Here is a 461,373-nt window from a genome sequence, read left to right as displayed (position 1 = left end):
TGCGCCGAAAATGTCCGGGGCTGAAACACGACACCGAAGCTGAGGAATCCTGAAAAGGATTGGTAGAGGAGCATTGCATAAGGGAAGAAGCAGTACCGGAAGGAGCTGTGGACTTTATGGAAGAGAGAATGCCGGAATGAGTAGCGAGATAGAGGTGGGAATCCTCTAGGCCGAATATCTAAGGTTTCCAGGGTAAAGCTGATCTGCCCTGGGTAAGTCGGGACCTAAGGCGAGGTCGAAAGACGTAGCCGATGGACAACAGGTTGAGATTCCTGTACTACGATATGACAGAACTGTGGGGACACGTGTGGAAAGCACAACCCGGGAATGGAAGCCCGGGGCAAGCGGGGTAGGAGTCACATAGGAAAAACCGTGTGGCAATCTGAAGACGTGAAGCGGACCGAAAAGAAGTAGGGAAGTGTGTGAGCCATGCGTCGAGAAAAGCCGCTATTGTTTATATCGTACCCGTACCGTAAACCGACACAGGTGGATGAGGAGAGAATCCTAAGGCCGGCGGAAGAAGCATTGTTAAGGAACTCGGCAAAATGACCCCGTAACTTCGGGAGAAGGGGTGCCACAGAGATGTGGCCGCAGAGAATAGGCTCAAGCAACTGTTTAGCAAAAACACAGGTCTATGCAAAACCGAAAGGTGAGGTATATGGGCTGACGCCTGCCCGGTGCTGGAAGGTTAAGAGGAGAGGTTAGCGCAAGCGAAGCTTTGAATTTAAGCCCCAGTAAACGGCGGCCGTAACTATAACGGTCCTAAGGTAGCGAAATTCCTTGTCGGGTAAGTTCCGACCCGCACGAAAGGCGTAATGATTTGAGCGCTGTCTCAACAATGCATCCGGTGAAATTGAAATACCAGTGAAGATGCTGGTTACCTGCGCCAGGACGGAAAGACCCCATGGAGCTTTACTCCAGTTTGGTACTGGGACTCGGTATTGCATGTACAGGATAGGTGGGAGGCTGAGAACACATAACGCCAGTTGTGTGGGAGCCGCTGTTGGGATACCACCCTTGCAGTATTGGGTTTCTAACCAGCCGCCGTGAACCGGCGGTGGGACAATGCCAGGCGGGGAGTTTGACTGGGGCGGTCGCCTCCGAAAGGGTATCGGAGGCGCCCAAAGGTTCCCTCAGAATGGTCGGAAACCATTCGAAGAGTGCAAAGGCAGAAGGGAGCTTGACTGCGACACCGACGGGTGGAGCAGGTACGAAAGTAGGGCTTAGTGATCCGGTGGTATTAAGTGGGAATGCCATCGCTCAACGGATAAAAGCTACCCTGGGGATAACAGGCTTATCACTCCCAAGAGTTCACATCGACGGAGTGGTTTGGCACCTCGATGTCGGCTCATCGCATCCTGGGGCTGTAGTAGGTCCCAAGGGTTGGGCTGTTCGCCCATTAAAGCGGTACGCGAGCTGGGTTCAGAACGTCGTGAGACAGTTCGGTCCCTATTCCGGCGTGGGCGTAGGATATTTGAGAGGAGCTGCCCTTAGTACGAGAGGACCGGGGTGGACGGACCGCTGGTGTACCGGTTGTTCTGCCAAGAGCATGGCCGGGTAGCCAAGTCTGGAAGGGATAAACGCTGAAGGCATCTAAGCGTGAAGCCCCCCTCAAGATGAGATATCCCATTCGAAAGAAGTAAGACCCCTTGAAGACGACGAGGTAGATAGGACAGAGGTGGAAGTACAGCAATGTATGGAGCTGACTGTTACTAATCGGTCGAGGGCTTGACCTGATAGTGGAGAAAGCGGCGAAGGTGAAACTGGAACGGAGAGGAATGTTTACATTCCGAAACGTGGAAGTGGCACCGGAGTCATTTGCGAAGCAAAGGACATGAGTAAATGCGGAGCATTTAGGAATGACCGCTTCGGAACGGAAGAAGCCGAAGACTCCATAAAACGGTAAGTTGGAAATGGTTTGGTTTTGTGTATGCGGTTTTGAAGATATATATGAAAAACAGTATAAATATAGGGGATTAGTTCAATGGTAGAGCACCGGTCTCCAAAACCGTCGATGGGGGGTTCGAATCCCTCATCCCCTGCTAAAAAGTTCAGTATTGGCTGGACTTTTTTTGTTTTATGGGAAGATGTGTCCTTAGAAAATAAAAGGTTGACAAGCCCTGTCATTTAGTTGTTTAATGGACTTAGGTGTAAAGTAAAACGTTTAAGTAAAAACAAAAAATGAAAAAGGGGAAAGTATTTTATATGGCAACTATAAAAGAGATTGCGAAAGCATGTAATGTGTCTATTGCAACTGTATCCAACATTCTGAATGGGAAGCCGGGGGCAAGTGAGGCTACTCGAAGTTTGGTGCTGAAAACAGTAGAGAAAATGGATTATACGCCAAATTATGTGGCAAAGAATCTAAAAATGCGGAACACCAGAAGCATTGGAGTGATTGCAGAGGATATGACAATTTTCAGTATTCCTGATATTATCGACGGGATTACAGAATACTGCCAGGAAATCGATTACCAGATTTTGCTTACCAATATGCGTCTGTTTAAGAAATATAATGATGTATATTATAACAGGGAAGACTATTTCGGGCTTGTGAAGCAGGAAATCCGAAAGCTTATGGCAAAGCAGGTAGAGGGCATTATTTATGTAACAGCGCATGAAAGAATTATGCACTGCATTCCAGATAATTTACCCATACCTGCAGTTATGGCATATGGCTATACACAGAGCGGAAAGGTTCCCTCTGTAGTAGTAGATGACGAACATGGCGCTTATGAGGCAGTTCAGTATTTGATAGAGCGGGGACATAAGCAGATTGGGGTTATTACAGGAAAGAATGACAGTATTCACATGCAGGCGCGTCTTGTGGGATATCAGAAGGCGCTGCGGGATAATGGTTTGATGTATAATCCAGAGTTTATCTATTATGGGGATTGGAATAGAGAGGCCGGTTACAACGGAACAGAAAAGCTTTTAGACAGAGGTGTTACAGCCATTTTTTGTATGAATGATATTATGGCAGGTGGCGTATATGACAGAGCAGATGAATTGGGACTGAGAATTCCGGAGGATATTTCTGTGGTAGGATATGATAACAGAGAATTATCCAGCTACTACAAGCCTCCTTTAACAACCATCACCCTTCCTTTGCATGATATTGGCTATCGAGCAGCAGAGGTTATGATAGATTTGCTGGACAAAAAAATTATGCCGCAAAAGGAAGAATTGGTGTACCTGATGCCTTGTCACAGACTTGTACGGAAATCTGTAAAAGAGCAAATCAGGCAGTAAAATAGTGGTACAAGTTAAGATAAGAGGATACAAGTAAGAAAAAAATGACAGCTTTTTGGAACTGGAAAAAAAGTTTCAAAGGGCTGTTTTTTTGTTAAAAATTCACAAAGTGAAAAAGGAAATTAGGGCTGAAAATAAGGGGAAGAAAAAGAAATTATTGGTAAAAATGCACACGGTTAAACGATTTATAAACGATATATGTTGTATGAAAAATAAAAAACAAAGAAATGATTAGTATAATAGAGAAAATAAGAGATAATATGGTTATTAATCGTTATAATTATGAATATTTCGACTTTATTTAAGAAGGATGGTATGGTATAAATAAGAAAAATCAATAAGAGCTTTATATAAAACGTTTTATAACCCTGAAAAATAACCAATTCTTTCAAAATATATAGAAAAGATATAAGGTCTGAGAGAAGAGATAGAAAAAATAAGATATAAGGTGTTAAACGTTTAATAAAACAAGCAGGTGGAGATATATGGAAAAAGTAAGATTGAAAAGTGTTCCGTTAAAGTCTGTACATATTCACGATGGCTTTTGGGATAAGTACATCAGACTGGTAAAGGACGTGATATTGCCTTATCAGTGGGATACGCTGAATGACAGAGTAGAAGATGCAGAGCCAAGTCACTGTATTCAAAATTTCCGAATTGCGGCTGGTGAGGAAAGCGGAACCTTTCAGGGAGCAGTATTTCAGGATACTGATGTGGCAAAATGGTTAGAAGCCGTTGCTTTCACTCTGGCTTCATCAGGAAGAGATGAGAAGCTGGAAAGGTTGGCTGATGAAACCATTGCATTGATTGGAAGAGCACAGTGTGAAGATGGTTATCTCAATACTTATTATACCATTCAGGAGCCGGACAGAAGATGGACAAATCTGAAAGAAGGACATGAGCTATATACTGCAGGACACATGATAGAAGCAGCAGTAGCCTATTACGAGGCAACCGGAAAAAAAGAATTTTTAAACATTGTATCCCGGTTTGCAGATGTGATTTGCGAGAAGTTCGGCAAAGAAGAAAAACAGTGTCATGGATACCCTGGACACCCGGAGATTGAGCTGGCTCTGGTAAAGCTTTACCGGATAACCGGAAACAGGAAATATCTGGATACTGCAAAGTTTTTTGTAGATGCCAGAGGGCAGGGAACGAATTACTTTGAACTGGAAGAAAAAGGAGAAAGATACAAACCGATTTTTCCGGAGTTTGCAGGATATCAGCCAGAGTATTCTCAGTCACATCTTCCGGTACGGCAGCAGAAAACAGCAGAGGGTCATGCCGTGAGGGCGGTTTATCTCTACAGTGCTATGGCAGATTTGGCTTATGAGTATCAGGACGAGGAATTGGAAAAGGCCTGTGAAACGCTTTGGAACAACATGGTACAAAAGCGAATGTATATTACAGGAGGCATTGGTTCCTCCGGACTTTTGGAAAGATTCACTACAGATTATGATTTACCCAATGACAGAAATTACTCAGAGTCCTGCGCTTCCATTGGACTGGCCATGTTTGGTAAGCGTATGGGGGATATGACAAGAGATGCAGCCTATGCGGATATTGTAGAAAAAGCGCTTTACAATACAGTTCTGGCGGGAATTGCCATGGACGGAAAAAGCTTTTTCTATGTGAATCCTCTGGAGGTATGGCCGGACAACTGTATGGAGAGAACCTCTCTGGAGCATGTAAAGCCGGTAAGACAGAAATGGTTTGGCGTGGCGTGTTGTCCACCTAATATTGCAAGAACCCTGGCATCTTTAGGACAATACATTTACAGTCAGAATCAAGAATCCCTTTACCTGAATCTCTATGTATCCAATGAAACAGAGGTTGTATTAAAGGGAAAGACGTACAGGATTAAAGTAAACAGTAGTTTCCTTACAGACGGAAGCGTGAACATTCTGGCAGAAGGTGAAAAGGGGTCAGAAATACAAGAAGGTGCAGGCGGAAATCTGGCTCTGAGGATTCCCGGATATGTAAGAGAATTTAAAATCTATCGAAATAAAAAACAGACAGAAAATCCAGTTTTGCAGAAAGGATATCTGATACTGGAAAATTTGGGTGACAGAGAAGAAATTACTATAGAATTTCAGATAAAAAGCCATTTTGTATGGGCAAATCCACAGGTAAGGGCAGACGAAGGAAAAGTCGCCTTAATGAGAGGTCCTTTGGTCTATTGCCTGGAGGAAACAGACAACGGCAGTAATCTTTCTTCCCTTTATGTGGATACAGAGGCAGAGCCCGAAGAGCAATATGAGCCTGAGCTTTTAGGTGGTGTGGTAAGTGTTAAGCTGAGAGGAAAGCGGATTACCATGAAGGGCTGGGAAGACGGCAGCCTTTACAATGAGGCAAAGCCAGTGCTTGAGGATACGGTATTAAAGGCTGTTCCTTATTGCAACTGGGGCAACAGAAGGACAGGAGAAATGACTGTCTGGATAAAAGAACTGATAAATCATTAAAAGCCATTATGAAAAGGTATCATACAGAAACAGAGGGTTTCTGATATTGATAAAAAAAGGATTAGGGAGGACACTGAATATGAAGAAAAAAGTGTTGGCAGCAGTATTATGTGCAGCAATGGCAGGAAGTATGTTAGCAGGCTGCGGAGGAAGTGCAAAAGATGACGGTGAGAAAAAGGAAACCGGAAAAAGAGAAATGGACGTGGAAGGAGAAGATGTCACAACCTTAAATGTATGGACATTTATCGAAAATCACCAGGATTTCTACACAAAAATGGCAGAAAAATGGAATGAAGAAAATCCAGACAAAAAAGTAAAACTGGTGCTTTCCAATATGGCATATGATGATATGCACAATAAGTTGTCTTTGGCTCTGGAATCCGGTGAAGGTGCACCAGATGTTGTGGATATTGAGCTTGGTAAGTTCCCGGCATTTACAACCGGAGAAATTGGATTAATGGATTTGACAGATGCCATTGAGCCATACAAAGACAAAGTTGTAGAATCCAGACTTGATTTATACGGAAAAGACGGAAAATATTATGGATTCCCAACTCATGTTGGTACAACCGTTGCTTTCTATAATACAGAAGCACTGGAAGCAGCAGGTATTGATTACACAGCAATCAAAACATGGGAAGATTTTAAAAATGCAGGTGTAAAATACAAAGAAGCTACCGGAAAGACCTTTGCAGCAGCAGAAACTACAGCACAGTGGACCTTAAACTTGATGCTGGCTCAGAAGGACGGCAGCTACTTAAAGGACGACGGATCCCTGGACGTAAACAATGAAACTATGGTGGAATGTTTACAGTATCTGAAAGATATGCAGACAGCAGGAGCCCTTGATACCATTGCAGGTGGACAGCCGGATAATGAAGAAGCATACCCTCTGTACAACAGCGGTGATGTGGCAGCATCTATTATGCCATTCTGGCAGACAAGCCGTTACACAAGCTATATGACAGACTTAAAGGGTAAAGTTGCCATTACCGTTCCTCCTGTATGGGGCGAAAATGATGCAGTCAAAACCATTGGCGGCGGCGGTACAGGTACAGCAGTTGTAGCTTCCAGCGAGCATGCAGACCTTGCATCAGAAGTCTTTGCATATATCAAGCTTTCTGATGAAGCAAGCCATGAAATTTACAATGTATTAGGCTTTGACCCTGTAAACACAGAAGTATGGACAGATACAACTCTTACAGAAAATCCGGACAACCAGTTTGTACAGTACTTCAATACAAAACCATTCGCACCGCTTCTTGAGGTTCAGGACAGCATTGGTCTGTTAGACTGCTATACAGATGAAAAGATGCCTTCTATTAATAATGTATTTACAACACAGACCTTAAACGATGTTTTCGAGTCTGATGTAGATGTAAAAGAAGCACTTGATTCTGCACAGGAAACATTGGAAAACGAATTTGCTGAATAAGAGGAAACAGTGAGGCTGTCGCATGAAGTGCATATCGCGAATATGTTGGAATATTCCTGAGTGCTGCTGTGCGGCAGCCCTCTTTTTCAGAAACCAATGAAAGGAGTTACCGGACACGATGAATAAAGTAAAACAATTCTTCTACTCACAAAAGGCAGCGCCTTATGTGTTTATCCTTCCCTTTGTAATTACAATCCTTCTGTTCTGGCTGTTCCCTATCGGAAATGGCGTACTGCTCAGCTTCCAGGACGTATTAAAGGATAAATGGGTTGGATTTGACAACTATTCCCGCCTTTTGACAGATAAAATGTTCTTTAAGGCTGTTTATAACAGTCTGAAATATATGGTTGGAACCCTGATTCTTTTTGATTCCCTTCCCTCTGTTTTTTGCCAGCCTGTTAAACAGTAAGCTGATGAAAGGGGCAGGATTTTTCAAATCCGTTTATTTCCTTCCTGCTCTGACTTCTGTAGTGGTTGCAGGTACGATTTTCCGTCTTATGTTTGGCGAAATGGATACCTCCCTTGCAAATCAGATTATGGAATTTCTGGGAAGATCCCCTATTAAATGGCTGAAAGGAGAATGGACAGGCTATTTTGCACTTTTGATTGTAGCATGCTGGAGATGGACAGGAGTCAATATTCTATATTTCCTGGCAGGACTGCAAAGCATTCCTACCGATATTTATGAAGCAGCATCTATTGATGGAGCGTCCAAATGGCAGCAGTTTATTAAAATTTCCTTCCCATTGGTGAAACCAACAACAGTTTATGTATTAACTATTAGTATTTATGCAGGCTTATCCATGTTCCTGGAATCCTTTATGCTGTGGAAAGGAAACAATTCCCCGCAGAACATTGGTCTTACTATTGTGGGATACCTGTATAGACAGGGTATTGAAAAACGTGCTATGGGTTATGCCTGCGCCGTGGGTCTGGTATTGCTGTTAGTGGTTATGATTATTAATATGATTCAGTTAGTTGCAACAGGAACTTTCAAGAAGGAGGAGAGATAATATGGCAGCAGAAGCAATTGGAAAAAGTCAGAAAAGAAAAAACAAAATGGCTACCATATGTATGGTCATCTTCTTTACAATTCTTGCAATTTTAATTGTAATACCCGTGTATGCCATTGTGCTGGCAAGTTTTAAGCCAGGAAACCATTTGCTCCAGTACGGCTTAAACCTGAATCTGGACGTGGCAAATATGACACTGGATAATTATGTGCTTTTGTTTACCGGAAGCCATGATTACTGGATCTGGTTTGGAAACAGTTTGCTGCTTACCGTGCTTACAGTAGTTCTTACTTTATTAGTGAGTTCTTTTGTAGCCTATGGTTTTGCAGCCTATGATTTTAAAGGAAAGAATTTCTTCTTTGTAATTGTGCTGATTATTCTTTCTATTCCTTTTGAGGTTATTATGCTTCCTCTTTACAAGCAGATTTCTTCCTGGGGAATGATGGATAATTATGCGGCAGTTATTGTGCCGTTTCTGGCACATGCCTCTACGATTTTCTTCTTCAGACAGTACCTTTTAGGACTTCCGAAATCTCTGATTGAAGCTGGTCGTATTGACGGCTGTACAGAATATGGAATCTTCTTCCGTCTGATTGTACCGATTATGAAGCCCGCATTCTCTGCTATGGCTATCTTAAATGGTATGAATGCATGGAACAATTATCTGTGGCCTTTGCTGGTAATCCGTTCCTCAGAGAAGTACACACTGACCATTGGTCTAAATACATTAATCAACCCGTATGGTGATAATTACAGCCTTTTGGTAGTTGGTTCCGTATTTTCCATTATTCCTATTTTTATCTTATTTATCTGCTTCCAGAGATACTTTATCGAAGGAATGACAGCAGGTGCAGTAAAAGAATGATTTATTGAGAAAAGCATCAGGAGGTTTATATTATGAGCAGAAGAGCAAAAATGGTATTAGATAAGGAATTTCAGATTGCTCCTATTGATAAACGAATTTATGGTTCTTTCATTGAACATCTGGGAAGAGCGGTATATGAAGGAATTTATCAGCCCGGACACCCGGCAGCAGATGAAAATGGATTCAGAAAAGATGTGGTAGAATTGGTGAAAGAGCTGGACGTGCCGATTATCCGTTATCCCGGAGGAAACTTTGTATCTAATTTCTACTGGGAAGATTCTGTGGGTCCTGTGGAAGAAAGACCTCATCGTCTGGAACTGGCATGGAGAAGTTTGGAAAAGAATGAAATCGGTTTAAATGAATTTTCCAAATGGGCAAAGCAGGTAAATTCCGAAGTGATGATGGCAGTGAATCTGGGAACAAGAGGCATTTCGGATGCCTGCAATCTTCTGGAATATTGCAATCACCCTTCAGGTACAAAATACAGTGATTTGCGTATTAAACATGGGGTAAAAGATCCGCACAACATTAAGGTATGGTGTCTTGGAAATGAAATGGACGGTCCATGGCAGATTGGACACAAAACCATGGAGGAATACGGTCGTCTGGCAGAAGAAACTGCAAAGGCTATGCGTCTGATTGACCCGACTATTGAACTGGTATCCTGCGGAAGTTCTAACCGCGAAATGCCTACATTCCCGGACTGGGAAGCTGTGACACTGTCCCATACTTATGACTATGTGGACTATATTTCCATGCACCAGTATTATGGAAACAGAGATAATGACAGCAATGATTTTCTGGCACAGTCTGACGATATGGACGATTTTATCCGTACCATTATTGCAACCTGTGATTATGTAAAAGCGAAAAAACGCAGCAAAAAGACCATGAATTTAAGCTTTGATGAATGGAATGTATGGTTCCATTCCAATGCAGCAGATGATGATATTACAGAAAATCATCCATGGCAGGTAGCGCCGCCAATGTTGGAGGATATCTACAATTTTGAAGATGCACTGCTGGTTGGTCTGATGTTAATTACATTGATGAAGCATGCAGACCGTGTAAAAATGGCATGTTTGGCACAGCTTGTCAATGTTATTGCGCCGATTATGACAGATGTAGCAGGCGGAGCATGGAAACAGACCATTTTCTATCCATTTATGCATGCTTCCAGATACGGAAGAGGAATTGCATTGCAGCCGGTAATTTCCGGTACTAAGCATGCTACAGCAAAGCACGATGAAATTACAGACGTGGAATCTATTGCAGTATACAATGAGGAAAAGGACGAGGTTACTATTTTTGCAGTAAACCGTAATCTGGAAGAAGATGTAGAGCTGACTACGGATGTGAGAAGCTTCGAGGGATATCGTCTGCTGGAACACATTGTTATGGAAAATGAGGATTTGAAAGCAACCAACAGTTTGGCAGGAGAAAAAGTTTATCCTGTAAATGCAGATGACAGAAGCAAACTGGACAGCGGTGTGGTAACAAGCGTATTAAAGAGAGCTTCCTGGAACGTGATTCGTCTGGGAAAATAAGACGAATTTTGAGGCGGGGAGAAAAATAAAATTTGTACCTGGAAAAGCCTATATGTGAAACCTGTGTTTGCATATAGGCTTTTTTCAGATAAATAACTTAAACGTTTAATGAGAGGAGAAGCTATGGGGAAAAGACGAAAATCCATGTCTTTGCTGGCAACCGCTCTGACAGCGGTGCTGACAACCGGCGGCGTTTTCCCGTATATGGGCAGCCTTGAGGAAATTTGGGCAGCAGCAGGGAAGACAGTGGCAGAAAAGACGGAAACAGGGTATCATCTGAGAAATGAATATTTTGATGTGGAAACAGGGAAATACGGAGAAATTACGTCCCTGAAAATCGTAGGGGATCAGTATGATACCAATTATGTTATGAATGTCAGAGATAATCCGAAACAGGATACGGCAGCCCATGAGTGGTTGGGGGATTTGATGTTCAAAACAAAGAAGGCAGGGGAGGAGAACTGGAGTGAATCCCTTACCAATTCTTCTGATGCCGGAAGAAGTGTGGAACTGGACGGAAATAAGATTGTAGTAACCTATGATAACACAAAAAACAGAAGGGGAACGGGCAATTAAGGACTTTAAGCTGGTGGAAACCTATGCTCTGGTAGAAGACCAGCTTCGCTGGGAAATCACAGTGGAGAATACCACAGATTCGGATTTGATATTCGGTGATTTTGGTGTTCCTCTGGCCTTCCATGAAATCTGGGTCAATCAGGGAGAAGCATATGAAACCTGTACGGTTGACCACAGCTTTGTAGGAAAGGACTCTTCTTATGTGTATGCTACAAGACCCAGCGGTCAGGGCGGATTTTTGCTTATGACGCCGGATACAGAAACAGGCGCCGGGTTTGAATACCAGGATCATTGGCAGGTCGGACAGCGCCGTGCCGAGGAAAAAGAATGGTGTATGGACCAGGCGGACTGGGCGAACGGTCTGAACGTTTTTTATATTCATTCCGACGCTATCAGCAAAGATGAAAAATCCGGCAACAAAGGGTATATGGAAAGCAGCAGTATGACCCTTGGGGCAGGAGAAAGTAAAACCTATGCCTTTGAATTTACAGGAGTACAGGACGAAAACCATATGAAATCCGTTTTGTACCAAGAGGGCATTCTCGATGCAGTGGCTGTTCCGGGTATGACCTTTGCAAAAGATATGCCGGCAAAAATGTATCTTCATACAAAGATTCCGGCAGAGGATATTTCCTTTGAATTTCGCTGTCCTCACAACAACAATTTACATAAGGGAACCAATACGGTTTCCAACAATCTGCCCTGTGAGAGAACAGAAGCGAATACTTATGCAAAGTTTGTGGAAACAAAAATCATTGACGAGGAACAGTATCATATTTATGATATTGGCTTCGGCGATTTGGGACAGAATGATATTATTGTAAATTATAAGCAGAATGGGCAGGACAAAACAACCATGCTGCAGTTTTATATGATGGCTGATTTAGAGGAGGCTCTTTCAGACCATTCGGATTTTCTGCTCAAGACACAGTGGGATGCGCCGGGACAGATTCAGGATAAAGTTTTTGATGACTGGCTTATGGATACCAAGGAAAAGAGAGGTTCTTTTGACGGATACTGGGGCTGGGGCGACGACTGGGGATATGTCCACGGAGAATATCTGGCAGAGATGAATTCTTACAATCCGGTGGCAGAACAGGTAAAGGCTTTGGACGAATATCTGGACGTGGCTATCTGGCAGAACCTCATGCAGGAACATCAGGAAGATTTCCTGATTCACGATTTCCTTATGCCGGAACCAAATACAACGCCCACTTACAGGGGATTTGCTTATCCACATATTTATAATACCTATTTTTCCATGTATAAGATTGCAGAGCAGTATCCGGATTTGATTGATTATATCGAAGAGCCGGACACCTATCTTCTGCGCTGCTATCATATTATGGACGCGCTTTACAACGAAGGTTCTGTGGGCTATAACTGGGGAACTGGTCTTATGGGAGAATCCACCACTCCGGATATTATAGCAGCCCTTCAGGAGAGGGGATATGAGGAAGAAGCAGAGAATCTGCTGCAGATTATGGAGAAAAAGCTTGCGAATTTCTCCGGTGAGAAGTATCCCTATGTTTCGGAATATCCTTATGATAACACCAGCGAGGAAGCTATTTACACACTGGCAAAGATGTTCGGAAACAAAGAGATTATGTCCATGGTAGACGAAAAGACAAGAGCCTGCAGAGGCGTACAGCCCATCTGGTATCACTATGGAAATCCAACGACAATCTGTGGGGAAAACTGGTTTAATTTTCAGTATACAGCTTCCCTTGCCGGTTACTGTATGGATGACTGGCTTCGCATGCAGGATAATGGATTAAGCAGCGAAGAATTGGGAGAAGCACAGAGAATTAATTATGCCGGAAAGCTGGCGAACTTTACCGTGATTAACTCCGGACAGATCGATGCAGACCCGGATAATATCGGAACTGTTGCATGGACGTATCAGGCAGAAATGGGAAATGATACGGCGCTCGGAACCGGTGGCGGCAAGCTGCATAATGGCTGGAGGCAAATGTCCGGTGAAGCGGATTTGGCGCTTTTTGGAGCCGTGAGAATTGCTTCCTCTGATGTGGCAATGGATCCGGTATTTGGTCTTTTTGGATATGGCTGTAATGTAGAAGATAAGGGAAACGCTTATGCAGTTACACCTTTGGACGGCGTTTATCACAGACTGAATCTGATTAATGAAAAAATCTCTCTGGAATTATATCGGGATCAGTATCGTCATGCAGTGGTATCTAAAGACGGAACCGATATTTCTATGGATATTACAAATGTAACAGGCGCAGCCCATGAGTCAAACCTGGATCTTACAGGAATTCCGGCAGGAAATTATCAGGTATTGGCAGACGGAGAGGTAGTTGGCAGTTTTATTGCAAAAGAAGGTACCACAACCGTTGCCCTGCCGCTGCCTGCAAAGGATACTGTTCATGTACAGATTCAGGCAGGAGAGCTTTTAGAAGATACCAAACCAGTGGTTGATGCAGAAGAAGATAAAACCGTATCTATGGAAGAAACAACGGTTCTTCACGGAAGCGCAAGAGATGCAGCATGGCTGCATACCACACCGGAGGTAAAGTGGAGCGCAGAAGAAACACCTGCAGGCGCAAAGGCAGAATTTGCAAATGCAGAGAATACTTCCACAAAAATCACTTTCAGCACACCGGGCGAATATGTATTAAAGCTGACTGCAAAAGGAAAGAGCGCGTCTGCCAGCGATACGGTCAAAATCACAGTAGAAGGGGAAACAGAGCTTCCGGAGGTGTTGGCGCAGTATGACTTTGAAGCAGAACATATGGACGAGGCACAGAGAACAGTCAAAGACATCAGCGGTTCAGGGATTGATGCGGAACAGAAAGGACAGGTAAAAACTGCCGAAGGAAAAGACAGTGGACAGGCAATTGCTATGGACGGAGAAGTGGGCGGATATGTAAAGCTGTCCAATGCTCTGACAAAGAATACCAAAGAAGCAACGATTTCCATGGATGTGAAGTTAAACGGCGTACAGACAAGCGGAACCAGACTGTTTGAGTTTGGGGATATGGAAGAAAATCTGTTTTATGTGGCATTTGAAGGGGCGAATGAACTTTCTTTAAACGTCAGCAACCTGAAATCAGGAGAACTTGCGTCAGCAAAATCAGGCGTGCTTTTAAGTGAAGGAAGCTGGCAGAACGTAGAAGTTACCTTAAAAGACAATACAGCAGCGCTTTTTATTAACGGAGAAAAATATGCGGAAATTACAGATGCAGGATTTTCTTTTGATAAGCTGGGAAAGGTACAGAAAAACTTTATGGGACGTTCTGCTTCTGAGAGCAGTCCCTGGCTGAATGGAAATTACGATAACTTTAAAATGCTGTCAAGAGCCATGACAGAGGAAGAGTTGAAGACAGAATATGGTACCGAAGGCGAAGCAGAGGTCACAGAAGTTGTGATATCTCCGGTTATTACTTCAGTAGGAGTAGAGCCCTCCATGCCAAAAACAGCAAAAGTGGAATATTCCAATGGACTTTGTAAATATGAAGAGGTTACCTGGAATCCTATTGATAAATCTGCTTATGCAGTGAAGGGAGAATTTGAGGCAACAGGAAAGATTGAAGGGCTGAATCTGGAAGTGAAGACCAAAGTTTCTGTTGTGGAGGGAAAAGAACAGAATATTGCTCTGATTGCAACACCGTCAGCGATTATTGACACGCCGGAGGATTTAGGTGGTGTGGCAGGTTTAAATGATGGTTATGAGCCTGAAAGTTCCAGAGATAAAACACATGGAGTATGGCATAACTGGCAGGGAAATCAGTCAGAAGATGCATGGGTACAGTATGACTGGAATTCAGAAGTGACCATTACCGGAACAGAGGCATATTACTTTACAGACGGCAATTTCGCCCCTGCATCAGTTAATTTTCAATACAAGGATAAAGACGGAAACTGGAAAGATGTGGAAAAATGGAGAAGGTTTTGGGGTTAAGCTTGACCAGTATAATAAGACGACTTTTGCACCGGTTACAACCACTTCTTTCCGTATGAATATGGCGCCTAAGACTCTGGGCTGCGGCGTTATTGAATGGAAGGTTTTCGGATATTCCGATGAAATGGCAGCAGACAAGCAGCTTTTAAAAGCAGCTTTGGAAAAAGCAGCAGCTCTGGATACCAGCCTGTTTGAGGAAGGTGCAGAGGAAACACTGAAAGCAGCCGTGGAAGAAGCACAGGCAGTATACGACAACAAAGAAGCAAAACAGGACGAAGCAGATGCAGCAGCAGCTAAATTGGAACGGATTATGGCAAATCTGCCTACCGCAGACGGAAACATGGCATTTAGTGCAATTCCCTCTACCAGCTTTGTAGCAGGCTGGGAGAGCTTATCCGCGGTAAATGACGGAAAAATTCCGGAGAATTCCTACAACCCGGATAAGGAACTTTACCCTCGCTATGGAACCTGGGGAAATATCAGCGAAAAGGAAACCGTTACTTATACCTGGAATACAGAGGTTGCATTAAAAGGCGCAGATATTTATTTCTGGTATGACGGAGAACAGACCAATAACGGTGGAATTAATCTTCCGTCCTCTTATCTCTATGAATATTTAGACAGTGACGGAAACTGGAAGGAAGTGCCACAGGCAAGCGCATACGATACAGAGATTGACCAGTTTAACCATACAGAATTTCAGGAGGTTATCACAACAGCCATTCGTGTGACTTTGAATAAACAGGCGGCAGACAGCAATGGTGTAGGCGTGATGGAATGGAAGGTGTACGGAAATACGGCACAGGCAGATAAAGAAGCCTTACAGGCTGCTATAAAGGAGGCAGAAGCTCTGCAGAAAGAGGATTATACAGCGGAAACCTGGGAAACCTTTGGAAAAGCGCTGGCAGAAGCAAAAGCCATAGCAGCAGATAATCAGGCAAGCAGAAAAGAGGTAGAAATCGCACTTTCTGCCCTGACTAAAGCGAAAAACAATCTGGTTCCTTCTGAAAAAACAGATAAAACCAAACTACAGGCAACTGTCGCAGAGGCAGAAACCCTGCAAAAAGAGGACTATACAGCGGAAAGCTGGGAAGTTTTTGCAGCAGAACTGAAGAAGGCAAAACAGATTCTGGACAAGCCTGATGCTACTTGGGAAGAGGTAGAAAAAGCAGAAGCGGATTTGCGGCAGGCAATGGAAAGTCTTGAGGAATCTTCTGAAAATCCGGACAGCAGAAATCTTGCAGTGGACGCAATAGCAGACGGACTTTGTAATTATGACGGACAAGAGGGAAGACCAGATGACCTTGGCGGTCTGGCTGCTTTAAATGATAATCAGGAACCGACAAATTCTGCAGATACTGCAAATGGAGTATGGCATAACTGGCTGAATCGTTACGATGAAAGAAAAGAACATTTTGGACGGCTGGGTATCTTATATCTGGGAGAAACCAATAGAAGTGCAGAATGTAGAGATTTATTATTTCCAAAACGAAGTGGGCAATTTCCTTCCGGAATCAGCCGGTTTGGAATATCTGGACGAAAACGGAGTATGGGTTCCGACAGAAGCAAATATGACCTGTGAGGCAGATAAGTATAATGTGACAGAACTTAACGGAATCAGAACCACGGGACTTCGCCTGACAATGAAACCGCAGCAGAATCCTGACTTACCAGATGATGCGTCCAGAGGAACGGGCGTGATTGAATGGAAAGTTACCGGTAAATATGCGGAAGAACAAAAACCGGTAATCAAGGACGGATTAAAGGCATCGATTGATGAGGCCACTGGAAAAGAGGAGCATGCTTACACGCCATCTACCTGGACAGTATTAAAAAGAAGCCCTTGTATATGCAAATCAGGTTTATGTAGATGAAAACGCAGTACAGGACGTAGTCAATCAGGCAAAGGCAGATTTGGACGCCGCACTGGAAGCGCTTGTGGAAAGAGCGGATTGCACAGAATTGGAGGCTTTAATTGCCCGTGCAGATGAGAAAAAGAAGAAGGATTATACGGAAGAAACCTGGAAGGTCTTTGAAGCTGCTTTAGAAAAGGCGAAGGCAGGTCTGGAAAATCCGGAACTTGTGCAGGCTGAAGCAGAAGAATTGGAAAAAGCATTGACAGAAGCAATGATGGCTCTGGAAAAGAAAGAACCCACAGAGGCGAAAAAAGATGCCCTGGAGCAGGCGGTAAAAGAGGCTTCTAAAAAGAAAAAAGAAGATTATACAAATGAGAGCTGGAAGGCATTTGAAAGGGTGCTGAAACAGGCAGAAGCAGTGCTGAAGGATAAAAAAAGCACACAGACACAGGTTGATGAGGCAACGGCTCTTTTAAATGCGGCAATGGAAAATCTGGTATTAAAAGACGACCAGGGTCAGAATGAGGATACAAACCAGCAGGCAGATAAAACGGCTTTGGAAAAGTTGGTGAAAGAAGCAGATCTCTTAAGCCGCGGAGATTACACGGAAGAAAGCTGGACAATCTTCCAAAATGCGTTGGTAGAAGCACAGAAAGTCCTGGCAGATGAGCATGCTCAGCAGGAAACAGTAGATAAGGCAGAAGCAGACCTTAGAGCAGCGAAGGAACAGCTTGTTAAAATTCCGGGTGAAACGGAAGGAGAGTTAAATCTGGAAAAACTTCAGGAGTTGATTTCAAAGGCAGAGAAGCTGAAAGAAAAAGACTACACAACAGATTCCTGGAAGGTCTTTGCTCAGGCGTTGGAAGAGGCAAAAGCGATTGTAAAGGCAGAAGGCGCTTCCCAGAGCGATGTGGATAAGAAAGCCCAGGCACTGGAAAAGGCAATGAAGGAATTGAAGAAAAAGAGTACAGGAGGCGGTACGGGAACTTCTTCCGGAAAAGATAACGGAAGCGGAAAGAAGCCTTCCGGCGTATCCAATCTATCAAAATCCTCTTCTGCAGCAAAGACCGGGGATACCTTTCCTCTGGGTCAGGCAGCAGCAGCGGTTCTTCTTTCCCTTGGCACAGTTGTTTTACTTGTAATTGTAAAACGGAGGACAAAAAGATAAAGAAATAAAAAGAGAAAAAGAACTATTATAGAAAAGTAAGGCTTCACAGCAAAAGGCTGGGAAAGCCTTACTTTTTTACTCCGGAACCTTGACATTTTTTGTAAAATTATGGAAAATGGACGTATCTTATGTTCTGGCACAGTGGTTTTTACTATATAGTAAAAAAGGACCAGGGTGTCACGGTCCTGGTCCACATTAAAGGGTAAAGGGAAGATAAAATCTTCTCTTCATCTATATATCCGAAGGAAAGGTATAAAAAATTACGCCTATTATGAGAATTTTTCATAAAAAACAAAAGGAGTACATAGACTAAGAGTTGGTCAGGGCAGAAACAAGGAAACAAGAATGGAGTAACAGGAATGAAAAAAAAGGAAGGAACCACAGATTTCTGGAAAAAAGCGGTATTGGGTGGAGGAATTGCCCTTCTTCTGGCAGGAATTGCCTATGGAGCTGGAGCCTTTTATTACAGAAATCACTTCTTCTATGGGACAAGGATAAATGGTCTGGACTGCCGGAATCTGACAACAGAAGAGGCAGAGCAAAAATTAAAAGAAAAAATAGAGGATTATACCCTGGAAATTTGTCTGCGGGAAGGCAAAAAGGAGAGAATTTCGGGAACGGAAATCGGTTATCGTTATGTTCCCCATAAGGGAGCAGAGCAGGCGCTGGAGCAGCAAAATCCAATGGCATGGATAAAGGGATTTTTTCAGAGAACTAATCATGAAATAGAAGAAAATATTCTGTTTGACGAAGGGCTTTTGAAAGAAAAACTGCAGAATTTAGATTGTGTACAGGAAGCTAATATAAAGCCGCCCAAGGACGCGTATATAGCCTTTGAGAACAATCAGTTTGTAATAAAAAAGGAAGAGCCGGGAACCACTATTGAGCAGGAGAAATTGCAGGAAAAGGTAAAAGAAGCAGTACAGAAAAGTCAGGGAAGATTTTCGGCAGAGGAGGCAGGAGTATACAAAGCTCCGGCTGTAACAAGGAACGATGAAGCCCTGAAAAAACAGCAGGAGGTGTGGAATGGCTGTGCTGCCGTGACAGTCACCTATACCTTTGGAGAAAAGAGGGAAGTGCTGGACGGCATGACAGTAAAGGATTGGCTAACCTATGATGAAAATGGTAATTATCTGGAGAATTCTGGAGTGCTGCAGGAGCATATCAGGGAATATGTAAATATGTTGGGAGAGAAGTACAATACAGTTGGAAAACCCAGAACCATTACCAGTACAAGTACCGGGCAGCCTGTTTCCGTAGAAGGGGGAACTTATGGTTTTCGTATTGATGCACAAGCAGAGAGGCAGCAGCTTCTGGCGGATATTCAGGCGCATGCAAAGGTAGAAAGAGAACCGGTATATGCTCGCCGGGGCGCTGTATACGGGGCAAATGATTTAGGCGGTACTTATGTGGAAATCGACCTGACTGCACAGCATTTATGGTACTATAAGGACGGTATGCTCCTTATGGATAGTGATTTTGTGTCCGGTACCTATTACGATTATAGCAGGCAGACGCCAGGTGGGACTTATACCCTGAAGGCAAAGCAGAGGAATCAGGTTCTGCGCCCTGCACCCAATGAAGACGGAAGCTATGATTATGAATCTCCGGTATCTTACTGGCTTCCTTTTAACGGAGGAATCGGGCTGCATGACGCTAACTGGCGTTGGAACTTTGGCGGGAATATTTATCTTTATGGCGGCTCTCATGGTTGCATTAATCTGCCTGTTTCCTTTGCAGGAAATTTTTATGAAAACATTGAGGTGGGATGTCCCATTGTGTGCTTTTACCGATAAAAATTTCTTGCAAGAGGATAGGAGCTGTAGTATAATAAACAAAGAGAGAGTGACAAGAGTTAGGGCTGCACAGGCGGTCTTATTCTCTTGTCTTTTGTACATAAGGGAGAAAAGAGGGCATCAGAAAGAACAATGAAGCGAGAAAGAATGGAAGAGTTTGAGGACTGCCCGGTCATTGCCGCAATTAAAGATGAGGAAGGGCTGAAACGCTGCCAGCATTCCGATATTCAAATTGTCTTTGTTTTGTATGGAGATATTTGCAGCATCGGTGATATTGTAGCAAGACTGAAGGCAGCAGGAAAAACAGTGATTGTTCATCTGGATCTGATTGCAGGACTAAGCAGCAGGGAAATTGCAGTGACCTATATTAAATCCGTCACTCATGCAGACGGGATTATTTCCACAAAGCCCAATGTGATTCGGGAGGCAAAGGAGGAAGGACTGTTTGCCATTATGCGATTCTTTGTCATTGATTCCATTGCGTTTGATAGCATTCGCAGGCAGACAGACAGTGTTCACCCGGATATGATTGAGGTGCTTCCCGGCGTTATGCCGAAGATTATCAAAAGAATCTGCAAAGAGAGCAGAGTGCCGGTTATCGCAGGCGGTTTGATTGCAGATAAGGAGGATATTATGGCAGCTTTAGATGCCGGTGCAGTATCCATATCAACCACCAGACAGGACGTCTGGTTTATGTAAAGAGAAGAATAAAATTGAAAAATTACGCTGGAGAGTTGAGATAGAGCGGATATCTTATGGAGTTTTCCATAAGTGTTTGCTGTATCTTTTTTTATTTCACAGGAGGAGATTCATATGTATGATGTAGTAGTAATCGGTGCAGGTGTGACAGGGTGTGCAGTGGCAAGAGAATTGTCTGCATACCAGTTGAAAACCATGGTATTGGAGAGGGAGGAAGATGTGTGCTGTGGAACCTCAAAGGCGAACAGCGCCATTGTTCATGCAGGTTTTGACGCAGCCCCGGGTTCCTGGAAGGCTCGCATGAATGTGGAGGGCAATCGGAAAATCCGTCAGCTTTCAAAGGAACTGGACTTCCCATATAAGCAGAATGGCTCTCTGGTACTTTGTTTTGAGGAGCAAGACCTTCCAAATCTGTATGAATTGAAGGAAAGAGGAGAAAAAAACGGTGTAGAAGGACTGGAAATTATTACCGGACAACGGATTTGGGAAATGGAGCCAAACCTTTCAAAAGAGGTAAAAGCTATGTTGTATGCTCCCACAGGAGGGATTGTCTGTCCTTTTAAAATGACCATAGCTCTGGCAGAAAATGCAAATGTAAACGGAGTGGAATTTGCTTTTGACACCTGTGTAGAAAACATAGAAAAGACGGAAAAGGGATATGGTATTACCACCAATAACGGCAGGTATGAAACACGCTGCATTGTCAATGCGGCAGGTGTTTATGCAGATGTATTTAACAACATGGTAAGTGAAAGAAAGTTGTCTATTACTCCCAGAAGAGGCGAATATCGCCTTATGGATAAAAAAGCAGGAGGCTTTGTAGAGCATACGGTTTTCCAGCTTCCAACAGCTATGGGAAAGGGGGTTCTCATTACTCCCACCGTACACGGCAATCTGCTGGCAGGGCCTACGGCAGAGGATATTGAGGATAAAGAAGGAGTGCAGACAACGGCTTTCGGCCTGGATAAATTGTCCAGCCAGGCCAAAAAGAGTGCAGAAGAGGTGCCTCTTTTTCTAACCATTACTTCCTTTGCAGGCTTGCGCGCCACAGAAAGAGGCGGAGATTTTGTGCTTGGAGAGGCAGAAGATGCAAAGGGCTTTTTTAACGCAGCAGGGATTGAATCCCCGGGGCTTTCCAGTGCGCCGGCCATTGGACTTTATCTTGCACATGCCATTGCAGAAAAGTTGCATGCAGAGAAAAAAGAAAATTTTATTTCTACCAGAAAGGATATTCCCTGTATTGCAGAGTCTTCACCAGAGGAACTTCGCCGTTTGATTGCAGAAAATCCCGCATATGGAAATGTGATATGCAGGTGTGAAACTGTTACAGAGGGAGAGATTGTAAATGCCATACACAGACCCCTGGGCGCTCGTTCCCTGGACGGCATCAAGCGGAGGACAAGAGCCGGTATGGGCAGATGCCAGTCAGGTTTCTGTGCTCCGAAAACCATGGAAATTTTGGAAAGAGAGCTGAGAAAGTCGCCTCTTGAGATTACAAAAGCAGGGGGATCATCAAGACTTTTAGCAGGTTTAGATAAAGGAGAAGAGGACTTATGAACAGATATGATTTGATTATTATAGGAGGCGGTCCGGCAGGGCTTGCAGCAGCGATTTCTGCGAAGGAAAAGGGGATTGACAACCTGCTGATCTTGGAAAGAGATAAGGAACTGGGCGGTATTTTGAACCAGTGTATTCACAATGGTTTTGGACTCCATACTTTTCAAGAAGAACTTACAGGTCCGGAGTATGCCCAGCGGTTTATTAATCAGGCAAAGGAACTTTCTATCCCTTATAAGCTCAATACCATGGTATTGGATATTACAAAAAATGGCAGAGAGAAAACCGTGACAGCCATGAACCGTGAGGACGGTCTTCTGGTATTAAAAACAAAAGCTGTGATTTTGGCAATGGGGTGTAGGGAACGTCCAAGAGGAGCTTTAAATATTCCGGGGTATCGTCCGGCAGGCATTTACACAGCGGGAACAGCACAGAGGCTGGTGAATATGGAGGGCTATATGCCGGGCAGAGAGGTTGTGATTCTGGGTTCCGGTGATATTGGGCTGATTATGGCAAGAAGAATGACACTGGAAGGGGCAAAGGTAAAAGTGGTTGCAGAACTGATGCCATATTCCGGAGGGCTTCAGAGAAATATTGTGCAGTGTCTGGAGGACTTTGATATTCCTCTGAAACTAAGTCATACAGTTGTGGATATTCAGGGAAAAGATCGGGTTACAGGCGTAACACTGGCGCAGGTAGATGAGAACAGAAAGCCTATAAAGGGAACAGAAGAATTTTATTCCTGTGATACACTTCTGCTCTCCTGCGGACTAATTCCGGAGAATGAACTGTCTGATAAAATGGGAATAAAAATGTCACGGATTACCTCAGGTGCAGTGGTAAATGAAAGCCTGGAAACCAGTGCAGAAGGTGTATTTGCCTGTGGAAATGTGCTGCATGTGCACGATTTGGTAGACTATGTATCCGAGGAAGCCGGACGGGCAGGAAGTCATGCAGCAGAATATATTCTGGACTGGGAAGAGAAAGAAAAAGAGCAAAAGGAAGAACAGGAAATTACAGTAGAAACAGAAAATGGTATTCGTTACAGTGTACCTCAGGTAATTCGTCCGGAGCATATGGAGGACAATTTGACGCTGCGTTTTCGGGTAGGAGCTGTGTACAGGGATAAATATGTCAGTGTATACTGCCAGGACAAGAGAATTGTCCACAAAAAGAAAAAGAAGCTGGCGCCTGGAGAAATGGAACAGGTGATCTTGAAAAAATCAGATTTGACAGCAATCCCCGGATTAGATAAAATTATTATGAAGTTGGAGGAGGCGTAAGCATGGAGAGAAGAGAATTTATTTGTATCAACTGTCCTTTAGGCTGTGCTCTGACCGTTACAATGGAGCAGGGGCAGGTTCTGAAAGTAGAGGGGAATACTTGTCCCAGAGGGAAGAGCTATGGGGAAAAAGAGGTGACAAATCCTACGCGCATTGTGACAACCAGCGTAAAAGTAGCAGGGGGGACAGCTCCTGTGGTTTCTGTTAAAACGGCCTCTGACATTCCAAAAGGAAAAATAAAAGACTGTATGGCTGCTTTGAAACAGGTGTCTGTAAAAGCGCCTGTTTGCATTGGCGATGTGATTTTAAAGGACGTATGCTCTACGGGAACGGATATTGTAGCTACCAGAAATGTAGCAAAAAAAGTATCTGAAAGCAATAGAAAGTGAAAGCAATAGAAGAACGGCAGTGCAGGCTTTGGAAAGGGAGAAACATGATTGATTATACAGGAAAAAATGCGGACAGTTTGAAAGAAAAAACATTGTATCTGCTGGATATGGACGGCACGATTTACAACGAAAATGAAATTTTTGAGGGGACACTGGAACTGTTGAAGGAGATTGAAGACAGAGGCGGACAGTATGTCTTTATTACCAATAATTCCTCAAAATCCGTAGAAGATTATATAGAAAAGGTAAGAAACATGGGGATTCAGGCCTCCTGTGAGAATTTCTATACATCCAGCCAGGCAACCGCCATGTATCTGCAGGAAAATTATCCTGGACAGAAGGTGTACTGTATGGGAACCCGCTCTTTAGTAGAAGAGCTGCGTTGCGCCGGAATTTCTGTGGTCACAGAGGTTGATGAGGAGGCTTCTGTGGTGCTTCTGGGTTTTGATACAGAGAATACGTCAGAAAAAATACGCAATACCTGCATCATGCTTGGAAGGGATGTTGTCTATCTGGCAACCAACCCGGATTTGGTGTGTCCCGTAAGTTTTGGCTATATCCCGGATTGCGGCTCTATGAGTATTATGTTGAAAAATGCTACGGGAAAAGAACCATTTTTTATTGGCAAACCAGAGCCGATTATGGTAGACTGTGTATTGAAAAAATTAAATAAAACAAAGGCGGAAACAGTGATTATAGGCGACCGCCTGTACACAGATATTAAAACCGGAGAGCGGGCAGGCGTGGATACGATTTGCGTGTTGTCCGGAGAGGCTTCTCTTGGTGATATACGGGAGAGCGAGGTAAAACCGGATTATATTTTTGAGAGTGTAAAAGAAATATACGAAGGGCTGACAGAAGACAAATAACAGGAGAAGGATATGAGATACGAAAATATCACAGAAGGCATCTTTCTGAAGCGTCCAAACCGTTTTATCGCCCATGTGGAAATTGATAAAAGGGTGGAGGTCTGTCATGTGAAAAATACAGGGCGGTGTCGGGAATTATTAGTTCCCGGCACCCCTGTTTTTTTGGAAAAAAGCAGTAATCCAAACAGAAAGACGCAGTATGATTTAATTGCAGTAAAAAAGGGCAACAGATTGATTAATATGGATTCCCAGATACCTAACAAGGTGGTAGAGGAATGGCTTTTAAAAGGGAATCTTTTCGGAGAGGGAGCTGTAGTAAAAAGAGAAGTCACCTATGGAAATTCCCGGTTTGATTTGTATATAGAAACACCGGATAAGAAGTGTTTTATGGAGATAAAGGGCGTGACGCTGGAGGAAGACGGCGTGGTACGATTTCCTGACGCGCCTACGCAAAGAGGTGTCAAGCATGTGAAGGAATTGTGCAGGTGTATAGAGGACGGATACCAGGCATATATTATGTTTGTGATACAGATGGAGGATGTTCGGTATTTTGAACCGAATGAGGCAACCCACCCGGAGTTTGGGGAAGCCTTGAGAGAAGCCCAAAAGGCGGGGGTTCATATTCTTGCCTATGCCTGCGATGTAAGAAAAGACTTGATAAATCTGTCAAAACCTGTTAGGGTGTATCTTAATGGAAAAAGAGAAAGCAAAGAACAGGAGAGAGAATGTTAGAGCAGATTAGAGAACCGTTGCTTGCATGGTACCGGGAAAACAAAAGGCAGCTTCCCTGGAGAGAGGAACCTACGCCTTATCATGTCTGGGTGTCGGAGATTATGCTGCAGCAGACAAGGGTAGAGGCAGTAAAGGAATACTACACCCGCTTTCTGCAGGCACTTCCAGAGGTAAAGGATTTGGCACAGTGTCCGGAGGAACAGCTTTTAAAGCTCTGGGAAGGACTGGGTTATTATAACCGGGTGAGAAATATGCAGAAGGCAGCCATTGAAATTGTGGAAAAGTATGGGGGAGTTATGCCTGCAGACTATGAGAAGATTCTTGCTTTGCCGGGAATCGGCAGCTATACGGCAGGGGCAGTATCGTCCATTGCGTACGGAATCCCAAGACCTGCTGTGGACGGAAATGTGCTTCGGGTGATTACCAGAATTACCGAGAATCCGGAGGATATTTTGAAGCAGTCTACAAAGAAAAAGGTAGAAACTGCTCTGCAGGAAATTATGCTGGAAGACTGTCCCGGGGATTTTAATCAGAGTTTAATGGAGCTGGGGGCTACGGTCTGTGTACCAAATGGAATGGCAAAATGCGAGCAATGTCCAGTAGCGCAGATGTGTCAGGCACATGCCCATAAAACAGTGCTGGAGTACCCGAAAAAGACGCCCAAAAAGCAGCGGAAAATAGAAGAGAGAACCGTTCTTGTGATTCAAAACGGACAGGAATTCGCAATTTCCAGGCGTCCCCCAAAAGGACTTTTGGCAGGTCTTTATGAGCTTCCAAACAGAGAAGGATATCTAAGCGAGGAAGAGATTCTTTCTTATGTAAAGGATTTACATCTGCTCCCTCTGCACATTCGGGAAGCAGGAGAAGCAAAGCATATTTTTTCCCATGTAGAGTGGAGAATGAAGGGATATTTTATTAAAGTAGCAGCTACAGAGGAAAAGAAAGTGGGCAGTCTTATCTTTGTGGACAGGAAAGAATCAAGGGGAAAATATCCGATTCCCTCTGCGTTTTCAGCATACAGAAAGTTTATCGAGGAGGACTTTTAGGTGAAATTATTATCAATTACAGTTCCGTGCTATAATTCACAGAACTATATGAAAAACTGTGTGGATTCCCTTCTGGAAGGAGGAAATCTGGTAGAAATTTTGATTGTAGACGATGGTTCCAGGGACGATACTGCTAAAATAGCAGATGAGTATGCTGCAAAATATCCGGGAATTGTAAAAGCCATTCATCAGGAAAACGGCGGCCATGGAGAGGCGGTAAATACAGGGCTTAAAAATGCTACAGGACTGTATTTTAAGGTGGTAGACAGCGATGACTGGGTGAATAAAGAAGCGTATCACGCAATTTTGGACAAGCTTTTGGAAATTACCGGAGGTCCTCAGACTCTGGATATGATGATAAGCAATTTTGTCTATGAAAAACAGGGGGCAAAACGGAAAAAAGTGATGCGCTACAAGAATTACATGCCACAGAATGAGATTTTTACCTGGAAGGAAATGGGCAGAATGCCTTTGGGAAAATACATTCTGATGCACTCTGTTATTTACAGAACAGGACTTCTGCGGGACTGCGGTCTTGTACTGCCAAAGCATACTTTTTATGTGGATAACCTTTTTGTTTACCAGCCCCTTCCTCATGTACAGACCATGTATTATATGGACGTGAATTTTTACCGTTACTTTATCGGAAGAGATGACCAGTCTGTAAATGAAGAGGTGATGATACGCCGCATTGACCAGCAGATAAGAGTCAATAAACTGATGATTGATACTATTGCAGGGGTAAAAAATCTGAATAAAAACCTGAGAAATTATATGCTCCGGTATCTGGATATTATTATGGCGGTTTCTTCGATTATGCTGATTCGTTCAGGGACAGAGGAAAACCTGGCGAAAAAGAAAGAACTGTGGCGCTATCTGAAAAATGCAGATCTGGGTATTTACCGCAAGCTGTATCTGAGTATTTTGGGAAGAGGAGTGAATCTCCCGGGAAAATGCGGAAGAGATTTGTCTGTTTCAATCTATAAGGTAGTACAAAAATTTTACGGATTTAATTAAAGAACAAGAAAAGGGTTGTAATAGGAAACATGGATTATGCTTGTTTCCTATTACAACCCTTTTGAGGTATTGAGATGATTTTTTATCTAATCTTTCGCTGTCAGGCAAGGGAACCTTAGGCTCTTACGGGCTGCTTGGCATGTACGGCTTTCGGTCTGTAAATAAGCTGGAAGCAACAGAGATACAGAGCAATGGCGGCAATGACGTCGATTACTGTGTGCTGTTTTAAAAATACAGTAGCCAGTACAATCAGAAGACTTAAAACTCCTGTGCCAGTCAGCAGCAGCTTGTGTCTGCGAAATGCCTGATGTCGGAAAATTGCCACGCAGCAGGCCACAGTGTTGAACACATGGATACTTGGAAGGATATTGGTTGGAGTGTCCAACTGATACAGATGCCGTACCATTTGGATACAGATGCCGTCCCCTGTAAGTGTGGCAGGACGCAAATCCTGGCCATTTGGAAATACAAGGGAAATCAGAATGAAAAGTGTCATACCAATACCCAGTGTAAGGATAAGCTGCCAGTATTCTTTTTTATTTTTGTTGATAAAAGAAAAGTAAAATACCGTCACGGCAATATAGGCAAACCATAAAAAATAGGGAATGACAAAGTATTCACAAAAAGGAATGTAATCATCTATTTTCATATGGATAATGGTAACAGGCACTTTACGTTGTTCCACATACCGGAACGCAAGCATATACAGAATTCCGTATATGGGAATAATCCAGGTATGCTGATATTTTTTCAGGAATTTCACAGTTTCACACCTTTCCTCCAGTATTGGGATACCGGGTTTCATTTTGTTGAGTAATTATAGCACAGAGCAAATCTGATAACAATGCAGTTTATAGTTGTTTTATAAATATTACATACTATATTCATTTGTTGGTACAAAACTGTCGAAAATAATGGAATCAAACTTTGGCAGAGAAGCCTCCAGTACCTGTTCAGAGCGAACTGTCCAGGCAAAGGTAGGGGTATGACAGAGGCATTTGTTCACAAGGAAGCTGACATTTTGGGTATCCTTGTAACAGTAGGCAATAAAATCCGGTCTTCCGATAAAGTTTAAAAGCAGATATTTTACCAGGAAGGAAAGGATATAGCCTCCTTCTGCTACAGGGTGCGTCAGATTTGCGGAAAGCTGTCCCCGGATAACGTCTTTTCTATGTTTTTTGTACCAGCCAAGGGCAAGGGGATTAAAGGATTCAATGCAGTAATCTCCCTGATATTTCTGCAGGAGTGCGTCTGTAAGCACACAGGTTTCTGTGCGTATTGTAGGAAGCTTTATCTCTATCAGCAGAGGAACCTTTCCGTTTACCAGCTTTAAAACATCTGCAAACAGAGGGATTTTTTCCTGCGTCTGCATCAGGGAAAAGCTCTGCAGCTCTTCATAGGTCAGTTCGCAGACCGGAAGGTCAATGCCGCACATACGAGTAAGGGTATGGTCATGAAAAACCACAACCTGTTTGTCCTTAGTAAGCTGGATATCCAGCTCAATCCCGTATCCGTGACGGACTGCATTGGCAAAAGCCGGCATGGAATTTTCCGGTATGGACTGATCCGGGGTAAAAAGTCCCCGGTGTGCAAACAGGTGGTGAAGAAATCTCTGTGCTTCCCTTTTTCTGGAAAAGCGGGGCATAATGCAGTAAAAATAAAGGCAGAAAAGAAAGGCCAGAATACATACAGTCAGTAACAGTGTTTTCATAGATATCCCTCCTTATTATCGAAGAATAACATTTATCTGTTTGCCGGAATCACACAACAGCAGACGGTCTGTTTCTCCCATGGATTCCCCGTCACAGTGAACCGGAAGAGGTCTTTTGCTGTGGATTTCCAGACTTTTGCATTGATAGGCTTCCACTCCCGAAAAGTGTGTATGCTTACCAAAAAAGGCAGTGGGGAAAAGTGCGAGGATTTTCAGTTTTTTGACCTTTCCCACCAGGCAGATATCCAGCTTTTGATCGTCAAAAACAGCATCAGGACAGAATTTTACGCCGCCTCCCTCGTATTTCATATTCATGCCCGTGATGAAGAAAAAACGGGAAAAGTGCAGTATCTGTTCCCGGTTTAAGCGTATGGAAACCGGGCAGGGACGGTACTGAATCAGAAGCTTTAAGGCAATCAGAACATAGGTAAGCTTTCCAAGATGCAGCCTGTTCATAAGCTTTTTTAAAGGGGAAAACATCACATTGCGACAGATATCTGCATCGTATCCAATGCCGCTGCTGACCAGAAAGTAACGTGTTGTTTCCTTGGAAACGGCCATTCCGATGTCTGTAAAAGCACAGGATTTCGGAGAAAGAATAGCATTGACACAATCAGAAATCTCCGTAGAAAGTTCCAGTCCTCTTGCAAAATCATTTCCCGATCCAGTGGGAATGTATCCCAGGGTTATGTGAGAAAAATCCTGCTTCATCAGCCCGTTTATGACCTCATTTAAAGTGCCATCTCCGCCTACAACAGCAAGAGTGCAGTTCATGTGAAACGCAGCAGTTTCCTCTGCAATGTGAGCTGCAAGCTGGATTGCATGTCCGGTATATTCTGTAAAATAAGTTTTGTATTCCATTCCTTTTTCTTTTAATATAGCGTCGGCCTTTTGCCATACAGAAAGCCCGTGACCAGAACGGGAGTGGGGATTTATAATAAAGTAATACATGTTTTTGTGTACCTGCTTTTTGTCATTGGTTGTTTTGTTTTTATTTTATTGTATCAGTTTCATGAAAGAAGGACAAGAGTAAAAATAAAGCGGAAATTTACTTGCTGTGGGAAAGGGAAAATGATATCATAGAAAGCAGAACAACTGAAAATTCAAGAGTTTTTAGCAGAAGACAAGTTTCATTGGGAAAGGCAGGCTGGAACATGAAGAACGAATATGTAACATTTACCATTGGAAAAAAGAAAAATATTGCCCTGATTGCACATGATAATGAGAAGCCGAAACTGATTCAGTGGTGCAAAGATAATTATGATATCTTGAAGCAGCATAATCTTTACGGTACAGGCACTACGTCAAGACTGATTGCAGACAAGGCGGGACTTTGCATTAAGGGATATAACAGCGGTCCGCTGGGCGGTGACCAGCAGATTGGTGCAAAAATTGTAGAGGGTGTGATTGATTTTGTTGTATTCTTTTCAGACCCGTTGACCGCACAGCCCCATGACCCGGACGTAAAGGCACTTATGCGTATTGCACAGGTATATGATATTCCCATGGCAGTGAACCGGGCAACCGCGGACTTTTTAATAAAATCTATTTATATGGATTCTGAGTATGACCATGAGGTTATTAATTTCAATAAAAATATACAGGACAGAGCAGATTCTATGTAAAAGAGCGGAAGATAAGTATTTGATTTTGAAAATTATGAAGAACTGGGGGATAAATTTATAGATTTTGCTGCTCTTTTAGAGGAAGGGCACAGGCAAGACAGCGCCGCAAAACATTAGTCAGAAGGAAACTCCGGGCAATGCTTTGCGGCTTTTATTTGTATTTTCATCTGAAAAGATGCATTGCAGAAATGTTTTTCTGACTTTAATAGGAAGCTGGAGAAGCATCAATCCAGGTGCTGTATCCGGCGCGGCGCAGGGTATTTTCCATTTTTACTGCATTGGAGAGATTGCGGAATGCGCCAACCTGTACTTTATATACGCCGTCCTGGTAGAGAAGGAAGGCAGGAAAGCCTTTGTCCTGGAGTTCATACAGCATATTTTCCGCATTTGCACGATTTTTGAATGCGCCTGTCTGAACCCGATAATAGACAGGATTTTCAGCAGAGGGCGTTTCTACTGTTTGTTCATCTAAAGTTCCCAGAATTGCTGAGGCAATAGACTGAGCGATTTCATCGAACTGGCTGTCAAAGAGGGCGTTATCCTGGTCTGTGTTCAGAAAGCCTGTTTCAATTAATACAGCAGGCATTTTGGTGCGGCGAAGCACCACCAGACCGGGGCGGGCAGTGACACCGATTTCCTGAAAACCCAGTTCTCCTAAAGCACCATTGATATTTTCTGCCATATCCAGTTTTTCGCCGGACTTATCATAGACCAGAGTTTCCACACCGCTGTACTGATTTGGCTCCGGACTGGAATTTCTGTGAAAAGAAATGAAAAAATCAGCGCCGGACTGGTTGCCTAAGGTTGCCTTTTCAAAGGGAGTCTGATAAATATCTGTGGTTCGTGTGTACTCTACATCAATTCCATTTTCTGAAAGAATTTCTCCTACCGCAAGAGCTAGACGGAGATTGTCATTTTTTTCCTGTCTGCCGTTATAAGTGGCGCCAAAATCGGCACCCCCGTGACCAGCATCAATCATTACCTTATATGCCATGTTTCACCTCATAAAATACAGTATCCGTACTCTCTGTTCAGTATATGCAGGGGTGCGTGGGAAGGTGCGGGAAGGAGGGAATTGTATTGACGTATAATTTTTTGTACAATATACTATAGATACAGATAATGACAGAAAGTCCCGGAAAGATAAACTTTGCAGGGATATCCGGATAAGGTGCAGTACATATGGGCCATGGACGGCAAGGTAAACAGGAAAAGGTGATTCCAGATGCGTCAATAAAAAATGGAATTATACAGAAGAATTTGATTTTTAAAGAGTCCCAGCAACTGCTGGGATTTTCTATTATTTACAGGAGGAGAAAAGGAATGAAAAGAAGAATAGCGGTTCTTTTTCTGAGCAGTATTTTTTTATTTACGTCCTGTACTCTGAAAGAAACAGAGAGAGGAAAGCTGATAAAAGAAGAAAAAGAAACAGAGAAGCCTGTGGAACTGAAACTTTTTTATTCAGGAGAAAATACCAACTGGATAGCAGCAATTGAAGAGTTGGGTGAGAATTTTATGAGTTTATATCCTAATATTACTTTGCAGATGGAATACTCTTCTACGGACAGATATACAGAAGAATTAAAGGCAAAAGAAGCAACAGAAGAATTTCCGGACATTTTTGAAATCGATAATCCCTATATGTTTGCAGAGGCGGGAAAATTAGGAGAGATAGATGAGCGTTTTGGGGAACTGGTGGAAAATCCGGTAATCATTCATGGAAAAATATATGCATTGCCTTATTACAGTACATGTTATGGAATTGTGTATAACCAGGTGATTTTTAAAAGGTATGGCTTGGAAGTCCCGGAAACTTATGAAGAGTTTTTGAAAATCTGCGAGATTTTGAAGGCAAATCAGATTGCACCGTTGGCGATAGGGGGAAATGAGAATTCTGTGGAAAATGGCTGGATAAACTATTTTTTCCTTACACAGGTACAAAAACAGAATTCCAACTGGCAGGAGAAACGATATAAAGGAGAAGTGTCTTTTAAAGACCCGGATATGGAGCATGCTCTTTTAGAATTTCAGAATCTTATGACTGGAGATTTTGTGCTGGAGGATTCTATTCATATGGGAGATAACGAGATTATCAGTCGAATGATAAATCAAGAGGTTGCCATGTATTATGGAACACCTGCTATGCTTGCAAAAATTCTGGAAGCTTATCCCAGAGCTGTGGATTCTGATAAAACACCTTTGGGAAAAGAAATAAAAAATGATACCGTTCAGATAAGATTAGGGTGGTTTTACATGCCTGATGCGCAGGGAGAGAATGTAGTGATAGAAAAAGCAGGGGCACAATGGGCCGTATCTGAAGCATGTATGGAACAGGAAGAAAAGAAGAAGGCGGCAGAAACCTTTTTTAACTTTTGTTATGACAGAGAACATTACAGAAAAGTTTTACAGGCTATGTATGCAATACCTGTGACAAAGGGAGCAGTACTTTATGCTGCGCCTATGGTACAGCAAGGGGTTCTCACAGATTATCGTTATGCTTCCAGAAACACAGCATTTTTAGGTAATACAGAAACGCCAGAAGGCTTTTGTGAAGATATGGAAGCTATTCTGGATTCTGTAGCAGCAAAAACTATGAGCGTAAAGACAGCAGCAAAATTTCTGGAAGAGAGCTGGGAAAAAGCTGAAGAGGGACAGAAGCCATGAAAAGATGGAGAAGGCAGGACAGGTATATTAAGTCTGTTTACAAAATTATTTGTAACTTTAGTGCTTATTGGTATTGTACCGTTAGTGGTTATGGGAATTTCTATTTACAATGTGTACTTGAATTCTATAAAAGAAACTATACTTTCTAATATGTATCGAACAACACGCTCCATTGGACGGAATGTAGAAGATTTGTTTAATGAAATGAACGAGAATACAAAATATCTGTATACACATCAGGCAGAAGATTATGGATATTTATATGAAATTTTGGAAAATAAAGAGTTGTCAGAGAATAAGCGGAGTGCGCTGGTTACAGACATGCTGAGAGATATTTTGTATATGAATCAACATATAGAGCATGTGTTTTTTACTTTGCCGGACGGAAGAATTTACACGGCTATGCGCCCGCCGGAAGCGGTGACAGATACAGAAAAACTGTTAGATTGGCACAGGAAAAATTTTGGGTCAGATTCAAAAGAGATACAGATATTACCTTCTCATTTACCAGATTATTATGCCGGAGCAAAAGAGCAGGTATTTTCTGTGGCAAGGAATATTATGAATACCAGGACAATTCAGACTGCAGATACAGAGATTTTAGGAACCTTGTATATTGATATCAGCAGCTCCTGGTTGGACGGAATTATCCATGAGACAAAGCTGGGACAGGGAAGCCATATTTATTTAGTGGATACAAAACAAAAGATGTTCGCTTACAATCCCTATAAGGAAGAAAAATATGAAGAAAACCTGGGAACTTATCTGGAACTTATGACAAGCGATTATCAATACATAAAGGCAGAAGGAAATTATTACATTTACAGTCAGATACCGAACTGCAGTTGGCTCGTATTGGAGAAAATACCCTCTTTTTATCTGGAGAACAGTTATCGTAATATCAGAAATATTACTTTGGCAGTAATTGGATTTGGAACTTTCCTTTTAGGAGTTCTGTATTTTTTATATTCCAGGAAAATGAACCGGCCCATTCGTACTTTAAAGGAGGCCATGGAACAAATTCAGAGAGGAAAGTTGGACACAAGAGTGCATATAGGTTCCAATGATGAGATAGGATTTCTGGCTAATGGGCTGAATAGTATGACGAAGAAGCTGCAGATGCATATTCGTAAAGTATATGTAGCAGAAATCAAACAAAGAGAGGCAGAGATAGAAGCATTGAAAATGCAGATTCAACCTCATTATTTATATAATACCTTAGATGTTATTCGTATGACTGCGATTACTAATGATGATGCAGAAGCAGCAGAGATGCTGGACGGTTTATCCGGACAGTTGAAATATCTGATAGGAAATGTAAGGGATAAGGTGACTTTACAGGCAGAATTAGACAGCGTACGAAATTATTTTAAGATTATTCGCGTACGATACGAAAATAAAATGACATTGGAAATTGATGTGCCGGAAAATCTTTTGAATCTGGAAGTCCCTCAGTTGATCTTACAGCCAATTGTAGAAAATTCTGTAAAATACGGCCTGCGTCCAAAAGAAGAGGGAAACGGCGTTGTGGCCATACAGGGAGAAATACGGGAAGAATTTCTGGAGCTTACAATTATGGATAATGGCGTGGGTATGTCAGCAGAGAAGCTTGAGTATATCCAAAATCTTTTAGAACATTCAGAATCTGATAAGAAGAATTCAGACATGGAAAGCTCAGGAATAGGACTTAAAAATGTATGTGACCGTATTAAGATGATTTTTGGAGAAGAATACAGAATTGAAATTAACAGTTTTGAAAATATAGGTACAATCGTAAAATACAGATTGCCTGTAGTAAAAGAAAAGGAGCGAGAAGAGATACATGTTTAAAATCATACTTGCAGATGATGAACCGATTATCATAAAAGGTATGCTGAAGATGATACAATGGGAGAAATTAAATGCTGAAATTGTGGCAGAGGCGGGAAATGGAGAAGAATTGCTTGAGAAAATTCGGAAATTTGAGCCAGACATTGTAATTTCTGATGTGGCTATGCCTAAAATGACGGGATTAGATGTAATAAAGGAAATTCGGGAAAATCATTGGAATACAAAGGTGATTTTTTTGAGCGGATATCAGGAGTTTGATTATGTAAAAAAGGCTATTCGCTATGAGGCTATAGAATATCTGTTGAAACCTGTAGGAAAAGAAGAGCTGGAAGAAGCGGTATTGAAAGCAGAAAAGATGTTGAAAACGGATTATCCGATGGAATACTGGGAAAAAGAAAAAGATGATATGCAAACTGTTTTTCGTAAGATGAATTCGGAAGCAGAGTGCAGAGAATTGCTGGAGCATTTTGAAGCTATGGGACTTGACACAAAAAAAACGGATTATACAGGTGTTTGTTTTTCTATTCCGGCAGCTTTTTATAAAAAACTGGGAAATCAGAATATGGCAGAGCTTATCCGGTTTTCCATTTTCAAAAAAATTGAGGAACATTTAAGAACAAAGAAGCAGGGATTTGTGATTAAGAGAGAACCAAACAGCAGTAATATGATTTTGCTGAACAGGGAAAGATTCGGAGGAGATATGCTGGAGAGGCAGGTATTGGAGCTTCGGGAGCAAATCTATCGGGAATATAAGGTGTGGCTGATAACAGGAATAGGAAATACGGTAGAACATATCACAGAATTAAAGTTTGCGTATAAGACAGCAAAATTTTGTTCTGAACTGCATTATTTTACGCAGGAAGAGGTGATACGATACAGTGTAATTTCCAGAAATTTTACCAATTCTTTTGAAGATTATAACCAGAAATATAAAGAGTTGGCAGCAGGAATTCTGAGCAGGGACGAAAACTGGGAAAAGACCTTGGAGGAGCTCCTGGATATTGTGGAAAATCTTCATTATGGAAATCGATATGCGGCAGAAAACCGTTGTATTGCCATGGCTATGGATTTATATGCAGAATTAGAAGAGTGCAAAATGGTATCGGAGGAGAGTAGAAAGGAATATGAGGCTATGGTAGCCAGGATCCGAAATCAGTCCAGTTACGGAGAATTGAAGGCCTTTGTGAAAAGACAATTAGCCAGATTTCTGGAGAACAGCGGAAAGGGAGAGAAAGCAGCAGAAAATAATACCATACGGCTGGTGAAAAATTATATACAAGAGCATTATGGAGAGGATTTAACTCTTGGAAGAGTAGCAGAGGTTGCATATATGAATCCATATTATTTCAGCGCATTTTTTAAAAAAGAAACAGGACAGAATTTTAAAAATTATTTGGCTGAGGTACGAATGAAAACAGCTATTCGTCTTTTAATGGAATCTGATATGAAGACTTATGAATTGGCAGAAGCGGTGGGGTATCGAGATGTAAGGAGTTTTACAGAAAAATTTAAAGAATATTTCGGGGAAAGCCCTTCTGGGTATAAAAAAGCAAGACGGTCTTAAAATAGGTGGTTTTTTATATAAAGTGTTGTGGTGTTTTTAAGTATGCGCCGTGGAATTGTTGTAACTGCACAAAAGATATGATACTCTTGCCTCAGTACAAAGGTACGGAAAATATTTAAAGGGAAAGAGGGAATTTAATAATGAAGAAAAAATGGATAGCAGTATTGCTGACACTGGCAATGACAGGTTCTATGGCAGCGTGTGGTTCCGGCGGTGGGGACGCTCAGGGTTCCGACGGCAAAGAAGAAGCAAAGGAACAGACAGTAGAACTGTGGACATGCTGGACAGACGGAGCAGATACGGCAAAGGCGGGAGAGGAGCAGATTAAAAAATTTGAAGAGGAAACAGGTATCAAGGTAAATCAGACGAACTTTACTTATGATATGCTTCACGAAAAAATCCTGACCGCGGCAGCTGGAGGAAATGTACCAGACCTTATCTGGGGACTGCCGGAATATATTGGCGAATTCTATAATATGGGAATTTTGGAAGATTTGACAGAACGTTTTAATAAATGGGAAGACAAAGATGCTTTGTCAGAATCTGTAGTAAAGGCTATGACTATAGATGATAAAATCGTGGGAATTCCTTATGAAATGACTGTGCGTGCATACCTCACCCATACAGAGGACTTAAAGGCAGCGGGAATTGATACACCAAAGACATGGGAAGATCTGCTGGCCAATGAAGGATACTATGAAAAGAACGGAAAATATCTGACAGAACTGGCATGTACGGGTGTTCGTTCTGCACAGGAATTACTGGTATATCTGGCTCAGTATGATTTGGAAATCGCATCTGCACAGGAAGACGGAAAATATAAAAATACATGGAAAGACAATAAAGAAGAATCAGAAAAAGCTGCAAAAGTTTTCCGGATGTACCAGGATATGGTTGATAAAAAAATTATTGATGAAAACTGTAAGAACTGGGGTTGGGAAGAAACAGATGAAAACTTTGCGACAGGTATTGCTTCTACTTATGTGACAGGAAACTGGTTGGCAGAAAGAGAAACCTCAAATCCTGACACTATGGGCGATATTGCAGTTTCCGCTATTCCATATCCTTCAGACGGACATGAAGCTACCTACATGGAGTGTAAGCCATTATTTATTCTGGCGGACAGCAAAAATAAAGATGCAGCATTTGAATTGGCTACTGCTATGTGCAGCAAAGAATGGCAGGAAGCAGGATTTCCAGACCGTTCTCCACGTTCAGATGTTTCAACAGACAGCAAATGGAGTAAAGATTTCCAGGCCTTGGCAGACTCAGGAGTTACCTTCCCACCGGTTACTTTAGGAGGAATTACACAGGCTATGCAGGACGCTATTGCAAAAGTGCTCCAGGAAGGAGAATCACCAGAGGCGGCAGCAGAATGGCTGAGTGATGCAGTGAATGCTTCTTTATCAGATTCCGGAGAGTTAAGTGAATAGAAGCTGTTCATAGGAAGTGGGGGTGTTTTAGAAAGCGCCCCCCTTTTTGCACTCAAAAGCAGAACAAGTAGTGTAGAGAAAAGAGGAAGAGGATATGAAAACAGCAAAAAAACTTACAAGAGATCAGAAAACAAAAAGAACGGCCTTGATTATGCTGGCTCCGGCAATTTTATTCCTTGCTTTGCTTATTGCATTTCCGCTTGGAAAGGTAGTTCATGATGCTTTTTCACATGTCCATTTGATTAATAAATCTATGAGCGGATTTGCAGGACTGGATAATTTTAAAACAATTGTTTCAGATGAGCATTTTGGACAGGCAGTAAAAAATACGATTTGCTGGACCGTATTTTCTGTGCTTGGAGAATATGTTTTAGGTATGGTGACAGCCGTTTTATTAAATCAGAAATTTAAAGGGAGAGCAATTTTCAGAACCTGTATTTTTATACCTTGGCTTGTGCCAATTATTGTGGCAGGTATGACATGGGATTGGATATTAAATCCAGAGTTTGGAATTATTAACTATGCATTAACCAGTTTGAATATTATAGATTCGCCTATTAATTTTCTGGGGGACAGCAGATATGCTATGGCAACGGTAATTTTTGTCAATATATGGAGAAGCTTTCCATATTACACCATTTCATTTTTGTCTGCTCTGCAGTCTGTACCGGGAGAGCTTTCAGAGGCGGCTGCTATTGACGGAGCGGGTATTTTTAAGCGGTTTTTCCGTGTGACCCTGCCTCAGCTTCGTTCTGTTTCTCTGGTTATTGTCTTTATCCATATTATCTGGACAGCAGTAAACTTTGATTTTATCTGGGTAATGACAGAAGGCGGACCAAATTATGCAACAGAAACATTGCCAATCATGATTTATCGTTATTCTATGAAGAAATTTGATGTGGGTGCAGCGTCAGCGCTGTCTACAATGATGTTTACGATTATGGTTATTTTGTTTGCCTTTTATTACCGGAAAAGAAGCAGAATCAGTGACGAAATGGCATAAAGGGAGGGAAAACTATGCTGAATAAAAGAAACAGACGAATTAGTAAGGTTGTGACCTATGTGTTGCTGGTGTTTTTTTCCTTGTACTGTATTTTTCCGTTTATCTGGATGCTGATTTCTGCATTGAAACCCAAGACGGAAATTCGTACAGCAACACCTACTTTTCTGATTCAGGAACCTACATTGGAAAATTTCCGCAGAGTGTTGGTAGATGCCGGATTTTTGAATTATATTAAAAACAGTTTATTCGTATCCATTGCCGCCTGCTTGTTATCCATGGTCATAGCAGTTATGGCAGGATATGCATTGAGCCGTTACTATAAATTAAAGGCAGTCAAGATTTCCAATCTGGCAATGATGTTATCTCAGATGATACCAGGGGTTTTGCTCTTAGTGCCATTGTATCTGATTATGCAGAAACTGAATATTCTGGAATCCTACAGATCTTTGATACTGGCTTATACTACATTTGTGATTCCTCTTTGTACTTTTATGATGAGCAGCTTTTTTGATACAGTGCCTCTGGCTCTTGAGGAGGCAGCGGAAATTGATGGCTGCAATAAGGCACAGACAATATTTAAGGTGATTTTACCTTTATCTCTGCCAAGTCTGGTGTCCACTGGACTGTATGCGTTTATCAATGCATGGAATGAATTTATGTTTGGATATATTTTTATTTCTACAGATCAATATCGAACCTTGACACCTGCAATTATGCTGTTTAAGGGCGTCAATACGGTAGACTGGGGAGGACTTATGGCAGGCTCTGTAGTAGCAGTGATACCGGTAACTTTGATTTTCCTGTTTTTACAGAGATACTTTTTGGCAGGACTTATGAGTGGTTCCGTAAAAGGGTGATATATTATAATGGAGGAAATTGAGAATGAAACGAAAGGAAATAAAAGAAAATGGAATAAATCTGGTCTGGGAAATTACAGAGGAAAATGAAATTAAACTGTTGCATTTTTCAGCATTGGACTTTGATGAAAGGTGTATGGTATCGGATACGGGAACGCAGTCTTTCTATCCTGTAGAAATTTTGGCTTCCGGACAGGACAGGGTGGGAGAACGCCACGGGCACAAATATACGCAGACGGCTCCTGGCTATCGAATGAAATATAAAGCATTTAAAGATTACAGGAATGAAAAGGGAAGAAAGTTGGAAGTTATTACAGAAGACAGTATCACTGGACTGGAGGCGGTTTGCCATATGCAGTTTTATGATGGCATTTCTGTGGTTCGTTCCTGGACAGAGGTGACAAACAGAGGTGAAGAAGCACAGGGATTGGAGTATGTATCTTCTTTTTCTTTAAATGGAATAGATAAAGAAGGTTTGCGCCCCTTTGATGAGAAAATGGAACTTTCCATACCGCATAACGCATGGCAGAAAGAACTTTGCTGGCAGACCTATACCTTAGGAGAGCTGGGGTTATCTGTTTCCCAGCCGGAAATTATGCATCGTTCATCTAAGACCATAGGAATCGGAAACACGGGAAACTGGTCAACTAAAGAGTATATTCCTATGGGATATCTGTGTAATACAGAAACAAATAGTTCTTTGTTCTGGCAGATTGAACATAACGGTTCCTGGTACTGGGAAATCAGCGATCAAGATGGACATGTATATTTAAAGCTCAGCGGCCCAAATGAACATCATAATCATTGGTGGAAGAATTTGAAACCGGGTGAAACCTTTCTTACGGTTCCGGTTAGTGTAGGAAGCTGTATCGGCGGATTTGATGAGGCCATGGGAGAACTGACAAAATACAGAAGAGCAATTCGGAGAAGAAACGAAGACAATGAGCAGCTCAGGGTTATTTTTAATGATTATATGAATTGTCTTTTTGGTGATCCGACTACAGAAAAAGAACTTCCCCTGATTGACAAGGCGGCAGAAGCAGGATGTGAATATTATTGTATTGACTGCGGGTGGTACTCAGATGGATTCTGGTGGGACGGTGTAGGCGAATGGTTTCCGTCAAACGCGCGTTTCCCAGGTGGGTTTAAGGAGGTTACAGATTATATTCGCAGCAAGGGTATGATTCCAGGGGCATGGCTGGAGCTGGAGGTTATGGGAATTAAATGTCCGAAAGCGGATAAGGTTCCGGACAATTGGTATTTTATGCGACATGGGAAGAGAGTGTTTGACAGGAGCAGATACCAGTTGGATTTCAGAAATCCAGAAGTTCGTGAGCATGCTTCAGCAGTCATTGACAGACTGGTAACAGAATATGGAATTGGTTATATCAAGATGGATTATAATATTGAACCGGGAATTGGAACAGAAGTAAATGCAGACAGTGCTGGTGACGGACTTTTAGAGCATAACCGGGCATATTTAAAATGGCTTGATGGAATTTTTGAAAAATATCCGGATCTTGTGATTGAAAACTGTTCCTCCGGCGGACTTCGTATGGATTACGCCATGCTTTCAAGATACAGTATTCAGTCTACCAGTGACCAGGAAGACTATGTCAGATATGCTACTATTGCGGCAAATGCACCATCAGCAGTAACTCCGGAGCAGGCAGCTATCTGGTCTTATCCCCTTCGGAAAGGTGACTGTGAAGAGGGTTATTTATAACATGGTAAATGCCATGTTGCTTCGGATTCACCAAAGCGGACATCTGGCAGAATTAAGCGCAGACAGATTTGGATATGTAAAACAGGCATTGGAGTATTATAAAAAGATTCGCAGCGATTTAAAATCAGCGCTTCCGTACTGGCCTCTTGGGATTTCCCAATATAGCGATGCATGGGTAAGTCTGGGACTGAAAGGGGCGGAAAAAGATTATCTGGCTGTGTGGAGAAGAAACAGTGTAGAACCGGTGGTATCCCTGCCATTAAAGCATTTGCGAGGAAAGGATATTACTGTGAAATGTGCATATCCGGAAGCTAAAGCCTGCGGATATCAGTGGAATAGAGAAGCTGGAATACTTACTGTAAGCCTGTCAGAACGAATCAGTGCAAGAGTTTTGGAAATAAAAGAAGAATAAAGAGCAACAAAGAAATGGGCAGGATTTCCTCTTGCCCATTTCTCATTCACCCGTTATAATGCATATGGGAATTTTTCGAAAATTCAGATGAAATGTAAATGCAGAAAACGGGAGAAAAGAAAAAGATGAAGAATTTGACGAGAGGAAATCCGGCAAAATTAATGCTGGAATTTGCACTTCCGGTGTGCCTGGGAAACATTTTTCAGCTCTTTTACAGTCTGGCAGATACCAGAATTGTAGGCAGTGTATTGGGCGAGGCTTCTCTTGCTGCCGTAGGGGCAACCACAGCTGTCAGTACCCTGCTCATTGGATTTTTACAGGGGTCTTACCAATGGATTTTCCATTGTGGCGGCGCAGAGTTTTGGTTCAGGAAAGACAGAAAGACTGAGAAAGGCAGCAGCCGGAACCCTGCTTTTAGGAACTCTTACAACCCTGATCCTTACGGTGCTTGCCCTTGCAGGATTGAATGGCTTTTTGGAACTTTTAAATGTACCGGAGAACCTGTATGGCGAGGCAAAGGAGTATATTCAGATTGTACTGGCAGGTATGCTGGTAACCATGCTGTACAATGCCTGTGCAGGAATTTTAAGGGCTGTGGGAGATACCGTAGCTCCTCTTTTATTTCTTATGTGTGCAGCAGTATTAAACGTGGGACTGGATCTTTTGTTTATGGCAGTACTGCCTTTTGGTGTGCAGGGCGCAGCCTTTGGCACTGTGCTGGCGCAGCTTGTTTCCGTAATTTTAAGCCTTGTCTATATGTGGAAAAAGTATCCGGTTTTTCACCTGAGGAGAGAGGATTTTAAAATTGAAAGAAGCATGGTAAAACAGATGTATAGCTCCGGGTTTTCCATGGGAATGATGATGTCCCTGGTATTTTTCGGAACTTTGGCTTTGCAGTGCGCCATTAATACCTTTGGAAATGACATCATTGTAGCACACACGGCAGCCAGAAAAATATCAGAATTTTATTTTCTGCCTATCTCAGTTATGGGGGTTACAATGGCGACCTTTTGCGGGCAGAATTTCGGGGCCGGAGAGTATCAAAGAGTGCGTCAGGGAGTGAAAAACGCCCTTCTGATTACCTGGAGCTGGGCGATTCTTGTGATTCTTATGAGTTATACGGCAGCGCCGTTTCTGATTCAGTTGGTAACAGGAAGCGGCAAAGAAGCGGTAATAGAAAACGCAGTATTATATCTGAAAATCAATGCCCCATTTTACTTTGTAGCAGCGGGAATTAACATTTTCAGGAATACTCTGCAGGCAGTAGGGGATCACATTACACCTGTGATTTCCAGCTTTATTGAATTGGTGGGAAAGGTGGCGATTGCTCTTTTACTGACCCCTGTATTACAGTACATGGGAATTATTGTGGCAGAGCCGATTATCTGGTTTCTGATGATTCTTCCCCTAATCTTTAAGCTGCAAAAAATGAACCGCAAATTTCCAAAGTAGAGAAATAAAATTTTAAACGTTAAAAGCCGAAATACAAATCTTAAATTTTAAGAAAATTGTAGTTTCGGCTTTTCTTGTACCTGGAAAAGTGATAAAATGCAAATTATCGGATACTAACAGAAAAGGACGGAAAAGGTATGAAGAAGCCCAAAATGAAAGAGGAAACAAGGAAAAAATGGGATAATTTCTGGTATTATTACAAATATCATGTGCTGGCAGGAGTTTTTATCCTGTTTTGTATTTCTATTTTTGTAAAGGATATGGTGGGAAAGGTAGATTATGATTATACCATTGCCTGTGTAGGGGATTATGGAGTTGCACAGGAGGATAACCAGAAACTGCAGAAATGGTTTGAGGAGCATGCAGAAGATTTAAACGGAGATGGAGAAGTGCATGTGGAAATCGCAGACTACAGTATGCCTTCTGATGACAGCAGCAATCCTGACCCACAGCTTGTTATGGCAAGTCAGACCAAGTTGATGGTAGATATGCAGGAAGGCACCAGCATGATTTACTTTGTAAGCGAAGGAAATTATGGGAAATTTAAGGAAATGGGTGCTTTTCCGGAAGACTGGAGTACCTACAAAAAGGCAGAGGAATGTAAGGGATATGAAGAAGCAGGAAGTCCTGTGTCTATAAAGGGAACGGGAATAACCATGAGAAGTGTAGGCGAAGTTGATGATGAAGAAAAAAGAGAAGCCTGGGACAAATATTACAAGGCAAGTGAAATGTTAATGAAGGAATTTGTGGGGGAATGAGTTCTGTCAGAACTCATTGTACTCCCCGATTAAATTTTTAATATCCTGCATCTGATTATCTGTGGCAGTAATGGCATGTGCACATTCAGACAGCTTTCGGCTGATGAGTTCATATTGTTCATTGCTGCCTAAATCTTTTTTATACCGAAGCTGATGTTCAAGGCTTGCCCAGAAGTCCATACCGATGGTACGAATCTGAATTTCTGCCCGCATAGGAGTCTTGCCTTCTGCAAAGAATACGGGAATCTCTACAATCATATGATAGCTACGGTAGCCGTTTGGCTTTGGTTTTTGAATATAGTCCTTAATTCGCAGGATTGTGATATCGTCCTGGTCGGAGAGAAGCTTTGCCACAGAATAAATGTCGTCAATAAAAGAACAGATTACGCGGATTCCTGCCACATCGTTTAAATGTTCCCGAATATTCTGCTCTGTGAAATCATAGCCTAATCTCTGTAATTTATTATAAATACTCAAAGGCGTTTTAATGCGGCTCTTAATAGAGGAAATGGGATTCCGCTTGTAGGTGATGGAAAATTCATCGTCCAGAACCTCAAGCTTTGTGCGGATTTCCCGAATGGCACAGCGGTACATCATCATCAGGGAATTGTAGTAATCTGTATTTTTAATAAAGCGTTCCGGATAGAGAATATCAAAGGCCTCTGGGTTTTCTGTTTTTCTATCCAGTGTTTTGTCTTCCGTTTTCAAAATAACACCTCATCTTTCTTTCCTGTCAAGTATAGGAAAAGTATAGCTGAAAAATACAGGTACGTCAATGAAATCAGGCAAGAAGAGGGAAGAATTTAGCGAAATGACAAGAAAGAAGCTATAGAAATTTGAAAAGAGATATAGTATAATGAAACGATACAGAGTTTTCAGTTTTAGACGTAGCTATGCTGCAGAAAGGTGCGGAAAACAATGTTTGGATATATTATGACAGATAAGCCGGAGTTAAAGGTAAAAGAATTTTACCGTTATAAGGGATATTACTGTGGACTTTGTCATGCGCTTCGCCGGGAATATGGCTTTCGGGGCAGAATGACACTGACGTATGACATGACGTTTCTGGTGCTGTTTCTTACCTCCCTGTATGAGCCGGAAACCAGGGAACTGCAGGAACATTGTCCCATTCATCCGGTAAAAAAAATCCCCATGCTGCAGAATGAAATCTCAGAATACGGGGCAAAAATGAATATTCTTCTGACGTATTTTAAGTTTGAAGATGACTGGAAAGATGATAAAAGCCTTCAGGGAGCAGCAGGTATGCGGCTCTTTCGGAAGAAGACAGAAAAGATTTGCAGAGAGTATAAAAGACAGGCTCATGCAGTGCAGAAGCAGCTTAAAATTCTGTCTGCCTATGAAGAAAAGCAGGAGGAAAATCTGGATTTGGTAGCAGGGGCTTTTGGCTGCCTTATGGCAGAGCTTTTCGTCTATCGTCAGGATATATGGGAGGAAGATTTAAGAAAATTTGGATTTTATCTGGGCAAGTTTATTTATATTCTGGACGCCTATGATGACCTGGAGGAAGACCTGAAAACAGGCTCCTATAATCCTTTAAAGACTTTAAAAAAACAATGTGAGGATCTGGAAACTTATGAGCAGAGAGTAAAGGAAATTCTGCTTATGATGATGGCAGAGGCAACGGCTGTTTTTGAGAAGCTGCCCTGCCTTTTAGACGCTGAAATTCTGAGAAATATTCTCTACAGCGGTGTATGGTCAAAATACAATAAAATACAAAAAGAAAGACAGGAGAAAAGAGAGAATCATGGTAAATAATCCTTATGAAGTATTGGGAATTTCACCAAATGCATCAAATGACGAAGTAAAGAAAGCATACCGGGATTTAAGCAGAAAATATCACCCGGATTCTTATGTGGATAACCCTCTTGCAGGTCTGGCAGAGGAAAAATTTAAAGAAGTACAGGAAGCCTATGACCAGATTATGAGGGAAAGGGACGGCGGATACCAGAGCGGCTACGGCAATGGCTATGGAAGTCAGAATCAGTATCAGGAGGCGCCTACAGGACAGGATAATGTGCAGCTTCAGGCAGCGGCAAATTATATTAACGGGCGCCAGTATCAGCAGGCTTTAAACGTCCTTTCCAGAATTCAGAACAGAAGTGCATACTGGTATTATTTAAGCGCTTGTGCGAATATGGGAATGGGAAATAATGTCAATGCATTAAATCTGGCAAGACAGGCACAGAATATGGAACCGGGAAACCCGGAATATGCCAATCTGGTGAATCGTCTTCAGTGGAACAGTAACCGTTATCAGGGCGGCGCAAATCCATATGCAAGCGGTGGCAGCGGCGGCTGTGGAACGGGAAATGCATGTTGTGATCTCTGGTGTTTAGACAGTCTTTGCGAATGTACAGGAGGCGACCTTTGCTCATGCATGTAAATGCGAAAAAAACTGCAATTTCAGGGCTTTTGATGGCTCTTTCCGTGGTGTTGATTGTACTGAGCGGAATTCTTGATTTCAGTACCCTGTTCTTTTTGGCGGCAGCGGCATTCTTTGTGGGAATCATTATCAAGGAATACGGCATTGGATATGGTACAGCCTTTTTTGCAGGCTGCACCGTGCTGGGCTTTTTGCTGGCGCCTCAGAAATTGTACTGCATTACCTATGTAATGATGGGAGTTTATGTATTGGGTATAGAAATGCTCTGGCAGTATCTGGGAAAGCACCCGAACTGGAACCACAGAAAACTGATTTTCAGTATAGGAAAATTTGTGATTTTTAACCTTATGTATATCCCCGCGCTGCTTTTATTCCCAAAGTTGCTTTTTGCAGGCGAAATTTCCGGGAAGCTGATTCTGGTCTTTCTGCTTGGCGGTCAGGCGGCGCTGTTTCTGTATGACAAGGCATATGAATATTTCCTTGTACAGATGTGGGGACAGATAAGAGATAAACTTTTTAAATAAGGAAGAATGCATATGAGTATCATAGAAATACTGGCAGGACCGGTGATTGGCGCAGTGATTGGATACTGTACCAATTATATAGCGGTAAAGATGCTGTTTAAACCTTTAAATCCTGTGAAGCTTGGAAACTGGACACTGCCCTTTACACCGGGAATTATTCCAAAGGGAAAGGCAAGAATGGCAAAAGCTATGGGAGAAGCAGTGGGAAATCATCTTCTTACCAGACGGGATTTAGAACAGATTCTTTTATCAGATGAAGTGAAAAAAACAGTGGCGCAGGCAGTGGGAAATGGCCTGCAGTCCATTCAGAAAAACGAGGATACACTGGAAACTTTTTTGGGACATTACGTGGAAAAGGAAGACTATGAAAACATGCGCGGACATCTGGAGGAGTTCATTACAGAAAGAATTTCCAGCGGTCTGGAGAAAATGGACGTAGGCAGTATTATTGCTGAGGAAGGCGCCAAAGAGGTCAAAAATAAGTTCCAGGGAAGTATGGTTTCCATGTTTTTAACTGATGATCTGATTCAGTCTATTGCAGTACCCATTGGAAATAAGGTGGGAGAATATATCCGGGAAAACGGAAGAGAGAAGATTCACCCCATTGTAGTGGGAGAAATTGCAGCGGCAGAAAATATTCCGGTAAATCGGATTATGGAAAACATTCCTCTGGGTCAGGAGAAAATTGAGGAACTTGTAGAATCTGTGTATGTGAAATTTGTAGGAGAGAAGGCAGAGGAGCTGGCAGAAAAATTCCATATTTCGCAGGTGGTTGAGGAAAAAATTAACGAAATGGATATTCTGGAAGTAGAGAATATTCTTTTGGGGATTATGAAAAAGGAATTAAATGCAGTAGTAAATCTGGGAGCTATTATTGGCTTTTTTATCGGTCTTTTGAATCTGCTGTTTTAAGAAAAATGAATAGAAAGAAGAAAAAATTGCCTGACTGCTATTCAAAGCAACAGGCAATTTTTGTAAGAAAATACAGGAAATAAGTAAGCGCGAGCATATCCGCAGAGCCTCCGGGACTGAGGTTCTTTTCTATAAAATAATGGTCTAAAAGAGGAAGGATTTCCAGCTGCTTTTCATAGGAGGAATCATGCAGGAATTCAGAAAGAGCAGTCCTGACTTTTATGGAAATTTCAAAGTTGCCACGGGTGATAAGGTTGGTGTCATCTGTGTGGGCAATGTAATATAAAAGTGTCAAAAGACCTGAATCGTTCAGAGAAAATCCAGCCTTTTGGGCTTCTTTAAAACGGGAAAAACCATACTTCAGAACATGGGGAAAGCCGTTGTGTGCTTCACCCCGTATGCCGGTGATTCCGTGAAGCAGATACAGTCTTTCACCATTGGATTTTGGAAGATTTGGGTTTATACTGTCATAATCTTTCAGTAAGTCTGTCAGCATATGACAGCAGATATTTCCCAGTAAGTCCGGAAAATCCGGGGATTCAAAGTCTATGGCATAAAAGGATTTTGCAAAGCCTGCAGCAGCGCAGAAGATTCCTCCGGAGAAGATGATTCCCTTATGTGTGTTCACTCCATTTGTGGCAGAAAGCATCTCTTTTTCAGCCCGGATACCAAGAGGACGGAGGGTCTGAAACAAATTTGGAAGCTCCTTTAAATCACCGGAAAAACTAAGACCTTCCTGGGCACATTTGAGAAAATAGGGAGTTAAAGCATAGGCACTTTTTACGAAAGTATACCTGCACATATCCCGGTGAGCACCATTATGCAGGCGGTCTACAAGCCCTGGCTTTAAGGCAGTATTGACCTCATAAAACAGAGATTTCTGCATCATAAGAGCAAGGTGAACGGCCATACGCTCCCTGTAAAAACTGTCTATCATCTGTATTGTATGTAACTGCAGTTCCTCTGCACTATGGGTTCTGGAACGGCTGCAGAGAAAAGCAGGATTTTGGCAAATCAGACAGGTGCGCTCTGGGAATCCAAGTTCCTGACGGGATACCTTTGAACCGTCGGGGCGCAACACATCAAAATCAAATAAACGTCCCAGAGGGTGCTTTTCTTCCTGTAAAAGCAAATGCTTTTTTATGACTTTTGGCTTTAAATCAAGGGAAAAGATACACTCATATCCGGTATTTTCTTTCACCTCTTTTACTTCTATAATTCTTCCACAAAGCAATTCAATGTTTTTACGAATCAGGTGATATCCCAGGAAATACAGCCATTTCGTATAGGGAAATACCTTCACAGAACCTGCGATATTCAGTGTAAAGCTTACTAAAGAGGCGGGATTTTTTTGCAGCAATTCTCTCTGAAGCTGCGCCCGTTTTTCTCTTGCGTCCAGTATTTCGGGCAGGGAAGCAGGTTCTCCCTTTGTCCAGACAGAATGATTCATAATATACCTCCTCTTTGAGCAGATAATTGTTTTTTTAGTGCAGTTCCCTGAGGAGAAATCAAAAACGCATAGGTGGTTTCAGGAACAAAATTCTGTAGCTCTTTCAGGTCATTTTCATCTCCTGTAAGAAATTTTTTTCGTACAAGTGTGGCGCTGATTACAGTATCCTGATATTTGCATCTGGGAATTTCCGTCACTTTTATTCCAAAGGAAGGAAGCACTTTTTTCATCTGCTGATTATAGGCATTTGTAATTTGAGAAAAGGGTTCTTCTCCTACAAAACGCTGGGTAATACCAAAAGTTTCTTTGAAATAAACTCCGAAAATCATCAGGTCTAAAAGTGCAGTTTTGTCAGAAACGGTTGCTTTATCCTTTAGAAAATAGTCAGGAAAGGTAGCAGCCGAAATCAGGTAATCAGAGCTGCCATGTATTTGAACGTTTGCAAAATCTGCACAGCCTTTTTTTACCAGTTCCAGGCGGAGGTCCGACGGAAATTCAGAGGAATCCGCAGATAAAACGAAAACATGAAGCAGGTCGCAGAAGGAGGCTGCGGTTTCCACAAGATACCGATGTCCATTGGTAAAGGGGTTAGCATTCATGACAATAGCGCCGATTTTTTTGCCTTTGTAAGCGGGAGTAAGAGCAGCTTCCTGCCGAAGGTATTCCCGGATTCCGTCTTTTCGGTTCTCCATGAGCAGCATGTCCTCAGTCTGCATAATGGAGTAGAATCCCATGTCTGAAAACATTTGCAGGTACAGGGGTTTTGTAAACAAAAACAGATGGGAGATTCCCTCTGAGGCAGCGTTTTTTAAAAGCTGGGTCATAATCAGAGAAAGGCAGCCTTTTCCCTGAAAGGCAGGATTAATGGCAATGCATTTTAAGGTGTTTTTGTGACGTGAGCCACAGCCTGCGATCTGTCCGTCCTGAGTTTTAAAAAGTGCAGTGTATTCAATCTGGCTGTCATAGGATAAATCTGTTTGGGTTAAAAAGGCTTTTAGCTTTTCCAGTCTTCTTCCCTGAAAAGGAAAGCCTTCTTCTAAATAAAACTGTTGGGAATCCATGGTATTCTCTCTCCTTCAGATTGTGATAAAATCAGTGTAACATAGAAAAGGAGGCGTGGCAATGAGGGGAAGTGTAAGTTGAGGAAAAGGGGAGGGTGTGGTAAAATCAGAGCAAAAGTATTGGGAAAAGGAGAGCGTATTTATGGGAAATCATTTTATTGTAAGAAACAAAGCGCATTTTCAGACTTCACGGTGGTCAGGAGGCAGCACTACAGAGTTGTATCTGTATCCGGAGGATGGCAGCTATAAAGAAGGGAATTTTCAGTGCCGTATCAGCAGTGCGGTGGTGGAGGTGGAACAGTCCGAATTTACCAGTCTGCCGGGAGTTAAAAGATATTTGAGTATTTTTGAAGGAAATCTGGAAATGATTCACGGGGAAACAGAGAAGGTACGTTTGAAACCCTATGAAGTGGATTGTTTTGACGGCGGTACTTCTACGGTAAGCTTTGGACAGGTGACGGATTTCAACCTGATGCTGAAAAACGGAGCAGAGGGGAAAATGGAAACCGCGTGTTTAAAAAAAGGAGAGAAGATAAGCCTAAAGCCGGAAAACGGAGAGCAGATTCTGGCGGTGTATGTGAAATGCGGAGGTGTGAAGACAGAAGGAGCTGTTGCTTTGGCAGGGGAACTTTTGCTTTGCAGGGACTGGAGGGAAGAAGTTGTGCTGGAAAATACAGGGGATTGTAAGGCAGGGCTTGGAATTTGCAGAGTGAGGGTGTAGAGGAGAAACGGTGTGTTCCTTTGAAGAGAGAAAAGGTTATGACAGGAAATCCATTAGGCTGGCAGAGCAAGCTGTCGGTTTAATGGATTTTTACTTTACAGGAAAATGTTTGATAAAAAAAATAAAGAAGAGCCATGCACCGAAAGGAGTCGTTTCTTCGTCTAATAGGTGTAAAGAAAAAATAAGAGAGGAGGAACAGCCATGGACTTATTGGTGAAGAGAGCGCAGAAGGGAGATGCAGAAGCCTTTATCCGGCTTATAGAAAAACACAAAATTTCCATGTATAAAGCAGCGAAAAGTTATTTGAAAAATGAAGAAGATGTTGCAGATGTTATGCAGGACACCGTACTTTCTGCGTTTGAGCATATCAGGGAATTAAAGCATACCGGTTATTTTAAAACCTGGATTACCAGAATACTGATTAATCATTGCCTGGATATGCTGAAACAGGAAAAACGTTGTGTCCCGGTAGAATGGACGGAGCGGGAGAGTGCAGAAGTACAGGATAAGGACAGAGCTTTTTATGAATTGCTGGAAGAATTATCAGAGGACTATCGTATTATTTTTCTGCTCTATTATGGGGAGGGTTTTTGCGTCAGAGAGATTGCGGAACTATTGGAGATGAATGAAAATACAGTAAAAAGCAAATTGAGAAGAGGCAGAAAGAAATTGGAACAAGTGCTTTGTCTGAAAGAAAGGAGCGTATGAAGATGGAAAACAGAGAGAAAAGAATGAAAAGAAATTTTGGAACAAAAGATTCAGATTTCCGGTCCGGTAGAAGAAAAATTAAAAGATACCTATGAACTTATTCGGGAAAGACAGCCTGCTGCAAAAGAGAAAAAGAAAAAAATTCCGACTGTGGCGGCGGCAGTTATCCTTGTGTTTCTGGCGTCAACCAGTGTATATGCGGCTTTTCATTCAGAGTTTTTTGAAGGAATGTTCGGCAACAAAACAAAGGAATCTGTGCCTGCAGAACAGCGGTCTATTGATAACGGAAAAGGAGGAAAAGTAGCTGTTGTGGTTCCGTCAAAAGAATTTGTCGATGTGGACGAAGAAAGAGCGGAAGAATTATTGGAAGCTTATGTCATGGAAAAGCCTGTGGTTAAAACAATCGGAAGTCATACTCTTACAGTGGAGAATTTTTTGTATAATGAAATTGGGGGTTTGATGTACTTTACCCTGGAAAGAAAAGAGGGAGTTATCGCGCTAAAAGGTGATGAGGAAACCAATTTAGAAAAGGGTGCAAGATTTACGGAAGACGCTGATTTTTATTTTACGATACACAGGGGAGAGCAGGTCATAGGAACAGAAAATATCTATGTGGATACACAACGCAGCACACAGGAAAAAATGTATTTTTATAGTTATTTTTTGTGGTCGGAATGGGAGGGGGAAGAAGCACAGGGAAATCCGACGCTGGAGATAGAACAGTATCCATGCACAAGGGGAGAACAGGCAGCTATGTCTGAGGAAGAAGCAGCAGAAATGCAGAAGAAAACAAAAAAAGAAAGTATAAGTCTTACGGATAAAGCGCCCATGCCGATAGAAACTGTGGATTTAAAGGAAAAGGGAACCCTGAACCTGAGTCCCTTTGCCATGTCTTTTGATGTTTCTCTTATGCTGGGTGTGGAAGGGGAACTTGCCATGGACCCCGGTCAGGTAAAACGTGTGGAAATTCAGTATCGGGACGGAAGCAGCTATGTGGTGGAAGACAAAGAAGCGCATATTAACAATACAGGCTATGTGCTGGGAACGGGTACGGTGTATAAAATAGCGTTTAACCGCCTGGTTGATGTAGAGAAAATAGAAAAAGTAATGATTAATGACGTGATAATTTCTGTGAAATAAGAGCAAAATGAAAGACAGTAAAACGGTTTACCGGTTGAGGAGCGCAGAGGTTTGTGATAGAATCAAGAAAAACTTTTGAGAAAAACGAGAGGAGAATCTATCATGACAGAACAAATGAAAGAGTTACTACAGGACAGAGTATTTCGCATTTTTTATGAAATCAGTCAGATTCCAAGACAAAGTTTTCACGAGGAACAAATCAGTGCATATCTGGCGCAATGGGCAAAGGAGAGGAATGTCTTTGTTGTAAGAGACGCCTGCAACAATGTTCTGATGCGAAAAGCAGCCTCAAAGGGAATGGAGGATAAGCCGGGGATTATTTTGCAGGCGCATATGGACATGGTATGCGAAAAAACACCGGAATCCTCTCACGATTTCTCAAAAGATGGGATTCCATGGGAAATCGAAGGGGACTGGCTTACCACAGGAGGAGAAACAACGCTGGGAGCTGACGACGGAATCGGTATGGCGCTTGCCATGGCGGCGCTGGAAGAAGAATGGAAACATCCGGTACTGGAGGTGCTTCTTACCACAGCCGAAGAGGAAGATTTGTCCGGGGCGGCAGGATTTGACACAGGACTTTTAGAAGGGAAGTATCTGATAAATCTGGATAATTCCAGAGAGCAGGAAATTTTGTGCGGAAGTTGCGGCGGAGAGGCGGCAGAAGTGCAGCTCTCTCTGAAAGGCGAAGATTTAAAGGAAGGCTGGGAAGTGTATAAACTGAAAATAGGCGGACTTTTAGGCGGACATTCCGGAGGAGATATTCACATGGGACACGGAAATGCGAATAAACTTCTGGCAAGAGTTTTGCTGGCGCTTCGGGAAGAAACAGAAATAAAACTGGTAAGCATAAAGGGGGGAACCTTCCGGCTTGCCATAGCGAGAGAGGCGGAATGTGTACTTGCTTTTCCCGGAGAAGATGCAAAAGCAGCAGAAAGAAAAGTGGAACGTGTTTTAGAGGATATCCGAGAAGAATATTTAAGCGCAGGGGAAAAGCTGAGTTTTGCTTTTTCTCCTTATGAGGGAAACGTACAAAGCGTCTATGACGGGGAAAAGGTGCTGGATTTATTGCTGTTTTCCCCGGACGGAATTTTTGAGATGAACAGCGATATGCCGCATCTGGTCAGCAGTTCTGACAATATGGGAGAGGTTTATCTGGAAAAAGGGGAAGCGAAAGTCGTATATGAAATCAGAGCTGCCCGCAATTCCGCGAGAGATTATCTTGCAGCGCTGATAGGCAGGCTGGCAGAACAGCTGGGAGGAATCTGCAGAATCCATTCGGTTTATCCAAGCTGGGAATATCGACCGGAGTCTGTATTGAGAGAGAAGGCAATAGAAATTTTCCAAAAAGAGAATAACGGTATACCAGAGGTTCTCTGTGTACACGGAGGGCTGGAGTGCGGCTGTTTTTTTGAAACAAAGCCAGAGCTTGATGCAATTTCCATAGGACCGGACTGTTTGGGTCTGCATTCTCCTGAGGAACGGCTTTGTATTTCTTCTACGAAAAAAATATACAAAATTTTAGGCAGTATCATACAAAAAATGTATCAATAATTCAATTGACGAAAAAGAAAGATTCTATTATAATTTAGCATATTAAAGTGATATCACGAAAAAGAGGAGCTGACATTTTATCACAGGAGGTATGCGAATGGAAAAGAAAAAGAGCAAAATTCAGATGAAAGCACTGAATCCAATGGTTTTGTTGGCAATTATTATCATTGGCTGTGCAATAGCCACTTATGTGGTTCCGGCAGGACAGTATGACAGGATTTTAGACCCTGCCACAGAGAGGGAGATTGTGGATCCAAATACCTTTCATTATGTAGAACAGAATCCGGTAGAAATATTTGCGCTTTTTAAATCAGTGACATTGGGACTTCAGAGAGCCAGTTATGTTATTTTCTTTTTGTTTATCATTGGAGGAATGTTTCAGATTATGGAAGCTACCGGCGCCATACACAACGGTATGACGTTGGTGGTAAAGAAAATGGCGGGAAAAGAGCTTTTGATGATTCCGGTCTGTATGATGGTTTTTGGCTGCGGTTCTGCTTTTGCCGGAAATTTTGAGGAATTTCTGGCGTTTGTACCTTTAGTGCTGGCGGTTTGTATTGCTATGGGATTTGATTCTCTGGTAGCTCTTGGTATTATTTTCTGTTCGGCTGCGTCAGGCTATGCCGGAGCAATGACCAATGCTTTTACCGTGGGCGTTGCGCAGGGAATCGCAGGGCTTCCTATGTTTTCGGGAATCGGATTTCGTGCCTGTGTATTTCTGGCACTTATGGCAGTAAGTATTACCTATGTGACCTTGTATGCCGGAAAGGTAAAAAAGAATCCCAAAAACAGTTTAGTGTATGAATTTGACAAAGGAAAGGAATCGGATATTGATTTAAGCGAGGCGGTAAAGCTGACGCTCAGGCAAAAGCTGGTGCTTCTGACCTTGTTGGGAGCCATGATAGTCATGGTTATCGGAATCATCAAATTTGGGTTTTATATAGATGAACTGGCAGCGCTGTTTCTCATTGCCGGATTGATTGCCGGATTTGTGGGTGGACTGAAGCCGGGGCAGATTGCGGAAGAGTTCTTAAAAGGCTGTGGAAATCTGCTTTTTGCAGGGGTGATGATAGGTCTTTGTAATGCGGCGCTTATTGTACTGGAAGACGCCAATATTATGGATACCATTATTCACGCACTGGCAGGACTTTTGGACGGACTTCCTCCTATGTTAAGCGCCTGCGGAATGTTTGTGGTGCAGGATTTGTTTAACATTCTGGTGCCGTCCGGTTCCGGTCAGGCTGCCATTACCATGCCTCTTATGGCGCCATTGGCAGATTTAATTGGGCTTACAAGACAGACTTCTGTCCTGGCATTTCAGTTGGGTGATGCGTTTACCAATGTTATGGCGCCTACTGGAGGAGAACTTTTAGCTGCCTGTGCCATGGCAAAGATTCCTTGGGGCAAATGGGCGAAATGGCTGTTTCCGTTGTTTCTCCTCTGGTGGATTGTGGCATTTCTTTCCCTGATTGTGGCAGTGCAGATTGGATACGGTCCATTTTAAACAAAAGAATATAAGACGTGAGACTGACACATTGCTTGGTGTGACAGCCTCACGTTTTATTTTACCATTAAATTTTTACATATAAATAGGAAAGTTCAGATGCAATGCTGATAGAACCTGCTTCAGACGGAAAATCCTACATTTTAGTGCATTTTTACTTTATCACAGGAAAATGTTCAGTGCAATTTCGTTAAAAACAGCGAAAGAATTCATGGGTTTTTAGCAGGAATTAGGAAAATAGACGTTTTTTAGACTGTGGCAATGCTACAATCGTAAAAAAAGCAAAGGAGACGATGTGAAATGAACAATGCAGATATCGGAAATGCAATGGTAATCAAACTGGACCCGGTATTACCAGAATACCCAACCTTTAAGGATGGTGTCAGAAGAGCGCCGATGAGAGAGCTGACACTGAACAAAAGAGAGATTAAACTGGCAGTAGCAAACGCTTTGAGATATGTGCCGGAAGAACTGCATGAACAACTGGCACCGGAATTCCTGGACGAATTATTGACACATGGACGTATTTACGGATACCGTTTTATGCCAAAGGAAAGAATTTACGGAAAACCTATTGATGAATATAAAGGCGAATGTGTGGAAGGTAAAGCTTTCCAGGTTATGATTGACAACAACCTGGATCACGATGTAGCTCTTTATCCATACGAGCTGGTTACATATGGAGAAACCGGACAGGTTTGTCAGAACTGGATGCAGTATCAGTTAATCAAGAAATACCTGGAAAAACTGACACATCATCACACATTGGTTATGATGAGCGGACACCCAATGGGGCTTTTTAAATCTCATGAATCCAGCCCAAGAGTTATTGTAACAAACGGACTTATGGTAGGTATGTTTGATAATCCGGAAGACTGGGCAAAAGCAACTGCTATGGGCTGCTCTTCTTATGGACAGATGACAGCAGGCGGCTGGATGTACATTGGACCGCAGGGTATTGTTCACGGTACCTTCAATACCATCTTGAACGCAGGACGTAAATTCTTAGGTGTTCCCCAGGACGGCGATTTAGCAGGTCACTTATTTGTGACAAGTGGTCTTGGCGGAATGAGCGGAGCTCAGCCAAAAGCCATTGAAATCGCAGGCGGTGTTGGTATTGTAGCAGAAGTTGACTACTCCAGAATTGAAACACGCCACAGCCAGGGTTGGGTAAGTCTGGTAATTGAAGATGCAGCGGAAGCATTCCGTGTAGCACAGGAATACATGGATAAGAAAGAAACTATCTCCATTGCATTCCACGGAAATATCGTAGACCTTCTGCAGTATGCAGTTGACAACAATATTAAGATTGAACTCTTATCTGACCAGACTTCCTGCCACGTTCCATACGACGGAGGTTACTGCCCACAGGGTCTGACTTTTGAAGAGAGAACAGAGATGCTGGCAAATGATAAAGAAAAATTCTGTGAACTGGTAGACCAGTCCCTGATTAAACATTATCATCTGATTAAGACTCTGGTAGAAAGAGGCGCTTACTTCTTTGATTATGGTAACGCATTTATGAAAGCTGTTTTTGATGCAGGCGCAAAAGACATTGCAAAGAACGGCGAAGACACCAGCGAAGGCTTTATCTTCCCATCTTATGTAGAAGATATTTTAGGACCGGAGTTGTTTGATTACGGATACGGACCATTCAGATGGTGCTGCCTGTCCGGCAAACCGGAAGATTTGAGAAAGACAGACCATGCGGCAATGGAAATCATTGATCCGAACAGAAGAAGCCAGGATAGAGATAACTACATCTGGATTCGTGATGCAGAAAAGAACAAACTGGTTGTTGGTACACAGTGCCGTATTCTGTATCAGGACGCTCTGGGAAGAAGAGATATTGCTCTGAAATTCAATGAAATGGTAAGAAACGGAGAAATCGGACCGGTTATGCTGGGACGTGACCACCATGACACAGGCGGAACAGATTCTCCATACAGAGAAACATCAAACATTTACGATGGTTCCAATATTACAGCAGATATGGCTGTTCACTGCTACGCAGGTAATGCGGCAAGAGGTATGAGCCTTGTAGCTCTGCACAACGGCGGCGGCGTTGGTATCAGCAAATCTATCAACGGCGGATTCGGTATGGTTCTGGACGGCAGCGAAAGAGTGGACGAAATCTTAAGAGCAGCCATTCCATGGGATACTATGATTGGCGTTTCCAGAAGAAGCTGGGGCAGATGTGAACATTCTATTGAAACAGTTGCAGAATACAACAAAATCAGAAACGGCGAGGATTATATCACCATGCCTTATCTGGCAAGCGATGAATTAATTGAGAGAGTATGTAAAGATGTGGTTGTAGAGCCTCATCATCACACACATCACTAAAATCTGCTGCAAACAGTTGTGAGGAAATTGAACATGAAAAAAAGATATATACGTCACGCTTCTGAACTGGTTACCTGTAAGGGCAGTGCGCCAAAGCATGGAAAAGAAATGTCTGACATCGGTCTGATTAAAGACGGTGCAGTGATTATCCATGATGACAAAATCGTTGCCACAGGAACCACAGAGGAACTGGACAAACAGGTGGACTTTGAAGAATATGAAGTCATAGACGCCACAGGGAAAACCGTTATGCCGGGGTTCGTGGATTCTCATACACACTTTATTTTCGGCGGATACCGTGCAGATGAATTTTCCTGGAGGTTAAAGGGCGACAGTTATATGTCCATTATGGAACGGGGCGGCGGCATTAATGCCACCGTCGTTCCTACCAGAGAGGCAACCGAAGAGGAACTGATAGAAGCCGGAGAAGAACGTTTAAACCGCATGCTGGAGTTTGGTGTTACCACAGTGGAAGGCAAGAGCGGTTATGGCATGGATTGTGACACAGAGCTGAAACAGCTTCGTGTCATGAAAAAGCTGGACGAAACCCACCCGGTGGATATTGTCAGAACCTTCCTAGGACCTCACAGTGTTCTTCCTCAGTGGAAAGGCAGGGAAAGAGAGTTCCTGGAAGAGCAGCTTCAGGTGGTTATGCCTAAAGTAAAAGAAGAAAACCTGGCAGAGTTTGCTGACATCTTTACAGAAAAGAATGTATTTAATATAGAAGATTCCGAGTATTATCTCACAGAAGCAAAGAAAATGGGATTTAAGTTAAAAATCCATGCAGATGAGATTTATCAGTTAGGTGGTGCAGAGCTGGCTTCCAGAGTGGGGGCTGTGTCTGCAGACCATTTGCTCAAGGCTTCTGATGAGGGAATCCGTCAGATGCGAGATGCCGGTGTGATCAGTACCCTGCTTCCTGCGACTGCATTTTCTTTAAAAGAGGAATATGCACCTGGAAGAAAAATGATTGATGAGGGCTGTGCTGTGGCGCTTGCTTCTGATTTGAATCCGGGAAGCTGCTTTACTAATTCCATACCGCTTCTGGTAGCTCTTGGCTGTATTTATATGAACATGTCCATTGAGGAGGTCATTACAGCGCTGACCATCAATGGAGCGGCAGCCGTAGACAGAGCGGATACTGTGGGAAGCCTGGAACCCGGAAAACAGGCAGACCTTGTGATTCTGAAATTCCCTTCTATTCACTTTATGCCGTATCATACAGGCATTAATCTGGTAGAAACTGTTATCAAAAAAGGGGAAACCGTATACCACAAAGAATGGAAATAAGGAGAATAACATCATGAACAAGATTATTGAATGTGTACCTAACTTCAGTGAAGGTAGAGATAAAGAAAAAATCGAAAAAATTGTTGACTGCTTCCGCAATGTGGAAGGCGTAAAATTGCTGGACTACAGCTCTGATGAAGACCACAACAGAAGTGTTGTGACGGTTATCGGTGAACCGGCTCCGTTAAAGGACGCTATGGTAGCTGCTATCGGCAAAGCAGTGGAACTCATTGATATGACAAAACATCAGGGACAGCACCCACGCATGGGCTGTGTTGACGTTGTTCCTTTCATTCCTATTCGTAACACAACCGTAGAAGAAGCAGATGCTCTTGCAAAAGAGGTTGCAAAAGAAGCTTCTGAGAAATTCGGTCAGCCATTCTTCTTATATGAAAAATCTGCAACTGCACCCCACAGAGAAAACCTTGCAAAGGTTCGTCAGGGACAGTTTGAAGGTATGGCAGAAAAAATGAAAGATCAGGAAAAATGGAAACCGGACTTTGGTCCAAACACCATTCACCCTACAGGCGGAGTAACAGCTATCGGCGCCAGAATGCCGCTGATTGCTTACAACATTAACCTGGATACTTCAAACGTGGAAATCGCTCAGAAAATTGCAGATAAAATCCGTCATGTAAAAGGCGGCTTCCGTTACTGCAAGGCAATGGGCGTTATGCTGGAAGACAGAAACATTGCACAGGTATCCATGAACCTGACAGACTACACAAAAACATCTGTTTACACTGTATTTGAAACGGTTCGCATGGAAGCAAGACGTTACGGCGTAAATGTACTTGGCAGTGAAGTTGTTGGTCTGATTCCTCTGCAGGCAATCGTAGACTGTGCAGAGTATTACCTGGGATTTGAAGGCTTTGACCCGAAACAGGTGCTTGAAACAAGACTGTAATTTAAAATGATATAAGAGGTATATGCCATGAAAAATATGACAATTAAAGAATTCGCCATGCAGACAGCCTCTAATGAACCAGTACCTGGGGGCGGAAGTATTTCCGCCCTCGCTGGCGCTTTAGCAGCAGCTCTTACAGAAATGGTGGCAGGACTGACTATTGGCAAGAAAAAATATGCAGAAGTGGAAGAAGAGATGAAGGCAGCTGTAGAACCTATGCATAAAATCTGCGAGCAGCTTTTAGATGATATCAAAAGAGATAGTGAATCCTTTGATTTATATATGCAGGCTCTGACTCTTCCGAAGGAAACAGAGGAGGAAAAGGCAGCCCGTACAGCCGCTATGCAGAATGGCTTAAAGGCGGCAGTGGCAGTGCCTTTATCTGTGGCAAAAGCAGCATATGAGGTACTTCCTTTTGCAGAGGTTATGGTGACAAAGGGAAATAAAACTGCGGTAACAGATGCACTGGTTGCTACTATGATGGCGAGAACTGCTGTATTGGGTGCATTGTTTAATGTAAAAATCAATCTGGAATCCATTAAGGACGAAGAATTTGTAAAGGCAACTTCTGAAGAGGTTGCTGTATTGGAGAAAAAAGCCGTTGCCTTTGAACAGAAAATTCTGGCACAGGCAGGGGTTTCCAAAAGTGTAACAGAGTAAAGCAAAAGAAGGAAGACGATGAAAGGAGAAGGCCTGTGAAGATTTTAAAAAATGCAGTAGCAGGAACCCTGGAATCCAGTGATTTGTTTATTCAGATTGAGCCAGACGAAAAGGAACTGACCCTGGAGATTGACTCCGTTGTTGCGAATCAATATATGGATTCCATTCGGGCTGCCGTGCTGGATACCTTAAAGGAATTTGACGTATCCACAGGAAAAATCTTTATTAAAGACAAAGGTGCCTTAGACTGCGTAATACGCGCACGAATGGAAACTGCACTGAAAAGAGGGGGAGTGGAAGCAAAATGAGGAGAACCATGCTGTTTTTACCGGGAAACACTCCCAATATGCTGATAAACGGGGATACTCTGGGAGCAGATACTATTATTTTTGATTTGGAGGACGCAGTATCTCCGGACGAGAAGGACGCAGCTAGAATTTTGGTAAGAAATGCGCTGAAATATCAGTCTTTTCCAGCCTGTGAGGTTGTGGTTCGTATCAATCCTACAGACACAGAGTTCTGGAAGGAGGACTTAAAAGCCATCATTCCTCTGAAGCCGGATGTGATTATGCCAACCAAGGTAAGCGGAGGCGAGATGATTCGTCAGGTGGCAGATTATATCACAGAAGTGGAAAAGGAAGCAGGCGTAGAAGAAGGTGCGGTAAAAATTCTGCCGCTGATCGAAACCGCTTTGGGTGTGGAGAAAGCCTTTGATATTGCCAGTGCAGACAAACGGGTCATTGGTTTGTTTTTAGGCGGAGAGGATTTTACCGCAGACATGCACTGCAAACGTACCAAAGAGGGCAAGGAAATTTTCTATGCCAGAACCCGTCTGGTGTGTGCGGCAAGAGCCTGCGGAATCGAGGCATATGATACGCCGTTTACAGATGTGGAGGATATGGAAGGTCTGGAAAAGGATACAGAGTTTGCCAAGAGTCTGGGCTTTGCAGGAAAAGCAGTCATTTCCCCAAGACATGTGGACATTGTAAATGCAGTCTTTTCTCCCACAGAAAGCGAAATCGAGTATGCCCATGATGTTATGGAGGCCATTGAAGAAGGCAAGCGTCAGGGCAAAGGCGTTATTTCTTTAAGAGGCAAGATGATTGACGCACCTATTGTAAAACGTGCCAGACAGGTACTGGAAATGGAAGAAGCGATTTACGGAGGTGCGTGCAGATGAGCAAATTAATCGAATCCATAAAAGAGGCCATTGAAAAAACAGGATTAAAATCCGGAATGACCATCTCTTTTCATCATCATATGAGAAACGGCGACTATGTACTAAACATGGTATTGGAGGAAGCAGCCCGTATGGGAATCCGGGATTTAACCGTAAATGCCAGTTCCATTTTCGATATTCACGAGCCTATTATCGACCATATTAAAAACGGCGTAGTCACAGGATTGGAATGTAATTACATGGGAGCAAAGGTGGGAAAAGCCATTTCCCAGGGGATTTTGGAAAAACCGGTGATTTTCAGAAGTCACGGTGGAAGAGCCGGAGATATGGAAAACGGTTCCTCTAAAATCGACATTGCCTTTCTGGCTGCGCCTTGTGCAGACAATATGGGAAACTGTAGCGGCAAATATGGTCCTTCTGCCTGTGGCTCTCTGGGATATGCTTTTTCGGATGCCATACATGCCGGTAAGGTTGTGGTAATTACCGATAACCTGGTTCCATATCCCTTAAAGGATACCTCTATCAACGAAGGATATGTGGATTATGTAGTGCAGGTGGAGCAGATTGGAGATCCGGCGCGTATTGTGTCAGGAACAACCAAGATTACCCGTGATCCGGTAGGGCTTCGCATTGCAGGGCTGGCAGCACAGGTAGTTAAGCATTCTGGTTACTTAAAGGATGGTTTTTCCTTCCAGACCGGTGCCGGAGGCGCTTCCCTGGCTGTGGCAAAATATGTGGAAGAAATGATGGAAAAAGAGCATATTAAGGGCAGCTTCTGTATGGGCGGTATTACAGGATACATGGTAGACATGGCAGACAAGGGATACTTTGATACCATTCTGGACGTGCAGTGCTTTGATTTAAAAGCGATTGCTTCTATCCGGGAAAATCCGAAGCATCAGGAAATTTCAGCTATGCGCTATGCTTCTCCGGCTGCAAAAAGCGCAGCAGTAGATAGTCTGGACGTGGTGATTCTGGGCGCTACACAGGTGGACGTAAACTTTAATGTCAATGTACATACAGATTCCAACGGATACATTATGGGAGGTTCCGGGGGACACTGCGATACAGCCGCAGGGGCAAAACTGGCAATTATTGTAGCTCCCCTTATCAGGGCAAGACTTCCTCTGATTGTAGACCAGGTGCTGTGTAAATCCACACCTGGGGAAACCGTTGATGTGGTGGTAACACAGAGAGGAATCGCCGTAAATCCGAAACAAAAGGAATTAAAGGAAAAATTAGTAAAAGCCGGACTTCCGGTAAAAGAAATAGAAGAATTAAAACAGATTGCAGAGGACATTGCGGGTGTCCCCAAACGGGTGGAAATGGGAGAACGAGTTGTAGCAAACGTACTGTACCGCGATGGAACTTTACTGGATACAATTAAAAATGTGAAATAGGTAGGAAAAACAGAAGGGAGCGGTTTACAGTGGATAAGAAAAAATTAGTCATTGGTGTAATCGGCGCTGATGTACATGCCGTGGGAATCAGCATTCTCCAGCATGCTTTTGAGGACGCTGGTTTTGATGTGACAAACCTTGGAGTTATGGTATCTCAGGAGGAATATATTTCTGCTGCTATTGAAACAGGGGCAGACGCTATTATGGTATCCTCTCTTTACGGTCACGGAGAGCTGGACTGCCGTGGTCTGAGAGATAAATGCAACGAAGCCGGATTAAAAGATATTCTTTTATATGTAGGCGGAAATATTGTAGTAGGAAAGCAGCCATTTAACGAAGTGGAAAAACGTTTTAAAGCCATGGGATTTGACCGTGTATTCGGTCCCGGTACAGCGCCGGAAACAACCATCGCGGCTTTATACGAAGATTTTGGTATGGAAGCACCAAAGACAGAGGACTGATCAGTAAGGTGGTGAAATGAGATGAAACCAATTTTACTGGTGGACTTTGGCAGCACAAACACCAAGGTAACGGCTGTAGATGTGGAAAACTGTGAGATTTTGGGAACAGCGGCAGCCTATACCACCGTAGAAACAGATATTAATAACGGGCTTCACGAGGCGCTGAAAATACTGGAAAAGACCACAGGCCCTCTGGAATTTTCAGAACGCTATGCCTGTTCAAGCGCAGCCGGAGGTCTGAAAATGATTTCCATAGGTCTGGTGCCGGAGTTGACCGCCAAAGCGTCAAGAGAAGCTTCTCTCGGAGCCGGAGCAAAGGTGTGGAAAACATATTCCTTTAACCTGACAAAAGGAGATATGCGGGAAATTGAAACCTATCACCCGGATATTATCCTGCTTACCGGAGGGACGGACGGAGGGAATACAGAGTGTATTCTCTACAATGCCAAGATGCTGGCGGATTTAAGCTATGACTGTCCTATTGTCATTGCAGGAAACCGCTGTGCAGCAGATGAGTGTCAGGAAATTCTGGAAGGAAGAACAACCTATATTTGTGATAATGTAATGCCAAGGCTTGGAGAATTAAACATTGAGCCGACCCAGAAGCAGATACGGGAAGTTTTTTTAAAGAGAATTGTGCAGGGGAAAGGACTTTCCGAGGCATCGGATTTGGTTTCCGGTATTATTATGCCAACCCCTTCAGCTATGTTAGCAGCCATGGAGCTTTTATCTGACGGCTGGGAAGATGCCAGAGGCATTGGGGAACTGGTAGGCGTGGATTTAGGCGGCGCTACCACGGACATCTATTCTATTGCAGACGGAAATCCTGCCAATGCGGCAACGGTGATGAAGGGACTGCAGGAACCCTATGCAAAACGCAGTGTGGAAGGCGATATCGGCATGCGCTACAGCGTTCAGGGGATTCTGGAGGCAGCAGGCGACCGGAAGCTGTCTAAAATATCCGGTATTAACCGCCAGAAAATTGCGGGGCTGGTGGAATATCTGGGAAGTCACACAGACTATATCCCGGATAATGAAGAAATGGAACACATCGACTATGCGCTGGCCTGTGCTGCTGTGGAAACAGCCGTTACACGTCACGCAGGTTCTCTGGAACAGGTGTATACCCCCTGCGGTCTGACTTATGTACAAAGCGGCAAGGATTTGCGGCGGGTAAAATATGTTATTGTCACAGGCGGGGCTTTGATACATGCAAAGCATACAGAGGAAATTGCCAAATTCGCTCTGTATGATGAAAGCACTCCCGGCTCTTTGCGCCCGGAGCATGCGGAAATCCTGGTGGATAGAAAATATATTCTGGCGGCAATGGGACTGCTTTCCCAGCATTATCCCACAGCGGCGCTGGAAATTATGAAGAAGGAGATTGCTTATTATGGACATAAGGAATAAAAAATTATCGGACGATGAGTTTTACGGTATCCGAAAAGAAATTCTGGAACAGTGGCCAACCGGTAAAGACGTAGACTTTGATGAAGCCATTGAGTATCACAAAAGTATGCCGGAAACAAAGAGTTTTTCCAGAAAGCTGTCTGCAGCAAAAAAAGAGAGGAAAACACTGATTCAGCCAAGAGCAGGTGTAGCATTAATTGACGAACACATTAAGCTTCTGCAGTATCTGCAGGATAAAGGGGAGGCAGATTTACTTCCTACAACCATTGACTCTTACACACGTCAGAATCGTTATGAAGAGGCAGAGGTGGGAATTAAAGAATCTATCCACACACAGAAATCCATGCTCAATGGATTCCCGGCTGTCAACCACGGCGTTTACGGCTGCCGTCAGATTATTGAAAATCTGGATACGCCGGTGCAGGTACGTCACGGTACACCGGACGCAAGACTGCTGACAGAAATCTGTTACGCAGGGGGATTTACCAGCTATGAGGGTGGCGGTATTTCCTACAACATTCCATATGCAAAGGATGTTCCCCTTGAGAGAACCATTTATGACTGGCAGTATGTAGACCGTCTGACCGGTATTTACGAGGAAGCAGGGGTATCCATTAACCGTGAGCCATATGGACCATTAACAGGTACACTGGTTCCGCCTTCCATGTCCAATGCGGTTGCCATTATCGAAGCCCTTCTGGCAGCAGAACAGGGTGTGAAAAATGTAACCGTAGGTTATGGTCAGTGCGGTAACCTGGTACAGGACGTAGCAGCTCTTCGCGTGCTGGAAGAGCTGACAGAAGAATATCTGGAAAAATACGGATATGAAGATGTAACCGTTACTTCTGTACTGCATCAGTGGATGGGCGGATTCCCACAGGACGAAGCGAAAGCCTTTGCCGTTATTTCCTGGGGAAGTTCTGTAGCGGCTCTTGCAAAAGCCACAAAGGTTATTGTAAAGACTCCTCATGAAGCTATTGGCGTACCTACTATGGAAGCTAATGCACAGGGTCTGCGTTGTACAAAACAGGCCATTTCTCTTCTGGCAGATCAGGAATTAAAGAGCTCTGCTCTGGAACTGGAAAAAGCTATTATCAAAGGAGAAACATGTGCCATTGTGGACAAGACCTTTGAACTTGGTATGGGTGACCTGGCGCTTGGCGTTATCCGCGCAGTGAAAGCCGGTGTCATTGATATTCCGTTTGCACCAAGTAAATATAACTTCGGCAAAATGCTTCCTGCCCGTGACCATGAAGGCGCTGTGCGTTACTTAAATACCGCACACGTTCCTCTTCCTCAGGAGCTTATTGACTTCAACAGAGGCAAAATCGAGCATCGTGCAAAAATGGAAAAGAGAAAAGCGTCCTTCCAGATGGTTATTGATGACGTTTACGCAATCAGTAAAGGAAGACTGGTTGGAAAACCGAAATGATGATAAAAAGGAGAAGAGTATCATGAAAATAGTAGATGTAGTTTGTTCTAAAGCAAGAACCGGATTTTTCTTTGATGACCAGAGAGCAATCAAAAAAGGTGCTGTTTCTGACGGAGCGGCTTATTTCGGAGAAACTGTTACACCGGGCTTTAAATCTGTAAGACAGGCAGGAGAAGCCATTTCTGTTATGCTGATTTTAGAGGATGGACAGATTGCATGGGGGGACTGTGCGGCTGTACAGTATTCCGGGGCAGGCGGACGCGATCCGCTGTTTCTGGCAGAGGACTTTATTCCGATTATTGACAAATATATCAAACCGGAGCTGGTTGGAAAAGAAGCAGACAGCTTTAAGGGCTTATGTGAAATGCTGGAAAATATCCAGGTGGACGGCAAAAGACTGCACACAGCAATTCGCTATGGTGTAAGCCAGGCGATTCTGGACGCTGTGGCAAAATCCAGCAAACGTCTGATGTGTGAGGTTGTAGCTGATGAATACGGCACAACGGTTTCCGAAGAGCCGATTCCGGTATTTACCCAGTCCGGGGACAGTCGTTATGACAATGCGGATAAAATGATTTTAAAGGGCGCGGCTGTTATGCCTCATGCTCTGATTAACAATGTGAAGTTAAAACTGGGCGAGCATGGAGAAATCCTAAAAGAATATGTGGCATGGTTAAGAGATCGTGTACTGAAACTGCGCAATGACGAAAACTATATGCCAGTGTTCCATATTGATGTATATGGTACCATTGGAGCGATTTTCGGTGTGGACAATTATCCGGCTATGGCTGATTATCTGGCAGAACTGGAAGAAGCCGCAAAACCATTCCATTTGAGAATTGAAGGTCCTATGGACGCAGAGGAGAGAGAAAAACAGATGCTCTGCTTAAAGGGACTGAGAGAAGAAGTAGACAGAAGAGGTATTGATGTAGAGCTGGTAGCAGACGAATGGTGCAATACTCTGGAAGATGTAAAATATTTTGCAGACAATAAAGCAGGACATATGGCACAGATTAAGACTCCGGACCTTGGCGGTATCAACAACATCGTAGAAGCCGTACTTTACTGTAAGGAAAAAGGCTTTGGCGCTTATCAGGGCGGTACCTGCAACGAAACAGACCGTTCTGCACAGGTTTTGCGTAAACTGTGCAATGGCAACAAAGCCGGACCAGATTCTTGCAAAACCTGGTATGGGTGTTGACGAAGGCTTTATGATTGTTTACAATGAAATGGAAAGAATCCTTGCTCTCAGAAAAGCAAGAAAAACTCAGAAATAAAGATTGACGAAGCACAGGTGTCGTATTGAGTGAGGATTAAAAAGCCCCTTTATACGGCACCTTTTGTTTCAGGCAGAGGAAAAAAGTATGGCATATTCAAAACAGATGCAGGAAGGAAACCTGTACAGCTATTATTTTGCACCCAGAGGCAACCGCCGTATGGCAGATTTGGGTATGCAGTTAAGCCAGATGTATTTAAGCCCCTTTGACCACATTATTGGAATTATCGGAGATGCGGGGGCAGGAAAGAGTCTTTTGATTAAAGGTATGTTTCCGGGTGTGGATTTAACCAATGATGATGAGGGAGTTAATATCCGCCCGCTTCCCCTTCTCCATGAAGACCTGGAAGACCCGTTTTCGCCTCATACCTATCATCTGGATATCCGCTTTGAGTCTGCATTTACCCAGATGCATGTGCTGGCAGAGGCGATTCTGGAGGCTGCCAAAAACGGGAAAATGGTGATTGTGGAACATTTTGAGTTGATTTTTCCCTTTTTAAAGAGAAATGCGGATTTGCTGGTGGGAATCGGAGAGGAAATTATTATTACACGGCCGAATATGTTTGGTCCCCTTCCTGAAAATATTGCAAAAATTGTACATAAATCTGTGGGATACAGAAAAGCTGCACATACGTTGGAGGATTTGTGTGTGCATTTTATGGGGGAGGGCTATGCACAGGACGGTCCCAGGTCTGATGTGCGCCATGGTTTTGTGCTGGAATTTGAGGAAAAGCCGGACGTGGATTTGTATGAGCTGGAAAGAAAAGTAAGAGAAGCAGTGGCGCAGGATTTGCCGGTTTCTTATTATGACGAACATCATGTGCAGATTGGAGAGTATGTGCTGGAATGTCTGGGACCCAGAATGCATATCTCCAGTACGGGGAAAATCGGGGAGTTTACCCTGGTAAAAGAATATCCTCAGGACCCACGAAATGGATATTACATGCTGATTGGGCTTTTGGGACAGCATCAGTCTGATGATATTCAGGATTTTAACCGCATTGATTTGAGCAAACAACTAAGCGGTCAGCCAAAGTAGAACAAAATATGGGAGGAACAAGTATGGTTCGCAGCGTAAACGTAGAACTTTTGACAGAAAATATTAAGGAAATGTGTATTCAGGCAAATCACTATCTGGCGCCGGATATGGATAAGGCTATGAAAGAGGCTCACGAAAGAGAAACAAAGCCTCTGGCAAAGCAGATTCTGGGGCAGCTTCTGGAAAATCTGGAAATAGCAGGGGAAGATATGATTCCCATTTGTCAGGATACCGGTATGGCAGTGGTATTTTTGAAAATTGGACAGGACGTGCATTTTGAAGGCGGCAGCGTGGAAGAAGCGGTCAATGAAGGGGTACGTCAGGGATATGCAGAGGGATATCTGCGAAAATCTGTGGTAGGAGATCCTCTGCTTCGTGTGAATACAAAGGACAACACTCCGGCTATTATTCATTACGAACTGGTTCCGGGAGATAAAGTGGAGATTCTGGTAGCACCAAAAGGCTTTGGAAGTGAAAATATGAGTAAAATCCATATGTTAAAGCCGGCAGACGGCGTAGAAGGTGTGAAGGAAGCCATTATCAATACCGTAAGAGAAGCAGGGCCAAATGCCTGTCCGCCTGTGGTAGTGGGCGTGGGAATTGGCGGAACCTTTGAAAAGGCAGCGATTCTGGCAAAGAAAGCTCTCACAAGGGAAATCGGCACGCACTCTGAACTTCCTCATGTCAGGGAACTGGAAGAAGAACTTCTGGCAAAAATCAATGAAATTGGTCTGGGACCGGCCGGTCTTGGAGGAGATACCACAGCTCTGGCAGTGAATATTAATACTTATGCAACTCATATTGCGGGACTTCCGGTGGCAGTCAATATCTGCTGTCATGTAAACCGCCATATTGTCAGAACCATATAATGCTTTGGGAGGAATGAAAATGGACAGATATATGAAAGCGCCTCTGGATAAGGAAGAGGTAAAAACACTGGAAGCAGGAGATTATGTTTATATTACAGGAACTATTTACACTGCAAGAGATGCTGCACATTTAAGAATGTCCGAAGCTCTGGATAGAGGAGAAAAGCTGCCCCTTGAACTGGACGGAAATGTGATTTACTATATGGGACCAACTCCTGCAAGGGAAGGCCGTCCCATTGGTTCTGCAGGTCCGACTACTGCCAGCCGTATGGATAAATACGCCCCAAGACTGCTGGATTTGGGTCTGACCGGTATGATTGGAAAAGGCAGAAGAAAACAGGAGGTTACAGATGCTATTGTGAGAAACGGAGCAGTGTTCTTTGCAGCCGTAGGCGGCGCAGGGGCTTTGCTTTCCAGGTGTATCAAAAAGGCAGAAGTGATTGCCTATGATGACTTGGGAACAGAGGCCATTCGGAAGCTGGAAGTAGAGAATTTCCCGGTGATTGTGGTAATTGACTCCAAAGGACGAAATTTGTATGATGAGGTTTGCGGATAAAAACTGAAAACAGAAGGACAGATACGGTACAGAAGGCGAGGGGAAGCGTATGAAAATAGAGAAAAGCAGAGGGGATAAGCTGGCAGATTTGTTTTTCTGGATTTGGAAGTTGCAAAAGGTGAAATAAAAAATTAAAGAAGCCAGGATTTACAACGGATTTGGGCAGTTGTAAATCCTGGCTTTTGCTTATTTCAGTTTCATTTGCACAGAATTAGTGTATGTTTCTTATAAATACCGTTCTGTTAATTGTTTTAAGCGAATAGGAATTTCTTTCTCCGTATAGAACAGTGATTGATCCATATTTTCCAAAAAAATCCAAGAAGGCAGATAAAAGCCCAGATTCCTGAATGTTAAGATAAACAGGTGTGTCAGATTCAGCTGGGGTAAAAAGAAGATAGCCTTTACATGAATTCAAATAAATATTTGCCCCATTTCTAACACTTCCTATTGTGTGCTTTAACATTCGCATATGACGCTTGTCTTTTTCACACTCTCTGATGAAACGGTGAATCAAGTCAATCCTGTCTTCTAATGAGGGCGGTGTATATATGTATGAAGGATACTCTTCTATTTTTCCTGTATTTAAAAATTCTATAATTCCTTCTTCTGAAAAAATAAGAACTTCTTCTTGTTCCTCGTGTAGGCTATTTATATAACCTATATGATTCTCTAATTGTGAGATAAAGAGTTCACGGGAAGGAAGTGTAGGAAGCAAATACTTCTTCAGGAATTCTGAAGAGAGTAAATTTGTCATGCAAGGTGTCATTTGAAAACTATAGGCTGTAGAAGATTTAGTTACACATTGCTGAATACAGGAAAGCTGTGTATGTACATCTTCAATTTTTTGAAGGAGAGGACGAGCCTGTTCCATGTAGCGATTAAAAATCTTTTTTATAAGACTAATCAGGTCCGGCTGAGAAGTAAAGAAGCCAGTTTGGAGTGTTTCCGAAAGAATAATAGCCTGAGTATCTGTTAAAAGAAGATACGGAAAAAGGCGGAAACTATCGAGTGAAGAAGGAACAGTATCATAATAGTAATAGGGATGATATTGATATTTACAGGTACATAGCGGCAGAATATTTTGCAGACAATGTAGATTATAGCTTTTCCTATTTTCTCTAACAGAGTCCGTATTTATTCAGATAAATCAACTGGTGAATCGTCAGTTGATGACAATTTCTGGCAATAGACAGTAAAAGCTGAGTGAGAAAGGGAAAATTGGGCTGGATAAGCATATGAATTTCACCAGACTCTTTTTGCGCCTGCCAGGCAACGAGATTGAATATGGCCTGATTAACGTTGGTTTCACCATCCAGGGGAATAAGATTTTGCGTGTAGGAGGTCTGGAAAGAAAAAGATAAATTTAAAGTATCCCTGTTGACAATATTTTTGAAATCATTTAAAAAGGCCAAAACGTGTTTCCGCCTGTAAAAATTATCACTTCCCTGGACTGTGATAAAATATGCATCTGTTAGTTCGCGGCATTCTCCTGGGGTCAAATGTAAATAATCGGCAATTTTATCCACCGCAGATGCAGAACCTGGGGTGTGTTTCCCATGAACAATTTTGTACATTAAAGAACGGTCAATTCCACAGTATTCAGCAAGAGAATAGATGCGTACATTTTTTTCCTGTATATATTGAGAAAGAAGTTGTGAAAATTTGGACATAATAGACTCCCTTGTGTTTTTTTGTTTATATTAGTATAACATGAGAAAGAGAAAAAAACTATATTTTAGAAAAAGTCTGTCCACAACATTGTCCACATATTGAAAATTGAAAAAATGACAGGTAAAATATAGAAAATAATGTGAGAAAATATAGAAAATTCATATATTATCTCAATATTATAAAAAGATGAATAAATTGACGGGAGAGGAGAAAAATGGCTTATCAGGTTATTGATATCAAATGTCCGGGCTGTGGGGCGCCCGTGGATACAGGGCAAAAAGAATGCAAATATTGTCATAGACCGGTTATTATTACAACATTTAACAGTGTATACGATATGCCTATGCCAGAGGTTCAAAAATATGCCAAGTCCTATAGAGAGCAGCTGGAGAAAAATCCTGAGAATCAGGATTTAAATATGTCTGTGGCTATGTGCTATTTAAAACTTGGAAAAAGGGAGATGGCATTACAGGCTTTTGAAAAAGCCATAGAAGATAATTTTGATAATTCTCAGGCGTTTTTTTATGCGGCAATTTGCCGTTTAAATGGGAAAAAAGCGTGTACAATTAAAGAGCGTTCGATTATAAAAAAAATAGAAAGAAGATATTCAGGCTGCTCTGATGATTGAAAATCTGGGGATTTATTATTATTTCTGGGCGTATATTAAATATGATTATTATACAAAAAAATTTCTGAATACCAGCCCTACATGGCAGGAATTAATTTTGAAAGCTCAAGAAATAGGATTGTCAGAAACAGATGTAGAACAGTTATATTTGATCCTCGGAATTGATAGACCGAGCTGTCTGTAGGAGAAAAAATACAGAGGGAGAAAAAAGATGGGATGTTTAGATAAAAGTATGGAGAAAAGCACACAGAAGCTGCTGATTGAAAATTTAAAAAGGGGAAAATCGCAGGAACAGAAAAGAGTCATTGATTTCTTTTTAGCAGATGAGGGGTGTACTGCAGGGTGTTTGTCAGGTATGAATGGAACAAAGCAAATGACCATGATGGAATACCAGCAGGCTGTTGCTAATAGGCTGTATGGGTTGAATTTAAAAGAACGGGCATTGGCAAAGATTGCATTAGATGAAAGCGAAATTGAAGAAATTCCGCCAATTGTTTTAAGCGGATATGCCTTTGAGGACGCATTTGATGACAATGATGTATGGGTGAAAGTAGAAGGAAATCAAGCCGTTGCTTCCAGGTTTGCAGCTTCCTGGATTTTTTTCAGTGATACACAAATTTATACTTATACATATAAATTTGATATGACCAGTGATGATGTGTGGGAAACTACACAGGATTTCTTTTATCAGGATATTACCTGTTTTACTACACAGCAGCGTATAGTAGAAAAAATTGATACACATCTTACTGGCTGCATTAAAAAAGGAATTTCAGCAGAGAAAAATAATTACGTTGTAGATACACTGAAAAATTATTGTTCCAAATACAGAGTTTAGCTTCTCAATGCGTAATAATGAAACTTTGGAGCAAAGCTTGCAGGCTGCAAAGGCGATGCTCAGAGAGAGAAAATTTGTAAAATAGGTAAGGTTTAGGGAGAGAAGTGCTGCGGCATTTCTCCTGTTTTATAGGAGGGAACATGGAATTTCCATATGATGTAGGAGGGGCGCCGGTGATAGACAGCACTTCTCCTGAAAAGCCGAAAAATCCTTTAAACAGACCGGAAATAAATTATCGAAAACCGTTATATGCAGTGTTAGGGTTACTTGGGATTTTTATAAGTGTATATTTTTTTCTTTATTGCCTATGCCCGGAATTGCAAAGAAAAGGGTGGATTAGTTTTTTTGCCGTGATAGTTTATTTGGCTGTAATTTCAAAAAAGATAATTATTTGGCTGGTACATTTGTATCAAAATAAAGCGCCAGATGCGGTGCGCCTTAGGTGTGTTTTTGAACCAAGCTGTTCAGAATATATGATACTTGCCATAGAAAAGTACGGAGCTGTGCGGGGAGTATGGAAAGGGATTCAAAGACTTGGAAGATGCCATGCGCCAAATGGTGGGAAGGACTATCCGTAAGAATACAAAAGAAGGGGAAAATTATGAGTAAAACTTCAGTTGGTTATCTTGAAAATAATGAAGCAGTTGCTTTAAGTGTAATAGAAATTACGTCAATACCGAATCTTTCTATTATAGACAACAATGCAGAAGAATCCGAGATTGTAAAAGATTATAAAAAAGATATGGGGAACCTGTTGGCAGAGATATATCAAAATTATAAAGTACAGTCCGCCATGTCAGGGGAAGATAAAGATACGGCATTGGAGTTTCTGTGGATTACAGAAGAAGTGAAAAATCAGCCCTATAAAGCAAAAATTAAAATGTATTTGCTTGTGCGTTCCATTGAAAAAATCTTCAGAAGACGCAGTGAAAACAGCAGATGCTATTATGCGTGCCTGTCAGTCTGCATTAGAACTTCAGAAGTATGAGTATGAAGAACGTTCTATGGAAGAAATGACAGAAAAAATTAAAAATATAGAAGCATCTTCTGTCAAAGCACTTGTCAAGGAAGAAGGGGTAGAAAATCTTCAAAATCAGATGCTTCCCTTTTGCTATACCTATGACAGAATACAAGATACGGCACAGGATTTAAGCAGGCTCGTAAATATTTTAACCGCACATCCTGATTGTGCAGTATCTTTTCAGCTGATTCCTGCTCGATTGGAAGGACAGGAACAGGAAGAACTCAGTCGAATGATGCAGATTTTGGATATGTTGGGAAAAGGAACAGCAGAAATTGGAAATGTGAGCTTTGCCCTTGCTGAAAAAAACGCGGAAGTTTACAGATATTATGCCATACAAAGAAATAATCCGCTTTTTTTATATAATATCTTAATATATGGAAACCAAACAAGCGCGCCGGAAATTTCCTCCAGAGTATATGCACAGCTGAATACGCCAAAGCAGCCTGTGAAAATGAAGTTTATTGATTTGCAGGAAGGTGAAGTGCAAAAAGATACAAATTTTTATCCTTTGCCATGGGCTGTGAATGAAGTGTTGATGACAAGGGAACGGGAGAGCCAAATCTGGAACAGCGGAGTTTTTTCTGAGGCGTATTACCGATTGCCGTATATGATTACCGCAGAAGAAGCATCGGAATTTTTCCGTCTCCCCATTGGAAGCAGCCGGGTTTCTGCCGGACTTCCGGTAAATGAATCCGGGAAAACCAGCAAAACGTATGCAGACCATATTATTAATGCAGGAGATATAGAAATCGGTACTTTAAAGTCTTCTTCAAGAGGGGACAAAATCGGAATTTCATTAAAGGATCTGGCAAAACATATGCTGGTTGTAGGGACACCCGGTTCTGGTAAAAACAACTTTTTCTGTAGGACTTTTGGATCGCCTTTGGAAAGAACATAAAATTCCGTTTTTGGTTATTGAACCGGCCAAGAATGAATATCGTGCCCTGGTACAGAGTATTCCAGATTTGCAGGTATTTACACCTGGAAAAAATTTTATTTCACCTTTTGTGTATAATCCTTTTGTACCGCCTAAAAATGTAAAACTGGAAACTTATAAGTCAACATTGAAGACAGCATTTGCGGCAGGTGTGTCAATGACGACACCTCTTGACAAAATATTTGAAGAGGCTATTAATAACTGCTATTCTGATTTTCGCTGGCTGGATACCTATACAATTGATGATAAAGGGCGGATTTTTAATATAACAGATTTCATTAAGTGCTTTCAGGAAACCTTTGACGCTATTGGTTATACCGGAGATGCGAAGAACATTGGAAGAGCAGGAGTGGTGCGTTTAAATTCTCTTGTAAATTTATTTGATAATTATTTTTCGATACCTATTGAGGATTTGCTGACCAAGCCTACAGTAATTGAACTGGCAGCCATTGAAAATAGTGACCAGAAAGCACTGCTCATTTCGTTATTGCTATTATCCATTTTGGCATATGTGAATAGTAATTATGTAGGAGAGGGAGGACTTAAAAATTTAATTCTTCTGGAAGAGGCACATGTTCTTTTAGATGCGCAGAGTAATGGAGGACAGGGAGATGCCAATCCTAGTGCTATAGCGCAGGGATTGGTGAAACGTATGCTGGCTGAGATTCGTTCTTATGGTGTTGGAATTGTTATTGCAGACCAGTCCCCCAAGAAAAGTTTCAACAGATGTTGTAGCACTTACAGATATAAAAATGGCTTTTCGTCTTGTGGAGGCTACAGATAAACAAATTTTAGCAGATTCTACAGGCATGGATGAAGTACAGATAAAGAGATTGTCTAAATTAAAGCCGGGCGAAGCCTTTTTCTTTTTTAATAAATTGGAAGAACCGGAAGAAATTAAAACAGAGGATTATCGTTTGCAGAATAATATTCAGATTACATTATCAGATGAAGGAATTAAAAAGCTTTCTACTTATTGGAAGGATAAGCAGGATAAATTGAGGCCATATCCAGAATGTTCTTATGTAAAATATTGTCATGTTACCTGTGAGTATGGACGCCGAATGTTGGCAAAAGAAGTGTCACGTCGAATTTTTAATCAGTATTTTAAGAAGGATAGTAAAGACTTTGAAATTATTAAAAAAGTTATTCCAAAACTTCGCAGTCTAATTAGAGCAGAGTTAAATGATGAGGCTTTAGATGATGAATTAGTGGCTTGTGTTAAGGTGCAGTTGTTTCGAAGAATTAAATATCATACTTCTATAAAAATACACGATGTAACGATTCAAAAAAATCTCGAAAATACATGATAAGAGGGAAAGTAGTATATGGGAGATGAATTTTCAGAAGATATGGAATATGATGTGCCGGAGGAAACTTTTGAAGAAGAGGTGCCGGAAATAGAGGAAGAAGAAATTCCAGAGGAAGAGGAAGTTCCAGAGGAAGAAGAATTTCCAGAAGAGGAGATTCCAGAAGAAGAGGAGATTCCAGAAGAGGAGGAGATTCCAGAGGAAGAGGAAATTCCAGAGGAGGAAGAAATTCCAGAGGAAGAAGAAATTCCAGAGGAAGAAGAAATTCCAGAAAAAGAGGAAATTCCAGAGGAAGAGGAAGTCCCAGAGGAAGAGGAAATTCCAGAAGAAGAGGAAATTTCAGAGGAAGAGGAAGAGAAAGTCCCAGAGGAAGAGGAAATTCCAGAGGAAGAAGAGATTCCGGAAGAAGAGGAAATTCCAGAAGAGGAGGAGATTCCAGAGGAAGAGGAAATTCCAGAGGAAGAGGAAGTTCCAGAAGAGGAAGAAATTCCAGAGGAAGAGGAAATTCCAGAGGAAGAGGAAATTCCAGAGGAAGAGGAAGTTCCAGAAGAGGAGGAGATTCCAGAGGAAGAGGAAGTTCCAGAGGAAGAAGAAGTTCCAGAAGAGGAGGAGATTCCAGAGGAAGAGGAAGTTCCAGAGGAAGAAGAAGTTCCAGAAGAGGAGGAGATTCCAGAGGAAGAGGAAATTCCAGAGGAAGAAGAAATTCCGGAAGAGGAGGAGATGCCAGAAGAAGAGGGGGAGATGCCAGAAGAAGAGGAGATTTCGGAAGAAGAGGAAGTTCAGGAAGCAGAGTTGACGGAAATAGAAGATGACATACCGGAAGAGATGCCAGAGGACATTTCGGAGGATGAGTCATCAAATATGGATAATATTGATGTCGAGAAACAACCCGTTGATGACATTCAAGATAGTGAGGTAGAAGAAGCTGCTATTGATGTAGACAGTGAGGATACCGGGGAACAGTCAGTTGATGATATTCAGGATAATGTGGTAGATGGAATGCCGATTGATGGAAACGATGAAATCATTGTTTATAATTCCGTAGATGATACTGAAAAAACAAACGATATACTTAATAATAATGAAACAGCTAATAGTTTGAGTGATTATATGAATTCGCATAATTATGGTCTGGATGATTTCGCCACATATTCACAAGACCCTGAATGGAGAAAATTGCAGAAACAAGCGTATCCGGATTATGAGCTGCCGCCACTTACGCAAGAAAATGCGCGCAATCAGTTGATTGATTATATGAATGCAAACAGCTATGGACTCGATGATTTTGAAACCTATTCGCAAGACCCAAAATGGAGAGAGTTACAAAGACAGGCATATCCAGACTATGAACTGCCACCACTAAATAAACTTGATAATCTTGGACAATGGAGTGAAGTGCCGCCAGATTTATCTTATAAAGATAATTTAGAGGCAGCAAATCCTAATTATGAGTTGAGCGATGAATGGAAAGTAAATTGTCAAAGGTGTGTTCCTACATACGAAATGCGTTCACGAGGATATGATGTTACAGCATTCCCTTGTGTGGATAACAACGATTATTTGTCGTATCACCCATATGATGTATGGGAAAGTCCGGATGTAAGGAAGGCATCAGGGAATGGATTACATGATATCCAGGACTTAATGAGCAGTTGGGGAGATGGTTCAAGAGCTCAAGTCTGTTTGCAATGGGATGTTGGCGAGGGAGGGCATACGTTTATGGCAGAACAAAGAAATGGAAAGACATACTTTGTAGACCCTCAAACGGGAGATACTGACGTAAGTTGGTATTTTGATGAAGCAAAACCAGGAAGTGTATCATTTTGCAGAACTGACCAGCTTATGCCGTCATCACGCATTTTAAATTGTTGTAAAGGAGTGAAAAAATGATTGATTTTAAGAAAGCAATAGAAATTGCACAAAAATATTATCAAGAAAAAGGTCAATTGGAATTAACGAAAATTTATGAATCGAAAAATATTTGGGTTGTATATGCAGGAAAAAAAGAGCAACCCAGATTTGGGAATGCAGGGATTGCAATAGACAAAGAAACAGGAGAAATTAGTAGCTTTATCCTGCCTTCACGTACGAATTTTGAAATCCTTAAAAATGCAAAAATGACAGAACTTAATTAGGAGGTAATCAAATGGCATTCTTTAATAGAAATCCAAACGAAGAAGTATATATAGGCGGTAAAAAGCACTGGACAGATGTGATTAAAAATTCTGCAAGTGGAGAACTGTTGATTTGGAGACAGCCGGAGGAAGATTTTAATACGAATTCTACATTGGTTGTTATGCCGGGAGAAAAAGCAATTTTTGTCAAGGGAGGAGTTGTAGAACAGGTTTTCGAGAAAGGAACATATAAACTTTCAACAGAAAATTATCCTTTTATCAGCAGACTGAGAAATGCTATTTCCGGAGGTATCAGTACTTTCCACTGCGTTGTTTATTTTGTCAGAGATGCAGAGAGCAGAGAAATTTTATGGGGGACAGATACCCCAATAAGTGTACGCGACAAAGTTTTTAATATTGTAACAGATGTACGGGTACGGGGAGCTTATAAACTTAAGATAGAAAATCCTGCTTTGTTTTTGGAAAAGCAAGTAGGAAATAATGTATTTTTTAAAGAACAGGAAGAGATAAACCTGTACTTTGAAAATATATTGAGAGGTAAAATAAAATCTGCAGTTGCAAAATTTTTAAACGGACTTCAGCAGGAATTAATTGGTCTTGATGCTTATTTAGACGAACTTTCAGAACAGATTACTCCATACATAGAAGCAATTCTAGATGAATATGGCCTGAAATGTACAGCCTTTGTGCTTTCCGGACTGGATGTAGACAGGGGGAAATATGATGCTATTGATATTTCACAGATTTCTGCGCTCGAAAAAGTAAATCAGGCACGTGGAGATAAGGCTGTTATGGATGTGTTAGGCAATGATTGGGGACGACAAAAAGCAGCAGATATTTTGGGAAATCTGTCTAATAATCCAGGCGCAGGTGGATTGGCAGCAGCTGGTGCAGGTATGGGTATGGGCATGGCGGCCGGAGGTGTGTTTAACAGTATGGCACAGGAAATGTTTGCACCTATGAAAAATCAGACGCAGCAGCAACCGGTTCACCAGACACCAAGCGGAAGATTTACACAAAAAAATACAGGAATATCACAGGGGATAAAATGTGTAAATTGTGGCAGTGAATGTGCTTCAGGAGCAAAATTTTGCAGCAACTGTGGTGCCCCTTTGAATCAAAAGGTATTTTGCGCAAATTGTGGAACTGAACTGGAACCAGGTATGAAATTCTGCAGCAATTGTGGCGAAAAGAGGAAAATTTGATATGAAAAGAAAAAATACCATGTGGTCGATTCTATATTTGATTTTTTTGGTCGTATTTAATCTTATTTTTTATACCCTTGGCGGAATCAATCATCCGGCATCTGTTTGGATTTCTTACTTTTTTATTCACTTTGCATATTTGTTTTTGCTGGCTACTCCGTTTTTTGTAAGAAAAGGGAGAGAAACGGGAACTTTTAGTGCTGTGTTAGGGTGGATTTCTGCGACTTATTTTGGAATAGAACTGGTTGTCGGTATCCTTTTTATTCTTATAGCCCCCAAAGGGATAAAAGGAGCATTGATTGTACAGGTGCTTATTTTGGCAGTCTATCTCTTTGTTTTGATATCCAATATGATTGCAAATGAACAGACCGAAACGGCTATAGAGAGTCATAATAAGGAACTTTGTTATGTAAAAACAGCTTCTGTAAGAATGAGGAGCATTATAGAGAAAGTCGGAGACAGGGTTTTATTGAAAAAAATAGAAAAGGTATATGATGTCCTTCGATGCAGTCCGGTAAAATCTTCATCTGCTGCAAACGAAATAGAGCAGCGAGTGTTTAAAGAATTAGATTCTCTGGAACGGGCGGTATCTATGGGAGATGAAGAGGGAATTAACACCAGTGCAGAGACGTTGTATGCTCTGGTCGTGGAAAGAAATCATCGGCTTATTTAAAAAACGAAAGAAAAAGGGAGGAATATAAAACCATGAAGTGTCCATTATGCGGAAAAGAATATGAAGGAATAAAAATATGTCCTTCTTGTAACCTTCCATTAATTGATACGGAGACAAAACAGGCTGTTTCCTTACAACCGGAAAAAAAACATAAAAAGAAAAATCGGATGAAAGAGAATTCAGACAAAACCGTTCAACCAGTTTTGGATCCTACCAGAATGTTTGAGGAATACGGGAAAGAAAGTAAGGCAGAAGAAACCGAAACGAAAATTGAGGCGGAAAAGCCGGAAGAGGGACAGATTCCTGTCGTTCAAATTGAGGCAGAGAAAGAACAGGAAAAGGAAGATGTATATGGAAACAGTTTCGGAGATATTAACAGAAACTTTCAAGAACCTGCAAAAGAAAATTCTTCCTCAAATAAAGTTACCATTTCTTTCAATCCATTTTTAGTTGCAGGAGGCGCAGTGCTTCTCTTACTTCTGGTGGCCCTTATATTTATTGTAAAATCCTGTGGGAAAAATGATTCGGATTCTGTAGAACCGCAGTCTGATGTATATGTGGAAAGTTATCCTGAGCCAGAAGAGCCAATAGGGCAGACAGAAGAGAAAACGGAAGAGGTTGTTGATATGTCAGAAGTGGATTTGGATGCATATAATGCTTCTTATGTTCAGATAGAAGGCTGCCTGTTAGAAGAGGAAGGGAGCAGCAAGTTTACATTTGAAACTCCTTTGAATATTTATCTGGAAGACCGAGATACAGGAAAAGCAGTTGTAGTAAGGAATATAGATGGTGTAAAAGTAGAAGATACCCATATTTTTGAGGGCGGTGATTATACAAATAGAAAAATGCTGTTGGAATGTAGAATTTGGAGAGAAAACGGTGAAGTTCAATTGTATCCGGAAACGATTATTCAAATAGAGCCCATGAAAGATGATGTGGGAATTCATGAATATGGCTTTGTGATAGAAGACTGTACCTGGGAAGAGGCACGTCAAAAAAGTATGGACGCTGGAGGATATCTGGTGCGAATTAATTCAGAGGAAGAATATGAACATATTAAGAATTTGCTGAATGCAGGTGGCTATACCGATATTCATTTTTATCTGGGAGGAAAACGGACAGCGTCAGATACGACATATTATTGGGTGAATCAGGAAAATCAATTTATAGAATCCGGTTTGAATACAAGTGATTCCTGGGCACAGCTTTACTGGTACAATGGAGAGCCCAGTTTCGTAGATGTGGGTTCTGAGGCTACAGGTACCATTGAAGAAGATGTGATGAATTTATTCTGCGTATCCGGAAGCTGGTACTTGAATGACTCCTCAGCAAATCTGGCTGGAATGTATCCGGATTTGTTAAGTGGAAAAGTGGGGTACATTGTTGAATATGAATAAGAAAAAAATTTTAGTCCTTTTTGTATTACTGCTGGGGGGCTGTGTAATTTGGCGGTCGTGGAGCCTGTATCATACAGAGAAAGAGAAAAAGCAAGCATCTGAAAGAAAAATAGAAGCAGAAAAAGATTCAAAACCAGTTACTCCGAAGTCTAAAAAAGAGGAACCCGTAAAAAGAGAACCAACAAAAGAGGAATTGCTGGAACAGGAAGTGGAAGCAAAAATTCGTAATATGTCTGCAGAAGAAAAGGTAGCGCAGCTTTTTATGATTACGCCGGAAGCACTGACCGGAGTAGGACAGGTTGTGGCAGCAGGAGAAAGTACGAAAGCAGCACTGGAAGCTTGTCCAGTTGGAGGGATTATTTATTTTGCTCAAAATTTTGAATCACCGCAGCAGGTGAAGCAGATGACTGCAAATGTTCAACAATATTCCAGAAATCGGATTGGACTTCCATTGTTTTTGTCCGTGGATGAAGAAGGAGGAACGGTCACAAGGTTTGGAAGAAATCCGGCCTTTCAATTCGATGCTTCTGTCAATATGCGTGAATTGGGAAGAACCGGAGATACTCAGGCAGCTTATAATTTGGGAACAAAGCTTGGAACATTTCTTTCTGATTTAGGATTTAATATGGATAATGCTCCAGTTGCAGACGTTTTGAGCAATCCACAAAATACAGTGATTGGAAATCGTTCTTTTGGTTCCGACTGTCATATGGTGTCCCATATGGCTCTGGCAGAACTGAAAGGAATGAAAGATACGGGAGTGATTGGAGTATTGAAGCATTATCCGGGACATGGAGCAACGACTGCAGATACGCATACAGGATATGCCAGTACAGACGCCACTTTGGAGGAGATGAAAGGAAATGAATTAGTTCCTTTTATAGAGGGGATTCGTTCCGGTGCGGAAGTAATTATGGTGGCTCACATTTCCTGTCCGGGAATTACCGGTGATACGGTTCCTGCATCCTTATCAAAGCAGATGATAACAGATATATTGAGAACCGATTTGGGGTATCAGGGAATTGTTATCACAGATGCACTGAATATGGGAGCTATTGCACAGGAGTATACTTCCGGGGAGGCTGCTGTTTTAGCTATAAATGCAGGTGCGGATATGTTATTGATGCCAGTGGACTTCCATGAGGCTTATGAAGAGGTTCTTTTTGCTATGCAAAGTGGAGAAATTTCAGAAACCCGGATTGAGGAATCTTTAAAAAGGATTCTTTCTTTAAAACTTTGTATGGATGCTGGTTGACAAATGGTGAGAAGAAATAAAAATTTTTTTGGAAAGGCTAGTGTTCTGACTGTGGATTACAATACAGCGGATAAAGAAGAAAAGAGTGGAAATGGGGACGAAAACAGCTTGGAAAAAGGGCGTTAACCGTCCCCCTTTCTTTTTTTATGGGTTTGTGGTATGCTGAAACAAAAGACAGTCAAAATATTTCTGATACAGGAGGGTTTATGAAGAAAAATAATGTAATCGCCTATGCAGGTGTGGCGTTGATTACCGCAGCGGTTTTAGGCGGCGCTTTTGTAGTGAAAAACATGTTTTTTAAGCCGGATAAGGCGGAAGAAAAACAGTTAAAAGGGGAATATTCTATGAAAGCGCTCTATCTGGAAAACCAGACCGGTGATTTTCTGTTTGTGGATTTGACCAACGAAACCCCGTTTATGGGAACCATTCCCGAGGGCGGTGTCTATAATGAAAAAGAAGAAATGATAGCAGGAGAAGACCTGGAAAGCGGAGATGTGGTTTCTGTGTGGGGCAACGGCGTTGTGGCGCAGTCCTATCCTGCTCAGTATAACGGAATTACCAAAATACAGGTAGAAGAAAAGGACAGCCAGAAAGAGAAAGAATACAGCCATTACCTGGAAGAATTTTTCCCAAAGGCAGATATGACAAAGGTTCCCACACTGGATATTTCTTACGCGCAGCCGGACGCTCTGGTAACAGCCGTGGTGTCGGAAACGGGAACATATCAGTGGACATATCAGGAGGAAGGACAGGAAGAAACTACCACGGCAGCAGAGGGAGCTCATGTGCTGCAGATGGAGGAACTGGCAGATATTTCCATAGAAGGTCAGACAAAGGCAGAGTTGCTTTTTTCTGTAGAGCCGGAGAAAACAGAGGTTTTCAGATGGACAAAAGAGGAGTGGGAAAAAGAAAAACAGGAGAAATCTGCCGCGGATATTCCGGAGGGAGAAAGCGTTGCAGTGACAGAAAACCAGGCGGGGAATCCGGAAATTACCTGTGATGCCGGGTATGTATATCTGATAAAGGGATACTGGGAAAACGGAGAAGCGGAATACGGATTTTTTGCCAAGGAAATCTGACCACATATCAAGAAATATAAAGGAGAAGCGCGATGAAAAAACTGGAAGAAAAGTTACTGCAGGCAGCCGAGGAACTGGGATTTGATAATTACAGAATCATAGATACCATGGCAATTTCTTTTGAGGAGCGTTTCCGTATGTACTGTGAAATGAATTACTGCGGAAATTATGACAAAAATTATTCCTGTCCGCCTGCCTGCGGAGAGGCAAAGGAACTGGAGAGAAAGGCAAAACAGTTTGAACGGGCGCTTGTTCTGCAGACCATTACTCCGGTAAAAAATATTCTGGACGATGAAGAAACAAAGGGGATAAAACACCGGCACAATCAGATGACCTGGAGCCTGATTGAGGGGATGAAGGAGGACTTAAAGGAGTATCTTCCTGCTATGGCAGGACCATGCCAGATTTGTTCTCCCTGTGCCATGGAACTGGGAAAAGCGTGTCCGTTTCCCAAGAAACGGGCGTCCTGCCTGTCAGCCTTTTGTGTGAAGGTTGATGCGCTGGCAGAATATTGCGAAATTCCTTATTATTGTGAAGGGGAAGTGGCTTTTTTCAGCATTTTGTTTTTTCATAACAAATAATACAGGACAAAAACAGAAAACAGGTGTATACTATACATAGAAAAGAAGACAACAGGAGAAAATGACATGGACAATGTAAACAAAGAACTCATTCAGAAAATACAGACCAGGGAAGAAGTATTTACTATTCTTTCCAGAGCAACAAGACAGCCGTTTGTTATCTGCGACCCGGAGAGCTTTAACGACCAGGTATGGATTTTTGAAAATAAAGAGGATTTGGAGGAGGCAGCTAAACCTCTGGCAGAAAAGAAAAATCCCATCGCTGCCATTAAAGTAGAAAATAAAAGTTTTCTCAGCTTTTACACCGCACTTTATACCCTGGGAGTCAACAGTGTGGTTTATCATGAAAAGGATAAAAAGACAGAACTGGATTTAGAGGTAATTATTAAAAAACCGGATTTTTCTGCTCTTCCTGAAGAAAAAAGACCGCTTTTAAATCCGCAGCTTCAGCTTTCCGGAATTTATTTTATGCAGGAATTCCGAAGAGGCGTGGATATGAAAGAAAAGGAAAACCTGGCAGAGCTGGAAGAAGAAGTTGCTGCCAATCTTGTAAAAAGCAAATATCTGGTAGCAGTGGAGAAGCAGGAGCCGGGAGAAGGCGAGGAAGGAAAAAAGGTACAGGTTCCTTATGTGAAAAATCAGAACGGAGATATTTTCCAGCCTGTTTTTTCAGATGCAGAGGAATTCAGAAAGTTTAATAAGGATAAAAAGTTTCAGGCTCTTTTGGTTACCTTTGAAAATCTGGAAAAGGTATTGATTCCGGTGGCAAAGGGAGCTGTGGTTAATCCCCAGGGATTTAATCTGGTTGTATCGAAAGACAAAATAGGGGCTATGAAGCAAAGATTTGGTCTGTAGGCTGTATAGGTAAGTTGGGGAAAGGAGATGTTGTCATGAAGATTGACATGCATTGCCATACAAAGGAAGGTTCTATAGACGGAAAGGTTCCCATTGAAGAATATATCCGTATGCTCCGCAATCAGGGCTTTGGGGGAATGCTGGTAACAGACCATGATTCCTACGGCGGATACCGTCATTGGAAAAAAAACATCAAAGGGCAGAAGTATCAGGACTTTGTAGTGTTAAAGGGAATCGAATACGATACCCTGGACGCCGGACATATTCTGGTGATTATGCCGGAGAACATCAAGCTGCGGCTTTTGGAGCTTCGGGGAATTCCGGTACAGATGCTGATTCCCATTGTGCATAATTATGGAGGCATTTTAGGACCGGCACACCCCTGCGGAGAGAAGTTTATGAGCTTTATGAATGCAAAGGCTTATGAACGGAATCCCGATATTCTGCGGGAATTTGATTTTATGGAAACCTTTAATGCCTGTGAACCCCAGGAAGTCAACGATAAGGCAAAGGAAATTGCAGAGCGGTACGGGCTTCCGGGAACCGGGGGCAGCGATGCCCACAAGGCAGATTGCGTAGGCATGGCGTATACAGAGGTGCCGGACGACATTACCTGTGAAACAGATTTGATTACCCATATTATGAAAGGAACAAAGCTGGAGGCAGGTGGAACGATTTACACAAAGACAACCAAGGAAAAAATCGGAAAAGCCAAAACCGTGCTTTCTCATTCCTTCTGGGTATATAATAAACTGGGAGGTTGGAGCAAGGCATTTAAACGAAACAGTAAAATGAAAAAAGGGTTCATAGAGAGGGTAGAGGTTAATAAGGAAGAAAAGCATGAGCAAAAAAGTAATTAAGGCAGCGCTTTTGGGGCTGGGAACGGTGGGAACCGGGGTATATAAGGTTCTGAAAAACCAGGAAGAAGAGATGGAACAGAAAATCGGCGCATCTGTGGCCGTAAAAAAGATTTTAGTGAGAAATCTGAAAAAAGCAGCGGCAAAGATTCCGGAACCGGAACTTTTGACAAACAGCTGGCAGGAGATTTTAGAGGACGAGTCCATTGAGATTGTTATTGAGGTTATGGGAGGCATTCACCCGGCAAAGGAATATATCACACAGGCGCTTTGTGCAGGAAAGCATGTGGTGACTGCCAATAAAGATTTGGTGGCTTCCTTTGGCGGAGAACTTCTGGACTGCGCCGCAGAGCATCACTGTGACTTTCTGTTTGAAGCCTCTGTGGCAGGGGGAATTCCCATTATCCGTCCGTTGAAGCAGTGTCTGGCAGGAAATCACATCTCCGAGGTGGTGGGCATTGTCAACGGCACCACGAATTTTATTCTTACGAAGATGACCCAGGAGCATATGGAGTTTGCAGACGCTCTGGCGCTTGCCACCAGACTGGGCTATGCGGAAGCAGACCCTACGGCAGATATCCAGGGGTATGACGCAGGCAGAAAGGTTGCCATTATGGCATCTATTGCCTTTAATTCCAGGGTGACTTTTGAAGACGTTGCCACAGAAGGGATTACCCATATTTCCTCCAAAGATATTCGCTATGCAAAAGAGCTTGGCTGTGTAATCAAGCTTTTAGGCGTGGCAAAGAACACAGGGGACGGCATTGAGGTGAAAGTACAGCCCATGTTGGTACCGGAGGGACACCCTCTGGCTTCTGTAAACGATTCTTTTAACGCAGTCTTTGTTCACGGAGATGCAGTGGACGATGCCATGTTTTATGGAAGAGGAGCAGGAGAACTTCCCACAGCCAGCGCCATTGTAGGCGATGTGTTTGACATTGTGAGAAACATTCTGTTTGGGTGTACAGGCAGAATCAGCTGCACCTGCTATAAAGCGCTTCCCATTAAAAAACAGGAAGAAACAGAAAGCCGGTTTTTCTTAAGACTTCATGTGGACGATAAGCCGGGAGTTCTGGCAGGAATAGCCAGCGTACTGGGTAATTACAGAGTAAGCATTGCGCAGATGATTCAGAAACACAGAGAAGAGGATTTTGCGGAAATCGTTGTAGTGACCTCAAAGGTCAGGGAAGGAAACTTCCATGACGCCATGCTGATTATTGAAGGTATGGAGGCAGTACATAAGATTACTTCCGTAATCCGGGTATATGGAGAACAGGAATGACAGAAAAATTGTATTATCAGGACAGCTATTTGTCCGAATTTGAAGCAGAGGTTTTATCCTGTGTCCCAAAAGGAAACAAATACGAGGTAGTTCTTTCGAGAACTGCCTTTTTTCCTGAGGGCGGAGGACAGACAGCAGATACCGGTGTTCTGGTATCCGGACAGCAAAGGATACAGGTATTGGACGTACAGGAAAAGGATGGCGTGGTGCTACATGAAACAGACGGCCTATTGGAGGTGGGAGCAGTTGTACAAGGAGAGCTGAACTTTCAGGAGCGGTTCCTGAAAATGCAGGAGCATACAGGGGAGCATATTATTTCCGGGATTGTGCATCGGCGCTTTGGTTATCAGAACGTGGGGTTTCATCTGGGAAAAGAAGAGGTGACCATGGATTATGACGGACCTCTGACCGAAGAGGAATTGCGGCAAATTGAGTACGAGGCAAATCGGGCTGTGGCGGAAAACATTCCTATTGTAATTTTGGAGCCGTCAAAGGAAGAGCTGCCCCATATTTTTTACCGCAGCAAAATGGAAATTGAGGGACAGGTACGGATTGTACAGATTCCGGGTTATGACAGCTGCGCCTGCTGCGCGCCTCATGTAAAAACAACGGGAAGCGTGGGCATGATTAAGATTACAGGAGCGATACGGTATAAGGGCGGCATGCGTCTTTCTCTGCACTGCGGATTCCGGGCGCTTTCGGATTATCGGGAAAAGGAAGCCAGCGTAAAGCAGATTTCCAACCGGCTTTCTGCAAAGCAGGAGGAAGTGGTGTGCGCGGTCAAAAGGCTGGAAGAGGAACTTGCAGCTTTGAAAGAAAAGAATAAAAGACTGCAGGAGCAGTTGGTAAAGGCTGCGCTTAAAGAAGAGGAACAGAAACTTCTGGAAAATCCGGTGGCAAATCTCCTTCTTTTTGCAGAGGAAATGGACCCGGCAGCCATGCGGAATTTTGTAAACGAAGCCATGGAAAAGACAGATGGCATCTGCGGCGTTTTTGTGGGAAGCAAAGAGCAGGGTTTTCGTTATGTGCTTGGAAAAAAGGACGGCAGTATCTGCAGCATTGGTAAGTGTTTAAATGAAGCTTTTGAGGGAAAGGGAGGCGGAAAGCCGCCTATGATACAGGGGTCTTTAAAGGGAAACCCGGAAGCGATCAGAGGGTTTTTAGAAAAAGAATAAAAGATTGTCTGTTTGTTTATGCAGAGAAAAAAGAGCCGGTTCGGCTGTCGATGGGGTAAGACAGCCGAGCCGGTTCTTTTATTCCATAGGAAAATCCTTTTTATATTTATACCGTTTTAATGCAAAGGGATTTCAGATTAACACTTCTTTAATTCGAAATGGAATACAATGTTACAGCAAGGAGGGAAATGCTTATGATGGATTTCATTATGATAGGAGTTCTGGCAGGAAGTTTCGGACTCGTGAAATTATTTGCAGATTTCTGTGAAGCACAGATAAAACCAAAGGAAAAATAGGAGGAAACAGGAAATGATTGTTTTGGGAATCATCGTTGCAGCGCTGGCAGGATATCTGGTATATGCCCTGATTTATCCTGAAAAGCTGTAAAAAGAAATCGAGAGGAAAAAACAGGAGGAGAAAAGATGTTACAGATTATTTTAACACTTTCGATTTTTGTGATTCTTGTAATTCCTATGGGAAAATACATGTATCACATTGCAACAGGACAAAAAACATTTGCAGACAGGGTCTTTGATCCCATAGACGCTGTTATCTATAAAATCTGCGGCATCAAAGGCAGGGACATGGGCTGGAAAAAATATGCGCTGACCCTTGTGCTGGCAAATGCAGTTATGGTTTTTCTGGGATATCTCATACTCAGGATTCAGAATGATTTGGTTTTGAATCCCAATGAGATTGGTTCCATGGAACCGTCCCTTTCTTTTAATACCATTATCAGTTTTATGACAAATACCAAACCTGCAGCACTATGCAGGGGAAAGCGGTTTGTCTTATGCCAGTCAGATGTGCGTCATCATTTACATGATGTTTACCTCTGCGGCAACAGGCTACGCGGCCTGTATGGCATTCTGCAGGGGGCTGGCAGGAAAGAAGCTGGGGAATTTTTACAGAGATGTGGTGCGTATTACCACCAGAATTTTAATTCCCGTTGCTTTTCTGGTAGGACTTTTATTAGTCAGTCAGGGAACTCCGGAAACCCTGGGGGCAAATCTGACGGTACATACCATAGAAGGAAAAATGCAGGATATTGCAGTGGGACCGGTGGCAGCGCTGGAATCCATTAAGCATTTGGGGACAAACGGCGGCGGCTTTTTTGGAGCTAACTCAACTACGCCATTTGAAAATCCCACCATTGTTTCCAATATTGCAGAACTGATTTCCATGATGATTCTGCCCGGCGCCTGTGTTGTGACTTTTGGACATATGATGCATGATAAGAAAAAGGAGAAAACGCAGCTTTTGCCGGGTACAGAGACGAAGAATCGCCTGATTATGGGAAGACAGGGCGCAGTGATTTTTGGAGCGATGGCTATTTTATTTACCGTAGGACTGCTTATCTGCTACAACGCAGAAATGGCGGGAAATCCGGTGATTGAGGAAATGGGGATTGACCAGAGCGCAGGAAGCATGGAAGGAAAGGAAGTACGTTTCGGAACTGCCCAGTCCGCACTTTTTACAACTGTGACGACTTCCTTTACCACAGGTACGGTCAACAACATGCACGATACCCTGACTCCTCTGGGAGGTATGGTTCCTCTTCTGCACATGATGTTAAACTGTGTGTTCGGAGGTAAGGGCGTAGGTCTTATGAATATGATTCTGTATGTGATTCTGGCCGTCTTTATCTGCGGTTTAATGGTTGGGCGTACACCGGAATATTTGAATAAGAAAATTGAAGGAAAGGAAATGAAGCTGGTAGCCATTTGTATTTTGATACACCCACTGTTGATTCTGGGATTTTCTGCCCTGGCAGTCAGCGTGCCCGCAGGGCTTGAGGGAATTACCAATCCCGGCTTCCACGGACTGAGCCAGGTGCTGTATGAATATGCGTCCTCGGCGGCAAACAATGGATCCGGCTTTGAGGGATTGGCAGATAATACTGTGTTTTGGAATGTGACCGCAGGTCTTGCCATGTTCTTTGGACGGTACATTGCCATTGTGGCACAACTTGCCATTGCAGGTTCGCTGCTTGCAAAGAAAAAGGTGAATGAATCCATTGGTACCCTGCGGACAGACAATGTGACTTTTATGTTGATTCTGGTATTTATTGTATATATTTTTGCTGCACTGACTTTCTTCCCGGCACTGGCGCTGGGGCCTGTTGCAGAACACTTATCCCTGTGGCTGTAAGGAACACAGGCAGGAGGAAAAGGAGAGTAAGAAATGGCTAAGAGTGAAAGGACAAAATTCATTACAAAAAGATATTTTAAAATCATCAATTCTCGGTTCATTCCAAAAGTTGGATCCGCGCTATATGATAAAAAATCCCGTTATGTTTGTTGTGGAAGTGGGCTTTTGGATTACCCTGGCGCTGACCTTTTTCCCTACCCTTTTCGGTGGGGACGCCAGATATCAGGTTTACAACGGAATTGTAACGTTAATTCTGTTTGTCACCGTGCTGTTTGCAAACTTTGCAGAATCCGTGGCAGAGGGAAGGGGAAAGGCGCAGGCAGCGTCCTTAAAGAAAACAAAGCAGGACACAAAAGCCAGACTGATTCCTGGAAATGGGCAGGAAAAGATGATTCCTGCGTCTGAACTGAAAAAAGATGATGTAGTGCTGGTAAAAGCAGGAGAGGTGATACCCAATGACGGAGAAGTCATAGAAGGGGTCGCTTCTGTAGATGAATCTGCCATTACAGGAGAATCCGCACCGGTTACCCGTGAGGCAGGAGGAGATTTCTCTTCTGTAACAGGAGGAACCACTGTGGTTTCGGACTGGCTGAAAATCCGAATTGTGGCAGATCCGGGAAAATCCTTTCTGGATAAAATGATTTCTCTGGTAGAAGGTGCCAAAAGACAGAAGACACCCAATGAGATTGCCTTAAATACCCTGTTGATTGTATTGACCTTAATCTTTTTGAGTGTAGTGGTAACTCTTTATCCGTTTTCTGATTATTTAGGCGTGGATATTCCCATTTCCTGGGCGATTGCTCTTATGGTTTGTCTGATTCCCCACCACCATCGGCGGGCTGCTTTCTGCAATTGGTATTGCCGGCATGGATCGTGTTACACGATTTAATGTAATTGCCATGTCCGGGAAAGCAGTGGAAGCCTGTGGAGATGTGGACACCATGATACTGGATAAAACAGGAACCATTACTTACGGAAACAGATTGGCAGCAGAATTTTACCCGGTAAAAGGCGTAGAAAAAGCAGATTTAGTGGATTATAGTGTGATGTGTTCTCTTATGGATACCACGCCTGAGGGCAAATCCACGGTAGAACTGGGACGGCAAATGGGCTGTATTTTAGAGGAGAGCATTTGCAATCAGATGGAATTTGTGGAATTTACTGCACAGACAAAAATGAGCGGTGTAAATTTAAAGGACGGTACCCTGGTGAGAAAAGGCGCTTTTGAAGCAATGAAAATCTTTGTAAAAGAGCGGGGCGGTGAGGTTCCGGCAGATTTGGAAGGCATTGTAACAGAGGTTTCCAATCTGGGGGGAACTCCTCTGGTCGTTTGTGTGGGCAGCCGGATTTTAGGCGTGATTTATCTGAAGGATACGGTAAAGCCGGGACTGGTAGAGCGTTTTGCAAGACTGCGGGAAATGGGAATCAAAACCATTATGTGTACAGGGGATAACCCTTTGACAGCGGCTACCATTGCAAAGGAGGCAGGTGTGGACGGCTTTCTTGCAGAATGCAAGCCGGAGGATAAAATCGATGCTATTAAAAAAGAACAGGCAGAAGGAAAGCTGGTCGCCATGACCGGAGATGGAACTAATGACGCCCCGGCGCTGGCTCAGGCAGATGTGGGGCTTGCCATGAATTCCGGAACCCAGGCAGCAAAGGAAGCGGCAAATATGGTGGATTTGGATTCTGATCCTACGAAGATTCTGGAGGTTGTGGAGATTGGAAAGCAGCTTCTCATTACCAGGGGATCCCTTACCACCTTTAGTGTTGCCAATGACATTGCCAAATATTTTGCTATTATTCCCGCTATGTTTACCATGGTTTTACCGCAGATGCAGATTCTGAATATTATGCAACTGGCAACACCGGCAAGCGCGATTTTGTCTGCCTTGATTTTTAATGCCCTGATTATTCCGGGACTGATTCCCATTGCCATGAAGGGAGTAAAATATAAACCCATGAAAGCAGAAAAGCTGTTGCTTTGGAATATGGGGCTTTACGGACTGGGCGGAATTGCTATACCGTTTGTGGGAATTAAACTGATCGATTTACTGGTAGCACCCTTGCTGGCAGTAATGGGAATGTAGGAGGAAGACGATGAAGAAGTTTATAAAATCAGCAGGTAAAATGCTGGGATTTAGTGTGGTTCTTATGCTGCTTTGTTCTTTTTGTTATCCGCTGGCTCTGACCGGAGTCAGCCAGCTCACCATGAAGGAAAAGGCAAACGGAAGTTTGGTGGATAAAGAAGGAAATCTGGTTTCTGATGCCGGGGACGCTGTGGGTTCAGCTCTGATTGGACAGGATTTTACAGAGGATTATTATTTTAAACCAAGGGTTTCTTCGGTAAATTATAATACTTATACAGAAGAAGAGAAGGAAAACGGGGATTATGCCGGTGTTTCCTCAGGAAGCTTTAACTATGGAAACTCAAATCCGGATTTAAAGAAACGTATGGAGGAGGATTTGGAGGAATTTCTGAGTTCTCACCCGGGAGTTAAAAAAGAGGATATTCCATCTGACCTTTTCACAGCTTCAGGCTCAGGCTTAGACCCTCATATTTCTCCAAAGGCTGCCAAAATCCAGGTTGCCGCAGTGGCAGAACATTCCGGTTTGTCCAGGGAAGAGATTGGTAAAATTGTGGAGAAAAATACAGGACACAAGGTTTTGGGGATTTTTGGAGAAGAGAGAGTAAATGTTTTAAAATGTAATCTGGACATTGCAGAGGCTATGGGGATTTTAGATGAAGAATGAAAGACCGGATTCGGAACAGGTTTTGCGAAAGTTGAAATATGAAGAAGAACAGAAACAAAAGAATACCAGGGGCAGGTTGAAAATCTTTCTGGGATATGCAGCAGGCTCCGGAAAAACCTACACCATGCTGGAGGCAGCCCATGGAGCCCTCCGGCATGGTGTAGATGTGGTTGCGGGCTATATAGAGCCTCACGCCAGACCGGATACCAGGCCATGGCAGAGGGACTGGAAACTTTGCCGCCGCTTTTGGTAGATTATAAGGGCATTTGTCTGCAGGAATTTGATTTAGACGCAGCCCTAAAGCGCAGACCGAAGCTCCTTTTAGTGGACGAGCTGGCACACACCAACGCAAAGGGCTGCCGCAATGAGAAACGCTACCAGGACGTCAGGGAACTGCTGCGGGCAGGAATCCATGTATATACTACTTTGAATGTGCAGCATCTGGAAAGTCTGAATGACCTTGTGGGAAATATCACTCACATAGAAGTGCGGGAGAGGATTCCGGATTGCGTGTTTGACCAGGCAGACCAGGTGGAAGTGATTGACATTGAGCCGGACGAATTGATTGCCCGTATGAAAGAGGGGAAAATTTATGAAGCACTTCAGGCAGAACGGGCGCTTGCGAATTTCTTCCGGCGGGAAAAGTTGGTGGCGCTAAGGGAAATTACCCTGCGGCGGGTGGCAGACCGGGTGAACCGTATGGCAGAGGAGGAGAGAAACGCCCTTGGATACCGGGAATATCATACAGGAGAACATATTCTTGCCTGTGTGTCTTCTGCGCCTTCCAGCGCCAAGGTAATTCGCACGGCTTCCCGTCTGGCGTATGCTTTTCACGGGCAGTTTACCGTGCTTTCTGTGGAAACGCCCCAGTTAAAGAAAGCAGGAGAAGAAACCAGAAAAGTACTGAGTCGTCATCTGGAACTGGCAAGAGCCTTAGGGGCAAAAATTGTTACCGTATACGGCTCGGATATTGCAGCCCAGATTGCAGAATATGCCGTTGTGGGAAATGTGTCAAAGGTTGTAATAGGGAAGAATAATCACAGAAGTTTTTGGAAAAGAGGGAGGTCAGAGGTGTTGGAAACTCTGATGCAGCGGGCGCCGAATATTGACATTTATATTATTCCGGACGCCGGGCAGGCAGACAGGGGAAAAGCGCTAGAGGAGCGCAGAGTGTGCAGAGAAGAAGGACATGTGGCAAAGGATTTAGCTGCCATTACCGGTGTTTTGCTGCTTACTACAGGAATCGCCCTGGGCTTTGGGTGTCTGGGGCTTTCTGAGTCTAATATTATTATGACCTATATTTTAGGGGTTTTGTTGTCTTCTTATATTGCGGACAAAAAAATTTATGCCGTGTATTCTTCTTTGTTTTCCGTGCTGGCATTTAATTTTTTCTTTACAGAACCATACTTGAGCTTTAAGGCGTATGACAGGGGATACCTGGCGACGTTTTTCATGCTGTTTCTGGTGGGGCTTTTTACGGCAACGCTTACGCGGAAGTTAAAGGAACAGAATCTGGAGAGCGCAAAGAAACAGTACCGCACAGAAATCTTGCTGGAGAACAGTCAAAAACTGCGCCGCTGCAAGTCTAAGAAAGAGGTATGGAAACAAGTGGCGGAACAGGCAGGAAAACTGCTGAAACTGTCGATACTGATTTATCCCATGGGAAAAGAAAGGATTTTAGAGGAACCGATGCTGTTTCCGAGAAAGGGAATGGAAGCGGAAGCACTGAAAGAACTGGTAAATGTTCAGGAAAAGGCTGTGGTACAATGGGTGGCGGTGAATCATCATCGCGCAGGCGCCTGCACCCACACTCTTCCAGAGGCAAGAGCCATATACCTTCCTGTGCAGGGCGCAGAGGAGGTATATGGCGTTATGGGGATTCTTCTGGAAGAGCGCAGACCTGTGCAGGATTTTGAATACGGTTTGCTGACTGCCATGTTAAATGAAGCCGGGGTGAAGCTACAGGACGCGTTACCGGACAATTAAATAAACGGTGTAGACCACATAGGAGCAGGTCATGAGTGTTCCCATAAAGCGTCCCACCCGTCTGTTTCTGGCAATGGGTATAAAAATCAGAATGGATAAAATTGCCAGTAATCCAATATCATACATATAAGTTTCCGTTACAGTCATGGGAAGAATGGTGCTGGAAAGTCCCAGAATGAGAAAAATATTGAAAATATTGGAACCAACAACATTGCCCAGAGCAATATCGCTTTCTCCCTTTCTGGCAGCTACAATGGAAGTAACCAGTTCGGGAAGAGAAGTTCCCACAGCTACAATGGTAAGACCAATCAGCGCTTCGCTAAGCCCAAAGGCCCTGGCAATGTCCTTTGCGCCGTTTACGGTCATATCGCCGCCTGCAATAATACCAGCCAGTCCCACAAGGGAGAGAAGGATACTCACAGGCATGGTATACTTGGCGGAAACCTCTGTTTCCTGGGCGCAGAGGCTTTCTCTGCGTTTTTTTAAGCCTTCCTGTACGGTAAGGTACATAAAAACAGCAAAGCCCAAAAGCAGTAAAAGACCGTCTGTGCGTCCAAGGGTCATTTTTTCGCTGCCTTTAAATACACGGTCTAAAATCAGGATATCCAGCAAAAGCACAGCAAGAATCGAAAGTGGGTAGTCCTTTTTTATCATGCTTTGCTTTACGGATAAGGGGCAGATCATGGCGCTCATGCCAATGACCACCAGAAGATTAAAAATATTGGAACCTACCACATTTCCAATGGCAATGTCATTGCTGCCCTTTATGGCTGCAGTGACACTGACCGCCAGTTCCGGGGCGCTGGTACCGAACGCTACAATAGTAAGTCCGATAATGAGAGAGGGAATGTGTAGTCTTTTGGCAATACAGGACGCACCTTCCACAAAAATATCTGCACCCTTTACCAGCAGCAAAAAGCCGATACAAAGGATAAGGACAGATGTTATCATAGGTTTTTCCTCCATAGAATTAGTATTTTCCATAATACCATAGCATTTAATGGAAGGATTGGCAACGGGAAAAGAAGAAAAAGGAAAAAATACATTTGGATTATTTTGAAAGCATGAATACAAAATAACATCTTTATCCGAATGAAGGAATTAATATATCGCATTATACTGCTTATTATGGCAAAAGAAAATGCAGGCTGAGACTATTCCACATAGCTGTTTCCTGTGAAAGACTATGCAGTTGACGCATATAGAAAAATCCTTTATGATTAGCTGGTGAAGCAATAATACAAAGGAGATTTCTTATGAATATTTTAAATATAGAAAATATCAGTAAAATATACGGGGAAAAAGTGATTTTTGACCAGGCTTCTTTTGGAATCCAGGAGGGTGATAAAATCGGCATCATCGGAATAAACGGTACGGGAAAAACCACACTTTTGCGAATGGTGGCAGGACTGGAACAACCAGATGAGGGGCAGATTGTAAAACAGAATAATTTAAGAATTGCGTATCTGCCTCAGAATCCTGTATTCCCTGAAAATGCCACAATTTTATCTTATATGCAGGACAGTGAGCAGCAGTGGAGAGTAGAGAGCAACTTAAATAAGCTGGGGATTCTGGAATATGATATCCCTCTGGAATATCTTTCCGGGGGACAGAGAAGGAAGGTCGCTCTTGCAAAGGTGCTGGCATCAGACTTTGATATGCTTTTGCTGGACGAGCCTACAAACCATTTGGACGCAGAGATGATTTCATGGCTGGAAGATTATTTACGGGAATTTCGCGGAACCGTGCTTATGGTAACCCATGACCGCTATTTTCTGGATAAGGTGACCAACAGGATTCTGGAAATCAGCCATGGCCAGATGTATAGTTATGTTGCCAATTATTCCAAATTCCTGGAAATGAAGGCAGAGAGAGAAGAGATGGAACTGGCTTCTGAGCGGAAACGTCAATCTGTACTCAGAATGGAACTGGAATGGGCAAAGCGAGGCTGTCGTGCCAGAAGCACAAAGCAGAGAGCCAGACTGGAGAGGTTGGAAAATCTGAAGAACCAGACAGCACCGGTAAAAGACCAGATTGTGGAGTTGGATTCTGTGGAAACCAGAATGGGAAAAAAGACCATTGAGTTACGGCATGTGAGCAAAAGTTTTGATGCTTTGAAGATAGTGGAAGATTTTAATTACATTTTTCTCAGAAACCAGAAGGTGGGAATTATCGGACCAAACGGCTGCGGAAAATCTACGTTTATGAAAATGATTGCCGGACTGGTGCAGCCGGATAACGGAAACATTGAAATCGGAGAAACCATTCGCATGGGATATTTTGCCCAGGAAGAGCAGCACATGGACGAAAAGCAGAGAGTGATTGACTATGTGAAGGAGATTGGAGAATATATCACCACCAGAGAGGGCAAAATCAGCGCCTCCCAGATGCTGGAACGCTTTTTGTTTACTCCGGATATGCAGTATGCGCCAATCGGAAAGCTCTCCGGAGGGGAAAAGAGAAGATTATATCTTTTGGGAGTCCTGTGTGAAAACATTAATGTGCTTCTGCTTGACGAGGCTGGAAACAATCTGGATATTCCGACTATGACAATCTTAGAAGACTATCTGAATTCTTTCCAGGGGATTGTGATTACGGTGTCCCATGACCGTTATTTTCTGGATAATGTGGCAGACCGGATTCTGGAATTTGACGGACAGGGAGGAATCTGTCAGTATGAGGGCGGCTATACGGATTATCTGGAAGCGAAGAATAGAAATCAACAGGAAAAAGTCAGTGACAGAGCGGAAAAAAAGGCGGAGAATACAGAGAAAAAGGGAAATAAGGACTGGAAACAAAATCGCAGCACAAAACTGAAATTTACCTTTAAAGAACAGCGGGAATATGAAACCATTGACGATGATATTGCTGCACTGGAAGAAAAAGTTGCAAAGCTTGATGAAGAAATTATGAAAAATGCCACAAATTCAGGAAGACTGAATGAACTGATGAAGGAAAAGGAAGACGCAGAAGAACAGCTGGAGGAAAAGATGGACCGCTGGGTGTATCTGAATGATCTGGCGGAGAGAATTGCAGAGCAGGGGAAATAGAGATACATGGAACACCCTTTTCACTATAAATGAATAGTATAACATGCAGGAAATACAAAACTAATTCATGTATAGTGAAGGGGGACTTTTGTAGAGAATACTATTAAGATTAGATATTACAGTCTGGTCATTTCCAGAGAGGGGAAGTTGGGCAACACACTCAGGCAAATATAGAGGTAATTGGTCACCCTATGTTCCAAGAAATATAATATTACGATACTCAAATCCAGGAGAGTGGATTTTGGATCAATTCTTAGGAAGTGGTACGACACTTGTTGAGGCAAAACTGCTTAATCGGAATGCAGTAGGTGTTGATATCAATCCGCAGTCAGTTTCTATTTCGGAAAAAAATCTCCAATTTCAAAGCAATTCAAAGTCAAAAATATTCATAAGAGAAGGAAATGCATTAAACTTAGTTCTATTCCTTGAGAGAACAGTACAATGACAAAATAATGAAAGAAGAATTGGATCTTGAAATGGCGGCATTGTTTGTGTTTTTGAATAAACATTGTTTTAATGGGGTATATCGAGTGAATGGGAAGGGTTTATTTAATGTTCCATATAATAATAGCAGAAGAAAATCCGTAGATACAGATTCGATTAAGGCAATTTCAAAATACTTGAAAAGTGTAACAATTATGGAAGGGGACTTTGAGGAAGCTTGTAAAAATGCAGATACAGGAGATTTTGTTTTCCTGGACAGCCCTTATGCCCCATTGAATCCCACATCCTTTGAATCTTATACAAAAGAGGGCTTTGATGTTGAAAGCCATAAGCGACTTGCAGATTTATTTGATGAATTAACAGCAAGAGGCTGTTTTTGTATGTTGACAAATCAGAATACAGAATTTATTCATGAATTATATGGAAAGAAAGGGTATAAAATGGATGTAGTCAGTGTAAAACGTTTTATCAATGCAGATGCATCAAAACGTGTTGGTGAAGAAGTGATTATATGCAACTACTAAGGCGGGAGGCGATATGATGAGAAAAAGTATAGAGGATAAGCACAGGTTTAACCGAAGGTGGATAAGATTATGAAACAAACTTTTGGAGCATGTTTATAGTATTGATGATATGGAACAGGGCATAATGAAAAAAATATTTCAGTAAAAATCATATAACTCCCAACACGATATGGACTGTGTTGGGAGTCTAAAATTACAAAAATCTCCGAAGGGGAAGAATCAGCACTCTTAAAACACCGTAAAATAGCTTCTTTCCGGTACTCATTTCTTTTGCCTTATAATTTTCTCCATACTGGTATGTGCCGTCTTCCTGCATGACCTTACTATAGGTTTTATCTGTTTCGGCTTCTTTTCGTATCATGGCATTTAATTCCTTTGAATCTACAGCAAGCATTAGTTCTGTATCCTGATAAGTGCTTCGCATATCCAGATTGTAAGAGCCTACAATGCTCATGCGGTCATCTAAAAGCACAGCCTTGGTGTGGCAGGAGTGTTTTCCCATAAATTCATAGACCGTTACTCCGGTTTTGCGGATATTTTCTTTTTGGTTTAAATAATCGGTACAACCCCAGGGGTTGGCGCCGCTGGCAACATCATTGGTAATAATTTCCACAGGAATATTTTTCTCCTTTAATGGAAATAAATCCTGATACATTTCTTTTCCGCAGATAATGTAGGGCGTGTAAATAGTTACGTTTTTTGCCTCAGACATGAGCCGGTGCAGAGAATACCATACCCAGGGCTCTTTGTTTTCGGACTTCAGGGGATTGCACAGCAGGGAAACCTTATTGGTTTCAAAGGTACGTCCTTCGTAATTCCAGGGCTTATAAGCCTCAGGATACAGTGTTTGCAGCTTTTCAAAGCGTTTTTCCAACTGTTTGGCAGCGTCCTGTACCTTTTCACTTTCCCTTCTGCACACAAAATCTTTGCTGTCTGATAATGTCCAGATATTTTCAAAATATGTTTTTACCTGAGAAAGGGAGGAATCAGGATTTTCCCTGGTTTCGTATACAAAAAGCTCCCGGTCAATATTTTTGGAAGAGGAATAATCTCCCAGGAAAAGATTCATGGTGTTTCTGCCTCCCAGAAGATACATCTGCTCATCAATGATGACATATTTGTCGTGCAGTCTTGCCTGCATATCCCAGGGCTTTAAAGGATTGATGGAATTATATACTCTGACCTGTATATTTTCGTGAGCCGCCAGGGCTTCAAACCATTCCCGGCTTTGCAGTTTCATATCCAGAAGACCGCTGAAGCCGTCCACAATCACCCGAACTTTTACACCACGGTCTGCTGCATGATAAAGCGCTGCCATCACATCTTTTCCTGCCTTGTCTGCATTGAAATCAAAGGTGGAAAGAATAATTTCTTTTTTGGCGTTGTTTATCATATTCAAACGGTATAAAAGAGCATCGGTATTGTCCGGAATATAGGCCACTCGCTCTGTTCCTACAGCAGGACTGTAAAATTCTCTGGAAGAAAACTGTTTTTTAAAGGACGCGGATACCTTCTTATGCGGAAGATAGGGAATGGTTAAGGAACCAACATATATAAGAATAAATAACAGCAGTCCATGTTTTTTCAGAATCTTTTTCACGGAAAAACCGGAAATTTTATGCATGAGGAAAGCCTCCCTTTCTCGTTGGTGTCATTGTTTAATTTCCGACCGGTGCAAGCAGAACCTTTCCTGTGCCACGGTACACATTTACAAGACCTTCTCCTGAAGCTGCGGATCCAATGAGGGATTTTCCGGAGCGTTCTACCGTAAAGTCCAGACTTCCACTCCATGCAATTGCCATATTGCCGTCAATCTTCAGAACATCGTCCTGCAGCGTGATTTCCACAAGCTCTTCCTTTGGACAGGCAGATTCCAGGCAAACAGCGCCGTTCCCAACCAGTCCCAGATTAAACAGCCCTTCATTTCCGGCAACTGTGGAAGAAAGGTTTGCGCGCATGACCGCTTTGTGACGAATAGAAGAGTCACAGGCAAGAAACAGACCGTCATCCAGTACAACAGAACCATTCCAGTCTTCCAGATTTAAAAGGATAAGATGCTTATAGGTTGGTTCTAAAACCATAATGCCGTCACCCTTGTATTCCGGTTTAATTGCAGATTCTCCTGTGACTTTTCCGCGGACAGCCTTGCCGAAAAAAATCGCCAACCCCTTTCAGTCCTGTGGTTGCATTTACATTTCCAACGGTCCACTGCATAGCTCCGGCCTGTACTGTGATATGTGCTTTTTTTAAATCACAGATTACCTGTCTTTTACGTACATTCATAGCATTGCAGAAATAAGCAGTTGCTGCATCAGAAGGCATAACACTTAAATCGCGCAGGTATTCGATAACAGTAAAAGGACCTGTCTGGTCCACAATGCGGATATCGTCATTGTTTGTAAAGTTGGAAACTTGGAACATAAAAAAACCCCTTTCCTGATAAAATATAGTGTCTATTTTCTGGATACAAAATCCCAAAGACCATCAGAACCCAGCGGAATATCTACCACGCCCTGAATCAGCGGGAGAGCGTAAGCAATAAAATTCCTCTGTGACATCAGAACCTTCCCCGGAAATCCAAGCAAGCGGCACGGTTTTTTCCCTGTTACAGATTTCATTTACATCTTCCAGTCCCAAAGCCATACGGTAAGGAAGATCAGAGGATCTTATATAAGAAACCATTTTTCCTGTTTCGCCTTTTAATGCAGCTTTTACTCCAAATTCGCCGGCACGAATGGCTTCCTTTTGGTCAGTAGCTGACATCATGGAAGCGGAGCAGCGCTGGCTTACATTTAATTCCACAGAACGGGCTTTTACCTTTAAGCGGTTTCTCACCAGATTTTCCAGATATTTACCGCAGCCTGCCAGCATTTTGTGACCAAAGGTATCGGTTCCTACGCTGTTGTCATATTCACAGATAAAGGTGCCGTCCTTGTCATGGATACCCTCAGATACGCAGACCACCACATTGGGATTCTGGATAAAGGCAGCCTCTACTTTTGCAAGAAAAGCTTCCTGGTCAAAGTCTGTTTCCGGAAGATAAATGAGAAGGGGATTGTCCTTGCTATGTTTTCTTGCCAATGCGCCTGCAGCTGTAAGCCAGCCTGCATGACGCCCCATGATTTCGATAATGGTTACGGATTTTGTTTCATACACATTAGCATCTGTGGTGATTTCCCGTACCGTAGAAGCCACATAGCGGGCAGCACTTCCGAATCCGGGGGTATGGTCTGTGTGTACCAGGTCATTGTCAATGGTCTTGGGCTCGCCGATAACCCGGATATCACTGCCTGTCTGTGCAGCGTAACGGGAAAGCTTGCTTACGGTATCCATGGAGTCATTGCCTCCGATATAGAAAAAGTATCCGATATTCAGTTCCTTAAATTTCTGAAAGAGCAGGGGATATACCGGGTCACTTAAATCCTCTGGAAGTTTATAGCGGCAGGAGCCCAGATAAGCGCCGGGAGTAGTTTTCAGCTTTTCCAGCTCTTCCGGGCTTAAGGAATCCTGAAAGTTCAGATAACGGTCAGCAAGAAAGCCCTCAATTCCATTGAGCATGCCGTATACTTTGTCAACAGCTTCCTGTCTTATCCCTTCGGAAACAACGCCGTAAAGGCTGCTGTTAATTACTGCGGTGGGACCGCCGGACTGACCTACAATTAAATTTTTTTTATTCATTCTATTTCAAATCCTCCTGTAAAGTTCTGATGAAAATAGTACAGTGTGCCATTATTATACCATGAGCGCAGAAAAGGAGGCGCCGCGAGGCATTTACTTTTCAAGCCGTGGGTTGCACAACGTGCAATCATTATACCATGGATTCTCCGAATTTGCATTAAGAAATGCTTGCCTGAAAGGGAAAATGTGTTATAATAGTTTCAGCACAATAAATAAATGGAGGTCATGAATTATGTTAGTATCAGCAGCAGAAATGTTGAAAAAAGCAAAAGCAGGACATTACGCAGTAGGTCAGTTTAATATCAACAACCTGGAGTGGACAAAAGCAGCACTTTTAACAGCAGAAGAATGCAAATCCCCTATTATCTTAGGTGTTTCTGAAGGTGCAGGAAAATATATGTGTGGTTTCAAAACAGTAGCAGACATGGTAAAAGCCATGATTGAAGAACTGAATATTACAGTTCCGGTTGCTTTGCACTTAGACCACGGTACATATGACGGTTGCTACAAATGTATCAAAGCAGGATTTTCTTCCATCATGTTCGACGGTTCTCACTACCCAATCGAAGAAAATGTAGAGAAAACAAAAGAACTGGCTGGCGTATGTAAAGGTCTTGGACTTTCCCTGGAAGCTGAAGTCGGTTCTATCGGCGGAGAAGAAGACGGTGTCGTAGGTATGGGCGAATGTGCAGACCCGAAGGAATGTAAAATGATTGCAGACCTGGGTGTAGACATGCTGGCAGCAGGTATCGGAAATATTCACGGAAAATATCCGGAAAACTGGGGCGGACTTCGTTTCGATGTTCTGGACGATATTCAGAAGTTAACAGGTGAAATGCCATTAGTTCTTCATGGAGGCACGGGTATTCCGGCTGATATGATTAAAAAAGCCATTGATTTAGGTGTATCTAAAATCAACGTAAATACAGAGTGCCAGTTATCCTTTGCAGCAGCTACAAGAGAATACATTGAAGCAGGCAAAGACAACGAAGGAAAAGGATATGATCCTCGTAAATTATTAAAACCTGGATTTGACGCTATCTGCGAAACAATCAAGGAAAAAATGGAACTCTTCGGTTCTGTTGGAAAGGCATTTGAATAAAACACAGGATAGCAGAAAAAGCGGCATCTTGTTTTTTAAAGGGAAAACGGTATGGCTCAGATGTGGGCTGTGCCGTTTTTTCTGCTCGTTTGTGTGTGAGCTGTTTATGGAGAGAAAACTTATAAACAGAAATGAGTTTTGATGTACAGATGCCTGAGGGAGAAAAATGGAAAAAAATTTTACAAAAGGAAGTATTTTAAGAGCACTGGTGGCTTTCTCCATACCGTATCTGCTTAGTTGTTTTTTGCAGACTTTTTATGGCATGGCAGATTTATATGTAACAGGACAGTATAATGGAGCGGCAGCCATTTCTGCGGTTTCCATAGGAAGTCAGGTTATGCATATGATTACAGTAGTAATCGTAGGTCTGGCTATGGGAACAACAGTTTTACTGGGGCAGGCAGTGGGAGAGAAAAACAAGGGAAAAGCAGGAAAGCTGGTTGGAAATACAGTAGTGCTGTTTCTGGCAGTATCTCTTATCTCTACAGGGATTCTGCTTTTGGTAATACAGCAGATTATGGAATGGGTGTCAGTACCAAAGGAAGCGCTGGGACAGACAAGAGAGTATCTGACCATTTGTTTCCTCGGAATTCCGATTATTACGGCATATAATATTTTAAGCTGTATTTTCAGAGGAATGGGAGATTCCAAAAGTCCTATGTATTTTGTGGCGGCTGCCTGTGTGCTGAACATTTTGTTGGATTTTGCCTTTATTGGAGGCCTTCATATGGGAGCAGCAGGTGCGGCATGGGGAACCGTACTTTCTCAGACAGCCAGTGTGGTTCTGGCATTTCTTGCTATAAGGAAGAAAAAAGGAATGATGCTAAAGCTGAAAAAGCAGGATTTTGTTCCCGATCGACCGACTCTTGGCAGTATTTTGAAAATCGGAGTTCCGGTTGCCTGCCAGGACGGATTTATTCAGATTTCCTTTCTTCTGATTACAGTTATTGCCAATCAGAGAGGCGTGGTAGCTGCCGCTGGAGTGGGGATTGTGGAAAAGGTTATCAGTTTTCTTTTTTTAGTGCCATCTGCCATGCTGTCTTCTATTTCAGCCATTGCAGCACAGAATATTGGGGCAGGAAAGCACGAGCGGGCAGAAAAGACACTGGGATATGGACTGGTTCTTTCTGTTTCTTTTGGAATCCTGGCTGCTGGCGCCTGTATTCTGGCGCCGGAGGCGGTTTTAAAACTTTTTTCTCAGGATAAAAATATTATTGTTATGGGAAGTCAGTACTTAAAGGCATATGCTCTGGATTGTGCCATTGCAGGTGTACATTTTTGCTTCAGCGGTTATTTTTGTGCTTATGGAAGGTCGGCAGTATCCTTTTTGCACAACCTGATTTCTGCAGTATGTGTCCGGGTTCCAGGGGCGTATCTGGCAGCTCTTTATTTTCCGGATACTCTGTATCCCATGGGACTTGCAGCGCCTGCAGGCTCTCTGGTATCTTCTGCTATTTGCATTTTCGTATTTTTCCACTGGAAAAGAAAAGGGATTTTGGGACAGAAGAGGTTTCAGGAATAGGAATGTTTGCTTTTATCAGGGCATAATCTTTAAAAACGAATAAAGGGACAGTCTTTTATGCAGGAATGGATTCATGGACTGCAGAGGTTTGTATGGGGACCCGGTATGCTGGTGTTTTTTCTGGCGGCCGGGCTTCGTTTTACCTGGCAGTCCCGTTTTTTTCAAATCCGGAGGCTTCGACTGTGGCTAAAAACCACGCTGGGGTCTTTAAAGACAAAGGAAAAATCAGAAGAAAAAGAGGAGCATACAATTTCACAGTTTCAGTCCTTTTGCACAGCCCTGGCGGCTACCCTCGGGACAGGAAACATTACCGGGGTGGCTACTGCTCTGATGTTCGGTGGTCCCGGGGCAATCTTCTGGCTTTGGGTATCTGCATTTCTGGGAATGATGACCAGCTATGCAGAAAATTTTCTGGGGATTAAATACCGTTATCGGGATCAGGAGGGACGCTGGAAGGGCGGCGCCATGGTATATATGGAGCGGGGATTAAAATGCAGACCGCTTGCTCTGGTGTTTGCTTTTTGCTGTCTGGGCGCCTCTTTTGGCATGGGAAATATGGTACAGGGAAATTCCATGGCGCAGGGGCTGTGGAATACGTTTCACATAAAGCCCTTTGCATCCGGCAGTATTTGTATGATACTGGTGGCAGTGGCGCTTACAGGCGGGATTAAAAGAATCGCAGCTTTTACAGAGAAACTGGTTCCTGTTATGGCAGGCGCTTATTTGTGCGGAACTCTGGCTGTACTTTTTGTCTTTCGGCAACAGATACCTGCGGCTTTTTCTCTGATATTCAGAGAGGCATTCTGTCTGCGTCCGGTAGTGGGAGGATTTGCAGGATACGGTATGGGGCAGGCAATCCGTATGGGAATTGCCAGAGGAATTTTTTCTAATGAGGCAGGACTTGGCTCTTCGGTAATGGCACATGCAAATACAAGGGTACAATCTCCCCAGGTGCAGGGTATGTGGGGGATTCTGGAGATTTTTATTGATTCCATTGTTGTATGTACCATGACAGCCTTGGTACTTCTGGTAAGCGGGGTATATGAACCCCAAAAATATCTGATGCAGCTTCAGACAGGGCAGGCTGTCACAGACGGTACAACGCTTACCGGTATGGCTTTTGATACGGTGCTTCCCTGGGGCCGGGAGTTTCTGGCAGTGGCAGTAGCGCTTTTTGCATTTGCAACCATTCTGGGCTGGGCTTATTTTGGAGAGCAGACAGCAGAGTATCTGGGAAGAAAGAAGGGGGCAGCGTTGTACCGTCTGGCTTATATTCTGCTCACCCTTCCCGGCTGTATGCTGGCTCCTCAGATGATTTGGGATTTATCTGATGCATTAAACGGTATGATGGCAATTCCAAATTTGCTGGCATTGTTTTTCTTAGGGAAAGAGATTCAGTATGACAGGTAAAAAAACATTTTTTCACGAAGAAGGGTTGTTTTTGTTTTCTGGTTGCGTTAAACTGAGAAAGAGCAAACAGAAATAAGAGATCCTTAGATATTTTGGAGGAAAAAAGATTGAAATTAAAAGAACTAAAGAGGGTACTTGCATTATCTATGGCATTTACACTGGCGGTTCCTGCTAATGTATATGCAGCTGATGTGCAGGTGCAGACAGAAGACAATACGGAAATGGAATCAGAACCTCTGTTGCTGGAGGATACACAGGAAAATACAGAGGAGCCGGAAAATCCAGTTGTTCCTGAAGCCCCTCAAGAACAGCCGGAAACCCCGGAGCAGCCGGAAACCCCGGAGCAGCCGGAAACCCCGGAGCAGCCGGAAGTGCCGGAAACCCCGGAGCAGCCGGAAGTGCCGGAAACACCAGAAACTCCGGAAGCGCTAAAGGGAGAAACCCCGGAGCAGTATGAGCAGAGAACAGGCTACAGGCTACCGGAGGGGCATCACTATGTCTTAGATGAAAACGGCTTTGTGATTCTTCTGGAAGATGGCACACCGAAGATAGAAGCAGACCAGCCGGAAGCGCCAAAGGGAGAAACCCCGGAGCAGTATGAGCAGAGAACAGGCTACAAGTTGCCGGAGGGACATCACTATGTCTTAGATGAAAACGGCTTTGTGATTCTTCTGGAAGATGGCACACCAGAGATAGAAGCAGACCAGCCGGAAGCGCCAAAGGGAGAAACCCCGGAGCAGTATGAGCAGAGAACAGGCTACAAGTTGCCGGAGGGACACCACTATGTCTTAGATGAAAACGGCTTTGTGATTCTTCTGGAAAATGGTTCTCCCCAGATTGCGGCTGATGATATTTCAGCGCCTTCTACCAACGAAGAGCTGGTTGCAAATCAGCAGATTTACGAGGTTCCAAAGCTGGTAGAGGATTTCCGTTTCTGGACAGTGGCAAGAAAATACGCATTTGCCAAGGATAATCTGGAAATCAAAGAGGAAATGAATACAGAAGCCCGCAGTGTGGGGACTCTGGCAAAGGAAGGCGTATGCTACATACTGAAAGAGGAAGAGGACGGCTGGATTTATGTAGAGTCCGGCAAAGTCAGAGGCTTTGTAAAAGCAGATGCTGTCTTTACTGGAGAAGAAGCACAGAAGATTCTGGAAAAATATCAGAAGCAGGCAAAAGAAAAAGCGAAAAAGGAAAAGAAAACCTATACAGGAATCGAAGGAACTGCACCTGTGGCACAGGAGCTGGTGCCTTATCTGGAGAATAAAGCTTTTCTGCATTTGAGAGCCACAGTAAATCAGACGGTTGTGGAAAAAGATTATGCATTGTCAACAGCAAGTCTGCTCAATGTGAGAGAAGGAAAGGGAACAGACAGTCGTATTGTAGGAACGCTGAAAAGGGGAAGTCTGGTTTATGTTATTGCAGAAAAAGGCCAGAATTGGGTGTACATAGAATCCGGTGATGTCCGTGGATTTGTAAGCCGTGAATATCTCAATGTGGAAGAAGCAGTAAAAGCAGAGGTAGAAAAGAACGGCGAGGATGCTTATACCACAGCAGAGATTCAGGTGGATCCAGAAGAAAATCAGGCCCGTTATTACACCCTGACTTCCGTTAAATCCGGTATTCCGGGTGGGGAAGTGAGAAAGTCCATTGTGGAATTTGCCTCTCAGTTTATTGGAAATCCATATGTATGGGGCGGTACCAGCCTGACAGACGGAGCGGACTGTTCCGGTTTTGTGCAGAGCATTTATAAGCAATATGGCTATGATTTGCCGAGAGTGGCAGAAGACCAGGCACAGTACGGAACCAAGATTCCGGTAGAAGATGCACAGCCCGGAGATTTGATTTTCTATGCAAAGGACGGATATATTTTCCATGTGGTTATGTATGCCGGAGATGGCAAAACCATTGAGGCAAAGGGAACCAATTACGGAATTGTATCTGATGATGTAAACAGTGGCTGCGCAGTATGGGCAACTAAGATTCTGGACGATACACAGACCGTATACGGTAGCGGAGATATTGCAGAAGTCAATGCAACGGAAGAAATGTATGGTGATTTGTTAGGAAACTTTAAGCTGACCTATTACTGTGCATGTGAGCTTTGCTGCGATGTGGAAACAGGAATTACGGCAACAGGCACACCGGTTATTGAGGGACAGACCATTGCTGTAGACCCAAACGTGATTCCTTATGGAACGCAGGTGATTATCAATGGTCATATTTTCACGGCAGAAGACTGCGGCGGTGCCATTAAAGATAACCGCATTGATATTTATGTCAATGACCATGAGAAAGCCAACGCTCTGGGTGTGAACTATGCAGACGTGTATCTGCTGAAATAAGATTAAAAAATTCAGATTAGAATAAAGGAAGCACAGAGGGGCTTTTGGTTGACGCCAAAAGCCCCCTGTGCTATTATAATCACTATTTAGGAAGGAGCGAAAACACATTGAATTATCGTTTGGATATACAGTATGACGGCACCCGCTACGGCGGCTGGCAGAAGCAGAAAGACACGGACAATACCATACAGGGAAAAATAGAAGACGTACTGTCCCGCATGTGTGAAACGCCGGTAACCATACAGGGTGCAGGGCGGACAGATGCAGGCGTCCATGCAAGGGGACAGGTGGCAAACGCTCATATGGATACAGACAAAAGCTGTGAAGAAATCTGTGCGTATCTGAATCATTATCTTCCGGAGGATATTGAAATTCTTCAGGTGCGTCAGGCAGCAGAGCGTTTTCACAGCCGGTTAAATGCCAGAGAAAAGGTGTACCAGTATCGAATAGCAGCGGGCTTTCATAAAAATGTATTTGAACGGAAGTACCAGTGCCCCCTTCATGAAAACCTGGATATTGACGCTATGAGAGAAGCTGCGGGATTCTTAGAAGGAACCCATGATTTTAAAAGTTTTTGTTCAAATAAAAAGATGAAAAAGTCTTCCATAAGGACGCTGCATTGTATTGAGATACAGGAAACAGAGCAGGAAATTTGCATAACCTACACTGGGGACGGCTTCCTTTATAATATGGTAAGAATTCTTACAGGAACGCTGATTGAAGTGGGAAGAGGAGTAAGAAAATCGGAAACCATGACAGCGCTTCTGGAAAGCTGTGACAGAAAAAACGCAGGCTTTACAGCCCCGGCAAGAGGGCTGACTCTGCTGGAAGTACGGTATTAAAACACGTTTATAAAGGAGGAACAAGGACATGGAAAACGAAAGAAACCGGGAAATGGAGCAGGAGATAAGGGAGAGCATGGATCGGCTTTATCCCAAAGACCCGGATCATTTATACAGCAAAATGCAGATAGAATTTTATGCTTGCAGTTATGAAAAAAGGAGCGTGACATTGCGCTTCCCGGTACAGAGGTGGGAACTAAATCACATGGCAACCATGCACGGAGGACTGATTGCCACAGCCGTTGACACTACCTGTGGGGTTCTGGTGCGAAGTGTGAGCAAAAGTCAGAGGATTCCCACCATTAATCTGAGTCTGAATTATCTGTCCCCTGCCATGGCGCAGGACGTCCTTTTGGTAACTGCAAAGGCAGACCGCGCAGGACGAAGCATCTGCAATGTATCGGCAGAGTGTAAATCTGAAAAGACGGGGAAATTGATTGCCACAGCAACGGCAAACTTTATGATTTTGGACTGAATTGAAAAAAATAAAAGCAAAGCCTTTGAAAAAATAAAAAATTATGGTAGTATAGTCCTTAGACTATACAGAAGAAACTACAATAGATGGAGGAAGAAAAAGTGGAAAAAGAAACAGCAAAAGAAACCGTTTCTAAAAACTTTATTGAACAGATTATTGAAAAAGACCTGGCAGAAGGAAAATACGAGGAAATCTGCACCCGTTTTCCGCCGGAGCCAAACGGCTACCTGCACATCGGACATGCCAAGTCTATTTTATTAAATTACGGACTTGCACAGAAATATAACGGCAAATTTAATATGCGTTTTGATGATACCAATCCTACAAAGGAAAAGGTAGAATTTGTAGAATCCATTAAGGAAGACATCAAGTGGCTGGGTGCAGACTGGGAAGACCGTCTGTACTTTGCATCTGATTATTTTGAGCAGATGTATGAGGCTGCCGTAAAGCTGATTAAAAAGGGCAAAGCCTTTGTCTGTGATTTGACAGCAGAGGAGATCAGAGAATACAGAGGAACGCTTACCGAGCCTGGAAAGGAAAGCCCTTACCGCAACAGAAGCGTGGAAGAAAACCTGGAATTATTCGAGAAAATGAGAAATGGTGAATTTGAGGACGGCAGCAGAGTGCTTCGTGCCAAAATCGACATGGCTTCTCCGAACATCAACATGCGTGACCCGGTTATTTACCGCGTGGCACACATGACACATCACAACACAGGGGATAAATGGTGCATTTACCCTATGTATGACTTTGCACACCCCATTGAAGATGCCATTGAGGGAGTAACACATTCTATCTGTACTCTGGAATTTGAAGATCACAGACCGCTTTATGACTGGGTGGTAACAGAACTGGAATATCCTCACCCACCAAAGCAGATTGAATTTGCAAAATTGTATCTGACCAATGTGGTAACAGGAAAGCGTTACATTAAAAAGCTGGTAGAGGACGGTATTGTGGATGGCTGGGACGATCCTCGCCTGGTATCCATTGCGGCTCTTAGAAGACGTGGATTCACACCGGAATCCATTCAGAAATTCGTAGAGCTTTGCGGCGTATCAAAGGCAAACAGCTCTGTGGATTATGCAATGCTGGAATATTGTATCCGAGAGGATTTAAAGATGAAAGCGCCTCGTATGATGGCTGTTTTAGACCCGGTGAAGCTGGTGATTGACAATTATCCGGAAGGGGAAATCGAGTATCTGGAAGTGCCCAACAATATGGAAAATCCGGAGCTTGGAACCAGACAGGTGCCGTTTGGAAGAGAGCTGTATATTGAGAGAGAAGACTTTATGGAGGTTCCGGTAAAGAAATACAAACGTCTTTATCCGGAAAATGAAGTGCGTCTTATGAACGCTTATTTTGTAACCTGTACAGGCTGCGAAAAGGACGAGAACGGCAATGTCACTGTGATTCACTGTACCTATGACCCGGCTTCCAAGGGGGGAAATTCTCCGGACGGAAGAAAGGTAAAGGGAACCATTCACTGGATTTGTGCAGAAACAGCAGTAGAGGCAGAATGCCGTCTGTATGAAAATATTGTGGACGAAGAAAAGGGCGTATACAACAAAGAGGACGGAAGTCTGAACTTAAATCCCAATTCTCTGACGGTTGTAAAAGGATGTCTGGTAGAGCCGGAGCTTGGAAAGGCAGAGGCTTATGACCGCTTCCAGTTTGTGAGAAACGGCTTTTTCTGTGCAGACTGCCATGACAGCAAGCCAGGTACGCCGGTATTTAACCGCATTGTATCCTTAAAGAGCTCCTTTAAATTAAAATAAAGATGAACGAACTGTTGATTCCGCTGGATTTAAAGAGCAAACTTCCCATTTATCAGCAGATTTGCGCGTATATTAAAAATGCTGTACAGCAAAAGGATTTAAAGCCAGGGGAACGGCTGCCTTCCTCCAGAGCTCTGGCAAGGTGTTTATCTGTCAGCCGCAGTACCGTGGATCTGGCATACGGGCAGTTGGTTTCAGAGGGGTATATGGAGTCTGTTCCCTGTAAGGGTTATTATATCTGTGAGATAGAAAGCCTTTACGTTTCCGGGAAAGAGAATACAGCGCCTGCATGTGGAAAAGAAGAAAAGCTGTGCAGGGACACAGGAGTAAAGACCTGTCGCTGGGATTTTGCCCTAAACGGCATTTCTGTTGGGAGCTTTCCCCATAATATCTGGAAAAAGCTTACCCGACAGGTGCTTTCTGAAAAGGAAGACGCGCTGTTTCAGCCAGGAAACCCCTGGGGAGAATATGGTTTTCGCTGTGCAATTGCAGAATATCTGTATCAGGCAAGGGGTATGCATTGCCGCCCGGAGCAGATTCTCATTGGAGCGGGAAATGATTACCTTCTTATGCTGCTTGGTACAATTCTGGGAAAAGAGAAGGTGGTGGCAATGGAAAGCCATACCTATCTGAATGCTTACTATGATTTTCTTCATATTGGATATGAGGTAAAGGCTGTTTCTCAGGATAGTAGCGGCATGAGCATTGCCTCACTGAAAAAATCCGGGGCCGAAATCGCTTATGTGATGCCCTCCCATCAGTTTCCGGCAGGCACAGTAATGCCCTTGAAACGCCGCATGGCACTTCTTGAATGGGCCAGGGAAACAGAAGGGCGGTATATTATTGAAGATGATTATGACAGTGAATTTCGTTACCGTGGGCAGCCCATACCTGCCCTCCAGGGCTTTGATGCAAACGGAAGGGTAATTTATATGGGAACTTTTTCAAAATCTCTTGCACCTGCAATCCGTGTCAGTTATATGGTATTGCCGGATTCTCTGGCAAAGATCTATGCTGACAGAAAGAGTCCTTTTGCTGTTACTGTGTCAAGGACAGACCAGAAAATTCTGGAGCTGTTTTTGAAAGAAGGATATTATGAGCGGCATTTAAACCGTATGCGGGCTGTGTACAAGGGAAAGCATGACTGCATGGTACGGGCACTGCGGGAGATGGGGGATATCTGTACCTTTACGGGTGAACATGCAGGTCTGCATCTTACTGTGGAATTTGTGAACGGACTCACTGAAAAAGAGGCTGTGCTGCGGGCGCAAAAAGCAGAGATTCAGGTTTACGGATATTCCGAATATGCCATAGATTTAAGAGAAGAAACAAGAAATCCGGGTGCAAAAGTGCTTCTGGGTTATGCCTGTCTGACAGAAGAGGAGATTACAGAAGCCATGCAGAAGCTTAAGAAAATCTGGTCCTGCGAAGAAACAGAAGACAGAAGGAAAGAGGTTGACAGAAAACCGTAAATACAGTAAACTGAACATTGCAAGGGGAGCTGGAGAAAGTCCGGCTGAGAATAAAACCAGATTCGTTTTAGACCCTCATACCTGATTCGGATAATGCCGGCGTAGGAAGCAGTTTGTAAAATTTGCAGATTCAGATACAGACGTAAATCCCATCAGGTAATCCCTGAAGGGATTTTTTGTTTCATAGGAGAATCTCACAGGCGAGATTCTTCTTTATACCCTAAAACAAAGGAGGAAAACAAGATGAACGCAAGTGTAGCAATTCAGACATTGCCGGAGGCAAAGGACGACGAGGAATTAATCCGTATTGTTGATGAGGTGATTGCCTACATCAAAAGCACAGGAAACAATTATTATGTAGGACCTTTTGAAACCACGATTGAAGGGGACTATGATGAGCTTATGGACATTGTAAAGGAATGTCAGCATATTGCAGTGAAAGCAGGAGCTCCGTCTGTAGCTGCTTACATCAAGGTCAGCTATAAGCCGGAAGGAGATGTGCTGAGTATTGAAAGAAAAGTTACGAAACACCACCAGTAAATTTTGGACAGTGTCCGCAGTGACAGTGCTTCTTATCTTATGGCAGGCAGTTTCCATGGCAGGGCTGATTCCTGATTTTATGCTGCCGTCGCCGATTGATGTGGTGAAAGCCTTTGCAGGAGATTTCAGACTTTTAATGGAACATGCCAGAGTAACTCTTTTAGAGGCTGCACTGGGACTTTTCTGTGGAATTTCGGTGGGCTTTCTTATGGCCGTAATTATGGAACGGTTCGATAAGGTATACAAGGCCTTTTATCCCCTGATTGTTCTGACACAGACCATCCCCACAGTCGCCATTGCACCTCTTTTGGTACTGTGGTTTGGATATGAAATGCTTCCAAAGGTAATTCTCATTGTAGTGGTAACCTTTTTTCCGATTACTGTGGGGCTTTTGGACGGCTTTCGGTCTGCAGATAAGGATATGATAAATCTCATGCGTTCCATGGGCGCCGGGGAATTTCAGATATTCCGCTATATTAAGCTTCCGGGTGCAAGAAGTCATTTTTTTGCAAGCCTCAGAATCTCCGTGTCCTACTCTGTGGTAGGCGCTGTGATTTCAGAATGGCTGGGTGGCTTCAGCGGACTTGGCGTTTATATGACCAGAGTAAAAAAGGCATTTGCCTATGATAAAATGTTTGCCGTGATTTTTCTGATTTCCATTATCAGTCTTCTGCTTATGAAGCTGGTGGAGTTTCTTCAGAGAAAATCCATGCCCTGGGAGCATGTCAAATAAGAAAGAGGAGAAAAACAGATGAAGAAAAAATGGTTAGCAGCAGCTCTGTGTGTGACCATGCTTGCAGTCCTGACCGGTTGTAAAAGCAGCAGTCAAGCAGCAGGAACAGAGGATAATAAAGAGAGCAAAGAAGAAAAACTGACCTTTGTATTGGACTGGACGCCCAATACCAATCATACGGGACTGTATGTGGCAGAGGAAAAGGGGTATTTTAAAGAAGAGGGACTGGATGTGGAGATTGTACAGCCGCCGGAGGATGGGGCAGATGCGTTGGTTGCCTCCGGGAAAGCTCAGCTTGGCATCTCTTTTCAGGATACCATGGCGCCGGGGGTGACCGGAGAGAATGCTCTTCCCAATACTGCCATAGCAGCCGTAGTGCAGCACAATACCTCAGGTATTATTTCCAGAAAGGGAGAGGGTATGGATTCCCCAAAGGGACTGGAAGGAAAGAAATATGCCACCTGGGACGCGCCTATCGAAAAGGCCATGATGAAGAATGTTGTAGAAGGAGATGGCGGTGATTTCAGTAAGGTAGAGCTGATTCCAAGCACAGTGACTGATGAGGTTTCCGCATTAAAGACAAAATCTGTGGACGCAATCTGGGTGTTCTATGCCTGGGGAGGCGTGGCAACAGAGGTGGCAAAGCTGGATACCGATTATTTTGCCTTTAAGGATCTCAATCCAGTGTTTGACTATTATACGCCTGTTATTATTGCTAATAATGACTTTTTAAAGGAAAATCCCGATGCGGCAAAAGCGTTTTTAAGAGCAGTAAAAAAAAGGATATGAATTTGCTATTGAAGAACCGGAACAGGCAGCAGAGCTTCTCTGCAAGGCATCACCGGAGCTGGACAGCGAACTGGTGAAGGCAAGCCAGAAATACCTGGCAGACCAGTATAAGGCAGAGGAGGAGCGTTGGGGATATATGGATCCGGAGCGCTGGAATGCCTTTTATGACTGGCTGAATGAAAACGGTCTTTCTGAAGCAAAAATACCGGAGAATGCAGGATTTTCCAATGACTATCTTCCGGAATAAGAAAGAGAAAGGCGGCATCAGATATGGCACAGCTAGAGGTTTCCCATGTGACAAAAACCTTTGAAGACAAAAGGGTTTTAGAAAACGTGTCCCTTCATCTGGGGGATAAGGAACTGGTTGCACTTCTGGGAGTCAGCGGAGGAGGCAAAACGACACTGTTTAATGTGATTTCCGGTATCTTAAAGCCAGACAGCGGGCAGGTGCTTTTAGACGGTGAGGACATTACAGGTAGGCCGGGGCAGGTCAGCTATATGCTTCAAAAGGATTTGCTTCTGCCCTATCGCACCATTGAGGATAATGTGGCTTTGCCCCTGATTATCAGGGGAGAGAAGAAAAAACAAGCGAGAAAGCTGGTACAGCCTTATTTTCAGGAATTTGGGCTGGAGGGTACTCAGAAAAAATATCCGGTTCAACTGTCCGGAGGTATGCGACAGAGAGCAGCCCTTCTCAGAACCTATATGTTTTCCAGGAAAATCGCACTTTTAGATGAGCCTTTTTCTGCTTTGGATACCCTGACCAAGAGCGCTATGCACAAATGGTATCTTCAGGTTATGGAGCAGATTCATCTGTCCACAATTTTTATCACTCATGATATAGACGAAGCCATTTTGTTGGCAGACCGGATTTATCTCCTCACAGGAAATCCGGGAAGAATCACAGAAGAGCTTGTTATCAAAGAACCAAAGCCAAGGTCAGAGGATTTTAATCTGACACAGGAATTTTTGAAGTATAAAAGATATATTTTAAAGAAAATAGAAGAAAATAAATAGAAAAAGGGTATCCTGTGACTGAAATTCCATGGGATCCCCTTTTTTCTTTATATCAGATTTCCAGAATTTTCCCTACGCTTTCATCATAGCGGCAGTATTTCCCGTTGGAGGATAAAAACGGAGCATAAGTTTTCGCTTTTACATTTTTTATGTACACAACTTTTGTGGCTATCATATACACCAGAGAAAATTTCTCATTCAGGCTGGAAATCCACTTGTACACCTTGCTATCCTTATCAGAGAGAACCAGCTCATAACCACCCTCGCAAGGTTCCAGACAGAAATAGCTTTTTTCTCCTTTTGAGGAAAAGACTTCATTGTAAACATAAGAAGAGAAATGCTCACGGACAAAGCTTTTAAAGTCCGGCAGATTGTAAATCTGGTGAGAAACCGCATCTGTAATTTTATCTCCGCGCTCAATTCGGATTTTCAGAATTTTCAAAATCTCTACAGCATCGTTGATAAAGCTCAGGCGATTGTATTCCATGGTTTCCAGAAGAAAAGAAATCAGCTCCTTTGACAGAATATCATCGTTTTTTGCCTGTTCAAATAACTGGTTGTTCATTATTTTATATCCTCCCTCTTTGGTATACCGGATTATACTTCCGGTTCTTCTTTTGCTTTCTGCACAGCGTCCTTTATCTCCTGTGTGAAATTTTCTGCTGTTTCTTTAACCTCTTTTTTGATATCCTCCGCTTTTTTTGCGGTATCTTTCACGGTATCTTCAACCGCATCTTTTACTGCGTCAGTAAAATCCTCTTCTTCAAAAATATCATCATCAAGAAAATCATCTGTGTGTTCTTTGACCTTGCTTACTGCCTCATCCACAGATTTTTCCATGACTTTTTTGAAGGTGGAAGCCACACCTGCAGCAGAAGCAGCTGTTTCTTTTAAGTTGTCCTGAAAATCAGCAAACTCTTCCTGTAAATCCGGGTTCTCATTTTTCTTTTTCATAAAATAATAAGCTGCAGCTCCGGCTGCTGCGCCTAAAGCGCCCATACCTAAAAGTTTTTTTCCGAAATTTCCCATACTCTTATCCTTTCTGAGTTTTACTTCCATACTCTATATGTTCTCCATTATAATCCTTTTTATAAGGAGAAGAAAGAGGTTTTTTCATTAATTTTATCTAAAATTCCCAAAAAACTATTGACAGAATAGAAGAAATCCGTATGATAGAAATATAAAAAAAGTTAGTCTTAACTAATTTAGGCAAAGAAATTCTGTAATTCTGTTTTTCATTGCTTTCGTTTTGATAATAGGTTAGTTTTGACTAATTAAATAGTGGTATGAAGGCGAAAAAATATGGAAGAATAGTAACAGGAGGAAGAGAAGAAATGAGTATTGTAATTATTATCGGAGGAAATGAACGAATGGTAACCAGATATGAAAATCTCTGTGAGAATTATGGGTGTAAGGCAAAGGTGTTTGTAAAGGAACATGGTTCTATTAAGAAAAAAATGGGGTGTCCGGATTTGCTTTTAATGTTTACCAATACGGTTTCTCACAAAATGGTGATGAATGCCTCCCAGGAGGCCAAACGAAATAAAATTCCCATTGTGAGAATACACAGGGCAAGTACGGCTGCGCTGCAGTCTGTTTTGGAGGATATTAAGGGAGGTGTGATTCATGCTTGACGAATTTTTGATTCGACACAGTGCGCCTACCCTTGCGGGGGCTGAAGACCGCAAACCTTTTCTGGTATCCCTGGGAAAGCATGGAGGAATTAAAGGAAACCTTGCAGAAGTGGCAGCAGGTTTTCCGGGAAAAGGGACTGGATCTTATGGTTATGCGTTTTCATGAAAAAAGGGCGCTTCTTTATGTGTACAGAAAGAGCCGTCTTATACAGGATTTAAGCTGTCGGGAAACACGGGAAATACTGGAAGCAGAGGGATATGTGTATGAACAGTATCTGCAAGCTCTGGTCTGTCTGAAAGAAAGACTTTTAAGCGGAGAAAAATTTCCCCACGAAATCGGATTGTTTCTGGGATATCCCAGGGAGGACGTAAAAGGATTTATGGAAAACAAGGGAAGAAACTGCAAGTGTTGCGGCTGCTGGAAAGTATATTGCAATGAGTGCGAGGCAAAAGAAACCTTCCGTAAATTCAAAAAATGTGAACAGGTCTATGCACAGCTATATTCAGGAGGCAGACCGGTGAAAAAAATGATTGTAGCGGCATAAGGGGCTGCGGTAATATGGCTTCGAACCGTTTCTGGGTTCAAAAAAGAGGTTGCGCTTCACAAAAAGTCAAGATATACTTTTATTATGCAGTACACCAGAAGAGATTTCATACTGCAAAAAAGGAGCAGACAATGAAAGAAATTATACTTGCAAGCGCATCACCAAGACGGCGGGAACTGCTGTCGCAGGCAGGAATTCCTTTTCTTGTAAAGCCAAGCCAGGCAGAGGAACACATAACTGCCACAGATCCGGGAGAGGCGGTAGAGGAATTATCTCTGTTAAAATGCCGTGATATTTATATGAAAACAAAAGGAGATGTTCTGGTTATTGGCGCAGATACCGTAGTTGCCGCAGAAGGGGAGATTCTGGGAAAGCCCTCGGGCAAGGAAGAGGCCGTGCAGATGCTGCGTATGCTTCAGGGGAAGGAGCACCAGGTTTATACCGGAGTTACCCTTATGGAAAGAGAAGGGAAAACAGAACGTGTCCATACCTTTTATGAGAAAACGCAGGTTTGCTTTTATACCATGACAGAAGAAGAAATCCGGGCTTATGTGGAAACAGGAGAGTCCATGGATAAGGCGGGCGCTTATGGAATCCAGGGGAGATTCGCAATTTTCATAAAAGAAATTCACGGAGATTACAACAATGTAGTGGGCCTGCCCCTGGCAAGGTTGTATCAGGAATGCAAAAAGCTGGGAATAGAGATAAAGGAGTGGTAAGACATGTATAAGGCTTGTATTTTTGACCTGGACGGAACCATTGCAGATACGGTGGAGTCCATCGCCTATGTGGGAAATAAGACCCTGCGGCATTTTCATCTGGAGGAGCTTCCGGTAGAGTCCTATAACTTTTATGCAGGGGACGGGGCTGACGAGCTGGTAAGAAGAATGCTGCAGGCAGTTCCAGGAGGAGCGCAGGCGGATTATGAGGCAGTGCGGGTTTTGTATCGGAAATGGTTTGGAGAGAATCCTTTTTACCATGTAAAGCCTTTTGATGGAATTTTAGAACTTTTAGACGGATTAAAGGAGCAGGGGATCAAAATAGCTGTTTTTTCTAATAAACCACATGAAGCAGCAGTAGAAGTTGTGGAGAGAATTTTCGGAAAAGACAGATTTCACAAGGTGCAGGGGCAGACAGCGAACATTCCGAGAAAGCCTTCTCCTGTAGGAGCCCTTGCCATTGCAGAGGAATTTCAGATTTCTCCAAAAGAGTGTATTTACTGCGGAGATACCAATACAGATATGGATACCGGAAAGGCAGCGGGAATGTTTACCATAGGCGTAACCTGGGGCTTTCGTCCAAGAAAAGAGCTGGAAGAGCATCACGCGGATAAAATCGTGGATCGTCCCGGTGAAATTCTGGATTTTGCAAAAGGGAAGGAAAAGGAGAGGTAGAAAAATGATAAAGCTCATAGCCAGTGATTTAGACGGAACGCTTCTCCAAAATGGTGCAAGAACCCTTTCTGACACCGTGATAGAGCAGATAAAGCAACTGAAAAAAATGGGAATTCTGTTTGTGGCAGCCAGCGGAAGACAGTATACAAATCTCAGACGGCTGTTTGAACCGGTCTGTGACGAAATTGCCTATGTTTGCGAAAACGGGGCAATGGTTGTCTATAAAGGGAAAATTTTACATAAAGATGTTTTTGAGCGGGAATTGGCAGAGGAAATCCTGCATAGCATATTGAAGAAAGAACGGGCAGAGCTGGTAGTTTCCGGAGAGAAAACGGTTTATCTGCAGCCAAAGACAGAGGATTTCCGGAAATATATGATTGATTTTGTGAAAAATAACACAACCATTCTGCCGGATATTTTTCAGGTACCTGAGGATATGATTAAGATTTCCGTATATGAGGAAAACAGTGCAGAGTTTATTGCACCTTTTTGGAAAAAAGCCTTTGGGGACAGAGCAACTGTGGTGACCTCAGGGCTTTCCTGGCTGGATATGATGCCTATGAGTGCAGATAAGGGCAATGGGATTCGGGTGCTGAAAAGACATCTTCTCATAACGGAGGAGGAATGTGCAGCTTTTGGGGATAACTTTAATGATTTGGAAATGTTGCAGGAGGTCGCCTATGGCTTTGCAGTGGGCAGCGCCAAGAAGGAAGTTCGGCAGACAGCAGGAAGAACCGCTCAAACCGTGGAAGCGGTATTGGAAAAAATAATAGAACAGGGAGGAAATTGGTATGAATGAATACAGCGAAGAGTGCATTTTAACATTTTTGAGAAATCAGGAGCAGCTTTTTACCGAGCCTGTGGCAGAAACCGAAGAAGAGGCAGAAGCATTTTTAGAGGATTGCATGGCAGTTGTTGTGGATTCTTTAAAGGAAGTCAGGGAATATTTTGAAGAAAACGGTATGGATGTGGAGGATATGTCCATGGAGGAACTGGAGGACGCAAGCGAGGTTTTTCCTCTGCCAAACGGACAGTATCTGATTGTAGAGGGATAGAAAGCAGGCAGGAGGGTACAGAGCATGGAGATGGCTTATCTGGTACAAAAGCAGAGAGCATTTTTTCAGAAGGGAGTGACCAAATCTCTGACTTTTCGGAAAAAATCTCTGGAAAGGCTTGAGAAGGGAATTTATTCCTATGAAAAGAAGATTCATCAGGCGCTTTTGGCTGACCTTGGAAAATCAGAATTTGAGTCTTATATGACAGAGGTGGGAATGACCCTTTCAGAATTGTCCTATGTGAAAAAAAAGGTTTCAGACTGGGCAAAGCCATGTCCCGTTTTTACGCCTCTGGCCCAGTTTCCGGCAAAGAGCTTTGAGGTGACAGAACCATATGGTGTCGTGCTGATTATGTCCCCCTGGAATTATCCTTTTATGCTGTGCATGGAGCCGCTGATTGGCGCCATTGCGGCAGGAAACTGCTGTGTGGTAAAGCCCTCAGCCTATGCACCCCATACATCGGCTGTACTCAAAGAGCTGCTTTCTTTTCTTTTTCCGCCGGAGTTTGTAGCAGTGGTAGAGGGAGGCAGAGAAGAAAACAGCCTTCTCTTGGAGCAACGCTTTGACTATATTTTCTTTACCGGAGGAAAGGCAGTGGGTCGGCTTGTGCTTGAAAAGGCAGCCGTGCATCTGACTCCGGTGACACTGGAGCTGGGAGGAAAAAGTCCCTGTATTGTAGATGAAACTGCGGATTTAAAAATGGCGGCAAAGCGTCTGGTGTTCGGAAAATATTTAAACAGCGGTCAGACCTGTGTGGCGCCGGATTATCTTCTGGTACAGGAAACGGTAAAGGAGCCGTTTCTTAAGTATGTAAAAGCATGGATACATCAGATGCTGGGAGAGAACCCTCTGGACAATCCTGATTATCCCAGAATGATAAACAAAAAGCATTATGACCGGGTGTTAGACCTTTTGCAGGGAGAAAAAATTGCAGAAGGAGGCTATGGCAGGGAAGAGAGCCTGCAGATAGCCCCTACCATACTGGAGAAAGTTTCTTCGGACGCCCCTGTGATGCAGGAGGAAATTTTCGGTCCGGTGCTTCCGGTTCTGACCTATGCTTCCATAGAGGAAGCGGAAGACTTTATCAGCAGCAGGGAAAAACCTCTGGCGCTTTATCTCTTTACTACAAATAAAGCAACAGAACAGAGAATTTTGAAAAATCTTTCTTTTGGCGGCGGCTGCATCAATGATACCATTATTCATCTTGCAACACCGTATATGGGCTTTGGCGGCGTGGGAGCAAGCGGAATGGGAAGCTATCATGGAAAAAAGAGTTTTGATACCTTCAGTCACAGAAAAAGTATAGTGAAAAAGGGAAATTATCTGGATTTACCTGTGCGGTATCAACCCTATACAAAAGTAAAAAAACAGTTTTTGCGTATGTTTTTAAAATGATTGGAAGGGAGTGGACGGTATGAAGCAAAAAGATGGTTCTGACTTTTGGGACAGACGTTCCAGGGAGTTTGACAAACAGGTTTTAAATGTCTATAAGAATGCCTACAAAAAAACAGTAAAGCGCTCTTTGGCTTTTTTGGACAGGGAGAACCGGGTGCTGGAAATCGGATGCGGAACAGGCATTGTCACCATGCAGCTTGCAGATTATGTAAAAGAGATTACAGCTCTTGATATTTCAGAGGAAATGCTGCAAAAAGCAGAGGAAAAGGCAAAGAACCTGGGAAAGGATAATATACAGTTTCACTGCAGCAATCTTTTAGATATGGATTTTCCGAAAGAAGCCTTTGATGTGGTAACAGCTTATAATGTGCTGCTTTACATGGAAAATCAGGACGAGGTGCTGGAGCGGATTTATAAGCTTTTAAAGCCGGGGGGGATTTTTATTTCTGCTACAGATTGTCTTGGCAGAAATCTTTCCAGAGATTCTGTGAGAAAATTCTGGAAAAGCAAGTTGCATCTCATGCCCTATGTGGCGTTTGACACTCCCATTGGCCTGATGCGCAGAATACAGAAGCATGGCTTTTTGATTCTGGAAATTGTAAATCTTCATAAAAATCCGCCGAATATTTTTCTGGTGGCACAGAAAACAGAAAATATTAAAAAAGTATAAAAATTATAAATTATTAGCACTCACTAAAAATGAGTGCTAATTTTCTCTTGACTTTTATCTTTTTGCGTATTAATATGGGATTAAATCAGATCAGATAAAAAGGAGATGCATTTATCATGGCTAACAAGCGTGGTACTTTATCAATTAACAGTGACAATATTTTTCCGATTATTAAAAAATGGCTTTATTCAGATCATGACATCTTTTTCCGTGAATTGATTTCCAACGGCTGTGATGCGATTACAAAGCTGAAAAAGCTGGAGGTTATGGGCGAATATACCTTTCCGGAAAATCATAAAAATAAAATTCAGGTAATTGTAAATCCGGAAGAGAAAACTCTGAAATTTATAGATACCGGTCTTGGTATGACGGCTGACGAGGTAGAAGAGTATATTACACAGATTGCTTTTTCCGGCGCAACTCAGTTTTTAGAGAAATATAAGGACAAGACAAATGAAGACCAGATTATCGGACACTTTGGTTTAGGCTTTTATTCTGCATTTATGGTGGCAGATGAAGTGCATATTGATACCCTTTCCTACAAGGACGGCGCCACAGCCGTACACTGGGCATGTGACGGCGGCACAGAGTATGAAATCGGTGAAGGAAATAAGACAGAGGTTGGTACAGAGATTACCCTGTTCTTAAATGAGGAGAGTCTGGAGTTTGCCAATGAATACCGTGCAAGAGAAATCATTGAAAAATACTGCTCCTTTATGCCGGTAGAAATTTTCCTGTCCAAGGCAAACGCACCTCAGGAATACGAAACCGTAGAGGAATCTGAAGTCAGAGAAGACGATGTTGTGGTTGAGCATATCCACGAGGACGCCAAGACAGAGGAGAAAGAAAACGAAAACGGAGAAAAAGAAGTTGTGGAAATTTCTCCTGCAAGAGAAATGGTGAAAATCCATAAACGTCCGGTTTCTTTAAGCGATACAAATCCTTTATGGACAAAACACCCAAATGAGTGTACAGACGAGGATTACAAGGCATTTTACCGCAAGGTATTTATGGATTACAAAGAGCCTCTGTTCTGGATTCATCTGAACATGGATTATCCGTTTAACTTAAAAGGTATTTTGTACTTCCCGAAAATCAATATGGAATACGAATCCATTGAGGGAACCATTAAGCTGTACAACAATCAGGTCTTTATTGCAGACAACATTAAAGAGGTTATTCCTGAGTTCCTGATGCTCTTAAAGGGTGTTATCGATTGCCCGGATTTACCGCTGAATGTATCCAGAAGTGCGCTTCAGAATGACGGCTTTGTAAAGAAAATTTCTGATTATATCAGCAAAAAGGTAGCGGACAAGCTGACTGGTATGTGCAAGACAGACAGAGAAAATTACGAGAAATACTGGGACGATATCAATCCGTTTATTAAATTCGGCTGCTTAAAGGACATGAAATTCTCTGAAAGAATGATGGATCACATTCTTTACAAGAACATTGACGGAAAATACCTGACACTGGAAGACTGCATCAAAGAAAACACAAAAGAAACACCCGATACAGATGCAGAGCAGGAAGTCGTGACAGAAGAGCAGAAGGAAGAGGTTCTGGAGGAAGCCAAAGAAGAGGCAAAGAAGGAACCGGAGAAAACCAATATTTATTATGTAACAGACGAGGTACAGCAGAGCCAGTACATCAATATGTTTAAAGAACAGGGACAGGACGCTGTAATTCTGAAGCATAATATTGATTCTGCTTTTATCTCACATGTAGAGCAGGTAAAGGAAAATGTCAGATTCCTTCGTATTGATGCAGATGTAACCGAAGCTGTAAAAGAGGACGGCAAAAATCTGGAGGAAGAAACAAAAGAATTGTCTGAGGTGTTCAAGAAAGCGCTGAAAAAAGACAATCTTACTGTGAAAGTGGAAAGCCTGAAAAACGAGAAGGTTTCTTCCATGATGACCATTTCTGAGGAAAACCGTCGTATGCAGGAAATGATGAAAATGTATAATATGTACGGCATGGATCCGTCCATGTTCGGCGGACAGGAAACCCTGGTATTAAATGCAAACAACAAGCTGGTACAGTATGTGCTGGAACATAAAGAGGGAGAACAGACACAGCTTCTGTGCGAACAGCTTTATGACCTGGCGTTAATCAGCCATAGACAGCTTACACCAGAAGAAATGACAAAATTTGTAGCAAGAAGCAATGAAATTATGCTGCTGTTGGCAAAATAACAGATTTTGGGGCTGCTTAGAGCAGCCCCTTTTTAAATTGTATCATCATTTCCCGCGTAAGACTTACGTCATAATCCTCATATGGGATTTCTTCCCGTTCAAACCACTGGGCCACGGACAGTTCGTTTTTGTCCAGAGTAATGGTATCCTCTCCGTCCAAATCACATACAAATCCGGCTAAAAGGCTGCCGGAAAGCCCCCAGGGCTGGCTTTTGTAATAGCGGATATTTGTTACCTTTAAGCCAACCTCTTCCATCACCTCTCTTTGTACCGTTTCTTCCAGGGTTTCCCCGATTTCTGTAAATCCGGCAATGAGGGCGTATCGTTTGTTGTTTCCGTTTGCATATTTTGACAAAAGCAGCTTGTTTCCATTTGTTACAGCTACAATGACTGCGGGAGAAATTTTGGGATATTCTGTGGTCTTACAATCCGGGCAGTACATCATGCGTTCTTTTGTATCATGGACAAGCTTTTTTCCACAGACGCCGCAGAAACGGCGGCTTTTATACCAGTTGCTAAGATGAAAGCCTGTGACAAGTCCAAAACAGACTTCTTTTGGTTGCATGCTGCGAAATACGGAAATATCCTGATAAGTAAAATCGGAAAAAGCTTCCGGGGCGTCAGGAAGAAGAAAGTATTTCTGCTCGTTAATGGAAAAAAGATAGATACAGTTTTCAGAACAGATATCTGCTGTTTCGGGAAAATCAGCCAGTACAGGGAGAAAAAGCTGTCCCTGTTTTACAAAAGAAAGGATTTCCCGGTTTTGGAATGCCAGTATAAAATCTTCTTTTTGAGGCAGAATATGCATATACTCGTTGTGAAAGGAAGAAGAACCTAAGTCCTGAATCATAATGAATTACCTCCGTTTTGTATGAAAGACTATAATTTTTCGCAGGGAATCTGCTGTTGTCTGAAAAATTTCTGAACCATATCGTCCCATATCTGATCCAGAGATTTATCCAGGGTAAAGGTTTTCAGGGAAGTACCTGTGGTACAGGTCAGGGTTTTGCCATCATACTGAAAGTTCAGAAACAGACCGAAAATGTCCTGACAGGAAAAAGAAAGGGTATTTCCCTGAAGCAGTTTTTCTGTATTTTTTTCGGAAAGACGGAATACAATTTTAAAGTGCAGGGGTGTTTTTTTCCCTTTCATCATGGAAAAACAAAAGGGCTTGATATCCCTCCAGAGAGCATAGTTCTGCTTCTGTGCCAGAAGCGTTTCGGTTTCCTGGGTATCGTAGAAATCTGTATGTAAAGAACCGTCAATGGTAAAGGTTACAAAAGTGGTGATATCTGCCTCACACAGCCAGAAATTGTCAAAGGTACTGCCGATTAGAAGTCTGGACATAAAATCCTTTAAATCTAAAATACGCAGAGCAATCATAATAAGAATCCTCTTTTCTGTAAAATTCCTGTATCAAAATACAGATAAGACCAGTATAAACGAAAATCAGAAAAAATCCTAGAGTTTTCCGGGAAAAAGCCTTTTCAAACAGGCGGCTTTGTGTTATTATAAGACATGGTATTAAAAACTACATAAAGAGGTTGTTGAAAATGAGTTATAAAATAGTAATAGATAGCTGCGGCGAACTGCCTGAAAGCTGGAAAGCAGATGAAAAAATAGAAAGTATTCCCCTTACTTTAACCGTGGAGGGAGAAGATATTGTAGATGATGAAACCTTTGAGCAGAGTTCCTTTTTAGCAAAGGTGGCAGCAAGTCCGGAGAGTCCGAAATCGTCCTGCCCGTCCCCGGAGAGATATATGCAGGCTTATGATTGCGAGGCAGAGCATGTCTATGCAGTGACTTTGTCTTCCAATTTAAGCGGATCGTATAACAGTGCTGTTCTTGGCAAAAACCTGCTTCTGGAAAATAAGCCGGATCAGAAAGTTCATGTTTTTGATTCCCGCTCTGCTTCTGTAGGAGAAACTTTGATTGCCATGAAAATTCGGGAATGTGAGGAACAGGGCATGGATTTTGAACAGGTGATTGAAGCAGTAGAAGCTTACATTGAGTCCCAGAACACCTATTTTGTTTTGGAAAATCTGGAAACACTCCGCAAAAACGGAAGACTCAGCAATCTGAAGGCCTTTGTTGCGTCAGCCCTTAAGATTAAGCCGGTTATGGGTTCTACACCGGAAGGAACCATTGTGCAGCTAGACCAGGCAAGGGGAATTAACAAGGCTCTGATGAAAATGGTAGATTATGTTGCAGAGAAGGCAGTGGGCAGTGAAGATAAGGTTCTGGCTATCAGCCACTGTAACTGCAATGCAAGAGCAGAGATTGTAAAGGAAGCCATTTTGGAGAGAATCTCTGTGAAGGATGTGGTGATTCTGGACACAGCAGGAGTCAGCACCATGTATGCCAATGACGGGGGTGTGATTGTAGTTTTATAAAAGGAATTGACAAAAAGAGCAAAATTGGATATAGTAAAAATGCTATGGGATACAAAGTTCGACAGATTCCATGCAAATATTTATATGACCCTCCTAAAAGGATTAAGGCCATACGGACAGCCGGGTCAACTGCCGACTGGCAACAAAGGTTGCCTTATTGATTGAGTTAGAAACTCAAATTTTATAAGTTGGTAACTTTACAACCGGTGCGTATCCATGCACATCAACTTGTGAAACGGTCAATAAGAGTAGTAAAAGTAAGATATTTGCTATATAGACTCTGAACTTGAGTACTTCCATAAACAGTCTTTGTTTTTCTGTGTCTGTACAGAATTTAAAGACATGAACAGGAAAAGTTTTAGCCGCAGGTGATGTGTGGAAGGATACATCATTTGCGGTTTTTATATTTTACGAAGAAAAAGGAGCTATCCATTGTGGGCGAGAAAATGAAATTGTATGGATTTAATAATTTGACAAAGGCCCTGAGCTTTAATATTTACGATGTCTGCTATGCAAAGACAGCCAGAGAGCAGAAGGATTATATAGCCTATATTGATGAGCAGTATAATTCGGAAAGACTGACCGGGATTTTAACAAATCTGACAGATATGATAGGCGCTCAGGTGCTGCATATTTCTCAGCAGGATTACGAGCCTCAGGGAGCGTCTGTAACTCTGCTCATTGCAGAAGGATCCATGATTCCGGCGGGAAGCACACAGGTGGCGCATCTGGACAAAAGTCATGTGACGGTGCATACTTATCCGGAGTATCACCCGGAAACCTGTCTTGCTACCTTTCGGGTAGACATTGATGTGGCAACCTGCGGGGAAATTACCCCTCTTTCCACACTGGATTATCTGATAGGCTCCTTTGATTCTGATATTATTACCATGGATTACCGTGTCAGAGGATTTACCAGAAGTGTAAACGGCAGAAAGCTGTTTATGGATCATAAAATTACGTCCATTCAGGATTATATTGCACAGGAAACTCTGGAGCGGTATGATGCTGTGGATATTAATGTATATGAGGCAAATCTTTTCCATACCAAGATGATGTTAAAGGAAATTGATTTGCAGAACTATCTTTTTAACACAGATATTTACGAGCTTCCGCCTAAAAAGCGGCTGGATATTATGAACAGTCTGCGGCGGGAAATGATAGAAGTCTTCAGCGGAAGAAATATTTACTGACAGGGGAGATGAGAAAATGGGAGAGTTATCTCAGGAAAATGCCCCTATTTATGAGGCGTTGGAAAATTTAAGAAAAATGAGGGTCGTGCCTTTTGATGTGCCGGGACACAAAAGAGGCAGGGGGAATCCGGAGCTTACACGGCTTCTGGGAGAACAGTGCATGAATATGGACGTAAATTCTATGAAGCCGCTGGATAACCTCTGTCACCCGGTTTCAGTTATCAAAGAGGCGGAGGAACTGGCGGCAGAAGCTTTTGGCGCAGCCCATGCTTTTCTTATGGTGGGAGGTACGACTTCTTCTGTACAGAGTATGATTCTCTCTGTGGCAAAGCGGGGAGAGAAAATTATTCTGCCCAGGAATGTGCACAGAAGCGTTATCGGCGCTATGGTTTTGTGCGGCGCTGTTCCGGTGTATGTCAATCCTCAGTGCAGCCAGAGATTGGGGATTCCTCTTGGTATGTCCGTGGAGGACGTAAAACGCGCCATAGAGGAAAATCCGGACGCAAAAGCCGTGCTGGTGAACAATCCCACTTATTACGGCATCTGCTCGGATATCCGTTCCATTGTAAAGCTGGCACATGAGCATGGCATGTACTGTCTGGCAGACGAGGCGCACGGCACCCATTTTTATTTTTCGGACAAGCTACCTGTTTCTGCCATGGAAGCAGGGGCAGATATGGCTGCAGTTTCCATGCACAAATCTGGGGGAAGTCTGACCCAGAGTTCTCTTTTGCTTACAGGACCGGGGATTTCGACCGGGCACGTGCGGCAGATTATTAATCTGACCCAGACCACCAGCGGTTCTTATCTTTTGATGTCCAGTCTGGATATTTCCAGGAGAAATCTGGCGCTCAGAGGAAAGGAAACCTTTGAAAAGGTTATGGAACTGGCAGAATATGCCAGAAGCGAAATCAATGAGATTCCGGGCTTTTATGCCTTTTCCAGAGAATTGATAAACGGGGACAGTGTTTTTGATTTTGACGTGACAAAATTGTCTGTGCATACTCTGGAGGTTGGTCTGGCTGGCATTGAGGTCTATGATTTGCTTCGGGACGAATATGACATTCAGATAGAATTCGGAGATTTCGGTAATGTGCTGGCTTATCTTTCTATTGGGGACAGAAAGCGGGACATTGAACGCCTGGTATCTGCGCTTTCTGAAATTTCCCGGAGATTCGGAAAAGAAAAGGTAGACTTGCTGGAGCAGGAGTATATTCCTCCGCATGTGGCAGTATCTCCCCAGGAGGCATTTTATGCGCCAAAGGAGTCTCTGTCTTTAAAGGAGTGTGTGGGACGCATCTGCAGCGAATTTGTCATGTGCTATCCGCCTGGTATTCCCCTTCTGGCGCCGGGAGAGCAGGTGACACAGCCCATTGTAGAACATATTGTATACGCAAAGGAAAAAGGCTGTACGCTTACCGGACCTGAGGACGAGAAAATCCGGTATTTGAATGTGTTGAAAGGAGTGGAAGGCTGAGATGGAGTTCTGGTTTTCAGAAAGACAGACAAAAGATGTAAAATTTTCCATTCGTGTGGATAAACAGATTTATAGCAAAGAAAGTGAATTTCAGAGGATTGATGTATTTGAGTCCCCGGAATTCGGCAGATTTCTGACTTTGGACGGCTATATGATGCTGACCGAAAAGGACGAATTTATTTACCATGAAATGATTACTCACATTCCTATGGCAGTACACCCCCATGTGGAAAAGGTGCTGATTATCGGAGCCGGGGACGGAGGTGTAATCCGAGAACTGGTGCAGTATCCGGAAATCCGGCACATGGATTTGGTGGAGATTGACGATATGGTGGTGGAGGTGTGCCGCAAATATCTTCCAAAGACAGCCTGCTGTCTGGATGATAAGAGAGTACACATTCATTTTGAGGACGGCCTGAAATATATCCGCAGATGCAAAAATGAATATGATTTGATTATTGTGGATTCTACAGACCCCTTTGGACCGGGAGAAGGCCTTTTTACCAGAGAATTTTACGGGAACTGCTATAAGGCTTTAAAGGAAGACGGCATTATGGTGAATCAGCATGAAAGTCCTTTTTATGAAGAGGACGCCAGAGCCTGCCAGAGAGCACACCGCAATATTACGGAAACTTTTCCAATCAGCCGTGTGTATCAGGCGCATATTCCAACTTATCCTTCAGGACACTGGCTTTTCGGATTTGCGTCTAAGAAGTACCACCCGCTGAAAAATCTGCGGGAAAAGGAGTGGAATGACAGAGGTATTCAGACCCGTTACTATACGACAACGTTGCATAAAGGGGCGTTTTATCTGCCCGCATATGTGGAGGAACTTTTAAAAAATGTTGAAAAAGAATGTTGAAACCTTTCTGGAGTGCGATAAGAATTATGAAGAGGCAGAGGTAATCCTTTTCGGAGCGCCTTTTGACTCTACCACCTCCTTCCGTCCGGGGACGCGATTTGGCAGCAGCGCCGTTCGCCATGAATCTTTCGGACTGGAGAGTTACAGTCCGTATCAGGATTGTGATTTAATTGACAGTTTGGTTATGGATAGCGGAGATTTGGAACTTTGCTTTGGAAATACCAGGGCAGTGCTGGGAGAAATTCGCCAGAGAACCCAGGAGATTTTGCAGGATCAGAAGCTGCCCTTTATGATTGGCGGTGAGCATCTGGTTACCCTGGGTGCCTTTGAAGCCGTACAGGAGAAATATCCGGAGATTTGCATCATACATTTTGATGCCCATGCAGATTTGCGGGAGGATTATCTGGGTGAGAAATTATCTCATGCCTGTGTGCTGCGCCGCTGCTGGGATTTGATTGGAGATGGCAGAATACACCAGTTTGGTATCCGTTCCGGAGAACAGGAAGAATTTTACTGGGCAAAGAAACATACCTGCATGCACAGGTTTGATTTTGAAGGTCTGGAAAAGACCTTAGATTCCCTGAAGGGAAAACCGGTTTACTTTACCGTGGATTTGGACGTTATGGATCCATCCGTATTTCCGGGAACCGGTACACCGGAGCCGGGAGGCGTCAGCTTTGATGAGCTTCGCCGGGCAGCAACTCTGGTATGTGAAAAAGCCCGGGTTGTGGGCTGTGATGTGAATGAATTAAGCCCTCATTATGATGCCAGCGGAGCATCTACCGCAGCAGCAGGAAAAATTATCCGGGAGATGTTGCTGGCTCTTACAAAAAAGGCATAAAAAATTGAAAATAAATCCATAAAATGAAAAACAGGAGGAAGTTATTATGGGAAAAGCGTTGATTATTGGGTGTGGAGGCGTTGCTTCTGTGGCAATTCACAAATGCTGTCAGAACAGCGAGGTATTTGAGGAAATCTGTATTGCAAGCCGTACCGTATCTAAATGTGAAGCGTTAAAGGCAAAGCTGGAGGGAACAACAAAGACAAAAATCACAACCGCGCAGGTTGATGCAGACCATGTGGACGAGCTGATTGCTCTGATCGAAAAGGAAAAACCAGATGTAGTTTTAAACCTGGCGCTTCCGTATCAGGATTTGACCATCATGGACGCCTGTCTGGCAACGAAAACCCACTATGTAGATACGGCAAATTATGAGCCTGAGGATACCGCAAAATTTGAATACAGCTGGCAGTGGGCTTACAGAGAACGTTTTGAAAAGGCAGGAATCACAGCGCTTTTGGGAAGCGGCTTTGACCCGGGGGTTACCGGCGTATTCAGCGCCTATGCCCTGAAGCATGAGTTTGACGAAATCAATTATATTGATATCCTGGACTGCAACGGCGGTGACCACGGCTATCCGTTTGCGACGAATTTTAACCCGGAAATCAATATCCGTGAGGTTTCTGCAAAAGGTTCTTACTGGGAAGAGGGTCATTGGGTAGAAACAGAGCCTATGGAAATTAAGAAGGAATATAACTTCAAAGAAGTAGGGGAAAAGGATATGTACCTGCTTCACCATGAAGAAATTGAAAGTCTTGCACTGAATATTCCGGGAATTAAAAGAATCCGTTTCTTTATGACCTTTGGACAGAGCTATCTGACACATTTAAAATGTCTGGAAAATGTGGGTATGACTTCTATTGAACCGATTATGTTTGAAGGAAAGGAAATTGTGCCTCTGCAGTTTTTAAAAGCCGTGCTTCCGGATCCGGCATCTTTGGGACCGCGTACAAAGGGAAAGACAAACATTGGCTGCATTTTTCGCGGCAAAAAGGACGGAAAAGAAAAAACATATTATCTGTATAATATCTGTGACCATGAAGAAGCTTATAAGGAAACCGGCTCTCAGGCAGTTGCCTATACTACAGGTGTACCTGCAATGATTGGCGCCATGATGGTGATGACAGGAATGTGGAACAAGCCGGGTGTACACAACATTGAAGAGTTTGATCCGGATCCATTCATGGAAGCATTAAATACCTGGGGACTTCCATGGCAGGAAGACCGTAATCCGGTATTGGTGGACTAATGGCAGGGGCGGAGAAAAAATCCTTTTCCACACCATATTTTCTGGTAGATGAAAAAAGGCTGGTAAAGAATCTGGAGCGGTTAAAGCAGGTGTCTGAAGCAGCCGGGTGTAAAATTCTTCTGGCACAGAAGGCATTTTCCATGTTTTATACCTATTCCCTTTTGAGAAATTATCTGGCAGGAACCACAGCCAGCGGGTTGTATGAGGCAAGACTGGGAAAAGAAGAGTTTGGCGGGGAAACACATGTGTTTTCCCCTGCTTACAGAGAAGAGGAATTTGAAGAACTTTTGCAGTATGCAGACCACATGGTATTTAATTCTCCAAACCAGGTGCGAAGATATGCAAAAAGGGCAAAAGAAGCCGGAAAAGCTGTAGGGCTGCGGATTAATCCCCAGTGTTCTACACAGGAGGGTCATGATATCTATGACCCCTGCGCTCCTTTTTCCAGACTGGGAACAACGCTGGAAAATTTTGACGAGGAATTGCTTCCTCTTTTGGACGGATTGCATTTTCATACGCTGTGTGAACAGGGAGCAGATGCTCTGGAGATTACCCTGAAAGCCGTAGAAGAAAAGTTCGGAAAATATCTGTATGGTATGAAATGGCTGAATCTGGGAGGCGGGCATCATATTACAAGAGAGGATTATGATACAGACGCTCTGATTCGTATGGTAAAGCATCTGAGAGAAACCTATAAGGTAGAAGTGTATCTGGAACCCGGAGAAGCAGTGGTTTTACAGGCGGGATTTCTGGTATCAGAGGTTCTGGAGGTGGTGCATAATGGTATGGATATTGCGCTTTTAGATACTTCTGCAGCTTGTCATATGCCGGACGTATTGGAAATGCCTTATCGCCCTCCTGTAAAGGACAGCGGACTTCCGGGGGAAAAGGCATATACCGTAAGACTGGCAGGACCTACCTGTCTTGCAGGTGACGTTATTGGAGATTATTCCTTTGATGCGCCTCTGAAAGAAGGGGATTTAGTGGTATTGGAGGATATGGCGCTTTACACCATGGTAAAGACCAATACATTTAATGGCATGGCTTTGCCGGATATTGTCTGGAGAAGCCAAGATGGAGAAATGAAGCTGGTAAAAAGCTTTGGATATGAGGACTTTAAAAATCGGCTTTCCTGAAAGCTGAGAGGAAAGGGAGCAGTGCTTCTGTTGAAAAAATACAGAGGACTGCTCTTTTTTGTCTTGTCTTTTTCCATTCTCATGCTATAATTTTGATATAGAATTCCTCTGCAAAGTGGAGGATATATGCAGAAAAAATGTTTAAGCGACCTTACAATTAAGAATAATTTTATGTTTGGTGCAGTCATGATAAATCCGGAAAACTGCAGGGGACTGCTGGAGCGGGTATTGGATATGGAGATTGACCATGTGGAGGTCAGTCGGGAAAAAAGTATGGTTTACCACCCTGAGTATAAGGGGGTTCGTTTAGATGTGTATACCAGAGATGAAAACAATACCTGCTATAATGTAGAAATGCAGGTGGTGAAAAAGCCGGAGCTTGGAAAACGCAGCCGTTATTATCAAAGCCAGATGGATATGGAGTTGCTTCTTGCAGGGCAGAGTTACGAAGAACTGCCGGATACCTATGTGATTTTTATTTGCGATTTTGACCCGTTTGGAGAAAAGAAATATCGCTATACCTTTCAGGCAGAATGCAAAGAAAGCGAAACTGCGAAACTGAAGGACGGCAGAACACTTGTATTTCTAAGTACCTGTGGAGAAAATGAAAAGGAAGTATCCAGAGAACTGGCAGCGTTTTTGAAATTTGTGAAAGCAGATTTAAAACAGAGCCAGGAGGATTTTCATGACCCTTATGTAAGGCAGCTTCAGAACTTTATCCGGGATATCAAAGGAAACCGGGAAATGGAGGAACGCTTTATGATTTTGGAAGAAATGCTGAGAGATGAAAGGAACGAAGGGATAAAGGAAGGCATTAAAGAAGGCATGGAAAAAGGTATTATAAAAATGGTAACCGCCATGCGTAAAAAAGGTCTGAGTGAGGAAAAAATCATGGAGTTATGTGATATTTCTGAAGAAGAGATGAATAAATATAAAGAAACCGAAAATTGATATCTTCAGAATATAGGGATATCTTGTCTTTTCTGTGTAAAGCAGAGTCTATTATCAAGTCGTAACTTATCAATGCCATATCAGGCAAATTTCAGAGTGAAGCAGAGGAATTCTATATAAAATCTCCAGATGAAAAACACAAATTTTTCTTCTATTGGGGAAAAACCTATGGTATGATTTTTATAAGACAAATAAAAAAGCTTTTTATGGGGTGAGGAAACGTGAAGCTAAAAAATGTGTTGATTGTGGTAACAGATATAGAAAAGTCCAAAAAATTTTACCATGATTTATTTGGACTGGAAGTTCTTCTGGACAGCGGAGAAAATGTGATTTTAACAGAAGGACTGGTGCTTCAGGAGAAAAAGCTCTGGGAAGCAACCATTCAAAAAACGGTGTGTCCAAAGAGTCACAGCACAGAATTGTATTTTGAGGAAAGAAATATAGAAGCATTTGCAGAAAAACTAAATAACTATGAAGAGCCTGTAAAATATGTGACACCCTTGACCTGCAATGCCTGGGAACGGAAAGTGATACGTTTTTATGACCCAGACGGAACATTAATAGAGGTGGGGGAAACAAGATAACAGCAGAGCGAGTAAGAGGAGGAAATGATGAAGCTGGATACCATACATCATATTGCCATTATTGGAAGTGATTACGAGAAGTCTAAAAATTTTTATGTGGAGATTTTAGGATTTGAGGTGATTCGGGAAAATTACAGAGAGGAGAGGAAGGACTACAAAATTGACCTGCGGCAGGGAAATGTGGAACTGGAATTGTTTATCATTCCGGGACGTCCCAAAAGACCCAGTTACCCGGAAGCAAATGGACTGCGGCATCTGGCGTTTAAAGTAGAAGATGTGGAGAAAACGGCAAAGGAGCTGCAGGCATTGGGTGTGGAAACAGAGCCTATACGGACAGATGAATTTACGGGAGAAAAAATGACCTTTTTCTTTGATCCGGACGGGCAGCCGCTGGAACTGCATGGATAAAGTTGCTTTTTCCTGCTGGGAGGAATCCCTCAAAGATGAAGTGATTGAAATTATTAATTTCACCAGAATGGAGGGAAGGGAATGAATAAAGAAACGAAAGCACATAATTTGTTGAGATATTTCAGGTCGTTTATTGTAATTCTGGTGATTTTTATATTGATGCTTTCCGGTTGTGACAGGAAAGAGCAGAGGAGGGTCAGCCTGAAAGGGCAGGTGTTAGAAGTAAAAGAGCAATACATTCTAATAGAGCCATTGGAAGAGGAGAGCCTTTCTGCAGATAAAATTACAGTCAGTACACAGGTGAAAGATTCCCAAAAGGTTCCTGATTTAAAAGAAGGGGATTGTGTGAAAATTCTTTATGACGGCATAATCCTGGAGTCTTATCCGGCAAAAATCAATCAGGTGTATGAGATACAGTTGCTTAGTGAAGGGGAAGCAGATACAGAATAGAAAAAGGAATATGGAGTTTTTTCTTGAAATCAGCGTATAAAAGTGAACGCCGTACAAGCTGTAGCAGTCAGAAAATGGCTGTGTAGTTTGTACGGCTGATTTTTTTGCAGCAATCAGGGGTGGGAAGAGGTATGGTTTTCTTCAGCGGCAGATAAAGTCAGCGTAAAGGTACAGCCTCCGCCCTGGGTATCTGTCAGGGTCAGCTTTCCCTTTTGCAGTTCCGTCAGTTCCCTGGCAATGGAAAGCCCCAGCCCGAAATGTTCTTTTTCTTTCCGTGATTTGTCGCTTTGGTAAAAGCGTTCAAAAATTCGTTCTTTTTCCTCATCAGGAATCCCTTTTCCATGATCTGCTACCACATAGCAGATTTTTTTCTTTTTTGCAAAGATTTTCAGGTCAACCCTTCCACCGGGGCTGGTATAAGTAAGGGCATTGTCCAGAAGAATGGTCAGTATCTGAATTACCCGGTTTTTATCACAGTATACCCGGGGAAGTTCTATATCCGGCAGTGTCAGGTGCAGGGTAATCTTTTTGTGGAGGCATATGGGCTCAAAGGTTTCATATACGTCCAAAAGCAGGGTATCACTGTCATACGCGCCAAGGGTAAGCTGCCATTTTCTGGAATCAGAGGCTGCCAGGACCAGCAAATCCTTAATCAGATTTCCCATACGGGTACATTCCTTCTCAATGGTAAAAAGCATCTGGTCTGTGTTTTGAGGAGAGGTTCGTACCGCAGAGGCGCTTGCCTGAATAACTGCCAGGGGAGAACGGAGTTCATGGGAGGCAGCGGCAATGAATTCTGCCTGCTTTTTCTGATTCTCTTTTAAAGGGAGCAGGGTTTTTCCGACCGTGTGCCAGCTTGCAAGATACAGAAGAAAAATGCCGGCAAGACCGGTCAGCAGGAAGAAGATTCCCTGCCACAGAAGCTGTTTGGAAAAAGAACTGATGTCCTGCAAAACAAGAAGAGATTTGTATCCGGAAAAAGTGGATTCTACCAGATACATGCCCAGATAAGTGTCCTTTTCCGTTCCTTTTAGAGTAAAAACAGAGGATTGCAGGGGAGAGGAAAGAGCAGCCGCCTGAGGCGTGGCACCGTCTTCTTTTGCTTTTTTATAAGCCTTCTTTAAAAGAAGGCTGCGGTCAGTTTTCGTCTGGAAAGCGCCTTGAAAAAACAGGGGCTGTTTGTTTTCCTCAATGTGAATCACCAGTTGATTATCCAGTTCCATTTGGGAGAGCCAGGAATCTGTAAAAAAGGCTTCTGTCTGAAAACGATTGGAAATCGTCAGGAAAATACTGGAAAACTGCGCCTTGTACCGGGCTTCCACGGAACTTTTCATATAGAAAAAACAGATAATTAAAATTACGGTGAGAATGGTTCCCGTAGTCAGAGTATATAAAAAGGTCAGCTTTTTCTGAAGAGTTTGAAACATCAGATTTCCTCCTGGGCATTTGTTAGACAATAGCCTACGCCGTGAATGGTTTTAATCTGCACCTGACTTTTTAAGGTACGTAGCCGCCGTCTTAGAAAGTAGATATAATTATCCAGATTTCCTTCTTCCACTTCAGCGTCAGCGCCCCATACATAGGATAGTATCAGGCCTCGGCGCAGGTGCTGTTCCTTGTTTTTCAGCAGATATTCCATAAGACCGGATTCTTTCTTTGAGAGAGAAAGGGTTTTTCCGTGTGCAGATAGTTCCAGTTTTTCCGGGTCAAAAGATAAATCTCCGCAAAAAAGTAAAGGGGAAGTCTTCAATTTTGCAGGACGTCTGGTCAGGGCGCGAATACGGGCGAGAAGCTCCTGTGTATCAAAAGGTTTGGTAATATAGTCATCTGCTCCGCAGTCCAGTCCGCTTATTTTATCCTGAAGAGAATCCATGGCAGTTGCCATAATGACAGGCGTGGATATATTCTTTTTACGGACAGCAGATAAAAGAGTCAGTCCGTCCAATTCCGGAAGCATACGGTCTAAAATAATCACATCATAGGCATTTTGCAGAGCATAGGACAGCCCGTCTGTACCATTGTGACAGATATCTGTTTCATATCCTTCACTGCTTAGATGAATGAGAAGAGCCCTGCAAAGAGAAACATCGTCTTCAATTAATAAAATTCGCATAAGGTAAATCCTTTCTATCTATGTTCTTTCCTTGATTTTCTGTTTTTATTGTATCATAGAAATCTCTAAAAAATCTCCAAAAACAACAGGGATTCTTTAAAGATTTTTAGAGATTTCCCTGTTATGATAAAAACAGAAGAAAAGGTGCAGGGCTTCTGTTTATTTCGCAGAAGGACGCCTTGCATGGAACAGAAAGGAGATTAAAAAATGAAGGGTAAGAAAATGCTTGCTTTTTTGCTCTGTGGCACAGTGACGCTTGGTCTGCTGGCAGGGTGTTCTGCCAAAGAAGAGAAAAAAGCAGACAAAGGAGATAAAAAAGAAACAAAAGGCGGTTATGTAGAGGAAGAAATGGAAGGACCCTGGACAGAAGAGGAATCCTATCTGGGAAGTTTTTTAAACGAGGAAAAAAAGCTGGAAATTTATACACAGGCAGTGGAAGGAACAGAACAAAAAGTGTATTCCTATGTACACCAGGGAGGCAGTGACTGGGAGAAGCAGGAGGAAGCCTGGGCAGAAGAAAAGCTTGCTGATGGAACCTATCCGGTCTATCTCTTGCAGGGAGAAGATAAAAATGTGTATCTCATGACCAGCGGCGAGGCAGACGAAGCAGAAGCAGCAGCCTCTGCGGAGGGCGAACTTATGCTTCCGCCTCAGCCCTGGTATCTGTATCGCCATACAGGGGAAGGAGAAACACAGGAAGTCCCTGTGGAATGTCTGGACATGGAATATCAGAAGCAGAGCGGAGGTTTCTTCCCCTATTACCTGGGAGTTACACAGAATGGAGATATTGCCCTGGTTGGGGCAGGCTCTTCCAATATTGTTTTGTACGATGGGAAGACCGGGAAGGAAAAAGATACTTTTTCCAGTCATGAGATTGTCACCAATGATGACGGCATGATTTCCATTCAGGGAAATACAATTCTCACCCTGGGACAGGATCAGAAAACTCTTTTCTCTTATGATGCGGTTTCCGGAAAGGAAATCAGTAAGGTAAAAATAGAAAGCATGGAATTGGGAATGGGGTGTCTGGCTGCATGTGAGGACGGAACGTATTACCTGGCAACAGAAAAAGGCATTTCCGTGTATAAAGAAAAGGGCAGTATTGGAGAACAGATTTATGACGGCAGCAGAGGCAATATGGGAGAAACGGTCAACAGTCTGGTTATGAAGAATTTCCTGGCAGGAGAGAACAGGGACTTTTATGGAATGTATGTCAATTATCAGACCGGTGTTTTTTCTGTCTGCCATTACTATTACAACGCAGCAGTCAGCACCAAAACAGAAAAAACGTTGTCCGTATACGGACTGTACGAAAGCCGCATGACACAGGCAGTGGTAAGAGCCTTTGAAAAAAAGCACCCAGAGGTTGACGTGGATTACCAGTATGCCATGAAACAGGAGGAAGAAGGAAATCCGGAGGACTATCTGGACGCATTAAATACCAGTCTTTTGAACCAGAAGGGGCCGGACGTGCTGCTTTTGGACGACCTTCCTGTAGACTCCTACATAGAAAAAGGAATTCTGGAGGACTTAACGGATTTTACAGAGAAAAAAGTCAAAGAGAAAACACTGTTAAAGGGAATTACAGAAGGTGTGAAAAAGGACGGAAAGAACTATGAAATTCCGGCGTGCTTCCGTTTACCGGTGCTTTACGGCACAGAGGAGGCAATGGCAAGATTGGACAGTCTGGATTCTGTAAAAGAATTTTTGGAGGAACAGCCAAAAGGCAAAATCATAGGGGCTGCCTCTTACAGTCAGATGGCGTATCTTTTGTTTGCTTTAAATTATGAAGAATTAAGACTGGAGGACGGAAGCTTTTCCAAGGAAAAGATACAGGAGGTTTTAGAACTTTCTAAGCAGCTGGTGGATAACAATCCATCAGAAAAAATGGAAACAGCATGGAGTACAAATTTTATGGGACGTATTTTGTCAGGAAACAGCATGTCTGCATTCTCCGGTATCGGTATGTTGGAATTGTATGAAGAAACCGATATTGCCGGCGTAACGGATTTGTACGGTTTAACAGAAATTTCGCTGTTGTGCGATATTCTGGAAAAACAGCAGGGGCTTTCTGTGAAAAATCCTCACAATTTTTATCAGCCGGTAAATCGTATGGGAATCAACAGTTCTTCTAAGGAAAAAGAACTGGCAATAGAATTTGTGGAAACCATGTTAAGTGATGAAATTCAGCAGCAGGATTTTGTGGAAGGACTTCCTGTTTGTACAGAAAGTCTGGAAAAACAGGCAGAGATTGCAGAAAAAGCAGGACAGGAGGAACTTTTCAGTGTGGGCTTTAGCGGTGGAGAGATGCATTCCTATGGCTATCCTTCAAAGGAACAGATAACGCCTGTTCTGGATTTGGCAAAGAAAGCAAACACACCCTTAATCATAGACCTGACAGTGAGAAAGACATTTCTTGACTGTGCAGACCAGTATTTTGGAGGAAGCATCAGTGCAGAAGAAGCAGCGAAAACTCTGGGAGAAAAAATGCAGCTTTACCTTTCCGAGTAAAAAAGAAGTCTGGATTCCATGGCTCTTTTTACTGCCAAGTCTGCTGGGGGGTCAGCATATTTGTGCTGATTCCTTTTGCAGATGTGGTACGCAGATCTTTTTTGAATGCAGTGGGAAACACGTTTGTGGGATTGGAGAATTATAAAAGTGTTTTGGAAAATCCGGCGTTTCAGCTGGCAGCAGGAAATACCCTGCATTTTCTGGCTGTATGTCTGCCCCTGCTTTTGGGAAGCTCTTTGTTCTTTGCAATTTTGCTTTTAAAAGCAGGAAAGAAAAGTGGAATTTTAAAGTCAGGATTCCTGCTTCCCATGGCAGTGCCGGCAGGTTCTGTGGTTTTGTTCTGGCAGCTGTTTTTTGATAAAAACGGGATTTTAAATCAGGCAATCCGATATTTCGGAGAAACAGGACCGGATTATATGAATACGGAGAAGGCGTTTGGAGTTCTGGTTGCCGTGTATCTCTGGAAGAATCTGGGGTATGATATGATTTTATGGCTGTCCGGTCTTATGGGGATTCCGAACAGTCTTTATGAAGCAGCGAAAATGGATGGTGCAGGAGAATTTCAATGTTTTTGTCATATTACCTGTCCCTTGCTTTTGCCCACTGCCTTTCTTACAGGGATTTTGTCCCTGGTAAATGCTTTTAAAGTTTTCCGGGAGGCTTATATGATTGCAGGAGGCTATCCCCATGACAGTATTTATATGCTGCAAAATTTGTTTAACAACTGGTTTATCAAGCTGGATATGCAGAAAATGACGGCAGCGGCTGTAATGCTTGCCCTGATTCTGGGGCTTGTACTTTTCGGAAGCCAGAAAATAGAAGAGAAATGGGGGCAGGGAATGTGAAGAAAAAAGAAGGCATCGCTTTGGATATTTTTAACAATTTTTGTTCTGCTTCTGCTTTTTCCGATTTTTCTTCTGGCAGCCGGTTCCTTAATGGGAGTGGAGGAACTGAGAGAAAGCTATGGAAGCGTGCTTTACGGAACAGGAGGAAAGCTGCACTGGAAGCTGTTCCCCCTGTATCCCACTTTAAAAGCATATCTGCAGCTCCTGTTGGACAGCCCGGATTTTTTTGTAATGTTCTGGAATTCCTGCAAACAGGTTTTTCCCGTTCTGGTCGGACAGCTTTTGTTCGGACTTCCTGCGGCGTGGGCTTTGGGAAAATTTCATTTTAAAGGCAGAAAGAGCATTTTGTATCTGTATATGATTCTGATGATTTTGCCCTTCCAGGTGACTATGGTTTCTAATTATACGGTATTATCCAGGCTGAAGATACTGGATACGCACTGGTCAGTAATACTGCCTGGAATTTTTTCCACGTTTCCGGTGTTTTTAATGACAAAGTTTTTTCAGCAGATACCAGATTCCCTGTTAGAAGCAGCAAAGGTGGACGGCGCCGGCGCTTGTAGGTGCTTTTTTTACATAGGTCTTCCCCTTGGAATGCCGGGAGTGATATCCTCTTTGATTTTAAACTTTCTGGAATACTGGAACGCCATTGAGGCGCCTATGACATTTTTGAAAACCAAAAGTCTGCTCCCGGTGTCCCTGTATTTATCCAATATTACGGGAAAGGATATGGGAAGCGCATTTGCGGCATCAATTTTGATTATGGCGCCGTCTGTATTTTTATTTGCCTGTGGGCAGAATTATCTGGAGCAGGGGATTCTTGCGTCAGGATTAAAGGAGTAAGAGCATGAAGAAGAGGAAAATCAATAAAAAACAACTGGCAGCAGGGGCTTTGGCAGCCTTTTTTCTGCTTATGGCTGTCTGTACTGTGCTTTCCCGCACGGCAGCTTCCATGGTGGTGCCAAAGGTAACTACAGGACAGGTGCAGGAAGGAAAACTGCAGGTACAGATACAGGGCAAAGGAACTGTAGAAACAAAGCAGGAGAGGCTGGTTCCCCTGCAGAGCGGACTGCGGGTAGAATGGGTATTGCCGGCAGGGACTGCAGTAAAAAAGGACGAGGTGCTTCTCAGATATGATAAATCCTATTTGCAGGAGCATATAGAGAAAAAGCAGGCAGAAATAAAAAAGCTGGAGCTGGCTGTGGAACAGGTAAAGCTTACCGGACAGCCACCTGCAAGGGTGACAGCAGCAGAAGGAGCCAAAAGAGAGGCGGCACTTTCTGAAGAAAACTATGAAACAGCCTGGGAAGATTATGCTTTGGCAGAAGAGGCATACAATGCCGGCATAGAAGAACAGCAGCAGATTTTAGACGGGGAACTTTTGGCTGCGGAAGCAGAAAAAGAAAAGGCGCTGCAGCAGGCACAGGAGCTGGACGCACTTGGAGAAGCAGAGAAGGCTGAAAATCTGCGTCAACAGGCAGAAGCAGAGGCTGAAGAAAGAAAGACTCAGGCACAGGCAGCCTATGACAGTGCCATACAGGAACTGGAATCCTTAAAAAATCAGGCAGAAGAAAATTTGCAGGCACAGGAAGCAGCGAGAACCCAGGCATACAATGCCTATGAAAGCGCAAAGGAACAGGACGCTGCTGCAGCGGAAAATGACAGAAAAACAGTTGAGGCAGGCAATTACAGTATACAGTCTGCCCAGGTAGATTTAGAGCTGGCACAAAAAGAGCTGGAAAAGCTGAAAAAGGTAGAAACAGAAAATGCAGAAGTAAAAGCAGAGGAAAACGGAGTTTTAAAAACAAGCAGTGCCACAGCAGGAACAATAACCGATGACACCTCTTCTCTGATATTTGGCTGGGGCGGATACCAGGTAAAGGGGAATCTTTCAGCAGAGGATTTATCAAAGGCAGAAGCAGGAGATGAAGTAAAAATTATGGTTCCCGGGCAGGGAAAAACACTGAAAAAGAAAGTTGGAGGCATTCATTCGGCTTCGTCTGGTTTCGGAGGGGGACAGGGAAACGCCGGAGCGGACAGTCAAAAGGAAGAACAATCCGGTTTTGCAGGTGTTTTTTACGCAGAGTTGGAAGCGGCAGAGGCTGTATACGGAAGTGAGGTTTCTTATGAAATCAGCAGACAGACAGATACTGCTTATAAACAGATACTTCCTCTTTCCGCAATACGGCAGGACACAGACGGTACTTACTGTCTTGTGGCGGAGCAGGAGGAAACCATTCTTGGAACAGAATACAGGGCAAAGAGAATTTCAGTAGTTGTAGTAGAAAAGGACAGTATGAGCGCAGCCATTACTTCTTCTCTGGGACCGGAGGATAAGGTGATTACAGGCAGCAATAAAGAAATTGCTTCGGAGGATAAGGTGAGGCTGGAAGAATGAAAAAAATATGGATAAGAGTTGGTACTTTGGCTCTGGGAATAGGACTTTGGGGGCTTGCGCTGTTTTTCTGGCAGAGGACAGAAAAGTATGCAGGGTGTTTTAATGGATATTATGACACACCGGTGGTTACACCTGCGCAGGTGCAGGAATTTTTGGAGCAGGCAGACCGGCAGGAAATGCTTCCGGATATAACGGTTTGGTCAAGACAGGAAAAGCAGCTGGTAAAAGGAAGTGTTCAAGTTGGCGTAACTGCAGAGGTGTGGAGTCTTTTTGGAAGTATGGAAGATTTTTTCGCAGGAAGACTTTCCTCTGGCAGCTATGTCTGGCAAGAAGACGATGAAGGGTGTATGGTCAGTACAGCGCTTGCACAGAAGCTGTTTGGAACAGATAAAATACAGGGAAATTCTATAGAAATAGAGAAAAACAGCTATGTTGTCCGCGGGTGTATAGAGAGTAAGGATTTGTTTGCAGCAGTTTTGGCAGACAGAGAAAAGGAGCTGGAGGGGCTATATCTGGAATACGCAAATAAAAGTGAGCCTGGTTCTTCGGCACGAAAATTGATGTGGCAGATAACCGGAAGAGAACCGGAGGGATTCTGGGAAGGGAATCTTTACAGCGCTCTGGCGAGAGTTTTGGCAGCCCTGCCGATATGGATTCTGGTGTTAGTCTGGATAAAAAGAGGTTGCGGAAAGCTAAACAATATTTCGAATTTTTCGCTTCGCCTTTTTGGGAAACTGTTTACTGCCGGAATTGTATGCGGATTGATTTTCCTGGGACTTTGGACAACACTGCGCTTTTCCGGGGATTATCTTCCGGCTATGTGGTCAGATTTAGGCTTTTTCCCGGAATTGATAGAAAAGAAACAAAACGCTTTTTTGGCGGTATGTCAGTTTGTCCTTTGTCCCAATGATGCCAGCATGCTTGGGAATTTAGGAAATACTGCTGCTGCAGTATTGGGAACCGTATTGGCAGAGGGGATTTTTCTGGGTGACAGCAGGGAAAGAGAAAGTTAAAAATGGAAAAACAGAGGCAGTGGTGTGAATAGGGAGTGTCAAATGATACTTATCCCAGGGGGGACTGAACCACTGCCTCTGTTTTTGGCGCTGTTTCATTTCTGCCCGCCTTGCATATCATAAAAGAGAAGCAGAAATCCAAAGGTCTGAATGAAAAGATTGAAGAGTCATTTTTATAGATTTGCAGTATTAGGCGGAGATATGCGTCAGGTATATCTGGCAGAACTTCTGGAAGAAAAGGAATATCAGGTACAGCGCTATGGGCTGACAGGGGGAAATGAGAAAGAAAGCTGCAGTCTGGAGGCGTGTCTGAAGATGGCGCAGGTTGTTGTAGCTCCCATACCTTTTTTGAGAGAGGGTGTAGTTTTCAGCAAAAATACGGAGAAAAAAATTTTGCCTCAGGAGCTTCTTTTGCATACCAGACCGGGCAGCATTCTTTTCGCAGGAGGTATTCCAAAGGAATATGAGAAACAGGCAAAAGAAAAGGGAATTATCTGTGTAGATTATTTAAAAGATGGGTATACAGCAGTGAAGAATACCATTGCCACAGCAGAGGGGAGTCTTGCAGAAGCCATTATCCGAAGCTCGGGAAATCTTACGGGGAGCAATTGTCTGGTTATTGGATATGGAAAGTGTGGAAGCACACTGGTATCTTATTTGAAAAAGTTTTCCTGCACGGTTTTTGTGGCTGACAAAGAAGAGAAGCAAAGAATAAAAGCGCAGCTTTTTGCAGACAGGGTATTGGAAAATGCAGAGCTTCCCCAGTATCTGGAAAACATGCAGTATATTTTTAATACAGCTCCGGCTTTGGTGCTTTGCCGGGCTTTTTTAGAATATGTCCCAGGGGATACACTGATTCTGGATTTGGCATCAGCACCGGGAGGTGTGGATTACGAAGCGGCAAAACAAAGACAACTGCAGGTACTGCAGCTTCCCGGGCTTCCCGGAAGGTATGCACCTTACGCTTCTGCTAAAATTCTGGCAGAGGCGATAGAAAGATATGGAAAGCAGAACTTGTAAACAGGAAGGATTTGGGAAGGAGTTCTTTATGAAAATAAAGGGAAAGAAAATAGGCGTGGCCTTTACCGGCTCGTTTTGTACCTATGAAAAGGCTTTTCTGGCATTGGAAAAACTGGTGGAAGAAGGGGCAATGGTGCAGCCGATTTTTTCAGAAGCAGCTCAGTCTGTAGACAGTCGCTTTGGAAAAGGAGAAGAATTTGTCAAAAGAGCGGAGGAGATAACCGGGCATAAAATTATGGGAACCATTGCAGAGGCAGAACCCATTGGACCCAAAAGCCTTTTGGATTTGCTCATCATTCTTCCCTGTACGGGGAATACCATTGCAAAGCTGGCAAACGGGATTACAGATACTCCGGCGCTTATGGCGGCAAAGGCTCATCTGAGGAATGAAAAACCACTTTTGCTTTCTATTTCCACCAATGATGCTCTGGGAATGAATATGAAAAACATTGGGCTTTTGTTAAATGCCAAGCATATCTTTTTTGTGCCATTTGGGCAGGACCATGCACAAAAAAAGCCAAATTCCATGGTGGCTCATACAGAACTTTTAATTCCGGCGGCAGAGGCGGCATTGGAGGGGAAACAGTATCAGCCCATTATTCAGTAAAAGATGATTGTTTTTAGCGGGAGGAAAAATTATGTGTGGAATTGCAGGCTTTTGCAGTTGGGAAAAGGATTACAGTATTTGCAGGAGAGAATGGGAAAAAATTTTAAAAGATATGAATCAGACACAAAAGAGAAGAGGACCGGACGGAGAGGGGAGCTTTTTGTCACCTCATTGCGGTATGGCACATGTACGGCTGGCTGTACAGGATTTGGAAAAGGGAGGGCAACCCATGTCCAGAAGCAGACAGGGGCGAACCTGCACGCTTTCTCTGGACGGAGAACTTTATAACAGAAAAGAACTGAGAAGAGATTTGGAAAAAGAGGGAGAAGTCTTTCGCACAGACAGTGATGCCGAGTTATTTCTGGCAGGTTATATGCGATATGGAGAGGAATTTGTCAAACGCATCAACGGCGTTTTCGGCGCAGCGCTTTGGGACGCCAAAAAGGAAACGTTATTTCTCTTTCGGGACAGAGCAGGAGTTGAGCCTTTGTTTTATACAAAATTCAGGGGGAATCTGATTTTTGCATCAGAGCCCAAGGGGATTTTTGCATATCCGGGCATGGAGGCTGAGGCAGATACGGATACCTTGTGTGAGATTTTTGCTCTGGGACCGGCAAAAACCTATGGAAAAGGTGTGTTTAAAAATATTTATGAGGTTCTTCCCGGACATTATCTGGCAGTGGAGAAAAACGGAATTAAAGAAGTGTGTTATTGGAAACTGGAAAGCCATGTGCATGAGGATTCTTTTGCAGAAACCGTGGAGAAGACGGCGTGGCTTATTGAAGATGCAGTCAGAATGCAGATGCAGGCAGATGTTCCGATTTGTACTTTTTTGTCCGGAGGAGTGGATAGCAGTCTGGTGACAGCAATTTGTGCAAAGGAATGGAAGCAGCAGGGGAAAAGTCTGGATACCTATTCCTTTGATTTTGAGGGGAATCAGAAATACTTTCAGGCAAATGCATTTCAACCCAGCCAGGACCGCCCATGGGTAGAAAAAATGGTAGATTTTTGCGGAAGCAGTCACACTTTTCTGGAATGTGATAATCAAGGACTGCTGGATTATCTTTATAGAGCCGTGGACGCCAGAGATTTGCCCTGTATGGCAGATGTGGAATCGTCTATGCTTTATTTTTGTTCTGTAGTCGCAAAGGAACACAAGGTAGTACTTACAGGGGAATGTGCAGATGAAATTTTCGGGGGTTACCCATGGTTTCGCAGCTCTAAGGCCTTTGAAGGACAAAATTTTCCATGGTCTGAGGATATGAAGGTGCGTCAGAGTCTTTTGTCAGAAGAATGGATACAGACGCTTCCCATGGAAGAATATACACGCAACGCTTATGAAAAAACCATAAAAGAAGTGCCTGCTTTAGAAGGAGAACAGGGGATAGAGAAGCGAAGAAGAGAGATTGCATATCTGAATCTGAAATGGTTTATGGCAACCCTTCTTGACAGAATGAACCGAACCGGCATGTACAGCGGTCTGGAGGGAAGAGTTCCCTTTGCAGACCACAGAATTATTGAATATGTGTGGAATGTGCCATGGGAAATGAAATGTCGGGACGGTGTGGTAAAAGGTCTGCTCCGTCATGCAGGAGAGGGAAAGCTGCCTAAGGAAGTACTGTGGAGAAAGAAGAGTCCCTATCCCAAAACGTATCACCCTGCATATGAGAAACTGTTGGGAGAAAAGCTCCAGGAGGTTCTGCGGGACTCCAAAGCGCCTGTGGGACAGTTTCTGGATAAAAAGAAGGTGGAGCGTTTTCTTGCCAGTCCGTCAGATTATGGAAAGCCCTGGTATGGGCAACTCATGGCAGGACCTCAGATGCTGGCATATATGCTGCAGGTGAATTATTGGCTGGAGAAGTATCGGGTGAGAATTTTGTAGAAAAGATTTTATAAAAGGGAAAATGAGGCGCCCCTAAAGTCAAATATAAAGTCTGACTTTAGGGGCTGTTCTCTGGCAGGAAGGACTGTTAAGAAGTTTAGAAAAAGTTCACAGAAAATTTTCGGAGAATTTCTGGAACATAGGAATGGAATGTATTATTATAATAACAAACAACTTGTAAACAAGAAACTGAAAAAAGAAAAAACAGCTGAGGAGATTGCAGATATTCTGGAAGAAGATCTTGAATCAATACAAAACCTGATACATGAGATAGAAGAGCAGGAAAAACCTTACGATAGATTTCCATTTCAGAAAGGAGCCATAAAATGGATTTTATCATCAAAGAAAACGAGATTTATTATATAGATGAAAAGGGAGAAAAAGCAGCAGAAGTTACGTTCCCGAACCTTGATACAAATACTGTAGATATCAACCACACGTTTGTTTCTCCCTCTCTTCGTGGTACAGGCATGGCAGGGAAGCTGATGCAGACAGCAGCAGAGGAAATTTCCCGGCAGGGGAAAAAGGCTGTGCTTACCTGTTCTTATGCCAGGGGCTGGTTTGAACGTCATGAAGAATTTCAGCACATTATACAGAAATCAGGGGACCGGTACAACGGACAGTAAGTAACAGAAGGGACACAAAAGCATGAAACACGCAGCATTTTTAGAGCAAATTACAGACTTTATTTTTGTGGAAAATGAACCGGAAAAATCAGATATTATTTTTATCCCGGGAAGTGGTTTTCCTCAGCTGGCAGAAGAAGCAGCACAGCTTTATCATGCAGGCTTTGCACCTCGGATTCTTCCTTCCGGACGCTATAGTATTACCCAGGGACATTTTGGCGGCGTGCAGGAAAAGACAGAGCAGTATCCCGGAACTTATGAAACAGAATGGGATTTTTTGAGAAAGGTTTTGGAGAAAAACAAAGTTCCGTCACATGCCATTTTGAGAGAAGACAAAGCGACCTACACCTATGAAAATGCCATTTATTCCAGAAAAGTGACAGAGAAAGAAGAACTGAATATTTGTCGGGCAATTTTGTGTTGTAAGCCTTATCATGCAAGAAGAAGCCTTTTGTATTACCAGTTTTTATATCCGGAAACTCGTTTTCTGGTATGTCCCGTAAAGGATAGTCAGGTGAGGAGAGAGAACTGGTATAAGACCGAAAAAGGGATAAATCTGGTTTTGGGAGAAATAGAGAGAATCGGTGTGCAGTTTCATGAGATTCTGAGAGGAATAAGAGAAGAAACAACAATTTCTCCGGAAGAAGGGTAAGTTTACGCTGCACAAAACAGTAGTGTAATCTTTTATGGATTGCACTACTGTTTTGTGCAGCGGTCTTTTTTTATAAGCAAAACACAGAAGAATCACAGCGTTTTCTGTTCTCGGTATTTCCTGACACTTTTCAGGATTTCCTGTCGGGCAGTCTGTGCCAGCTCTTTTGGGAGATTTTCCATGCCTTTAAGAGGGTAGGAAAGTCCAAGCTCTTTATATTTGGCTTCTCCCATATTGTGATAAGGAAGCACTTCCAGCCCTTTTATATTCCGGTGTTGGGCAATGAGTTTTCCGATACCGTCCCATTCTTCCGGCGTATCTGTATATCCTTTGACAATAACGTGGCGGATAATAACAGATACCCTGCATTCTTCAGCAGCATTCAGAAAATCCAGAACAGGCTGCTGGGCATGTCCGGTCAGAATCCGGTGCATATCTGAGAAACTGTGTTTTAAATCCAGGAGAATCAAATCAGTGGAAGCAAAGAGCTGTCTATAAGCTTCCTTCTTTTGTTCTCGATACAAAATCCCTGAAGTATCCAGACAGGTATGAATGTTCCTCTGTTTTGCAGCTTCAAACAGTTCTGTGAGAAATGCAAGCTGCATCAGGGGTTCGCCTCCTGTGGCAGTCAGGCCTCCTTTGGCATAAAAACTCCTGTTTTTTTCATAGACAGAAAGGATTTCGTCTACGGTCATTTTCTGTCCTTTGTTCGGTGCCCAGGTATCCGGATTGTGGCAGTACAGACACCGCATGGGGCAGCCCTGGAAAAACACCACAAGGCGGATTCCGGGGCCGTCAACGGTACCAAAGGTTTCCAGAGAATGAATAGAACCGGTGTTTTTACATTCCGTCATGGAAGGTTCTGGAAATAACCTCGTCCTGCTGTTCTTTTGTTAATTTATTAAAGTTTACCGCGTATCCGGATACACGCACGGTAAGCTGAGGGTATTTCTCCGGGTGCTGCTGGGCATCTAAAAGCGTTTCTTTTGTAAATACATTTACATTTAAGTGGTGTCCGCCTTTTTCGGCATAACCGTCTAATAAACCTACAAGGTTGTCAATCTGAGCGTCGCTGATTTTCATAAATTCTACCTCCGTTAAAATATTCTGCAAAATAAATTCATGTTATTTGTCAAGCTGTATATTCGGTTCACAGCAGGCACAGTCCGGTTCCAGTTCAAAGGTAATGTCATCAAAGAGAATGGCGTCATCTTTTCCAAGAGCCCCCGGAATAATGGAGAAGGTGTTGGAAATACCGTCCTGGGCGTCCTTAAAGGAAAGCTTGGAAACAGAATTTAAAGACGCTACAGCGCCGCGGCTATCTCTGTGATGCATGGGATTTGCACCCGGTGCAAAGGCTTCACCGGCTTTTCGTCCGTCCGGTGTAGAGCCGGTTGCTTTTCCATAAACCACATTTGAAGTAATGGTCAGGATAGAAGTGGTGGGGATACCGTTTCGATAGGTATGGTTTCCCTGGATATACTGCATAAACTGATGCACTACCTCATAGGCGATTTCATCGACCCGGTCGTCATCGTTTCCGTATTTTGGGAAATCACCTTCGATTTCATAGTCAATGGCAATGCCGTTTTCATCACGAACAGGTTTTACCTTTGCGTATTTAATAGCAGAAAGAGAATCTGCAACTACAGAAAGTCCGGCAATACCGGTAGCAAACCAGCGAGTTACCTTTTTATCGTGAAGTGCCATCTGAAGGCGTTCATAGCTGTATTTGTCATGCATATAGTGAATGATATTCAGAGTATTCACATATACGCAGGCAAGCCATTTCATCATATCCTGGAAACGCTCCATAACCTCATCATAATCCAGATATTCTGAAGTGATAGGACGGTATTTCGGCCCAACCTGTTTTTGGGAAATTTCGTCCACACCGCCATTGATTGCATAGAGCAGGCATTTTGCCAGGTTTGCTCTTGCGCCGAAGAACTGCATTTCCTTACCAACCTTCATAGAAGATACGCAGCAGGCAATGGCATAGTCATCACCGTGTGTCACTCGCATCAAGTCATCATTCTCATACTGAATGGAAGAGGACATAATGGAAGTCTTTGCACAGAAGCGTTTGAAGTTCTGCGGCAGTCTGGTGGACCACAGTACAGTCAGGTTTGGTTCCGGTGCGGTTCCCAGATTCTCCAGTGTATGAAGATAACGGTAAGACATTTTTGTTACCATGTGGCGTCCGTCAATTCCCATACCGGCAATGGATTCCGTAACCCAGGTGGGATCGCCGGAGAAAAGAGCATTGTATTCCGGTGTTCTGGCAAATTTTACAAGGCGCAGCTTCATAATAAAGTGGTCTGTGAACTCCTGAATCTGCTCTTCTGTAAAGATGCCGTTTCGCAAATCTCTTTCTGCGTAAATGTCCAGGAAGGTGGAAGTGCGTCCAAGGGACATGGCAGCTCCGTTCTGCTCCTTGATAGCTGCAAGATAACCAAAATACAGCCACTGGATTGCTTCCTGGGTATTCTGTGCCGGACGTGAAATGTCATAGCCGTAAATTTTTCCAAGTTCCTTTAATTCCTTTAATGCCTTAATCTGCTCGGAAAGTTCCTCACGCTCTCTGGTTACATCAGAATACATAATGGTTCTGGTGCTGTCTTTTTCATTCTGTTTTTCTTCAATCAGACGGTCCACACCGTAAAGGGCTACACGTCTGTAATCCCCAATGATACGGCCTCTTCCGTAAGCATCGGGAAGCCCTGTAATAATGTGGCTGGAACGGCAGGCACGCATTTCCGGTGTATAGGCATCAAAAACCCCGTCATTGTGGGTTTTGCGATGTTTAGTGAAAAATTCCACTACCTCTGGGTCTACTTTATATCCATTGTCCTCACAGGCCTTCATTGCCATGCGGATACCGCCATAAGGCTGCAGAGAACGTTTAAAAGGCTTATCTGTCTGGAATCCCACAATGGTTTCTTTTTCTTTGTCAAGATAACCGGGTCCGTGAGAAGTGATTGTGGAGATGATTTTGGTATCCATGTCCAGGACACCACCTTTTTCCCTCTCCTGTTTGGTCAGCTCCATAACCTGCTGCCATAAATCCTGTGTTGCCTGTGTTGCTCCCTGAAGGAAAGACTCATCTCCGTCATAGGGGGTATAGTTTTTCTGAATGAAATCCCGAACGTTGATTTCTTTTTCCCAGATGCCTCCCTGAAAAGAGTCCCATTCTTTATACATAGTTATAACCTCCTATATTTTGTGGTTAGCTGAGAATAACTTCACTGCTATATGTGGATTCTATAATATTAGACTGAAAAAGTCAAGCTAGTACTGTGTTTATTATTTCATACAATAAAAAAAATATAAGGGGAAATAGAGAAATTTTTATGTGATAAAAAATGTCGCACAGGCTTTATCTGAAACGCAGAAAGCGTCAGATAAAGTCTGTGCGGTAAAGAAAAGTCTTTTTGTTGTTTTACTGTGTATCAGAAGAGTCCGGTAATTCTTCCAACTCTGCAGAAGCATCGGGATTTGCATCTTCTTCATGAGGTTCATATTTTTCAAAAACCTTTCGAAAAATAATGGAAGCCACATAAGCAACTGTGGCAAAGCCCAGAACAACCCAAAGCATACTGCCATATACCAGAGTGGTTGGCGTAAGGAAGGTAACAAAGCCTAAAGCCAGAGGACAGATGGCCAGCACCAGTGTCCAGGGCAGATTTAAAATAGAAATCAGCAGAGAATTTTTCAGGATATTTTTTATATTGTTTTCAAATCTTGCTGTATAAGGAAATACATAGGTCAGCACCATAAGGTATAAAACAAGGATGGCGCCTATGAGAACCTGAAAAATTTTGCTCATGTTTGCCGGCAGAAGAGAAGCTGCACGGTAATCTACAAAAATAAAAATACCCAAAGCAGCCATAATCAGCCAGAGAATGGTAGACTGCTTGAAGTTTTCTTTAAAGGCTTTAAAAAATCCTTTGAAGATGTAGGATTCTTCTCCCCTCACCATTTTCAGGGTAACGCTGTACAGGGCAGTAATGGAAGCGCCTGCGGTAATAACCGGCAGACAGCAGATAATACATAAAACATTTAAAATCATTAAATCACATACACGGGACAAAAACCGCATAATCGGGCTGTCCATATTAAAAAAGCTGCTCATAATGTCAATCCTTTCCTAGTTGTTGTCTGTTTTGAAACTTTTTTCTGATACATGGGGTAGATAAATATGAACCGATTCAATTCGGTTTCGTTCTGCCTTATCCACCACAAGGCGTATACCGGATTCTGTAGTCACAGATTCGCCCTGCTGTGGAAAACGGTCAAGCTGTTCAATCATATAGCCGCCAATGGAATCGTAATCCTCAGATTCCAGATTCAGATGCAGGACTTCGTTTAAATCGTCCAGTCTTGCAGAACCAAGGGCTATATATTCCTGTCCGGAAACCAGCTCTGTTAAATCCTCCTCTTCCTCTGCATCGTATTCATCATGAATATCTCCTACGATTTCTTCAATTAAGTCCTCAAGCGTGATAATTCCTGAGGTTGCGCCGTATTCGTCTAAAACCACGGCAAAGGATACAGAGTTTGCTTTCATTTCCACAAGAAGTTCGGAGGTCTTTTTGTATTCATAAGTAAAATAAGCATCTCTTAAAAGCTTTCTCAGAGAAAACTCTTCCTTGCTGGTAAGAAGCAGATCTTTCATATTTATGATACCTATGATATTGTCTGTGGTATCTTCAAATACAGGAAATCGGGTATGCTTTTCTTTCCGGAACAGTTCAATTAAATCCTCATAGCTGCTGTTTATATCTGCAAAGGTTACGTCAATACGGGGAATCATAACGTCCTGCGCCTGGGAGTCGCCAAAGTCAAACACATTGTAAATCATGCGCCGTTCCTCGCTTTCGATGACACCCTCTTCATGTCCTACATTTACCAGGGTACGAAGTTCATGTTCAGTGATGGTATTTCCCTTTGCACTGTCATCTACCCGCATAAGTGTAAGGACTCCGTGGGCAAGACTGTTTACCACAAAGATGACCGGTGTGAGGATAATCATAAGCAGATGAATAATCCTGGCATAGGCAAGGGCTATTTTTTCTGCATGAATGGTGGCAAGGGTTTTGGGCGTAATTTCTCCGAAAATCAACACCAGAAGAGTAATAATACCGGTACTGATGCTGACTGCTGCATTGCCAAACAAGCGCATGGTAATGGTAGTAGCAAGAGAAGATGCCGTGATATTTACAATGTTGTTTCCGATTAGGATTGTGCTTAAAAGTCTGCCGGAATCTTCAATTACCTTCAGAAGTGTGAGGGCTCGCTTATCCCCCTGGTCAGCCAAAGACTGGATACGAATTTTGTTTACGGTTGTCATAGAAGTTTCTGCTGAAGAGAAAAATGCCGACAGGCAAAGCAAAAGAATCAGAATCAGAAACTGTATGGCGTCACTGGAATCCAATATTTTCAACTCCTTTTAAAATAAATTACAGCTTAACCAGCTATTAGAACTAATATACATGATTTTAAAATAGATTGCAACAAAAGGGAGAAAAAAGTTGCTTTTAGGGGGTGTCAGAAAAGAAAAAATTGTGCTATACTTATCAAAATAAGGAAAAATGAAACACGCCTTCAGAATCATATAAACAGAGAAGCAGAAGGGAAACAGATACATGAACAGAAATAAAAAGAATTTACATAAAAGAGTAGCAGCCAATGTGCTGGGACTTACACTGGCTTCTGTGGTGGCAGCAGGCACGACTGCAGACGTAACCGTACCGGTTTTTGCGGCTCAACAGACGCAGGAAAAAGAAAACACAGGTGCAGCTTTTGTATATTTAAACGGAGCAGCAAAAGAAGAAAAAGAAGCGGACGGCAGTACAAAGGAAAAAGCCGTTTCTTCTATTGATAAGGCGTTGCGTCTTGCAGGAAATACAGGCACAATTTATGTATGTGGAACTGTAACTGTCAGCACAGAAAAGAAGCTTACCATACCGGCAGGAGTTTCTGTAAAGAGGGCAGAAGGTTTTACAGGTCCTGTTGTGAAAATTACAGGGAAAGGAAAGCTGACAGTCACAGGAAATCAGCTTGCGGCTGCAGATGTGGATACTTCCGGAGCAGAAAACGGAAAAAATGCTTTTGTAGTTGAAAAAACTCAGGAAGAAAAGAAAAAAGCAACGGTCAATATACCTTCTACAGTAATGGCAGCTACCCTGGAAGAGTGGCAGAATTTCAGCTTTGCTTCTGCAGGATTTTCCGGTGAAGGAACTTTTGCATGGAAGGATAAATCCATTCCCACTGCGTATGAAACAGAGAAAACCGTGATTTTTATTCCGAACGATGCAGAAAAGTATGATTATACACAGGTTTCCGGCTGGGATAAGACTGCAAAGCAGGTAGTAAGAACAGTAAAAGTGGTGATAGAAGAGCTGAAGCCGGAAGAGAAGCAGGAGGGAACAGTGACGATTCCCCCACAGGTAACGCTGCAGAAGAAAGATGAATGGGAAAACTTTGACTTTGCAGCAGCCGGTTTTGTCGGTGAAGGAAGCTTTGCATGGGAAAATCCGGCAGCTCCGGAATCATATGAATCAGAAAAAACCGTTGTATTTACCCCCTCTGATACAAAAGAAAAGGATTACAGTCAGGTATCCGGCTGGAATGAGGAAACAGGAACTGTTACAAGAAGCGTAAAGGTTGTGACAGAAGAACTGAAGGATCCGACGCTGGAGGAAACCCCGGAAGAAAAGCCGGAAGACAATTCAGGCAAGGACGAGATAGAAAAGCCGCAGGAAACACCGGACAAGAATCCGGATAAAGATTCAGATAAAGACGCACCGGATAAGGATACCTCAGAAAAGCCGGAAGAAAATCAGGATAAGAACGATACAGAGCCTCAAAAAGAAGAGCCGGACAGTAATTCTGAAGATAAAAACACAATACAGATAATACAGGAAATACAGATGCAGAAAAGCCGGAGTCCGATACAGATAACGTTGTCATTACCCCGGTAGAGAAAGAAGAGCCGGAAAAAGAGGACACAGAGCAGGAGAAAGTTCCGTTCAGCGCAGAGCAGGGAAAGAACGGAGAAGTAGCGGAAAAAGCGCCGGAGGCAATTCCGGTGGGAAGCCTGATAGATGAAGCAACCGGGGTTCAGGTATCCGGTGATTTTCTTCCTTTTTATGTGGATTTACAGGTGTCCTATAACGATGCGGTAAGCGAATTGCCGGACGCAGGAATCGGGGAAATTCTTTCCGCTTATGAATTAAAACTGTGGGATTTAAAGGAAGATGAGGAATACAGACTTCCGGAGGGAAGAAAGGTGAAGGTACAGATTCCGCTTCCTGAAAATGCCAACTGTTATTCCGAATTATCCATTGCTCATTATCTGGGCAATAATGAATATGAGTATTTTGTATTCGATAAAGAAGGAAAAGTTGGGAATATGTGGGTTGAGGAGCTGGGAGGAGAAGAATATCTGACCTTTGAAACCGCCTCTTTCAGTCCCTTTAATGTAGGCGGTCATCAGATTGTAGGACCGGGAACCAGCAGCAATAACCATAAGCCCTCTGCAGGAAGCGGTAGCCAGGGAACCGGCAGCGTTTCCAAGCCTTCCGGAAGTTCGGGAAGCGCTACAGGGCAGATAAGCCAGAGTCAGAAAAAACCGTCTTCCGGAACTGGAAGTACGGCAGGAAAGCAGAACCAGACATCAGTGTCAAAGAAAAACAATACCAAGATTATTTATACCGTAAAAACCGGTGATGAAAGTAATATTCTGGTTTATGTTCTTGCCGGTGCAGCAGCCGTGGTTCTGGCAGTTGTTGCAATTGTTTTAGGCAAAAAGAAAAAATAAAAAACAACAAAGAGTCATGTTTTTTAAGCCCTTCCATATATTTTACATGGTAGTGTCAACTGAGTTATGAAAAACTGAGCGATAAGAAAAAGGCTCAGATGAACCTTGAAAATTGCAGATATGTTAGTTTGAGGTAAGTTTACGCCACCCTTGACAGCACGCAAAAGAACTGCTGTAGATAAATCACCGACGGCGAAGAACTCAAGAACAGTTAGAACTTCTTCCGTCGAATACAGCAGTGTAGCAGTTCTTTTGCGTGCCATCAAGGGCAAGCCGAAAGCGTTGCTTTCGATGGCTGGATATATTACCTCAGGCTCGGAATCTAAGAACAATTAGAACTTTCAGTTTGAAGGTTTAAGATGGTCTGTTGTCCTAAGAAAATGAGCAGTTGCCATTTACCTGGCATATTATCAGCGCCATTTAGCATATCAGCTTTGTTGAGTACCTGATAATGATTGTGCTTGTGTGGGCGCAGAAAATTATAGTAAGCAACCCATAAGGCTAAATCGTAATTGGCACCTTCATAATTATCAAAACCATTGGTAGTTCGGTAGGAAACTTTGTAGGTGCGATTGAGACGTTCGATCATCTGTTTATAAGGACGAAATTCTTTTGAAACTTCGTCATCATTGGTTAAACCGATAACCTGTGTGATGGTAAATTTAAAATCATCTTTAAATTTTTTAGCAAACTCCATGGCAGCTAGTGGATATGCACTATATCCATCTGCAATGAATTTAAATTTTTTCGGTAGTTCTGTGAGATGTCGAAAAGCCATTCTCATTGCAAGGATACAGGGACCGACACTTCGGTTGTCTGAGACCTGGTATCCGATGATAGAACGACTTGCAGCATCCATGATAAACCAGATATAAGCTTTGATTCCTCTTACTTTGATATAGGTTTCATCAGCGGTAAAAACATCTCCTGTTTTATAGTCATAATGATCAACAAAGGGCTTAATGCAAACAGCCGCAGTTTTGCAATAGTTAGCAATCTGCTGATGGGAGATGCTGATGTTGTAAAGGTCTTTTAGTGCTTGGGATGTTTTTCTTAGAGATAATCCAAGGTTGATATGTAGGGTCAGGCAAAGAGACATGACGTGTGCGTTGTGTTTGGAAAATTTTAAGGATGAAGCATTCTTAGGTAGTGAATTTAAATCCATGGTAAAGAAATCTACAGTGAATTCACGGTAGATGTAATGGAGTTTATATTTATTTTTGCCATAGTCCTCTTTTAGATCCTTCTTCTCAACTTTTTTGAGATTGTGCAGATAATAAGGACATTTCGGATTTACACATTTATGTATACGAAAGAACTTGCGATCTTTTTTAGCTACAAGGGTCTTACCACAGTGAGGGCAGATGAAACGAACAGGTGCAGAAGCTACTTCACCTGAGATGAAAGTCTGACCACAAACTTTACACTGGTATTGTCCGTTTCCACCATTGTTGTCATAGATGAAATGGTGTGGAGCACCGCATAAGGGGCAGATGGTATCTTCAGGAATGGATTTTCCATTGCGTCGTTGCACTGGTTTGAGTGATTTGTGATACTTCCATGTATAGTATTCTAGAAGGAATTGCCAGTCCTGTTTGACAAAGGTTTTAATGACCGGAAGTTCATCAACTTTGAATTTTTGATATTTGGGAGAATGAGAATCATCGAAAGCCCACTGTTTAAGAGGGATATATCTGCAGATAAAATTTAAAAGCCAGCAGATTTGTTGGTGTTGGTATTGAATAAAAGAAAGTAAGTATTGTATAATGTCCATGAGCATTGGCTCCTTTCGGGGATGTTGGTTTGGCGATTGACATTATACCAAAAAAGGGAGGTCAATGCTCTTTTTATTGCAGATTTCCCTAAAAATCAAGGTTTTTAATAGATTTAAACAATAAAAAATGGGTAGTTTTTGACACTACCTTTTACATATGGGAGGGCTTTTCTATGGAACAGACAATGTCAAAAAATGCAAAACCACTGCTAATGATGAAGGCTCTTGTGCTCGCCTATGCGGTTACGGGAATTCTGCTCTTGCTGCTGGCATACCTGCTGTATAAGATGGGATTGGGAGAAAGCCAGGTGAACCTGGGAATTATGGTGATATACATAGTGTCCAGCCTGCTGGGCGGCTTTTATCTGGGGAAAAAGATAAAGGTACGAAGATTTGTCTGGGGCATGGGGGTAGGAAGCGGGTATGCGCTGCTTCTTATTGCTGTGACCTTTCTCACAGAGCATCATATGCGGGGAGATATAAAGGAAATGGCACTTTTATTCTTCCTTTGTGTCACGGGAGGTGCCCTTGGAGGTATGCTTTCCTGAAAGAAATACTTGCCTGAAAATAACAGCTATGCTATAATACTGCCAGATGTATATTATATCTTAAAATCTAATACATATGGAGGAATATGTTATGGAACATATCAAAACATTAAATACAAAAAGTTTACAGAACACAGTGAAAAAAGGTGGTTGCGGAGAATGTCAGACATCTTGTCAGTCCGCATGCAAAACTTCCTGTACAGTAGGAAATCAGAGCTGCGAGCACAAATAATCACACAATTTAAGCAGCTTTCACATGCACAGAGCGAATGAGAGCAGCGGTATTACATGCCGCTGCTTCTTTATTATTACATAGGAAATAAGCCGCTAACGGCACCGCTCGCGCGTGGAGAATCTCGCAAACGAGATTCTTTTTTCATGTTTTACAGGAAAATACAGAAGAAAGGGGAAATACAGTGATTCATCGTTATAAAAATAATGGCTACAACATTGTACTGGACGTCAACAGCGGTTCCGTACATGTAGTGGACGAGCTGGTCTATGACATCATCGGACTTTTAGATCAGGGAAAACAGGAAAATGAAATTCAGGAAGAATTGAAAAACACTTATAAGGAAGATGATATCCGCACAGCCTGCAAAGAAATTCAGGAATTAAAAGATGCGGGTATGCTTTTTACAGAAGATATTTACAGAAATGCCATTGAACATTTTAAGGAAAGAGAAACCGTGGTAAAGGCATTGTGCCTGCACATTGCCCATGACTGCAATCTGGCCTGCAGATACTGTTTTGCAGAAGAGGGAGAATACCATGGCCGCAGAGCCATGATGTCCTATGAAGTAGGAAAACAGGCTCTGGATTTCCTGATTGCCAATTCCGGAAACAGAAAGAATCTGGAAGTGGATTTCTTTGGCGGAGAGCCGCTGATGAACTGGGATGTAGTGAAAAAATTAGTGGAATACGGAAGAGAGCAGGAAAAGCTGCACAACAAGAATTTCCGTTTTACACTGACTACCAACGGTGTATTATTAAATGATGAGATTATGGAGTTTGCCAATAAAGAAATGGCAAACGTGGTGTTAAGCATTGACGGAAGGAAAGAAGTCCATGACTTTATGCGTCCTTTCCGTAAGGGTGCGGGAAGCTATGATCTGGTAGTGCCGAAATTCCAGAAGTTTGCCGAGAGCAGAGGGGAAAAGAGCTACTATGCAAGAGGCACTTTCACCCGTCACAATCTGGATTTTGCAGAAGATGTGCTGCATCTTGCAGATTTGGGCTTTGACCAGATTTCCGTAGAGCCGGTGGTTGCAGACGAAAAAGAAGAATACGCCCTTCAGTGGGAAGACGTTCCGAAAATCTGCGAGGAATATGACAAACTGGCAAAAGAGATGATAAAACGGAAGAAAGAAGGCAGAGGCTTTAACTTCTTCCACTTTATGATTGACTTAACAGGAGGTCCCTGTGTGTATAAGCGTCTGTCTGGCTGCGGTTCCGGTACAGAATATCTGGCAGTGACACCATGGGGAGATTTGTATCCCTGTCATCAGTTTGTAGGGGAAGAAAAATTCCTTATGGGAAATGTGTGGGACGGTGTAAAACGTACCGACATTTGTAAGGAATTTAAAGATTGCAATGTATATGCAAAAGAGAAATGCCAGAACTGCTTTGCAAAATTCTATTGCAGCGGAGGCTGTGCAGCGAATTCCTATAATTTCCACGGTGCTATTAACGACGTGTATGAACTGGGCTGCGAGCTGCAGCGCAAACGTGTGGAATGTGCCATTATGCTGAAAGCGGCAGAGGCAGCGGAAGCAGAAGAAAATTAAGTAAAGAAGGGAAAAACCATGAAGAAAAGCAGAGGAGTGCTTGTCTTAGCGCTGACTGCCATTGTTACAGCGCTTTTAATTTTTACATCAGCGGTAGGGTTTGGGCCTACAGGAACAGGCGCGGCAAAGAACATTAAGACCGGTCTGGATTTGTCCGGTGGTGTCAGCATTACTTATCAGGCATCAAAAAAGTCACCTACAGAAGATGAAATGGCTGATACCATTTATAAGCTTCAGAAGCGTGTAGAACAGTACAGCACAGAGGCACAGGTTTATAAAGAAGGGGATAACCGTATTATCGTAGAAATTCCCGGTGTAACAGATGCCAATAAGATTTTAGAGGAACTGGGAAAACCGGGTTCCCTGTATTTCATTGCACACAAAGATGCAGAAGGCAATGAAAACTACAGCCTTGACCTTACGACAGGAGAATACAAGCTGAACAAAACCATAGAAGAGCTGGAAAAAAATGGTGGCATTGTGTTGACCGGTACAGAGGTCAAAGATGCCAAGGCAGCGGTTGCCCAGGACGATATGGGAAACAACGCTCATGTAGTCAGCCTGTCCCTGACAAAAGAAGGAACAAAGAAATTTGCAGAAGCAACAAAGACTGCTTATGAAGCAGGAGAAGACAGCATTGGTATTTATTATGACGGAAGTTTTGTCAGTGTGCCGAATGTACAGTCTGAAATCAAAGACGGAAATGCACAGATTACAGGTATGGAAAGCGCGGAAGATGCAGAAAATCTGGCTTCCACAATCCGTATCGGTGGTCTGAAATTGGAGTTGACAGAGTTGCGTTCCAGTGTAGTTGCAGCACAGCTTGGAGAAGAAGCAATTTCCACCAGCTTAATTGCAGCAGCCATCGGGCTTGCTCTGATTATTCTGTTTATGATTTTTGTATACAGAATTCCGGGTCTGGTGTCTGGTATTGCCCTGATTATTTATGTATGTCTGGATTTAATTGCTTTAAATGCCTTTGATTTAACACTGACCTTACAGGGCATTGCAGGTATTATTCTTTCCATTGGTATGGCGGTAGATGCCAACGTTATTATCTATGCCCGCATCCAGGAGGAAATCGCAGCAGGCAAGAGTGTGAGAACTGCGCTGCAGAATGGCTTCAAAAAAGCATTTTCCGCTATTTTTGATGGAAATATTACTACTTTGATTGCAGCCTTTGTGTTAAACTGGCTGGGCTCCGGTACGGTAAAGGGCTTTGCTCAGACACTGGCTCTTGGTATTGTTCTTTCCATGTTTACAGCATTGGTGATTTCCAGATACATCATGTATGCAGCTTACGCAGTGGGTGTTCGGGACGAGAAGTTTTACGGAAAGAGAAAAGAAAGAACACCGATTCGTTTCCTGCAGAAGAAAAAAGTCTTCTTCCTTGTTTCACTTCTGCTGATTATCAGTGGACCTGTGGCTATGCTGGCGTTTAAAGGGACTTCAGGAGAGGCGCTGAAATACAGTCTGGAATTTAAGGGTGGTACCTCTACAAACGTTACCTTTAAGGAGGATATGTCCATTGCAGACATTGACGCACAGGTGACACCTCTGGTAGAAAAAGTAACAGGTGACAGAAATGTACAGGCAACCAAGGTGGTAGGAAGCAATCAGGTTATCATTAAAACGGTAACTTTAAATGTAGATCAGAGAGAAAAGCTGGAAACAGCTCTGGTAGATGAATTTGGAGTAGATGCCAAAGAGATTACCTCTGAAAGTATTTCCTCTACTGTCAGCAGTGAAATGCGGGCAGACGCAGTAAAGGCTGTGGTTGTGGCAACGGTTCTGATGCTCCTGTATATCTGGTTCCGCTTTAAGGATATTCGTTTTGCAAGCAGTGCGGTACTGGCTCTGGTACACGATGTACTGGTGGTACTTGCCTTTTACGCTATTGCAAGGGTTTCCGTGGGAAATACCTTTATTGCATGTATGCTGACCATTGTCGGTTATTCCATTAATGCAACCATTGTTATCTTTGACCGTATCAGAGAAAACCTGGCTGCAGGCAAGAAGAAGGAAGATTTGGAAACTCTGGTAAATGCCAGCATTACACAGACGCTTACCAGAAGTATCTACACTTCTCTGACTACCTTTATTATGGTATTCCTGCTGTTTGTTCTGGGTGTTTCTTCTATCCGTGAATTTGCCCTTCCGCTTATGGTAGGTATTGTATGCGGTGGCTATTCTTCTGTATGCATCACAGGCGCGCTGTGGTATGTTATGAAGACAAGAATCAAAAAAACAGAAAAATTAAGAATCAGACAGAGGGCTGTCGCATAAAGCAGCAGTCAGGAATTGACAGAAATTCCTGAGATGCTTGGGCGACAGCCCCTTTCTTTCCTTCGCAGGAACAGGTGTCCTGTGAAAAAACAAAGGAGGAACCTATGGAAAAATGGGTAGTATCTGCCAAGAGGGCAGATTTTGAGCAGCTTGCCAATAAATTTGGCATAGACCCGGTGATTGCCAGACTTATCCGTAACCGGGATCAGATTACAGACAGAGAAATTGACAGGTATTTGCACGGGAAGCTCACAGAACTACATTCCTGGAAACTGTTAAAGGATATGGACAGGCTGCTGGACATTTTGGAAGAAAAAATCAGAGAGCAGAAAAAAATCAGAATTATCGGAGATTACGACATTGACGGAGTATGCTCCACTTATATTCTTCTGCAGGGATTAAAGCGCGCAGGAGCTGTGGCAGATGTGGACATACCGGATCGTATGAAGGACGGATATGGAATCAGCTTTGAATTGATTAATCTGGCAAAAGAGGCAGGTGCAGATACAATTATTACCTGTGACAACGGCATCAGCGCCATAGAACAGATTGCCTATGCAAAGGAACTTGGCATGACCGTGCTGGTAACAGACCACCACGAGATACCTTATGAGGAGCAGGCAGACGGGAGTATCCGGACCTTTCTCCCAAAAGCAGATGCCATTGTAAACCCAAAACAGGAAGATTGTCCCTATCCGTTTAAGGGCATTTGCGGAGGTATGGTAGCGTTTAAGGTCATCTGCGGTCTGTATGACAGACTGGGGATTTCAGTAAAAGAAACAGAAAAACTGCTGCCCTTTGCAGCTATTGCCACAGTGGGAGATGTTATGGACCTGACTGACGAAAACAGGATTCTGGTAAGAGAAGGACTCAGAAGACTTCAGAATCCGGAAAATGAAGGTTTAAAAGCCCTCATACGGGTCAATAATCTGGAAAACAGGGAAATTACGGCTTACCATATCGGTTTTGTCATTGGTCCCTGCATGAATGCCAGCGGACGGCTCAGCACTGCAAAACGGGCTTTGCGTCTTTTGCTTTCTGAGGATACAGGGGAAGCCGCTGTCCTGGCAGAAGATTTGAAAGCCTTAAATGACAGCCGGAAGGATATGACGGCAAAAGGCGTAGAGCAGGCTGTGGAACAGGTGGAGCATACAGAACTTTTACAGGACAGGGTTCTGGTTATCTATCTGCCGGACTGCCATGAAAGCCTGGCAGGCATCATTGCCGGAAGAATCCGGGAGCGCTATACCCGCCCTGCTTTTGTGTTGACAAAAGGAACGGAAGGAGTAAAGGGATCCGGTCGTTCCATTGAAGCTTACCACATGTTTCAGGAATTGGTAAAATGCAAAGATTTGCTGACAAAATTCGGGGGACACCCTATGGCAGCAGGGCTTTCTCTGCCTGAGGAAAACGTGGAGCTTTTTCGCAAAAAGCTGAATGAAAACTGTACCCTTACGCCGGAGGATATGGTGGAAAAAATTGTGATTGACGTTCCCATGCCCATGTCCTATGTAACCATTCCTCTTGTCCGTCAGCTTTCCCAGCTGGAACCCTTTGGAAAGGGAAATACAAAGCCTGTTTTTGCACAGAAGAAGATACGCTTTGCAGACTGCCGTATTTTCGGAAAGAACAGAAATGTGGTGAAAATGCAGGGAAAGGACGAGGCAGGTTTTTCGGCAGACTGTATCTGGTTTGGAGATGGAGATGCATTTTTGGAAAAAATAAGGGAAAAAGAGTATTGGGACGTGATTTATTACCCGTCTATCAATGCTTTCAGGGGAAGAGAAAGCCTGGAGATGGTGATTCAGAACATTCGTTAAAAATAAATTTGATTCTGTCAGAAAAAGATGATATACTAAACCACATAAAAATCTCATAAAAATCCTATATATGACAGGATTCGATATAAAGGACAGGGAGAGCACATGGAGAATTGTAAAGAGAAAAAAATAGAAGATTATGTAAGAAGTATTCCGGACTTTCCGGAAGAGGGGATTATATTCCGTGATGTCACCAGTATTCTTCAGGACGCAGACGGTTTTGCACTGGCTGTAGATTCCATGCAGAAACTCTTGGAAGATACCGATATTGATGTGATTGTGGGAACAGAGTCCAGAGGGTTTATTTTCGGAGCGCCTATTGCCTATAATTTACATAAGCCCCTGGTGCTGGTTCGGAAAAAGGGAAAGCTGCCCTGTGAAACCATTGAGCAGAGCTATGAACTGGAATATGGAAGCGCGGTTGTGGAAATGCACCGGGATTCCATTCAGCCGGGACAAAAAGTTGCCATTGTAGACGATTTGATTGCTACCGGAGGAACCATTGAGGCAGCGGCACATATGGTAGAAGAGCTGGGCGGCGAGGTTGTAAAAATCGTGTTTCTCATGGAACTGGCGGGATTAAAAGGAAGAGAACGGCTGGAAAAATATGAGGTGGCGTCCGTAATTCGCTATGAGGGAAAATAAAAGAAGGTCATGAAGGAGAGGTGAGGATTGTATAATGGAAGAGAAGAAAGAATCCACCCTGAGAGAAGAGGAAGTAGAAAAAATCAGACAGGCAGATGCCAGTGTCAAAACTATGAAGGATTTTACAAGTCCTGAGGTCCTGTATAAGGAGCTGATTTCCAGTGTCAGGAAATATCACCCGTCTACAGACATTTCCATGATAGAAAAGGCATTTAACATCGCCAATAATGCCCATAAAGGGCAGGTGCGAAAATCAGGAGAGCCTTACATTATTCATCCTCTCTGTGTAGCTATTATTCTGGCAGATTTGGAACTGGATAAGGAAACCATTGTGGCAGGACTTCTGCACGATGTGGTAGAAGATACGGTAATGACCTCAGAGCAGATTCGGGAAGAATTCAGCGCAGAGGTAGAACTTCTGGTAGACGGAGTCACAAAGCTGGGACAGCTTAGTTATTCCGCAGATAAGGTAGAGGTGCAGGCAGAAAATCTGCGAAAAATGTTCCTTGCCATGGCAAAGGATATCCGAGTTATTCTGATTAAGCTGGCAGACCGTCTGCACAATATGCGAACCCTGAAATATATGCCTCCTCATAAGCAGAAGGAAAAAGCCAGGGAAACCATGGATATCTATGCACCTATTGCCCAGCGTCTGGGTATTTCCAAGGTAAAAATCGAGTTGGACGATTTGTCGTTAAAATACCTGAATCCCGATGTGTACTATGACCTGGTAGAAAAAATCAATCTGAAGAAAAGTGAACGTCAGGCTTTCATTGACCAGATTGTAGGAGATGTACGCAGTCATATTGACCATGCGGGAATTCATGCCCAAATAGATGGCAGAATCAAACACTTTTTCAGCATTTACAAGAAAATGGTAAATCAGGATAAAACCCTGGACCAGATATATGACTTATTTGCTGTCCGCATTATTGTGGATACCGTAAGAGATTGTTATGCAGCGCTGGGAATTATTCATGAAATGTACAAGCCTATTCCCGGACGGTTTAAGGACTACATTGCCATGCCAAAGCCAAACATGTATCAGTCCCTGCATACCACGCTTATCGGACCAAACGGACAGCCCTTTGAAATACAGATTCGTACCTTTGAAATGCACAGAACTGCAGAGTATGGTATTGCGGCTCACTGGAAGTACAAGGAGGTTTCCAACAACGGAAAGCTCAGCGTCACCCAGTCTGAGGAAGCAAAAATGAGCTGGCTTCGTCAGATTTTAGAGTGGCAGAGGGACATGTCTGACAATAAAGAATTTTTAAGCCTTTTAAAAAGTGATTTGGATTTGTTTTCTGAGAGCGTTTACTGCTTTACACCGGCGGGTGATGTGAAAACTCTTCCAAATGGTTCTACACCTATCGATTTTGCTTACAGTGTGCACAGCGCTGTGGGAAATAAGATGGTGGGGGCAAGGGTAAACGGCAAGCTGGTGCCTATTGAATATGTGATTAAAAACGGAGATCGGGTGGAAGTCATTACCTCTCAGAACTCCAAGGGACCAAGCCGGGACTGGCTCAAGGTAGTAAAAAGTACTCAGGCAAAGAATAAAATTAACCAGTGGTTTAAGCAGGAATTAAAAGAAGACAATATTCTCAAGGGAAAGGAAATGTTGATTCAGTATGCCAAAATCAAAGGCGTTTCCCTGGGAGAAATTCAAAGACCCAAATATCAGGAAGCAGTTATGAAAAAATACGGATTCCGGGACTGGGATTCCGTACTGGCTGCTCTTGGACACGGCGGCTTAAAGGAAGGTCAGATTATTAATAAGCTTCTGGAGGTGTATAAAAAAGACCATAAAGCAGAGCTTACAGATGAAAAGGTGCTGGAGGCCACAGCAGAGCATAAGGAAAAACTACACATTGCAAAGGCAAAGGGTGGTATTGTAGTAAAAGGCATTCATGATGTAGCTGTGCGGTTCTCCAAATGCTGCAATCCCATTCCGGGGGATGAAATTGTGGGCTATGTTACCAGAGGCAGAGGCGTAACCATTCACCGGACAGACTGTATCAATGTTATGAACATGTCAGCAGAGGATCGAAGCCGTCTGATTGATGCAGAATGGCAGGTACCGGAGCAGGAGAGCGGAGAGCGCTACATGGCAGATATCAATGTATTTGCTTATAACCGCACCGGATTGATTGTGGATATTTCCAAAATCTTTACAGAGAGAAAGATTGACATTTCTGCTTTAAATACAAGAACCAGCAAGCAGGGAATGGCAACAATCAATATCTGCTTTGAGGTGAGAAGCAAGGAAGAATTAAACAGTCTGATTGAAAAAATCCGGCAGATTGACAGCGTAAAAGATATTGAACGTACTGCCGGTTAAGGAGTTTATTATGGAAAATCTCATGTTAAGAGGAATTGTGGTGGGACCGGTACAGACTAACTGTTATTTTCTGAAGAACAGAGAAACAGAAGAACTGGTTCTTGTGGATCCTGGCGCAGAAGCAGAGCGAATTATTTATGCAGTGGAAAAGCTGCAGGGAAAGCCCGCAGCGATTTTTCTCACGCATGGACACTATGACCACATCTGTGCTGCCAATGAGCTGAGAGAGCATTATAAAATTCCCGTGTATGCGGCAAAAGCAGAGGAAAAGCTTTTGTCTGATACATACAGCAATCTTTCAGCTGACTGGTCAGGCGTTCCGTATACGGTAAAGGCTGATGTGTATTTATCAGACAAAGATGTGTTTACGGTCAGTGGTTTTGAAGTGAAAATGCTGCTGACACCTGGACATACGCCCGGTTCCTGCTGTTACTGGATTGAAAAGGAAAAGGTATGCTTAAGTGGGGATACGCTTTTTTACGGAAGCTGCGGCAGAACGGATTTGCCCGGAGGCAGTATGAGCCAGATGCGGGAAAGTTTGCAGAGCCTGCTTCATATCCTTCCGGAGGATACAGAAATTTATCCGGGACATGGAGAGGCCACGGACGCGGCTTTTGAGAAAAGGAACAATCCGTATCTGTAAAAATTATAGAAAGTGACGAATGTGCATGATTGGAATTGCATTTAATCAAAAAGAATTTGAATACGATGCCTATACTCTTGTCAAAGCCTTTTATCCTCAGGAAGAAATAGAAATGTACTGTACCGGGGAGGAAGAAAGAGCATATGACAGGATTATTTCCATAGAATATGGAGAGCAGGTAAAAATCAGCGTAAAGCTGGAAGGGCAGAAGCGGGAAGGCTTTTCCCCCTATGACCGGGACGAAGATCGGAAAATACGAAAGAACAAATTAAAACAGGTGCTGTATCAGCTTCTTGTGGAAGAAACGGGACACACTCTTCCCTGGGGAAACCTTACGGGAATCCGTCCTACGAAAATTGCCATGGGACTGATAGAATCCGGTATGAGCAATGCCCAGGCAGCGCAATATATGAGAGATACTTATTTTACAAGCAGGGAAAAAACAGCACTTGCCATTGCCATTGCAAACCGGGAGAAAGCCATTTTACAGGATATTGATTATGAAAAGGGATACAGTCTGTATGTGGGCATTCCCTTTTGTCCCAGTATCTGTCTGTACTGCTCCTTCAGTTCTTCTCCTTTAGAGCGGTGGCGGGACAGGGTGGACAGCTATCTGGACGCGCTTTTAAAGGAACTGGATTTTATTGCAGATGCCATGGAAGACAGAGTGCTGGATACCATTTATATTGGAGGAGGGACGCCTACAACCCTGGAGCCTTATCAGCTGACCAGACTGTTGGGACATATACAGGAAAAATTTCCTGTACATCAGGTAAAAGAGTATACCATTGAGGCGGGCAGACCGGACAGCATTACAAAAGAAAAGCTGGAGGCAATCCGGAAATTCCCGATTACCAGAATTTCTGTAAATCCTCAGACCATGAATCAGGCGACCCTGGATATTATCGGAAGAAAACATACGGTGGAGGATACGCGACACGCCTTCGCTTTGGCGAGGGAATGTGGATTTGATAACATCAATATGGATTTAATCGTAGGTCTTCCCGGAGAGAGCAAGGAAGACGTGCAATATACATTGGAAGAAGTGAAAAAGCTGAATCCGGACAGTCTGACCGTGCATTCTCTGGCAGTGAAAAGAGCCGCAAGGCTGAAGCTGTTTCAGGAGCAGTATCGGGAAATGGGACTGGAAAATAATCAGGAAATCATGGATATGACCATGGAATATGCCAGAGATTGTGAAATGTCCCCTTATTACTTGTACCGCCAGAAAAATATGTGCGGAAATCTGGAAAACACCGGTTATGCAAAGGAAGACAAAGCCGGTATTTATAACATATTGATTATGGAAGAAAAGCAGACCATTATGGCTGCAGGTGCAGGCGCTTCTACAAAATATGTATTTCAGCATGGAGAGCGGATTGAGCGGACAGAAAACGTAAAAGATGTATCCGGTTATATCAGCCGTATCGAGGAAATGATAGAACGAAAAAGAGGCCGGAATTGAGAAATGGTTAAAATGAGTGAAAAAATTATCCGTTATGACCTGGAAACAGAGATAGACCATGGAATAGAAGTCAGCAATCTGGCTTATGCCACTGCAAAAGAATTAGGCCTTGCAGAAAACCTGTGTTATGAACTGGCTGTGGCAGGAATGGTACATGATATCGGAAAACTGCGGCTTTCCAGATATATGTCAGGGGAAGAAAATCCACTGGTAATTGAGGAAATCAAGTATGTCCGCAGGCATACCCAGTTAGGTTGCGAAGTGCTGAAAAAGAGAGGGTATTCCCCTTTTGTTCTGGAAGCGGTTTATTATCATCATGAAAATTATGACGGAAGCGGCTATCCGGAGAATTTAAGAGGGGAGGAAATTCCTCTTGGCAGCAGAATTTTAAGGGTCTGCGACACTTATGCAGCGCTGACGGAGAAGCGCCCTTACAGGGACGCTTTTGGGCAGGAAACCGCATTTAGAATGATGATAGACGAAGTAAAGAACTTTGACATGCAGATTTTTCTGGCATTTCAGAGGGCGATTCATAAATCATAAGAGAGAGGAGAAAAAGAGATGCAGTTAAAAAAGAAACCAGTAACAGGAATGAAAGATATCTTACCTCAGGAAATGGAAATCAGAGATTATGTAATCAGTCTGATTAAGGAAACATATAAACAGTTTGGATTTACCTCCATGGAGGCTCCCTGTGTGGAACACATTGAGAACCTTACCAGCAAACAGGGCGGTGATAACGAAAAGCTGATTTTCCGTATTTTAAAAAGAGGAGAAAAGCTGAAAAATCGATGAAGCAAAGGAAGAAAATGATTTGGTAGACAGCGGTCTGCGCTATGACCTGACCGTTCCGTTATGTCGTTTTTATTCCAACAATGCCAATGAACTGCCGCAGCCGTTTAAGGCTTTGCACATTGGAAACGTATTCCGCGCAGACCGTCCGCAGAGAGGACGTTTCCGCCAGTTTATGCAGTGTGATATTGATATTTTGGGAGATCCTACCTTCCTGGCAGAAATCGATGTTATTTTAGCAACATCTACTCTGGTAGGCAAACTGGATTTTGACAGCTTTACCATTCGTATTAACGACAGAAGAATTTTAAAGGCTATGGCAGCTTACAGCGGCTTCCCGGAAGAATCTTTTACTCAGGTGTTTATTATTCTGGATAAAATGGATAAAATCGGTATGGACGGCGTGGCAGAGGAACTGGTAGAATCCGGTTTTGCAAAGGAAAGCGTTGAAAAATACATGGATTTATTCAAGGCAATGGGTTCCGGCGTAGATGGTGTGGCATACTGTAAGGAAAAACTGGAAGGCTTTTTAGAGCCAAAGGTAGCAGATGACCTGACAACTATTATTGAAAGTGTTATGCAGGCAAAAACAGCCAACTTTACACTGGAATTTGACCCTACTCTGGTACGCGGTATGTCTTATTATACAGGACCGATTTTTGAGATTTCCATTGACGGATTTGCCGGAAGTGTAGGCGGCGGCGGACGTTATGATGAAATGATTGGAAAATTTACCGGAACACCTACACCGGCAACCGGATTTTCCATTGGATTTGAGCGTATTGTTATGCTGTTAATGGAGAGAGGATTCCAGGTTCCCGGAGCAGGAGAAAAGAAAGCGTATCTTCTGGATAAAAAACTGTCCTCTGAAAAAATTCTGGCAGTGATGAAAAAAGCCGGAGAGGAAAGAGCAGCAGGACAGAGTGTAAATATTGTTTATGCAAAGAAAAACAAGAAATTCCAGAAAGAACAGCTGGAAAAGGAAGGATATTCCATTATCGAAGAAGTATATAACGATTCTGAATTATAAGAAGCGAAAAGAACAGAAGGAGTAAGAATATCATGGCAGAATCAATGAATGGGCTGAAAAGAAGCCATAGATGTACAGAAGTGACAAAGGCAGACATTGGAAGTACGGTAACCTTAATGGGCTGGGTACAGAAGAGCCGTAATAAAGGCGGTATTGTATTTGTGGATTTAAGAGATCGCTCCGGCATTATGCAGATTATTTTTGAAAACGGAGAGATTGATGAGCAGGGATTTGAAAAAGCAGGGCGTTTAAGAAGTGAATTTGTCATTGCCGTGCAGGGACGCGTGGAGCCGCGTTCCGGTGCAGTAAACAAAAACCTGGCAACCGGAGAAATCGAAGTGCGGGCAACCAGTCTGCGTATTTTGTCCGAATCCGAAACACCGCCGTTCCCCATTGAGGAAAACAGCAAGACCAGAGATGAGGTCCGTTTAAAATACCGCTATCTGGATTTGAGAAGACCGGATTTACAGAAAAACATGATTCTGCGTTCCCAGGTATCCACTCTGGTTCGTCAGTTCTTGGCAAAAGAAGGCTTTCTGGAAATTGAAACCCCAACTCTGATTAAGAGTACCCCGGAGGGTGCAAGGGATTATCTGGTTCCAAGCCGTGTACACCCGGGAAGCTTCTATGCGCTGCCACAGTCCCCTCAGATTTTCAAGCAGCTTTTGATGTGCTCCGGTTATGACCGTTATTTCCAGATTGCAAGATGTTATCGTGACGAAGATTTGCGTGCAGACCGTCAGCCGGAATTTACACAGATTGATATGGAATTGTCCTTTGTTGATGTAGAGGACGTTTTAGACGTAAATGAAAGAATGCTTGCATTCCTGTTTAAGGAAGTGCTGGGTGTTGAGGTACAGCTTCCGATTCAGCGAATGACCTGGCAGGAAGCCATGGACCGCTTTGGTTCTGACAAACCGGACTTACGTTTCGGTATGGAACTGACTGATGTTTCTGAAGTGGTAAAGGACTGCGAATTTGCAGTGTTTAAAGGCGCTTTAGAAAACGGCGGCAGTGTACGCGGTATCAACGCTAAAGGACAGGGTGCAATGCCCCGTAAGAAAATTGATAAGCTGGTAGAGTTTGCAAAAGGCTATGGCGCAAAAGGACTGGCTTATATTGCTATTGGAGAAGACGGTACCGTGAAATCCTCTTTTGCTAAATTCATGAAGGAAGAGGAAATGACTGCTTTGATTTCAGCTATGAAGGGGGAAAACGGAGACCTTCTGCTCTTTGCAGCGGATAAGACAAAGCTGGTGTGGGACGTTTTAGGCGCTCTGCGTCTGGAATTGGCAAAGCAGATGAATCTTCTGGACAAGAACGAATATCGTTTTGTATGGATTACAGAGTTCCCGCTTTTAGAGTGGTCAGAAGAAGATCAGAGATTTACAGCCATGCATCACCCATTTACCATGCCTATGGAAGAGGATTTGCAGTATATTGATACTGACCCGGGAAGAGTTCGTGCAAAGGCTTATGACATTGTTTTAAACGGAAATGAAATCGGCGGTGGTTCTGTGCGAATCCATCAGAATGATATTCAGGAAAAAATGTTTGAGGCACTTGGCTTTACAAAGGAAGAAGCACAGAAACAGTTTGGTTTCCTTTTAGATGCCTTCAAATATGGAGTTCCGCCTCACGCAGGACTGGCATATGGTTTAGACCGTCTGGTTATGCTTATGGCAAAGGTGGACTCCATTCGTGATGTCATTGCCTTCCCGAAGGTAAAAGATGCTTCCTGTCTGATGTCAGAGGCACCGGATATTGTAGACGAAAAACAGTTGGAAGAACTGGGCATTGCCATTCGTGTACAGGAAGAGAAAGACGAAACAACAGAAGAATAAAGAAAAAAGAGAAGGGAGCTGCCTGCACGAGGAAATTCGTGGGCAGCTTCTTTGCGTGTTACATTTCTTGATGATAGGACAGGAAGTCTTTCTATGAAAAAACAAAATCAGGAAACAGGATTTCACGTAATCGTATCCAGAGTGTCCTGCATATCTCCGAAAATAGCCTGAGAAAGTTCAGGTGTCATCTGAATTTTCCAATTTACCCCATCATTGATTAACGGAATTTTCACATCGCGGGAAAGAAACGCTTTATTTTTTTCTACGGCAGACAATAGCAGTTCATGTTCTTTCTGCCGTCTTCCTTCTATGCCTCCTGCCAGGGCTTCAGAGGTTTTCAGCCATTTGGCAAGTTCCTCCTGATAATTTTGGAAGATGCTCTGGAAATCCACACTGGTAATGGAGGCCTGTACAATGGCAGAAGTATTGTCAATGGTTTCTTCTTTTATCTTAAAATCAAAAGAACGGCTGATTTGACCGGTAACTGCGTGTATCAGAGTATTGCCATAGGAATCTCCCGCGTCTGCAAGACTGTCCAAAGAGAGATAAAGCTTCAGCTGCTCGGAATCAAAGCCTTTAATAGTTTTAAAATGCGTCTTTACAATCTCAGAAGGAGATAAAAGCTCAGGATCTGTAATGTAAGAGAAAAAATGTCCGGTGAGTATGTCATCTAATTCTGAGGTATGAAGAACCGTCCACTGTTCCTTTTCCTTTTTCAGTGAAATATCTGCAGATACGGTTTTGGTTTTATAAGTTTCAGATTCCAGAAGTTTTCTTAAAAGTTCATAGCTGGCAATGGAAGAGGGCTGAACTTCACTTGGCATGGCTTCCTGTTCAATGCTTTTCTTCAGAGAGAGGCAGACAAAATCCTTTGCCAGTTTTTGGCTGTCCAGAATCTTTAAATTTGTATGAACAACGGCACGATTTTTCTTAATGGAAATTTTATTGGTTTCATAAGAAAAATTTTTATAAAAAAGTTGAAAGATATGTGTGATATCCTCAGAAAGGATTTCTGCATTTGGGGAAAGCTGTATCAAATCTTCAGATTGAATATATTGTGCAGCAATGTTGTTATCCGCAGTCTTCAGTAGCCTTAATTCTTTTTCCACAGCGTTACGCACTTGTTTCTCCTCTCTGGAATCACAGCCGGAAACAAAAAAAATTGCCAGAAGGCAGCACACACATAAAAAGAGTTTTCTTTTTTGGATTGTCATAAAAGTTCTCCTGTTTTCTTTTATATATTTTTTAAGTTTATCAAAACTGTGTAAGACTTGCAACAAAATGTAGAAAATCAAGTTTATATAATCGTAAGAAAAATGTAAAATAATGCGTAAATTTTAAGAAAAAAAGAGAGGACAGTCCTAAAAGTTTTTGATATACTAGGGATATAAATGGACAAAAAGGGCAGTTTGCAGAAAAAATCTGAAAAAGAAAAGAGGTAGCATATGAAGAAAAAACAAAAAATGATTTTGGGTATCTGTGCAGCTATCGGTGTAACGGGTCTGGCGGCAGGAATTTTTTTCAGTCAGCAGAAAAAGGGAAAAGACGGAGAAGAACTGGCTTATGTGATGAGCGTTTCTTCTATGAATGAGATGGCAGGAATCCAGAGAATGTCCGGCATTGTAGAATCCCAGAAAACTCAGGATATCCAGAAAGATGCGGAAAGAGAAGTAAAGGAAGTTCTGGTAAAAGCAGGGGACGAGGTTGATGTGGGAACTCCTTTGTTTGTTTACGATACAGAAAAATTAGATGCAGATGCACAACAGGCACAGTTGGATATAGAACGGACGGATAATGATATGGCAAATCTGAAAGCCCAGATTGAACAGTTGAAAAAGGATAAAGCCAATGCTTCAGAGGAGGAGCAGCTTTCTTATACCACACAGATTCAGTCAGCAGAAATGGATTTGAAAAAAAGCGAGTATGAAAGAAAGGCAAAAGAGGTAGAAATTAACCGTATCCAAAGTCAGATACAGAATTCCACGGTAAAGAGTGATATGAAGGGTGTTGTGAAAGCTGTGAATCAGGATAACAGCACCAATATGATGTATGGGGACGGCAGTCAGGCATTTATGACCATTCTTGCCACAGGGCAGTATAGAATCAAAGGAAAGGTGAATGAACAGAATGTATCTCAGGTGATAGAAGGACAGCCGGCAATCATACGCTCCAGAGTGGACGAAAAGCAGATATGGAAGGGAACCTATACAGCAGTAGATACCAAAAATCCCAACAATAGTAACAATAGCATGATGTATGGCGGTTCTGCAGAAGATGCGGCTCAAAATACTTCTACTTCCTATCCGTTTTATGTAGAACTGGAATCCTCAGAGGGACTGCTCCTGGGACAGCATGTGTACATAGAACAGGATAACGGACTGGAAGAAAGGGAAGAAGGTATCTGGCTGGACGAAGCATTTCTTGTGGACGCGGATAAGAAGCCTTATGTGTGGGCAGAAACAGACAAGGGAACGCTGGAAAAAAGAACCGTTGTGTTGGGAACACATGACGAAAATATGATGCAATATAAAATTGAAAACGGACTGGAACGTCAAGACTATGTGGCTTATCCTCAGGAGTTTTTGAAAGAAGGAATGAAGACCACTCATGAAATTGAGAACAGTATGCAGGGAGAGGTGATTCCGGAAGGTGAGATGCTGCCCGAGGGAGAAGCTGTACCGGAAGGTGAGGCGCTGCCGGAGGGAGAAGTAGCGCCGGAAGGTGAAGTGTTACCGGAGGGAGAAGTTGTACCGGAAGACGGAACGTTATCGGAAGAAGAAACTACACCGGAGAAGGACGATGTAGCGCTGAAAAGTCTGCCTGAAGAAAAAGAGTTCCTTCCGAAACTTTGAATGAAAGGGGAAAGCTATGGATAGAAAGAAGATAAAAATCATTCTTATCAGCACAGCAGGAGTGCTGCTCGCTGGTACGGCTGTCTGGTTTGGCATGACAAAATTCAAAAAAGCAACCGTCAGCGTATATTCCATGGAAGAGCTGATACAGCCCGTTTTTGGGGATATGCCAAGCCTGGAGGGCTCTGTTTCCACCAGTGTATCCCAGCAGGTGCATCTGGCGGACCAGCAGATTGTATCTCAGGTTTTTGTAAAGGAAGGACAGGAGGTCAAAGAGGGAGATCCGCTTTTGTCTTATGATATGACACTGGTTAATCTGGATTTGGAAATGGAAAAGCTAAATAAAGAGCAGCTGGAAGTGAAAAAGAAAGGATTGGAGCAGGAGATAAAGAAACTGAAAGAGGACAGAAGTCAGATGTCTTCTACAAAAAATCAGTATAAACTCCAGATGCTTACAGAAGAGGCAGAAAGTCGGCTGCTTGTGGAAATAACAACTGACGAGCAGCAGGAACAGCAGCAGGAACAGAATCAGGAAGGTGAAAATACGGAAAACGGCTCTGATGAAGATACAAATCAACCGGAACAGCCTCCTGTTACACCGGAAACACCGCCACAGGAGCCGGAAAATGAGAATCCAGATGAGAAACCGGAAGAAAATCCAGAAGAGCCTCCGGTGGAGATGCCTTCCGGTGCATATCAGAGATTATATAGGGATATTACCCTGGACAGTATGGCTTTTCCGGAGAACGATGCAATCATAGAAAATGCCATTCCCTATAAGCGAAAAGGAGATAACAGCGAGTATGATGTATATCTTTGCAGGCAGAATGTTCTGATTCAGGGAGAGTTTTTAAATCAGCTGGCAGGATTTGACGCATCAGGAGAACGGGTAAGAGATCCTTATGCCTGTGTTTTAGAGGTACGCAGCGAGGACAGTACAGATGGTGTTCTTCTGGCGTCCATGACCCTGGACGGAGCAGCTCTGGAGAGCAGAGTAGAGCCTTCTGCCTGGTTTGCTACCAGCCTTGGAAAGAATCAGTGGGAAGAACTGCTTCCGGAAGAACCGGAGGACGGAGAGTGGGAAGAGCTCCCGGAAGGTATGGGGGATATAATGCCGGAAGAAGAGATTATCGGTGGTTATTCCAAAGAGGAACTGGAAAAAGCTATTGGAGAAAAGGAACGGGAACTTGCTTCCAATGCCCTTGATATTAAGGAAGCGCAGCTTAAGATTCAGAAGGTAGAGCGACAGCTTCAGGAGGAAACCGTAAAAAGCACGGTGAATGGTATTGTGAAAAGTGTGGGAGATCCTGCAAAGGGAGAAATAGACGGAGAACCGTTTCTCATCGTAGAAAGCAGCGGCGGCGTCTATATTCAGGGAGTTGTAGCTGAAAATGTGCTGGATAAGGTGCAGGCAGGACAGATACTGACCGGCATGGGATATGAATCCATGATGGGCTTTGAGGCAGAGGTAAAAGAAGTTTCTCCCTATCCTCAGGACAATTATTTTATGGGCAGTGACAGGGAAGTATCCTATTACCCATTTACCGCTTTTATCAAAGAAGGAACAGGACTAAAGGCAAATGAAATGGTGAGTCTGGACGTGCCTCAGGGAGAGAATAGTATCCAGGGGATTTTTATCAGCAAACAGTTTGTCCGGAACAAGGATGGCGAGGATTTTGTCTATAAAGAAGGAAAAAACGGAAAGCTGGAGAAACAGATTGTCCGGACCGGACAGATTTTCTACGGAGAAATGGTAGAAATCAAAGATGGCATAACATCGGAGGATTACCTTGCCTTTCCTTACGGAAAAAAGGTGAAAGAAGGGGCAAAGGTAAAAAGAAGTGAAGTTTCAGAACTTTACAATATGTATTAAGAAAGGAAGGCAGACACATGATTGAAAATATAAGATTGTCTTTTCAGGGCATTTGGGCACATAAAATGCGTTCCTTTTTGACTATGTTGGGAATTATTATCGGCATTGCCTCCCTGATATCCATTGTGTCTACAATTAAGGGAACAAACGAACAGATTAAGAAAAATCTGATTGGTGAAGGGGATAATGTAGTAGACATTTATCTGAGTGACAATGGAAGCGAATACCAAATTGAGTACCAGGGAATCCCCCAGGGCGTACCGGTGATTTCCGGGGAACAGAAAGAAAAACTTCTGGATCTGGAAGAAGTGGAACATGCAACACTTTATCAGGCAAGACAGTATGCCAGCGGAATCTATTATAAGGATAAAAGCATCAATGGCGGAAAGGTGTTGGGAATTGACAGGGATTATCTGGATACCTGCGGATATCAGGTGGTTCGAGGCAGAGGATTTTCCCATAAGGACTATGAAAATTACAGAAAGGTGATTCTCCTGGACGAAATAGCGGCAGGCAGTCTTTTTGAAAAAGGGGAAGAAATCGGAAAGACGGTGGAGATTATGGGCGAACCCTTTACTGTAGCCGGAATCATTAAAAAAATCGAAGAATTTGAGCCTGTGATTAACAGCATCGAAGAATATAACACTTATTACAGCAGCAATGGAGGACTGGTGCTTATGCCAACTACTACCTGGCCCATTGTTTATCAGTATGATGAACCTCAGATGGTATCAGTAAAAGCTACCTCCCCGGAAACCATGAGCGCAGCAGGGAAAAAGGGCGCCAAGATTTTGAACGAGTCGATTACCTCTCCTACGGGAACCATTCAATATGAAGCAAAAGATATGATGGAAAAGGCAAAGGGACTGCAGCAGATTAGTGAAAGCACCAACCGCCAACTCCTCTGGATTGCCAGTATTTCTCTTTTGGTAGGCGGAATCGGCGTTATGAATATTATGCTGGTTTCTGTAACAGAGCGAACCGGGGAGATTGGGCTGAAAAAAGCCATTGGTGCCAATAAGCGGAGAATTTTGGGTCAGTTTCTCACAGAAGCTTCCGTGCTTACCAGTATTGGCGGTATTTTAGGTGTCTTTGCCGGCATTGTTTTGGCAGCAGGTATCGCAAAGGTATCCGGTACACCTATGGTGATCAGTATACCGGCGGCTGTAGGCGCTGTGATTTTTTCAACGGTTATCGGAATTGTATTCGGGCTGCTTCCCTCCATTAAGGCGGCAAATCTAAGTCCGATTGAAGCCTTAAGGAGAATGTAAAAAGGGATTGTATTTGAACAGGCTCTATGTTATCATTAAAATTAGCGACTTAAAATAGAAAGGGAGCCTGGAAATATGGAAAAAAGAAAAGTCGGAATTGTGACAGACAGCAACAGCGGTATCACCCAGAAGCAGGCAGAAGAGCTGGGGATTACTGTTCTTGCAATGCCGTTTTATATTGACGAACAATTATATTTTGAAGATATTACTCTGACTCAGGAGGAATTTTACAAACAACTGGAAAGGGACGCGGCAATTTCTACATCTCAGCCATCGCCGGCAGAGGTTATGGAAACATGGGAAAAGCTGCTGGAGAGCTATGAGGAGCTGGTACACATTCCCATGTCCAGCGGACTGAGCAATTCCTGCCAGACAGCCTTTGTGTTGGCAAAGGAATTTGGAGGAAAGGTGCAGGTAGTAGATAATCAGAGAATCTCCGTAACCCAAAGGCAGTCCGTGCTGGACGCTCTGGAACTGGTAAAAGCAGGAAGAAACGCCGGGGAAATAAAGGAAATTCTGGAACAGGAATCCGGGGAATCCAGCATTTATATTACTCTGGAAACCCTGAAATATTTGAAAAAGGGCGGAAGAATCACACCTGCGGCGGCAGCTCTTGGGACTGTGCTGAATTTAAAGCCTGTTCTGCAAATTCAGGGAGATAAATTGGACGCATTCTCTAAGGCAAGAGGGAAAAAGCAGGCAAAGCGAACCATGATTCAGGCAATTCGGAAGGACTTGGAGGGCAGATTTAAAGAGCAGACAGAAAAGGGTCTGATGTGTCTGGAAGCTGCTTATGCAGGAAATCCGGAGGAAGCAGAAGAGTGGAAGGCAGAACTGGAGAGCCAGTTTCCGGGTATGCCGGTACACATGGATCCCCTGTCTTTAAGCGTTGCCTGTCATATTGGACAGGGCGCTCTTGCAGTGGCAGTTTCAAAAAAAGTGGAAGTGGAGTAAAAGTACATGAAGAGAATCATTGAACAGATAGAAGCGGAATTAAAAAAGGCTTTTACAGAAGCCGGATATGATGAAAAATTTGCAAAGGCAACAGTTTCTAATCGTCCCGACCTTTGCGAATATCAGTGCAATGGTGCTATGGCAGCAGCGAAAACCTATAAAAAAGCCCCGATTATGATTGCTAATGATGTGGTGGAAAGGCTGCAGGACAGTGAGGTATTTGAAGCCATAGAAGCAGTGAATCCGGGCTTTATTAACATCAAAATAAAGAAAGAATATCTGGCAGGATACTTAAATGAAATGCTGGCAGATGACAAGCTGTCTGTAGAGGAAGCCAAAGAACCGAAAACCATTGTGATTGATTACGGCGGACCAAACGTTGCAAAGCCTCTTCATGTGGGACATCTGCGTTCTGCCATTATCGGAGAAAGCATTAAGAGAATGGGGCGTTTCCTGGGACATAAGGTAATCGGTGATGTACATCTGGGGGACTGGGGTCTGCAGATGGGACTGATTATTACAGAGCTTTCCAAAAGACAGCCGGATCTGGTATATTTTGATGAGAACTACGAAGGGGAATATCCAAAAGAAGCACCCTTCACAGTGAGCGAACTGGAAGAGATTTATCCTACAGCCAGCGGAAAGTCAAAAGAAGACGAGGCTTATAAAAGCGAAGCCCTGGAGGCAACCTTGCAGCTACAGCAAGGAAGACGGGGATATCGGGCATTGTGGCAGCATATTATGGAAGTATCTGTTGCAGATTTGAAGAAAAACTATGCAAAATTAAAAGTGGATTTTGACCTGTGGAAGGGAGAAGCAGACGCAGATGCTTATATCCCGGACATGGTGCAGTATTTAAAAGACAACGGTTATGCGTATGTGGATCAGGGCGCACTGGTGGTAGACGTAAAAGAAGAAACCGATACAAAAGAGATTCCGCCCTGTATGATTTTGAAATCAGACGGCGCTTCTCTGTATAATACCACGGATTTGGCTACCATTGTACAGCGTATGGAGGATTTCCACCCGGACGAAATTATCTATGTGGTAGATAAACGTCAGGAGCTTCATTTTGTTCAGGTATTCCGTTGTGCAAAGAAGGCAAAAATGGTGGACCAGGGTACAAAGCTTTCCTTTGTAGGATTTGGTACTATGAACGGAAAAGACGGAAAGCCTTTTAAGACAAGGGAAGGCGGTGTTATGCGTCTGGAACGTCTGATTGCGGAAATCAATGAAGAAATGTATAAAAAAATCGTAGAAAACCGCAGCGTCAAAGATGAAAATGCAGAGCATACAGCGCAGTTAGTAGGCTTGTCTGCAATCAAATACGGAGATTTGTCCAACCAGGCGTCAAAGGATTATATCTTTGATATTGACCGCTTTACTTCTTTTGAGGGAAATACAGGTCCTTATATTCTGTATACCATTGTGCGTATTAAATCTATTCTAAGCCGCTATGCAGAAGAGGGAAAAAATCCGGAGGAAGGAAGTATCCACGGTGCAGTAAGTGAAAGTGAGAAAGCGCTGATGCTGGAACTCTCCAGATTTAATTCTATTATTGAGCCTGCTTTCGAGGAAAAAGCGCCTCACAGAATCTGCTCTTATATTTATGATTTGGCAAACGCATTTAACAGTTTTTACCACAATACCAGAATTTTGGCAGAAGAGGATAACGAGAAACAGAAATCCTGGATTCGTCTGCTGATGCTTACAGAAAAGGTTCTGGAAACCTGCATTGATTTGCTGGGCTTTGATGCACCGGAGAGAATGTAAGGGAAAGCAGCAGAAAAAGTTTATAAAATAGAAGAGAGCCCTTGTATAAGAAATAATCAGAAGTCCTTCTGACAGAGGTCTTATACAGGGGCTTTTTGGCATAGAATAAAAAGAGAAAAGCTGCCGCCTCAGTAATGCAGGAAATGTATTCCATACATGTTGAGGTGGCAGCTCTTTTTATTTCAGAATAGTTTCACTGCAGAAGCAGCTTTACAATTATTCCTGAGGACCAGCAGAAACTAATGCTTTACCAGCTTCGTTTCCTTCGTATTTAGCGAAGTTCTTAACGAATCTCTGAGCCAGGTCTTTTGCTTTGACTTCCCATTCAGAAGCATCAGCGTAAGTGTCGCGTGGGTCAAGAATCTTGGAATCTACGCCCGGAAGTTCTGTAGGTACTTCAAAGTTGAAGTGAGGAATCTTCTTAGTAGGAGCGTTTAAGATATCTCCGTTTAAGATAGCGTCGATGATACCGCGGGTATCCTTGATGGAGATACGTTTTCCTGTTCCGTTCCAGCCTGTGTTTACCAGGTATGCTTTCGCACCGCTCTTTTCCATTTTCTTAACAAGCTCTTCTGCATATTTTGTTGGGTGCAGCTCTAAGAATGCCTGTCCGAAGCAAGCGGAGAAAGTTGGTGTAGGCTCTGTAATTCCACGTTCTGTACCAGCTAATTTTGCTGTAAATCCAGACAGGAAGTAGTACTGAGTCTGTTCCGGTGTCAGGATAGATACTGGAGGCAGTACGCCGAAAGCATCTGCGGACAGGAAGATAACTTCTTTTGCTGCCGGTGCAGAAGATACAGGGCGAACAATGTTTTCAATATGGTTAATCGGATAAGAAACACGAGTATTTTCTGTTACGCTCTTATCTGTAAAGTCGATTTTTCCTTCTGCATCAAGAGTAACGTTTTCAAGAAGAGCGTCACGTTTGATTGCGTTGTAAATGTCTGGTTCAGACTCTTTATCCAGGTCAATAACTTTTGCGTAGCAACCGCCTTCAAAGTTGAAGACACCGTTGTCGTCCCAGCCGTGTTCGTCATCACCAATCAGAAGACGTTTCGGGTCTGTGGAAAGTGTTGTTTTACCTGTTCCGGAAAGACCGAAGAAGATTGCTGTGTTTTCACCGTTTAAGTCTGTGTTTGCAGAGCAGTGCATGGAAGCAATACCTTTTAATGGAAGGTAGTAGTTCATCATGGAGAACATACCTTTTTTCATTTCTCCGCCGTACCATGTGTTTACGATAACCTGCTCGCGGCTTGTGATGTTGAACATAACAGCTGTTTCAGAGTTTAAACCTAACTCTTTGTAGTTTTCTACTTTTGCTTTGGAAGCGTTGTATACAACGAAATCCGGCTCAAAGTTTTCCAATTCTTCTGCTGTAGGCTGAATAAACATGTTTTTAACAAAGTGAGCCTGCCAAGCTACCTCTACGATGAAACGGATAGCCATACGAGTATCCTTGTTTGCGCCGCAGAAAGCATCTACAACGTATAATTTTTTATTGGAAAGTTCTTTGATAGCAATGTCTTTTACTGTATCCCATGCTTCCTGTGTAGCCGGGTGGTTGTCGTTTTTGTATTCGTCAGAAGTCCACCATACAGTATCTTTGGAATTTTCGTCCATAACGATGAATTTGTCTTTAGGAGAACGTCCTGTGTAAACACCTGTCATAACGTTCACTGCACCAAGTTCACTTTCCTGACCTTTTTCAAAGCCTTCCAGTTCCGGTTTTGTTTCTTCAGCGAATAATAATTCATAAGAAGGATTGTGAACAATTTCAGTTGTTCCTGTGATGCCGTACTTGCTTAAATTCAATTCTGCCATCTTACATGTACCTCTCTTTTCTTTACATAATAATCATGAAAATCCGGTCTGAAAAACAGACCTGAGATGTTCCTTTTTTGAAGAGAACCAAAAAACCTAGTTCTCTTTTCTATTATACATATTTACCTCAATAAATCAATAAAAAAAATATAGATTTTCTAAAAATTGTTTAAAGTTTAACGACGTTTCACCTTTGACCAGAGAAAACATTAATGCTATGATGTAGTAAATAAATTCAGAAAAAGGAAACAAAGAAACATGAAAAAGATATTACTGATTGAGGACGACAGAGATTTAAATGCAGGGCTGACCTGTGACCTGGAACTGGAAGGCTATGGGGTGCGTTCTGCTTTCACCTTAAGGGAGGGTATGGTGTTTTTTGAAGAAGGGGAAGTGGATTTGATTTTGCTGGACGGAAATCTGCCGGATGGGGACGGCTTTGATTTCTGCCGGGCTGTGAAGGCGGAGCAGGATATCCCTGTTATTTTTCTTACTGCCAGAGATATGGAACGGGACGAAATGATGGGTTTTGACTGTGGGGCAGATGATTATATTACAAAGCCCTTTAAAATGCCCATTCTTCACAGACGAATTGAGGCAGCGCTCAGAAAAGGCAGAAGGACAAAGGAAAGAGGCCTCTATAATGACGGATATCTGAACATAGATTTTGATAAAATGACTGCCCAAAAGGCCGGGGAACCGCTCTCTATGACGCCTACGGAATACCGGATTTTGCGGCTTCTCATTGCCAATGCGGACCGTGTTTTGACAAAAGGCGTTCTTTTGGAGAAAATCTGGGACCAGGGCGGAAATTTTGTGGACGAGCATGCAGTGGCGGTAAATATTAACCGTCTGAGAAAGAAACTGGAAGATTCTGAGCATTCCTATATTAAGACCTTATATGGAATGGGGTATCAGTGGAAAGGCGGAAAATAACATGGAACTTTTGTTGCTGGTTTTATCTGCAGTATTTTTTCTGGCAGGGGTGTTTTGCGTTCTTTATGCCAGAAAAGGCTTTCTTGCATATACAGAGCAGATTATGGACTGTCTGGAGGCCATGATTGCAGGGGAAAAGGATATTGTATTTCAGGAAAATCAGGAAACCCTTATGGGAAAAATCCAGATGCGTATGCGCCGTCTTTATGAAATCATAGAAATGAAATCAGAGGAGAATCTTCGGCAGAGAAAGCAATTGGAATCCATGATTTCTGATATTTCTCATCAGGTGAAAACTCCCATTGCCGGAATCCGCATGTATCATAATCTTTTGGAGCGGAAGGGGATTTCCGAGGAAAAAAGGGAGGATTTTTTAAAAGCCTCTGAGCATCAGGTGGATAAGCTGGAGTTTTTTATGCAGAGTATGATTCAGATGTCCAGAATGGAAACAGGACTTGTAAAGGTACAGCCAAAGAACAACTCTGTATATGAGCTTTTGGCGCAGGCAGTCTGCGATGCAGCTCTTCTTGCAGAGAAAAAGGAGATGGAAATACAGGTTTCCTGTGAAGAAAACCTGACGGCTTATTTTGATAAACGCTGGACAGGGGAGGCCGTGTTTAATGTGCTGGATAATGGAATCAAATATACAAAAAAGGGTGGCAAAATTTGGATTTCGGCAGAAAAAACCGATTTTTTTGTAAGAATTAAAATCCGGGACAATGGACGAGGAATCCCGCAGAATCGACTGCCTGATATCTTTAAACGGTTTTACAGAGAGCCGGAGTCCGCAGAGGTGGAGGGCGTCGGCATTGGATTGTATCTGGCAAGGGAAATCGTGATGATGCAAAAAGGCTTTATGGAGGCACACTCCAGAGTGGGCGAGGGAACGACCATCTGTATCCATTTGCCGATAGAGGGATAGGGAAAAGGGAATTATCTCAATTCTGTTACTTTTTTGAGAACAGTTTGAGATAATTTTTTTGTATGCTGACAGTATCAAAAGAAAGGAAGGAAACACCATGGATTATATTTTAGAAACAAAGGATTTGAAAAAATATTATGGACAGGGTGCAAATATTACAAAAGCATTAGACGGAGTCAGCGTTTCTGTGGAAAAAGGAGAATTTGTTGCAGTTATAGGTACCTCTGGCAGCGGTAAGTCCACACTTTTGAATATGCTGGGAGGTCTGGACGTTCCCACCTCAGGAAGTGTGAAAATCAGAGGAAAAGAAATTGCAAAAATGAACGATGAGCAGCTTACGGTTTTCCGTAGACGGAATATAGGATTTGTGTTTCAGAATTACAACCTGGTTCCCATTTTAAATGTATATCAAAACATTGTCCTGCCCATAGAGTTGGACGGAAATAAGGTGGACAGAACCTATTTAAAGGAAATTATCCATATGCTGCATTTGGAAGAAAAGCTGGAAAATCTCCCCAACAATCTTTCCGGAGGACAGCAGCAGAGAGTGGCCATTGCCAGAGCGCTGGCAGCAAAGCCCGCCATACTTTTGGCAGATGAGCCAACCGGAAATTTGGACACCCACACCTCTTTGGAGGTCATGCAGCTTTTAAAGATGACCACCACAGAATTCGGGCAGACCCTTGTTATGATTACCCACAACCCGGAACTGGCGCAGGTGGCAGACCGCATGCTTCATATTGAAGACGGGAAGATTGCAGAATAAGGGGGCGAGAGCATGAAGTTGTTGGAAAATAACAATCGAAAATTTATGAAAACCCTGTCCCAGAACTGTCTGAAAGCAAATAAAAGTCGAAACAGAATTGCTGTGCTTGCCATTGTGCTCACTGCTGTACTCTTTATGGGGCTGACTACCGTGATGGAAGGCGCCCAGGTATCTATGAAAAATCAGATGCTCCGTCAGGCAGGAAGCCGTTTTATGGTGTCCTTAAAGGGTATGTCAAAAGAAGCTGCCCAAAAACTTGCCAAAGACGATGTTTTTGAAGTGGCCGGAATAGAGCATTATGTAGTAGCGGCAGAAAATCCGGAACTTAGAAATATAAGCGTCAATGCAGGTTGGGTGGACGAAACTACGGCAAAAAACAGCTTTATGGAGCTGACAGAAGGCCGTTATCCCCAAAAAGAAAATGAAATTGCCTGTGATACAGAGGTTTTAAAACTTTTGGGCGTTTCTCCAAAAACAGGAAATACGCTGACTTTGCAATATTCCGAAGATGGGAAGACCATAGAAAAAGAAATGACTCTTTGCGGTATCTGGGAGGGTATGGCACATGAAGAGCATGCTTCCATGCTGCTTTCTGAAGACTGTGCAGAGAAACTTCAGCGTACAGAAGAAAGTTATGATGTGAGAGGCAGTTTTCACAGTGAAAAAAATGTAGAAGCGCAGCTTGATAGCCTGCTGATAAAACTGGGATATAATCCCGAAGCAGAACGAGGCGATGCGGATTATCTGATTCACCATGTAAGTCCTGCTTTTGAACAGTCTTCAGCAACCTCTCCTCAGACCGTTTTTATGATAGCCATTGGAATCCTGTTGATTTTGCTGGCAGGTTATCTTGTTATTTACAATATTTTTAAGATTTCTGTGGAAAAGGATATCCGTCTGTACGGACAGCTGAAAACTATAGGAACTTCACCCAGACAGATTCGCTATATGATTGTCCGGCAGGGCAGTGTACTGTCCTTTGTGGGAATACCGGCAGGACTGGTACTTGGCTGGCTTTTAGGAAACGCATTGCTGCCTCTGGTTATGGCAAGTACCAGCTTTAAAGAGGCGGAATTTGTCATTCCTTCCTGGTGGATTTGGATACTGGCTGCTTTGTTTACCTTTTTTACTGTGCGTATAAGCTGTAATAAGCCCGGAAAAATGGCAAGCCGTATTTCTCCTGTAGAGGCTTTGAAGTATCAGGGAAATACAAAAAGCAAGCAGACGCACCGAAAAGGAAAAGACACCCGTTTTCCGTTGGCATCTATGGCAGCGGCAAATTTAAGCAGGAACAAAGGAAAAACCTTTCTGGTGATTCTGTCCATAGCTTTCAGCGCCATACTTTTGAACAGTGTTTTAAACTATACAGGCAATATGGATAAGGAAACCTTTGTAAAAAACCGTGTAGCCTCTGATTTTGATGTCAGAAACGGGGATTTTCTGAAGATGGGAGCAGAGGATTATAAAAAGACGGTAAACAGGGAAGCCATAGAAGAATTGGCAGCTATGGAGGGAGTAAAAGATTTTGGAAAAGTATATACTTATATGCTGCCAGAGGATATGATGACAGAAGAAAGGGAGGATTTGGGAAAAATTCTTTGCATAAACGGAGAAGAAACCTCAGAGCACATAGAAGAGTTTGACAGAAACCGTATGCTGTATGGCTTTGACGAAAACGCTTTAAAAAGGGCGACAGTCATAGAAGGCACACTGGATTATGAAAAGCTTTGTACCGGAGATTATGTGATTATGGCAGGAGGTCTTAGAGATAATGGAGAATATAATAAAGAAGACCAGGAATTTCATGCTGGCGATGTGATTGAAGCAGAAATCAAAGGAACAGTAAAAGAATATACGGTTTTGGCTGTCGTGGGACTGGAGCAGGCGCAGGAAATGTGTTACAGCAGCGGCGGATATGAATCCATTGCCTTTGCGGAACCGGTATTTTTGCAGATGTTCCCGGAAATGCAAACGCCGATTCACTGTCTTTTCGATGCGGAAAAAGATGCTTTTGACAGCCTTTATGAGCAGGTGGAGGCGCTCTCCGAGAAAAAGAACCTGTCTGTGCTTACCAGATTGACCGCAGAGGCTGAATTTGAAGAGATACAGACAACCTTCAGTATGGTTGGAATCGTGGTATCCGTGATTCTGGGCAGTATCGGGATTCTGAATCTTATTAATGTGATTTTGACAGGAGTGATTGCCAGACAGAGAGAATTTGCTTCCATGCGAAGTATTGGAATGACGAAAAAGCAGCTTCGGAGGCTGATGATTTGCGAAGGGGTACTCTATGCAGTGTTGGCGGGGATTCTGGGACTTCTTATGAGCGCGCTTTTGTCCCTGACCCTGGTAAGGGGACTGGCAGCGGGAACCTGGTATATGAAGTATCATTTTACCCTGATTCCGGCTCTGGCAGTGTTTGGGATTTCTCTTCTGCTCTCTGTGGGAATTTCAGCTATGACAGATAAAATATGGAATAAGAGAAGTGTGGTGGAATTGTTGAGAGAAGAATAGAGAAAACCCTTTCTAAATGCTTGACGTAAATGGGAAAAAGTGTTAAAACACAGATAAATACCATATATGATGTCAAAAAAGACAAACGATTTTCAAAACAGGTGATAGAAAGGGAAAGGACTTATGGAATTAAGAAGCCAGGAATTGAGAAAAATCGCACCGGAATTAGACCCTCTTCGTCTGGGAACCGGCTGGAAGGTGGAAGACCTGTCAAAACCTCAGATTATGATTGAAAGTACTTTTGGCGACAGTCACCCGGGAAGCGGTCACTTACTGGAACTGGTAGAGGAAGCAAGAAACGGAATCGCAGAGGCTGGGGGGCATGGAGCCAGATATTTTACAACGGATATTTGCGATGGCGAAGCTCAGGGACATGATGGCATCAATTATTCTCTGGCTTCCAGAGATATGATAGCCAATATGATTGAAATCCATGCCAATGCCACGCCTTTTGACGGTGCCGTATTTGTGGCAAGCTGTGACAAAGGTATGCCGGCACATTTAATGGGAGTAGGAAGAGTCAATATTCCTTCCATTGTGGTGACAGGGGGTGTTATGGACGCAGGTCCGGATCTTCTGACTCTGGAACAGATTGGGAAATACAGCGCCATGTGTGAGCGGGGAGAGATTACAGAGGAAAAGCTGACGTATTATAAGCAGCATGCCTGTCCTTCCTGCGGAGCATGCTCATTTATGGGAACAGCGTCCACTATGCAGATTATGGCAGAAGCCCTGGGTTTAATGCTTCCGGGCAGCGCCCTGATGCCGGCAACCAGTCCGGATTTGAAAAAGGTGGCAAAAGAGGCCGGGAAACAGGCAGTATGGCTGGCTGAACACAATCTGACACCGGATAAAATTGTTACGCTGAAATCCTTTGAAAATGCCATTATGGTACACGCAGCCATATCAGGTTCCACCAATTCTCTTTTACATCTGCCTGCCATTGCAAGGGAATTTGGCATTGAAATTGACGGAGATACCTTTGACAGGCTTCACAGAGGAGCCCATTACCTTCTGAATATCCGTCCGGCAGGCGAATGGCCTGCACAGTATTTCTACTATGCAGGCGGCGTACCGACGATTATGGAAGAAATCAAAGATATGCTGCACTTAGACGTTATGACCGTTACAGGTAAGACTCTGGGCGAAAATCTGGAAGATTTAAAGAAAAACGGATTTTATGACAAATGTGACGAGTACCTGGCAAAAGCAGGATTAAAACGAGAAGACGTGATTCGGCCATTTGACAAACCTTTTGGGACAGATGGAAGCATTGCGGTTCTCTATGGCAATCTGTGCCCTGACGGCGCCGTGGTAAAACATACAGTTGTGCCAAAGGAAATGTTTGAGGCAACCTTAAAGGCACGTCCTTTTGATTGTGAGGAAGAGGCTATTCACGCAGTGCTTACCCATGAGATTCAGCCGGGTGACGCAGTAATTATCCGCTATGAAGGTCCGAAGGGAAGCGGTATGCCGGAAATGTTCTATACCACGGAAGCCATTGCCTCTGACGGAGAGTTGGGCGCTTCCATTGCCCTTTTGACAGACGGAAGATTTTCCGGTGCGTCTAAGGGTCCGGCTATTGGGCATATTTCACCGGAAGCTGCCCAGGGCGGTCCTATTGCCCTGGTGGAAGAAGGGGATTTGATTGAAGTGAATATCCCCAAACGTGTGCTTCGCATTGTGGGAATTGCAGGAGAGAGAAAAACAGAAGAAGAAATTCAGGAGATTTTAAAGGAACGTAAGAAAAACTGGACGCCAAAGCCTCAAAAATATGAGAGAGGCGTGCTGAAAATCTTTTCTGAGCATGCCGTATCTCCCATGAAGGGCGGATACATGAAATAAAATCGGAAAAAAGCAGCAGAAAATCCCCGGGAGCAGGAGTTGTTTGAAAGATATACGCAAAACAGCTTGCTCCCGGGGATTTTATCAGGTCGGAGAAACCTTATTTTTTTATTCTCTTTCTTTATCAGCGTCTGCCTTTTCCGGGTGTTCCAGCTCATCAATCGCCAGACGGAAACCGTTCTGGGCTGCTTTCATTCGCCAGAAATCTGCCTTTTCTATATCCTTTTCCACACCCTCTCCGTAGCGGTAGAGTACGGAAAGATTATACTGGGCAGCCGGGATATTGGCGTTTGCCGCTTTTTCAAAAAGCTGGAATGCTTTTGCCGGTTCATAAGGGAGTACTTCTCCTGAGAGAAAATGTGCACCCATACAGCACATGGCGCGAAAATCTCCCTGTGCAGCAGCCTTTTTGTACCAGTCAAAGGCTTTGGAAATATCAGGCTTAGTGCCAATGCCCTCTTCATAGCAGCGCCCCATATTGTACTGGGCATTCATATTTCCGCTTTTGGCCGCCTGATTCATATAAAAGAAAGCCTTTTTGTCATCTTTTTCCACACCCTTGCCCTGGGCATAGAGAAGCGCCAGGTGCATCGCTGCTTCTACATGCTCCTTTTTGGCTGCTTTTTCGTACCAATGTACTGCTTCTTTGTAATCCACGGCAGTGCGGATACCATTTTCATAGTAATAGCCCACACCGTAAATGAAATCCCTTTGTCCGTTTTCAGCAAGGATTTTCAGTTCGTCTACGGTTAAATTCAAATTTTTCATATCCATAAGTGTATTCTCTCTCCATTTATCTGTATGATGTCTGTATGAAAGAGTATACCCACAAACCTTTCGGCAGTGGAACCAGATGTATTGAAAAAAAGCCCTTTACAATAGGAAAACAGAATTATATAATAGAAAACGGACGAAAATTGTTAATATTTGGCTTTGCCAAAGGACAATTTCATGATAGAGAACGGAGGACGAAACCATGCTTGAATTAAAGGACGTTTCCTTTCGTGTTCCTGAGGATTCCAAAGACGAAGAGAAGGGAATTCTGGAGCATGTAAGCTTTACCCTGGAGGACAATAAATTTGTAGCCATTACAGGACCAAACGGAGGAGGAAAATCTACTCTTGCAAAAATTATTGCAGGAATTGAAAAGCCCACAGAAGGACGGATTTTCTTTGATGGAGAGGATATTACAGACTGGAGCATTACAGAAAGGGCGAAGCATGGCATCAGCTATGCGTTTCAGCAGCCGGTACGCTTTAAAGGTGTAACAGTTTTTGATTTGATTCATCTGGCAGCAGGAAAGGAGATTTCCCTGTCCGGCGCCTGTCAGTATCTTTCTGAAGTAGGGCTTTGCGCCAAGGATTATATTAACCGTGAGGTAAACGGAAGCCTTTCCGGAGGAGAGATGAAGCGTATTGAAATTGCCACTGTGATGGCAAGAGGTACAAAACTTTCTGTATTTGACGAGCCGGAGGCAGGCATTGATTTGTGGAGCTTCCAGAACCTGATTCATGTATTTGAAAACATGCATAAACAGCAGAGCGGTTCCATTTTGATTATTTCTCATCAGGAGAGAATTTTAAATACAGCAGATGAAATTCTGGTGATTGCAGACGGTAAGCTGGTAAGAAGAGGAAGCAAGGACGAGGTGCTTCCGGCACTGTTAAACGCAGCGGAAACAGATACAGGCTGCAGCATCTGGCAGAAGGGAGTGCAGGACTAATGGATACCATACAGAAAGAGCTTTTACAGGCAGTATCAGGGCTGCATGAAATCCCTGTAGGTGCTTATAATATCAGAACAAACGGAAAGACAGAGGCAAGAAACAGCACCGAGCATATTGAAATTGTTCCAAGAGAACAGGGTGACGGCATTGTAATTAAAATCAAGCCGGGTACAAAAAATGAGAGCCTTCATATTCCGGTTGTGTTAAGTCAGGCAGGGATAAAAGAAACCGTATACAATGATTTTTATATTGGAGATGACTGCGACGTCACCATTATTGCAGGCTGCGGTATTCACTGCGGAACCGACGATTCCAGCCAGCATGATGGTATCCACAGCTTTTTCATTGGCAAAAATTCAAGAGTAAAATATGTGGAAAAGCATTACGGTAGCGGAGATGGCAAGGGACAGCGTATTATGAATCCGGAAACCATTGTGGAAATCGGAGAAAACAGCTATATGGAAATGGACACAGCCCAAATAAAGGGTGTGGATTCCACCATTCGCAAAACTACGGCAAAACTTGCAGAGCATGCAACTTTAAAGGTTATGGAAAGACTGATGACTCATGGGGAGCAGAGGGCTGAGAGTCGCTTTATTGTGGACTTAAACGGAGAGGATTCCGGTGCCAATATTATATCCCGCTCTGTGGCAAAGGACGATTCTTATCAGCTCTTTCAGTCTGTATTAAACGGCAATGCAAAGTGCAGCGGACATACAGAATGTGATGCTATTATTGTGGGAAATGCGAAAATCAGTTCTATCCCGGAGATTACGGCAAACAATTCAGATGCAGCTCTGATTCACGAGGCAGCCATTGGCAAAATTGCAGGAGAACAGATTGTAAAGCTTATGACGCTGGGACTTACAGAAGAAGAGGCAGAAGAACAGATTATCAGCGGATTTTTGAAGTAAGAAAAAGAAAATAATAGACGCTTTCTTGTCTGATTTGTGGTAAAATAAGGATAACTATAAATTGGGATTGGAATGAGGGTATTTCTATGATTTATAACAATGTAAGACATGAATGCAACCTTTATAATTTTTTCTTTGCGCCGAGAGGAAACCGCAGGGTCATGGAACTGGGCATGAAGATTACCCAGATGTATTTGAATCCCTTTGACAGGATTATCGGGATTATCGGCGCCAAGGATTCAGGAAAAAGTATGCTGATTAAAGGTATGTTTCCAGGAATCCAGACGGTAGAGGAGGACGATGAATTTGACATTCTGAACATGCCTCTTTTAAATTCAGATGACGTGGGGTTTTATACGCCCAGAACCTTTCATGTGGACGTTCGCGCAGCCATGAAGTATGTGCCTCTGGAGCGTATTGCAGAGGCAGTTCGTCATGTGACAGAGCAGCAGAAACGGGTAATTGTGGAGCATTTTGAAATCCTTTATCCCGTGCTGAAGCGAAATGCAGATTTGCTCATTGGAATCGGAGAAGAAGTCATTGTTACAAGACCCTCTTTATTTGGACCTTTGCCGGGAAATATTGCGGATATTGTGTTTAAGTCTTTGATTTACCGGAAAATGGCACACAGCGCAGAGGATTTGTTTGGGTATTGCGTCAGGGATATTGAGCGTCCAACCTACACTCGTTCCGGAATCAAGCATGGCTTTATGATTAATTATGCAGACAAGCCCACGTTTGATCTGGAGGAAATCGAGAACAGGATTTTGGAACTGATTCGTCAGGACTTGCCCATTGTGCCTTATGATGAGGAACATATTAAAATTGGCGAAGAGATTATACCGTGTACCGGGCCCTTGATGCATGTGGAAAGTACAGGAAAGATAGAGAATTTCTCTCTGGTGAAAGAATTTTACTACGAATCAAAATTCCACGAATATGTGGTGGCAGGAACTGTGGGATATAAGCATGAAGAGAGCGAGAATGACGAGGAACTGAATAATATTGAAATCTGAGAAAAGAAGAGAAGCTGCAGGGAAGTGTGGCTTCTTTTTTTTGAATTACAAGAAGTAAGAAAACAGGGATAAAAGATAAAAATATAAAAAAAATAATTATTTTATAAAAATAGATGAAAAATATGTAGAAATGGTGTATGATAAAAAAAGATTAGGAAATAGAATGAAGTTATTATAAGCAAGGAGCCCTCCCCGAAATCTTTCGGGGGGGGGTGAAATTTGTTTTATGGGAAAAAATATATTGATTCTGGCAACAACCGGTGGATTTTTATACAAGTTTGAAATGGAAAATGTAGCAATCTTACAGTCTATGGGATATAGAGTACATTATGCCTCTAATACCTATGATATGCACTATCTGTTTGATGAAAAAGAAGTGACAGAAAAAGGAGTCCGATTGCATCATGTTGATATTGCCAGATCACCTTATATGCTGAAGAACAATTGGAAGGCATTTCAACAACTGATTGAAATCGTAGATAAATACCATATTCAGGTAATACATTGTCATACGCCGGTAGGCGGAGTTCTGGGCAGACTTATAGGGAGATATTATAAAAAGAGAAAGCTCAGAGTTATTTATACGGCACATGGGTTCCATTTTTTTAAAGGGGCGCCGCTGATAAATAACTCTGTTTATTTTGCGGTAGAGAAGTTATTGGCGCCATATACGGATGCATTGGTGGTTATCAATGAAGAAGATTATCAAAATGCGAAGAAAATGCGCCTGAAACGTGGAGGACAAGTTTATAAAATTCCCGGTGTAGGACTGGATACAGAAAAATTCAAACCCCTGTCTTCCGAAGAGCGGGAAAGAAAAAGAAGGGAATTGGGAATAGGAAAAGAAGATTTTTTTCTGGTATCAGTAGGAGAACTGAATGAGAATAAAAATCAGGAAGTGATTCTCAAAGCATTGCTTAGAATGAGGCATCGAAAAAAGAACCTGGAGCATATCCGATACGGTATTTGCGGGGATGGTTTCTTTGCAAACAGGATTCGGGAGGATATTCGCAGATGGTGTTTACAGGATACCGTGACCATGTACGGGTACTGCAGAAATGTATGGGAAATTTTAGGGTGTGCGGATATATCTGTTTTTCCTTCCAGGAGAGAAGGACTTGGTATGGCTGGGTTAGAATCATTGGCTATGGGTGTTCCGGTGCTTGCATCAGATAATCGTGGGACGCGGGAATATATGCGCCAAGGGGAAAATGGCTGGGTTTGTTCCTGGAATGACGTGAGTGGTTTCTGTGAAGGCTTGGAAAGGCTGAAAACCAGGACACAGGCAGAAAAGAAAAGAATGAAACAGAATTGCATAGATTCTGTGGAATCCTTTCAATGTAAGTATACAAATACGATTATGCGGGATGTTTATGATGATATTGACAGGAAGTTGTCGAAGAGATGAAAAAAGAACAAATAGAAATCAGTGTTATTATGGGGGTTTACAACCCTAAGAATAAAGTACAGTTTCAGCAGGCGGTACGCTCTATTATCAATCAGACATTTCAGCAATGGGAGATGCTGATCTATGATGATGGTTCAGATGAAAGATACATACCTGTTATTGAGAAAACTGCAAAACTGGATAAAAGAATCAGGTTGATTCGGAATGAAAAAAATCACGGATTGGCTTATGGGCTTAATGAATGTCTAAAACAGGCAAAAGGAAGGTACATTGCCAGAATGGACGATGATGACATTTCCATGCCGGACAGGCTGGAAAAACTGTATGGGTTTTTGGAGAATCACAGAGAATATCAATGGGCAGGTTCAAACTCAGAGCTTATAGATGAGAATGGAGTATGGGGGATTGAAAGAATGCAGAAAATTCCCTGTAAGGAAGATTTTTTGTCCTATTCTCCGTACATACACCCGTCTGTAGTATTTCGGAAAAAGATTCTTGAGCGGTTAAACGGATATAAGGTGGCAGCAGAAACCATGCGCTGCGAAGACTATGAACTATTTATGCGCCTTCATGAGCAAGGATATAAAGGATACAATTTGCAGGAAAATCTTTTAAAATACCGGGAGGATCGTGAAGGCTATAAAAAGAGAAAATATTGTTATCGAGTCAGAGAGGTAAAGGTACGCTATGAAGGCTTTAAGAAACTGGGAATCCTGAAATTTCGTACAGTGCCTTATGTGGTAAAACCTCTGGTGGCAGGACTGGTATCTCCGGATTTTGTAAAATATATGAAGAAAAGTGTGAGAAGAGTAACGTATGCAAGGGAACAAAGAACAAGAGAAACTGGATAAGTACAGGGCAATTTTAAGGAAAAATCATACCGTTTATGGTAAAGTCCAGGATTGTTCAAAAGAAAATATATTAGATTCCAGGATAGAGAGCGTATTAGGACCTGCTTTAAACAGCTTTATTTTGTGGGTATTGAAAGAAGCAGAGAGAAAACAGATAAAAAAATTATATTTTTTGGCGAGAGATGGATATTTTATGTATCGGTGTGCACTCCTTTACTGTGAAAAGTGGCATTTGCCAATAGAGTGCCGTTATCTGAGCTGTTCCAGATATTCTTTGCGGATTCCAAGCTTTCATATGAACATGGAAGATGCGCTGGAATATATCTGCAGAGGTGGAATTGATGTAAATTTAGATAAAATTTTAAATAGAGGCGGTTTGGAAGAAAGGGAAAAAAAGCATGTTTTAAAAGAAGTTTTCAAAGGCAGAGATGCAGAAGAGAGTATTCCTTATGCAGAACTGACTTCTGTCAGAGAAAAGCTGGAGAACTGCAATTTTTTTATGGAATGTGTCGCTCGTCATTCCCGAGAGGCATATCCCTTTTTGAAAGGCTATTTGGAACAGGAAGGGCTTCTGGATAAAGAAAAGTCTGCTCTGGTAGACAGCGGCTGGGTTGGGTCCATGCAAAAAACACTGAATATGGTATTAAACAAGCTGGGAAGAGAAGAAACACTGACAGGATACTACTGGGGGCTTTATGAGTTGCCTGAAGATGTGAACAGAGAAGAATACTTCTGTTATTATTTCAGCCCGGAAAAAGGTTTGCGGGAAAAAGTATATTTCAGTAACTGTCTTTTTGAAGCTATTTTCAGCGCGCCTCATGGCATGACCATGAGTTACAGGAGAACTGAAAAAGCATATGAACCTTGCTATGCGGTTATTCCGGCAGAACGTCAGAGGTTTATGCAAAGGCTGGAGAGCGGGCTTTTAGCGTTTACAGGAAATACAATAAAAGAGATAAAAAATATAGAAGAAATAGACTGTGTAAAATACCGGGATACGATAAAAAAGATTTTTCGACTGTTCATGGGGTATCCCACTGAGGAAGAAGGAGAAATTTTTGGAAAGCTGGAGTTTTCTGATGATGTTTTAGACGAAAAACAACAAGAAGTGGCAGCGGAGCTGAATGAAGCAGAACTTTGTGCAAACCATGTATGGAACAAAGCGCTGGTAATGTTGGGATTTCGGAATATGTATGTGAAAGAAAGTGCCTGGTACGAGGGAAGCGTGGCAAGGTTTGGAAAGAGAAGGGGATATCACTTGTTTATGTACAGGCTTTATAAATATCTTCTCTATATAAGAAAGAATTATTATTACAGAAAAACAAGGAGAAAAAAATGACGAAGAGAGATAAGAGGGCACAGAGAAAACAATATAAGTTTGTTCTAAAAGAACTGGTAGGACGGGAAATAAAGAGAAAATATGCAAGGTCTTATCTTGGAATTGTATGGAGTGTCTTAAATCCATTGCTTTCTATGATTGTATTAACTGTGATTTTTTCAAAAATGTTTCAAAAATCGATTGAAAATTATCCGGTATATTATCTTACTGGAATGATTATATGGACCATGTTTACTGGAGCAACCAATGCAGCCATGACTACCTTGGTCGATAATAAAAATATGCTGATTAAGGTTCGTTTTCCTACGAAAATATTTGTAATGTCCAGAGTTTATACAGCCTTGGTAAACCTAGGATATTCTCTAATCCCATATGTGGGAATATTGTTATTCTTTAGGATAAAAATAACCTGGAGAGTGATATGGTTTCCTTTGATTATATTTTGTTTATTATTATTTGCTTTGGGAATTTCTTATATGCTCTCAGTTGCATATGTTTTTTTTGGAGATGTAAAACATCTTTATTCGGTATTGCTGACTCTGTGGATGTACTGTTCCGCAATCTTTTATCCGGCAGATATGTTGCCGGACAATGTGAGATTGTTGGTAACTTACAATCCGATTTTTGGATTTATTAATGCAGCAAGGGAAGTGATTATGTATGGTCAGAATCCGGCAACAGATGAAATTATCAGAATGGTCATATGGAGTTTGGGAGCTTTTTTAATAGGCAGTTTTGTTTTTGAGAAAAACAAAAATAATATTATGCAGAAAATGTAGTGAGGGTAATTATGAAGAAAAACAAGAAATATATCAGTTGGCTGGCTGCACTTTTCATAAGTATGTTTTTGTTCGTTATTCCAGTCCGTGCAGCAGGAGAGAATATCCATTTTGGTTCAGAAGAGTATCAATGGAACTTACATGAAACATCGCCAATAGGCGTATACGCAGGAGCAGAAACAGCAGTGCTTTCAGCAGAAATCACTGTTTTGTATGATGCAGAAAAACTGGAATACGTTTCCGGCGGCGAATTGACAGAACCGGGAAAAATAAGCGTAAAGAAAACAGGTACAGGCGAGGAAGAAATTATGGAGATGCTTCAGTTTCTTCCTAAAATATCCGGGACAACAGAAGTGACGATTCAGAACGCTGTGCTTGCTACCCAGACAGGACAGGTTACGGTAGAAAACTCGGTAAGTGTACCTGTGAACATACCGGTTCTGGAAGGCTGTAAGCTTTCCGGAATTACCATTGACGGAACACCGGTAGAAAACTTTCAGCCGGAGCTTTCAAATTATGAGATTCAGGTATCTTCTGAAACAGAAGAATTAAATCTCAAGGCAGAACCTTTAGATGCACAGACACAGGTGGAAATATCTCCGGTAAATCTTCAGGCAGGGGAAAATATAGTTACCATTACGACAACCAGTCTTTCAGGTGATAAAGCAGTTTATGAATTAAAAGTAATAAAACAGGAAACAGCAGCTCAGCCGGTAACAGATTTAGAAAAGGCTGATTCCGGTGAAGAAGGGTTAAACACGCAGAATGTGCAGGAAACAGAGGAAAAGGGTGGATTTGCTCTAACAGGAAGAATGGCTGCATTGTTTGCAGGTTTAACCGTGGCATTAATTCTTTTGCTCAGTGTACAGTTTCTTCTCTCCCATAAGAAAAAAATGAGAAAAAAGAAAAACAGGAAAAAAGCCGCGCCAGAACTGCAAGTTTCTTCTGAAGAAAAGACAGAAAACATAGAATTATTGGGTGTAGAGGAAGAACTGCCGGTTGTAGATAACAGAGAAATAGAAATCGCTGTAAAACATGTGACCATGGAATTTAAAAAAGAAAAAGATGAGTCCAGCAGTATCAAAGAACTGGCAGTTCGGACATTAAAGGGACAGCGCCACGTGGAAAAATTTAAAGCGCTGGACGATGTGAGTTTTACAGTGAAAAAAGGTGAGGTTGTAGGGATTATCGGAACAAATGGTTCCGGAAAAAGTACGATTTTAAAGATTATTTCAGGTGTGCTTACGCCCACGAAAGGAACGGTAGAAGTTGACAGAAGTAAGATTCAGCTGCTTACTTTGGGAACCGGTTTTGATTTTGAACTTACTGGAAGAGAGAATGTATATCTAAATGGCGCAGTGATTGGCTATACCAAAGAATTTATAGATGAAAAATATGACGAAATTGTAAAATTTGCAGAGCTGGAAGGGTTCATGGAAGAGAAAGTCAGAAATTATTCCTCCGGTATGGTTTCCAGATTAGGTTTTGCCATTGCAACGGTACGTGATACTCCGGAAATTTTGATTTTAGATGAAGTGCTCAGTGTCGGGGATATGTTCTTTAGGAAAAAGAGTGAAAGACGTATCAAAGAAATGATGCGAGGAGGTTCTACCGTTCTTATTGTATCGCATTCGCCATCAGTAATTAAAGCGAACTGCTCTAAAGCAGTGTGGATTGAAAAAGGAGTGCTTAAGGCAGTAGGTCGTGCAGAAGATGTTTGCCGTGCATATGAAAAAATGAATGGTTAGGTTGTAAAAGAATGCAGATTATAGAAAAAATATATAATGTAGCAGTGAATCAAAATCCGGAAATTGCTTTTCGATATCAGAGATATCGAAAAAAAGTTTCCGGTAAAGGAAGAATACGAGCCTGGATTTATCTTATAAAACTGAATATACAATATCATGTTTTTAAGAAGAATCCGGCAGGAAGTATTGGAACTGATGAATTTTATGAAAACAAAAAGCTGAACCGTAAACAGAGTGAATCAGTAGAGCAGAAAAGAGATACACCAAAAGAACTGGTGGAAAAATTGGTGCAATATGATGTGATTTCCTTTGATGTGTTTGACACACTGATTTTCAGACCTTTTTCCGAACCGGGTGATTTGTTTCATATGGCAGGGCAGAAGCTGGAATATATGGACTTTGCCAGAATCCGTATGGAAATGGAAGAGAAAAGCAGAAAGAAAAAGCAGAAATATCAGGGAAACAGAGAAGTAAGCTACGAAGATATCTGGCAGACAATGGAGGAAGAAACAGGCATTCCAAGGGAGATGGGAATGCAGGCAGAATGGGAATGTGAGAAAACCTACTGTTTTGGAAATCCGTACATGTTGGAAGTCGTTGGAGCATTACAGAAGCTGGGGAAAAAAATGATAGTTATCTCAGATATGTACCTCGGCGAAAAGTATCTGAAGGAATTGCTGAGAAACTGTGGGTATCCGGAATTTTTTTCTTACTTTGTTTCCTGCGACTATGGAGCGTCTAAAAATCAGGGAAATCTATATGAGATTGTAAAAGAAAAAACAGGCAGAAAATTTACTTATATTCATATAGGTGATAATAAAGAATCGGATATAAAGCAAGCCAGACAGCATCAATTTGATACCTGGTATTACCCGAATGTCAATGGACTTGGAAGAAAGTACCGTGCAGAAGATATGTCTGCGATTATAGGAAGTATGTACAGAGGACTGGTAGACGCGCACTTGCACTGCGGCATTTCCTCTTATTCCAAAGCCTATGAGTTTGGTTTTGTATATGGCGGATTGTTTGTTTTGGGATATTGCAAATGGATTCATGATTGGGCTGAAAAATATGAGATAGATAAAATTCTGTTTTTGGCAAGAGATGGGGAGATTCTGAGTAAAGTATACAGGAAAATGTATCCGCAGGAAACTCAGAAATGGAATTATGTATACTGGTCCCGTTTAGCCGCTGTGAAAATGTCTGCAAATTATTATAAATATGATTATTTTAGAAGATTTTTATACCATAAAGTAAATCAGAATTATACTATGAAACAAATATTTGCTTCTATGGAATTAGAAGATATGCTGCCTGAAATGGAGGGGTATACAGAAGAGGCTGTATTAACCGACAGAAATGTGGAAATAGTAAAAGAATTTCTGCAAAAACATTGGAATGAGGTATTACGTCATTATGAGGGGCAGATTGCAGCAGGAAAAGAATATTACGAACCAATTTTAAGAAACTGTAAAAGAGCAGTAGCAGTTGATGTGGGCTGGGCCGGAAGCGGCGCTATCGCATTAAATTATGTAGTAAATCATATCTGGAATTTAAACTGTGAGATTCTTGGATTGATTGCAGGCTCCAATAGCATTCACAATCAGGAGCCGGATGCAAGTCAGGGATTTTTCTACGAACAGAAATTAGACAGTTACATGTTTTCTCAGACAAAGAACAGAGATGCGTGGAAAGTACATAATCCCGGAAAAGGACACAATGTCATTGTGGAATTACTGTTATGTTCAGAGTCCCCTTCCTTCCGAGGATTCACAGAGAAAGAGGAAAGATATTGTTTTTGTGAAAAAAGGAAAGAAATTCATGTGCAGGAAGTGCAGAGAGGAATTTTGGATTTTGCAGAAATATTTCAGGAGAGAATCGGAACTGTTCCGGAGATAAGCGGCAGAGATGCCTTTGCCCCTATTGAACTTTTATATAGAAATCAGGAGTGGTTAGAAGATGTTATATCCTTGGAAAAATTTCAGATGAACTTGGAATAGGTAAGAAATATGGTTATACAAAATTTTTTATTTCCAGATGAAGTGTGCAAGGCTCAGGAACTTTATTTTCGGAAAACAGGCACAGCAAACAGAACAGCAGAAGGTATAACGTTGCTGGCAGGAGAAGCGCTGCAGACAGATACCTATATGAATGCACTTGATATAGGGTATTGGAAGAAGTATACGAATTTAGAGAATGTAATACTTGAATTGCGAGTACAAGGTGATTTTAAATTCCTTATAGAGGTTCTTGAAAACAGAGAGGAAAACAGACTTGTTTATGAGCATGAGTATCACCTGGAAAGTGCAAAGACCATTTGTATCAATATACCAGAAGAAATAAGGAGTGGAACTCTTTACTGGAAAGTATGTGCTAAAAGTTCTGTAAAATATTACGGAGCAAGATATATATGTGTACAGGAACATGAGAAAAGAGATGTTCGCCTTGCATTAAATATTTGTACATATCACAGACAGCAGCAATTAGAAAAAAACCTTCGAAAAATATCAGAAAGCTTCTTTTTCCAGTCACAGACAGAATTTTATGGAAAACTGCATGTCTTTGTTATTGATAATGGACAAGATTTTGTCAGTCCTATGGATAGTGACTATTTAAAAGTTTTTCAAAATTCTAATGCCGGCGGAGGAACCGGAGGTTTTACCAGGGGTCTGGAAGAGATTCAGAGAGAGCAGCAGACACATGGCTATACACATGTAATTTTTATGGACGATGATGTGGAATTTCAGATGGAAAGTTTTTATCGCTTATATGCTTTTCTTAGTTTGTTAAAGGGGGAATACCAGGACAGACCTATTGCAGGCAGAATGTTCCGTTTAGATAAACGAAAGGTTCAGTATACTGCTGTAGAGCGTTGGAATAAAGGAAATATTATTCATATAGGCGGCAATCTGGATATGTGTCTGCAGGAAAATATTCTGGAACAAGAGAGGACAGGGGATTATGGTGGCTGGTGGTTCTGTACTTATCCTATACAGAGTATTTTGCATGGACGTCCGTTTCCTTTTTTTATCCATTGCGACGATGTAGAGTTTGGACTGAGGCAGCAAAAAGAAACTTTAACGTTGCCAGGCGTTCAAGTATGGCATGAAACATATGAATATCGTGAAAACCCCATTATCATTTACTATGATATTAGAAATGCGCTTGTTGTCAATGCTTTGTGGGGACAAGCAGAAGATGGTGAAGAGTTTATCCAAAAATGGAAAGAACGGCTTACAGAATTTCATAATAATCAACGTCAGGATTTGAAGTATTTGTGCACACTGGCAATGTGGCATTTTTGCAGTGGAAGGATTTTCAGAATATCCCGGGGAAAAATACCGCCGTTATGGGTGTGGTTGAGTAAGAAAGAAGCAATATTAAAGTGTGTGACACCTGCATTTCATCGGATTACAGAAAAAAGGGTGAAAAACCAATATTTGCATATTATAAAAAAGTATAAGGAGGATTATAAGAGAAACTATGGCAGTACAAGTTGATGTGTTTGGAAGCTGTGTGGTAAGAGATATTTTTCGTCATACACAGCCAGGAAAGTATAAGGTTTATAAAAGCGCAGGAAATTTGCCCATTACTTCTTTATATGAAAACTCCATCTTTATGGATAAGAAAGAAGTAGATGAATTAAAGATGCCAAGCTATGACAAAGTCATGCTGAGAGCCCAAATGTCCAGAAATCTGCCGGAATTGTTATTAAACAAACGTTCTGAGATTCTGGTGCTGGATTTGGCGGACGAGTTTATGGAACGCTGTGAAATCAAAGGACCAAATGGAATCACGATGTTGGCACAGGCAGAAAATCAAGGGGAATTCCTGGATAATCTTTTTGAAGGAAATGAAAGGTATTCTATTGTAAAGAGATATCCAATGCTGGAAATGGATATGCAGAAAGTGGAAGAAAAGATAAAGAAATTTGCAAAGGATATTCTGTATAGCGAGGAAAATCCCAGAGGATATTTTGGAGAGAAATGTGATTGTGGTTGAATCTCTTTATACGCCGGATATTCTGGGAAATGACGGAAATATACATAAGCATGATGGAAAGTATAAGCTGCATGAATATAATGAATGGCTTAGAAAAGTATATCTGATTTTTTATAAGTATTTCCAGAACTGCAAGGTTATTAAGCTGCCGGAGTTTACACATTCCTCACAAAACCATATAAGAGGGACACACCCATTGCATTATATGCAGGATACATATTTCTATTTTGAGAGAGCCTTAGATGTGGCTTGTGGATATTCTCAGGTAAATACGTTGGAGAATCTGTTTAAAGAGCAGTCGCTGAAAAATAGGACAGAAACAAGGGCGGCTAATAGTAGTATGATGTATGAGATAAAAAGACAGATGGATATTTTAAAAAATGATGTGGGAATGTTGAAGCGAGAATATGAACCTATATATATTGATACATTAGGGAGTTGTGTGTCTAGGGATATATTCAGGTATTCTTTTCCGGGAAGGTATAAAATTAATGCATGTATTCAAAGAAATCCTATTACCTGTTTGTACCAGAATAAAATAGCATTAGATTATAAAATCCCTGAGGGGAATATTAAAAAGTATGAAAAAAGAATGTTTTGACACAGTTCTGAATCAAGATGCGATAAGACAACTTAAAAACAGTAAAGCTAAAATTTTACTTATAGACTTGGCGGAAGAACGTCTTGGAAGATGTAAAATAAAATCTGAAAATAATGAAATGTTTTTGCCTATATGGTCTAAAGTTGATAGAATTTTTGAAAATATTAGTAAAAATCCTAAATTACATATTGATAAAAATATTTCTCCACTTGATATAGAAGAAAAAGAAATTAGAAGAAAATTCCAACAATTTGCTGAAGATATAACTTGGTCAGAAAATAATCCTAAAGGATATCGACAAGAAGATATATATGTAATAGAGGCAATGTATGCAGAAAAAGTATTATCAAATAACGGAAAAGCGCGGGATTATGTAGGTAATTATCAAGTACAGAAATACAATCAATGGTTTCGAAAATTATATACTATTTTATATGAATATTTACCAAATTGTAAGAAAATTAAATTACCACCGCTTACATACGCTTCAGAAAATCATATATGGGGCGGCGCACCACTTTATTATACTGATGATATATACGTATATATCGCGAATGTGATAGATTCTCTTACAGGAGCAACAATGATAAATACACCAGAGAATTTATTTAAAGAACAAAAGTTGAAAAACAGGTTAAAAACAAGAGTGTTAAATAGTGAGAAACTTTATTGCATTGATAAAATGCAACAAAAAATAAGAGAGTTAGAAGCAAATATAAATAAAATAGTTTACGAAAATCAAAGCAAATAAATTGGTTCTTATTTAACAATTATTGGAAAATTATATGAGGAGAATACAAAATGAAAGATACTATCGAGAGATTAAATAAAGAGTTATGTACAGGTTGTGGTGCATGTTATAATAAATGCCCTGTAAATGCTATTGATATGGTATTCGATTCCGAGGGATTTATATATCCTAAAGTTAATCAAGAACTATGTATAAATTGTAAACAGTGTCAAAAAGTTTGTCCAGAACTTAACGTGGAAAAAGCAGAGATTATGAAGCACCAAGAGGGAGCTTGCTATGCTATGATGGCAGAAAACGAGATAAGGCAAGTGAGTTCGTCTGGCGGTATGTTTACCTTGATGGCAAATGTTATTTTAGAGGAAAATGGTATTGTATGTGGGGCAGCATATACAGAAGATTATATGGAAGTGAAACATATTATAATTAACAAAAAAGAAGACTTGCCTAAATTAAGGGGATCTAAATATGTTCAAAGTAGCACAGAGAATGTATATAAGAAAATAGATGAAGTATTAAAACAAGGACAAAAAGTTTTATTTGTTGGATGTCCATGTCAGGTAGCAGGTTTGTATTTCTTTTTAGGAGGAGATAGAAATGGGCTATATACAGCAGATTTGGTGTGCCATGGAGCAAATTCAGTAACGGCATATCAATCTTTTGTGCAGGAAACAGCAGATGGAAAAGAAATCAAAGAAGTAAATTTTAGAGATAAAACGGTTTATGGTTGGTCAACACCTACTACAATTTATTTTAAAGATGGAACAGTTTTTAATGCTGCATGGAATCAGTCAAAATGGAATGACGGATTTTTAGGAGGGATTATTAATAGAAAATGTTGTAAACAATGTCGATATGCAAACCGCAATCGTGTGGGGGATATTACATTGGGAGATTTTTGGCAGATACATCGTTGGGATAAAACTTGTAATGACTGGAAAGGAACATCTTTGGTCCTTGTTAAATACGGAAAAGGGTAAAGAAATTTTCGAAAAGGTAAGACCACAGATGAAATTATGCAAAGAAGCACCCTTGGATTTTGCAGTAAAATACAATGGACAATTAGTTAGACCTAATAAAGCACATCCAGGACGTAAGTTTTTCTTTAATCATTTAGAAAAAGATGGTTACCATAAATCTTTGTGGTATGGACAAAAATGGAGATATGATGTAGGACTTGTTGGTTGGTGGTTTGCAGCTAATTATGGAAGTGTGTTAACATATTTTGCATTAGGAAAGATTCTAGATGATATGAATTTGTTAGCAATTATGCTCAGGATTCCTAAACTTGACGGAGGACAATGGGAACCGGTGACAGAAAATAATATAAAATTTATGGAAAAACATTTTCCTGTATCAAAAGAGAGGTCAATAGATGAAATGCAAGAATGTAATCGCTTTTGTGATTCATTTATGGTGGGTTCAGATCAATTATGGGTACAGAGTTATGTCGGATTGGTTGGATACACATTTTTCCTTGATTTTGTTGATGAGAACAAAAAAAAGCTCGCATATGCAACCTCACTTGGATATGCAGAGTATAAAGGTACAGATGAGGAAAAAGCAATTGCAAGTGCATATTTGCAGCAATTTGATGACATTTCAGTGCGGGAATCTTCAGGAGAAGAAATTTGTCATAAGAGCTTCGGGGTAGAGGCAGTTAGGCGATTGGATCCAGTTTTTCTTTGCGATATAAAACATTATGACGAGTTAGCAAGTCAGGCAAAGGTAGAAACAGAAGGAGAGTATATGCTTTGTTATATTCTAGATCCAACTCCGGAGAAGAAGGAAGCAGTGAAATATCTAGAAGAAAAGTTGGGGACTAAAGGCAAAAGTAGTTTTAGATATGAAAACCTTTAATTCTAGTAAAGAAAAGTGGGGACAGAAAAATGTTGTAGACAATGTAGGAATTGAAGATTTTGTTAAGCTAATAAAAGACTGTAAGTATTTATTTTCAGATTCTCATCATGGTATTTGTTTTGGTCTTATATACCATAAAAATTTTATTTGTATTGCAAATAAATCAAGAGGATATACAAGATTTGAGTCATTGTTCAATTTGTTGAAGATAAGAAATCATATGGTAGATAATGCACGGGAAATTATTGGTAATGATATTCTGTTAGAGAATATTGATTACAAAAGTGTGGATACCATTCTGGAAGAAGAGAAAAAGAGTTCTCTGGAATGGCTTACAACAGTATTAAATAAAGAAAAGAAAGAAAATGAATCTAAGAATACTTTATTAGTAAAAACATTAAATAAACTTCATAGATTAGAAAGAGAAAATAAGAAGTTGAAAGAAATTTAATAGAAATTTACAAAGGGGAAAGAATGAAAATGAAAAATGTCAAATTGCTAATATGCTATCATAAGCCAGCAACATTATTTAAAGATGAAATTTTCACACCGATTCATGTTGGTCGTGCTAATGCAAGAAAAAAGGCAGCACCAGGAGATAAAAACTACCAATGGATGTTAGACAATATGATAGGGGATGATACTGGGGAAAATATTTCAGATCGAAATGGCTGTTACAATGAAATGACCAGTTTATATTGGGCGTGGAAGAATTATGATAAATTAGGAAATCCGGATTATATTGGGCTTATGCACTATAGACGTCATTTTGTCTTTAGAGAAGATGAAAAAATAGTATATAACATTGAAAACTTTGATGAAGAAAGCTATTTAAGGGAAATTAATTATTCACCGGAAAAAGTCTACAATATGTTAGAGGGCTGCGATTTTATTACGCATATAGGAAAAGTCATTAATGTATATAATCATTATATTGAAAATCACAGACAGGAAGACTTAGATTTAGCAGTTGACATTATGCTGGAAAAATATCCGGAATATAAGGAAATAACAAAAGAATATTTTGCAGGAGATTACAGTAACTTTTGCAATATGTTTATTATGAATAAAAAGTTATTTTTCCAATATTGTGAATGGATTTTTGACATTCTGGAAGAATTTGAAAAACGTGTAGATGTTAGTGAAAAAAGATTCTTTATTTCGGAACGTTTAACCGGTATTTTTATAGCAAAATTGATGGCAGATAAAAGTTTAAAATATAAGGTGCTTCCTATCTCCTTTATTGAAGATCCGGTAAAGATACCAATTGCAATGCCTGTAAGCAGAGAGAAACTGTTCCAGGTAGGAACAACAATGACATCTATTTTAGAAGCTGCAAAAGGATATAACCAGTTTCAGTTTTATCTGTTAAATGATGGCCATTTGGAAGCACATGAAAGACAAAAATTTGACGAATTTGAGAAAAAATATTCTTATTGTAAAATAGAATTTATTGATACGGATGTGAAGGAAGAATTTTATCCGCTTTATGTATCTGAGGCATTATCAGGTATCAATAAATGCATATACATGTCTGGGAATATTGTTGCACTTCAGGATTTAGGGGAATTCTATCGAATCTGTAGTACTGATGATTACTATGCAGTAGGGACATCATTAAAAGATTATGATGTAAAGGCTCAGAAGAAAGAACTTTCTTCCTATATTCTTGTCCTGAATTGCGGAAGGCTCAGACAGCATAAGATGTGGGAGAAATCCGAAAATGATATAAATGCCGGTAAACATGGAATGGAAATTTTTAACCGGTTTTGTGAAAATCAGATAGGATATATTCCATGGTATTTTGTCACCAGAGATAGAGAAAGAGATGCAAAGAACTCCATATTACATGCAGCACAAACAAGAGGAGATATTCAACTGCAGGCTACATGGAGAGCATTGTTGGTATACGATGAAATAGAACCATGGATTGACAGTCAGGGAGTTTATAGTATTTTTTGGTGGGATAATGCTATGAAGGTACCACCAGTATTTGGATTTATGGCGCCGAATTCAAGAGCGATAAAAGTTTTATATACAAAACAGCAGAAAGAAATCAACGAATGGGGACAAGCAAACTGGCAGCCTTCTCATGAGGTGGAACAAGTGCAGCAACCAGTACCAGAGTATCATCCAGTACCAGAAGAAAATATAAATGCCGGAAACGAAGAATGGAGAAATTATAGTTTGTTGGGAAAATTAAGATTTTTCTATCAGCACAATGGCTTAAAGAAAACAATTACATATTCATGTGGTAAAGTGATTAAAGGGATTACAGGGAAAGGAAGTAAATAGACATGGCGCAACCATTAGTATCGGTATTAATACCAGTTTATAATGTAGAAGAATATCTTGAAAGATGCTTGGATAGTGTTTTAAATCAATCATTAACCAGAATAGAAGTCATTTGTGTAAATGATGGTTCTACAGATAAAAGTCTGGAAATCTTAAAAAAATATCAGGAGAATGATTCTAGAGTTATTATTGTAAGCAAAGAAAATGGAGGGCTTCCTTCTGCCAGAAATGCAGGAATTGAAAGAGCCAGAGGAGAATATATTGGTTTTGTGGATTCTGATGATTATGTACAGCCGGATATGTTTGAGAAACTTTATAACACTGCAAAAAAGGAAAAATCAGATGTAGTGGTATGCGGCGCCAATATTTTGCCGGAAACGCCAAGGGCAAGTGATTGGCTGTATGCATGTCTTTCTCCCGGATATAGAAAATATGATAAATTTGATGCAAATATGTTGTTTCATGATATGACAGTGACACCATTTCTTTGGAGAACTTTAATTAAAAAGTCTTTAATAGATAAATATAATCTGCGTCTGAATGAAACGATTATGATTGGAGAGGATAAAGCTTTTCAATGTAAAGTATATCCTTTAGCAGAGTCTATTACTGTTATTCCGGATAAATTATACAATTATTTTTGGTGCAGAGAAGGTTCTTTGATGAATCAGACTGTTTATGGAGATCCTGAAAAAAAGGTATTAGAACACGGGCGACTGATAGCAGATATTGCTGAAACTGTTATGAAATATCAGGAAAAGGAACATATCAAAGAGGCATTTCTGGAATGGAGTATACCATTTTTATATGATGATTTTATTTTTCTTTCATTAGAAAATAAAGTTGATTTGGCTACGAAAATGATTGACGTATGGAATAAATGTGGTTATCCTGAATATAAGTTTGATATGCCGGAATGGAAACGGGAAATGGTGGATTATTTTGAACAGGTGGCACAGGAAGAAAAGATAATTCCAAGGCTTTCTTTGGTAATTCCAGTCGATATTGAGGCAGAATATCTGGAAGAAACGATAGCTAATATATTAGAACAATCTTTAGAAGAAATGGAAATTCTGCTTGTGAATAATGGTACGAAAAATGAAAATTATGCAATTCTTCATAAGTATTTATTTAAGGATAAGAGGATTCGTCTTTTAAATATAGCGCATACTTCTTATGCAGAAGCCTTGAATAGAGGAATGAATCTTGCAAGAGCAAAATATATCACCTTTATGGAAACATATGATTGGTATGAAAATAAAAGCAGCTTGAAAGAATGGATTGAGTACACAGAATCCGAAAATGTAGATGTATGTGGAAGCATGTATTGTATGAAAAATGTTCCAGGAGCATTGGCTGGAGAATATCGTAGTATTTCTAATCCGGAAGAAAATATTGGGAAATATTTAGAAAGTGATTTTCACAGTATGATTTTCAGGACAGAGTATTTAAGAAAAAATGAAATACTTTTCCATGAAAGTACAATTTTAACAGGTTTTGAATTTTTGGCATTTGCATGTCTGCATACAGAGCGTAGGGCTTGGTATCAGAATATTACCTATATACATCGTAACATACACAGACCAGACTGGATAAGTACAGAAAAATGTAAAATTGTTTTAAACATTTTTGTGAAATTAATGAGATTATCAATAGAAAAGAACTGTGCATATTTACAGGTGAAAATTCTTGAAATGTTAAATGGAGATGAATTAGGAAAAATTATTGTTAATAATACAAGAGCATTTAAAGCTTCGCCATCTGAATTCCCAAATGGTGAAAACAGTCAAGTAGAAGCTGTAGATTCACTCTTAAGAATAGCAAGTTTAACAAATGTAGATTTTCTGAAAAAACATGGATATTCTGTAGAAAAAACATATATTAAAACTTTATACGAAGTAATAAAAGAACGACAGAAGTTTTTGGCTGAATTATCCAGTCAGAGATAGCAGAGAGGAAGAAACAATGAAATACGATTATTTAATAGTAGGAGCCGGTCTTTTCGGCGCTGTTTTTGCTCACGAAGCAAAGAAAAAAGGAAAAACGTGTCTGGTTATTGATAAGCGTGACCATATTGCAGGTAATATTTACTGCGAGGAAATCGAAGGAATCAATGTACACAAGTACGGAGCGCACATTTTCCACACCTCTAATAAGGAAGTCTGGAACTATATCAATCAGTTTGCAGAGTTTAATAATTATATCAACTCTCCGGTTGCAGTATACAAGGACGAGCTTTACAACCTGCCTTTTAACATGAATACTTTCAGTAAAATGTGGAATATCCGTACTCCACAGGAGGCAAAAGCTAAAATTGCCCAGCAGGTAGCAGAAACGGGTATTACAGAGCCAAAGAACCTGGAAGAACAGGGATTATCTTTGGTTGGAAAAGATGTTTTTGAAAAGCTGGTAAAAGGCTACACAGAGAAACAGTGGGGCAGGGATTGCAAAGACCTTCCGGCCTTTATTATCAAACGTCTTCCGGTGCGTTTTACCTATGATAATAATTATTTTAATGACCGTTTCCAGGGTATTCCTATGGGCGGTTATACCAGGATTGTAGAAAAGATGCTGGAAGGTGTGGACGTAAAGACAAGTACAGATTATTTCGAATTTATCAAGGAAAATTCAGATGTGGCAGAGAAGACAGTCTTTACGGGTATGATTGATGAGTATTTCGGCTACAGATTGGGGGCTTTGGAATACCGTTCCGTGCGTTTTGAAACAGAAGTGCTGGATACAGACAATTACCAGGGAAATGCGGTAGTAAATTATACGGAGAGAGAAGTGCCGTATACCCGAATTATTGAACACAAGCATTTTGAATTTGGCAAACAGGAAAAAACAGTGATTTCCAGAGAATATTCTTCTGAATGGAAGGTAGGCATGGAGCCTTATTATCCGGTAAACAATGAACAGAATAACAAACTTTTTGAAGAATACAGGAAACTGGCGGTTCAAGAAAAAAATGTTATCTTTGGCGGACGTCTTGGAAACTATAAATATTATGATATGGATAAGGTGATCGAGGCTGCATTGGAAACTGCAAAAAAAGAACTGGTATAAAGATTTAAAGTGGAATGACAACAGAGCTTCATCAGTGCGTTGGCATTGGTGAGGCTCTGACTAAATACAAAGGAGAAATGAAAATGGTAAATCCAGTTACAGTAATGAAAATGTTAAACGAGAGAAAAAAATTTATGGCAAACCACCCGCACTTTTTTGACTTTTTTGTAAATGCATTTGGAAAAGGTGTGGATAAAGATACAGAGATTGAACTGAGCATTCGAAGACCGGGGGAAGAAACAGCGTCCTCTAAAATCAAAATTAAGGAGTCTGATTTGAAGCTGTTTCAGGAATTACAGGAATTGATTAACTGACCTTCTCCCTTTGATGACATATTTCGGACATTATTAAAAAAGATACCGGAATTGGCAGTACCTGAAAATGGTTTGCAAAATTCTCAAAATAACTATTGACATTTCATGACAGTTAGCGTATCCTAATTAATAGAGTTAGTCAATGCTAATAAAAGTTAGAGAGAACTAAGAATCTGATGAATGGAGGGAGTTTATGCAGCCATTAATTTTCTTACAAAACGGAGAGCAGGGAATTATAAGACGAGTCGGGGGCGCTGCAGATACCAGGCGATTTCTGGCAAATTTGGGATTTGTGGAGCAGGCCCCTGTCTGTGTGATTTCCAAATTGAATGGAAATATGATTGTAAATATCAGAGATTCCAGGGTAGCTATTAATGAGGATATGGCAAAGCGCATTCTGGTATAGAGAAAGGGGAAGAAAGATGACGTTAAGAGATGCAAGGGTAGGAACCACTGTAGTGGTTTCCAAAATTGAAGGGGAGGGTGCGTATAAACGCCGGATTATGGATATGGGTATTACAAAGGGCTGTGAAATCTATGTTCGTAAGGTGGCGCCTCTTGGTGACCCGGTAGAGATTACCGTTCGCGGATATGAGCTTTCCCTGAGAAAGCAGGACGCTCAATGTATACAGCTACAGTAATTTTTTTAGAATGAGGTTAATCAAAACTAACTAAATAAAAACCAGGAGGAAGGAAAAATGGCAATAAGGATTGCACTCGCCGGAAACCCAAACTGCGGAAAAACGACCATGTTTAATGCACTAACCGGCGCGAATCAGTATGTTGGGAACTGGCCGGGGGTTACGGTGGAAAAGAAAGAGGGGAAAATCAAAGGGAAGAAAGGAAACAGGGAAGAAATCTTTGTGACAGACCTGCCGGGTATCTATTCACTCTCTCCGTATACACTGGAGGAGGTTGTAAGCCGGGATTATCTGTTAAAAGAAAAGCCTGACGTGATTTTAAATCTGGTAGATGCCACTAATATTGAGCGAAATCTGTATCTGACCACACAGCTTATGGAAACAGGGGTGCCGGTGGTGGTTGCTCTGAATATGGCAGACCTGCTGGAAAAAAATGAGATTCAGATTGATATACGGCGCTTGAGTACTCTGCTTGGCTGTCCGGTGGTAAAGACTTCTGCGCTGAAAGGAATAGGTCTGCAGGAAGCCATACAGGAGGCAGTCCGCTGTGCAAAGCAGGAAGAACAGGTATTGCCCAAAAGGATTTTTAGCAGGGACATGGAAAGCGCCATTGCAAAAACGGAAGGACTTTTGCAGGGAATCGTAGAAGAAACCAAGCTTCGCTGGTATGCTGTAAAACTGTTGGAAAGAGATGGAAAGGTGTTGGAGGAACTTTCCCTGGATTTTCAGATAAGCAAGCGGATTGAGCAGGAAGCAGCATTTCTGGAGAAAAAAGAGGACGATGATATGGAGAGCATTATCACAGATGAGCGTTATTCTTTTATCCAGAAGGTGGTTGCATCTGCTGTGAGAAAGAAGGTTGGTAAACTGACCATGTCAGATAAGATTGACCGGATTGTGACAAACCGTATTTTAGGTCTTCCCATTTTCCTTCTTGTTATGGGTCTGGTATATTATGTTTCTGTAAGTACAGCAGGAACCATGGCAACGGATTGGACCAATGATACTTTTGTAGTTGCCATACAGGAGGCAGCTTCCGGCTTGCTGGCGGCCGCGGGAGCAGGGGATTTGATTATCAGTTTAGTAGTTGACGGGATTATCGGTGGGATAGGTGCTGTACTGGGCTTTGTACCGCAGATGGCAATTTTATTCTTGTTTTTATCCGTTTTAGAAGACTGTGGGTACATGGTTCGTATCGCGTTTGTTATGGATCGTATTTTCCGCCATTTTGGACTTTCCGGAAAAAGTTTTATTCCTCTGTTGATTTCTTCTGGCTGTGGGATTCCGGGTATTATGGCGTCAAAAACCATTGAAAATGACAATGACAGGCGTTTGACCATTATGACAGCAACCTTTGTTCCCTGTGGAGCTAAGCTTCCGGTAATTGCACTCATGGGTGGCGTTATGGTGAGCTATACCACAGGCAGCTACGAGGTGGGCGGACTTATGGCGCCGCTTATGTATTTGCTGGGAATCTCAGCCGTGTTGGTATCTGCAATTATGTTGAAAAAGACAAAGCCCTTCTCCGGTGAACCGGCGCCCTTTGTTATGGAGCTTCCGCAGTACCATATTCCTTCTTTAAAAACCGTGCTTTTGCATGTGTGGGAAAGACTGAAGGGATTCGTTGTAAAAGCGGGTACCATTTTGTTTCTTGCCTGTGTGGTTATGTGGTTTTTGGGTGGCTTTGGATTTACGGAAAGCGGCTTCGGCATGGTAGAGGACAGTAATAACAGTCTTCTGGCAGCTATGGGCGGTATACTTGCACCGATTTTTGCACCTCTTGGATTTGGGGAGTGGCAGCCAGTGGCAGCAGCGCTTTCCGGCTTTACGGCAAAGGAAGCCATTGTTTCTACCATGGGTGTTCTGGCAAATGTGGGCAGCAGTCTTTCCGAAGACCCTGTAACCGTGGGAGCGGCAATCCAGACCTGGTTTCCGGGCGCTCTGGCAGCTTTTACCTTCCTGCTGTTTAATCTTCTGGACTCTCCGTGTCTGGCAGCGATTGCAACTATGGCACAGCAGATGCAGTCCAGAAAATGGTTCTGGTTTGCTATTTTGTTCCAGAATGTATTTGCTTACCTGGTGTGCCTGAGTATTTATCAGATTGGGCTTTTGATAACCAGTGGAGTCTTTACTGTGGGCTCTGCAGCAGGGATTCTGGCAGCGGCAGTGATGCTGTTTTTCCTGCTTCGTCCAGACCCCTATAAGCATAAAAGAGCAGATACAAAGACATCGGTACAGGCAGCAGGATAAAAAGAACAGAAGGAGGAAGAGCGTATGCTTTTGAATGTTTTAATCGCAGGCAGCATTGTTCTGTATTGTGGTTATGTGATTTATCGTCAGATAAAGAAACGGAAAAATCCACAGGCAGGGTGCAGCGGTTGCTGCGGAAGCTGCCACGGATGCAGCCACATTAAACATTAAAAGGAAAAGCGGTTATGTGGGCTTTGGGGTTCTGAATTCTCGGCGAAACTGCAGAGGCGTTCGTTTTTTCTGCTTTTGAAACAGACGGATAAAATAACTGGTGGAGCCAAAGCCGCACTGCATGGCAATTTCTGTTACAGAAAGCGTGGAGGACACTAGCAATTTTTCTGCTTCTGCCAGGCGGATACGGGTGACATAGTCTGTGAAACTCATATCCAGAATCCGGTTAAAGCTGCGGGAAAAATAACTGGAGCTCATGCCGCAAAGCTTTGCCACGTTCCGGGCTTTTAAGGGCAGGTCGTAGTGTTCCTGCACATAGGAAAGGGCAGGGGCGAGCTGCAGAGCCAGTTCCGTGTGAATGGGGGAGTCTGAAGAAAGGGCTGCCCCATTTTTATGCCAGTAACGCAGAATCCACAAAAAAATGCTGCCAATGTGGTTTCGGACAGCCAGTTCATATCCATAGGCTTTTTCCATGTCTTCTCGAAATACTTCTTTTATCAGCCGGGGAATTTGGGTTTTCTGCAAAACTTCTTTTTTTATAATTTTTTCCTGCCCCTGACTGTCTGTGAGAAAGGGGAGGAGATAGAGAAGTTCCAGTCTGCTCTGGGAAAGTCCGTTGTAAATCAGCCGGGGCAGAAAACGTATAACATAATAAGCGCCGCCCTGCTGGGACAGGCTGTTAATGAGATGCACTTCATTGGCGGGAATCAGCACCATATCTCCTGGACCGAAGCGGTGATAAGAGTTCCCCAGATAAATCTCAAAGGATTCTTCTTTTCCGAATAAAATTTCAATATATTCATGGTAGTGGGCAGGATACACCATGCCCTTTCCCTTCATGTCCTGCAAATGGCATACATACTGCAATGGAATGCCGTCAATGCAGGGCTTTTTTTCTTTCATATATTCCATGATAAATTCCTCGCAGGACAAAATTTTACTATTTTTGAGCATGGAAATTATAGCATGGAATTTGGGAAACGTCTATAATAAAGGCAGAAAATCCCTATGGAAAGCAGAAAGGAAATGAGAGTATGGAAGGTACAAAAATAGGAGTGCCCTTAGAGGGCTTTGGAGATAAGGTAAGAGAGGCAGCAGCAGAGGGCATGGTCCTTTTGAAAAACGAACAGCAGATGTTTCCTTTGACAAAAGAGGACAACGTTGCCCTTTTCGGAAGATGTCAGATAAATTATTACAAAAGCGGAACCGGCTCCGGGGGCGCGGTACATACGCCTTATACCACAAACCTGGTAGAGGGCTTCCGCCGCCATAAGGAGATTTCTTTAAACGAAGAATTGATTTCCGTGTATGAAGACTGGATAAAAGAGAATCCTTTTGACAACGGTGGCGGTGTCTGGGCAGGAGAGCCCTGGTATCAGAAGGAGATGCCGGTAAGTGAGGCGCTGGTAAAAAAAGCCAGAAAAACCTCAAATAAGGCGTTGGTGGTCATTGGAAGAACGGCTGGGGAGGACCAGGATAATGCAGCCGTGGAGGGCAGCTATCTTTTGACAAAGGAAGAAGAGGCGCTTATTGAAATCGTGGCAGCCAGCTTTGAAAAAACGGCTGTGGTGCTGAATGTTTCTAATATTATGGATATGAGCTGGCTTTGCACCATGAAAAACAGAGAACATATCTGCGGTGTGCTTTATACCTGGCAGGGCGGTATGGAAGCAGGAAATGCCAGCGCAGACGTTATGACAGGCGCCGTAACCCCTAGCGGAAAGCTGCCGGATACCATTGCTTATCATATTGAAGATTATCCAAGCACTGGGGATTTCGGCGATGAAAAGAAAAATTGCTATAAAGAAGATGTTTATGTGGGATACCGCTATTTCGAAACTTTTGCCCCGGAAAAGGTGCAGTTTCCTTTTGGCTTTGGACTTTCATACACAGAATTTCAGACAGAGATTACAGATACAGGAATAAGCGGAGAGGGCAAAAATGGGGAGATTACCATAAAAGTCCGTGTTACCAATACAGGAGAAACCTACAGCGGAAAAGAAGTGGTACAGATTTATTATGAAGCGCCTCAGGGCAGGCTGGGACAGCCGGTGCGGCAGCTTGCAGCTTTTGGAAAAACAAAGCTTTTAGCGCCAGGGGAAAGCCAGAATCTGACCTTTACCATAGGGGCAGAGCAAATGGCGTCCTATGATGACAGTGGTGTAACCGGTTGTAAAAATGCCTATGTTTTGGAAGCAGGGTTGTACCGTCTGTATGTGGGAACAGATGTAAGAAGCGCTGTTCTTGTGAATATAGAGGGAAAAGAGGGATTGGAAATTCCGGTATGTACGGTAGTGCAACAGCTTCAGGAGGTTCTGGCTCCTACGGAAAATTTTGAAAGACTCCGCCCCGGTAAATTACTGGAAAATGGCATATATGAAGCAAGCAGAGAGAAAGTGCCAATGCAGAGCATTTCTTTAAAAGAGAGAATTCGTGAGAATCTTCCAAAAGAGATGAAAATTACCGGAGATAAGGGCATCACTTTTGCCATGGTAAAGGATAAGAAGGCAACTTTGGAAGAGTTTGTAGCTCAGTTTGGCAAAGAGGAACTGGCAAGAATTGTCAGAGGAGAGGGTATGTGCAATCCTATGGTAACACCGGGAACCGCCTCTGCCTTTGGAGGAACCGCCCCCAGCCTTTATCGATACGGTATTCCGGCAGCCTGTACAGCAGACGGTCCTTCCGGAATTCGCATGGACAGCGGGCTGCAGGCAACACAGATGCCTATTGGTACCATGCTGGCGGCAAGCTGGAACAGGGAAATGCTGGAAGATTTGTATGAATGGGAAGGAAAAGAACTTTTAAGGAATCAGATTGATACACTTCTGGGGCCCGGAATGAATATTCACAGAAGTCCGTTAAATGGCAGAAACTTTGAATATTTCTCCGAAGACCCCTATCTGACAGGCATCTGTGCCATAGCGGCAGTAAGAGGGATTGGAAAGACAGGCGCTGCGGCAACTATCAAACACTTTGCCTGCAACAACCAGGAAAAAGGCAGAACGGCTGCAGATTCCGTTGTATCACAAAGAGCAGTCCGGGAAATTTATTTAAAAGGATTTGAAATGGCAGTGCGAGAAGGAAAGGCCCGTTCTCTGATGACTTCTTATAATCCTTTAAACGGACACTGGACTGCCTCTAATTATGACTTATGCACAACCGTGCTGCGAAAGGAATGGGGCTATAAAGGCATTGTTATGACAGACTGGTGGGCAAAAATGAATGACCCGGAAGAAGGGGGAAAAGAGGATATGAGAAATACGGCGGCCATGGTGCGGGCGCAGAATGACTTGTACATGGTTGTGGCAAACGGTGGTTCTGAGGAGAATGCATATGAGGATAATACCCTGGAAGCCCTGGAAAAGGGAAAACTGACAGTTGGAGAACTGCAAAGATGCGCCTTGAACATCTGTGGTTTTCTTCTGGAAAGTCCGGTGGCAGAAAGACCTTTAAAGACAAAGGAAGAACTGGAAAAGGATACCAAAAGCTTTGTCTTTATGCCGGTAAAATTGCTGCCAAAAGAGCCGGAAACCATGAAGCTTTCTCTGGAACATGCGGGACGGTATAAAATTATGGTGAAGCTGCGTTCTGCCCTTTTAGAACAGGCACAGTCCTCCTGTAATCTGCTGTTGAACGGAAAGCCTGTAGCAACCATACAGACCAATGGGACAGGAAATGAGTGGAATCTTATCAGGCTGGATAATATAGATTTGAAGCCGGGGGAATATGAAGTGGATTTGCAACATATAAAAGCAGGTATGGAAATTGACTGGCTGGAAGTGTGCAGATAAAAAAGAAGGAGGCTGCTACAGGAAACATTCTTGGTGTATGTGGACTGTGGCAGCCTTCTGCCTGTTTTGCAGGGCGCTGTATGCTTAAGTAGTCATCAGCTTTCCCGATATTGTATAAAAATTCCTTTGATAATCTCATAGAGAGGTTTCTTAATCTGGTTTAAAGGTACCGGCTGTTCATAGAGAATGGTGTTATAACTGGTGCCGCTGACTAATTCTAAAATCATATACATCATAATGTCCGGCGTTCGGTAGGTGTGTGCAGCATGTGCCAGCATGGCCTCATACGTTTCATAGATAGAGGGGATATCCTTTCCCGGCGCAGCGGACAGAAAATCCTTGAAAAATCCCCAGCTTAAATGTTTGGAAATCAGAAGCACCAGATTGTGATTTCCGGCAAACTGATCCAGTATGTTGTTAATAATGAATAAAACCTGTTCTTCAAAATCTTTAATTTCTTCATGTTTTGCAAGCTCTGCACAGGCAGCCTGAAAGACCTGGTTTGCCTTGTGACTGATTAAATGATTGCGAATATCGTATTTATCCTTGAAATACAGATAGAAGGTTCCTTTTGCCACTCCGGCTTTTTTTACAATGTCTGCAATGGAAGTTTTGCTGAAGCCATTGTCAATGAACAGAGTGAAAGCAGAATCCAAAAGGGAATTTCGTTTCTGTTCTTTATTATTTTCTACCTTACTCATTTGTACTATCCGCCTCCTTCCATACAATTATAGAGAAGAAAGAGGGAAAAAGTCAAATCTTAAACAAGGAAAAATACGGATTCTACAGATTGCATAAAAAAATAAACTGACTTTTGGTCATAAAATATATTGACTAAAAGTCAGTTTTGCGTTATAACAATAAATGACCAAGGGTCATAAATAAAATTCGGAAAAATATAAGGGAGGAAAGAAAATGGTAAAGCTGGGAAGAAAGATTGTAAAATTCCGAATTCCGATTTTTATCCTGAGTTTGCTGCTTTTAATACCTGCAGGAATCGGATACATAAACACCAGAGTGAATTACGATGTACTGTATTATCTGCCTGATGACATTGAAACCATGAAAGGGCAGGATATTCTGGTAGATGAATTCGGAACAGGCGCGTATTCCATGTTTGTATGCGAAGGCATGCCCAACAAAGATGTGGCAGCGCTGAAGAAAAAAATGGAGAAGGTGGACCATGTTGCTAAAGTTGTGTGGTATGACAGTTTTGCAGATTTAAGCCTGCCGGTGGAAATGCTGCCGGAAAATATAAGGAAGGTTTTGTTTGCAGAAGATTCCACCATGATGTTTATTATTTTCGACACCACTACTTCGGCAGATGAAACCATGGACGCCATTGGAGATATCCGAAAGCTGGCAGGAGAGCAGTGCTTTGTCAGCGGCATGTCAGCTATTGTAACAGATACCAGAAATCTGGCAGAATCAGAGGTTGCAGTCTATGTTTTGATTGCCGTGGTACTGTCCTGTATTGTACTGGCGCTGACCATGGAATCTTATCTGATTCCGTTTCTGTTTCTTATAAGTATTGGAATTGCCATTGTTTACAACATGGGAACCAATGTTTTGCAGGGAGAAATTTCCTATATAACCAAAGCTCTAAGTGCAGTACTGCAGCTTGGCGTTACCATGGATTATTCCATTTTCCTGTGGCACAGTTATCAGGAGCAAAAGGAGCATTTCGGGAGCAACCATAAGGAAGCCATGGCACAGGCAATTGCAGCCACCATTAAATCCGTGGTGGGAAGTTCCATTACCACCATTGCAGGCTTTGTGGCGCTTTGCTTTATGAGTTTTACTCTTGGTATGGATTTGGGTGTTGTTATGGCAAAAGGTGTCATCTTTGGTGTGATTTGTTGCGTCACCGTTCTTCCTTCCATGATTATGATTTTTGATAAAGCCTTGGAAAAGACAAAACACAGACAGCTGATACCGGATTTTCCAAAGGTTTCAGAGTTCCTGGTAAAGCATCATAAAACCTTTGCCCTTCTCTGCGTAGCGTTGTTTATCCCCTTTGCTTATTTCCAGGCAAATACAAAGGTATATTACAATCTGGACGCCAGCCTTCCAAAGGATTTGGAATCCATTATGGCAAATGAAAAATTGCAGGAAGATTACCACATGGGCGCTGCTCATATGATTCTTATGGATAAAAACGTTTCCGGTAAGGAAAAGAACAAAATGATAAAGGAAATGGAAAAGGTTGACGGCGTGAAAGAAGTGCTGGGTCTGGAAACGCTCATTGGACCTTCCCTTCCTCAGAGCATGATTCCTGAAGATATAAAGGAAATTCTGGAAAGCGACCATTATGAATTGATGCTTATTACCAATGAATATCAGACTGCTTCTGAAGAGGTCAATGTACAGATTGATGAGCTGAACAAAATTTTGAAATCCTATGACAAAACAGGTATGCTGGTTGGAGAAGCGCCCTGTACCAAGGATTTAATAGAGATTACAGACCATGATTTCAAAGTGGTCAGCGCAGTGTCTATACTGGCGGTTTTCCTGATTATTTTGTTTGTATTTAAATCCGTAACCCTTCCGGTCATTCTGGTGCTTGTTATTGAAGGGGCGATTTTCATTAACATGGGTATCCCTTATCTGACGGGAACCGAGCTGCCCTTTATTGCTTCTATTGTAATCGGAACCATTCAGCTTGGGGCAACTGTGGACTATGCGATTTTAATGACCAGCAGGTATGAGCAGGAGCGAGGCGGCGGCAAGAGCAAAAAAGAGGCCATCAGTATTGCCCTGCAGAGTAGTATCCGACCTGTCATGGTATCTGCGTTTAGCTTCTTTGCAGCTACTTTTGGCGTTGGCATGTATTCCAAAATTGATATGATTAGTTCCCTCTGTCTTCTGATGGCAAGAGGCGCTTTAATCAGTATGTGTGCAGTACTTTTGTTTTTACCTGCTATGTACTGGCTGTTCGACAGAGTTATCTGTGCAACAAGTAAAAATTTCAAGGTGAGAAAGTAGGAGGTTTTGATTATGAAGAAGAAAAACGTACAGGCGCTTTTGGTTGGAATGTCTGTGATGATGTCCGTGATTTTACCGGTAACTCCGGCTTTGGCAGCAGACAGCAGTCATGCGGAAAAAGAACAGACCGTTTATGTAAATGCAGATGAAAACGGAAATTCAAAGGAGGTTATTGTCAGCAACTGGCTAAAGAATACGGGAAACGAAAAGAATCTGACAGATAAGAGTAATCTGACGGACATTGAGAATGTAAAGGGCGATGAAACCTGTGAACAGAACCCGGACGGAAATCTGACCTGGAATACAGACGGAGGAGATATCTATTATCAGGGAACAACAAACAAGGAATTGCCGGTTTCCGTAAAGCTGACCTATTATCTGGACGGAAAAGAAATGAAGCCGGAAGATTTGGCAGGGAAAAGCGGAAAAATCAAAATCCGAATCGAATACAAAAATAAAGAAAAGAAGACCGAGGAGGTCAATGGGAAAAAGGAAGAAATTTACACCCCGTTTTTGATGATGACCGCCATGATTCTTCCGGCAGACACCTTTACCAATGTGGAAATGACAAACGGCAAGGTACTTTCTGACGGAAACAATGATATTGCCGTGGGATATGGAATTCCGGGGCTTTCCGACAGCTTAAAGCTTTCGGACATGAAGGAACTGAAGGATTTGGAAATCCCTGAGTATGCGGAACTTACTGCAGATGTAAAAGACTTTTCTCTGGGTATGACGGCTACGGTGGCTACCACAGGACTGTTAGAAGATTTCAATCTGGACGATGTAAAAGACAGTAAGGATTTAAAAGAAAAGCTGGATACTCTTACAGATTCCTCTACCGCCCTCGTTAAGGGAAGTAAGGATTTACAGGAAGGGATAGCCACGCTGGACAGTTCTGCCGATACTTTTGTAAACGGTTTAAACAGCGCCGATGAGGGTGCAGGGCAGCTAAAAGACGGCATTGACACCATGAATAACAGCAAGGGAGAATTGCTTGACGGCATTACACGTCTGACAGAGGGCATGGGTTCTTTGGAGAGCGGAGCCGGAACATTAAAGGAAGGCATCAGCGCTTATACCCAGGGTGCTTCAAAGCTGGGAGAGGGTATTTCTCAGACAGCAGAGGGCGCAGAAGCTCTGGATACCGGTATTGGAACTTTGAATGAGAAAAAAGATACGCTGACAGAAGGCGTGGGACAGTTAAGTATGGGCGGTCAGCAGCTTGCTCAGGGAACCGGACAGCTGGAAAAGGGTGTCAGGGATTATACGGCAGGAGCGGAGCGGTTAGATGAAGGAATCGGAATGCTGCAGGAACAGCTTGCCAGTGCAGAGGGACAGATGGCACAGCTTGGTGAAGCTGTGAATCAACTGACAGAAGGTGCCGGGGCTTTGAGTCAGGGAGCAGAAGCATTAAAAGGCGGCGTGTCACAGGTAGAAGGTGCAGCCGGAGCCTTGGGAGAGAATGTGGCAGGACTGAAAACAGCAGCTTCCACAGTAGGAAGCTTGAGCGGTCAGGCAGCCAGTCTGATTGAAGGTTTTTTAAACAGTCAGGGAACACCTCAGGCAGATATGGGGGCTGTCAATGAGCAGGTTGCCGCGGCCATTGCCCAGGAGAACGCCCTTGTAAACGAACAGGCAAACGCACAGGCCAATGAACAGCAGTACAACAATGTGGCAGCTGCCTTAGATGTCGCAGGAATTCCGGAAGAGGAAAAGCAGGCAGTATTGGCAAATTTAAGCGGAATCGGCGTATCTGTAGGGGTACAGACCTCAGCTGATGTAAGCGTACCGGTGACTGCCGGGGATAACAGCAGTGCAGCAGGTGTGGCAGAAGGTTTGAAACAGATACAGGGCGCTATGGAAGCCGTAAACGCACAGATACCGGAAGCAGAGCAGGCATTGGAAGCAGCCGGGGCACAGATTGCACAGATGAAGGACGGAGCAGCCCAGGCAGGAGAGGGCGCTGAGGAATTGCAGATAGGAGCACAGAAACTTTCCGGCGCTATGGGAGCCATGGGAAATCTGTCACAGCTTTCCAGAGAACTTCAGGCAGCTCTTGCACAGCTGAAACAGGGCAGCGAAATGCTGACTGGCAACAATGTAGAATTAAATGCAGGCGCTGCAGCCGTAAATACAGGCGCGTCCTCTTTGAACGCAGGAATCCAGCGGTTATCAGAGGGAGCCGGACAGTTAAGCGGCGGTATTTCCCAGCTTGCCCAGGGCAGCAGTGCACTGCGCGCAGGTACAAAGGAATTGCAGACAGGAGCAAATGCACTGACTGCAAACAATGACCAGCTAAATACAGGAGCAGTTCAGCTTTTCCAGGGAAGTACAGAACTTTTAAAGGGCGGCAATGCACTGGCAGAAGGCGGCAATGTTGTTAAGTGATGGTATTTCCCAGCTTGCCCAGGGAGCGGCAGCCTTAAAGGACGGAACTTCCCAGCTGGCAACAGGCGGAAAAGAATTAAAAAGCGGTACTCTGCAGTTAAAGGACGGTTCCACACAATTAAGCGAGGGTATGGAAAAATTTGATAAAGAAGGCGTGAAAAAAATCACAGATACCTTAAACGGTGATGTGAAAACCATGCTGGAAAGACTGAAGGCAGTGGAGCGGGCAGACAAAGATTACAAGGCTTTTGACGGACAGAATGACAATGCAAAAGGAAAAGTAAAATTTGTCATTGAAACTGCAGGAATTGAAAACAAATAAATGCATTTTCAGATTGTATCCTCTGAAAAAAAGAGCTATAATGTTCCTTACGCAGAAAAATACAAACGGGAAACCGGTATTTGGATAAAGGAAGAGAGGATACGGACATGAGTGTATATGCTATTTATTTCAGCCCTACAAAGGGGACAGAAAAAATTGTAAAATTACTGAGTGAGACTTTCGGTTCTTGCAAGGAAATGGATTTAAGCAAGCAGAGGGCAGAGAAAAATATTGCGGCTTTTAAAGAGCAGGATATCTGTTTTATCGGAGTGCCGTCTTATGGCGGACGTGTGCCTGAACTGGCTGTCAAGAGAATTGCCAATCTTCAGGGAAACGGTGCAAAGGCAGTTCTGGTGGCGTCCTATGGAAACCGGGCTTACGAAGATACGCTTTTGGAATTACAGGAAGAGGTGGAAAAGCAGGGCTTTGTATGTGTGGCAGCAGTGGCAGCCATTGCGGAGCATTCTATTATGCACCAGTTTGCTGCTAAAAAGACCGGATAAGCGGGACAAAAAAGAACTGAGAGAGTTTGGAGAAAAGATTCAGCAGAAAATCAACACAACCAAAGAATATGAAAAACTGAACCTTCCGGGCAAGAAACCCTACAGAACCTACAAGGGAGTTCCGTTAAAGCCAAAAGCAGGAAAACAGTGTAATGCCTGCGGCTTATGCGCCAGACTCTGTCCGGCAGGGGCAATTTCAAACGAAGACCCGAAAAAGACAGATAAATCCAAATGTATCTCCTGTATGAGATGCGTGCAGATTTGTCCTCAAAAGGCAAGAAAAATCAGCAAAATAAAAGTGAAGCTGGCTTCTGCAAAAATGAAGAAGACCTGCACAGAGAGAAAGGCAAACGAATTGTTTTTGTAAAAATAAAGAAAGAGAAAAGAAGAAGGGGAAAGACCTGTAAAGTCTGCCCCTTCTTTTTGCGTTAAAACAGTAATAATTTTTCATTTGATGTAGATTTAATAAAATCCTAATATAGAATCAAAGAAACTGTAGTATGATTACGGAAATAAGAAAAAGCAATCAGGTCTTTTGTTCTTGTTTTTTTAAGAATTCAGCAGAACAAGAAACAGATTATGTAGAGAAATTACAAGGAGAGAAAGTATGGGAACAGAGGAATTCTTATTTGAAATTCGTAAAAATTACAGAAATCTACGACCTTCGGAACAGAAGGTGGCAGATGTGATTCTGGAAGGGACAGAGGAAATCGCAGAATATACCATAGAGCAGTTTGCACATAAGGCAAAGGTGAGCCAGCCTACAGTGCTACGATTTGCCAATGCAATGGGCATGAAAGGGTATAAAGAATTAAAGACCAGAATGATTCAGATTTATGCAGGTACGCAAAAGTCGGGAAGTGAAAAGATGGTTTTGGACTTTCCTATTCAGGAAACAGATAAACTAGTAGAACTTCCGGCAAAGGTGATTATGACGAATATCCGCCACATGGAGGAATGTCTGAAATCTATCTCCACATATGAATATATTCAGGCGGTTCATGCATTGCATGAGGCACAGCGCATTTCTGTGTTTGCAGTAGAAAATTCTGCATGTACTGCGGAGGATTTTGCTACAAAAATGACTTATATTGGAAAACAGGTGTCTTTTCAAAAAGATGGGTATTTGCAACATGTTACAGCAGGAAGTCTTACCAGCCAAGATGTGGCAATGGGAATTTCCCATACAGGAAAATCCAGACAGACGGTAGACGCACTGGCAATTGCCAAGGAAGCAGGGGCAAGAACCATAGCCATAACAAATTCAGAAACAGCAGTTATCAACCGGTTTGCAGATATCGTTTTGTGTACGGAAAATCGGCAGTATATGTATGGTGATGCTATTTTTTCCAGATGTGCGCAGGTATCTATTGTGGATATGTTGTATCTTGGGGTATTTTTAACAGACTATGAGCAAAATGCCAAAAGGCTGAATCAGAACTGGGAAGGGATTCAAAAGTTAATTTATTAAACTGGTTATGTAAAAAAATTACAGAGGAAAAACCATGGAAATGAGAAATCTTTATGTAAGATTAACGTTTCCGTGGTTTTTTCTTTTACAGAGTATTTCTATAATCGTAGGTGTGAGGCAAATTAAGAAATTCAAAAGGGAGGAAAGTATTATGAAGAGAAAATTACTTGCTTTTTTAATGACAATGATGACTGTTTCTGCTTTAGGAGGCTGCGGCGCTGAGGCAGGAGATACGAAGGCTCAGGAGGAAAAATCTCAGAATACGAGTACGGAAGAAATGAATGCAGAGAAAAAGATTGAAAAAGCCCAGGAAGGTGAAATTACCGTATATACAGCTCTTGAAGATGAGCAGGTAACAGAATATCTTGCAAAATTTAATGAAGAATATCCGGATATTCAGGTAAATGTTGTAAGAGAGTCTACAGGAATTATTACTGCAAAGTTAATTGCAGAAAAGGATAATCCGCAGGCGGATATTGTATGGGGAACAGCTGCTTCCTCTATGATGGTTCTGGACGATATGGGCTGTTTAAAACCCTATGAACCGGAAGGTTGTGACAGAATTCTTCCACAATTTAAGTCAGATAAAGAAGTGCCTACCTGGGTAGGAATTGATGCTTGGGAAACTGCGTTTGTAGTAAATACAGAGGAACTGGAAAAATTAGGTGTGGAGAAAATTTCTTCTTATGAAGATTTACTGAATCCGAAGCTGAAAGGGCATATTGTTATGTCAAATCCCAATTCTTCCGGAACAGGATTTTTAACAGTGTCTGCTTTGTTGCAGCTTTATGGAAAGGATACAGAGGAAGGCTGGAATTATATGGATAAATTAAATGAAAATGTATCCCAGTATGTACATTCCGGTTCCAAGCCAGCGAAAATGGCTGCTTCCGGTGAGTGTGCGGTGGGTATCAGCTTTGGTTATGCAGGCATTAGTCAGAGAGAAAAAGGAGCCCCTGTAGAGGTGGTTTTCCCTGAGGAAGGTTCCGGCTGGGATTTGGAATCCAACGCACTTATGGAAAAAGAGGAAATCAATCCGGCCGCTTACACATTTTTGGACTGGGCAATTTCAGATGAGGCCATGGATTTATACAGAGTAAATTATCCTATTGTTACAGTAGAGAACACGGGAGAATATGAGGGCTATGACAGCAATCCGCTGGATCAGCTGATTGAGAATGATTTTTCCTGGGCAGCAGAAAACAGAGAGGATATTTTAAACACCTGGATGGAAAAGTATGACAGTAAATCAGAAGCCAAATAGGCTGAAGGAGCAGAATATGGCATTTTTATCAGTAAAAAATATCGTTAAAAGATTTGATACGCAGACAGCATTAAATGGAGTCAGTATTGATATTGAAAAGGGAGAGTTGGTAAGCATTCTTGGACCTTCCGGTTGTGGGAAAACCACACTTTTAAGAATCATAGCCGGACTGGAAAGGGAAGACTCCGGGGTGGTGATGATTGATGGAAAGGATTGTACCGGACTGCCGCCCTCTAAGAGAAATTTTGGGATTGTATTTCAATCCTACGCGCTGTTTCCGCATATGACAGTGGAACAGAATATTTTGTTCGGGCTTAATGAGCAGAAACATTTAAGCAGGGAAGAACGAAAAGAACGGTGTAAAGAAGTGTTAAATATGGTGGATTTATATGCACACCGGAAAAAGTATCCTTCACAGCTTTCCGGCGGGCAGCAGCAGAGAACAGCTCTTGCCAGAGCTATTTCTCTCAAGCCGGCATTTTTGCTTCTGGACGAGCCTCTGTCTGCATTAGATGCCAAGGTAAGGGTGAAATTACGCTCTGAAATATGCAGGATTCAGAGAAAATTGGGGATCACTACTATTATGGTAACCCATGATCAGGAAGAGGCATTGACCATGGCAGATAAAATCATTGTTATGAATCAGGCTGTTGTAGAGCAGGTAGGAACGCCAAGGGAGATTTACGAAACGCCGAAAACGGCTTTTGTAGCAAATTTTATAGGGACAATGAATCTCTATCGCAGGGAAGAAAAGGTGTATGGAATTCGTCCGGAAACAATACAGGTTTCTAAAATCTTTACCAGACAGGAGCAGGAATGCTGGAAAGGGATTGTAGAGGATATGGAGTTTCGAGGTGCGCTTACCAGAGTGTATGGGCGTCTGGAAGATACGAAAGAAGAAATTTGTGCGGATATTGATTCAGCCAGGGTAAGCAGTATGAATCTGCATGAAATGGACGAGGTTTATTTTCAGGTGCCGAAAGGTGGCATGATTGCTTATCCGGCCAGTGGCTGCTAGAGGAGAAGTGTGTATGAAGAAAAAACGAAGAGGAAAGGAAGGACTGCTTCCGGTGAACCTGATAATGCTTTGTATGACTGCAGTCTTTGTGATCGTTCTTTTGTTTCCATTGTTTTGTTTATTGTCAAAAGCATTTTTTACAGTTACAGGTGAATTTGCAGGATTTCAAAACTATGTGAAATACTTTTCCACGCCGGCGCTTACTGTATCGATTAAGAATACTATGGTAGTTTCCAGTGTTTCTGCAGTATTTGGAACCCTACTTGGATTTCTGTATGCCTATGGACTGGCAAGAACCAGGATAAAAGGGAAACGTTTTTTTCGTTATATTGCCATGATTCCTCTGTTCTTACCAACAGTTGTTCATGGGTTGGGATTGGTATATTTGTTTGGAAAAAAGGGACTGCTCACAGGGCTTGGCTGGGATATTGGATTATACGGAGCTACGGGAATCATTTTGTCGGAAATTATTTATACATTTCCCCAGTCCTTTCTCATGTTTTCCATTGCATTAAATTATGCAGACGGAAGATTGTATGAGGCAGCAGACAGTATGGGCTGCAGTTCCATGAAAAAATTCAGCCGCATCACATTGCCGTCCGTGCGGTATACCTTAATTAACAGCCTGTTTGTGTGCTTTACTCTGGCATTCACAGATTTTGGGGTTCCTAAGGTATTAGGAGGCAGCTACAATGTGCTGGCAACAGATATTTATAAGCAGGTGGCAGGGCAGTTTAATATGAATATGGGAGCTGTTGTGGGAACTCTTCTGTTGATTCCTGCTGTTTTGAGCTTTGGGGTAGACAGAGTGACCCTGAGAAAAAACCGTGACAGCGTCAGTGCTAAGGCAAAAGCGCTCCAGATAAAAGAAAACAGAATCAGAGATTTCGGGTTTTTTGTTTTTTGCGGTTTTGTAGCCCTTTGCCTTTTAAGTCTGGTGGGAGTCCTTGTTATAGGAGCGTTTACTTCTTATTATCCCTATGATATGAGCTTTACATGGAAAAATTTTGTTTTTAATTCTTCCACAGGAGGAATAGAAAGTTATTGGAATTCTATAAAGATGAGTTTATGCACAGCTTTGTTCGGGACGATTTTTGTATTCGTATATGCATATTTAATAGAACGGAGTAAATGCAGAAACGGACTGAAGCAGATGGGAAAAGCTTTATCTTCTTTGCCGCTGGCACTTCCGGGAATGGTTATTGGTTTAAGTTTTATTTTCTTCTTTAACCAAAAAGAAAATCCACTCAATTTTCTCTACGGCACTCTGGGAATCCTGGTACTTGCCAATATCGTTCATTTTTATTCCGTCCCCTTTGTCACTGCCAGCAGTGCGTTGAAGAAATTAGATCAGGAATATGAGCATGTAGCAGAGAGCATGAAAATCCCGGAATGGAAAACTTTTTTTCAGGTAATTGTTCCGTTATCTTTACCGGCATTACTGGAAATATTTATGTACTATTTTATGAATTCCATGGTAACGGTGTCTGCAGTGGTGTTTTTGTACAGCGCGCAGTTTAAAGTAGCATCAATTGCCATTACTCATATGGAAGAAGCCGGGGATATTGCCCAGGCAGCAGCAATGAGCCTTTTAATTCTGATGATTAATATTGGAGTAAGAGGAGTGTATGAGCTTAGTTCATACGTAATGAAAAAACGAATTCAAATGGGAGGAAAAACAACATGAAAGTATTTTGTTTAGGCGCAGCAGGAAGGATCAGCAGAGAATCTGTTTTGGATTTGGTGCAATATTCAGAATTTGAAAAAATTACTATTGGAGATTATAATTATGAGGAAGCATTAAAGGTAGCGCAGTGGCTGAATGATCCACGGGTAGATGTGGTGCAGATTGATGTGACAAAAGTAGAGGAAGCTGCAAGTATCATGCAGGGATATGATGTTGTCATGGACGGTACACAGATTACCCTCAATGGACTGTCTACAGAATGTATTGCCAAGGCTGGCTGTCATGGGGTCAATCTTAATGGCTTCGGAGAAGAAAATCAATGGGCCGAATACTTCCGAAAAGCAGGGAAAACCTGTGTTCCGGGTTTTGGCATGACGCCGGGAACAACTCAGATGATGGCTATGCATCTGGCAAACCAGTTGGATACGGTAGAAGAGATTTATGTTTCTCATGGTGCTTTTCGACCTTTTGCATTTTCTAAATCAATTACAGAAACTACAACCTATGAATATGATCCAAATCTGGAGAGCCGTGTGGTTTATGAAGATGGCGAATTTATACAGGTACCGCCTTTTGCGCGCCCAAGAGAGGTAGAACTTCCGAAACCTTACGGAAAAACCACACAGTATATTATTCCTCATTCGGAAACAGTTACTCTGGCTCAGGCGCTGAAAGAAAAGGGAGTACGCCTTATTGAGGTAAGGGGAACCTGGCCCATGCAGAATATGAATCTGGTGAGAGGTTTATATGACTATGGAATTTTGAAAAATCCGAAAGTGAAAGTAGGAGATACAGAGATAGGACTGATGACCTTGATTGGAGATTATCTGGTAAACAGCCAGGAAGGGAAAAGTACCAGTCTGTATGGATATGCCCTGCATGTGGAAGTGGTAGGAACAAAAGCTGGTGAAAAAAAGAGAGGAGTTCTCTATCATACACACCCTGCTTCTGACGGCAGTGTAAAAGGCTGGGAAGGGCTGAGGGCTTATACCAGAAACGTAGGAATTCCACTGGCTATTGCGGCAGAACAACTGGCAAAAGGAAAGGTAGAAAAAACAGGAATTCTCATTCCGGAGGAGGCGTTTCAACCGGAAGAGATTTTTAAGGAATTAGAAAAAAGAGGCATTTACATGCATGAGAAGTGGGAAGCTGCAGAGTAAAGAGAAGAGATTGAAAGGCGAATACAACACAAAGAGAAAGAAAAAAGAAGGGGAAAGACCTGTAAAGTCTGCCCCTTCTTTTGGCCTTATCGGTGTTTTTTTAAATAATACCTTTCCAGCAAGGCAATTATGCCATACAGCAGAACAGCAATCATGCACAGAATAAAAATGGACATGAGCATGATAGTAAGCTGGAAAACCTGGCTGGAGTAAATAATCAAATATCCAAGTCCGCTTTTGCTTCCAATCATTTCCCCAATGACAATTCCAATCAGTGCAAGTCCGATGTTTACCTTCATTACACTTAAAATCAAAGGCACAGACCCTGGAAGAATGACCTTAAAAAGCGCGTCTTTTTTTGTCCCGCCCAGAGTCTTGATCAGCTTTAATTTATCCGGGTCTGTTTCACAAAAGCCTGTATACAGATTCATAATGGCTCCGAATACAGCTACAGAGATTCCGGCAAGAATAATGGTTTTCATATTGCTGCCCAGCCATACGATCAAAAGGGGAGCCAGGGCAGATTTGGGGAGGCTGTTTAAGACAACCAGATAAGGCTCCAGTATGGCAGAAAGCCGGGGGAAGGCCCACAAAAGCACGGCGCACAGGACTCCTAACAGTGTTACCAGAACAAAGCTGATCAGGGTTTCTGTTAAGGTGACGGAAACGTGCTTTGGCAAAGTGCCGTCTTGTATAAGTTCTCCCATCTTTTCGCCTATCTGAGAAGGACTGGAAAAGATAAAGGAATCAATCACGCCTGTTCGGGCGCATATTTCCCAGAGAAAAAGAAAAGCAAAGAAGAGAAAGAACCGAAAAAACTGTATAAACAGTGCGTTTTGCCGAAGCTTTTTTAAATATTTTTTCTGTTCAGGGGAAGTGTCAGGCGGTCTTTTCACTGTGATTCAACTCCTTCCATATTTCGTTAAAATAATTTTTAAATTCCGGGGCATTTCTGGAAGCCAGGGGACTCCGGTCAGGTATGTCAAAGACAATGGGAATGATTTTCTGTATGTGTGCAGGACGCCTGCTGAAGATAATTACCCGGTCTGCCATACTGACTGCTTCAGAAATATCATGAGTGACTAAAATGGCTGTTTTTCCTTCGCGTTTGATAATTTTTCCAATATCATCACTTACTGCCAGCCTGGTTTGATAATCCAAAGCAGAAAAGGGTTCGTCCAGAAGCAGCAGTTCCGGTTCTAAGGCCAGGGTGCGGATAAGGGCGGCTCTTTGCCGCATGCCTCCAGAAAGCTGAGAGGGACGCGACTGTCTGAAATTGTCCAGTCCGTAATCGGTCAGAAGCTGTTCTGCTCTGGTTCTGGTTTTTGGTGTGATTCGTTTTTGAATCTCCAGTCCCAGCATAACATTGTCATAAATCGTACGCCATTCAAAGAGATGGTCCTTTTGCAGCATATATCCAATGCTGGCCGCAGATTCCTCCAAAGGCTTTTCGTTTAGGAGAATCTGTCCGTCGGCGGGCTTTAACAGGCTGCACAGCATATCTAAAAATGTGGATTTTCCACAGCCTGACGGCCCCACAATCGCTATAAATTCTCCGGGAGATACAGAAAAAGATATATGAGAAAGAGCCGGAGTTTCACCGGCTTTGGTGTGATAGGTATAGCTGATATCCCGAACCTTTAAAAGAGGCTGATTCATAGTGAAGCTCCTTTCCTGAGCATTTTGTATCATACAGTATCATATGAGAGGCGGCGCAGAATTGACAAATGAAAAACTTCATATCGTTAGGAATTGACAGATTTCCCCCTGACTGATAAGCTGGAAGAAAAGCGAAGGAAACAGAGGTTTGACTATGGACACAAAGAAAAAGAATTTATACGATGCTTATACAGCAATTTTAAAAGAAGAACTGGTACCTGCTATGGGTTGTACGGAACCCATTGCCATTGCTTATGCAGCAGCTGTGGCAAGAGAAACTCTGGGTATGCTGCCGGATACTGTAAGAATCAGCGCCAGCGGAAATATTATCAAAAATGTAAAAAGCGTTGTCGTACCCAATACAGGGGGACTCCGCGGCATTGCGGCGGCTGCGGGAGCAGGGATTATAGCGGGAAAGGCAGAAAAGAAGCTGGAGGTTCTGGCAGAAATTACCAGGGAAGAGATACAGGAATTAAACGCTTATCTGGATACCGCGTCTTTCTCTGTCACCGGTTCCCAATCCGGCTGTGTATTTGATATTTATATTGAAGTACATAAGGGAGAACACAGCGCAGAGGTGCAGATTCAGGGGCATCACACCAATATTGTAAAAATCAGAAAAAATGGGGAAACTCTTTTTGGAAAAGATTACACAGAGGAAAACCAGAGTAGCGGTGAGGACAGAAGTCTTTTAAATGTAAAGGATATTCTTTCTTATGCAAAAGAAGTGGATTTAAAAGACGTAGAGGAAGTTCTGGAAAGACAGATACAGTATAACACCGCCATTGCAGAGGAGGGACTTCATGGAAACTGGGGCGCCAATATTGGGAAAATTTTGCTGCAGTCCTATGGAAACAGTGTGCAGAACAGAGCAAAGGCAATGGCGGCAGCAGGTTCTGACGCCAGAATGAATGGCTGCGAAATGCCAGTGGTTATTAATTCCGGAAGCGGCAATCAGGGTATGACCGCTTCTCTTCCGGTCATTGTCTATGCAGAAGATATGCAGGTTTCCAGGGAAGTTTTGTTAAGAGCTCTGCTGGTTTCCAATCTGGTTTCCATACATCTGAAAACAGGAATCGGGACTCTGTCTGCTTACTGTGGGGCAATCAGCGCAGGCTGCGGTGCGGGAGCGGGAATTACATACCTTTACGGCGGCGGTTATGAAGAGATTTCCCATACCATTGTAAATGCCCTTGCCATTAATTCCGGTGTGGTATGTGACGGCGCAAAGGCAAGCTGTGCGGCAAAAATCGCTTCTGCAGTGGAGGCGGGAGTTCTGGGTATGAAAATGTATCAGTTCGGCAGTCAGTTCTACGGCGGAGATGGAATTGTGGCGCAGGGAATTGAAGAAACCATTGAAAATGTGGCAGAGCTGGCAAGAGATGGCATGCGGGAAACAGACCGGAAAATCATTGAAATTATGACGGACCCAAGATAGATAGGTACTTGACAAATATAGTATATATTATTACTATGGTAGAGGAACAGAGAAACAAAAATCCTGAGCAGGACAAGACAGGAGGAATACAAAATGAGGATTTTATTTTTCGACACAAAAACTTATGATAAAGAGTCATTTGAAAAACAGACGGGAAACTACCCTGCCATAGAAATTGATTATCTGAAAACAGATTTAACGCCTAAGACCGCAACTTTGGCAAAGGGCTATGACGCTGTCTGCGCCTTTGTAAGTTCTGATGTGGGAAGCGATACCATGGACGCTCTTCATGAAGCAGGGGTAAAGCTGGTGCTGATGCGCTGTGCAGGCTTTAACAATGTGGATTTGGAAAAAGCGGCTGCATACGGCATAAAGGTAATGCGTGTGCCGGGATATTCCCCGGAAGCAGTAGCAGAACATGCCATGGCGCTGGCGCTTACTGCAAACCGCAGAATCCACAAGGCTTATGTAAAAGTAAGAGAAAACGATTTCAGCTTGGGCGGTCTTATGGGCATGAATTTTTACCAGAAGACAGCCGGAATCGTGGGTACCGGAAAAATCGGTGCAGCCATGGCAAAAATCTGCAGAGGCTTTGGTATGAAAGTCATTGCCTATGATGTATACCAGAATCCGGAGTTGGCAGATTTTGTGGAATACGTTACTTTAGATGAATTGCTGGCGTCCAGTGATTTGATTTCCCTTCACTGCCCATTAATGGACAATACTTATCATCTGATTAACAGGGAAACCATTGCAAAAATGAAGGACGGTGTAATTCTGGTGAATACCTCCAGAGGCGGGCTGGTCAAAACCGATGACCTGATTGAGGGGATTCGTGCCAGAAAGTTCTTTGGTGTAGGCTTAGACGTATATGAGGAAGAAACAAAGAATGTGTTTGAGGATCGCTCTGATGAAATTCTGGAGCATTCTACAACAGCCAGACTTTTATCCTTCCCCAACGTTATGATTACTTCTCATCAGGGATTCTTCACAGAAGAGGCGCTGGCAGCTATCTGCAAAACTACCCTGGACAATGCCGTGGCTTTTGAAAAAGGCGAAAGAAACGGAAATGAAGTAGAAGAAAGACAGTAAAAAGTACAAAAAAGCAGCCCCTGTTCCACACAGAAGGTTTGGACAGGGGCTGAAAATTTGAAAAAGGGGAGAAAAAATGGTTTCACTTTTACTTGCAATTATTTATCTGGCGTTTATCAGCCTGGGGCTGCCGGATTCTCTGCTTGGCTCCGGGTGGCCGGTGATGCACAGAGAACTGGCAGTGCCCATTTCTTATGCGGGAATGATTTCCATGATTATTTCCGGAGGAACGATTGTTTCAAGCTTGATGTCAGACAGACTGACCCGCAGGCTGGGAACAGGAGTGGTGACCGTGGGAAGTGTATTTCTGACTGCAGCCGGCCTGTTTGGATTCTCTATGTCTGGTTCGTTCTGGCTGCTCTGTGTATGTGCAGTTCCTTACGGTCTGGGCGCAGGAGCCATTGACGCGGCGCTAAATAACTTTGTAGCCCTTCATTACAATTCCAGACAGATGAGCTGGCTTCATTGTTTCTGGGGCGTAGGCGCTTCCATAAGTCCCTATATTATGGGATATGCACTGGGAGAAGGGCTGGGCTGGAGAAGCGGATACCGCATGATATCTGTCATTCAGATTGTTCTTACGGTTGTACTGTTTTTGTCCCTTCCTCTCTGGAAATGCAAAACAGGAGAAGTTTCAGAAAAACAGCATCAAAGAGAGCATTTAAGTCTTGCAAAAGCAGTGAAAATAAAAGGTGTGGCGTTAGTGCTTGTAACCTTTTTTTCTTATTGCGCATTTGAGTCCACCTGTGGGCTTTGGATAAGCTCTTATTTTGCAGATTACAGGGGAATGGAAAAAGAACTGGCAGCGTCCTTTGCAGCCTTTTTCTTTTTGGGAATTACCTTTGGAAGGTTTGTTACCGGGTTCTTTGCAGATAAAGTAGGGGACAGGGGTATGATAAGACTGGGATTTTTGACTGCCCTGGCAGGCGTTGGATTATTGATGCTGCCGTATCCCAATCCGGCATGGGCGTTTCCGGGATTATTGATAGTCGGGATTGGAGCTGCGCCGGTATATCCGGCAATTATTCATTCTACGCCGGATAATTTCGGAAAGGAAAATTCCCAGGCAATTATTGGCATACAGATGGCAAGCGCTTATGTGGGCAGTACTTTTATGCCGCCGGTATTCGGACTTCTGGCAGAACATGTGTCCATAGCGTTGTATCCGTTTTATCTGGCAGTCTTTCTGATTTTCGGACTGGTGATGTCTGAGAAGCTGAATCGAACGATGAAAAAAGAAAAAGATTTACATTTGTAAAAACCTGTGTTATAGTGAAAGAAATTTTGAGGAAAAGGAGGCGCACAAATGGGCTGGAAAACACCGTATTTGATGGTTCAAAAAGGCAACAATTTTGGTGTTCAGGCTATAAGTGCGCCCATTTTTAGGAAAATTTGTCTGAAAACTCCTTGAGTTTTGTCATTTTCAATTCTAAAACTGGGCATCATTCGACAAAAATTTATTGAGAAAAGAGTGGTGCAAAATGAATATCAAAAAACAACTTCGTAATTTATATCTCTATGAAATAATCAGTGGATTTCAAATTGTAGATGCAGTGTGGGTTTTATTTCTTTTGGGAAGGGGATTTTCTCTGACTCAGGCAGGGCTTGCAGAGGGATTTTTCCATATGGTCAGCATGTGCTGTGAGATTCCTAGCGGCATGCTGTCTGATATGATAGGACGGCGAAAAACTTTGATTTTAGCAGGGCTGATATCAGCGGCAGGAGCTTTCTGTATGATTGTTACAGATTGGTTTTGGGTGATTTTAATTGCTATGGGTCTGAATGCGTTTAGCTACAATCTGGTGTCAGGTACCAGGGAGGCGCTGACTTATGACAGCCTTTTGGAATGTGGGCAGGAGGCAGGCTATTTAAAGGTCTCCTCCATACAGGAAAATCTGTATCTGGGAATTTTTGCTTTGACGAATTGCATGAGTGTGGTGACAGTGGCTCTCGGATATCGGAACGCATATCTGATTGCTGTGGCGCAGGGGATTTTAAGCTCTCTGGTGGCTCTGAGGCTTTGTGAAACTCAGGCAGGAAGAAAAGAAAAACGGGAAGGGCTGACTCTGAAAGATATGAAAAGAGAGTTGAAGTCTTATGCGGAGCAGAGTGTGAATTTTTTAAGGGGAAATCCTCTGGCATGCAGGCGTATGCTTCTTGGTGGACTTGTATCTGCCGGGTGTTATGTTATCTATATGATTATGCAGGAGCATTTGGTTGCCTGCGGATTAAGCGCAGAATGGATAGGGATTCCCTTACTGATAATTTCCCTTTTCAGCATGGTGGGAGCAACTTTGGGAGGAAAAACAGAAAAAATAAAGTTGAGAAAGCTGATGCTTGCAGGCAGCTTTTTTGTAGGAGTGTGTATTATTGGGAGCAGCAGTTCCCATCTGATAATGTCTGTTCTGGCAGCAGGGCTTGCACACGGAATAGAAGAACTTCTTATACTTCGTATTGAAAGCGAGAATCAAAAGCTGTTTTCCAGTGAAATTCGTGCTACGCTGGTGTCAGTGAGCAGCATGCTGTACAGTGTTTTTATGGTTATTTTGAGCCCAACGGTAGGCTGGGCAGCAAAAGAATTTTCTGTTGCCGCAGCTTTCACAGGACTTGGAATTTTTGTAGCAGGCGTTGGGGTTGTTTTGGTTTTTTGGGAGAGGAGGTAAATCATGGTACGCATGGAACCTGCAAAAATGGCAGATTTTTTTCAGAATACCCGGGAATCTTTTCTCTGGTCCTGTAAGCAGGGTATCATGGGAAGTTTTTATGTGAAAGAAGCAGAACAGATTCGGGCAGCATTGGCAGTGCTTGGAGATTTTACTTTTTTTGACGGGGAACCGGACAGAGGACTGGTCACCTTTCTGCCAAAAGAGAGCAATCCTGATTTTCGGATATTGGTTCCACCGGATAAATTTTGGGGAAGACTGATTGAGGAAAGCTATATTGGTCATCTTAGAAAAATAACCCGTTATCGTATGAAAAAGAAGACAGAGAATTTCGACACAGAGCTTTTAAAACAGGCCTCAAAGCTTCCCAAAGGGTATACTTTTCAGGATATTGACAGAGCATTTTATAAAAGGTGTAAAGAAGAGGAATGGAGCAGAGATTTCACTGCTCAATTTTCTGATTATGAGAAATTCCGACAATACGGCAGAGGTGTCCTGGTTTTGAAAAATGGCAAGCCTGTTTCCGGGGCATCGTCTTATTCTGCATGGCAGGGTGGTATTGAAATTGAAGTGGACACAAAAAAAGAATACCGCAGGAAAGGGCTGGCGTTTGCCTGTTCTGCCAGACTGATTCTGGAGTGTTTAAAAGAGGGGTTTTGCCCTTCCTGGGACGCCCATACAGAGGTTTCCCTGGCATTGGCAAAAAAGCTGGGATATGAGCTGGAAGCGCCGTATATCGCGTATGAGGTGAAAGGAGTTCACTATGAATGAACAAATATATCACGCAATCTATAAAAGCCCGGTGGGAGATTTGCAAATTCTCTGTACAGAAGAGGCGTTGTTATCTTTAGGGGTTCAGGGAGAGCAAGAGAGTTCGGAAATCTTTGAGGAGAATGCACTTATCAGACAGATAAAAAGAGAAATGGATCAATACTTTGCTGGAAAACGAAAGGAATTTACCATTCCGCTGGATATGCGGGGAACAGAATTTCAAAAAAAGGTATGGCAGGCATTGCGGGAAATTCCTTATGGAGAAACCTGTACTTATAAAGAAATCGCAGAAAAAATCGGAAATCCCAAAGCCTGCAGAGCAGTAGGAATGGCAAATCACTGCAATCCCATTGGTATTGTTGTTCCCTGTCACAGGGTAATCGGGGCAGACGGAAGATTAACCGGATACGCAGGGGGACTTGCGATGAAAGAAGCACTTTTACAATTAGAAGCTAAGTTTAAGAAATGAGTTGGATTATCGTATGGATATAAGGATTGTGCAGAGAAAATTTTAAAAGCAACACCTATTTAGAAAAAAATCTAAATAGGTGTTGCTTTTTTGGGGAAGTGGTGATAATATCTATTTAGAAATATTTCTAAATAGAATCGCAAAGGAGATGATAATTTGGGATTTGCAGAAACGTTTAAAGCGCTTTCAGACCCGGTTCGACGGCAGATACTGATAATGCTGAAGGACGGAAAGAAGTCTGCGGGGGAGATTGCCAGAGAATTTGACATGACCCAGGCAACGATTTCCTATCATTTATCCCAGTTAAAAAAAGCGGGTTTGATATTGGAGAGTAAGTATAAGAATTATGTATTTTATGAGATTAACGTTACTGTATTTGAAGAAGTAATGTTATGGTTCTCACAGTTTGGAGGGAAAGAACATGAAGAAAAACAGTAAAGAAATGCTTTTATCTACCATTTTATGTTTGCTTCCCATTGTGTTTGGGATAGCGGTTTACAACAAACTTCCCCAGGAAATCCCCACAAAATGGTATGCGGACGGAACAACAGGACAGTATATGTCAAAAGCAGTCACTGTATTTGCGCTTCCCATGGGAATGGCAGTCGTGAACATGCTGGTTCACTTTTGTATGAATACAGATCCGAAGCGGAAAAATATAGAGGGAGTGCTTCGCACCATAGGAAAATGGTTTTCTCCGGTGCTGTCCATTCTTCTGGTTCCCTGCTCTCTGCTGTGGGGGTTGGGATATGAAATCCCCATAGAGCGTATTGTGCCGATTCTGATAGGGCTGTTGTTTTTGATTATCGGAAATTATCTGCCCCGGTGCAGACGAAATTATACCCAGGGAATTAAGACACCCTGGACCTTAAACAGCGATGAAAACTGGAGAAAGACCCATCATCTGGCAGGTTATCTGTGGATTTTCGGTGGACTTCTCATGATGCTTCTGGCATTTGCACCGGAGATTATGGTAAAGGTCGGAGTTGTGCTTTTGCTGGTTTTGACAGCAGGGATTCCTTTTGTGTATTCCTATACGTTGTACAGGAAAGGGATTTAAGATGATATATTGAAAAAATGGGAGATACACAGATTTTGTGCAATCTCCCATTTGGATTTTAGAAGGGTAAAACTTATCTGAACACAGGAATTAAAGTTCCTCTGCCAACCGGATTCCGGAAATATCAGGTTCAATCATAAGCGAATAGTTGGTGTAGTACACCACAAAGCCCGGTTTTGAGCCATTGGGCTTTTTCACATGTTTTTTCTGAATATAGTCGATTTCCACCTTGGGAGCGGTGCGCCCGCTGGAATAATAAGCAGCCAGCCGCCCTGCCTCTTCAAAGGTTCTGTCCGGCAGCTCTTCGTTATTGCTTTTCACAATGACATGGGAGCCAGCCATTTTCTTTGCATGGAACCACCAGTCATTGCCTGTGGCAAATTTGAAGGTCAGTTCTTCGTTCTGATAATTGTTTTTCCCCACATAAATGTGATAGCCGTCACTGGAGATATAATGCAGAGGCTTTGATTTTTCCAGTGCTTTTTTCTTTTTGGTGTAATGTTTTTTTATATATCCACATTCTGTCAGTTCTTCCTTAATCTGGGACAGATCGCTTTCTGTCAGGGCAATATCCAGAGCCGTGCTGACGGATTCCAGATGGAGAATCTCATCATAGGTTTCCTTTAACTGTTCCTCAAGAGCCTGTGCGGTTCGTTTCAGCTTGTTGTAGCGGTCAAAATATTTTTTTGCATTTTCCTGGGGGGTGATGGTACTGTCCAGAGGAATGGTGATTTCTTCATTGGTATAGTAGTTTAAGGCCTGGAAGGATTTGCAGCCGCTTTCCAGATTATAGCCATAAGTATTAATCAGTTCCCCGTAGACCTTGTACTTGTCCATTTTTTCTGTATCCTTCATCTGCTTTGTCTGCAGGTCGTACTTTTTGCGGTTGCGTTCCAGAGCAGTCTGGACAATGCGCCGCAGATCCGAAGATTTCTGGCGGATGCGGGTAATCTGATCCTTCTGTGCATAATATTGCTCCAGCACGGCGGACATGGAGGGAAAGTCTTTTTTCTCTGCCTGTGTATATTTTGTCAGAGGAATGGCTGCGTATTCCAGAGGTTCACCCTTGGCATTGTACACAATATTGGGTTGAAAGTCCCCATTTTTCACATCTTCCATGACACGGATAAAGGTGTGGAACAAATGCTCTTTTGCAGCGTCATTAAGAGCCTGAGGGGAAAGGCTTCCGTCCACAGAGGCGCGAAAACAGATTTCCTCGGCAATACAGGGGCTGATACCGGTCAAAGAGGTGTAAATCCCCTTGGACACTGCCATGGGCTTTGTATATACCATGTCATAAAAGGTATCTTTGGAAAGGTTCAATGGGTTTGCTTTTTCCTGTGTTTTGGGAAGAAAATAATCCCTTCCGGGAAGTACCTCCCGGACAGAGCTGACATTGCAGGACACATGTTTGATGCTGTCCAGAATCATGCGGTCTTCATTTAGGAAAATAATATTGCTGTGTTTGCCCATGATTTCCACGACCAGAGTTTTAAAGCACAAATCTCCCAGTTCGTTTAGATGTTCAATGCGAAACTCAATGGAACGCTCCATATCCGGCTGCGTTACAGCTGTAATCTTGCCGCTTCCTACATGCTTTCTCAAAAGCATGCAGAAATTGGGAGCTGTCAGAGGGCTGGTCTTGTTCTTATCTGTAAAATAGATAAGAGGAAGAGAAGCGCTGGCTGAAAGCAGCAGCCGATACTGGGTTTTGTTGTTCTTTATGGTAAGCAGCAGCTCGTCTGGTTCCGGCTGTGCAATTTTATTGATTTTGCCGCCAACAATGGTTTCCTTAAATTCCTTTACCATGCCGGCAATGGTAATTCCGTCAAAAGCCATAATAAATCTCCTTTCTGTTTGGAACTCATTTTATCATAAATTTCCCACTCAGGCAAAAAAATATTTGACGGGTTTGTGTGATTGGCTTATAATAACCATGTATGTTTATGCCTTACGGTAAATCAAGGACATAAGAAAGAGTTCAGACATGATAAAAAGCATGACCGGCTTTGGCAGAGCCGAATTGTTAGACGAAGAGAAGAAAATTACAGTAGAGATGAAATCTGTCAATCACCGTTATCTGGACATTAATATGAGAATGCCTAAGAAATTCAGTGTATTTGAAGCTTCTATCCGTTCTCTTTTAAAGGAGTATATCCAGAGGGGAAAGGTGGATTTGTTCATCACCTGTGAAGACTATACTCAGGGAAAAATGGCGGTAAAGTACAATCAGGAGCTTGCAGCCCAGTACATGGAATGTCTGCGCCGGATAAGCGAAGATTTCAGACTGGACGATGAGGTGGACGCAGCAGCCCTTTCCAGATATCCGGAGGTGCTGACCATGGAAGAGCAGGAAAGCGATGAGAAGGAACTCTGGGGCGCATTGGAAGCCGTGCTTCGCAAGGCTGCGGAGCAGTTTGTGGAAACCAGAACCAGAGAGGGTGCGCATTTAAAACAGGATATTTTGCAGAAGCTGGCAGACATGGATAAAAAGGTCACACAGGTAGAGGTGAGATATCCGGAGATTATCAGGGAGTACAGAGAAAAGCTGGAAACAAAGGTAAAGGAGCTTTTGGCAGATACCCAGATAGAAGAAAGCCGTATTGCGGCAGAGGTGGTTCTCTTTGCAGATAAAATCTGTACAGACGAGGAAACCGTGCGTCTGAAAAGCCATATTGTACATATGGGACAGGTGCTTTCAGAAGAAGACGGCATTGGCAGAAAGCTGGACTTTATTGCACAGGAAATGAACCGGGAAGCAAACACTATTCTGTCTAAGGCAAACGATTTGGAAACCTCTAATCTTGCCATTGATTTAAAGACAGAAATCGAGAAAATCCGGGAACAGATTCAAAATATTGAATAAAGGCAGGAAAAGCAATGGCAAAGCTTTTAAATATCGGATTTGGAAATGTTGTGAATATGGACAAAATTGTAGCAGTAGTAAGCCCGGACGCAGCCCCGATTAAACGGCTGGTACAGGCAGCAAAGGAGTCTGGCAGGTCTGTAGACGCTACCCAGGGAAGAAAGACCAAGGCAGTGCTGATTACAGACGGAGATATGCTTGTGTTATCTGCTCTGCAGCCGGAAACCATTGCAAAGCGTTTTGGAACATTTTCAGAAAACGAAACAAAAGGGGAATATGATGGCTGATAAAGGAATTTTAGTAGTGGTATCCGGATTTTCCGGTGCCGGAAAAGGAACACTGATGAAACGTCTGTTGGAGAAGTATGACAATTATGCCCTGTCGATTTCTGCCACAACCAGAGCGCCCAGACCGGGTGAGGAGCATGGCAGAGAATACTTTTTCCATACAAAGCAGGAATTTGAAGAGCTGATTCTTCAGGACGCATTGATTGAGTATGCGCAGTATGTAGAAAATTATTACGGAACACCAAAGGCATATGTAGAGAAGCAGTTAAATGCCGGAAAAGACGTGATTCTGGAAATTGAAATCCAGGGTGCGTTAAAGGTAAAGGAAAAGTTGCCGGAAACTCTCCTGCTTTTTGTAACACCGCCAAGTGCAGAGGAATTGAAACGCCGTCTGGTAAACAGAGGTACAGAGAGTATGGACGTGATTGAATCCAGACTGGCAAGAGCTGCAGAAGAGGCAAAGGGCATGCCGAAATACGATTATATCCTGATTAATGATGAAATCGAAACCTGCGTGGATACCATGCACAAGATTATTCAGAGCCAGCATGACACGGTGAAAAACCGGGAGTCTTTTATAGAAAAAATCACAGAAGAAATTGCTGTATTTAAGAAAGGAGAAGAAGTATGATACACCCATCTTACACAGAATTAATGGAAGCCATCAATGAAGGTGCAGAAATGGAGGACGAACCCTTAGTAACCAGCCGTTACTCCGTTGTGCTTGCAACCAGCAAGAGGGCAAGACAGCTCATTGCAGGAAAAGAAGCCATGGTTCCAAGCTATGGTAAGAAACCCCTTTCTACCGCTGTAGAGGAAATCTACAAAGGAAAGGTTCACATTCTGCCGGACGATGCAGAAGAAGAAAGTGCAGAGGAAGTAACTGCCGAAGCAGCAGAAACAGCAGAAGAATAAAAATGGCAGGAGGCTGTCGCACAAACCGCAGTCAGGAAGTTTCCCGATATGCGGACAGGTGCGGCAGCCCCTTTCTACAATAAGGAGGTTGCATGAGAAAAGTATTGTTTATTTCTCTGGGTTGCGATAAAAATCTGGCGGATTCAGAGGAAATGCTGGGAATCCTGGTGGAAAACGGTTATGAAATCACCAATGATGAAACAGAAGCAGAGGTCATTGTGGTCAATACCTGCGCGTTTATCCATGATGCCAAGGAAGAGAGTATCAACAGCATTCTGGAAATGGCAAAATACAAGGAGGAAGGAGTATTAAAAGCCCTTCTGGTAACCGGGTGTCTGGCGCAGCGGTATAAGGAAGAAATTATGACGGAAATCCCGGAAGTAGACGCAGTGCTGGGAACCACCAGTTATGATTCCATTGTGAAAGCCCTTGATAAAGTATTTGAGGGAGAACGCTATCAGGAATATAAGGATATTAACGGACTTCCGGCAAACAGTAAAAAAAGAATGATTACCACAGGGGGATATTTTGAATACCTGAAAATCGCCGAAGGGTGCGATAAACGCTGTACGTATTGTATTATTCCGAAACTTCGCGGAAATTACAGAAGTGTGCCAATGGAGCAGCTTTTGGCTCAGGCAGAGTATCTGGCAGACCAGGGAGTGAGGGAACTGATACTGGTTGCCCAGGAAACTACGGTTTACGGAAAAGACCTTTACGGAGAAAAATCTCTTCATAAACTTTTAAAAGAGCTGTGCAAAGTATCAGGAATCCAGTGGATTCGTATTTTATACTGTTATCCTGAGGAAATATATCCCGAGCTTATCCAGACCATGAAGGAAGAACCTAAAATCTGCCATTATCTGGATTTGCCAATTCAGCACTGCAGCGATAAGATTCTGAAAAGAATGGGAAGAAGAACCACTAAACAGGAGCTGGAAGATATTGTGTATACCCTGAGAAAGGAAATACCGGATATTATTTTAAGAACCACACTGATTACCGGATTTCCGGGAGAAACCCAGGAAGACCATGAGGAGCTTTTGGATTTTATTGATGAACTGGAATTTGACCGTCTGGGCGTTTTCACTTATTCTGCGGAAGAAGATACCCCGGCTGCCCTTATGCCGGATCAGATTGACGAGGAAGTCAAGTTAGACAGGCAGGCAGAACTTATGGAGCTGCAGCAGGAAATTTCCATGGAGAAGGGAAATGAGAAAATCGGTACTGTGGTGGAAGTGATGATAGAGGGCAAGGTAGCTGATGAAAATGCCTATGTTGGACGTACCTACGGGGACGCGCCAAAGGTGGACGGTTATATTTTTGTCAATACAGACACAGAACTGATGTCAGGAGATTTTGCCCGGGTGCATGTAACAGGCGCCCTGGAATATGATTTGATAGGAGAATTGGAAGATGAATACACCGAATAAATTAACCATTGCGAGAGTCATTATGATTCCCTTTTTTGTAGCGTTTTTAATGTATGATATTACAGGAAGTGCAGACAAGTGGATTGCCCTTGGAATCTTTGTTGTAGCAAGTCTTACGGATACTCTGGACGGCTATCTGGCGAGAAAGCATAATCTGGTAACCAACTTCGGTAAATTTATGGATCCGCTGGCAGATAAGCTTCTGGTATGTTCAGCCCTGATTTGTTTTACCTCGACAGGGCAGCTTGCAGCCTGGATTACCATTATTATTATTGCCAGAGAATTTATCATCAGCGGTTTTCGCCTCATTGCAGCCGATAATGGCATTGTAATTGCAGCAAGCTACTGGGGAAAATTTAAAACCGTTTCTCAGATGATTATGATTATTTTAATGATTATGGATATTCAGAACACTATTTTCCAGGGAGTGCTTACCCTGTTTGTGGTTCTTGCAGTGGCTCTGACCATTATTTCACTGGTGGATTATATTGTAAAGAATAAAAGTGTCCTGAGCATGCAGGATTAAAAGGGAGTGGAAAAACATGACTGCGGAACTGATTTTTATAGGAATGGATTTGCTGGAAGACGAGGTGGCAAAAAGAGGCAGCGCCTTTCTGATAGAAAAATGCAGAAACCTGAACTTTTCTTTGAACGGTCTTGAGATTGTAAAAGAAGACAGAAAGCAGGCAGAGGCTGCTATAAGGGCTGGGCTTGAGCGCTCGGATTTTGTCTTTGTGTGTACGAAAACAGGGGAATTGGACAAAGAGCTGCAAAAGATATTTGCCAAAGAAACTGCATTGGCTGTTTTTCCCCGGAAGGAGCAGGAACTTTCCCATGTATTTGAAAACAGAATTTCCCGGTGTCTGCAAGCGCAGAAAGCAGGAACTCTGCAGTATGAGGTTATAAAGCTGGGAGCCGGGAGAGAAGAAGAGGTTTTAGAGAAAGTGAAAGACCTGACCGGAAAAGCGGAAAATCCTTCGGTAAAACTTTTAAAAAGAGAGGGAGAACTTCAGCTCTGTGTCACTGCCCTTGGGGAAAACAAAAAAGCGGCGGAAAAACTTTTAAAGCCTGTTGTCAGGGAACTGAAGGTTCGCTTTGGCGCAGATATCTATACCACGGACGAAGAGAAAAGTCTGGAAGCAGTTGTGGTAGAGCTGTTGAAAAATCAGGATTTGACGCTGACAACAGTAGAATCCTGTACAGGAGGCGCTCTTGCAGCCAGAATCATTAATGTGCCCGGCGCTTCTGAGGTACTGAAAAGAGGCTTTGTTACCTATTCCAATAAAGCCAAGAGAAAAGCAGTCATGGTAAAAAAACATACGCTGAAAACATACGGTGCAGTCAGCGAACCCTGTGCAAAAGAAATGGCAAAGGGCGGGATTTTTGTGTCCGGTGCAGATGCAGCCCTGTCCGTCACCGGGTTTGCAGGTCCGGAAGGCGGAACAAAGGAATACCCTGTGGGAACGGTTTTTATTGGCTGTACAATAAAAGGCAAAACCACAGTGAAAGAATGTCACTTGAAAGGCGACCGAAGCAGCGTCAGAGAACAGGCTGTGGCCCAGGCTCTCATGCTGCTCCGGGCGTGTATTCTGAAAAATTTTGAACAGAAAAGCGGAAAATAGGTTTCAGCGCATCATTTTGATGAGTTGAAGCATACGATCCATACGCTGGATTTCTTCTGGGGATTTTCCTGCTTTTAAAACCTGAATAATGGTTTCTATTTCCTGGGAGGAAAACTGTACTCCGTTTTTCTGATTCTGGGAAGCAGCAGACATGAGAAAGGGCAGAAGCTCATTTGGGCTTTTGCCCTTTCCCTGTTCAGCCAACTGTGTCAGCATGGCCAGCTTGGACATGTCCATACCAGCCAGTTTTGGATTGTTTATCCAGGCGTCAGGTTTTTGTTTCGTATCCATAGCTTCCTCCTTTTGCTCCCATATTTTCTATGACGGTTTCCGGTGTCAGTGGTTTTTGGGATAATTCCAACATTTGCAGCATCAAAAGAGTGTTGATCATGGTGTCCAGTTTTTCTTTTGCCGTTCCGTGACACACCTTGCTGCAGGCTGTGAGCATTTCCACAGGGTCACTCTTTCCATTGGAACAGATTTCCATAGTTCCTTTTGAAGAGTGGAAGAATCGTATGGTATTCTGCAATTCCAGAAATTTGGCAAACACAGACACTACAGATTGTCCCTGGGAGGGCAGAAAGGGCAGTGCAGCCTTTAAAATCTGTACAGAATCTCCGTTTACCATCTCGTCTAACATATTTTGAGAATCCACAGGCAGACTCCAATTCCTGAATTTTTATATCTATATGCAAAAGCAACAGAGAATATGCGGAAGGCGTGTGGTATAATAATTGCACGAAGTGCAATCCAAGCCAATAAAATCGGCTTGCCGCCACTGTCGTGACAGATTATACCTGGAGAAGACATAGCTTGAAAAGGGAATGCCAGATAAAATCAGGAATTATTAGAATTGTGAAGGGAGAGAAAATTTATGAACATGAAAGAGTTTAAATGGACGCGTGAACCTCAAAAGTATTCTATTGATGAAAATCGAGTGGAAATTGTTACGGTTCCACATACGGATTTATGGCAAAGAACATATTATCATTTTCAAAATGATAATGCCCCGGTATTACAGATGGAAACGGATAAACAATTTTTCAGTTTTGTAGTGAAAACGGATTTTTCAGAAAGTCATCATCGTTTTGACCAGTGCGGAATTGTAATGTATCTGGACAGTGAAAACTGGATAAAAGGTTCGATTGAATACGAAAATGAGGATTTTCAGCATTTGGGCAGTGTTGTGACAAATAATGGTTACTCTGATTGGGCAACTACTGTTATTTCAGCGAATATAAAATCTATGTGGTATCGCTTCAGTCGCCGAGAAGATGACTATTGTATTGAATGTTCAGAAGACGGCATGAACTTCAGTCAAATGCGTATTTGTCATATGCAGAAAGGGAAAGGGAAAATTCAGTTTGGTATTTACGCCTGTTCACCGGAAGCTTCTTCCTTTAAAGCTGTTTTTTCAAACATGAAATTTATGGAATGTCAATGGAAAGCACATGATGGACAACAGCCAGATTAAGAGAAAAATCCGGTTTATGGAACTGAAAAATCAAAACATAGGAGATGATAGCATATGTGGTTTGTATTTGCGCTGTTATCTGCAGTCTTTGCAGCATTTACTTCCATACTTGCAAAAATGGGGATTGATGGAGTGAATTCCAATCTTGCAACTGCAATTAGGACGGTAGTGGTGGTGATTATGGCATGGGGTATGGTTTTTCTTACAAACACCCAAAACGGTATTTTAGAAATCAGTAAAAAAAGCTGGATATTTCTCATTCTTTCCGGACTGGCAACAGGCGCTTCCTGGCTGTGTTACTACAAAGCCCTGCAAATTGGTGATGTGTCAAAAGTTGTTCCCATTGACAAGTTGAGTATCGTTATCACAATGCTGTTAGCTTTTCTTTTATTACATGAAAAGTTTACAGTGAAATCTTTGATAGGGTGTATATTCATTGGTATCGGAACATTAATCATGGCTTTATGAAGGGAAGAAAAATGTGTTCCAAATGTAACAGCAAAGATATTATCATGATTCTCGGTAAAGCACTCACAGGGCAACAACAGCATACACTATCCTGAAAGGAGAAATTCTCATGACTTATCCCAAAACAAAGCTGGTGGAAGAAGACAACACCATTTATGAAATAGATTTGGAGTGTATGAGGAGAAAACAGGAAATGCAGGAAAGACAGAGGAGAAGGTACGGCAAAAATCAAAAGATTTCATCATCAGGAGAAATTTCAGAGAAAAAGTCTTTCAGATAAAGACCTTGAATATAAAAATGGAGAAATCCGTTGGTTTTCAGGCGTATCCATTATCCCGGCACAGGATTTTTCTTGAAATCAGGAAAATCCTGTGCTATCATTAGAAACAATGATTATACTGTCCGGGCGTCTGTGTTTCTTCACATCTCCCGGCATGAAAACATATACCATTCAGGAGGGAAAAACCGTGCAGAAATACGGAGTAAACGAACTTAGGAAAATGTTTTTAGAGTTCTTTGAGAGCAAAGGACATCTGGCTATGAAGAGCTTTTCTCTTGTACCGCACAATGACAAGAGTCTTCTTTTAATCAATTCCGGTATGGCGCCCTTAAAGCCATATTTTACAGGAGCAGAGATTCCGCCAAGAACCAGAGTGACAACCTGTCAGAAATGTATCCGTACAGGAGATATTGAAAACGTAGGAAAGACAGCCCGTCACGGTACATTTTTTGAAATGCTGGGTAACTTTTCTTTTGGAGACTACTTCAAACGGGAAGCCATTGCATGGTCCTGGGAATTTTTGACCGAGGTAGTAGGCTTAGATGCAAACCGTCTGTATCCTTCTATTTACGAAGAAGATGAGGAAGCTTTTGAAATCTGGAATAAGGAAATGGGAATTCCGGCAGAGCGTATTTTCCGTTTCGGCAAAGCAGACAACTTCTGGGAGCACGGTGCAGGTCCCTGCGGTCCATGTTCTGAAATTTATTATGACCGCGGTGAAAAATACGGTTGTGGAAGTCCGGACTGTACGGTAGGCTGTGAGTGTGACCGTTACATGGAAATCTGGAATAATGTATTTACTCAGTTTGAAAACGATGGAGAAGGACATTACACAGAACTGGTACAGAAAAATATTGATACCGGTATGGGACTGGAACGTCTGGCTTCTGTTGTACAGGACGTGGATTCTATTTTTGACGTGGATACTTTACGCGCTTTGAGAAACAAGGTCTGCGAACTGGCACATGCAGAATATAAAAAGGACGAAGCAAAAGACGTTTCCATTCGTCTGATTACAGACCATATCCGTTCCGCAACCTTTATGATTTCTGACGGTATTATGCCTGCAAATGAAGGAAGAGGTTATGTGCTACGCCGTCTTATCCGTCGTGCAGCCCGTCACGGACGTCTTCTGGGAATCGAAGGCAAATTCCTGGCAGAATTAAGTGCAGTTGTAATTGAAGGTTCCAAAGACGGTTATCCGGAGCTGGAAGAAAAGAAAAACTTTATTTTCCAGGTACTTACCAGGGAGGAAGAGCAGTTTAATAAAACCATTGACCAGGGTCTTCATATTCTGGGAGAAATGGAAACAGCTATGGAAAAAGAAGGGAAAACAGAGCTCTGCGGCGCAGATACCTTTAAATTGTATGATACCTATGGATTCCCTGTGGATCTGACAAAAGAAATACTGGAAGAAAAGGGTTATACCATTGACGAAAAGGGATTCCAGGAAGCCATGGAAGAGCAGAGAGTAAAAGCCAGAATTGCCAGAGGAACTACAAACTATATGGGCGCAGATGCAACGGTTTATGATGAAATTGATGCAGCAGTCACCACAGAGTTTGTGGGCTATGACAATCTGATCTTTGATTCCAAAGTTACGGTACTTACCACAGAAGAAGAAATCGTGGATGCTCTTACAGAAGACCAGAGAGGCACTGTTTTTGTGGAACAGACGCCGTTTTATGCTACCATGGGCGGTCAGCAGGGAGATAAAGGTGTGATTGTCTGTGGCGGTGCAGAATTTAAAGTGGAAGATACCATTCAGTTAAGAGGCGGAAAAGTGGGACATGTGGGTGTTCTCACAAAAGGCATGATTAAGACTGGTGATATCGTTACCTTAAAGGTATGCGAAACAGGAAGAGAAAACTGCTGTAAAAATCACAGCGCAACCCATTTGCTGCAGAAAGCTTTAAAAACCGTTCTTGGTTCTCATGTAGAGCAGAAGGGTTCTCTGGTAACACCGGACAGACTGCGCTTTGACTTTGCTCATTTCCAGGCAATGACAGCAGAAGAACTGGAAAAAGTAGAAGCTATGGTAAATCAGGAAATCCGTGCAGGACTTCCGGTTGTGACAAATATCATGACTATTGATGAAGCAAAGAAGACAGGCGCTATGGCTCTGTTCGGAGAAAAATACGGAGAAAAAGTACGCGTAGTTTCCATGGGAGATTTCTCCAAGGAATTATGCGGCGGTACCCATGTTTCCAACACTGGAGAAATTGCAGTCTTCAAGATTATATCTGAGGCAGGTATTGCAGCAGGTGTTCGCCGTATTGAAGCTCTGACCGGAGATGGCGTATTTGCTTATTATAAAGAAATTGAGAAGCGTCAGGGAGAAATTGCAGCTATGTTAAAGACTTCTCCGGCGGAAATCGAGGAGAAGATTGCACACCTGCAGGCAGAGGTGAAAACACTTCACAGTGAAAACGAAGCCCTGAAAGCCAAAATGGCAAAAGATGCAGTAGGCGATGTGATGAGTCAGGTGCAGGAAATCAAAGGCGTGAAACTTCTGGCAGTTGCCCTTGACGATGTGGACATGAACGGACTGCGTGATCTGGGCGACCAGTTAAAAGAGAAGCTGGGTGAAGGTGTAGTTGTTCTGGCAAGCGTAGCAGGAGGAAAGGTAAGTCTTCTGGCTATGGTGACAGAGGAAGCGCAGAAAGCAGGGGCTCATGCAGGAAATCTGGTGAAGGGCATGGCTGCCATTGTGGGCGGCGGCGGCGGCGGACGTCCCAATATGGCTCAGGCAGGGGGTAAAAACCCGGATAAAGTGCCGGAAGCCTTAAAAGAGGCAGCAAGTCTTTTGGCAGACCAGATAAAATAATGAAACTTTTTGAAAAAATTGATTAAAACAGTTGACGAATGACAAAAATCTGCTATAATATCAGTTGTGCAATAAAAATACCCAGACAGTTGTATTATGCACAATTTACAGCTGGAGGGAGGTTAGGTGTGAGCTTATGTCAAATGTAATCGTAAAAGAAAACGAAACTTTAGATAGCGCTTTACGTCGTTTCAAGCGTAGCTGTGCAAAAGCAGGTATTCAGCAGGAAATTCGTAAAAGAGAGCATTACGAGAAACCAAGTGTTCGTCGTAAGAAAAAATCTGAAGCAGCTAGAAAACGTAAATATAATTAATGTGCAGTAAAAGCCTCTGGACAATACCAGAGGCTTTTTTACGACATCTGAAAGTTTAAAGGAAATCTATGAAAAAAATTATTGATATTATATCCAGCAGACTGTTTGTCACTATAGCAGCCGTGCTTTTGCAGCTGATCTGGATTTTTGCAATGCTCTGGGGAATGGGGGCATTTTCCGGACACATTATGAATCTTATCAGCCTGCTCAGTGTGATTATGGTACTCTGGATTGTAAATAAAGAAATTAATCCTTCCTATAAGCTGGCGTGGACTATTTTGATATTGGCTGTTCCGGTCTTTGGGGTTATTATTTATCTCTTGTTCGGACAGTCCCGTGTGGCAAAGAAAATGACCCAGGAATCAGAAGCTGTATTAAAGGAAATCTCGGATTATTTCCGGGAAAGTGAAGATGCCAGGGCTGCACTTACAGCAGAAGACAGGGGAGCCTCTAACCAGTCTGCTTATATCCGGGACTGTGCCGGGTTTCCGGTACATACCAATACCACGGCAAAGTATTATGCAGTAGGAGACGACATGTTTATTGACATGCTGGAGGACTTAAAAAAGGCAGAGCATTTTATTTTTCTGGAATATTTTATTATCCATGAGGGGAGAATGTGGAACGCAATTTTAGACGTTTTGGAAGAAAAGGTAAAGCAGGGTGTGGACGTGCGGCTGATTTACGATGATATGGGTTGTGTCACTACTCTTCCTCCCAGATATTATAAGAAATTACAGACAAAAGGGATTAAATGTGCGGCTTTTAACCCGGTTCGTCCGATTTTGAACATTGTCTTAAATAATCGTGACCACAGAAAAATTCTGGTGATTGACGGGCATACAGGCTATACCGGAGGCGTAAATCTGGCTGATGAGTATATTAATGAAAAAATGCGGTTCGGACACTGGAAGGACACAGGAGTACGTCTGGTAGGGGAGGGGGTCTGGAATCTGACGGTGATGTTTCTGCAGATGTGGAGCGTGATTACCAGAACCAAAACCCATTTGCCGGCTTACGGGCCTTATGTGTATCACCCCGAAGAATTTGAAAGCGATGGTTTTGTACAGCCCTATGGGGATTCTCCTCTGGACGGAGAGGTTGTAGGGGAGAATGTGTATCTGAATATCATCAACCAGGCAAAAAAATATGTATATATTGCCACTCCTTATCTGATTATTGATAATGAAATGATGACTGCTCTCTGTCTGGCGTCTAAAAAAGGCGTGGACGTGCGGATTATCACACCGGGAATCCCGGATAAGAAACTGGTGTTTTTGCTGACCCAGTCCTATTATCAGCAGCTTTTAAGCGCAGGAGTACGGATTTATGAGTACATGCCTGGTTTTATTCATGCAAAAAATTTTGTCTGTGATGACGAATTGGCTGTGGTGGGAACCATTAATCTGGATTACCGGAGCCTGTACCTGCACTTTGAATGTGCCGCATGGCTGTACAAAAGCAACGCAGTGGCACAGGTAAAGGAGGACATGACAGAAACCTTTTCTGTCTGTAAAGAAATTACCTTGAATATGTGCAAAAAGCAGAATGTGCTGCAAAGGGGAATGCAGAGTATTTTGAGATTGTTTGCGCCCATGCTGTAAAATTCATGAAAATTCCGGAGCTTTTTCCAAAAGGGAATGGACGGATTGGAAAGAGCATGGTATAGTGAACGTAATTAAACTTCAAAGTATTGTAAGAAAAGATTTGTTTTCGAAGGAGAAGAATTATGTTGTGGACAAAAGCAGTTTTGGGGACAGATGTCTATCATATTATCCAATGGTTTTTGATTTACAGTATTCTGGGCTGGGTGGTGGAGTCCATTTATATGTCTATCTGCAACCGCAGGCTGACAAACCGGGGGTTTGTAAAAGGACCCATTTGTCCTATTTATGGAGTAGGTGCGCTGACTGTGTATTTTCTGCTTCGCCCGGTAGGAGATAATCTTTATCTGTTGTATTTTCTGGGCTGCGTGATTCCAACCCTTTTAGAATATGTGACTGCGCGTTTGATGCTGAGTATTTTCGGGGAGGTCTGGTGGGATTACTCAGAAAAGCCTTTTAATTATAAGGGAATTTTATGTCTGGAAAGCACCCTTGCATGGGGCTTTTATACTCTGGGGCTGTTCCTGTTCTTACACAGAGGGGTAGAATGGGTAGTGAACCGATATTCTTTTCAGACAGGAACCTGGCTGGGAGGAATTATACTTCTTCTGTTTTTTTTGGATTTTCTCCATGCACTGTATCAGAAGAAAAAGGACAGCCTTCCGGATAGCCTCCATCTGTTAAAACGGCTGTCCCACTAGTGTCTGTGTGTCATAAATAGCAAGACTTCTGCTTAAAATGCTATAAGAGCAAATGGAAGGCAGGAGAAAAATGAGGAGAAAAACAGCAATTTTTTTAAGCTGGGCGCTGATTTTGTGGGTTTTGCTTACCGGATTTCCCTGTGCAGTCAGGGCAGAGGAAGAACTGATTACAGCGCCTCACGGTGTTTTAATGGAGGCGTCCACAGGAAAGATTATTTATGAGAAGGATATGGACACCAGAGTAAGACCCGCCAGTATTACGAAAATCATGACCCTGGTTCTGATTTTTGATGAACTGGAAAAGGGGAATCTACATATGGAAGACGAAGTGGTGACAAGCGCTTATGCAAAATCTATGGGAGGCTCTCAGGTCTTTTTGGAGGAGGGCGAGAAGCAGAGTGTGGAAACCATGATAAAATGTATTGTAATTGCTTCGGGAAATGACGCCAGCGTAGCTATGGCAGAGCATATTGCAGGCAGCGAAGGCGAATTTGTGAAGCGTATGAATGAAAGGGCGGCAGGGCTTGGAATGGAAAATACCCATTTTGAGGACTGCTGCGGTCTTACAGAATCAGAAAATCATTATACCAGCGCCCACGATGTGGCGCTCATGTCAAGAGAACTGGTCACCAAATACCCGAAAATTCTGGAGTATTCCTCTGTGTGGCTGGATACCATTACCCATGTGACAGAAAAAGGAACCAGTGAGTTTGGCCTGACTAATACCAATAAACTGGTGCGAAGTTATGAAGGCTGCGTAGGTTTGAAAACCGGCAGTACCAGTGTGGCAAAGTATTGTGTGTCCGCAGTGGCGAAGAGAAACGGAATTACCCTTATCAGTGTGGTGATGACAGCCCCGGATTATAAAGTGCGGTTTAAAGATGCTGCAGCAATGCTGAACCTGGGATTCGGAAGCTGTAAGCTCTACACAGACGAGCATCAAAAAGCGCCGGGCAAAGTGCAGGTAAAGGGCGGCGTCTTAGATGAGGTTTCCTGCAGCTACAAGGAAAAGTTTCAGTATTTGGATACCAGAGGAGAAAACTTGGATTCCATTAAAAAGAAAATCAGAATAAAGAAGAGCGTACAGGCACCTGTAAAGAAGGGAGAAAAAGCGGGAAGTGCGGATTACTATCTGGGAAAAGAGAAAATCGGAAGCGTTGATCTTGTCTTTGACAGAGATATAAAAAAGGCAGAATACAGGGATTATCTGAAGAAAGCCTGGGAAATTTTTATGGGAAAGGACAGCAAAAATATTTCTGAGAAGAAATAAAAAAACATGTTGAAACTCCTATTGCTTTAATACTATAATAAGCCAAAGTTACCAAAAAATGATTTTGATATGAGAGAGGGGTTTACTTTGGCAAAAGAACGTTTACAGACAGATATGACCATGGGAAGTCCTGTGAAAATCATTTTGAATTTTACCATACCGATTTTCATAGGCAACATGTTTCAGCAGTTTTACAGTATGGCGGATACCATTATTGTAGGAAAATTTGTAGGAACCAAGGCGCTTGCAGCCGTTGGGAGTGTGGGAACTATTATGTTTTTGATTCTTGGCTTTCTGCAGGGGCTTACGGCAGGGTTTTCCGTATTGACTGCTCAGAGATTCGGCGCAGGGGATATGGCGGGTATGAGAAAAACCGTGGGAACGGCTGCGGTGCTTTCCGTGGGAATAACCATTGTTATGACCGTGGGAAGTATGTTGGCCATGAAGCCGCTTTTGATGTTTATGCACACGCCTGAGGACATTTTTCAGGATGCATATACCTATATTATGATTATCTGTGCTGGAATCGCGGCTAGCGTGCTGTATAATCTGCTGTCCGGTGTTTTAAGAGCTCTGGGTGACAGCAAGACGCCGCTGTATTTTCTGATTTTGTCAGCGGTTTTGAATATTGGGCTGGATTTACTCTTGATTCTTGTATTTCACATGGGAGCAGCAGGAGCAGCGTATGCCACTGTAGTTTCCCAGGGTGTTTCCGGCATTGGCTGTCTTTTTTATATTGCAAAAAAGGTGCCGCTTTTAAAGCTTCATCGGGAGGATTTCAGAATAGAGGTCTATATGGCAAAGATGCAGCTTGCCATTGGGCTGCCTATGGCGCTGCAGTATTCCATTACTGCCATTGGAACTATGATGGTGCAGTCTGCCCTGAATATGCTGGGTTCCATGTCTGTGGCAGCTTTCACTGCTGCAAATAAAATTGAGCAGATAGGAACACAGGCCTATGTGGCGCTTGGAACAACCATGGCAACCTACTGTGCCCAGAATATGGGGGCTGGACAGATAAAGAGGATTCGCAAGGGCTTTCGGGCGGCCACTATTATCGGAAGCATTTACAGTGTGCTTCTGGCAATTCCTATGGTTACGGTGGGAAAATATCTGGTTTACTTCTTTGTATCCGGTGATGTGTCCGCAATTATGGGCCAGGCAGATATTTATTTGAAGTGTGTAGGCATTTTCTTTATCCCTTTAACCATTGTCAATGTATACAGAAATGGAATCCAGGGCATGGGATACGGTCTTTTACCTATGATGGCAGGTGTGGCAGAGCTTGTGGGAAGAGGGGTTGTGGCAATGCTTGCAGCCTGGAAGCACAGCTATGTGGGCGCATGTCTGGCAAGTCCCTTTGCCTGGGTGCTGGCAGGAGGACTTTTACTTGTCATGTACTTTAAGATTATGAAGCATCAGGAGAAATATTTTGTTTCCTGAGATTTTAGAAAGGCGAAAAGGTGAAGAAATTTAAAATCGTCAAATATGAAATAATATCGGAGAAACTGAAACAGCAGGGCTTTCGCGCTGCTGTTATCAGTGATTTGCACAATCTGGAATTTGGACAAAAAAATGAAAGGCTTCTTCAGGCTTTAAAAGAGGGTAAGCCGGATATGCTTCTTATTGCAGGAGATTTGGTGCTGGGGAAAAAGGGGGCGTCTGTACACAAAGCCTATGAATTTCTCCGTGAGGCAGTAAAGCTCTTTCCTGTGTTTTATTCTCTCGGCAATCATGAACAGCGTATGAAGCAGCAGCCGGAAATTTACGGAAAAGGGTATCTGATGCTGGAGAAAAAGCTGCGGCGCATAGGTGTTGTGATGCTGGAAAATACCACAAGGATATGGGAAGGAAAGGGAGAGAAGGTTTTGCTTACAGGACTTATGCTTCCCTATTCCTATTATGCAAGAAGAGGGAAACAGAGGCTTGAGAAGCGGGATCTGAATCGCCTGGTGGGAAAAGCGTCAAAGGAGGAGTTTCAGATTCTTCTGGCGCATACGCCAAAATACGGGGACACATATCTGGAATGGGGCGGAGATTTGACCCTTTCGGGACATTATCACGGCGGTATGGTGCGTGTGCCTTTTTTAGGCGGTGCGGTAAGTCCGGACTTGCGACTGTTTCCCAAATACTGTCGGGGACATTTTGAGAGAGAAGGGCATCACCTTATTGTCAGCGCCGGGCTTGGGGAGCACACGATTCCCCTTCGGGTTTTTAATCCCAGAGAATTGCTTTTTATAGACTGCCTGCCGAAAAGCAGGGGATAGGGTGGACTTTTGGAGAAAAATAGTGTAAAATGGCTTTCAGCGGTAAAAAGCAGGAAGAGGTAAACAGATATGGGAATCCCGGTAAAGTTGCAGGTGTTTGAAGGTCCGTTAGACCTTTTGCTGCATCTTATTGAAAAAAACAAAGTGAATATTTATGACATTCCCATTGTAGAGATTACAGATCAATACATGGAATACATTCATGCCATGGAACGGGAAGATTTGAATATTATGAGTGAATTCATGGTTATGGCGGCAACGCTGATTTCCATTAAATGTAAAATGCTTTTGCCAAAAGAGGTAAATGAAGAAGGGGAAGAGGAAGACCCCAGAGAAGAACTGGTGCGCCAGCTTCTGGAATATAAAATGTACAAATACATGTCCTATGAGCTTCGCGATCGTATGGCAGCAGCGGCAAAAAATGTATACAAGCTGCCAACTATTCCGAAAGAGGTGCTGGCATACAGGGAGCCGGTGGATACCAAGGAGCTTTTGGACGGTCTGACACTGAAAAAGCTGAATGATATTTTCCAGAGCGTGATGCGCAGACAGGAGGACAAGGTAGACCCAATCCGAAGCAAGTTTGGAAAAATTGAGAAGGAGGAGGTCAGTCTTCCTGATAAAATGAAAGAGGTTGGGGAATATGCCAGATTTCACAGATATTTCGGATTTCGGGATTTGCTCAGCCGTCAGGCCAGCAAGGTACAGGTAATTGTCACATTTCTGGCAATTCTGGAGCTGATGAAAATGGGGATTATCCGTATCAGTCAGAGAGAACTTTTTGATGAAATTGAAATAGAATCCCTTCAGGAGGAAGGATAAGCATGGAACTGAAAAAAGTGGAAGGCGCCATTGAGGCGTTGCTGTTTGCCATGGGAGAATCTGTAGAGCTTTCGGCCCTGGCAAAGGCCATTGGGCATGATGTGGAAACCACAGGGAAGATTGTGCGGAATATGATGCTGAAGTATCAGGAGGAAGACCGGGGAATTAAGATTATTGAGCTGGAAAATGCATTTCAGATGTGTACTAAGGAAGAGTATTATGATTATTTGGTAAAAATGGCGCTGCAGCCGAAAAAAGCAGTGCTGTCTGATGTCATGCTGGAAACCCTGTCTATTATTGCCTACAAGCAGCCGGTAACAAAGCTGGAAATAGAGAAGATCAGGGGTGTAAAATGTGACCATGCTATTGCGAAGCTGATGGAATACGGGCTTGTGCAGGAAGTAGGACGACTGGACGCACCGGGAAGACCGATTCTTCTGGGGACTACGGAAGAATTTTTGAGAAATTTCGGGGTGCAGGGGTTGGACGAGTTGCCGGAGATTGATCCGGTGCAGATGGAGGATTTTAAGGCAGAGGCAGAAGAAGAGATTCAGCTTCAGCTAAATATATAGAGGAAACGGGAAAAGGATACGAAAGAGCTGGGAACAGCTTGGAGGTATCTTTTTTTATGCCTGTACATAAGCTTTAAGAAGGAGGAAGCTTATGGGAAAAATCGGAAAAGGAATTTTTTTACGGCTGATAATCCTTCTGGGAATGTTCTTTTGTATTCCCCCTGTTCTGTGCTATGGAGATGAGAAAACAGCAGAGGTGGGAAATCTCTATGCCCTGTCTGCTGTTTTAATGGACGGGGATTCCGGCAGGATTCTCTATGAAAAAAACGGAAGAGAGCAAAGACCCATGGCAAGTACCACAAAAATTATGACCTGTATTGTGGTTCTGGAAAATAGCCGGCCAGAGGAAGCAGCTACAGTTTCTGCCTATGCTGCCAGTATGCCAAAGGTACGCCTGGGTGTGCAGGAGGGGGAGCAGTATCGAGTGGAGGATTTGCTGTATTCTCTTATGCTGGAAAGTCACAACGATACAGCCGTGGTGCTGGCAGAGCATGTGGCAGGCAGTGTGGAGGCGTTTGCAGACCTAATGAATAAAAAAGCAGAAGAAATCGGGTGTAGGGATACTTGTTTTATTACACCAAACGGATTGGACGCAGAAAAGGAAACAAAAAACGGAAAGAGAGAACACAGTACAACTGCGGCAGATCTTGCCCGGATTTTGCGTTATTGTATAAAAGATTCTCCGAAAAGAGAAGCATTTCTTTCCATTACCGCTGCGCCCTCCCATGGTTTTTCTGACTGTGAGGGAAGGCGGAGTTTTTCCTGTGTAAATCACAATGCCTTTCTTACCATGATGGAGGGCGCACTTACCGGAAAAACAGGATTTACGGCAAAGGCAGGCTACTGCTATGTGGGAGCTTTAAAACGGGAAGATAAAACTTTTATTGTGGCTCTTTTGGGCTGTGGCTGGCCGAATAATAAGGGATATAAGTGGGCAGACACCAGAAAACTTATGGAGTATGGGCTGGAACATTACAGCCTCCAGAAGCTTTCTGATGCAGAGTTTCCAAAGCTTCCCAGCACTGTGCCTGTAGAAAATGGACAAAGCCCGATTTTGGGAGAAGAGAAGGAACTGCCTCTTTTCTGCAAGCCAATAAAAGACCAGATGGTGCTGCTTGGACCGGGAGAAAAGGTGGAGGTGGTCTATGAAGGAGTGCCGTTCCTTACCGCACCTGTAAAAAAGGGAGAGAGAGTCGGTACTCTGACCTACAAAACAGGGGATTTTATCTGGGCAGAACAGGAAATTACAGCCAGAGAAGCCATAGAGGAGATTAATTTTGCCTGGTGTTTGGAGCAGACCATAAAAAGATTTGGGGCAGGTTGAAAAAAAGCAGGGACATGGTACAATATAAAATAAGAAAAACAGTAATATTTTAAGATATAGAGAAAGGAAAACAGACTATGAATGAAGTAATGAAAAATATTCTGACAAGAAGAAGCATCAGAGCCTTTCTGAACAGAGAAATTCCTAAAGAGGAACTGGAACAGATTGTACAGGCAGGGCTTTATGCACCCAGCGGACATAATTACCAGACCTGGAGATTTACAGTTGTTACAGACAGAAAGGAAATTCAGCGTCTTGCAAAAATAATCGGAGAAAAACTGGGGCGGGAGCATTATGATATGTATAATCCCCAGGTTTTGCTTGTTCCTTCTAATGAAAGGGAGAATCCTCATGGCATGGAGGATAATGCCTGCGCCCTTGAAAATATTTTTCTGGCAGCCCATTCCTTTGGCATAGGCTCTGTCTGGATTAATCAGTTAAGAGATATCTGTGAAGAGGAGGAAGTACGGGACATTCTCACAGACTGGGGGATTCCTGAAAATCATCAGGTTTTTGGTATGGCAGCCCTTGGCTATGGCAAAACAGAACCGGAACAAAAGGTAAAAAAGGTCGGGATCGTGCATTATGTGGGATAAAACAGTTATTATGAATTTTTCGGGAATTTATCCTCAGGAACCCTTTTTTCAGGCACAGCAGGGCAGATGGTTGGATATGACAGGAATGGAAGGAGTGAACTGTTACTGTACGCCTGAGGCAGAGGAAGCGATACAGAAGCAGATAAAGGAAATGCCTCTTTTTGGTATTCATTTTCTGGATTCCGGGAATTATCATTATTTAAGCAAGCTCTGGCTGAAAAAAATAGAAGAACCTTTTGATTTGCTGGTGTTTGACAATCACACAGATATGCAGGAGGCTGCTTTTTTCGGACTGCTTTCCTGCGGAAGCTGGGTGAGGGAGGTGCTGGATACCAATCCGGAACTTTCAAAGGTATGTGTAACAGGACCGTCCAAAGCCGCTTTTTCGGAATGTGATGCCCAAAATAGAGGGATAACGGCAGTGACCGCAGAAGAGCTTTCTCAGAAAAAGGAGGAAACGCTGGAGAGATTTTTGGCAGGCAGTTCTTCTCCGCTATATTTATCCATTGATATGGATCTTCTTTCCAGGGAGGCGGCAAGAACTAACTGGGATCAGGGAGAGGTACTTCTGCCTCAGCTTTTGAAGATGATACGGTTGGCGTTTGTTCACCGTAGAATCCTGGGGGCTGATATTTGCGGTGAAAATCCGCAGGATACAGCCGAAATGCCAAGAGGTGAAGATCTGGAAATTAACAGCCGTACAACTGCAGGTTTATGGGGCTGTCTGGCAGAAGAGATGGAAAAACAGGAGGCTTATGAAAAAGAATGCCGCAGTCTTGATGAGAAGTTTCTTTCCGGCAAGCAGGAAAAGATCAGGCTGGAACTTGCCTTAAAGAGGTATTTTTCCTGCAGGACATGGGAAAAGGACAAGGTAAGAAAGGAATATGGTTCCTATCTTTCCCTGCGTATCCGTCCGGCAGGAGAATGGCTGATACAACAGAGAGAAAACAGAAAGCTTGCGGTCTTATTGGAGGATTTTCAGTTGCAGGGCGCGGTACTGGAATCCTTGCTTTTGAAGGCGGAAAAATATCAAAACACAGAGGCACAGATTTTCCTTTTACAGAAGAAGAAAGAGCAGCAGGGATTTAAAGAGGAAGGCTGGGAATTTTAATTATGGAAGAAAAGCAGCGGCTTTGGGAAAAGTTGAAAACCCTGACAATGACGGAGCTGTGCTGCAGAAGTCCGGAACTTTACGGAGTCTTTCAAAAGGTGTTCCAAAGCATGGAAGAAAGAGAACTGTTCGGTACAGACGGTACTGTGCTTTACTATCAACCGGAGGCGTTATTGACACAGTATTGCAGCAAGGGAAGGATTTCTGTTATCCGTGCTTTTTTGCATAGTCTTTTACACGTGCTGTATGTACATATGAATACAAAAAGAGAAGATGAGCTTATTATCTGGCATGTGATATTGTGACAGAATACACCATAGACTGTCTGGGGCTGGAAGAACTGACAGGTCTTATGGAAGCGGAAGGAAGGGCGCTTTGCAGCAAAATCTGGGGAAGGGACAAAAGTCTGTCAGCAGAGGAAGTATATGAAAGGCTGAAAGCATTAAAGCCCGGAAAGCAGGCACTGGATTCCTGGAAAAAGATTTTTGCTGCAGACAGCCATACATACTGGAGAACCGTGGGTTCGGAAAGAATTCAGGAAATCCGACAGGCGGCAGACGGGATCAAAGCCAAAGGGCAGGCAGGAGAAAAAGGAAGTACAGGAAGGCGGGGCAGTGAGAAAGGAGAATGCCAGGAGTGGTACCAGCTTCAGGAAACCCGCAGACGGGAATATCACAGGTTTCTGCGAAGCTTTGCTGTGGAAAGAGAAGAATTACAGTTAGATTTGGAAAGCTTTGACTATATTCCTTATTTGTATGGTATGTTCAGGTATGGCAATCTTCCGCTCCTGGAGCCTCTGGAATACATAGAAGCCAGAAAACTGGAGGAGCTGGTGATTGCCATTGATACTTCTGGCTCCTGCAGCCGCGGGGTGGTGCAGCGATTTCTGGAAGAAACCTACAGTGTTTTAAGCCGGCGGGAGGATTTTTTCAAAAAAATGAAGGTTTACATTTTCCAATGCGACTGCTATGTACAGGAGGCGGTTTTGGTGACAAAGGAAAAGGAATGGAAGGACTATCTGAAGAAAATTCGGATACAGGGAAGAGGGGGGACAGATTTTCGGCCTGTTTTTAGGTATGTGAAAGAACTGCAGCAAAAGGGGGAACTGAAAAATCTGAAGGCACTTTTATATTATACAGACGGCGATGGCATTTATCCCCGGGAGAAGACAGATTATAAAACCGTTTTTCTTCTCACGCGCAAGCCGCCGAAGGAGGCAAAAATACCCGCATGGGCGCAGCTGATGTACATGGACGAGAGAAAACAGGGAGAGGATATTGTATGAATATAGCGCAGGCAAAACAGGAAATTATCCATACGGTACAGGCGTACACCGCAAGAGATGAACAGGGCAGGTATAAAATTCCTCTGGCGTGTCAGCGTCCCATTTTGCTCATGGGACCGCCGGGAATCGGGAAAACTGCCATTATGAAGCAGATTGCTCAGGAAGAAAAGATTGGGCTGGTGGAATATACGCTGACCCATCACACACGGCAGAGCGCCGTAGGGCTTCCTGTTCTGGAAAAGAGAGTTTTCGGAGGCAGGGGAATACACGGTAACAGAATATACCATGAGTGAGCTTCTGGCTTCGGTATATCAGTGTATGGAGAAGCAAAAGGTTTCAAGAGGAATTTTGTTTCTGGACGAAATCAACTGTGTGTCAGAAACCCTGGCGCCTGCCATGCTGCAGTTTTTGCAGCAGAAAACCTTTGGGACTCATCATTTGCCGGAAGGCTGGGTGATTGTGGCAGCAGGAAACCCGGAGAAATATAACAAATCTGTCCGGGAATTTGATATGGCGACCCTGGACCGTGTGCGAAATATAGAAATTGAGGCAGACTATTCGGTGTGGCGACAGTATGCACAAAAACAGGGGATACATACAGCGGTTTTATCTTATCTGGATTTAAAGCAGGAGCATTTTTATAAATTGCAGGAAAAACAGGAGGGAAGCTGTTTTGTCACAGCCAGGGGCTGGGAGGATTTGTCCTGTGTATTAAAGGTTTATGAGGAAATGGGATTCTCCGTTTCCGTGGAATTAATAGAAGAATATATTCGGGACAGAGAGATTGCAGGGGATTTTATAGGATTTTACCGGCTTTGTAAAAAGTATAAGGCTCTTTACAACGTAGACAGACTGTTTTCCATGGAAAACAAGGAAGAAATTTCGGAAAAAGCAGAGTCTTTAAAGGGAGCGGCTTTTGACGAAAAGCTTCTGCTTATGAATATGGCAGAGGAAGGACTGGGAGAGCGCATAAGGCGATGCCGTCTTGAGAAGGCATACATAAAACGGAATCTATGGGGAATTGAAAAAAATCAGACAGGAACTGAAGCCGGAAAAGAATTTTCAGGAGATGCTAAAGACCTGTATTGCGCAGAGGAAAGAGCGGGGACAGATTTTAAAAGAGCAGGCTCTGCTTTTGGGAGAAGAGGAAGAAGTGTATCATAAGGTCACAGAATGGATTCTGGAAAAGCAGCAGGAGTTGCACCTGCAAAATCTGGAAAAGACTGGTGCAGAAAAAGAGTTTTTCTGGGTAAAGGAAGCCTTTTACCGGGAAACCCTGAAGCTGAAAAAAGCAGAGGAGGAGGGAAAGCAGGCTCTGGAGCATAGCATTGTCTTTTTAAAGACTGTATGTTCAGAGGGGCAGGAGCTGTCTCTGTTTCTCACCCACCTATCTGCTAATGAGGAAATTATGGGCTTTATCCGTCAGCATGGCTGTGATGTTTATCTGGAGGAAGGAAAGCTTTTGCTGACCAGTCAGCAGGAGGATTGCTTAAAGCGGGAAATTCAGGCATTTCAGGAAAAACTTTAAGGAAAAGAAAAAAGAAGGGAAATTTTGCGGGTTATTCTTGACTAATTTAGTCAAGAATTGTTATAATCTTAACAAATGAAAATTTAAGTACATATCAGGAGGATATAAGAATGAATCAGTGTTTTGGTTGCAACACCTGTGCCAGTGCAGATAAACCGCTGGAAGGATTTATCCGTGAATTACCAATGGAAACTTCTCATCACAGAGTAGAAGGTCAGAGTACCAAATGCGGCTTTGGTCTGCAGGGTGTCTGTTGCCGTCTTTGCTCCAATGGTCCGTGCCGTATTACGCCAAAAGCACCCAGAGGAATCTGTGGCGCAACAGCAGATGTGATTGTTGCCCGTAATTTCCTGCGCGCAGTGGCAAGCGGATCTGGCTGTTACATTCATATTGTAGAAAATACAGCGTTAAACGTAAAGAAAACAGCAGAAATTAAGGGAGAGATTAAAGGTGAAAAATCCCTGGCAAGACTGGCTGAGATTTTCAACGTACAGGGCGTTGATAAATGGGATACTGCAAAGCAGGTGGCACAGAAGGTTCTGGATGACTTATATAAACCGGAATATGAAAAAATGGAGCTGGTTGAAAAAATGGCGTATGCACCGCGCTTTAAAAAATGGCAGGAGCTTGGTATTTTACCGGGCGGCGCAAAGAGCGAAGTGTTCCATGGCGTTGTAAAATGCTCTACAAACTTAAATTCAGACCCTGTTGATATGTATACAGACTGCCTGAAGCTGGGTATCTCCACAGGTTTGTATGGCCTGACACTGACAAATCTGTTAAACGATGTGCTTTTAGGCGAACCGGAGCTTCGCATGGCGCCGGTAGGTCTGCGCGTTATTGATCCGGATTACATCAACATCATGATTACCGGACATCAGCATACTATTTTTGTTGATTTACAGGAAAGACTTACCTCTGAAGCAGCCATTGCAAAAGCAAAAGCAGCCGGGGCAAAAGGATTTAAGCTGGTAGGCTGTACTTGTGTAGGACAGGATTTACAGCTTCGCGGCGCACACTATGAAGAAGTGTTTGACGGGCATGCAGGAAATAACTACACCAGTGAAGCTGTTCTGGCTACAGGCGGTATTGATGCAGTGCTTTCTGAATTCAACTGTACACTTCCGGGTATTGAGCCAATCTGCGATGAGCTGAAAATCAAACAGATTTGTCTGGACGATGTGGCAAAGAAGGCCAATGCAGAATTAAAACCATTTGTGTTTGAAGAAAGAGAAAAACAGAGCGAAGAAATCATTGATGAAATTGTAGAAGCGTACAAGGCAAGAAGAGGCAATGTGCCAATGAACCTTATGCCTGAACATGGAAATGACCATACCTTAACCGGTGTTTCCGAGGGCTCTTTAAAAGACTTCTTAGGGGGTAACTGGAAACCTCTCATTGACCTGATTGTATCTGGAGATATCAAAGGTATTGCAGGTGTAGTAGGCTGTTCCAACTTAACAGCAGGAGGACATGACGTGCTTTCTGTCGAGCTTACCAAGGAACTCATTGCAAAGGATATCCTGGTGCTGACAGCCGGCTGTTCTTCAGGCGGTATTGAAAACTGTGGTCTTATGACACCGGAAGCAGCGAAACTGGCTGGTCCGAAGCTTCGCGCAGTTTGTGAAAAATTAAACATTCCTCCGGTATTAAACTTCGGTCCATGTTTGGCTATCGGACGTCTGGAAATTGTAGCTACAGAGCTTGCAGAAGCTATTGGCGTAGATATTCCGCAGCTTCCGCTGGTTCTCTCTGCTGCACAGTGGCTGGAAGAACAGGCTCTGGCAGACGGCTGCTTTGGTCTGGCGCTGGGACTTCCGCTGCACCTGGGACTGCCTCCGTTTGTGACAGGAAGTAAGACTGCAGTTAAGCTTCTTACAGAGGATATGAAAAATATCACAGGCGGACAGGTGATTATCAACGGGAATGCAAAGGAAAGCGCAGACATTCTGGACAAGATTATTGAAGAAAAACGTGCAGGACTGAATATCTAAAAAACAACGGGGGTATCTCATGAAAAGAATAATGATAGATGCTGCCAAATGCGATGGCTGCAAAAGCTGCTCCATTGCATGTATGCAGGCACACAGAAAAGACGAAGGCAGTGTGTATACCTTGGATTTGACAGACATTGCCAATGAATCCCGCAACTATATCTACAAGAATCCGGACGGAAGCTATACGCCTGTCTTCTGCAGACACTGTGACCAGCCGGAATGCGTGATGTCCTGTATGAGCGGCGCGCTTACCAAGGACGAAAAAACAGGACATGTACAGTATGATGAGAAAAAATGCGGTTCCTGCTTTATGTGTGTTATGAATTGTCCTTACGGGGTGTTAAAACCGGACGACAGCACAAATATGAAGGTTATCAAATGCGATTTCTGCATAGAAAAGGGCGAAGAGCCAAGTTGTGTCAAGGCCTGTCCAAAGCAGGCAATCTGGGTAGAGGAGGTGTAGCAATGGAATATGTGATTTTAGGAGCCGGAGCAGCAGGCATCACTGCGGCGAGGACTATCAGAAAAGCAGATTCTCAGGGGAAGATTACCATGATTTCTACGGATACACAGGTACATTCTCGTTGTATGCTGCACAAATTTTTAAGCCATGAAAGAAGCGCAGAGGGCATCAGCTTTGTAGACCCGGATTTCTTTGAGAAAAACAACATTGAATGGAAAGCCGGAGTTACGGTAACAAAGCTGGATACAGCTGCAAAAAGGGTTGTGACAGACAAGGGAGAGGAAATCTCTTATGACAGACTTCTTATTGCCACAGGTGCGGAAAGCTTTATTCCGCCGGTAGGAAATTTAAGAGAAGCCAAGAATGTGTTCGGTCTGCGTCACTTAAGAGATGCCCAGGCTATTGATGCTCTGGCGGAAAAAGCAGAGCATATTGCCATTATCGGTTCAGGTCTGGTGGGGCTTGACGCAGCCTACGGACTTATGGAAACAGGAAAAAAGGTATCCATTATTGAAATGGCAGATCAGATTCTTCCCATTCAGTTGGATAAAACAGGAGCCTTTGAATACCAGAAGCGCTTTGAAAAAGCAGGGGCAACCTTTTATTTGGGAAGAAAGGCTGCAGATACCATTATGAATGAAGCGGGGGAAATTACCTGTCTGGTATTGGACAATGGAACAGAAATTACCTGTGATTTGGTGATTGTGGCAGCAGGTGTACGTTCTGCAGTGGCAGGTATGGACGGAGAGGGAATTATCATTGACCGGGGTATGCAGGTCAATGAGTATCTGGAAACAGGTGCAGAAGATGTTTACGCAGCAGGCGATGTAACAGGTCTTTCCGGAATCTGGCCAAATGCCCAGAAGCAGGGAGAAACAGCAGCCCTGAACATGTGCGGAAGTAAAGTAGCTTATACAGACCGGTATGCAATGAAAAATACTATTAATTTTTTTGGGCTGGTTTCCATGTGTGTGGGAATTATTGTGCCGCAGGAAGGGGATACTGTTCTGGTAAGAGAAGGTGCAAGCAGCTATAAGCGTGTGATTTTAAGGGACGGCAAGGTTGCAGGTGTACTTTTACAGGGAGATATTTCCCACGGCGGAATCTGGCAGTATTTAATTAAAAATGAGATTCCTGTAGACAAAATAGAAAAAGATATTTTTGCTCTGAATTTCAGTGATTTTTACGGGATCAAAGAAAACGGCGAGTATGTGTGGAACACTGCAAAGTTGTAGATTTTCAGAGGCTTGTCATTGTGCTTACTGCATTGCTGTGAGTTGGAAAAGCAAACAAAACATGGCTTGACAAAACAGGTGGGGATTTGTATACTGTCTTTGTATGAGAGAAAGGCAAAGACGGGAACAAGTAGTTTGCAGAGGCACACACAGAAAGCAGCCGGAAGATGAGAGGCGCGTGGAAATCTGAAAAGCGAATACCTCCCTGAGCTTCACACCGAAAAGAGATGAGTAGGCTGTGACGGATGCGTGTACGTTAAAACACGATGAGTATCGCTTATGCTGTACTTGCAGAGGCAGATCAGTGCGAGCTGGCTGTGAATAAAGGTGGTAACACGGGGATTTTAGAGTTCTCGTCCTTTTATAAATCAAAAAGGGCGAGGGCTCTTTTTAGCATAGAGAAAAGGAGATTGCAAACATGAAAATTTATGACGAACTGGTTGCCAGAGGCTTAATTGCCCAGGTAACAGACGAAGAAGAAATCAGAGAACTGGTAAACAATGGAAAGGCAACTTTTTACATTGGCTTTGACCCTACAGCAGACAGCCTTCATGTAGGTCACTTTATGGCACTGTGCCTGATGAAGCGTCTGCAGATGGCTGGTAATAAGCCTATTGCCCTGATTGGCGGCGGAACCGGATACATCGGTGACCCTTCCGGAAGAAGCGACATGCGTTCCATGATGACACCGGAAATGATTCAGCACAACTGTGACTGCTTTAAAAAGCAGATGGAGCGTTTTATTGATTTTTCTGAAGGAAAAGCATTAATGGTAAATAATGCAGACTGGCTGCTGGATTTAAATTATGTAGAGCTGTTAAGAGAGGTTGGGGCTCACTTTTCTGTAAACCGTATGCTCGCTGCAGAGTGCTACAAACAGCGTATGGAAAAGGGATTGAGCTTCCTGGAGTTTAACTATATGATTATGCAGAGCTATGATTTCTACATGCTGTACCAGAAATATGGCTGCAACATGCAGTTTGGCGGAGACGACCAGTGGAGCAACATGCTGGGCGGAACAGAATTAATCAGAAGAAAGTTGGGAAAAAATGCCTGTGCTATGACCATTACTCTGCTACTCAATTCTGAAGGCAAAAAAATGGGAAAAACACAGTCCGGCGCTGTATGGTTAGATCCGAATAAGACTTCTCCTTTTGATTTTTACCAGTACTGGAGAAATGTGGCAGATGCAGACGTGCTGAAATGTATCCGTATGCTGACCTTCCTGCCTCTGGAACAGATTGATGAAATGGACAGTTGGGAAGGAAGCCAGTTAAACAAAGCAAAAGAAATTCTGGCTTATGAGCTGACCGAACTGGTACACGGAAAAAGAAGAAGCAGAGAAAGCTCAGGAAGCAGCAAGAGCTTTATTCACCAGCGGAAATGCAGCAAATATGCCTTCTGCAAAGATTGAGGAGAGCGCGCTTACAGATGGAAATATTGACCTGATTTCCCTTCTGGTAAACAGTGGACTGGCGAATACCCGTTCAGAGGCAAGACGCGCCATTGAGCAGGGCGGAGTATCTGTGGACGGAGAGAAGATTACAGATATCAAATACCTTCTTGCAGGAGAAAAACTTCAGGGAGAGGGAATTGTGCTGAAGAAAGGTAAGAAGAACTTCAGAAAAGTGACCATGGCGTAAAGAAAGCCTGATAAAATTTTATTGCAGAGTCTGAGAAAATTCCTTGTAATTTTCCAGGCTCTGTAGTAAAATATATCTAAAATAAAAACAGGTCTGCGCGGCATTTCAGTTGGCGTATCTATCAGTTCTTTAAATTTTGTTTTATTCTTTTTGTTTTCTCACTTTATTCCATATTTCTATTGCTATTTCATCTATCAGTTCTTTGAGTTCCCGGATAAGTATAAAGAAAAAGAAGAAAATTCCTCACAGTGCAGGTGCAGACGGAAAAGAGGCAGTCTATGAGAAAAAAGGGGATTTTATTTCAGGGGCTTTGCATACAGATAAGGCAGAGTTCGGACTTTTTGCAGGAGGAAGGCTCTTACGATCCTGGCGGCGGTGATTTTGTGCCAAAGACAGAGAAGAAATATGCAGATATTACCTATACGCTGCTCTATGCCATAGGCAAAAAATCATCGGTGCCAGAACATGGTCATTCATATGGAGGAGGAGTGGAGAGCCTATCTTCTGCAGCGCGCGGAAAGCAGCGTTTATCAGGGGGAATATTTCTGGCATTCTCTTTCCTGCGAGGAGAAGCTTTGTGCTGAAGCAGTCCTTGGGCTTTTGGAGGACATTAGAGGAGGGGAAGCAGAGAGGGCAGAGCTGGCGTGGATTGGTTTCTGGTATTTGCTTTACCGGGGTTTCCAGGAAATTTACAACTTTTTTAAAGGCGCCTCCCATACTTCCTTTCAGAGAATGTGCGCTCTGGCAAAAACAAAACAAAGGGAACAGCTTTCAGGACTGGGATATCTTTGTATAGAATTTTTATTTGCAGAGGAATTAGAGGTAGAAATAGAAAAAAACGGGACATACTCTCTTTTATACACCTGTATGAAAAATTGTGAAGAGCTTTGGCGCAGCAGAAAAGGGCGTTAAAACTTTGTCAAAAACTATTGAAAAATAATTCGAAACAAGGTACAATTATACTCGGCAGAAATTGGTTTTACTAATGTAGCACAATACAGTGAATCGGTGAAAATTTCTGCACAAAGACCGGATAAGGCTCACAGTGATAGTGCAGAAATCCCGGTAAACAGCAGGCGGATTGTGCTTTTGCTGTGAAAAATAAATTTAAGATGGAGGGCTGAACAATGAGTAGTACAGCACAAACCTTAGCGAGTAAGAGAATTAACTCTTTACTTGATGAGAACAGCTTTGTTGAAATCGGCGGCTATGTAACAGCCAGAAACACAGATTTCAACTTATCTGAAAAAGAAACACCGGCAGACGGCGTCATTACCGGATACGGTGTCATTGACGGTAGCCTGGTATATGTGTACAGCCAGGACGCCTCCGTGTTAAACGGTTCCATTGGTGAAATGCATGCAAAGAAAATTGCAAATCTGTACGATTTAGCCATGAAGACAGGCGCACCGATTATCGGTCTGCTTGACTGTGCAGGCTTAAGACTGCAGGAAGCAACAGATGCATTAAACGCTTTTGGCGAAATTTACACAAAACAGGTTATGGCATCTGGTGTGATTCCTCAGATTACAGGAATTTTCGGTACCTGTGGCGGCGGACTTGCAGTCGTTCCGGCTTTGACAGACTTTACATTTATGGAAGACACAAAGGGAAGACTGTTTGTAAACTCCCCGAATGCACTGGAAGGAAATGAAATTTCCAAATGTGATACTTCAAGCGCTGCATACCAGAGCGAGCATGCAGGTCTTGTAGACGTTCTGGGAAGCGAAGAAGAAATTTTAGGACAGATGAGAACCCTGGTTTCCATGTTGCCTTCTAACTTTGAAGACAATTCATCCTATGTAGACTGCACAGATGACTTAAATCGTATTTGTCCGGAACTGGAAAACTGTGTGGGAGATACCTCTATTGCACTTTCCCAGATTGCAGACAATCAGGAATTCTTTGAAGTAAAAGCAGCTTATGCAAAAGACATGGTAACAGGATTTATCCGTTTAAACGGTGCAACGGTAGGCTGTGTTGCAAACAGAAGCGAAGTTTACAACCAAGAGGGCGAAAAGACAGAAACCTTTGAAAATGTATTATCCGCAAGAGGCTGTAAAAAAGCCGCTGAATTTGTAAAATTCTGTGATGCATTTGAAATCCCTGTTCTGACTCTTACCAATGTAAAAGGATACAAGGCTACAAAATGCTCTGAGTCCAATATGGCAAGAAATGCAGCAGAGCTGACAAACGCATTTATCAGTGCAACCGTTCCAAAGGTAAACATTGTAATCGGAGAAGCTTTCGGAAGCGCTTACCTTACTATGAACAGCAAATCCACTGGTGCGGACATGGTATTTGCATGGCCGAATGCACAGATTGGTATGATGGACGCAAAACTGGCTGCAAAGATTATGTATGCAGATGCAGATGCAGCTACGATTAATGAAAAAGCAGCAGAATATGCGATGTTGCAGTCCAGCGCTCTTTCCGCAGCAAAGAGAGGCTATGTGGACACCATTATTGAGGCTGAGGACACAAGAAAGTATGTAATTGGTGCATTTGAAATGTTATTCACCAAGAGAGAAGACCGCCCAAGCAAGAAACATGGCACAGTTTAAGCAAGGGGGAGATGATATGAAACAGAGATGGAAAAAAATAGGCAGTTTAGTATCAATCGGTGTTCTGGTATTTTCCCTGTCCGCATGCGGTCAGACAAAAGATGAAATCAATGCCAAGGTGCAGGATAATCTTTACCAGGGGACAGTCGGTACTGTTCAGGCTCTGGTACAGTATGATAAGGCAACTATAGAACAGTCTATAGAAGAAAATCCGAACATGGACGACTTCACAAAAAATGCCTTCACTTCCTGGGCTGATTCCTTAGAAGAGCTGGGCGCTTTCGTGGAAATCAAAGAAGCTGATGCCGAAGATGTTATAAAGAAGGACGGAAGCAAATACGTTGTTACTTTACAGGCAGAGTTTGAAAACAGAGATGCTACCGTAGAAATGGTATATGACGGCAAATTAAACGCAGAAAGCGTTGGCTTCAGTGCAAATTATACAATGGGCGAAAAGATGAAGGATGCTGTCATGAATGCTGTTGTAGGTCTTGCAACTGTATTTATCATGCTGATTTTCTTAAGCTTTGTGATTTCTTTGATGAAATATGTACCAAAGCTGGAAGCAGCTCTGAGTAAAAAGAAAACTCCGGAAACAGCACCTGCTCCTGCGCCTGCTCCGGTACAGGAAGTTGTTCCTCAGGCAGAAGAAGAGCTGGTTGATGACGGAGCTTTAGTGGCAGTGATTGCGGCAGCGATTGCAGCAGCAGAAAATACGTCCACAGACAGCTTTGTGGTACGTTCGATCAGAAAATCAAACAGAAGAAGCTGGAAATAGCTTTATTGGTAGGAGGAAAGAAATATGAAATCTTATACAATTACAGTAAATGGCGTTGCATATGATGTAACCGTAGAAGAAGGAAACGGAAACGCTGCACCTGCAGCAGCACCTAAGGCAGCACCTAAGGCTGCTCCAAAAGCAGCACCGGCTGCAAAACCTGCAGCAGCAGCGGCAGCAGGCGCTATTGAGGTTAAGGCATCTGTTCCTGGTAAAGTATGCAAAATCGAAGCAAATGTAGGACAGGCTTTAAAAGCCGGTGATCCGATTGTAATTCTGGAAGCTATGAAAATGGAAATTCCGGTTGTTGCACCTCAGGACGGTACACTTGCAAGCGTAAACGTAGCTGTTGGCGATGCAGTAGAAAACGGTGCTGTACTGGCATCTATGAACTAGAATTTGCATACCATGTAAATTCCCAAGAAACGGGCAGAAATGCCTGTGAATGACGAAATAAATGGGAGGTAAAAAAATGTCTAACATTGCAGATACAGTGTCAAACCTGATTGGGCAGACAGCTTTTATGAATCTGACATGGGGCAATCTGATTATGATTTTAGTAGCATTTGTATTTTTATTCCTTGCTATTAAAATGGGATTTGAACCGCTTTTGCTGGTGCCAATTGCTTTTGGTATGCTTTTGGTAAATATCTATCCTGATATTATGGCCAGCGCAGAAGAAACATCCAACGGCGTAGCCGGACTTCTTCACATTTTCTATATTCTTGATGAGTGGAGTGTGCTCCCATCTCTGATTTTCCTTGGTGTAGGCGCCATGACAGACTTCGGTCCTCTGATTGCCAACCCAAAGAGCTTCTTAATGGGTGCAGCAGCACAGCTTGGTATCTATGTTGCATACTTCCTGGCAATCTTCATGGGCTTCAACGGAAAAGCAGCAGCAGCAATTTCCATTATCGGTGGTGCAGACGGTCCGACTTCTATCTTCCTGGCTGGTAAGCTTGGACAGACCGGACTCATGGGCGCAATTGCCGTAGCGGCATATTCCTATATGTCCCTGGTACCGATTATTCAGCCGCCAATCATGAAGCTTCTGACAACAGAAGAAGAAAGAAAAATCAAAATGGAACAGCTTCGTCCGGTATCCAAACTGGAAAAAATCCTGTTCCCGATTATCATCACCGTTGTTGTTTGTCTGATTCTTCCTACAACAGCGCCGCTTGTTGGTATGCTGATGCTGGGTAACCTGTTCCGTGAATCAGGCGTTGTAAAACAGCTTTCAGAAACAGCTTCCAATGCGCTTATGTACATCGTTGTTATCCTTCTGGGTACTTCCGTAGGTGCTGCAACAAGTGCTGAGGCATTCTTAAAAGTAGATACTCTGAAAATTGTAGCATTAGGTCTGGCAGCCTTTGCCTTTGGTACGGCCGGCGGTGTGCTTCTGGGTAAACTCATGTGCAAGCTGACTCATGGCAAGATTAACCCGCTGATTGGTTCTGCAGGTGTATCCGCAGTTCCCATGGCAGCCCGTGTATCCCAGAAAGTGGGTGCAGAAGCAGACCCGACCAACTTCCTGCTCATGCATGCAATGGGACCAAATGTTGCCGGTGTTATCGGTACAGCCGTAGCAGCAGGTACTTTCATGGCTATCTTTGGTGTATAAACCAAGAAATATAAATGGAGGAAAAAAAGATGGCAGACGTAGTAAAGAAACCAATTAAAATTACTGAAACAATTCTGCGTGACGCACATCAATCTCTGATTGCAACAAGAATGACAACAGAGCAGATGATGCCAATCGTAGAAAAACTGGATAAAGTCGGCTACCATTCCGTAGAGTGCTGGGGTGGAGCTACCTTTGATGCTTCCCTGCGTTTCTTAAAGGAAGATCCATGGGAAAGACTTCGTAAATTCCGTGATGGCTTTAAAAATACAAAATTGCAGATGTTATTCCGTGGACAGAACATTTTAGGTTACCGTCCATACGCGGATGACGTAGTAGAATACTTTGTGCAGAAATCTATTGCAAACGGTATTGATATCATTCGTATTTTCGACTGTTTAAATGACCTTCGCAATCTGCAGACAGCAGTAAAGGCAGCAAACAAAGAAAAAGGGCATGCACAGGTTGCTCTGTCTTATACTCTGGGTGACGCCTATACTCTGGACTACTGGGTAGATATGGCGAAAAAGGTTGAGGATATGGGTGCAAACTCCATCTGTATCAAAGATATGGCTGGTTTATTGCTTCCATATAAAGCAACAGAGCTTGTAACAGCATTAAAAGAAGCGGTTGATATTCCGATTCAGCTTCATACACACTATACCTCAGGAGTTGCTTCCATGACTTACTTAAAAGCAGTAGAAGCAGGCGTAGATGTTATTGATACAGCTATGTCACCATTTGCACTGGGAACATCTCAGCCGGCAACAGAGGTTATGGTTGAAACCTTTAAGGGAACACCTTATGATACAGGCTTTGATCAGCAGTTATTGGCAGAAATCGCTGATTACTTCCGTCCAATCCGTGACGAGGCATTAGACAGCGGTCTGTTAAATCCGAAGAACCTGGGTGTAAACATTAAGACACTGTTATATCAGGTACCGGGCGGTATGCTTTCCAATCTGACATCTCAGTTAAAAGAACAGCATGCAGAAGACAAGTTCTACGATGTTCTGGAAGAGGTTCCGAGAGTTCGTAAAGACCTTGGTGAACCGCCTCTGGTTACCCCATCTTCCCAGATTGTGGGTACACAGGCTGTATTTAACGTTATCATGGGCGAACGCTACAAAATGGTAACAAAAGAAACAAAAGATGTATTAAGCGGAAAATACGGTGCAACAGTAAAACCGTTTGATAAAGAAGTACAGAAAAAATGTATTGGTGATGCAGAAGTTATCACCTGCCGTCCTGCGGATTTACTTCAGCCGGAACTGGATACCTTGAGAGGCGAAATGGCGCAGTGGTCCGAACAGGAGGAAGACGTACTGTCTTACGCACTGTTCCCACAGGTTGCTACAGACTTCTTCAAATACAGAGAAGCACAGCAGACTAAGGTAGATCCAAAGGAAGCGGATACAGAAAACGGAGCTTATCCGGTATAAATAGCATTGTCCAAGCAGAGTAAAAAAGGCGAAGGCTCAGATACCCTTTAAGGGGTGTCCGGGCCTTCGCTTTTTCGTTTTATGGGAAAGCGGGTTCTGTGAGAAAGAGAGAACTGAAAATTTTTGCTGAAACTTTTTCTTTTTTGTGCTATGATAAAAGATATGTGAAAGAATCAGCAAAGAGGGGTCAGAAGATGAACAATACAGAGCATCTGCTCAGTAAGATGAACATGCAGTATCAGAATTTCAGTAAAGGACAGAAAAAACTGGCTGCCTATATTAAAGAAAACTATGATAAGGCTGCGTTTCTCACGGCTGCAAAGCTGGGGGAAACGGTAGGAGTCAGCGAGTCTACGGTAGTTCGATTTGCCATTTATCTGGGCTATAAGGGCTATCCGGAGTTTCAGAGAGAGCTGGAAGAACTGGTACGGAACAAATTAAATTCCATACAGAGAATGGAGATTACCTATGGAAAGGTGCCGCAGTCTGAGATTCTGGATACGGTGCTGCATTCCGACATTGAAAAGATTAAGATGACTATGGAGGCAGTAGATCACGAGGCTTTTGAGCTGGCTGTGGAAACCATTCTGCAGGCACGGAATATCTATGTTGTGGGAATCCGAAGCTGTGCGCCTCTGGCAGGATTTCTGGCTTTTTATCTGAATCTTATCTGTGATGGTGTGCGGCTTTTAAATACCAACAGTTCCAGCGAGCTGTTTGAGCAGATGATTCGCATTGGGGAGGAAGATGTAATTATTGGCATCAGCTTCCCGCGATATTCCATGAGAACTTTAAAAGCTTTGGAATTTGCCAACAACAGAAATGCAAAGGTGATTACTCTGACAGACAGTATCCATTCTCCCATGAATCTGTATTCCTCCTGCAATCTCATTGCAAGAAGCGATATGGCGTCTATTGTGGATTCCCTGGTTGCACCTTTAAGCGTTATCAACGCATTGGTTGTAGCGCTCAGTATGCGGAAGCAAAAGGAGGTTGTGGAAACCCTGGGTTCGCTGGAAAAAATCTGGGACGAATATCAGGTATACAACAAAGATGAGATTAATCTGGCAGACAATCACGAGATTGAATTGAAAAAAATGGAAATACCCCCAAAATCCAGGGATTAAAGGAGTGTTTTATGGCTAAAATAATCATTATAGGAGGCGGCGCCGCAGGAATGGCAGCAGCGGTCTTTCTTGGCGGGCAAAAGCATCAGGTACACCTCTTTGAAAAAAATGAAAAACTGGGGAAAAAGCTGTTTATTACAGGAAAGGGGCGCTGCAATATTACCAATTCCTGTGACGAGGAAACTTTTTTCCGTTCTGTGGTAAGCAATCCCAAATTTCTTTACAGCGCTTTTTATAACTATACCAATCAGGACACGATTGCCTTTTTCAAAAGTCTGGGACTGGCCGTAAAGGAGGAAAGAGGCGGCAGAATCTTTCCGGTGTCAGATCATTCTTCTGATGTGATTAAGGCTTTAGAGCAGCGCATGAAGGCTTTAGACGTAAAAATACATTTAAAGAGCAAGGTAGTAAAGGTGCTGACAGAGCTTTCTGATGAAGGGGAAGGAAAGGTAAAAGGTGTACTTTTGGAGAATGGAGCAGAAATTACAGGAGATCGGGTACTTGTGGCAACCGGAGGCTGCTCTTATCAGGCAACCGGCTCTACAGGAGATGGATATACCTTTGCCAGAGAAACCAACCACAGAGTGACTGAGCTTCGTCCTGCCCTGGTTCCTATAGAAACAAAAGAGGACTATATAAAGGAGATGCAGGGACTGGCTCTGAAAAATGTCCGGTTTACAGTAAAAGACGGGAAAAAGGTGCTGTATGACGAATTCGGAGAGCTTTTGTTTACCCATTTCGGAATTTCAGGTCCTCTGGTTTTAACTGCCAGCTCTCAAATCGGAAAGAAGCTGGAGAAAAAGGAACTACGGGCATTTTTGGATTTAAAGGCAGCGCTTTCAGAGGAACAGTTGGACACACGGCTTTTGCGGGAGTTTGAAAACGGAAAAAATAAGCAGTTTAAAAATGTGATTACCGGTATGTTTCCGGCAAAGCTCTATCCAATCATACTGTCCCTTGGTGGCATTTCTCCGGAAAAGAAGGTCAATGAGATTACAAAAGAGGAACGGCGGGAATTTATCCGGGTTGTGAAACATTTTCCTATGACGCTTACCAAACTACGGGAATTTCGGGAGGCTATTATTACTCAGGGCGGTGTCAGTGTAAAGGAAATCAATCCGAAAAATATGGAATCCAAAAAAGTAAAGGGACTTTTCTTTATTGGAGAAGTTCTGGATTTAGATGCTGTGACAGGAGGCTTTAACCTTCAGATTGCCTGGTCTACGGCAAAGGCAGCAGCAGAGGAAAATTTTGAATAAACCAAAAGGAGAAAAAACATGTCAGTAAATATAGCCATTGACGGACCGGCAGGAGCCGGAAAAAGCACCATAGCAAAGGCTGTGGCAAAGGAACTGGAATTTATTTATGTAGATACAGGAGCCATGTATCGCGCCATGGCGCTGCATCTTTTAAGACAAAATATTGCACCAGGAGAAGAAGACAAAATGGACGCTGCCTGTGAAAATGCAGAAATTTCCATTGTATATGAGGACGGTGCCCAGCAGGTATTGTTAAACGGAGAAAATGTAACTGCCTCTCTTCGGAAGGAAGAGGTGGGAAATATGGCATCTGTCAGCTCTGCAAGACCCAGAATAAGAGAAAAGCTGGTAGAGCTTCAACGTGTACTGGCAGCAAAGGCAGACGTGGTTATGGACGGAAGGGATATCGGAACCTGTGTGCTTCCTGATGCTGATGTCAAGATTTATCTCACAGCCAGCGCCCATACCAGAGCTTTACGCAGATGCCGGGAACTGGAGGAAAAAGGGATTTCCTGTGTTTTAGAGGAAATAGAAGCAGACATCAATGACAGAGATCACAGGGATATGACAAGAGAAATTTCCCCCCTTCGCCAGGCAGAGGACGCCATACTGGTAGATTCTTCTCAGATGACCATTGAGGAGGTCAAAGCAGAGATTATTCGTCTGTACCGGGAAAGTCGGAAATAATGCCAAAAGAAAGTGGGAAAAGCGTATGGAAGTAAAGGTTGCAAAAACAGCCGGTTTTTGTTTTGGAGTAAAGCGGGCAGTAGAAAAGGCTTATGAGGTGGCAGAGCAAAGGCAGGGAGAAGTTTATACCTATGGTCCTATTATCCACAATGAAGAAGTGGTGGCAGATCTGGCGAACAAAGGCGTTCAGGTGCTGGAAACAGAAAATGAACTGCGGAAACTGGAAAAAGGAACCGTGATTATCCGTTCCCATGGAGTGCCGAAATACATTTATGAACTTCTGAAGGAAAAGCATTTGGACTATGTGGACGTTACCTGTCCTTTTGTTCTAAAAATTCACAGAATTGTGGAAGAAGAGAGCAAAAAGGGCAGACATATTGTAATTGTGGGAAATGCAGAACACCCGGAGGTGGCAGGAATTAAAGGCTGGTGCCGGGGCGACTGTACGGTGTTAAAAACCAAGGAAGAGGCCAGAAATTTCCTGGAAAAAGGCTATGAAAAGGTGTGTGTTGTGTCCCAGACGACATTTAATTACAATAATTTTCAAGAAATAGTTGAAATTTTGAGCGAAAAGCGTTATGATAGGCTTGTTATAAATACGATTTGTAATGCAACACAAGACAGACAGTCTGAAGCAGAAGAAATCGCTAAGCAAGTAGATACCATGATTGTCGTGGGAGGAAAGCATAGCTCCAATACTCAGAAGCTATATGAAATTTGTAAAAGCGAATGTGAAAATACTTATTATATACAGACACTTGCTGACTTGGATTCTGATAGTTTCCGATCCGTTCAATGTGTAGGTATTACAGCAGGGGCTTCAACCCCAAATAAAATAATTGAGGAGGTTTCAAAACATGTCAGAATTAAGTTTTGAACAAATGCTGGAAGAAACATTTAAAACAATCAGGAATGGAGAGGTAGTCGAAGGTACAGTTATCGATGTGAAAGAAGACCAGATTATTCTTAACATTGATTATAAAGCTGACGGCATTATTACCAGAAGCGAATATTCTAATGACCAGAACTTAGACCTCAGAACCGTTGCACAGCCAGGTGATACTATGGAGGCAAAAGTCCTGAAATTAAATGATGGAGATGGACAGGTTCTCTTAACATATAAGAGATTGGCTGCTGACAAAGGAAATAAGCGACTGGAAGAAGCATTTGAAAATAAAGAAGTATTGACAGCAAAAGTAAATCAGGTATTAGACGGGGGATTAAGCGTACTTGTAGAAGAAGCAAGAGTATTTATCCCTGCAAGTTTGGTTTCTGATACTTATGAAAAAGACCTGACAAAATATCAGGATCAGGAAATTGAATTTGTAATCACAGAGTTCAACCCAAGAAGACGCCGTGTAATCGGTGACAGAAAACAGCTTCTTGTAGCAAAGAAAGAAGAACTGAAGAAAGAACTTTTCGAAAAAATCCATGCAGGCGATGTAGTGGAAGGAACGATTAAAAACGTAACAGACTTTGGTGCATTCATTGACCTTGGTGGCGCTGACGGACTTCTTCACATTTCTGAAATGTCATGGGGAAGAGTTGAAAATCCGAAAAAAGTATTTAAAGCAGGGGATAAGATTACTGTTCTGATTAAAGAAATCAATGGAGATAAAATTGCATTAAGCCTGAAATTCGAGGATCAGAATCCATGGTTGCATGCAGCTGAAAAATATGCAGTAGGAAATGTGGTAGAAGGTAAAATTGCCCGTATGACAGATTTCGGTGCATTTATCGAGTTAGAGCCAGGTGTAGACGCTCTGCTTCATGTATCCCAGATTTCCAGAGCTCATGTAGAAAAACCATCTGATGTATTAAAGGTAGGACAGGTTGTTTCTGCAAAGGTTGTTGATTTCAACGAAGAAGAAAAGAAAATCAGCCTGAGCATGAAAGTTCTTGAACCAGCTCAGGAAGAAGAAGCAGTAGAAGAATAAGACAAGTGTAAGTCCTTAAAAAACAGCCCTCACTTTTTAGTGATGGCTGTTTTTAAAATTCCATGAATAAAAGAATACAGAGCCTGTGGGGAGGAAGTTTCAAAAGGCCAGAGTGCATATCGCTCCCTGGAGGTATACTGTTCCTGTAAAAGTGGAAGACTGGGAGAACCGGGGGCATATACAAAACATCCGGATACTTTTTTACAGCAGTTGTGTGCCTTTGCTTTTTCTCTCCGGCTTTTGTCCAGAAACTGTGCCACACTTTTATGTACGGCTTCCTCTTCGTAGGGAAGATAGTAATAATTCTGATAATCAGGATAATAGTATTTTAGTGTGCCTTCATAGAGAGGCATTTTTATTTTTACTTTATGGTTTCGCACAGTAATGTAACAAAAGGGCAGAGAAGCAGAAAGAAGGGCGCTAACCGAGTGATTGAGTTGCAGCGTAAACAAGAGTTTCCGAAGCGGAGTTCCGTTTAAGTCTGTTTCTGTCACTTCTTCTGTCTGTTCTATAGTATATTCCTGATTTAAAAGCTGTCGGAGATTTCCGAGATTCAGGAGAGAAATCATGCCTTTCAGGTCATCGCTGTTGTGCAGGAGAAGGAGTCGCAAAAGCTCCTTGCTGGGAGATTTTACATAGTTTTGATAAAATTTTATCATTTCCTTGCCGGATAACTGGTCTTTTCTGGGATAGGAAACCAGGGATTCAAAGTCCTTTTGTCTGTGTCCCGGCATTTGCCTGAAAAAGCAGGGCATACGCAAAAGCTCCCGATATAAATCAATCTGTTCCATTTTTTCAAAAGAAGGAGTTACCTGAAGTTTTTGGCTTCTGTGTAGAAGATAAGGGATGTCAAAGGAGCTTCCGTTAAAGTGTATCAGGTATTTTCTGGAGGAAGCAATACAGTAAAATGCCTCTAAAAGGCGGATTTCTTCCTTATCTTCCCCACTTTCTGCCAAAAGCTGGCACAGCTCAAAATCCTTGCTGTTTTCTTTTTGAAAAAGCATTCCAATCAGAAAGACCCGGCTGTTTTTGGGGCTGAGCCCTGTGGTTTCAATATCAAAAAAGAGAAAATCAGCAGGATTGGAATCCGGAGAAAAAAAACCGGATTTTAACTCTGGTGATAATGTACAGAGAATTTGTGTATTTGTTATCATTTTAACAAAATCCTTTCAAATTGTTCTTGAAATAGTACGAAAAATTACTAAAAAATTCTAGTGATTTTTGCAAAATAATGTTATATTATATAACGAAGGAGAAAAGCATGAATATTACAATTGCAGGAGTATCTCTATATTATATCATAAGCTGGTTTTTTATCTACAGCTTTTTAGGCTGGGTATGGGAATCTGCTTATGTGTCCGTGAAAAAAGGGAAGCCGGTGAACAGAGGGTTTATTAACGGTCCTCTGTGTACGATTTACGGTGCAGGTGCAGTCAGCGTATATCTGATTATGAAGCCCTTTGCTGGAAATCTGCTGATTCTCTATGTGGGCGGTGTGTTCACTGCTACGCTTCTGGAGCTGGTAACTGGCTGGCTTATGGAACGAATCTTCCATACCAGATGGTGGGATTACAGCAGGCAGAAATTTAATTTTCACGGATACATATGCCTGGGGGCTTCTCTGGGCTGGGGTGTATTCACCATACTGCTGTTTCATGTTTTCCAGCCTTTTGTTTCCTGGCTTACAGGACTGTATCCGAAATCTGTGGGAACAGTGGCGCTTTGCATTGTTGTGGTTTTGTATATTATTGATTTTGCTACATCAGCAGCTGCAGCATTCGGACTCAGCAAGACCTTTGCAGGAGTGGAGGATATGCTGGAGGATCTCACCGCTTATCTGCATACAACCAGGGTTTACGAAACAAGGGAGGAAATCAGAGAAAAGCTGGAATCTGCCCGAAATTATCGCCATGTACAGGATTCTCTGGCATGGCTGTCTGACAGAAGGCAGGAGGTTTTGGAACATTTTGAGAACCTGGTGCAGGACAGAAGACTTTTGGATGCAGAGAACTATATGGAACGGAAGCAGGAGTTGGAACAGCGTTTTGATGAATTTGTAAAAAAATATACAGATATTCGAAAAAAACAGAATGGAATCAGGAATCGTATGGTCTGCGCGTATCCTGAGCTGAAGAACCAATTCAGAACTTACAGAGAAAAACATGAGAAAAAGCAGACAAAGTGACAGTATGAGCATAATCAGAGGTGTCTGGTTATCCATAAATAAAGGAGGGACAAAATATGGCGTTTTTAACCTTTAAGGGTGGTGTTCACCCTTACGATGGAAAAGAACTGTCCAAAGAAAAGCCTGTTCGGGAATATCTCCCCGGCAAAGAGTTGGTATATCCACTTTCTCAACACATCGGCGCACCGGCGCAGCCGATTGTAAAGAAAGGAGATCATGTACTGGCAGGCCAGAAAATTGCAGAAATGGGAGGCTTTGTTTCTGCACCTGTTCATGCTTCTGTATCAGGAGTTGTGAAGGAAATTAAAAAAGTCAGAAATAATGTAGGCGCTATGGTAGATGCCATTGTGATTGAAAACGATGAAAAATACGAAACCGTTACATTTTCCCCAGCCTCATCTCTGGAGGCTCTTACAAAGGAAGAGATTGTATCCAGAATCAAGGAGGGCGGTGTAGTTGGTATGGGAGGCGCAGGCTTTCCTACCCATGTAAAGCTTTCTCCAAAAGAACCGGATAAGATTGAATATGTGCTGGTAAACGGTGCAGAATGTGAGCCTTATCTGACTTCTGACTATCGCCGTATATTAGAGCAGCCGGAATGGATTATCAAAGGGCTGAAGTGTATTTTAAAGTTGTTTGACAATGCAAAGGGCTATATCTGTATTGAAGATAACAAGCCTGACTGTATTGCAAAAATCAGCGAATTGGTAAAAGAGGAACCAAGGATTGAGGTCAGTACCTTAAAAACCAAATATCCTCAGGGCGCAGAGCGATGCCTGATTGCGGCAGTCAGCGGAAGAGAAATCAATTCTTCCATGCTTCCTGCAGATGCTGGCTGCGTAGTAGATAACGTAGATACCGTCTGTGCGGTTTACCGGGCTGTTATGAAGGGTGAGCCTGTTATGGACCGAATTGTCACCATAACAGGAGATGCAGTGGCAGAGCCGTGTAATTTAAAGGCGCGCACAGGTACGTCTTTTGCTGAGCTTTTAGAAGCAGCCGGAGGACTGAAGGGTTCTGCAGAAAAGATTATTTCCGGCGGTCCTATGATGGGGTTTGCCATGTTTGATTATCATGTGCCTGTAGTAAAGACTTCCTCTGCTCTTTTGTGCATGACAAAGGACGAGGTTTCTGCCAATGAGCCTACAGCGTGCATTAACTGCGGAAGATGCGTCACAGCCTGTCCGGCGCGGTTGATTCCGTCCAGACTGGCAACTTATTCAGAGCATGGACAGGAGGAACTGTTTGTAAAATATCATGGTATGGAGTGTGTGGAGTGCGGCTGCTGCAGCTTTGCCTGTCCGGCAAAACGTCCGCTGACCCAGTCTATGCGTTCCATGAGAAAAATGGTTCTGGCTAACCGCAGAAAACCCAAGTAGGAGGAGAAAATCATGAGTGACTTGTTACATGTTTCATCTTCCCCTCATGTAAGGTCGAAGGTGGATACCAGCAGCATTATGCTGACTGTATTTCTGGCATTGATGCCAGCAGCATTGGTGGGAATTTATAATTTTGGACCAAATGCTCTTTTGCTGATTCTGATATCTATTGCCGTATCCGTGGCAACAGAAGCAGTTTATGAAAAAATTGTACATAAGAAACTGACAATCAAAGACTTCAGTGCAGCCGTTACCGGTCTTTTGCTGGCTCTGAACCTGCCTCCAAATGCCCCATGGTGGATTCCGGTTATCGGCAGTGTGTTTGCAATTTTAATTGTAAAGCAGCTTTTCGGCGGTCTGGGACAGAATTTTATGAACCCTGCTTTAGCTGCCAGATGTTTTCTTTTGATTTCTTTTACAGGAAGAATGACAAATTTCGCTGTGCCGGACAACGCATGGGGAAATGTTACGGATACGGTATCCGGTGCAACTCCTCTGGCAGCATTAAAGGCAGGCGAGAGCGTGGACTGGGTAAGCCTGTTTTTCGGTAATGTGCAGGGAACCATTGGGGAAACCTCAGCCCTTGCAATTCTAATCGGTGCAGCCATTCTTCTGGTAAGAGGCATTATTGATCTGCGGATTCCGCTGACTTATATCGGTACCTTTGCCGTATTTGTTCTTTTGTTTGGAGGACATGGACTGGATTTGAATTATCTGCTTTGCCATCTCTTTGGCGGCGGTCTGATGCTGGGTGCATGGTTTATGGCAACCGATTATGTAACGACACCGATTACCAAAAGAGGACAGCTTGTATACGGTGTCTGTCTTGGTATTTTTACCGGACTTTTCCGTATTTTCGGCGGTTCTGCAGAGGGTGTTTCCTATGCCATTATTTTCTGTAACCTGTTAGTGCCGTTAATTGAACGTTTTACAATGCCGGCAGCTTTCGGAATGGGAGGGAAAAAAGCATGAAAAAGAACACCATTTTAAAAGATGCCCTGGTACTGACACTGATTACCCTGGCAGCAGGAGGGCTTCTGGGGCTGGTCTATGAGGTGACAAAAGATCCCATTGCCCAGCAGGCAGAAAAAGAAAAACAGGAAGCCTATAAGGCTGTATTTCAAGATGCGGATTCCTTTGAAGTCTGTGTGGAAGCGGAAGATGCAGAGATTGCAGCTTATCTTTCAGAAAATGGTTTCCAGGCGCAGAGCGTCAATGAGGTTATGGAGGCAAAGGACGCTTCCGGAGAAACGATTGGCTATGCTATTAACATGACAACCTCAGAAGGTTACGGCGGCGACATCAGCTTTTCCATGGGTGTGACGCTGGAAGGAACCTTAAATGGCATTTCCATTCTGGATATCAATGAAACAGCCGGTCTTGGTATGAATGCCACAAAAGAGGAATTTAAAGGTCAGTTTGCTGATAAACAGGCCGAGTCCTTTGAGGTGACAAAAACAGGCGCAGCGGCAGAGAATGAAATCAATGCCATAAGCGGCGCGACCATTACCTCAAAAGCTGTAACAGGTGGAGTTAATGCAGGACTTTGCGCTTTTGAATATGTAAAGGAGGGAGAATAAGATGAAAGCAAATTCAGCAGGTGAGCGTCTTTACAACGGTATCATCAAAGAAAACCCGACTTTCGTTCTGGTGCTGGGTATGTGTCCTACGCTGGCAGTTACCACAGCGGCTATAAACGGAATCGGCATGGGGCTTACCACCACTGTGGTGCTGGCTCTTTCTAACCTTTTCATTTCACTCCTGAGAAATGTGATTCCTGACAAGGTGCGTATGCCGGCCTATATTGTAATTGTTGCATCTTTTGTAACCATGGTGCAGCTTCTTTTACAGGGCTTTATTCCTGCCCTTTACGATGCCCTCGGAATTTATATTCCTCTGATTGTAGTAAACTGTATTATTCTGGGAAGAGCGGAATCCTATGCTTCCAAAAACGGTCCGGTTTCCTCTATTTTTGACGGGATCGGTATGGGACTTGGATTTACTCTGTCCATTACCATTTTAGCAGCTTTTCGTGAACTTATTGGGGCAGGAACTGTATTTGGATTTCAGGTGATGCCTTCTGCCTATGAACCGGCGACCATCTTTATTTTAGCGCCTGGCGCATTCTTTGTACTGGCATTTCTGGCAGCAATCCGTGCAAAAATGCAGGATAAAAAGCCAAAAGAAGAGCAGAAACCGGTACATTGTATGGAGGGCGGCTGTGCTTCCTGTGGAAATGAAGGCTGCAGCGGAAAATTTTATGACAATCGGGTGAAAAAGTAAGGGGGACAGAACATGAAAGAATTACTTATTATAGCAGTAGGAGCAGCCGTGGTAAACAATGTTGTTCTGAGCCAGTTCCTCGGTCTTTGCCCCTTCTTCGGCGTATCTAAGAAGATTGAAACAGCGGCAGGTATGGGAGGCGCGGTTATTTTCGTTATTACCCTGTCTTCACTGGTAACCAGTCTGATTTATCAGTTTATTTTAACGCCGCTTCATATGGAGTATATGCAGACCATTGTGTTTATTCTGGTTATTGCAGCTCTGGTACAGTTTGTGGAAATGTTTTTAAAGAAGTCTATGCCTGCGCTCTATCAGAGCCTGGGTGTATACCTTCCTCTGATTACTACAAACTGTGCAGTTTTAGGTGTTGCTGTTATTAATGTACAGAAATCCTACAACGTATTGCAGGGAACCGTAAATGGTTTTGCAACAGCTCTTGGCTTTACCATTGCCATTGTGCTTATGGCGGGTCTTCGTGAAAAAATGGAATACAACGATGTTCCGAAATATTTCCAGGGCTTTCCTATGGTACTTCTGACAGCAGGTTTAATGGCCATTGCGTTTTTCGGTTTTTCAGGAATTATATAAGGAGGCATAGACTATGATAACAGGTATTATCATTGCGGCAGTCCTGGTAGGGGGCGTAGGTCTTTTTATCGGACTTTTCCTGGGAGTTGCCGGAAAGAAATTTGCAGTAGAAGTAGATGAAAAGGAAGTACAGGTAAGAGAAGAACTGCCGGGAAATAACTGCGGCGGCTGCGGTTATCCGGGCTGTGACGGTCTGGCGGCAGCCATTGCCAAGGGTGAGGCTCCAGTGAATGCCTGTCCGGTAGGCGGTCCTGCAGCAGCGGCAAAGATTGCGGCAATTATGGGACAGGAAGCAGGCGAGGCAGTGCGTATGACAGCCTTTGTAAAATGTGCAGGGGATTGTGAAAAGGCAGGAAAGAGCTATGAATATACAGGAGTGCAGGATTGTAAAATGGCGGCGCTTATGCAGAACGGAGGTTCCAAAACCTGTTCATACGGCTGTCTGGGTTATGGTTCCTGTGTAAAAGCATGTGCTTTTGACGCCATTCATATTGTAAATGGCATTGCTGTGGTAGACAAAGAAAAATGTAAAGCCTGCGGCAAATGTGTGACAGAGTGTCCGAAAAAGCTCATTGAGCTGATTCCTTATAATCAGAAACAGGCAGTGTCCTGTAATTCTAAGGATAAAGGAAAAGCAGTGATGAATGCATGTCAGGTGGGCTGCATTGGCTGTAAGAAATGCGAAAAGGAATGCCCAAAGGGGGCTATTACCGTAGTGGACAATGTGGCACATATTGACTCTGAAAAATGTGTGAACTGCGGTATCTGCAAAAAGACATGTCCGAGAAATATTATTAAGTAGAAAATATACAGCAAAAGAGTTGTTCTTCGGAACAGCTCTTTTTTGCGAACACATATTTGCATTTTTTCCTTTCCTGTGATAAGATAAAACCCAATGAATCAGACAGGAGAGCTTTATGAAGAAAAAAGATGGCGTTTTGATAGGTGGAATTTTGCTTCTTGCCCTTCTTTGCTGGCTGGTGCCAAAGGGACAGCGCTTTTTTGATAAGAACAGACAAACAGAAGTTAAAATTACCGTAGGCGGAGAGGTGTACGGCACCTATTCCTTAGAAGACGACAGGATTATTGAGATTCAGGATACCAATATCTGTGAAATCAAAGATAAAACGGTGAAGATGACAGAGGCAAGCTGCCCGGATCATGTGTGTATTCGCCAGGGAATTATTGATGAGCGAGGAGAAACTATTGTGTGTCTGCCCAATAAGGTGGTTGTAGAGATTGCAGCAAAGGACAACGCTGCACAGGGGCTTGACGCTGTTGTAAAATAAAAGGAGAGAGAACGATTAATATAAAAACAGGAAAAACAGCATGGCTGGGGCTTATGGCAGCCCTTGCCATTATTTTCGGATATGTAGAAATGCTTTTGCCTGTGTTTGTCACAATCCCGGGCATGAAGTTGGGACTGGCAAACCTGGTAACGGTCTTTGTGCTGTATACTTACAGAACAAAAGAGGCGGCTATTATTTCTCTTATCCGTATTGTGGTTATTGGGTTTCTTTTTGCCAACCTGTTTTCGATTTTGTACAGTCTGGCAGGGGCAGCGCTGAGCCTTTTGTGTATGGCAGGAGCAAAGCGCTTTCTCGGATTTTCTGTGGTAGGCGTCAGTATTTTAGGAGGCGTGACACATAATCTGGGGCAATTGATTGTAGCTGCTCTTGTGGTAGAAAATGGAAACGTATTTTACTATTTTCCGGCGCTTCTGATTTCCGGTCTGGTAACTGGAGCCCTTATCGGAATTGTGGCAGGGGAAATCTTAAAGAGAACAGCAGGAAGGAAGCATGTATGATAGCATATATAAAAGGTACAGTAGAGGAAATTTTAGAGGACAGAATTATTTTGGAAGCTCAGAACATGGGGTATAATATTTTTATGCCCATGGCAAGTGTGGATTCTGTTCTGTATGCAGGCAAGGAAGCAAAAATATATACTTATTTAAATGTAAGGGAAGATGCCATGCAGCTTTTTGGATTTCTTACAAGAGATGATTTGAATACCTTTAAGCTGCTTTTAAGTGTAAACGGTATTGGTCCTAAAGCAGCCCTTGGAATCCTCTCCGGGCTATCTGCAGACGAGCTGCGCTTTGCAGTGCTGGCAGATGATGTAAAGACCATATCCAAGGCTCCGGGTATTGGAAAAAAGACAGCGCAGAAGCTGATTCTGGAGTTGAAGGACAAGCTGGATCTGCAGGAAGCATTCCAGTTAAAGAGTCAGCATGTACAGGAGGCGGACAGCGACCTGGCAGATTTGTCTGATATGAGAAAGGAGGCCGTAGAGGCGCTTGCCGCTCTCGGTTATTCCGGGGCAGATGCCCTGCGGGCAGTAAAAAAGGTGGAGCTTACAGCAGATATGAATGTAGAGGCGCTTTTGAAGGCAGCTTTAAAAAACATGTTCTAAGAGGCGGAGAAGATCATGGAAAAGAGAATTATTACAACCGATGTCATGGAAGAAGATTTGCGGACAGAGGGAAATTTGCGCCCTCAGTTTCTGGCTGATTATATTGGACAGGAAAAAGCAAAGAGCAATTTGAAAATTTATATTGAAGCAGCAAAGCAAAGAGGCGATGCCCTGGATCATGTGCTTTTTTACGGACCTCCGGGTCTTGGAAAAACCACACTTGCAGGAATTATTGCCAATGAAATGGGTGTACATATGAAGGTTACCAGTGGACCTGCCATTGAAAAACCGGGAGAAATGGCGGCTATTTTAAATAACCTGCAGGAAAATGATGTGCTGTTTGTAGATGAAATCCACAGGCTGAACCGTCAGGTGGAGGAAGTGCTGTATCCGGCCATGGAAGATTATGCCATTGATATTATGATTGGAAAGGGGGCAACTGCCCGCTCTATTCGCCTGGATTTGCCGAAATTCACCCTGGTAGGGGCAACAACAAGGGCAGGGCTTCTGACCGCGCCCTTGCGGGATCGTTTTGGCGTGGTACACCATCTGGAATTCTATACAGAGGAGGAGCTGCAGACCATTATTCTCCATTCTGCAAAAGTGTTGGGCGTGGAAACAGACAGGGACGGCGCTCTGGAGATGGCAAAGCGCTCCAGAGGAACCCCGCGTCTTGCCAACCGGTTGTTAAAGAGGGTGCGGGATTTTGCACAGGTAAAGTACAACGGGAAAATTACAAAAGAAGTGGCGGATTTTGCCCTGGATTTGCTGGAGGTGGACAAGTATGGCTTAGATCAGACGGACCGTCTGCTTTTAACCACCATTATTGAGAGGTTCTCAGGCGGCCCTGTGGGGCTGGATACTCTGGCCGCAGCAGTGGGAGAGGACGCGGGAACCATTGAAGATGTGTATGAACCTTATCTGATTAAAAACGGTTTTCTGCTGCGGACTCCAAGGGGAAGAGCTGTGACAGAGCTGACGTATCATCATCTGGGAATAAATTAATGGTTGTTTTTCCCGAAAATTCGATTATAATAAACATAGGAATGTAGAAAAGGCAGGAGGAACCAGATGGCAGTGAAGAATACAACCCAGGTACTGATTGGCGGTAAAATCATTACCTTGAGCGGTTATGAGAGCGAAGAATACCTGCAAAAGGTTGCAAATTATATGAACAATAAAATGACTGAGTTGGGTCAGATTCCGGGATACAGCAGACAGGCGCAGGAAACCAGACATACGCTTTTAAGCCTGAACATTGCAGACGACTATTTCAAGGCAAAAAGACAGGCCGAGATGTTTGAGGAAGAGTTGGAAGCAAAGGATCGGGAAATGTATGACTTAAAACATGATCTGATTAACGGTCAGGTGGAGCTTGAACGGCTACAGAAGGACGGAGAGGAAAAAACTGTGGAAATAAGTTCTTTGCAGGCAAAGATAGAGGAGCTGGAACAGGAGCTGGACGAGCTTTTAAAAGAATAAAACAGGGAAAGCTGGAAGGGGTGGGCATTTTTGTTTCGCCCCTTTGTATTTTACAGGAAAGGAACAATATGAGAGCAGAATTATTAGCGCCGGCAGGCTCTTATGAGGGGCTGCAGGCTGTGATACAGGCAGGGGCTGATGCTGTGTATATTGGCGGAACTATGTTCGGCGCCCGTGCCTATGCCAAAAATCCTGAAAAAGAGGAGATGCTGGAGGCCATTGATTATGCCCACGTGCATGGAAAGCAGATTTACCTTACCGTGAATACGCTTTTGAAAAATCAGGAGCTGTATGGAGAGTTGTACGACTTTCTGGCGCCTTATTATGAGCAAGGTGTGGACGCAGTGATTGTACAGGACTTGGGTGTGCTTTCCTTTATAAAGAGAGAATTTCCCAATCTGGAACTTCATGCCAGTACGCAGATGGCAATTACAGGTCCAAAGAGTGCCGGACTGTTAAAGGAAGCCGGAGTTTCCAGGATTGTTACGGCAAGGGAGCTTTCTTTAAAGGAAATTCGTTGTATTTATGAGGAAACCGGGGTGGAGATAGAGAGCTTTGTCCATGGCGCTCTTTGTTACTGTTATTCCGGTATGTGTCTTTTCAGCAGCCTGCTGGGCGGCAGAAGCGGAAACAGGGGACGGTGCGCCCAGCCCTGCCGCCTGCCCTATACGGCTTTAGAGAAGGGAAACCGGATAAGCAGGCAGGAGCAGTCCTATCTTTTAAGCCCAAAGGATATGTGTACCATAGATATTCTGCCGGAAATTCTGGAGGCAAGGGTTTATTCCCTGAAAATTGAGGGCAGAATGAAGAAGCCGGAGTATGCAGCAGGGGTAACTGCCATATACCGGAAATACCTGGATTTGTATTTAAAAGGAAACCGTGCTTATGAGGTAGAACAGGCAGACAGGCAGGAACTTCTGGATTTGTATCAAAGAGATGGGTTTCATAAGGGGTATTATTATACCCACAATGGTGGGGAAATGATTGCCTCCTTTAACGAAAAGGAGCAGAATCGCAAACAGAATAAGGTGGGAAAGCGAAACGAGGTTCTTTTTGAAAGACTGAAAAAGCAATATCTGGACACAAAAAAACAAGAAAAAATTAATGGAAATTTAATCCTGTTTGCAGATACACCTGCTATACTGGATTTAGATTTTCAAGATGTCCATGTGCAGGTGCAGGGCGATGTGGTAGAAAAGGCGCAGAAACGGCCTTTACTTGCTGAACGGGTACGCCAGCAGATGGAAAAGACAGGACAGACGCCCTTTGTATTTGATACACTGGAGATTCTCACAGACGAAGCGGGCTTTCTGCCCATGCAGAGTCTGAATGAACTAAGACGCAGGGGGCTTTCTAAGCTGCAGCAGCAGTATCTGACCCGATATCGAAGAGAACATCTAAAGAGAAAAGGGACAGAGGAGCCTTTTGAAAAAAGAGTAAAAGAACAAAAAACAGAGCCTCTTAAGCTGTATGTGTCTGTAGAAGAAAAGAAGCAGTGGCAGACTGCCCTGAAACAGAAGGAAGTAACGGGAATCTACTGCAGCATGTCCATGCTTGAACAAAATCGTTTCCTACAGGACGCCCTTCTTCTGGCAGAGGAAACCCACAGGGCAGGAAAAGAAATTTATCTGACGCTTCCTTATATGCTTCGGGAAGGAAAAATGGACGGTATGGAACCTGCAATAAAAGAGCTTGCACAAAAAACAGAAGGATTTCTGGCGAGAAATCTGGAAGAGCTGGGATATTTAAAGGAGCTGGGACTTTTGGAAAAGACAGTTACAGATTTCTCGGTATACAGCTTTAATAATGAAGCAGAGGCTTTTCTTGAAAATCTGAAGGTAAAGAGAACCACCATGCCTTTGGAGTTAAATGGCAGTGAAATCCGCCACAGGTATCATGAAAACAGTGAAATGATTGTGTACGGCTTTTATCCCATGATGGTTTCTGCCCAGTGTGTGAAAAAGACCTGCGGGCGCTGCGACCGTAAATCAGGGGAAGTGCAGTTAAAGGACAGATACGGACAGGAGTTTACAACAAAGTGCTTCTGTGATTTCTGCTACAATGTGATTTACAACAGTATTCCCACAGGGCTTCTGGAAGAAGCAGAGCAGATTAAAAATCTGAATTTTCCGGCAGTGCGTATGAATTTTACAAAAGAAACACCGGAGCGTATGCGGGAGCTTTTGGAAGTATTTGCAGAGGCGTATCTGACAGAGGGAAAAAACAGGAAAAAGAAAGACACGGAGAAACTGTCCGGATTCACAAAGGGACATTTTAAACGTGGCGTAGAGTAGGTGAAAAAGTGCTTAATATTATTATTGAACTTTCAAAATATCTGATTTTGATACTGATTGCGCTCTATACTTTTGAGAGCTTTACAGTATTTAAGTATGAAGATGACTATGACAAACGGTATATTTTAAGAAAACAGCTTCTGTTAATTATATTTATGGATTTTACCGCTTTTCTGGTGATTTTTCTGAAGGAGGAAAAGCTGGAAATCCTGTATCTGTTTGGGGCATTACTTTTGTATCTTTTGCTGGTGCAGGGGCTTTATCGCCTGTGCTATAAGAAGGCATCCATCCTTCTTTTGAATCATATGTGCATGTTGCTGTCCATTGGTTTTATTATGCTGACCAGGCTGTCACCGGATTCAGCGAAACGGCAGTTTCTGATTGTAGCGGTGGCTACGGTGATTGCCATGATTGTCCCTATTCTGATTAAGAAAATGTACTTTCTGAAAATGTGGACCTGGTTTTATGCAGCAGCAGGTCTGGGGCTTTTGCTGATTGTGCTTTTGTTCGGAGCCAATGTAAACGGTGCGAAAATCAATATTAATCTGGGGTTTTTTGTGTTCCAGCCCTCAGAATTTGTAAAGATTATTTTTGTATTTTTTGTTGCCAGCAGACTGTATAAAAAGAGCGCCCAGTTCAAAGACCATGTGATTACCACCATTGTGGCGGCCGTGCATGTACTGGTGCTGGTGCTTTCCAGGGATTTGGGAAGTGCAGTGGTATTTTTTATTACTTATGTGGTCATGCTTTATGTGGCAACTAAAAAGCCTTTTTACCTGGTGGCAGGACTGGGAAGCGGATCTTTGGCAGCCGTGATTGCCTATTTCCTCTTTTCCCATGTGCGGCAGAGAGTTGTGGCATGGAAGGCACCCTTTTCTGTATATGAAAACGAAGGGTATCAGATTGTACAGGGGCTTTTTGCCATTGGAGCAGGAGGCTGGTTTGGTCTGGGGCTTTGTCAGGGTTCTCCGGAAATGATTCCCTTTGTAAAGCAGGACTATATGTTTGCAGCAATCTGTGAAGAATTGGGAGGATTATTTGCCATTTGTATGATTCTTATCTGTATGAGTATGTTCCTTCTGGTAGTCAATATATCTCTGCGGATTAAAAAACGTTTCTATAAACTTATTGCCCTGGGTCTGGGTACAGAATATGCATTTCAGGTATTCCTTACCATCGGAGGTGTGAGCAAATTTATTCCTATGACGGGTATCACTCTTCCTCTGGTGAGCTATGGAGGAAGTTCTGCGCTCAGCACCATTATTATGCTGGCGATTATTCAGGGTCTGTATATTTTAAGAGAAGACGAGGACGAGGAAGTTGAAAGACAAAGATAGAAAAAGTACAAAACAGCGTCAGAAAGAAGAACAGAGAACACAGAAAAGGAAAAGAAAGGCAAAACGTGCCAGAAACAGGGAATATACCATTATCAGCTATTTCTTTGTAGTGATTTTTATTTCCCTGATAGGCTATATGGTATATTTTAATGTGGCAAAACGGGAAGAGGTAAACAGCAGCCCTTACAATACCCGCCAGAATCAGATGGAGGATCGGATTTTAAGAGGCGGCATCTATTCTGCAGACGGACTGGTGCTGGCAAATACCGAAACTGATGAGGCTGGAAATGAAACTCGTGTATATCCATATGGAAATATGTTTGCTCATGTGGTAGGCTATGACAGCCATGGAAAAAACGGGATTGAGGCTCTTGCCAATTTTTCTCTTATGACTTCGCACAACAATTATATTGACCAGGTACAAAATGAAATTCTGGAAAAGAAAAATCCGGGTGATAATGTGATTACCACTTTAAACACCAGGCTGCAGGAGGTTGCTTACAATGCACTGGGGGGCTATAATGGAGCTGTGGTTGTACTAAATCCCAAGACAGGGGCTGTGCTGGCATCTGTCAGCAAGCCGGATTTTAATCCCAATACGCTAAGTGCGGACTGGGAGTATCTGGTCAGTGATTCCAGTAACAGCAGCCTTCTAAACAGGGCAACCCAGGGGGCGTATCCTCCGGGATCCGTTTTTAAAGTTGTAGACGCCCTTGCTTATCTGAGGCAAAACGGAACGATTGATAACTTTTCCTATAACTGTAGTGGCAGCATTACCGTAGATGGGCATACCATTCCCTGTTTTGGCGGAGAAGTACACGGAACAGAGGACTTTACTACTGCTTTTGCAGAGTCCTGTAACACAGCCTTTACCCAGATGGGACTTGACCTGGGCGGCAGCAATCTGCAGAAAACCGCAGAGGACTTGCTGTTTAACAAAAAACTGCCTATTCCCATTGAATATGCCAAGAGTAAATTTGAACTTGGAAGCACACCGGGCAACCCGCTGTTAATGCAGACTTCCATTGGACAGGGGAATACTCTGGTATCCCCTATGCATATGGCTTTGATTACCAGCGCTATTGCTAATAACGGGAAGCTGATGCAGCCTTACTACATTGAGCGCGTAGAAACAGTAAACGGTACAACGGTAAAAAGTACAAAGCCGTCTGTGTATAAGGAACTGATGACAGAGAGTGAAGCCAATACCTTGAAAACACTTATGGCAGAGGTGGTAAACAGAGGGACCGGTACACAGCTTTCCGGAGAAAGTTATTCTGCAGCAGGAAAGACAGGTTCAGCAGAATATTACGGCTCGGACGGAAGTATTAAGACGCATTCCTGGTTTATCGGTTTTTCCAATGTGGAGAATCCGGATTTGGCGATAGCTGTGATTGCAGAGGGTGCAGGAACCGGAAGCACGGTGGCTGTACCGGTGGCTCATGAAATTTTCAATGCTTTTTATTATGGTTAAGCTGGTTGTTGCACTTGTCTGAAAAAAGAGGTATACTACCAATAAAGAAACACAACGCAGGCACCAAAGGGTGCTTTAAGCAGGAGGATTTGCAAAATGATTGAAGCAACAAGCTGTGGCGGAGTGGTAATATATCGGGGAAAAATACTGACCTTGTATAAGTCCTACAAGCATAAATATGAAGGCTGGGTGCTGCCAAAGGGAACGGTAGAGGAAGGCGAGGACTATAAGGACACAGCGCTGCGAGAGGTAAAGGAAGAAGCCGGAGTGACAGCAACCATTATGAAATATGTGGGAAAAAGCCAGTATAGTTTTTGTATACCGGAGGATACTGTAGAAAAAGAGGTATATTGGTATCTCATGTCTGCGGGAAGTTATTTTAGCAGACCCCAGAAAGAAGAATACTTTGTGGATTCCGGTTTCTACAAATTTCACGAGGCTTACCACCTTTTACGCTTTTCGAATGAAAAGCAGATTTTGGAAAAAGCTTACAATGAATACCTGGATTTGAAAAAAGCAAATCTGTGGGGAAACCGGAAGTATTTTTGATCCGGTTCATTGAGGACGCTGTAACAGGTACGGGGCTGCCCATGGACTGCACAAGGAAGAGTGCGCGGTTCGCGGGGCAGCCCTTTTGATATCTGTATGGGAAGGAGGAAGCATGATGTTGGAACAGATGGATCTTACGAAGAAACTGTCAAAGGAAGCCTACCGGGAAAAGATAGAGGAATTGGAGGATACACTTGCTGCTTTGCAGAGAAGCTGCAGGAATCTGAACATTCCGGTCATACTTGTTTTTGAGGCTGGACGCTTCCGGAAAAGGGGTACATAAACCGTCTGATTCACCCTCTTGATCCAAGAGGCTTTCAGGTGTTTGCCATAAAGGAGGAGAGTGAGGAGGAAAAAAGGTATCCCTTCCTGCGCCGATTCTGGATAAAAACTCCGGAAAGAGGACGGATTGCTATTTTTGATACAAGCTGGTACCGCAGACTTTCTGTGGAGCGATTTGAAAAAAAGGTGTCCGGTAAGGAGTTTTCGGAGGATTGTCAGGAAATCCGGGACTTTGAGAGAACCCTTACTGATGACGGCAATGTGTTGATGAAATTTTTTCTTTACATCAGCAGAGAGGAACAGAGAAGGCGGTTTGACAAAATGCGTTCTTCCAGGGAAACTGCCTGGAAGGTCACCAAAGCAGATGAGAAGCGCAACAAATCCTATGAAAAATACAAGGCCATGAATGAGGAAATGCTGGAAAAAACAGAAACCGCCTATGCGCCCTGGGTGATTGTAGAGGCGGAAGACAGAAGATTTGCTACAGTTAAAATTTATACAGAAGTGATTCGTCGTCTGAAGGAGGCTATTGCAAAAAAAGAAAAAGGAGCTGTGCAAAAAGCAGTCAGGAAAGAAACATCAGAAAAGCTGCTGGTATCTTCTGTTTTAAACAAGGTAGATTTATCTCTTTCCTATACACAGAAAGAGTATAAAGAAAAACTGAAAAAGCTTCAGAAACGCATGGAGCTTTTGCATAGTGAGATTTACCGGAGAAGAATTCCTGTGGTATTGGGCTTTGAAGGCTGGGACGCAGCGGGAAAGGGCGGCGCAATTAAGCGTCTGACAGAGCCCATGGATCCAAGAGGCTATGTGGTAAACCCAACGGCAGCCCCGGACGCAGCAGAAAAAATCCATCATTATCTCTGGAGATTCTGGAGAAACATGCCAAAAACAGGGCATATTGCAATTTTTGACAGAACCTGGTATGGAAGAGTTATGGTGGAGCGTATTGAAGATTTTTGTACAAAAGAGGAATGGCAGAGAGCTTACAGGGAAATCAATGAAATGGAAGCCTCCCTGGTTCATGCCGGAGCCATTGTGTTGAAATTCTGGCTGCAGATTGATAAGGACGAACAGAAAAGGCGGTTTCAGGACAGAATGGAAAATCCGGCAAAGCAGTGGAAAATTACAGAAGAGGACTGGAGAAACCGGGAAAAATGGGAATTTTATGAAGAAGCGGTCAATGAAATGATTATCCGCACTTCTACTTCCATGGCACCCTGGATTATTGTAGAGGGAAATGACAAATATTATGCCAGGGTCAAGGTTCTGGAAACTGTGGTTAGAACTTTGGAAGAACGGCTGGAAAAGGAAAAAAAGAAAGAATAAGGATTCAGGGTAAGAGGATTTATGTTAAACTGGTATAAGAAGCTGTATGTTGGCGATAATGCAAAGAGAAAGAAAAAGCAGTTGATTCGGAAAATCAATAGGGGTGCAGGTGTTCTTGATACTTATCTCATTACACTGGCATCAAATCCTGAGAATCAGTTGGATATTTTTTCAGCCAACGAGTTGAAACAAAAAGCCAGAAGGAAGAGCTGTCCCATCATTATAGGACTCTCTTGCGGCTATATGGAGGCTTTGGAGATGACAAAAAGGCTGGTGGAGGAAGCATATGCACAGACAGGCACTGCCCAGGTGCGGCAGTGGCTGGAGCAGCAGATAAGAGAGGAGAGCGGCAGGTGACATTATGATAGTGCTACATATCTTATTGATAATATTAAAGCTTCTGGGAATCCTGCTGCTGGTTATTTTCGGTTTGCTGCTGTTGGTTCTTCTATCAATGCTCCTTTGTCCTGTGGGATACAGACTGCAGGGGACAAAGAGTCAGGAGGGCTGTCAGGGAACTGTGATGGTATATTGGCTTTTTCATCTCATATCTGTAAAAGGCTTTTCTGAAGGAAGGGAGAAAAAACAGGGATTTTCTGTAAGAATTTTCGGGATTCCTCTGGAAAAGCTGCAGGGCTTTCTGAAAAAGAGAGAAAACCGAAAGAAGCAGCAGCTTTCAAAAAAAACGCAGGAGGAGTTATCCGACGTTGTATCAGAAAAAGAAGAACGGCAGCGTTTGCCAAAGGAAAAGGAAATTGCAGTACCTTCAGACCATGAAGAAGAGCCTGAGAAAGAAGAAAATTCTAAACCTCAGGATTCTGTTAGGGAAAGGAAAGCCTCTGTTTTCAAAAGGCTTATGGGTTTACCGAAGACAGCGGTCGCTTTTTTGAAAAAGCTGTGTCAGATTCCGGGAAGGGTTTTTAAGGCTCTGGGAAATTTCCGATTAACATGGAAGAAAATCTGTGCTAAAATAAAATCTGTAAAAGAATTGTGGGGTTCAGAACCATTTCAAAGAAGCCGGATTCTGTTTTTGGCAGAACTGAAAAAGCTTTTTCGCCGTATACGGCCAAAAAAAGTAGAGGGATATGTGAAGTTTGGCTTTGAAGACCCCTGTCTTACCGGAGAGCTTTTGGGCGGTCTAGGCATATTTTATCCCTTATATGGGAAACACTTTACCATAGAGCCTTATTTTGATCAGAGAATTTTCCAGGGAGAACTTCTGGTAAGAGGACGAATTTACGGGATTCATTTTGTGCTTCTGGTATGGAACTTGTTCAGAAACCGGGATATTCGATATTTAGTGAAAAGGATAAAAACATATATTTAAGGAGGAAGCAGATATGGCTGCAGAAAATAATTTTCAGTCTACAGTAGAATCACTGTTTAAAGGGATGGACAGCTTTATTACTACAAAAACTGTAGTGGGAGAGGCAATTACCGTGGGAGATACCATTATTCTGCCTCTGGTAGATGTTTCTTTTGGCGTGGGAGCAGGCGCTTTTTCAGAAGAAAAGAAAAACAATGGCGGCGGCGGTATGGGAGGAAAGATTTCTCCAAGCGCAGTACTGGTGATTTCCAATGGAGTGACAAAGCTGGTAAACATTAAAAATCAGGACGGACTTACCAAAATCCTGGATATGGTGCCGGATTTCCTGAATAAGTTTACAGAGGGAAAGAAAGAGGCAGAGGTTGTAATCCATACAGAGGAGAAAACAGAGCCGGAAGTACAGGAAGCAGAGTAGAAAAAGAATAGAAAAGGAGCAGTTTTGCATATACTGATAGGGAGAAGGCAAAGGAGAACAGAGTATGAACCGGGTATGCGGGTTATTCCTGTTTGCATTTGGAATGGGACTGTTTATTGCTTTGATTTTTCCTAAGACACTGTTTATGGTAGTTGTGGCAGCGTTATGTCTGTTGGTAGGATATAATCTGTTCTGCGCCTGCCGGTAAAGTAAATCCGTGTTTCAGCAAATGAATTGAAATAGACAGGGGTGTGGCGCATAATCCGGGGATTTTGTGCCGCACCCCTGATGGTTTCTGTCTGTTTTATTATTCTTTATAAGCATAATAAAACAGACCCTGTCTTTCGACAAGGTCTGTCAACGTGTCAATCAGTATTAAGCTCTTTCTACTTTACCACTTCTTAAACAGGAAGTACAAACGTACATTTTCTTTGCATTTCCATTGTCTGTTTTTACTCTTACAGATTTGATGTTGGATTTCCACATTTTGTTGGATCTTCTATGAGAATGGCTCACGCTGATTCCAAAATGAGCACCTTTTTCACAAATTGCGCACTTTGCCATGGTAGCACCTCCTTAAATATATAATAAGTCCGTGTAACAAACTCACAACACTGACTATTTTAGCAGATGAAAGGCAGTTTTGCAAGTGAAATTATAAAAAATTTAAATTATTATTTCGTTTTTGGGAAAGATATGATAGAATACATATATAAAAAAGTATGGAGGTATCCGTGCATGAATGGATTTGTTGATACAGGATTAGGAAAAATTACGATTGATACAGATGTGATTGCCACTTATGCGGGCAGCGTAGCAGTGGAATGTTTTGGAATTGTAGGTATGGCTGCCGTAAGCATGAAGGATGGACTTGTAAAATTATTAAAGAGGGACAGCTTAAGACATGGAATTAATGTAACCATTGCGGACAACCGCATTACCCTGGACTTTCATGTGATTGTTGCTTATGGGGTCAGTATTTCAGCAGTTTCTGACAATTTAATCAGTAACGTGAAGTACAAAGTAGAAGAATTTACAGGCCTGACTATAGAGAAGATCAATATCCTTGTAGAAGGCGTAAGAGTAATTGATTAATAAGGAGGAAACTTGTTTTGAATACCAATACCGTTGATGCGAAGATGCTTGGCAGAATGTTCCTTTCCGGGGCAAAAAATCTGGAGGCGAAAAAAGAGTGGATTAATGAATTAAACGTTTTTCCGGTTCCTGACGGAGATACAGGAACTAATATGACTCTGACCATTATGTCAGCAGCATCAGAAGTAAGCGCACTGTCAGATTCCAGTATGAAAGCTTTAGCAAAAGCGATTTCTTCCGGTTCCTTAAGAGGGGCAAGAGGAAACTCCGGTGTTATTCTTTCTCAGCTTTTAAGAGGCTTTACAAAAGTGATTGAACACCATGATACAGTAGATGCAGCTACCTTTGCCAGAGCTTTTGAAAAAGGTGTGGAAACCGCATATAAGGCAGTTATGAAGCCAAAAGAGGGAACTATTCTGACAGTTGCCAGAGGCGCAGCAGAAAAAGCGTTGGAAATTGCAGGAGAAAGTGAAAGCCTGGAGGCCTTTTTTACAGATGTGATTGCAGAGGCTGAGCTGGTGCTTTCCAGAACCCCGGATATGCTTCCGGTACTGAAGGAAGCAGGTGTGGTGGATTCCGGTGGACAGGGTCTTCTGGAAGTATTAAAAGGTGCTTTTGACGGTTATATGGGCAAAGAAATTGATTTGAATTTTGAAAAGCCCAAAACAGCAGCAATGACAAAGCCGGTATCTGCAGAAGAAAGCAATATTAAATTTGGATACTGTACAGAGTTTATTATTATGCTGGAAAAGCAGTTTACAGATAAGGACGAGCATGCGTTCAAGGAATATCTCATGTCTATCGGGGATTCTCTGGTGGTTGTGGCAGACGATGAAATCGTTAAGGTCCATGTACATACCAATGATCCTGGAAAGGCAATTCAGAGGGCGTTGACGTATGGACAGTTATCCAACATGAAAATTGATAATATGCGTCTGGAGCATCATGAAAAAGTAATCAAGGAAGCTGAAAAGATGGCGGCACAGCAGGCAGCTCTGGAGCCGGAGAAAGAGGTTGGCTTTATTTCCGTATCCGTGGGAGAAGGAATGGGTGAAATCTTTAAAGAATTGGGTGCAGATTACCTGATTGAAGGCGGACAGACCATGAACCCAAGTACAGAAGATGTTCTGCAGGCCATTGACCGGGTTCGTGCAAAGAATATTTTCATTTTCCCGAACAACAAGAATATTATTCTGGCAGCAAATCAGGCCAGAGATTTGACAGAGGATAAGAATATTATTGTCATTCCTACAAAAACCATTCCTCAGGGAATTACTGCATTGATTTCCTATGTGCCGGATAAAACCGTGGAACAGAACACAGAGGAAATGTTGGAAGCAGTACAGAATGTGAAGACAGGACAGATTACCTATGCGGTTCGTGATACAAGAATTGATGACAAAGATATCCGTCAGGGAGATATTATGGGAATTGGCGACCATGGTCTTTTGGCTGTGGGACCGGGAATCGAGGATATCACAGTAGCTGCACTGCAGGAAATGGTTGATGAAGACTCTGAAATTATCAGTGTTTATTATGGACAGGAGGTATCTGAAGAGGACGCAGAGCATCTGGAGGAACGTCTGAGCGAGCTGTATCCTGACTTTGATATTGAAATTCATAACGGCGGACAGCCGATTTACTACTATGTAGTATCTGTGGAATAGAGATTTACGGCAGGCGTGGGAGCGCATAATAATAAAAATAAGGTTGCTGTACAGGTGCTGTGGCAGACACAGAGGTGCAGCAGCCTTTTTTTACAGAAAACTGTATTTTTACAGAGGAGGAGCCTTTTTGGGAAGGGATTGAATAGAAGCGAAAGGGAAAAGGGAGGCAGGAAACAGGAAATGAAAGAGCAGGACAGCGTACGGAGTATCAAAGGAATCGGGGAAAAGACAGAAAAGCTTCTGGCAAAATTGGGGATTTTTACGGTAGGAGATTTTCTCAGATACTATCCCAGAGATTATGATGAGTACAGAGAGCCGATTGCCGTATCAGAGGCAGAACCCGGGAAAAAGGCGGCTGTTTTCGGGCGAATTACCGGCAGAGTGGGTATGAGTAATACGGGCAGAAAAACGGTGGTAACTGCTACAATAAAGGACGAGAAAAGCAGTCTGCAGCTTATCTGGTACAATATGCCCTTTTTGCGGAATACGCTTCAGGCAGGCGGATTTTATATTTTTCGGGGGACAGTCGTCAAAAAAGGGGCGCGATTGATTATGGAACACCCGGAAATTTTTAAAAGAGAGGATTATGAAGGGCTTCTTTACACGCTGTATCCTATATATACTCTGACAAAGGGACTGACCAATAAGTTTATGGTAAAAACCATGCATCAGATTTTGGAAAACCGGGAAATTACTGCGGAGTATCTTCCGGAAGAATACAGGAATCATTACCGGCTGGCAGAATATAATTATGCGCTGTCGCACATTCATTTTCCAAAAGATAAAAAAGATTTGGTTGTGGGACGCAGAAGACTGGTTTTTGATGAATTTTTATTTTTTATTCTGTCTGTGCGCATGATGAAGGAAAAAAATATGGAGTCGCAAAATACTTTTTCCATAAAACCGGTGTGGGAAACAGAAAAGCTTATAGAGAGTCTGCCGTATCCTCTGACTCATGCACAGAGGAGAGTATGGAACGAAATTGAAACCAATATGACAGGACATACTCTGATGTCCAGGCTGGTACAGGGTGATGTGGGAAGCGGAAAGACGATTATTGCCTTTCTTTCTATGATACTGGCAGCAGCTAATGGATATCAGGCAGCTCTTATGGTACCTACAGAAGTTTTGGCAAGGCAGCATTATGAAGAATTGTGCAGGCTGGTGCAACAGCAGAGCTTTCCTTTTGAAACTGTGCTTCTGACCGGTTCTCAGACTGCAAAGGAGAAGCGGGAGCGTTATGAAAAAATTGCGCAGGGAAAGGCACAACTTATTATAGGAACCCATGCGTTGATACAGGAAAAGGTGATATACGAAAATCTGGCGCTTGTCATTACAGATGAGCAGCATCGTTTTGGAGTGAATCAAAGAGAGGATTTGTCTAAAAAAGGAGTCAGACCTCATGTGCTGGTTATGAGTGCAACGCCGATTCCCAGAACTTTGGCTATTATCCTTTATGGGGATTTGGATATTTCTGTCATGGATCAGCTGCCTGCAAAAAGACTTCCCATTAAAAACTGTGTGGTGGATACCTCTTACAGGCCAACTGCCTACCGTTTTATTGAGAAGCAGGTGCAGCAGGGACGGCAGGTCTATGTTATTTGTCCCATGGTAGAGGAAAGCGAGGGATTAGAGGCGGAAAATGTCTTAGACTACAGCAGAAAGCTTCAGGAAGCCCTGCCAGGTGATATCCGGGTAGCTTATCTTCACGGGAGAATGAAAGCAGCAGAAAAAAATGAAATCATGGAGAAATTTGCAGACAACGAAATTCAGGTGCTGGTATCTACCACAGTCATTGAAGTAGGTGTCAATGTACCAAACGCTACAGTTATGATGGTGGAAAATGCCGAGCGGTTTGGCCTGGCACAGCTTCATCAGCTCAGAGGACGGGTAGGTAGAGGTGAGCATCAGTCCTACTGTATTTTTGTCCAGGGAGGAAAGGACGCAGAAACAAAGGAGCGTCTGGAAATTCTGGTAAAGTCCAACGATGGATTTTTTATTGCAGGGGAAGATTTAAGACTGAGGGGACCGGGAGATTTGTTTGGAATCCGGCAAAGCGGTCTTCTGGAGTTTCGGCTTGCAGATATCTTCCAGGATTCCGAAATTTTAAAGGATGCCAGCCAGGCAGCAGGAGCAATCCTGGATTTGGACAGAGATTTATCCCTTCCTCAGAACGAAAGGCTGAGAAGCTGTCTGTTGTCTTATGCCAGAGAGCGTATGGAAATGCCGGGGTTGTAGGAAAAATTGCTTTGATATAAAAAATATTTTCCATAAAACTTGCAAGTTTTTGGAAAAAGAGTTATCATAGACGGGACATTGAAAGTTGCAAGAAACAAAGGAGGAGAGAAAATGTCAGTCAGAAAGACAACTACAAAGGCTGCAGCAGAAGCTGTTGCTGCAAAGACGACTCCAGCGAAGACAGAAGAAACAAAAACAGAAACAGTTGCTAAGAAAACAACAGTAAAAAGAGGAGCTGCCAAGAAAGAGGCTGCTGCAAAAAAAGCAACTGCCACAAAGCCAACTGCAAAGGCTGTTGTAAAGGAAACTGTATTCTTACAGTTTGCAGGCAAGGAGTATGACATGGAAGTCATTAAAACAAATGTGAAGACAGCATGGGCAGCAGAAACAGGCAAAAAGGAAAGCGACATCAAGGACGTACAGATTTATGTGAAACCGGAAGAAAGCGCTGCTTACTATGTGGTAAACGGTGAATTCGTAGAAGGCGGAAGAAAAATAGACTTATAAAACAGACGAAGGCAACAGGAGAGAACTTCTTTTATGGCAGAGAAATAAAAGGGGTTCTTTTTTTCTGCTCTTCATTAAGAAGCTGCTGTTCAATGGAAAGGACATTGGGAAAGATAAGAGAGGAATTTCCATGGCGGAGTTGTTCTAAAACCTCTCTGGAATATTTCAGAATCTGCTTCTGCGTTTTTTGGGAAATGCACACAGGCTTTTGACTGGCAGCGTCCATGTACTGCATGGTAACATAGCGCCGGGTGACAGGACACATATTCTGTATCAGAAAGGCTTTTTCGTGACCTAAAACTTCACCGAATACAAGGGTGTTGCATCGGTGATACCGGGCAAGCTTGCTTTTGTAAACTTTTCGGAATTTAGCGACCTGAGAGGAAAAGGGAATCAGCCAGTATACTTCCGGGTGCTGTCTGTCCTGAAAGGCACAGTAGCAGGGGCGGTTGTGGGTCTGTCCATCCGTAGATTCTTTGTTTTTCATCAGATACCTGTCCGGAAATTTTTGAAAATATTCATCAGAAATGAAATAAAAATAATGATTTGTCATAGATTCTCCTAAGATTTGATTGATTTGATATGATTTTGGATATGCTTTAAGAAATGGCTGTATTTGAGCCTGGTAATGTTTTTATTGCGTACCAGGGAGCAACGAACATTTGAACCCGGGTATCTTTTCGTTGCATACCGGGAAGCAACAGACATTTGAGAAGAAAACATATGTTTTCTATGTTTTTTATCATACTCCTGGAAAAGGAAAATGTCCAGAGGAATCTTGAAAAAATATGCACAAAAAAGAGGACCTGTAAAAAGCCCTCTTTTCCGTAAATGACAGAAGTATTTAGAACTGCTGTGTAGAACCTGTGCCGCTCATCTGTCTTTCCTGTGCTTCAATCATTTTTTTCACCATATAACCGCCTACGGAACCGTTCTGTTTGGAAGTCAGGTTTCCGTTGTAGCCGTCTGTAAGGGGTACACCCAGTTCATTGGCAACTTCGTATTTGAAACGGTTCAATGCACCTTTTGCTTCTGGTACGGCTGCTCTGTTTGAAGAAGAATTGTTGTTAGACATTTTTAGTTCCTCCTTTGGAATGTGATTTTGTGTTACAATGCTATTATGTGAATTTTAAAAAATTTTACCCTAGAAGTTCTTTCAAGTTTTGACAAATTCTGAGAATTGTATTACAATATGAAATCGAGTTTCAAAATCAGAGTGATTATCATGCAAGAGAACATTTGGTTTTGTAAAAAGTGTATAAATGATGAAAAAATAATTGCAAAAACTTGGTGTTTTTGCTATAATAACTCTGGGTAACAGTACCAGGTGATACAGATGCCGATATTGTTATTATTATAAAAAATAAGGATTGATGTAGATGAACGTTGGGATTATAGCACATAACAGTAAGAAAGCCCTGATCGAAGATTTTTGCATTGCCTATAAAAATATACTGGCAAAGCACGAAATCTATGCAACCGGGACTACAGGAAGGCGTATTGAAGAGGCTGCCAACCTCCGTGTCCATAAATTCCTTCCGGGAAGTATGGGCGGAGATAAGCAGTTTACAGAAATGATTGAGCGCGGTGATATTGATATGGTAATCTTTTTTTACAATCCGGCGATGATAGACGCAAAAGAACCGGACGTATATCAGATTTCCAGATACTGCGACCAGTACAACATTCCCATTGCAACCAATATTGCAACGGCAGAGTCCCTGATACTGGGACTGGATCAGGGCGATTTGGATTATCGTCTGAATCGCTAAAAGCTATATACGAAAAAGGATAAAATATATGAGAGTAATTGCAGGCAGCGCAAAGAGTATGCCACTTAAGACCATTCCGGGGCTGGAAACCCGTCCCACCACAGACCGCATTAAGGAAACCCTGTTTAATATGCTTCAGCCTTATCTGTGCCAGTGCAGATTCCTGGATATTTTCGCAGGTAGTGGAGGAATTGGAATTGAGGCGTTAAGCAGAGGCGCGGATTTTTGTGCTTTTATCGAAAAAAACAGAAGGGCAGCAGCCGTGATAGAGGAAAATCTGCGTTTTACCAGACTTTCCTCTAAAGCGCAGGTATACTGTCAGGAGGTATTCACCGCTCTTTCTTCTATTTCAAAGGAAGAGCCTTTTGATTGTATTTTCATGGATCCGCCATATGATAAAGGACTGGAAAGACAGGTGTTGGAGGTCTTAAAGGACGCCTCCTGTATAGATGAAAATACGCGGCTTGTTGTGGAAGCCTCCCTTTCTACAGAATTTGATTATCTGGAGGAATACGGATTTTTAAAAGAGAAGGTAAAACGGTATAAGACCAATCAGCATGTTTTTATAAGAAAGGCACCAAAATGACAAGAGCGATTTATCCGGGCAGCTTTGACCCGGCAACGTATGGACATTTAGATATTATAAAAAGAGCAGCAGCGCTTTTTGATGAGGTAATTGTGGCAGTTTTGAATAATTCTGCAAAAAGTCCGTTGTTTTCTGTAGCGGAACGTGTTAATATATTAGAGTATATAACGAAAGAGATAGCAAATGTAAAGGTGCAGTCTTTCGACGGTTTGTCCGTTAATTTCGCACGAAGCTGTGAGGCCAAGGTGATTATCCGTGGTTTGCGTGCGATTACAGATTTTGAATACGAGCTGCAGATGGCTCAGACAAACCGGGTATTGGCAACAGATATAGACACCATGTTTTTGACAACCAGTCTGCAGTACGCATATCTGAGTTCCACCACAGTAAAAGAGGCAGCTTATTTCGGTGCGGATATTTCCAAATTTGTGCCGGATTATGTGAAGGAAAAGGTGGAGGAAAAGTACAGAAACAGACATTCGGAAGAATAGAATGAGGACACGATAAGGAGAATGAAGAAATGAGCAGCAGAATTGAACAGATTATTGAAGAGATTGAAGAATATGTAGAGAGCTGTAAATATCAGCCTTTATCCACAACAAAGATTATTGTGAATAAAGAAGAAATCGAAGAGCTTTTAAGAGAACTGCGTCTGAAAACTCCTGATGAAATCAAAAGATACCAGAAGATCATCAGCAACAAGGAAGCGATTCTGCAGGACGCACAGGCAAAGGCAGACAATATCATTGAAGATACCAAGAAGCAGGTACAGGAAATGGTAAAAGAGTCTGAGGTTATGCAGCAGGCATATGCACAGGCAAACGAAACTGTAAATAGCGCAAACCAGCAGGCACAGGCAATCATTGATGCAGCCACAAACGATGCAAATAATTTGCGCCTGAGCGCAGTTTCCTATACGGATGAAATGATGGCAAATATGGGACAGATTGCATCTTCTATGTTAGAAGATGCAGCGGCAAAATACAATGAGTTTGTTCGTGCCCTGCAGGCATCTGTAGATGTAATCAAACAGAACCGCGCAGAGCTTTCTCCTCAGCTTGCACAGGGCAGCAGCACTCCTGTACAGGAAACAGAAAATGCAGCGCCCTCTCCTGCACAGGCAGAATCCTATGAGCCAGACGATTTTGATGATGATTTAGACGATGACTTTGATGATTTTGACTAAGAAAAGGGTGATTATCAGGGTGAAAAAAGAGCAACAGATTTTTCCTTTTAAATAAGGCAGGAGGGAAAGGTCTGTGCCGGACAGCATGGATTTCGTCTGTGCTGCCACGCAGAAGCCGCCAAAGGAGGTAAAGGACAGGGACAGTACATACTGCACAGGAAAAGAAAGACTGCTTGTGGAAAGCGCAGAAAGTCCTGTGGTGATTTCCATAAGTCCCAGAACAGGATACCGAACCCAGGGAGTTGCAGGCAGGGCTTTTTTTAAGAAAACCTGGAAAATAGAAAACAGGATAATATATCCGCCCAGCTTGGTGATGGATAGAAAACCATTCAGAATAGAGGCATCTAGGGCTTCTCCAAAGGACAGAGAGCCAGATGCCTTTTTTGCGCTTTTTTCAGACAGGTTTATAGGGGAGGAAGGCATACAGTCTGTCTGTAATTCCCGCTTTTGGGAAGAAGGACGGAAAAAGAGAGAGGTAAGGAAAGAGGACAGGTAGAGGATTACGCAGGTGAGAAAGGCTAAATCCTCCCTTTGCAGAATACCCACACAAAGATAGGTAAGGAGAAAGGCAGGACCGGGATAATTGGAAAACGTGAGCAGATAATCTGCCTCCTGTCTGGAAACAGAGCCTTTTCGGTACAGGTCTGCCGTGGTTTTGGCACCCATGGGATAGCCGCAGAGAATTCCCATAAAAAGAGCGTAGGCGCCTTGGGGAGAAAGCTGAAGGAGCCTGCGCCAGATATGCTCTCCTTTTGTGAGCAGAGGGTCTAAAAGTCCCATATGTAAAATCAGAGAGGACAGAATAAGAAAAGGCAGCATGGAAGGAAGAAGCGTATAAAACCAGAGCATCAGTCCTGCCTTTGCTCCTGCCAGAGACTGTTGAGGAAAGAACAGTAAAAGAGAAAAGAAAAGCAGGACAGAGAGAAATGCGAGTATGCGTTTCATATAAGCCTTACCCCATGAAAGATGATTTGTTTTACTATATGAAAGAAAAAAGCCGACTATGTGAGAATCCGGAATGGGACTTGCTATTTGATGCGGAATGTGTAAAAATGGAACATAGAAAACAGCAGGAGGTAACAGAAATGGCAGTTTTGGAAAATTTAGAGCCAAAGAGAGTTTTTTATTATTTTGAGGAACTGACAAAGATTCCTCACGGTTCAGGCAATACAAAAGCAATCAGTGACTATCTGGCAGACTTTGCCAAAGAAAAGGGGCTTCGCTGTATTCAGGACAAAAGCAACAATGTTGTAATTTTTAAAGAGGCGTCCAAAGGATACGAAAATGCCCCTACTGTAATGCTGCAGGGGCATATGGATATGGTATGCGAGAAAAAGCCGGAGAGCAACCATGATTTTACAAAGGATCCTCTTCGCCTTGGCATTGATGGGGATTTTATCTATGCAGAGGATACAACCCTGGGAGGCGATGATGGCATTGCTGTGGCTTATGCCCTGGCAATTTTAGAGGACAATACTCTGCAGCACCCGGCTTTAGAGGTAGTAATTACTGTAGATGAAGAAATCGGGCTTCTGGGTGCGGCAGCGCTTGATACTGCGCCTTTAAAGGCAAAATATCTGCTGAATCTGGATTCAGAGGAAGAGGGATATCTGTGGGCTGGCTGTGCAGGGGGCATGACGGCTGTATCAAAGCTTCCGGTAAAATATCAGGAGTATACAGAGAAAAAATGGAAAATTACGGTTTCCGGTCTTATGGGCGGTCATTCCGGTGCAGAGATTGACAAAAACCGTGCAAACGCTACCATACTGCTTGCCAGATTTCTCCATGAGGGAAAGGAAAAGGCAGAGTATGCCCTGGCTGAGCTTTGCGGAGGACAGAAAGACAATGCCATTCCAAGAAAGGCAGAGGCTCTGGTACTTGCAGGCGAAGAGGACGGAAAGACTTTGTGTGCATATGCAGAGAGTTTTACAGAAACACTGAGAAAAGAATATACAGGCAGTGACGAGGGGATTACCGTAACTGTGGAAGCAGCAGGGGAAGGAACAGAACCCGTGCTGCATCCCGTAAGCCAGGAAAAGGTTCTGTTTTTCCTTCTGCATTATCCAAACGGAATTCAGAAGATGTGTGGATTTATTGAGAATCTGGTGGAAACTTCCTGTAATCTGGGCGTTACCTGTCTGACACCTGAGGCTCTGTACGGAACAGCCAGTGTACGAAGCTCTGTAGGAAGCGCAAAACAGGCTCTGGCAGATAAAATTGCGTATCTGACCGAATTTTTAGGCGGCAGTTTTGATACAGAAGGAGATTATCCGGCATGGGAATACTGTCAGGATTCTGCCCTTCGTCCTGTTATGGTAGAAGTGTTTAAGGAAATGTACGGAAAAGATCCAGAGGTCAAGGTGATTCATGCAGGTCTGGAATGCGGTCTGTTTTATGAAAAGATTCCGGGACTGGACTGTGTATCCTTAGGACCTGATATGGAAAGTATCCATACCACAGAAGAAAAACTTTCTATTTCCTCTGTAGAAAGGGTATGGAAATATCTTCTGGAAGTATTAAAAAGAATAAAATAAAAAGAGTCATAAATTCCTCCGTAGGCACATAGAATGATATGTATGGGTAAGAACTGTGGGCAGACGGGGGGATTTTTTTGCGAAAATGGCTGCTATGGCTGTGCTTTTGCCTTTTTTTGAACTGCCAGATAACCGGAGCTTTAAGGGAATCGGTTTCCCTGCAGGAGCTGCGGGACAAGGGGCTTCCTACAGAGAGATTTGAACAGTTGAAAATTTCTCCAGAAGAGATGCAGCTTTACGGAAACTTTTGGGAGGATTTGCAATGTTTCCCCGTGGCAGGGAGAAAAGGGGAACAGAGTCAGCAGTTTTTCTTTGAAAATTCCTGGTATCAGAAACGGAATTTTGGAGGCGAACGGTTTCATGAAGGCTGCGATATTTTCGGGAAGGAAGAAAAAAGCGGATATTATCCTGTTCTCAGCATTACGGACGGCGTAGTAGAGCAGATTGGCTGGCTGCCTCTGGGGGGATATCGCATGGGAATCCGCAGTCCAGGAGGCGGATATTTTTATTATGCACATCTGTCCTCTTATGCCGGGGATTTTGAAAAGGGAGAAAAAGTAAAAGCCGGAGAGGTACTGGGTTTTCTGGGAGATACGGGATATGGAGAGGAAGGAACCAGGGGGAAATTTCCACCGCATCTGCATTTGGGTATCTATGTACAGACACCAAAAGAAAAGGAGCATGCTTTAAATCCGTATCCGGTACTGCAGTTTTTACAGAACAGGCAGAAAAATTTTTTCTATTAAAAAGAAAAAAAATATGCTATACTTTATGGATATAGTTAAGGAGTAAGGTTTTATGGAAATACGTTTATGGCGCGAATTGCTGATTCCCTATGAGCTTGCGGTGAAAGAGCTGGTTATGAAATTTAATCAGTTGAAGAAAGAACACAGGGAAAAGGATTTATATTCTCCCATTGAGCAGGTAACAGGCAGAGTCAAATCAATTAACAGTATTCTGGAAAAAATGCAGAAGAAGAGCATCTCCTGGGACGAACTGGAGGAGAAAGTGGAGGATATTGCGGGGGTCCGCATTATCTGTCAGTTTTATGAGGATATTGAAAAGGTGGCAGAACTGATCCGCAGGCGCAGCGACATGCAGGTGCTGGAGGAAAAGGATTATGTGACCCATATGAAGCAAAGCGGATACCGCAGCTATCACATGATTATTCTGTATGCCACAGAAACTCTGGAGGGACGAAAGGAAATCCGGGCAGAGATTCAGATTCGCACACTGGCAATGAATTTCTGGGCAACTATTGAACATTCCCTGCAGTATAAGTACAAAGGAAATATGCCCGTACATCTGACAAAAAGACTGAGTCGGGCAGCAGATTCTATACTGCAGTTGGACGCAGAAATGTCTTCCGTGCGGAATGAGGTTATGGACGCACAGAATTCCATGTTGCATCAGTCCAATCTGGTGGCAGACATTTTAAATATAATATAGAAAATCTGTATCACTATTCCAATAAACGGGAAGTGGCAAAAATACAGGAGGAATTTTACCGCATTTACAGAGCCGGGGATTTGGAACAACTGGAAAGGTTTCATAAGGAACTGGATATTCTGGCAGAAGGGTATCGGGCACAGGCTCTTACATATGAAGAGATAGAGGAAAATTAGCACATATGATAAGATTACCGAAGGATTACGAACAAGAGATGCGCACACTTTTGGGCGAAGCGTTTAAGGAGTATGAAAAGACTTACGAACAGCCGGTTCGCCAGGGGCTGCGTTTGAATACAGGAAAGCTTACAAAAGAAAAGTGGGAAGCACTGGCTCCTTTTGGAAGAGAACAGATTCCCTGGATAGAGAATGGATATTATACAGATGACGCGAAGGAGCTGGCACCCTCCAGACACCCTTATTATTTTGCAGGGCTGTATTATCTGCAGGAGCCAAGCGCCATGACCCCGGCCAGCCGTCTTCCTATACAAGAAGGGGACTATGTGCTGGATTTGTGTGCAGCACCGGGAGGAAAAGCAACGGAGCTTGGCGCAAGACTGAAGGGAACCGGGTTTCTTCTTGCCAATGATATCAGCAACAGCCGGGCAAAGGCATTGCTTAAGAATCTGGAACTTGCAGGTCTGTCCAATATTTATGTGACAAGTGAAGACCCCAAAAGGCTTACCGGAAAATTCCCGTCATTTTTTGATAAAATTTTAATTGATGCTCCCTGTTCCGGGGAGGGCATGTTTCATAAAGAGCCGAAAATGGCAGAGTACTGGGAAGAAAAACCCCCTGCATATTATGCCGGGATTCAGAAGGAACTGATTTGTCAGGGGGCGCAGATGTTAAGGCCGGGAGGCATGCTTTTATATTCCACCTGTACCTTTTCCAAAAAGGAAAAACGAAGAGGTGATTGCCTATCTTCTGGAATCCTGTCCGGATATGGAAGTGATGCAGCCAAAATGGTATGAAGGCTTTACAAAAGGTTTTCCTCTGGCACATGCTTCCGAGGAAATAAACAGACAGCTGTCCCTCTGTATCCGTATTTTTCCTCATAAGATGCCGGGAGAGGGACACTTTGCCGCTCTTCTGAGAAAAAAAGGAGAAAAAGCCCAGAAGGAAAAAACAAAGGCAGAGAAAAAGAGCGCCACAGAGCTTCCTAAGGAGGCAGAAGAGTTTTTAAGGTTGGTGTCTCTGGACTTTTCTGAAGGAAGCTTTTATACAGAAAAGGACAGACTGTATTTTCTGCCGGGAACGGTCAGGCTTCCGAAGCTTCGCTATTTAAGAACCGGACTGTTTTTAGGGGAAAGCAGGAAAAAACGCTTTGAACCCAGCCAGGCGCTTGCCATGGCGCTGTCACCAGATACCTTTGCTTCCTGTATCTGTCTTTCCTCTGATGATGTGCGGACTGTGAAATATTTAAAGGGAGAAACCATAGAAGTATCTGATTTAAAGCCTGCCAAAGAAAAGGGCTGGCAGCTTGTATGTGTGGACGGCTTTGCTCTGGGCTTTGGCAAGCTGGAGCGTGGAATTTTGAAAAATAAGTATTATGCAGGGTGGAGATTACAGTAATGGGAAAAATCAGACTGGATAAATATCTGGCAGACATGGGTATTGGAACACGATCGCAGGTCAAGCAGCAAATCCGAAAAGGCGGAATTTCCGTAAACGGAGTGTGCGTCAAAAGCCCGGAGTACAAGATTGATACAGAAAAAGATCAGGTGGAAGTACAGGGGAAAAGCCTTTGCTACGAAGCCTTTGAATATTACATGTTGAATAAACCAAAGGGCGTGGTGTCTGCCACAGAGGATAAGTGGGAGAAAACAGTGTTGGATTTGCTTGTTTCCAAAAAGAGAAAGGATTTGTTTCCGGTGGGACGTCTGGACAAGGATACCGAGGGACTGCTTTTGATTACCAATGACGGTATGCTGGCGCATGAGCTTCTGGCTCCTAAAAAACATGTGGATAAGACGTATTTTGTAAAGCTTGCAAAGCCTGTTTCAGAAGGGGATTTGAAACAGCTGGAAAGGGGCGTGGACATCGGAGAGAAAGAAAAGACCATGCCTGCAGAGGCAAGAAGACACGGACAGGAACCAAAAGAAGTGTTTCTGACGATTCGGGAGGGAAAGTTTCATCAGGTAAAGCGAATGTTTCAGGCAGTGGACAACGACGTGGTGTATTTAAAACGTCTGTCCATGGGCAGTCTGGAACTGGACGAGAGGTTAGCTCCGGGAGAGTACCGGGCTTTAACACAGGAAGAAACAGAAAGGTTGAAAGAACATGCTTGAGAAGATAAAAGCCGTTATTTTTGATTTGGACGGTACACTGGTGGATTCTATGTGGCTGTGGAAGACCATTGATATGGAGTATTTGTCTGAAAAGGGCGTTGCAGTCCCTGAGGATTTGGATACCTTTCAGGAGGAGCTGGAAGGTATGGGTTTTACAGAAACCGCCATGTTTTTTAAGGAGCGGTTTCAGATAGAGGATTCTTTGGAAGAGATTAAGGATACCTGGCTTCGTATGTCCAGGGATAAATATTGTAATGAGGTATCTTTAAAGCCAGGAGCACTGGAATTTTTAAAGGAATTAAAGCAGCGGGGAATTTCCGTGGGAATCAGTTCCAGCAACAGCAGAGAGCTGATTACGGAAGTTTTACGGGCGCATAAAATAGAGGATTATTTTGATTGTATTACTACCTGCTGTGAAGTGCCGAAAAGCAAGCCTGCCCCTGATGTGTATTTAAAAACGGCAAAAGGTCTGCATGCAGAGCCGCAGAAATGTCTGGTTTTTGAGGATGTACCCCTGGGAATTCTGGCAGGGAAAAATGCAGGTATGAAGGTCTGTGCCATAGAGGACGCTTACAGCAAAAAACAGGAAAAGCAGAAACGGGAGCTGGCAGACTGGTATGTGCTGGATTATTTTGAAGTTCTGGAAAGAGAAGGACAAAAAGGAGCGTGTGTATGAGCAGAGGATTTTTGCCGGTAACCAGGAAGGAACTGGAGGAAAAGGGCATCTGGCAGCCGGATTTTGTCTATATCAGCGGAGATGCCTATGTAGATCACCCCTCTTTTGGCGCTGCAATTATCACCCGGCTTTTGGAAAGTCAGGGATATTCGGTGGGCGTTATTGCCCAGCCGGACTGGAGGAAAAAGGAGAGCATTGCCGTGTTTGGAGAGCCGAGGCTGGGATTTCTGGTTTCTGCGGGAAATATGGATTCCATGGTGAACCACTATACCGTGGCAAAAAAACACAGGAAACAGGACGCCTATTCCCCGGGAGGCCAGATGGGGCTGCGACCGGACAGGGCTGTGACGGTTTACGGAAATCTCATTCGTCAGACGTATAAGGACACCCCGGTAATTCTGGGTGGCATTGAGGCTTCTCTCCGGAGAATGGCTCATTATGATTACTGGTCAGATACTATGAAACGTTCCGTGCTTCTGGATTCCGGAGCAGATTTGATTTCCTACGGAATGGGAGAACACAGCATTTTGCAGATTGCCCAGGCGTTAGATAAGGGGATTCCTGTAAGCTCTGTTACCTTTGTGCCAGGAACGGTTTACAAAACAAAGGAGGCACCTAAAAAAGGGATTGTGCTGCCTTCTTATGAGGAACTTCTGGCTTCCAGGAAAGCTTATGCAGAGAGCTTCCGGACACAGTATGAAAATACAGACCCCTATACAGGACAGGTATTGGCAGAGTCTTACGGAAGCCGTGGTTTTGTGGTACAGAATCCTCCGGCCAAGCCGCTGACTCAAAAGGAAATGGACCGGGTATATGACCTGCCTTATATGCGAACCAGTCACCCTATGTATGAAAAGCAGGGAAAAATTCCTGCAATGGAGGAGATTCAGTTTAGTATTACCAGCAATCGTGGTTGTTTTGGGGGCTGCAATTTTTGTGCCCTGGCCTTTCATCAGGGCAGAATCGTGCAGACCAGAAGTCACACATCTATCCTAAAAGAAGCAGAGAGTTATAAGGAACAGCCGGACTTTAAGGGATATATTCACGATGTAGGCGGTCCCACCGCAGATTTTCGTCACCCGTCCTGCAAAAAGCAGATGACAAAGGGTATCTGTACCAATCGGCAGTGTTTGTTTCCAAAGCCCTGTAAAAATCTGGAGGCAGACCATGAGGATTATCTGGAGCTGCTTCGGAAGCTGCGGAAGCTGCCGGGGATAAAGAAAGTGTTTATCCGTTCCGGGATTCGTTTTGATTATGTAAATGCAGACCCTTCTCCTGTGTTTTTGCAGGAGCTGGCAAAATATCATGTCAGTGGACAGTTAAGAGTGGCTCCAGAACATGTGTCCGACCAGGTGCTTTATTATATGGGAAAGCCAGAGCATCAGGTTTATGAGGAATTTTTAAAGAAATTTCAGAGGGCAAATGAAGAATCCGGGAAAAAACAGTTTGTGGTTCCCTATCTCATGTCCTCTCACCCGGGCTGTACCCTTGCGGAAGCGGTTAAGCTGGCAGAATATGTGCGGGATATGGGCTTTATGCCGGAGCAGGTGCAGGATTTCTATCCTACGCCTTCTACCATGTCTACCTGTATGTATTATACGGGAATTGACCCGAGAACCGGGAAAGAGGTATACGTTCCCAAAAGTACAAAGGAAAAAGCCATGCAGAGAGCTCTTTTACAGTATAAAAATCCAGAAAACTATAATCTGGTAAAAGAGGCTCTTTTAAAATGCGGAAGAAAGGATTTAATCGGCTTTGACAAGAAGTGCCTGATTCGACCGCGAGGCGGACAGAAGCAGGACAGAGAAAAGGCTTCGGATTTCAAAAGGCAGGGAACAGAAAAAAAGGACAGAAGCAGAAAGAAGAAGTCTATAAGAAATGTGCATAAAAAGAAAACTGGAAAAAGGTGATGACATGAGAAAAAACATTGCCATAGTGACCGGAGCCTCCTGCGGTATGGGACGGGAATTTGTCCGGCAGCTTGCCAAAAAAGAGCCTTGTATAGAGGAAATATGGGCAGTTGCCAGGAACAGGACAGCTTTGGAGGCGCTGCAAAGAGAAGTTTCCAGTGTGCGGATTTTTTCCACAGATATGACAAAGCAGGCGTCTTTTGACAGTCTGAAGCTGGTTTTAGAAAAGGAAAAGCCGCATATTTCCTGGCTGGTGTGCAGTGCAGGAGCAGGGACGCAAAAAGAAGTGGCAAAAACCGAGTGCCGGGATTTGGAAAATATGATTCAGCTTAACTGTACGGCGCTCACCCTGATGACAAGGCTTTGCCTTCCCTATTGCAGGAATGGACAGATTCTTCTGCTTGCCAGTGGCGCTGCCTTTGTGCCGCAGCCTGGCTTTGCCGTGTACGCGGCGTCAAAGGCCTATGTGTTAAGCTTTGCCAGAGCCCTGAGGCGGGAACTGAAGGGGCAGGTGCGGGTGACAGCCGTGTGTCCCGGTCCTGTAGACACTCCGTTTCTGGACAAAATGGGTGGAAGAGAGCATATGCCTGCTTTTAAAAAGCCTTTTATTGCTTCTCCTCATAGTGTTGTAAGGAAAGCCATAAAGGACGGGAAGAAAGGCAGGGAGCTTTCGGTATACGGCATTTCTATGAGGGTGACGCAGATTTTCTGTAAGCTTCTTCCCCACAGAATCATGATAAACATCATGTATAAGAGCAAAAGAGGAGTGGATAGAGCATGAGTAAGACAAAGAAAAAAATCCAGAAAGGGGATTACGGATATATTAAAAGCCAGCAGAAAAAGCGGACACTGTATACCATACTGGCCTTTATTGCGCCTTTGCTGGTATTTTTTACAGGTTTATATATACACAGAACCAGAAATACGGTGTTTACCGTTGTGGCGGTTGTGGCCTGTCTGCCTGCCTGTAAGTTTGCAGTGGGCATGATTATGATGTATATGCAAAAGCCCATGAAGCAGGAAGACTATGAGCAGATTGAAAAGCATAAGAAAGGACTGACTTGTTCCTATGAGCTGGTTATTTCTGCTTATGAAAAACAGTCCTTTGTGGATTCTATTGCTGTGTGCGGCAACACGGTTGTAGGATATACCAGCAGGACAAAGACAGACACTGCCTTTGTAGAAAAGCACATTCAGGATATTCTTCGTCAGAACGGATTTTATGTGAGCGTGAAAATTTTTACAAGGCTGAATGATTATACAACCCGGCTGGATTCCATGTGGGAGCACAGAGAGTCTTTGGAAAAGGATATTAAATTCCGTCCCGATCCGTCAGAGCCGGAGCTTACGAGAAACGGGAAAATTATGCGTGTGATTCAGGCAATTTCCCTTTAGGAGAAAGTATGAAGCAATTAGTTATAAAAGAAATGGAAAGCGGACAGAGGTTGGATAAGTTCCTGGGAAAATATTTAAAGGAAGCGCCAAAAAGTTTTATTTATAAAATGCTTCGCAAGAAAAACATTACCTTAAACGGAAAAAAGGCAGACGGAAGTGAAAAGCTGCAGAAAGAAGACGTGGTGAAACTTTTTCTTTCTGAGGAAACCCTGGAAAAATTCTGCGGAACAGTGAAGCAGGGAGAAAAAACAGCCCTTGATATTGTCTATGAAGACGATCAGGTGCTTTTTATCAATAAACCGGTGGGTATGCTGTCCCAAAAGGCAGAAAAAGAGGACGTATCCCTGGTAGAATATCTGACCGGGTATCTGCTGGATACGGGAAGTCTGACAGAGGAGGATTTGCGTACCTTTCGTCCGGGTGTGTGCAATCGCCTGGATCGGAATACCAGTGGTCTGGTGGCAGCAGGAAAAACCGTTCAGGGACTGCAGGCGCTGTCCCAGTGCTTTCAGGAGCGAAGCATGCACAAGTTTTATCTGACTCTGGTAAAGGGTGAGGTGAGGAAAGCTGCCTATATCCGGGGATATCTCTGGAAAGATGAAAAGAGAAACCGTGTTGTCCTTTGCAGAGAGAAAAGGCAGGGAAGCCTGCCCATTGAAACAAAATATGAGCCCCTAGCTGTCTCAGAAACCGGAGATACCCTTTTAAAGGTACAGCTTCTTACAGGGCGCTCTCACCAGATCCGCAGCCATTTGGCGGGAGAGGGACACCCGGTTATCGGGGATTTTAAGTACGGAGATGCAAAAGTGAATGAAGTGTATCGAAGGAAATATGGAGTACAGCATCAGCTTTTGCATGCATGGAAGCTGGAATTTTCCCAAATGGAAGGCGCTTTAGAAAAGCTGTCAGGAAGGGATGTGACAGCGCCTGTGCCAAAGCTGTTTCAAGACGTATTAAAGGGGATAAAGATAGAGGAGATGAAGCGATGAGTAAACCATTTAAGGGAAAATCCCTGTGGAAGGAACTGTGGGAGTATGTGAAAATGATTCTTTTTGTTGTCATTGTGGTTTTAATCGTAGATAATTTCCTGTTGATTAATGCAGTGATTCCTTCAGAATCTATGGAAGAAACCATTATGACAGGGGATCGGATATTCGGAAACCGTCTGGCTTATCTGTTTGAGGAACCGGAGCGATTTGACATTGTAATTTTTAAATATCCGGACGATGAAAGCCAGAGATTTATTAAAAGAGTCATTGGACTTCCCGGAGAAACTGTGGAAATCCGTGAAGGAAAAGTGTATATTGACGGCTCGGAAACTCCTCTTGATGACAGTTTTACCCCGGAAACACCGGTGGGAGATTATGGTCCTTACACCGTGCCGGAAGGGTGTTATTTTATGTTAGGGGATAACCGGAATAATTCCAAGGATTCCCGTATGTGGGACAATCCCTATGTGAAAAAAGAAAAAATACTGGGAAAAGCAGTGCTTCGGTATTTTCCGGGTATTGAGGTTCTCAAGTAGAAAGGCGGCAGTATGGCAACATGGAGTTCCAGAGGGCTTCGCGGTTCTACCCTGGAGGAGCTGATTAACCGCACCTGTCAGCAGTATCGGGAGAAAAGGCTGGCGCTGATTCAAAAGGTGCCTACGCCTATTACTCCGGTTCGCATTGATCAGAGCAGCAGACACATTACCCTGGCTTATTTTGACCAAAAAAGTACGGTGGACTATATCGGGGCTGTACAGGGGATTCCGGTCTGTTTTGATGCAAAGGAATGCAACAGCGACAATTTTCCCCTGCAGAATATTCATGCCCACCAGGTGGAGTTTATGAAGGATTTTGAAGCCCAGGAGGGAATCGCCTTTCTGATTCTCTATTTTGCACACAGGGACAAAATCTATTACATGCCCTTTGAGCAGATGTATGGTTTCTGGCAGCGGGGACAAAATGGGGGATTAAAGCATTTTAAATACAGTGAGCTTGCTCCTCAGTGGTTTTTAAAAAGAACGGGGAGTGTGATGGTTCCTTTTTTAGAGGGAATCCAGATGGATTTGGAGAAACGAGAAGGAGATTTGGAAAAAAAGAAGAATTGACACCCGAAAAACTTTATGCTAAAATTTCGTAAAAAGTGAATTTTTTAACAAGCTGGATAAAGCAGTTTTGCATAACAGGCGGGAAAGGAGTGGACACATGAAGGGCAGAAGACGGATACTGACGTGGACATTTCTTTTCATGCTTCTTTTTGTGCAGACTGCTTTTGTTGGTACGCAGGAGAAAATATTTCTGCAGGTAATCCCAAAGGGACTGGAACAGCAGACCGGGGAAAGAGAACAGACGCTGACGCAGAAAAAAGCCAAGTTGCTTTTCCAGATAGTGAAAAAAGGAAAAACCACGACTTCTTCCTGGAAGCAGCAGCCCATCTGGCAGCAGACCGGGGGAAAAAGAGAAGGAAATGAGGACTGTGGTTACAGAATCCGGGAATACAGACGTCCCGGAAGAAAAGCAACCGGCGCTATGCAAAGTGGGTTACGGGCGCCTCCCAAGAAACAGGACATTACAGAAAGACTTACAGAACAGAAAAGGAGTACAAACGTATGAGAAATACCCACAGAGATAAGATTGTAGTCGTAGGAGCCGGAAATGTAGGAGAAGCTATTGCCTATACCTTAATGGTAAGAGTGCAGGCAAATGATATTGTCCTGATTGATGTAAATGAAGACCGGGCAAAGGGAGCAGCCATTGATATTGCCCATGGAACCAGCTTTCATAAGCAGGTCTGGGTAAGGCAGGGCGGCTATGAGGAGTGCAGGGACGCGCAGATTATTATTATCACAGCCGGAATTGCCAGAAAACCGGGGCAGACCCGTCTGGAGCTGGCAAAAACCAATGTATCTATTGTAAAGAGCATTACGGAAAATATTATGAAATATGCAGAAAACCCTCTGATTTTGGTAGTTTCCAATCCAGCAGATATTACCACCATGGCAGTTTTGGAAACCTCCGGACTTCCTGCAAATCGGGTAATCGGAAGCGGAACCTCTCTGGATACAGCCAGACTGCGTTATAACTTAAGCGCCAGACTTCATGTGAATGTAGAGGATATTCAGGCATATATCGTAGGAGAACACGGGGACAGTCAGGTGGCAGTTTTCAGTTCTGCAACGGTGGGCGGCTTTCCTTTAGAGGAATATGCCAGCCAGACAGGGGTTGTTCTGGATAAAGAAGAACTGGCAGAACATACCAAAAACGGCGGTGCAGAAATCATCGGCTTAAAGGGCGCAACCTTTTACGGTGTGGCAATGGCAGTTTCCACTATTGTAGAAACCATTATGAAAGACGACAGCGCTATTCTTCCGGTGGCACACAGGCTGGACGACAGCTTTGGAGCATGGGCAGGAGCCGTGGTATCTCTTCCTTGCCGGGTAGGCTGGGAAGGTGTTGAGGCAGCTTTTCAGATACCCATGAATGAGGAAGAAGAAAAAGCCATGAACCATTCCGTGGAGCTTTTGAAGGAGTTCTGGGTTCAGGTAAAAGAACAGTAAAACATAAAATACACATAGAAAAGGAGATTAAAACCATGGACAAAAAAGAATTTGCATTAAAACAGCATGAGCAGTGGAAGGGAAAAATTGAGGTTATCAGCAGAGCAGAAATCAGCACCCCGGAGGAATTGTCTGTTGCCTATACACCGGGAGTTGCAGAGCCTTGTCTGAAGATTTCAGAAGATGTGGATTTATCCTATAAATACACACGCCGCGGCAATATGGTAGCTGTTGTTACAGACGGTACTGCAGTTCTGGGGCTTGGAGATATCGGACCGGAAGCCGGTATGCCGGTTATGGAAGGAAAGTGCGCGCTGTTTAAAACCTTTGGCGACGTAGACGCGTTTCCTCTGTGCGTACGTTCCAAAGATGTAGATGAAATTGTAAAAACCGTAAGCCTTTTAGCAGGCAGCTTTGGCGGCGTAAACCTGGAGGATATTTCTGCGCCCAGATGTTTTGAAATCGAAAGAAAATTAAAGGAATGCTGTGATATTCCCATTTTCCACGACGACCAGCACGGAACAGCAGTGGTAACAGCAGCGGCTTTGATTAATGCCCTGAAGCTTACAGGTAAGAAATTAGATGAAATCAAGGTGGTAACTTCCGGCGCGGGTGCAGCAGGAATTGCCATTATTAAGTTGTTAGTCAGCCTGGGACTGAAAAACGTGGTAATGTGCGACAGACAGGGCGCTATTTATAAAGGCCGCGAAAATTTAAATGCTGAGAAGCAGGAAATGGCAGAAATCTGCAATCAGAACATGGAAAAAGGCACTCTGGAAGAGGTATTAAAGGGTGCTGACGTCTTTATCGGCGTATCTGCTCCTGGAACCGTAACAGAGGAAATGGTCAGAAATATGGCAGAAAATCCAATTCTCTTCCCAATGGCAAATCCTACACCGGAAATCATGCCGGAGCTGGCAAAAAATGCTGGCGCGGCTGTTGTGGGAACCGGAAGAAGTGATTTCCCGAACCAGATTAATAACGTTCTGGCATTTCCGGGCATCTTCCGCGGCGCTTTAGACGTTCGTGCAAAAGATATCAATGACGAGATGAAGGTGGCTGCTGCCTACGCTATCGCAGATTTAGTGGAAGAGGATAAATTATCTCCGGATTACATTATTCCGAATCCATTTGACAAGAGAGTGGCTCCTGCTGTGGCAAAGGCTGTGGCAGAGGCAGCAAAGAAAACAGGCGTAGCGAGAATTTAATATCCAGGCAAAGAAAAAGGACTGTCGCATGAAGCATCTATCAGGGGATATTTCTGATTGCTGTTTTCTGCGGCAGCTTTTTTTGAATTTTTTGATTTTACCTAAAATTTTCTGTATTTTCCCTTTTTACTGTGATAAGATAGACCTATAAAAATGCCTAATGGGCAACTTCAGGGGAGGAACACTATGGAAAAACTGAATTACCGCCGTACCTTTTTTATCGGCCTTGCATTTCTGTCAATCTGTGCCTTTTGGCAGATGTATGACAATCTGATTCCTTTGATTTTGCAGAATACCTTTTATCTGAATGAAACTTTTACAGGAATGATTATGGCAGCCGACAATGTGCTGGCTGTATTTTTACTTCCCTTTTTCGGGACACTTTCTGATAAGGTGAATACACCTCTTGGAAAGAGAACGCCTTTTATTCTGGCCGGAACCTGTGTATCCATCGTGTTCCTTTTGCTGCTCCCGGTGGCTGACCGTACAGAAAATTTTGTTATGTTTGTGGCCTGTCTGGCAATTTTGCTGGTTTCCATGGGCTTTTACCGTTCGCCTGCTGTTGCTCTGATGCCGGATTTGACGCCAAAGCATTTAAGAAGCAAAGCAAATGCTGTAATCAATTTGATGGGAGCCATAGGCGGTGTATATACTCTTTTGCTTATCAGCTTTTTGGTAAAGGGCGGCAGGCGGCCGGATTATACAGGGGTATTTGCAGGCGTTGCTCTGATTATGGCAGCAGCTGTTTTGTTTTTGCTGTTTACTGTGAAGGAGAAAAAGCTGGCTGCACAGATTGCGGCAGAGGAAATACAGGAGGAGAAGGTGCTGGGAGAAAAAGTGGCAGACCGTACCAGCCAACTTCCGAAAGCTGTGAAGAAAAGTTTGTATATGATACTGATTTCCATTTTTTTCTGGTTTACAGCTTATAATGCAGTAACGACCGCCTTTTCCAGATATGCGGTAAAGGTCTGGAAATTAGAAGGCGGCGGCTTTGCAGACTGCCTGATGGTAGCCACTGTGGCAGCGATTTTCAGTTATATTCCTATTGGAATCCTTTCAGAAAAATTCGGGAGAAAGAAATGTATTCAGGGCGGTCTGGTTCTTTTGCTTATCAGCTACCTGGCAGCAGCATTTTTTCCGGTCTATCACCCGGCAATCAATGTAGGATTTGTGCTGATTGGCATGGGCTGGGCATCGGTCAGCGTCAATTCCCTTCCCATGGTAGTGGAAATCTGCTCTCTGGGAGATGTGGGAAAGTATACGGGTGTGTATTATACCTTTTCCATGGCAGCACAGATTTTTACTCCGGTATTTTCCGGATTTTTGATGCAGCATATTTCTTATAAGATACTTTTCCCTTATGCCTGTATTTTTACCTGTCTGGCTATGATTACCATGAGTATGGTACACCATGGGGACAGCAGGCCAAAGGAGAAAAAAAGCATGTTAGAGCATTTTGATGTGGAGGATTAGTTATGAACGGAAAGAAAATAGCAGGATATGCAGGTCTGGGGTATCTGGCGCTTGTCATGCCCAGAATATTTCAAAGACCCAAAAGGAGCCGGGAAATTTATTATGCACACAGAGGACTTCACAACAATGCAGGCAATGCGCCTGAAAATTCCCTTGCAGCCTTTGAAAAGGCAGTGAAGGCAGGATATGGGATTGAACTGGACGTGCAGCTTACAAAAGACAATCAGGTGGTTGTAACCCATGATTTTCATCTGCGGAGAAACTGTAATGTACAAAAAGAGGTGAATCAATGTACTTATGAGGAACTGCAGAGGTATCCCATCTTTTTTTCAAAGGAGAGAATTCCTCTTCTGGAAGATGTCTTAAAGGTGGTGGACGGAAAAGTCCCTCTGATTATTGAGTTGAAGTATAAGGATAAAAGTGATATCTGTGCAAAGACGGACGAAATTTTGCAAAATTACCGGGGAGAATATTGTATTGAATCCTTTTATCCCCAGGTGCTTTTGTGGTATCGAAAAAACAGACCGCAGATATGCAGAGGGCAGCTTTCTATGAATTATCAGAAGGAAGAAGGCTGGCACAGCCCTCAGTATTATATTATGCGGCATCTGCTTTTGAACTTTCTCACCAAACCGGATTTTATTGCCTATGACTGCAGAAGTGCACATGGGATATCTCTGTGGATTTGCAGACATCTCTTTGGCTGTCCGGCATTTGCGTGGACAGTAAAGAGCAGGCAGCAGCTGGAGCGCTGCAGAGGGCAGTTTGATGCCTGGATTTTCGAGGGCTTTCGGCCAGATAAAAAACAGGAGTAGAGAAAATGGCAAAAAAAGTATATGCAGTAAAAAAAGGAAAGACCACAGGGATTTTTCTGACCTGGGAGGAATGTAAAAAAAATGTACACGGTTTTCCGGGTGCGCAGTATAAAAGTTTTCCCACTCTGCAGGAAGCAGAATCCTATCTGACAGGGAATGAGGCGAATTTGCCGCTGACAGAGGAAGAAGAGGCAGAGGGCTGCACGGCTTATGTGGACGGAAGCTTTGACAATGTAAAGCAAGGCTATTCTTACGGCTGTATCCTTTTGTGGCAGGGAAAACGTATAGAGATGAGCAAGGCCTTTTACGGAGGCGAAGACGTGAGCATGCGAAATGTGGCAGGGGAGCTGGAAGGAGCTATGGCTGCCATGACATATTGCGAGGAACATGAAATTCCTCTTTTGCATTTGTACTATGATTACCAGGGAATTGAATCCTGGGCCACCGGGGAATGGAAGCGCAACAAACCTGGAACTGTTCGATATAAGCAGTATTTTGACAGCCTGAAAAAGGTACGCGTTGTTTTTCATAAGGTAAAAGGACACAGCGGAGTAGAACTCAATGAGGCAGTGGATCTTCTGGCAAAAGCAGCGCTTGGAATTTGTTAGAACCCTTGGAAAGTAAAAAGAAGGGAGGAATTGGGAGATGGTAAGCCAGAAGGTGCAAATTCATCATCTCCTGCACAGAGTATGGCGATTTTTAAAGGTGCCATATTCTATTTCCTCCGTATTTTGTTTTTATTGTAAATCCAACGTCTTTGTGGCAATTTTGCGGCAGAAGGTCTGGTCATGCTCTACAAAAATCATAGCAGGTGTAAATTCCAGCAGAAGTTCTTCTATCTGCATACGGGAATAAATATCAATAAAATTTAAAGGTTCGTCCCACACATATAAATGCGCCTGTTCACAAAGGCTTTTTGCAATCAGAACTTTCTTTTTTTGTCCTTCTGACAAAAGCTGCATATCCATTTGAAGCTGTGTGCGTTCAAAGTCCAGTTTTCGCAGAATGGTTTTGAAAAGACTTTCCTCTATATGATATTGAAGGGCAAAGTCGGAAAGACTTCCCTTTAAAAAAGAGGTGTTCTGGGGAACATAGGAAATAAGCAGATTAGAATCTGCACAAAAAGTTCCGGTGTGGGGGATTTCTGCGCCTGTGAGGAGCTTTAAAAGGCTGCTCTTTCCGCTGCCGTTTTTCCCCGAAGAGCCAATCGGTCTTTTTTCAGTTTTTGTGTTTTGGCGGTTTCAAAATCCTGTTGGCGTTTGAAATTAGTAAGCCAGGAGGAGAATATTGGTTTTGCAAAAGCTTCAAAAAGGTTGTTTTTCCCCTGCCGTTTCTTCCTACAAATCCCAGCTTCCAGTCTGTATCAAATTGAAAACTGACATCTTCAAAAATATTTTCAGAACCGGAAGGGTAGGAAAAGGTGAGATTTTCTACTTTTACCATGGACATGGTCAGTTCCTCCTTTATAGAACAAAATGAGCTGCAGGAAATGAAAATCCGGCAGCTCATTTTATGGTACAAAAGCTATGTCCTCTGGAAGAAGACACAGACAATATCTGTATAAAAGGAGAAAAAGACGAATATTTTCCTGCAGCAGAGCGCAAAAATGCCAAATGGATAGTTGCGCGTAAGTAGTAAATTGTTATCTGCAAGAAAAAATAATCATCTTTTCACCTCTTTCGGTTCATGATAGAAAAACTGTAGCATAGATTTGGAAAATAGTCAAAGGAAAAATCAAAATTTTCTTGACATAGATAGATAGCCGATATATTATATAGTTAATCTATATATAGATAGTCTATATAATGTTTTACAGGAGGTGTATTATGGCAGTCAGTAAAAATTTGGTGTCCGGAAGTATGAGTATGTTGCTTTTGAAGCTGTTGTCAGAAAAGGATATGTATGGATATGAGATGATTTCTACTCTCAGACAGCGTTCTCAGAATGTGTTTGAATTAAAGGCGGGCACACTTTATCCTCTTTTACATGCCATGGAGGAGAAAAATCTTCTCAGGGCTTATGAACAGGAAATACAGGGCAAGGTGCGGAAGTATTACAGCATTACCCGGGAGGGAAGAAAGCAGCTTTTAGAGAAAAAAGAAGAGTGGAAAGAATATGCACAGGCAGTAACCAGCGTTTTGCGATTGGAGGGGTGAAAATGGAAGAATATTTACAGAAGGTGTTGGAACAGATACGCTGCAAGCAGGCAAAAAAGTTGGTGGAAGCAGAGTTGCGCGGACATTTGGAGGAACAGATTGCAGAAAATATTTCTTCAGGCATGAATCGGGAAGAGGCAGTTTATGCAGCGGTACAGGATATGGGGAATCCGGTGGAAACAGGAGTTTCTTTAGACGCCTTGCATAAGCCGCAGATATGCTGGTTCATGGTAGTGATGATTGGAATTATCAGTCTTTTGGGAATCGGAGTGCAGACTGTGATAGGAATGCAGAACCGGGACTTGGGGAGCAGTTATATTTTTAAGCACGTTTTCTGTGTATTGGGCGGATTTTGTCTGATGCTTTTTATATACAGACTGGACTATAGTTTTTTAGGAAAACATGCCAGGATTCTGGCTTTGACTGGCGGAGTGCTTTGGATTTTATCCAGATTGTTTTTTTCTGTGAGTATCAATGGCACAAATCGTTGGATAAGCTTACCGGGACTGGGGACAATTTCGATTTCCGCTCTTTTATATTTAGCAATTCCGCTGTATGCAGGTATTTTATATCAATATTACGGGCAGGGAAGAGCAGGGGTTTTGAAATGTATTTTGTGGCTTTTACTTCCTGTGGTGTTGGCTTTTTATTTGCCCAATCTTTTCCAGGCGTTTTTTCTGTTTCTGGTACAGAGCTGTCTTTTAACGGCAGCAATATGCAAAGGCTGGTTTTCTGTAAAGAAGGGAGTATTTTTGGGGGGCTTTTGGGGTATCGCCTTGTTATTGCCGGTGGTTTTCCTGGGACTGGGAATCCGTCTGCACTGGTTTGCCTCTTATCAGACAGAACGAATCCTGCACTATATAAATTCCATATCTCTGGGTTTTGTACAGACAACCGGTCAGGAAAATCCGGCCTATCACAATGATCTGGTATTTGGCTTTTTAGGAACCAGCTATGGGATTATGGCAGCAATTTTGGTGGCAGCCCTTCTTCTGGCATTGTCTATGAAAGGTCTGCATATGGCAAGAAAGCAGAAAAATGAGCTGGGGACTATGGTAGGGTATGCCGGAGGGCTGTTTTTCCTTTTTATGACCTTGCTGAATATCCTGATGTCTGTGGGGATTTTGCCGGGAGCGTCAAGCTTTTTGCCTTTGATTTCTTCCGGAGGTTCCAATCTTTTTCTGTCCTATATGGTGTTGGGGCTGCTGCTCAGTGTTTACCGGTATCAGAATCTTTTGCCGACAGACAGGAAAAAACTGCGTAAGACTTCCGGATTGTTGGAAACATAACCTGTTTTTATAAAATGACAGGCGGCTTTTGCAAATCATGTGTAAAAGCAGTCTGTTTTTTTATATTTAACACAGATTGATACAGGTTGGAAACAAAAATGTCTTTTTCAAACACAGGGACTTCTTCCTTTGGCAGAAGTCTTTTGTAATCGGCTGCTTTTGTAAGCAAGGGCAGAGAGGCACTTTTCTGCACAGTTTTTAAAAATCCGGAAGCATTTTTGTTGAATCCCAGCAATCGGACATAGCCGGGCGTGCGGGAAGGCAAATCTGCGGAAATGTCCAAAAGCACATGCAACAGCGCCCGATTGATTCTGGTACGGGTAAGCTCCTTTGTCTTTAAAAGAGCTGCAAACTGGGAAAAGGAGCGAAACTCATTTAAGCAGTTCAAAATCCGCTGTGCAAGTTCCGGGGACATGTCTGCAGCCTGACATAAGGTCTGGGGCGTACTGCTCATCAACTTATATTTTAAGAGAAGAGAAAAATCGTCTTCCGTTAAAAAATCTTCTTTTGAAAAATTCCGGGAAAAAGCAGCTACGGCTTCCGGCTGCACCTGTTTCCAAAGGGCGGATAAAGAGAAGTCAAAGGAGTCGGACGTTGCCTGCCCAAATTCGGTTTGGGATGGTTTGGCAAGGGTCTGACGAATGGCAGAGGCGCTGGGGTAGCTGTCTGTCAGTTTCTGGGCATGGTAGCTGCTGCCTTCCCGTTTTACTGTTATAGGTTCTATGGCGCTGTTAAGAGAGAGCAGCGCCTTACAGTATTCAATTCCCAGAATGTTGTTAGGCGAATCTAAAAAGTGTTCGTCCCTGCTAAGGGAAGACTGTTTTTGGTAGCAGACAAGAAGGGCCGCTTTTCGGGCAGAGGGAAAAGAAAGACCGGATTTCAGATGTTCTTTTAAAGTATTCTGAAAGGCTGTCGGCTCTTCCACGAGGATTTTGGCGGTTTCCATACAGGGTGTTATGGTTCCTTCTTCACTGCCAAAGCAAAGGGCATCAATACAGCCGAGAGCATGAAAAATCCCCACCGCGCCTCTGGCAAAGTATTCTGCACTGGAAGAGGCATAAAAGGAGGGAAGTTCCAGCACAATATCCGCGCCGCCTAAAAGCGCCATTTTCGCCCTTGTGTGTTTGGGGAGAATGGCAGGAGCGCCGCGCTGGACAAAGTCACCGCTTAACAGAACCACTGTACAGTCTGCATTGGCCAATTCTTTTGCTTTTTTTATATGATAGGCATGTCCCCTGTGAAAAGGATTATATTCTGCAATAATTCCAACGATTTTTTTCATAAGAGAGTCCTTTCTGCCCTATGACGGGATTGCGCCGTGTGGTTACAGGCTGATTTTTCGTATGTCTTGATTATATATTAGAAAACCATGAGTGTAAATAGAAGTATACGGAGAATGAATGCAAGAGGGAAAATACGAACAAAAGTTTGTCAATAAAAAGTACTTGACAGCTATGGAATCTTGTTGTATGATAACCAAGGTGATTGCGAATGGAAAAATTTGTAGAGCAGACTTTGCTGTATGATTTCTATGGAGAGCTTCTGACAGCCCACCAGAGAAGAATCTACGAAGATGTGGTTTTAAATGACTACTCCTTGAGTGAAGTGGCAGACGAGCTGGGCATCAGCCGTCAGGGCGTGCATGATAATATCAAGCGCTGCAACAAGGCTTTGCAGGATTATGAGGCAAAGCTGCATCTGGTAGAAAAGTTTGTGAATATTAAAGAAAAGGTCCATCGTATTCACAGGCTGAGCAGAGAATGTGAAAATCTTAGCAGACAGGAACTGGTTTCCCAGGTGGAAAGTATTTCTCAGGAAATCTTAGAGGAGTTATAACACATGGCATTTGAGAGCTTAACAGACAAACTTCAGAATGTATTTAAGAATTTAAGAAAAAAAGGCCGTTTGACCGAAGCCGATGTAAAGGCTGCTTTAAAGGAAGTAAAAATGGCGCTTCTGGAAGCAGACGTCAGCTTTAAGGTTGTAAAGCAGTTTATGAAAGCTGTGCAGGAGCGGGCTATTGGACAGGACGTTATGTCTGGTCTGAATCCGGGGCAAATGGTTATTAAGATTGTAAATGAAGAACTTGTCCGCTTAATGGGAAGTGAAACAACAGAGATTGCCTTAAAGCCAGGCAATGAAGTCACTGTTTTGATGATGGTAGGGCTTCAGGGTGCAGGTAAGACCACAACTACTGCGAAGCTGGCAGGAAAGCTGAAATCCAAAGGAAGAAAGCCTCTTCTGGTTGCCTGTGATGTTTACCGCCCCGCTGCAATTAAGCAGCTTCAGGTAAACGGCGAAAAACAGGGTGTGGAGGTGTTTTCCATGGGAGATAAAAACAGTCCTGTGGATATTGCCAAAGCAGCTTATGAGCATGCCAGGAATGAAAAGTACAATGTTCTGATTTTGGACACGGCAGGACGCCTTCATATTGATGAAGATATGATGAAGGAGCTTGCTGATATCAAGGAAGCTTTGACCGTGGATCAGACTATTTTGGTAGTTGATGCCATGACCGGACAGGACGCGGTAAATGTAGCGGAAACCTTTGGAGAAAAGGTAGGCATTGATGGTGTAATCCTTACCAAAATGGATGGCGATACCCGAGGCGGTGCAGCGCTTTCCATAAAGGCTATCAGCGGAAAACCCATTTTATATGTAGGTATGGGCGAAAAGCTTTCCGATTTAGAGCAGTTTTACCCAGAGCGCATGGCTTCCCGTATTTTAGGTATGGGTGATGTCATGAGCCTGATTGAAAAAGCCCAGGCAAATTTAGACGAGGAAAAAGCCAGGGAAATGGAACAGAAATTCCGCAAAAATTCCTTTGGTTTTGACGATTATCTGGAAAGTATGAATCAGATGAAAAACATGGGCGGGTTGTCCAGTGTGCTGAGTATGCTTCCCGGCGTTGGTTCTCAGATAAAGGATTTGGACAGCATGGTAGATGAAAAGGATATGGCAAGAAAAGAAGCGATTATCCTGTCCATGACTCCGAGGGAGCGTTCTCACCCGGAGATTTTAAGTCCTTCCAGAAAAAACCGGATTGCAAAGGGTGCAGGCGTTGATGTGGCGGAAGTCAACCGTATGGTAAAGCAGTTTGAGCAGGCAAAGAAAATGATGAAGCAGATGCCCGGATTAATGGGCGGCAAAGGTGGTAAAAGAGGAAAATTTAAACTTCCCTTTTAACATATATGAAACTTTATGAAAAAACCAGGAGGTGAAAGAAATGGCAGTAAAAATCAGATTAAGAAGAATGGGACAGAAGAAAGCTCCTTTCTATAGAATCATTGTTGCAGATTCCAAATCCCCAAGAGATGGAAGATTCATCGAAGAGATTGGAACATATGACCCAACTCAGGAACCAAGCGTATACAAAGTAGACGAGGAAGCAGCTAAAAAATGGCTTGCAAACGGCGCACAGCCAACAGAGGTTGTTGCTAAAATCTTCAAACTGGCTGGTATCGAAAAATAATCCGGAGGTGATTTGTAATGAAAGAATTAGTAGAAGTAATTGCAAAATCTCTTGTGGATTCTCCTGAAGAAGTCGTTGTGACGGAAACAGAAGAAAATGACGCTGTTCTTTTGGAACTTAAGGTTGCACCTGCTGATATGGGTAAGGTAATCGGTCGTCAGGGTCGCATTGCCAAGGCTATCCGTACTGTTGTGAAAGCAGCTTCCTCCAAAAGTGAGAAAAAAGTAGTTGTAGATATTTTACAGTAATAACAACCAGGAAAGGGGTTGTCGCATTTTAAGGTGTGACAGCCCCCTTTTTGCTTTTCTGGGAAATAAAGGAGCATATGGAAATGGAAGATTTATTGCAGGTAGGTGTGATTACCACCACACATGGCATCAGGGGCGAGGTTAAAGTCTACCCCACCACAGATGACGCACACAGATTTGATTACCTGGAAAGTGTGCTTTTGGATACGGGAAAAGAATTGTGCGAGCTGGAAATTGAGAGAGTGAAGTATTTCAAGCAGTTTGTCATTCTCAAATTCCGTGATGTGGACGATATTAATGAGATAGAGCCCTATAAGGGAAAGAGCCTGTATGTGACCAGAGAATTTGCAGTACCTCTTAAGAAAAATGAATATTACATTGCAGATTTGATTGGCATGGAGGTCTTTTTAGAGGACGGTACTCTTTTCGGGGAATTAAAGGACGTGATGGAAACAGGCGCCAATGATGTGTATGTCATTTACACAACAGAGAAAAAAGAGGTGTTGGTTCCTGCTATTAAGGACTGTATCAAAGAAGTAGATGTGGAGTATGGAAAAATGACCATTCATCTGCTAAAGGGTTTATGCTAGGAGGAGAGAAATGAAATATCATGTACTGACGCTGTTTCCGGAAATGATTGAAAGTACAGTAAGTACCAGCATTACGGGAAGAGCTTTAAAGAGCGGAAAAATTTCTCTTCATACGGTGAATATTCGTGATTTTTCAGACAATAAGCACATGCGTGTAGATGATTATCCTTATGGCGGAGGCGCAGGCATGGTCATGCAGGCAGAGCCGGTCTATCGAGCGTATGAGTCTGTGAGAAGGGATTCTCTGGCAGCCAGCCGGGGAAAAAAGCCGCGGTGTATTTATCTTACCCCACAGGGGCAGGTATTCCGCCAGACTATGGTAGAGGAACTGGCAATGGAGGAGGAACTGATTTTCCTTTGCGGACATTATGAAGGCATTGATGAGCGAGTGCTGGAAGAAGTGGTGACAGATTATGTATCTATTGGAGATTATGTGCTGACCGGAGGCGAGCTGGCAGCCTCTGTTATGATTGACGCCATTTCCAGATTTGTGCCAGGAGTTTTAAACAATGAAGAATCCTCTCAGTTTGAATCCATGCAGGATAATCTGCTGGAATATCCCCATTACACCAGACCAGAGGAATGGAGAGGGAAAAAGGTTCCCTCTGTGCTGCTTGCAGGAGATCACAGAAAGATTGAAGCATGGCGTCTGGAGCAGTCTGTGATTCGGACAAGGGAACGCAGACCGGATTTGCTCTCTAAAAGCAGAAAAGTTACAGCCGCTTATTTCAGCCCCACAGAGGGGACAAAAAAGGCAGCAGAGATGCTTATGAGCTGCCTGACCCAGAATCCGGTATATTTGGATTTAACCAGACGGAAATTCAGAAAACAAAAGCATATGTTTGGAGAACAGGAGCTTTTGGTGGCAGCAGCCCCTGTGTATGGAGGACAGCTTCCGCGGGTAGAAGGGGGCATCTTTTCTTCTCTTCGAGGAAACGGGACACCCTGTATTTTAATGGCTGCTTACGGAAACCGCCATTATGATGATACGCTGGCACAGATGAAGGAACTTCTTTCGAAACAGGGCTTTGTTTGCATTGGCGCCATTGCCCCGGTGATTCCTCATATCTATGCCCCAAAGCTGGGAGCGGGAAGACCGGGGGAAAAGGATTTAGAAGTATTCCGGAAATTTGCTGTAGCAATCAAGAAAAAGCTGGAGCAGGCAGAAGAAAATGGCCTTTTGGAGGCAGAGATGCCGGGAAATCCGTTTCCAGAGCCAAAGACCATGAAGCCAGTGGGTAAGGCTTTTGATGCAGAAGCATGTACAGGTTGTAAGGTCTGTGTGCAGAAATGTCCGGTAAATGCCATTTCTATGGAAACACTGGAAATTGACCAGGAGAAATGTTTAAATTGTATGCGTTGTGTTCGAGTCTGTCCGGAGCAGGCAAGAACTTTTGATGCATCTTCTGTCTGCGCATATCTGGAAGACAATTACAGCCAGCCAAGGGAAGTGGAATATTTTATCTGAAAAATTGTGCAGGAAAGGAAAAAGCCTTGACAACAGGAAACAGGCATAGTATAATCAAACCTGTTGTAAAAAGAGATGGTCCTCTGATGCTGATTGCATTAAGAACGTCCAAAATAAAAGGAGAAAAATCATGAACGAAATTATCAAAAACATTGAAGCTGCTCAGATGAAAGCTGAAGCACCGGAATTTAACGTAGGTGACACTGTAAGAGTTCACGGAAAAATCAAAGAAGGAAACCGTGAAAGAATCCAGATTTTTGAAGGTGTTGTGCTGAAAAAACAGGGTGGAAGCAACCGTGAAACTTTCACAGTAAGAAAAACTTCCAACGGAATCGGCGTTGAAAAAACATGGCCATTACATTCCCCTAACGTAGAAAAAGTAGAAGTGATCAGACGCGGTAAAGTAAGACGTGCGAAACTGAATTACTTAAGACAGCGTGTAGGTAAAGCAGCTAAGGTAAAAGAGTTAGTTAAATAATAACGTGAAGGACAGAGGGTGTTGCACAGGTGGCACCCTCTGTTTCTTTCATCACATAGTTATATGAGGACAAGGTGACAGGATTGAGCAAAAAGAAGAAAAAGAACAGAGATGAGCAAAGAGAGCTGGCACTGGAGTTTATTAAAAGCGAAAGGGGACGCTGTGTGTTTGGCTGGGTGTTTCAGATTACAGTGGTGCTTGCTCTTGCAGCAGTGACGGCAATCTTCTTTTTTCAGAGCATCAGCATGCAGGAGAGCAGTATGGAACCCACTTTTCAGACGGGAGAGCGCTTTTTTGTCAATAAGGTATCCTATAAGCTGGGAGATCCCAAGCGGGGAGATGTGATTGCCTTTACTAAGGACGGAAAGGACAACGCTGCCGTGCATATCAAACGGGTTATCGGGCTTCCCGGAGAAACCGTGCAGATTAAAGACGGACAGGTATATATCGACGGAAAGCTGCATAAGGAAAGCGGGAAATTTGCTCAGATAAGCAACCCTGGACTGGCAGATGAGGGAGTGAAGCTGAAAAAGGACGAATATTTTGTTCTGGGGGATAACCGGAACAACAGTGAGGACAGCCGATTTGCAGAAGTGAAAAACGTGCAGAAGAAATACATTGAGGGAAAGCTCTGGTTCCGCATAGCGCCCTTTGACCGTATGGGATTTTTAAAAAACTGACAAAAAAGAGAGGACAAGTATGAATTATCAATGGTATCCTGGACATATGACAAAAGCAAAGCGTATGATGCAGGAAAATATAAAACTGATCGACCTGATTATTGAGGTGGTAGATGCAAGAATTCCCCTTTCCAGCAGGAATCCGGATATTGATGAATTGGGGAAAAATAAGGCAAGACTGATTCTTTTAAATAAAGCGGATCTGGCAGATGAACGGGAAAACGAGAAGTGGGCAGCGTATTTTCAGGAAAAGGGCTATTATACTGTAAAACTCAACGCCAAAAGCGGAGCAGGGATTAAAAATGTTCTGCCTGTGGTTATGGAAGCCTGTAAGGAAAAGCTGGAGAGAGATAGAAAAAGAGGCATTAAAAACCGTCCCATTCGCGCCATGGTGGTAGGGATTCCCAATGTAGGAAAGTCTACTTTTATTAATGCGTTTGCAGGAAAGGCCTGCACAAAAACAGGAAATAAACCAGGTGTTACAAAGGGAAAGCAGTGGATTCGTATTAATAAAAACGTGGAACTTTTAGATACGCCGGGAATTCTCTGGCCCAAGTTTGAAGACCAGAGCGTTGGAGCAAAACTGGCTATGGTAGGATCTATTAAAGATGAAATTTTAAATCTGGAAGAGCTGTCCTTAGAACTTCTGGGCTGTCTGCATGAATTTTACGCCGGAATTTTGGAAAAGAGATATGAGATTACAGAATCTGAGGATCGGGTTTCCATGCTAACCCAGATTGCAGAGAATCGGAAGTGTATCCAGAAAGGAAATGAGCTGGATTACGGAAAGGCTGCCAACCTTTTCCTGGAGGAGTTCCGAAACGGAAAAATCGGGAGAATTACACTGGAAAGACCTTAAGGAGTACCATAGATGAAAAGTATTCAGGAAATAAGAAATGAATTTAAAATTGCGCCGGAGGAAGAGCTTCCGGCGCTTTGCGCCCTTTACAGAAAAGATGAGAGAAAAGGAATTCAAAATCTGCTGGTACAGGCTGAAAAGCGGATTTTAAGCCTGGAAAAGGAAAAACAGCGGATAGAGGGCATGTGCGCATATGAGAAGGAGTATGAGCATCTGGGTTATATCTGCGGCATAGATGAGGTGGGCAGAGGCCCCTTTGCCGGTCCGGTTGTGGCAGGGGCTGTGGTTTTGCCCAGGGACTGCCGGATTTTGTATATCAATGATTCCAAACAGCTTTCAGAGAAGAAAAGAGAAGAACTATATGAGGAAATTATGGACAAGGCAGTGGCAGCAGAGGTGGGATACGCTTCTCCGGCCAGAATTGATGAGATCAATATTCTGCAGGCAACCTACGAGGCTATGCGGGAGGCTGTTGCAAAGCTGCCTATAAAGCCACAGATTCTTTTGAATGATGCCGTAACCATTCCAGGTATTTCCATTCCTCAGGTACCTATTATAAAAGGCGATGCAAAGAGTATTTCCATTGCAGCCGCCAGTATTGTAGCAAAGGTTACCAGGGACAGGCTTATGCGGGAATATGACAAAATTATGCCTCAGTATGGGTTTGCATCCAACAAAGGATACGGTTCTGGGGCTCATATAGAAGCTCTTAAAAAATACGGTCCCACGCCCATTCACAGACGTTCGTTTATTCACAATGTTCTGGGAGAAAAGGTATGACGCAAAAGGCGAAAAAGGAATCCAAAAGAGCAGTAGGCACCTTTTATGAAGAAGCGGCTGTCCGGTATTTAAAAGATCAGGGATATGAGATTTTGTGCCGAAATTTTTCCTGTAGACAGGGAGAGATTGATATTGTGGCAAGAGAGGGGGAATATCTGTGTTTTGTGGAAGTAAAATACCGCAGCACAGAAGGTTTTGGGGACGGTCTTGCGGCTGTGGACAGGAAAAAGCAGCAGCGGATTTCAAGAACAGCCCTTTACTATCTTACAAAGCAGGGATATGGTATGGAAACACCTTGTCGCTTTGACGTGGTAGGCATTACCCCCAAGGGTGTGAAACTGATAAAAAATGCATTTGAATTCAGAGGATAGAGAGATGGAATTAAGAGAAAAAAATGGTGTTTCCTTTCTGGCATATCCGGTATTTGAGAAACTGTCCGGATTTTACCATGGATTTTCCACCAGAAAGGGCGGAGTCAGCAAAGGGGTTTATACTTCTATGAATCTGAGCTTTACCAGAGGAGACAGAGAAGCGGACGTTATGGAAAATTACAGAAGGATTGCGAAAGCCATAGGATTTCCCGTAGAGAGCCTGGTATGCGCAGACCAGACCCATACAACCAATATTCGTATTGTGACAGAAGAAGACCGGGGCAAGGGAGTTACAAGAGAAAGAGATTACAGAAACATAGACGGCCTTGTGACAAATGTTTCGGGGATAACCCTGACAACCTTTTATGCAGACTGTGTCCCCTTATTTTTTATTGATCCGGTAAATCGTGCCATAGGGCTTTCGCATTCCGGCTGGAGAGGCACGGTAGGGCGGATAGGAGCCAAAACTCTGGAGATTATGGAAAAAGAATACGGAACAAGGGCAAAAGACGTTTATGCGACCATAGGCCCTTCTATCTGCCAGGACTGCTATGAGGTCAGTGGGGACGTGGCAGAGCAGTTTATACAGGAATTTCTGGCAGGAGGAGAGGACAGAAGTCTGGTGTATCAAAAGGAGAACGGCAAGTATCAGCTCAATCTCTGGAGAGCCAATGAGCTTGTATTGCAAGAGGCAGGAATCTCTTCAGAACATATAAGCCTTCCCGGAATTTGTACCTGCTGTAATCCCGAACTGCTGTTTTCCCACAGGGCAAGCAAAGGCAGAAGGGGAAATCTCTGTGCCTTTCTTGGAATAAAGAATCAATAGGATAAATGCATAAAATTTAACAGGCGAGATAAGGCAATATTACATAAATATTACGAAAAGTTAAAAAAATACTATGCTTCTTTGAATTTCTGTGTTATAATCAGTTCCGTTAGTGAAAAGGAGCTTTGATTATATGAAGAAAAAAACAAGTACAAGCCTGCTTTTGGGTGTGTTGGCGGCCAGTCTGGTTGCAACCCCTTGTTACGGTTCTGCTACTCAGAAAAAGATTTCAGCAGCACAGAATACGCAGCAGGAAAACCAGAAACAGTTAGACAATACCCAGGGGAGAATCAGCAGCTTGGAATCCAAGAAAAATGATTTAGAAGGGTACTTGAAAGAGTTGAATCAACAGCTTAGTGAATTAGGGGGAGAATTTACAGGAGATTCAGACTCAGTCAGAGGAAAAACAGACAGAGCTTGAAAAGCTGGAAAAAGAGCTTGTAAAGGCTCAGGAAAAGGAAGACGAGCAGTACGAAAGTATGAAGCTTCGGATCCAATATATGTATGAAAACTCAGATAATTCTTATATGATGCTTTTGTTAGAGGCGGACAGCTTCACAGATTTCTTAAGTCAGGCAGAAAACATGACAGAAATGACAAAGTATGACAGAAAGATGCTGGAAGAGTACAAGAAAACCACAGAAGAAATCAAAGAAAAAGAGAATAGCATTAAAAAAGAACAGAAGAAACTGGAAAATCTGAAGCAGGAAAGTCTGGAAAAACAGGATGAGGTTGCAGTCGTGGTGAAAAGTACCAGAGGCCAGATTGAAACCTATGAAAGTCAGATTTCTGCAGAACAGAGCAGCGCGAAAGCGTTGCTGGGTAAGATTGAACAGCAGAAAAATAACATTGACCATTTGATTAAACTGCAAAAGGACGAAGAGGCAGCACAGATTCTGGCACAGCAGAAAGAGGAGGCTTCCGGACCGTCCCAGGACAATTCCGGCGTCGTGCAGCAGCCTGTACAGCCAAGTGCACCGGAAGCAGAGGATAACAGCCAGAATTCTCAGCCGGAAGAAGCGCCTGCACCTCAAGAGCAGCCTGAGAATAATCAGAGTGAATCTCAGAACAATTCCAATGGAAATTATCTTGGGAGATTTACCCTGACAGGCTATTGTAACTGTGAAAAGTGCGGTGGACATGAAAGCGGACTGACAGCCAGCGGAACCACACCGGTACCGGGAAGAACCGTTGCCATGGGAGGCGTTCCTTTTGGTACAAAGCTGCTGATTAACGGAAATGTATACACTGTAGAGGACAGAGGTGTTCCATATGGGCATGTGGATATTTTCTTTAACAGCCATGAAGAGGCGCTGCAGTTTGGAAGAGGTACTGCAGATGTTTATCAGGTAAATTAAAACATACATAAGGGCATTTGTTGCAGAGGAAGAATTCCTTAAACAAATGCCCTGCATTTTTGCTTTGAAGTGAAAAAAAGACCTTGGCCCTTGGCGTATGGAAAACAGGGGAGATTTTTCCGTACGCCGGTGCAAAGGTCTTTTTTCAGAAATCAGTCCATTAACATCTTTTCAGTAAACGGTTGATTTTGTCTGTGGTGCGGCGAACCTTTTCTACAGACAGGTCATGGTTTAAGATATCCATGATGCTTGCCAGATACTTGCTCATATCCGCTTCCAGATAATAAGGACGTTTTAAAAGCTCCGGATTGCGGTAGTTCAGGTTTGTAGTGATGACACGGTAGATGTATTCGTTCTCATAATATTCATCGAATTTTTCCAGTCCGTCTGTAAACAAGCCAAAAGTTGTGCAGACAATGACGCGCTTTGCTTTGCGGTCCTTTAATTTCTTTGCAACGTCTAACATGCTTTCTCCAGAGGAAATCATATCATCAATGACAATGACGTCTTTTCCTTCCACAGAATCTCCTAAAAAACTCATGAGCAACAATGGGATTCCTGCCGTTTACAACAGTCGAATAGTCACGGCGTTTATAGAACATACCCATGTCCACACCTAAAATGTTGGAGAAGTATACCGCTCTTTGCATAGCGCCTTCGTCCGGGCTGATAATCATCAGATGCTCATTGTCAATTTTGAAATCCTCAATAGAAGCGCACAGAGTTTTCAAAAACTGATAAGTAGGCATGAAGTTATCAAAGCCTGACAGAGGAATGGCATTCTGCATACGAGGGTCATGGGCGTCAAAGGTAATGATGTTGCTTACACCCATACCTACCAGCTCCTGCAAAGCCAGAGCGCAGTCAAGGGATTCCCGTTTGCTTCTCTTATGCTGACGGCTTTCGTACAGGAACGGCATAATCACATTAATGCGGTGTGCCTTTCCGGCTGCAGTAGCGATAATTCGTTTTAAATCCTGATAATGATCGTCCGGTGACATGTGATTTACATGACCGCACATGTTATAAGTTAAGCTGTGGTTGCACACGTCTACCATAACAAACATGTCCGCGCCGCGAATGGATTCGTGAATCACACCCTTTGCTTCTCCTGAGCCAAATCGCGGACATTTGCAATCAACTAAAAAGGTGTTCTCAGCATACCCACGGAAATTCAGACCGGACTGATTGTGGGAATTTAATTCTTTACGAAACTGTACCAGATGAGCGTCTACCTGTGATGCCAGATGAGAGCAGCTTTCCAAAGCGGCAATTTTAATTGGTGCAACAGGTATGGACTTTTCCAGCAAACTGATATTAACCATAGTAACCTCCATTTTCGGTTTTTTGCATATTTTAATTAAATTTAACATAATTACACAATAAGTTATAACATTCGACACATACAACCGTCAAGGAAAATTATTGCTTTTTTCCTGTAATATTGGTATTATAAGAAATAACGGGCATTTGCTAGGAGGAAAGAAATGAAAAACAGCCGACATAAAATCAGCCGGGTAAAGGAAGGGAGCATTGCCTGGGAGCTGGAGCTGCAGCCGGGAGATGAGCTGCTTTCCATTAACGGACAACCCATAGAAGATGTGTTTGATTACCATTACCTGGTGAACGATGAATATATAGAGCTTTTGGTGCAGAAGCCAAATGGAGAAGAATGGGAACTGGAGGTTGAAAAGGAATTTGAGGAAGACCTGGGACTGGAATTTGAAAACAGTCTGATGGACGAATACCGTTCCTGCAGAAACAAATGTGTTTTCTGCTTTATTGACCAGATGCCTCCGGGAATGCGGGAAACCCTTTATTTTAAAGATGATGACTCCCGTCTTTCCTTTCTCCAGGGGAATTATGTGACCCTGACTAATATGAGTGACCATGATATTGACCGAATTATTCACTATCATCTGGCGCCTATTAATATTTCCTTTCAGACAACAAATCCCAGGCTTCGCTGTGAAATGCTGCACAACCGTTTTGCGGGAGATGTTTTCCCAAAAGTACAGCGGCTTTTTGAGGCAGGGATAGAGATGAACGGACAGATTGTCCTTTGCAAGGGGTTAAATGACAAAGAGGAGCTGGAGCGCAGTATTGCGGATCTTACCGGATATCTGCCCCATTTAAAAAGTGTTTCTGTGGTTCCTGTGGGACTGAGCAAATACAGGGACGGGCTTTATCCTTTAGAACCCTTTACAAAGGAAGATGCAGCACAGGTGATTGACACCATTGAAGCATGGCAGAAAAAGCTGTATCCCGAATATGGGCTGCATTTTATCCATGCCAGCGATGAATGGTATCTGCTGGCGGGAAGAGAGCTTCCTGAGGAAGAAAGATATGATGGCTACTTACAGCTTGAAAACGGTGTGGGCATGCTCAGACTTTTAGACGAGGAGGTTCGGGAAGCCTTAAAGGAGCGAAAGGGAGATGAACGAAAGAGAACCATCTCTTTTGCCACAGGACGCCTTGCCTATCCATGCATTATGGGATATGCAAAAGAGATTCAAAAAAAATATCCCAACATGGATATCAAAGGCTATGAAATCCGCAACGATTTCTTTGGAGAGAGCATTACGGTATCCGGACTTCTTACAGGTCAGGACATTCTGGCTCAGTTAAAGGGACAGGAACTGGGAGAATATCTGCTTCTGCCCTGCAATCTTTTGAGAAGCGGAGAGGAAATCTTTTTAGACGATAAAACCGTAGAAGAGATAGAACAGGAACTGGGAGTTCCTGTGAAAATTGTAGAAGAGAGCGGCGCTGATTTTGTGACCGCGGTTTTGGAACAGGAAACAGAGAGAACACATAAAAGGAGAACAATGTATGAGCAAACCGATTGTAGCAATAGTTGGCAGGCCTAATGTAGGAAAATCTACTCTTTTTAATGCGCTGGCAGGAGAGAGAATTTCTATTGTAAAGGATACGCCCGGAGTGACAAGGGATAGAATTTATGCGGAAGTGACTTGGCTTGACAAGACTTTTACCATGATAGATACCGGCGGTATTGAACCGGAAAGTAAGGATATTATTTTGTCCCAGATGAGAGAGCAGGCACAGATTGCCATTGATACGGCTGACGTGATTATTTTTATGACAGATGTAAGGCAGGGGCTGGTGGACGCAGACGCTAAAGTAGCAGATATGCTGCGGAGAAGTAACAAGCCGGTGGTTTTAGTGGTAAATAAGGTGGACAGTTTCCAGAAATTTATGATGGACATCTATGAATTTTACAACCTGGGAATCGGAGAGCCGGTGCCTATTTCCGCTGCTTCCATGCTGGGACTCGGCGATATGCTGGAAAAGGTTGTGGAGCATTTTGACGAACATGCGGGAGAGGAAGAGGAAAGCGACATTCCGAAAATTGCCGTGGTTGGAAAGCCAAATGTAGGAAAATCCTCCCTTATTAATAAGATTCTGGGAGAGGATCGTGTAATTGTTTCCAACATTGCCGGCACTACCAGAGATGCCATTGACACTCTTGTGGAATACAATGGCAAAGAATACACATTTATCGATACAGCAGGACTGCGTCGGAAAAATAAGATTAAGGAAGAGCTGGAGCGCTATAGCATTATCCGTACTGTAACGGCAGTAGAGCGGGCAGATGTGGTGGTTATGATGATTGACGCCACAGAAGGCGTGACCGAGCAGGACGCCAAAATCGCAGGAATTGCCCATGACAGAGGAAAAGGTGTTGTCATTGCTGTAAACAAATGGGACGCCATTGAGAAAAATGACAAAACCATTTACAAATTCACAAATAAGGTGCGGGAAACTCTTTCTTACATGCCTTATGCGGAAATTATGTTTATTTCCGCTCAGACGGGACAGAGAATTCCGAAGTTGTTTGAAACCATTGATATGGTGCTGGAAAATCAGACCCTGCGGATTCAGACCGGTGTGTTAAATGAAATTGTTACAGAGGCCATTGCCATGCAGCAGCCGCCTTCTGATAAAGGCAAGCGCCTGAAAATTTTCTACACCACACAGGTAGCTGTAAAGCCGCCTACCTTTGTAATTTTTGTAAATGACAAGGAACTGATGCACTTTTCCTATACAAGATACCTGGAAAATAAAATCAGAGAGGCCTTTGGATTTAAGGGGACTTCCCTGAAATTTATTATCCGTGAGCGTAAAGAAGGAGAATAAAAAGAAATGTTGTTGCGTATGATTTGTCTGGCAGTAGGATATGTATGCGGACTGTTTCAGACCTCCTATATCTATGGAAAAAAACAGGGGATTGATATCCGGGAACACGGAAGCGGAAATGCAGGAAGTACCAATGCTTTGCGTACTATGGGGAAAAAGGCGGGTGCCCTGACTCTTTTAGGGGACTGCTTAAAATGTGTGGCAGCCATCTGGATGATCCGTCTGATTTTTGCCTCCCATGCAGGAGAGGATTTGCTTTTGCTAGAACTTTATGCAGGGGCAGGCTGTATTTTAGGACATAATTTTCCTTTTTATCTGAAGTTTAAAGGCGGAAAGGGAATTGCAGCATCTGTAGGGCTTTTACTTGCTTTTGACTGGCGGCTGTTTCTGGTGTGTGCCGTGCTGTTTTTTGCCGCATTTTTTCTGACCCATTATGTGTCCTTGGGTTCTCTTTTGGGGTATCTGGGCTTTGTGGTGGCTCTGGTGATTTTTGGGCAGATGGGAACCTATAACTGTACACAGTCGGCGCTTTATGAGATGTACGCCATAGCTGTGGGGCTGATGATTCTGGCATACTGGCGGCACAGACAGAATATTGTGCGCCTGCTTCATGGAAATGAAAACAAGATATTTCTCGGGAAAAAGAGGTGAGTGTTTTGGCTAAGGTAAGTGTATTTGGGGCAGGAAGCTGGGGAACGGCTCTTGCTATTTTGCTGACCGAAAACGGACATGATACAATTTTGTGGTCTCACAGAAAGGAACAGGCAGAGGAGCTGGCACGGGAACGGGAGCATAGGGAAAAGCTTCCGAAGGTGCTGCTTCCTGAAAAGCTGGAAATTACCGCAGACCTTGAAGCGGCCTTAAAAGAGAGGGACGTGCTGGTGCTTGCCGTACCTTCTGTAGCTGTACGCAGTACAGCAAAGAAAATGCGTCCCTATGTGAAAGAGGGACAGTTGATTGTCAATGTTGCCAAAGGGATTGAAGAGCATACCCTGACTACTCTGACAGATATGATAGAGGAAGAAATTCCCGGATCCTGTGCCTGCGTGCTGTCCGGGCCCAGTCATGCAGAAGAGGTCAGCCGGGGACTGCCCACGACCTGTGTGGTAGGGGCAAGAAGCCGGGAAACCGCAGAATATCTGCAGAATATTTTTATGAGTCCTGTTTTTCGAGTGTATATCAGCCCAGACATTCTGGGAATTGAGCTTGGCGGTGCTCTGAAAAATGTCATTGCCCTGGCGGCAGGTACCGCAGATGGACTGGGCTATGGAGATAACACAAAGGCGGCTCTGATTACCAGAGGAATTACGGAAATTTCCCGTCTGGGCATTGCTATGGGAGCAAGGGCTGACACCTTTTATGGGCTGTCAGGTATCGGGGACTTGATTGTTACCTGTGCCAGCCGTCATAGCCGGAATCGAAAAGCAGGTTTTCTCATGGGACAGGGAAGAACCATGGAAGAAGCTATGAAAGAAGTCAACATGGTGGTAGAAGGGGTGTATTCCGCAAAAGCGGGATTGGAGCTTTCCCGGAAATACGGGGTGGAAATGCCTATTATCCAGCAGGTAAATCGTGTGCTTTTTGAAGGGAAAAATCCTGCGGAGGCAGTAAAAGAACTTATGGTGAGAGATAAGAAAATAGAATCCTGGGACAGTGCCTGGGAAAAATAGAAAAAACGGAGCTCCTTTTTGGAACTCCGTTTTTATTGCTTTATTTTATGTAGGGAATCATATCTTCAGGGATTCCGGCAATCCGCTGTCCTGCGTCCATGGCTGTAATGGCTGTCATTTCTTCATCAGAAAGAGAAAAATCAAAAATCAGGCTGTTTTCCTTTAGTCGTTCCGGGTGTGTGGACTTTGGAATTACGGCAATCTGCTGCTGAACGAGCCAGCGGAGTCCTATCTGTGCCGGAGTTTTTCCGTAGCGTTTTCCGATTTCAATCATCAGAGGACTTTGCAGATAGGCGCCTCTTGCCAAAGGAGCATATGCCTGTACTGCGATGCCGTTTGCCTGGCAGTAGGAAAGCAGCTTCGGGTGATTGAACAGGGGGTGAAATTCCACCTGGTTTACAGCAGGTACAACATCGGAAACTGTTTTTAAAAGCTCTAAATCAGCAATAGAGAAATTAGAAACACCCAGAGATTTGATTTTTCCGGCTGCCTGCAATTTTTCCATCACCTTCCAGGTATCACAGAAGCACCCCGGTACCGGCCAGTGGATCATATATAAATCCACATAATCAAGCCCCAGTCTTTCCAGGCTGCGATTAAAGCTGTCCTCAATATCGCCGATGCGCTGGGCAGTGTTCCAGATTTTGGTAGTGACAAACAGTTCTTCTCTGGGAAGCCCAAGAGATTTTATGGCTTTTCCCACGCCTTCTTCATTTTTATAAAAAGAAGCAGTGTCGATTAACCGGTATCCCAAAGCTGCAGCAGAGCTTATTGCCTGCTTCAGCTCTCCGTCATCCGTTGCTTTATAAACTCCAAGTCCCAGCATGGGCATTTCTTTTGTATCATTTAGCTGAATCACATGGTTGTCAAAAGACATAAAATAACCCTCCTTAAAAACTCCCACTCAGTATACCATGAAAATGTGAAAAATGTGATACGATTTTATTAAATTCTTTTAGAAAAACAGCAGAAAGATTGTTCAAAAATATACAGAATCCGTGGGAAAAATACAGGAAAAGTGCCGTATAGCCGCAGGAATAGAAAGAAGAGAAACAACAGAGGGAACAATGCTTTTTTGCAGTTGCCAAAAGAAACTTTGGAGAAATGCACAAAACAGGGAATAGTGAAAGGCATTTTTTGAAAAGTTTTACAAGTTGGATACAGAAAAAAACATAAAATATCTTGATAAAAACATGGAAAACATGTATAATGAGGATAATTGATAAATTATTTGTCATTCATTGCGCCCAAATACAAAAACAGGCGCAGAAAGGATTGGAATATGCATTTAATTAAAGATGAAAATGGAAATGTAATTCCTCATGGAGGAGATGATCATCATCATGACCATGGTCATACTCACGAGCATTGCACAAACTGCGGCGAGGGCTGTCAGGGAAGTTGTACAGACGAAGTAGTGGCACTGCTCAATTACATGCTCTCTCACAATGAGCACCATGCAGAAGAATTGGATCAGATGGCTGAAAACCTGAAAAAAATGGGTATGGAAGATGCTGCAAAGACAATCAAAGAAGGCGTAGCGGATTTCCAGAAGGGAAATATGCGTCTGGGACTGGCTTTGACACTGGTAAAAGAACATTTAAAGGAGGCTTAATATGTGTCTTGCAACTGTTCAGAAGGAAAGTGACAATACTGTAATCTGTAAAATGGTAAGCCGTATTGATGTGGACGGAGATAAGGTAATTCTTCGGGATATTATGGGCGAAACCAAAGTGATTGAAGGCAGAATCCTTATGGTGGATTTGGCAAACAGCCTTGTGAAACTGGATTGCGAATAAGATTTTAATGGGTAATACCTTAAAATAACAAATTACAATATGCGGAGGTAGAAATTATGAAATTATCAGATGCAATGAGAGAGAAAATGCTCCTTTCTTTTGAGCTTTTCCCGCCAAAAACAGACAAGGGAATGGAAAATCTTCCGGGTACCATTGAGCATCTTTGCAAGTACAAACCGGAATATATTTCCTGTACATACGGTGCCGGCGGTACAAATGTCGGTAAAAACATGGATGTATGTAAAATGATTAAAGATGCAGGCACCATTCCTGTAACACACTTTACCTGCATCGGAAATACAGCAGAAGGAATCAAAGAACAGTTACAGAACTACCTGGACAACGGTGTAGATCACATGTTGGCTCTTCGTGGTGACCTTCCTTTCGGCTGGACAGGAACAGGCGGAGATTTTGCTTATGCAACAGATCTGGTAGCATATGTTCGTAAAGAATTCGGCGACAAAATTGAAATCGCAGTAGCAGGTTCACCGGAAGGACATATTTCCTGCCGTAGCCTGGAAGCGGATATTGCTGTTTTGAAACAGAAACAGGACAATGGCGCTGACTATATTATGACACAGCTTTGCTGGGATATGGAACAGTTCAAATACTGGTTAGATGCTATCCGCTGTGCAGGAATCACAATGCCGGTAGATGTTGGTATTATGCCTATCTTAGACCAGGCAGCTACCATCAACATGGCTCTGTCCCGCAACGCATGCGTAATGCCTCGTGAACTTTGCGAAATCATCTCCAGAAACTGGATTTTCCCGAACCCATTCGTAAAAGATCCATTTGATGCAGATGTGGAAGGTAAGAAAGAAAGATTCAGAGAAGCTGGTATTGAATATACAATCCGTCAGATTGATGAATATCGTGCATGCGGTATTGAAGGTATCCATCTGTATGCTCTGAACAAATGGAAAGATGTATCTGAAATTATTGATCGTTCAGGTCTTCGCACATTGGTATAATTTGAAACAATATAGTATAGAATTTGGGAGGTGCCCTTTATGGCGCATGTAATTGCGGTTGCCGGAAAAGGCGGCGTAGGTAAGACAACATTGACCGGGCTTATCATTCAGTACCTTGGTGAAAAGGGAAAGGGTCCGATTCTTGCAGTAGACGCAGATGCAAACTCTAACTTAAATGAGGTTCTCGGCGTGGAAGTGGAAGCAACTCTGGGTGAGGTTCGGGAAGAGGTTGCCAGGTCAGAAATGGCAAAAGACAATCCGATTCCGGCTGGAATGACCAAAGCGGATTATATGGAATATAAGTTTGATGACGCGCTGGTTGAGGACGATGATTTCGACCTTCTGGTTATGGGACGTACACAGGGGAAAGGCTGCTACTGCTTTGTAAATGGACTTTTGCAGGCGCAGTTACAGAAACTTCAAAGACATTATCCGTACATTATCGTGGATAATGAAGCGGGTATGGAGCACATCAGCAGAGGCGTACTTCCGAGTATGCAGACAGCAATTTTGGTCAGCGACTGTTCACGCAGGGGTGTGCAGGCTGTGGGAAGAATTGCAAAGCTGATTGAAGAGTGCGATATGCACCCTCAGAAGGTTGGATTGATTATTAACCGCGCACCTGGCGGAGTATTGAATGAAGGAACCAGAGAAGAAATTGAAAAACAGGGACTGGAGCTTCTGGGGGTTGTTCCTCAGGACGAAACCGTGTTTGAATATGATTGCGATGGAACTCCTACCGTAAAACTGCCGGAGGATTCACCGGTGAAAAAGGCTGTGCGGGAAATTGTTGACAAACTGGGATTTTAAAGAAAGCGAAAGCTTTTTGCCCTCTCTGTCTGGGGCAGATGCACCGGGGAGAGAGGTTTTTTTATAAAGCTGATAACCCCCTGGGGCGGATAGGGGAACAGAATCCGCCTGCTTGTTGAATGAAGCAAGCCACTTCGAAATATTTGAAAAAGAGGCGACAATAAAAGGAGGATATTCATGAGTGAATTCAGATTAACTACAGTAGAAGAATTTGAAGCTGCTACTGCGAGACTTCTGGAAACAGGCGCAAAAGTCGGCGCTGATTCCTGGCAGGCTCGTGTAAAAAATCAGACCACATTGTAAATTCGGAGAAGAAGGCATTTGCTGCCGTATTTGTACTATGGGACCATGCCGTATTACAAAAAAAGCTCCGAGAGGAATCTGCGGTTGCGACGTACACGGCATCGTAGGACGTAACTACCTGAAATTTACAGCAGGCGGAGCAGCAACACACTCTGACCACGGTCGTGAAATCTGCCATACCTTATATGAGGCATCAGCAGACGGTTGCTACAAAGTAAAAGACCCTGAAAAACTGATTCGTATCGCAAAAGAATGGGATATCGAAACAGAAGGAAAAGATATTTATGACCTGGCACATGAGGTTGCTTTGGAAGGTCTTATGGAATATGGTAAACCATTCGGAACTCAGAGATTCTTAAAGAGAGCTCCGGAATCTCAGCAGAAGCTGTGGGAAGAAAACGAACTGGCGCCTCACGCAATTGACCGTGAAGTTTCCCGTTCCTTACATATGGCTCATATGGGATGTTCTTCCAAACCGGAAGCGCTGGTAAAACAGTCTATCCGTGCGGGACTTTCTGATGGTTGGGGCGGTTCCATGATGGGAACAGAATTTTCCGATGTATTATTCGGAACACCAAAACCAGTTGAAACAGAAGCAAACCTTGGGGTTATGGTAGAAGAAAATGTAAACATTGTTGTTCACGGTCATGACCCAAGCCTTTCCGAAATGATCTGTGAAGTTGCTGACAGCCCGGAAATGATTGCATACGCAAAAGAAATGGGCGCTAAGGGAATCACAATTTCCGGTGTATGCTGTACTTCCAATGAAGTTGCAATGCGTCGTGGTATTCCAATGGCAGGTAACTTCTTACAGCAGGAAAACGTTGTACTGACAGGTGCTTGTGAAGCGATTGTTGTTGACGTACAGTGTATCTTCCCGGCATTAGGACCTTTAAGCAAATGTTTCCATACAAAATTCATCACAACTTCTCCAATTGCTCAGATGCCGGATTCTGACTTTATCCGTTTCGATGCTCACACAGCACTGGAAAAAGCTACAGAAATCGTAAAATTAGCTATTGAGAACTTTAAAAACAGAAAACCGGAATTGGTATACATTCCGCAAATGAAACAGAAGGCAACCGTTGGTTATTCTACAGAAGCTATCGTAAAAGCTCTGGACGGTGTTACAAACTCTCAGGTTGATGAACTGGGAACAACAAAACCGTTATTACAGTGTATTACATCTGGTGTACTTCGCGGTGCAGTTGCTATGGTTGGCTGTAACAACCCGAAGGTTCGTCCTGACCTTGCACACATCGAACTGATGAAGAAGCTTCTTGCAAACGATATCATTGTTATTGCTTCCGGCTGTTCTGCACAGGCTGCTGCAAAAGCAGGTCTTATGGATAAGAGAGCAAAAGATATCTGTGGTGATGGTCTGAAGAGAGTCTGTGAACTGGCTGATATTCCTCCAGTACTTCACATGGGCTCCTGCGTGGATATTTCCCGTATGCTGGTTCTGGCTGCAACTCTGGCAAAAGACTCCGGATTACGTATTTCTCAGCTTCCTGTAGTGGGATGTGCGCCTGAATGGATGTCTGAGAAAGCGGTATCTATCGGTAACTACGTTATCGGTTCCGGTCTGGATACATACCTGGGTGTTGATCCATATGCTTCAGGTTCCAGCGAAATGGTTGAAATCCTGACAAATGGTACAAGACAGTGGTGTGAAGCAGCATTTACTGTAGAAAAAGATATTGATAAATTAGGCGATGCCATGATAGCAAGAATCGAAGAGAAGAGAGCTGCCCTTGGTATCTAAGAGCGTCAAAACCGGAAGCGCCTGAAAAAGGGCTTCCGGAAACATAACTAGGAAAGGTGAATGACATGAAAATTGCAGTTACAGGAAAAGGCGGCGTAGGAAAAACAACTTTTGCGGCAACTCTTGCCCGTCTGTATGCAGAAGAAGGAAAGCATGTACTGGCAGCAGACGTGGATCCGGACGCAAATCTGGGGCTGGCGCTGGGTTTTGATGAAGAAACACTGGATTCCATTGTCCCGATTACAAAGATGAGAAAGCTCATTGAGGAGAGAACCGGAAGCGGGGCGGATAATCAGTTTTATAAGCTGAATCCTCAGGTGAGTGATATTCCGGATACTTATTCCAAAATGGTAAATGGTGTCAGACTTTTAGTCCTTGGCACTGTAGAAACCGGTGGAGGCGGCTGTGTCTGTCCGGAGCATGTAATGCTCAGAAGAATTATCAACAACCTGGTTCTTCACAGAGATGATGTGGTAATTCTGGATATGGAGGCAGGTCTGGAGCATCTGGGAAGGGGAACCACAGAATCCATGGATCAGTTCATTGTAGTCATTGAGCCGGGAGCCAGAAGTGTGCAGACTTACAAAAATGTAAAGCGTCTGGCAGAGGATTTGGGCGTCAAGCAGGTTCGTGTAGTGGCAAACAAAGTTCGGAATCAGGAGGACGAGGAATTTGTAAGAAGCCGTATTCCGGCAGAAGATCTTCTGGGCTTCATTCACTATAACACAGAGGTTATGGACGCTGACCGTCAGGGTAAATCCCCTTACGATTTCAGCAATACAGTAAAAGAAGAAATCACAAAGATTAAGAACATAATCGATCAGGGATTATGAGAATGTTAGGAGGAAAAGACATTGACATTATTTGAAACAGTATTTAGTGGAAATGACGCTGTCTATGGTTTAACTGAAGGCGCTATCAATGCAGCAATTGAACAGCACGGCGCTGACAAAGCAATCAGTTTCCCGAACACAGCATACAGCTTACCATGCTACTACGCAGTAACAGGTGTAAAAGTTGGTACATTAGGAGAATTAAAAGAAGCATTAGGTGTTGTAAAAACTCTTATGACAAGAGAGATGAGAACACATGACATCTTTATGTCCGGTGTTGCAACCGCTCTGTGCGCAGAGTTTATCGAAGTGTTGAAATACATTGACGGAGCAACTCCATACGAAGAACCATGCTACGGACATCTGGCAGATGCTGTTATCCGTGAATTGGGTGTCCCACTTGTAACAGGTGATATCCCGGGTGTTGCTGTTATTCTTGGAAAAGCTCCTACAACAGAAGATGCCGTTGCATTAGTTAAGAGCTACCAGGCACAGGGTATCCTGGTAACCTTAGTAGGTGATGTGATTGACCAGCTTGCAGAAGCAGGTATGAAGACAGGTGCAAACGTCCGTGTTATTCCATTAGGAAAAGACGTAACTTCTGTTATCCATGTAGTATCTGTTGCTTTAAGAGCAGCTCTGATCTTTGGTAATATTACACCTGGAGATGCAGGAAACTTAATGAAATACACTATGGAACGTGTCCCGGCATTCGTAAACGCATTTGCACCGTTAAACGATGTAATCGTTGCATGCGGAGCAGGCGCTATTGCTCTGGGCTTCCCGGTTATCACAAATCAGGAAGGCGTATCTGAAGTACCGAAGAGCTTAATCGTACAGACAGATGTAAGCAAATTTAATGCAACATCTCTGGAAGCTCGTGACATCAAGATTAAAATTACAAACATTGATATTCCGGTTGCATTCGCTTCTGCATTTGAAGGTGAAATTATCCGCCGCGGCGATATGCAGGTAGAATTTGACGGCTCCCGTGTAGACTGTGCGGAATTAGTACAGACTGTAGATGCATCTGAAATCGAAGACCACAAGATTACTGTTGTTGGTCCGGAAGCAGATGAAATGGAATTAGGAAGTAAAAACAGCATTGCTTATGTTGTTAAAGTTGCAGGAAAGAATATGCAGCCTGACTTTGAACCTGTTATTGAGCGTAAATTCCACAACTACATTAACTGCATCGAAGGTGTATATCATACAGGTCAGCGTGATATGCAGCGTATCCGTATCAGCAAAGATGCATTTAACGCAGGATTCCGTATTAAACATATCGGTGAAGTATTATATGCTTCTGTTAAAAATGAATTTGACGCAGTTGTTGATAAGTGTGAAGTTGTTATTTACACAGATCCGGCTGAATGTACAAGAATTCGTCATGAAGTTGCAATTCCAACATTCGACAAACGTGATGACCGTCTGAAATCTCTGACAGATGAATCTGTTGATGTTTACTACAGCTGTATTCTTTGTCAGGCATTCTCTCCATCTCACGTATGTGTTGTTACACCAGAACGTCTGGGACTTTGTGGAGCGGTTTCATGGTTAGATGCAAAAGCTACAAATGAACTTGATCCAAACGGACCTTGTCAGGTTATTACAAAAGAAAGACCAATCGATGAAAGAATCGGTGAATATGAAGACGTAAATGAAGCTGTACAGAAATTCTCTCAGGGCGCTCTGCAGGACGTATCTCTGTACTCCATTATGGAAAAACCAATGACTTCCTGCGGTTGCTTTGAATGTATTTGCGGTATCGAACCATTCTCTAATGGTGTGGTTATTACAAACCGTGAGTATGCAGGTATGACGCCTCTTGGAATGACCTTCCCTGAACTGGCTTCCATGACAGGCGGCGGTGTTCAGACTCCCGGATTTATGGGACATGGTAAACACTTTATCGGTTCCAAGAAATTCATGAAGGCAGAAGGCGGTATTGAACGTATCGTATGGATGCCGAAAGAATTAAAAGAAACAGTTGCCGAAAGAGTAAATGCTACAGCAAAAGAACTTTACGGAATTGACAACTTTACAGACATGATTGGTGATGAAACAATCGCAACAGATCCGGAAACACTGGTTGCATTCCTGACAGAAAAGAATCACCCGGCACTTTCTATGGAACCAATGATGTAATAAGAAATGCTTTATAAATCGGAAATGGGAGTTTGCCTCTGACGGGAAAACTCCCGTTTCCATATCAGAAAAAGTTGATAAAATCACTCTAAATTCCTGTGAGAGAAACAGGTATTTATTAGGTAAAATTAGGAAAGTTTTCGCCAAATATTACTGGGGAAACTTGTCAATATTACCTGTATTGTAGTATAATGTAAGCGGTGAATGCGGATTGCCATAAGTATTTGCCGGTTATAAATAATATGAAGGAGGCTAATGGAAATGCCGTTTAATCAGAAACCACAGAAATTCAATGCAAACATTAACACAGTTGAAATTGGCTGCGGGGACAAAGCAATCAAATTAGGAGGAGAATGTACTTTTCCTTTTTACACATTTGACGCACCTATGGAAAATGCACCAAAAGTAGGTGCTGAAATCTCAGATATGGGATTAGCTGAAATCCCTGGTATTCAGAAATTTTATGAAGGCGCTTCTACTATGGCTGAAATTGCAAAAAAAGCAGAAGCTATGGAAGGCGCTGACTTTGTATGCTTACGTCTGGAAGGCGGAGATCCTAACGGAGCAGACAAATCTGTTGATGAATTAATCGAGGTAGTAAAAGAAGTTGCGGAAGCAGTTACATGCCCATTAGTGGTAGAAGGCTGCAAAAATGTCGAAAAAGATTCTGAATTACTTCCAAAAGTTGCCGAAGTATTACAGGGCAAAAATGCTCTGGTTCTTTCTGCTAGAGAAGAAAACTATAAAGCAGTTGGAGCTGCTGCAGGACTTGCTTATAACCAGAAGGTTGGGGCTGAATCTGCTGTAGATATCAACCTTGCAAAACAGTTAAATGTTGTAATGACACAGTTAGGTGTTAAGGCACAGGATATTGTTATGAACGTTGGGTCTGCTGCTGTTGGATACGGTTTTGAATATGTAGTATCTACAATGGATCGTATCAAAGGCGCTGCATTATCTCAGAACGACAATATGTTACAGATGCCTATTATCACAACTGTAGCTGATGAATCCTGGAGCGTAAAAGAAGCTATGGCATCTGAAGAAGATATGCCTGAATGGGGTCCATTGGAAGACAGAGGTATCAGTATGGAAGTTCAGACAGCTGCTGCTGTATTAGCATCTGGTTCTGACGCTGTTATTCTGAAACATCCTCAGTCTGTTGCAACAATCTCAAAAATGATTAAAGAATTAATGTAATCGTAAAACAGGAGGATAAATAGAAATGGCATTAACAGGTATTCAAATCTTTAAAATGACACCAAAGAAAAACTGTAAAGAATGTGGCTGTCCTACTTGTATGGCATTTGCCATGAAGGTGGCACAGGGCGCTTTGGAAATCTCCAAATGTCCGCATATGTCTGATGAAGCGCTGGCTGAACTGTCAGAGGCTACAGCACCGCCAATGAAAACAATTAAAGTTGGTGCAGGTGAAAACGAATACAGCCTGGGTGGAGAAACTGTTTTATTCAGACATGAAAAAACATATGTAAGCAAAACCAGATATGCAGTTGCTCTTTGCACATGCATGGACGACGCAGCAGTAGATGCAAAACTGGCAGAAATCCAGAAAGTTGACTATGACCGTATCGGTGAAAGAATGCATGTTGAAATGATTTATGTAAATTATGAAGACGGCTCTGACAAAGACCGCTATGTGGAAATGGTCAAAAAAGCAGCAGCTCTTGGCAGAACTCTGGTTCTTGGCTGTAAAGATGTCGAAGTTGCAAAAGCAGCTCTGGAAGTATGCAAAGACGGCAAACCGATCTTAAACGGCGCTACAGCAGCAAACTACGCAGCAATGAGCGAAGTTGCTACAGCAGCAGGTGTTGTACTTGGTGTTGCAGGTGCTGACTTAAACGAGATCTATGATACCGTTGCAGCTCTGGAAAAAGCAGGAAACAAGAATCTGGTAATTGATGCAACAGGAGCATCTGTAAAAGAAGCATATGCAAATGCAGTACAGATTCGTCGTGCATCTGTAAAAGATCAGGACAGAACCTTTGGTTATCCGACAATTGTAAACCTGGCAGTAATTGCTCATGGTGACAGAACTCTGCAGCAGGCACTGGCTTCTCTGTTCACTGTAAAATATGGTTCTATCGTTGTTATGGAAACTCTGGATTATGCAGAAGCTCTTCCATTATTCGGTTTAAGACAGAACGTATTCACAGACCCACAGAAACCAATGAAGGTTGAACCAGGCATCTACCCATTAAACGGTGCAGATGAAAATTCTATCTGCCTGACAACAGTAGACTTTGCTCTTACATACTTTGTTGTTTCCGGTGAACTGGAACGCTCCGGCGTACCATGTAACCTGATTATCTCTGATGCAGGCGGACTTTCCGTATTAACAGCATGGGCAGCAGGTAAATTATCTTCTACATCTGTAGCAAACTACATTCAGGAAAATGTAGAAGGCAAAGTAAAATCCAGAAAACTGGTTATCCCAGGTAAAGTTGCCGTATTAAAAGGCGATATCGAAGCAAAACTTCCTGGCTGGGAAATCATTGTAGCTCCTCTGGAAGCTGTACAGTTAGTAAAATTCCTGAAAGATTTAACAGCTTAATGTTTGCATAAGACGGCTTTGGCAGGCTGACTTGCAGAAGGGAATACATCTCTTCTTTATGGAAGCGGCAGTTCTTCGGAACTGCCCGCTCTCCTGAATCTGAATCCTCTTCTGAATTCCCCGTTTTTTTGTTTGATGTATTCGTTCAAAAGGGGCAGCAGAAGTTGAATAGATAGAAAATAACAGGCTAAAAATATTAATTTATATAAAAGGAGAAGTATTATGGCTAAATTTGTTACAATTGGTGAAAGAATTCACTGTATTTCCCCATCTATCCGTAAAGCTATGGCTGAACGTGACCCGGAACCAATTTTAAAACGTGCAAAAGAGCAGTTAGATGCAGGTGCTACATACCTGGACGTAAACATCGGACCTGCTGAAAATGATGGTGAAGACTTAATGAAATGGGCTGTACAGCTGATTCAGTCTAATTTCGACAACGTTCCTCTGGCTCTGGATACAGCAAATAAAAAAGCAATCGAAGCTGGTATTTCTGTATACAACAGAAGCAAAGGAAAACCAATCGTAAACTCTGCTGATGCAGGCGGAAGAATTGAAAACATCGACCTGGCTGCAGCAAACGATGCCATCGTTATCGCTCTTTGCTCTGCAGAAGGTATTGCAGCAGACAATGACGAGCGTATGATGCACTGCCAGAACATGCTGGAAAGAGGTATGATGCTGGGTATGGAACCAACTGATTTATGGTTCGACCCGTTATTCCTGGTTGTAAAAGGTATGCAGGACAAACAGATGGAAGTTCTGGAAGCAATCAAAATGTTCAGTGATATGGGACTGAACTCTACAGGTGGTCTGTCCAATAACTCCAACGGTATGCCAAAACATATCCGTCCGATTATGGACTCTGCTTTAGTAGCTATGTGCATGATGCAGGGCTTAACTTCCGCTATTGTAAATCCTTGTGATTTAAGATTAATGGAAACAATCAAATCCTGTGATGTATTTAAAAACAATACTTTATATGCAGATTCTTACCTGGAAATCTAATCTGGTCTGCAGATAGACTATAATAAGATTCCTATTTAGGGGGTGCCACATGAAGCACAATGTTGTCTTATGGGGCAGCCCCTATATACAAGAAAGAGAAAGGCAGAGTTCCTATGTTTAAAGTGACTTTTAAATTCGGAAGCGGCGAAGATGTCACGACCTTTGCCCAGGAAGGTGAAAACCTTTTAGATGTAGCGCGCAAAACCAATGTAGCTATTGATGCCCCATGCGGCGGAAATGCATCTTGCGGGAAATGCAAGGTAAAATTAGTGGACGGAGAACTGGATTCCCCCAAAACACGGCATATTTCAGATGAGGAATATGGAAACGGCTGGAGATTGGCATGTGTAAGTAAGATTATGGGTGATGTTGCGGTAGAAGTACCCGATATAGCATCTGCTTACCGCAGCCGAATGAAAGTTGCGGATTTAAGCTCCAAAGAAGAAATTGCCATTTTTGAAAACGCAAAAAATGATTTGGAGGCAGCAGGTCTTGCCTTAACAAACAGTATGGAAATTCTGGAGATATCCATGGAGGTGCCATCTCTGGATGATACCATGCCGGACAATGAGCGTCTGGTCCGTGCCATTAAAAAACAGACAGGGGCAACTTCTGTTCGATTGCCTTATCAGGTACTGACAAAAATGGCGAGGGTATTCCGTGACAGCCATTTTGAGGTGCGCTGTGTGGCAAGAACTTCTTCTGCTGGAGATATTTTTGTCTATGACGTATATCCAAAGGACGCAGAGGTTGTTATCGGTGGTCTTGCCATTGATATTGGTACTACAACCGTGTCAGCCCTTTTAATTAATATGCTTACCGGAGAAATTATCGGAAAGGCATCTGCCGGAAACGGACAGATTCGTTATGGCGCAGATGTCATTAACCGGATTATTGAATCCATGAAGCCAGGAGGCAGCAAAAAGCTTCAGGAAGCCATTATTGAGGAAACCATTAATCCGCTTATTGAACAGATGTGTCGTGCAAGCGGTTTCCTGCCAGAACATATTTATCGTATGGCAGTTGCTGCAAATACTACCATGAATCACCTGATGGCAGGAATGGAGGGGGATCCTATTCGTATGGAGCCTTATATTCCTACCTTCTATAAAACCAATTCTCTTTTTGCCTCTGATATTGGTATTCACATTAACCGTGATGCCCATATCATTATAGCTCCTAATATCGGAAGCTATGTAGGCGGAGATATTACAGCAGGTACTCTGGTAAGTATGCTTTGGAATCGTCCGGAATTTTCCCTGTTTATTGACCTTGGTACAAATGGAGAGTTGGTATTCGGTAATTCTGATTTTATGATGAGCTGTGCATGTTCAGCAGGTCCTGCTTTTGAGGGCGGGGATATCAGCTGCGGTATGCGAGCTACAGACGGCGCTATTGAGGCATGTACCATTGACAAAAAAACCATGGATCCCTCTTACAGTGTGATTGGAAAAGAGGGAGAAAAGCCCATTGGTTTATGCGGTTCCGGTATTATTGACGTTATTGCAGAGTTATTTCGTACAGGCATTATTAATCCCAAGGGTAAATTTGTCCGGGAGGGAAAACGTGTCCGTCATGATGAATACGGTATGGGCAGCTATGTCCTGGCCTTTGAAGAAGAGGCTGGTTCTGTCAAAGACGTGGAAATTAATGAAGTGGATATTGATAACTTTATTCGTGCCAAGGGTGCGATTTTCTCAGCAATCCGTACTATGTTGGCTTCTATAGACTTTGAAGTGGAAATGATTGACGATGTCTATGTAGCAGGCGGTATCGGCAGCGGAATCAATATGGAAAATGCTGTGCGGATTGGTATGTTTCCGGATATTCCTATTGAGAAATTTCACTATATTGGCAATTCTTCTCTTGCAGGCGCATATACCATGCTGCTTTCAAGAGATGCGGAAAGAAAGTGTTATGACCTGGCGTCAAATATGACGTATCTGGAGCTGTCTACAGTGCCCTCTTATATGGACGAGTTTGTGGCATGCTGCTTTATTCCGCATACAGATACTTCTCTGTTTCCGTCCAGTGTACAGGAATCATGAGTTTTAACTATAATTATCCGAGGTGAAAGTATGAATTTTGATTATGCAAAAGACAGCAAGGAACAGCGTCCCTATGAGCATTATTTAAATGCATATAAGAGTATGAACCCAAAGGAAATCAGTGAAAGAACAGGTTTTCCTTATGATGAAGCAACCGGGAATTTCACTGTTCATCTCATGGGAAGCACTTATCTGGTTTCATTCCCGGACTATGAGATTCAGCCTGTAGAAGATACCATTGGTGTGTATCCCCTTGCAGATGCTATGAATGTGAAAATTCTGATTATCCGGTATATGGCGGAGCGATTTCAGACACCCTTCTCTGGAAAATTTATTACTTATCACGATGTTCCCTGGGGAGAGGTGTATTTCAGACAATTCCAGGGCAGATGCCTTATGCGTTTTGCTTTTTCCTATGGAAATAAGCTGGAAATGTTTGCAAAAGTAATGGAACATCTGGGAGCAGAAAAGTCCGAGGAAGGAGATTGTTCTTATAAGCTGGAGTTTATGGACAATCTGTATATTAAATTTATTCTCTGGGCAGGAGATGATGAGTTTCCTCCATCTTCTCAGATTCTGTTCTCTGATAATTTTGCTGCAAGCTTTGCAGCAGAGGATTTAGCTGTGGTGGGAGATATTTCCATCAATATGATGAAAGCAATAGAAAGAAAGCTGTCTTAAAATGTGAAGTATTGGTAGAGTAGATATTGCGCGTTAAGTGTCATGGAATGGGAAGTTGTCCATGAACGAAGGTGTCCGGGTTTCCAGGATTTTCCACGATGCAATATTGCGTCCGCTACTACATTAAGGATTTGATAAATTCTTCTCTTTGGTGTAGTAAACTACTATGCCCGTCATGAAAAGCAATGCTGCTTCAGACAGCAAAAGAGGAGGATTTATTACAAATGAAAAAGATAAATAAGGTAAAAATCATAGTATTTGCGGGACTTTTGGTCTCCATGAATATTGTATTGTCCAGAGTATTGTCCATTCCCGTGGGACCGACCATCAGGATTACGGTTTCTCAGACTCCGGTTTATCTTGCTGGTTTCTGGTTTGGACCTTTTGTGGGAGGTATCTGCGGATTTTTGGGAGATTTAATCGGAAGTCTTTTACAGGGCTATGCGCCAAATCCGTTTATTTCCATTTCTGCAATTCTCACAGGTGTTCTGCCGGGAATTGTAGCAAAGCTGTCAAAAAATCGGATAGGAGTGCCTCAGGTGCTTGGGGTAGCTGTTGTAAACGGAATTGTGGGTTCTCTGGGATTTACCTGTATTGGTCTTCACCTGTATTACGGAACCCCATGGGCTGTGCTTTATACAACCCGTACCGTACAGACAGTTTTATTAGCAATCGTCAATACGGTTCTTGTGTTTATGCTCTATAAGAGTCCATTGACTGCTTTTTTGAAAAGGAGTGTATCTGCAGACTCTGTACAGAGGAGAAAACAGCATAGAGCCATATAAAATAGAATATTAAGGGAGGTTTTAAAATGGGATTTAAATCAGACATCGAAATTGCACAGGAATGTACCATGGAGCCGATTACAAACATTGCAGAGAAAGCAGGTATTGATGACAAATATCTGGAACAGTACGGAAAGTACAAAGCAAAAATCGACTACAACTTATTAAAAGAATCCGACGCGCCAAACGGAAAATTAATCCTGGTAACAGCAATTAACCCAACACCGGCAGGAGAAGGAAAGACAACAACAACCGTTGGTCTGGCAGACGGTATGCAAAGACTTGGCAAAAAGGTTATGGTTGCTCTTCGTGAGCCTTCTCTTGGACCGGTATTCGGTGTAAAGGGCGGAGCAGCAGGCGGCGGATATGCACAGGTCGTTCCAATGGAGGACATCAACCTGCACTTCACCGGTGACTTCCATGCAATCGGCGCAGCAAACAACCTCTTAGCAGCAATGCTGGATAACCATATTTATCAGGGAAATGAATTAAACATTGACCCAAGAAAGATTACCTGGAGAAGATGTGTGGATATGAATGACCGCCAGCTCCGTTTTGTTGTAGACGGTATGGGCGGAAAGACAAACGGAATGCCAAGAGAAGACGGCTATGACATTACCGTAGCATCTGAGATCATGGCTGTTCTGTGTCTGGCAAGAGATATCACAGACTTAAAGGAAAGACTGGGACGTATTATTGTTGGTTATACATACGGAAAGGTTTCCGAACAGAAACCGGTAACTGCCCATGACTTACATGCAGAAGGCGCGATGTGCGCACTGTTAAAAGACGCCCTGAAACCAAATCTGGTACAGACTCTGGAGCATGTACCTGCAATCGTACACGGCGGACCATTCGCAAATATCGCTCATGGCTGTAACTCTGTCATTGCAACAAAGATGGCAATGAAATTAGGCGATTATGCAATCACAGAAGCAGGTTTCGGAGCTGACCTGGGAGCAGAGAAATTCCTGGATATCAAATGCCGTATGGCAGACCTGCACCCAAGCGCAGTCGTTATCGTAGCAACGGTTCGTGCATTAAAATACAATGGCGGCGTAGCGAAGGCTGACTTAAACAATGAAAACCTGGAAGCACTGGAAAAGGGACTTCCAAACCTGTTAAAACATGTAAGCAACATCAAAAACGTATACAAACTGCCATGTGTGGTTGCTATTAACGCATTCCCAACAGATACAAAGGCAGAGCTTGACCTGGTAGAGCAGAAATGTAAAGAGCTGGGCGTAAACGTAGCCCTGTCCGAAGTATGGGCAAAAGGCGGTGAAGGCGGTATTGCCCTTGCAAAAGAGGTTATCCGTCTGGTAGAAGAGCCAAATGACTTTACATTCTCCTATGAACTGGAAGGAAGCATTGAAGATAAACTGAACCAGATTGTACAGAAGGTATACGGAGGAAAGAGAGTGGTTCTGACTGCAAATGCACAGAAACAGGCAGCACAGTTAGAGGCCCTGGGCTATGGAAACTGCCCAATCTGTGTAGCGAAGACACAGTACAGCTTAACCGATGACCAGACCAAACTGGGAGCGCCTACAGATTTTGAAGTAACGGTAAGAAACTTAAAGATTTCTGCAGGTGCAGGCTTTATTGTAGCGCTGACAGGAGAAATCATGACCATGCCAGGACTTCCGAAGGTTCCGGCTGCTGAGAAGATTGATGTAGACGAAACAGGAAAGATTCACGGTTTGTTCTAAAGTTATTTCAGAACAGATACGGATTTAAGGAGGATACAACAATGGGATTTTCAACTGTACCATGTAACGAATTTGTAGAAGTGCTGGCTTCCAAAGCTCCGGTTCCGGGCGGCGGCGGCGCATCTGCTTTAGTCGGAGCAGTGGGAACTGCTCTGGGAAATATGGTAGGAAGTCTGACCGTAGGCAAGAAAAAATATGCAGAAGTAGAAGAGGAAATGTGGGAGTTAAAGAAAAAATGCGATGAACTCCAGAAAGATTTTCTTCGTCTGATTGAAAGAGATGCAGAAGTATTTGAACCTCTTTCCAAAGCATATGGTATGCCGAGAAATACAGAAGAGGAAAAGGCAGAAAAAGCGCGTGTTATGGAAATCGTGTTAAAAGATGCCTGTTCCGTTCCTATGGAAATTATGGAAAAATGCTGTGAGGCAATTGAAGTGATTGTAGAATTTGCAGCAAAAGGTTCCACTCTTGCTATTAGTGATGCAGGAGTAGGGGCAGCTTTCTGCAAAGCCGCTTTAAAAGGCGCCAGCTTAAATGTATATATCAATACAAAATCCATGGCAGACAGAGCTTATGCAGAGGAATTAAATAAAAAGGCAGATGCCATGCTGGAAAAATATACAAAGATTGCAGACGAAACCTTTGAAAGTGTATTATCCAGATTAAAATAATTACAGAAAAAGAATTATCAGGAGGACGCTGGAAATGGCAAAGAGATTACTTGGTAAAGAAGTAACAGCAGCATTAAATGAGAGAATCAAAGCAGATGTTGCTGCATTGGAAGCAAAAGGAGTAAAACCAACTCTGGGAATTATCCGTGTAGGAGAAAACGAAAGTGATATCTCCTATGAAAGAGGAGCAACAAAACGCTGCGAAACTTTAGGTGTTGCATGTGAAAAAATCTTACTTCCGGCTGATGTTACACAGGAAGAGCTTCTTGCAACTATTGAGAAAGTAAACAAAGATGACAACATTCACGGAGTATTATTATTCCGTCCTCTTCCAAAACATCTGGATCAGTCTGTGATTGAAAATGCTCTGGATCCTGCAAAAGATGTAGACTGCATGACAGACGGTTCTATGTCCGGTGTATTTACCGGAAAGAATGTAGGTTTCCCTCCATGTACACCACAGGCATGTATGGAAATTCTGGACCACTACAACATTGACTGCACAGGTAAAAAAGCAGTTGTAATCGGAAGAAGTCTGGTAGTTGGAAAACCGGCTGCTATGATGCTGATTAAGAAAAACGCAACTGTTACAGTATGCCACACAAGAACTGTTGATATGCCCTCTGTAGTAAAAGAAGCAGATATTGTGATTGTAGCTGCAGGACGTGCAGGCGTGGTAGATGACACTTATTTAAGAGAAGGTCAGGTTGTCATTGATGTAGGTATCAATGTAAACGAAGAAGGAAAACTCTGCGGAGATGTTGATTTTGAAAAAGCAGAGCCGATTGTAGAAGCAATCACTCCGGTACCGGGTGGTGTAGGAAGTGTTACCACTTCTGTATTGGTAGGTCACGTTGTAGAGGCTGCTAAGAGAAAATTTGCTTAAGAGCAAAAAGCCGTAAATATAAGCTTGAAAAGATCAGAGAAAATGCTTTGATGCAGAATCTTGTATGAAGTCTTAAAAGCTGCTGTACCAGACTGGCAATGGAATTTTCAGAAAGAAAGGTTCTGTTTGCTGAATGGCATGGCAGCTTTTTTATTGACTTTGTCTGTCAGCTTTGTGTAAATTCAGTCATGTTCTTTCGATACCAGAGGGGAAGGAAGTTTCTCTGGCATTTTGTGTTCGTCCGTTCTTGAATAGCAACGGAATCAAAAAAGGTTTTCCACAGTCTGGTATAGGAATCAGAACGGTTTTTTGATGCTTTCTATATATTCTAATTCCTGACCGGTGACAGGTGTCAGAATATAGTTTCTGTCTTTCGGGTGTACGGCGCTAAGCAGCCGGTTTTTGTCTGTGATGATCCAGTCTTCTGAAGGCATGCGGTCTTCAAAATGAGGAGCCAGAAGGGTCAGCACATTGGCCTTGGGTTCAATTACAGAAGATAAAATCTGATTTTCCAGTCTGTAAAATCGGACAAATTCCCGGAATTTGTGTGTTTCATTGTATACATTTCTCTGTAATTCAAACAAATTTTGCACCTCAGGCAAATGTAGCATATCCAAAATTTTTTTTCCATAGACAAATCCGGGTATTAAAAAACGGTAAATTATGTCCAGTTTTTTTTCATGAGAAGACAGAGTGGCAGCATAAATATACTGATAAGCACGGAAAGAAATTTTTTCCTGGACAGAATGTATAACTTTTGTTACCTTTTCTCTGTCTGTATCAATGTGTCGGTATTCACAGAACAATTCCAGGTTTCCGACAGGCTCTGTCTGAAGGCGAATATTGGAATGCCCCAGCCTGGCAGCCCAGGCATCATAAATACAGGTCATCATAGCCTCAAAATTATCAGAACAGGTAAAAATTACCATGAAAGAAACTCCTTTCTACTACAATATAGTATTCAAATCGTGTTTTAAGAAGGTTTAAAGCTGCCCGGAAACAGTTTTGCAGGTATCTTCTACAGTAGGCGGTATTTCCAGAAAATGATGGTCAAAGAGAGAAAGTTGTTCATAGCTTTGAGGGTGTTCCATCTCCCAGGAGGTTTCTTTTTCTGCGCCTGTGAGCTGCCGGGTGATAAAGTCCTCTTCTATGGGAATCCGGTACAGCATCTTTCCCTGGCAGGTGATAAAATACTGCGCCCGTTTCAGTACAACTCCCATTTTTTTCAGAGCAGAAAAATCCAGAGAACCCTGACGCCGTGCCTGAATAATCCGCCAGGCGGATTTGTTTCCGATTCCGGGAACTTTTAGTAAATCACTGTAAGAGGCACTTGAGATTTCCATGGGGAAAATGTCTAAATGCCGTAACGCCCAGTCACACTTAGGATCCAGAAGAATATTAAAGTTTGGGCGGGAAGGGCTGAGCAGGTCTTCTGCGCGAAAGCCATAATACCGCAGAAGCCAGTCTGCCTGATAAAGGCGATGCTCTCTTAAAAGAGGAGGCGCTGTATCTAAAGAAGGAAGGGCAGAATCTTCATTCAGAGGAATGTAGGCAGAAAAGAAAACTCTCTTTAAATCAAATTTCTGATACATGTGCTGTGTTACCCTCAAAAGCTCATAATCATTCTCCTTTGTGGCTCCAATTATCATCTGTGTACTTTGTCCTGCAGGGACAAAAGGACGCGAGCTGCTTTTCTGAGGAGAAGCAGGAAGAGAAGGTTCCAGAGTGTTTGTGGATAAAACTGCAGGAGAAACGGAAGCAGTTTCCAGCGCTGTCCTGTCCTGACTGGAAATATTTTGGGATTCAGCATCGGAAAAAATAGTATGTGAAAGATACTGATTTTGTCCAAATCGTTCCACGGCAGCAGATTTTCCAATAGAAAGCCGATAATCCACGATTTGCCTCTGTATTTGTGACATGGGCTTTATAATGCTCTGAGGCGTCTTTCCGGGGGCAAGGGCATGAAGGCTCTGCTCTGTAGGTAGCTCCAGATTTACGCTCATACGGTCAGCCAGATAACCGGTTCGCTCAATAATCTCAGCGTCAGCTCCCGGAACTGCTTTCGCATGGATATAGCCGCGAAAGTGGTATTTTCTGCGTAGAAGAAAAAGCGTCTGGTACATAAGCTCCATGGTATAGGTAGGATTTTTTATGACACCGGAACTTAAAAAGAGTCCTTCTATATAATTTCGTTTGTAAAACTCCATGGTAATATCGCAAAGCTCTTCAGGAGTAAAGGTCGTGCGAATCCGGTCATTGGAACGGCGGTTTATACAGTATTTACAGTCATAAATACATTCATTAGACAGCAGCACTTTCAAAAGAGAAATACACCGACCGTCCGCGGAAAAGCTGTGGCAAATGCCGGCAGCACAGGAATTACCCAGGCTGCCCTTTTTCCCTCTCCGGTCAGAACCGCTGGAGGTACAGGCAACGTCGTATTTGGCGGCATCAGATAAAATCTGTAATTTTTCTTCCAGAGAAAGGCAAAAATTTACGTTCATAAAAACACCTCTTTTTTAATGTGATCAAAACAAAATCGAACATATATTCTGGTTTTATTATAACATGTCTTTTGAAAATGTCAAGAACAAATGTTCGTGAAATTGAAAGGTATTTTTTCCCATTGTCTGTCATATAATCTAGCAATACGAGGAAAGGGGTATTTTATGGATACATATAATATTTATAAAGATATACAGGCTCGCACAAATGGAGAAATTTACATAGGCGTGGTGGGACCGGTACGTACAGGAAAATCCACCTTTGTACGCAGATTCATGGAGCTGGCGGCTCTGCCTAATATGGAGGAAAATCTGAGAAATGAAATTCGCGATCAGTTGCCCTTAAGTGGCTCCGGAAAATTAATTACAACCGTAGAACCTAAATTTATTCCCAAAGAAGCTGCCAGAATTCAGATTGGAGAGGATGTCCAGGGAAAAATACGGCTTATAGACTGTGTGGGATTTCTGGTTCCTGATGCAGCGGGAAATGTGGAGGATGGAAAGGAGAGAATGGTGAAAACACCCTGGTACAGCTATGAAATTCCTTTTCATCAAGCAGCAGAAACAGGTACCAGAAAGGTCATAGAGGAACATTCCAACATTGGGCTGGTTATTACCTGTGACGGCTCTTTTGGAGAAATTCCAAGGGAAAATTACATTGCTGCAGAAGAGAAAACTGTGGCAGAATTAAAAAAAACAGGGAAGCCTTTTCTTATTCTTTTGAATTCCCAAAAGCCTTATAAGGAGGAAACCTTAGCTCTTGCAGAGGAGTTGAAAAAGAAATATCAGGCAGGTGTTTTAAGTCTGAATTGTGAACAGCTTAGAAAGGAAGACGTATCCAGAATTATGGAGAAAATTCTCTATGAATTTCCCATTGTCCAAGTAGAATTTTATATACCGAAATGGGTAGAGATGCTGCCTGCAGACCATTATTTAAAAGAAAGTCTTCTGGCGGCTGTCAGAGAATTAATGGGGAATATGAAGTATGTAAAGGACGCTTCCAAGGAACATTTTGTAACCTCCTGTGAGTATTTAAAAGGTTTGACTTTAGAGAAAACGGACTTATCTGCCGGAAAAATTCGTGTACGGGTGGATATGGACGATACCTGGTACTATGAAATTTTAAGTGAGATGACTGGCGTCAGTATTTCTGATGAATATGAGCTGATTCATACCATGAAGGAGTTGGCAAAAATGAAAGAGGAATATGTCAAAGTAAAAGGGGCAATTTCCTCTGTTCGTGGAAAAGGATATGGGGTAGTAACTCCGGACAAAGGGGAGATAAAACTGGAAGAACCGGTTGTTATAAAACAGGGAAACAAGTATGGAGTAAAAATTAAATCCATCAGCCCTTCCATACATATGATTCGCGCAAATATTGAAACAGAAATTGCGCCTATTGTGGGAAGTGAGGAGCAGGCAAAAGACCTGATATCTTATATTAAAACCAGTGATGAAAGAAAAGAAAGTATCTGGCAGACAAATATTTTCGGCAAATCTATCGGACAGCTGGTAGAAGACGGCATTCATACAAAACTGGTTCAGATTGGAGAAGAAAGCCAGGTAAAACTTCAGGATACCATGCAGAAAATTGTCAATGACAGCAAGGGTGGGCTGGTGTGTATCATTATTTAGAGTATAAAATATCCGGGAGATTTTCATAGAAAAAGTCCGGTCAGAAGATGCAGGGATTCATGTATAAACGCATTTTCTGGCGGGGCTTTTTATGGTGTAAAGTAATTTTTATCTGCAGGGAAAATCTCGGAAAAAGATGGAAACTTTCTTTTCATAGAGAGGGTGCGGTGTTATAATGTAGAAAAGAGATTTCGGAGGTGTTTGCATGGATATTTTTCTGGTGATTTTTGATATATTTATGGCACTTATTATGTATCTGTCAGGCTTCACTTTTTATAAATCCAGGGGAAAAGGTTGCGATTTTCTAAGCGGATACAATATGCGCTCTGAAGAGGAACGGAAAAAGTATGATGAGAATGCCATGTGCCGTACTTATGGAAAGAATATGATGCTTATGGCAGCACCTTTTATTATAGGGGCAGTTCTTGATGTATTAAAGCCGGGCATGGGGTGTATACTGGCATGGATTATATGGATAATACAGTTTCTTTTTCTGATGATGAAGAGAACGAAGCTGGAGAGAGGAAGAATGAATACAGGGACACATCTTGATGAACAAAAAGCATTTGGAAAAGATAAGAAAACAGATATGTGAGGTAAGAATATGGTAGAATATCGGACATTAAGTGAGCCTGAAATAGACCGCGCATTGTTTCAAAATTTTATTCGCAGGCAGGTAGTTACAAAGTGCTGGCGCAGGGAAAAGGGAAAATGGCTCATAAAAGAAGTTCCATTTATTGATGATTGGACAGAAGAGGATTACAAAGTTTTGATAGGGTGTCTGAAGCGCACGGTTTCCACAGGAGGCGTTGTGTTTGGGGCTTTTGCGGATAAGGAACTAAAGGGCTTTGCCGCTGTTTTACCGGAGATTTTCGGCGGAGAAAATCAGTATATGGATTTAGCTGCGATTCATGTTTCCCAGGACATGAGAGGCAGTGGGATAGGCAGTTGCCTTTTAGGGAAAGCAAAGGAATGGGCAAAGGAAAAGGGCGCAAAAAAGCTTTATATTTCAGCCCATTCTGCAGTGGAGAGTCAGGCATTTTATAAAAAAATGGGATGCATGGAGGCAAAGCTTTACAAGCAGGAACATGTGGAGGCAGAACCCTTTGACTGTCAGTTAGAGGTTCTGCTATAAGGAGAAGTGCATATGTCAGATTCAAACTATGAAAAGGTTTTTAAGCAGTATCAGGAATGGTTTTTACGGGACAATCAGGAGAAAACAGCAGAAGTTCTGAAGTTGAAAATGGATTCAATGTACCTATACGTTCCCTTTTTTGGAGAACTGTGTAAGGTCAGCCGAAGGGACGGAAATATTAGAAAAGCAGATGATTCTGCCGTTTTAGTGGAGGACAGACTGACGATTATGCAGCATCTTCATTACTACAAGCAGACAGCCATGGAGAGTACAAAAAGAGTTGCTTTTCGGGAGATAAAGGAGGCCGCTGTTTTTGAAAAAGCTTATCAAAAATCTTCCTTGAAGCCTTTAGTAAGAGCTTTTTCGAATCATTTAGAAGAGCTGCGCCTGGCGGGAAAAAAGCTGCAGGGAAAAAAAGAATCGCTGGGTGATGTGAGCTTTACGCTGCAGGCGTTTCCGAGAATTTCGCTTACCTATGTTTTCTGGGACGCAGATGAGGAATTTCCGGCCTCGTCAAATATTCTTTTTGATAATCGGATCACAGATTGGACACACCCGGAAAGTGTTCCTGTGCTGGCAGAAATCGGAACCAGAAAGCTCATAGAAGCAGCGGGCGGGGATTTGACACCCTGGATAGAAAAATAGAGGGTTTACATTGACTTTTATTGTAGAAAATTATATAATAAGTACGGTTACGAATAGAAAAAAAGCTGAACATTTCCATGGAAACAGGAGAATTTCCTGTGCAAGTCCGTTACTGTAAAGCCAGATACATGAAATGTTTGGAAAGTGAAAGCGTTCTGCGGCAACCGGATACTTTCATGCAGAAGGAAAATACAGAAGCAGGAAGAATCTGTTTTTGCAAGTAAAAGAAATTCCGTTGTCTTTAAAGGACAGCGGTTTTTTTGTTCATAGGAAAATTCTGTTCTATAAAATAAAGTGAGGAAGTTATGACAGGACTGGAAGGTTATTACAGTATTAAAAACAACAAAAAGATGCATTACGGCTACACCACCGGCTCCTGTGCAGCCGGGGCAGCAAAGGCAGCAGCCTCTCTCCTTCTTTTAAAAAGAGAGGCAGATACAGAAAGTCTTATGACCCCAAAGGGAATCCTTCTTTCCCTGCCTGTTTCAGATAGGAAAAAAGGGGAGGGTTGGGCTTCCTGTGCCGTGCAGAAGGACGCGGGAGATGATCCGGACGTGACACATGGCTTAAAGATTTATGCAAAAGTAGAAAAAACAACAGCGGCCGGGATTGTGATCGACGGTGGCGCAGGTGTGGGAAGAGTTACAAAAAAGGGACTGGAGCAGCCTGTGGGGAGTGCAGCGATTAACAAGGTTCCCCGTGCTATGATACAAAAAGAAGTAGAAGAAATCTGCAGTCAGGCAGATTACGAGGGTGGTCTTCGGGTAACGATCAGTGTGCCGGAGGGAGAAAAAACTGCAGTCAGAACCTTTAATCCTCGTCTTGGGATTGAAGGCGGGATTTCCATACTGGGAACTTCCGGAATTGTGGAGCCCATGAGTGAGGCAGCCTTGATAAAAAGTATTGAAGTAGAAATGCGGCAAAAGGTAGAAAACGGCGCAAAATATCTTTTGGTAACGCCGGGAAATTACGGTGTGGCGTATATAAAAGCTCATATGGAGCTACCCTTTGAAGAAAACATGAAGTGCAGCAATTATGTGGGGGAAACCCTGGATATGGCTGTGGATATGGGAGTGGAAGGAATCCTTTTTATTTCTCATATAGGGAAATTTGTAAAGGTGGCGGCCGGGATTATGAATACCCATTCCCGCTGTGCAGACGGCAGAGCGGAAATACTGGCTGCCAATGCAGTCAGGGCAGGGATTTCCATGGAAGGCGCCAGAGAAATTCTGGATACCATTACCACGGATGAAGCCTTAGCTGTCATACAAAGAGAAGAACTTTTAAAGCCAGTTATGAAGGAATTGACAGAGAGAATTGCCTATTATCTGAGCCATAGAACCTATGGAAGACTGCTTACAGGCGCTGTTTTGTTTTCCAATGAATTCGGCTATCTGGGAGAAACAGATGAGGCAAAAAAGCTGGCAGAGTTTTTGCGGAAGCAGTATGGAAAAGTATAAAACAGGTATCAGATAAAGAGGAAGCTACAGAAGGGAGAAATAGAAAATGAATGGAAAGCTGTTTGGACTGGGGGTAGGCCCCGGAGATCCGGAATTATTGACCATAAAAGCGTTGCGTATCATACAGGAAAGCGATGTGATTGCAGTGCCGGGCAATCAGGTAGAAGACAGTGTTGCCTATCAGATTGTAAAAGGTGTATATAAAGAACTGGACAGTAAGGTATTATTGCCTGTGGCTATGCCTATGACAAAGGATAAGGCAGTGCTTGAGGCGAATCATGAAAAGGCAGCAGATGATGTGGAGGTCTGCCTGAAAGAAGGAAAACAGGTGGCATTTCTGACTCTTGGAGATCCTACGGTTTATTCTACTTACATGTATGTACATAAGAGGATTCAAAGCCGGGGCTATGAAGTAGAAATTGTCAGTGGAATCCCTTCTTTTTGCGCAGTGGCAGCCAGATTAAATATCAGTCTGGTAGAAATGGCAGAGCCGCTCCATGTGATTCCTGCAACTTATAAGGCTGATGAGATGGAGGATATTTTAACTCTTCCGGGAACGAAAGTTCTGATGAAAACAGGCAGGAAATTAAAGCAGGTAAAAGAGAGTATTTTAAACAGCAAACAGGAAGCTGTTATGATTGAAAACTGCGGTATGGAATCTGAAAAAATCTATAGAAGTGCAGAGGAAATTCCAGACGCAGCAGGTTATTATTCACTGATTATTGTGAAAGAAAAGGGGTGAAAACATGATACATTTTGTGGGTGCAGGAAGCGGAGCAGCAGATTTAATAACGCTTAGAGGAAAGAAATTTCTGGAGGATGCTGATGTAGTGATTTATGCTGGTTCTCTGGTAAATCCTCAGCTTTTGGAATATACAAAGCCAGGATGTGCAATTTATAACAGTGCAAAAATGACATTGGAAGAAGTACTGGAAGTGATGTTCCAGGCAGAAAAAGAGGAGAAAATGACGGTGCGTCTTCATACAGGGGATCCCTGTCTTTACGGGGCTATTCGGGAGCAGATGGACGTGCTGGACGAAAAGAAAATTGCCTATGATTATTGTCCGGGTGTCAGCTCTTTCTGTGGTGCAGCGTCAGCGCTTGATTTGGAATATACCCTTCCTAATGTGTCACAGAGCGTTATTATTACGAGAATGGCAGGCAGGACACCTGTGCCTCCCAAGGAGAGTATTGAGTCCTTTGCGGCACACCAGGCAACCATGGTAGTATTTTTAAGTACAGGTATGCTGGAAGAGCTTTCCGGAAGACTTATAGAGGGCGGATACAAACCGGATACACCGGCGGCTATTGTCTATAAAGCAACCTGGGAAGATGAAAAAACTTTTGTGTGTACAGTAGATACCCTGGCACAGACAGCCAGAGAAAACAATATTACTAAAACCGCCCTTATGATTATCGGCGACGTGGTAGCGCACCATTCTTATGACCGTTCCAAGCTGTATGACCCGGAATTTACCACAGAGTTCAGAGAAGGAAATTCCCGTCAGTAGCAGGTGCGGTTTCATGAGAAATACGGAGGTGGATTATGAAAATATCAATTATCAGCTTCAGTCAGTCCGGTTACCGTCTGAGTGAAATGCTGTACTGGGTACTGAAAGAGCGTTGTCATGAAGTGACCTCTTATACCAAAAGTAAATATACAAAAAAGGTGCTGGACGAATCACAGCTAGAGGAGGATTCCAGGGATTTCAGAAATGTGAAACAGTTTGCAAAGCCTGTGGACGAATCTATTCATGAGTGGACTGGACAGCGTTTTTGCGACAGTGATGCCATTGTTTTTGTAGGCGCCTGTGGCATAGCAGTTCGCAGCATTGCGCCTTTTGTAAAAAGCAAAAAAATGGATCCGGCTGTAGTAGTTGTGGACGAGCAGGGACATTTTTCCATTTCTCTTTTGTCCGGGCATCTGGGCGGCGCCAATGAGCTGGCAGAAGAGATTGCAGAAATTGTGCATGCACAGCCGGTGGTGACTACAGCAACGGATTTAAATGATAAATTTGCAGTGGATATTTTCGCAAAAAGGAATGGCTGTTATATTTCAGATATGAGCCTTGCAAAGGAAATTTCCGCGGCAGTACTGGCAGGAAAGCAAATCGGTTTTGCCAGTGATTTTCCATGGCTTGGCGAACTTCCCGAGGAATTAAAACTCTGTACAGGAGAGGAAGAGGAGAAGCCGGAGCTTGGAATTTGTGTCACTACAGGTTATCTGCAGCACCCCTTTGTTCATACGCTGTATCTGATTCCAAGGGTTATTACCACAGGCGTGGGCTGTAAAAAGGGAACCTCAAAGGAAACTGTGGAAAGCGTAATCAGAAGAGCATGCGACGAGCTTCTGATTCCCTCTGTGGCTATGGAACAGGTGACAAGTATTGACCTGAAAAAAGAGGAGCAGGGAATTCTTGAGTACTGCAAGGAGAGAAACCTTCCTTTTATCACTTATACGGCAGAGGAGTTGAAAGAGGTAGAAGGAACCTATGCGGAATCTCAGTTCGTAAAAGAGATTACAGGGGTGGAAAATGTGTGCGAAAGAGCCGCTCTTCTGGGAAGTAACAAGGAAGGAAAAGGTAGACTGATACAGAGAAAATATGCGCAGGACGGTGTAACGGTAGCTCTTGCCATGAAGAAATGGAGTGTGGATTTTGAATAAATTATATGTGGTGGGCATCGGACCAGGTGCCTATGAAAAAATGACGATTGAGGCATCACAGGCATTGTCAAAAAGTGACGTGATTATTGGATATACCGTATATGTGGATTTGGTAAAAGAGCATTTCCCCGGAAAAGAATTTATGACAACGCCAATGAAAAAAGAGGTGGATCGCTGTGTCCTTGCTTTTGAAGAAGCTATGAACGGAAAGACAGTTTCCATGATTTGCAGTGGAGATGCAGGTGTATATGGCATGTCTGGTCTGATGTATGAAATCGGTACTAGATATCCGGAAGTTGAGCTGGAAATTATTCCGGGGGTTACGGCAGCTACAGGCGGTGCGGCTGTATTGGGAGCGCCTTTGATTCATGATTTTTGTCTGATTAGTTTAAGTGATTTACTGACTCCCTGGGAGAAAATCGAAGCCCGTCTTTTAAGTGCTTCTCAGGCAGACTTTGTTATCTGTCTTTACAATCCTTCCAGCAAAAAGCGTCACGATTATCTGGAAAAGGCCTGCGACCTTATGCTGCAGTATAAAGCGCCGGATACGGTTTGCGGAATTGTAGGGAATATTGGAAGAGAAGGGGAAAGCATGCAGGTTATGACACTGGAAGAACTGAAAAAGACTTCTGTGGATATGTTTACTACTGTTTTTGTAGGAAATTCTCAGACAAAAGAAATAGGTGGAAAAATGGTAACGCCGAGAGGATATAAAAATGTGTAAGGTCATTGTTTTTGCCGGAACCACAGAGGGCAGACAGCTGGCAGAATTTCTGAGCAGGAGAGAACTTCCGGCTCTTATCTGTGTTGCAACAGAGTATGGAGAACAGCTTTTGCCGTCCTCAGATGCTCTGGACATTTCCCATAAACGTCTTACTGAAATAGAAATGGAACAGCTTTTTCAGGAAAAGGGAGCGCCTTTGATTCTTGATGCAACCCACCCCTATGCCGCTGAAGTGACAGAGAATATAAGAAAGGCCTGTGAAAAAACAGATGCTTCTTATGTAAGAATATTGCGGGAGAATAGCGAAGCGGCTGGCAGCAGGGAAAGTCTTTATGCAGATTCTGTAGAAGAAGCAGTTGGCCTTTTGGAACATACGGAAGGAAATATTCTGGTAACAACAGGAAGCAAAGAAGCAGGGAAATTTACCGCTCTTTCAGATTATAAAAACAGGGTTTTTTTAAGAGTTTTATCTCTTCCTAATGTGGCAAGGCAGTGTGCAGAACTGGGATTTGAAGGAAGAAATCTCATCTGTATGCAGGGTCCTTTTTCCACAGAATTGAATGTTGCCATGCTTCGGCAGTTGGATTGTAAATATCTGGTAACAAAGATGTCAGGAAGTACCGGAGGTTTTCAGGAAAAGATAGAGGCAGCTAAAATTTGTGGCTGTACCCCTGTTATCATCGGAAGACCTTTAAAGGAAGAGGGGATTTCTGTTCTGCAGTGCAAACGCCTGTTGTGTGAACGTTTTTCTCTTTCTTCTCAGGCGGAAATTACCCTGGCAGGAATTGGTATGGGCAGTGCAGAAAGCCGTACAGGGGAAGCCCAAAAGGCAATCCAGGAGGCGGATTTGCTGATTGGGGCAAGGCGTATGGTAGAGTCCTGTGCAAGAAGAGGTCAGGATATTTATGTGGAATATGACAGTCAGAAGATTGCCGATTATATTCAGAAACACCCGGAATATGAAAAGGTTGTTCTTGTTTTATCCGGAGATACCGGCTTTTACAGTGGTGCAAAAAAGCTTCTTCAGGTATTAGGAGATAAGGTAAAGGTTATCTGCGGAATCCCTTCCCCGGTTTATTTTATGAGTCGGATTAAAAAATCCTGGGACGATGTTTTGCTTACCAGTGTCCACGGGAAAGAAGAAAGACTTCCCTGGCTGATTCAGACCCATGAGAAGGTGTTTTCTATCCTTGGTACAAAGGACGGAATCTCCGGGCTGGCAGAAAAACTGCTGGAAATAGGACTCGATGAAGTACAGATGTATACAGGAGAAAGGCTGTCTTATGATAACGAACTTCTGCGCAGGGGAACGCCAAAAGACTTTTTGAATTATGAGGCAGACAGTTTAAGCGTGGTATATGTGGAGAATCCCAATTACCGGAGAAACTTTGCTACCCATGGGATTCCGGACAGTGCATTTTTGAGAGATAAGGTACCTATGACAAAGGAAGAAGTGCGTACAGTATCTCTGTCTAAATTGCGTCTGTATGAGGATTCTGTTTGCTATGATGTAGGGGCAGGGACAGGTTCTGTGTCGGTAGAGATGGCGGTAAGAGCAGGAAGAGGTAAGGTTTATGCCATTGAAAAGAAGCCTCTTGCCATAGAGGTTTTGCAGAAAAACAAGGCAAAATTTGCGCTGGATAATCTGGAAATTATAGAAGGATTAGCGCCTGAGGCTATGGAAGATTTAGAACCCTGTACCCATGCTTTTATCGGTGGTTCTTCCGGCAATATGAAAGAAATCATACGCCTGCTTTTACAGAAAAATCCCAGGGTGCGAATAGTTATAAATTGTATTGCTCTGGAAACACTTTCTGAAACCCTGCAGTGCTTAAAAGAACTGCCTCTTACGGATACAGAAATTGTACAGATAGCTGCCAGCAAGGCAAAAAGTGTGGTGGGTTATCACATGATGACAGGAGAAAATCCTATTTATATTATTTCCTGTACCGGGGCAGGCATTTCAGAGATGGAATCCCCGGAATAAGAGAGGAGGGGCTTATGAAAATCCCCCGTTTTTTACTGACCGCAGGTGCCAGCGGAAGCGGAAAAACCCTGGTTACCTGTGGAATTCTTCAGGCATTTAAAAATAGAGGGCTGGACGTAGTATCCTTTAAATGCGGCCCTGATTATATTGACCCTATGTTTCATGCAAAGGTAATCGGGACGAAATCCGCGAATCTGGATACCTTTTTTACGAATGAGGAAACCACTCGTTATTTATTGACGGAGAATGCCAAAGATGCAGATATTGCCGTTATGGAAGGCGTTATGGGATACTATGACGGCGTGGGAGGTATCGCTACAAAAGCCAGCGCCTACGATTTGGCAAAAGTAACGGACACTCCTGCCGTGCTTCTGATAAACTGCAAGGGAATGAGTGTTTCCATACTGCCTTATGTTCAAGGATTTGTAAAGTATCAAAAGGACAGTCATATTGAGGGAGTTTTGCTAAATCAGATGTCACCCATGTTGTATCCCAGAGTGAAAAAACTCATAGAGGAGGAACTTCATGTCCCGGTTTACGGGTATGTTCCCCGTGTGGAGGAGTGCAGACTGGAAAGCCGTCATCTGGGGTTGGTGCTGCCTGATGAAGTGGTAGAATTAAAAGAAAAGCTCAATCGTCTGGCAGAGGTTTTAGAAAAGACTGTTGATTTGGACGGGCTGTTGAAACTGGGAAATTCTGCGCTGGATTTAAAGGTGCAGACCCCCTGATTTTTTAAAACAGGTTGAGAAAAAAAAGACAGAAAAAGCAGTGCGTATTGGCGTGGCAAAGGACGAAGCCTTCTGCTTTTTATATAAGGACAACTTGGAACTTCTGGAAAAAATGGGTGGAAAAATCTGTTATTTTTCTCCTCTTCACGACGCACATCTTCCGGCAAATCTGGACGGTCTTTTGCTCTGTGGAGGTTATCCTGAGCTTTTTGGAAAAGAGCTGGAAAAAGGAGAATCCATAAGACAGGAGATAAAAAAAAGTTCTGGAACAAGGACTGCCGGTTCTGGCAGAATGCGGAGGCTTTATGTACCTTCACGATACCTTTGAGGATATGCAGGGAAAGGTATGCAGGGGAGTGGGACAGATACCGGGAAAAGCCTATAAAACTCCACGTTTGTCCCGTTTTGGTTATATTCAGGTGACCAGCAAGGAGAGAAAGCTTTTCGGAAAGACGATAGATAGTTGTCCCGCTCATGAATTTCATTATTTTGACTCTGAAAACTGTGGCACAGACTGTTTCGCAGCTAAGCCAGAAAGCAGCAGAGGGTGGGACTGTCTACATGCAACAGACACGATGCTGGCAGGCTTTCCTCACTTTTATTATTACGGCAATCCAGAACTTCCTATGGCATTTCTGGATCGCTGCAGAACCTACAGACAACAGAAAAAGGTAGTGTCAACTGAGTTATGAAAAACTGAGCGATAAGAAAAAGGCTCAGATGAACCTTGAAAATTGCAGATATGTTAGTTTGAGGTAAGTTTACGCCACCCTTGACAGCACGCAAAAGAACTGCTGTAGATAAATCACCGACGGCGAAGAACTCAAGAACAGTTAGAACTTCTTCCGTCGAATACAGCAGTGTAGCAGTTCTTTTGCGTGCCATCAAGGGCAAGCCGAAAGCGTTGCTTTCGATGGCTGGATATATTACCTCAGGCTCGGAATCTAAGAACAATTAGAACTTTCAGTTTGAAGGTTTAAGATGGTCTGTTGTCCTAAGAAAATGAGCAGTTGCCATTTACCTGGCATATTATCAGCGCCATTTAGCATATCAGCTTTGTTGAGTACCTGATAATGATTGTGCTTGTGTGGGCGCAGAAAATTATAGTAAGCAACCCATAAGGCTAAATCGTAATTGGCACCTTCATAATTATCAAAACCATTGGTAGTTCGGTAGGAAACTTTGTAGGTGCGATTGAGACGTTCGATCATCTGTTTATAAGGACGAAATTCTTTTGAAACTTCGTCATCATTGGTTAAACCGATAACCTGTGTGATGGTAAATTTAAAATCATCTTTAAATTTTTTAGCAAACTCCATGGCAGCTAGTGGATATGCACTATATCCATCTGCAATGAATTTAAATTTTTTCGGTAGTTCTGTGAGATGTCGAAAAGCCATTCTCATTGCAAGGATACAGGGACCGACACTTCGGTTGTCTGAGACCTGGTATCCGATGATAGAACGACTTGCAGCATCCATGATAAACCAGATATAAGCTTTGATTCCTCTTACTTTGATATAGGTTTCATCAGCGGTAAAAACATCTCCTGTTTTATAGTCATAATGATCAACAAAGGGCTTAATGCAAACAGCCGCAGTTTTGCAATAGTTAGCAATCTGCTGATGGGAGATGCTGATGTTGTAAAGGTCTTTTAGTGCTTGGGATGTTTTTCTTAGAGATAATCCAAGGTTGATATGTAGGGTCAGGCAAAGAGACATGACGTGTGCGTTGTGTTTGGAAATTTTAAGGATGAAGCATTCTTAGGTAGTGAATTTAAATCCATGGTAAAGAAATCTACAGTGAATTCACGGTAGATGTAATGGAGTTTATATTTATTTTTGCCATAGTCCTCTTTTAGATCCTTCTTCTCAACTTTTTTGAGATTGTGCAGATAATAAGGACATTTCGGATTTACACATTTATGTATACGAAAGAACTTGCGATCTTTTTTAGCTACAAGGGTCTTACCACAGTGAGGGCAGATGAAACGAACAGGTGCAGAAGCTACTTCACCTGAGATGAAAGTCTGACCACAAACTTTACACTGGTATTGTCCGTTTCCACCATTGTTGTCATAGATGAAATGGTGTGGAGCACCGCATAAGGGGCAGATGGTATCTTCAGGAATGGATTTTCCATTGCGTCGTTGCACTGGTTTGAGTGATTTGTGATACTTCCATGTATAGTATTCTAGAAGGAATTGCCAGTCCTGTTTGACAAAGGTTTTAATGACCGGAAGTTCATCAACTTTGAATTTTTGATATTTGGGAGAATGAGAATCATCGAAAGCCCACTGTTTAAGAGGGATATATCTGCAGATAAAATTTAAAAGCCAGCAGATTTGTTGGTGTTGGTATTGAATAAAAGAAAGTAAGTATTGTATAATGTCCATGAGCATTGGCTCCTTTCGGGGATGTTGGTTTGGCGATTGACATTATACCAAAAAAGGGAGGTCAATGCTCTTTTTATTGCAGATTTCCCTAAAAATCAAGGTTTTTAATAGATTTAAACAATAAAAAATGGGTAGTTTTTGACACTACCCAGAAAAATAAGGAGGCATAATTTATGAATCTACAGGAAACAATTCAACAGATAAAACCATTGAATCAAGACGCCATGGCGTATGCAAAGAAACGCTGGGACAGCATTGCTCACCCCCTTCACAGCCTTGGAAAGTTAGAGGATATGGTTGTACAGATTGCAGGAATTACAGGCAATCCTGATGTTCGAAAGCCCAAAAGAGTGCTGGTGCCTATGTGTGCGGATAACGGCGTGGTGGAAGAGGGAGTTACCCAGACCGGGCAGGAAATTACAGCTCTGGTAGCAGAGAATTTTCTTCAGACAAAGGCTGCCTCCAGTATTATTTGCAAAAGTGTAGGGTGTGATATTTTTCCTGTAGACGTAGGCGTTGCCTCAGATGTGAGTATTTTAAATCGTAAAATTGCCTACGGAACAAAGAACATGGCAAAAGAGCCGGCTATGACAAGAGAACAGGCAATACAGGCTCTGGAAACCGGAATTGAAATCGCAGAAATGATGAAGAAAAAAGGCTATGATATGATTGCCACAGGCGAGATGGGAATTGGAAATACTACCACCAGCAGCGCAGTTGCTTCTGTACTTTTAGATCTTCCAGTGGAAACTATGACCGGAAGAGGAGCAGGGCTTTCTACACAGGGATTTCATAAAAAAATACAGGTGATTAAGCAGGCAATTGCTCTGCACAGCCCTAACAAAGAGGACGCAGTAGACGTACTGGCAAAGGTGGGTGGTTTTGATATTGCTGCTATTGCCGGACTGTTTCTTGGAGGTGCGGCTTTACATATGCCAATGCTGATTGACGGTGTGATTTCCGCTACAGGTGCTCTGGCGGCAGCCAGCCTTTGTCCTGTTTCCAGGGATTATATGCTGGCTACTCATGTATCAAAGGAGCCTGCAGGAGCTTTACTGTTAGAAGCCCTTGGAAAAGAAGCACCTCTGCATTGTGATATGTGTCTGGGAGAGGGAACAGGCGCGCTGAATCTTTTCCCGCTTCTGGATACCGGACTGGCTGTGTACAATGGTATGAGCGACTTTAACGGCTGGGGTATGGAGGCTTATAAACCTTTGGATTGATGAGGCGGAAGATATGATTACAGTAATTACAGGAGGCAGCGGCAGCGGAAAATCTGCCTATGCGGAGGAAATTGTGACAAAATTCGGAGATTTAAACCGGATTTATATTGCGACCATGTTTCCTTTTGATAAAGAAAGTCACGAGAGGATTGCCCGCCATCGTCGCATGCGGGCAGAGAAAAATTTTTCTACCATAGAATGTTATACCGGATTAAAAAAGTTAAAGATTCCGGAAAAAAGCTGTGTACTTCTGGAGTGTATGTCAAATCTGACTGCCAATGAAATGTTTCAGAAAAACGGAGCGAGAGTTCACACAGTGGAGGAAATTCTGGAAGGAATTGACTGCCTTCATGTACAGGCAGAGCAGCTTGTAATCGTGACAAATGAAATTTTTTCAGACGGTATAGAGTATGATGCAGAAACAAAACGGTATCAGAGTTATCTGGGACAGATGAATCAGGAACTTTCAAAAAGAGCAGACTGTGTGGTGGAAATAGTCTATGGAATTCCTTTGTTTTATAAAGGAAATCCTGAAAAATTCAAAGAAAAAGAAGGACAGAGAAATGGGACGATTGTGGAATAGCTTTAAAATTGCATTTTCCATGTATTCTAAAATACCGATGCCAAAAAGTGACTGGACAAAGGAAAATATGCGCTACATTATGTGTTTTTTTCCTCTGGTAGGGGTTCTCATCGGAGGAGTTACCTGGCTGTGGGGGTCTTTTGGCGAAGCGCTTACAGAAAGCCGGATTTTTTATGCTTCCGTACTGGTGTTGATACCGGTGCTGATAACCGGCGGTATTCATTTAGACGGGCTGTTGGATACTTCTGACGCCCTTCATTCCTATCAGCCAAGAGAGCGCAAACTGGAGATTTTAAAGGACTCTCATGCCGGAGCCTTTGCCATTATTACAGCAGTGGTATATTTCCTTTTGTATCTGGGTGTGTACAGTGAACTTACCCGAAAAGGTCTGCCAGTTGTGTGCATTGGATTTGTATTATCCAGAGCATTGGGAGGCTTTTCCATTGCAGCCTTTCCCATGGCAAAAAATACGGGGCTGGCAGCAACTTTTTCAGACGGGGCACAGAAAAAATGTGTGAAAATCACCTGCAGTATTTATACGATTATCTGCGTAGCTTTGATGCTGCTGTACAATCCCATTATCGGGGGTTGTGCGATTCTGGGCATAGCTTTGGAATATTTGTATTATTATAAAATGGCAATGAAAGAATTTGGCGGTATTACCGGAGATTTGGCAGGTTTTCATATGCAGCTTAGCGAACTTGTACTGGCTTTTTCCTGCGTGGTGGGAGAGTTAATCTGCAGAGTTCTTTGACAAAAAAGGAGAAAAAAGAGATATGAAACTAATCATAGGCGGCGCTTTTCAGGGGAAAAAAGAATATGTAAAGCAGCAGTTTGGAGTGTCTGAAAAAGAGATGAAAGACGGAAAGGAAGCAGAGTTTGAGGATATTTTTCATGTGACCTGTCTGTATCATTTTCATGAGTGGGTGAAAAAGGGTCTGAAAGAAGGCTGGAACTTTGAAGGGCTTACAGAAAGACTTTTACAGGAAAACCCCCGGCTTTTGCTGATTTCCAATGAATTGGGCTATGGAGTGGTACCCATGGACGCTTTTGACAGAACATACAGAGAAACAACCGGAAGAATCTGCACCTATCTTGCAAAGGAAAGCCAGACCGTAATCCGGGTAGTCTGTGGCATGGGAATGGTGATAAAAAATGCTTAAAATGGTATTGATACGTCATGGGAAAACCTATGGAAATACCCAAGGCAGATACATTGGGGCAAGAACAGACGAACCCCTTTGCCCGGAGGGCAAAGCAGCACTTTTTAAGAGCAGTTATCCAGTGGCAGAGTTTGTATACGTCAGTCCCATGAAGCGCTGTATAGAAACCGCACAGTGTATTTATCCGGGAATCCCCATGGAAAAAAATTTGCTTTTAAAAGAATGCGATTTTGGAGTTTTTGAGAACAAATCTTATAAAGAACTGTCGGGAAATTCCGATTATCAGGCATGGATAGACAGCAACGGAACCCTTCCTTTCCCAGAAGGAGAATCGTCTGAAGCCTTCCAAAGCAGGTGTGCAAAAGGGTTTTTGCAGTGTGTGGAACATGCCATACAGAAGAATATTTCCCGGGCTGCCATGGTGGTACATGGAGGAACGATTATGAGTATTCTCTGTTCTTTTGCACTGCCTAAGGGAGAATATTTTAAATGGCAAATTGAAAATGGAGCTTATTATGAGCTTACTATAGAAGAGAAACTATGGAAACAAGAACAGACCATTGGCCTGGTGAAGAAAGGAAAATTCGGCAATGCTTAAGTGGACAGCAGCAGCCCTTCTTTTGGGCTTTTTTATAGATTTACTTTTAGGGGATCCCAGATGGCTTTATCACCCAGTGCGTATCATAGGAAACAGTATTTCTTTTCTGGAAAAGCGGCTTAGAAAGTGGTTTCCCAAAACCCAAAAAGGAGAGAGAAGAGCCGGGGCGCTTCTGGTGCTTCTTATCTGTATGGGCAGCGGACTGATACCGTTTTGTCTTTTGTATACAGGGTATAAAATTCATGTACTTTTGGGTTTTGCACTGGAAACTTTTTTCTGTTATCAGATGCTTGCAACAAGGTCTTTAAAGGACGAGAGTATGCGGGTATACAGGGAACTGGAGAAAAAAGATTTACCGAAAGCCAGATATGCTGTTTCCATGATTGTGGGACGGGATACAGCAGAACTTACAGAAGAAGGTGTGACAAAGGCAACTGTGGAAACCATAGCAGAAAATACCTCTGACGGTATTATCGCACCTTTATTTTATATGGCGATTGGCGGTCCTGCTTTGATGTTTTTATACAAGGGAATTAATACCATGGATTCCATGGTAGGATATAAAAATGAGAAGTATTTGAATTTCGGAAGATATGCGGCAAAGCTGGACGATATCGCAAACTATATTCCGGCCAGAATTTCTGCCTGGCTTATGATTGCAGGGGCTTATATGGCAGGAATGGACGGAAAAAATGCAAAAAAGATATTTAAAAGAGATCGTTATAAGCATGCCAGTCCCAATTCTGCACAGACAGAGGCAGTTATGGCAGGCGCTCTGGATATTCAGCTGGCGGGAAACGCATATTACTTTGGGAAGCTTTATGAGAAACCTGCCATAGGCGACAGACTGAGGGAGGTAGAAGACAGGGACATCTGTCGTGCAAACCGTCTTTTATATATCAGTGCAGCCTTGGGAACTTTTGTATTTGCAGGAATACGTTTATTGGCAGTCGGAGTTTTGGGGCTGCTTTAAAGGAGAGAAAAATGGCAAATTTACATATACACGGGGGAGATGTATACCGGTATCCCCATGTACTGGATTTTTCGGCAAACTGCAATCCTTACGGAATGCCGGAAGGGGTAAAAAAGGCAGCAAAGGACGCAGTAGAAAAAGCGGAGTGCTATCCTGATGTGGAGTGCAGCAGATTGAGAAAAGCCCTGGCTCTGGAAGAAGAAATTCCCTACGAACAGATTATTTGCGGCAATGGAGCGGCAGATTTGATTTTTGGGCTGGCTCTGGCATTAAAACCTAAAAAAGCCCTTCTTTTGGCGCCTTCTTTTGCTGAATATCAGCAGGCGCTGCAGGCTGTGGGGTGCGAGATTCGTTATCATTATCTGCAGAAAGAGGAGGGATTTATTCCCAATCAAAGTTTTATAGACGCTATTGAGAAAGATACCGATGTGGTGTTTTTCTGCAATCCCAATAATCCTACCGGAGTACTGAAAAATCTGGAATATGTACAAAGCATTGCCGAAAAATGCAGGCAGTGCGGAGCATTTCTGGTATTAGACGAATGCTTTACGGATTTTCTGGAAGACCCTAAAAGCTATACTATGAAGCCATTTTTAAAAGAATATCCGGGACTTTTTCTGGTTCGGGCATTTACAAAAAAGTATGCCATGGCAGGATTGCGGCTGGGATATGGATTTTGTAGTGACAGTAAAATACTGGCTCAAATGCGAGCAGTCATGCAGCCGTGGAATGTATCGGTGATTGCTCAGGCAGCAGGAGAGGCAGCTTTAAAAGAAAGGACTTATGTAGAGGAAACTCTTGGAAAAATCCGAAAGGAGAGAAAATTTCTGCTCAGGGAACTTGAAAAAAGGGAATTTCAGATTTATGGATCTGAGGCAAATTATATTTTCTTTCAGGGACCTGAAGGGCTGAGAGAGAAGTGCCTTGAAAAAGGCGTATCTATTCGGGACTGCAGCAATTATGAAGGGCTGGGAAATGGATATTATCGTATTGCGGTCCGAAGAGAAGAAGAAAATGAAAGACTTTTGAAGGTATTTGATGAAATAGAAATATAGAAAAGAGAGGAAGAGGGATTATGGCAAAAGCAATTATGATACAGGGAACCATGTCCAATGCAGGGAAGAGTTTGCTTACCGCAGGTCTTTGCCGGATTTTTAAGCAGGACGGATATAAGGTGGCTCCCTTTAAGTCACAGAATATGGCGCTGAATTCTTTTATTACAGAGGAGGGAATGGAGATGGGACGGGCGCAGGTGATGCAGGCAGAGGCGGCTAAAATCAAGCCGTCTGTGCTGATGAACCCCATTCTTTTGAAGCCGACCAATGACACGGGAAGTCAGGTAATTGTAAACGGAGAAGTGCTTGGAACCATGAGTGCCAGAGATTATTTTGCCTATAAGAAGCAGCTGATTCCGGAGGTAATGAAGGCATATCACAAGCTGGAAGAAGAGTATGATATTATTGTGATTGAAGGTGCGGGAAGTCCGGCAGAAATCAATTTGAAACAGGAAGATATTGTAAATATGGGTATGGCAAAACTGGCAAAAGCACCGGTGCTTCTGGTAGGAGATATTGACCGGGGGGGAGTTTTTGCACAGCTTGTAGGAACCATTATGCTGCTGGAAGAAGATGAGCAGCGAATGGTAAAAGGTATGATTATCAATAAATTCCGGGGTGACAAAACCATACTGGATCCGGGAGTAAAAACACTGGAGGAGAAGACGAACATTCCGGTGGTGGGTGTTGCACCGTATATGGAGCTGGAGGTTGAAGATGAGGATAGCCTGACCGAGCGCTTTTCAGGAAATCAGGAGGTTGGCGTGTTGGATATTGCGGTTATTCGAGTTCCTAGAATCTCTAATTTTACGGATTTTAATGCTTTGGAAGTCATTCCCGGCGTGTCCCTGCGCTATGTAAAAAACGTCAATGAATTAAAAAATCCAGACATGATTATTTTGCCCGGAACGAAAAACACCATGGAAGATTTACTGTGGTTAAGACAGAACGGATTGGAAGCAGCTGTGCTGAAAAAGGCAGCGGAAGGCAAGGTGATTTTCGGTATCTGTGGTGGTTATCAGATGCTTGGAGAAACGCTTTCCGACCCGGAACATGTGGAAGCCGGAGGCGAAATCAAGGGTATGGGGCTTTTGCCTATGCATACGGTTTTTAAAGAATCCAAGACCAGAACCAGAGTCCAGGGAAGATTTCCAAAAGTGGAAGGAATCCTGCATACACTCATGGGAGTGCAACTGGAAGGTTATGAAATCCATATGGGAGAAAGTACGCTTTCTCAGGGAGCAGAAAGCCTGACAGAAATTACGGACATGGTAAAAACAGGAGTCCAAAATGGACGGCGCGTACTGCAAAAATGTCTACGGCTCTTATGTGCATGGAATCTTTGATAAAGAAGATGTGGCGAAAAAGGTAGTAGAAGGACTGGGAGAACAAAAGGGCATCGATGTATCCAATATGGCGGGAGTCAATTTTGCGGAATTTAAAGAAACACAGTATGATAAGCTGGCAGAGGGACTTCGGAAACATTTGGATATGAAGAAAATATATGAGATTCTGGAACAGGGAATCTGAAAGGCGGCAGGTATGAAGATACAACTGGAGAATGTAAAACCAAGGGAAATTGAAACAAGAAGCTTTGAAATTATTACGGAAGAACTGGGAGAGAAAGAACTGATTCCGGGAACAGAATTGATTGTAAAAAGGTGTATTCACACAAGTGCAGATTTTGATTATGCGGAGAATCTGTGTTTCTCTGAAGGAGCAGTAGAAAAGGCTTTGGAGGCCATTAAAAACGGCGCCTGCATTGTGACGGATACCCAGATGGCAAAGGCAGGAATCAACAAAAAAGCCCTGGCAAAATACGGGGGAGAGGTGTATTGCTTTATGTCTGATGAAGACGTGGCAGAAAAGGCAAAGGAGCTGGGAAGTACCAGAGCGACAGTTAGTATGGACAAGGCGGCTTCTCTGAACAAACCTCTGATTTTTGCCATTGGAAATGCACCTACAGCTCTGGTAAGACTGTACGAACTTATAGAAGAGAAAAAAATTTCACCATATTTGATTATAGGGGTTCCTGTGGGCTTCGTAAATGTGGTACAATCAAAGGAAATGATTATGGATACACAGGTTCCTTATATTGTTGCAAGAGGAAGAAAGGGAGGCAGCAACATTGCGGCATGTATCTGTAATGCATTACTGTACATGATTGACAATGAGAGAGATTACTGGAAATAAAAATCCAGGAAAGGAAAGCTATGAAGTGTGAAAGATGCGGGAAAGAACTTTCAGATGCGGATTTGTATTGCAGTCGCTGCGGACAGGCCGTATTTCCGGAATATATGGACGAAACAGACGTCTGGGCATACTATAAGTCAGATGAGGAACTGGAACAGATTCTAAAGAAAGAGCAGGAAGCAGACTCTTTAGAAGTTTCAGAAAAAGAGGAAGAAGCCCAAAAGACGGATACTTCCGTACAGGAAGTGCAGACAGAGGCAGACTTTGCAAAAGGGAAGTGCCCGGAAAAGATAAAAAAAGGCTTTTGGGGCAGAAGAAAAGAAAAAAAGGCAGAATCCGTTGAGAATCCAAAAGAAGAGGGAAGCGCGGAAAAAGCTGGTGCAGAAAAGGAAGAAAACGCAGATTTTGAAGTCGGGGAAAATGCAGATAATTCGGAAACTCTTACAGAAACAGCAGGAGAAGAAATTGAGAGGAAGGAAGCGCCTGCTTTGGAAAACTCTATGAAAGATCCGGAATCGGCAATAACAAACCTTGCAGAAGAAAGTGAAGAATCAGAGCCGGAAACGGAGTCTGACAGCTTAGAAGATCCTATGGAATCAGAGCCGGAAATCGAAGTTTTTACAGAAGAAGCGGATAAAGAAGAACCAGAAGTAACCGCTTTTCTGGAGCAGGAAACAGCGGAGAATCCAGAACCGGAAGAATGTATTCAGGAACCGGAAGAAGAATCGGAAGCTTTCCTGGAAGAGGAAAACTTTTTTGCAGAAGAAGACGAAAAAGAGGAAAAAGAAAAGCAGCCGTTGCCCCCTGAGAGAAGAAAAAGCAGAAGACGCACGGTTCTCCTATCTACGCTGTTTCTTACTCTTTGCCTGGCAGCAGGAATTGCCCTTGGCTTTCATAAGATAAAGGAAATGGAGCAGCAGGAAAAAGCATATTATCAGGAAACAGTGAATAAAAACAGCAAGGAAGCAGTAAAGGAAAAGAGTTCGGAGGTTGCTGCACCAGCGGAGGGACAGAAGAAGGAAGAGTTTTTTAAGCTTATAAAAGCAGAAGAGATTGATTTTTCCAAATACAAAAAGATACAGCCAAAGGGCACAGAGGAAAATTCAGTGAAGCAGTCAGAAAATTATGATTACAGTGCGAAAAGCGTTGTGGACGGAAATGCTTCCACCTCCTGGCAGGAAAACGAGGAGGGTACAGGAGAAGGAAAGGGTATAAAGCTGTCTTTAGACGGAATCCACAAAATTCGCTATATGGTACTGTATCTGGGAAACTGGCGAAGTGATGAGCTTTGGCAATACAATTCCAGACCAAAGGTTCTGACCATACAGGTAGGAGATAAGCAGAAAAAAGAGGTAGAGTTTTCTGATGAAAAGAAAAAATTCTGTCTTTCTTTTGATGAACCCGTAGAGGCTTCTTATGTATCTTTATATCTGAAATCTGCATACGAAGGTTCCAGATGGCAGGATACCTGCATTTCAGAAGTTGAATTATATGAATAAAGGTAAATGTTTTCGCCATACAGAGTGGTTTCTCCATCTGTGTGGCGTTTTCCTTTCTTTGCTTTTACTTTGGGTATATGGTATTATAAAACCAGTGACTGCAAACACGAAGTCATGGTATGTTTTAAGAAGAAGTTTTAGATAAGGAGAGAAATCATGGAGTGGAAAATACCTGTGCTTTTTCCCATAAAGGGAGTAATTTTTGATATGGACGGGCTGATGTTGGATACAGAGAGAATCATTCAGTACAGTTGGGAAGTAACGGGAGCAGAATTGGGCTATTCCGGATTTGGTGAAAATATTTTAAATACGTTGGGAATGAGCCGTGTACAGAGAAATCAGTATTTTCTGGAAAAATATGGCGAGGATTTTCCGCTTCAGAGATTTACAGACCGTTATCATGAAATTTATCATGCTTATGAGCAAACCCATGGGATTCCAAAGAAAAAGGGGTTGGTTCTGCTTTTAGAACTTTTAAAAAGCAGGCAGATTCCAATGGCAGTGGCAACCTCTACCCACAGCGAGTATACCATACCTGAATTGAAACGGCAGGGCATTGAACGCTATTTTCAGGAAGTCATTACAGGAGAGATGGTGGCAAGGGGAAAGCCTTCTCCTGAAATTTATCAGCTTGCCTGTAAAAAGCTGGGGCTCAGACCAGAGGATGCGCTGGCTCTGGAGGACTCCTATAACGGAATCCGTTCTGCCTGCGAGGCAGGAACAAAGGTGGTTATGATTCCTGATATTTTGACCGAGGACGCACCGGTGAGGGAGTGTCTGTATGGGAAAATGGAATCTCTGGAGTCTGTGGCGAAGTGGATAGCAGGGGATATATTTATATGTGATAAAAGATGATCTTTAAAATAGACAGACGAAGTGAAGAAACTCTTGTGTCTGGCTCACTCCGTCTGCCTATTATATTGGTATTTTCCAAAACATTACTTTTTGTTTACTAAAAACATCTCCATTTTTTGAAATCCTAGATTTTCCTCGCGCTGCTTTTATTTTTCCAGCGCCTGTAAATGCTCCACCAGCAGTTTCCGGATTCCCGGATATTCGCCCAGTCCCTTGACAACGGGTTCCACTTCGTATCCGGCCGCCTTAAACTGACTGTACCAGGAATCTGGATCATCGCCAGCCATATCGTTTTTCGCATGATCCCCTGCCACAATCATAAAGGGCGCCAGCACCACTTTGGAAGGCTTATAATTTTTTATCATTTTCAGAAGGCTTTCCATAGTCGGATATGCTTCTACAGTTCCCAGGAAAATATTTTCATATCCTTTATCCTTAAAGGTATAATCAAGAGCCGCATAAATGGAATTGGCATAATGGGTGGTACCGTGGCCCATAAGCACCAGCACCTCGTCCCTGGTGAGATGAGAAAATTCTTCTGCCACAGCCTGAATGACTTCCAGATTGTCCTGCTCATTGGTGAGAAGGGGATCCCCAAAGGAAATGGAATGAAAGTATTCCCGATAGGAGAGAGCGTCCTCTTTCATCAAATCATTTTCAATGCCATTGATAACATGGGTGGGCTGAACCAGAACGTCTGTAATGCCGTCTGCGCGCATTTGCTCCATAGCTTCTTTTACGGTATGAATATGCACATTGTCCCGCTTGTTTACCTTTTTGATAATCATTTTGCTGGTCCAAGCTCGGTACAGAGGATAATCCGGGAATGCGTTCTGCATATCTTGTTCAATGGCATCAATGGTGACTGCTCTGGTATCGTTGTGGCTGGTGCCGAAGCTTACTGCCAAAATCGCTTTTTTTGTATTTTCTGACATGATTTTTGTACCTCCGTAGTGTGGATTTAAGTTAATTTCTGCAATGTATTTTTCCAGTGTTTTTAAATTTTTCGGCAAAGGGAGAGAGGCTTTTAAAATACCTTTTTTGCACAAGCTTTCAAAAAGTTCTAATACAGCCGGAGGTTCCAGATTGGTCCGGCGCAGGGCTGCCCGGTTTCCGAAAACTTCAGCAGGACTGCCGTGCATCAGTACCTTTCCCTCATGAAACAGCATAATTTCATCTGCCCACTCATAAGCATAATTCACGTCATGGGTTGCCATTAGCACAGTAATGCCGTTTTCTGTCATGCGGTCTACAATGTGATTGACCATGGCTGTATGTTTGGGATCCAGGGCAGCGGCAGGCTCGTCCAGGATAATAATATCCGGGTGCATAACCAGAATATCGGCAATAGAAACCTGCTTTTTCTGACCGCCGCTTAATGCATGGGTGGGTTTGTGACGGAAGGGGGTGATTTCCAAATAATCAATGACTTCCTCCACCTTTTTTTTGGCCTGCTCTTCGGAAACGCCCAGATTCAGAATCCCGAAGGAGATTTCCTGATACACACTGGCAGAAAAAAGCTGGTTGTCCGGATCCTGAAAAACAATTCCCACCTTGCTGCGGAGATTTAAGAGTCCCTTCCTATTATATTGTACTTCTTCCCCATTAAAATACAGCTTTCCGGACTGAGGTCTGTGGATTCCTGTACAACAGAGAAAAAAGGTAGATTTTCCGCTGCCGTTTGCTCCCATAAAAGCCACTTTCTGTCCACGGCGAATTTCCAGAGAAAGTCCGTTTAAGGAATGGGAGTGGTCATCATCATAAGAAAAATGCAGGTCTTCTGCTTTTAAAATAATATCTGAATTCATGAAAAGAATCTCCTCCATACAGCAAAAATAAATAAAGCAGTATCAAACAGCACAATGGCAACAATGACTTTTTTCTTTGGGGGCTGATTTTCTGAAAGTACCCGTATGGTGCCGTCATAACACCTGGCCTCCATGGCGTCATAAAGACGGTTGGAGCGCTGAACAGCCCGTATCATCAGCACAGAGCCAAGAAGTCCGAAGGATTTCAGGGAAGTTTTATAATTTCTGTTTCCAAGCCTGCAGTTCTGGGACGTGGAAATCGCAGAGGCAATGTCCAGAAGTACGAAAATAAAGCGGTAGATTAAAAGCATCAGCTCAATCAGTAATTTTGGACAGCGCAGTTTTTTCAAAACCTCCAGAATATCCGGCATGGGAGTGGTAAAGGACAGAAAGTACAGACAGGAAACAGCCGCAAGGGCTGTGAGAATAAGCTGTATCGCATAAAAAAAGGAATGAAAGCTTGCTGTCAGATACCAGTTTCCAATGGGAATAGCGAAAAAATCCATGGGGGTACGTTTTAAATTGAACATAATGGCAATGGTGCTTAAAAACAAAAATGCCAGAGGTACAGTGAGAAATTTTAAATAACGCAAAACAGGGACTCCCCCTTTCCAAACGGTAAGAATCCCTGTCACAGCTAACACGATACCTGCCACTGCAGCCGAACGACTCATCACACAGATACAAAGTGTAATCACTGCAAAGGCAAATTTCTCACTGGCATTTTCATATCTAAGCCGGGAATTGTAACACAGCTTGTCAATGACTATCATAGAAACTCCTTTCGCCAGAGAACTTTAGTTTTCGTCTTTTAACCATTTTTTACGCTCTACAAAGCGTCCCATAATAAAAGCAATCACACCCACGCCGATACCGGTCTGCAGGCAGAAAAGCAGGCTCTCTACTTCTCCGGGGAGTTCGCCGCCAATCAGTTTTTCAAAAATGGGAGTTGCCCAGGGCTCGTAGGAAGAATCAACTTCCTCAACCACCGTGCTTCCGGCGTCATCAGAGCCGCCGAATTCCGCGTCTTTTAAGACAAACAGCGGAACAAATGCAATTAAGAAGATTACCACAATGGCAAGAATGACTTTTTTCTTCATCTTACTTTCCCTCCTTTAAATAACCAATGGCACGAAGCTCAGGTTTTGCATAGGATTCCAGACCCCATGATAATCAGTACGGTAATGACTCCTTCAATCAGTGCCAGAGGTATCTGAGTAGGAGCAAATACCATTAAGAATTTGCCAAAAGCAGCGCCAAAGGTGGTGTCTGCGTTGTGTGCCAGCGCCATCTGCGCTGCGGTTACGCAGTAGGTAAACAAATCGCCTAAAAATGCAGCAAAGAAGACACAGACTTTTTTGCTCAGATTTGTCTTCTGAAGTAATTTATATACACCGTAAGAAACAAAGGGTCCTGCGATTGCCATGGAAAAGGTGTTTGCACCAATGGTAGTAAGTCCGCCATGTGCCAGCAAAATAGCCTGGAACAAAAGGACAATCAGTCCCAGAATGGAAACCGCGGCAGGGCCGAATAAAATGGCCCCAAGTCCTGTACCTGTCATGTGAGAACAGCTTCCTGTTACGGAAGGAATTTTCAAAGAAGAAATCACAAAGACAAAGGCGCCGGACATGGCAAGCAGTGTGACCAGGTTTCTGTGTTCGTTTAACGTCTTTTTAATAGACATGAATCCTGCAATGAGAAACGGGATACAAAGAACACCCCATGCAATGCAGAATCCGCCCGGAAGGTAGCCTTCCATAATGTGCATGGCACTGACGGTTGGGACAATGCCGAAGGTAAGCGCAAAGGCGCTTGCCAGTACAAGAATCCGTTTTTGATTTTTACTCATTTTTCTTCTCCCTTCTGATTTTCATGAATAAAAGTTTTATAAATAGAAAAAAACCTGTACGGCAAAGACCGACAGGCATCAGAAGAACAAGAGGGGGATAGCAAAGTGAATTGATCTGCTATGAGCCAACCTGTTCTTACACAAGGCCATCGTTCGTAACCTGTGTAAATCGCATGTATAAGGCAGGTCTTCTGACTCAGGTATCATTGCTGTATTTTCGCCTTCCCGAAAAATCTCAGTGACATATTGAAACTACAGCTCCTCCATTACAGCGGCGTGACCGTGTAAGATTTTCACTTAACTTTCCTATTCTCCTGCATGGCAGGCACCTTGATACATTCAATTCTTGCTTCATTGTAACATATAGGGAGATTTTGTCAATGTTTTCGGAAAGAAAATTGTACAAAAATTACAAAATACTTAAGTTGCGTCTAAAAGAATTCTATGCTAAGATGAAAAAAGATTTTTAGAAAAGCAACAAAAGATATGGGAGATTAAAAATATGAGTATTTCCATGATTGGCATTGACTACAGCAGGGCAGCCGTGGATATCCGGGCGCAGTTTTCTTTTACGAAAAAAAATGCCGTAGCCGCAATGGAGCATTTAAAGGCAGAACCGGGGATTGCAGGCTGTATTATCTTATCAACCTGCAACCGAATGGAAATCTGGGCAAGCACAGAGGAGGAGTGGCAGGGATCGCTCTATGAATTTTTGTGTAGGGAAAAGGAGAAGGAACCGGGGCTTTACAGGCAATACTTTACGGAGAGGACAGAGGAAGAGGCGGTTAAACATTTGTTTTACTTGACCAGTGGGCTGAAATCCCAGATTCTGGCAGAGGATCAGATTATTACCCAGGTAAAGGACGCCTTAAGCCTTTCAAGGGAATCCTACTGCACAGACAATGTGTTGGAGGTGCTGTTTCGCATGGCAGTGACAGCAGCAAAAAAGGTAAAGACAAAGGTGGTTTTCTCAAGAGGCAACAGCTCGGTCATTCATCAGGCCATTCACTGTCTGGAGGAAAAAGGCTTTTCTCTTTTTGGTAAAACCTGTATGGTGATTGGAAATGGAGAAATGGGAAAAGTAGCGGCTCTGGCGCTTAAGGAGGCCGGAGCAGAGGTGACGGTCACTGTGCGGCAGTACAGAAGTGGTGTGGTGAATATTCCAAGAGGCTGCCAGCGGATTAATTATGGGGACAGAGGAGAATTTCTGCCTCAGTGCGATTTGGTGGTCAGTGCAACAGCGAGTCCCAATTATACCCTGACAAGAGAACTTTTAGAGGAAGCAGAGCCTTCCGAACATCTGATTCTTATTGATCTGGCTGTGCCTAGGGATATTGAGCCAACAGTGGGAGAGCTGGATGGTATTACCCTTTATGACATTGACAGCTTTAAAATTTCCGCAGCTTCGCCAAAACTGAAGGAAAGTATGGAAAAGGCAGGGGAGATTTTGAAAGAGCAGATGGAAGACTTCTACAACTGGTATGGAGGAAGAAATCTGATTCCCAGAATCCAGGATATCAAGGCAGAGGCTGTGCAGGATTTGAATCTGCGTATTTTAAAGATTCTCAGGAAAACCCCTATGGAGGACACTGACAGGGAAAATCTGTTAAATGCCATTGATACAGCGGCGGCAAAGGTTGTCAATAAAATGATGTTCGGGCTTAAGGATTTTTTAGAGGAGCAGGAATTTTTGAATTGTGTGGAAGGGCTGGAAAAGCTGTATGAAGACTGAAGAAAAGAAATTTTTTCCCATGTTTGTGGATTTAAGCGAAAAAAAGGCAGTGGTGCTGGGGGCAGGTGTGATTGCTACCAGAAGAGTGAAGACGCTTTTGGACTTTGTGGGAGAGCTTGCAGTGATTGCTCCTGTCTGCACAGAGGAAATGGCATCTCTTGCGGCAGAGGGAAAGCTGGTATACAGGCAGAAGTCCTATGAAAGAGAGGATTTGTATGATGCGGATCTTGTGCTTGCCGCTACAGATGATGAGAAGGTCAATGAGGATATTTACAGTGCCTGTAAATGTCTTGGTATACCGGTGAATACAGCCAGTAATCAGCTTAAGTGTGATTTTCATTTTCCGGGTATTCTGGAATACGACGGGGTGGTGCTGGGCTTTAACGGCAGCGGAAAAAACCACAAAAAAGTAAAAGAGGTACGGCAGAAAACACAGAAGGCCTTAGAACAAAGCCGAAAGGAAGAGGAAATATGCGAAAAATAATCATTGGAAGCCGGGAAAGCAGGCTGGCTGTGGTGCAGAGTGAAATGGTGAAAAAGGCCATTGAAAACAGTGGAAATGGGGTAGAAGCAGAAATCTGTACCATGAAGACCACAGGGGATAAAATTTTAGACAGAACCCTGGATAAAATCGGAGGAAAGGGACTTTTTGTAAAGGAGCTGGATAAGGCGCTTCTGGATAAAAGAACTGATATTTCCGTGCATAGCTTAAAAGATATGCCCATGGAAGTATCTGAGGAATTACCTCTTTTGGCATTTTCCAAAAGAGAGGACCCAAGAGATGTGCTGGTGCTTCCCAAAGGAACGGATACCTTGGATAAGACAAAGCCCATAGGCTGCTCCAGCCTCAGAAGAATTTTGCAGCTCAAAGAGCTTTATCCAGATATGGAGTGCAAAAGTGTCCGGGGAAACGTACAGACAAGGCTTGCAAAGTTGGACAGCGGGGAATACAGCGGACTGATTCTGGCGGCAGCCGGCTTAAAGCGTCTGGGACTGAAAAATCGGATTTCCCGTTATTTTGAGCCAGAGGAGATGATTCCGGCAGCAGGACAGGGAATCCTGGCCGTACAAGGACGCAGAGGAGAGGACGCAGGTTACCTGACAGAGTTTGCCAGCAGGGAAAGTCTTTATGCAGCAACAGCAGAAAGAGCCTTTGTCCGTTTTCTGGACGGCGGCTGTTCTTCTCCGGTAGCGGCTCATGCAGTGCTAAAGGGAGAGGAGCTTTTCCTTTTGGGACTTTATTATGATGAGAAAACCGGAAACTATGAAAAGGGCGATAAGACAGGCAGTGCAAAAGACGCAGAAGAGCTGGGAATTTCCCTGGCAAAGGAACTTCGCAGCAGATGTGAAAAAAGACAGGAAGGGAGAGCATAGTATGAATACAGGAAAAGTCTGGCTGGTAGGCGCAGGCCCGGGTGATGTAGGACTGCTCACCGTAAAAGGTATGGAAATCTTAAGGCAGGCAGAGGTGGTTGTTTACGACAGTTTGGTAGGTCAGGAGATTCTCTCACGGATACCGGAACAGGTGCGGTGCATCAATGTGGGAAAACGGGCTTCTCATCATACTATGCCCCAGGAACAGATTAATCAGGTGCTGGTAGAGGAGGCTAAAAAAGGATACCGTGTGGTGCGGCTAAAGGGCGGCGACCCCTTCCTTTTCGGTAGAGGCGGAGAGGAGTTGGAACTGCTGGTGAAAGAAGGGATTCCCTATGAAGTGGTGCCGGGAGTGACTTCTCCCATTGCAGTGCCTGCCTACAACGGGATTCCGGTGACACACAGAGATTTTACCTCGTCTGTGCATATTATTACAGGACATAAAAAGCAGGGAGCAGCCTATGATATTGACTTTGAAGCCCTGGTTCGTACAAAGGGAACCCTGGTCTTTTTGATGGGTGTCAGCGCCCTGTCGGATATCTGTGGGTCTTTGCTGCAGGCAGGTATGGATAAGGATATGCCTGCCGCGATTTTGCAGAAAGGCACTACAGCAGGACAGAAGCGGATTGTGGCAACCATTTCCACTTTAGAAGAAGAGGTAAAGAGGCAGGGAATTGAAACCCCCGCGATTATTGTGGTGGGAAGAGTCTGTGCTCTTTCAGAGGAATTTGCATGGCATGAAAAGCTGCCTCTTTCCGGATATAAGGTTTTAGTGACCCGTCCCAGAGATTTGATTTCCTCTATGGCAGAAAAATTGCGCCTTATGGGAGCAGAAGTGCTGGAGCTGCCTGCCATTCGCACAGAGCCAGTGGAGGAAAATGCACAGCTTTTGGAAGTTCTGGAAAAATTGGATACTTATCAGTGGACTGTGTTTACCAGTCCTACAGGAGTGCGGGTGTTCTTTGAAAAACTGCAGGAATGCCATACAGATATCCGTGCTCTGGCAAAGCTGAAAATTGCAGCCATTGGAAAGGGAACAACAAAGGCATTAAAGGAAAGAGGAATTTTTGCAGATTATATGCCGGAAATTTTTGACGGGGAAGCCTTGGGAAGGGGACTGTGTGAGCTTTGTGAAGGAACAGAAAAAATCCTTTTGCCCAGAGCCAGAATGTGCAACCAGGAAATTCTTACAGAGCTATCTCAAAAGCCGGGAATCCAGGTGGATGATATTCCTATTTACGATACTTTTTATGAAACAAGAGATTTGATTGACCGCAAAAAAGGATTTGAAACAGGGGATATTGACTGTGCAGTCTTTACCAGTGCTTCTACAGTAAGAGGCTTTCGAGAGGCGGCAAAAGGGCTTGACTTTACAAAGGTGCGGGCAGCTTGCATTGGCAGACAGACACAGGCAGAGGCAGATGCCCTTGGCATGGAAACTTACAGAGCCAGGGAAGCGTCTATTGACAGCCTTTTGGAACTGGTAATAGAATTAAAGGGAAAAACAGCCCGTAAGTAAGGCAAAAGGAGTGGAAGTTATGGAAATGAATATTAGACCCAGAAGATTGAGAGGAAGCGAAATCATGCGGAAAATGGTCAGAGAAACAAGGGTGGACAAGAGTTCTCTGATTTATCCGCTTTTTGTAAAAGAAGGAACTGGTATCAAGGAAGAAATCCCTACCATGCCGGGACAGTACCGCTACAGCATTGATATGTTACCAGAGGCTCTGGGGGAGCTTTTGGACGCTGGAGTGAATAAAGTGATGTTTTTTGGTATTCCTGATGTAAAGGACGAAGTGGGAAGCCAGGCATATGCCAGAAACGGCATTGTACAGAGAACTCTGGAAAAAGCAAGGGCAGAGTTTGGACAGGACATGTATCTTATTACAGATGTATGTATGTGTGAATACACCTCTCACGGACACTGCGGCGTACTCTGCGGTCATGAGGTGGAAAATGATCAGACTTTAGAGCTTCTGGCAAAAACCGCTTTATCCCATGTGCAGGCAGGTGCGGATATGGTAGCGCCGTCAGACATGATGGACGGAAGAGTGAGGGCTATCCGCAGCATTCTGGATCAAAACGGACACAAGGAAATTCCAATTATGTCCTATGCTGTGAAATATGCCTCTGCCTTTTACGGTCCATTCCGTGATGCAGCAGGCTCTGCGCCATCTTTTGGGGACAGAAAGAGCTATCAGATGGATTTCCACAACAGAAGAGAGGGCATCAAGGAGGCGCTTTTAGACGTGGAAGAAGGTGCAGATATTATCATGATTAAGCCTGCCATGTCTTATCTGGATATGGTGCGTGAGGTCAAAGACAGGATTCAGCTCCCTGTGGCAACTTATTCTGTCAGTGGCGAATACGCCATGGTAAAGGCAGGAGCAAAGCTGGGCTATATTGAAGAAGACCGGATTATCTGTGAAATGGCAGTCAGCGCTTACCGTGCGGGAACAGATATTTATCTCACCTATTTTGCTAAGGAAATTGCCAGATTTATTGAGGAAGGAAGAATCGGATAATGACAAAATCAGAAGAATTATTTCAAAGAGCAGTAAAAAGAATTCCGGGCGGAGTGAACAGTCCGGTGCGCGCCTATGGATCTGTGGAGGAGGCGCCCCGTTTTATTCAGGGGGCAGTGGGCAGCAAAATTTTTGATGTGGACGGAAACGAATATATTGATTATATTGATTCCTGGGGACCTATGATTCTGGGACACAACAATCAGCAGATAAAAGAGGCAGTAATCCGTGCCAGTGAAAACGGTCTGAGTTTTGGCTGTGCTACAGAAAAAGAAGTAGAGATGGCAGAATTTATCTGTGAGAGAATTCCACATGTGGAAATGATTCGTATGGTAAATTCCGGTACAGAGGCAGTGATGAGCGCACTTCGTGTGGCAAGAGGCTATACAGGAAAATCTAAAATCATTAAATTTGCAGGCTGTTATCATGGTCACACAGACGCTATGCTGGTAAGTGCAGGAAGCGGTGTCATGACAAGTGGAGTGCCGGACAGTGCAGGTGTGCCAAAGGGCTGCACCCAGGATACCATGATTGCCGTATATAATGATTTAAAAAGTGTGGAGTGCTTAATGGAAGAGAGCAACGACCAGGTGGCAGCCGTGATTGTAGAGCCTGTGGGAGCAAACATGGGCGTGGTTCCTCCGGCAGAAGGCTTTTTGCAGGGACTTCGAGATTTGTGCGACAAACATAAAGCGCTTCTGATTTTTGATGAGGTAATTACAGGCTTCCGTCTGAGTTTTTCCGGGGCAGCAGGCTATTTCGGCATCACTCCGGATTTAGTAACCTATGGAAAGATTATCGGCGCAGGTATGCCGGTAGGCGCTTACGGCGGAAGAAGAGAAATTATGGAAATAGTGGCTCCGGCAGGCCCTGTGTATCAGGCAGGAACTTTAAGCGGCAATCCTATTGCCATGGCAGCCGGCCTGGCTCAGCTTAAAATTCTCTGGGAGGATCAGGACATTTACAAGCGTCTGTATCAGAAGGGTGAGCTGCTCTTCGACGGAATCCGTAAGATTTTCAAAGAAAAGGAAGTGCCGTATCAGGTGAATTCTGTATCTTCGCTGGGCTGCATTTTCTTTACCAAAGAAAAGGTCACAGATTATGCCTCTGCAAAGACTTCGAATACAAAGGCATTTTCAGATTATTTCCAGTACATGCTGAATCATGGGGTGCATATGGCGCCTTCTCAGTTTGAAGCCATGTTTCTCTCTGATGCACATACGGAAACAGAAATTCAGGCTACCTTGCAGCTTTTACAGGATTATTTTGCATAAAAGGGGGAACTTATGAAATTTTTCACACCGGGCATTGTTCTTCCCATTGCGTTTTTCGTCACTGTGGCTATTTTTATTGTCTTGCAGAATCGGGGCAATAAAAAGCTTCTTTTAGACAGAATCAAAAATTCCTGGGGTAAAATTCCTCAAAAAGAGTATACTTACGAAGAACTGGAGCATATTGCCCAGTTCTTTCGTCAGCGTGAAAAAGAAGAATTTTCCATTGATGATATCACCTGGAATGATTTGGACATGAATCGTATTTTTATTCTGATGAATCAATGTACTTCTCCAGTGGGCGCAGAGCGGCTTTATGAGCTTTTGCGAAGACCAGTTTTTGAGGCAGAGGAGCTGAAAGAAAGGCAGCGTCTTATGGAGTTTTTCCGAACCCATGAAACAGAACGGCATTTGGTGCAGACCATTCTTTCCAATATCAGGCGTCCGGGAAATGTAAGTGTATTTGAAGCTGTTCATGTCACCTCTGAGGTGACAATTCAGGGGAAAAAGGGACAGATTTGCTGTTTTGCAGCTTTTTTGCTTTCTCTTGTCTGTTTTATTTTAAAGCCCAATCCCGGTGTATTGATTTTTCTTGCTGTATGTGGGTTTAACATTGCAACCTATTGGGGGAAAAAGGGGGAAATTGATGCATATCTGACCAGCTTTCGCTGTGTGCTGCAGCTTCTCAGGGCAGAAAAGCTGCTGGAAAAGGCAGGGATTTCGGAACTGAAGACCTATGAAGAACAGGGAAGACAGTACAGGAAAGCACTGTCCGGGTTTCAAAAAGGTGCATTCTGGGTTACAGACAGAAGTAGTCTGGGAAGCAGCGGACTGGACGACCTTTTGAAGGATTATATCCGTATGACAACCCATATTGACCTGATAAAGTTTCACGATATGATGAAAAGTATGCAGGAGCATATGGTAGAGGCAGAAGGGCTGATTTCCCTTTTGGGTTATCTGGACAGTATGATTTCCATAGCCTCTTTTCGGGAAATTTTGCCTTATTATTGCCTGCCTGATTTTGATGCAGGGACTCAGGCTTCTATGGAGGTAAAGGAGTTATATCACCCTCTGATTAACAATCCGGTTGCCAACAGTATTACAGCCAGAGGTGGGGTTTTGGTTACAGGCTCCAACGCTTCCGGAAAATCCACATTTCTGAAAAATATTGCAATTAATGCTATTTTAGCACAGACTGCTTATACCTGTACTGCAGCTTCCTATAAAGCACCCTTTTTCAAGGTTATGACTTCTATGGCGTTGCGGGACGATTTGGAAAGCGGAGAAAGCTATTTTATCGTGGAAATCCGTTCTTTAAAGAGAATTCTGGACGAGGCGAAAAAGAAAGAAAATTTGCTGTGTATTATTGACGAGGTGCTTCGGGGAACCAATACCATTGAGCGTATTGCCGCTTCCTCCGAGATTTTGTGGAATATCTGCGGAGAAAATGTACTGTCCTTTGCGGCTACCCATGATATTGAGCTATCTTATATTCTGGAGGATCGCTATACAAACTATCATTTTGAGGAGGAAGTAAGGAAAGAGGACGTGGTTTTTAATTACCTGCTGAAAGAGGGCAGAGTTACTACCCGAAATGCCATTCGCCTTCTGGAAATGATGAAATACGGCAAAAAGATTACCGAAGAGGCGCGAAAGGCAGTGGAGCATTTTGAGTCTGCAGGCTTATGGGAAAAAATTGAAGAATGAAGAAGGAAATGTCGAGAAATACGAGAAGATAGAATATAAATTCTGACAAATTATCTTGACATTTGAGGAAAAGATTGTCATAATAGAATTGTCGAAAGACATGAAAGTGTTCTCAATAATGTCGACTTTTCTTAATTTCGTATAGCAATTGCTCATTGAAATTATAAACAATCTGTTCGCTTTTGGAAGAAGGAAAAGCCTGAATGTACAAAAGAAGGTTCCATTCTTCCTCTGTGTCGGCAGATGCGTCTTATATGTTATAATCATACATATTCTTTTATAAGGGGGTGCCAGAAAGCACCCCTGTTTTCTTACTTTGTTAGCAGAATCCGTGTCCGTTTCCACAGCACAGAAGCAGGATCAGAATCAAAAAGCAGCTGTTGTCATTTCCACAACCGCAGCCGTCATTTCCAAATCCGTTTCCGCAGCAGCATAAAAGTAAAAGAATCCAGATAATACAACTGCAATCTCCAAAGCCTCTTCCCGACATATTACCTCCGCAGTTGTCTTCGCAGCCGCAGCCACAGTTTGTAGCAGCTAAATCACTCATGTTTGTTCCTCCAGATATTTTGTTTACACTTACATATTATGTGCCTTCCAAAAAAAGGTGCAGAAAAACAGAAATTTTTTTAAGAAGGGAGAAAGGAGGAAAAGACCTGGTATATATTTAAAGTGCCGTAGCCCCATTCCCGATTAGGGTACAGCTTGTCACTGCTTCTTTGGGCGCCTCGTATGAGCAGGGATTTTAATTCGGAATTATTGAAAATCCTGGGCGGTGTCCGACGCATACCCCATTCGATAAGCAGGGCGCAGCCCCCGGCAGTGAGGGCAGAAGCAGCAGAGGTTCCTGTTATAGTGACATAACGGTTTTTCGGAGCAGGCGCCAGAAGGTTTACTCCCGGAGCAGTGATATCCGGTTTAATCTGCCCGGTGCGGGTAAAACCTCTGCTGGAATTCAGCATAAGGCTGTTGTTGTAAGCATTGTAGGAGGCAGTGGTGATGGAGGAGGGAGAGGCTGCAGGTACAGTCAGGGTGGTGTCTGGATTGGGGCGCAGGAAGGTGACATCAGGGTCGGCAAAGCCGGTAATAGGGAGCCACATGTGGTAATCTCCGCTGTTAAAACTGCTGGTATAGACCCGGATTTTCCAGGAGCCGGGGGTGGGGTTAGAAAAGCGCATGAAAAGCAGTTGATGTCCGGATACGGTTTGCACAATCTCCGAAGTGACGAAAATTGTGGTGTCCTCCAGAATAAAGGAAATATTTTCACTGTAGCTGATACGGGGTGTTATTTTGGGAACAACTTCTCCGAGAGGAGATTCAAACCCCACAGCATAAACTTCCGGCGGCTGTCCCCAAAGTTCTACGCAAAAGCCTCTGGTGTTTGGATCTACCAGAATTTCTACGGCATCATAGTCCTGGGAGTTTAATGCAGTTCCATAGTAATGATGTGCTTTGCCGGCTTCATTGCCTGCTGCGGTTACGGCATAGACACCTCGGTAATTATCTGTGGCTGAAAGCATGGAATCCAGAGGCGAGGTACCGGAATGAGCGCCCTGATTGGAGCCTACCCCAAGGCAGAGAACCAGAGGTTTTTTCAGCTCATCAGCCAGGCGCAGCAGATAGCGGATTCCCATCATAATATCTGTGGACTGGTAAGCAGGGGCATCTCCGGTGACGTAAAACAGTTCTTTTAAATAGTTTTTTGCTTCTTTTAATTTAACTGCGGCAATCATGGCTTCCGGAGCAGCCCCGGTAAAATCCTCTTCCAGCGCTTCACTTCCGGCAGCAATGCCTGCCAGAGCAGTGCCATGTCCGTTTTCATCGCGGCTTGGCACAAGAGAAAAAGGGTCTTCCCTTTGAAGGGCTGCATCAAGATCCTCCTTTGTATAGCTGCTTCCGTACTGCAGATCATAGGGCGGCGTACCGCTTTGCACAGTCTGATCCCAGATACCGTAAATCCTGCTGGATCCGTCCCTTTTCCGGAAAGCCTTGTGGGTAAAGTCAATTCCCGTATCCAGAAAACCAATGAGCACGTTTTTTCCCTTTAAATTCAGAACAGGTTGGGTCTGTACTGCCGTAATGCCGGAAGCGTCCAGACTGGCGCTGTTTAAGAGGGTAAACAGCTTTGGAACCGTGTTGTAAAAAAAACCGTAATCATAATAATTCTGAAAAAACTCTTCTGCGAGGGGGTAGTGGATAATCCCGTAATATTCATTGAAAATCTGTGCGCCATAATCCTTGTAATCCTCCAGAAATCCGCTGTACAAAGGCAGAATTAAATCTGTGTATTCTTCTGATAAAATCATTTCTTTTATGGAAGGCATAAACTCTCCCGGGCTTTTTTCTTTAATCTATGAGAGGTGGGAGGAAAACTTGATAGGAATCGGCGGCTGAGATTAAAATAATATGAAATCAACCCTGCGGTATAAAACAGCTTCGATTTCGTTATGATTTATGTTATAATTTATTCATAGTAAAAATATGGAAAAAGAACGTCAAGAGGGAATTCCAAGATGAAAAAACACAAAATTCTGATAATAGAAGATAATGCAGATCTGAGAGAAGGGCTTGCCTTCTCTTTTTCCGGTGATGGATATGAAGTGACAGAAACGGAAACAAAAAAGGACGGATTAAGAGAAATAGAAAAAGGCTGTTATGACCTGGTGCTTTTAGACTGTAATCTGCCAGACGGGACCGGATTTGAGCTTTGTAAGGAGGTACGCAGCTACAGCCATATTCCGATTATCATGCTGACTGCCCGTGACACAGAATTAGATGAAATAAAAGCCCTGGAGCTGGGGGTAAACGATTATTTGTCAAAGCCATTTTCCCTTGGTGTACTCAAAGCAAGGCTAAAGCGGATTTTGCAGGAAAAATCAGAAACCGCAAAGCTTGTCACAGGTGCACTGACCATAGACCGGGATACCTGCAAGGTGTACAAGCGGGGGGAAGAAATTTCCCTCAGTAAGCTGGAATACCGTCTGCTCCTGTATCTGATTGAAAATAAAAATCATATTCTTTCCAAGGAACAGATTTTGGCGAAAATCTGGGATAGTGACGGGAAGTATGTGGACAACAATACTGTGTCTGTGAATATCAGCAGACTTCGCACAAAAATAGAAGATGACATATCCAATCCCTCATGGATTAAAACCGTCCATGGCATGGGATATATCTGGAAGGAACTGTGAGCATGGAACTATTATTATTTGCAGGAATTTTTTTTGGTGTAACCGGTATTGCGGCAGCTGTATTTTTTTGCCTGCGAAGCCGGAAAATGTATCGCATCATAGACAAGATGCAAGATGAAATTTTGAACCGCCAGCCAGTTACTTTATCGGACCTTCGGGAGGGTAAAGTTTCCATGCTGGCAAGTAAGGCGAAGCGAATTCAGGAAATGCTGGAATTTGAAATCGCAAAGGCAGAAGAGGAAAAGGAGCAGGTGAAAGGTCTTATCTCCAATATGTCCCATCAGTTGAAAACGCCTCTTGCCAATCTTATCATGTACGAGGAAATTCTGGAGCAGGGGGAGGTAAGTCCGGCAGACAGACTGAAATTTTTAAAGAAAATGCGTATCCAGTCTGAAAAGCTGGACTGGATTTTGCAGTCCCTTTTTAAGATGGTGAAGCTGGAACAAGACGTGATTTCTTTTGAAGCAGAGGAAGTATCAATACGGGAAACCATTTTAGATGCAATCAATATGATTTATGAGAAGGCAGAGAAAAAAGAAATTTCCATTGTGACAAAGCCTTTTGAGGATAAAAAGCTTTATCATAACCGGAAATGGACAGCAGAAGTGTTTGTAAATCTTTTGGAGAATGCAGTAAAGTATTCGGAACCTGAAAGCTGTATTACCATAGAGTGTATATCCTTTGAAATGTATACTCAGATTCGCTTTACAGATAGAGGAAGGGGAGTACGAAAAGAAGAACAGACAGAAATTTTTAAACGGTTTTACCGAAGCAGGGACGTGGAGCATCTGGAAGGCTCGGGAATCGGACTGTATCTTTGCAGGCTGATTCTGGAAAAGGAAAAGGGCTATCTGAATGTAGAATCTGAATATGGTAAGGGCAGTCGCTTTTCTGTGTTCTTACAAAACTGTAAGAATTAAAATAGATTCTGTAAGAAGTCTGCAAGAAGCCTCTGATATGATAACCGTATAAAAGAAAAATCAGATTAGAGGGAGTGAATGACATGAACGTTTTAATTGCAGAAAGTGTTAAGAAAACTTATGGAACAGGAGAGCATGCGGTTAAGGCTCTGAAGGATATCAGCTTTACCATAGAACAGGGAGAATTTACAGCAATTGTGGGCACCTCTGGGAGCGGTAAGAGTACCCTTTTGAATCTTTTGGGTGGCTTGGATACGCCCACAAGCGGCAGAATCTGTATCCGCAATCACGATTTGGCAGGACTTGACCGAAAAAGTCTGACTATTTTTCGGAGGAGAAACATTGGCTTTGTATTTCAGAACTATAGCCTGATGCCTGTATTAAACGTCTATGATAACGTGGCGCTTCCAGTGACCTTTGACAGGGGAAAACATATTGACCATGTATATATCAGGGATTTGCTCACAGAACTGGGACTTTGGGAAAAGCGTAAGAAGTATCCAAATGAACTTTCCGGCGGTCAGCAGCAGAGAGTAGCCCTTGCAAGGGCTCTGGCAAATAAACCAGCCATTATTCTGGCAGATGAGCCTACCGGAAACTTAGATACAGGAACCACGGTTGAGGTTATGGGACTTTTAAAAAGCAGCAGCAGAAAGTACAACCAGACAATTCTTATGGTTACTCACAATGAATCCATTGCGCAGACCTGCGACCGAATCATTCACATTGAAGATGGCAAAATTCTCCGGGACAGCGGTGCAGACGTGAAAAAAGGCGGTGAGCAGTGATGAAACGTATGCTGAAATTATCTCTTGCTTATCTTCGCTATTATAAAAAACAGACGTTTTCCCTGTTTCTCGGAGTGCTTCTTTCCGCAGCCCTTCTTGGGGGAATCGGTTCCCTCCTCTATAGTGGCAGGCAGCAGAATATCGAAAAGGCCAGACAGGACTATGGGGACTGGCATTATTACTTTCAAAGCGATGAGCAGCAGGCAAAGACGATTCTGGAAAAAAAGAAAGGGAACGGATATGAAATAGAAGAGGTCGGTATCCTTACCATTCGGAAAGTCCTGGAAGAACCCTATAAGGTTATGATGGTTCATGGAGAGGACTCTTATCTTCATATGATGAATCGAAAGCTTTTAGAGGGAAATTATCCCAAGGAAGCAAATGAGGTTGCCATGGACACCTATGTACTGCGAAATCTGGGGATTCCGGAGAAAATAGGAAGCAAAGTAGAATTAGATGGGGAAAGCTTTATTCTAAGCGGCATTTTGAGCGAGTCTGTGGAAGGAACAGAGGATTATATGCAGGTCTTTGTTCATAAAAGCGTGGATTATGGACAGAACGGGGTTTTTGTCTATCTCAAGTTTTTGGAAGACCGCCCGATTTATAAAGAGTTATCTGCTTTTTGTCAGGAATTTCATTCAGAAAAAGAAAATATGAGGCGTAACAATCATCTGGACGGTTATGTGGGCGGCACAGCCCCGGCAGCCTTCTCGGAGGTTTTCAGGGTGAGCGTTATGGAGCAGGGAACCGGTATTCCCTATCTTTATGCTTATTATAATGAGAGCGGACAGCTGACAAATGCAGTGATTTTGGCAGCTCTTGGCATATTTGGCGTTTTTATCATATACAGTCTTTTTCAGGTATCTGTCAGAAAACGTATGTCCCAGTACAGTGTTATGCAGACTCTTGGAATGGAGGAGAAACATACTTTTGGAATATTGTTCGGAGAACTTCTTCTGATATTTGTTGCAGGATTTCCCTTAGGCTGCCTGCTTGGCAATGGTATTGCAGCTCTGTTGTATGGGAAAATCGGACGGATTTTCGTAGGTGTGCAGGAAAAAGGAATCCGGCATACAGGAGTAGAACAGGATTTATCCCAAATTTCTGTGTCAAGTATTGGCGATATCGGCAGATTTTATGTAGATAAAAAGCTGCTTTTGTGCTGTCTGCTTTTCTTTGTGGCAGTGTTGGTATTCTTAAGCCTCTTCCTGGTGAGAAAAATGCGGCGATACACCTGGGGGCAGATGATTCGGAAGGAATCCGGGAAAAAACAAAAAAATCGAAAAATTTATTCTCTTCACAGAAAAAATCTTACAGGTATTTTAACAAAGAAGTTTATGTTTGGAAAGATAAGCGCCTTTGTGGGGATTCTGTTTTCCCTTTCCATTGGGGGCATTATTTTTCTGGGAGCTACTTATGTGACAGAAAACACAAAAATACACAACGAGCTGACGTTTAAGGCTGACGATGGACTTGGCTCAGATATTCAGGTCTTTGAGGATTCAGATTCTTTGCATGATACCATTCCTACATATATGGCAGAAGAAATCCGTAAGCTTCCGGGGGTAAGGTCTGTAAACACCATGAATTATATGTTGGGGGAAATCCCCCTTTATGACGGAAAACTGGTGTGGACCTCTTATTTTGCAGAAACAGACCCTTCCGATGATTTGGAACCAGACCCTGTGTTAATGGAAAAATATAACGGTAGGGCAACCATTGAAGGCGATGGGGATTATAAGCTGAAGGTTAATGTATATGGATATGATGATGAAATGCTTTTGGAACTTTCAGACTATCTTTTGGAAGGAAGTATTGACCCGGACACCATGCGGAAAGAAGATACCGTAATTTTTAAAACCATTATGGGTGGACAGGGAACTTATGAGGGCATTGCAGTGAAAGCCGGGGAGTCTATTACATTGAAAACACCAAGAAGTACAGAGGTACCTGCAGAAGTTCTGAAATTTCAGGAGGAGGACACTTTTTATACAGAGCAGGAGTTTGGGGTGGCAGCCCTTGTGTCCAGACCTCTTGCTAAAACAGAAGCTTTTATTGGAGATGATGGAACAGATACGGTAGATATTATTATGACAAGAGAGCAGATGGAAAAATATTTTGGCATAACCGGATATCGTAATTTAGGAATTACGCTGAAGGAGGGGGTGGACGGAGCAGTGGTTTCCGATGAAATAAGAAAGCTTACCAAAAGCGTGCCGAAATGTATGGTAAAGGATTACACCCGTATGATTCAGGCAGAAAATGCTTTTGTAGAACAAAAGATGCTCTTTTTCTATGGAGTTGCCATTGTGATGCTGGGAATCAGTGTGCTTCATATTATCAACAGTATGCAGTATCTGGTGGCAGCGAGAAAGCATGAGTTTGGAATTTTGCGCGCCATGGGAATCACGGATACTGGCTTTCGCCGAATGTTGTTCAGAGAGGGAGTTCGGTACGGAATATACACCAATCTGGTGCTCTTTGCCCTGTATTTTCCGATACAGAAGATTCTCTACTATTTTTTGATTCGTGTTTATCTTTATCTGAACCCGGTTGCGTGGGTGTCACCGGCTCCGGTCATCGGACTGTTGGTACTCAATGTAGCAATCTGTATTCTTGCTATGGAATGGGCGGGAAGAAGCATTTTGGAAGAAGGGATTATTGAGGAAATCAATGAGTAGATGTGACCGGTTTCTTTTCCCGGAATATCTTAATAAGAGCAGGAAAAGGCAAACAGGCAGGTGAAGAAAATGAACAGAGCAGGGCTTACGGGAAAAGGTATAACGGCAGCAGTGCTGGATACCGGAGCTTTTCCCCACCCGGATTTCGAGAATCGTATCCTGGCATTTCGGGATTTTGTAAAGGGGCGCAGTCTTCCCTATGATGACAATGGACACGGAACCCATGTGCTGGGGATTTTGGGCGGCAGCGGCAGGGCTTCAAAAGGAAGCATCTGCGGCGTGGCTCCGGAGTGTAGCTTGCTTCCTATAAAGGTTTTGGACAAAAACGGAAACGGAGTGCAGGAAAATGTCATAAGGGCTATAGACTGGATTTTGGAGCATAAGGAAACTTATAGTATCCGCATTGTTAACATTTCTGTAGGTACTACTCACAGGGATGGCCATGAGAGGCTTTTAGAGGCTGTGGAGAAGGCCTGGGACGCCGGGATTGTGGTAGTGGCAGCCGCAGGCAACCAGGGACCCGGAAGAGGCAGCATTACTGCACCGGGGTGCAGCCGCAAAATCATTACTGTGGGTTCCTCGGATATGCTGGTAAATCATCTGGGGCTTTCCGGGAGAGGTCCCACAAGAGATTGTATCAGCAAGCCGGATATTGTAGCACCGGGAAATGAGATTTCTTCCTGTGCAAATAAAAACATGGCTTTTCCCTATACGGTAAAAAGTGGTACCTCCATGTCCACGCCAGCAGTGTCCGGAGGAATTGCCCTACTGTTGGAAAAACACCCGGAATATACCAATCTGGAGATTAAAAAGCGACTGAAAAGCAGGGCAAGGGATTTGGGATATCCTCATAACCTGCAGGGGTGGGGACTGTTTTCTTTGGATGATTTTCTAAGAGAAAGTTAGAAAATAGGGTTGACATTTCTTGTGTGATTGTATACAATGATACAAATACTTTATTAGAGTATAACGCTAAGCTAATGAATGAGGAGTGTGTATCATGATAAACAGAGCTGTCAGAATGAATTATAACACCAATTTGCTAGAACTTGAGGAACATATGTATCCTCTGGTGGACGTGGAAACCCCAAATGTGTTTCATAATCTGTTTCCCTATTCTGAAGTTCCCAAAATTGCTTTCAATGACCGGATTGTCCCACATCACATGCCGGACGATATCTGGATTACAGATACCACGTTCCGGGACGGACAGCAGTCCAGAGCTCCCTATACCACAGAGCAGATTGTACGTATCTATGAATATTTGCATCGCTTGGGAGGCCCCAATGGCAAGATCCGACAGAGTGAATTCTTCCTGTACAGCAAAAAGGATCGGGACGCAGTGGATAAATGTATGGAAAAAGGCTATTCCTTTCCGGAAATTACAGGGTGGATTCGGGCGAGCAAAAAGGATTTTGAGCTGGTGAAAGAACTGGGATTAAAGGAATGTGGCATATTGGTAAGCTGCTCGGATTATCATATTTTTTATAAAATGAAAATGACCAGGCGAGAGGCTATGAATCACTATCTCAGTGTAATCAGGGACTGCCTGGAAATAGGGATCAGTCCCAGATGTCATCTGGAGGATATTACAAGAGCCGATATTTACGGATATGTGATTCCCTTCTGCATGGAGCTGACTAGGCTTATGGAGGAATATTCCATTCCCATTAAGGTGCGTTGCTGCGACACCATGGGATATGGCGTCAATTACCCCGGAGCAGTAATCCCCAGATCCATTCCCGGAATTATTTACGGAATTATGACGCATGCAGGCTTTCCCTCTGAACTCATTGAGTTTCACGGACACAATGATTTTTATAAGGCAGTGAGCAATTCCACTACAGCCTGGCTCTATGGCGCCTGTGGAGTCAACTGTTCCCTGTTTGGCATAGGAGAGCGGACGGGCAATACACCTCTGGAAGCCATGGTGTTTGAATATGCCCAGCTAAAGGGAACGCTGGACGGTATGGATACAACAGTTATTACAGAGCTTGCAGAATACTATGAAAAAGAAATTGGATATGAGATTCCTCCCCGTACCCCCTTTGTAGGCTCCTCCTTTAATGTGACAAGAGCCGGAATTCATGCAGACGGACTCTTGAAAAATGAAGAAATTTATAATATCTTTGATACAGAGAAGTTTTTAAAGAAAGCCCCTCAGGTAGCTGTTTCCAATACCTCCGGTCTTGCGGGGATTGCACATTGGATAAACAATCATTTCCGGCTTGCTAAAGAAAAGCAGATAGACAAAAACAGTGAGCTGACAGTTATGGTAAAGGCCTGGGTGGACAGACAATATGAAGAAGGAAGGGTCACAGTGGTTACAGATGAAGAGCTCTTGCAGGTGATTGCAGAAAGCTGTAAGCGGCTGAATCTGAACCTGGACGAATAAGGTGTAAAAGATATGGCAGGAGGATCTTTAAGAGGTAAGGTATTCAATAAAATCCGGGAGGATATTTTAAAGGGCAGATACAAAAAGGGCGATGAGCTGGTAGAGTGTACCATTGGAAAGGAGCTTGGTGTCAGCCGTACGCCTGTACGGGAGGCAATCCGCCAACTGGAACTTGAGGGATTGGTGCAGCTCATTCCAAATAAAGGTGCCTTTGTTACAGGGATTTCACCGCGGGACGTTATGGATATGTACCGGATCCGGGCAAAGCTGGAGGGCTTGTGCGCAGCTATGGCAGCAGAGCATGCCACAAAGGAGCAGCTAGAGGAAATGGAGGAAGTTATCTATCTTTCAGATTTTCATGCAGATAAAGGGAATTATGAACAGGTCTGTCAGCAGGACGGCAGGTTTCATCAGCTTTTGTATGAGGCATCAGGAAGCCGGATTTTGGCCCACACGCTTTCTGATTTTCATGAATATCTCCAGAGGGTCCGCATGGCTTCCCTGCAGTTTCGCATGCGGGCAAGGCCTTCGAACAGTGAGCATAGAACTATTTTAGAAGCCATTCGGGCAAAAGATGCAAGGAAGGCAGAACAGGCAGCTTCCCTGCATATTCAGAATACCATAGAGAATCTGAAAAATTTTGATGTGGAAAGAGTTTTGAAGGAAGAAATGAAATAGACGAAAAGGAGAGAATACGCCATGGAAAAAATTAAAATGACAACACCGCTGGTAGAAATGGACGGAGATGAAATGACGAGAATCCTCTGGAAAATCATCAAAGAGGAATTGCTGTATCCCTTTGTGGAGTTAAAGACAGAGTATTATGATCTGGGGCTGGAATACCGCAATGAAACAAATGACGCAGTGACCGTGGACGCAGCCAATGCAGTGAAAAAATATGGGGTAGGTGTAAAATGTGCCACCATTACTCCAAATGCTGCCCGTATGGAAGAATATCATTTAAAAGAAATGTATAAAAGCCCTAATGGAACCATTCGCTCCATGTTAGACGGCACGGTGTTCCGCACCCCTATTATAGTAAAAGGCATTGAACCCTGTGTAAAAAACTGGAAAAAGCCAATCACTCTGGCAAGACATGCTTACGGTGATGTATATAAAAATACTGAAATGCGGATTTCGGGACCCGGAAAGGCAGAACTGGTTTTCACAGCCAAGGACGGTACCAAAACCCGCCAGACCATTCATGAATTTCAGGGGGCAGGGGTGCTGCAGGGCATGCACAACCTGGACGAATCCATTGAGAGTTTTGCAAGATGCTGTTTTTCCTATGCTCTGGATACCTGCCAGGATTTGTGGTTTGCAACAAAGGATACGATTTCCAAACAGTATGACCACACTTTTAAAGATATTTTTCAGGAGATTTTTGATGCAGAATATAAAGAAGCTTTTGAAAAAGCAGGTATCACCTATTTCTATACACTCATTGATGATGCAGTGGCAAGGGTAATGAAAGCAGAGGGCGGCTTTATCTGGGCATGTAAAAATTATGATGGAGATGTGATGAGCGACATGGTTTCTTCTGCTTTTGGTTCTCTTGCCATGATGACCTCTGTGCTGGTTTCTCCAAAAGGCTATTTTGAATATGAGGCAGCCCACGGCACAGTGCAGCGCCATTATTATAAGCACTTAAAGGGCGAGGAAACCTCTACAAACTCTGTGGCGACCATTTTTGCCTGGAGCGGGGCTCTGAGAAAGAGAGGAGAGCTGGATAAAAATCCTGAGCTGCAGAGTTTTGCAGACAAGCTGGAGGCTTCTGTTGTGGAAGTCATTGAGGGCGGCAAAATGACAAAGGATTTGGCCCTGATTACCACAAATCCAAATCCGGTTGTTTTAAACAGCCAGGACTTTATCTGCGAAATCCGTAAAGCGCTGGAAGCAAAGCTGTACTAATCCAATACCTTTTGACAAAAGGGAAGAGCGACCTATTCGGCCAGCTCTTCCCATTTTTCGTAAAGAGTTTCCAGTTTTTCAGCAATTTCCGCTTTCTCCTTTGAAAGCCGGACACATTCTGCCACGTTGGTAGCAATTTCCGGTTTTGTCATTTCCTCGTCAATTTCGCTGTCCCGCTGCTCCAGCTTTTCAATAGCTTTTTCCGTTTTCTTTAATTCATTTTCCCGTTTCCGAAGGCGTGCCTGTTCTTCTTTTTGCTGTTTCCAGTCCAGTTTATTGGCAGATACGGTTTCTGCCGGAGCTTCTGACTTTTCCTCTGGTGCATAGACATTCGTCAGTTCTTCTTTTTTTTCCAGATAATAGTCATAATTTCCAATATAGTTTACCAGCTTGTGATTGGTCAGATCCAGAATTCTGGTGGCTGTTTTATTGATAAAATAACGATCATGGGACACATAAAGCACGGTTCCCTCGTAGTTATTTAAGGCCTCCTCCAGGATTTCCTTGGAAGTGATATCCAGGTGGTTGGTAGGCTCATCAAGAATCAGGAAATTCGCCTGGGACAGCATAAGTTTTGCCAGGGAAACACGTCCTCGTTCTCCACCGCTCAATGCAGAAATAGGTTTAAACACATCATCTCCGGTAAAGAGAAAGGCTGCCAGCAGGTTGCGGATTTCCGTATTGGTAAGTTTGGGATAAGCATCGGAGATTTCTTCAAAAATCGTTTTTTCCATGTGTAACACATGGTGTTCCTGGTCATAATAACCGATATGTACCTTGCTTCCCAGTCGGAAGCTGCCACTGTCAGCCGGAATTACCTGATTTAAAATTTTTAAGATCGTAGTTTTTCCGGTACCGTTGTTTCCGATAATGGCAACCCGTTCTCCACGCTTTATCTGAAAGTTCAAATCTTCAAACAAAGGAAGAGAAGGGAAGGATTTGCTGAGATGTTCTACCTCCAGCACATCGTTGCCGCTTATGATTCGTGGCTTTAAAGTGATACGCATGGAATCGTCCACTTCTGCGGGCTTTTCCAGCACCTCTATTTTTTCCAGCATTTTTTCCCGGCTTTCTGCCCTGCGTATGGATTTTTCCCTGTTAAAGGATTTTAGTTTTGCAATGACTTCTTCCTGATGTTTGATTTCCTGTTGCTGGTTTATATATGCCTGGTAGGCAGCCCGGCGGAGCATAGCTTTCTTTTCGCTATAGGCGCTATAGTTTCCTGTAAAGGAGGTTACTTTTGTGTTGTCAATTTCCACGATTTTTGTGGCAACCTTATCCAGAAAATACCGGTCATGGGATACAATAAATACAGCTCCCGGATAGTTTAAAAGATAGGTTTCCAGCCAGGCAATGGAATCCATATCCAGGTGGTTGGTAGGCTCGTCCAAAAGAATGATGTCCGGCTTTGACAGAAGCAGACGTCCCAGCGCCACGCGGGTTTTCTGTCCTCCGGAAAGGGTGGAAAGCATTTTGTCGAAATCTCCTTCTGCAAAACCAAGACCTTTTAATACCCCGGTCAGCTCACTTTTATAGGCATAGCCATTTTCCAGCTCAAATTCGTGGGTCAGTCTGGAATAGGTTTCCATAATTTTATTCAGTTCTACTTCTGTGGCATGCTTCATCTCTTTTTCTAACTGGCGCATACGCACTTCCATATCAAGAATGTGCTGCTTAACCTTCAAAAGAGAATCGTAGATGGATAAATCCCCGTCCATTTCCTGATGCTGCGCCAGATAGCCCATGGTTTTTCCTTTCGCTAAAATTACCTGACCGCCATCTGCCGCAAGTTCGCCTGCAATGATTTTAAAAAGTGTAGATTTTCCTGCACCGTTAATGCCTACCAAAGCTGCCTTTTCTCTTTCTTCAATGTGAAAGCTGGCGTCAGAAAGCAGGGTGACGCCGTCAAAGGACTTTTCTATATTTTGACATGCAAGTATCATGGTTCTAATCTCCTTTAAAACTCCGTACAGCCTGAAAAGCTGTCCTATTTATTATAGCGGAAAATTCTTATTTGACAACACAGAAAAAGAAAATTAATTGACTTTAATTTAACAATCCATTATAATGAAACGTAGAAATGTGTATTTTAAATACAGGAGGGTCGTCATGGAGGAAAAGTGCATTTCAAAGGCAGTGATCAAAAGGCTACCCCGATATTACAGATATTTAGGTGAACTTATAGAAGAAGGCGTAGAGCGAATATCCTCCAATGAGCTAAGTGAAAAGATGCGGGTAACTGCATCTCAGATTCGTCAGGATTTGAATAATTTTGGCGGCTTCGGGCAGCAGGGATATGGTTATAATGTTCCGTATCTGTATGAGGAAATCGGGAAAATTTTAGGACTTGATAAAACACATCACATGATTATTGTAGGTGCAGGTAATCTGGGACAGGCACTTGCCAATTATGTGAAGTTTGAAAAAAGAGGCTTCAAGATTGTAGGAATTTTTGATGTGAATCCAGTGCTGAAGGGGATTTCTATCAGAGGAAACGAGATTCGTATGATGGACGAGCTTCCTCAGTTTTTAAAGGAGCAGGACGTGGAAATTGCCACCTTGACCCTGCCGAAAAATAATGCGGCAGAAACAGCAGATCTGTTGGTAAAGAACGGCATTCGTGCTATTTGGAATTTTGCGCATCTGGATTTGGACGTGCCGAAGGATGTGATTGTGGAAAATGTACATCTTTCCGAGAGCCTGATGCGTTTGTCCTATAATTTGAATTGCTATGAAAACGAACATGAGAAGAAATAAACATGCGGGAAGGGGCTGTTGCGGCAGCTCCCTTTTCGCTTTCCCGGAAAAGGCGGTGAAAAAATGGAACAGATTGTAACCGGAGAGCAGATGAAGGCGTTGGACGTTTATACCATAGAGCAGATGCAAATGCCGTCCCTGGTGCTGATGGAACGGGCTGGTCTGCAGGTCTTTTGGAGCATGCAAAAAGAAGGGCTGCCACTTTCTAAAGTGCTGGTTTTATGTGGCAGCGGAAATAATGGAGCAGACGGCGTGGTCATAGCCAGGCTTCTGACCCTGGGGGGATATCAGACAGATGTCTGTATTTTGGGAAAGCCGGAACATTTTACAAAAGAAATGGAAAAACAGATAGAAATTGGCAGAAATTATGGGATTTCCTTTGTCAAGACTTTCTGTGTCCATGAATATACTACTATCGTAGACGCCCTGTTTGGCGTGGGACTTTCCAGAGAGATAAAAGGAACTTACAGAGAAACCATAGAAAGTCTGGAACATTTTCAGGGGAAAATTGTAGCAGTGGATATTCCTTCCGGTATCCATGCTGGGACAGGGGCAGTTTTGGGTTGTGCCGTAAGGGCAGATCTTACCGTTACCTTTGGGTACAAAAAGGCAGGGCTTTGTCTGTATCCCGGTGCAGCTTATGCAGGAAAGCTTATAAGTGCAGATGTGGGGATTTTAATGCCCCCCTCCTTTGGAAGCGGACTTTTTGCCTGTACCAGGGAAGAACTGAAGACGCTTGTAAGAAAGCCGGACGGGAATAAGGGCAGCTTTGGAAAGGTTTTTCTGGTAGCAGGAAGCAGGGAAATCTTCGGAGCGGCATATTTGAGCGGACAGGCTGTTTTGCGAAGTGGTGCAGGTATGCTGAAGATTGCCACACCGAAAGAAAACCGGGAAATGTTTGCCTGCTTTCCAGAAGCCATGCTGGCTGTCTACGACGAGGAAACCGCCCTTGAGGAACTGGTGAGAGAAAATTTGGACTGGGCAGATGTCATAGGCATTGGGCCGGGGATTGGAATCTCGCATCTGTCCGAAAGGCTGCTGGAACTGCTTTTAAAGCTTGTAAAAAAGCCCCTTGTCATTGATGCAGACGGGCTGCGGCTTTTAAAGGGGAAGGAAGCACTGCTAAGAGCCTGCAAGGGGCCGGTAATCCTTACCCCGCATCTGGGAGAATTTGCAGCGCTTACCGGTATTTCCATAGCCCGGTGGAAGGAAAATCCCATAGAGATAACAGAAAAAACAGCAGAAGAGCTGGGGGTCATACTGGTATGCAAGGATGCCAGAACCCTGATAAGCAGCAAAGAGGGCAAAACCTGCATCAATCTTTGCGGAAACGACGGTATGGCGACAGCAGGAAGCGGCGATGTACTTACCGGACTGATTCTGGGTCTTTTGGCTCAGGGACTTTTGCCTTTTCAGGCAGCCTGCACAGGCGTTTATCTTCACGCAAGGGCCGGGGATCTGGCAGCCTCCAAAAAAGGGAGAGCAGCCATGCTGGCAGGAGATCTGATTGATGCGGCAGGAGAAATTCTAAAGGAACTTTAACAAGAAAGAAGGAAAAGCATGAGGACACAAAAAAGAATCCAGGCGAATATTGATTTGGACGCCATTGCATATAATCTGAACAGCATGAGGAAAAACCTGAAAAAAGACACGCAGATCATCGCGGTCTTAAAGGCAGATGGCTACGGACATGGTGCAGTGCCTCTGGCAAAAGAAATTGAAGCCTATCCCTACATCTGGGGGATTGCGGTTGCCACTGTGGAAGAGGGCATGGAACTTAGAAACGCAGGGATTCAGAAGCCTATCTTGATTTTGGGATATACCTATGAAGAGGATTATGACAGGATTGTGCGGGAGGATTTTCGCCCTACAGTTTTTAAAATTTCTATGGCAAAAAAGCTGTCTGAGGCAGCAAAAAGGGCAGGAAAGACTCTGAAAATACATATAAAAATTGATACGGGAATGACCAGAATCGGGTATCGGAATCCGGAAACAGACATTCCCGAGATTCTGGAGATTTGTCGTTTGCCGGGACTTGAGGCAGAGGGAATCTTCACCCATTTTGCAAGAGCAGACGAAACAGAGCTGGATCCTGCAAGTCGCCAGTTTGAACGGTTTACTGCGTTTCTCAAAGGACTCGAGGCGGCAGGGGTGACTTTTCCCATTAAGCATTGCTCCAACAGCGCAGGGATTATCCGTATGCCTGAGGCCAACATGGACGCTGTGCGGGCAGGGGTAATTCTTTACGGCATGTATCCCTCTGAGGAGATGGAAAAAGAACCGGTTCCCTTAAAAGCAGTGATGGAGCTGAAAAGCCACATTGCCTATATAAAAACCGTGGAGCCAGGTGTAGAAATCAGCTATGGCGGTACCTTTACCACTACCAGATCAACTAGAGTTGCCACCATTCCCGTGGGATATGCAGATGGGTATGCCAGAGGGCTTTCCAACAAAGGAAGCGTACTTATTCATGGAAAAAGAGCTGCGATTTTAGGCAGGGTCTGTATGGATCAGTTTATGGTAGATGTGACAGGAATTCCCGAAGCGAGAGAGCTTGACGAGGTGACACTTCTCGGAAAAGACGGGGAGGACTGTATTACCATGGAGGAGCTGGGAGAGCTTTCCGGCAGATTTAACTATGAGTTTGCCTGCTGTATCAGCAAGCGGGTTCCAAGGGTTTATTACAAACACGGACAAGTACGGGAATAAGTTTGGATAATACATGAATACACACACAGAAACTGGGAAGAATGATAAGCAGATATGAGAAAACAAATCGGAGTGTGAAGTGTGTGATTATCAAACGAGGAGATATTTATTATGCAGACCTGCGGCCTGTGGTAGGCAGTGAGCAGGGGGGAATCAGACCGGTTCTGATTATACAAAATGATATTGGAAACAAGCACAGCCCTACGGTTATCTGTGCAGCCATTACGTCGAGAATGAACAAGGCAAAATTGCCCACACATATTGAAATTGATGCAGCCTCTTATGCAATTGTCAAGGATTCTGTTATTTTACTGGAACAGCTTCGGACTATTGATAAAAGACGGTTAAAGGATAAGGTGTGCCACCTGGATGCGGAAATTTTACAGAAGGTCAATCATGCCCTCTGTATCAGCCTGGAACTTCCTACATAGTCGGACAACAGGTTTTATGTGCGGAAATCTTGACGAACTAAACGGAAAATGGTATTTTATTCATGGTACGGTAGCAGAAGTACCGTAAAAAACGGAAGAAGAAGGAAGGAATTAAAGAAGTCTATGGACGACGGGAGCAGCCCTATATGGGCTCTTACAGTTTTTGTTTTATTTATTATAGTAAACGGAATAATGTACGGCTTTGGCGCGGCCGTACAGAAAATCAGCGAAAGTGAATTGGAGAAGCGTACCAGAGAAGAGGGAGATAAAAAGGCGCAGTGGATTTTAAAAATTATGGAGAATCCAAGCCCTATTGTCAACACGATTCTGACAACTGCCACACTTTTGAGCATTCTTACTGGTTATACGGCGATTCGTTCCATTACGCCCTATGTTTATCGCGGGTTAAAGGGAATGAAAGCATTTCTGGGAGAAGGAGTGCCGGATTGGATTTTTGCAGATGCGGCGCTGATTCTGGTCGTGGTCTTCTCTTTGATTATCTTGCTGTCTTTTGGTGTAATTTCTGCCAAAAAGGTGTTTAACAGTAAGCCGGACGTATGGGTGTACCGGACAGCCGGAATGGTAAAATTTCTGGTGACGCTGTTTACCCCTGTGACCTTTCTGATTATGAAACTGTCGAATCTGGTGGTGAGAATCTTTGGCGTGGATCCTCATAAGCAGGAGGACGATGTAACAGAGGAGGAGATTATTTCCATGGTTGATGATGCCCATGAACAGGGGGTTATTGAGGAAAGCGAAGCAGAAATGATTCAGAATATCATGGAATTTTCGGAAACTGAGGCTCAGGACATTATGACCCACCGGAAAAACATCAATGCCATTGAGGAAACCATGCTGTTAAAGGACGCGCTTTTGTATATGTTGGAAAACAGCAATTCCCGCTACCCGGTTTACAGGGAAGACATTGACAACATTGTGGGAATTTTGCATTTAAAGGACGCTATGAAGCAGGTGACTCTGGGACATTATGAAAATCAGCCCATCAGCAGTATTCCCAATCTGGTGCGGGAAGCTGTTTATATTCCCGAAACCAGAAATATTAATGATTTGTTCAAACGTATGCAGGCGAGAAAAATGCATATGGTTGTGGTTGTGGATGAATACGGACAGACTTCCGGAATTGTCACTATGGAGGATATTCTGGAGGAAATTGTGGGAAATATTTTGGACGAGTATGATGAGGAAGAGCATTTTATTCAAGTGCAGACAGACGATTCCCTGATTATGGAGGGACGTACACCTTTGGAGCAGGTGGACGAGGTGCTGGAGTCTGATTTTGACGAAGAAGAATTTGATACCTTAAACGGATATCTGACTTCTCTGCTGGGGCATGTTCCCAATATGGCAGAGGACAAGGAAATCAGAACAAACGGATATTTATTTACTATCCTCGGGGTAGAAAATAATACAATACAAAAAGTTCGGGTGGAAAAGCTGCCTGAAAGAGAAAAAGGAGAAGAGAAATGTCAGGACATTCAAAATTCGCAAACATAAAACATAAGAAAGAAAAAAATGATGCAAAAAAGGGTAAAATCTTTACGGTTATCGGAAGAGAAATCGTGGTTGCTGTAAAAGAAGGCGGCCCGGATCCTGCGAACAACAGCAAATTAAGAGATGTCATTGCAAAGGCAAAAGCAAATAACATGCCAAACGATACCATTGAAAGAGGAATCAAAAAGGCTGCCGGAGATGCCAATGCAGATAACTTTGAGGTGCTTACATACGAGGGCTATGGTCCAAGCGGTGTAGCAATCATTGTACAGACACTGACAGACAATAAAAACCGTACAGCCGGGAATGTAAGAAGCGCTTTTACAAAGGGAAGCGGAAACATTGGAACACCGGGTTCTGTATCCTTTATGTTTGATAAAAAAGGACAGATTATCATTGACAAGGAAGAATGCGAAATGGAAGCAGACGATTTGATGATGATTGCTTTGGATGCAGGTGCAGAGGATTTTGCAGAAGAGGAAGACAGCTTTGAAGTTTTGACTGACCCGGACGAATTCAGTGCAGTAAGAGAAGCTCTTGAAAAAGAAGGAATTCCTATGATGGAAGCCCAGATTGCCATGATTCCTCAGAATTATGTGACCTTGTCTGACGAACAGGATATTAAAAATCTGCAAAAGACACTGGATTTACTGGACGATGATGATGATGTGACTGATGTATGGCACAATTGGGAAGAATAAAATAAAACAGGATACACATAATACCTCCAGAAAAGAAAACTGGAGGTATTTTTATGTCTGAGGAGAAAAAAGAAAAGTTGGAAGCCAGGGAAAGGCAAAACGAGGAGATTGAGGAGCTGGGTGAGGTGATGCTGGAGGAAAATCAGAAGCAGTATCACATTCAGCTTTTATCAATTATCGGAGAAGTGGAAGGGCATGAGTGCCTTCCAAACAGCAGCAAAACTACGAAATATGAGCATGTTCTGCCAAAACTTGCCATGATTGAGGACAGCAAAGAAACAGACGGGCTTTTGATTCTCTTAAACACCGTGGGCGGCGATGTGGAGGCTGGACTTGCCATTGCGGAGATGATAGCTTCCTTGAGCAAACCTACGGTATCCCTGGTTCTGGGGGAAGGCCATTCTATTGGAGTACCCATGGCGGTTTCTGCGGACTATTCCTTTATTGTACCAAGTGCAACTATGGTTATTCACCCGGTACGCAGCAATGGTATGTTTATCGGGGTTATGCAGAGCTATCGGAATATGGAGAAAATCCAGGACCGTATTACCGGATTTATTGCTTCTCATTCCCGTATGAAGCAGGAGCGAATTGAAGAATTGATGCTGGATACCTCTCAGCTTGTAAAAGATGTGGGAACCATGCTGGAAGGAGAAGAGGCAGTGCAGGAAGGACTGATTGATGAAACCGGAGGGATTAAAGAAGCTCTTGAGAAGCTTTATGAAATGATTGAAAACAGGCAAAATTTATGATAAAATAAACATTTGATAAAAAGATAACTTACGAAAGACGAATAAAGAGGTTAAAATCATGTCAATAATAGATGCATTGCTGCTTGGGCTGGTACAGGGACTGACAGAGTTTCTTCCTGTGAGCAGCTCAGGTCATCTGGCGATACTGAAGAATCTGCTGCAAATCAAAGAAACAGGACTGTTATTTTCTGTACTTTTGCATGTGGGAACCCTTGTGGCAGTATTTGCTGCCTTTCGCCGGGATTTAAAAAAATTACTGCTGGAAGGCTGTAAGCTGGTATATGACTTTTGGGAGAATATCCGTGTCTATTTTAAAAACCGGCATGAACAGGAGGCCATTCGTTACAGAAAACTGGTTTCCAATAACTACAGAAGACTTTTGCTTCTGCTTTTGGTGTCCACAATTCCCACTGCCCTGGAAGGGGTATTTCTAAGCAATCTGGTTTTGCAGGCAGAGAGTAATCTTCTGGCGCCTGCTATAGGATTGTTTATTACAGGCGTATTTTTGCTGATTATTGATTTTTTTCCTGCAGGGAAGAAGATTCCAAAAGATGTCAGCTACAAAACGGCGCTTCTTATCGGGGTTTTTCAGGGGATTGCAGTTTTTCCGGGAATTTCCCGTCTGGGAATTACCCTTGCAGTCTGTCTGATGTGCGGCTTTAATAAAAAATTTGCAATGAAGTATGCGTTTCTGGCAGCAGTTCCCTCTATTTTAGGGGCGGCTGTCTGGGAGCTTATCCAGGTTTCGGGCTTAAAGCTTTCTTTGGAAACCTTTGGTGTTTACATAGTAGGTGCAGCAGTGGCTGGGTTTGTGGGCTATTTCAGTATTCAGATTATGCTCAGAATGTTAAAACGCAGAAAGTTTATTTTCTTTGCTGTGTATTGCTTTTTGATTGGCACTGTAGCAGCAATCTGTAATTTTGTATTATAAATAAGGGGAGAATAAAAATATGGCGGCAGCGAAAAAGGGAAATACAGGGAGCAGAAGATCTTCTACAGGCAGAAAAAAGAATGTGCAGACAAAAGCAAAAAAGGCAGCGGCAGAACATACGGGCAGTTCTGTGGAAGCGGAAATTACTCTGTGGATTGTGCTGGCTGTGTCCATTGTGCTGCTGGTAAGTAATTTTGGCATAGGCGGTGCAGTGGGAAATGCTATCAGCAGCTTCTTTTTCGGTTTGGTGGGATTGGTCTGCTATCCTCTTCCTGTTTTTTTGTTTCTTGGAGTGGCATTTGTGATTTCAAACAGCAGAAACCCCCGAGCTTATCGGAAAATGGCTGGCTTTTTGTTGCTGTTTATTGCCATGTGTATGTTTATGCAGCTTTTAACCGAGGGAGCTATGTATGAGGAAACTGTTTTTACCTATTATCAGGTTTCAGCAGAATACAAGACAGGGGGCGGCCTGTTAGGCGGTCTTTTGTGTAGACTCTGTATCAGGGCTTTTGGTACTGTGGGGGCATATGCCATTTCTATTACAGCTATTATGATTTCCCTGGTGCTAATTACTCAGAAGTCTATGTTTGATATGCTTCGCAAATGCAGCAGGTGGATTTACCATTCAGCAGCAAAGAGCCGGGCGCACAGACTGGAGGTAGCCAGAGTCCGAAGAGAAGAGGCCGAGGAGGCAGCGCTTATGGAGGAGCGTCATTCCCGCCGCCGGGAGCGAAGCTTAAAGCAGGAGGACGGGAATGAGAAAGCACAGATAGAAGAGCAGAAGGCTGATAGAAAACAGGGAAGAAGAGTGGCTTCCTTCTTTACTGCAGAGCCTCCAAAGGAGGAGGCTGCACAGGAAGAGTCTATAGAGGATCCTTTTGTACCGGAAAAGGCATTCCCTATTCACAGAGGGGAACATCTGGTGCAGGATATAGATGAAATAGAGGCTCTGGGGGAAGAAACAGAAAAGGAATCAGAAGCAGCGGTATCTGCGGAAACTCAGAATGAAAAAAAGAGTAAAAAAGTTCAACAGGAGAGCAGCCACAGCAGAAATCCTCGTTCCTCAAAAGAAGAAATCCAACAAGGTGTGGACGCAGTGAAAAGCGAGATTGCGGCAAAAGAAGTGCAGGAGAAAAAAGAGTACGTTTTTCCTCCTGTTTCCCTTTTGAAAAAGGGAACAAAGAGCAGCGGAGATTCTGATGCCCATCTTCGGGAAACAGCAAGAAAGCTGCAGGAAACGCTGCATAACTTTGGTGTAAACGTGACGGTAACCAATGTGAGCTGCGGCCCTACAGTTACCAGATATGAGCTGCAGCCGGAGCAGGGAGTAAAGGTGAGCAAAATTGTCAGTCTGACTGATGACATCAAGCTGAATCTGGCTGCCACAGATATTCGTATTGAAGCACCGATTCCGGGAAAAGCAGCCGTAGGAATTGAGGTGCCAAATGCCAACAACAGCACTGTAATGCTACGTGAGTTGATTCAGTCAGAAGCCTTTAAAAACAGCGAGTCCAGACTTGCCTTTGCAGCAGGAAAGGATATTGCCGGGAAGCCGGTGATTGCAGATATTGGGAAAATGCCTCACCTTTTGATTGCGGGCGCTACAGGCTCCGGTAAGTCAGTATGTATTAACACCCTGATCATGAGTATTCTTTATAAGGCTTCCCCGGAAGAGGTCAAGCTGATTATGATTGATCCAAAAGTAGTAGAGCTCAGTGTATACAACGGTATTCCCCATTTGTTTATTCCGGTTGTCACAGACCCGAAAAAGGCAGCAGGGGCGTTGAACTGGGCAGTGGCGGAAATGACAGAGCGTTATAATAAATTTGCTCAGTATAATGTGCGGGATATCAAAGGGTATAATGCAAAAATTGATGCCCTTACAGATATAGAAGAGGATAAAAAGCCTGCAAAGCTGCCTCAGATTGTGATTATTGTAGACGAACTTGCAGATTTAATGATGGTCGCTCCTGGAGAGGTGGAGGATTCTATCTGCCGTCTGGCACAGCTTGCAAGAGCTGCAGGTATTCATTTGATTATTGCGACTCAGAGGCCTTCGGTCAATGTTATTACAGGGCTTATTAAAGCAAATATGCCATCCAGAATTGCCTTTTCCGTGTCCTCTGGTGTAGATTCCAGAACGATTCTGGATATGAACGGAGCAGAGAAGCTTCTGGGAAAGGGAGATATGCTTTTTTATCCCCAAGGGTATCAAAAGCCTGCCAGAGTACAGGGGGCTTTTGTCAGCGACCAGGAAGTTGGTGCAGTGGTTGAATTTCTTGCCAGCAAGAATCCATGTGCCGCCTATAGTCAGGAAATTCAAGAGAAAATCGAGGCAGTGAAGGAAGCGACTGCATCTGCAGCAGGAAGCGACAGCGCTAATGAACGGGACGCATATTTTAAGGACGCTGGAAAATTTATTATTGAGAAGGAAAAGGCGTCCATTGGTATGTTGCAAAGAATGTTTAAAATTGGCTTTAATCGTGCAGCCAGAATTATGGATCAGTTGTGTGAGGCTGGGGTTGTAGGCGAAGAGGAAGGAACAAAGCCAAGAAAGGTTCTGATGTCCATGGAAGAATTTGACCGGTTTATTGAGGAATATTTATAGAAAATGAGGATAGGAATACATGAAGTGTAGAAACTGTGGAGCAGAGTATGAAGAAGGAAATCTGTTTTGTCCGAAATGCGGAAAGGAAATTCAATGGGTTCCGGAATACAATACACTGGAAACCCTGATACGCCAGAAGGAGCTGCAGGAGCAGGAAAAGAAGAAAAAGGAAATGGAAGCGCAAAAAGAGCGGGAGCGTCTTCAGAAGAAAGCAGAACAGGAACGTAAAAAAAAGAAAAAAAAGAGAATGATTCTGGCAGGGACTACGGCGACAGCCGTGATCGCAGTAGGAGCCGGGCTGTTTTTTGTGTATCAGACTCAGCTTCACTCCTTTGATTTTCAGATGGCGCAGGCAGAAACAAAGTTCAGCAATAAAGTCTACAGTGAAGCACTGAAATATGTGGAGAGAGCCCTGGCTTTAAATCCGGAAAGCGCTGAGGCAAATATTCTGGAGGCAAAAATTTATCTGAAGGAGGGAAATGAGGAGGCAGCGCTTTCTATTCTTCTCTCCGTTACAGAGAGCCACCCGGACAGTACTAATGCTTACGGAGAATTGCTCCGCCTGTATGAAAAAAACGAAGAGTATGAAAAAATCAGAGAATTGATGAACGGTGCTTCAGACAGTATGAAGGCGAAATATCAAACCTATGTCTGCGAGCTTCCTTCCGTTTCAAAGGCAGGCGGCAGCTATAGTGAAGAGCTGGAACTGCGCTTTGACATACCTCTGGGAACAAGGGTGTACTATACACTGGACGGTAGCACTCCTGACAGCACCAGCCAGGAATATGAAGATGCCATTCTTTTAGACGAAGAGGGAACCTATAAGCTGAAGTATTTTGCCTGCAATGAAAAGGGGATTCCGAGTGAAATCGGGGAAGAGGCTTATCAGTTGACCTTTCAGGCACCCCAGAAGCCTCAGATTGCACCGCCCTCAGACAAATATGAATATGCAGCGGAAATTATTGTGACAGCAGAGGACGACTGTGATATTTATTATGCCTTTGATGCAGAGCCTACCATAGAGAGTGAAAAATATATAGGTCCTATAACCATGCCGGAAGGAGAGCATACTTTTTCGGCGATTGCCGTAGATTCCAGGGGCAAGGTAAGTCAGATTAGCAGCGCTATCTATGTATTTTATGGATAATATCTTAAAAATACACAAAGAATACGGCAATCTGCACAAATTCGGCATGGTATTAAGAAATCGGATTGAATTTTCAGTCCGATTGTCTTATACTGAAGGATAGTAATCATAACAATATATCGACAAAAGATGCACTTGAGAGGATATGCAAAGTCACGAAGCCGGTATTTTGAATGAAATATGAGGAGGACATTATGTATAAGATTCTAAAAGCAGAAAAGCTTAATGAGATTGTATATCTCATGGAAGTCGAAGCACCAATGGTCGCAAAACACTGCGAGCCGGGTCAGTTTATCATTGTAAAATTAGATGACGCGGGAGAGAGAATTCCCCTGACCATCTGTGATTATGACAGAGAGGCAGGCACAGTTACCATTGTATTCCAGCCGATTGGCGCCTCAACAGAAAAATTCACCAAATTACAGGCCGGAGATGCTTTCGAGGATTTTGTAGGTCCTTTAGGCTGTCCATCTGAATTTGTCCATGAAGATATAGAAGAGTTAAAGAAAGAAAAAATCCTGTTTGTAGCAGGCGGTGTTGGAACTGCGCCTGTTTATCCTCAGGTAAAATGGCTTCATGAACATGGGATTGAAGCTGATGTTATCGTGGGTGCAAAAGACAAAAGATTTGATTATTCTGGAAAAAGAAATGGAAGCTGTAGCAGGCAATTTATATATTACCACAGACGATGGTTCTTACGGACGCAGCGGTATGGTTACAAAGGTTATCGACGACCTGGTAGCAGAAGGGAAGAAATATACACGCTGTGTTGCTATCGGACCTATGATTATGATGAATTTTGCTGCCTGACCACAAAGAAGTACGAAATTCCGACGATTGTATCCATGAATCCGATTATGGTAGACGGTACCGGAATGTGCGGTGCATGCCGTGTTATCGTAGGTGGAGAAGTAAAATTCGCATGTGTAGACGGACCAGAATTTGATGGTCACTTAATTGACTGGGATCTGGCTATGAAAAGACAGCAGATGTACAAGACAGAAGAAGGAAGAGCCTTGTTAAAAGAACGTGAAGGAGATACTCATCACGGAGGCTGTGGAAACTGTGGAGGTGACGAATAATGGGCAGTGTATTAGAAAAAGTTCCTGTAAGAGAGCAGGATCCAAAGGTAAGAGCAACAAACTTTGAAGAGGTTTGTCTGGGATATAACAAAGAAGAAGCTATGAAAGAAGCAGCTCGCTGCTTAAACTGCAAAAATGCAAAATGCGTGAAGGGGTGTCCGGTATCCATTAACATTCCGGCCTTCATTCACGAAGTAAAAGAAGGAAATTTTGCAGAAGCATATAAAATTATCGGTCAGTCCAGTGCACTGCCGGCTGTCTGCGGACGTGTCTGTCCACAGGAATCCCAGTGTGAAGGCGTTTGTATCCGTGGTATCAAGGGCGAAGCTGTTTCCATTGGTAAACTGGAACGTTTTGTAGCAGACTGGGCGAAAGAAAACGGTATCAAACCGGAAGCTCCGGCTGAGAAAAACGGACACAAGGTAGCGGTAATCGGTTCCGGTCCTTCCGGACTTACCTGTGCTGGAGATCTGGCAAAAATGGGCTACGATGTGACCATTTTTGAAGCGCTTCATCAGCCGGGCGGCGTACTGGTATACGGAATTCCGGAATTCCGTCTTCCAAAAGACAAGGTTGTTAAGGGAAGAAGTGGAAAACGTAAAATCTCTTGGCGTTAAGATTGAAACAAACGTAATTATCGGTAAATCCACAACCGTAGATGAATTGATGGAAAATGAAGGTTTTGAAGCCGTATTTATCGGTTCTGGTGCAGGTCTTCCAATGTTCATGGGTATTCCCGGAGAAGTATCAAACGGTGTATTCTCTGCAAACGAATACCTGACAAGAAGCAACCTGATGAAAGCTTTCCGCGAAGATTACGACACTCCGATTGTAACAGGCAAAAAAGTAGTTGTAGTTGGTGGCGGTAACGTAGCTATGGATGCTGCAAGAACAGCTCTTCGCCTGGGTGCAGAAGTGCATGTAGTATACAGAAGAAGTGAGGAAGAGCTTCCTGCAAGAAAGGAAGAAGTACATCACGCAAAAGAAGAGGGCATTATCTTTGACCTTCTCACAAATCCTGTGGAAATCCTTGCAGATGAAAATGGCTGGGTAAAAGGCATCAAATGTGTACGCATGGAATTAGGCGAGCCAGATGCTTCCGGCAGAAGACGTCCGGTTGTAGTAGAAGGTTCTGAGTTTGAAATGGAAGCAGATACGGTTATCATGTCTCTGGGAACTTCTCCAAACCCGTTGATTTCTTCTACTACCATTGGTTTGGACGTAAACAGAAGAAAATGTATCATTGCAGACGAGGAAAGCGGACAGACTTCCAAGGAAGGCGTATATGCAGGCGGTGACGCTGTAACAGGCGCAGCAACCGTTATTCTGGCTATGGGTGCCGGAAAAGCTGCTGCAAAGGGAATTGATGAATTTATTAAAAATAAAGCAAAATAAGCAGAGAAACAGATAAGTTACATAGAGAGGGCATCGCCTTAAGTTCATAGGGAAACTTAAAGCGGTGTCCCCTTTTGGCTTTACAGGAAGGTTCATAGGGGAAAATATGGAAGACAAAACAGACAGAGCAACAGAACTTATCCTTTGGATAAGAGAAGAGCTGCAAAGCCGTGTAGATAAAAAATACAGGGAATTTCATCAATCTCTGGTTCCGGGGCTTTCTTCCATGCTGGGAGTTCGTGTGCCGGATATGCGGGAGATTGCGAAAAAAGCGGCAAAAACGGACTACAATGGCTATGTAAAACAGGCAGATTTGTCGGTTTATGAAGAACTGATGATACGTGGTATGATGATAGGATACGCCGGATTGAATGAGATGGAGCAACAGGAAGAATTGAGGAAGTTTGTTCCTTTTATCAACAACTGGGCGATTTGCGACTGCTGTTGTGCTACCTATATAAATTTATGAAAAAGCAGCAGGAGAAATGGTTTGCATTTCTTCAAGATTATATCTTTTCACAGGAAGAGTATGAAGTGCGTTTTGCCGTGGTCTGTATGCTGGATTTTTTTATTAACGAAAACTTTCTTGACAGAATTCTGGAGCTTTTGCCTCAGATTTCGCATAAAGGCTATTATGTAAAAATGGCAGTGGCATGGGCTGTTTCTATTTGCTATATCAAGTTTCCCGAAAAGACAGAACGTCTTTTTTGGGAGAATTGCCTGGAGGATTTTACGCACAATAAGGCAATTCAGAAAATCCGGGAATCCTGTCGGGTGCCAAAGGAAGATAAGGAACGCTTAGATACACTAAAACGCAGATAAAAGAATAAGAGAGCAAAGGAAGATAAAATATGAAGGCAAAGGTAAACGATAAAATCAGAATTGTCAATAAAATGAACGACTGGTCCATGGATTACAAAGAAGGGGATATTTTTACGGTAGAAAGCACCTGGTACGGAGGGGTAAATGTAAAAAGCGCTTCCGGGATTCCCCTGTCCCTGGACGAGGTGGAATATGAAATTTTGCAGGAAGAAAGTCCCTCGGATACGGGGAAAAAGATAAACGTTCTGTTTCATGCAGACAGTGAGAGAGGCATAGAAAAGGCTCTGCAGTCTGCTGCAGGATTTCTGCAGTATGAAAGAGGAGAAAAAAATCCGGTGGAACTGGAGATTCTGGCAGAGGGAGAAGCTGTTTCCGGTTTTCAGGCGTCTTCTTCCAATCAAGAACTTCTCTGTCAATTACAAAAAGAGGGCGTAAAGTTTGCAGCGTGTAAAAAGGCGGCAGAATCCCTGCACATTTCAGAAGAAGAAATTATTTTGGGCATACGAATGGTGGAATCCGGAATTGCAGAGCTGATAGAAAAGCAGAATCAGGGCTTTGCCTATATAAAAATGTGAGAGGATACCGGATATGAAAATTACGATTATTACTGTGGGGAAGCTGAAGGAAAAATATTTAAAAGACGCTATCGCAGAGTACAGCAAGCGTTTAAGCAAATACTGTAAGCTGGAAATTCTGGAGGTAGCTGATGAGAAGACCCCGGACGCTGCCAGTGAAAATGTGGAACGCCAGATTCGGCAAAAAGAGGGAGAACGGATTTTACGGTATGTCAAAGAGGACTCCTATGTTCTGACCCTGGAAATCGGAGGGAAAATGTTGGATTCTGTAGAATTTGCAGAAAAAATAGAAAAGCTGGGAGTACAGGGGAAAAGCCATCTGACCTTTATTATCGGCGGTTCTATCGGACTTGGGGAAGAGGTGCGGAAGCGGTCGGACTATGCCCTGAGTTTTTCTAAAATGACTTTTCCCCACCAGCTTATGAGAGTAATCCTTTTAGAGCAGATATACAGAGGATATCGGATTATAGAAGGGGCGCCGTACCATAAATAACAGCGCTTGGAAAAAGAAAGGAGGTTTATCCATATGAGGGCAATGCGTTTGCAGAAAAGAGCAGTAACCGAGTATGAGGATTTAAAGGAAATTCTGGAAGCCTGTCAGGTAGTCCGGATTGGTGCTGTTGATGAGGAGGGGCTTTTTATTGTCCCTGTGAATTTTGGATATGAATTTTATAAAGATTCTCAAGAAGAGATACATTTGAAATTGTATATACACAGTGCAAAAGAGGGAAGAAAAGCAGAAGCCTTTGCCCAAAATCCCAATGTGGCCGTGGAAATGGACTGTGCACAGGGGGTTCTTCGGGGAGTTTATACCTGTGATTATTCCTTTGCTTATTCCAGTATTATGGGAAATGGTGTGATACGTCTGGTGACGGAAGAAGCAGAACAAATCTACGGTTTAAAGCTTTTGATGAATCATATGGTACCAAAGGCAGAGCTAGAATTTTTGCCTCAGATGTTGGAAAAAGTGTATGTGTATTGTATCGAATTGAAAGATTTTTCGGGGAAGAGGAGAAAGGAAATATAGTAATTTTATAGAAGAAAAAACGGTATGGAAATGGTAAGGATTTCATTTTCATAGCTGATATTAGACAATCTTCCTTTCATATTTTTCAGTAGCTGTGTTAGAATATATAAGAACGTCATCTTTTGAATGGAGGAAGAAAAACATGAAGGTAGTTACTTTTGGAGAAATTATGCTGCGCCTGAAAACTCCGGAGCATCTGCGGATTTTGCAGGCGCGGGATTTTGAAGCAAGTTACGGAGGCGCAGAGGCAAATGTAGCGGTATCCCTCGCCATGCTGGAAGACCCGGTGGCATTTGTTACCAGGGTTCCGGATAACCCGGTAGGCAGAGCCGCATTAAACGAGGTGCGCCACTATGGTGTGGACACTTCTTATATTTTAAAAGGAGGCTCTCGTCTGGGCATCTATTATTTTGAAAAAGGCAGCAATATTCGCCCTACAAATGTGGTTTATGACCGGGAATACAGCGCTTTTTCCATGGCGACGGCAACAGAATTTCACTGGGAGAAATACCTGGAAGCCGGGGATATTTTTTATTTCTCCGGGGTTACACCAGCAGTCAGTCCCGAGATTCAGAAGGCTGTTTTGGAAGCCTTGGAATACTGCAGAAATCATGGGATTTTTGTAGTCTGTGATTTGAACTACCGGGCAAAAATGTGGAGCAGTCAAAAAGCGCAGGCAGTGATGAAAGAATGTATGCGGTATGTGGATCTGTGCATTGCCAATGACGAGGACTTTGAGGCAACCCTGGGGATTCATGCCTTTGACGGGAATATGAGTACCGGAATTTGTCAGATAGATACCTATAAGCAGGGTATGGAGGAAATTTTAAGGCAGTATCCAAACTGCAAATCCGTTGCCAGTGTGCTGCGAAATATGCATACCGTAGAGGACGGTGACTGGCTGGGCATTTATTTAAAGGATGGAGAATTTTACGAAAGCCCTATTCATACAGTACATAGTCTGGAGGCAGTGGGCGCGGGAGATGCTTTTGCAGGAGGGCTGCTGCATGGGCTTTTACGGGATTTTGACCCACAGAAAACCATTGATTTTGCCATTACTGCCAGCGTGATGAAACTGATGATACAGTATGATTTTAATATTGTGACCGAGGAAGATATTTTGCGTGTTATGAAATCCTCGGATACGAATCTGCAGAGATAACATACAGGACGAAAGGAAAATACTTATGAAAAAATTTATAAAATGTTCATTTCTTTATTTTTTAGCTGCTATGGCAGCAGGGGTGTTCTACCGGGAGTTTACAAAGTTTTCAGGTTTTGAGGGAAATACCGTGCTGGCAGACATGCATGTGCATCTGATGGCGCTTGGTATGCTGTTCTTTTTACTGGCAGCAATGCTTTATAAAAATTTGAAGCTGACAGGGAATAAGGCCTTTGGCAGATTTTTTGTAATATACAATGTGGGACTTCCGCTTTTGGCAGTCACCATGCTGACGAGAGGAATTGTACAGGTAAAGGGAATAGAGTTAAGCCGTGGTATGAATGGAATGCTTTCAGGCTTTGCTGGTATTTCTCATATTTTATTGCTTCTGGCCCTGCTGTTTTTCTTCTCAGCTCTGAAGCAGGGAGTAGCAACAGAGGAGTAGAAAATAAGGGAAAGAAATCAGGAAATGGAGAAGACTATGGAAAATCAGAAGCCAAAACATCAGCGCAGAGTGCGCTACAAGGGAACGCACCCCCGTACCTTTAAAGAAAAATACAAAGAACTGCAGCCGGAAAAGTACGCGGATACCATAGAAAAGGTAATCCGCAAGGGAAGTACCCCGGCGGGTATGCATATTTCTATCTGCGTACAGGAAATTTTGGACTTTTTGCAGATACAGCCCGGACAGCAGGGACTGGACGCAACCCTGGGATATGGGGGACACAGCGCCAAAATGCTGGAGTGCCTGAAACAGGAAGGACATCTCTATGCGCTGGACGTAGACCCCATTGAGATGAAAAAGACGAAGGAACGTCTGGAAAAACAGGGCTATGGAGAGGATATACTCACCATCAGGCAAATGAATTTTGCAGATATTGACCTGTTGGCAGAGGAAACCGGAAAATTTGATTTCGTACTGGCGGATTTAGGTGTGTCTTCCATGCAGATTGACAATCCGGAAAGAGGGTTTACCTATAAGTACGATGGTCCTCTGGACTTGCGTCTGAATCCGGAAAAAGGGATTTCTGCGGCAGAACGTTTACAGGAAATTTCCCAGCCGGAACTGGAGGGCATGCTCATAGAAAATTCCGATGAGCCTTATGCCAGAGAAATTTCTATGGCAATTCTCTCGGAAAGGAGAAAGGGAAATGCCATTGATACAACCACAAAGCTGAAGTCAGTCATTGAAAAAGCCCTTGTCCGGCTTCCAGAGGCAGAAAAAAAGGAAGCAGTGAAAAAATCCTGTGCCAGAACGTTTCAGGCATTACGAATAGATGTAAACAGTGAATTTGAGGTACTGGAAGCCTTTTTAGAGAAGCTGCCTCAGATTTTAAAGCCCCATGGAAGAGTGGCAATTCTCACCTTCCATTCAGGGGAAGACCGTATGGTAAAAAAATCCTTCCGGAATTTTTATCGCGAAGGCGTGTATGAAGACATTGCAAAAGAGGTGATTCGTCCTTCAAAAGAGGAATGCAATCGGAACAGCCGCGCCCGCTCAACAAAAATGCGCTGGGCTATTCGAGGAGAAGATAACACGGAAAAGGAAAGACAGACAGGAGAATAAAACATGAAAAAAACAGTGAAACTTTTACTTGCAGTATTTCTGGCCGCAGCCCTTTTTGCAGGCTGCGGTACAAAAGAAGACACGACAGAGAACAAAAAAGAAGAACAGAGAGAACCTATCCAGGATAAGGATACAGAAAAAGAGGACACAGAAGGGACAAAGGTAGAAATTACGATAAAGGATTACGGAACCATTAAGATTTCCCTAGATGCAGAGGCTGCGCCGCTTACGGTAGAGAATTTTTTAAAGCTGACAAAAGAGGGCTTTTATGATGGTCTGACTTTCCACAGAATTATGAATGGATTTATGATGCAGGGCGGTGACCCCGAGGGCAACGGAACCGGTGGTTCTGACGAAACCATCAAGGGTGAATTTGCAGAAAACGGGGTGGACAATCCGCTTTCTCACACCAGAGGAGCGATTTCTATGGCGCGTTCTCAGGATTATGACAGCGCCAGTTCTCAGTTTTTTATTGTACATGAGGACAGTACCTATCTGGACGGACAGTATGCAGCCTTTGGCTATGTGACAGAGGGTATGGACGTGGTAGATAAGATTTGTGAAACCGTGCCTGCCATCGACCAGAATGGAACTGTGCTTCCTGAAAACCAGCCGGTGATTGAGAGCATAAAGATTATGGAGAATTGACAAATGTTTTTTCAAATGGTATAATGCCTCCCCGATAACTGAAAGACCACAGAAAGGAGCAGTGTTGCAAAACATGACAATTTATCAGGAATTACAGTTAAATCAGGAGGGGTCGAAGGCGCTTATTAAAAGCTGCCGGAATCCAAAAGAAAAAGCCCGTCACATTGCTATTTATTTGTTCAAAATTTTTATTACCATGGTGTTCTGCATGGCCTTTGTTATTGGATACAGCACGGTTTTCGGAGATGAAAACAGCGTTACCGGGGTTGTAATCCTGCTGTGTGTTATGGTATTTCGTTTTGCCGATTTTGGGATTTCCACACCTCACGGGTTAAGCGCCCTTATGGTGGTATTTGCGATTCTGGCATTTGGTCCCAGACTGGCAAATATGGGAAATGTGTTTACAGAATTGCTTGTCAATCTGGCATGTATTTTTATTCTTATGGTATTAGGTTGTCATAATGTAATTATGGCAAACCATTCCACTCTGGTGCTGGGATATCTGCTTTTATATGGATATGATGTAACCGGGAAGGCTTATGCCCTGCGTCTGGCAGGTCTTGCTTTTGGAGCTTTTGTCACCGGGATTGTATTTTACCGGAACCACAAAAAGCAGACCTACAAACGTGGATTTAGAGATTTGTTCCGGGAGTTTGATTTGGCTTCCATGCGTACCCGCTGGCAGTTATCCATTACCTTCGGCGTGTCTACCGCCATTTTTCTGGCAGGTCTTTTAGGACTTCCCAGAAGCATGTGGGTGGGCATTGCAGTGATGTCCGTGCTGCTGCCGTTTCGTAAGGATATGAAGAAACGTGTAAAAGGAAGAATTCCGGGGAATCTGTTAGGCGGACTGGTATTTTTGATTGTATACCCCATGCTGCCGGAAAGCTTTTATCCGTATATTGGGGTTATTGGCGGTATTGGCGTGGGACTTTCCGCAACCTACGGCTGGCAGGCTGTGTTTAATTCCCTTGGCGCCATGGCCATTGCAGTCAGCTTTTTAGGTGTTCCGGGAGCTGTATTTTTCCGAATTTTCAACAATGTGGCAGGAGCGGTTTACGGTCTTGTATTTGATAAAATATTTCACGGTTCTCTGGATAAAATGACGGCAAAAAGGACGCTTTTGGATTCTTAAGAATTACATTGACAACGAGAAATCTCTTATATTAAAATAAAAGAACAGTGAAAATCTTGATAAAAGGGAGAGAAAGAATATGGTACATCATATTGTTATGTGGAAGTTTAAACCGGAAATCAAAGAAGAAGAAAAGCCTCAGTTAAAGCAGGCTATGGCAGAGCATTTAAAGGGACTGGTGGGAAAGGTTCCGGGACTTTTGACCGTAGAATTTGTAGAACAGCCTCTTTCTTCCAGCACCCATGATATAGCGCTGGTGACGACCCTGGAAAAAGCAGAGGACGTGGCAGCTTACGGGGTGCACCCGGAGCATGTAAAGGTTGCGGATACTTATGTCCGCCCCTATGTTATGGAGCGTGCCTGCCTGGACTATGAATAAGCCCTTGCTGTTACATATAGGAGAAACAAGATGCAGAAAGTAAGACTTGGAAAGACAGAACTGGAAGTGAGCAAAAACGGCTTTGGCGCTCTTCCTATTCAGAGAATCAGTAAAAAGGAAGCCGTATATCTTCTTCAGAAGGCGTTTTATCACGGAATCAATTATTTTGATACTGCCAGAGCTTATTCGGACAGTGAGGAAAAGCTGGGCGCCGCCTTTTCCTATACAAGGGACAAGCTGATTATCAGCACGAAAACCGCAGCGCAGACGGCAGAGGAGTTCTGGAAGGATTTAGACGAAAGCCTTTTGAAGCTTCAGACAGATTACATTGATATTTATCAGTTTCACAATCCTGCCTTTTGTCCAAAGCCGGGAGATGAAACCGGGCTTTACGATGCAGCCTTAAAGGCAAAGGAGCAGGGGAAGATTCGCCATATCGGTATTACCAATCACCGTCTGGCTGTGGCAGAGGAAGCCATTGCTTCCGGGTTATATGAAACCATGCAGTTTCCCTTTTCCTATCTTGCCGCAGAGGCAGATATTCGTGTGGTAGAGCTCTGCAAAGAGGCAGACATGGGCTTTATTGCCATGAAAGGTCTTTCTGGCGGACTGATTCACAATTCTGCCGCAGCCTTTGCTTTTATGGCACAGCCTCAGTACGCCCATGTGGCGCCTATCTGGGGCATTCAAAAGGAAAAAGAACTGGACGAATTCCTTTCCTATGAGGTCTGTCCGCCTGTGCTGGCAAAAGAACTGCAGGCAGAGATAGACGGGGATAGAAAAGAGCTTTCCGGAGATTTCTGCAGGGGCTGCGGCTATTGTATGCCCTGTCCTGCAGGCATTGAAATTAACAACTGCGCCCGTATGAGCCTGATGTTAAGAAGAGCGCCCCAGGAGGCATGGCTGTCCCCTGAGTGGCAGGCAAAGATGCAGAAAATAGACGGCTGCATGCATTGCAATAAATGTAAGAAAAAATGTCCTTATGGTCTGGATACTCCAGCGCTTCTGGCAAAGAACTATGAGGATTATAAAACCTTTTTATAAGCTTTGTAAAAAGGATTAAGGAGTAAATTTATATGAACACAAAAAATCTTCCGATTTAAATCACACAAAATTTTAAAGAACAGGAAATCACCATAGGAAGCATAGGGGTGATTTTCTACCCTTTCCGGTATGGCAAAAACGTATTTTGCTGTACCGGTGGGTGGTGTCATGCACATTTTGCAGAATGACACCGTACAAGAGTTTGAAATTTTGTATGATTTAAAGATGAAGACTGTTTTGCAGAATCACAGGCGTTTCCTGCAGGTAAGAAGGAAGTGCCGGTGCTTTCTGTTGCAGTCTTCTATGGAGGATTTTTTATGTTTTTAAAGAATAGATTAAATCGGAATATTTTTTTGATGTATGTCATAACTCTGCTGCAGGGTATGGTTTTTTATGGCTCCGTTTCTACCCTATACCGTCAGGCAGCGGGAATTTCTCTTTTTCAGATTACCCTGATAGAAAGCATTTCCATGATACTGACAATTTTGTTGGAAATCCCCTGGGGAATTGTGGCAGATAAAATTGGCTATAAGAAAACCTTTGTTCTTTGTTCCGTCCTGTTTTTTCTGTCCAAGCTGGTATTTTGGAGAGCAGACAGCTTCGGAGCTTTCCTGTTTGAGCGAATTTTGCTTGCCGCTGTGCTGGCAGGACTTTCAGGTGTAGAAACCAGCCTTTTATACCTTTCCGCAAAAGGGAGGGATACCCAGAAGATTTTTGGCATTAACAGTACTTTATCTGTGGTCGGGCTTTTTCTGGCATCGGGAATGTATTCTCTATGTATAGGGGACAATTACAGGAGAGCAGGTTTTCTGACAGCTTTGTGCTATGGAGCGGCAGCCCTTTTGTCCCTGGGGATTACGGAAGTAAAAGAACGGGAAGAGGAAAGAAAACAAAAAAGCGGTGTGAGAGATTTTTTGAGTCTTTTGCCCAAAGTGTTCCGAGAGAAGGAGAATTTATATTTTCTTTTGGGTATGGCACTTGTTTCAGAGGTGCATCAGATGACCACTGTGGTATTAAACCAGCCGCAGTTTCAGGCCTGTGGTGCATCCGGTCGGCAGATTGCCCTGTTGTTTCTTCTTTTAACAGCAGGTGAAATGGCCGGAGGGCTTTCTTCCTGGATTACCGGGAAAATAGGGGAAAAGTCCATGCTGATTTGCGGCTTTTTGATTCCGGGTATCTGCTGTCTGGTACTGGCAGGAACAAAAAGTCTGTGGATTTCTGTTCTGGCAGTGCTGTTGATTCAGATAAGTTTCAGCCTTTTAAGTCCCCTGCAGACAGAACTTCAGAATCGTATGGCTTTGCCGGGATATCGGGCAACCATGCTGAGTGTGTATGCCGTATTTATGGACGGAACAGCAGCAGGTGTGGATTTGCTTTTCGGAAGAATCGCTGATTTTTCTCTGCCGCTTGCTATGGCATTTGGAAGTATTTGCTGCGTAATCGGTTTGCTTTTGTATTTCCGGGGAGAAAAAGGGAAGCAGGCATTAAAATTCAGAATATAGAGAAAGAAAATACAGGAGAACATTATGAGTGAGGGAAAACGCTATCTGAGCTTTGTCACAGAAAAATTAAAAGAAAGAATCCGGGAGGTCAGTCAGTCCATTTCTCAGGGAGAGCAGGAGATTCAGGGTATGCATGAATATTACTGGGAAAACTATACGGAGATGGACCAGTATGGCTATGAAAATTTTGATAACCAGCAGGCGCTTTTGGGACAGGTGAACGCCAATCAGGAACAGCGCATGCTGCGGCACCGTCTGGAAAAAATGTTAGATGCTCCTTTTTTCGGAAGGGTGGATTTCTGTTATGACGGGGAAGAGGAGGCAGAGTCCTTTTATATCGGTATTGGAAATTTTTCTCAAAAAACAGGGCAGGTTCCCTATATTTACGATTGGCGTGCGCCGGTGAGCAGTCTTTTTTATGATTTTGACAAAGGGGAGGCAAGCTATGAGGCGCCGGCAGGTACGCTTACGGGTGAAATTCATTCCAAATGGCAGTATAAGATCCGCCAGGGGAAAATGCTGTATGAATTTGAAAGCGATATGAAGATTGATGACGAAATTTTAAAAGCAGAGCTGGGCGGAAATGGAGATATCCAGCTGAAAAATATTGTACGCACCATACAGAAAGAGCAAAATGCCATTATCCGTAACACAAAGGATAAAATCCTGGTGATTCAGGGAGCAGCAGGCAGCGGTAAAACTTCTATAGCCCTTCACCGGATTGCCTATCTTTTGTATCATGACCGGAAAAACATGAAATCTTCCAATATTTTGATTCTTTCTCCCAACAGTGTATTTTCTGATTATATTTCGCATATTCTGCCTGAGCTTGGGGAAGAAAACATACAGGAAATGAGTTTTGATCTGTTTGCATACCGGGAACTTCGGGAAATTGTGACAGACTGTGAAGACCGCTATGACCAGATAGAACGGGAACTTTTGTGCCCTTTACCGGAAGAAACAGAGCGTTTACACCAAAAGCAGTCGGAAGAATTTCTGGGGATTGCAGAAATGTTCCTGGCAAATCTGGAGGACAGTTTGATGGAGTTTCATGAGGTTTCTTTTAAGGGTATTGTGAAGACAGAAGCAGAGTTGGTGAAACTTTTTTACTTTAAATTTCAGGAAATTCCACTGTTGGCCCGCATGGAAGCAATTCAGGAGTATTTTACCGATGAATATGAAACCCTGTATAACCGTAAATTGACGGAGGAGGAAGAAGAGGGGCTTACCAGGGAATTTATGGGTATGTATGCAACCAGAGATGTGTATGTGCTGTATAATCAGCTTTTAGAGGAAGCCGGTTGGAAGCCTTTGCCTGCTGTTTCCTATGAAAAGCGGACTTTAAGATATGAAGATGTGTATCCCATGCTGTATCTGAAATACCGGCTCTTGGGAAAAAAGGGACAAAAAAACATCAAACATCTGGTTATTGATGAAATGCAGGATTATTCCTTTTTGCAGTATACCATACTGGCAGAGCTTTTCCCATGTAAAATGACGATTTTGGGGGACTGTGCCCAGACCATGGAGGAAGAACAGCAGGATGTATTGCAATTTCTTCCCGGAATTCTGGGAAAACAGACTCGGATAATCCTTATGAAGAAAAGCTATCGAAACACCGTAGAAATTGCAAATTATGCCAATCAAATAGCAGGGCTTACGGATATGGAGCTTTTAGAACGCCATGGAAAAGCAGTAGAACAAAAGATCTTTGCCAATCAGCAGGAGGTACTTGAAGAAATTCTTTTGCAGCTTCAGAAGGGCAGCGATTATGAAACCACAGCAGTCCTTACCATGACAGAGCAGGAGGCTCTGGAGGCTTATGGGTATTTAAAGGAAAGGCTGGGGGAGGTTTCTTACATTGACCGCAACAGTTCGGCGTTTCAGCGGGGAATTACAGTTACCACTTTTTATCTGGCAAAGGGGCTGGAATTTGATCGGGTATTTGTCCTTGGCAGAAAAGAAAAAAACGGGCTTTTGCGGCAGGCGGAATACATCTGTGCAACCAGGGCGCTTCATGAGCTTGCCGTGTATGAGGTGTAGGAACGGAAAATTTGTTTGCCATTCTTATCAGAAAGCGATACAATAGAAAAAACAGTTTGGGAGGTTGAGAGCTTGAGAAGTATACCGGAAATGTTGGACGAACTGCAGCAAAGAGCTGGAAAAGATGAGAAACTCAGACAGGAACTTTTAAAAACCCGTCAGGAGGCAAATCCTCTCAGTGCCTTTTGTAAAAAATGCAGAGAGTCAGGTTATGAAATTTATGAAATGGAGCTGATAAACGCAGGAGAAGCTTTTTACGCAGAAATGAAAAGAAGCACCAATGGAGGCGGAGAAAATTCTCCTGTGCTTGAAGGAGAAGATGATTTTTATGAGCTGTTTTTTGCAGGGCTTGAGCAGATAAAAAACTGACGGCTGTAAAGGAAGGGGCAACAGCGGACAGCAGGGAAATGAGAGGAGTATAAGCATGAACAGAAGTGAAAAACTAAGCCTTTTATTTAGCGAGGATTACCGGATTATTGATTTTTTGCCAAGAGCGGTTTCCACAGAGGAGGACGATTTTTATGAGGAGGCAGAGCAGTATTTTCTGCAGGATAAGCATTTACAGGAGTTTTGCGATAAAACCATTGCCATTGTGCTGAAGGTGCTGTGCTATTTTCCTTTTGAAATCTATGTGGAGGAATATAAGCCTCTGGTAAACAAGAGAGAGGGGTGGCTGAAGGATAAGCGGTGTGAGATGATTGTAAAATTAATGAAAAAGGTGATTTTAAAGAAACGTGGACAAATCGATATTCTGCTGGGCGGTGAAGATTCCATTATCAGTATCAGCGGGGGCGTTTTGAGCATTGCCGTTTATCATGAAAGTGAAAGCTTAAAGGTGCTTCTGGAAAAAATTGTGGCAGCCGAGGGACTTTATTACTGGAAATACCGTGTATAGAGAAAAAGGAGAAAACTATGTTAAGAGAACTGGATATGGGGGCAATTTCTGACGGAAGGCTGTACCGTCATAGCGATATGGTAAAAGCGGGTTGTAACGACTGCAAGGGCTGTTCCGATTGCTGCAGGGGCATGGGAAATTCCATTGTGTTAGACCCTTTTGATGTATACCAGCTTTGTAAAAACTTAAAAACCAGTTTTGAGGGGCTTTTGCAAAGCGCTGTAGAGCTTCATATGGCAGATGGCATGATTTTGCCGAACCTGAAAATGGTGGGAGAGAAGGAGCAGTGTTCCTTTTTAAATGAGCAGGGAAGATGCAGTATCCATGCCTTTCGACCGGGTTTTTGCAGAATGTTTCCTCTGGGGCGGATTTATGAGGAACAGGGCTTCCGGTATTTTCTTCAGGTACAGGAATGTCCCCAAAATCCGAAGACAAAGGTGAAAATCAGCAAATGGCTGGGAATACCGGAAATCCAGAAATATGAGAAGTTTGTACTTAACTGGCACAATTTTCTGAAAAGGACAGGGAAAATTTTGGAGTGTCTGGAGAGCGAGGCAGCAGTAAAAAACGCTTGTATGTTTGTATTGAAGACCTTTTATCTTGCGCCTTATGAACCGGAAAAGGGTTTTTATGCGCAGTTTGAAGAAAGAAGAAAAAGGGCGGAGGAATACTTTTTTTAAGTGGGATAACAGGAATTAGGAGGTAATAAGTATATGGGAAAGATAGAAGGTGTACAAATTAAAAATTTCGGCCCGCTAAAAGATGTTGTAATGGGAAAAACCTTAAACAACCAGAAAGGGGAAGCTTTAGGGAATATTACAGCTGTTATCGGACCAAGTGGGAACGGAAAAAGCACATTGGCAGATGCTTTTGGATTTTTGGCAGATTGTCTGGAAATTGGAGTTGAGGCTGCCTGTGATGCGAAAAACAGAGGAGGATTTCAGCAGATTCGTTCACAGGGCATTGATGAGCCTGTGAAATTTGAATTATATTATCGTGAAAAGAATACTATACGTCCAATCACATATGAACTGGAAATTGATGAAGACGCTATGGGGCGTCCATATGTAAAAGAAGAGCGTCTGCGTCAGCGTGTAACAAAAAGAGGCAGACCGTTGTCCTTTTTACTTTTGCAAAATGGTCGTGGTTATGCATATGAAGGAAAAGAAGGTGGAGCAGACGATGATGGACGCAGTGTGCAGGGCGAAAAGGTTGACGTAGAATTAGCTGATATCAGAAAACTTGGTATTGTAACCTTAGGTGCTATGAAGCAATATGAAAGAATTGAGAAGTTTTTAAACTTTTTGAAGAGTTGGTATCTATGCTATTTTTCTCCTGATGCGGCGCGTACATTACAGACGGCAGCTCCGCAGCCATATTTAAATCGAACAGGAAGTAACATAAATAATGTTGCGCAGTATATGTATCGGGAAAATAAGAGAGATTTCACAAAGGTATTAAAGGAAATACAGACAAAATTACCAAATATTGAAAAAATTGAACCTGTAAAATTTGATAATGGTCAAATGATGCTCAAATTTTGGGAAAAGGGTTTTAAAAATGCCTTTTATTCTCCCAAAATGTCAGATGGAACATTGAAATTATTTGCATATTATTTGTTATTGCACGAAAGTAATCCGCGTCAATTAGTATTTATTGAAGAGCCTGAAAATGGATTATATCATCAGTATTTAAAATTATTAGCAGATGAGATGGTAAGAAGCGTAGGAACAGGATATTCAAAACAACTTTTTGTGACAACACATAGTCCTTTCTTTGTAAATGCATTATCTCCGAATAGTGTATGGGTTTTAGAAAAAGGAAAAGATGGATTTTCTAATATCAAACGAGCATCAGAGTATGATTTTGTAAAAGAATTGTCAGGAGAAGGTGTTCCTCTGGGAGATATGTGGTATAGCAGATATTTTGGATAACAGGAGAGAAGTATGTATTTTCAGTTTTTGATAGAAGACAGTTCAACGGAAATTATAGTAAACCATATCATGGAAAAGCTACAGGCAAAATACAAAAATAAATATATTGGTTTTGATACAAAATCTTTTAGAGGTATTGGACATTTACCGACAAAGGGTAGTTTACAAGAGCGAAAAGGGGGGAATTTGTTAAATAATCTCCGGGTATACTTAAGAGGTTTCGACCAATCTTTAAGGAATATGTGATACATGGCAAGTTCTGGCAAATATGGTATATCCGGGAGGATTGGCTGCTTTACAAAAGAAATCCAGAAATAGTTATAGTGAAACGGGAAAAGCAAAATGTGAATGGGCAGATAAAATAGGAAGTGTTTTAAATTTAGAAGAAAATCTGTCACCAAGTTTTCAAAGGTTTTTAAATGAACTTCAGATAAGAATTGAAGCGGCATGACAGATACATAAAAAAAGAAACCTTCAAGCGAATAATTCAGTTTTCTATTCGCTTGAAGGTTTTTTATGGAATTTTGAAATTTCTATGGAGTTGGTTTACTCTTCTTTCTTTTTTCTCACAGAGTTTCTCCAAAACATCAATATGGCAAGAAGCACAATGCCTATGGAGATAAACTGAGAAGTAGAGAGGATACCTACGGTTCCTCTGTCATCAGAACGGAGGAATTCTACCAGAAAACGCCCGATTCCATAAAGCAGCAAATACAAGGCGCCGGTATTGCCCTTTTGTTTGCTGTGTTTGCTATAGAGCAGCAGGATTCCTGTAATGGCAAAATCCCCTGCAGAGGATAAGAGCTGTGTGGGAATCAGAGGAACTCCTGCCGGGGCAAAACTCCCTTCCGGAAAGGTGACGCCCCAGAATGCATGGGTTTCCCGTCCGTAACAACAACCTGCCAGAAAACACCCGATTCGTCCAAACCCCTGCGCAATGGAAACAGAGGGAGCCAGTAAGTCAAAGTATTCCAAAAAGGAAAGCTTTTTGATGCGGCAGTACAGAACAGCGGCAAGGACACCGGCAATGATTCCTCCGTATACCACAAAGCCCTCAGAACCCAACACCTGCATGGGATTTTCCAGAAAACGGTCGAATTCTACCAGTACAAACAAAAGTTTTGCGCCAAGAAAACCGGCGAGGACGCTGAAAATAGCAATGTCCAGAACTGCGTCTTCCTTGTATCCATGTTTTTTCGCACGGTAGGTTCCCATGATGACACACACCACAATGCCCAAGGCAATCATAAGTCCGTATCCATGTATGGTGAAAGGACCTATGGAGAATAAATCATTTTTCATAATTTTTACTCACTTTCTTCTGTTAGATTTTATTTCCCCATTATAACACCTTTTTCCAAAAAAAGCATTATTGTCTTTTGCCACACAGCAATGCTATACTTAAAAACAGTAACTGAAAATTTGAATTTTAAAATGGTAGTGTCAACTGAGTTATGAAAAACTGAGCGATAAGAAAAAGGCTCAGATGAACCTTGAAAATTGCAGATATGTTAGTTTGAGGTAAGTTTACGCCACCCTTGACAGCACGCAAAAGAACTGCTGTAGATAAATCACCGACGGCGAAGAACTCAAGAACAGTTAGAACTTCTTCCGTCGAATACAGCAGTGTAGCAGTTCTTTTGCGTGCCATCAAGGGCAAGCCGAAAGCGTTGCTTTCGATGGCTGGATATATTACCTCAGGCTCGGAATCTAAGAACAATTAGAACTTTCAGTTTGAAGGTTTAAGATGGTCTGTTGTCCTAAGAAAATGAGCAGTTGCCATTTACCTGGCATATTATCAGCGCCATTTAGCATATCAGCTTTGTTGAGTACCTGATAATGATTGTGCTTGTGTGGGCGCAGAAAATTATAGTAAGCAACCCATAAGGCTAAATCGTAATTGGCACCTTCATAATTATCAAAACCATTGGTAGTTCGGTAGGAAACTTTGTAGGTGCGATTGAGACGTTCGATCATCTGTTTATAAGGACGAAATTCTTTTGAAACTTCGTCATCATTGGTTAAACCGATAACCTGTGTGATGGTAAATTTAAAATCATCTTTAAATTTTTTAGCAAACTCCATGGCAGCTAGTGGATATGCACTATATCCATCTGCAATGAATTTAAATTTTTTCGGTAGTTCTGTGAGATGTCGAAAAGCCATTCTCATTGCAAGGATACAGGGACCGACACTTCGGTTGTCTGAGACCTGGTATCCGATGATAGAACGACTTGCAGCATCCATGATAAACCAGATATAAGCTTTGATTCCTCTTACTTTGATATAGGTTTCATCAGCGGTAAAACATCTCCTGTTTTATAGTCATAATGATCACAAAGGGCTTAATGCAAACAGCCGCAGTTTTGCAATAGTTAGCAATCTGCTGATGGGAGATGCTGATGTTGTAAAGGTCTTTTAGTGCTTGGGATGTTTTTCTTAGAGATAATCCAAGGTTGATATGTAGGGTCAGGCAAAGAGACATGACGTGTGCGTTGTGTTTGGAAAATTTTAAGGATGAAGCATTCTTAGGTAGTGAATTTAAATCCATGGTAAAGAAATCTACAGTGAATTCACGGTAGATGTAATGGAGTTTATATTTATTTTTGCCATAGTCCTCTTTTAGATCCTTCTTCTCAACTTTTTTGAGATTGTGCAGATAATAAGGACATTTCGGATTTACACATTTATGTATACGAAAGAACTTGCGATCTTTTTTAGCTACAAGGGTCTTACCACAGTGAGGGCAGATGAAACGAACAGGTGCAGAAGCTACTTCACCTGAGATGAAAGTCTGACCACAAACTTTACACTGGTATTGTCCGTTTCCACCATTGTTGTCATAGATGAAATGGTGTGGAGCACCGCATAAGGGGCAGATGGTATCTTCAGGAATGGATTTTCCATTGCGTCGTTGCACTGGTTTGAGTGATTTGTGATACTTCCATGTATAGTATTCTAGAAGGAATTGCCAGTCCTGTTTGACAAAGGTTTTAATGACCGGAAGTTCATCAACTTTGAATTTTTGATATTTGGGAGAATGAGAATCATCGAAAGCCCACTGTTTAAGAGGATATATCTGCAGATAAAATTTAAAAGCCAGCAGATTTGTTGGTGTTGGTATTGAATAAAAGAAAGTAAGTATTGTATAATGTCCATGAGCATTGGCTCCTTTCGGGGATGTTGGTTTGGCGATTGACATTATACCAAAAAAGGGAGGTCAATGCTCTTTTTATTGCAGATTTCCCTAAAAATCAAGGTTTTTAATAGATTTAAACAATAAAAAATGGGTAGTTTTTGACACTACCTTTAAAATAGAGAGAGCAGTTTTATGAAAATATTACATACCGCAGATTGGCATATTGGAAAGCTTTTAGAAGGAAAAAGTCGATTAAAGGAGCAGGAAGTCGTATTGGGGCAGTTGGTTCGTATGGCAGAGGAAAACCAGGCAGACATGGTCTGTATTGCAGGGGATATTTTCGATAACAGTCACCCTTCTGCCGGAGCGGAAGCCCTTTTATATCAGACTTTAAAGGATTTAAGTGCAAATGGGGAACGGCTTGTGGTGCTGATAGCAGGGAATCATGACCAGCCCTCCAGACTGGAAGCCATTGCGCCTCTTGTAAAAGAACATGGAATTGTCATTTACGGCACACCCAGAACCAGGATTCCCTCCGGAAAATACGGAAAGTTTGAGCTTACTTCTTTGGAAGAGGGCGTTTTTTCTTTTTATCATAAAGAGGAGAAAGGAGTTTTTGTCTGTGTCCCTTATTTAAGTGAGAAATCCCTGAATGAGGTTTTTTATCAATCCGGGGAGGAAGAAGAAAAAGAGGCAAAAAATTATGCCCAAAAACTGGAGGACCTTTTTACCCGGAAAGCACGCTGGTATCAGAAGGACACAGTAAATCTGCTGATGAGCCATGTGTTTACTCTGGGAAGCGTAAAAGATGGCTCTGAACAGGGAATGATGCTTGGAAACAGTTATCTGCTGCCTCCGGAAGTCTTTCCAAAAAGCGCACAGTATGTTGCTCTTGGACACGTCCACAGACCGCAAAAGGTCGTGGGGAGCAAGGGAAGAATTCGCTACAGTGGTTCCCTTCTTCCCTACCGTCTGCAGGAAACAGTGGTCGCAAAACAGTGCTGTCTGATAGAGTTGCACCCAGGCATGGAAGCTCAGGTGCAAGAATTGTATCTGGATAATCCAAAGCCTATTGAAAAATGGGTTTGCAGAAGTTATGAGGAAGCTCTGGAGAAATGTATGGAAAACCGGGAGCGTGCCTGCTATGTGTATTTGCAGATTTATACAGATACCTATATACGGGAGGAACAGCTAAAGGAACTGAAAAAATACAAAGAAGATATTTTGGAAGTGCTTCCTGTGTTTCCTGCACAACAGACAGAGGTGGGTATGACTGCCTTTGCACAAAAGAGCTTTGAAGAACTGTTTCTCGGTTATTACATGGAAAAAAAGGGCGTAGCTCCGGAGCAGGAGATTTTGGATATGCTGCGAGATATTATGGAAAAGGAGGCAGAGTATGAAACCAATCCGAATGAAAATCAGGGGGATTAACAGCTTTTTAGAAGAGCAGGAAATCGATTTTCAGGCGCTGTCCAGTCAGGGACTGTTTGGAATTTTCGGTCCTACGGGAAGTGGAAAGAGCAGTATTTTAGACGGTATGACTCTGGCTCTTTATGGAACCACTGCCAGAAACAGCACGAATTTTATCAATGTAAATGCAGAGAGAGGAACTGTGGAATACACGTTTTCTGTGAAAGAAAAGAAAGAACGGATTTATCAGGTGTTTCGAAGTTTTAAACGCTCAAAGGAAGGAGCTATTCGCAGCCACAGCGCGCGGTTTGCGGAGCTGACGGAAGGAAATGCAGAGATTCTGGCAGATAAGGTGAGCGTTGTAAATGAGAAATGCAGAGAAGTGCTGGGACTGTCAAAAGAAGATTTTTTCCGTACCGTTGTGCTTCCTCAGGGGAAGTTTTCGGAATTTTTGAAGCTGGAGGGAATGGAGCGAAATAAAATGCTGGAGAGACTGTTTCATCTGGAAAAATACGGAGAGCAGATGGCAGTTTTGGTAAAAGAGAGAGCGTCCCTGTGGAATGGGAAATGGCAGGAAAAAGAGGGAGCGATGTCCCGGTATCAGGAAATAGAGCAGGAAGATTTGCAAAGATTGCTAAAAAGGGAGGCAGAACAGAAGGCACTGGCGTCAGAAAAAGAAGAGGAATTAAAAGAAACCCGTAAAAGGCTGGAGCAGGGAGAAAAAGCTGCCGCCCTGGAAGCCGAGTATGAAGCATTGTGTTTGGAGGCAGGCAGACAAAAGGAGAGGGAAGCTGAAATACAGAACCTGCAAAACGAGGAGCAGATGGCAGAAAAGGCCAATGCTTTAAAAGCTTTTAGCAAAGAGGCGAAAGAAGCAGAAGCTGACTGGACATCAGCATGTAAAAAGCAGGAATTGCAAAGAAATATGCTGGAGGAGAAACAGAAAGAGGAAAAGGAAATAAAGGCAGTCAGACAGAGCCTTCAGACGCAGGTGCAGGAAGAATTACCTGCTTTGCAGATAGAGATGGAAAGACTTGCAGAAGCGGCTTCTCTTTTAACACAGCTTCGCAGAGAAGAAACCGGGAAGAAAGAAACCAGAGAAAGACTTTTGCAGACTGCCGCGAGATTAGAAGAATCGAATCTGAAAATGGAAAAGCTTTTGCAGGACATAGAAGCTCGCAAAGCGCAGAAAGAACAGATTGCTGTGGAAGCAGAGGCAAATACAGTTTCTGCCGGGAAGCAGCAGGAAATCGGAGAGGGATACCGTCTTTGCGGAAAAGTAAAAGAAAAGACTGCACGCAGAGAAACTTTGCAGACCCGCCTTGAGGAACTTGTGCAGAAAAGGCAAGAATCACAGAAGCAATATGCGGTGATAAAGGAACAGACAGAGCAGAAGGAAAAAGAAAGACAGGTACTGGAAAAAGAAACAAAGGATTTGCAAAAACAGCAGAGAGCGCTTCCTGATGCAGAGAAAGAAACAGAATATGTTTTAACAGTAAAAGCAGAACAGGAAAAGGCAAGACACCTGCAGCAGGAAATAGAAGAGCAGGAAAAACAGTGCAGGATTTATAAAAAAGAGCAGGCAGAAAGAAAGGAAGAACTGGAAATCTGCCAAAAAGAAAAACAGATATGGGAGAAACGGTATCTGGAACATCTGGCATCAATTCTGGCACTTGAACTTAGGGAAGGACAGCCCTGCCCGGTGTGTGGCAGCATTCATCACGAAAAAAGCGGCGCTCATTTTGAGCA

The 461,373-nt window shown here is 43.1% G+C and carries 423 protein-coding genes, 1 tRNA gene, 1 rRNA gene, 26 pseudogenes and 3 riboswitches (2 of these 454 running past the window's edge); of the genes and pseudogenes, 393 read left to right on the top strand and 58 right to left on the bottom strand.

The genetic code is table 11. From position 1 onward, the window contains the following. From DQQ01_RS11470 to DQQ01_RS11360, 22 genes and pseudogenes are all read left to right on the top strand, one after another. A 23S ribosomal RNA gene (locus DQQ01_RS11470) occupies nt 1-1,736 on the top strand; it begins 1,151 nt to the left of the window's first position. A 234-nt stretch (nt 1,737-1,970) separates the two neighbouring features. Then, nucleotides 1,971-2,042: transfer RNA gene (locus DQQ01_RS11465), tRNA-Trp, on the top strand. Nucleotides 2,043-2,205: 163 nt separating this feature from the next. After that, nucleotides 2,206-3,252: a LacI family DNA-binding transcriptional regulator gene (locus DQQ01_RS11460; RefSeq protein ID WP_111920155.1), complete on the top strand. Its 1,047-nt coding sequence runs from the start codon at nt 2,206-2,208 to the stop codon at nt 3,250-3,252. A 485-nt stretch (nt 3,253-3,737) separates the two neighbouring features. Further along, nucleotides 3,738-5,714, top strand: coding sequence for a glycoside hydrolase family 127 protein (locus tag DQQ01_RS11450; RefSeq protein WP_111920153.1), 1,977 nt, complete (start codon nt 3,738-3,740; stop codon nt 5,712-5,714). A gap of 79 nt (nt 5,715-5,793) precedes the next feature. Beyond that, entirely contained in the window at nt 5,794-7,149 is a 1,356-nt protein-coding gene (locus tag DQQ01_RS11445) for an ABC transporter substrate-binding protein (RefSeq protein ID WP_111920152.1), read from the top strand. Between the two features lie 118 nt (nt 7,150-7,267). Beyond that, nucleotides 7,268-8,162 (top strand): annotated as a pseudogene (locus tag DQQ01_RS11440) (carbohydrate ABC transporter permease). A gap of 1 nt (nt 8,163) precedes the next feature. Next, nucleotides 8,164-9,027 carry a carbohydrate ABC transporter permease gene (locus DQQ01_RS11435; protein WP_111920151.1) on the top strand — a complete coding sequence of 288 codons (864 nt, stop codon included), beginning with the start codon at nt 8,164-8,166 and terminating at the stop codon, nt 9,025-9,027. Between the two features lie 32 nt (nt 9,028-9,059). After that, nucleotides 9,060-10,574, top strand: coding sequence for an arabinosylfuranosidase ArfA (arfA, locus tag DQQ01_RS11430; RefSeq protein ID WP_111920150.1), 1,515 nt, complete (start codon nt 9,060-9,062; stop codon nt 10,572-10,574). A gap of 123 nt (nt 10,575-10,697) precedes the next feature. Further along, nucleotides 10,698-11,150: a hypothetical protein gene (locus DQQ01_RS11425; RefSeq protein ID WP_111920149.1), complete on the top strand. Its 453-nt coding sequence runs from the start codon at nt 10,698-10,700 to the stop codon at nt 11,148-11,150. Further along, the gene (locus DQQ01_RS11420) at nt 11,113-15,075 is read left to right on the top strand and encodes a DUF5695 domain-containing protein (protein ID WP_111920148.1); all 3,963 of its coding nucleotides are present in this window, start codon (nt 11,113-11,115) and stop codon (nt 15,073-15,075) included. The genes DQQ01_RS11425 and DQQ01_RS11420 overlap by 38 nt, the downstream gene beginning before the upstream one ends. Beyond that, nucleotides 15,044-16,657, top strand: coding sequence for an FIVAR domain-containing protein (locus DQQ01_RS11415; RefSeq protein ID WP_111920147.1), 1,614 nt, complete (start codon nt 15,044-15,046; stop codon nt 16,655-16,657). Before DQQ01_RS11420 ends, DQQ01_RS11415 begins: the two co-directional genes overlap by 32 nt. Then, entirely contained in the window at nt 16,599-16,949 is a 351-nt protein-coding gene (locus DQQ01_RS11410) for a hypothetical protein (RefSeq protein ID WP_207657624.1), read from the top strand. Before DQQ01_RS11415 ends, DQQ01_RS11410 begins: the two co-directional genes overlap by 59 nt. 64 nt (nt 16,950-17,013) lie before the next feature. Beyond that, the gene (locus DQQ01_RS11405) at nt 17,014-18,099 is read left to right on the top strand and encodes an FIVAR domain-containing protein (protein WP_162624305.1); all 1,086 of its coding nucleotides are present in this window, start codon (nt 17,014-17,016) and stop codon (nt 18,097-18,099) included. A gap of 359 nt (nt 18,100-18,458) precedes the next feature. After that, nucleotides 18,459-19,895 (top strand): L,D-transpeptidase family protein, encoded by a 1,437-nt coding sequence (locus DQQ01_RS11400; RefSeq protein ID WP_111920144.1) that lies wholly within the window; start codon nt 18,459-18,461, stop codon nt 19,893-19,895. 132 nt (nt 19,896-20,027) lie between these two features. Beyond that, nucleotides 20,028-20,594, top strand: coding sequence for a glycerol-3-phosphate responsive antiterminator (locus tag DQQ01_RS11395; protein WP_111920917.1), 567 nt, complete (start codon nt 20,028-20,030; stop codon nt 20,592-20,594). Nucleotides 20,595-20,708: 114 nt separating this feature from the next. Next, entirely contained in the window at nt 20,709-22,151 is a 1,443-nt protein-coding gene (locus tag DQQ01_RS11390; RefSeq protein ID WP_111920143.1) for an NAD(P)/FAD-dependent oxidoreductase, read from the top strand. After that, a complete protein-coding gene (locus DQQ01_RS11385; protein ID WP_111920142.1) occupies nt 22,148-23,434 on the top strand; it encodes an NAD(P)/FAD-dependent oxidoreductase in 1,287 nt (428 codons plus the stop codon). The genes DQQ01_RS11390 and DQQ01_RS11385 overlap by 4 nt, the downstream gene beginning before the upstream one ends. Nucleotides 23,435-23,436: 2 nt before the next feature. Then, nucleotides 23,437-23,823, top strand: coding sequence for a DUF1667 domain-containing protein (locus DQQ01_RS11380; RefSeq protein ID WP_111920141.1), 387 nt, complete (start codon nt 23,437-23,439; stop codon nt 23,821-23,823). A 44-nt stretch (nt 23,824-23,867) separates the two neighbouring features. Beyond that, nucleotides 23,868-24,692: an HAD-IIA family hydrolase gene (locus DQQ01_RS11375; RefSeq protein WP_111920140.1), complete on the top strand. Its 825-nt coding sequence runs from the start codon at nt 23,868-23,870 to the stop codon at nt 24,690-24,692. A gap of 12 nt (nt 24,693-24,704) precedes the next feature. Further along, nucleotides 24,705-25,424 carry a DNA/RNA nuclease SfsA gene (gene sfsA / locus DQQ01_RS11370; RefSeq protein WP_111920139.1) on the top strand — a complete coding sequence of 240 codons (720 nt, stop codon included), beginning with the start codon at nt 24,705-24,707 and terminating at the stop codon, nt 25,422-25,424. Then, a complete protein-coding gene (gene mutY, locus DQQ01_RS11365; RefSeq protein WP_111920138.1) occupies nt 25,418-26,470 on the top strand; it encodes an A/G-specific adenine glycosylase in 1,053 nt (350 codons plus the stop codon). Before sfsA ends, mutY begins: the two co-directional genes overlap by 7 nt. Beyond that, nucleotides 26,471-27,487: a glycosyltransferase family 2 protein gene (locus DQQ01_RS11360; RefSeq protein ID WP_111920137.1), complete on the top strand. Its 1,017-nt coding sequence runs from the start codon at nt 26,471-26,473 to the stop codon at nt 27,485-27,487. Nucleotides 27,488-27,602: 115 nt separating this feature from the next. Here the strand turns inward: DQQ01_RS11360 and DQQ01_RS11355 are convergent, their stop codons facing one another. The 3 genes from DQQ01_RS11355 to DQQ01_RS11345 form a co-directional block, all read right to left on the bottom strand. Further along, a complete protein-coding gene (locus DQQ01_RS11355) occupies nt 27,603-28,250 on the bottom strand; it encodes a phosphatase PAP2 family protein (protein ID WP_242980353.1) in 648 nt (215 codons plus the stop codon). A 108-nt stretch (nt 28,251-28,358) separates the two neighbouring features. Continuing rightward, nucleotides 28,359-29,198: a glycerophosphodiester phosphodiesterase family protein gene (locus tag DQQ01_RS11350; protein ID WP_111920136.1), complete on the bottom strand. Its 840-nt coding sequence runs from the start codon at nt 29,196-29,198 to the stop codon at nt 28,359-28,361. Between the two features lie 15 nt (nt 29,199-29,213). Beyond that, entirely contained in the window at nt 29,214-30,149 is a 936-nt protein-coding gene (locus DQQ01_RS11345; RefSeq protein WP_111920135.1) for a diacylglycerol/lipid kinase family protein, read from the bottom strand. A gap of 203 nt (nt 30,150-30,352) precedes the next feature. Between DQQ01_RS11345 and DQQ01_RS11340 the strand changes: the two genes are divergently transcribed. Beyond that, nucleotides 30,353-30,823, top strand: coding sequence for a methylglyoxal synthase (locus DQQ01_RS11340; protein WP_111920915.1), 471 nt, complete (start codon nt 30,353-30,355; stop codon nt 30,821-30,823). A gap of 202 nt (nt 30,824-31,025) precedes the next feature. Here DQQ01_RS11340 and DQQ01_RS11335 read toward each other — a convergent pair whose 3' ends face one another. Then, entirely contained in the window at nt 31,026-31,817 is a 792-nt protein-coding gene (locus DQQ01_RS11335; protein ID WP_111920134.1) for an N-acetylmuramoyl-L-alanine amidase, read from the bottom strand. 329 nt (nt 31,818-32,146) lie between these two features. Here DQQ01_RS11335 and DQQ01_RS11330 point away from each other — a divergent pair, with 329 nt between their 5' ends. From DQQ01_RS11330 to DQQ01_RS11290, 11 genes and pseudogenes are all read left to right on the top strand, one after another. After that, nucleotides 32,147-33,487: an ABC transporter substrate-binding protein gene (locus tag DQQ01_RS11330; protein ID WP_162624304.1), complete on the top strand. Its 1,341-nt coding sequence runs from the start codon at nt 32,147-32,149 to the stop codon at nt 33,485-33,487. Between the two features lie 150 nt (nt 33,488-33,637). Then, a complete protein-coding gene (locus DQQ01_RS11325; RefSeq protein ID WP_162624303.1) occupies nt 33,638-35,317 on the top strand; it encodes a cache domain-containing sensor histidine kinase in 1,680 nt (559 codons plus the stop codon). Next, entirely contained in the window at nt 35,310-36,881 is a 1,572-nt protein-coding gene (locus DQQ01_RS11320; RefSeq protein ID WP_111920131.1) for a response regulator transcription factor, read from the top strand. The genes DQQ01_RS11325 and DQQ01_RS11320 overlap by 8 nt, the downstream gene beginning before the upstream one ends. Nucleotides 36,882-37,021: 140 nt before the next feature. After that, nucleotides 37,022-38,314, top strand: a complete 1,293-nt coding sequence (locus DQQ01_RS11315; RefSeq protein ID WP_111920130.1) for an ABC transporter substrate-binding protein — start codon at nt 37,022-37,024, stop codon at nt 38,312-38,314. Between the two features lie 94 nt (nt 38,315-38,408). Beyond that, on the top strand, nt 38,409-39,317 hold the full coding sequence (locus DQQ01_RS11310; protein ID WP_111920129.1) for a carbohydrate ABC transporter permease: 909 nt from the start codon (nt 38,409-38,411) through the stop codon (nt 39,315-39,317). Nucleotides 39,318-39,331: 14 nt separating this feature from the next. Continuing rightward, nucleotides 39,332-40,174: a carbohydrate ABC transporter permease gene (locus DQQ01_RS11305; RefSeq protein WP_111920128.1), complete on the top strand. Its 843-nt coding sequence runs from the start codon at nt 39,332-39,334 to the stop codon at nt 40,172-40,174. Between the two features lie 25 nt (nt 40,175-40,199). After that, nucleotides 40,200-41,900: a glycoside hydrolase family 36 protein gene (locus DQQ01_RS11300; RefSeq protein WP_330407468.1), complete on the top strand. Its 1,701-nt coding sequence runs from the start codon at nt 40,200-40,202 to the stop codon at nt 41,898-41,900. Further along, on the top strand, nt 41,881-42,312 hold the full coding sequence (locus DQQ01_RS17660; RefSeq protein ID WP_330407466.1) for a hypothetical protein: 432 nt from the start codon (nt 41,881-41,883) through the stop codon (nt 42,310-42,312). Before DQQ01_RS11300 ends, DQQ01_RS17660 begins: the two co-directional genes overlap by 20 nt. Nucleotides 42,313-42,410: 98 nt before the next feature. Then, nucleotides 42,411-42,575: pseudogene (locus DQQ01_RS18205) on the top strand (MATE family efflux transporter); the annotation flags it as partial. Nucleotides 42,576-42,618: 43 nt separating this feature from the next. Beyond that, a complete protein-coding gene (locus DQQ01_RS11295; RefSeq protein WP_330407465.1) occupies nt 42,619-43,764 on the top strand; it encodes an MATE family efflux transporter in 1,146 nt (381 codons plus the stop codon). A gap of 137 nt (nt 43,765-43,901) precedes the next feature. Continuing rightward, nucleotides 43,902-44,522: a hypothetical protein gene (locus DQQ01_RS11290; protein ID WP_111920127.1), complete on the top strand. Its 621-nt coding sequence runs from the start codon at nt 43,902-43,904 to the stop codon at nt 44,520-44,522. Between the two features lie 6 nt (nt 44,523-44,528). On the opposite strand, the gene DQQ01_RS11285 is transcribed toward DQQ01_RS11290, so the two are convergent. Continuing rightward, entirely contained in the window at nt 44,529-45,230 is a 702-nt protein-coding gene (locus DQQ01_RS11285; RefSeq protein ID WP_330407464.1) for a GTP pyrophosphokinase, read from the bottom strand. A 210-nt stretch (nt 45,231-45,440) separates the two neighbouring features. On the opposite strand from DQQ01_RS11285, the gene DQQ01_RS11280 reads away from it, so the two are divergent. Genes DQQ01_RS11280 through DQQ01_RS11265 form a run of 4 tightly spaced genes read left to right on the top strand, consistent with a single transcriptional unit; the run spans nt 45,441 to nt 48,362 of the window. Beyond that, nucleotides 45,441-46,298, top strand: a complete 858-nt coding sequence (locus tag DQQ01_RS11280) for a DUF5685 family protein (protein WP_111920126.1) — start codon at nt 45,441-45,443, stop codon at nt 46,296-46,298. Beyond that, on the top strand, nt 46,288-46,926 hold the full coding sequence (locus DQQ01_RS11275; RefSeq protein WP_111920125.1) for a J domain-containing protein: 639 nt from the start codon (nt 46,288-46,290) through the stop codon (nt 46,924-46,926). The genes DQQ01_RS11280 and DQQ01_RS11275 overlap by 11 nt, the downstream gene beginning before the upstream one ends. Next, nucleotides 46,917-47,450, top strand: coding sequence for a hypothetical protein (locus tag DQQ01_RS11270; RefSeq protein WP_111920124.1), 534 nt, complete (start codon nt 46,917-46,919; stop codon nt 47,448-47,450). Before DQQ01_RS11275 ends, DQQ01_RS11270 begins: the two co-directional genes overlap by 10 nt. Nucleotides 47,451-47,462: 12 nt before the next feature. Further along, on the top strand, nt 47,463-48,362 hold the full coding sequence (locus DQQ01_RS11265; RefSeq protein WP_111920123.1) for a DUF445 domain-containing protein: 900 nt from the start codon (nt 47,463-47,465) through the stop codon (nt 48,360-48,362). 37 nt (nt 48,363-48,399) lie between these two features. Here DQQ01_RS11265 and citX read toward each other — a convergent pair whose 3' ends face one another. After that, nucleotides 48,400-49,812, bottom strand: coding sequence for a citrate lyase holo-[acyl-carrier protein] synthase (gene citX / locus DQQ01_RS11260; protein ID WP_111920122.1), 1,413 nt, complete (start codon nt 49,810-49,812; stop codon nt 48,400-48,402). After that, nucleotides 49,809-50,873 carry a [citrate (pro-3S)-lyase] ligase gene (gene citC / locus DQQ01_RS11255; protein WP_111920121.1) on the bottom strand — a complete coding sequence of 355 codons (1,065 nt, stop codon included), beginning with the start codon at nt 50,871-50,873 and terminating at the stop codon, nt 49,809-49,811. The genes citX and citC overlap by 4 nt, the downstream gene beginning before the upstream one ends. A 142-nt stretch (nt 50,874-51,015) precedes the next feature. Between citC and DQQ01_RS11250 the strand changes: the two genes are divergently transcribed. From DQQ01_RS11250 to DQQ01_RS11155, 20 genes are all read left to right on the top strand, one after another. Beyond that, complete coding sequence (locus DQQ01_RS11250) at nt 51,016-51,594, top strand: HutD family protein (protein WP_111920120.1); 579 nt, start codon at nt 51,016-51,018, stop codon at nt 51,592-51,594. 201 nt (nt 51,595-51,795) lie between these two features. Continuing rightward, nucleotides 51,796-52,302: an RNA polymerase sigma factor gene (locus DQQ01_RS11240; protein WP_111920118.1), complete on the top strand. Its 507-nt coding sequence runs from the start codon at nt 51,796-51,798 to the stop codon at nt 52,300-52,302. A gap of 36 nt (nt 52,303-52,338) precedes the next feature. Beyond that, nucleotides 52,339-53,442: a hypothetical protein gene (locus DQQ01_RS11235; protein WP_111920117.1), complete on the top strand. Its 1,104-nt coding sequence runs from the start codon at nt 52,339-52,341 to the stop codon at nt 53,440-53,442. A 102-nt stretch (nt 53,443-53,544) separates the two neighbouring features. Next, nucleotides 53,545-54,996 carry a beta-Ala-His dipeptidase gene (pepD, locus tag DQQ01_RS11230; RefSeq protein ID WP_111920116.1) on the top strand — a complete coding sequence of 484 codons (1,452 nt, stop codon included), beginning with the start codon at nt 53,545-53,547 and terminating at the stop codon, nt 54,994-54,996. 97 nt (nt 54,997-55,093) lie between these two features. After that, entirely contained in the window at nt 55,094-56,500 is a 1,407-nt protein-coding gene (locus tag DQQ01_RS11225; RefSeq protein ID WP_111920115.1) for a YfcC family protein, read from the top strand. Nucleotides 56,501-56,800: 300 nt separating this feature from the next. Next, nucleotides 56,801-58,846 carry a urocanate hydratase gene (locus tag DQQ01_RS11220; protein ID WP_111920114.1) on the top strand — a complete coding sequence of 682 codons (2,046 nt, stop codon included), beginning with the start codon at nt 56,801-56,803 and terminating at the stop codon, nt 58,844-58,846. Nucleotides 58,847-58,879: 33 nt separating this feature from the next. After that, nucleotides 58,880-60,136, top strand: a complete 1,257-nt coding sequence (hutI, locus tag DQQ01_RS11215) for an imidazolonepropionase (RefSeq protein ID WP_111920113.1) — start codon at nt 58,880-58,882, stop codon at nt 60,134-60,136. A gap of 13 nt (nt 60,137-60,149) precedes the next feature. Continuing rightward, the gene (gene ftcD, locus DQQ01_RS11210; protein WP_111920112.1) at nt 60,150-61,043 is read left to right on the top strand and encodes a glutamate formimidoyltransferase; all 894 of its coding nucleotides are present in this window, start codon (nt 60,150-60,152) and stop codon (nt 61,041-61,043) included. Between the two features lie 27 nt (nt 61,044-61,070). Next, nucleotides 61,071-61,703 carry a cyclodeaminase/cyclohydrolase family protein gene (locus DQQ01_RS11205; protein ID WP_111920111.1) on the top strand — a complete coding sequence of 211 codons (633 nt, stop codon included), beginning with the start codon at nt 61,071-61,073 and terminating at the stop codon, nt 61,701-61,703. 35 nt (nt 61,704-61,738) lie between these two features. Then, nucleotides 61,739-62,011: a citrate lyase acyl carrier protein gene (gene citD, locus DQQ01_RS11200; protein ID WP_111920110.1), complete on the top strand. Its 273-nt coding sequence runs from the start codon at nt 61,739-61,741 to the stop codon at nt 62,009-62,011. Nucleotides 62,012-62,019: 8 nt separating this feature from the next. Then, nucleotides 62,020-62,883: an HpcH/HpaI aldolase/citrate lyase family protein gene (locus tag DQQ01_RS11195; RefSeq protein WP_330407462.1), complete on the top strand. Its 864-nt coding sequence runs from the start codon at nt 62,020-62,022 to the stop codon at nt 62,881-62,883. Then, entirely contained in the window at nt 62,880-64,283 is a 1,404-nt protein-coding gene (gene citF / locus DQQ01_RS11190; RefSeq protein WP_242980351.1) for a citrate lyase subunit alpha, read from the top strand. The genes DQQ01_RS11195 and citF overlap by 4 nt, the downstream gene beginning before the upstream one ends. Before the next feature lie 29 nt (nt 64,284-64,312). Then, nucleotides 64,313-64,744, top strand: coding sequence for a methylaspartate mutase subunit S (gene glmS, locus DQQ01_RS11185; protein ID WP_111920107.1), 432 nt, complete (start codon nt 64,313-64,315; stop codon nt 64,742-64,744). 21 nt (nt 64,745-64,765) lie between these two features. After that, nucleotides 64,766-66,154, top strand: a complete 1,389-nt coding sequence (glmL, locus tag DQQ01_RS11180) for a methylaspartate mutase accessory protein GlmL (RefSeq protein ID WP_111920106.1) — start codon at nt 64,766-64,768, stop codon at nt 66,152-66,154. Next, nucleotides 66,138-67,586: a methylaspartate mutase subunit E gene (locus DQQ01_RS11175; protein WP_111920105.1), complete on the top strand. Its 1,449-nt coding sequence runs from the start codon at nt 66,138-66,140 to the stop codon at nt 67,584-67,586. Before glmL ends, DQQ01_RS11175 begins: the two co-directional genes overlap by 17 nt. Before the next feature lie 22 nt (nt 67,587-67,608). Continuing rightward, nucleotides 67,609-68,787 carry a methylaspartate ammonia-lyase gene (locus DQQ01_RS11170; protein WP_330407461.1) on the top strand — a complete coding sequence of 393 codons (1,179 nt, stop codon included), beginning with the start codon at nt 67,609-67,611 and terminating at the stop codon, nt 68,785-68,787. Next, nucleotides 68,738-68,863 carry a hypothetical protein gene (locus DQQ01_RS18200; protein ID WP_334293932.1) on the top strand — a complete coding sequence of 42 codons (126 nt, stop codon included), beginning with the start codon at nt 68,738-68,740 and terminating at the stop codon, nt 68,861-68,863. Before DQQ01_RS11170 ends, DQQ01_RS18200 begins: the two co-directional genes overlap by 50 nt. Nucleotides 68,864-68,950: 87 nt before the next feature. Then, nucleotides 68,951-69,901 (top strand): alanine-tRNA synthetase second additional domain-containing protein, encoded by a 951-nt coding sequence (locus tag DQQ01_RS11165; protein WP_111920913.1) that lies wholly within the window; start codon nt 68,951-68,953, stop codon nt 69,899-69,901. Nucleotides 69,902-69,924: 23 nt separating this feature from the next. Continuing rightward, nucleotides 69,925-70,770 (top strand): fumarate hydratase, encoded by an 846-nt coding sequence (locus tag DQQ01_RS11160; protein WP_111920104.1) that lies wholly within the window; start codon nt 69,925-69,927, stop codon nt 70,768-70,770. Between the two features lie 19 nt (nt 70,771-70,789). After that, nucleotides 70,790-71,326 (top strand): Fe-S-containing hydro-lyase, encoded by a 537-nt coding sequence (locus DQQ01_RS11155; protein ID WP_111920103.1) that lies wholly within the window; start codon nt 70,790-70,792, stop codon nt 71,324-71,326. A gap of 211 nt (nt 71,327-71,537) precedes the next feature. Here the strand turns inward: DQQ01_RS11155 and DQQ01_RS11150 are convergent, their stop codons facing one another. Together DQQ01_RS11150 and DQQ01_RS11145 are read right to left on the bottom strand one after the other, a co-directional pair. Beyond that, nucleotides 71,538-72,197: a hypothetical protein gene (locus tag DQQ01_RS11150; RefSeq protein ID WP_111920102.1), complete on the bottom strand. Its 660-nt coding sequence runs from the start codon at nt 72,195-72,197 to the stop codon at nt 71,538-71,540. A 247-nt stretch (nt 72,198-72,444) separates the two neighbouring features. Then, nucleotides 72,445-72,996, bottom strand: a complete 552-nt coding sequence (locus DQQ01_RS11145; protein WP_111920101.1) for a helix-turn-helix domain-containing protein — start codon at nt 72,994-72,996, stop codon at nt 72,445-72,447. 215 nt (nt 72,997-73,211) lie between these two features. Between DQQ01_RS11145 and DQQ01_RS11140 the strand changes: the two genes are divergently transcribed. The 26 genes and pseudogenes from DQQ01_RS11140 (at nt 73,212) to DQQ01_RS11010 (ending at nt 97,119) form a co-directional block, all read left to right on the top strand. Further along, nucleotides 73,212-73,625: a tetratricopeptide repeat protein gene (locus DQQ01_RS11140; RefSeq protein WP_111920100.1), complete on the top strand. Its 414-nt coding sequence runs from the start codon at nt 73,212-73,214 to the stop codon at nt 73,623-73,625. Continuing rightward, nucleotides 73,618-73,809 carry a hypothetical protein gene (locus tag DQQ01_RS11135; RefSeq protein ID WP_111920099.1) on the top strand — a complete coding sequence of 64 codons (192 nt, stop codon included), beginning with the start codon at nt 73,618-73,620 and terminating at the stop codon, nt 73,807-73,809. Before DQQ01_RS11140 ends, DQQ01_RS11135 begins: the two co-directional genes overlap by 8 nt. A gap of 27 nt (nt 73,810-73,836) precedes the next feature. Next, the gene (locus DQQ01_RS11130; protein ID WP_111920098.1) at nt 73,837-74,463 is read left to right on the top strand and encodes a hypothetical protein; all 627 of its coding nucleotides are present in this window, start codon (nt 73,837-73,839) and stop codon (nt 74,461-74,463) included. Between the two features lie 140 nt (nt 74,464-74,603). After that, entirely contained in the window at nt 74,604-75,041 is a 438-nt protein-coding gene (gene yidD, locus DQQ01_RS11125) for a membrane protein insertion efficiency factor YidD (RefSeq protein WP_111920097.1), read from the top strand. A gap of 23 nt (nt 75,042-75,064) precedes the next feature. Beyond that, the gene (locus DQQ01_RS11120; RefSeq protein ID WP_111920096.1) at nt 75,065-75,451 is read left to right on the top strand and encodes a hypothetical protein; all 387 of its coding nucleotides are present in this window, start codon (nt 75,065-75,067) and stop codon (nt 75,449-75,451) included. Beyond that, the gene (locus DQQ01_RS11115) at nt 75,390-76,385 is read left to right on the top strand and encodes a hypothetical protein (protein ID WP_162624302.1); all 996 of its coding nucleotides are present in this window, start codon (nt 75,390-75,392) and stop codon (nt 76,383-76,385) included. Before DQQ01_RS11120 ends, DQQ01_RS11115 begins: the two co-directional genes overlap by 62 nt. Before the next feature lie 10 nt (nt 76,386-76,395). Next, a complete protein-coding gene (locus DQQ01_RS11110) occupies nt 76,396-77,208 on the top strand; it encodes an ATP-binding protein (RefSeq protein ID WP_207657623.1) in 813 nt (270 codons plus the stop codon). Further along, entirely contained in the window at nt 77,099-77,734 is a 636-nt protein-coding gene (locus DQQ01_RS11105; protein WP_207657622.1) for a hypothetical protein, read from the top strand. Before DQQ01_RS11110 ends, DQQ01_RS11105 begins: the two co-directional genes overlap by 110 nt. 18 nt (nt 77,735-77,752) lie before the next feature. Continuing rightward, entirely contained in the window at nt 77,753-79,624 is a 1,872-nt protein-coding gene (locus DQQ01_RS15915) for a toxin glutamine deamidase domain-containing protein (RefSeq protein ID WP_162624300.1), read from the top strand. Beyond that, on the top strand, nt 79,621-79,869 hold the full coding sequence (locus DQQ01_RS11085) for a hypothetical protein (protein WP_111920092.1): 249 nt from the start codon (nt 79,621-79,623) through the stop codon (nt 79,867-79,869). The genes DQQ01_RS15915 and DQQ01_RS11085 overlap by 4 nt, the downstream gene beginning before the upstream one ends. Nucleotides 79,870-79,880: 11 nt before the next feature. Then, nucleotides 79,881-81,074 carry an SPFH domain-containing protein gene (locus DQQ01_RS11080; RefSeq protein WP_111920091.1) on the top strand — a complete coding sequence of 398 codons (1,194 nt, stop codon included), beginning with the start codon at nt 79,881-79,883 and terminating at the stop codon, nt 81,072-81,074. 1 nt (nt 81,075) lies between these two features. Beyond that, entirely contained in the window at nt 81,076-81,747 is a 672-nt protein-coding gene (locus DQQ01_RS11075) for a hypothetical protein (protein ID WP_111920090.1), read from the top strand. A 167-nt stretch (nt 81,748-81,914) separates the two neighbouring features. Next, a complete protein-coding gene (locus tag DQQ01_RS11070) occupies nt 81,915-83,144 on the top strand; it encodes a C-type lectin domain-containing protein (protein ID WP_162624299.1) in 1,230 nt (409 codons plus the stop codon). After that, the gene (locus DQQ01_RS11065) at nt 83,137-84,399 is read left to right on the top strand and encodes a glycoside hydrolase family 3 protein (RefSeq protein ID WP_162624298.1); all 1,263 of its coding nucleotides are present in this window, start codon (nt 83,137-83,139) and stop codon (nt 84,397-84,399) included. Before DQQ01_RS11070 ends, DQQ01_RS11065 begins: the two co-directional genes overlap by 8 nt. A 3-nt stretch (nt 84,400-84,402) precedes the next feature. Continuing rightward, a complete protein-coding gene (locus tag DQQ01_RS16940; protein WP_278278140.1) occupies nt 84,403-84,525 on the top strand; it encodes a hypothetical protein in 123 nt (40 codons plus the stop codon). Nucleotides 84,526-84,605: 80 nt separating this feature from the next. Then, entirely contained in the window at nt 84,606-85,478 is an 873-nt protein-coding gene (locus DQQ01_RS11060) for a hypothetical protein (protein ID WP_111920087.1), read from the top strand. Between the two features lie 32 nt (nt 85,479-85,510). Beyond that, nucleotides 85,511-86,059: a DUF2284 domain-containing protein gene (locus DQQ01_RS11055; RefSeq protein ID WP_111920086.1), complete on the top strand. Its 549-nt coding sequence runs from the start codon at nt 85,511-85,513 to the stop codon at nt 86,057-86,059. Nucleotides 86,060-86,125: 66 nt separating this feature from the next. Next, entirely contained in the window at nt 86,126-86,914 is a 789-nt protein-coding gene (locus tag DQQ01_RS11050; RefSeq protein ID WP_111920085.1) for an SseB family protein, read from the top strand. 35 nt (nt 86,915-86,949) lie between these two features. Further along, nucleotides 86,950-87,774 (top strand): PHP-associated domain-containing protein, encoded by an 825-nt coding sequence (locus DQQ01_RS11045; RefSeq protein WP_111920084.1) that lies wholly within the window; start codon nt 86,950-86,952, stop codon nt 87,772-87,774. Next, nucleotides 87,755-89,053: a homoserine dehydrogenase gene (locus tag DQQ01_RS11040; protein WP_111920083.1), complete on the top strand. Its 1,299-nt coding sequence runs from the start codon at nt 87,755-87,757 to the stop codon at nt 89,051-89,053. Before DQQ01_RS11045 ends, DQQ01_RS11040 begins: the two co-directional genes overlap by 20 nt. Next, entirely contained in the window at nt 89,050-90,228 is a 1,179-nt protein-coding gene (locus tag DQQ01_RS11035) for an alanyl-tRNA editing protein (RefSeq protein ID WP_111920082.1), read from the top strand. The genes DQQ01_RS11040 and DQQ01_RS11035 overlap by 4 nt, the downstream gene beginning before the upstream one ends. Before the next feature lie 309 nt (nt 90,229-90,537). Beyond that, a complete protein-coding gene (gene kdpF / locus DQQ01_RS18440) occupies nt 90,538-90,615 on the top strand; it encodes a K(+)-transporting ATPase subunit F (RefSeq protein ID WP_111920911.1) in 78 nt (25 codons plus the stop codon). Nucleotides 90,616-90,650: 35 nt separating this feature from the next. Further along, nucleotides 90,651-92,379 (top strand): annotated as a pseudogene (locus DQQ01_RS11025) (potassium-transporting ATPase subunit KdpA). A 33-nt stretch (nt 92,380-92,412) separates the two neighbouring features. Continuing rightward, nucleotides 92,413-94,469, top strand: a pseudogene (gene kdpB, locus DQQ01_RS18195) (potassium-transporting ATPase subunit KdpB). A 10-nt stretch (nt 94,470-94,479) separates the two neighbouring features. After that, nucleotides 94,480-95,133 (top strand): potassium-transporting ATPase subunit C, encoded by a 654-nt coding sequence (locus tag DQQ01_RS11015; RefSeq protein WP_111920081.1) that lies wholly within the window; start codon nt 94,480-94,482, stop codon nt 95,131-95,133. Continuing rightward, nucleotides 95,123-97,119: pseudogene (locus DQQ01_RS11010) on the top strand (DUF4118 domain-containing protein). Before DQQ01_RS11015 ends, DQQ01_RS11010 begins: the two are co-directional and overlap by 11 nt. Here DQQ01_RS11010 and DQQ01_RS11005 read toward each other — a convergent pair. Continuing rightward, the gene (locus DQQ01_RS11005) at nt 97,105-98,070 is read right to left on the bottom strand and encodes a calcium/sodium antiporter (protein WP_111920080.1); all 966 of its coding nucleotides are present in this window, start codon (nt 98,068-98,070) and stop codon (nt 97,105-97,107) included. The pseudogene DQQ01_RS11010 and the gene DQQ01_RS11005 overlap by 15 nt on opposite strands. 305 nt (nt 98,071-98,375) lie before the next feature. On the opposite strand from DQQ01_RS11005, the gene DQQ01_RS11000 reads away from it, so the two are divergent. The 3 genes and pseudogenes from DQQ01_RS11000 to DQQ01_RS10990 all read left to right on the top strand — a co-directional run. Continuing rightward, nucleotides 98,376-100,169: an ABC-F family ATP-binding cassette domain-containing protein gene (locus DQQ01_RS11000; protein WP_111920079.1), complete on the top strand. Its 1,794-nt coding sequence runs from the start codon at nt 98,376-98,378 to the stop codon at nt 100,167-100,169. A gap of 97 nt (nt 100,170-100,266) precedes the next feature. After that, entirely contained in the window at nt 100,267-100,614 is a 348-nt protein-coding gene (locus DQQ01_RS10995) for a TRM11 family SAM-dependent methyltransferase (protein ID WP_111920078.1), read from the top strand. Continuing rightward, nucleotides 100,586-101,137 (top strand): annotated as a pseudogene (locus DQQ01_RS10990) (DNA adenine methylase); the annotation flags it as partial. The gene DQQ01_RS10995 and the pseudogene DQQ01_RS10990, both read left to right, overlap by 29 nt. A 193-nt stretch (nt 101,138-101,330) precedes the next feature. On the opposite strand, the gene DQQ01_RS10985 reads toward DQQ01_RS10990, so the two are convergent. The 3 genes and pseudogenes from DQQ01_RS10985 to DQQ01_RS10975 form a co-directional block, all read right to left on the bottom strand. Continuing rightward, nucleotides 101,331-102,761 carry a phospholipase D family protein gene (locus tag DQQ01_RS10985; protein WP_111920077.1) on the bottom strand — a complete coding sequence of 477 codons (1,431 nt, stop codon included), beginning with the start codon at nt 102,759-102,761 and terminating at the stop codon, nt 101,331-101,333. 34 nt (nt 102,762-102,795) lie between these two features. Beyond that, nucleotides 102,796-103,558 (bottom strand): annotated as a pseudogene (locus DQQ01_RS10980) (AIM24 family protein). Nucleotides 103,559-103,590: 32 nt separating this feature from the next. Then, nucleotides 103,591-104,815: pseudogene (locus DQQ01_RS10975) on the bottom strand (6-phosphofructokinase). Nucleotides 104,816-105,047: 232 nt separating this feature from the next. On the opposite strand from DQQ01_RS10975, the gene fba reads away from it, so the two are divergent. The 12 genes and pseudogenes from fba (at nt 105,048) to DQQ01_RS10915 (ending at nt 118,840) form a co-directional block, all read left to right on the top strand. Further along, a complete protein-coding gene (fba, locus tag DQQ01_RS10970) occupies nt 105,048-105,917 on the top strand; it encodes a class II fructose-1,6-bisphosphate aldolase (protein ID WP_111920076.1) in 870 nt (289 codons plus the stop codon). A 166-nt stretch (nt 105,918-106,083) separates the two neighbouring features. Further along, a complete protein-coding gene (locus DQQ01_RS10965) occupies nt 106,084-107,439 on the top strand; it encodes an MATE family efflux transporter (protein WP_111920075.1) in 1,356 nt (451 codons plus the stop codon). A gap of 57 nt (nt 107,440-107,496) precedes the next feature. Next, nucleotides 107,497-108,849 carry an alanine/glycine:cation symporter family protein gene (locus DQQ01_RS10960; RefSeq protein ID WP_111920074.1) on the top strand — a complete coding sequence of 451 codons (1,353 nt, stop codon included), beginning with the start codon at nt 107,497-107,499 and terminating at the stop codon, nt 108,847-108,849. A 107-nt stretch (nt 108,850-108,956) separates the two neighbouring features. Then, entirely contained in the window at nt 108,957-111,194 is a 2,238-nt protein-coding gene (locus DQQ01_RS10955) for an NlpC/P60 family protein (RefSeq protein ID WP_242980345.1), read from the top strand. 107 nt (nt 111,195-111,301) lie between these two features. Continuing rightward, the gene (gene truA / locus DQQ01_RS10950) at nt 111,302-112,036 is read left to right on the top strand and encodes a tRNA pseudouridine(38-40) synthase TruA (protein ID WP_111920073.1); all 735 of its coding nucleotides are present in this window, start codon (nt 111,302-111,304) and stop codon (nt 112,034-112,036) included. Between the two features lie 28 nt (nt 112,037-112,064). Further along, entirely contained in the window at nt 112,065-112,511 is a 447-nt protein-coding gene (locus DQQ01_RS10945) for a PaaI family thioesterase (RefSeq protein ID WP_111920072.1), read from the top strand. Between the two features lie 86 nt (nt 112,512-112,597). Next, nucleotides 112,598-114,289, top strand: coding sequence for a glutamine--tRNA ligase/YqeY domain fusion protein (locus DQQ01_RS10940; protein WP_111920071.1), 1,692 nt, complete (start codon nt 112,598-112,600; stop codon nt 114,287-114,289). A 2-nt stretch (nt 114,290-114,291) separates the two neighbouring features. Continuing rightward, a complete protein-coding gene (pdxR, locus tag DQQ01_RS10935) occupies nt 114,292-115,761 on the top strand; it encodes a MocR-like pyridoxine biosynthesis transcription factor PdxR (RefSeq protein ID WP_111920070.1) in 1,470 nt (489 codons plus the stop codon). A 12-nt stretch (nt 115,762-115,773) separates the two neighbouring features. Next, nucleotides 115,774-115,885, top strand: a riboswitch (TPP riboswitch). A gap of 119 nt (nt 115,886-116,004) precedes the next feature. Next, nucleotides 116,005-116,301 carry a thiamine-binding protein gene (locus DQQ01_RS10930; RefSeq protein ID WP_111920069.1) on the top strand — a complete coding sequence of 99 codons (297 nt, stop codon included), beginning with the start codon at nt 116,005-116,007 and terminating at the stop codon, nt 116,299-116,301. After that, nucleotides 116,270-117,034, top strand: a complete 765-nt coding sequence (locus DQQ01_RS10925; protein ID WP_111920068.1) for an ABC transporter permease — start codon at nt 116,270-116,272, stop codon at nt 117,032-117,034. Before DQQ01_RS10930 ends, DQQ01_RS10925 begins: the two co-directional genes overlap by 32 nt. Before the next feature lie 18 nt (nt 117,035-117,052). Next, nucleotides 117,053-118,070 (top strand): annotated as a pseudogene (locus tag DQQ01_RS10920) (ABC transporter substrate-binding protein). A 23-nt stretch (nt 118,071-118,093) separates the two neighbouring features. Next, a complete protein-coding gene (locus DQQ01_RS10915) occupies nt 118,094-118,840 on the top strand; it encodes an ABC transporter ATP-binding protein (protein ID WP_111920067.1) in 747 nt (248 codons plus the stop codon). Nucleotides 118,841-118,892: 52 nt separating this feature from the next. On the opposite strand, the gene DQQ01_RS10910 is transcribed toward DQQ01_RS10915, so the two are convergent. After that, the gene (locus DQQ01_RS10910; protein WP_111920066.1) at nt 118,893-119,405 is read right to left on the bottom strand and encodes a hypothetical protein; all 513 of its coding nucleotides are present in this window, start codon (nt 119,403-119,405) and stop codon (nt 118,893-118,895) included. Between the two features lie 32 nt (nt 119,406-119,437). Continuing rightward, nucleotides 119,438-119,899 carry a hypothetical protein gene (locus DQQ01_RS10905; RefSeq protein WP_242980344.1) on the bottom strand — a complete coding sequence of 154 codons (462 nt, stop codon included), beginning with the start codon at nt 119,897-119,899 and terminating at the stop codon, nt 119,438-119,440. A gap of 275 nt (nt 119,900-120,174) precedes the next feature. Between DQQ01_RS10905 and DQQ01_RS10900 the strand changes: the two genes are divergently transcribed. The 10 genes from DQQ01_RS10900 to htpG all read left to right on the top strand — a co-directional run bounded on the left by DQQ01_RS10900 (nt 120,175) and on the right by htpG (nt 127,728). Continuing rightward, nucleotides 120,175-120,474: a DUF2325 domain-containing protein gene (locus tag DQQ01_RS10900; RefSeq protein WP_111920065.1), complete on the top strand. Its 300-nt coding sequence runs from the start codon at nt 120,175-120,177 to the stop codon at nt 120,472-120,474. Further along, entirely contained in the window at nt 120,467-120,640 is a 174-nt protein-coding gene (locus DQQ01_RS16630) for a hypothetical protein (RefSeq protein ID WP_242980342.1), read from the top strand. Before DQQ01_RS10900 ends, DQQ01_RS16630 begins: the two co-directional genes overlap by 8 nt. After that, a complete protein-coding gene (locus tag DQQ01_RS10895; protein ID WP_242980340.1) occupies nt 120,555-121,019 on the top strand; it encodes a DUF3793 family protein in 465 nt (154 codons plus the stop codon). The genes DQQ01_RS16630 and DQQ01_RS10895 overlap by 86 nt, the downstream gene beginning before the upstream one ends. Nucleotides 121,020-121,150: 131 nt before the next feature. Further along, on the top strand, nt 121,151-121,738 hold the full coding sequence (locus DQQ01_RS10890) for a Maf family protein (protein WP_111920908.1): 588 nt from the start codon (nt 121,151-121,153) through the stop codon (nt 121,736-121,738). Between the two features lie 3 nt (nt 121,739-121,741). Next, nucleotides 121,742-122,413: an HAD family hydrolase gene (locus tag DQQ01_RS10885; RefSeq protein ID WP_111920064.1), complete on the top strand. Its 672-nt coding sequence runs from the start codon at nt 121,742-121,744 to the stop codon at nt 122,411-122,413. 4 nt (nt 122,414-122,417) lie between these two features. Next, nucleotides 122,418-123,212 (top strand): HAD family hydrolase, encoded by a 795-nt coding sequence (locus DQQ01_RS10880; RefSeq protein WP_111920063.1) that lies wholly within the window; start codon nt 122,418-122,420, stop codon nt 123,210-123,212. Then, nucleotides 123,205-123,468 (top strand): glyoxalase, encoded by a 264-nt coding sequence (locus tag DQQ01_RS10875; RefSeq protein WP_111920062.1) that lies wholly within the window; start codon nt 123,205-123,207, stop codon nt 123,466-123,468. Before DQQ01_RS10880 ends, DQQ01_RS10875 begins: the two co-directional genes overlap by 8 nt. A 24-nt stretch (nt 123,469-123,492) precedes the next feature. Further along, the gene (locus DQQ01_RS10870; RefSeq protein ID WP_111920061.1) at nt 123,493-124,863 is read left to right on the top strand and encodes an aldehyde dehydrogenase; all 1,371 of its coding nucleotides are present in this window, start codon (nt 123,493-123,495) and stop codon (nt 124,861-124,863) included. 19 nt (nt 124,864-124,882) lie between these two features. Beyond that, nucleotides 124,883-125,533: a class I SAM-dependent methyltransferase gene (locus tag DQQ01_RS10865; RefSeq protein ID WP_111920060.1), complete on the top strand. Its 651-nt coding sequence runs from the start codon at nt 124,883-124,885 to the stop codon at nt 125,531-125,533. A 116-nt stretch (nt 125,534-125,649) separates the two neighbouring features. Then, nucleotides 125,650-127,728 carry a molecular chaperone HtpG gene (htpG, locus tag DQQ01_RS10860; protein WP_111920059.1) on the top strand — a complete coding sequence of 693 codons (2,079 nt, stop codon included), beginning with the start codon at nt 125,650-125,652 and terminating at the stop codon, nt 127,726-127,728. Between the two features lie 16 nt (nt 127,729-127,744). Here the strand turns inward: htpG and nudC are convergent, their stop codons facing one another. Next, complete coding sequence (gene nudC / locus DQQ01_RS10855) at nt 127,745-128,578, bottom strand: NAD(+) diphosphatase (RefSeq protein ID WP_111920058.1); 834 nt, start codon at nt 128,576-128,578, stop codon at nt 127,745-127,747. A 29-nt stretch (nt 128,579-128,607) separates the two neighbouring features. Further along, nucleotides 128,608-129,111, bottom strand: a complete 504-nt coding sequence (locus DQQ01_RS10850; RefSeq protein WP_111920057.1) for a DUF5721 family protein — start codon at nt 129,109-129,111, stop codon at nt 128,608-128,610. A 170-nt stretch (nt 129,112-129,281) separates the two neighbouring features. On the opposite strand from DQQ01_RS10850, the gene DQQ01_RS10845 reads away from it, so the two are divergent. The 11 genes from DQQ01_RS10845 (at nt 129,282) to DQQ01_RS10795 (ending at nt 139,272) form a co-directional block, all read left to right on the top strand. Continuing rightward, nucleotides 129,282-130,121, top strand: a complete 840-nt coding sequence (locus DQQ01_RS10845) for a DegV family protein (protein ID WP_111920056.1) — start codon at nt 129,282-129,284, stop codon at nt 130,119-130,121. A 434-nt stretch (nt 130,122-130,555) separates the two neighbouring features. Then, the gene (gene speD, locus DQQ01_RS10840; RefSeq protein ID WP_111920907.1) at nt 130,556-131,314 is read left to right on the top strand and encodes an adenosylmethionine decarboxylase; all 759 of its coding nucleotides are present in this window, start codon (nt 130,556-130,558) and stop codon (nt 131,312-131,314) included. Between the two features lie 16 nt (nt 131,315-131,330). Continuing rightward, nucleotides 131,331-132,791: an aminotransferase class I/II-fold pyridoxal phosphate-dependent enzyme gene (locus DQQ01_RS10835; protein ID WP_111920055.1), complete on the top strand. Its 1,461-nt coding sequence runs from the start codon at nt 131,331-131,333 to the stop codon at nt 132,789-132,791. A gap of 1 nt (nt 132,792) precedes the next feature. Further along, entirely contained in the window at nt 132,793-133,653 is an 861-nt protein-coding gene (speE, locus tag DQQ01_RS10830; RefSeq protein ID WP_111920054.1) for a polyamine aminopropyltransferase, read from the top strand. Next, nucleotides 133,634-134,494 carry an agmatinase gene (gene speB, locus DQQ01_RS10825; protein ID WP_111920053.1) on the top strand — a complete coding sequence of 287 codons (861 nt, stop codon included), beginning with the start codon at nt 133,634-133,636 and terminating at the stop codon, nt 134,492-134,494. Before speE ends, speB begins: the two co-directional genes overlap by 20 nt. Nucleotides 134,495-134,540: 46 nt before the next feature. After that, nucleotides 134,541-135,743, top strand: a complete 1,203-nt coding sequence (locus tag DQQ01_RS10820; RefSeq protein WP_111920052.1) for a saccharopine dehydrogenase family protein — start codon at nt 134,541-134,543, stop codon at nt 135,741-135,743. Continuing rightward, nucleotides 135,743-136,879 carry a carboxynorspermidine decarboxylase gene (gene nspC / locus DQQ01_RS10815; protein ID WP_111920051.1) on the top strand — a complete coding sequence of 379 codons (1,137 nt, stop codon included), beginning with the start codon at nt 135,743-135,745 and terminating at the stop codon, nt 136,877-136,879. The genes DQQ01_RS10820 and nspC overlap by 1 nt, the downstream gene beginning before the upstream one ends. Before the next feature lie 126 nt (nt 136,880-137,005). Further along, nucleotides 137,006-137,830, top strand: a complete 825-nt coding sequence (locus DQQ01_RS10810) for an Rpn family recombination-promoting nuclease/putative transposase (protein WP_111920050.1) — start codon at nt 137,006-137,008, stop codon at nt 137,828-137,830. A gap of 221 nt (nt 137,831-138,051) precedes the next feature. Beyond that, on the top strand, nt 138,052-138,414 hold the full coding sequence (locus DQQ01_RS10805) for a VOC family protein (RefSeq protein ID WP_111920049.1): 363 nt from the start codon (nt 138,052-138,054) through the stop codon (nt 138,412-138,414). Between the two features lie 27 nt (nt 138,415-138,441). Beyond that, nucleotides 138,442-138,822 (top strand): SMU1112c/YaeR family gloxylase I-like metalloprotein, encoded by a 381-nt coding sequence (gloA2, locus tag DQQ01_RS10800; RefSeq protein WP_111920048.1) that lies wholly within the window; start codon nt 138,442-138,444, stop codon nt 138,820-138,822. An 81-nt stretch (nt 138,823-138,903) separates the two neighbouring features. Next, nucleotides 138,904-139,272, top strand: coding sequence for a DUF3221 domain-containing protein (locus tag DQQ01_RS10795; RefSeq protein ID WP_111920047.1), 369 nt, complete (start codon nt 138,904-138,906; stop codon nt 139,270-139,272). A 113-nt stretch (nt 139,273-139,385) separates the two neighbouring features. Here the strand turns inward: DQQ01_RS10795 and DQQ01_RS10790 are convergent, their stop codons facing one another. Next, nucleotides 139,386-140,699, bottom strand: coding sequence for a sensor histidine kinase (locus DQQ01_RS10790; RefSeq protein ID WP_111920046.1), 1,314 nt, complete (start codon nt 140,697-140,699; stop codon nt 139,386-139,388). Then, a complete protein-coding gene (locus DQQ01_RS10785) occupies nt 140,699-141,385 on the bottom strand; it encodes a response regulator transcription factor (protein ID WP_111920045.1) in 687 nt (228 codons plus the stop codon). The genes DQQ01_RS10790 and DQQ01_RS10785 overlap by 1 nt, the downstream gene beginning before the upstream one ends. A 207-nt stretch (nt 141,386-141,592) precedes the next feature. Here DQQ01_RS10785 and DQQ01_RS10780 point away from each other — a divergent pair, with 207 nt between their 5' ends. The 11 genes from DQQ01_RS10780 (at nt 141,593) to DQQ01_RS10730 (ending at nt 152,939) form a co-directional block, all read left to right on the top strand. Continuing rightward, the gene (locus DQQ01_RS10780) at nt 141,593-143,896 is read left to right on the top strand and encodes an ABC transporter substrate-binding protein (protein WP_111920044.1); all 2,304 of its coding nucleotides are present in this window, start codon (nt 141,593-141,595) and stop codon (nt 143,894-143,896) included. A 62-nt stretch (nt 143,897-143,958) separates the two neighbouring features. Then, entirely contained in the window at nt 143,959-144,741 is a 783-nt protein-coding gene (locus tag DQQ01_RS10775) for a carbohydrate ABC transporter permease (RefSeq protein WP_330407448.1), read from the top strand. 90 nt (nt 144,742-144,831) lie between these two features. Continuing rightward, on the top strand, nt 144,832-145,584 hold the full coding sequence (locus DQQ01_RS10770; protein WP_111920043.1) for a carbohydrate ABC transporter permease: 753 nt from the start codon (nt 144,832-144,834) through the stop codon (nt 145,582-145,584). Between the two features lie 4 nt (nt 145,585-145,588). Beyond that, entirely contained in the window at nt 145,589-147,139 is a 1,551-nt protein-coding gene (locus tag DQQ01_RS10765; protein WP_242980338.1) for a hypothetical protein, read from the top strand. Next, nucleotides 147,136-148,152, top strand: coding sequence for an ABC transporter permease (locus DQQ01_RS10760; protein WP_111920042.1), 1,017 nt, complete (start codon nt 147,136-147,138; stop codon nt 148,150-148,152). Before DQQ01_RS10765 ends, DQQ01_RS10760 begins: the two co-directional genes overlap by 4 nt. Before the next feature lie 150 nt (nt 148,153-148,302). Further along, nucleotides 148,303-149,172 (top strand): dipicolinate synthase subunit DpsA, encoded by an 870-nt coding sequence (locus DQQ01_RS10755; protein WP_111920041.1) that lies wholly within the window; start codon nt 148,303-148,305, stop codon nt 149,170-149,172. Nucleotides 149,173-149,200: 28 nt separating this feature from the next. Beyond that, complete coding sequence (locus DQQ01_RS10750; protein ID WP_111920905.1) at nt 149,201-149,779, top strand: dipicolinate synthase subunit B; 579 nt, start codon at nt 149,201-149,203, stop codon at nt 149,777-149,779. 31 nt (nt 149,780-149,810) lie between these two features. Beyond that, on the top strand, nt 149,811-151,661 hold the full coding sequence (gene asnB, locus DQQ01_RS10745) for an asparagine synthase (glutamine-hydrolyzing) (protein WP_111920040.1): 1,851 nt from the start codon (nt 149,811-149,813) through the stop codon (nt 151,659-151,661). A 150-nt stretch (nt 151,662-151,811) separates the two neighbouring features. Further along, a complete protein-coding gene (locus DQQ01_RS10740; RefSeq protein WP_111920039.1) occupies nt 151,812-152,027 on the top strand; it encodes a hypothetical protein in 216 nt (71 codons plus the stop codon). Then, nucleotides 151,988-152,287 (top strand): GNAT family N-acetyltransferase, encoded by a 300-nt coding sequence (locus DQQ01_RS10735; RefSeq protein WP_111920038.1) that lies wholly within the window; start codon nt 151,988-151,990, stop codon nt 152,285-152,287. Before DQQ01_RS10740 ends, DQQ01_RS10735 begins: the two co-directional genes overlap by 40 nt. A 22-nt stretch (nt 152,288-152,309) precedes the next feature. After that, nucleotides 152,310-152,939 (top strand): YdcF family protein, encoded by a 630-nt coding sequence (locus DQQ01_RS10730; protein ID WP_111920037.1) that lies wholly within the window; start codon nt 152,310-152,312, stop codon nt 152,937-152,939. 92 nt (nt 152,940-153,031) lie between these two features. Here DQQ01_RS10730 and pflA read toward each other — a convergent pair whose 3' ends face one another. The 4 genes and pseudogenes from pflA to DQQ01_RS10705 form a co-directional block, all read right to left on the bottom strand. Next, nucleotides 153,032-153,793, bottom strand: coding sequence for a pyruvate formate-lyase-activating protein (pflA, locus tag DQQ01_RS10725; RefSeq protein ID WP_111920036.1), 762 nt, complete (start codon nt 153,791-153,793; stop codon nt 153,032-153,034). Next, a pseudogene (gene grcA3, locus DQQ01_RS10715) lies at nt 153,780-156,143 on the bottom strand (autonomous glycyl radical cofactor GrcA3). The gene pflA and the pseudogene grcA3 overlap by 14 nt, the downstream one beginning before the upstream one ends. Nucleotides 156,144-156,381: 238 nt before the next feature. Then, on the bottom strand, nt 156,382-157,074 hold the full coding sequence (locus DQQ01_RS10710; RefSeq protein ID WP_111920033.1) for a YesL family protein: 693 nt from the start codon (nt 157,072-157,074) through the stop codon (nt 156,382-156,384). 15 nt (nt 157,075-157,089) lie between these two features. Continuing rightward, entirely contained in the window at nt 157,090-158,376 is a 1,287-nt protein-coding gene (locus tag DQQ01_RS10705) for an HlyC/CorC family transporter (protein ID WP_111920032.1), read from the bottom strand. A gap of 211 nt (nt 158,377-158,587) precedes the next feature. Here DQQ01_RS10705 and DQQ01_RS16625 point away from each other — a divergent pair, with 211 nt between their 5' ends. Together DQQ01_RS16625 and DQQ01_RS16620 are read left to right on the top strand one after the other, a co-directional pair. Beyond that, nucleotides 158,588-159,925 carry a hypothetical protein gene (locus DQQ01_RS16625; RefSeq protein WP_242980336.1) on the top strand — a complete coding sequence of 446 codons (1,338 nt, stop codon included), beginning with the start codon at nt 158,588-158,590 and terminating at the stop codon, nt 159,923-159,925. Between the two features lie 107 nt (nt 159,926-160,032). Then, a complete protein-coding gene (locus DQQ01_RS16620; protein WP_242980334.1) occupies nt 160,033-160,764 on the top strand; it encodes an LPXTG cell wall anchor domain-containing protein in 732 nt (243 codons plus the stop codon). A 322-nt stretch (nt 160,765-161,086) separates the two neighbouring features. On the opposite strand, the gene DQQ01_RS10690 is transcribed toward DQQ01_RS16620, so the two are convergent. Then, nucleotides 161,087-162,538, bottom strand: coding sequence for an IS66 family transposase (locus DQQ01_RS10690; protein WP_111920030.1), 1,452 nt, complete (start codon nt 162,536-162,538; stop codon nt 161,087-161,089). 173 nt (nt 162,539-162,711) lie between these two features. On the opposite strand from DQQ01_RS10690, the gene DQQ01_RS10685 reads away from it, so the two are divergent. The 12 genes and pseudogenes from DQQ01_RS10685 (at nt 162,712) to aspS (ending at nt 177,742) form a co-directional block, all read left to right on the top strand. Beyond that, entirely contained in the window at nt 162,712-163,086 is a 375-nt protein-coding gene (locus DQQ01_RS10685) for a TIGR04086 family membrane protein (protein ID WP_111920029.1), read from the top strand. Nucleotides 163,087-163,177: 91 nt separating this feature from the next. Next, complete coding sequence (gene scfA / locus DQQ01_RS10680) at nt 163,178-163,318, top strand: six-cysteine ranthipeptide SCIFF (RefSeq protein ID WP_004222992.1); 141 nt, start codon at nt 163,178-163,180, stop codon at nt 163,316-163,318. Nucleotides 163,319-163,502: 184 nt separating this feature from the next. After that, complete coding sequence (gene scfB / locus DQQ01_RS10675; protein WP_111920028.1) at nt 163,503-164,873, top strand: thioether cross-link-forming SCIFF peptide maturase; 1,371 nt, start codon at nt 163,503-163,505, stop codon at nt 164,871-164,873. Between the two features lie 18 nt (nt 164,874-164,891). Next, nucleotides 164,892-167,159 carry a protein translocase subunit SecD gene (gene secD, locus DQQ01_RS10670; protein WP_111920027.1) on the top strand — a complete coding sequence of 756 codons (2,268 nt, stop codon included), beginning with the start codon at nt 164,892-164,894 and terminating at the stop codon, nt 167,157-167,159. 104 nt (nt 167,160-167,263) lie between these two features. After that, entirely contained in the window at nt 167,264-168,979 is a 1,716-nt protein-coding gene (gene recJ, locus DQQ01_RS10665; protein ID WP_111920026.1) for a single-stranded-DNA-specific exonuclease RecJ, read from the top strand. Nucleotides 168,980-169,084: 105 nt separating this feature from the next. Next, a complete protein-coding gene (locus DQQ01_RS10660) occupies nt 169,085-169,624 on the top strand; it encodes an adenine phosphoribosyltransferase (protein ID WP_111920025.1) in 540 nt (179 codons plus the stop codon). A 34-nt stretch (nt 169,625-169,658) separates the two neighbouring features. After that, nucleotides 169,659-171,968 carry a RelA/SpoT family protein gene (locus tag DQQ01_RS10655; protein WP_111920024.1) on the top strand — a complete coding sequence of 770 codons (2,310 nt, stop codon included), beginning with the start codon at nt 169,659-169,661 and terminating at the stop codon, nt 171,966-171,968. 10 nt (nt 171,969-171,978) lie between these two features. Continuing rightward, nucleotides 171,979-172,611, top strand: coding sequence for an MBL fold metallo-hydrolase (locus DQQ01_RS10650; RefSeq protein ID WP_111920023.1), 633 nt, complete (start codon nt 171,979-171,981; stop codon nt 172,609-172,611). Between the two features lie 25 nt (nt 172,612-172,636). Next, the gene (gene hemZ, locus DQQ01_RS10645; RefSeq protein WP_111920904.1) at nt 172,637-174,076 is read left to right on the top strand and encodes a coproporphyrinogen dehydrogenase HemZ; all 1,440 of its coding nucleotides are present in this window, start codon (nt 172,637-172,639) and stop codon (nt 174,074-174,076) included. Between the two features lie 12 nt (nt 174,077-174,088). Beyond that, entirely contained in the window at nt 174,089-174,619 is a 531-nt protein-coding gene (locus DQQ01_RS10640; RefSeq protein ID WP_242980332.1) for an HD-GYP domain-containing protein, read from the top strand. A gap of 18 nt (nt 174,620-174,637) precedes the next feature. Beyond that, nucleotides 174,638-175,898 (top strand): annotated as a pseudogene (hisS, locus tag DQQ01_RS10635) (histidine--tRNA ligase). Between the two features lie 32 nt (nt 175,899-175,930). Beyond that, a complete protein-coding gene (gene aspS, locus DQQ01_RS10630) occupies nt 175,931-177,742 on the top strand; it encodes an aspartate--tRNA ligase (protein ID WP_111920021.1) in 1,812 nt (603 codons plus the stop codon). A gap of 122 nt (nt 177,743-177,864) precedes the next feature. Here aspS and DQQ01_RS10625 read toward each other — a convergent pair whose 3' ends face one another. Further along, a complete protein-coding gene (locus DQQ01_RS10625) occupies nt 177,865-178,956 on the bottom strand; it encodes a hypothetical protein (protein ID WP_111920020.1) in 1,092 nt (363 codons plus the stop codon). Nucleotides 178,957-179,187: 231 nt separating this feature from the next. Between DQQ01_RS10625 and DQQ01_RS10620 the strand changes: the two genes are divergently transcribed. The 5 genes from DQQ01_RS10620 to argS all read left to right on the top strand — a co-directional run bounded on the left by DQQ01_RS10620 (nt 179,188) and on the right by argS (nt 186,465). Beyond that, nucleotides 179,188-180,594, top strand: coding sequence for an efflux RND transporter periplasmic adaptor subunit (locus tag DQQ01_RS10620; RefSeq protein ID WP_111920019.1), 1,407 nt, complete (start codon nt 179,188-179,190; stop codon nt 180,592-180,594). A gap of 16 nt (nt 180,595-180,610) precedes the next feature. Further along, entirely contained in the window at nt 180,611-182,467 is a 1,857-nt protein-coding gene (locus DQQ01_RS16615; protein ID WP_242980331.1) for a biotin/lipoyl-binding protein, read from the top strand. Nucleotides 182,468-182,484: 17 nt separating this feature from the next. Further along, nucleotides 182,485-183,738, top strand: a complete 1,254-nt coding sequence (locus DQQ01_RS10610) for an ABC transporter permease (RefSeq protein WP_111920018.1) — start codon at nt 182,485-182,487, stop codon at nt 183,736-183,738. Nucleotides 183,739-183,813: 75 nt separating this feature from the next. Continuing rightward, on the top strand, nt 183,814-184,692 hold the full coding sequence (locus tag DQQ01_RS10605; RefSeq protein WP_111920017.1) for a DegV family protein: 879 nt from the start codon (nt 183,814-183,816) through the stop codon (nt 184,690-184,692). 6 nt (nt 184,693-184,698) lie between these two features. Continuing rightward, nucleotides 184,699-186,465 (top strand): arginine--tRNA ligase, encoded by a 1,767-nt coding sequence (gene argS, locus DQQ01_RS10600; protein WP_111920016.1) that lies wholly within the window; start codon nt 184,699-184,701, stop codon nt 186,463-186,465. A 216-nt stretch (nt 186,466-186,681) separates the two neighbouring features. Here argS and pckA read toward each other — a convergent pair whose 3' ends face one another. Continuing rightward, on the bottom strand, nt 186,682-188,286 hold the full coding sequence (gene pckA / locus DQQ01_RS10595; protein ID WP_111920015.1) for a phosphoenolpyruvate carboxykinase (ATP): 1,605 nt from the start codon (nt 188,284-188,286) through the stop codon (nt 186,682-186,684). A gap of 258 nt (nt 188,287-188,544) precedes the next feature. On the opposite strand from pckA, the gene DQQ01_RS10590 reads away from it, so the two are divergent. From DQQ01_RS10590 to ilvD, 5 genes are all read left to right on the top strand, one after another. After that, a complete protein-coding gene (locus DQQ01_RS10590) occupies nt 188,545-189,222 on the top strand; it encodes a response regulator transcription factor (RefSeq protein ID WP_111920014.1) in 678 nt (225 codons plus the stop codon). A 1-nt stretch (nt 189,223) separates the two neighbouring features. Next, complete coding sequence (locus tag DQQ01_RS10585; RefSeq protein WP_111920013.1) at nt 189,224-190,144, top strand: sensor histidine kinase; 921 nt, start codon at nt 189,224-189,226, stop codon at nt 190,142-190,144. Nucleotides 190,145-190,241: 97 nt separating this feature from the next. Continuing rightward, complete coding sequence (locus tag DQQ01_RS10580; protein ID WP_111920012.1) at nt 190,242-190,910, top strand: ABC transporter ATP-binding protein; 669 nt, start codon at nt 190,242-190,244, stop codon at nt 190,908-190,910. Between the two features lie 12 nt (nt 190,911-190,922). Beyond that, nucleotides 190,923-193,424: an ABC transporter permease gene (locus DQQ01_RS10575; protein ID WP_111920011.1), complete on the top strand. Its 2,502-nt coding sequence runs from the start codon at nt 190,923-190,925 to the stop codon at nt 193,422-193,424. Between the two features lie 123 nt (nt 193,425-193,547). Continuing rightward, on the top strand, nt 193,548-195,269 hold the full coding sequence (ilvD, locus tag DQQ01_RS10570; protein WP_111920010.1) for a dihydroxy-acid dehydratase: 1,722 nt from the start codon (nt 193,548-193,550) through the stop codon (nt 195,267-195,269). A 108-nt stretch (nt 195,270-195,377) separates the two neighbouring features. Here the strand turns inward: ilvD and DQQ01_RS10565 are convergent, their stop codons facing one another. Continuing rightward, on the bottom strand, nt 195,378-196,043 hold the full coding sequence (locus DQQ01_RS10565; protein WP_111920009.1) for a tetratricopeptide repeat protein: 666 nt from the start codon (nt 196,041-196,043) through the stop codon (nt 195,378-195,380). Nucleotides 196,044-196,245: 202 nt separating this feature from the next. Between DQQ01_RS10565 and DQQ01_RS10560 the strand changes: the two genes are divergently transcribed. From DQQ01_RS10560 to DQQ01_RS10445, 24 genes are all read left to right on the top strand, one after another. Beyond that, nucleotides 196,246-196,992, top strand: coding sequence for an ABC transporter ATP-binding protein (locus DQQ01_RS10560; protein WP_111920008.1), 747 nt, complete (start codon nt 196,246-196,248; stop codon nt 196,990-196,992). Next, nucleotides 196,992-197,909, top strand: coding sequence for a SufB/SufD family protein (locus tag DQQ01_RS10555; RefSeq protein WP_111920007.1), 918 nt, complete (start codon nt 196,992-196,994; stop codon nt 197,907-197,909). Before DQQ01_RS10560 ends, DQQ01_RS10555 begins: the two co-directional genes overlap by 1 nt. Nucleotides 197,910-197,995: 86 nt before the next feature. Further along, on the top strand, nt 197,996-198,925 hold the full coding sequence (locus DQQ01_RS10550; protein WP_111920006.1) for an alanine-tRNA synthetase second additional domain-containing protein: 930 nt from the start codon (nt 197,996-197,998) through the stop codon (nt 198,923-198,925). 226 nt (nt 198,926-199,151) lie between these two features. Beyond that, complete coding sequence (locus DQQ01_RS10545; RefSeq protein WP_111920005.1) at nt 199,152-200,333, top strand: glycosyltransferase; 1,182 nt, start codon at nt 199,152-199,154, stop codon at nt 200,331-200,333. Then, nucleotides 200,330-201,184, top strand: coding sequence for a glycosyltransferase (locus DQQ01_RS10540; RefSeq protein WP_242980330.1), 855 nt, complete (start codon nt 200,330-200,332; stop codon nt 201,182-201,184). Before DQQ01_RS10545 ends, DQQ01_RS10540 begins: the two co-directional genes overlap by 4 nt. Continuing rightward, complete coding sequence (locus DQQ01_RS10535; RefSeq protein ID WP_111920004.1) at nt 201,150-202,523, top strand: hypothetical protein; 1,374 nt, start codon at nt 201,150-201,152, stop codon at nt 202,521-202,523. The genes DQQ01_RS10540 and DQQ01_RS10535 overlap by 35 nt, the downstream gene beginning before the upstream one ends. After that, nucleotides 202,520-203,302 (top strand): ABC transporter permease, encoded by a 783-nt coding sequence (locus DQQ01_RS10530; RefSeq protein WP_111920003.1) that lies wholly within the window; start codon nt 202,520-202,522, stop codon nt 203,300-203,302. Before DQQ01_RS10535 ends, DQQ01_RS10530 begins: the two co-directional genes overlap by 4 nt. An 11-nt stretch (nt 203,303-203,313) precedes the next feature. Continuing rightward, nucleotides 203,314-205,050, top strand: coding sequence for an ABC transporter ATP-binding protein (locus tag DQQ01_RS17620; protein ID WP_111920002.1), 1,737 nt, complete (start codon nt 203,314-203,316; stop codon nt 205,048-205,050). An 11-nt stretch (nt 205,051-205,061) separates the two neighbouring features. After that, nucleotides 205,062-207,050: an HAD family hydrolase gene (locus tag DQQ01_RS10520; protein WP_111920001.1), complete on the top strand. Its 1,989-nt coding sequence runs from the start codon at nt 205,062-205,064 to the stop codon at nt 207,048-207,050. 9 nt (nt 207,051-207,059) lie between these two features. Beyond that, nucleotides 207,060-208,550: a glycosyltransferase gene (locus DQQ01_RS10515; RefSeq protein WP_111920000.1), complete on the top strand. Its 1,491-nt coding sequence runs from the start codon at nt 207,060-207,062 to the stop codon at nt 208,548-208,550. Continuing rightward, nucleotides 208,534-209,052, top strand: a complete 519-nt coding sequence (locus tag DQQ01_RS10510) for a DUF6270 domain-containing protein (RefSeq protein WP_111919999.1) — start codon at nt 208,534-208,536, stop codon at nt 209,050-209,052. Before DQQ01_RS10515 ends, DQQ01_RS10510 begins: the two co-directional genes overlap by 17 nt. Beyond that, nucleotides 209,039-209,653: a hypothetical protein gene (locus DQQ01_RS10505; protein ID WP_111919998.1), complete on the top strand. Its 615-nt coding sequence runs from the start codon at nt 209,039-209,041 to the stop codon at nt 209,651-209,653. Before DQQ01_RS10510 ends, DQQ01_RS10505 begins: the two co-directional genes overlap by 14 nt. Further along, on the top strand, nt 209,634-210,404 hold the full coding sequence (locus tag DQQ01_RS10500) for a DUF6270 domain-containing protein (protein ID WP_111919997.1): 771 nt from the start codon (nt 209,634-209,636) through the stop codon (nt 210,402-210,404). The genes DQQ01_RS10505 and DQQ01_RS10500 overlap by 20 nt, the downstream gene beginning before the upstream one ends. Nucleotides 210,405-210,454: 50 nt before the next feature. Beyond that, the gene (locus tag DQQ01_RS10495; RefSeq protein ID WP_111919996.1) at nt 210,455-211,381 is read left to right on the top strand and encodes a Coenzyme F420 hydrogenase/dehydrogenase, beta subunit C-terminal domain; all 927 of its coding nucleotides are present in this window, start codon (nt 210,455-210,457) and stop codon (nt 211,379-211,381) included. Next, complete coding sequence (locus tag DQQ01_RS16935; RefSeq protein ID WP_111919995.1) at nt 211,332-212,261, top strand: polysaccharide pyruvyl transferase family protein; 930 nt, start codon at nt 211,332-211,334, stop codon at nt 212,259-212,261. Before DQQ01_RS10495 ends, DQQ01_RS16935 begins: the two co-directional genes overlap by 50 nt. After that, complete coding sequence (locus DQQ01_RS16930) at nt 212,248-212,712, top strand: polysaccharide pyruvyl transferase family protein (protein ID WP_111919994.1); 465 nt, start codon at nt 212,248-212,250, stop codon at nt 212,710-212,712. Before DQQ01_RS16935 ends, DQQ01_RS16930 begins: the two co-directional genes overlap by 14 nt. Before the next feature lie 23 nt (nt 212,713-212,735). Beyond that, a complete protein-coding gene (locus DQQ01_RS10480; RefSeq protein WP_111919993.1) occupies nt 212,736-214,556 on the top strand; it encodes a DUF4422 domain-containing protein in 1,821 nt (606 codons plus the stop codon). A 2-nt stretch (nt 214,557-214,558) separates the two neighbouring features. Next, complete coding sequence (locus tag DQQ01_RS10475; protein WP_111919992.1) at nt 214,559-216,505, top strand: glycosyltransferase family 2 protein; 1,947 nt, start codon at nt 214,559-214,561, stop codon at nt 216,503-216,505. A 16-nt stretch (nt 216,506-216,521) separates the two neighbouring features. Beyond that, on the top strand, nt 216,522-217,622 hold the full coding sequence (glf, locus tag DQQ01_RS10470; protein WP_111919991.1) for a UDP-galactopyranose mutase: 1,101 nt from the start codon (nt 216,522-216,524) through the stop codon (nt 217,620-217,622). 83 nt (nt 217,623-217,705) lie between these two features. Next, nucleotides 217,706-217,936: a hypothetical protein gene (locus tag DQQ01_RS10465; RefSeq protein WP_111919990.1), complete on the top strand. Its 231-nt coding sequence runs from the start codon at nt 217,706-217,708 to the stop codon at nt 217,934-217,936. A gap of 193 nt (nt 217,937-218,129) precedes the next feature. Continuing rightward, a complete protein-coding gene (locus DQQ01_RS10460) occupies nt 218,130-218,342 on the top strand; it encodes a FeoA family protein (RefSeq protein WP_111919989.1) in 213 nt (70 codons plus the stop codon). A gap of 16 nt (nt 218,343-218,358) precedes the next feature. Next, nucleotides 218,359-218,577 carry a FeoA family protein gene (locus tag DQQ01_RS10455; RefSeq protein WP_111919988.1) on the top strand — a complete coding sequence of 73 codons (219 nt, stop codon included), beginning with the start codon at nt 218,359-218,361 and terminating at the stop codon, nt 218,575-218,577. A 57-nt stretch (nt 218,578-218,634) separates the two neighbouring features. Next, the gene (gene feoB, locus DQQ01_RS10450) at nt 218,635-220,827 is read left to right on the top strand and encodes a ferrous iron transport protein B (protein WP_111919987.1); all 2,193 of its coding nucleotides are present in this window, start codon (nt 218,635-218,637) and stop codon (nt 220,825-220,827) included. Between the two features lie 24 nt (nt 220,828-220,851). Continuing rightward, nucleotides 220,852-220,998 carry a FeoB-associated Cys-rich membrane protein gene (locus DQQ01_RS10445; RefSeq protein WP_111919986.1) on the top strand — a complete coding sequence of 49 codons (147 nt, stop codon included), beginning with the start codon at nt 220,852-220,854 and terminating at the stop codon, nt 220,996-220,998. 12 nt (nt 220,999-221,010) lie between these two features. On the opposite strand, the gene DQQ01_RS10440 is transcribed toward DQQ01_RS10445, so the two are convergent. Continuing rightward, nucleotides 221,011-221,910 (bottom strand): AraC family transcriptional regulator, encoded by a 900-nt coding sequence (locus tag DQQ01_RS10440; protein WP_111919985.1) that lies wholly within the window; start codon nt 221,908-221,910, stop codon nt 221,011-221,013. 122 nt (nt 221,911-222,032) lie between these two features. Between DQQ01_RS10440 and DQQ01_RS10435 the strand changes: the two genes are divergently transcribed. Further along, nucleotides 222,033-224,789, top strand: a complete 2,757-nt coding sequence (locus DQQ01_RS10435; protein ID WP_111919984.1) for a glycoside hydrolase family 3 protein — start codon at nt 222,033-222,035, stop codon at nt 224,787-224,789. Nucleotides 224,790-224,884: 95 nt separating this feature from the next. Here DQQ01_RS10435 and DQQ01_RS10430 read toward each other — a convergent pair whose 3' ends face one another. After that, complete coding sequence (locus DQQ01_RS10430) at nt 224,885-225,490, bottom strand: TetR/AcrR family transcriptional regulator (protein WP_111919983.1); 606 nt, start codon at nt 225,488-225,490, stop codon at nt 224,885-224,887. A gap of 214 nt (nt 225,491-225,704) precedes the next feature. Between DQQ01_RS10430 and DQQ01_RS10425 the strand changes: the two genes are divergently transcribed. From DQQ01_RS10425 to DQQ01_RS10390, 9 genes and pseudogenes are all read left to right on the top strand, one after another. Beyond that, the gene (locus DQQ01_RS10425) at nt 225,705-227,774 is read left to right on the top strand and encodes an efflux RND transporter permease subunit (protein WP_111919982.1); all 2,070 of its coding nucleotides are present in this window, start codon (nt 225,705-225,707) and stop codon (nt 227,772-227,774) included. A gap of 12 nt (nt 227,775-227,786) precedes the next feature. Continuing rightward, nucleotides 227,787-230,165 carry a YhgE/Pip domain-containing protein gene (locus DQQ01_RS10420; RefSeq protein ID WP_242980328.1) on the top strand — a complete coding sequence of 793 codons (2,379 nt, stop codon included), beginning with the start codon at nt 227,787-227,789 and terminating at the stop codon, nt 230,163-230,165. Beyond that, complete coding sequence (locus DQQ01_RS16600) at nt 230,152-230,487, top strand: hypothetical protein (protein WP_242980326.1); 336 nt, start codon at nt 230,152-230,154, stop codon at nt 230,485-230,487. Before DQQ01_RS10420 ends, DQQ01_RS16600 begins: the two co-directional genes overlap by 14 nt. Nucleotides 230,488-230,594: 107 nt before the next feature. Then, a pseudogene (locus DQQ01_RS18190) lies at nt 230,595-231,357 on the top strand (EFR1 family ferrodoxin). Between the two features lie 240 nt (nt 231,358-231,597). Further along, entirely contained in the window at nt 231,598-232,461 is an 864-nt protein-coding gene (locus tag DQQ01_RS10410; protein WP_111919981.1) for a MurR/RpiR family transcriptional regulator, read from the top strand. A 151-nt stretch (nt 232,462-232,612) separates the two neighbouring features. Then, nucleotides 232,613-233,725 (top strand): putative 2-aminoethylphosphonate ABC transporter substrate-binding protein, encoded by a 1,113-nt coding sequence (locus tag DQQ01_RS10405; protein WP_111920902.1) that lies wholly within the window; start codon nt 232,613-232,615, stop codon nt 233,723-233,725. Further along, nucleotides 233,700-234,743, top strand: coding sequence for an ABC transporter ATP-binding protein (locus tag DQQ01_RS10400; RefSeq protein ID WP_242980325.1), 1,044 nt, complete (start codon nt 233,700-233,702; stop codon nt 234,741-234,743). Before DQQ01_RS10405 ends, DQQ01_RS10400 begins: the two co-directional genes overlap by 26 nt. 13 nt (nt 234,744-234,756) lie before the next feature. Further along, nucleotides 234,757-236,430 carry a putative 2-aminoethylphosphonate ABC transporter permease subunit gene (locus DQQ01_RS10395; RefSeq protein WP_111919980.1) on the top strand — a complete coding sequence of 558 codons (1,674 nt, stop codon included), beginning with the start codon at nt 234,757-234,759 and terminating at the stop codon, nt 236,428-236,430. Beyond that, entirely contained in the window at nt 236,427-237,590 is a 1,164-nt protein-coding gene (locus DQQ01_RS10390; RefSeq protein WP_111919979.1) for a saccharopine dehydrogenase family protein, read from the top strand. Before DQQ01_RS10395 ends, DQQ01_RS10390 begins: the two co-directional genes overlap by 4 nt. An 86-nt stretch (nt 237,591-237,676) precedes the next feature. Here the strand turns inward: DQQ01_RS10390 and DQQ01_RS10385 are convergent, their stop codons facing one another. Next, nucleotides 237,677-238,297 (bottom strand): ABC transporter permease, encoded by a 621-nt coding sequence (locus tag DQQ01_RS10385; RefSeq protein WP_330407442.1) that lies wholly within the window; start codon nt 238,295-238,297, stop codon nt 237,677-237,679. A 172-nt stretch (nt 238,298-238,469) separates the two neighbouring features. Further along, on the bottom strand, nt 238,470-239,249 hold the full coding sequence (locus DQQ01_RS10380; protein WP_111919977.1) for an ABC transporter ATP-binding protein: 780 nt from the start codon (nt 239,247-239,249) through the stop codon (nt 238,470-238,472). Between the two features lie 154 nt (nt 239,250-239,403). Here DQQ01_RS10380 and DQQ01_RS10375 point away from each other — a divergent pair, with 154 nt between their 5' ends. The 8 genes from DQQ01_RS10375 to DQQ01_RS10340 all read left to right on the top strand — a co-directional run bounded on the left by DQQ01_RS10375 (nt 239,404) and on the right by DQQ01_RS10340 (nt 246,742). Continuing rightward, nucleotides 239,404-240,687, top strand: a complete 1,284-nt coding sequence (locus DQQ01_RS10375) for an L-cysteine desulfidase family protein (protein WP_111919976.1) — start codon at nt 239,404-239,406, stop codon at nt 240,685-240,687. A 93-nt stretch (nt 240,688-240,780) separates the two neighbouring features. Further along, nucleotides 240,781-241,779: a 2-hydroxyacid dehydrogenase gene (locus DQQ01_RS10370; protein WP_111919975.1), complete on the top strand. Its 999-nt coding sequence runs from the start codon at nt 240,781-240,783 to the stop codon at nt 241,777-241,779. Between the two features lie 76 nt (nt 241,780-241,855). Beyond that, a complete protein-coding gene (locus tag DQQ01_RS10365) occupies nt 241,856-243,037 on the top strand; it encodes an MFS transporter (protein ID WP_111919974.1) in 1,182 nt (393 codons plus the stop codon). Nucleotides 243,038-243,260: 223 nt separating this feature from the next. Further along, nucleotides 243,261-244,442 (top strand): MFS transporter, encoded by a 1,182-nt coding sequence (locus tag DQQ01_RS10360; RefSeq protein ID WP_111919973.1) that lies wholly within the window; start codon nt 243,261-243,263, stop codon nt 244,440-244,442. Nucleotides 244,443-244,445: 3 nt separating this feature from the next. Continuing rightward, entirely contained in the window at nt 244,446-245,213 is a 768-nt protein-coding gene (locus DQQ01_RS10355) for a GNAT family N-acetyltransferase (RefSeq protein WP_111919972.1), read from the top strand. Next, a complete protein-coding gene (locus DQQ01_RS10350; RefSeq protein WP_111919971.1) occupies nt 245,206-245,682 on the top strand; it encodes a methylated-DNA--[protein]-cysteine S-methyltransferase in 477 nt (158 codons plus the stop codon). Before DQQ01_RS10355 ends, DQQ01_RS10350 begins: the two co-directional genes overlap by 8 nt. Before the next feature lie 156 nt (nt 245,683-245,838). Then, nucleotides 245,839-246,120 carry an autorepressor SdpR family transcription factor gene (locus DQQ01_RS10345; RefSeq protein ID WP_111919970.1) on the top strand — a complete coding sequence of 94 codons (282 nt, stop codon included), beginning with the start codon at nt 245,839-245,841 and terminating at the stop codon, nt 246,118-246,120. After that, nucleotides 246,104-246,742, top strand: a complete 639-nt coding sequence (locus DQQ01_RS10340) for an SdpI family protein (protein ID WP_111919969.1) — start codon at nt 246,104-246,106, stop codon at nt 246,740-246,742. The genes DQQ01_RS10345 and DQQ01_RS10340 overlap by 17 nt, the downstream gene beginning before the upstream one ends. Nucleotides 246,743-246,832: 90 nt before the next feature. Here the strand turns inward: DQQ01_RS10340 and DQQ01_RS10335 are convergent, their stop codons facing one another. Beyond that, nucleotides 246,833-248,581: an Rqc2 family fibronectin-binding protein gene (locus DQQ01_RS10335; protein WP_111919968.1), complete on the bottom strand. Its 1,749-nt coding sequence runs from the start codon at nt 248,579-248,581 to the stop codon at nt 246,833-246,835. A 148-nt stretch (nt 248,582-248,729) separates the two neighbouring features. On the opposite strand from DQQ01_RS10335, the gene DQQ01_RS10330 reads away from it, so the two are divergent. From DQQ01_RS10330 to DQQ01_RS10300, 7 genes are all read left to right on the top strand, one after another. Beyond that, the gene (locus tag DQQ01_RS10330) at nt 248,730-249,608 is read left to right on the top strand and encodes a YicC/YloC family endoribonuclease (RefSeq protein ID WP_111919967.1); all 879 of its coding nucleotides are present in this window, start codon (nt 248,730-248,732) and stop codon (nt 249,606-249,608) included. Nucleotides 249,609-249,622: 14 nt separating this feature from the next. Beyond that, nucleotides 249,623-249,895: a DUF370 domain-containing protein gene (locus DQQ01_RS10325; RefSeq protein ID WP_111919966.1), complete on the top strand. Its 273-nt coding sequence runs from the start codon at nt 249,623-249,625 to the stop codon at nt 249,893-249,895. Continuing rightward, nucleotides 249,888-250,526 (top strand): guanylate kinase, encoded by a 639-nt coding sequence (gene gmk / locus DQQ01_RS10320; protein WP_111919965.1) that lies wholly within the window; start codon nt 249,888-249,890, stop codon nt 250,524-250,526. Before DQQ01_RS10325 ends, gmk begins: the two co-directional genes overlap by 8 nt. Continuing rightward, nucleotides 250,523-250,810: a DNA-directed RNA polymerase subunit omega gene (gene rpoZ / locus DQQ01_RS10315; RefSeq protein ID WP_111919964.1), complete on the top strand. Its 288-nt coding sequence runs from the start codon at nt 250,523-250,525 to the stop codon at nt 250,808-250,810. The genes gmk and rpoZ overlap by 4 nt, the downstream gene beginning before the upstream one ends. A 92-nt stretch (nt 250,811-250,902) precedes the next feature. Continuing rightward, entirely contained in the window at nt 250,903-252,243 is a 1,341-nt protein-coding gene (rimO, locus tag DQQ01_RS10310) for a 30S ribosomal protein S12 methylthiotransferase RimO (protein ID WP_111919963.1), read from the top strand. Continuing rightward, complete coding sequence (gene pgsA / locus DQQ01_RS10305; protein ID WP_111919962.1) at nt 252,227-252,769, top strand: CDP-diacylglycerol--glycerol-3-phosphate 3-phosphatidyltransferase; 543 nt, start codon at nt 252,227-252,229, stop codon at nt 252,767-252,769. Before rimO ends, pgsA begins: the two co-directional genes overlap by 17 nt. A gap of 16 nt (nt 252,770-252,785) precedes the next feature. Continuing rightward, complete coding sequence (locus tag DQQ01_RS10300) at nt 252,786-253,865, top strand: nicotinamide-nucleotide amidohydrolase family protein (RefSeq protein WP_111919961.1); 1,080 nt, start codon at nt 252,786-252,788, stop codon at nt 253,863-253,865. Between the two features lie 3 nt (nt 253,866-253,868). Here DQQ01_RS10300 and DQQ01_RS10295 read toward each other — a convergent pair whose 3' ends face one another. Continuing rightward, nucleotides 253,869-254,156: a hypothetical protein gene (locus tag DQQ01_RS10295; RefSeq protein WP_111919960.1), complete on the bottom strand. Its 288-nt coding sequence runs from the start codon at nt 254,154-254,156 to the stop codon at nt 253,869-253,871. Beyond that, nucleotides 254,134-254,520 carry a hypothetical protein gene (locus DQQ01_RS10290; RefSeq protein ID WP_199797955.1) on the bottom strand — a complete coding sequence of 129 codons (387 nt, stop codon included), beginning with the start codon at nt 254,518-254,520 and terminating at the stop codon, nt 254,134-254,136. Before DQQ01_RS10290 ends, DQQ01_RS10295 begins: the two co-directional genes overlap by 23 nt. A 219-nt stretch (nt 254,521-254,739) precedes the next feature. Here DQQ01_RS10290 and DQQ01_RS10285 point away from each other — a divergent pair, with 219 nt between their 5' ends. The 35 genes and pseudogenes from DQQ01_RS10285 (at nt 254,740) to rpsA (ending at nt 289,060) form a co-directional block, all read left to right on the top strand. Further along, nucleotides 254,740-255,339: a DUF1349 domain-containing protein gene (locus tag DQQ01_RS10285; RefSeq protein ID WP_111919959.1), complete on the top strand. Its 600-nt coding sequence runs from the start codon at nt 254,740-254,742 to the stop codon at nt 255,337-255,339. A 54-nt stretch (nt 255,340-255,393) separates the two neighbouring features. After that, nucleotides 255,394-255,807, top strand: a complete 414-nt coding sequence (locus DQQ01_RS10280) for an EamA family transporter (RefSeq protein ID WP_111919958.1) — start codon at nt 255,394-255,396, stop codon at nt 255,805-255,807. A gap of 109 nt (nt 255,808-255,916) precedes the next feature. After that, a complete protein-coding gene (locus DQQ01_RS15910) occupies nt 255,917-256,087 on the top strand; it encodes a hypothetical protein (protein ID WP_162624202.1) in 171 nt (56 codons plus the stop codon). A gap of 187 nt (nt 256,088-256,274) precedes the next feature. Next, entirely contained in the window at nt 256,275-258,914 is a 2,640-nt protein-coding gene (alaS, locus tag DQQ01_RS10275; protein ID WP_111920900.1) for an alanine--tRNA ligase, read from the top strand. Nucleotides 258,915-259,050: 136 nt separating this feature from the next. Further along, nucleotides 259,051-259,227 (top strand): 30S ribosomal protein S21, encoded by a 177-nt coding sequence (rpsU, locus tag DQQ01_RS10270; RefSeq protein WP_004222305.1) that lies wholly within the window; start codon nt 259,051-259,053, stop codon nt 259,225-259,227. Between the two features lie 68 nt (nt 259,228-259,295). Further along, a complete protein-coding gene (cls, locus tag DQQ01_RS10265) occupies nt 259,296-260,831 on the top strand; it encodes a cardiolipin synthase (RefSeq protein ID WP_111919957.1) in 1,536 nt (511 codons plus the stop codon). 125 nt (nt 260,832-260,956) lie between these two features. Then, a complete protein-coding gene (locus DQQ01_RS10260) occupies nt 260,957-261,532 on the top strand; it encodes a putative ABC transporter permease (RefSeq protein ID WP_330407441.1) in 576 nt (191 codons plus the stop codon). 70 nt (nt 261,533-261,602) lie between these two features. Next, a complete protein-coding gene (locus tag DQQ01_RS10255) occupies nt 261,603-262,802 on the top strand; it encodes a D-alanyl-D-alanine carboxypeptidase family protein (RefSeq protein ID WP_111919956.1) in 1,200 nt (399 codons plus the stop codon). 114 nt (nt 262,803-262,916) lie between these two features. Then, complete coding sequence (locus DQQ01_RS10250; RefSeq protein ID WP_242980727.1) at nt 262,917-264,245, top strand: MATE family efflux transporter; 1,329 nt, start codon at nt 262,917-262,919, stop codon at nt 264,243-264,245. A 20-nt stretch (nt 264,246-264,265) separates the two neighbouring features. After that, on the top strand, nt 264,266-265,069 hold the full coding sequence (locus tag DQQ01_RS10245) for a metallophosphoesterase (RefSeq protein ID WP_111919954.1): 804 nt from the start codon (nt 264,266-264,268) through the stop codon (nt 265,067-265,069). Nucleotides 265,070-265,138: 69 nt separating this feature from the next. Next, nucleotides 265,139-265,891 carry a segregation and condensation protein A gene (locus DQQ01_RS10240; RefSeq protein ID WP_111919953.1) on the top strand — a complete coding sequence of 251 codons (753 nt, stop codon included), beginning with the start codon at nt 265,139-265,141 and terminating at the stop codon, nt 265,889-265,891. A 2-nt stretch (nt 265,892-265,893) separates the two neighbouring features. Then, nucleotides 265,894-266,463, top strand: a complete 570-nt coding sequence (gene scpB, locus DQQ01_RS10235) for an SMC-Scp complex subunit ScpB (protein ID WP_111919952.1) — start codon at nt 265,894-265,896, stop codon at nt 266,461-266,463. A gap of 91 nt (nt 266,464-266,554) precedes the next feature. Beyond that, a complete protein-coding gene (locus DQQ01_RS10230; RefSeq protein ID WP_242980321.1) occupies nt 266,555-267,787 on the top strand; it encodes a D-alanyl-D-alanine carboxypeptidase family protein in 1,233 nt (410 codons plus the stop codon). Nucleotides 267,788-267,864: 77 nt separating this feature from the next. Continuing rightward, nucleotides 267,865-268,383 (top strand): nitroreductase family protein, encoded by a 519-nt coding sequence (locus DQQ01_RS10225; RefSeq protein WP_111919951.1) that lies wholly within the window; start codon nt 267,865-267,867, stop codon nt 268,381-268,383. Next, nucleotides 268,373-269,494: an arginase family protein gene (locus tag DQQ01_RS10220; protein ID WP_111919950.1), complete on the top strand. Its 1,122-nt coding sequence runs from the start codon at nt 268,373-268,375 to the stop codon at nt 269,492-269,494. Before DQQ01_RS10225 ends, DQQ01_RS10220 begins: the two co-directional genes overlap by 11 nt. Nucleotides 269,495-269,496: 2 nt before the next feature. After that, nucleotides 269,497-269,799 (top strand): hypothetical protein, encoded by a 303-nt coding sequence (locus tag DQQ01_RS10215; RefSeq protein WP_111919949.1) that lies wholly within the window; start codon nt 269,497-269,499, stop codon nt 269,797-269,799. Beyond that, on the top strand, nt 269,796-270,779 hold the full coding sequence (locus tag DQQ01_RS10210) for a vWA domain-containing protein (protein WP_242980320.1): 984 nt from the start codon (nt 269,796-269,798) through the stop codon (nt 270,777-270,779). The genes DQQ01_RS10215 and DQQ01_RS10210 overlap by 4 nt, the downstream gene beginning before the upstream one ends. Continuing rightward, nucleotides 270,776-271,072 (top strand): AAA family ATPase, encoded by a 297-nt coding sequence (locus DQQ01_RS16595; protein WP_242980318.1) that lies wholly within the window; start codon nt 270,776-270,778, stop codon nt 271,070-271,072. Before DQQ01_RS10210 ends, DQQ01_RS16595 begins: the two co-directional genes overlap by 4 nt. Next, the gene (locus DQQ01_RS16590) at nt 271,065-271,943 is read left to right on the top strand and encodes a P-loop NTPase family protein (protein ID WP_242980312.1); all 879 of its coding nucleotides are present in this window, start codon (nt 271,065-271,067) and stop codon (nt 271,941-271,943) included. Before DQQ01_RS16595 ends, DQQ01_RS16590 begins: the two co-directional genes overlap by 8 nt. After that, nucleotides 271,915-272,307: a hypothetical protein gene (locus DQQ01_RS16585; protein ID WP_242980311.1), complete on the top strand. Its 393-nt coding sequence runs from the start codon at nt 271,915-271,917 to the stop codon at nt 272,305-272,307. The genes DQQ01_RS16590 and DQQ01_RS16585 overlap by 29 nt, the downstream gene beginning before the upstream one ends. Before the next feature lie 110 nt (nt 272,308-272,417). Continuing rightward, nucleotides 272,418-274,301: an anaerobic carbon-monoxide dehydrogenase catalytic subunit gene (gene cooS / locus DQQ01_RS10200; RefSeq protein ID WP_111919948.1), complete on the top strand. Its 1,884-nt coding sequence runs from the start codon at nt 272,418-272,420 to the stop codon at nt 274,299-274,301. 19 nt (nt 274,302-274,320) lie between these two features. Next, nucleotides 274,321-274,767, top strand: coding sequence for a 4Fe-4S dicluster domain-containing protein (locus DQQ01_RS10195; protein WP_111919947.1), 447 nt, complete (start codon nt 274,321-274,323; stop codon nt 274,765-274,767). Between the two features lie 2 nt (nt 274,768-274,769). Next, nucleotides 274,770-276,002: an NAD(P)/FAD-dependent oxidoreductase gene (locus DQQ01_RS10190; protein ID WP_111919946.1), complete on the top strand. Its 1,233-nt coding sequence runs from the start codon at nt 274,770-274,772 to the stop codon at nt 276,000-276,002. 418 nt (nt 276,003-276,420) lie between these two features. After that, nucleotides 276,421-277,645: pseudogene (gene tyrS / locus DQQ01_RS10185) on the top strand (tyrosine--tRNA ligase). 465 nt (nt 277,646-278,110) lie between these two features. Beyond that, nucleotides 278,111-278,557, top strand: coding sequence for a hypothetical protein (locus DQQ01_RS10175; RefSeq protein ID WP_111919944.1), 447 nt, complete (start codon nt 278,111-278,113; stop codon nt 278,555-278,557). Nucleotides 278,558-278,772: 215 nt separating this feature from the next. Next, a complete protein-coding gene (locus tag DQQ01_RS10170; RefSeq protein ID WP_111919943.1) occupies nt 278,773-280,209 on the top strand; it encodes an acyl-CoA carboxylase subunit beta in 1,437 nt (478 codons plus the stop codon). 16 nt (nt 280,210-280,225) lie between these two features. Beyond that, on the top strand, nt 280,226-280,987 hold the full coding sequence (locus tag DQQ01_RS10165; protein ID WP_111920896.1) for an OadG family transporter subunit: 762 nt from the start codon (nt 280,226-280,228) through the stop codon (nt 280,985-280,987). A gap of 24 nt (nt 280,988-281,011) precedes the next feature. Next, nucleotides 281,012-281,383: an acyl-CoA carboxylase biotin carboxyl carrier protein subunit gene (locus tag DQQ01_RS10160; RefSeq protein WP_111919942.1), complete on the top strand. Its 372-nt coding sequence runs from the start codon at nt 281,012-281,014 to the stop codon at nt 281,381-281,383. Nucleotides 281,384-281,459: 76 nt separating this feature from the next. Then, nucleotides 281,460-282,608 (top strand): sodium ion-translocating decarboxylase subunit beta, encoded by a 1,149-nt coding sequence (locus DQQ01_RS10155; protein ID WP_111919941.1) that lies wholly within the window; start codon nt 281,460-281,462, stop codon nt 282,606-282,608. 29 nt (nt 282,609-282,637) lie between these two features. Continuing rightward, nucleotides 282,638-284,050 (top strand): oxaloacetate decarboxylase subunit alpha, encoded by a 1,413-nt coding sequence (locus DQQ01_RS10150; RefSeq protein ID WP_111920895.1) that lies wholly within the window; start codon nt 282,638-282,640, stop codon nt 284,048-284,050. Nucleotides 284,051-284,244: 194 nt separating this feature from the next. Next, complete coding sequence (locus tag DQQ01_RS10145) at nt 284,245-285,177, top strand: MurR/RpiR family transcriptional regulator (protein WP_111920894.1); 933 nt, start codon at nt 284,245-284,247, stop codon at nt 285,175-285,177. Nucleotides 285,178-285,188: 11 nt separating this feature from the next. Beyond that, nucleotides 285,189-286,436 (top strand): BaiN/RdsA family NAD(P)/FAD-dependent oxidoreductase, encoded by a 1,248-nt coding sequence (locus tag DQQ01_RS10140; protein WP_111919940.1) that lies wholly within the window; start codon nt 285,189-285,191, stop codon nt 286,434-286,436. Nucleotides 286,437-286,454: 18 nt separating this feature from the next. Continuing rightward, complete coding sequence (gene cmk, locus DQQ01_RS10135) at nt 286,455-287,123, top strand: (d)CMP kinase (protein WP_111919939.1); 669 nt, start codon at nt 286,455-286,457, stop codon at nt 287,121-287,123. 25 nt (nt 287,124-287,148) lie between these two features. Then, complete coding sequence (ispH, locus tag DQQ01_RS10130) at nt 287,149-288,000, top strand: 4-hydroxy-3-methylbut-2-enyl diphosphate reductase (RefSeq protein WP_111919938.1); 852 nt, start codon at nt 287,149-287,151, stop codon at nt 287,998-288,000. After that, nucleotides 287,981-289,060: a 30S ribosomal protein S1 gene (gene rpsA, locus DQQ01_RS10125; RefSeq protein WP_111919937.1), complete on the top strand. Its 1,080-nt coding sequence runs from the start codon at nt 287,981-287,983 to the stop codon at nt 289,058-289,060. Before ispH ends, rpsA begins: the two co-directional genes overlap by 20 nt. A gap of 29 nt (nt 289,061-289,089) precedes the next feature. Here the strand turns inward: rpsA and DQQ01_RS10120 are convergent, their stop codons facing one another. Further along, nucleotides 289,090-290,214: a ribonuclease H-like domain-containing protein gene (locus DQQ01_RS10120; RefSeq protein WP_111919936.1), complete on the bottom strand. Its 1,125-nt coding sequence runs from the start codon at nt 290,212-290,214 to the stop codon at nt 289,090-289,092. A gap of 107 nt (nt 290,215-290,321) precedes the next feature. Between DQQ01_RS10120 and DQQ01_RS10115 the strand changes: the two genes are divergently transcribed. From DQQ01_RS10115 to DQQ01_RS16095, 21 genes and pseudogenes are all read left to right on the top strand, one after another. After that, entirely contained in the window at nt 290,322-291,245 is a 924-nt protein-coding gene (locus DQQ01_RS10115; RefSeq protein WP_111919935.1) for a putative ABC transporter permease, read from the top strand. A gap of 56 nt (nt 291,246-291,301) precedes the next feature. Then, a complete protein-coding gene (gene rsxC / locus DQQ01_RS10110; RefSeq protein WP_111919934.1) occupies nt 291,302-292,624 on the top strand; it encodes an electron transport complex subunit RsxC in 1,323 nt (440 codons plus the stop codon). A gap of 12 nt (nt 292,625-292,636) precedes the next feature. After that, nucleotides 292,637-293,596 (top strand): RnfABCDGE type electron transport complex subunit D, encoded by a 960-nt coding sequence (locus tag DQQ01_RS10105; RefSeq protein ID WP_111919933.1) that lies wholly within the window; start codon nt 292,637-292,639, stop codon nt 293,594-293,596. Then, on the top strand, nt 293,593-294,204 hold the full coding sequence (locus DQQ01_RS10100; protein WP_111919932.1) for an RnfABCDGE type electron transport complex subunit G: 612 nt from the start codon (nt 293,593-293,595) through the stop codon (nt 294,202-294,204). The genes DQQ01_RS10105 and DQQ01_RS10100 overlap by 4 nt, the downstream gene beginning before the upstream one ends. A 1-nt stretch (nt 294,205) precedes the next feature. Then, entirely contained in the window at nt 294,206-294,907 is a 702-nt protein-coding gene (gene rsxE / locus DQQ01_RS10095; protein WP_111919931.1) for an electron transport complex subunit RsxE, read from the top strand. Between the two features lie 12 nt (nt 294,908-294,919). Further along, entirely contained in the window at nt 294,920-295,495 is a 576-nt protein-coding gene (gene rsxA, locus DQQ01_RS10090) for an electron transport complex subunit RsxA (protein ID WP_111919930.1), read from the top strand. A gap of 13 nt (nt 295,496-295,508) precedes the next feature. Beyond that, complete coding sequence (locus tag DQQ01_RS10085; protein WP_111919929.1) at nt 295,509-296,297, top strand: RnfABCDGE type electron transport complex subunit B; 789 nt, start codon at nt 295,509-295,511, stop codon at nt 296,295-296,297. A gap of 115 nt (nt 296,298-296,412) precedes the next feature. Continuing rightward, a complete protein-coding gene (locus DQQ01_RS10080) occupies nt 296,413-296,784 on the top strand; it encodes a NusG domain II-containing protein (RefSeq protein WP_111919928.1) in 372 nt (123 codons plus the stop codon). A 53-nt stretch (nt 296,785-296,837) separates the two neighbouring features. Next, nucleotides 296,838-297,302 carry a Gx transporter family protein gene (locus DQQ01_RS10075; RefSeq protein ID WP_111919927.1) on the top strand — a complete coding sequence of 155 codons (465 nt, stop codon included), beginning with the start codon at nt 296,838-296,840 and terminating at the stop codon, nt 297,300-297,302. After that, nucleotides 297,299-297,910 (top strand): Holliday junction branch migration protein RuvA, encoded by a 612-nt coding sequence (ruvA, locus tag DQQ01_RS10070; RefSeq protein WP_111919926.1) that lies wholly within the window; start codon nt 297,299-297,301, stop codon nt 297,908-297,910. Before DQQ01_RS10075 ends, ruvA begins: the two co-directional genes overlap by 4 nt. A gap of 15 nt (nt 297,911-297,925) precedes the next feature. Further along, nucleotides 297,926-298,915 carry a Holliday junction branch migration DNA helicase RuvB gene (ruvB, locus tag DQQ01_RS10065; RefSeq protein WP_111919925.1) on the top strand — a complete coding sequence of 330 codons (990 nt, stop codon included), beginning with the start codon at nt 297,926-297,928 and terminating at the stop codon, nt 298,913-298,915. 66 nt (nt 298,916-298,981) lie between these two features. Next, nucleotides 298,982-299,392 (top strand): cell division protein ZapA, encoded by a 411-nt coding sequence (locus DQQ01_RS10060; protein ID WP_111919924.1) that lies wholly within the window; start codon nt 298,982-298,984, stop codon nt 299,390-299,392. Between the two features lie 68 nt (nt 299,393-299,460). Then, entirely contained in the window at nt 299,461-301,686 is a 2,226-nt protein-coding gene (locus DQQ01_RS10055; RefSeq protein WP_111919923.1) for a U32 family peptidase, read from the top strand. An 8-nt stretch (nt 301,687-301,694) separates the two neighbouring features. Beyond that, nucleotides 301,695-303,023 (top strand): FtsW/RodA/SpoVE family cell cycle protein, encoded by a 1,329-nt coding sequence (locus DQQ01_RS10050; protein WP_111919922.1) that lies wholly within the window; start codon nt 301,695-301,697, stop codon nt 303,021-303,023. Then, entirely contained in the window at nt 303,007-304,497 is a 1,491-nt protein-coding gene (locus DQQ01_RS10045; RefSeq protein ID WP_111919921.1) for a peptidoglycan D,D-transpeptidase FtsI family protein, read from the top strand. The genes DQQ01_RS10050 and DQQ01_RS10045 overlap by 17 nt, the downstream gene beginning before the upstream one ends. A gap of 96 nt (nt 304,498-304,593) precedes the next feature. Continuing rightward, nucleotides 304,594-305,046, top strand: coding sequence for an NUDIX hydrolase (locus DQQ01_RS10040; RefSeq protein ID WP_111919920.1), 453 nt, complete (start codon nt 304,594-304,596; stop codon nt 305,044-305,046). Between the two features lie 115 nt (nt 305,047-305,161). Further along, a pseudogene (gene pap / locus DQQ01_RS10035) lies at nt 305,162-306,657 on the top strand (polyphosphate:AMP phosphotransferase). Between the two features lie 21 nt (nt 306,658-306,678). Next, nucleotides 306,679-307,014, top strand: a complete 336-nt coding sequence (locus tag DQQ01_RS10030) for a hypothetical protein (protein ID WP_111919919.1) — start codon at nt 306,679-306,681, stop codon at nt 307,012-307,014. 4 nt (nt 307,015-307,018) lie between these two features. Further along, a complete protein-coding gene (locus tag DQQ01_RS16580) occupies nt 307,019-307,984 on the top strand; it encodes a DUF2953 domain-containing protein (protein WP_242980309.1) in 966 nt (321 codons plus the stop codon). A 13-nt stretch (nt 307,985-307,997) separates the two neighbouring features. Beyond that, complete coding sequence (locus DQQ01_RS10020) at nt 307,998-308,399, top strand: GerW family sporulation protein (protein WP_111919918.1); 402 nt, start codon at nt 307,998-308,000, stop codon at nt 308,397-308,399. Between the two features lie 64 nt (nt 308,400-308,463). Then, nucleotides 308,464-308,607 carry a hypothetical protein gene (locus DQQ01_RS16095; RefSeq protein WP_199797954.1) on the top strand — a complete coding sequence of 48 codons (144 nt, stop codon included), beginning with the start codon at nt 308,464-308,466 and terminating at the stop codon, nt 308,605-308,607. A gap of 167 nt (nt 308,608-308,774) precedes the next feature. Here DQQ01_RS16095 and rpmB read toward each other — a convergent pair whose 3' ends face one another. Then, nucleotides 308,775-308,963, bottom strand: coding sequence for a 50S ribosomal protein L28 (gene rpmB / locus DQQ01_RS10015; protein WP_111919917.1), 189 nt, complete (start codon nt 308,961-308,963; stop codon nt 308,775-308,777). A gap of 174 nt (nt 308,964-309,137) precedes the next feature. Between rpmB and DQQ01_RS10010 the strand changes: the two genes are divergently transcribed. The 4 genes from DQQ01_RS10010 to DQQ01_RS09995 all read left to right on the top strand — a co-directional run bounded on the left by DQQ01_RS10010 (nt 309,138) and on the right by DQQ01_RS09995 (nt 313,906). Continuing rightward, the gene (locus DQQ01_RS10010) at nt 309,138-309,494 is read left to right on the top strand and encodes an Asp23/Gls24 family envelope stress response protein (RefSeq protein WP_111919916.1); all 357 of its coding nucleotides are present in this window, start codon (nt 309,138-309,140) and stop codon (nt 309,492-309,494) included. Nucleotides 309,495-309,511: 17 nt separating this feature from the next. Continuing rightward, nucleotides 309,512-311,161, top strand: coding sequence for a fatty acid kinase ATP-binding subunit FakA (locus DQQ01_RS10005; RefSeq protein WP_111919915.1), 1,650 nt, complete (start codon nt 309,512-309,514; stop codon nt 311,159-311,161). A 180-nt stretch (nt 311,162-311,341) separates the two neighbouring features. Continuing rightward, nucleotides 311,342-313,399: an ATP-dependent DNA helicase RecG gene (recG, locus tag DQQ01_RS10000; RefSeq protein ID WP_111920892.1), complete on the top strand. Its 2,058-nt coding sequence runs from the start codon at nt 311,342-311,344 to the stop codon at nt 313,397-313,399. Nucleotides 313,400-313,510: 111 nt separating this feature from the next. After that, complete coding sequence (locus DQQ01_RS09995; protein ID WP_111919914.1) at nt 313,511-313,906, top strand: DUF6465 family protein; 396 nt, start codon at nt 313,511-313,513, stop codon at nt 313,904-313,906. 31 nt (nt 313,907-313,937) lie between these two features. Here the strand turns inward: DQQ01_RS09995 and cptIN are convergent, their stop codons facing one another. Then, nucleotides 313,938-314,459, bottom strand: a complete 522-nt coding sequence (gene cptIN / locus DQQ01_RS09990; RefSeq protein WP_111919913.1) for a type III toxin-antitoxin system CptIN family toxin — start codon at nt 314,457-314,459, stop codon at nt 313,938-313,940. 291 nt (nt 314,460-314,750) lie between these two features. Further along, nucleotides 314,751-314,981, bottom strand: coding sequence for an alpha/beta-type small acid-soluble spore protein (locus DQQ01_RS09985; protein ID WP_111919912.1), 231 nt, complete (start codon nt 314,979-314,981; stop codon nt 314,751-314,753). Between the two features lie 304 nt (nt 314,982-315,285). On the opposite strand from DQQ01_RS09985, the gene DQQ01_RS09980 reads away from it, so the two are divergent. Genes DQQ01_RS09980 through DQQ01_RS09965 form a run of 4 tightly spaced genes read left to right on the top strand, consistent with a single transcriptional unit; the run spans nt 315,286 to nt 317,450 of the window. After that, a complete protein-coding gene (locus tag DQQ01_RS09980) occupies nt 315,286-315,678 on the top strand; it encodes a methylglyoxal synthase (protein WP_111919911.1) in 393 nt (130 codons plus the stop codon). Between the two features lie 28 nt (nt 315,679-315,706). Then, nucleotides 315,707-316,264, top strand: coding sequence for a 16S rRNA (guanine(966)-N(2))-methyltransferase RsmD (gene rsmD, locus DQQ01_RS09975; protein WP_111919910.1), 558 nt, complete (start codon nt 315,707-315,709; stop codon nt 316,262-316,264). Beyond that, a complete protein-coding gene (gene coaD, locus DQQ01_RS09970; RefSeq protein ID WP_111919909.1) occupies nt 316,261-316,755 on the top strand; it encodes a pantetheine-phosphate adenylyltransferase in 495 nt (164 codons plus the stop codon). Before rsmD ends, coaD begins: the two co-directional genes overlap by 4 nt. A gap of 29 nt (nt 316,756-316,784) precedes the next feature. Beyond that, a complete protein-coding gene (locus DQQ01_RS09965) occupies nt 316,785-317,450 on the top strand; it encodes an ATPase (RefSeq protein WP_111919908.1) in 666 nt (221 codons plus the stop codon). On the opposite strand, the gene DQQ01_RS09960 is transcribed toward DQQ01_RS09965, so the two are convergent. Then, on the bottom strand, nt 317,421-318,395 hold the full coding sequence (locus DQQ01_RS09960; RefSeq protein ID WP_242980307.1) for a sporulation protein: 975 nt from the start codon (nt 318,393-318,395) through the stop codon (nt 317,421-317,423). The genes DQQ01_RS09965 and DQQ01_RS09960 overlap by 30 nt on opposite strands. Nucleotides 318,396-318,535: 140 nt before the next feature. Between DQQ01_RS09960 and DQQ01_RS09955 the strand changes: the two genes are divergently transcribed. The 18 genes and pseudogenes from DQQ01_RS09955 to DQQ01_RS09870 all read left to right on the top strand — a co-directional run bounded on the left by DQQ01_RS09955 (nt 318,536) and on the right by DQQ01_RS09870 (nt 335,352). Further along, nucleotides 318,536-319,984 (top strand): aminoacyl-histidine dipeptidase, encoded by a 1,449-nt coding sequence (locus DQQ01_RS09955; RefSeq protein WP_111920891.1) that lies wholly within the window; start codon nt 318,536-318,538, stop codon nt 319,982-319,984. Between the two features lie 77 nt (nt 319,985-320,061). Next, nucleotides 320,062-320,730 carry a M23 family metallopeptidase gene (locus tag DQQ01_RS09950; RefSeq protein WP_242980305.1) on the top strand — a complete coding sequence of 223 codons (669 nt, stop codon included), beginning with the start codon at nt 320,062-320,064 and terminating at the stop codon, nt 320,728-320,730. 52 nt (nt 320,731-320,782) lie between these two features. Beyond that, a pseudogene (locus DQQ01_RS09945) lies at nt 320,783-321,609 on the top strand (GTP pyrophosphokinase). Nucleotides 321,610-321,617: 8 nt separating this feature from the next. Beyond that, a pseudogene (locus DQQ01_RS18185) lies at nt 321,618-323,007 on the top strand (RsmF rRNA methyltransferase first C-terminal domain-containing protein). Next, entirely contained in the window at nt 323,007-323,723 is a 717-nt protein-coding gene (locus DQQ01_RS09935) for a pseudouridine synthase (RefSeq protein ID WP_111919906.1), read from the top strand. Before DQQ01_RS18185 ends, DQQ01_RS09935 begins: the two are co-directional and overlap by 1 nt. Next, nucleotides 323,716-324,399 carry an HAD family hydrolase gene (locus DQQ01_RS09930; protein ID WP_111919905.1) on the top strand — a complete coding sequence of 228 codons (684 nt, stop codon included), beginning with the start codon at nt 323,716-323,718 and terminating at the stop codon, nt 324,397-324,399. The genes DQQ01_RS09935 and DQQ01_RS09930 overlap by 8 nt, the downstream gene beginning before the upstream one ends. After that, complete coding sequence (locus DQQ01_RS09925) at nt 324,396-326,309, top strand: YgiQ family radical SAM protein (protein ID WP_111919904.1); 1,914 nt, start codon at nt 324,396-324,398, stop codon at nt 326,307-326,309. Before DQQ01_RS09930 ends, DQQ01_RS09925 begins: the two co-directional genes overlap by 4 nt. A 4-nt stretch (nt 326,310-326,313) precedes the next feature. Continuing rightward, complete coding sequence (locus tag DQQ01_RS09920) at nt 326,314-327,090, top strand: SDR family NAD(P)-dependent oxidoreductase (RefSeq protein WP_111920889.1); 777 nt, start codon at nt 326,314-326,316, stop codon at nt 327,088-327,090. Then, the gene (locus DQQ01_RS09915) at nt 327,087-327,704 is read left to right on the top strand and encodes a hypothetical protein (protein WP_111919903.1); all 618 of its coding nucleotides are present in this window, start codon (nt 327,087-327,089) and stop codon (nt 327,702-327,704) included. The genes DQQ01_RS09920 and DQQ01_RS09915 overlap by 4 nt, the downstream gene beginning before the upstream one ends. 8 nt (nt 327,705-327,712) lie before the next feature. Beyond that, nucleotides 327,713-328,693, top strand: a complete 981-nt coding sequence (locus DQQ01_RS09910) for an RluA family pseudouridine synthase (protein ID WP_111919902.1) — start codon at nt 327,713-327,715, stop codon at nt 328,691-328,693. Further along, a complete protein-coding gene (gene lepB, locus DQQ01_RS09905) occupies nt 328,690-329,229 on the top strand; it encodes a signal peptidase I (RefSeq protein WP_111919901.1) in 540 nt (179 codons plus the stop codon). The genes DQQ01_RS09910 and lepB (DQQ01_RS09905) overlap by 4 nt, the downstream gene beginning before the upstream one ends. A 12-nt stretch (nt 329,230-329,241) precedes the next feature. Beyond that, nucleotides 329,242-329,799: a Holliday junction resolvase RecU gene (locus DQQ01_RS09900; RefSeq protein WP_111919900.1), complete on the top strand. Its 558-nt coding sequence runs from the start codon at nt 329,242-329,244 to the stop codon at nt 329,797-329,799. A 97-nt stretch (nt 329,800-329,896) separates the two neighbouring features. Further along, nucleotides 329,897-330,304: a hypothetical protein gene (locus tag DQQ01_RS09895; protein ID WP_111919899.1), complete on the top strand. Its 408-nt coding sequence runs from the start codon at nt 329,897-329,899 to the stop codon at nt 330,302-330,304. After that, nucleotides 330,301-331,248 (top strand): L-lactate dehydrogenase, encoded by a 948-nt coding sequence (locus DQQ01_RS09890; protein ID WP_111919898.1) that lies wholly within the window; start codon nt 330,301-330,303, stop codon nt 331,246-331,248. Before DQQ01_RS09895 ends, DQQ01_RS09890 begins: the two co-directional genes overlap by 4 nt. Nucleotides 331,249-331,283: 35 nt before the next feature. Then, nucleotides 331,284-332,456 (top strand): NAD(P)-dependent malic enzyme, encoded by a 1,173-nt coding sequence (locus DQQ01_RS09885; protein WP_111919897.1) that lies wholly within the window; start codon nt 331,284-331,286, stop codon nt 332,454-332,456. Between the two features lie 186 nt (nt 332,457-332,642). Beyond that, complete coding sequence (locus DQQ01_RS09880) at nt 332,643-333,929, top strand: MFS transporter (RefSeq protein WP_111919896.1); 1,287 nt, start codon at nt 332,643-332,645, stop codon at nt 333,927-333,929. A 2-nt stretch (nt 333,930-333,931) separates the two neighbouring features. After that, nucleotides 333,932-334,744, top strand: coding sequence for a glycerophosphodiester phosphodiesterase (locus DQQ01_RS09875; protein ID WP_111919895.1), 813 nt, complete (start codon nt 333,932-333,934; stop codon nt 334,742-334,744). Between the two features lie 5 nt (nt 334,745-334,749). Further along, nucleotides 334,750-335,352, top strand: a complete 603-nt coding sequence (locus DQQ01_RS09870) for a ribonuclease H1 domain-containing protein (RefSeq protein ID WP_111919894.1) — start codon at nt 334,750-334,752, stop codon at nt 335,350-335,352. Between the two features lie 129 nt (nt 335,353-335,481). Here DQQ01_RS09870 and DQQ01_RS18435 read toward each other — a convergent pair. Continuing rightward, nucleotides 335,482-335,940 (bottom strand): annotated as a pseudogene (locus DQQ01_RS18435) (ATP-binding cassette domain-containing protein); the annotation flags it as partial. A gap of 22 nt (nt 335,941-335,962) precedes the next feature. Further along, a complete protein-coding gene (locus tag DQQ01_RS18430) occupies nt 335,963-336,193 on the bottom strand; it encodes an ATP-binding cassette domain-containing protein (protein WP_242980303.1) in 231 nt (76 codons plus the stop codon). A 377-nt stretch (nt 336,194-336,570) separates the two neighbouring features. Here DQQ01_RS18430 and DQQ01_RS09860 point away from each other — a divergent pair, with 377 nt between their 5' ends. Together DQQ01_RS09860 and DQQ01_RS09855 are read left to right on the top strand one after the other, a co-directional pair. Then, nucleotides 336,571-336,900: a PadR family transcriptional regulator gene (locus DQQ01_RS09860; protein ID WP_111919893.1), complete on the top strand. Its 330-nt coding sequence runs from the start codon at nt 336,571-336,573 to the stop codon at nt 336,898-336,900. A gap of 2 nt (nt 336,901-336,902) precedes the next feature. Further along, nucleotides 336,903-338,189, top strand: coding sequence for an FtsW/RodA/SpoVE family cell cycle protein (locus DQQ01_RS09855; protein ID WP_111919892.1), 1,287 nt, complete (start codon nt 336,903-336,905; stop codon nt 338,187-338,189). A 7-nt stretch (nt 338,190-338,196) separates the two neighbouring features. Here the strand turns inward: DQQ01_RS09855 and DQQ01_RS09850 are convergent, their stop codons facing one another. Further along, entirely contained in the window at nt 338,197-339,471 is a 1,275-nt protein-coding gene (locus DQQ01_RS09850) for a nucleotidyltransferase (protein WP_111919891.1), read from the bottom strand. 209 nt (nt 339,472-339,680) lie between these two features. Here DQQ01_RS09850 and ylxM point away from each other — a divergent pair, with 209 nt between their 5' ends. The 14 genes from ylxM to DQQ01_RS09785 all read left to right on the top strand — a co-directional run bounded on the left by ylxM (nt 339,681) and on the right by DQQ01_RS09785 (nt 349,319). Beyond that, nucleotides 339,681-340,025 (top strand): YlxM family DNA-binding protein, encoded by a 345-nt coding sequence (gene ylxM, locus DQQ01_RS09845; RefSeq protein WP_111919890.1) that lies wholly within the window; start codon nt 339,681-339,683, stop codon nt 340,023-340,025. A 3-nt stretch (nt 340,026-340,028) separates the two neighbouring features. Next, nucleotides 340,029-341,375 carry a signal recognition particle protein gene (gene ffh / locus DQQ01_RS09840; protein ID WP_111919889.1) on the top strand — a complete coding sequence of 449 codons (1,347 nt, stop codon included), beginning with the start codon at nt 340,029-340,031 and terminating at the stop codon, nt 341,373-341,375. Nucleotides 341,376-341,415: 40 nt separating this feature from the next. Beyond that, the gene (gene rpsP, locus DQQ01_RS09835) at nt 341,416-341,661 is read left to right on the top strand and encodes a 30S ribosomal protein S16 (RefSeq protein ID WP_111919888.1); all 246 of its coding nucleotides are present in this window, start codon (nt 341,416-341,418) and stop codon (nt 341,659-341,661) included. Between the two features lie 17 nt (nt 341,662-341,678). Further along, nucleotides 341,679-341,909 (top strand): KH domain-containing protein, encoded by a 231-nt coding sequence (locus DQQ01_RS09830; RefSeq protein WP_111919887.1) that lies wholly within the window; start codon nt 341,679-341,681, stop codon nt 341,907-341,909. An 83-nt stretch (nt 341,910-341,992) separates the two neighbouring features. Continuing rightward, complete coding sequence (gene rimM / locus DQQ01_RS09825; RefSeq protein ID WP_111920888.1) at nt 341,993-342,499, top strand: ribosome maturation factor RimM; 507 nt, start codon at nt 341,993-341,995, stop codon at nt 342,497-342,499. 10 nt (nt 342,500-342,509) lie between these two features. Further along, entirely contained in the window at nt 342,510-343,967 is a 1,458-nt protein-coding gene (gene trmD, locus DQQ01_RS18425; protein WP_111919886.1) for a tRNA (guanosine(37)-N1)-methyltransferase TrmD, read from the top strand. 130 nt (nt 343,968-344,097) lie between these two features. Beyond that, nucleotides 344,098-344,445 carry a 50S ribosomal protein L19 gene (gene rplS / locus DQQ01_RS09815; protein WP_111919885.1) on the top strand — a complete coding sequence of 116 codons (348 nt, stop codon included), beginning with the start codon at nt 344,098-344,100 and terminating at the stop codon, nt 344,443-344,445. Between the two features lie 83 nt (nt 344,446-344,528). Continuing rightward, on the top strand, nt 344,529-345,125 hold the full coding sequence (lepB, locus tag DQQ01_RS09810; protein ID WP_199797951.1) for a signal peptidase I: 597 nt from the start codon (nt 344,529-344,531) through the stop codon (nt 345,123-345,125). 19 nt (nt 345,126-345,144) lie between these two features. Continuing rightward, a complete protein-coding gene (gene ylqF, locus DQQ01_RS09805; RefSeq protein WP_111919884.1) occupies nt 345,145-345,984 on the top strand; it encodes a ribosome biogenesis GTPase YlqF in 840 nt (279 codons plus the stop codon). A 12-nt stretch (nt 345,985-345,996) separates the two neighbouring features. Next, entirely contained in the window at nt 345,997-346,764 is a 768-nt protein-coding gene (locus DQQ01_RS09800; RefSeq protein WP_111919883.1) for a ribonuclease HII, read from the top strand. Then, a complete protein-coding gene (locus DQQ01_RS09795; protein WP_111919882.1) occupies nt 346,761-347,135 on the top strand; it encodes a YraN family protein in 375 nt (124 codons plus the stop codon). Before DQQ01_RS09800 ends, DQQ01_RS09795 begins: the two co-directional genes overlap by 4 nt. A gap of 4 nt (nt 347,136-347,139) precedes the next feature. After that, nucleotides 347,140-347,961: a peptidoglycan editing factor PgeF gene (gene pgeF / locus DQQ01_RS09790; protein WP_111919881.1), complete on the top strand. Its 822-nt coding sequence runs from the start codon at nt 347,140-347,142 to the stop codon at nt 347,959-347,961. A gap of 133 nt (nt 347,962-348,094) precedes the next feature. After that, nucleotides 348,095-348,382 carry a hypothetical protein gene (locus DQQ01_RS16570; protein ID WP_242980301.1) on the top strand — a complete coding sequence of 96 codons (288 nt, stop codon included), beginning with the start codon at nt 348,095-348,097 and terminating at the stop codon, nt 348,380-348,382. 58 nt (nt 348,383-348,440) lie between these two features. Further along, complete coding sequence (locus DQQ01_RS09785; RefSeq protein ID WP_242980299.1) at nt 348,441-349,319, top strand: PcsB-like coiled-coil domain-containing protein; 879 nt, start codon at nt 348,441-348,443, stop codon at nt 349,317-349,319. Nucleotides 349,320-349,479: 160 nt separating this feature from the next. Here the strand turns inward: DQQ01_RS09785 and DQQ01_RS09780 are convergent. Next, nucleotides 349,480-350,644, bottom strand: a pseudogene (locus tag DQQ01_RS09780) (ribose-phosphate pyrophosphokinase). A gap of 162 nt (nt 350,645-350,806) precedes the next feature. Between DQQ01_RS09780 and DQQ01_RS09775 the strand changes: the two are divergent. Genes DQQ01_RS09775 through DQQ01_RS09760 form a run of 4 tightly spaced genes read left to right on the top strand, consistent with a single transcriptional unit; the run spans nt 350,807 to nt 355,147 of the window. After that, nucleotides 350,807-352,189 (top strand): DUF512 domain-containing protein, encoded by a 1,383-nt coding sequence (locus tag DQQ01_RS09775; RefSeq protein ID WP_111919880.1) that lies wholly within the window; start codon nt 350,807-350,809, stop codon nt 352,187-352,189. Next, nucleotides 352,152-353,477 (top strand): ribosome biogenesis GTPase Der, encoded by a 1,326-nt coding sequence (der, locus tag DQQ01_RS09770; protein WP_111919879.1) that lies wholly within the window; start codon nt 352,152-352,154, stop codon nt 353,475-353,477. The genes DQQ01_RS09775 and der overlap by 38 nt, the downstream gene beginning before the upstream one ends. A 6-nt stretch (nt 353,478-353,483) precedes the next feature. After that, nucleotides 353,484-354,128, top strand: coding sequence for a glycerol-3-phosphate 1-O-acyltransferase PlsY (gene plsY, locus DQQ01_RS09765; protein ID WP_111919878.1), 645 nt, complete (start codon nt 353,484-353,486; stop codon nt 354,126-354,128). 5 nt (nt 354,129-354,133) lie between these two features. Further along, the gene (locus DQQ01_RS09760) at nt 354,134-355,147 is read left to right on the top strand and encodes an NAD(P)H-dependent glycerol-3-phosphate dehydrogenase (protein WP_111919877.1); all 1,014 of its coding nucleotides are present in this window, start codon (nt 354,134-354,136) and stop codon (nt 355,145-355,147) included. 40 nt (nt 355,148-355,187) lie between these two features. Here the strand turns inward: DQQ01_RS09760 and DQQ01_RS09755 are convergent, their stop codons facing one another. Further along, entirely contained in the window at nt 355,188-356,024 is an 837-nt protein-coding gene (locus DQQ01_RS09755; RefSeq protein ID WP_111919876.1) for an aldo/keto reductase, read from the bottom strand. A 405-nt stretch (nt 356,025-356,429) separates the two neighbouring features. Between DQQ01_RS09755 and DQQ01_RS09750 the strand changes: the two genes are divergently transcribed. The 16 genes and pseudogenes from DQQ01_RS09750 (at nt 356,430) to DQQ01_RS09675 (ending at nt 374,142) form a co-directional block, all read left to right on the top strand. Then, the gene (locus tag DQQ01_RS09750; protein ID WP_111920886.1) at nt 356,430-356,762 is read left to right on the top strand and encodes a DUF8180 domain-containing protein; all 333 of its coding nucleotides are present in this window, start codon (nt 356,430-356,432) and stop codon (nt 356,760-356,762) included. Nucleotide 356,763: 1 nt separating this feature from the next. After that, on the top strand, nt 356,764-356,946 hold the full coding sequence (locus DQQ01_RS09745) for a CooT family nickel-binding protein (RefSeq protein WP_111919875.1): 183 nt from the start codon (nt 356,764-356,766) through the stop codon (nt 356,944-356,946). A gap of 56 nt (nt 356,947-357,002) precedes the next feature. Further along, nucleotides 357,003-357,920 carry a methylenetetrahydrofolate reductase gene (locus DQQ01_RS09740; RefSeq protein WP_111919874.1) on the top strand — a complete coding sequence of 306 codons (918 nt, stop codon included), beginning with the start codon at nt 357,003-357,005 and terminating at the stop codon, nt 357,918-357,920. A 39-nt stretch (nt 357,921-357,959) separates the two neighbouring features. Continuing rightward, on the top strand, nt 357,960-358,730 hold the full coding sequence (locus DQQ01_RS09735; protein ID WP_111919873.1) for an ATP-binding protein: 771 nt from the start codon (nt 357,960-357,962) through the stop codon (nt 358,728-358,730). Nucleotides 358,731-358,907: 177 nt separating this feature from the next. Then, nucleotides 358,908-360,798: pseudogene (gene cooS, locus DQQ01_RS09730) on the top strand (anaerobic carbon-monoxide dehydrogenase catalytic subunit). 65 nt (nt 360,799-360,863) lie between these two features. Then, nucleotides 360,864-361,631, top strand: a complete 768-nt coding sequence (locus DQQ01_RS09725) for an ATP-binding protein (RefSeq protein WP_111919872.1) — start codon at nt 360,864-360,866, stop codon at nt 361,629-361,631. 21 nt (nt 361,632-361,652) lie between these two features. After that, complete coding sequence (acsB, locus tag DQQ01_RS09720; RefSeq protein WP_111919871.1) at nt 361,653-363,779, top strand: acetyl-CoA decarbonylase/synthase complex subunit alpha/beta; 2,127 nt, start codon at nt 361,653-361,655, stop codon at nt 363,777-363,779. Between the two features lie 261 nt (nt 363,780-364,040). Then, nucleotides 364,041-364,979, top strand: coding sequence for an acetyl-CoA decarbonylase/synthase complex subunit delta (acsD, locus tag DQQ01_RS09715; protein ID WP_111919870.1), 939 nt, complete (start codon nt 364,041-364,043; stop codon nt 364,977-364,979). Nucleotides 364,980-365,004: 25 nt separating this feature from the next. Next, a complete protein-coding gene (gene acsC, locus DQQ01_RS09710) occupies nt 365,005-366,351 on the top strand; it encodes an acetyl-CoA decarbonylase/synthase complex subunit gamma (protein WP_111919869.1) in 1,347 nt (448 codons plus the stop codon). Between the two features lie 222 nt (nt 366,352-366,573). Next, nucleotides 366,574-367,359 (top strand): carbon monoxide dehydrogenase/acetyl-CoA synthase methytransferase subunit, encoded by a 786-nt coding sequence (gene acsE / locus DQQ01_RS09705; RefSeq protein WP_111919868.1) that lies wholly within the window; start codon nt 366,574-366,576, stop codon nt 367,357-367,359. 113 nt (nt 367,360-367,472) lie between these two features. Further along, a complete protein-coding gene (gene acsV, locus DQQ01_RS09700; RefSeq protein ID WP_111920885.1) occupies nt 367,473-369,407 on the top strand; it encodes a corrinoid activation/regeneration protein AcsV in 1,935 nt (644 codons plus the stop codon). Between the two features lie 30 nt (nt 369,408-369,437). Then, the gene (locus DQQ01_RS09695) at nt 369,438-370,088 is read left to right on the top strand and encodes a DUF3786 domain-containing protein (protein ID WP_111919867.1); all 651 of its coding nucleotides are present in this window, start codon (nt 369,438-369,440) and stop codon (nt 370,086-370,088) included. A gap of 13 nt (nt 370,089-370,101) precedes the next feature. Then, nucleotides 370,102-370,208, top strand: a riboswitch (THF riboswitch). Between the two features lie 104 nt (nt 370,209-370,312). Next, a complete protein-coding gene (locus DQQ01_RS09690; protein WP_162624294.1) occupies nt 370,313-370,873 on the top strand; it encodes a folate family ECF transporter S component in 561 nt (186 codons plus the stop codon). A gap of 26 nt (nt 370,874-370,899) precedes the next feature. Next, the gene (locus tag DQQ01_RS09685) at nt 370,900-372,585 is read left to right on the top strand and encodes a formate--tetrahydrofolate ligase (RefSeq protein ID WP_111919865.1); all 1,686 of its coding nucleotides are present in this window, start codon (nt 370,900-370,902) and stop codon (nt 372,583-372,585) included. Between the two features lie 41 nt (nt 372,586-372,626). Next, on the top strand, nt 372,627-373,256 hold the full coding sequence (locus DQQ01_RS09680) for a cyclodeaminase/cyclohydrolase family protein (protein WP_111919864.1): 630 nt from the start codon (nt 372,627-372,629) through the stop codon (nt 373,254-373,256). Between the two features lie 34 nt (nt 373,257-373,290). Continuing rightward, a complete protein-coding gene (locus DQQ01_RS09675; RefSeq protein WP_111919863.1) occupies nt 373,291-374,142 on the top strand; it encodes a bifunctional 5,10-methylenetetrahydrofolate dehydrogenase/5,10-methenyltetrahydrofolate cyclohydrolase in 852 nt (283 codons plus the stop codon). Nucleotides 374,143-374,308: 166 nt separating this feature from the next. Here the strand turns inward: DQQ01_RS09675 and DQQ01_RS18165 are convergent, their stop codons facing one another. From DQQ01_RS18165 to DQQ01_RS09665, 3 genes are read right to left on the bottom strand one after another with little or no spacing between them, the layout of a single operon-like run. Further along, on the bottom strand, nt 374,309-374,395 hold the full coding sequence (locus DQQ01_RS18165; protein ID WP_278278189.1) for a DUF4130 domain-containing protein: 87 nt from the start codon (nt 374,393-374,395) through the stop codon (nt 374,309-374,311). A 43-nt stretch (nt 374,396-374,438) separates the two neighbouring features. Continuing rightward, complete coding sequence (locus DQQ01_RS09670; RefSeq protein WP_278278132.1) at nt 374,439-375,071, bottom strand: TIGR03915 family putative DNA repair protein; 633 nt, start codon at nt 375,069-375,071, stop codon at nt 374,439-374,441. Nucleotides 375,072-375,125: 54 nt separating this feature from the next. Continuing rightward, nucleotides 375,126-376,646, bottom strand: coding sequence for a putative DNA modification/repair radical SAM protein (locus tag DQQ01_RS09665; RefSeq protein ID WP_111919862.1), 1,521 nt, complete (start codon nt 376,644-376,646; stop codon nt 375,126-375,128). Between the two features lie 165 nt (nt 376,647-376,811). Here DQQ01_RS09665 and spoIVA point away from each other — a divergent pair, with 165 nt between their 5' ends. The 11 genes and pseudogenes from spoIVA (at nt 376,812) to DQQ01_RS18420 (ending at nt 388,317) form a co-directional block, all read left to right on the top strand. After that, the gene (gene spoIVA, locus DQQ01_RS09660; RefSeq protein WP_111919861.1) at nt 376,812-378,281 is read left to right on the top strand and encodes a stage IV sporulation protein A; all 1,470 of its coding nucleotides are present in this window, start codon (nt 376,812-376,814) and stop codon (nt 378,279-378,281) included. Nucleotides 378,282-378,486: 205 nt separating this feature from the next. Then, nucleotides 378,487-378,876 carry a DUF3784 domain-containing protein gene (locus DQQ01_RS09655; RefSeq protein ID WP_242980295.1) on the top strand — a complete coding sequence of 130 codons (390 nt, stop codon included), beginning with the start codon at nt 378,487-378,489 and terminating at the stop codon, nt 378,874-378,876. A gap of 9 nt (nt 378,877-378,885) precedes the next feature. Continuing rightward, a complete protein-coding gene (locus DQQ01_RS09650; protein ID WP_111919860.1) occupies nt 378,886-379,416 on the top strand; it encodes a GNAT family N-acetyltransferase in 531 nt (176 codons plus the stop codon). Between the two features lie 12 nt (nt 379,417-379,428). Continuing rightward, nucleotides 379,429-380,061 (top strand): DUF3786 domain-containing protein, encoded by a 633-nt coding sequence (locus DQQ01_RS09645; RefSeq protein ID WP_111919859.1) that lies wholly within the window; start codon nt 379,429-379,431, stop codon nt 380,059-380,061. Nucleotides 380,062-380,366: 305 nt separating this feature from the next. Beyond that, on the top strand, nt 380,367-381,521 hold the full coding sequence (cbiD, locus tag DQQ01_RS09640; protein WP_111919858.1) for a cobalt-precorrin-5B (C(1))-methyltransferase CbiD: 1,155 nt from the start codon (nt 380,367-380,369) through the stop codon (nt 381,519-381,521). A 46-nt stretch (nt 381,522-381,567) separates the two neighbouring features. Next, on the top strand, nt 381,568-382,263 hold the full coding sequence (cobI, locus tag DQQ01_RS09635) for a precorrin-2 C(20)-methyltransferase (protein ID WP_111919857.1): 696 nt from the start codon (nt 381,568-381,570) through the stop codon (nt 382,261-382,263). Nucleotides 382,264-382,267: 4 nt separating this feature from the next. Continuing rightward, complete coding sequence (gene cobM / locus DQQ01_RS09630; protein WP_111919856.1) at nt 382,268-383,032, top strand: precorrin-4 C(11)-methyltransferase; 765 nt, start codon at nt 382,268-382,270, stop codon at nt 383,030-383,032. Nucleotides 383,033-383,067: 35 nt separating this feature from the next. Next, nucleotides 383,068-384,186, top strand: coding sequence for a cobalt-precorrin 5A hydrolase (locus DQQ01_RS09625; RefSeq protein WP_111919855.1), 1,119 nt, complete (start codon nt 383,068-383,070; stop codon nt 384,184-384,186). Further along, nucleotides 384,179-384,910 (top strand): precorrin-3B C(17)-methyltransferase, encoded by a 732-nt coding sequence (gene cobJ / locus DQQ01_RS09620; protein WP_111919854.1) that lies wholly within the window; start codon nt 384,179-384,181, stop codon nt 384,908-384,910. The genes DQQ01_RS09625 and cobJ overlap by 8 nt, the downstream gene beginning before the upstream one ends. Beyond that, entirely contained in the window at nt 384,903-386,897 is a 1,995-nt protein-coding gene (gene cobK, locus DQQ01_RS09615) for a precorrin-6A reductase (RefSeq protein ID WP_111919853.1), read from the top strand. The genes cobJ and cobK overlap by 8 nt, the downstream gene beginning before the upstream one ends. Nucleotides 386,898-386,911: 14 nt before the next feature. Beyond that, nucleotides 386,912-388,317 (top strand): annotated as a pseudogene (locus tag DQQ01_RS18420) (cobyrinate a,c-diamide synthase). A gap of 252 nt (nt 388,318-388,569) precedes the next feature. Here DQQ01_RS18420 and DQQ01_RS18160 read toward each other — a convergent pair. Next, nucleotides 388,570-390,020, bottom strand: a pseudogene (locus DQQ01_RS18160) (DDE-type integrase/transposase/recombinase). A gap of 173 nt (nt 390,021-390,193) precedes the next feature. Here DQQ01_RS18160 and cobT point away from each other — a divergent pair. The 11 genes and pseudogenes from cobT (at nt 390,194) to DQQ01_RS09550 (ending at nt 400,162) form a co-directional block, all read left to right on the top strand. After that, nucleotides 390,194-391,243 (top strand): nicotinate-nucleotide--dimethylbenzimidazole phosphoribosyltransferase, encoded by a 1,050-nt coding sequence (gene cobT / locus DQQ01_RS09600; RefSeq protein ID WP_111919852.1) that lies wholly within the window; start codon nt 390,194-390,196, stop codon nt 391,241-391,243. A 13-nt stretch (nt 391,244-391,256) separates the two neighbouring features. Next, nucleotides 391,257-391,826: a bifunctional adenosylcobinamide kinase/adenosylcobinamide-phosphate guanylyltransferase gene (locus DQQ01_RS09595; RefSeq protein WP_111919851.1), complete on the top strand. Its 570-nt coding sequence runs from the start codon at nt 391,257-391,259 to the stop codon at nt 391,824-391,826. Next, entirely contained in the window at nt 391,807-392,580 is a 774-nt protein-coding gene (cobS, locus tag DQQ01_RS09590) for an adenosylcobinamide-GDP ribazoletransferase (protein ID WP_111919850.1), read from the top strand. The genes DQQ01_RS09595 and cobS overlap by 20 nt, the downstream gene beginning before the upstream one ends. Before the next feature lie 22 nt (nt 392,581-392,602). Then, the gene (locus tag DQQ01_RS09585; RefSeq protein ID WP_111919849.1) at nt 392,603-392,989 is read left to right on the top strand and encodes a bifunctional adenosylcobinamide kinase/adenosylcobinamide-phosphate guanylyltransferase; all 387 of its coding nucleotides are present in this window, start codon (nt 392,603-392,605) and stop codon (nt 392,987-392,989) included. Beyond that, complete coding sequence (locus DQQ01_RS09580; RefSeq protein WP_111919848.1) at nt 392,982-393,587, top strand: histidine phosphatase family protein; 606 nt, start codon at nt 392,982-392,984, stop codon at nt 393,585-393,587. Before DQQ01_RS09585 ends, DQQ01_RS09580 begins: the two co-directional genes overlap by 8 nt. Then, nucleotides 393,580-394,560, top strand: coding sequence for an adenosylcobinamide-phosphate synthase CbiB (gene cbiB / locus DQQ01_RS09575; RefSeq protein WP_111919847.1), 981 nt, complete (start codon nt 393,580-393,582; stop codon nt 394,558-394,560). The genes DQQ01_RS09580 and cbiB overlap by 8 nt, the downstream gene beginning before the upstream one ends. A gap of 11 nt (nt 394,561-394,571) precedes the next feature. Beyond that, nucleotides 394,572-395,615, top strand: a complete 1,044-nt coding sequence (locus DQQ01_RS09570; protein WP_111919846.1) for a pyridoxal phosphate-dependent aminotransferase — start codon at nt 394,572-394,574, stop codon at nt 395,613-395,615. A gap of 20 nt (nt 395,616-395,635) precedes the next feature. After that, nucleotides 395,636-397,145 (top strand): annotated as a pseudogene (locus tag DQQ01_RS09565) (cobyric acid synthase). Nucleotides 397,146-397,157: 12 nt separating this feature from the next. Then, entirely contained in the window at nt 397,158-397,808 is a 651-nt protein-coding gene (locus DQQ01_RS09560; RefSeq protein ID WP_111919845.1) for a precorrin-8X methylmutase, read from the top strand. 20 nt (nt 397,809-397,828) lie between these two features. Continuing rightward, nucleotides 397,829-399,307, top strand: coding sequence for an NADase-type glycan-binding domain-containing protein (locus DQQ01_RS09555; protein WP_111919844.1), 1,479 nt, complete (start codon nt 397,829-397,831; stop codon nt 399,305-399,307). Between the two features lie 156 nt (nt 399,308-399,463). Beyond that, nucleotides 399,464-400,162: an HAD family hydrolase gene (locus DQQ01_RS09550; protein ID WP_111919843.1), complete on the top strand. Its 699-nt coding sequence runs from the start codon at nt 399,464-399,466 to the stop codon at nt 400,160-400,162. Nucleotides 400,163-400,308: 146 nt separating this feature from the next. Here DQQ01_RS09550 and DQQ01_RS18155 read toward each other — a convergent pair whose 3' ends face one another. From DQQ01_RS18155 to DQQ01_RS09530, 5 genes and pseudogenes are all read right to left on the bottom strand, one after another. Then, nucleotides 400,309-401,097, bottom strand: a complete 789-nt coding sequence (locus DQQ01_RS18155) for a sirohydrochlorin cobaltochelatase (protein ID WP_242980725.1) — start codon at nt 401,095-401,097, stop codon at nt 400,309-400,311. Between the two features lie 318 nt (nt 401,098-401,415). Further along, nucleotides 401,416-401,970, bottom strand: a pseudogene (locus DQQ01_RS18150) (energy-coupling factor ABC transporter ATP-binding protein); the annotation flags it as partial. Continuing rightward, nucleotides 401,967-402,743 carry a cobalt ECF transporter T component CbiQ gene (gene cbiQ, locus DQQ01_RS09540; protein WP_111919841.1) on the bottom strand — a complete coding sequence of 259 codons (777 nt, stop codon included), beginning with the start codon at nt 402,741-402,743 and terminating at the stop codon, nt 401,967-401,969. The pseudogene DQQ01_RS18150 and the gene cbiQ, both read right to left, overlap by 4 nt. A gap of 24 nt (nt 402,744-402,767) precedes the next feature. Further along, nucleotides 402,768-403,070 (bottom strand): cobalt ECF transporter S component CbiN, encoded by a 303-nt coding sequence (locus tag DQQ01_RS09535; RefSeq protein WP_111919840.1) that lies wholly within the window; start codon nt 403,068-403,070, stop codon nt 402,768-402,770. A gap of 1 nt (nt 403,071) precedes the next feature. Then, nucleotides 403,072-403,819: pseudogene (locus DQQ01_RS09530) on the bottom strand (energy-coupling factor ABC transporter permease). 164 nt (nt 403,820-403,983) lie between these two features. Further along, nucleotides 403,984-404,168, bottom strand: a riboswitch (cobalamin riboswitch). A 153-nt stretch (nt 404,169-404,321) separates the two neighbouring features. Here DQQ01_RS09530 and hemA point away from each other — a divergent pair. From hemA to DQQ01_RS09495, 7 genes are read left to right on the top strand one after another with little or no spacing between them, the layout of a single operon-like run. After that, nucleotides 404,322-405,551 (top strand): glutamyl-tRNA reductase, encoded by a 1,230-nt coding sequence (gene hemA / locus DQQ01_RS09525; RefSeq protein ID WP_111919839.1) that lies wholly within the window; start codon nt 404,322-404,324, stop codon nt 405,549-405,551. Further along, nucleotides 405,541-406,035, top strand: coding sequence for a precorrin-2 dehydrogenase/sirohydrochlorin ferrochelatase family protein (locus DQQ01_RS09520; RefSeq protein WP_111919838.1), 495 nt, complete (start codon nt 405,541-405,543; stop codon nt 406,033-406,035). The genes hemA and DQQ01_RS09520 overlap by 11 nt, the downstream gene beginning before the upstream one ends. Continuing rightward, a complete protein-coding gene (hemC, locus tag DQQ01_RS09515) occupies nt 406,023-406,925 on the top strand; it encodes a hydroxymethylbilane synthase (protein WP_111919837.1) in 903 nt (300 codons plus the stop codon). The genes DQQ01_RS09520 and hemC overlap by 13 nt, the downstream gene beginning before the upstream one ends. A 1-nt stretch (nt 406,926) precedes the next feature. Next, the gene (gene cobA, locus DQQ01_RS09510) at nt 406,927-408,444 is read left to right on the top strand and encodes a uroporphyrinogen-III C-methyltransferase (protein WP_111919836.1); all 1,518 of its coding nucleotides are present in this window, start codon (nt 406,927-406,929) and stop codon (nt 408,442-408,444) included. A gap of 19 nt (nt 408,445-408,463) precedes the next feature. After that, nucleotides 408,464-409,450: a porphobilinogen synthase gene (gene hemB, locus DQQ01_RS09505; protein WP_199797950.1), complete on the top strand. Its 987-nt coding sequence runs from the start codon at nt 408,464-408,466 to the stop codon at nt 409,448-409,450. Further along, on the top strand, nt 409,450-410,724 hold the full coding sequence (hemL, locus tag DQQ01_RS09500; RefSeq protein WP_111919835.1) for a glutamate-1-semialdehyde 2,1-aminomutase: 1,275 nt from the start codon (nt 409,450-409,452) through the stop codon (nt 410,722-410,724). The genes hemB and hemL overlap by 1 nt, the downstream gene beginning before the upstream one ends. 12 nt (nt 410,725-410,736) lie before the next feature. Then, the gene (locus tag DQQ01_RS09495) at nt 410,737-412,431 is read left to right on the top strand and encodes a MutS-related protein (protein WP_111919834.1); all 1,695 of its coding nucleotides are present in this window, start codon (nt 410,737-410,739) and stop codon (nt 412,429-412,431) included. A 319-nt stretch (nt 412,432-412,750) separates the two neighbouring features. Here DQQ01_RS09495 and DQQ01_RS09490 read toward each other — a convergent pair whose 3' ends face one another. After that, nucleotides 412,751-412,981: a chorion class high-cysteine HCB protein 13 gene (locus DQQ01_RS09490; RefSeq protein WP_111919833.1), complete on the bottom strand. Its 231-nt coding sequence runs from the start codon at nt 412,979-412,981 to the stop codon at nt 412,751-412,753. 79 nt (nt 412,982-413,060) lie between these two features. Further along, entirely contained in the window at nt 413,061-414,755 is a 1,695-nt protein-coding gene (locus DQQ01_RS09485; RefSeq protein ID WP_111919832.1) for a S8 family peptidase, read from the bottom strand. A gap of 189 nt (nt 414,756-414,944) precedes the next feature. Here DQQ01_RS09485 and DQQ01_RS09480 point away from each other — a divergent pair, with 189 nt between their 5' ends. The 8 genes from DQQ01_RS09480 to DQQ01_RS09445 all read left to right on the top strand — a co-directional run bounded on the left by DQQ01_RS09480 (nt 414,945) and on the right by DQQ01_RS09445 (nt 424,317). After that, the gene (locus DQQ01_RS09480; protein WP_111919831.1) at nt 414,945-415,622 is read left to right on the top strand and encodes a response regulator transcription factor; all 678 of its coding nucleotides are present in this window, start codon (nt 414,945-414,947) and stop codon (nt 415,620-415,622) included. Between the two features lie 2 nt (nt 415,623-415,624). Beyond that, nucleotides 415,625-416,542, top strand: a complete 918-nt coding sequence (locus tag DQQ01_RS09475; RefSeq protein ID WP_111919830.1) for a sensor histidine kinase — start codon at nt 415,625-415,627, stop codon at nt 416,540-416,542. An 83-nt stretch (nt 416,543-416,625) separates the two neighbouring features. Continuing rightward, complete coding sequence (locus DQQ01_RS09470; protein WP_111919829.1) at nt 416,626-417,330, top strand: ABC transporter ATP-binding protein; 705 nt, start codon at nt 416,626-416,628, stop codon at nt 417,328-417,330. Beyond that, on the top strand, nt 417,330-420,011 hold the full coding sequence (locus DQQ01_RS09465; protein ID WP_111919828.1) for an ABC transporter permease: 2,682 nt from the start codon (nt 417,330-417,332) through the stop codon (nt 420,009-420,011). Before DQQ01_RS09470 ends, DQQ01_RS09465 begins: the two co-directional genes overlap by 1 nt. A gap of 69 nt (nt 420,012-420,080) precedes the next feature. Next, nucleotides 420,081-420,917 (top strand): S8 family peptidase, encoded by an 837-nt coding sequence (locus tag DQQ01_RS09460; RefSeq protein ID WP_111919827.1) that lies wholly within the window; start codon nt 420,081-420,083, stop codon nt 420,915-420,917. 94 nt (nt 420,918-421,011) lie between these two features. After that, complete coding sequence (locus tag DQQ01_RS09455) at nt 421,012-422,406, top strand: hydroxymethylglutaryl-CoA lyase-like TIM-barrel protein (protein WP_111919826.1); 1,395 nt, start codon at nt 421,012-421,014, stop codon at nt 422,404-422,406. A 12-nt stretch (nt 422,407-422,418) separates the two neighbouring features. Continuing rightward, entirely contained in the window at nt 422,419-423,084 is a 666-nt protein-coding gene (locus tag DQQ01_RS09450; protein ID WP_111919825.1) for a GntR family transcriptional regulator, read from the top strand. Nucleotides 423,085-423,105: 21 nt separating this feature from the next. Continuing rightward, entirely contained in the window at nt 423,106-424,317 is a 1,212-nt protein-coding gene (locus DQQ01_RS09445; protein WP_111919824.1) for an NADP-dependent isocitrate dehydrogenase, read from the top strand. Between the two features lie 32 nt (nt 424,318-424,349). Here the strand turns inward: DQQ01_RS09445 and abc-f are convergent, their stop codons facing one another. After that, the gene (gene abc-f / locus DQQ01_RS09440; protein ID WP_111919823.1) at nt 424,350-426,260 is read right to left on the bottom strand and encodes a ribosomal protection-like ABC-F family protein; all 1,911 of its coding nucleotides are present in this window, start codon (nt 426,258-426,260) and stop codon (nt 424,350-424,352) included. A gap of 166 nt (nt 426,261-426,426) precedes the next feature. Between abc-f and DQQ01_RS09435 the strand changes: the two genes are divergently transcribed. The 32 genes and pseudogenes from DQQ01_RS09435 to DQQ01_RS09280 all read left to right on the top strand — a co-directional run bounded on the left by DQQ01_RS09435 (nt 426,427) and on the right by DQQ01_RS09280 (nt 455,526). Beyond that, a complete protein-coding gene (locus tag DQQ01_RS09435; RefSeq protein WP_111919822.1) occupies nt 426,427-427,074 on the top strand; it encodes a redox-sensing transcriptional repressor Rex in 648 nt (215 codons plus the stop codon). 63 nt (nt 427,075-427,137) lie between these two features. Next, nucleotides 427,138-428,616 (top strand): NAD(P)H-hydrate dehydratase, encoded by a 1,479-nt coding sequence (locus DQQ01_RS09430; protein WP_111920882.1) that lies wholly within the window; start codon nt 427,138-427,140, stop codon nt 428,614-428,616. An 18-nt stretch (nt 428,617-428,634) separates the two neighbouring features. Continuing rightward, entirely contained in the window at nt 428,635-429,783 is a 1,149-nt protein-coding gene (gene alr, locus DQQ01_RS09425) for an alanine racemase (RefSeq protein WP_111919821.1), read from the top strand. Nucleotides 429,784-429,824: 41 nt separating this feature from the next. Then, a complete protein-coding gene (locus tag DQQ01_RS09420; protein WP_302695312.1) occupies nt 429,825-430,214 on the top strand; it encodes a type II toxin-antitoxin system PemK/MazF family toxin in 390 nt (129 codons plus the stop codon). Between the two features lie 48 nt (nt 430,215-430,262). Further along, nucleotides 430,263-431,729: a hemolysin family protein gene (locus DQQ01_RS09415; protein ID WP_242980294.1), complete on the top strand. Its 1,467-nt coding sequence runs from the start codon at nt 430,263-430,265 to the stop codon at nt 431,727-431,729. Continuing rightward, the gene (locus DQQ01_RS09410; protein WP_111919820.1) at nt 431,699-432,427 is read left to right on the top strand and encodes a YebC/PmpR family DNA-binding transcriptional regulator; all 729 of its coding nucleotides are present in this window, start codon (nt 431,699-431,701) and stop codon (nt 432,425-432,427) included. The genes DQQ01_RS09415 and DQQ01_RS09410 overlap by 31 nt, the downstream gene beginning before the upstream one ends. Before the next feature lie 53 nt (nt 432,428-432,480). Next, nucleotides 432,481-433,179: a ClpP family protease gene (locus tag DQQ01_RS09405; protein WP_111919819.1), complete on the top strand. Its 699-nt coding sequence runs from the start codon at nt 432,481-432,483 to the stop codon at nt 433,177-433,179. Nucleotides 433,180-433,237: 58 nt separating this feature from the next. After that, nucleotides 433,238-434,110 carry an undecaprenyl-diphosphate phosphatase gene (locus DQQ01_RS09400; protein ID WP_111919818.1) on the top strand — a complete coding sequence of 291 codons (873 nt, stop codon included), beginning with the start codon at nt 433,238-433,240 and terminating at the stop codon, nt 434,108-434,110. Between the two features lie 19 nt (nt 434,111-434,129). Further along, entirely contained in the window at nt 434,130-436,718 is a 2,589-nt protein-coding gene (locus DQQ01_RS09395) for an FtsK/SpoIIIE family DNA translocase (RefSeq protein WP_111919817.1), read from the top strand. A gap of 19 nt (nt 436,719-436,737) precedes the next feature. Beyond that, entirely contained in the window at nt 436,738-437,865 is a 1,128-nt protein-coding gene (locus tag DQQ01_RS09390) for an FN3 associated domain-containing protein (protein ID WP_111919816.1), read from the top strand. Nucleotides 437,866-438,059: 194 nt separating this feature from the next. Beyond that, entirely contained in the window at nt 438,060-438,947 is an 888-nt protein-coding gene (locus DQQ01_RS09385) for a sulfide/dihydroorotate dehydrogenase-like FAD/NAD-binding protein (protein ID WP_242980293.1), read from the top strand. Further along, nucleotides 438,947-440,342 (top strand): annotated as a pseudogene (gene gltA, locus DQQ01_RS18145) (NADPH-dependent glutamate synthase). Before DQQ01_RS09385 ends, gltA begins: the two are co-directional and overlap by 1 nt. Before the next feature lie 106 nt (nt 440,343-440,448). Continuing rightward, the gene (locus tag DQQ01_RS16555; protein ID WP_242980292.1) at nt 440,449-440,811 is read left to right on the top strand and encodes a DNA alkylation repair protein; all 363 of its coding nucleotides are present in this window, start codon (nt 440,449-440,451) and stop codon (nt 440,809-440,811) included. A 65-nt stretch (nt 440,812-440,876) separates the two neighbouring features. After that, the gene (locus DQQ01_RS16550; protein WP_242980290.1) at nt 440,877-441,164 is read left to right on the top strand and encodes a DNA alkylation repair protein; all 288 of its coding nucleotides are present in this window, start codon (nt 440,877-440,879) and stop codon (nt 441,162-441,164) included. Nucleotides 441,165-441,193: 29 nt separating this feature from the next. Continuing rightward, the gene (locus tag DQQ01_RS09370; protein ID WP_111919815.1) at nt 441,194-441,739 is read left to right on the top strand and encodes a DsrE family protein; all 546 of its coding nucleotides are present in this window, start codon (nt 441,194-441,196) and stop codon (nt 441,737-441,739) included. A 13-nt stretch (nt 441,740-441,752) separates the two neighbouring features. After that, nucleotides 441,753-442,232, top strand: a complete 480-nt coding sequence (gene rlmH, locus DQQ01_RS09365; protein ID WP_111919814.1) for a 23S rRNA (pseudouridine(1915)-N(3))-methyltransferase RlmH — start codon at nt 441,753-441,755, stop codon at nt 442,230-442,232. A gap of 33 nt (nt 442,233-442,265) precedes the next feature. After that, entirely contained in the window at nt 442,266-442,766 is a 501-nt protein-coding gene (locus DQQ01_RS09360) for a pyridoxamine 5'-phosphate oxidase family protein (RefSeq protein ID WP_111919813.1), read from the top strand. A gap of 142 nt (nt 442,767-442,908) precedes the next feature. Beyond that, nucleotides 442,909-443,928: a sugar kinase gene (locus DQQ01_RS09355; RefSeq protein ID WP_111919812.1), complete on the top strand. Its 1,020-nt coding sequence runs from the start codon at nt 442,909-442,911 to the stop codon at nt 443,926-443,928. A 25-nt stretch (nt 443,929-443,953) separates the two neighbouring features. Then, complete coding sequence (locus tag DQQ01_RS09350; RefSeq protein ID WP_111919811.1) at nt 443,954-444,373, top strand: DUF2871 domain-containing protein; 420 nt, start codon at nt 443,954-443,956, stop codon at nt 444,371-444,373. 36 nt (nt 444,374-444,409) lie between these two features. Next, nucleotides 444,410-445,495: a 16S rRNA (cytosine(1402)-N(4))-methyltransferase RsmH gene (gene rsmH / locus DQQ01_RS09345; protein WP_111919810.1), complete on the top strand. Its 1,086-nt coding sequence runs from the start codon at nt 444,410-444,412 to the stop codon at nt 445,493-445,495. Between the two features lie 3 nt (nt 445,496-445,498). After that, nucleotides 445,499-446,143, top strand: a complete 645-nt coding sequence (locus DQQ01_RS09340; RefSeq protein ID WP_111919809.1) for a peptidylprolyl isomerase — start codon at nt 445,499-445,501, stop codon at nt 446,141-446,143. 73 nt (nt 446,144-446,216) lie between these two features. After that, the gene (locus tag DQQ01_RS09335; protein ID WP_111919808.1) at nt 446,217-447,278 is read left to right on the top strand and encodes an FUSC family protein; all 1,062 of its coding nucleotides are present in this window, start codon (nt 446,217-446,219) and stop codon (nt 447,276-447,278) included. 79 nt (nt 447,279-447,357) lie between these two features. Continuing rightward, complete coding sequence (locus DQQ01_RS09330) at nt 447,358-447,657, top strand: Dabb family protein (protein WP_111919807.1); 300 nt, start codon at nt 447,358-447,360, stop codon at nt 447,655-447,657. Nucleotides 447,658-447,687: 30 nt separating this feature from the next. After that, nucleotides 447,688-448,701 carry an aldo/keto reductase gene (locus DQQ01_RS09325; protein WP_111919806.1) on the top strand — a complete coding sequence of 338 codons (1,014 nt, stop codon included), beginning with the start codon at nt 447,688-447,690 and terminating at the stop codon, nt 448,699-448,701. Between the two features lie 317 nt (nt 448,702-449,018). Beyond that, a complete protein-coding gene (locus tag DQQ01_RS09315; protein WP_111919804.1) occupies nt 449,019-450,203 on the top strand; it encodes an MFS transporter in 1,185 nt (394 codons plus the stop codon). Between the two features lie 24 nt (nt 450,204-450,227). After that, complete coding sequence (locus DQQ01_RS09310) at nt 450,228-452,246, top strand: HelD family protein (protein ID WP_111919803.1); 2,019 nt, start codon at nt 450,228-450,230, stop codon at nt 452,244-452,246. Between the two features lie 90 nt (nt 452,247-452,336). After that, nucleotides 452,337-452,615, top strand: coding sequence for a hypothetical protein (locus DQQ01_RS09305; protein WP_199798007.1), 279 nt, complete (start codon nt 452,337-452,339; stop codon nt 452,613-452,615). Nucleotides 452,616-452,670: 55 nt separating this feature from the next. Then, complete coding sequence (locus DQQ01_RS09300) at nt 452,671-453,141, top strand: hypothetical protein (RefSeq protein WP_111919801.1); 471 nt, start codon at nt 452,671-452,673, stop codon at nt 453,139-453,141. Nucleotides 453,142-453,158: 17 nt separating this feature from the next. Continuing rightward, on the top strand, nt 453,159-453,821 hold the full coding sequence (locus DQQ01_RS09295; RefSeq protein WP_111919800.1) for a YkgJ family cysteine cluster protein: 663 nt from the start codon (nt 453,159-453,161) through the stop codon (nt 453,819-453,821). Between the two features lie 33 nt (nt 453,822-453,854). Further along, nucleotides 453,855-455,075 carry an AAA family ATPase gene (locus DQQ01_RS09290; RefSeq protein WP_111919799.1) on the top strand — a complete coding sequence of 407 codons (1,221 nt, stop codon included), beginning with the start codon at nt 453,855-453,857 and terminating at the stop codon, nt 455,073-455,075. A 12-nt stretch (nt 455,076-455,087) separates the two neighbouring features. After that, complete coding sequence (locus tag DQQ01_RS09285; RefSeq protein WP_111919798.1) at nt 455,088-455,321, top strand: hypothetical protein; 234 nt, start codon at nt 455,088-455,090, stop codon at nt 455,319-455,321. A gap of 40 nt (nt 455,322-455,361) precedes the next feature. After that, on the top strand, nt 455,362-455,526 hold the full coding sequence (locus DQQ01_RS09280) for a hypothetical protein (RefSeq protein WP_207657621.1): 165 nt from the start codon (nt 455,362-455,364) through the stop codon (nt 455,524-455,526). A gap of 95 nt (nt 455,527-455,621) precedes the next feature. Here the strand turns inward: DQQ01_RS09280 and DQQ01_RS09275 are convergent, their stop codons facing one another. Continuing rightward, nucleotides 455,622-456,377, bottom strand: coding sequence for a prolipoprotein diacylglyceryl transferase (locus DQQ01_RS09275; protein ID WP_111919796.1), 756 nt, complete (start codon nt 456,375-456,377; stop codon nt 455,622-455,624). 408 nt (nt 456,378-456,785) lie between these two features. Then, nucleotides 456,786-458,234, bottom strand: a pseudogene (locus DQQ01_RS18140) (DDE-type integrase/transposase/recombinase). A gap of 172 nt (nt 458,235-458,406) precedes the next feature. On the opposite strand from DQQ01_RS18140, the gene DQQ01_RS09260 reads away from it, so the two are divergent. Together DQQ01_RS09260 and DQQ01_RS09255 are read left to right on the top strand one after the other, a co-directional pair. Further along, entirely contained in the window at nt 458,407-459,645 is a 1,239-nt protein-coding gene (locus DQQ01_RS09260) for a metallophosphoesterase family protein (protein ID WP_111919794.1), read from the top strand. Then, on the top strand, nt 459,611-461,373 hold the 5' portion of the coding sequence (locus tag DQQ01_RS09255) for an AAA family ATPase (RefSeq protein WP_111919793.1). The gene runs 97 nt beyond the window's last position; only the first 1,763 of its 1,860 coding nucleotides appear in the window; its start codon is at nt 459,611-459,613; the stop codon falls past the right edge of the window. The genes DQQ01_RS09260 and DQQ01_RS09255 overlap by 35 nt, the downstream gene beginning before the upstream one ends.

The organism is Blautia argi (genome assembly GCF_003287895.1).
In the GTDB taxonomy this organism is placed as follows: Bacteria; Bacillota; Clostridia; order Lachnospirales; family Lachnospiraceae; genus Blautia; species Blautia argi.
The sequence above is the reverse complement of the archived record's forward strand: the minus strand, read 5'-3'. Positions and strand labels throughout refer to the sequence as shown.

Bases quoted from the DNA above. Each gene is read 5' to 3' on its own strand.
- DQQ01_RS11460 (WP_111920155.1), top strand. From the start codon at position 2,206: ATGGCAACTATAAAAGAGATTGCGAAAGCATGTAATGTGTCTATTGCA.
- DQQ01_RS11450 (WP_111920153.1), top strand. From the start codon at position 3,738: ATGGAAAAAGTAAGATTGAAAAGTGTTCCGTTAAAGTCTGTACATATT.
- DQQ01_RS11445 (WP_111920152.1), top strand. From the start codon at position 5,794: ATGAAGAAAAAAGTGTTGGCAGCAGTATTATGTGCAGCAATGGCAGGA.
- DQQ01_RS11435 (WP_111920151.1), top strand. From the start codon at position 8,164: ATGGCAGCAGAAGCAATTGGAAAAAGTCAGAAAAGAAAAAACAAAATG.
- arfA (WP_111920150.1), top strand. From the start codon at position 9,060: ATGAGCAGAAGAGCAAAAATGGTATTAGATAAGGAATTTCAGATTGCT.
- DQQ01_RS11425 (WP_111920149.1), top strand. From the start codon at position 10,698: ATGGGGAAAAGACGAAAATCCATGTCTTTGCTGGCAACCGCTCTGACA.
- DQQ01_RS11420 (WP_111920148.1), top strand. From the start codon at position 11,113: ATGATAACACAAAAAACAGAAGGGGAACGGGCAATTAAGGACTTTAAG.
- DQQ01_RS11415 (WP_111920147.1), top strand. From the start codon at position 15,044: ATGTGGAAAAATGGAGAAGGTTTTGGGGTTAAGCTTGACCAGTATAAT.
- DQQ01_RS11400 (WP_111920144.1), top strand. From the start codon at position 18,459: ATGAAAAAAAAGGAAGGAACCACAGATTTCTGGAAAAAAGCGGTATTG.
- DQQ01_RS11395 (WP_111920917.1), top strand. From the start codon at position 20,028: ATGAAGCGAGAAAGAATGGAAGAGTTTGAGGACTGCCCGGTCATTGCC.
- DQQ01_RS11390 (WP_111920143.1), top strand. From the start codon at position 20,709: ATGTATGATGTAGTAGTAATCGGTGCAGGTGTGACAGGGTGTGCAGTG.
- DQQ01_RS11385 (WP_111920142.1), top strand. From the start codon at position 22,148: ATGAACAGATATGATTTGATTATTATAGGAGGCGGTCCGGCAGGGCTT.
- DQQ01_RS11380 (WP_111920141.1), top strand. From the start codon at position 23,437: ATGGAGAGAAGAGAATTTATTTGTATCAACTGTCCTTTAGGCTGTGCT.
- DQQ01_RS11375 (WP_111920140.1), top strand. From the start codon at position 23,868: ATGATTGATTATACAGGAAAAAATGCGGACAGTTTGAAAGAAAAAACA.
- sfsA (WP_111920139.1), top strand. From the start codon at position 24,705: ATGAGATACGAAAATATCACAGAAGGCATCTTTCTGAAGCGTCCAAAC.
- mutY (WP_111920138.1), top strand. From the start codon at position 25,418: ATGTTAGAGCAGATTAGAGAACCGTTGCTTGCATGGTACCGGGAAAAC.
- DQQ01_RS11350 (WP_111920136.1), bottom strand. From the start codon at position 29,198: ATGAAAACACTGTTACTGACTGTATGTATTCTGGCCTTTCTTTTCTGC.
- DQQ01_RS11345 (WP_111920135.1), bottom strand. From the start codon at position 30,149: ATGTATTACTTTATTATAAATCCCCACTCCCGTTCTGGTCACGGGCTT.
- DQQ01_RS11340 (WP_111920915.1), top strand. From the start codon at position 30,353: ATGAAGAACGAATATGTAACATTTACCATTGGAAAAAAGAAAAATATT.
- DQQ01_RS11335 (WP_111920134.1), bottom strand. From the start codon at position 31,817: ATGGCATATAAGGTAATGATTGATGCTGGTCACGGGGGTGCCGATTTT.
- DQQ01_RS11330 (WP_162624304.1), top strand. From the start codon at position 32,147: ATGAAAAGAAGAATAGCGGTTCTTTTTCTGAGCAGTATTTTTTTATTT.
- DQQ01_RS11325 (WP_162624303.1), top strand. From the start codon at position 33,638: ATGTATCGAACAACACGCTCCATTGGACGGAATGTAGAAGATTTGTTT.
- DQQ01_RS11320 (WP_111920131.1), top strand. From the start codon at position 35,310: ATGTTTAAAATCATACTTGCAGATGATGAACCGATTATCATAAAAGGT.
- DQQ01_RS11315 (WP_111920130.1), top strand. From the start codon at position 37,022: ATGAAGAAAAAATGGATAGCAGTATTGCTGACACTGGCAATGACAGGT.
- DQQ01_RS11310 (WP_111920129.1), top strand. From the start codon at position 38,409: ATGAAAACAGCAAAAAAACTTACAAGAGATCAGAAAACAAAAAGAACG.
- DQQ01_RS11305 (WP_111920128.1), top strand. From the start codon at position 39,332: ATGCTGAATAAAAGAAACAGACGAATTAGTAAGGTTGTGACCTATGTG.
- DQQ01_RS11300 (WP_330407468.1), top strand. From the start codon at position 40,200: ATGAAACGAAAGGAAATAAAAGAAAATGGAATAAATCTGGTCTGGGAA.
- DQQ01_RS11290 (WP_111920127.1), top strand. From the start codon at position 43,902: ATGAAGAAGCCCAAAATGAAAGAGGAAACAAGGAAAAAATGGGATAAT.
- DQQ01_RS11280 (WP_111920126.1), top strand. From the start codon at position 45,441: ATGTTTGGATATATTATGACAGATAAGCCGGAGTTAAAGGTAAAAGAA.
- DQQ01_RS11275 (WP_111920125.1), top strand. From the start codon at position 46,288: ATGGTAAATAATCCTTATGAAGTATTGGGAATTTCACCAAATGCATCA.
- DQQ01_RS11270 (WP_111920124.1), top strand. From the start codon at position 46,917: ATGCATGTAAATGCGAAAAAAACTGCAATTTCAGGGCTTTTGATGGCT.
- DQQ01_RS11265 (WP_111920123.1), top strand. From the start codon at position 47,463: ATGAGTATCATAGAAATACTGGCAGGACCGGTGATTGGCGCAGTGATT.
- citX (WP_111920122.1), bottom strand. From the start codon at position 49,812: ATGAATCATTCTGTCTGGACAAAGGGAGAACCTGCTTCCCTGCCCGAA.
- citC (WP_111920121.1), bottom strand. From the start codon at position 50,873: ATGGATTCCCAACAGTTTTATTTAGAAGAAGGCTTTCCTTTTCAGGGA.
- DQQ01_RS11250 (WP_111920120.1), top strand. From the start codon at position 51,016: ATGGGAAATCATTTTATTGTAAGAAACAAAGCGCATTTTCAGACTTCA.
- DQQ01_RS11240 (WP_111920118.1), top strand. From the start codon at position 51,796: ATGGACTTATTGGTGAAGAGAGCGCAGAAGGGAGATGCAGAAGCCTTT.
- pepD (WP_111920116.1), top strand. From the start codon at position 53,545: ATGACAGAACAAATGAAAGAGTTACTACAGGACAGAGTATTTCGCATT.
- DQQ01_RS11225 (WP_111920115.1), top strand. From the start codon at position 55,094: ATGGAAAAGAAAAAGAGCAAAATTCAGATGAAAGCACTGAATCCAATG.
- DQQ01_RS11220 (WP_111920114.1), top strand. From the start codon at position 56,801: ATGAACAATGCAGATATCGGAAATGCAATGGTAATCAAACTGGACCCG.
- hutI (WP_111920113.1), top strand. From the start codon at position 58,880: ATGAAAAAAAGATATATACGTCACGCTTCTGAACTGGTTACCTGTAAG.
- ftcD (WP_111920112.1), top strand. From the start codon at position 60,150: ATGAACAAGATTATTGAATGTGTACCTAACTTCAGTGAAGGTAGAGAT.
- DQQ01_RS11205 (WP_111920111.1), top strand. From the start codon at position 61,071: ATGAAAAATATGACAATTAAAGAATTCGCCATGCAGACAGCCTCTAAT.
- DQQ01_RS11195 (WP_330407462.1), top strand. From the start codon at position 62,020: ATGCTGTTTTTACCGGGAAACACTCCCAATATGCTGATAAACGGGGAT.
- citF (WP_242980351.1), top strand. From the start codon at position 62,880: ATGAGCAAATTAATCGAATCCATAAAAGAGGCCATTGAAAAAACAGGA.
- glmL (WP_111920106.1), top strand. From the start codon at position 64,766: ATGAAACCAATTTTACTGGTGGACTTTGGCAGCACAAACACCAAGGTA.
- DQQ01_RS11175 (WP_111920105.1), top strand. From the start codon at position 66,138: ATGGACATAAGGAATAAAAAATTATCGGACGATGAGTTTTACGGTATC.
- DQQ01_RS11170 (WP_330407461.1), top strand. From the start codon at position 67,609: ATGAAAATAGTAGATGTAGTTTGTTCTAAAGCAAGAACCGGATTTTTC.
- DQQ01_RS18200 (WP_334293932.1), top strand. From the start codon at position 68,738: ATGGCAACAAAGCCGGACCAGATTCTTGCAAAACCTGGTATGGGTGTT.
- DQQ01_RS11165 (WP_111920913.1), top strand. From the start codon at position 68,951: ATGGCATATTCAAAACAGATGCAGGAAGGAAACCTGTACAGCTATTAT.
- DQQ01_RS11160 (WP_111920104.1), top strand. From the start codon at position 69,925: ATGGTTCGCAGCGTAAACGTAGAACTTTTGACAGAAAATATTAAGGAA.
- DQQ01_RS11155 (WP_111920103.1), top strand. From the start codon at position 70,790: ATGGACAGATATATGAAAGCGCCTCTGGATAAGGAAGAGGTAAAAACA.
- DQQ01_RS11150 (WP_111920102.1), bottom strand. From the start codon at position 72,197: ATGGAACAGGCTCGTCCTCTCCTTCAAAAAATTGAAGATGTACATACA.
- DQQ01_RS11145 (WP_111920101.1), bottom strand. From the start codon at position 72,996: ATGTCCAAATTTTCACAACTTCTTTCTCAATATATACAGGAAAAAAAT.
- DQQ01_RS11140 (WP_111920100.1), top strand. From the start codon at position 73,212: ATGGCTTATCAGGTTATTGATATCAAATGTCCGGGCTGTGGGGCGCCC.
- DQQ01_RS11135 (WP_111920099.1), top strand. From the start codon at position 73,618: ATGATTGAAAATCTGGGGATTTATTATTATTTCTGGGCGTATATTAAA.
- DQQ01_RS11130 (WP_111920098.1), top strand. From the start codon at position 73,837: ATGGGATGTTTAGATAAAAGTATGGAGAAAAGCACACAGAAGCTGCTG.
- yidD (WP_111920097.1), top strand. From the start codon at position 74,604: ATGGAATTTCCATATGATGTAGGAGGGGCGCCGGTGATAGACAGCACT.
- DQQ01_RS11120 (WP_111920096.1), top strand. From the start codon at position 75,065: ATGAGTAAAACTTCAGTTGGTTATCTTGAAAATAATGAAGCAGTTGCT.
- DQQ01_RS11105 (WP_207657622.1), top strand. From the start codon at position 77,099: ATGGTGTTGGAATTGTTATTGCAGACCAGTCCCCCAAGAAAAGTTTCA.
- DQQ01_RS15915 (WP_162624300.1), top strand. From the start codon at position 77,753: ATGGGAGATGAATTTTCAGAAGATATGGAATATGATGTGCCGGAGGAA.
- DQQ01_RS11085 (WP_111920092.1), top strand. From the start codon at position 79,621: ATGATTGATTTTAAGAAAGCAATAGAAATTGCACAAAAATATTATCAA.
- DQQ01_RS11080 (WP_111920091.1), top strand. From the start codon at position 79,881: ATGGCATTCTTTAATAGAAATCCAAACGAAGAAGTATATATAGGCGGT.
- DQQ01_RS11075 (WP_111920090.1), top strand. From the start codon at position 81,076: ATGAAAAGAAAAAATACCATGTGGTCGATTCTATATTTGATTTTTTTG.
- DQQ01_RS11070 (WP_162624299.1), top strand. From the start codon at position 81,915: ATGAAAGAGAATTCAGACAAAACCGTTCAACCAGTTTTGGATCCTACC.
- DQQ01_RS11065 (WP_162624298.1), top strand. From the start codon at position 83,137: ATGAATAAGAAAAAAATTTTAGTCCTTTTTGTATTACTGCTGGGGGGC.
- DQQ01_RS16940 (WP_278278140.1), top strand. From the start codon at position 84,403: ATGGTGAGAAGAAATAAAAATTTTTTTGGAAAGGCTAGTGTTCTGACT.
- DQQ01_RS11060 (WP_111920087.1), top strand. From the start codon at position 84,606: ATGAAGAAAAATAATGTAATCGCCTATGCAGGTGTGGCGTTGATTACC.
- DQQ01_RS11055 (WP_111920086.1), top strand. From the start codon at position 85,511: ATGAAAAAACTGGAAGAAAAGTTACTGCAGGCAGCCGAGGAACTGGGA.
- DQQ01_RS11050 (WP_111920085.1), top strand. From the start codon at position 86,126: ATGGACAATGTAAACAAAGAACTCATTCAGAAAATACAGACCAGGGAA.
- DQQ01_RS11045 (WP_111920084.1), top strand. From the start codon at position 86,950: ATGAAGATTGACATGCATTGCCATACAAAGGAAGGTTCTATAGACGGA.
- DQQ01_RS11040 (WP_111920083.1), top strand. From the start codon at position 87,755: ATGAGCAAAAAAGTAATTAAGGCAGCGCTTTTGGGGCTGGGAACGGTG.
- DQQ01_RS11035 (WP_111920082.1), top strand. From the start codon at position 89,050: ATGACAGAAAAATTGTATTATCAGGACAGCTATTTGTCCGAATTTGAA.
- kdpF (WP_111920911.1), top strand. From the start codon at position 90,538: ATGATTGTTTTGGGAATCATCGTTGCAGCGCTGGCAGGATATCTGGTA.
- DQQ01_RS11015 (WP_111920081.1), top strand. From the start codon at position 94,480: ATGAAGAAGTTTATAAAATCAGCAGGTAAAATGCTGGGATTTAGTGTG.
- DQQ01_RS11005 (WP_111920080.1), bottom strand. From the start codon at position 98,070: ATGATAACATCTGTCCTTATCCTTTGTATCGGCTTTTTGCTGCTGGTA.
- DQQ01_RS11000 (WP_111920079.1), top strand. From the start codon at position 98,376: ATGAATATTTTAAATATAGAAAATATCAGTAAAATATACGGGGAAAAA.
- DQQ01_RS10985 (WP_111920077.1), bottom strand. From the start codon at position 102,761: ATGCATAAAATTTCCGGTTTTTCCGTGAAAAAGATTCTGAAAAAACAT.
- fba (WP_111920076.1), top strand. From the start codon at position 105,048: ATGTTAGTATCAGCAGCAGAAATGTTGAAAAAAGCAAAAGCAGGACAT.
- DQQ01_RS10965 (WP_111920075.1), top strand. From the start codon at position 106,084: ATGGAAAAAAATTTTACAAAAGGAAGTATTTTAAGAGCACTGGTGGCT.
- DQQ01_RS10960 (WP_111920074.1), top strand. From the start codon at position 107,497: ATGCAGGAATGGATTCATGGACTGCAGAGGTTTGTATGGGGACCCGGT.
- DQQ01_RS10945 (WP_111920072.1), top strand. From the start codon at position 112,065: ATGGAAAACGAAAGAAACCGGGAAATGGAGCAGGAGATAAGGGAGAGC.
- DQQ01_RS10940 (WP_111920071.1), top strand. From the start codon at position 112,598: ATGGAGGAAGAAAAAGTGGAAAAAGAAACAGCAAAAGAAACCGTTTCT.
- pdxR (WP_111920070.1), top strand. From the start codon at position 114,292: ATGAACGAACTGTTGATTCCGCTGGATTTAAAGAGCAAACTTCCCATT.
- DQQ01_RS10930 (WP_111920069.1), top strand. From the start codon at position 116,005: ATGAACGCAAGTGTAGCAATTCAGACATTGCCGGAGGCAAAGGACGAC.
- DQQ01_RS10915 (WP_111920067.1), top strand. From the start codon at position 118,094: ATGGCACAGCTAGAGGTTTCCCATGTGACAAAAACCTTTGAAGACAAA.
- DQQ01_RS10910 (WP_111920066.1), bottom strand. From the start codon at position 119,405: ATGAACAACCAGTTATTTGAACAGGCAAAAAACGATGATATTCTGTCA.
- DQQ01_RS10905 (WP_242980344.1), bottom strand. From the start codon at position 119,899: ATGGAAGTAAAACTCAGAAAGGATAAGAGTATGGGAAATTTCGGAAAA.
- DQQ01_RS10900 (WP_111920065.1), top strand. From the start codon at position 120,175: ATGAGTATTGTAATTATTATCGGAGGAAATGAACGAATGGTAACCAGA.
- DQQ01_RS16630 (WP_242980342.1), top strand. From the start codon at position 120,467: ATGCTTGACGAATTTTTGATTCGACACAGTGCGCCTACCCTTGCGGGG.
- DQQ01_RS10895 (WP_242980340.1), top strand. From the start codon at position 120,555: ATGGAGGAATTAAAGGAAACCTTGCAGAAGTGGCAGCAGGTTTTCCGG.
- DQQ01_RS10890 (WP_111920908.1), top strand. From the start codon at position 121,151: ATGAAAGAAATTATACTTGCAAGCGCATCACCAAGACGGCGGGAACTG.
- DQQ01_RS10885 (WP_111920064.1), top strand. From the start codon at position 121,742: ATGTATAAGGCTTGTATTTTTGACCTGGACGGAACCATTGCAGATACG.
- DQQ01_RS10880 (WP_111920063.1), top strand. From the start codon at position 122,418: ATGATAAAGCTCATAGCCAGTGATTTAGACGGAACGCTTCTCCAAAAT.
- DQQ01_RS10875 (WP_111920062.1), top strand. From the start codon at position 123,205: ATGAATGAATACAGCGAAGAGTGCATTTTAACATTTTTGAGAAATCAG.
- DQQ01_RS10870 (WP_111920061.1), top strand. From the start codon at position 123,493: ATGGAGATGGCTTATCTGGTACAAAAGCAGAGAGCATTTTTTCAGAAG.
- DQQ01_RS10865 (WP_111920060.1), top strand. From the start codon at position 124,883: ATGAAGCAAAAAGATGGTTCTGACTTTTGGGACAGACGTTCCAGGGAG.
- htpG (WP_111920059.1), top strand. From the start codon at position 125,650: ATGGCTAACAAGCGTGGTACTTTATCAATTAACAGTGACAATATTTTT.
- nudC (WP_111920058.1), bottom strand. From the start codon at position 128,578: ATGATTCAGGACTTAGGTTCTTCTTCCTTTCACAACGAGTATATGCAT.
- DQQ01_RS10850 (WP_111920057.1), bottom strand. From the start codon at position 129,111: ATGATTGCTCTGCGTATTTTAGATTTAAAGGATTTTATGTCCAGACTT.
- DQQ01_RS10845 (WP_111920056.1), top strand. From the start codon at position 129,282: ATGAGTTATAAAATAGTAATAGATAGCTGCGGCGAACTGCCTGAAAGC.
- DQQ01_RS10835 (WP_111920055.1), top strand. From the start codon at position 131,331: ATGGGAGAGTTATCTCAGGAAAATGCCCCTATTTATGAGGCGTTGGAA.
- speE (WP_111920054.1), top strand. From the start codon at position 132,793: ATGGAGTTCTGGTTTTCAGAAAGACAGACAAAAGATGTAAAATTTTCC.
- speB (WP_111920053.1), top strand. From the start codon at position 133,634: ATGTTGAAAAAGAATGTTGAAACCTTTCTGGAGTGCGATAAGAATTAT.
- DQQ01_RS10820 (WP_111920052.1), top strand. From the start codon at position 134,541: ATGGGAAAAGCGTTGATTATTGGGTGTGGAGGCGTTGCTTCTGTGGCA.
- nspC (WP_111920051.1), top strand. From the start codon at position 135,743: ATGGCAGGGGCGGAGAAAAAATCCTTTTCCACACCATATTTTCTGGTA.
- DQQ01_RS10810 (WP_111920050.1), top strand. From the start codon at position 137,006: ATGCAGAAAAAATGTTTAAGCGACCTTACAATTAAGAATAATTTTATG.
- gloA2 (WP_111920048.1), top strand. From the start codon at position 138,442: ATGAAGCTGGATACCATACATCATATTGCCATTATTGGAAGTGATTAC.
- DQQ01_RS10795 (WP_111920047.1), top strand. From the start codon at position 138,904: ATGAATAAAGAAACGAAAGCACATAATTTGTTGAGATATTTCAGGTCG.
- DQQ01_RS10790 (WP_111920046.1), bottom strand. From the start codon at position 140,699: ATGTTTCAAACTCTTCAGAAAAAGCTGACCTTTTTATATACTCTGACT.
- DQQ01_RS10785 (WP_111920045.1), bottom strand. From the start codon at position 141,385: ATGCGAATTTTATTAATTGAAGACGATGTTTCTCTTTGCAGGGCTCTT.
- DQQ01_RS10780 (WP_111920044.1), top strand. From the start codon at position 141,593: ATGAAGGGTAAGAAAATGCTTGCTTTTTTGCTCTGTGGCACAGTGACG.
- DQQ01_RS10770 (WP_111920043.1), top strand. From the start codon at position 144,832: ATGGGAGTGGAGGAACTGAGAGAAAGCTATGGAAGCGTGCTTTACGGA.
- DQQ01_RS10765 (WP_242980338.1), top strand. From the start codon at position 145,589: ATGAAGAAGAGGAAAATCAATAAAAAACAACTGGCAGCAGGGGCTTTG.
- DQQ01_RS10760 (WP_111920042.1), top strand. From the start codon at position 147,136: ATGAAAAAAATATGGATAAGAGTTGGTACTTTGGCTCTGGGAATAGGA.
- DQQ01_RS10755 (WP_111920041.1), top strand. From the start codon at position 148,303: ATGAAAAGATTGAAGAGTCATTTTTATAGATTTGCAGTATTAGGCGGA.
- DQQ01_RS10750 (WP_111920905.1), top strand. From the start codon at position 149,201: ATGAAAATAAAGGGAAAGAAAATAGGCGTGGCCTTTACCGGCTCGTTT.
- asnB (WP_111920040.1), top strand. From the start codon at position 149,811: ATGTGTGGAATTGCAGGCTTTTGCAGTTGGGAAAAGGATTACAGTATT.
- DQQ01_RS10740 (WP_111920039.1), top strand. From the start codon at position 151,812: ATGTATTATTATAATAACAAACAACTTGTAAACAAGAAACTGAAAAAA.
- DQQ01_RS10735 (WP_111920038.1), top strand. From the start codon at position 151,988: ATGGATTTTATCATCAAAGAAAACGAGATTTATTATATAGATGAAAAG.
- DQQ01_RS10730 (WP_111920037.1), top strand. From the start codon at position 152,310: ATGAAACACGCAGCATTTTTAGAGCAAATTACAGACTTTATTTTTGTG.
- pflA (WP_111920036.1), bottom strand. From the start codon at position 153,793: ATGACGGAATGTAAAAACACCGGTTCTATTCATTCTCTGGAAACCTTT.
- DQQ01_RS10710 (WP_111920033.1), bottom strand. From the start codon at position 157,074: ATGAGCAGCTTTTTTAATATGGACAGCCCGATTATGCGGTTTTTGTCC.
- DQQ01_RS16625 (WP_242980336.1), top strand. From the start codon at position 158,588: ATGAACAGAAATAAAAAGAATTTACATAAAAGAGTAGCAGCCAATGTG.
- DQQ01_RS10690 (WP_111920030.1), bottom strand. From the start codon at position 162,538: ATGGACATTATACAATACTTACTTTCTTTTATTCAATACCAACACCAA.
- DQQ01_RS10685 (WP_111920029.1), top strand. From the start codon at position 162,712: ATGGAACAGACAATGTCAAAAAATGCAAAACCACTGCTAATGATGAAG.
- scfA (WP_004222992.1), top strand. From the start codon at position 163,178: ATGGAACATATCAAAACATTAAATACAAAAAGTTTACAGAACACAGTG.
- secD (WP_111920027.1), top strand. From the start codon at position 164,892: ATGAAGAAAAGCAGAGGAGTGCTTGTCTTAGCGCTGACTGCCATTGTT.
- recJ (WP_111920026.1), top strand. From the start codon at position 167,264: ATGGAAAAATGGGTAGTATCTGCCAAGAGGGCAGATTTTGAGCAGCTT.
- DQQ01_RS10660 (WP_111920025.1), top strand. From the start codon at position 169,085: ATGGAGAATTGTAAAGAGAAAAAAATAGAAGATTATGTAAGAAGTATT.
- DQQ01_RS10655 (WP_111920024.1), top strand. From the start codon at position 169,659: ATGGAAGAGAAGAAAGAATCCACCCTGAGAGAAGAGGAAGTAGAAAAA.
- DQQ01_RS10650 (WP_111920023.1), top strand. From the start codon at position 171,979: ATGGAAAATCTCATGTTAAGAGGAATTGTGGTGGGACCGGTACAGACT.
- hemZ (WP_111920904.1), top strand. From the start codon at position 172,637: ATGATTGGAATTGCATTTAATCAAAAAGAATTTGAATACGATGCCTAT.
- DQQ01_RS10640 (WP_242980332.1), top strand. From the start codon at position 174,089: ATGAGTGAAAAAATTATCCGTTATGACCTGGAAACAGAGATAGACCAT.
- aspS (WP_111920021.1), top strand. From the start codon at position 175,931: ATGGCAGAATCAATGAATGGGCTGAAAAGAAGCCATAGATGTACAGAA.
- DQQ01_RS10625 (WP_111920020.1), bottom strand. From the start codon at position 178,956: ATGACAATCCAAAAAAGAAAACTCTTTTTATGTGTGTGCTGCCTTCTG.
- DQQ01_RS10620 (WP_111920019.1), top strand. From the start codon at position 179,188: ATGAAGAAAAAACAAAAAATGATTTTGGGTATCTGTGCAGCTATCGGT.
- DQQ01_RS16615 (WP_242980331.1), top strand. From the start codon at position 180,611: ATGGATAGAAAGAAGATAAAAATCATTCTTATCAGCACAGCAGGAGTG.
- DQQ01_RS10610 (WP_111920018.1), top strand. From the start codon at position 182,485: ATGATTGAAAATATAAGATTGTCTTTTCAGGGCATTTGGGCACATAAA.
- DQQ01_RS10605 (WP_111920017.1), top strand. From the start codon at position 183,814: ATGGAAAAAAGAAAAGTCGGAATTGTGACAGACAGCAACAGCGGTATC.
- argS (WP_111920016.1), top strand. From the start codon at position 184,699: ATGAAGAGAATCATTGAACAGATAGAAGCGGAATTAAAAAAGGCTTTT.
- pckA (WP_111920015.1), bottom strand. From the start codon at position 188,286: ATGGCAGAATTGAATTTAAGCAAGTACGGCATCACAGGAACAACTGAA.
- DQQ01_RS10590 (WP_111920014.1), top strand. From the start codon at position 188,545: ATGAAAAAGATATTACTGATTGAGGACGACAGAGATTTAAATGCAGGG.
- DQQ01_RS10585 (WP_111920013.1), top strand. From the start codon at position 189,224: ATGGAACTTTTGTTGCTGGTTTTATCTGCAGTATTTTTTCTGGCAGGG.
- DQQ01_RS10580 (WP_111920012.1), top strand. From the start codon at position 190,242: ATGGATTATATTTTAGAAACAAAGGATTTGAAAAAATATTATGGACAG.
- DQQ01_RS10575 (WP_111920011.1), top strand. From the start codon at position 190,923: ATGAAGTTGTTGGAAAATAACAATCGAAAATTTATGAAAACCCTGTCC.
- ilvD (WP_111920010.1), top strand. From the start codon at position 193,548: ATGGAATTAAGAAGCCAGGAATTGAGAAAAATCGCACCGGAATTAGAC.
- DQQ01_RS10565 (WP_111920009.1), bottom strand. From the start codon at position 196,043: ATGGATATGAAAAATTTGAATTTAACCGTAGACGAACTGAAAATCCTT.
- DQQ01_RS10560 (WP_111920008.1), top strand. From the start codon at position 196,246: ATGCTTGAATTAAAGGACGTTTCCTTTCGTGTTCCTGAGGATTCCAAA.
- DQQ01_RS10555 (WP_111920007.1), top strand. From the start codon at position 196,992: ATGGATACCATACAGAAAGAGCTTTTACAGGCAGTATCAGGGCTGCAT.
- DQQ01_RS10550 (WP_111920006.1), top strand. From the start codon at position 197,996: ATGATTTATAACAATGTAAGACATGAATGCAACCTTTATAATTTTTTC.
- DQQ01_RS10545 (WP_111920005.1), top strand. From the start codon at position 199,152: ATGGGAAAAAATATATTGATTCTGGCAACAACCGGTGGATTTTTATAC.
- DQQ01_RS10540 (WP_242980330.1), top strand. From the start codon at position 200,330: ATGAAAAAAGAACAAATAGAAATCAGTGTTATTATGGGGGTTTACAAC.
- DQQ01_RS10535 (WP_111920004.1), top strand. From the start codon at position 201,150: ATGCAAGGGAACAAAGAACAAGAGAAACTGGATAAGTACAGGGCAATT.
- DQQ01_RS10530 (WP_111920003.1), top strand. From the start codon at position 202,520: ATGACGAAGAGAGATAAGAGGGCACAGAGAAAACAATATAAGTTTGTT.
- DQQ01_RS17620 (WP_111920002.1), top strand. From the start codon at position 203,314: ATGAAGAAAAACAAGAAATATATCAGTTGGCTGGCTGCACTTTTCATA.
- DQQ01_RS10520 (WP_111920001.1), top strand. From the start codon at position 205,062: ATGCAGATTATAGAAAAAATATATAATGTAGCAGTGAATCAAAATCCG.
- DQQ01_RS10515 (WP_111920000.1), top strand. From the start codon at position 207,060: ATGGTTATACAAAATTTTTTATTTCCAGATGAAGTGTGCAAGGCTCAG.
- DQQ01_RS10510 (WP_111919999.1), top strand. From the start codon at position 208,534: ATGGCAGTACAAGTTGATGTGTTTGGAAGCTGTGTGGTAAGAGATATT.
- DQQ01_RS10500 (WP_111919997.1), top strand. From the start codon at position 209,634: ATGAAAAAAGAATGTTTTGACACAGTTCTGAATCAAGATGCGATAAGA.
- DQQ01_RS10495 (WP_111919996.1), top strand. From the start codon at position 210,455: ATGAAAGATACTATCGAGAGATTAAATAAAGAGTTATGTACAGGTTGT.
- DQQ01_RS16935 (WP_111919995.1), top strand. From the start codon at position 211,332: ATGACTGGAAAGGAACATCTTTGGTCCTTGTTAAATACGGAAAAGGGT.
- DQQ01_RS16930 (WP_111919994.1), top strand. From the start codon at position 212,248: ATGAAAACCTTTAATTCTAGTAAAGAAAAGTGGGGACAGAAAAATGTT.
- DQQ01_RS10480 (WP_111919993.1), top strand. From the start codon at position 212,736: ATGAAAATGAAAAATGTCAAATTGCTAATATGCTATCATAAGCCAGCA.
- DQQ01_RS10475 (WP_111919992.1), top strand. From the start codon at position 214,559: ATGGCGCAACCATTAGTATCGGTATTAATACCAGTTTATAATGTAGAA.
- glf (WP_111919991.1), top strand. From the start codon at position 216,522: ATGAAATACGATTATTTAATAGTAGGAGCCGGTCTTTTCGGCGCTGTT.
- DQQ01_RS10465 (WP_111919990.1), top strand. From the start codon at position 217,706: ATGGTAAATCCAGTTACAGTAATGAAAATGTTAAACGAGAGAAAAAAA.
- DQQ01_RS10460 (WP_111919989.1), top strand. From the start codon at position 218,130: ATGCAGCCATTAATTTTCTTACAAAACGGAGAGCAGGGAATTATAAGA.
- DQQ01_RS10455 (WP_111919988.1), top strand. From the start codon at position 218,359: ATGACGTTAAGAGATGCAAGGGTAGGAACCACTGTAGTGGTTTCCAAA.
- feoB (WP_111919987.1), top strand. From the start codon at position 218,635: ATGGCAATAAGGATTGCACTCGCCGGAAACCCAAACTGCGGAAAAACG.
- DQQ01_RS10445 (WP_111919986.1), top strand. From the start codon at position 220,852: ATGCTTTTGAATGTTTTAATCGCAGGCAGCATTGTTCTGTATTGTGGT.
- DQQ01_RS10440 (WP_111919985.1), bottom strand. From the start codon at position 221,910: ATGGAATATATGAAAGAAAAAAAGCCCTGCATTGACGGCATTCCATTG.
- DQQ01_RS10435 (WP_111919984.1), top strand. From the start codon at position 222,033: ATGGAAGGTACAAAAATAGGAGTGCCCTTAGAGGGCTTTGGAGATAAG.
- DQQ01_RS10430 (WP_111919983.1), bottom strand. From the start codon at position 225,490: ATGAGTAAGGTAGAAAATAATAAAGAACAGAAACGAAATTCCCTTTTG.
- DQQ01_RS10425 (WP_111919982.1), top strand. From the start codon at position 225,705: ATGGTAAAGCTGGGAAGAAAGATTGTAAAATTCCGAATTCCGATTTTT.
- DQQ01_RS10420 (WP_242980328.1), top strand. From the start codon at position 227,787: ATGAAGAAGAAAAACGTACAGGCGCTTTTGGTTGGAATGTCTGTGATG.
- DQQ01_RS16600 (WP_242980326.1), top strand. From the start codon at position 230,152: ATGTTGTTAAGTGATGGTATTTCCCAGCTTGCCCAGGGAGCGGCAGCC.
- DQQ01_RS10410 (WP_111919981.1), top strand. From the start codon at position 231,598: ATGGGAACAGAGGAATTCTTATTTGAAATTCGTAAAAATTACAGAAAT.
- DQQ01_RS10405 (WP_111920902.1), top strand. From the start codon at position 232,613: ATGAAGAGAAAATTACTTGCTTTTTTAATGACAATGATGACTGTTTCT.
- DQQ01_RS10400 (WP_242980325.1), top strand. From the start codon at position 233,700: ATGACAGTAAATCAGAAGCCAAATAGGCTGAAGGAGCAGAATATGGCA.
- DQQ01_RS10395 (WP_111919980.1), top strand. From the start codon at position 234,757: ATGAAGAAAAAACGAAGAGGAAAGGAAGGACTGCTTCCGGTGAACCTG.
- DQQ01_RS10390 (WP_111919979.1), top strand. From the start codon at position 236,427: ATGAAAGTATTTTGTTTAGGCGCAGCAGGAAGGATCAGCAGAGAATCT.
- DQQ01_RS10385 (WP_330407442.1), bottom strand. From the start codon at position 238,297: ATGGGAGAACTTATACAAGACGGCACTTTGCCAAAGCACGTTTCCGTC.
- DQQ01_RS10380 (WP_111919977.1), bottom strand. From the start codon at position 239,249: ATGAATCAGCCTCTTTTAAAGGTTCGGGATATCAGCTATACCTATCAC.
- DQQ01_RS10375 (WP_111919976.1), top strand. From the start codon at position 239,404: ATGGACACAAAGAAAAAGAATTTATACGATGCTTATACAGCAATTTTA.
- DQQ01_RS10370 (WP_111919975.1), top strand. From the start codon at position 240,781: ATGAGGATTTTATTTTTCGACACAAAAACTTATGATAAAGAGTCATTT.
- DQQ01_RS10365 (WP_111919974.1), top strand. From the start codon at position 241,856: ATGGTTTCACTTTTACTTGCAATTATTTATCTGGCGTTTATCAGCCTG.
- DQQ01_RS10360 (WP_111919973.1), top strand. From the start codon at position 243,261: ATGAATATCAAAAAACAACTTCGTAATTTATATCTCTATGAAATAATC.
- DQQ01_RS10355 (WP_111919972.1), top strand. From the start codon at position 244,446: ATGGTACGCATGGAACCTGCAAAAATGGCAGATTTTTTTCAGAATACC.
- DQQ01_RS10350 (WP_111919971.1), top strand. From the start codon at position 245,206: ATGAATGAACAAATATATCACGCAATCTATAAAAGCCCGGTGGGAGAT.
- DQQ01_RS10340 (WP_111919969.1), top strand. From the start codon at position 246,104: ATGAAGAAAAACAGTAAAGAAATGCTTTTATCTACCATTTTATGTTTG.
- DQQ01_RS10335 (WP_111919968.1), bottom strand. From the start codon at position 248,581: ATGGCTTTTGACGGAATTACCATTGCCGGCATGGTAAAGGAATTTAAG.
- DQQ01_RS10330 (WP_111919967.1), top strand. From the start codon at position 248,730: ATGATAAAAAGCATGACCGGCTTTGGCAGAGCCGAATTGTTAGACGAA.
- DQQ01_RS10325 (WP_111919966.1), top strand. From the start codon at position 249,623: ATGGCAAAGCTTTTAAATATCGGATTTGGAAATGTTGTGAATATGGAC.
- gmk (WP_111919965.1), top strand. From the start codon at position 249,888: ATGGCTGATAAAGGAATTTTAGTAGTGGTATCCGGATTTTCCGGTGCC.
- rpoZ (WP_111919964.1), top strand. From the start codon at position 250,523: ATGATACACCCATCTTACACAGAATTAATGGAAGCCATCAATGAAGGT.
- rimO (WP_111919963.1), top strand. From the start codon at position 250,903: ATGAGAAAAGTATTGTTTATTTCTCTGGGTTGCGATAAAAATCTGGCG.
- pgsA (WP_111919962.1), top strand. From the start codon at position 252,227: ATGAATACACCGAATAAATTAACCATTGCGAGAGTCATTATGATTCCC.
- DQQ01_RS10300 (WP_111919961.1), top strand. From the start codon at position 252,786: ATGACTGCGGAACTGATTTTTATAGGAATGGATTTGCTGGAAGACGAG.
- DQQ01_RS10295 (WP_111919960.1), bottom strand. From the start codon at position 254,156: ATGGATACGAAACAAAAACCTGACGCCTGGATAAACAATCCAAAACTG.
- DQQ01_RS10285 (WP_111919959.1), top strand. From the start codon at position 254,740: ATGAACATGAAAGAGTTTAAATGGACGCGTGAACCTCAAAAGTATTCT.
- DQQ01_RS10280 (WP_111919958.1), top strand. From the start codon at position 255,394: ATGTGGTTTGTATTTGCGCTGTTATCTGCAGTCTTTGCAGCATTTACT.
- DQQ01_RS15910 (WP_162624202.1), top strand. From the start codon at position 255,917: ATGACTTATCCCAAAACAAAGCTGGTGGAAGAAGACAACACCATTTAT.
- rpsU (WP_004222305.1), top strand. From the start codon at position 259,051: ATGTCAAATGTAATCGTAAAAGAAAACGAAACTTTAGATAGCGCTTTA.
- cls (WP_111919957.1), top strand. From the start codon at position 259,296: ATGAAAAAAATTATTGATATTATATCCAGCAGACTGTTTGTCACTATA.
- DQQ01_RS10260 (WP_330407441.1), top strand. From the start codon at position 260,957: ATGTTGTGGACAAAAGCAGTTTTGGGGACAGATGTCTATCATATTATC.
- DQQ01_RS10255 (WP_111919956.1), top strand. From the start codon at position 261,603: ATGAGGAGAAAAACAGCAATTTTTTTAAGCTGGGCGCTGATTTTGTGG.
- DQQ01_RS10250 (WP_242980727.1), top strand. From the start codon at position 262,917: ATGACCATGGGAAGTCCTGTGAAAATCATTTTGAATTTTACCATACCG.
- DQQ01_RS10240 (WP_111919953.1), top strand. From the start codon at position 265,139: ATGGGAATCCCGGTAAAGTTGCAGGTGTTTGAAGGTCCGTTAGACCTT.
- scpB (WP_111919952.1), top strand. From the start codon at position 265,894: ATGGAACTGAAAAAAGTGGAAGGCGCCATTGAGGCGTTGCTGTTTGCC.
- DQQ01_RS10230 (WP_242980321.1), top strand. From the start codon at position 266,555: ATGGGAAAAATCGGAAAAGGAATTTTTTTACGGCTGATAATCCTTCTG.
- DQQ01_RS10225 (WP_111919951.1), top strand. From the start codon at position 267,865: ATGAATGAAGTAATGAAAAATATTCTGACAAGAAGAAGCATCAGAGCC.
- DQQ01_RS10220 (WP_111919950.1), top strand. From the start codon at position 268,373: ATGTGGGATAAAACAGTTATTATGAATTTTTCGGGAATTTATCCTCAG.
- DQQ01_RS10215 (WP_111919949.1), top strand. From the start codon at position 269,497: ATGGAAGAAAAGCAGCGGCTTTGGGAAAAGTTGAAAACCCTGACAATG.
- DQQ01_RS16595 (WP_242980318.1), top strand. From the start codon at position 270,776: ATGAATATAGCGCAGGCAAAACAGGAAATTATCCATACGGTACAGGCG.
- DQQ01_RS16590 (WP_242980312.1), top strand. From the start codon at position 271,065: ATGAGTGAGCTTCTGGCTTCGGTATATCAGTGTATGGAGAAGCAAAAG.
- cooS (WP_111919948.1), top strand. From the start codon at position 272,418: ATGAATCAGTGTTTTGGTTGCAACACCTGTGCCAGTGCAGATAAACCG.
- DQQ01_RS10195 (WP_111919947.1), top strand. From the start codon at position 274,321: ATGAAAAGAATAATGATAGATGCTGCCAAATGCGATGGCTGCAAAAGC.
- DQQ01_RS10190 (WP_111919946.1), top strand. From the start codon at position 274,770: ATGGAATATGTGATTTTAGGAGCCGGAGCAGCAGGCATCACTGCGGCG.
- DQQ01_RS10175 (WP_111919944.1), top strand. From the start codon at position 278,111: ATGGTCATTCATATGGAGGAGGAGTGGAGAGCCTATCTTCTGCAGCGC.
- DQQ01_RS10170 (WP_111919943.1), top strand. From the start codon at position 278,773: ATGAGTAGTACAGCACAAACCTTAGCGAGTAAGAGAATTAACTCTTTA.
- DQQ01_RS10165 (WP_111920896.1), top strand. From the start codon at position 280,226: ATGAAACAGAGATGGAAAAAAATAGGCAGTTTAGTATCAATCGGTGTT.
- DQQ01_RS10160 (WP_111919942.1), top strand. From the start codon at position 281,012: ATGAAATCTTATACAATTACAGTAAATGGCGTTGCATATGATGTAACC.
- DQQ01_RS10155 (WP_111919941.1), top strand. From the start codon at position 281,460: ATGTCTAACATTGCAGATACAGTGTCAAACCTGATTGGGCAGACAGCT.
- DQQ01_RS10150 (WP_111920895.1), top strand. From the start codon at position 282,638: ATGGCAGACGTAGTAAAGAAACCAATTAAAATTACTGAAACAATTCTG.
- DQQ01_RS10145 (WP_111920894.1), top strand. From the start codon at position 284,245: ATGAACAATACAGAGCATCTGCTCAGTAAGATGAACATGCAGTATCAG.
- DQQ01_RS10140 (WP_111919940.1), top strand. From the start codon at position 285,189: ATGGCTAAAATAATCATTATAGGAGGCGGCGCCGCAGGAATGGCAGCA.
- cmk (WP_111919939.1), top strand. From the start codon at position 286,455: ATGTCAGTAAATATAGCCATTGACGGACCGGCAGGAGCCGGAAAAAGC.
- ispH (WP_111919938.1), top strand. From the start codon at position 287,149: ATGGAAGTAAAGGTTGCAAAAACAGCCGGTTTTTGTTTTGGAGTAAAG.
- rpsA (WP_111919937.1), top strand. From the start codon at position 287,981: ATGTCAGAATTAAGTTTTGAACAAATGCTGGAAGAAACATTTAAAACA.
- DQQ01_RS10120 (WP_111919936.1), bottom strand. From the start codon at position 290,214: ATGATAACAAATACACAAATTCTCTGTACATTATCACCAGAGTTAAAA.
- DQQ01_RS10115 (WP_111919935.1), top strand. From the start codon at position 290,322: ATGAATATTACAATTGCAGGAGTATCTCTATATTATATCATAAGCTGG.
- rsxC (WP_111919934.1), top strand. From the start codon at position 291,302: ATGGCGTTTTTAACCTTTAAGGGTGGTGTTCACCCTTACGATGGAAAA.
- DQQ01_RS10105 (WP_111919933.1), top strand. From the start codon at position 292,637: ATGAGTGACTTGTTACATGTTTCATCTTCCCCTCATGTAAGGTCGAAG.
- DQQ01_RS10100 (WP_111919932.1), top strand. From the start codon at position 293,593: ATGAAAAAGAACACCATTTTAAAAGATGCCCTGGTACTGACACTGATT.
- rsxE (WP_111919931.1), top strand. From the start codon at position 294,206: ATGAAAGCAAATTCAGCAGGTGAGCGTCTTTACAACGGTATCATCAAA.
- rsxA (WP_111919930.1), top strand. From the start codon at position 294,920: ATGAAAGAATTACTTATTATAGCAGTAGGAGCAGCCGTGGTAAACAAT.
- DQQ01_RS10085 (WP_111919929.1), top strand. From the start codon at position 295,509: ATGATAACAGGTATTATCATTGCGGCAGTCCTGGTAGGGGGCGTAGGT.
- DQQ01_RS10080 (WP_111919928.1), top strand. From the start codon at position 296,413: ATGAAGAAAAAAGATGGCGTTTTGATAGGTGGAATTTTGCTTCTTGCC.
- DQQ01_RS10075 (WP_111919927.1), top strand. From the start codon at position 296,838: ATGGCAGCCCTTGCCATTATTTTCGGATATGTAGAAATGCTTTTGCCT.
- ruvA (WP_111919926.1), top strand. From the start codon at position 297,299: ATGATAGCATATATAAAAGGTACAGTAGAGGAAATTTTAGAGGACAGA.
- ruvB (WP_111919925.1), top strand. From the start codon at position 297,926: ATGGAAAAGAGAATTATTACAACCGATGTCATGGAAGAAGATTTGCGG.
- DQQ01_RS10060 (WP_111919924.1), top strand. From the start codon at position 298,982: ATGGCAGTGAAGAATACAACCCAGGTACTGATTGGCGGTAAAATCATT.
- DQQ01_RS10055 (WP_111919923.1), top strand. From the start codon at position 299,461: ATGAGAGCAGAATTATTAGCGCCGGCAGGCTCTTATGAGGGGCTGCAG.
- DQQ01_RS10040 (WP_111919920.1), top strand. From the start codon at position 304,594: ATGATTGAAGCAACAAGCTGTGGCGGAGTGGTAATATATCGGGGAAAA.
- DQQ01_RS10030 (WP_111919919.1), top strand. From the start codon at position 306,679: ATGTTAAACTGGTATAAGAAGCTGTATGTTGGCGATAATGCAAAGAGA.
- DQQ01_RS16580 (WP_242980309.1), top strand. From the start codon at position 307,019: ATGATAGTGCTACATATCTTATTGATAATATTAAAGCTTCTGGGAATC.
- DQQ01_RS10020 (WP_111919918.1), top strand. From the start codon at position 307,998: ATGGCTGCAGAAAATAATTTTCAGTCTACAGTAGAATCACTGTTTAAA.
- DQQ01_RS16095 (WP_199797954.1), top strand. From the start codon at position 308,464: ATGAACCGGGTATGCGGGTTATTCCTGTTTGCATTTGGAATGGGACTG.
- rpmB (WP_111919917.1), bottom strand. From the start codon at position 308,963: ATGGCAAAGTGCGCAATTTGTGAAAAAGGTGCTCATTTTGGAATCAGC.
- DQQ01_RS10010 (WP_111919916.1), top strand. From the start codon at position 309,138: ATGAATGGATTTGTTGATACAGGATTAGGAAAAATTACGATTGATACA.
- recG (WP_111920892.1), top strand. From the start codon at position 311,342: ATGAAAGAGCAGGACAGCGTACGGAGTATCAAAGGAATCGGGGAAAAG.
- DQQ01_RS09995 (WP_111919914.1), top strand. From the start codon at position 313,511: ATGTCAGTCAGAAAGACAACTACAAAGGCTGCAGCAGAAGCTGTTGCT.
- cptIN (WP_111919913.1), bottom strand. From the start codon at position 314,459: ATGACAAATCATTATTTTTATTTCATTTCTGATGAATATTTTCAAAAA.
- DQQ01_RS09985 (WP_111919912.1), bottom strand. From the start codon at position 314,981: ATGTCTAACAACAATTCTTCTTCAAACAGAGCAGCCGTACCAGAAGCA.
- DQQ01_RS09980 (WP_111919911.1), top strand. From the start codon at position 315,286: ATGAACGTTGGGATTATAGCACATAACAGTAAGAAAGCCCTGATCGAA.
- rsmD (WP_111919910.1), top strand. From the start codon at position 315,707: ATGAGAGTAATTGCAGGCAGCGCAAAGAGTATGCCACTTAAGACCATT.
- coaD (WP_111919909.1), top strand. From the start codon at position 316,261: ATGACAAGAGCGATTTATCCGGGCAGCTTTGACCCGGCAACGTATGGA.
- DQQ01_RS09965 (WP_111919908.1), top strand. From the start codon at position 316,785: ATGAGCAGCAGAATTGAACAGATTATTGAAGAGATTGAAGAATATGTA.
- DQQ01_RS09960 (WP_242980307.1), bottom strand. From the start codon at position 318,395: ATGAAACGCATACTCGCATTTCTCTCTGTCCTGCTTTTCTTTTCTCTT.
- DQQ01_RS09955 (WP_111920891.1), top strand. From the start codon at position 318,536: ATGGCAGTTTTGGAAAATTTAGAGCCAAAGAGAGTTTTTTATTATTTT.
- DQQ01_RS09935 (WP_111919906.1), top strand. From the start codon at position 323,007: ATGGGAAAAATCAGACTGGATAAATATCTGGCAGACATGGGTATTGGA.
- DQQ01_RS09930 (WP_111919905.1), top strand. From the start codon at position 323,716: ATGCTTGAGAAGATAAAAGCCGTTATTTTTGATTTGGACGGTACACTG.
- DQQ01_RS09925 (WP_111919904.1), top strand. From the start codon at position 324,396: ATGAGCAGAGGATTTTTGCCGGTAACCAGGAAGGAACTGGAGGAAAAG.
- DQQ01_RS09920 (WP_111920889.1), top strand. From the start codon at position 326,314: ATGAGAAAAAACATTGCCATAGTGACCGGAGCCTCCTGCGGTATGGGA.
- DQQ01_RS09915 (WP_111919903.1), top strand. From the start codon at position 327,087: ATGAGTAAGACAAAGAAAAAAATCCAGAAAGGGGATTACGGATATATT.
- DQQ01_RS09910 (WP_111919902.1), top strand. From the start codon at position 327,713: ATGAAGCAATTAGTTATAAAAGAAATGGAAAGCGGACAGAGGTTGGAT.
- lepB (WP_111919901.1), top strand. From the start codon at position 328,690: ATGAGTAAACCATTTAAGGGAAAATCCCTGTGGAAGGAACTGTGGGAG.
- DQQ01_RS09900 (WP_111919900.1), top strand. From the start codon at position 329,242: ATGGCAACATGGAGTTCCAGAGGGCTTCGCGGTTCTACCCTGGAGGAG.
- DQQ01_RS09895 (WP_111919899.1), top strand. From the start codon at position 329,897: ATGAAGGGCAGAAGACGGATACTGACGTGGACATTTCTTTTCATGCTT.
- DQQ01_RS09890 (WP_111919898.1), top strand. From the start codon at position 330,301: ATGAGAAATACCCACAGAGATAAGATTGTAGTCGTAGGAGCCGGAAAT.
- DQQ01_RS09885 (WP_111919897.1), top strand. From the start codon at position 331,284: ATGGACAAAAAAGAATTTGCATTAAAACAGCATGAGCAGTGGAAGGGA.
- DQQ01_RS09880 (WP_111919896.1), top strand. From the start codon at position 332,643: ATGGAAAAACTGAATTACCGCCGTACCTTTTTTATCGGCCTTGCATTT.
- DQQ01_RS09875 (WP_111919895.1), top strand. From the start codon at position 333,932: ATGAACGGAAAGAAAATAGCAGGATATGCAGGTCTGGGGTATCTGGCG.
- DQQ01_RS09870 (WP_111919894.1), top strand. From the start codon at position 334,750: ATGGCAAAAAAAGTATATGCAGTAAAAAAAGGAAAGACCACAGGGATT.
- DQQ01_RS18430 (WP_242980303.1), bottom strand. From the start codon at position 336,193: ATGTCCATGGTAAAAGTAGAAAATCTCACCTTTTCCTACCCTTCCGGT.
- DQQ01_RS09860 (WP_111919893.1), top strand. From the start codon at position 336,571: ATGGCAGTCAGTAAAAATTTGGTGTCCGGAAGTATGAGTATGTTGCTT.
- DQQ01_RS09855 (WP_111919892.1), top strand. From the start codon at position 336,903: ATGGAAGAATATTTACAGAAGGTGTTGGAACAGATACGCTGCAAGCAG.
- DQQ01_RS09850 (WP_111919891.1), bottom strand. From the start codon at position 339,471: ATGAAAAAAATCGTTGGAATTATTGCAGAATATAATCCTTTTCACAGG.
- ylxM (WP_111919890.1), top strand. From the start codon at position 339,681: ATGGAAAAATTTGTAGAGCAGACTTTGCTGTATGATTTCTATGGAGAG.
- ffh (WP_111919889.1), top strand. From the start codon at position 340,029: ATGGCATTTGAGAGCTTAACAGACAAACTTCAGAATGTATTTAAGAAT.
- rpsP (WP_111919888.1), top strand. From the start codon at position 341,416: ATGGCAGTAAAAATCAGATTAAGAAGAATGGGACAGAAGAAAGCTCCT.
- DQQ01_RS09830 (WP_111919887.1), top strand. From the start codon at position 341,679: ATGAAAGAATTAGTAGAAGTAATTGCAAAATCTCTTGTGGATTCTCCT.
- rimM (WP_111920888.1), top strand. From the start codon at position 341,993: ATGGAAGATTTATTGCAGGTAGGTGTGATTACCACCACACATGGCATC.
- trmD (WP_111919886.1), top strand. From the start codon at position 342,510: ATGAAATATCATGTACTGACGCTGTTTCCGGAAATGATTGAAAGTACA.
- rplS (WP_111919885.1), top strand. From the start codon at position 344,098: ATGAACGAAATTATCAAAAACATTGAAGCTGCTCAGATGAAAGCTGAA.
- ylqF (WP_111919884.1), top strand. From the start codon at position 345,145: ATGAATTATCAATGGTATCCTGGACATATGACAAAAGCAAAGCGTATG.
- DQQ01_RS09800 (WP_111919883.1), top strand. From the start codon at position 345,997: ATGAAAAGTATTCAGGAAATAAGAAATGAATTTAAAATTGCGCCGGAG.
- DQQ01_RS09795 (WP_111919882.1), top strand. From the start codon at position 346,761: ATGACGCAAAAGGCGAAAAAGGAATCCAAAAGAGCAGTAGGCACCTTT.
- pgeF (WP_111919881.1), top strand. From the start codon at position 347,140: ATGGAATTAAGAGAAAAAAATGGTGTTTCCTTTCTGGCATATCCGGTA.
- DQQ01_RS16570 (WP_242980301.1), top strand. From the start codon at position 348,095: ATGAAGAAAAAAACAAGTACAAGCCTGCTTTTGGGTGTGTTGGCGGCC.
- DQQ01_RS09785 (WP_242980299.1), top strand. From the start codon at position 348,441: ATGAAGCTTCGGATCCAATATATGTATGAAAACTCAGATAATTCTTAT.
- DQQ01_RS09775 (WP_111919880.1), top strand. From the start codon at position 350,807: ATGAAAAACAGCCGACATAAAATCAGCCGGGTAAAGGAAGGGAGCATT.
- der (WP_111919879.1), top strand. From the start codon at position 352,152: ATGAGCAAACCGATTGTAGCAATAGTTGGCAGGCCTAATGTAGGAAAA.
- plsY (WP_111919878.1), top strand. From the start codon at position 353,484: ATGTTGTTGCGTATGATTTGTCTGGCAGTAGGATATGTATGCGGACTG.
- DQQ01_RS09755 (WP_111919876.1), bottom strand. From the start codon at position 356,024: ATGTCTTTTGACAACCATGTGATTCAGCTAAATGATACAAAAGAAATG.
- DQQ01_RS09750 (WP_111920886.1), top strand. From the start codon at position 356,430: ATGCATTTAATTAAAGATGAAAATGGAAATGTAATTCCTCATGGAGGA.
- DQQ01_RS09745 (WP_111919875.1), top strand. From the start codon at position 356,764: ATGTGTCTTGCAACTGTTCAGAAGGAAAGTGACAATACTGTAATCTGT.
- DQQ01_RS09740 (WP_111919874.1), top strand. From the start codon at position 357,003: ATGAAATTATCAGATGCAATGAGAGAGAAAATGCTCCTTTCTTTTGAG.
- DQQ01_RS09735 (WP_111919873.1), top strand. From the start codon at position 357,960: ATGGCGCATGTAATTGCGGTTGCCGGAAAAGGCGGCGTAGGTAAGACA.
- DQQ01_RS09725 (WP_111919872.1), top strand. From the start codon at position 360,864: ATGAAAATTGCAGTTACAGGAAAAGGCGGCGTAGGAAAAACAACTTTT.
- acsD (WP_111919870.1), top strand. From the start codon at position 364,041: ATGCCGTTTAATCAGAAACCACAGAAATTCAATGCAAACATTAACACA.
- acsC (WP_111919869.1), top strand. From the start codon at position 365,005: ATGGCATTAACAGGTATTCAAATCTTTAAAATGACACCAAAGAAAAAC.
- acsE (WP_111919868.1), top strand. From the start codon at position 366,574: ATGGCTAAATTTGTTACAATTGGTGAAAGAATTCACTGTATTTCCCCA.
- acsV (WP_111920885.1), top strand. From the start codon at position 367,473: ATGTTTAAAGTGACTTTTAAATTCGGAAGCGGCGAAGATGTCACGACC.
- DQQ01_RS09695 (WP_111919867.1), top strand. From the start codon at position 369,438: ATGAATTTTGATTATGCAAAAGACAGCAAGGAACAGCGTCCCTATGAG.
- DQQ01_RS09690 (WP_162624294.1), top strand. From the start codon at position 370,313: ATGAAAAAGATAAATAAGGTAAAAATCATAGTATTTGCGGGACTTTTG.
- DQQ01_RS09685 (WP_111919865.1), top strand. From the start codon at position 370,900: ATGGGATTTAAATCAGACATCGAAATTGCACAGGAATGTACCATGGAG.
- DQQ01_RS09680 (WP_111919864.1), top strand. From the start codon at position 372,627: ATGGGATTTTCAACTGTACCATGTAACGAATTTGTAGAAGTGCTGGCT.
- DQQ01_RS09675 (WP_111919863.1), top strand. From the start codon at position 373,291: ATGGCAAAGAGATTACTTGGTAAAGAAGTAACAGCAGCATTAAATGAG.
- DQQ01_RS09670 (WP_278278132.1), bottom strand. From the start codon at position 375,071: ATGGTAATTTTTACCTGTTCTGATAATTTTGAGGCTATGATGACCTGT.
- DQQ01_RS09665 (WP_111919862.1), bottom strand. From the start codon at position 376,646: ATGAACGTAAATTTTTGCCTTTCTCTGGAAGAAAAATTACAGATTTTA.
- spoIVA (WP_111919861.1), top strand. From the start codon at position 376,812: ATGGATACATATAATATTTATAAAGATATACAGGCTCGCACAAATGGA.
- DQQ01_RS09655 (WP_242980295.1), top strand. From the start codon at position 378,487: ATGGATATTTTTCTGGTGATTTTTGATATATTTATGGCACTTATTATG.
- DQQ01_RS09650 (WP_111919860.1), top strand. From the start codon at position 378,886: ATGGTAGAATATCGGACATTAAGTGAGCCTGAAATAGACCGCGCATTG.
- DQQ01_RS09645 (WP_111919859.1), top strand. From the start codon at position 379,429: ATGTCAGATTCAAACTATGAAAAGGTTTTTAAGCAGTATCAGGAATGG.
- cbiD (WP_111919858.1), top strand. From the start codon at position 380,367: ATGACAGGACTGGAAGGTTATTACAGTATTAAAAACAACAAAAAGATG.
- cobI (WP_111919857.1), top strand. From the start codon at position 381,568: ATGAATGGAAAGCTGTTTGGACTGGGGGTAGGCCCCGGAGATCCGGAA.
- cobM (WP_111919856.1), top strand. From the start codon at position 382,268: ATGATACATTTTGTGGGTGCAGGAAGCGGAGCAGCAGATTTAATAACG.
- DQQ01_RS09625 (WP_111919855.1), top strand. From the start codon at position 383,068: ATGAAAATATCAATTATCAGCTTCAGTCAGTCCGGTTACCGTCTGAGT.
- cobK (WP_111919853.1), top strand. From the start codon at position 384,903: ATGTGTAAGGTCATTGTTTTTGCCGGAACCACAGAGGGCAGACAGCTG.
- cobT (WP_111919852.1), top strand. From the start codon at position 390,194: ATGAATCTACAGGAAACAATTCAACAGATAAAACCATTGAATCAAGAC.
- DQQ01_RS09595 (WP_111919851.1), top strand. From the start codon at position 391,257: ATGATTACAGTAATTACAGGAGGCAGCGGCAGCGGAAAATCTGCCTAT.
- cobS (WP_111919850.1), top strand. From the start codon at position 391,807: ATGGGACGATTGTGGAATAGCTTTAAAATTGCATTTTCCATGTATTCT.
- DQQ01_RS09585 (WP_111919849.1), top strand. From the start codon at position 392,603: ATGAAACTAATCATAGGCGGCGCTTTTCAGGGGAAAAAAGAATATGTA.
- DQQ01_RS09580 (WP_111919848.1), top strand. From the start codon at position 392,982: ATGCTTAAAATGGTATTGATACGTCATGGGAAAACCTATGGAAATACC.
- cbiB (WP_111919847.1), top strand. From the start codon at position 393,580: ATGCTTAAGTGGACAGCAGCAGCCCTTCTTTTGGGCTTTTTTATAGAT.
- DQQ01_RS09570 (WP_111919846.1), top strand. From the start codon at position 394,572: ATGGCAAATTTACATATACACGGGGGAGATGTATACCGGTATCCCCAT.
- DQQ01_RS09560 (WP_111919845.1), top strand. From the start codon at position 397,158: ATGAAGATACAACTGGAGAATGTAAAACCAAGGGAAATTGAAACAAGA.
- DQQ01_RS09555 (WP_111919844.1), top strand. From the start codon at position 397,829: ATGAAGTGTGAAAGATGCGGGAAAGAACTTTCAGATGCGGATTTGTAT.
- DQQ01_RS09550 (WP_111919843.1), top strand. From the start codon at position 399,464: ATGGAGTGGAAAATACCTGTGCTTTTTCCCATAAAGGGAGTAATTTTT.
- DQQ01_RS18155 (WP_242980725.1), bottom strand. From the start codon at position 401,097: ATGTCAGAAAATACAAAAAAAGCGATTTTGGCAGTAAGCTTCGGCACC.
- cbiQ (WP_111919841.1), bottom strand. From the start codon at position 402,743: ATGATAGTCATTGACAAGCTGTGTTACAATTCCCGGCTTAGATATGAA.
- DQQ01_RS09535 (WP_111919840.1), bottom strand. From the start codon at position 403,070: ATGAAGAAAAAAGTCATTCTTGCCATTGTGGTAATCTTCTTAATTGCA.
- hemA (WP_111919839.1), top strand. From the start codon at position 404,322: ATGAGTATTTCCATGATTGGCATTGACTACAGCAGGGCAGCCGTGGAT.
- DQQ01_RS09520 (WP_111919838.1), top strand. From the start codon at position 405,541: ATGAAGACTGAAGAAAAGAAATTTTTTCCCATGTTTGTGGATTTAAGC.
- hemC (WP_111919837.1), top strand. From the start codon at position 406,023: ATGCGAAAAATAATCATTGGAAGCCGGGAAAGCAGGCTGGCTGTGGTG.
- cobA (WP_111919836.1), top strand. From the start codon at position 406,927: ATGAATACAGGAAAAGTCTGGCTGGTAGGCGCAGGCCCGGGTGATGTA.
- hemB (WP_199797950.1), top strand. From the start codon at position 408,464: ATGGAAATGAATATTAGACCCAGAAGATTGAGAGGAAGCGAAATCATG.
- hemL (WP_111919835.1), top strand. From the start codon at position 409,450: ATGACAAAATCAGAAGAATTATTTCAAAGAGCAGTAAAAAGAATTCCG.
- DQQ01_RS09495 (WP_111919834.1), top strand. From the start codon at position 410,737: ATGAAATTTTTCACACCGGGCATTGTTCTTCCCATTGCGTTTTTCGTC.
- DQQ01_RS09490 (WP_111919833.1), bottom strand. From the start codon at position 412,981: ATGAGTGATTTAGCTGCTACAAACTGTGGCTGCGGCTGCGAAGACAAC.
- DQQ01_RS09485 (WP_111919832.1), bottom strand. From the start codon at position 414,755: ATGCCTTCCATAAAAGAAATGATTTTATCAGAAGAATACACAGATTTA.
- DQQ01_RS09480 (WP_111919831.1), top strand. From the start codon at position 414,945: ATGAAAAAACACAAAATTCTGATAATAGAAGATAATGCAGATCTGAGA.
- DQQ01_RS09475 (WP_111919830.1), top strand. From the start codon at position 415,625: ATGGAACTATTATTATTTGCAGGAATTTTTTTTGGTGTAACCGGTATT.
- DQQ01_RS09470 (WP_111919829.1), top strand. From the start codon at position 416,626: ATGAACGTTTTAATTGCAGAAAGTGTTAAGAAAACTTATGGAACAGGA.
- DQQ01_RS09465 (WP_111919828.1), top strand. From the start codon at position 417,330: ATGAAACGTATGCTGAAATTATCTCTTGCTTATCTTCGCTATTATAAA.
- DQQ01_RS09460 (WP_111919827.1), top strand. From the start codon at position 420,081: ATGAACAGAGCAGGGCTTACGGGAAAAGGTATAACGGCAGCAGTGCTG.
- DQQ01_RS09455 (WP_111919826.1), top strand. From the start codon at position 421,012: ATGATAAACAGAGCTGTCAGAATGAATTATAACACCAATTTGCTAGAA.
- DQQ01_RS09450 (WP_111919825.1), top strand. From the start codon at position 422,419: ATGGCAGGAGGATCTTTAAGAGGTAAGGTATTCAATAAAATCCGGGAG.
- DQQ01_RS09445 (WP_111919824.1), top strand. From the start codon at position 423,106: ATGGAAAAAATTAAAATGACAACACCGCTGGTAGAAATGGACGGAGAT.
- abc-f (WP_111919823.1), bottom strand. From the start codon at position 426,260: ATGATACTTGCATGTCAAAATATAGAAAAGTCCTTTGACGGCGTCACC.
- DQQ01_RS09435 (WP_111919822.1), top strand. From the start codon at position 426,427: ATGGAGGAAAAGTGCATTTCAAAGGCAGTGATCAAAAGGCTACCCCGA.
- DQQ01_RS09430 (WP_111920882.1), top strand. From the start codon at position 427,138: ATGGAACAGATTGTAACCGGAGAGCAGATGAAGGCGTTGGACGTTTAT.
- alr (WP_111919821.1), top strand. From the start codon at position 428,635: ATGAGGACACAAAAAAGAATCCAGGCGAATATTGATTTGGACGCCATT.
- DQQ01_RS09420 (WP_302695312.1), top strand. From the start codon at position 429,825: ATGATAAGCAGATATGAGAAAACAAATCGGAGTGTGAAGTGTGTGATT.
- DQQ01_RS09415 (WP_242980294.1), top strand. From the start codon at position 430,263: ATGGTATTTTATTCATGGTACGGTAGCAGAAGTACCGTAAAAAACGGA.
- DQQ01_RS09410 (WP_111919820.1), top strand. From the start codon at position 431,699: ATGTCAGGACATTCAAAATTCGCAAACATAAAACATAAGAAAGAAAAA.
- DQQ01_RS09405 (WP_111919819.1), top strand. From the start codon at position 432,481: ATGTCTGAGGAGAAAAAAGAAAAGTTGGAAGCCAGGGAAAGGCAAAAC.
- DQQ01_RS09400 (WP_111919818.1), top strand. From the start codon at position 433,238: ATGTCAATAATAGATGCATTGCTGCTTGGGCTGGTACAGGGACTGACA.
- DQQ01_RS09395 (WP_111919817.1), top strand. From the start codon at position 434,130: ATGGCGGCAGCGAAAAAGGGAAATACAGGGAGCAGAAGATCTTCTACA.
- DQQ01_RS09390 (WP_111919816.1), top strand. From the start codon at position 436,738: ATGAAGTGTAGAAACTGTGGAGCAGAGTATGAAGAAGGAAATCTGTTT.
- DQQ01_RS09385 (WP_242980293.1), top strand. From the start codon at position 438,060: ATGTATAAGATTCTAAAAGCAGAAAAGCTTAATGAGATTGTATATCTC.
- DQQ01_RS16555 (WP_242980292.1), top strand. From the start codon at position 440,449: ATGGAAGACAAAACAGACAGAGCAACAGAACTTATCCTTTGGATAAGA.
- DQQ01_RS09370 (WP_111919815.1), top strand. From the start codon at position 441,194: ATGAAGGCAAAGGTAAACGATAAAATCAGAATTGTCAATAAAATGAAC.
- rlmH (WP_111919814.1), top strand. From the start codon at position 441,753: ATGAAAATTACGATTATTACTGTGGGGAAGCTGAAGGAAAAATATTTA.
- DQQ01_RS09360 (WP_111919813.1), top strand. From the start codon at position 442,266: ATGAGGGCAATGCGTTTGCAGAAAAGAGCAGTAACCGAGTATGAGGAT.
- DQQ01_RS09355 (WP_111919812.1), top strand. From the start codon at position 442,909: ATGAAGGTAGTTACTTTTGGAGAAATTATGCTGCGCCTGAAAACTCCG.
- DQQ01_RS09350 (WP_111919811.1), top strand. From the start codon at position 443,954: ATGAAAAAATTTATAAAATGTTCATTTCTTTATTTTTTAGCTGCTATG.
- rsmH (WP_111919810.1), top strand. From the start codon at position 444,410: ATGGAAAATCAGAAGCCAAAACATCAGCGCAGAGTGCGCTACAAGGGA.
- DQQ01_RS09340 (WP_111919809.1), top strand. From the start codon at position 445,499: ATGAAAAAAACAGTGAAACTTTTACTTGCAGTATTTCTGGCCGCAGCC.
- DQQ01_RS09335 (WP_111919808.1), top strand. From the start codon at position 446,217: ATGACAATTTATCAGGAATTACAGTTAAATCAGGAGGGGTCGAAGGCG.
- DQQ01_RS09330 (WP_111919807.1), top strand. From the start codon at position 447,358: ATGGTACATCATATTGTTATGTGGAAGTTTAAACCGGAAATCAAAGAA.
- DQQ01_RS09325 (WP_111919806.1), top strand. From the start codon at position 447,688: ATGCAGAAAGTAAGACTTGGAAAGACAGAACTGGAAGTGAGCAAAAAC.
- DQQ01_RS09315 (WP_111919804.1), top strand. From the start codon at position 449,019: ATGTTTTTAAAGAATAGATTAAATCGGAATATTTTTTTGATGTATGTC.
- DQQ01_RS09310 (WP_111919803.1), top strand. From the start codon at position 450,228: ATGAGTGAGGGAAAACGCTATCTGAGCTTTGTCACAGAAAAATTAAAA.
- DQQ01_RS09305 (WP_199798007.1), top strand. From the start codon at position 452,337: ATGTTGGACGAACTGCAGCAAAGAGCTGGAAAAGATGAGAAACTCAGA.
- DQQ01_RS09300 (WP_111919801.1), top strand. From the start codon at position 452,671: ATGAACAGAAGTGAAAAACTAAGCCTTTTATTTAGCGAGGATTACCGG.
- DQQ01_RS09295 (WP_111919800.1), top strand. From the start codon at position 453,159: ATGTTAAGAGAACTGGATATGGGGGCAATTTCTGACGGAAGGCTGTAC.
- DQQ01_RS09290 (WP_111919799.1), top strand. From the start codon at position 453,855: ATGGGAAAGATAGAAGGTGTACAAATTAAAAATTTCGGCCCGCTAAAA.
- DQQ01_RS09285 (WP_111919798.1), top strand. From the start codon at position 455,088: ATGTATTTTCAGTTTTTGATAGAAGACAGTTCAACGGAAATTATAGTA.
- DQQ01_RS09275 (WP_111919796.1), bottom strand. From the start codon at position 456,377: ATGAAAAATGATTTATTCTCCATAGGTCCTTTCACCATACATGGATAC.
- DQQ01_RS09260 (WP_111919794.1), top strand. From the start codon at position 458,407: ATGAAAATATTACATACCGCAGATTGGCATATTGGAAAGCTTTTAGAA.